General features: G+C 70.8%; 299 protein-coding genes, 6 tRNA genes and 1 pseudogene (1 of these 306 running past the window's edge). 174 read left to right on the forward strand and 132 right to left on the reverse strand.

Annotation, left to right across the window (positions count from 1 at the left end; all coding sequences use genetic code 11):
• Positions 1–69 carry the final stretch of a histidine phosphatase family protein gene (locus tag ACIGXX_RS19420; RefSeq protein WP_351164672.1) on the forward strand. The gene continues 525 nt to the left of window position 1, outside the view, so the window shows 69 of its 594 coding nt (coding positions 526–594); the start codon falls outside the window, past its left edge; the stop codon is at positions 67–69.
• Between the two features lie 21 nt (positions 70–90).
• On the opposite strand, the gene ACIGXX_RS19425 is transcribed toward ACIGXX_RS19420, so the two are convergent.
• Positions 91–1,539, reverse strand: a complete 1,449-nt coding sequence (locus tag ACIGXX_RS19425) for a tetratricopeptide repeat protein (RefSeq protein ID WP_351164670.1) — start codon at positions 1,537–1,539, stop codon at positions 91–93.
• 270 nt (positions 1,540–1,809) lie between these two features.
• Here ACIGXX_RS19425 and ACIGXX_RS19430 point away from each other — a divergent pair, with 270 nt between their 5' ends.
• On the forward strand, positions 1,810–2,286 hold the full coding sequence (locus ACIGXX_RS19430) for a hypothetical protein (RefSeq protein ID WP_383822692.1): 477 nt from the start codon (positions 1,810–1,812) through the stop codon (positions 2,284–2,286).
• Positions 2,287–2,352: 66 nt separating this feature from the next.
• On the forward strand, positions 2,353–3,213 hold the full coding sequence (locus ACIGXX_RS19435) for a fused MFS/spermidine synthase (RefSeq protein WP_351164668.1): 861 nt from the start codon (positions 2,353–2,355) through the stop codon (positions 3,211–3,213).
• A 21-nt stretch (positions 3,214–3,234) separates the two neighbouring features.
• Here ACIGXX_RS19435 and ACIGXX_RS19440 read toward each other — a convergent pair whose 3' ends face one another.
• Complete coding sequence (locus tag ACIGXX_RS19440) at positions 3,235–3,765, reverse strand: hypothetical protein (protein ID WP_351164667.1); 531 nt, start codon at positions 3,763–3,765, stop codon at positions 3,235–3,237.
• 87 nt (positions 3,766–3,852) lie between these two features.
• Here ACIGXX_RS19440 and ACIGXX_RS19445 point away from each other — a divergent pair, with 87 nt between their 5' ends.
• The 3 genes from ACIGXX_RS19445 (at position 3,853) to ACIGXX_RS19455 (ending at position 7,151) form a co-directional block, all read left to right on the forward strand.
• Complete coding sequence (locus tag ACIGXX_RS19445; protein ID WP_351164666.1) at positions 3,853–4,542, forward strand: response regulator transcription factor; 690 nt, start codon at positions 3,853–3,855, stop codon at positions 4,540–4,542.
• Complete coding sequence (locus ACIGXX_RS19450; protein WP_361470616.1) at positions 4,539–5,924, forward strand: HAMP domain-containing sensor histidine kinase; 1,386 nt, start codon at positions 4,539–4,541, stop codon at positions 5,922–5,924. The genes ACIGXX_RS19445 and ACIGXX_RS19450 overlap by 4 nt, the downstream gene beginning before the upstream one ends.
• Before the next feature lie 183 nt (positions 5,925–6,107).
• Entirely contained in the window at positions 6,108–7,151 is a 1,044-nt protein-coding gene (locus ACIGXX_RS19455) for a chitinase (protein ID WP_399977143.1), read from the forward strand.
• A gap of 86 nt (positions 7,152–7,237) precedes the next feature.
• Here ACIGXX_RS19455 and ACIGXX_RS19460 read toward each other — a convergent pair whose 3' ends face one another.
• The 7 genes from ACIGXX_RS19460 to ACIGXX_RS19490 form a co-directional block, all read right to left on the reverse strand.
• On the reverse strand, positions 7,238–8,887 hold the full coding sequence (locus ACIGXX_RS19460; RefSeq protein ID WP_351164663.1) for a bifunctional aspartate transaminase/aspartate 4-decarboxylase: 1,650 nt from the start codon (positions 8,885–8,887) through the stop codon (positions 7,238–7,240).
• Positions 8,888–8,922: 35 nt separating this feature from the next.
• On the reverse strand, positions 8,923–10,626 hold the full coding sequence (gene aspT / locus ACIGXX_RS19465) for an aspartate-alanine antiporter (RefSeq protein ID WP_351164662.1): 1,704 nt from the start codon (positions 10,624–10,626) through the stop codon (positions 8,923–8,925).
• A 23-nt stretch (positions 10,627–10,649) separates the two neighbouring features.
• On the reverse strand, positions 10,650–12,329 hold the full coding sequence (gene aspT / locus ACIGXX_RS19470) for an aspartate-alanine antiporter (protein ID WP_361470613.1): 1,680 nt from the start codon (positions 12,327–12,329) through the stop codon (positions 10,650–10,652).
• A gap of 105 nt (positions 12,330–12,434) precedes the next feature.
• On the reverse strand, positions 12,435–13,856 hold the full coding sequence (locus ACIGXX_RS19475) for a GH1 family beta-glucosidase (protein WP_399977148.1): 1,422 nt from the start codon (positions 13,854–13,856) through the stop codon (positions 12,435–12,437).
• 144 nt (positions 13,857–14,000) lie between these two features.
• The gene (locus ACIGXX_RS19480) at positions 14,001–14,924 is read right to left on the reverse strand and encodes a carbohydrate ABC transporter permease (RefSeq protein ID WP_383822511.1); all 924 of its coding nucleotides are present in this window, start codon (positions 14,922–14,924) and stop codon (positions 14,001–14,003) included.
• Positions 14,921–15,925 carry a sugar ABC transporter permease gene (locus ACIGXX_RS19485; RefSeq protein WP_351164659.1) on the reverse strand — a complete coding sequence of 335 codons (1,005 nt, stop codon included), beginning with the start codon at positions 15,923–15,925 and terminating at the stop codon, positions 14,921–14,923. The genes ACIGXX_RS19480 and ACIGXX_RS19485 overlap by 4 nt, the downstream gene beginning before the upstream one ends.
• Positions 15,926–15,930: 5 nt before the next feature.
• Complete coding sequence (locus ACIGXX_RS19490) at positions 15,931–17,244, reverse strand: extracellular solute-binding protein (RefSeq protein ID WP_366461979.1); 1,314 nt, start codon at positions 17,242–17,244, stop codon at positions 15,931–15,933.
• 325 nt (positions 17,245–17,569) lie between these two features.
• On the opposite strand from ACIGXX_RS19490, the gene ACIGXX_RS19495 reads away from it, so the two are divergent.
• The gene (locus ACIGXX_RS19495) at positions 17,570–18,625 is read left to right on the forward strand and encodes a LacI family DNA-binding transcriptional regulator (RefSeq protein WP_351164657.1); all 1,056 of its coding nucleotides are present in this window, start codon (positions 17,570–17,572) and stop codon (positions 18,623–18,625) included.
• Positions 18,626–18,705: 80 nt separating this feature from the next.
• Here ACIGXX_RS19495 and ACIGXX_RS19500 read toward each other — a convergent pair.
• The 4 genes from ACIGXX_RS19500 to ACIGXX_RS19515 form a co-directional block, all read right to left on the reverse strand.
• Positions 18,706–18,778: transfer RNA gene (locus ACIGXX_RS19500), tRNA-His, on the reverse strand.
• 111 nt (positions 18,779–18,889) lie between these two features.
• On the reverse strand, positions 18,890–19,492 hold the full coding sequence (gene orn / locus ACIGXX_RS19505; protein WP_249589784.1) for an oligoribonuclease: 603 nt from the start codon (positions 19,490–19,492) through the stop codon (positions 18,890–18,892).
• Between the two features lie 10 nt (positions 19,493–19,502).
• The gene (locus ACIGXX_RS19510) at positions 19,503–20,738 is read right to left on the reverse strand and encodes a helix-turn-helix domain-containing protein (RefSeq protein ID WP_361470608.1); all 1,236 of its coding nucleotides are present in this window, start codon (positions 20,736–20,738) and stop codon (positions 19,503–19,505) included.
• Between the two features lie 450 nt (positions 20,739–21,188).
• Entirely contained in the window at positions 21,189–21,452 is a 264-nt protein-coding gene (locus tag ACIGXX_RS19515; RefSeq protein WP_351164806.1) for a hypothetical protein, read from the reverse strand.
• Positions 21,453–22,012: 560 nt separating this feature from the next.
• Here ACIGXX_RS19515 and ACIGXX_RS19520 point away from each other — a divergent pair.
• Positions 22,013–22,537, forward strand: a complete 525-nt coding sequence (locus ACIGXX_RS19520; RefSeq protein WP_351164655.1) for a universal stress protein — start codon at positions 22,013–22,015, stop codon at positions 22,535–22,537.
• Between the two features lie 273 nt (positions 22,538–22,810).
• Here the strand turns inward: ACIGXX_RS19520 and glmS are convergent, their stop codons facing one another.
• From glmS to ACIGXX_RS19535, 3 genes are all read right to left on the reverse strand, one after another.
• Positions 22,811–24,628 carry a glutamine--fructose-6-phosphate transaminase (isomerizing) gene (gene glmS / locus ACIGXX_RS19525; RefSeq protein ID WP_351164654.1) on the reverse strand — a complete coding sequence of 606 codons (1,818 nt, stop codon included), beginning with the start codon at positions 24,626–24,628 and terminating at the stop codon, positions 22,811–22,813.
• 55 nt (positions 24,629–24,683) lie between these two features.
• A complete protein-coding gene (locus ACIGXX_RS19530; protein WP_351164653.1) occupies positions 24,684–24,941 on the reverse strand; it encodes a hypothetical protein in 258 nt (85 codons plus the stop codon).
• 86 nt (positions 24,942–25,027) lie between these two features.
• The gene (locus ACIGXX_RS19535) at positions 25,028–25,912 is read right to left on the reverse strand and encodes a DUF4429 domain-containing protein (protein WP_383822522.1); all 885 of its coding nucleotides are present in this window, start codon (positions 25,910–25,912) and stop codon (positions 25,028–25,030) included.
• A gap of 106 nt (positions 25,913–26,018) precedes the next feature.
• On the opposite strand from ACIGXX_RS19535, the gene ACIGXX_RS19540 reads away from it, so the two are divergent.
• A complete protein-coding gene (locus ACIGXX_RS19540; RefSeq protein WP_366461980.1) occupies positions 26,019–27,665 on the forward strand; it encodes a beta-N-acetylhexosaminidase in 1,647 nt (548 codons plus the stop codon).
• A gap of 71 nt (positions 27,666–27,736) precedes the next feature.
• Here the strand turns inward: ACIGXX_RS19540 and ACIGXX_RS19545 are convergent, their stop codons facing one another.
• The 9 genes from ACIGXX_RS19545 to ACIGXX_RS19585 all read right to left on the reverse strand — a co-directional run bounded on the left by ACIGXX_RS19545 (position 27,737) and on the right by ACIGXX_RS19585 (position 39,820).
• Positions 27,737–29,503, reverse strand: a complete 1,767-nt coding sequence (locus ACIGXX_RS19545) for an IucA/IucC family protein (RefSeq protein ID WP_399977160.1) — start codon at positions 29,501–29,503, stop codon at positions 27,737–27,739.
• A complete protein-coding gene (locus ACIGXX_RS19550) occupies positions 29,500–30,051 on the reverse strand; it encodes a GNAT family N-acetyltransferase (protein WP_399977163.1) in 552 nt (183 codons plus the stop codon). The genes ACIGXX_RS19545 and ACIGXX_RS19550 overlap by 4 nt, the downstream gene beginning before the upstream one ends.
• Entirely contained in the window at positions 30,048–31,322 is a 1,275-nt protein-coding gene (locus tag ACIGXX_RS19555) for a lysine N(6)-hydroxylase/L-ornithine N(5)-oxygenase family protein (RefSeq protein ID WP_351164646.1), read from the reverse strand. The genes ACIGXX_RS19550 and ACIGXX_RS19555 overlap by 4 nt, the downstream gene beginning before the upstream one ends.
• On the reverse strand, positions 31,306–32,754 hold the full coding sequence (locus ACIGXX_RS19560) for an aspartate aminotransferase family protein (RefSeq protein WP_351164645.1): 1,449 nt from the start codon (positions 32,752–32,754) through the stop codon (positions 31,306–31,308). Before ACIGXX_RS19560 ends, ACIGXX_RS19555 begins: the two co-directional genes overlap by 17 nt.
• Positions 32,755–32,922: 168 nt before the next feature.
• A complete protein-coding gene (locus ACIGXX_RS19565; RefSeq protein WP_351164644.1) occupies positions 32,923–33,960 on the reverse strand; it encodes an ABC transporter substrate-binding protein in 1,038 nt (345 codons plus the stop codon).
• Positions 33,961–34,083: 123 nt separating this feature from the next.
• Complete coding sequence (locus ACIGXX_RS19570; RefSeq protein WP_351164643.1) at positions 34,084–35,238, reverse strand: acyl-CoA dehydrogenase family protein; 1,155 nt, start codon at positions 35,236–35,238, stop codon at positions 34,084–34,086.
• A gap of 6 nt (positions 35,239–35,244) precedes the next feature.
• Positions 35,245–36,186, reverse strand: a complete 942-nt coding sequence (locus ACIGXX_RS19575) for a hydroxymethylglutaryl-CoA lyase (RefSeq protein ID WP_399977596.1) — start codon at positions 36,184–36,186, stop codon at positions 35,245–35,247.
• Between the two features lie 29 nt (positions 36,187–36,215).
• Positions 36,216–38,171 carry a biotin carboxylase N-terminal domain-containing protein gene (locus ACIGXX_RS19580; protein WP_399977168.1) on the reverse strand — a complete coding sequence of 652 codons (1,956 nt, stop codon included), beginning with the start codon at positions 38,169–38,171 and terminating at the stop codon, positions 36,216–36,218.
• Positions 38,172–38,203: 32 nt separating this feature from the next.
• Entirely contained in the window at positions 38,204–39,820 is a 1,617-nt protein-coding gene (locus tag ACIGXX_RS19585; protein ID WP_351164641.1) for a carboxyl transferase domain-containing protein, read from the reverse strand.
• An 87-nt stretch (positions 39,821–39,907) separates the two neighbouring features.
• On the opposite strand from ACIGXX_RS19585, the gene ACIGXX_RS19590 reads away from it, so the two are divergent.
• From ACIGXX_RS19590 to ACIGXX_RS19605, 4 genes are all read left to right on the forward strand, one after another.
• Entirely contained in the window at positions 39,908–40,498 is a 591-nt protein-coding gene (locus ACIGXX_RS19590; RefSeq protein WP_399977173.1) for a TetR/AcrR family transcriptional regulator, read from the forward strand.
• A 117-nt stretch (positions 40,499–40,615) separates the two neighbouring features.
• Positions 40,616–41,773: an acyl-CoA dehydrogenase family protein gene (locus tag ACIGXX_RS19595; protein WP_160505158.1), complete on the forward strand. Its 1,158-nt coding sequence runs from the start codon at positions 40,616–40,618 to the stop codon at positions 41,771–41,773.
• 42 nt (positions 41,774–41,815) lie between these two features.
• On the forward strand, positions 41,816–42,685 hold the full coding sequence (locus tag ACIGXX_RS19600; RefSeq protein ID WP_399977176.1) for an acyl-CoA thioesterase: 870 nt from the start codon (positions 41,816–41,818) through the stop codon (positions 42,683–42,685).
• Between the two features lie 20 nt (positions 42,686–42,705).
• Complete coding sequence (locus ACIGXX_RS19605; RefSeq protein WP_351164637.1) at positions 42,706–43,674, forward strand: cation diffusion facilitator family transporter; 969 nt, start codon at positions 42,706–42,708, stop codon at positions 43,672–43,674.
• On the opposite strand, the gene ACIGXX_RS19610 is transcribed toward ACIGXX_RS19605, so the two are convergent.
• Both ACIGXX_RS19610 and ACIGXX_RS19615 read right to left on the reverse strand, forming a co-directional pair.
• Entirely contained in the window at positions 43,658–44,455 is a 798-nt protein-coding gene (locus tag ACIGXX_RS19610; RefSeq protein ID WP_351164636.1) for a phosphatase, read from the reverse strand. The two genes, ACIGXX_RS19605 and ACIGXX_RS19610, sit on opposite strands and share 17 nt — an antisense overlap.
• A gap of 149 nt (positions 44,456–44,604) precedes the next feature.
• The gene (locus tag ACIGXX_RS19615) at positions 44,605–46,128 is read right to left on the reverse strand and encodes a PucR family transcriptional regulator (protein ID WP_399977181.1); all 1,524 of its coding nucleotides are present in this window, start codon (positions 46,126–46,128) and stop codon (positions 44,605–44,607) included.
• A 171-nt stretch (positions 46,129–46,299) separates the two neighbouring features.
• On the opposite strand from ACIGXX_RS19615, the gene ACIGXX_RS19620 reads away from it, so the two are divergent.
• The 7 genes from ACIGXX_RS19620 (at position 46,300) to ACIGXX_RS19650 (ending at position 57,715) form a co-directional block, all read left to right on the forward strand.
• Complete coding sequence (locus tag ACIGXX_RS19620; RefSeq protein ID WP_351164634.1) at positions 46,300–47,766, forward strand: sodium:solute symporter; 1,467 nt, start codon at positions 46,300–46,302, stop codon at positions 47,764–47,766.
• Positions 47,767–47,854: 88 nt separating this feature from the next.
• Positions 47,855–48,853 carry an agmatinase gene (gene speB, locus ACIGXX_RS19625; RefSeq protein ID WP_351164633.1) on the forward strand — a complete coding sequence of 333 codons (999 nt, stop codon included), beginning with the start codon at positions 47,855–47,857 and terminating at the stop codon, positions 48,851–48,853.
• Complete coding sequence (locus ACIGXX_RS19630; protein ID WP_361474143.1) at positions 48,850–50,535, forward strand: thiamine pyrophosphate-binding protein; 1,686 nt, start codon at positions 48,850–48,852, stop codon at positions 50,533–50,535. The genes speB and ACIGXX_RS19630 overlap by 4 nt, the downstream gene beginning before the upstream one ends.
• Positions 50,536–50,808: 273 nt before the next feature.
• Positions 50,809–51,744 (forward strand): serine hydrolase, encoded by a 936-nt coding sequence (locus ACIGXX_RS19635; RefSeq protein ID WP_399977186.1) that lies wholly within the window; start codon positions 50,809–50,811, stop codon positions 51,742–51,744.
• A 101-nt stretch (positions 51,745–51,845) separates the two neighbouring features.
• Complete coding sequence (locus ACIGXX_RS19640) at positions 51,846–55,607, forward strand: ABC transporter ATP-binding protein (RefSeq protein ID WP_399977189.1); 3,762 nt, start codon at positions 51,846–51,848, stop codon at positions 55,605–55,607.
• A gap of 118 nt (positions 55,608–55,725) precedes the next feature.
• The gene (locus tag ACIGXX_RS19645) at positions 55,726–56,121 is read left to right on the forward strand and encodes a hypothetical protein (protein WP_399977192.1); all 396 of its coding nucleotides are present in this window, start codon (positions 55,726–55,728) and stop codon (positions 56,119–56,121) included.
• 175 nt (positions 56,122–56,296) lie between these two features.
• Positions 56,297–57,715, forward strand: a complete 1,419-nt coding sequence (locus ACIGXX_RS19650; protein ID WP_399977195.1) for a S28 family serine protease — start codon at positions 56,297–56,299, stop codon at positions 57,713–57,715.
• 65 nt (positions 57,716–57,780) lie between these two features.
• On the opposite strand, the gene ACIGXX_RS19655 is transcribed toward ACIGXX_RS19650, so the two are convergent.
• The 3 genes from ACIGXX_RS19655 to ACIGXX_RS19665 form a co-directional block, all read right to left on the reverse strand.
• A complete protein-coding gene (locus tag ACIGXX_RS19655; protein WP_351164621.1) occupies positions 57,781–58,413 on the reverse strand; it encodes a hypothetical protein in 633 nt (210 codons plus the stop codon).
• A gap of 113 nt (positions 58,414–58,526) precedes the next feature.
• On the reverse strand, positions 58,527–60,365 hold the full coding sequence (locus ACIGXX_RS19660) for a glycoside hydrolase family 3 protein (RefSeq protein WP_399977199.1): 1,839 nt from the start codon (positions 60,363–60,365) through the stop codon (positions 58,527–58,529).
• 351 nt (positions 60,366–60,716) lie between these two features.
• Complete coding sequence (locus ACIGXX_RS19665; protein WP_351164619.1) at positions 60,717–61,670, reverse strand: LysR family transcriptional regulator; 954 nt, start codon at positions 61,668–61,670, stop codon at positions 60,717–60,719.
• Between the two features lie 124 nt (positions 61,671–61,794).
• Between ACIGXX_RS19665 and ACIGXX_RS19670 the strand changes: the two genes are divergently transcribed.
• The gene (locus ACIGXX_RS19670; RefSeq protein WP_399977204.1) at positions 61,795–62,802 is read left to right on the forward strand and encodes an EamA family transporter; all 1,008 of its coding nucleotides are present in this window, start codon (positions 61,795–61,797) and stop codon (positions 62,800–62,802) included.
• Here the strand turns inward: ACIGXX_RS19670 and ACIGXX_RS19675 are convergent.
• The 4 genes and pseudogenes from ACIGXX_RS19675 to ACIGXX_RS19690 all read right to left on the reverse strand — a co-directional run.
• Positions 62,756–63,472, reverse strand: a pseudogene (locus ACIGXX_RS19675) (sugar phosphate isomerase/epimerase family protein); the annotation flags it as partial. The gene ACIGXX_RS19670 and the pseudogene ACIGXX_RS19675 sit on opposite strands and share 47 nt — an antisense overlap.
• Positions 63,469–64,419, reverse strand: coding sequence for a GNAT family N-acetyltransferase (locus ACIGXX_RS19680; protein ID WP_399977207.1), 951 nt, complete (start codon positions 64,417–64,419; stop codon positions 63,469–63,471). The gene ACIGXX_RS19680 and the pseudogene ACIGXX_RS19675, both read right to left, overlap by 4 nt.
• A gap of 104 nt (positions 64,420–64,523) precedes the next feature.
• The gene (locus ACIGXX_RS19685; RefSeq protein WP_399977211.1) at positions 64,524–65,096 is read right to left on the reverse strand and encodes a Uma2 family endonuclease; all 573 of its coding nucleotides are present in this window, start codon (positions 65,094–65,096) and stop codon (positions 64,524–64,526) included.
• A 41-nt stretch (positions 65,097–65,137) separates the two neighbouring features.
• The gene (locus tag ACIGXX_RS19690; RefSeq protein ID WP_351164614.1) at positions 65,138–66,205 is read right to left on the reverse strand and encodes a LacI family DNA-binding transcriptional regulator; all 1,068 of its coding nucleotides are present in this window, start codon (positions 66,203–66,205) and stop codon (positions 65,138–65,140) included.
• A 121-nt stretch (positions 66,206–66,326) separates the two neighbouring features.
• Between ACIGXX_RS19690 and ACIGXX_RS19695 the strand changes: the two genes are divergently transcribed.
• The 3 genes from ACIGXX_RS19695 to ACIGXX_RS19705 are packed head-to-tail and all read left to right on the forward strand — an operon-like array spanning position 66,327 to position 69,483.
• Positions 66,327–67,493 carry a Gfo/Idh/MocA family oxidoreductase gene (locus ACIGXX_RS19695; protein ID WP_351164613.1) on the forward strand — a complete coding sequence of 389 codons (1,167 nt, stop codon included), beginning with the start codon at positions 66,327–66,329 and terminating at the stop codon, positions 67,491–67,493.
• On the forward strand, positions 67,490–68,647 hold the full coding sequence (locus ACIGXX_RS19700) for a dihydrodipicolinate synthase family protein (RefSeq protein WP_399977216.1): 1,158 nt from the start codon (positions 67,490–67,492) through the stop codon (positions 68,645–68,647). Before ACIGXX_RS19695 ends, ACIGXX_RS19700 begins: the two co-directional genes overlap by 4 nt.
• Positions 68,644–69,483 (forward strand): sugar phosphate isomerase/epimerase family protein, encoded by an 840-nt coding sequence (locus ACIGXX_RS19705; RefSeq protein ID WP_399977219.1) that lies wholly within the window; start codon positions 68,644–68,646, stop codon positions 69,481–69,483. The genes ACIGXX_RS19700 and ACIGXX_RS19705 overlap by 4 nt, the downstream gene beginning before the upstream one ends.
• A gap of 320 nt (positions 69,484–69,803) precedes the next feature.
• Here ACIGXX_RS19705 and ACIGXX_RS19710 read toward each other — a convergent pair whose 3' ends face one another.
• The gene (locus tag ACIGXX_RS19710) at positions 69,804–70,325 is read right to left on the reverse strand and encodes a DUF937 domain-containing protein (protein WP_399977222.1); all 522 of its coding nucleotides are present in this window, start codon (positions 70,323–70,325) and stop codon (positions 69,804–69,806) included.
• Positions 70,326–70,741: 416 nt separating this feature from the next.
• Between ACIGXX_RS19710 and ACIGXX_RS19715 the strand changes: the two genes are divergently transcribed.
• Positions 70,742–72,979, forward strand: a complete 2,238-nt coding sequence (locus tag ACIGXX_RS19715) for an ATP-dependent RecD-like DNA helicase (protein WP_399977225.1) — start codon at positions 70,742–70,744, stop codon at positions 72,977–72,979.
• Positions 72,980–73,164: 185 nt separating this feature from the next.
• Entirely contained in the window at positions 73,165–74,511 is a 1,347-nt protein-coding gene (locus tag ACIGXX_RS19720; protein ID WP_351164607.1) for a citrate synthase, read from the forward strand.
• Between the two features lie 425 nt (positions 74,512–74,936).
• Here ACIGXX_RS19720 and ACIGXX_RS19725 read toward each other — a convergent pair whose 3' ends face one another.
• The 4 genes from ACIGXX_RS19725 to ACIGXX_RS19740 form a co-directional block, all read right to left on the reverse strand.
• The gene (locus tag ACIGXX_RS19725; protein WP_399977229.1) at positions 74,937–77,174 is read right to left on the reverse strand and encodes a heavy metal translocating P-type ATPase; all 2,238 of its coding nucleotides are present in this window, start codon (positions 77,172–77,174) and stop codon (positions 74,937–74,939) included.
• 82 nt (positions 77,175–77,256) lie between these two features.
• A complete protein-coding gene (locus ACIGXX_RS19730) occupies positions 77,257–77,577 on the reverse strand; it encodes a heavy-metal-associated domain-containing protein (RefSeq protein WP_399977232.1) in 321 nt (106 codons plus the stop codon).
• Between the two features lie 178 nt (positions 77,578–77,755).
• A complete protein-coding gene (locus tag ACIGXX_RS19735; protein ID WP_351164604.1) occupies positions 77,756–77,953 on the reverse strand; it encodes a MarR family transcriptional regulator in 198 nt (65 codons plus the stop codon).
• 835 nt (positions 77,954–78,788) lie between these two features.
• Entirely contained in the window at positions 78,789–79,688 is a 900-nt protein-coding gene (locus tag ACIGXX_RS19740; protein ID WP_399977236.1) for a sugar phosphate isomerase/epimerase family protein, read from the reverse strand.
• A gap of 134 nt (positions 79,689–79,822) precedes the next feature.
• Between ACIGXX_RS19740 and iolC the strand changes: the two genes are divergently transcribed.
• The 8 genes from iolC to ACIGXX_RS19780 all read left to right on the forward strand — a co-directional run bounded on the left by iolC (position 79,823) and on the right by ACIGXX_RS19780 (position 91,572).
• On the forward strand, positions 79,823–80,821 hold the full coding sequence (gene iolC, locus ACIGXX_RS19745) for a 5-dehydro-2-deoxygluconokinase (RefSeq protein WP_351164602.1): 999 nt from the start codon (positions 79,823–79,825) through the stop codon (positions 80,819–80,821).
• Positions 80,814–81,695 carry a deoxyribose-phosphate aldolase gene (locus ACIGXX_RS19750; protein WP_351164601.1) on the forward strand — a complete coding sequence of 294 codons (882 nt, stop codon included), beginning with the start codon at positions 80,814–80,816 and terminating at the stop codon, positions 81,693–81,695. The genes iolC and ACIGXX_RS19750 overlap by 8 nt, the downstream gene beginning before the upstream one ends.
• A gap of 9 nt (positions 81,696–81,704) precedes the next feature.
• Complete coding sequence (gene iolB, locus ACIGXX_RS19755) at positions 81,705–82,520, forward strand: 5-deoxy-glucuronate isomerase (protein ID WP_351164600.1); 816 nt, start codon at positions 81,705–81,707, stop codon at positions 82,518–82,520.
• Positions 82,521–82,536: 16 nt separating this feature from the next.
• Positions 82,537–84,411, forward strand: coding sequence for a 3D-(3,5/4)-trihydroxycyclohexane-1,2-dione acylhydrolase (decyclizing) (gene iolD / locus ACIGXX_RS19760; RefSeq protein ID WP_361474267.1), 1,875 nt, complete (start codon positions 82,537–82,539; stop codon positions 84,409–84,411).
• Positions 84,412–84,428: 17 nt separating this feature from the next.
• Positions 84,429–85,931: a CoA-acylating methylmalonate-semialdehyde dehydrogenase gene (gene mmsA, locus ACIGXX_RS19765; protein WP_351164598.1), complete on the forward strand. Its 1,503-nt coding sequence runs from the start codon at positions 84,429–84,431 to the stop codon at positions 85,929–85,931.
• A gap of 125 nt (positions 85,932–86,056) precedes the next feature.
• A complete protein-coding gene (locus ACIGXX_RS19770) occupies positions 86,057–88,708 on the forward strand; it encodes an alpha/beta fold hydrolase (protein ID WP_399977243.1) in 2,652 nt (883 codons plus the stop codon).
• Complete coding sequence (locus ACIGXX_RS19775) at positions 88,705–89,604, forward strand: ABC transporter permease (protein ID WP_399977246.1); 900 nt, start codon at positions 88,705–88,707, stop codon at positions 89,602–89,604. The genes ACIGXX_RS19770 and ACIGXX_RS19775 overlap by 4 nt, the downstream gene beginning before the upstream one ends.
• A gap of 255 nt (positions 89,605–89,859) precedes the next feature.
• Complete coding sequence (locus tag ACIGXX_RS19780; RefSeq protein ID WP_399977249.1) at positions 89,860–91,572, forward strand: von Willebrand factor type A domain-containing protein; 1,713 nt, start codon at positions 89,860–89,862, stop codon at positions 91,570–91,572.
• Positions 91,573–91,633: 61 nt separating this feature from the next.
• Here ACIGXX_RS19780 and ACIGXX_RS19785 read toward each other — a convergent pair whose 3' ends face one another.
• From ACIGXX_RS19785 to ACIGXX_RS19795, 3 genes are all read right to left on the reverse strand, one after another.
• Positions 91,634–93,325, reverse strand: coding sequence for a hypothetical protein (locus ACIGXX_RS19785; protein WP_399977252.1), 1,692 nt, complete (start codon positions 93,323–93,325; stop codon positions 91,634–91,636).
• 107 nt (positions 93,326–93,432) lie between these two features.
• Complete coding sequence (locus ACIGXX_RS19790; RefSeq protein ID WP_361470074.1) at positions 93,433–94,656, reverse strand: acyl-CoA dehydrogenase family protein; 1,224 nt, start codon at positions 94,654–94,656, stop codon at positions 93,433–93,435.
• A gap of 33 nt (positions 94,657–94,689) precedes the next feature.
• Positions 94,690–95,160, reverse strand: coding sequence for an SCP2 sterol-binding domain-containing protein (locus ACIGXX_RS19795; RefSeq protein WP_351164592.1), 471 nt, complete (start codon positions 95,158–95,160; stop codon positions 94,690–94,692).
• 69 nt (positions 95,161–95,229) lie between these two features.
• On the opposite strand from ACIGXX_RS19795, the gene ACIGXX_RS19800 reads away from it, so the two are divergent.
• The 4 genes from ACIGXX_RS19800 to ACIGXX_RS19815 all read left to right on the forward strand — a co-directional run bounded on the left by ACIGXX_RS19800 (position 95,230) and on the right by ACIGXX_RS19815 (position 100,802).
• On the forward strand, positions 95,230–95,940 hold the full coding sequence (locus ACIGXX_RS19800; RefSeq protein ID WP_399977257.1) for a TetR/AcrR family transcriptional regulator: 711 nt from the start codon (positions 95,230–95,232) through the stop codon (positions 95,938–95,940).
• Between the two features lie 139 nt (positions 95,941–96,079).
• Complete coding sequence (locus ACIGXX_RS19805; RefSeq protein ID WP_399977260.1) at positions 96,080–98,002, forward strand: AMP-dependent synthetase/ligase; 1,923 nt, start codon at positions 96,080–96,082, stop codon at positions 98,000–98,002.
• Positions 97,950–99,791 carry a GMC family oxidoreductase N-terminal domain-containing protein gene (locus ACIGXX_RS19810; RefSeq protein ID WP_399977263.1) on the forward strand — a complete coding sequence of 614 codons (1,842 nt, stop codon included), beginning with the start codon at positions 97,950–97,952 and terminating at the stop codon, positions 99,789–99,791. The genes ACIGXX_RS19805 and ACIGXX_RS19810 overlap by 53 nt, the downstream gene beginning before the upstream one ends.
• Positions 99,792–99,893: 102 nt before the next feature.
• Entirely contained in the window at positions 99,894–100,802 is a 909-nt protein-coding gene (locus ACIGXX_RS19815) for a zinc-binding alcohol dehydrogenase family protein (RefSeq protein WP_399977266.1), read from the forward strand.
• 61 nt (positions 100,803–100,863) lie between these two features.
• Here the strand turns inward: ACIGXX_RS19815 and ACIGXX_RS19820 are convergent, their stop codons facing one another.
• Positions 100,864–101,751, reverse strand: coding sequence for a ScbA/BarX family gamma-butyrolactone biosynthesis protein (locus ACIGXX_RS19820; RefSeq protein WP_399977269.1), 888 nt, complete (start codon positions 101,749–101,751; stop codon positions 100,864–100,866).
• A 106-nt stretch (positions 101,752–101,857) separates the two neighbouring features.
• On the opposite strand from ACIGXX_RS19820, the gene ACIGXX_RS19825 reads away from it, so the two are divergent.
• Entirely contained in the window at positions 101,858–102,520 is a 663-nt protein-coding gene (locus tag ACIGXX_RS19825) for a ScbR family autoregulator-binding transcription factor (RefSeq protein ID WP_351164585.1), read from the forward strand.
• A gap of 39 nt (positions 102,521–102,559) precedes the next feature.
• On the opposite strand, the gene ACIGXX_RS19830 is transcribed toward ACIGXX_RS19825, so the two are convergent.
• Complete coding sequence (locus tag ACIGXX_RS19830) at positions 102,560–103,561, reverse strand: ACP S-malonyltransferase (RefSeq protein WP_361470084.1); 1,002 nt, start codon at positions 103,559–103,561, stop codon at positions 102,560–102,562.
• A gap of 292 nt (positions 103,562–103,853) precedes the next feature.
• On the opposite strand from ACIGXX_RS19830, the gene ACIGXX_RS19835 reads away from it, so the two are divergent.
• The 11 genes from ACIGXX_RS19835 (at position 103,854) to ACIGXX_RS19885 (ending at position 114,396) form a co-directional block, all read left to right on the forward strand.
• Positions 103,854–104,816: an AfsA-related hotdog domain-containing protein gene (locus tag ACIGXX_RS19835; protein WP_399977273.1), complete on the forward strand. Its 963-nt coding sequence runs from the start codon at positions 103,854–103,856 to the stop codon at positions 104,814–104,816.
• A complete protein-coding gene (locus tag ACIGXX_RS19840; protein WP_399977276.1) occupies positions 104,813–105,859 on the forward strand; it encodes a 3-oxoacyl-ACP synthase in 1,047 nt (348 codons plus the stop codon). The genes ACIGXX_RS19835 and ACIGXX_RS19840 overlap by 4 nt, the downstream gene beginning before the upstream one ends.
• A gap of 39 nt (positions 105,860–105,898) precedes the next feature.
• Positions 105,899–107,638 carry an FAD-dependent monooxygenase gene (locus ACIGXX_RS19845; protein ID WP_361470090.1) on the forward strand — a complete coding sequence of 580 codons (1,740 nt, stop codon included), beginning with the start codon at positions 105,899–105,901 and terminating at the stop codon, positions 107,636–107,638.
• The gene (locus tag ACIGXX_RS19850; protein WP_351164579.1) at positions 107,635–108,672 is read left to right on the forward strand and encodes a beta-ketoacyl-ACP synthase III; all 1,038 of its coding nucleotides are present in this window, start codon (positions 107,635–107,637) and stop codon (positions 108,670–108,672) included. Before ACIGXX_RS19845 ends, ACIGXX_RS19850 begins: the two co-directional genes overlap by 4 nt.
• Positions 108,673–108,686: 14 nt before the next feature.
• Positions 108,687–108,944 (forward strand): phosphopantetheine-binding protein, encoded by a 258-nt coding sequence (locus ACIGXX_RS19855; protein ID WP_351164578.1) that lies wholly within the window; start codon positions 108,687–108,689, stop codon positions 108,942–108,944.
• The gene (locus ACIGXX_RS19860) at positions 108,941–110,173 is read left to right on the forward strand and encodes a beta-ketoacyl-[acyl-carrier-protein] synthase family protein (protein WP_361470093.1); all 1,233 of its coding nucleotides are present in this window, start codon (positions 108,941–108,943) and stop codon (positions 110,171–110,173) included. Before ACIGXX_RS19855 ends, ACIGXX_RS19860 begins: the two co-directional genes overlap by 4 nt.
• A 31-nt stretch (positions 110,174–110,204) precedes the next feature.
• Positions 110,205–111,167 (forward strand): aldo/keto reductase, encoded by a 963-nt coding sequence (locus tag ACIGXX_RS19865; protein WP_351164576.1) that lies wholly within the window; start codon positions 110,205–110,207, stop codon positions 111,165–111,167.
• Between the two features lie 12 nt (positions 111,168–111,179).
• Positions 111,180–112,865, forward strand: coding sequence for a 3-hydroxyacyl-CoA dehydrogenase NAD-binding domain-containing protein (locus tag ACIGXX_RS19870; RefSeq protein ID WP_361470095.1), 1,686 nt, complete (start codon positions 111,180–111,182; stop codon positions 112,863–112,865).
• Positions 112,866–112,974: 109 nt separating this feature from the next.
• Positions 112,975–113,469, forward strand: a complete 495-nt coding sequence (locus tag ACIGXX_RS19875) for a cupin domain-containing protein (RefSeq protein WP_399977282.1) — start codon at positions 112,975–112,977, stop codon at positions 113,467–113,469.
• 62 nt (positions 113,470–113,531) lie between these two features.
• Complete coding sequence (locus tag ACIGXX_RS19880) at positions 113,532–113,681, forward strand: hypothetical protein (RefSeq protein WP_351164573.1); 150 nt, start codon at positions 113,532–113,534, stop codon at positions 113,679–113,681.
• Positions 113,674–114,396, forward strand: a complete 723-nt coding sequence (locus tag ACIGXX_RS19885; protein WP_399977286.1) for an HAD family hydrolase — start codon at positions 113,674–113,676, stop codon at positions 114,394–114,396. Before ACIGXX_RS19880 ends, ACIGXX_RS19885 begins: the two co-directional genes overlap by 8 nt.
• A 79-nt stretch (positions 114,397–114,475) precedes the next feature.
• Here the strand turns inward: ACIGXX_RS19885 and ACIGXX_RS19890 are convergent, their stop codons facing one another.
• Both ACIGXX_RS19890 and ACIGXX_RS19895 read right to left on the reverse strand, forming a co-directional pair.
• Positions 114,476–115,276: an AfsR/SARP family transcriptional regulator gene (locus ACIGXX_RS19890; protein WP_351164571.1), complete on the reverse strand. Its 801-nt coding sequence runs from the start codon at positions 115,274–115,276 to the stop codon at positions 114,476–114,478.
• Between the two features lie 143 nt (positions 115,277–115,419).
• Positions 115,420–115,638, reverse strand: a complete 219-nt coding sequence (locus ACIGXX_RS19895) for a hypothetical protein (RefSeq protein WP_351164822.1) — start codon at positions 115,636–115,638, stop codon at positions 115,420–115,422.
• Between ACIGXX_RS19895 and ACIGXX_RS19900 the strand changes: the two genes are divergently transcribed.
• Positions 115,570–116,547: an Lrp/AsnC family transcriptional regulator gene (locus tag ACIGXX_RS19900; RefSeq protein WP_351164803.1), complete on the forward strand. Its 978-nt coding sequence runs from the start codon at positions 115,570–115,572 to the stop codon at positions 116,545–116,547. The genes ACIGXX_RS19895 and ACIGXX_RS19900 overlap by 69 nt on opposite strands.
• On the opposite strand, the gene ACIGXX_RS19905 is transcribed toward ACIGXX_RS19900, so the two are convergent.
• The gene (locus ACIGXX_RS19905) at positions 116,481–117,365 is read right to left on the reverse strand and encodes a helix-turn-helix transcriptional regulator (protein WP_351164570.1); all 885 of its coding nucleotides are present in this window, start codon (positions 117,363–117,365) and stop codon (positions 116,481–116,483) included. The two genes, ACIGXX_RS19900 and ACIGXX_RS19905, sit on opposite strands and share 67 nt — an antisense overlap.
• 256 nt (positions 117,366–117,621) lie before the next feature.
• Here ACIGXX_RS19905 and ACIGXX_RS19910 point away from each other — a divergent pair, with 256 nt between their 5' ends.
• From ACIGXX_RS19910 to ACIGXX_RS19925, 4 genes are all read left to right on the forward strand, one after another.
• The gene (locus ACIGXX_RS19910; RefSeq protein WP_351164569.1) at positions 117,622–118,392 is read left to right on the forward strand and encodes an SDR family oxidoreductase; all 771 of its coding nucleotides are present in this window, start codon (positions 117,622–117,624) and stop codon (positions 118,390–118,392) included.
• A 44-nt stretch (positions 118,393–118,436) separates the two neighbouring features.
• On the forward strand, positions 118,437–118,877 hold the full coding sequence (locus tag ACIGXX_RS19915; protein ID WP_351164568.1) for an SRPBCC domain-containing protein: 441 nt from the start codon (positions 118,437–118,439) through the stop codon (positions 118,875–118,877).
• 140 nt (positions 118,878–119,017) lie between these two features.
• Positions 119,018–120,559 (forward strand): MFS transporter, encoded by a 1,542-nt coding sequence (locus ACIGXX_RS19920; protein WP_351164567.1) that lies wholly within the window; start codon positions 119,018–119,020, stop codon positions 120,557–120,559.
• Positions 120,560–120,604: 45 nt separating this feature from the next.
• Positions 120,605–121,375 carry a glucose 1-dehydrogenase gene (locus ACIGXX_RS19925; RefSeq protein WP_351164566.1) on the forward strand — a complete coding sequence of 257 codons (771 nt, stop codon included), beginning with the start codon at positions 120,605–120,607 and terminating at the stop codon, positions 121,373–121,375.
• A 265-nt stretch (positions 121,376–121,640) separates the two neighbouring features.
• On the opposite strand, the gene ACIGXX_RS19930 is transcribed toward ACIGXX_RS19925, so the two are convergent.
• Positions 121,641–121,713, reverse strand: a tRNA-Arg gene (locus ACIGXX_RS19930).
• A 268-nt stretch (positions 121,714–121,981) separates the two neighbouring features.
• Here ACIGXX_RS19930 and ACIGXX_RS19935 point away from each other — a divergent pair.
• From ACIGXX_RS19935 to ACIGXX_RS19965, 7 genes are all read left to right on the forward strand, one after another.
• A complete protein-coding gene (locus ACIGXX_RS19935) occupies positions 121,982–123,688 on the forward strand; it encodes a GTPase domain-containing protein (protein WP_383826925.1) in 1,707 nt (568 codons plus the stop codon).
• Between the two features lie 5 nt (positions 123,689–123,693).
• A complete protein-coding gene (locus tag ACIGXX_RS19940) occupies positions 123,694–125,658 on the forward strand; it encodes a GTPase (RefSeq protein ID WP_399977294.1) in 1,965 nt (654 codons plus the stop codon).
• A gap of 179 nt (positions 125,659–125,837) precedes the next feature.
• A complete protein-coding gene (locus ACIGXX_RS19945) occupies positions 125,838–126,257 on the forward strand; it encodes a single-stranded DNA-binding protein (RefSeq protein WP_351164562.1) in 420 nt (139 codons plus the stop codon).
• A gap of 343 nt (positions 126,258–126,600) precedes the next feature.
• On the forward strand, positions 126,601–128,055 hold the full coding sequence (locus ACIGXX_RS19950) for a Cys-Gln thioester bond-forming surface protein (RefSeq protein WP_399977599.1): 1,455 nt from the start codon (positions 126,601–126,603) through the stop codon (positions 128,053–128,055).
• A gap of 355 nt (positions 128,056–128,410) precedes the next feature.
• A complete protein-coding gene (ettA, locus tag ACIGXX_RS19955; RefSeq protein WP_351164537.1) occupies positions 128,411–130,075 on the forward strand; it encodes an energy-dependent translational throttle protein EttA in 1,665 nt (554 codons plus the stop codon).
• A gap of 7 nt (positions 130,076–130,082) precedes the next feature.
• Positions 130,083–130,529, forward strand: a complete 447-nt coding sequence (locus ACIGXX_RS19960; RefSeq protein WP_351164536.1) for a thioesterase family protein — start codon at positions 130,083–130,085, stop codon at positions 130,527–130,529.
• Complete coding sequence (locus ACIGXX_RS19965; RefSeq protein ID WP_361470151.1) at positions 130,526–131,212, forward strand: hypothetical protein; 687 nt, start codon at positions 130,526–130,528, stop codon at positions 131,210–131,212. Before ACIGXX_RS19960 ends, ACIGXX_RS19965 begins: the two co-directional genes overlap by 4 nt.
• A 121-nt stretch (positions 131,213–131,333) precedes the next feature.
• Here ACIGXX_RS19965 and ACIGXX_RS19970 read toward each other — a convergent pair whose 3' ends face one another.
• Entirely contained in the window at positions 131,334–131,747 is a 414-nt protein-coding gene (locus ACIGXX_RS19970; RefSeq protein WP_351164534.1) for a globin, read from the reverse strand.
• 147 nt (positions 131,748–131,894) lie between these two features.
• Between ACIGXX_RS19970 and ACIGXX_RS19975 the strand changes: the two genes are divergently transcribed.
• A complete protein-coding gene (locus ACIGXX_RS19975) occupies positions 131,895–132,869 on the forward strand; it encodes a methyltransferase domain-containing protein (RefSeq protein ID WP_366463728.1) in 975 nt (324 codons plus the stop codon).
• Positions 132,870–132,902: 33 nt separating this feature from the next.
• On the opposite strand, the gene ACIGXX_RS19980 is transcribed toward ACIGXX_RS19975, so the two are convergent.
• The 14 genes from ACIGXX_RS19980 to ACIGXX_RS20045 all read right to left on the reverse strand — a co-directional run bounded on the left by ACIGXX_RS19980 (position 132,903) and on the right by ACIGXX_RS20045 (position 151,844).
• Positions 132,903–134,225 carry an FHA domain-containing protein gene (locus ACIGXX_RS19980; RefSeq protein ID WP_399977302.1) on the reverse strand — a complete coding sequence of 441 codons (1,323 nt, stop codon included), beginning with the start codon at positions 134,223–134,225 and terminating at the stop codon, positions 132,903–132,905.
• A 103-nt stretch (positions 134,226–134,328) separates the two neighbouring features.
• Entirely contained in the window at positions 134,329–135,672 is a 1,344-nt protein-coding gene (locus ACIGXX_RS19985) for a VWA domain-containing protein (protein WP_361470157.1), read from the reverse strand.
• Between the two features lie 93 nt (positions 135,673–135,765).
• A complete protein-coding gene (locus ACIGXX_RS19990) occupies positions 135,766–137,133 on the reverse strand; it encodes a PP2C family serine/threonine-protein phosphatase (protein ID WP_399977306.1) in 1,368 nt (455 codons plus the stop codon).
• A 2-nt stretch (positions 137,134–137,135) separates the two neighbouring features.
• Positions 137,136–139,745: a tetratricopeptide repeat protein gene (locus ACIGXX_RS19995; RefSeq protein WP_399977310.1), complete on the reverse strand. Its 2,610-nt coding sequence runs from the start codon at positions 139,743–139,745 to the stop codon at positions 137,136–137,138.
• Positions 139,742–141,061 (reverse strand): hypothetical protein, encoded by a 1,320-nt coding sequence (locus ACIGXX_RS20000; RefSeq protein ID WP_399977313.1) that lies wholly within the window; start codon positions 141,059–141,061, stop codon positions 139,742–139,744. Before ACIGXX_RS20000 ends, ACIGXX_RS19995 begins: the two co-directional genes overlap by 4 nt.
• A 39-nt stretch (positions 141,062–141,100) precedes the next feature.
• Entirely contained in the window at positions 141,101–142,117 is a 1,017-nt protein-coding gene (locus ACIGXX_RS20005; protein WP_399977316.1) for a glutamate ABC transporter substrate-binding protein, read from the reverse strand.
• A 17-nt stretch (positions 142,118–142,134) separates the two neighbouring features.
• Positions 142,135–143,601: a hypothetical protein gene (locus ACIGXX_RS20010; protein ID WP_399977602.1), complete on the reverse strand. Its 1,467-nt coding sequence runs from the start codon at positions 143,599–143,601 to the stop codon at positions 142,135–142,137.
• Positions 143,602–143,870: 269 nt separating this feature from the next.
• Positions 143,871–144,872, reverse strand: a complete 1,002-nt coding sequence (locus ACIGXX_RS20015) for an N-acetylglucosamine kinase (RefSeq protein WP_399977319.1) — start codon at positions 144,870–144,872, stop codon at positions 143,871–143,873.
• Entirely contained in the window at positions 144,863–146,128 is a 1,266-nt protein-coding gene (locus ACIGXX_RS20020; protein ID WP_351164523.1) for a 6-phospho-beta-glucosidase, read from the reverse strand. The genes ACIGXX_RS20015 and ACIGXX_RS20020 overlap by 10 nt, the downstream gene beginning before the upstream one ends.
• Before the next feature lie 7 nt (positions 146,129–146,135).
• On the reverse strand, positions 146,136–147,044 hold the full coding sequence (locus ACIGXX_RS20025; RefSeq protein WP_351164521.1) for a carbohydrate ABC transporter permease: 909 nt from the start codon (positions 147,042–147,044) through the stop codon (positions 146,136–146,138).
• Positions 147,045–147,051: 7 nt separating this feature from the next.
• Positions 147,052–147,987: a sugar ABC transporter permease gene (locus tag ACIGXX_RS20030; RefSeq protein ID WP_351164520.1), complete on the reverse strand. Its 936-nt coding sequence runs from the start codon at positions 147,985–147,987 to the stop codon at positions 147,052–147,054.
• A 15-nt stretch (positions 147,988–148,002) separates the two neighbouring features.
• The gene (locus ACIGXX_RS20035) at positions 148,003–149,343 is read right to left on the reverse strand and encodes an ABC transporter substrate-binding protein (RefSeq protein ID WP_399977325.1); all 1,341 of its coding nucleotides are present in this window, start codon (positions 149,341–149,343) and stop codon (positions 148,003–148,005) included.
• Positions 149,344–149,428: 85 nt separating this feature from the next.
• Entirely contained in the window at positions 149,429–150,592 is a 1,164-nt protein-coding gene (locus ACIGXX_RS20040) for an ROK family transcriptional regulator (RefSeq protein WP_351164517.1), read from the reverse strand.
• A gap of 169 nt (positions 150,593–150,761) precedes the next feature.
• A complete protein-coding gene (locus ACIGXX_RS20045; RefSeq protein WP_351164515.1) occupies positions 150,762–151,844 on the reverse strand; it encodes a mechanosensitive ion channel family protein in 1,083 nt (360 codons plus the stop codon).
• 266 nt (positions 151,845–152,110) lie between these two features.
• Between ACIGXX_RS20045 and ACIGXX_RS20050 the strand changes: the two genes are divergently transcribed.
• On the forward strand, positions 152,111–152,647 hold the full coding sequence (locus ACIGXX_RS20050) for an HNH endonuclease (protein WP_190080400.1): 537 nt from the start codon (positions 152,111–152,113) through the stop codon (positions 152,645–152,647).
• Positions 152,648–152,693: 46 nt separating this feature from the next.
• Here the strand turns inward: ACIGXX_RS20050 and ACIGXX_RS20055 are convergent, their stop codons facing one another.
• Positions 152,694–155,660, reverse strand: coding sequence for a beta-N-acetylglucosaminidase domain-containing protein (locus ACIGXX_RS20055; protein ID WP_399977605.1), 2,967 nt, complete (start codon positions 155,658–155,660; stop codon positions 152,694–152,696).
• 350 nt (positions 155,661–156,010) lie between these two features.
• Between ACIGXX_RS20055 and ACIGXX_RS20060 the strand changes: the two genes are divergently transcribed.
• The 3 genes from ACIGXX_RS20060 to ACIGXX_RS20070 are packed head-to-tail and all read left to right on the forward strand — an operon-like array spanning position 156,011 to position 158,718.
• Complete coding sequence (locus ACIGXX_RS20060; RefSeq protein ID WP_351164512.1) at positions 156,011–156,247, forward strand: hypothetical protein; 237 nt, start codon at positions 156,011–156,013, stop codon at positions 156,245–156,247.
• A complete protein-coding gene (gene malQ, locus ACIGXX_RS20065) occupies positions 156,248–158,458 on the forward strand; it encodes a 4-alpha-glucanotransferase (protein ID WP_399977331.1) in 2,211 nt (736 codons plus the stop codon).
• Positions 158,459–158,478: 20 nt separating this feature from the next.
• Entirely contained in the window at positions 158,479–158,718 is a 240-nt protein-coding gene (locus tag ACIGXX_RS20070; protein WP_351164510.1) for a hypothetical protein, read from the forward strand.
• A 106-nt stretch (positions 158,719–158,824) separates the two neighbouring features.
• On the opposite strand, the gene ACIGXX_RS20075 is transcribed toward ACIGXX_RS20070, so the two are convergent.
• Entirely contained in the window at positions 158,825–159,436 is a 612-nt protein-coding gene (locus tag ACIGXX_RS20075; RefSeq protein WP_399977335.1) for a TetR family transcriptional regulator, read from the reverse strand.
• Between the two features lie 99 nt (positions 159,437–159,535).
• Between ACIGXX_RS20075 and ACIGXX_RS20080 the strand changes: the two genes are divergently transcribed.
• The 3 genes from ACIGXX_RS20080 (at position 159,536) to ACIGXX_RS20090 (ending at position 163,176) form a co-directional block, all read left to right on the forward strand.
• Positions 159,536–161,023, forward strand: coding sequence for an FAD-dependent monooxygenase (locus tag ACIGXX_RS20080; RefSeq protein WP_399977338.1), 1,488 nt, complete (start codon positions 159,536–159,538; stop codon positions 161,021–161,023).
• Between the two features lie 182 nt (positions 161,024–161,205).
• Positions 161,206–162,180, forward strand: coding sequence for a DMT family transporter (locus ACIGXX_RS20085; RefSeq protein ID WP_399977341.1), 975 nt, complete (start codon positions 161,206–161,208; stop codon positions 162,178–162,180).
• Between the two features lie 75 nt (positions 162,181–162,255).
• Positions 162,256–163,176, forward strand: a complete 921-nt coding sequence (locus tag ACIGXX_RS20090; protein WP_361470175.1) for a LysR substrate-binding domain-containing protein — start codon at positions 162,256–162,258, stop codon at positions 163,174–163,176.
• A gap of 447 nt (positions 163,177–163,623) precedes the next feature.
• Here ACIGXX_RS20090 and pepN (ACIGXX_RS20095) read toward each other — a convergent pair whose 3' ends face one another.
• The gene (gene pepN, locus ACIGXX_RS20095; protein WP_351164506.1) at positions 163,624–166,191 is read right to left on the reverse strand and encodes an aminopeptidase N; all 2,568 of its coding nucleotides are present in this window, start codon (positions 166,189–166,191) and stop codon (positions 163,624–163,626) included.
• A gap of 227 nt (positions 166,192–166,418) precedes the next feature.
• On the opposite strand from pepN (ACIGXX_RS20095), the gene ACIGXX_RS20100 reads away from it, so the two are divergent.
• Both ACIGXX_RS20100 and ACIGXX_RS20105 read left to right on the forward strand, forming a co-directional pair.
• Positions 166,419–167,666 (forward strand): flavin-dependent oxidoreductase, encoded by a 1,248-nt coding sequence (locus ACIGXX_RS20100; protein ID WP_351164505.1) that lies wholly within the window; start codon positions 166,419–166,421, stop codon positions 167,664–167,666.
• A gap of 375 nt (positions 167,667–168,041) precedes the next feature.
• Positions 168,042–168,584, forward strand: coding sequence for a DUF1203 domain-containing protein (locus tag ACIGXX_RS20105; RefSeq protein WP_399977346.1), 543 nt, complete (start codon positions 168,042–168,044; stop codon positions 168,582–168,584).
• Here the strand turns inward: ACIGXX_RS20105 and ACIGXX_RS20110 are convergent.
• Positions 168,581–169,492, reverse strand: coding sequence for a LysR family transcriptional regulator (locus tag ACIGXX_RS20110; RefSeq protein ID WP_361470180.1), 912 nt, complete (start codon positions 169,490–169,492; stop codon positions 168,581–168,583). The two genes, ACIGXX_RS20105 and ACIGXX_RS20110, sit on opposite strands and share 4 nt — an antisense overlap.
• Positions 169,493–169,663: 171 nt before the next feature.
• On the opposite strand from ACIGXX_RS20110, the gene ACIGXX_RS20115 reads away from it, so the two are divergent.
• The gene (locus ACIGXX_RS20115) at positions 169,664–170,854 is read left to right on the forward strand and encodes an MFS transporter (protein ID WP_399977351.1); all 1,191 of its coding nucleotides are present in this window, start codon (positions 169,664–169,666) and stop codon (positions 170,852–170,854) included.
• A gap of 52 nt (positions 170,855–170,906) precedes the next feature.
• On the opposite strand, the gene ACIGXX_RS20120 is transcribed toward ACIGXX_RS20115, so the two are convergent.
• Positions 170,907–171,923 (reverse strand): aspartate-semialdehyde dehydrogenase, encoded by a 1,017-nt coding sequence (locus ACIGXX_RS20120; protein WP_351164501.1) that lies wholly within the window; start codon positions 171,921–171,923, stop codon positions 170,907–170,909.
• A gap of 195 nt (positions 171,924–172,118) precedes the next feature.
• Here ACIGXX_RS20120 and ACIGXX_RS20125 point away from each other — a divergent pair, with 195 nt between their 5' ends.
• The 3 genes from ACIGXX_RS20125 to ACIGXX_RS20135 all read left to right on the forward strand — a co-directional run bounded on the left by ACIGXX_RS20125 (position 172,119) and on the right by ACIGXX_RS20135 (position 174,447).
• On the forward strand, positions 172,119–172,655 hold the full coding sequence (locus ACIGXX_RS20125) for a sigma-70 family RNA polymerase sigma factor (RefSeq protein ID WP_399977356.1): 537 nt from the start codon (positions 172,119–172,121) through the stop codon (positions 172,653–172,655).
• Positions 172,656–172,657: 2 nt separating this feature from the next.
• Entirely contained in the window at positions 172,658–173,404 is a 747-nt protein-coding gene (locus tag ACIGXX_RS20130) for a hypothetical protein (protein WP_399977359.1), read from the forward strand.
• 107 nt (positions 173,405–173,511) lie between these two features.
• Positions 173,512–174,447, forward strand: coding sequence for a molybdopterin-dependent oxidoreductase (locus tag ACIGXX_RS20135; protein WP_351164497.1), 936 nt, complete (start codon positions 173,512–173,514; stop codon positions 174,445–174,447).
• A gap of 146 nt (positions 174,448–174,593) precedes the next feature.
• On the opposite strand, the gene ACIGXX_RS20140 is transcribed toward ACIGXX_RS20135, so the two are convergent.
• Positions 174,594–177,878 carry a S8 family serine peptidase gene (locus ACIGXX_RS20140; protein ID WP_399977364.1) on the reverse strand — a complete coding sequence of 1,095 codons (3,285 nt, stop codon included), beginning with the start codon at positions 177,876–177,878 and terminating at the stop codon, positions 174,594–174,596.
• 187 nt (positions 177,879–178,065) lie between these two features.
• Positions 178,066–178,614 (reverse strand): CGNR zinc finger domain-containing protein, encoded by a 549-nt coding sequence (locus ACIGXX_RS20145; protein WP_351160633.1) that lies wholly within the window; start codon positions 178,612–178,614, stop codon positions 178,066–178,068.
• Positions 178,615–178,756: 142 nt separating this feature from the next.
• Between ACIGXX_RS20145 and ACIGXX_RS20150 the strand changes: the two genes are divergently transcribed.
• The 5 genes from ACIGXX_RS20150 to ACIGXX_RS20170 all read left to right on the forward strand — a co-directional run bounded on the left by ACIGXX_RS20150 (position 178,757) and on the right by ACIGXX_RS20170 (position 183,934).
• On the forward strand, positions 178,757–179,215 hold the full coding sequence (locus tag ACIGXX_RS20150) for a VOC family protein (protein ID WP_399977367.1): 459 nt from the start codon (positions 178,757–178,759) through the stop codon (positions 179,213–179,215).
• Positions 179,216–179,266: 51 nt separating this feature from the next.
• Positions 179,267–180,163, forward strand: a complete 897-nt coding sequence (locus tag ACIGXX_RS20155; RefSeq protein WP_399977371.1) for a pyridoxamine 5'-phosphate oxidase family protein — start codon at positions 179,267–179,269, stop codon at positions 180,161–180,163.
• Positions 180,164–180,172: 9 nt separating this feature from the next.
• On the forward strand, positions 180,173–180,640 hold the full coding sequence (locus ACIGXX_RS20160; RefSeq protein WP_351160626.1) for an NUDIX hydrolase: 468 nt from the start codon (positions 180,173–180,175) through the stop codon (positions 180,638–180,640).
• 248 nt (positions 180,641–180,888) lie between these two features.
• Positions 180,889–182,679: a TIGR03767 family metallophosphoesterase gene (locus ACIGXX_RS20165; RefSeq protein ID WP_351160623.1), complete on the forward strand. Its 1,791-nt coding sequence runs from the start codon at positions 180,889–180,891 to the stop codon at positions 182,677–182,679.
• Positions 182,680–182,770: 91 nt separating this feature from the next.
• On the forward strand, positions 182,771–183,934 hold the full coding sequence (locus tag ACIGXX_RS20170) for a serine hydrolase domain-containing protein (RefSeq protein ID WP_383818901.1): 1,164 nt from the start codon (positions 182,771–182,773) through the stop codon (positions 183,932–183,934).
• 49 nt (positions 183,935–183,983) lie between these two features.
• On the opposite strand, the gene ACIGXX_RS20175 is transcribed toward ACIGXX_RS20170, so the two are convergent.
• Positions 183,984–185,039 carry a hypothetical protein gene (locus ACIGXX_RS20175; RefSeq protein ID WP_399977376.1) on the reverse strand — a complete coding sequence of 352 codons (1,056 nt, stop codon included), beginning with the start codon at positions 185,037–185,039 and terminating at the stop codon, positions 183,984–183,986.
• Positions 185,040–185,228: 189 nt separating this feature from the next.
• Positions 185,229–187,802, reverse strand: a complete 2,574-nt coding sequence (pepN, locus tag ACIGXX_RS20180) for an aminopeptidase N (protein ID WP_351160614.1) — start codon at positions 187,800–187,802, stop codon at positions 185,229–185,231.
• 163 nt (positions 187,803–187,965) lie between these two features.
• Between pepN (ACIGXX_RS20180) and ACIGXX_RS20185 the strand changes: the two genes are divergently transcribed.
• On the forward strand, positions 187,966–188,604 hold the full coding sequence (locus ACIGXX_RS20185; RefSeq protein WP_351160611.1) for a DsbA family protein: 639 nt from the start codon (positions 187,966–187,968) through the stop codon (positions 188,602–188,604).
• 1 nt (position 188,605) lies between these two features.
• On the opposite strand, the gene ACIGXX_RS20190 is transcribed toward ACIGXX_RS20185, so the two are convergent.
• The 4 genes from ACIGXX_RS20190 to ACIGXX_RS20205 form a co-directional block, all read right to left on the reverse strand.
• Complete coding sequence (locus tag ACIGXX_RS20190) at positions 188,606–188,815, reverse strand: hypothetical protein (protein WP_351160608.1); 210 nt, start codon at positions 188,813–188,815, stop codon at positions 188,606–188,608.
• Between the two features lie 125 nt (positions 188,816–188,940).
• Positions 188,941–189,591, reverse strand: coding sequence for a superoxide dismutase (locus ACIGXX_RS20195; RefSeq protein ID WP_361462309.1), 651 nt, complete (start codon positions 189,589–189,591; stop codon positions 188,941–188,943).
• Between the two features lie 177 nt (positions 189,592–189,768).
• Positions 189,769–191,205, reverse strand: a complete 1,437-nt coding sequence (locus tag ACIGXX_RS20200) for an amino acid permease (RefSeq protein WP_351160602.1) — start codon at positions 191,203–191,205, stop codon at positions 189,769–189,771.
• Between the two features lie 135 nt (positions 191,206–191,340).
• The gene (locus ACIGXX_RS20205) at positions 191,341–192,759 is read right to left on the reverse strand and encodes an amino acid permease (protein WP_399977383.1); all 1,419 of its coding nucleotides are present in this window, start codon (positions 192,757–192,759) and stop codon (positions 191,341–191,343) included.
• 268 nt (positions 192,760–193,027) lie between these two features.
• Here ACIGXX_RS20205 and ACIGXX_RS20210 point away from each other — a divergent pair, with 268 nt between their 5' ends.
• On the forward strand, positions 193,028–193,606 hold the full coding sequence (locus tag ACIGXX_RS20210) for a biotin transporter BioY (RefSeq protein ID WP_399977386.1): 579 nt from the start codon (positions 193,028–193,030) through the stop codon (positions 193,604–193,606).
• Positions 193,607–193,610: 4 nt separating this feature from the next.
• On the opposite strand, the gene ACIGXX_RS20215 is transcribed toward ACIGXX_RS20210, so the two are convergent.
• Complete coding sequence (locus tag ACIGXX_RS20215) at positions 193,611–194,972, reverse strand: FAD-binding oxidoreductase (protein ID WP_399977389.1); 1,362 nt, start codon at positions 194,970–194,972, stop codon at positions 193,611–193,613.
• Positions 194,973–195,114: 142 nt separating this feature from the next.
• Here ACIGXX_RS20215 and ACIGXX_RS20220 point away from each other — a divergent pair, with 142 nt between their 5' ends.
• Positions 195,115–196,164, forward strand: coding sequence for a serine/threonine-protein kinase (locus ACIGXX_RS20220; RefSeq protein ID WP_399977392.1), 1,050 nt, complete (start codon positions 195,115–195,117; stop codon positions 196,162–196,164).
• On the opposite strand, the gene ACIGXX_RS20225 is transcribed toward ACIGXX_RS20220, so the two are convergent.
• Positions 196,161–197,645: an amino acid permease gene (locus ACIGXX_RS20225; protein ID WP_351160593.1), complete on the reverse strand. Its 1,485-nt coding sequence runs from the start codon at positions 197,643–197,645 to the stop codon at positions 196,161–196,163. The two genes, ACIGXX_RS20220 and ACIGXX_RS20225, sit on opposite strands and share 4 nt — an antisense overlap.
• 174 nt (positions 197,646–197,819) lie before the next feature.
• On the opposite strand from ACIGXX_RS20225, the gene ACIGXX_RS20230 reads away from it, so the two are divergent.
• From ACIGXX_RS20230 to ACIGXX_RS20240, 3 genes are all read left to right on the forward strand, one after another.
• Positions 197,820–198,305: a ribose-5-phosphate isomerase gene (locus ACIGXX_RS20230; protein WP_351160591.1), complete on the forward strand. Its 486-nt coding sequence runs from the start codon at positions 197,820–197,822 to the stop codon at positions 198,303–198,305.
• Positions 198,306–198,448: 143 nt separating this feature from the next.
• The gene (locus ACIGXX_RS20235; RefSeq protein WP_351160589.1) at positions 198,449–199,270 is read left to right on the forward strand and encodes a DNA-formamidopyrimidine glycosylase family protein; all 822 of its coding nucleotides are present in this window, start codon (positions 198,449–198,451) and stop codon (positions 199,268–199,270) included.
• Between the two features lie 66 nt (positions 199,271–199,336).
• Entirely contained in the window at positions 199,337–199,570 is a 234-nt protein-coding gene (locus ACIGXX_RS20240) for a superinfection immunity protein (protein WP_351160586.1), read from the forward strand.
• Positions 199,571–199,579: 9 nt separating this feature from the next.
• Here ACIGXX_RS20240 and ACIGXX_RS20245 read toward each other — a convergent pair whose 3' ends face one another.
• Positions 199,580–200,809, reverse strand: a complete 1,230-nt coding sequence (locus ACIGXX_RS20245) for a GNAT family N-acetyltransferase (protein WP_351160583.1) — start codon at positions 200,807–200,809, stop codon at positions 199,580–199,582.
• 129 nt (positions 200,810–200,938) lie between these two features.
• On the opposite strand from ACIGXX_RS20245, the gene ACIGXX_RS20250 reads away from it, so the two are divergent.
• Entirely contained in the window at positions 200,939–202,099 is a 1,161-nt protein-coding gene (locus tag ACIGXX_RS20250; RefSeq protein WP_351160580.1) for a PP2C family protein-serine/threonine phosphatase, read from the forward strand.
• Here the strand turns inward: ACIGXX_RS20250 and ACIGXX_RS20255 are convergent.
• Entirely contained in the window at positions 202,085–203,266 is a 1,182-nt protein-coding gene (locus tag ACIGXX_RS20255) for a cation:proton antiporter (protein WP_351160577.1), read from the reverse strand. The two genes, ACIGXX_RS20250 and ACIGXX_RS20255, sit on opposite strands and share 15 nt — an antisense overlap.
• Positions 203,267–203,525: 259 nt before the next feature.
• Here ACIGXX_RS20255 and ACIGXX_RS20260 point away from each other — a divergent pair, with 259 nt between their 5' ends.
• Genes ACIGXX_RS20260 through ACIGXX_RS20270 form a run of 3 tightly spaced genes read left to right on the forward strand, consistent with a single transcriptional unit; the run spans position 203,526 to position 207,359 of the window.
• Positions 203,526–204,362: an ABC transporter ATP-binding protein gene (locus ACIGXX_RS20260; RefSeq protein WP_351160574.1), complete on the forward strand. Its 837-nt coding sequence runs from the start codon at positions 203,526–203,528 to the stop codon at positions 204,360–204,362.
• Between the two features lie 45 nt (positions 204,363–204,407).
• Positions 204,408–206,873 (forward strand): ABC transporter permease, encoded by a 2,466-nt coding sequence (locus ACIGXX_RS20265; protein WP_399977401.1) that lies wholly within the window; start codon positions 204,408–204,410, stop codon positions 206,871–206,873.
• A 36-nt stretch (positions 206,874–206,909) separates the two neighbouring features.
• Positions 206,910–207,359 (forward strand): HD domain-containing protein, encoded by a 450-nt coding sequence (locus ACIGXX_RS20270; RefSeq protein WP_351160570.1) that lies wholly within the window; start codon positions 206,910–206,912, stop codon positions 207,357–207,359.
• Between the two features lie 9 nt (positions 207,360–207,368).
• Here ACIGXX_RS20270 and ACIGXX_RS20275 read toward each other — a convergent pair whose 3' ends face one another.
• Positions 207,369–208,634, reverse strand: a complete 1,266-nt coding sequence (locus ACIGXX_RS20275; RefSeq protein WP_351160568.1) for an acyltransferase family protein — start codon at positions 208,632–208,634, stop codon at positions 207,369–207,371.
• A 641-nt stretch (positions 208,635–209,275) separates the two neighbouring features.
• On the opposite strand from ACIGXX_RS20275, the gene ACIGXX_RS20280 reads away from it, so the two are divergent.
• Entirely contained in the window at positions 209,276–209,470 is a 195-nt protein-coding gene (locus tag ACIGXX_RS20280; protein ID WP_351160566.1) for a hypothetical protein, read from the forward strand.
• A gap of 182 nt (positions 209,471–209,652) precedes the next feature.
• Here ACIGXX_RS20280 and ACIGXX_RS20285 read toward each other — a convergent pair.
• Positions 209,653–209,723 (reverse strand) — tRNA-Gly (locus ACIGXX_RS20285).
• 171 nt (positions 209,724–209,894) lie between these two features.
• On the opposite strand from ACIGXX_RS20285, the gene ACIGXX_RS20290 reads away from it, so the two are divergent.
• From ACIGXX_RS20290 to clpX, 5 genes are all read left to right on the forward strand, one after another.
• A tRNA-Pro gene (locus tag ACIGXX_RS20290) sits at positions 209,895–209,971 on the forward strand.
• A gap of 126 nt (positions 209,972–210,097) precedes the next feature.
• Entirely contained in the window at positions 210,098–211,495 is a 1,398-nt protein-coding gene (tig, locus tag ACIGXX_RS20295; protein ID WP_351160564.1) for a trigger factor, read from the forward strand.
• Between the two features lie 432 nt (positions 211,496–211,927).
• Positions 211,928–212,533 (forward strand): ATP-dependent Clp protease proteolytic subunit, encoded by a 606-nt coding sequence (locus ACIGXX_RS20300; protein ID WP_202122057.1) that lies wholly within the window; start codon positions 211,928–211,930, stop codon positions 212,531–212,533.
• A 60-nt stretch (positions 212,534–212,593) separates the two neighbouring features.
• The gene (locus ACIGXX_RS20305) at positions 212,594–213,274 is read left to right on the forward strand and encodes an ATP-dependent Clp protease proteolytic subunit (protein ID WP_351160561.1); all 681 of its coding nucleotides are present in this window, start codon (positions 212,594–212,596) and stop codon (positions 213,272–213,274) included.
• Between the two features lie 156 nt (positions 213,275–213,430).
• On the forward strand, positions 213,431–214,720 hold the full coding sequence (gene clpX, locus ACIGXX_RS20310; protein WP_351160558.1) for an ATP-dependent Clp protease ATP-binding subunit ClpX: 1,290 nt from the start codon (positions 213,431–213,433) through the stop codon (positions 214,718–214,720).
• 82 nt (positions 214,721–214,802) lie between these two features.
• Here clpX and ACIGXX_RS20315 read toward each other — a convergent pair whose 3' ends face one another.
• The 3 genes from ACIGXX_RS20315 to ACIGXX_RS20325 form a co-directional block, all read right to left on the reverse strand.
• A complete protein-coding gene (locus ACIGXX_RS20315) occupies positions 214,803–215,693 on the reverse strand; it encodes a hypothetical protein (RefSeq protein ID WP_366461953.1) in 891 nt (296 codons plus the stop codon).
• Positions 215,694–215,730: 37 nt separating this feature from the next.
• Positions 215,731–216,726 (reverse strand): hypothetical protein, encoded by a 996-nt coding sequence (locus tag ACIGXX_RS20320; protein ID WP_361462335.1) that lies wholly within the window; start codon positions 216,724–216,726, stop codon positions 215,731–215,733.
• A gap of 107 nt (positions 216,727–216,833) precedes the next feature.
• Positions 216,834–217,769, reverse strand: a complete 936-nt coding sequence (locus ACIGXX_RS20325; protein ID WP_399977410.1) for a hypothetical protein — start codon at positions 217,767–217,769, stop codon at positions 216,834–216,836.
• Between the two features lie 136 nt (positions 217,770–217,905).
• Between ACIGXX_RS20325 and ACIGXX_RS20330 the strand changes: the two genes are divergently transcribed.
• Positions 217,906–220,530, forward strand: coding sequence for a valine--tRNA ligase (locus tag ACIGXX_RS20330; protein ID WP_399977413.1), 2,625 nt, complete (start codon positions 217,906–217,908; stop codon positions 220,528–220,530).
• A gap of 8 nt (positions 220,531–220,538) precedes the next feature.
• Here the strand turns inward: ACIGXX_RS20330 and ACIGXX_RS20335 are convergent, their stop codons facing one another.
• Complete coding sequence (locus tag ACIGXX_RS20335) at positions 220,539–221,204, reverse strand: hypothetical protein (protein WP_399977416.1); 666 nt, start codon at positions 221,202–221,204, stop codon at positions 220,539–220,541.
• A 130-nt stretch (positions 221,205–221,334) separates the two neighbouring features.
• Between ACIGXX_RS20335 and ACIGXX_RS20340 the strand changes: the two genes are divergently transcribed.
• Positions 221,335–222,495, forward strand: a complete 1,161-nt coding sequence (locus ACIGXX_RS20340; RefSeq protein ID WP_366461950.1) for a histidine kinase — start codon at positions 221,335–221,337, stop codon at positions 222,493–222,495.
• 809 nt (positions 222,496–223,304) lie between these two features.
• Here ACIGXX_RS20340 and ACIGXX_RS20345 read toward each other — a convergent pair.
• Positions 223,305–224,312, reverse strand: a complete 1,008-nt coding sequence (locus ACIGXX_RS20345) for a rod shape-determining protein (protein ID WP_351160544.1) — start codon at positions 224,310–224,312, stop codon at positions 223,305–223,307.
• A 154-nt stretch (positions 224,313–224,466) separates the two neighbouring features.
• Between ACIGXX_RS20345 and ACIGXX_RS20350 the strand changes: the two genes are divergently transcribed.
• The 18 genes from ACIGXX_RS20350 (at position 224,467) to obgE (ending at position 248,189) form a co-directional block, all read left to right on the forward strand.
• Positions 224,467–225,993, forward strand: a complete 1,527-nt coding sequence (locus tag ACIGXX_RS20350) for a bifunctional folylpolyglutamate synthase/dihydrofolate synthase (RefSeq protein ID WP_399977421.1) — start codon at positions 224,467–224,469, stop codon at positions 225,991–225,993.
• 5 nt (positions 225,994–225,998) lie between these two features.
• On the forward strand, positions 225,999–226,349 hold the full coding sequence (locus tag ACIGXX_RS20355) for a DUF4233 domain-containing protein (RefSeq protein ID WP_351160540.1): 351 nt from the start codon (positions 225,999–226,001) through the stop codon (positions 226,347–226,349).
• A 99-nt stretch (positions 226,350–226,448) separates the two neighbouring features.
• Complete coding sequence (ndk, locus tag ACIGXX_RS20360) at positions 226,449–226,862, forward strand: nucleoside-diphosphate kinase (RefSeq protein WP_351160538.1); 414 nt, start codon at positions 226,449–226,451, stop codon at positions 226,860–226,862.
• Positions 226,863–227,208: 346 nt separating this feature from the next.
• Positions 227,209–228,228 (forward strand): rod shape-determining protein, encoded by a 1,020-nt coding sequence (locus ACIGXX_RS20365; RefSeq protein ID WP_160505014.1) that lies wholly within the window; start codon positions 227,209–227,211, stop codon positions 228,226–228,228.
• A gap of 230 nt (positions 228,229–228,458) precedes the next feature.
• Complete coding sequence (gene mreC / locus ACIGXX_RS20370) at positions 228,459–229,412, forward strand: rod shape-determining protein MreC (RefSeq protein WP_351160536.1); 954 nt, start codon at positions 228,459–228,461, stop codon at positions 229,410–229,412.
• A gap of 13 nt (positions 229,413–229,425) precedes the next feature.
• Positions 229,426–230,097 carry a rod shape-determining protein MreD gene (gene mreD, locus ACIGXX_RS20375; RefSeq protein WP_351160534.1) on the forward strand — a complete coding sequence of 224 codons (672 nt, stop codon included), beginning with the start codon at positions 229,426–229,428 and terminating at the stop codon, positions 230,095–230,097.
• Between the two features lie 97 nt (positions 230,098–230,194).
• Positions 230,195–232,369, forward strand: coding sequence for a penicillin-binding protein 2 (gene mrdA, locus ACIGXX_RS20380; RefSeq protein ID WP_351160532.1), 2,175 nt, complete (start codon positions 230,195–230,197; stop codon positions 232,367–232,369).
• Positions 232,369–233,571 (forward strand): rod shape-determining protein RodA, encoded by a 1,203-nt coding sequence (gene rodA, locus ACIGXX_RS20385; RefSeq protein WP_351160530.1) that lies wholly within the window; start codon positions 232,369–232,371, stop codon positions 233,569–233,571. The genes mrdA and rodA overlap by 1 nt, the downstream gene beginning before the upstream one ends.
• Positions 233,572–233,631: 60 nt before the next feature.
• Positions 233,632–235,242, forward strand: a complete 1,611-nt coding sequence (locus ACIGXX_RS20390; RefSeq protein ID WP_399977428.1) for a CHAD domain-containing protein — start codon at positions 233,632–233,634, stop codon at positions 235,240–235,242.
• A 217-nt stretch (positions 235,243–235,459) separates the two neighbouring features.
• A complete protein-coding gene (locus ACIGXX_RS20395; protein ID WP_351160526.1) occupies positions 235,460–237,382 on the forward strand; it encodes a TIGR03960 family B12-binding radical SAM protein in 1,923 nt (640 codons plus the stop codon).
• Positions 237,383–237,388: 6 nt separating this feature from the next.
• Positions 237,389–237,958 (forward strand): GNAT family N-acetyltransferase, encoded by a 570-nt coding sequence (locus ACIGXX_RS20400; RefSeq protein WP_399977432.1) that lies wholly within the window; start codon positions 237,389–237,391, stop codon positions 237,956–237,958.
• Positions 237,959–237,994: 36 nt separating this feature from the next.
• Positions 237,995–239,371, forward strand: a complete 1,377-nt coding sequence (locus tag ACIGXX_RS20405) for a hypothetical protein (protein WP_361462353.1) — start codon at positions 237,995–237,997, stop codon at positions 239,369–239,371.
• 46 nt (positions 239,372–239,417) lie between these two features.
• Positions 239,418–240,221, forward strand: coding sequence for a TIGR03936 family radical SAM-associated protein (locus ACIGXX_RS20410; RefSeq protein ID WP_399977435.1), 804 nt, complete (start codon positions 239,418–239,420; stop codon positions 240,219–240,221).
• A gap of 236 nt (positions 240,222–240,457) precedes the next feature.
• Positions 240,458–244,330, forward strand: a complete 3,873-nt coding sequence (locus ACIGXX_RS20415; RefSeq protein ID WP_399977438.1) for a ribonuclease E/G — start codon at positions 240,458–240,460, stop codon at positions 244,328–244,330.
• A gap of 181 nt (positions 244,331–244,511) precedes the next feature.
• On the forward strand, positions 244,512–245,861 hold the full coding sequence (locus ACIGXX_RS20420) for a phospholipase D-like domain-containing protein (protein WP_351160517.1): 1,350 nt from the start codon (positions 244,512–244,514) through the stop codon (positions 245,859–245,861).
• Between the two features lie 163 nt (positions 245,862–246,024).
• Positions 246,025–246,345, forward strand: a complete 321-nt coding sequence (gene rplU / locus ACIGXX_RS20425) for a 50S ribosomal protein L21 (protein ID WP_160505004.1) — start codon at positions 246,025–246,027, stop codon at positions 246,343–246,345.
• 14 nt (positions 246,346–246,359) lie between these two features.
• Positions 246,360–246,614 carry a 50S ribosomal protein L27 gene (rpmA, locus tag ACIGXX_RS20430; RefSeq protein WP_030564037.1) on the forward strand — a complete coding sequence of 85 codons (255 nt, stop codon included), beginning with the start codon at positions 246,360–246,362 and terminating at the stop codon, positions 246,612–246,614.
• 135 nt (positions 246,615–246,749) lie between these two features.
• Positions 246,750–248,189, forward strand: a complete 1,440-nt coding sequence (gene obgE, locus ACIGXX_RS20435; protein ID WP_351160513.1) for a GTPase ObgE — start codon at positions 246,750–246,752, stop codon at positions 248,187–248,189.
• Between the two features lie 177 nt (positions 248,190–248,366).
• Here the strand turns inward: obgE and ACIGXX_RS20440 are convergent, their stop codons facing one another.
• Positions 248,367–250,457, reverse strand: a complete 2,091-nt coding sequence (locus tag ACIGXX_RS20440; protein ID WP_351160511.1) for a hypothetical protein — start codon at positions 250,455–250,457, stop codon at positions 248,367–248,369.
• Between the two features lie 276 nt (positions 250,458–250,733).
• Between ACIGXX_RS20440 and proB the strand changes: the two genes are divergently transcribed.
• The 5 genes from proB (at position 250,734) to ACIGXX_RS20465 (ending at position 255,721) form a co-directional block, all read left to right on the forward strand.
• Entirely contained in the window at positions 250,734–251,861 is a 1,128-nt protein-coding gene (gene proB, locus ACIGXX_RS20445) for a glutamate 5-kinase (RefSeq protein WP_383818858.1), read from the forward strand.
• Positions 251,862–252,085: 224 nt separating this feature from the next.
• Positions 252,086–252,565, forward strand: a complete 480-nt coding sequence (locus ACIGXX_RS20450; RefSeq protein WP_351160508.1) for a hypothetical protein — start codon at positions 252,086–252,088, stop codon at positions 252,563–252,565.
• Positions 252,566–252,639: 74 nt separating this feature from the next.
• Positions 252,640–253,941 (forward strand): glutamate-5-semialdehyde dehydrogenase, encoded by a 1,302-nt coding sequence (locus ACIGXX_RS20455; protein ID WP_351160506.1) that lies wholly within the window; start codon positions 252,640–252,642, stop codon positions 253,939–253,941.
• Between the two features lie 67 nt (positions 253,942–254,008).
• The gene (locus ACIGXX_RS20460; RefSeq protein ID WP_351160504.1) at positions 254,009–254,587 is read left to right on the forward strand and encodes a hypothetical protein; all 579 of its coding nucleotides are present in this window, start codon (positions 254,009–254,011) and stop codon (positions 254,585–254,587) included.
• Between the two features lie 66 nt (positions 254,588–254,653).
• Positions 254,654–255,721: a hypothetical protein gene (locus tag ACIGXX_RS20465; RefSeq protein ID WP_351160501.1), complete on the forward strand. Its 1,068-nt coding sequence runs from the start codon at positions 254,654–254,656 to the stop codon at positions 255,719–255,721.
• 4 nt (positions 255,722–255,725) lie between these two features.
• On the opposite strand, the gene ACIGXX_RS20470 is transcribed toward ACIGXX_RS20465, so the two are convergent.
• Positions 255,726–256,835 (reverse strand): M48 family metallopeptidase, encoded by a 1,110-nt coding sequence (locus tag ACIGXX_RS20470; protein ID WP_383818853.1) that lies wholly within the window; start codon positions 256,833–256,835, stop codon positions 255,726–255,728.
• A gap of 99 nt (positions 256,836–256,934) precedes the next feature.
• Between ACIGXX_RS20470 and ACIGXX_RS20475 the strand changes: the two genes are divergently transcribed.
• From ACIGXX_RS20475 to ACIGXX_RS20505, 7 genes are all read left to right on the forward strand, one after another.
• Entirely contained in the window at positions 256,935–257,207 is a 273-nt protein-coding gene (locus ACIGXX_RS20475) for a hypothetical protein (protein ID WP_351160743.1), read from the forward strand.
• A gap of 126 nt (positions 257,208–257,333) precedes the next feature.
• On the forward strand, positions 257,334–257,495 hold the full coding sequence (locus ACIGXX_RS20480; RefSeq protein ID WP_344528407.1) for a hypothetical protein: 162 nt from the start codon (positions 257,334–257,336) through the stop codon (positions 257,493–257,495).
• A gap of 76 nt (positions 257,496–257,571) precedes the next feature.
• Positions 257,572–258,210 carry a nicotinate-nucleotide adenylyltransferase gene (gene nadD, locus ACIGXX_RS20485; RefSeq protein ID WP_351160496.1) on the forward strand — a complete coding sequence of 213 codons (639 nt, stop codon included), beginning with the start codon at positions 257,572–257,574 and terminating at the stop codon, positions 258,208–258,210.
• 16 nt (positions 258,211–258,226) lie between these two features.
• Positions 258,227–259,978, forward strand: coding sequence for an LCP family protein (locus ACIGXX_RS20490; protein WP_399977450.1), 1,752 nt, complete (start codon positions 258,227–258,229; stop codon positions 259,976–259,978).
• Between the two features lie 169 nt (positions 259,979–260,147).
• A complete protein-coding gene (gene rsfS / locus ACIGXX_RS20495; RefSeq protein ID WP_351160491.1) occupies positions 260,148–260,594 on the forward strand; it encodes a ribosome silencing factor in 447 nt (148 codons plus the stop codon).
• A complete protein-coding gene (locus ACIGXX_RS20500; RefSeq protein ID WP_366461943.1) occupies positions 260,591–261,232 on the forward strand; it encodes a histidine phosphatase family protein in 642 nt (213 codons plus the stop codon). The genes rsfS and ACIGXX_RS20500 overlap by 4 nt, the downstream gene beginning before the upstream one ends.
• A 141-nt stretch (positions 261,233–261,373) precedes the next feature.
• Positions 261,374–261,446 (forward strand) — tRNA-Ala (locus tag ACIGXX_RS20505).
• Here ACIGXX_RS20505 and ACIGXX_RS20510 read toward each other — a convergent pair.
• Entirely contained in the window at positions 261,438–262,268 is an 831-nt protein-coding gene (locus ACIGXX_RS20510; RefSeq protein ID WP_399977455.1) for a helix-turn-helix transcriptional regulator, read from the reverse strand. The genes ACIGXX_RS20505 and ACIGXX_RS20510 overlap by 9 nt on opposite strands.
• Positions 262,269–262,635: 367 nt before the next feature.
• Here ACIGXX_RS20510 and ACIGXX_RS20515 point away from each other — a divergent pair, with 367 nt between their 5' ends.
• The 3 genes from ACIGXX_RS20515 (at position 262,636) to ACIGXX_RS20525 (ending at position 264,683) form a co-directional block, all read left to right on the forward strand.
• Positions 262,636–264,168 (forward strand): MFS transporter, encoded by a 1,533-nt coding sequence (locus tag ACIGXX_RS20515; protein WP_399977458.1) that lies wholly within the window; start codon positions 262,636–262,638, stop codon positions 264,166–264,168.
• An 86-nt stretch (positions 264,169–264,254) separates the two neighbouring features.
• Positions 264,255–264,446 (forward strand): hypothetical protein, encoded by a 192-nt coding sequence (locus tag ACIGXX_RS20520; protein WP_351160483.1) that lies wholly within the window; start codon positions 264,255–264,257, stop codon positions 264,444–264,446.
• Between the two features lie 3 nt (positions 264,447–264,449).
• Entirely contained in the window at positions 264,450–264,683 is a 234-nt protein-coding gene (locus ACIGXX_RS20525; RefSeq protein ID WP_016643127.1) for a hypothetical protein, read from the forward strand.
• On the opposite strand, the gene ACIGXX_RS20530 is transcribed toward ACIGXX_RS20525, so the two are convergent.
• Positions 264,662–265,957, reverse strand: coding sequence for a glycosyltransferase 87 family protein (locus tag ACIGXX_RS20530; RefSeq protein ID WP_399977462.1), 1,296 nt, complete (start codon positions 265,955–265,957; stop codon positions 264,662–264,664). The two genes, ACIGXX_RS20525 and ACIGXX_RS20530, sit on opposite strands and share 22 nt — an antisense overlap.
• 111 nt (positions 265,958–266,068) lie before the next feature.
• Here ACIGXX_RS20530 and ACIGXX_RS20535 point away from each other — a divergent pair.
• Positions 266,069–266,141: transfer RNA gene (locus ACIGXX_RS20535), tRNA-Ala, on the forward strand.
• Positions 266,142–266,228: 87 nt separating this feature from the next.
• Here the strand turns inward: ACIGXX_RS20535 and ACIGXX_RS20540 are convergent.
• Together ACIGXX_RS20540 and ACIGXX_RS20545 are read right to left on the reverse strand one after the other, a co-directional pair.
• The gene (locus tag ACIGXX_RS20540) at positions 266,229–267,824 is read right to left on the reverse strand and encodes an NADH-ubiquinone oxidoreductase-F iron-sulfur binding region domain-containing protein (RefSeq protein WP_351160477.1); all 1,596 of its coding nucleotides are present in this window, start codon (positions 267,822–267,824) and stop codon (positions 266,229–266,231) included.
• Entirely contained in the window at positions 267,821–269,038 is a 1,218-nt protein-coding gene (locus ACIGXX_RS20545) for a ferric reductase-like transmembrane domain-containing protein (RefSeq protein ID WP_351160474.1), read from the reverse strand. Before ACIGXX_RS20545 ends, ACIGXX_RS20540 begins: the two co-directional genes overlap by 4 nt.
• Before the next feature lie 414 nt (positions 269,039–269,452).
• Here ACIGXX_RS20545 and leuS point away from each other — a divergent pair, with 414 nt between their 5' ends.
• The 6 genes from leuS (at position 269,453) to ACIGXX_RS20575 (ending at position 280,085) form a co-directional block, all read left to right on the forward strand.
• On the forward strand, positions 269,453–272,356 hold the full coding sequence (gene leuS / locus ACIGXX_RS20550; protein WP_351160471.1) for a leucine--tRNA ligase: 2,904 nt from the start codon (positions 269,453–269,455) through the stop codon (positions 272,354–272,356).
• A 164-nt stretch (positions 272,357–272,520) separates the two neighbouring features.
• On the forward strand, positions 272,521–273,318 hold the full coding sequence (locus ACIGXX_RS20555) for a hypothetical protein (protein ID WP_351160468.1): 798 nt from the start codon (positions 272,521–272,523) through the stop codon (positions 273,316–273,318).
• A 99-nt stretch (positions 273,319–273,417) separates the two neighbouring features.
• Entirely contained in the window at positions 273,418–274,263 is an 846-nt protein-coding gene (locus ACIGXX_RS20560) for a DegV family protein (protein ID WP_351160465.1), read from the forward strand.
• Positions 274,264–275,240: 977 nt separating this feature from the next.
• Positions 275,241–276,014, forward strand: coding sequence for a helix-hairpin-helix domain-containing protein (locus tag ACIGXX_RS20565; RefSeq protein ID WP_399977470.1), 774 nt, complete (start codon positions 275,241–275,243; stop codon positions 276,012–276,014).
• A complete protein-coding gene (locus ACIGXX_RS20570) occupies positions 276,011–278,872 on the forward strand; it encodes a ComEC/Rec2 family competence protein (RefSeq protein ID WP_399977474.1) in 2,862 nt (953 codons plus the stop codon). The genes ACIGXX_RS20565 and ACIGXX_RS20570 overlap by 4 nt, the downstream gene beginning before the upstream one ends.
• Positions 278,873–279,110: 238 nt before the next feature.
• A complete protein-coding gene (locus ACIGXX_RS20575; protein WP_399977610.1) occupies positions 279,111–280,085 on the forward strand; it encodes a YceI family protein in 975 nt (324 codons plus the stop codon).
• 62 nt (positions 280,086–280,147) lie between these two features.
• Here ACIGXX_RS20575 and ACIGXX_RS20580 read toward each other — a convergent pair whose 3' ends face one another.
• The gene (locus ACIGXX_RS20580; RefSeq protein ID WP_399977477.1) at positions 280,148–280,411 is read right to left on the reverse strand and encodes a hypothetical protein; all 264 of its coding nucleotides are present in this window, start codon (positions 280,409–280,411) and stop codon (positions 280,148–280,150) included.
• A 124-nt stretch (positions 280,412–280,535) separates the two neighbouring features.
• On the opposite strand from ACIGXX_RS20580, the gene holA reads away from it, so the two are divergent.
• Entirely contained in the window at positions 280,536–281,519 is a 984-nt protein-coding gene (holA, locus tag ACIGXX_RS20585; protein ID WP_351160453.1) for a DNA polymerase III subunit delta, read from the forward strand.
• Between the two features lie 318 nt (positions 281,520–281,837).
• On the opposite strand, the gene rpsT is transcribed toward holA, so the two are convergent.
• A complete protein-coding gene (gene rpsT, locus ACIGXX_RS20590) occupies positions 281,838–282,104 on the reverse strand; it encodes a 30S ribosomal protein S20 (RefSeq protein ID WP_351160451.1) in 267 nt (88 codons plus the stop codon).
• Positions 282,105–282,471: 367 nt separating this feature from the next.
• Here rpsT and lepA point away from each other — a divergent pair, with 367 nt between their 5' ends.
• A complete protein-coding gene (gene lepA, locus ACIGXX_RS20595) occupies positions 282,472–284,343 on the forward strand; it encodes a translation elongation factor 4 (RefSeq protein WP_351160449.1) in 1,872 nt (623 codons plus the stop codon).
• Positions 284,344–284,592: 249 nt separating this feature from the next.
• Positions 284,593–286,482, forward strand: coding sequence for an AMP-dependent synthetase/ligase (locus ACIGXX_RS20600; protein WP_399977481.1), 1,890 nt, complete (start codon positions 284,593–284,595; stop codon positions 286,480–286,482).
• A 42-nt stretch (positions 286,483–286,524) separates the two neighbouring features.
• Here the strand turns inward: ACIGXX_RS20600 and ACIGXX_RS20605 are convergent, their stop codons facing one another.
• Together ACIGXX_RS20605 and ACIGXX_RS20610 are read right to left on the reverse strand one after the other, a co-directional pair.
• Positions 286,525–287,109: a response regulator gene (locus ACIGXX_RS20605; RefSeq protein WP_351160443.1), complete on the reverse strand. Its 585-nt coding sequence runs from the start codon at positions 287,107–287,109 to the stop codon at positions 286,525–286,527.
• 12 nt (positions 287,110–287,121) lie between these two features.
• Positions 287,122–291,216 carry a HAMP domain-containing protein gene (locus ACIGXX_RS20610; protein ID WP_351160440.1) on the reverse strand — a complete coding sequence of 1,365 codons (4,095 nt, stop codon included), beginning with the start codon at positions 291,214–291,216 and terminating at the stop codon, positions 287,122–287,124.
• A gap of 270 nt (positions 291,217–291,486) precedes the next feature.
• On the opposite strand from ACIGXX_RS20610, the gene ACIGXX_RS20615 reads away from it, so the two are divergent.
• Both ACIGXX_RS20615 and hemW read left to right on the forward strand, forming a co-directional pair.
• A complete protein-coding gene (locus tag ACIGXX_RS20615) occupies positions 291,487–293,409 on the forward strand; it encodes a SpoIIE family protein phosphatase (protein ID WP_399977486.1) in 1,923 nt (640 codons plus the stop codon).
• An 85-nt stretch (positions 293,410–293,494) separates the two neighbouring features.
• A complete protein-coding gene (hemW, locus tag ACIGXX_RS20620; RefSeq protein ID WP_351160437.1) occupies positions 293,495–294,727 on the forward strand; it encodes a radical SAM family heme chaperone HemW in 1,233 nt (410 codons plus the stop codon).
• A gap of 108 nt (positions 294,728–294,835) precedes the next feature.
• On the opposite strand, the gene ACIGXX_RS20625 is transcribed toward hemW, so the two are convergent.
• Together ACIGXX_RS20625 and ACIGXX_RS20630 are read right to left on the reverse strand one after the other, a co-directional pair.
• Positions 294,836–295,660, reverse strand: a complete 825-nt coding sequence (locus ACIGXX_RS20625) for a DUF3097 domain-containing protein (RefSeq protein ID WP_366461939.1) — start codon at positions 295,658–295,660, stop codon at positions 294,836–294,838.
• 34 nt (positions 295,661–295,694) lie between these two features.
• The gene (locus ACIGXX_RS20630; RefSeq protein WP_383818829.1) at positions 295,695–296,438 is read right to left on the reverse strand and encodes an MBL fold metallo-hydrolase; all 744 of its coding nucleotides are present in this window, start codon (positions 296,436–296,438) and stop codon (positions 295,695–295,697) included.
• Between the two features lie 200 nt (positions 296,439–296,638).
• On the opposite strand from ACIGXX_RS20630, the gene hrcA reads away from it, so the two are divergent.
• From hrcA to ACIGXX_RS20685, 11 genes are all read left to right on the forward strand, one after another.
• Entirely contained in the window at positions 296,639–297,655 is a 1,017-nt protein-coding gene (gene hrcA, locus ACIGXX_RS20635; protein WP_351160429.1) for a heat-inducible transcriptional repressor HrcA, read from the forward strand.
• Complete coding sequence (gene dnaJ / locus ACIGXX_RS20640) at positions 297,656–298,792, forward strand: molecular chaperone DnaJ (protein ID WP_351160426.1); 1,137 nt, start codon at positions 297,656–297,658, stop codon at positions 298,790–298,792. It begins immediately after the preceding gene.
• A 156-nt stretch (positions 298,793–298,948) separates the two neighbouring features.
• Positions 298,949–300,046 carry a nitronate monooxygenase gene (locus ACIGXX_RS20645; RefSeq protein ID WP_351160424.1) on the forward strand — a complete coding sequence of 366 codons (1,098 nt, stop codon included), beginning with the start codon at positions 298,949–298,951 and terminating at the stop codon, positions 300,044–300,046.
• Positions 300,043–300,792: a 16S rRNA (uracil(1498)-N(3))-methyltransferase gene (locus tag ACIGXX_RS20650; protein WP_366461937.1), complete on the forward strand. Its 750-nt coding sequence runs from the start codon at positions 300,043–300,045 to the stop codon at positions 300,790–300,792. The genes ACIGXX_RS20645 and ACIGXX_RS20650 overlap by 4 nt, the downstream gene beginning before the upstream one ends.
• A 27-nt stretch (positions 300,793–300,819) precedes the next feature.
• A complete protein-coding gene (locus ACIGXX_RS20655) occupies positions 300,820–301,212 on the forward strand; it encodes a VOC family protein (protein ID WP_351160419.1) in 393 nt (130 codons plus the stop codon).
• Between the two features lie 275 nt (positions 301,213–301,487).
• The gene (locus tag ACIGXX_RS20660) at positions 301,488–302,042 is read left to right on the forward strand and encodes a hypothetical protein (protein ID WP_351160417.1); all 555 of its coding nucleotides are present in this window, start codon (positions 301,488–301,490) and stop codon (positions 302,040–302,042) included.
• A gap of 86 nt (positions 302,043–302,128) precedes the next feature.
• Complete coding sequence (locus ACIGXX_RS20665) at positions 302,129–305,359, forward strand: S41 family peptidase (RefSeq protein ID WP_399977613.1); 3,231 nt, start codon at positions 302,129–302,131, stop codon at positions 305,357–305,359.
• 249 nt (positions 305,360–305,608) lie between these two features.
• Complete coding sequence (locus ACIGXX_RS20670) at positions 305,609–305,962, forward strand: histidine triad nucleotide-binding protein (protein WP_351160414.1); 354 nt, start codon at positions 305,609–305,611, stop codon at positions 305,960–305,962.
• A 6-nt stretch (positions 305,963–305,968) separates the two neighbouring features.
• Positions 305,969–306,877 carry a ribonuclease Z gene (locus ACIGXX_RS20675; protein ID WP_399977497.1) on the forward strand — a complete coding sequence of 303 codons (909 nt, stop codon included), beginning with the start codon at positions 305,969–305,971 and terminating at the stop codon, positions 306,875–306,877.
• Between the two features lie 13 nt (positions 306,878–306,890).
• Complete coding sequence (locus tag ACIGXX_RS20680) at positions 306,891–307,892, forward strand: adenosine deaminase (RefSeq protein WP_351160409.1); 1,002 nt, start codon at positions 306,891–306,893, stop codon at positions 307,890–307,892.
• A gap of 73 nt (positions 307,893–307,965) precedes the next feature.
• On the forward strand, positions 307,966–309,069 hold the full coding sequence (locus ACIGXX_RS20685; RefSeq protein ID WP_399977500.1) for a carbohydrate kinase family protein: 1,104 nt from the start codon (positions 307,966–307,968) through the stop codon (positions 309,067–309,069).
• A gap of 64 nt (positions 309,070–309,133) precedes the next feature.
• Here ACIGXX_RS20685 and ACIGXX_RS20690 read toward each other — a convergent pair whose 3' ends face one another.
• From ACIGXX_RS20690 to ACIGXX_RS20720, 7 genes are all read right to left on the reverse strand, one after another.
• On the reverse strand, positions 309,134–309,487 hold the full coding sequence (locus ACIGXX_RS20690) for a cytidine deaminase (protein WP_351160402.1): 354 nt from the start codon (positions 309,485–309,487) through the stop codon (positions 309,134–309,136).
• A 63-nt stretch (positions 309,488–309,550) separates the two neighbouring features.
• On the reverse strand, positions 309,551–309,907 hold the full coding sequence (locus ACIGXX_RS20695; RefSeq protein ID WP_351160400.1) for an MmcQ/YjbR family DNA-binding protein: 357 nt from the start codon (positions 309,905–309,907) through the stop codon (positions 309,551–309,553).
• Positions 309,904–311,202, reverse strand: a complete 1,299-nt coding sequence (locus tag ACIGXX_RS20700) for a hemolysin family protein (protein WP_351160397.1) — start codon at positions 311,200–311,202, stop codon at positions 309,904–309,906. Before ACIGXX_RS20700 ends, ACIGXX_RS20695 begins: the two co-directional genes overlap by 4 nt.
• Positions 311,203–311,206: 4 nt before the next feature.
• Entirely contained in the window at positions 311,207–311,704 is a 498-nt protein-coding gene (gene ybeY, locus ACIGXX_RS20705) for an rRNA maturation RNase YbeY (RefSeq protein WP_351160395.1), read from the reverse strand.
• Positions 311,705–311,717: 13 nt separating this feature from the next.
• The gene (locus tag ACIGXX_RS20710) at positions 311,718–312,752 is read right to left on the reverse strand and encodes a PhoH family protein (RefSeq protein WP_351160392.1); all 1,035 of its coding nucleotides are present in this window, start codon (positions 312,750–312,752) and stop codon (positions 311,718–311,720) included.
• Positions 312,753–312,906: 154 nt separating this feature from the next.
• Complete coding sequence (locus ACIGXX_RS20715) at positions 312,907–313,245, reverse strand: P-II family nitrogen regulator (RefSeq protein WP_344527404.1); 339 nt, start codon at positions 313,243–313,245, stop codon at positions 312,907–312,909.
• Positions 313,242–314,594 (reverse strand): ammonium transporter, encoded by a 1,353-nt coding sequence (locus tag ACIGXX_RS20720; RefSeq protein WP_399977509.1) that lies wholly within the window; start codon positions 314,592–314,594, stop codon positions 313,242–313,244. The genes ACIGXX_RS20715 and ACIGXX_RS20720 overlap by 4 nt, the downstream gene beginning before the upstream one ends.
• 200 nt (positions 314,595–314,794) lie before the next feature.
• On the opposite strand from ACIGXX_RS20720, the gene era reads away from it, so the two are divergent.
• Positions 314,795–315,745: a GTPase Era gene (gene era, locus ACIGXX_RS20725; RefSeq protein WP_351160389.1), complete on the forward strand. Its 951-nt coding sequence runs from the start codon at positions 314,795–314,797 to the stop codon at positions 315,743–315,745.
• 18 nt (positions 315,746–315,763) lie between these two features.
• On the opposite strand, the gene ACIGXX_RS20730 is transcribed toward era, so the two are convergent.
• From ACIGXX_RS20730 to ACIGXX_RS20745, 4 genes are all read right to left on the reverse strand, one after another.
• Positions 315,764–317,014, reverse strand: coding sequence for an MFS transporter (locus ACIGXX_RS20730; protein WP_366465059.1), 1,251 nt, complete (start codon positions 317,012–317,014; stop codon positions 315,764–315,766).
• Entirely contained in the window at positions 317,011–318,381 is a 1,371-nt protein-coding gene (locus ACIGXX_RS20735; protein ID WP_351160383.1) for a GH1 family beta-glucosidase, read from the reverse strand. Before ACIGXX_RS20735 ends, ACIGXX_RS20730 begins: the two co-directional genes overlap by 4 nt.
• A gap of 102 nt (positions 318,382–318,483) precedes the next feature.
• On the reverse strand, positions 318,484–318,750 hold the full coding sequence (locus ACIGXX_RS20740; protein ID WP_361462423.1) for a protealysin inhibitor emfourin: 267 nt from the start codon (positions 318,748–318,750) through the stop codon (positions 318,484–318,486).
• Between the two features lie 37 nt (positions 318,751–318,787).
• On the reverse strand, positions 318,788–319,858 hold the full coding sequence (locus ACIGXX_RS20745) for a M4 family metallopeptidase (RefSeq protein WP_351160378.1): 1,071 nt from the start codon (positions 319,856–319,858) through the stop codon (positions 318,788–318,790).
• A 297-nt stretch (positions 319,859–320,155) separates the two neighbouring features.
• Between ACIGXX_RS20745 and leuA the strand changes: the two genes are divergently transcribed.
• The 5 genes from leuA to ACIGXX_RS20770 all read left to right on the forward strand — a co-directional run bounded on the left by leuA (position 320,156) and on the right by ACIGXX_RS20770 (position 327,158).
• Positions 320,156–321,883, forward strand: a complete 1,728-nt coding sequence (gene leuA, locus ACIGXX_RS20750; protein WP_351160376.1) for a 2-isopropylmalate synthase — start codon at positions 320,156–320,158, stop codon at positions 321,881–321,883.
• 197 nt (positions 321,884–322,080) lie between these two features.
• The gene (locus tag ACIGXX_RS20755) at positions 322,081–322,815 is read left to right on the forward strand and encodes a TerB family tellurite resistance protein (protein WP_399977516.1); all 735 of its coding nucleotides are present in this window, start codon (positions 322,081–322,083) and stop codon (positions 322,813–322,815) included.
• Positions 322,816–322,996: 181 nt separating this feature from the next.
• Positions 322,997–325,084, forward strand: coding sequence for an MMPL family transporter (locus ACIGXX_RS20760; RefSeq protein ID WP_399977519.1), 2,088 nt, complete (start codon positions 322,997–322,999; stop codon positions 325,082–325,084).
• Positions 325,085–325,236: 152 nt separating this feature from the next.
• Positions 325,237–326,481, forward strand: a complete 1,245-nt coding sequence (locus ACIGXX_RS20765) for a histidine kinase (RefSeq protein ID WP_366465228.1) — start codon at positions 325,237–325,239, stop codon at positions 326,479–326,481.
• On the forward strand, positions 326,481–327,158 hold the full coding sequence (locus ACIGXX_RS20770; RefSeq protein WP_351160365.1) for a response regulator transcription factor: 678 nt from the start codon (positions 326,481–326,483) through the stop codon (positions 327,156–327,158). The genes ACIGXX_RS20765 and ACIGXX_RS20770 overlap by 1 nt, the downstream gene beginning before the upstream one ends.
• A gap of 223 nt (positions 327,159–327,381) precedes the next feature.
• Here the strand turns inward: ACIGXX_RS20770 and ACIGXX_RS20775 are convergent, their stop codons facing one another.
• The 5 genes from ACIGXX_RS20775 to ACIGXX_RS20795 are packed head-to-tail and all read right to left on the reverse strand — an operon-like array spanning position 327,382 to position 334,077.
• The gene (locus ACIGXX_RS20775; protein WP_399977523.1) at positions 327,382–328,326 is read right to left on the reverse strand and encodes a dihydrodipicolinate synthase family protein; all 945 of its coding nucleotides are present in this window, start codon (positions 328,324–328,326) and stop codon (positions 327,382–327,384) included.
• Positions 328,323–329,393 carry an ABC transporter ATP-binding protein gene (locus ACIGXX_RS20780; protein ID WP_361462436.1) on the reverse strand — a complete coding sequence of 357 codons (1,071 nt, stop codon included), beginning with the start codon at positions 329,391–329,393 and terminating at the stop codon, positions 328,323–328,325. Before ACIGXX_RS20780 ends, ACIGXX_RS20775 begins: the two co-directional genes overlap by 4 nt.
• Positions 329,390–331,390 (reverse strand): dipeptide/oligopeptide/nickel ABC transporter permease/ATP-binding protein, encoded by a 2,001-nt coding sequence (locus tag ACIGXX_RS20785; protein WP_399977526.1) that lies wholly within the window; start codon positions 331,388–331,390, stop codon positions 329,390–329,392. The genes ACIGXX_RS20780 and ACIGXX_RS20785 overlap by 4 nt, the downstream gene beginning before the upstream one ends.
• Positions 331,390–332,349 carry an ABC transporter permease gene (locus ACIGXX_RS20790; protein WP_399977530.1) on the reverse strand — a complete coding sequence of 320 codons (960 nt, stop codon included), beginning with the start codon at positions 332,347–332,349 and terminating at the stop codon, positions 331,390–331,392. The genes ACIGXX_RS20785 and ACIGXX_RS20790 overlap by 1 nt, the downstream gene beginning before the upstream one ends.
• 54 nt (positions 332,350–332,403) lie before the next feature.
• Complete coding sequence (locus ACIGXX_RS20795) at positions 332,404–334,077, reverse strand: ABC transporter substrate-binding protein (RefSeq protein WP_399977616.1); 1,674 nt, start codon at positions 334,075–334,077, stop codon at positions 332,404–332,406.
• A gap of 172 nt (positions 334,078–334,249) precedes the next feature.
• Between ACIGXX_RS20795 and ACIGXX_RS20800 the strand changes: the two genes are divergently transcribed.
• Complete coding sequence (locus tag ACIGXX_RS20800; protein ID WP_361462918.1) at positions 334,250–334,978, forward strand: FadR/GntR family transcriptional regulator; 729 nt, start codon at positions 334,250–334,252, stop codon at positions 334,976–334,978.
• A 14-nt stretch (positions 334,979–334,992) separates the two neighbouring features.
• Complete coding sequence (locus tag ACIGXX_RS20805; RefSeq protein WP_399977533.1) at positions 334,993–336,873, forward strand: beta-galactosidase; 1,881 nt, start codon at positions 334,993–334,995, stop codon at positions 336,871–336,873.
• Between the two features lie 224 nt (positions 336,874–337,097).
• On the opposite strand, the gene ACIGXX_RS20810 is transcribed toward ACIGXX_RS20805, so the two are convergent.
• Both ACIGXX_RS20810 and ACIGXX_RS20815 read right to left on the reverse strand, forming a co-directional pair.
• Positions 337,098–337,445 (reverse strand): hypothetical protein, encoded by a 348-nt coding sequence (locus ACIGXX_RS20810; RefSeq protein ID WP_399977536.1) that lies wholly within the window; start codon positions 337,443–337,445, stop codon positions 337,098–337,100.
• Between the two features lie 357 nt (positions 337,446–337,802).
• Positions 337,803–338,393, reverse strand: a complete 591-nt coding sequence (locus ACIGXX_RS20815; RefSeq protein WP_399977538.1) for a hypothetical protein — start codon at positions 338,391–338,393, stop codon at positions 337,803–337,805.
• An 84-nt stretch (positions 338,394–338,477) separates the two neighbouring features.
• Between ACIGXX_RS20815 and ACIGXX_RS20820 the strand changes: the two genes are divergently transcribed.
• Complete coding sequence (locus ACIGXX_RS20820; protein ID WP_399977541.1) at positions 338,478–338,987, forward strand: GNAT family N-acetyltransferase; 510 nt, start codon at positions 338,478–338,480, stop codon at positions 338,985–338,987.
• Positions 338,988–339,442: 455 nt separating this feature from the next.
• On the opposite strand, the gene ACIGXX_RS20825 is transcribed toward ACIGXX_RS20820, so the two are convergent.
• Together ACIGXX_RS20825 and ACIGXX_RS20830 are read right to left on the reverse strand one after the other, a co-directional pair.
• Entirely contained in the window at positions 339,443–339,643 is a 201-nt protein-coding gene (locus ACIGXX_RS20825; RefSeq protein ID WP_399977544.1) for a DUF397 domain-containing protein, read from the reverse strand.
• Entirely contained in the window at positions 339,625–340,458 is an 834-nt protein-coding gene (locus ACIGXX_RS20830; protein WP_399977547.1) for a Scr1 family TA system antitoxin-like transcriptional regulator, read from the reverse strand. The genes ACIGXX_RS20825 and ACIGXX_RS20830 overlap by 19 nt, the downstream gene beginning before the upstream one ends.
• A gap of 118 nt (positions 340,459–340,576) precedes the next feature.
• On the opposite strand from ACIGXX_RS20830, the gene ACIGXX_RS20835 reads away from it, so the two are divergent.
• The 3 genes from ACIGXX_RS20835 to ACIGXX_RS20845 are packed head-to-tail and all read left to right on the forward strand — an operon-like array spanning position 340,577 to position 341,685.
• A complete protein-coding gene (locus tag ACIGXX_RS20835; RefSeq protein WP_399977550.1) occupies positions 340,577–340,789 on the forward strand; it encodes a hypothetical protein in 213 nt (70 codons plus the stop codon).
• Positions 340,786–341,007 carry a hypothetical protein gene (locus tag ACIGXX_RS20840; protein ID WP_351160741.1) on the forward strand — a complete coding sequence of 74 codons (222 nt, stop codon included), beginning with the start codon at positions 340,786–340,788 and terminating at the stop codon, positions 341,005–341,007. The genes ACIGXX_RS20835 and ACIGXX_RS20840 overlap by 4 nt, the downstream gene beginning before the upstream one ends.
• 54 nt (positions 341,008–341,061) lie before the next feature.
• Complete coding sequence (locus ACIGXX_RS20845; RefSeq protein ID WP_383818800.1) at positions 341,062–341,685, forward strand: DUF1266 domain-containing protein; 624 nt, start codon at positions 341,062–341,064, stop codon at positions 341,683–341,685.
• 6 nt (positions 341,686–341,691) lie between these two features.
• Here the strand turns inward: ACIGXX_RS20845 and ACIGXX_RS20850 are convergent, their stop codons facing one another.
• A complete protein-coding gene (locus ACIGXX_RS20850; RefSeq protein WP_399977553.1) occupies positions 341,692–342,369 on the reverse strand; it encodes an AIM24 family protein in 678 nt (225 codons plus the stop codon).
• 112 nt (positions 342,370–342,481) lie between these two features.
• Here ACIGXX_RS20850 and recO point away from each other — a divergent pair, with 112 nt between their 5' ends.
• Together recO and ACIGXX_RS20860 are read left to right on the forward strand one after the other, a co-directional pair.
• Entirely contained in the window at positions 342,482–343,234 is a 753-nt protein-coding gene (recO, locus tag ACIGXX_RS20855; RefSeq protein WP_351160317.1) for a DNA repair protein RecO, read from the forward strand.
• A 60-nt stretch (positions 343,235–343,294) separates the two neighbouring features.
• Positions 343,295–344,116, forward strand: coding sequence for an isoprenyl transferase (locus ACIGXX_RS20860; RefSeq protein ID WP_351160314.1), 822 nt, complete (start codon positions 343,295–343,297; stop codon positions 344,114–344,116).
• A 72-nt stretch (positions 344,117–344,188) separates the two neighbouring features.
• On the opposite strand, the gene ACIGXX_RS20865 is transcribed toward ACIGXX_RS20860, so the two are convergent.
• From ACIGXX_RS20865 to ACIGXX_RS20880, 4 genes are read right to left on the reverse strand one after another with little or no spacing between them, the layout of a single operon-like run.
• Positions 344,189–344,644 (reverse strand): transcriptional repressor, encoded by a 456-nt coding sequence (locus ACIGXX_RS20865; protein WP_351160311.1) that lies wholly within the window; start codon positions 344,642–344,644, stop codon positions 344,189–344,191.
• A 37-nt stretch (positions 344,645–344,681) separates the two neighbouring features.
• A complete protein-coding gene (locus ACIGXX_RS20870; RefSeq protein WP_351160308.1) occupies positions 344,682–345,599 on the reverse strand; it encodes a metal ABC transporter permease in 918 nt (305 codons plus the stop codon).
• Positions 345,600–345,601: 2 nt separating this feature from the next.
• Entirely contained in the window at positions 345,602–346,402 is an 801-nt protein-coding gene (locus ACIGXX_RS20875) for a metal ABC transporter ATP-binding protein (RefSeq protein WP_399977559.1), read from the reverse strand.
• Between the two features lie 35 nt (positions 346,403–346,437).
• Positions 346,438–347,430, reverse strand: coding sequence for a metal ABC transporter substrate-binding protein (locus ACIGXX_RS20880; protein ID WP_399977563.1), 993 nt, complete (start codon positions 347,428–347,430; stop codon positions 346,438–346,440).
• A 189-nt stretch (positions 347,431–347,619) separates the two neighbouring features.
• On the opposite strand from ACIGXX_RS20880, the gene ACIGXX_RS20885 reads away from it, so the two are divergent.
• Together ACIGXX_RS20885 and ACIGXX_RS20890 are read left to right on the forward strand one after the other, a co-directional pair.
• Positions 347,620–348,999, forward strand: a complete 1,380-nt coding sequence (locus ACIGXX_RS20885; protein ID WP_351160301.1) for a glycine--tRNA ligase — start codon at positions 347,620–347,622, stop codon at positions 348,997–348,999.
• Positions 349,000–349,098: 99 nt separating this feature from the next.
• Entirely contained in the window at positions 349,099–349,305 is a 207-nt protein-coding gene (locus ACIGXX_RS20890; protein ID WP_351160298.1) for a hypothetical protein, read from the forward strand.
• Between the two features lie 19 nt (positions 349,306–349,324).
• Here ACIGXX_RS20890 and ACIGXX_RS20895 read toward each other — a convergent pair whose 3' ends face one another.
• From ACIGXX_RS20895 to ACIGXX_RS20915, 5 genes are all read right to left on the reverse strand, one after another.
• The gene (locus ACIGXX_RS20895) at positions 349,325–349,906 is read right to left on the reverse strand and encodes a TetR family transcriptional regulator (protein WP_351160295.1); all 582 of its coding nucleotides are present in this window, start codon (positions 349,904–349,906) and stop codon (positions 349,325–349,327) included.
• Between the two features lie 24 nt (positions 349,907–349,930).
• The gene (locus tag ACIGXX_RS20900) at positions 349,931–350,947 is read right to left on the reverse strand and encodes an aldo/keto reductase (protein ID WP_399977568.1); all 1,017 of its coding nucleotides are present in this window, start codon (positions 350,945–350,947) and stop codon (positions 349,931–349,933) included.
• A 323-nt stretch (positions 350,948–351,270) separates the two neighbouring features.
• Positions 351,271–351,699, reverse strand: a complete 429-nt coding sequence (locus tag ACIGXX_RS20905) for a protein-tyrosine phosphatase family protein (RefSeq protein WP_351160290.1) — start codon at positions 351,697–351,699, stop codon at positions 351,271–351,273.
• A gap of 77 nt (positions 351,700–351,776) precedes the next feature.
• Positions 351,777–353,261: an MFS transporter gene (locus ACIGXX_RS20910; protein ID WP_366462032.1), complete on the reverse strand. Its 1,485-nt coding sequence runs from the start codon at positions 353,259–353,261 to the stop codon at positions 351,777–351,779.
• An 80-nt stretch (positions 353,262–353,341) separates the two neighbouring features.
• Positions 353,342–354,133 (reverse strand): MFS transporter, encoded by a 792-nt coding sequence (locus ACIGXX_RS20915; protein ID WP_399977620.1) that lies wholly within the window; start codon positions 354,131–354,133, stop codon positions 353,342–353,344.
• A 246-nt stretch (positions 354,134–354,379) separates the two neighbouring features.
• On the opposite strand from ACIGXX_RS20915, the gene ACIGXX_RS20920 reads away from it, so the two are divergent.
• Positions 354,380–355,267 (forward strand): helix-turn-helix transcriptional regulator, encoded by an 888-nt coding sequence (locus ACIGXX_RS20920; RefSeq protein ID WP_351160281.1) that lies wholly within the window; start codon positions 354,380–354,382, stop codon positions 355,265–355,267.
• Positions 355,268–355,313: 46 nt separating this feature from the next.
• The gene (gene dusB, locus ACIGXX_RS20925) at positions 355,314–356,444 is read left to right on the forward strand and encodes a tRNA dihydrouridine synthase DusB (protein WP_351160279.1); all 1,131 of its coding nucleotides are present in this window, start codon (positions 355,314–355,316) and stop codon (positions 356,442–356,444) included.
• A 3-nt stretch (positions 356,445–356,447) separates the two neighbouring features.
• On the opposite strand, the gene ACIGXX_RS20930 is transcribed toward dusB, so the two are convergent.
• Together ACIGXX_RS20930 and ACIGXX_RS20935 are read right to left on the reverse strand one after the other, a co-directional pair.
• The gene (locus ACIGXX_RS20930) at positions 356,448–357,716 is read right to left on the reverse strand and encodes a cytochrome P450 (protein ID WP_361462480.1); all 1,269 of its coding nucleotides are present in this window, start codon (positions 357,714–357,716) and stop codon (positions 356,448–356,450) included.
• 49 nt (positions 357,717–357,765) lie between these two features.
• Positions 357,766–359,094 carry a glutamine synthetase family protein gene (locus tag ACIGXX_RS20935; RefSeq protein ID WP_399977623.1) on the reverse strand — a complete coding sequence of 443 codons (1,329 nt, stop codon included), beginning with the start codon at positions 359,092–359,094 and terminating at the stop codon, positions 357,766–357,768.
• Between the two features lie 215 nt (positions 359,095–359,309).
• Between ACIGXX_RS20935 and ACIGXX_RS20940 the strand changes: the two genes are divergently transcribed.
• Positions 359,310–359,720, forward strand: coding sequence for an ankyrin repeat domain-containing protein (locus tag ACIGXX_RS20940; protein ID WP_399977574.1), 411 nt, complete (start codon positions 359,310–359,312; stop codon positions 359,718–359,720).
• Here the strand turns inward: ACIGXX_RS20940 and ACIGXX_RS20945 are convergent.
• A complete protein-coding gene (locus ACIGXX_RS20945; RefSeq protein ID WP_399977577.1) occupies positions 359,717–360,928 on the reverse strand; it encodes an IS110 family transposase in 1,212 nt (403 codons plus the stop codon). The genes ACIGXX_RS20940 and ACIGXX_RS20945 overlap by 4 nt on opposite strands.
• Between the last annotated feature and the right edge of the window lie 352 nt (positions 360,929–361,280).

A 361,280-nucleotide genomic window follows, 5' to 3' on the forward strand; every position in this document is an offset into this window, starting at 1 on the left:
TCCACCCTCGGCTGGGCCTACGGCGAACCGGCCGTCGAGTCGTGGAACGACACCGGGCACCTGGCCTAGCCGCCAAGGGCGTACGGGCGGCTATCCCGCCCGCGGCAACGAAGCATGCTGCTCCAGGAAGCCGCACACCCCCGAGGCGCGCCGGTGCGGAAGCAGCACCCGGGCCGTCGTGGCGAGCATCGACTGGATGCGCGATGACTGCACCTCGTCCAGGAGCCCGATCACCCGCACGCCCGCCGTCGCCGCCTCGTCCGGGCGGCCTGCGCGGGCCAGGTCGTCGGCGAGCTCCGCGGTGTACAGGGCGATGTTCCGGGTGAACTGCGGGGTCTGCGCCGACGCCACGCCCGCCGCGCGCCGCGCGTGCCGCACCGCACGCCCCCAGTCGCCGAGCGCCGACCAGCACTGCGCCTCAAGGCCCTCCAGCTCGGCCGGGCCGTAGAAGCTCATCCACTCCGGGTCGGCGTCACAGGGGCCCCGGTCGAAGAGGGCGTGCGCGCGGGTCAGCGACTGCTCGCAGCCGGCCCGGTCGCCGAGCCCCGCCCAGCCGCCGGCCTCGCGCAGCGCGAGGAGCGAGAGCAGCCGGGGCGACGCGAGGTGCCGGGCTGCGCGCGTTGCCGCCTGGGACGCCCGCACCGCCTCCCGGGGCCGTCCGGCGTCGCGCGCCAGGAACGCCGTGTTGCAGAAGGCGTGTGCCTCCAGGGCCGGATCGGAGGCCATCCGGGCCGTCGCGAGCGCCTCCGCGTAGTGCGAGCGCGCGTCGTCGAAGCGGCCGGAGTCGTGCGCCAACCAGCCCACGGAGATGGCCAGTTCACCGGCGCCCGCGTGCAGCCGGTCCGCCGTGGACTGGCGGGTGGTGCCCGCGTCGAGCAGGGCGTAGGCGGTCCGCAGCGGGGCGGCGGCGCGGCGGTAGAGGCCGTCGGCGCCGTGCCGGTCGTCGAGCAGCCGGATCTTCCGTACGGCTTCCTCGACCGCGCTCACCTCGGCCTCGCCCGCCTTGCCGCCGCGCTGGGCGGTGGCCTCGGCCGGGTTCGGGGCGGCGAGCAGCCCGAAGGGCCCCATCGAGGCGGCGGCCACGGTGGCCGTGCCGCTCATGAATGCGCGACGCCGCACGTCGCTCTCCTCGTGGCTCTGGATCTCGTACGGGTCGTACTCGTGCTCTTCGGGGCCACAAGGCCCGGGCGGAGAAGACTCATACAGCTGGATCGTGGTGTGTGGGGCGGGCGCGCCGGACCCGGCGCGCGCCCCCCGTCCGCGCACTGCGGAGCGGGGTGCGAACCCCAGGTCCGTCAGCGTCCGGCCGGGAAACAGGTGCAGGAACACCCGCTCGTACGCGTAGTTGGGGCAGCGGATCTCGCCCGCCTCGACGCGTCCGATGTAACGGGCGTCGCAGCTGACGCGCTCCCCGATGTCGCGAGCGGCCCGGCGGATCACGGCGGCGAACTCGCCCGGCGAGCGCTGTCCGCGCAGGTGACGGAAGCGAAGGTTCGGTCGTGGGGACGGAGTTGACGATGCCATCGGTGACGACGCCATGGCCTGACCCTCTCGTACGGATCGTGCCGGAGTGCGCCGAATCCTGTGGATCCGGCGATGCTGCCCCTGTTCCGGCGGAGCACGAACGTACCCGCTGTGATGGGGACGGCACGCGGAGTTTGGCTACAAACCGGATATCTCACCCATGATCTGCCATGAAGTGCCATCCTTTGCGGCGGCATTCCGCCGTAGCTGTTGACGCCGTCCCGCGTTGAACCATGAGGAGAGGGAGCGACGCGGCTTCCACCCTTGTGAGGAGGGGTCCCCTTGTTGGAGATCAGCGTGGAGAACGGTGCATCGCGGGCGTCGTTGAGCACGGCACGGCACCTGCCGACCCCGGACCACAGCGCACCACCACAGCAGGGCGTCCGGCCCACCGAGCCCCCCGGCTTCTGCGACCTCGTCACCGTCCCGGCCCGCCAGGGCCTGGAGGCGGTCGACATCCTGCGCCGCGGGGCGGGCGACGCCGTCGGCCCCGTCCTGCACGACAACGGCTGCGACACCCTCGGCTTCCTGGTGCCGCCCGGCACCGCGGATGCCTGGGACCTGCCGGGCAGCGCGTGTACGCAGACCTTCCGCCGCGGCTCCCGCCCGCACACCGAGCCGGAGCCCCCGCCGCCCCCGGTCGCGGGCACCGGCTGGCTGCTGCCCCCCGACGAGGCCGATCCGGTCACCGACCCCGCCGTTCTGCGCGCGGCGCTCGGCCAGGCGGCCCGCACGATCGAGGCCGCCGACAACTGCCGCTGAGCCCGCGGTGGGGCAGTACTCCAAGGTCATCGGGCCGCGCCGTCCCCGTGCGCCGATAATGGTCCGATGGCAAGGAACAGGCGGTCCCGGGAAGAGGCGCAAGCCGTCGTCGAGAAGGTGGACGGCGGGCTCGCCGAGCTGATGCCCGACCGGGACAGGGCGCGCGCGTGGACGCTGCTCGTGGACGGCGCCCCGCAGTCCCACGTCGACCTCGACGACCCGGCGTATCTCGACTTCGAGTACCAGCGCAGGCTCGGCCACGTCGCCGACCTGGTCGCGCCGGCCGGCAAGCCGGTCCAGGCCCTGCACCTCGGCGGCGGCGCCTTCACCCTCGCCCGCTACATAGCCGCGACCCGGCCACGTTCCACCCAGCAGGTCATCGAGCGCGACACCGCGCTCATCCAACTCGTGCGCCGCGAGCTGCCGCTGGACCCGCAGGCGCGGGTGCGCGTGCGCGGCACCGACGCCCGCGAGGGGCTCGCGAAGATCGCGGACGGCTGGGCCGACCTCGTCATCGCCGATGTCTTCAGCGGCGCCCGCACCCCCGCCCACCTCACCAGCGCCGAGTTCCTCGGCGACGTACGCAGGGTCCTGAAGCCCGGTGGTCTCTACGCGGCGAACCTCGCCGACGGGCCGCCGCTCGCGCATCTGCGCGGCCAGCTCGCCACCGCCGCCACGCTCTTCCCGGAGCTCGCCCTCATCGCCGACCCGGCGGTGCTGCGCGGCAAGCGCTTCGGCAACGCGGTGCTCGTCGGCTCGGACGTGCCGCTGCCGATCGCCGAGCTGACCCGGCGCAGCGCGGGCGACTCGCATCCGGCGCGGGTCGAGCACGGCAGGGCGCTCATCGACTTCAGCGGGGGAGCGGCGGCGGTCACGGACGCGAGCGCGGTGGCATCGCCCGCGCCGCCGCCCTCGGTGTTCCGCTGAGGACGTGCCTGTACCGCCCGGTCAGTACTCGTTGATCTCGACGGCGGGCGCGTGGTCGTGCCACGTGCAGAACACCGAGACCTTCTCGGCGCCCGACGTGAACTCCACGCGAATCCAGGTGTCCTGCTTCCACACCTGCACCGACCAGCCGGCCGCCGGGGTCGCCGAGACCAGCGTCGCGGACTCCTTGCCGAGGTCGAAGACGACCCGGCCGCCGTCGGAGGAGTAGCTCTTCACGTTGCCGGGGGTGGAGGCGGGCGCCGAGGGGGTGCTCGGCTTGCTCGTCCTCGTCTTCGACGGCTTGCTCTCCGGGGGCTTCTGCGACTTCGAGGGCTTGTCCGTCTTCGACGGCGAGGGCGTCGGCGTCGGGTCGGGACGGTGCGTGGAGGACGAGAGCGGCTCCGCGCGGTCGCCGTCGGCGGCCAGCGGAACGGCGCGCGGCGGGTCGTAGGCGGTGCCCGCCATGACCGTGTGGACACCCCACCAGGAGAGCGTGACCGCCGCGCCCGTGGCGAGCGACCAAGCCATTGCGTGTATGAGTCCTCTGCGCATCGCGAGCCATACTGCACCACTGGCCCCGCCGGTGTCGCCGGTCTCCCAGGAGGACCGGGCTCACTCATATGGCGTACGGTGCCGCCCATGGCAAGTGTGCTCGTCGTCGAGGATGACCAGTTCGTACGCTCCGCTCTCATCCGGCATCTGACCGAGGCATCGCACACCGTGCGCAGCGTCGGCACCGCCCTCGAGGCGCTGCGCGAAGTGGCCCATTTCCGTTTCGACGTGGTGATCCTGGACCTCGGTCTGCCCGATCTGGACGGTTCCGAGGCATTGAAGATGCTGCGCGGGATCACCGACGTACCCGTGATCATCGCCACCGCGCGTGACGACGAGACCGAGATCGTCAGGCTCCTGAACGACGGCGCCGACGACTACCTCACCAAGCCCTTCTCCGTCGAGCACCTCTCCGCCCGGATGGCCGCCGTGCTGCGCCGCTCGCGCGTATCGGCGGGCGAGGCGCCGCCGAGCCGGGAGATACGGGTCGGCGGGCTCGCCATCGACCCGCTGCGCCGCCAGGCGGAGCTGGACGGGGCGCGGCTCGATCTGACCCGGCGCGAGTTCGACCTGCTGGCCTTCCTCGCCGGGCGCCCCGGTGTCGTCGTACCCCGCAAGGAGCTGCTCGCCGAGGTGTGGCAGCAGAGTTACGGGGACGACCAGACCATCGACGTGCATCTGTCGTGGCTGCGCAGGAAGTTGGGCGAGACGGCCGCGCGGCCGCGCTACCTGCACACGCTGCGGGGTGTCGGCGTCAAGCTGGAGCCACCGCTGTGAGGTGGGCACTGGTCAAGGTGTGCCTGGCCGTCACGACGATGGTCGTGGTCGCCTTCGCGGTACCGCTCGGGCTCGTCATCCAGGAGATGGCGCGGGACAGGGCCTTCTCGAACGCCGAGCGGCACGCCGCAGGCATGGGCCCCACGCTCTCCATCACCACCGACCGCGACCAGCTGACGCGGGCCGTCGCCACGTCCGAGGCGGGCGGCGAGGGGCGGATGGCGGTGTACGTACCGGCCATCGACAAGGCGCCCGCCCTGGAGATCGGCGACCGGCGGGCCGACGAGCACGCGGTGGAGACCACGCGCAAGGAGGGCCGGGCGCGGACGGCGACGGTCGACGGCGGCTTCGCGCTGCTCCAGCCGACGGCGCTGAGCTCCGGCCAGATCGCCGTGGTCGAGATCTTCGTGCCCGAGGGCGCGGTCAGCAACGGCGTGACCACGGCGTGGCTGGTGCTCGCCGGGGTCGGCGTCGCGCTGATCATCGGGTCCGTGGCGGTGGCGGACCGGCTCGGCGTACGCATGGTGCAGCCCGCCAAGCGCCTCGTGGGCGCGGCGCAGTCCCTCGGTGAGGGGAAGCTGGGCGCGCGGGTGCCGGCGGAGGGGCCGACGGAGCTGCGCCTGGCCGCGGTGGCGTTCAATTCCATGGCCGACCAAGTGGTCCAACTCCTGGCGAACGAAAGGGAGTTGGCGGCCGACCTGTCGCACCGCCTGCGCACTCCGCTGACGGTCCTTCGCCTCAACGCGGCGTCGCTGGGGGACGGTCCGGCGGCCGAGCAGACCCGCATCGCGGTGGAGAAGCTGGAGCGCGAGGTCGACACGATCATCCGCACCGCCCGCGACGCCAAGCCGCAGACCGCGGCGGTCGGCCCCGGCGCGGGCTGCGACGCCTCCGAGGTGATCCAGGAGCGCATGGCCTTCTGGTCGGCGCTCGCGGAGGACGAGGGGCGCGAGGTGCGGGTCGCGGGGGTGGAGCGGCCGGTGTGGATTCCGGTGGCGCGGCCCGAACTGGTCGCCTCCCTGGACGCGTTGCTGGGCAACGTCTTCCGGCACACGCGGGAGGGGACGGCGTTCGCGGTGGACGTGCACAGCGGTGAGGACGCGGTGATCGTCCTCGTCTCGGACTCGGGCGACGGCATCGCCGATCCCGAGGCCGCGCTGGCGCGGGGCGCGGGCTCGGGGGCCGACGGGTCCACGGGGCTCGGCCTGGACATCGTGCGGCAGCTGGCGGAGTCCACGGGCGGCGACGTCCGCATCGGGCGCTCCGTGCTCGGCGGCACGGAGGTCCGCATCTGGATCCAGCTGGACGGCCGCCGGCCCGTGGCCGGGGGCCGTGGGCACGGAGGGTCCGTACGCCGCCGCAAGCGGGCGACCGCGGGTTGACCTGCGGGTGGCCGGAGAGCTCCGCGTCCCATACCCGAGGCCGACCTTTAACCGGTCCCGATCGCTCCCTTAAGCCCGCCCTAAGATCCAGTGCAGAGCCCCAATTGCCCGCGATGTCGCGCCCTCGCGGGGCTAACGTGCTGCACGCACCCCCACCCCCCGCACAGCTAAGGCAGGCACGCGATGAGCAGCACGCATCGGCGCACGGTGAGCACCAGGTCCAAGGTCATGGGAGGGCTCGCGGCCGCCGCCCTCGTCGGGGGCGGAGCCTTCGCCTTCTCCGGGACGGCCCTGGCGACCAAGGCTCCCGCCGAGGACACCGCCAAGGCCGCGGGCGCCGCCAAGTTCGCCCCGTTCGTGGACACGTCGCTCGCCCCCGCGTACGACCTCGTCGACACCGCCGAGAAGACCGGCGTCAAGGAGTTCACCCTCGCCTTCATCACCTCCGGCGGCAGCTGCGAGCCCCTGTGGGGCGGCATCACCGGGCTCGACGACGACAAGGTCGCCTCGCAGATCGGGGACCTGCGGGCCAAGGGCGGCGACGTACGCGTGTCCTTCGGCGGCGCGGCGGGCTCGGAGCTGGGCCTCAAGTGCGACAGCGCCGACGCGCTGGCCAAGGCGTACGGCAAGGTCATAGACAAGTACGAGCTGACGAAGGTCGACTTCGACATCGAGGGCGCCGCGCTGCCCGACACCGCCGCCAACACCCGCCGCGCGCAGGCCATCGCGCAGCTGCAGAAGGACCACGAGGGCCTGGACGTCTCGTTCACGCTGCCGGTCATGCCCGAGGGCCTGACCCAGCCGGGCGTCGACCTCGTCGCCGACGCCAAGAAGAACGGCGTGAAGGTCTCCGCCGTCAACATCATGGCGATGGACTACGGACCGTCCTACAGCGGCGACATGGGCCAGTACGCCATCGACGCGGCGACCGCCACGCAGAAGCAGATCAAGGGCGCGCTCGACCTGTCCGACGAGGCCGCCTGGAAGGCCGTCGCGGTCACCCCGATGATCGGCGTGAACGACGTCACCACCGAGATCTTCAAGGTCGACGACGCCACGCAGCTGGTGAAGTTCGCCGAGGAGAAGGGCATCGGCTGGCTCGCCATGTGGTCGTCGACCCGTGACAAGGCCTGTGAGGGCGGCGCCAACAACGGTGCGCAGCCGACCTGTTCCTCCATCGAGCAGGAGCCGCTCGCCTTCACCAAGGCATTCGCCGCCTACAAGTAGCACCTCAGCAGCTCCACCCCCTGACTGCCACCCCCCTACGGCGCCTCGACCGGCATCCCCCCACCCGGTCGGGGCGCCACTCGTGCTCAGGCCTTGCTCGCCTGCCACTCCGACGCGTAGTCGTTGAAGATCGCCCGCAGGTGATGGCCGATCTTCAGGTAGTCGAGGTCGTCCAGGTTGGCCAGCGACACCCGCACCGACCACTCGGGGCCCTCGAATCCGCCCCCGTTCAGGAGCACCACATGCGTCTGCTCGGCGAGACGGAACAGTGGGTCGACCGGCTCGTAGTTCTTCTCCAGGAAGTCGGCGAAGTCCTTGCCGTGGACGCGTTCGGCCTCGGCCAGCAGATCGAGCTCGATGTAGTAGCCGGCCCGCTTGGGGTCGTCCGAGATCTTCATCTCGGCGCCCTCCAGGAGGAGTTGCAGCCGCTGCCGCACGATCGCGCGGATTCGTAGCTTGTACGCCTGCCCCTCCTCCAACATGTCGAAGAGGGAGAACAGGACCATCACCATCTGCTGGGGGAGCGAGAGCCCCGAGGTGTGGTTCAGCGCCACCTGGCGCGAGTCGGCGACGAGCCGGTCGATGAACCTGATCTTCTCCGGTTCCAGGGTCAGCGTCCCGTACCGCTTGGCGAGCCGGTCCTTCTCGGCCTGCGGCAGCGCCGCGATCAGCTCGTCGATGACGTTGTCGTCGTGCAGTCCGATGACGCCGAGCCGCCAGCCGGTGGCGCCGTAGTGCTTGGAGTACGAGTAGACGAGCAACGTGTTGCGCGGCAGGTCGGCGGCGATCGAGCGGAAGCCCTCGACGAACGTGCCGTACACGTCGTCCGTCACGATCAGCAGGTTCGGGTTCGACGTGGCGACGATCTGCTTGATCTGGTCCGCGACCCGCTGACTGAGCGCGAGCGAGGGCGGGTTGGACGGATTGACCAGGCACACCATCTTGATGGCGGGGTCCGCGAGCTTCGCCACCTCCTCCTCGGGGTAGCGCCACTCCCGCACGCCCGCCTCGGCGAACTTGCTGGCCTGGACGTACGTCACGTCGAACTCGTACGTGTCGAGCTCGGGGATCTCGATGTACGGCGTGAACACCGGCACCATCAGGGCGATCTTGTCGCCCTTGTGCAGGATGCCGTTCTTCATGAGCGAGTCGAAGATGTAGCACATCGCGGCCGTGCCGCCCTCGGTGGCGAAGAGCGAGAGGTTGTCGGACGGCGGCTTCTTGTCGAACATCTCGTCGGCGATGTACCCGCGCACGATCTGCTCGGCGTGCTTCAGCATCCGGTCCGGGACGGGGTAGTTGTCGCCCACCGAGCTGTCCGTCAGCTCGTGGACGAAGTCGTCCCGGTCGAAGCCGAAGCGCTCGACGGCGTACTCGACGCACTTCTGGAGCAGCTCGATGCCGGGCAGGTCCGGGTGCCGGCGTACGAAGGTGTCGAAGCGGTCGCCCGATCCCGCCTTCTCCGGCATGCCGCCCAGGTCGTCGGCGGTCCAGACGCGGCGGGACTCGGAGAGGGCGAAGTAGCCGAGCGCGTAGAAGGCCTCGCGGGGACCAGTGGCGATCCAGTTCGGGTTGCCGCGGCCCGCGTTGAGCATCTGCGGGATGGACTTCTCCTTCTGGCCCGGCTTGTCGGCCTGCACCGCCTGGGCGATCTGGATGAACTTGTCCTTCAGCTCGAAGGGGCTGAGCTGGGCGAACGACTGGATTTCCTCGCGGGTGAAGGTGGTCTTGGGCACGGCTCGTTCCTCACATGCGGACGGGATCGACGGGATCAGTGGTGGAGCAGGACGATGACGGCGCCCCAGATGGTCAGGAGCACGTTGCCGACGGCGTACGGAATCGTGTAGCCGAGCGTCGGGATCTGGGACCTGGACGTTTCGTTGATCGCGCCGATCGCCGCGGTGGTCGTCTGGCCGCCCGCGAGGACCCCCATCAGGATCGGGAAGCGGATCTTCTGGACGTAGTGCCCGAAGAGGAAGCCGACGATCAGCGGGATCACCGTGGCGATCGCGCCGAACAGCAGGAGGCCCCAGCCCGCGGTCGACAGACCGGAGGTGAAGCTCGGCCCGGCGTTGATGCCGACGACCGCGACGAAGAGGCAGAGCCCGAGCGTGTCCATGAACCACTGGGCGCCGGGCGGGACGTTCCCGTACGTCGGGTACTTGCCGCGGATCCACCCGAAGACCAGGCCCATGATGAGCGCGCCGCCGGACGTGGAGAGCGAGATGGGCACGCCGCCCGCGGTGAGTGCCGGGATGCCGATGCAGCCGCCGAGGAAGATGCCAAGGCCCACCCAGATCATGTCGGTGGCGAAGGACGTCGGCACGGGTTTGCCGATCTCCTTGCCCGCCGGGTCCACCAGGCGTTTGGGGCCGGTGAGGATCAGGGTGTCGCCGCGCTCCAGCTTCGTGGAGAGGCGGTAGGGGAACTCGGAGCCGGAGCGGTACAGCTTGTCGACGTAGACGCCGACCATGAACGGCTCCTGCCGCAGGTCACCGATCGTCCGGCCGAGCTGGGCCTTCTCGGAGGCCACGACGTGCAGCGACTCGGTCTGGTAGCCGAGGAGTTCGACGTCGTCGGTCTCGGCGCCGATGTGCGTACGGGGATCGAACTCGACGAGCGAGCCGCGCAGCGCGCTCAGCGCGACGACATCGCCCTCGCGCAGCGCGGTCCGCTGGTCGTGGTCGAGGATGTCCCCCTCTCTGCGTACGCGCGTGATGTAGACCCGGCGGCCCAGCTCGCGCTGCTGGTTCTCGAAGTCCTCGATGGTGCGGCCGGCGAGGTCGGGGCGCTGGATGGTGTAGGCGCGCAGGACGACCTCGTAGTAGCCCTCGGCCAGGTCGGGGTTGTCGCCCGGTGCGTCCAACTCCGCTGCCAGGGCCGCTGATTCGGCCGCGAGATCACGGCGGTAGAGCCGGGGCAGGACGTTGGCCAGCAGCATCGCGCACAGGATCGTGCCGAGCGGATAGGTCACGGCGTACCCGATGGCGACCAGGTTCGACTCGCTCTTGACCTGCGCGGAGCTGAGCCCCGGCAGGTTGGAGATCGCGTCGCCCGCGACACCGATGACGGCGGACTGGGTGAGCGCCCCGCCGAGCAGTCCCGCCGAGAGCCCGGGACCGTAGCCGAGCATCGCGGCGAAGCCCCAGCAGACGAGCAGGCCGGTCACGCAGACCACGACCGCGTTGAGCACCTGTGGAAGGCCGTCCTTCTTCAGGCCGCGGAAGAACTGCGGGCCGACCTTGTAGCCGAGGGCGAAGAGGAACATCGTGAAGAAGAGGTTCTTCACCGTTCCGTCGATCTCGACCTTGAACTGCGCCCCGAGCAGCAGCCCCGCGATGAGACAGCCGGTGACCGCGCCGAGTCCGATGGCCCGATAGCGCACCTTCCCGAAGAGGAAGCCGATCGCGACGGTGATGAAGACGAGCAGCTCGGGGTGGGGCTGGAAGATGTTCCGGTTGAGGAAGTCGATCATTCTCTACGCTCCGGACGCGCCGCTCAGGCGCCGAGTACGCCGACGAGGATCGGCCCGGTCAGAGGGAGCAGGAAGTTCGAGAGGGCGTACGTGATCGTGTAGCCGAGCAGCGGGACCGAGCTCTGGGCCACCTGGGTGACGGAGGTGATCGCCGGGGTCGAACACTGCTGGCCCGCGATGGCGCCGATGAGGAGCGGTTTCTCGATCTTCAGGAGCTTGCGGCCGACGACGAGCGAGATCGTCGCGGGCACGAGGACCATCGCGATCCCGGCGAACGGAAGCAGCACCCCGTACTCCTTGAGCAGCGGCCAGGCCTGCGGCCCCGAGACGAGCCCCGTGCAGGCGATGAAGATCGCCAGACCCATGTCCTTGAGGGTGTTGGCGGCCTGCGGCGGGAACGCCCCGAAGGTCTGCTTGCGGGAGCGGAACCACCCGAAGAGCAGCCCGGAGATCAGACAGCCGCCGCCCGTGCCGAGCGACATGGGCACGTCGCCGAAGTGCACGACGACCTGCCCGAGCAGGGAACCCGCCGCGATGCCCAGACCCAGGTAGATGAAGTCGGTGGCGTCGTTCTTGACGACCGCGCCGATCCTCGCGACCAGCTTGTTCAGGCCGGAGCGCGCGCCTACCAGGGTGAGCACGTCACCGCGGCGCACGGTGGTGGTGCCGGCCGCGGGCAGATGCTGATCACCGCGCAGTACGTCGGTGACGTACACGCCGTCCTTGACGAACTCGGGATGGGCGCGCTCCAGCTCGTCCACGCTCAGGCCGTCCGACGCCTTCTCGGTGACGGCGACCTGGGCGGTGGCCAGCGGGGTGTCGACGCCGGGGATGCCGGGGGTCTCGGGGCCGATCAGGCGTCCGGCCTCGATGGTGTTGGCCCGCTGCCCGACCACCAGGACCAGGTCGGAGAGGGTCAGGGCGAGACCGGGGGAGGGCGTCAGGGCCTTGCTGCCGCGTTTGACGGCCTCGACGGTGGCGCGCCCGCCGACCTCGGCCTCCAGATCGCCGACCGTGCGGCCGTCCGCGTCGGTCACCAGGAAGGTGCGGCCGACCATGCCGGGCAGCGCCGCGCGCTCGTCGGACTCCAGGCCGCCGCCCGCGCCGCGCATCTTCTCCCACAGCTCGCGCGAGGCGTCCCGCAGGTTGATGCGCAGCATCATCGGCATGATCTGGCTGGTGTAGAGCACGATGGTGATCAGGCCGAAGAGGTAGCAGACCGTGTACGCGGTGGCGACGTGCCCCTGGTACTGGGTGATCTGGTCCGGGGTGAGCCCGTCGAGCTTGCCGATGGCCTCGGTCGCCGTACCGACGACGGCCGACTCGGTGGCCGCGCCCGCCAGGATGCCCGACGCGGTGCCGACGTCCAGGTCGAAGGCCTTGGCGAGGCCGAGGGCGATGCCCAGGACGCAGACGAGCTCGATCCCGCAGAGCGCGAAGAAGCGCAGGCTCTCGCGGTTGAGGTTGGAGAAGAACTGCGGGCCCGCGAGATAGCCGAGGGCGAAGATGAACAGCGCGAAGAAGATCGTCTTGACGTCGTCGGAGACGACGACCTTGGCCCAGGCGCCGAGCAGCAGCGAGACGATCAAGGTGCCGCAGATGCCGCCGAGCGTGATGGGGCCGACGCGCACCTTGCCCACGAGGTAGCCCAGGGCGAGGCAGATGAACAGCGCGAACTCGGGGTGGTCACGGAGTACGCCCACCGGCGCTCACCGCGCCTGATCTATTGCGATATGTGGCATATGGGCAACTTAAGGAGCCGAGTGGCGGGGTGCCACTCGGCTCCTCGGGGGTACGGCAGGGGCGGGTCAGCTCACGGCACCCTCGCGCGGCAGCTCACCGGCTGCCGCGACCGCCGCGTACCAGTGGGCGCTGGACTTGGGGACGCGGGCCTGCGTCTCGTAGTCGACGTAGACCGCGCCGAAGCGCTTGCCGTAGCCGTACGACCATTCGAAGTTGTCCATGAGGGACCAGAGGTAGTAGCCCCGGACGTCGGCACCGTCCGTGATGGCCCGGCGCACGGCGGCCAAGTGTCCGTGCAGGTAGGCGATGCGCTCCGGGTCGTGGACGCGGCCGTCCGCGTCGGGCTTGTCGTCGTAGGCCGCGCCGTTCTCGGTGACGTACAGCGGCAGGCCCGGCGCCTCCCGGGAGTAGCGCATGATCAGCTCGTGCAGCCCCGTCGGGTCGATCGTCCAGCCCATCTCGGTGCGGTCGCCCGGCGTCTGGTGGAAGGCCACGTCGTCGGACCCGGGCCACGGGGAGTGCTCGCTGGCGCCGTGCCCGTCGTTGCGCGGGTTGCCCGCGTCGTCCTGCGCGGCCGAGACGAGGGCGGGCGTGTAGTAGTTCAGGCCGAGCGCGTCCAGCGGCTGGTGCGCGGCGGCCAGGTCGCCGTCGTGCACGAAGGACCAGTCGGTGATCCGGGCGGTGTCGGTGAGCAGGTCCGCCGGATAGGCGCCGTGCAGCATCGGCCCGTGGAAGACGCCGTTGGCGAGGTTGTCGATGCGGCGGCGGGCGTCCATGTCCTCGGGGCTGTCCGAAACCGCCCTGACCACCGAGGAGTTGAGGCTCACCGCCACACGGGCGCGGGCGGGCAGAGCGGCCCGCAGCGCCTGCATGCCCAGGCCGTGCGCGAGGTTGAGGTGGTGCGCGGCCTGCAGGGCCGCCGCCGGATCGGTGCGGCCGGGGGCGTGCACGCCCGAGCCGTAGCCCAAAAAGGCGCTGCACCACGGTTCGTTGAGCGTGATCCAGGACTCGACGCGGTCACCGAGCGCCTCGGCGACGAAGCCCGCGTACTCGGCGAACCGGTAGGCGGTCTCCCGCGCCGGCCAGCCGCCCGCGTCCTCCAGCTCCTGCGGCAGGTCCCAGTGGTAGAGGGTCAGGGCGGGCTTGATGCCCTTGCCGAGCAGTTCGTCGACCAGCCGCCGGTAGAAGTCGAGCCCGCGCTGGACGGCGGGGCCGCGTCCGGTGGGCTGCACCCGCGACCAGGAGACGGAGAAGCGGTAGGCGTTCAGACCGAGGTCCGCCATGAGTGCCACGTCGTCGCGGTAGCGGTGGTAGTGCTCGACGGCCACGTCACCGGTGTCGCCGTCGGCGGTCCTGCCGGGCGTGTGGCTGAAGGTGTCCCAGATGGAGGGGGTGCGGCCGTCTTCGCGTACGGCGCCCTCGATCTGGTACGCGGAGGTGGCCGCGCCCCAGAGGAAGTCGGCCGGAAAGGCGAGGGATTCAGGCATGGAAGCGCTCCCATGGAAGGGGGGAAGAGGAAAAGGAAGAGAGAGGGAGAGGGAGAGAGGGCGGGTCGCCAGGGCCGGCGGAGTGGCGGCGGCCCGGCCCTGGCGGGAGAGGGGCACGTACGGCAGAGGGAGAGAAGCGCGCCCTCAGCCCTTGACGGCGCCCTGCATGATGCCGCTCACGATCTGCTTGCCGAAGAGGATGAACGCCAGGAGCAGCGGCAGCGTGCCGAGCAGGGCGCCCGCCATGATCACCGCACGGTCGGGGATGTAGCCCGTGCCGAGCGAGTTGAGCGCCACCTGCACGGTGGGGTTCGACTGGTTGAGCGCGATGATCGGCCAGAGGAAGTCGTTCCAGGCCATGACGAACGTCAGCAGGCCGAGGACCGCCATCGCGGGCCGCGCCGCGGGGAACACCACGTGCCAGATGATCCGCAGGCTGCTCGCCCCGTCCATCCGAGCCGCCTCGATGAGCTCGCTCGGCAGCGCCTGCAGCAGGTACTGCCGCATGAAGAACACCCCGAAGGCGCTCACGAACGTCGGCAGGATCACCGCCTGGAGCTGATTGGTCCACTGCAGGTCGGCGATCCACAGATAGAGCGGTACGACACTCAGCTGCGGCGGCACCATCATCGTGCCGATGGTCAGCAGGAGCAGCAGACCGCTGAACTTGAACTTCAGCTTGGCGAAGGCGAATCCGGCGATCGTGGAGAACAGGACGGTGCCGATGGTGATGCTGCCCGCCACGATCGTGGTGTTGAGCATCGCGTCGCCCAGGCTCGCCTCCGTCCAGGCCCGCTCCAGGTTCTTGAAGAGGTTCCCGCCGAACCACAGGGGCGGCGGTGTCTGGGCGAGCCGCCCGCTCGTGCGCGACGCCGCGATCGCCGTCCAGATCAGCGGCGCCAGCGAGACGGCCGTGAACAGGGTGAGGACGAGGTAGGTCACGGGCCCCGCGTGCATCGTGCGACCGGCCTTCAGACCCAGCGGGCGGCCTGTCTTCGGGCTCTTGACGAGGTCTGCCTTCGGGCCTGTGGCGAGGTCGGTCGTCGGGCCCATGGTGCCGGACTTCATTGGGCCTTCCTCAGACGTCGGGCGATCAGCAGATTGACCGCGGCGATGAGCAGCAGGATCACGAGCATCAGCCAGGCGACGGCCGAGGCCCGGCCCAGGTGGCCGTTGATCCAGCCCTGGTCGTACAGATAGAGACCCAGCGTCTGGAACTGGTGGTCGGCGCCGCCCTTGGATCCGGACGTGCCGCCGAACAGCAGCGGCTCACCGAAGAGCTGGGTCGCCCCGATGGTGGAGACGACCACCGTGAACAGGATCGTCGGCCGCAGCATCGGGATGGTCACGTGCCGGAACTGCTGCCAGCGCGAAGCGCCGTCCAGCGATGCCGACTCGTACAGGTCGTGCGGCACGGCCTGCATCGCCGCCAGATAGATCAGCGCGTTGTAACCGGTCCACCGCCAGATGACGATCGAGGACACCGCGAACTGCGAACCCCACGACGATTCACGCCAGTTGACGGGGTCGATGCCGACGGACCCGATGATCCAGTTGACCATGCCGCCGTCCCAGGCGAACAGCAGCGTGAAGACCAGCGAGGCGCTCGCCACCGACGTGGCGTACGGAGCGAGCATCGCGACGCGCCACAGGGTGGAGCCGCGCAGTTTGTAGTTGAGCAGGTGCGCGATGCCGAGGGCGACGGCGAGCTGGGGGACGGTGGAGATGATGCCGATGGTGAAGGTGTTGCCGAGCGCGTTCCAGAAGTAGTCGCTCTGCAGCAGGTTGGTGTAGTTCTCCAGGCCCAGCCACGTGCTGTCGTCGAGGTTGGTCAGCTCCAGGCGGTGCAGCGACGCCCAGCCGGTGTAGAGCAGCGGGAAGAGGCCGAAGGCGCCGAAGAAGAGGAAGAACGGGGCGACGAAGACGTACGGCGACGCCTTTATGTCCCAGCGGTACAGGCGGCTGCGCCACGAGGACGTGGGGGAGGCCTTGCGGCTCCCGGACGCGGCCGGGGCCGCGTCCCCCTCACCGGGGGACGCGGTCTCGGCGTACTCAGCGGTCTCGGACATGCGCGTCACTGTCCCAGAACATCCTTGATCTCCTCCTGAGCGGCCTTCCAGCCCTCCGCCGGAGACTTGCCCTGTTGCTCCACCTGGAGCACACCGATGTCCGTGATGGACTGGCCGATCTGGGCGTCCTTGACGCCGTAGACGGCCGCGGGGGTGTTCTTCGCGATACCGGCGAAGGTCTCCGTGATGGGCGCGTCGTTGAAGTACGCCTTCGTCTCGGCCGACGGCTTCAGCGAGTCGTAGACCGACGGGGTGGACGGGAAGCTGGCCTGCTTGGCGAAGACCTTCGCGAGCTGCTCGGGCTGGGTCAGCCAGACGGCGAGCTCGGTCGCCTCCTTCTTGTGCTTGCCCGCGCTCGGCACGCCCAGGAACGTTCCTCCCCAGTTGCCGTCCGTGGGCGCCTTGGCCATGTCCCACTGGCCCTTGCCCTCCGGGCCCGTCTTCTCCTGGATGTAGCCGGCCATCCACGCGGGGCAGGCCACGGTGGCGAACTTGGCGTTGGCGAAGCCCTGGTCCCACGTCGGGTCGAACTGCTTGAGCTTGGAGGACATGTCGCCCTGCGCGACCTTCATCGCCGCGTCCCAGGCGTCCTTGCGGCCCTGGCTGTCCTCGTAGATCTCCTTGCCGCCCTTGTCGTAGTACCGCTCTTTCGCACCGGCGAAGACGGCGTTGTAGACACTGGAGGCGGAGTCCACGAACTTGGTGCCCTTGGGCGCCTTCTCCATGTACTTCTTGCCGAGCTCGACGTACTTGTCCCAGTCGCCGGCCCAGGCCTTGGCGAGCTCCTCGCGGTCGGTGGGCAGACCGGCCTTCTCGAAGAGGTCCTTGCGGTAACACAGCGCCGTCGGGCCGATGTCGACGCCGAGGCCGACCGTCTTGCCGTCCTCGGTCGTGGCCTGCTTCCACTTCCAGTCGAGGTACGTGGCCTTGTCCACGCCCTCGGCCTTGCTCAGGTCCTCGAACTTGGCGCCCTGGGTCTGCACGACCTCGGTGATGTTGCTGACCTCTATGGCCGCGACGTCGTTCACTCCGGCGCCGGACTGGAGCTGGGTGAGGAGCTTGGGGTAGTAGGCGTCGTTCCGCTCGATGACGTTTTCTTTGATCTTGATGTTCGGGTGCGACTTCTCGTACTCGTCGTAGAGACCTGCCTGCTTCAGGCCCAGCACACCGAACGTGCCGACATTGAGCGTGACCTTGCCGTCGCCGCCCTCCGAGCCGCTCTCGTCGTCGCTGGAACAACCGGCCAGCAGGCTTGTGGCCAGCGCGGTCACGGCCGCGAAGGCCACCAGCCGTCCGGGCCGGCGGGAACTCGTGCGCATTGCGTCCTCCTGTTGCCTGACGTGCCGACCCCCCGGCCAACTGCACTGCTTGCCCCGTTGATTGACGCTTCGGCGCGGGTGGGGAACGTGCGGGATGTGTACGTGTCAGGTAGTGTGGGAGCGCTCCCACAAGTGATGAGTTGAAGAGTCGTGGCTGGGAGCGGGGGTGTCAAGGGACCGGACAGCGAGATATGTCTTCAGTTATCGGGCTGTTACTCGGACTGCCGCGAGGGCGCTCGGGTGTCCGGCCCATCCGCCCGGCAATGATCAGGCTGTTACATTCCTCTACATTCCTCGCCGGGGGAAGTGCGACGGGAGGCGGACAATGGCAGCTCACGGTGCGCGTAGCCGCAGTGGCGGGCGACCGACCCTGGAGGAGGTCGCCGCAAGGGCAGGGGTGGGCCGCGGGACGGTCTCCCGGGTGATCAACGGATCACCGCGGGTGAGCGAGGCGACCCGGACGGCGGTCGAGGCCGCCGTCGCGGAGCTCGGTTACGTCCCGAACACGGCGGCCCGTGCCCTCGCCGCCAACCGCACGGACGCCATCGCCCTGGTCGTGCCCGAGCCGGAGACCCGCTTCTTCGCCGAGCCGTACTTCTCCGACGTCCTGCGCGGTGTCGGGGCGGAGCTCGGCGAGACGGAGATGCAGCTCCTGCTGATCTTCGCGGGGAACGACCGCAGGCGTCAGCGCCTGGCCCAGTACCTCGCGGCCCACCGGGTCGACGGGGTCCTCCTGGTCTCGGTCCACGCCGACGACCCGCTGCCCGACCTCCTGACCCAGCTGGAGATCCCCGCGGTGATCAGCGGCCGCCGCTCGGCCGACGAGGCGCTGCCCTCGGTCGACTCCGACAACTTCGCCGGGGCGCACTCGGCGGTGGAGCACCTCCTGGCGCGCGGACGCACGTCCATAGCCACCATCACCGGCCGCCTGGACGTCTACGGCGCCCAGCGCCGCCTGGACGGTTACCGCGCGGCCCTGTCGGACGCGGGCCGCCCGGTGGACGAGCGGCTGATCGCGCCGGGCGACTTCACGGAGGAGGGCGGCCGCCGGGCGATGGCGGAGCTGCTCGAGGCCTGCCCCAACGTGGACGCGGTGTTCGCGGGCTCGGACGTGATGGCCGCCGGCGCCCGTCAGGTCCTGCGGGAGGCCGGGCGGCGCATACCGGACGACGTGGCCCTGGTCGGCTTCGACGACTCGGCGATCGCCCGCCACATGGACCCGCCGCTGACGAGCGTGCGCCAGCCGATCGAGGAGATGGGCCGGGCCATGATCGACCTGCTGCTCGCCGAGATCGCGGACGACCGCCCGGCGTCCGCCCGCCGCCTGGAGCACCGCCAATTGGTACTGCCGACGGAATTGGTGGAGCGGGCTTCGTCCTGAGCCCCCGGCCGGCCGGGGAACGGGCCCCGGACATGAAGAAGGCCCGGTCCGCTTCCGCGGACCGGGCCTTCTTCATTCAGGGTGAGTGACGGGACTTGAACCCGCGGCCACCTGGACCACAACCAGGTGCTCTACCAACTGAGCTACACCCACCATGTCCGGTCGTTTTTCTTTCTTCCGACCGGCCGAGAAAAAGTGTACAGGGTCCGAAGGGGTGCTCGCGCACGCGTTTTCCGGACCCCGTACAGAGGGGTTCCGCGGAGGCTACTCCGCAGGCAGCACGTACTTGGCCGCGATGGTTTTCGCGGTGTCCGAGTCCGGTCCCGGCTGCGGCACGAAGACCGCCTCGCGGTAGTAGCGCAGCTCGGCGATGGACTCGCGGATGTCGGCAAGCGCCCGGTGGTTGCCGTTCTTGTCCGGGCTGTTGAAGTACGCCCGGGGGTACCACCGCCGGGCGAGTTCCTTGATGGAGGAGACGTCGACGATGCGGTAGTGGAGAAACTCCTCCAGCGTCCGCATGTCGCGCAGCAGGAAGCCACGGTCGGTGCCGACCGAGTTCCCGCAGAGCGGAGCCTTGCGGGGCTCCTTGACGTGCTCACGTACGTACGCCAGGACCTGCTCCTCGGCGTCGGCCAGCGTCGTGCCCGAGGCCAGCTCGTCGAGGAGCCCCGAGGTGGTGTGCATTTTGCGCACCACCTCGGGCATGGTCTCCAGCGCCGCGTCCGGCGGGCGGATCACGATGTCCACACCTTCGCCGAGCACGTTCAGTTCCGAGTCGGTGACCAGTGCGGCCACCTCGATAAGTGCGTCATCCGTCAACGAGAGCCCGGTCATCTCGCAGTCGATCCACACCATGCGATCGTTCATGCGTCTTACCCTACGGCGCACTCCTCTGGCCGGGCAGTGGCGGACGGCCTGGCGCGTACACATCCGAGTTCGGCTTCCCCGGATCCGCGGAGAGCGACGCCGAGGGGCCGAAGGCGCTCGCGGCCGCCGTGCGCCGCGTCTGCGACGGCACGGGTCCGCTCTCCGCGTTCACCGTCTGCGGGGCGGAAGCGGGCGCCGGGGGTTCCAGCATGGCCCGCTCACCCCCCTGCGGCCTGCGGGCGCGGTAAGCGGCCCGGTAGGCGGCGGGCGAGGAGCCCAGCTGACGGCGGAAGTGGCCGCGCAGGGCCACGGGCGAGCGGAAGCCGCAGCGGCCCGCGACCTCGTCGACGGAGTAGTCGGAGGTCTCGAGCAGCCGCTGTGCCTGCAGTACGCGCTGAGTGATCAGCCACTGCAGGGGAGCGCTCCCGGTGAGCGAGCGGAACCTGCGGTCGAAGGTGCGCCTGCTCATGTACGCGCGCGCGGCCAGGGTCTCCACGTCGAACTGCTCGTGGAGATGTTCCAGGGCCCAGGCGACGACCTCGGCGAGCGGGTCGGCGCCGATCTCCTCAGGTAAAGACCTGTCGAGATAGCGCTCCTGGCCGCCGGCCCTGCGCGGAGGCACGACGAGCCTGCGGGCGAGCGCGCCCGCCGCTTCGTTGCCGTGGTCCGTGCGCACGATGTGCAGGCACAGATCAATTCCGGCCGCGGTCCCCGCGCTCGTGAGCACGTCTCCGTCGTCGACGAAGAGCTCACGCGGGTCCACATGGACGGACGGATATCGCTTGGCCAGCGTCGGTGCGTACATCCAGTGCGTGGTCGCCGGACGGCCGTCGAGCAGGCCGGCCGCGGCGAGTACGAACGCCCCGGTGCACAGCCCCACGATGCGGGCGCCCTCTTCGTGCGCGCGGCGCAGCGCGTCGAGTGCTTCCGGTGGCGGCGGTGACGTGATCGACCGCCAGGCCGGCACCACGACGGTGCCCGCACGCCCTATGGCCTCCAGGCCATGCGGCGCGGTGAGTTCGAGCCCCCCGGTCGTACGCAGCGGACCATCTTCGCCGGCGCACACCAGCAACCGGTATCGGGGGACCCCGGCGTCCTGCCGGTCGATCCCGAAAACGGAGAGTGGTATGGAACTCTCGAAGATGGGGCCACCGCTGAACAGCAGCACCGCGACAATCTCCCTGCGGCGGCGTCCGGAAAGCTTCCGCGACGCGGCTTCTTGCACGGCAGTGGAGTCGTGGCTCATGGTGCTAAGCCCCCCTCGGTCGTCGCGGCTCCCTGTTCTTGGCCTGGTCTGTTTTCTCTGTGTTCTCTGCGGTCTCTGTGTTCCCGGCGCTCTTGGCGTTCCTGTCGGACCTGTCGCTCCTGCACGTTTCCCCTCGGTCCTCCACCAGTCCCCCGCCGTAATACAGTCATGATCGAATCTACTGCGTCCCGTGCTGCCGGGGTGACCAGTTAAGGACCCGGCACTATGTCGACATGGCAACTTGGCGTGAAGCAGTCGATCACGAAGCGTTGCACTCACGGGCGTTGCTGGGAAGTGCGCCTTGGCTCCGTGGCCGGTCCCCGTAGGGTTCAGGCGGCTTCTGTATGGCTTTCAGCCCTGGTGGGACCGGGGTTGGGTACCCCTTCGGCCAAGGAATGCATGGCCATAGGAAGTTGGCTGAAAAGCAATGGGTGCGTGCGCGCGAATCGGTCAGTCCCCCGGCGTAGACCCACCAGCATGCCGACCGCTCCGATGCGCCCCCGCGCCCGTCCGCCCGTGCCGCCCGCGGCGCTCGCGACTCTGCTCCTCGACCAGCCGCTCCGCCCCCCGCTCCGACTGCCGCAGAAGCAGCCGGCAGACCCCCGTCACGGCCACGAGTCCGAGGGCCGAGCCCGCGGCTCCGGCCAGTGATGTCCCGTACCCCACGAGGACGACGGGAACCAGGACGCAGCTGAACGCGGCCCAGCGCACCACGTCGCTCGCCGAGTCCTGAGGAGGGGCGGGCGGCGTCTCCTCGGCGCGCGGGGCCGGGGCGCCGCCGCGCGGGCGCTCGCGCGCCCCCTCCGGAAGGCGTCGGCGGCTCTGCGTCGTGACTCGTGAGGACGTCGTGACTTGTGAGGACACGGACGGCGGTCCAGGCACGGCGGGCTCCCTGTGGCGGTGGCGTACCGAGGTTCAACGCGTGGTCGCTCGGCCGGTCACTGGCGTGAACCTTGTGGCCGATCCCGGCCCACGCGGGTGGGTGCCCAAACCACCTGTACGAGGCAGCAACCATTGCCATACGGGCGCCGCTCATGCATGCTCCGGTGAACGCCGTGAGGCTCCCGCAGGGCCGACAGCAAGCTCTGGGCAGGAGAGGAGTGTCGCCGTACCCTTAGGGGTATGGGGTTGGGAAGATGATTCCCGGACACAGCTCCGGTGGTCGTAGCCGCTCCTCCTCGTCCCTGCCCGATCCTGTCCGTTCCGCTCCATATGCGCCGTACGACCCGAACAAAGCCGACCCTCCCACAGAGGACTCCTTCGCCGAGACACCCATGGCCGGTCACGAATTCTCCGAACCCGCGGACCGCAAGCGGCAGGTCGCCGATCCCACGGCGACCCCCCAGGCGGCGGAAGAACCACGTCATTCCTGCGATCCAGCCTTCCGGCACGGGGTCGTCGTCGGCTTCGACGGCTCGACCTCCAGTGAACGCGCGCTCTCGTACGCGATCGGCATGGCCCATCGCTCCGGATCAGGCCTGATCATCGTGCACGTCGCCAACCGGCTCCCCACCACCGTGTGGGCGGGCTGTGAGCCCCCGGTCTTCGTCGACGTGCCGGACCACCGCACGGAAGTGCTCGGCCTGGAGCTGGCCTGTGCGGACTATCTGTCCGAGGTGCCCTGGATCCTCGTCGAGCGCGGCGGCGACATCTGCCACGAACTCGAAGAGGTCGGCCGGGAGTATGCGGCGGACGCGATCGTCGTCGGGTCGACGCACGGGATCGTGGGGCGCATCTTCGGCTCGGTCGCGGGCCGGCTTGCGCGCCGTGCGCAGCGCCCCGTCGTCGTCATTCCGTAACACCCCTTCGTCGCAGGTGGGGTTGGGGTGGCGAGGCGTCAACTTCCTTGCCGTGTAGATAAATCTACTCACGCGTAGAGGTGGGTTGTGCCCTTGTGAAGGGTACGTACAGGTGGCACGGCAACCTCCTGCCGACCGGGGAGTGACGGCCACCGGGCGAGGCAGGCGCGGGTCGGGGGAATGGGCGCCCCCGGCTCCTGAAGAACGACCCCTCGCACGCTTGGTGGCACGCGCGAGGGGTCGTTCACATGGCAGGGCCGCTCTTCGCGAGGACTACTCGACCGTGACCGACTTGGCCAGGTTGCGCGGCTTGTCGATGTCGCGGCCCAGGGCCAATGCCGTGTGGTAGGCGAGGAGTTGGAGCGGGATGCCCATCAGGATCGGGTCCAGCTCGTTCTCGTTCTTCGGGACGAGGATCGTCTGGTCGGCCTTCTCCTGCTCCTGGTGCGCGACCGCGAGGATCTTGCCGCTGCGGGCCTTGATCTCCTCGAGGGCGGCGCGGTTCTTCTCCAGGAGGTCGTCGTTCGGGACGATCGCGACCGTCGGGAGCGCGGGCTCGATGAGCGCGAGCGGGCCGTGCTTGAGCTCGGAGGCGGGGTAGGCCTCGGCGTGGATGTACGAGACCTCCTTGAGCTTGAGGGAGGCCTCGCGGGCGACGGGGTAGCCGCGTACGCGTCCGATGAAGAGCATCGAGCGGGCTTCCGCGTACTGCTTGGCGATCTTCTTGATCTCGTCCTCCTGCTTGAGGATCTCCGAGATCTGGCCGGGCAGCTTGCGCAGGCCCTCGATGATCCGCTTGCCGTCGGAGACCGACAGGTCACGGATGCGGCCCAGGTGCAGGGCGAGCAGGCCGAAGGCGACCGTGGTGTTGGTGAAGCACTTGGTCGAGACGACGCAGACCTCGGGGCCCGCATGGACGTACACGCCCGCGTCGGCCTCACGGGCGATCGCCGAGCCGACGACGTTCACGACGCCCAGGACGCGGGCGCCCTTGCGCTTGAGCTCCTGGACGGCGGCCAGCACGTCGTACGTCTCGCCGGACTGCGATACGGCGATGTACAGGGTGTCGGGGTCCACCACCGGGTTGCGGTAGCGGAACTCGCTCGCGGGCTCGGCGTCCGCGGGGATGCGGGCCAGCTCCTCGATCATCTGGGCGCCGATCATGCCCGCGTGGTACGAGGTGCCGCAGCCGAGGATCTTGACGCGGCGCACCTTGCGGGCGTCGTGCGCGTCGAGGTTCAGGCCGCCGAGGTGCACGGTGGAGAAGCGGTCGTCGATGCGGCCGCGCAGGACGCGGTCCACGGCGTCGGGCTGCTCGAAGATCTCCTTGTGCATGTACGTGTCGTGGCCGCCCATGTCGTACGACTCGGCCTCCCACTCCACGGTGGTCGGCGACGCGGTCGTGCGCGAGCCCTCGGTCGTGTACGTGCGGTAGTCGTCGGCCTTGATGGTGGCCATCTCGCCGTCGTCGAGGGTGACGACCTGACGGGTGTGCGAGACGAGCGCGGCGACGTCCGAGGCGACGAACATCTCCTTCTCGCCGATGCCGAGGACCACGGGGGAGCCGTTGCGGGCGACGACGATGCGGTCGTTGAAGTCGGCGTGCAGGACGGCGATGCCGTACGTGCCCTCGACGTGCCGCAGGGCCTCGCGGACCTTGTCCTCCAGCTTGTCCGCCTGGGCGCGGGCGATGAGGTGGGTGAGGACCTCGGTGTCCGTCTCGGAGAGGAACTCGACGCCGTCGGCGGTGAGCTTGGCGCGCAGCTCGGAGGCGTTGTCGATGATGCCGTTGTGGACGACGGCGACCTTGTCGTCGGCCGACATGTGCGGGTGCGCGTTCTCGTCGGACGGGGCGCCGTGGGTGGCCCAGCGGGTGTGGGCGATGCCGGTGGTGCCCTTGAAGCGGGCGGGCACCTTGGCCTCCAGGTCGCGCACGCGGCCCTTCGCCTTGACCATCTTCAGGCCCGCGGCCTTGGGGCTGGTGATGACGACGCCCGCGGAGTCGTAGCCGCGGTACTCCAGGCGCTGCAGGCCTTCGAGGAGGAGGGGGGCCACGTCACGCTTGCCGATATAACCGACGATTCCACACATAGAGGGTGTCCTAGCCGTAGAGGGTTGGGTTGTTCCGGGCTGGCTCTCAGCCGTCTCAGCCGTAGATCATGCGGCGCAGCTGTCTGAGGCTGAGCTCGGGCGGCGCGACCGCGCGGTACTTGAGGTCCGCCGAGATCTGTTCGAAGATCGCCGCGTTCAGCAGGCCCTGACCTTGCAGTTCGCGGTGGCGGCGACGGACGAATTCCTCGGTCGTCTCGTCGAAGTAGGCCAGCACGTCCTGGACGACCCGCAGAGCTTCGCCCCGCTGGAGCGGGGTGCTGCGGGTCAGGTGGTCCACCAGGTCGTCGTGCATTCGTTGATCCTGGAGTAATAGCCCTCTCGGTGCAACAATCCTGCCCGATTCCGGGCAGGGTCGTGGCGAAAATCGGCCCCGGACCCCTACATCCGCTTCAGGACCGCCTGCTTGGCGAGGGAGAACTCCTCGTCGGTGAGTATTCCGGACTGGTGCAGTTCGCCCAGCTCACGCAGGCGCCGCAGCAGCGCGTCGTGATCGTCCTCCGCCGGGGCGGCAGGCACGGCCTTCGCCGTCAGGGCAGGGGGCGCCTGCGAGGGTTCCGCCGAGGCCGCCGCCGGATGCGGCAGCCGCACCTGCACGGCCGCGGCCACCAGCGCCATCAGCGGGTCCTTCTTGAAGCCCCACAGCTCGACGGAGTTCGGGTCGTACTTCGGCGGGGCCTTGGTGGGCGCGTGCCGGACGGTGAAGCGGAGGTAGCCGTTCTCCAGGCCCACCGCGGGCTGCCACTCCACCGCCGCGACATCGGCGAGGGCCAGCGAGCGCGCACCGGCCGCCGACTTCGCCTCCTCCGTCTTCCAGTTCCACTCCAGGCGGATGTGCTCGCCGTCGAAGCTCGCCGTGCCGTCCCCCGCGGAGACCGAGAGCGGCACCGAGGGGCCCGGCAGCAGATAGCCGTCGCAGGGCGCGGCAGGCACCTGCTCGATCAGCAGCGCGTTGCGGACCTCGTCGACGACGTACTCCGCGACGCCGTAGCGATCCGAATCCACCGTCAGCTGATACGGGTCCGCGTCCCCGAGCTTGCCCCCGGCCGCCTGCAGCAACGGATCGGCGCCGTCCCGCAGCCGCAGCCTCAGCCGCCCCGACTTCTTGCCCTGTTCGAAGGCGATGCCCGCCAACGCGACCAGCGGCACGGCCAGTTCTCCCAGTGACTTGCGCAGCAGGGACACGTTCTTGTCGCGTCCCGGCACAAGGCGCAGCGTCTCTCCGTCGAAGGTCCATGTCCCGTCGCGCTGGATGATTTCCGCCATGGGGACGATTCTTCCACCGGCGGGCGGCCGAAGTGGTCTACACCCTTGACCCGCCACGGGGTGCGAGGGTCCCATGGTGAGCGTTCGATTGAGATGCACCACAGTGATGGCCCGTCGAAGGGACCCGCACGTGAGACAGCACCCCAGATCGACCCGCCTGTTCGGCTCGTTGCTGCTCGTAGCCGCGGCCGGACTCTCTTCCGTGGCCGCTGTGCCGGGCGGCGACAGCGGAGCCAAGGAGGCAGCCACGGCCGGCGAACCGACCCCGCTCGGCCAGGTGATCCCGGCCCCCGCCTCCGCCGACCCGGGCGGCTCTCCGTACGAGATCAACGCCAAGACCCGCATCCGGGTCGACGACTCGCGCGACGCGCACAGGATCGGCGGCTATCTGGCGGGTGTCCTGCGCCCCTCCACCGGCCACCCCCTCAAGGTCACCGACGACGAGGGCCGCGACGGCATCCGGCTGCGGCTGAACCCCAAGGACACGTCCCTGGGCAGTGAGGGCTACCGCCTGGAGTCCAAGCGCGGTTCCGTCACCATCACGGCCCGTAAGTCCGCGGGGCTCTTCTACGGCGTCCAGACGCTGCGCCAGCAGCTGCCGGCGGCCGCCGAGAAGAAGAGCAGGCAGAAGGGCCCCTGGCTGGTGGCGGGCGGCACCATCGAGGACTCGCCCCGCTACGAGCACCGCGGCGCGATGCTCGACGTGTCGCGGCACTTCTTCTCGGTCGACAAGGTCAAGCGCTACATCGACCAGATGTCGCTCTACAAGGTCAACAAGCTGCACCTGCACCTGAGCGACGACCAGGGCTGGCGCATCGCCATCGACTCCTGGCCCCGGCTCGCCACGTACGGCGGCTCCACGCAGGTCGGCGGCGGCCAGGGCGGCTACTACACCAAGGCCCAGTACAAGGACATCGTCAAGTACGCGGCGTCGCGGCAGCTCGAAGTGATCCCCGAGATCGACATGCCGGGCCACACGAACGCCGCGCTCGCCTCGTACGCCGAGCTGAACTGCGACGGCGTCGCGCCGCCGCTCTACACCGGCACCGAGGTCGGCTTCAGCTCGCTGTGCGTGAAGAAGGCCGTCACGTACGACTTCGTGGACGACGTCATCCGCGAGATCGCCGCCCTGACGCCCGGCAAGTACATCCACATCGGCGGCGACGAGGCGCACTCCACCAGCCACGAGGACTACGTGGAGTTCATGAACAAGGTCCAGCCGGTGGTCGCCAAGTACGGCAAGACCGCGATCGGCTGGCACCAGCTGACCGGCGCCACGCCCGCCAAGGGCGCCATCGCGCAGTACTGGGGCTACGACGCCACCGGCGCCGCCGAGCGCGAGCAGGTCGCGAACGCGGCGAAGAAGGGCACCAAGCTGGTCCTGTCGCCCGCGGACCGCGCCTACCTCGACATGAAGTACGACAAGGACACCCCGCTGGGCCTGTCCTGGGCGGGCTACGTCTCCGTGCAGCGCAGCTACGACTGGGACCCGGGGACGTACCTGACGGGCGCGCCCGCGGACTCGATCAAGGGTGTCGAGGCGCCGCTGTGGTCGGAGACGCTCTCGACCTCGCCGCACATCGAGTACATGGCGTTCCCGCGCCTCCCCGGCATCGCCGAGCTCGGCTGGTCGCCCGCGTCGACGCACGACTGGAACACGTACAAGACGCGGCTCGCCGAACAGGGCCCGCGCTGGGACGCGCTGGGCATCGGCTACTACAAGTCGCCGGAAGTTCCCTGGCCGTCGAAGTAGACAGGCGGACACGTGAGAGTGGGGCTCCCGAGGACCGTCTCGGGAGCCCCACTCGGCTTATGGGTGACTGGCTACGCGATCGGGTTCCTGAGCGTCCCGACCAGCTGCAGCGCGCCCGCCGGGTCGGCGAGGTCCACCATCTGCTCGTTGTCCCGCAGCTGGAGCCTGTTCAGGCAGGAGCGCGCGAACTCGGGCGCGAACATGTCGAACTGCTTGAACTTGTCGGCCAGTTGGGGAGTCGCCTCCTGGTAGGCGGTGACGCACTCGGCGACGGCGCCCCAGAACGTCTCCTCGTCCACCAGGCCCTCGGTGACCAGGTTCGCGGACAGGAAGCGGAAGAAGCAGTCGAAGACGTCCGTGAAGATGGACAGGAGCTTCTGGTCGTCGGGCACCTCGACCCGCAGCCGCTCCACCGTCGGCGGGAGCACCGCGTCCGGGTCCATGACCGCGATCTCCTCGGCGATGTCCTTGAAGATCGCCCGCTGTACGACGCCGTCCTTCAGGACCAGGATGACGTTCTCGCCGTGCGGCATGAAGACGAGGTCGTACATGTAGAAGCTGTGAAGGAGCGGCGTCAGGTACGCGTGCAGGTAGCCGCGCAGCCACTCGGCGGGGGTGAGCCCGGAGCGCTCGATGAGGGCGCCCGCGAAGGACGCGCCGTCGAGGTCGGTGTGCAGGAGCGAGGCCATCGTGGCCAGCTGCTCGCCCTCCGCGAGGGACGGGACGGGGCTCTCGCGCCACAGGGCCGCGAGCATCTTGCGGTACGGGGAGTAGCGGTCGGTGGCGGCCTCGTACTCCAGGTGGCGATAGCCGACGGCCGCGCGCTCACGGATGATCGTCAGGCCGGTCGACTTCAGCGTCTCGTCGGTGTCGATGAGGTTCGCCAGCCAGTCGTTGATCGCCGGGGTCGCCTCCATGTACGCGGCCGAGAGCCCGCGCATGAAGCCCATGTTGATGACCGACAGGGCCGTTTTGACGTAGTGCTTGGCCGGGTCGCTGGTGTTGAAGAACGTACGGATCGACTGCTGGGCGAGGTACTCGTCGTCGCCCTCGCCCAGGCAGACCAGGTGCCGCTGGGCGACCTCGGCCGCGAAGGTCACCGAGAGCTTGTTCCACCACTGCCAGGGGTGGGCCGGGATCAGGATGTAGTCCTCGGGGTCCAGGCCCTGGTCGCGGAGTGTGCGGTCGAAGCGCTCCAGGGTCTCCTGGCCCAGCTCGGCCCGGAAGAACGACTCGTAGTCGATGCCCGCGCCCGCGGTGAAGGCGGCGCGCTCCTTGCTCGCCGCCAGCCACACCAGGCGCAGGGGGCTCGCGGTCTCGGGAGCGTACGAGAGGTACTCGTGCACGCCGAAGCCGAGCCGGCCGTTGTTGGCGACGAAGCAGGGGTGGCCCTCGGTCATGCCCGTCTCGATCTCCTGGAAGCCGGAGCGGGAGAGCTCGGCGGAGGGGATCGCGGGCTTGGTGAGTTTGTAGCAGGTGCCGGAGAGGGTGGAGGAGATCTCCTCCAGGTAGACCGGCAGGATCTCGTCGCTCAGGCCGAGCGCCGTGCGCAGCTCGATGAAGAAGTCCAGCGCTTTCAGCGGGAGTTCGGCGCCGTCGCGGTGCCGGGAGATGGAGCCGGCGTCCACCTGCCAGTGGTCGAGCCGCAGCCGCTTGGCGGTGAAGCGGTAGCGGGTCAGGGCGTCGTCGCTGCGGATGACGTAGGTGTCGTCGCCCAGCGGCTCCGGGGTGAAGAGCCGCTCGTGGGCGAACTCGGCGATGGCTTTGCGGATGAGGAGGCGGTTGGCCTGCTCCCAGCGCTCGGGGGAGAGGTGCGCCGTTGCGTCGGACAGGGTCATATCGCCGTTTCCCTTTCGCGTACTGCTTGTTCGAACTGCTCGCGGGTGCAGAAGCTCAGCAGAGCCTTCTTCTCCGGCTTCTGGATGACCTCGGACGCCCGGAAGCCGACGGCCTCGTTCAGGGCGTGCACGGCCACGTTGTCGACGTCGGGCTCGACCACCACGCGCTCGGTCGCCGGGTCGGCGAAGAGCGTCTCCATGACCTTGGTGATCACGTCCCGGGTGAAGCCGGGGATGCGGACGTCGGAGGGCGCGGTGAGGAAGTGCATGCCCACGTCGCCGGGCCGCGGCTCGTAGAGCCCGACGAGCTCGACGTGCGCGGGGTCGTAGCGCTCCATCAGGAAGGCGGGGACGCCTTTGTGCAGGCCGATGAACGCGTCGTGGTGCTCGTGGGCGGCGATCGCCATGTACTCGCGCTCGACGTCCGGCAGCGTCGCGTCCTGCATCATCCAGAACGAGGCCTTGGGGTGGGTGACCCAGCCGTGCAGGAGCTCGGCGTCCTTCAGCGGGTCGAGGGGGCGCAGGGTCAGGTCTGCGGTGGTGCTCATACGGCGAACTCCTGGAACGCGATGGACTTCTCGACGGGGTAGTACTCGGCGCCGAGCAGCTCACCGATGATGTACGCGTTGCGGTACGGGCCCATGCCCAGGTCGGGGCTGGTCAGGGAGTGGGAGTGCACGGCGCCGTTCTGCAGGAAGATGCCGCGGCCCGTGGTGTCGATCGAGTAGTTGCGGGCGACCTCGAAGCGGCCGCGGCCGTCCCAGCGGATGCGGTCGCGCACCGGCTCAAGGAAGTCGGGCGTGACGTACTGGTAACCGGTGGCCAGGATCAGGCCCTCGGACTCCAGCTCGAAGTCCTTGCCCTGCTCGTCCTGGCGCAGGCCCAGGGTGTAGGTGCCGTTCTCGTGCCGGGCGCTCCGCAGCGAGGAGTTGGTGAGCAGCCGCGTCGGCACCGGGCCGCCGAGGTTCTTCTGGTAGAGCAGGTCGAAGATCTCGTTGATCAGGTCGCCGTCGATGCCCTTGAAGAGCGTCTTCTGCTGATCCTGCAGGCGGTAGCGGGTCGCTTCCGGCAGTGCGTGGAAGTAGTCGACGTACTCCGGAGAGGTCATCTCAAGGGTCAGCTTGGTGTACTCAAGGGGGAAGAAGCGCGGGGAGCGCGTGACCCAGTTGAGCTTGTAGCCGTGGACGTCGATCTCGCTCAGGAGGTCCTGGTAGATCTCGGCGGCGGACTGGCCGCTGCCGACGAGCGTGATCGACTCCTTCTTCTGGAGCTCCTGCTTGGACTGGAGGTAGCGGGAGTTGTGGATGAAGTCCCCGCCGAGGTCCGCGCACGACTCGGGGATGTGCGGCGGGGTGCCGGTGCCCAGGACGAGGTGGCGGGCGCGGAAGGTGTCGCCGCTGGTCGTGTGGACGACGTACAGATCGTCCGCGTACGTCACCTCGGTCACCGTCGTGCTGAAGCGGACCGAGGAGAGCTTGGCCGCGGCCCAGCGGCAGTAGTCGTTGTACTCCGTGCGCAGCGGATAGAAGTTCTCGCGGATGTAGAAGGAGTAGAGCCGCCCTGATTCCTTCAGGTAGTTGAGGAAGGAGTAGGGGGACGTCGGGTCCGCGAGGGTGACGAGGTCGGACATGAACGGGGTCTGGAGGTGAGCGCCCTCCAGGAACATGCCCGAGTGCCACTCGAAGTCCGGCTTGGACTCCAGGAAGAGGCCGCTCAGCTCGTCGATGGGTTCGGTCAGACAGGCGAGGCCGAGGTTGAAGGGGCCCAGTCCGATACCGATGAAGTCCAGTGGTTCTCGGTGATCAGGAAGCGCGGTCAAGGGTCTCTCCCAGGTACTGCTCGGCGTGGCCGGCGATCAGATCGAGGACGGCCGTGATGTCGGCGACCGTGGTCTCGGGATTGAGCAGGGTGAACTTGAGGTACTGGCGTTCGCCGACCTTGGTGCCCGCGACGACGGCGTCACCGGAGGCGAACAGGGCCTTGCGGGCGTACAGGTTGGCGCGGTCGATGGCGGCGGGGTCGCAGATCGACTCGGGGATGTAGCGGAAGACGAGCGTGGAGAGCTGGGGCTCCACGACGACGTCGTAGCGCGGGTCGGCGGCGAGCAGCCGCCAGCCGTCGTCCGCCATGTCGCACACGGAGTCGAAGAGCTCGCCGATGGCGTCGGCGCCCATCACGCGCAGGGTCATCCACAGCTTCAGGGCGTCGAAGCGCCGCGTCGTCTGGAGGGACTTGTCGACCTGGTTGGGGATGCGCTCCTGCACCATGCGGCGCGGGTTGAGGTACTCCGCGTGGTACGTCGCGTGGCTCAGCGTGGAGCGGTCGCGCACCAGCACGGCGGAGGAACTCACCGGCTGGAAGAAGGACTTGTGGTAGTCGACGGTCACGGAGTCGGCGCGCTCGATGCCGTCGATGAGGTGGCGGTTCTTGAGCGAGGCGAGCAGACCGCAGCCGTACGCCGCGTCGACGTGCATCCAGGTGCCGTACTGCTCGCAGAGTTCGGCGATCTCGGGGAGCGGGTCGATGGAGCCGAAGTCGGTGGTGCCGGCCGTGGCGACGACCGCCATGGGGGTGAGGTCGTCGGCCAGGCAGCGCTCCAGCTCGTGGGCGAGTGCCACGGTCTGCATGCGCTTGTCGTGATCGGTGGGGATGACGATCACGGCGTCCTCGCCGAGGCCGAGCAGCGTCGCGGCCTTCTGGATGCTGAAGTGGCCCACCTCGGAGGCGAAGATGCGCAGCCGCGAGGCCGGCTTTCCGGCCTTGGCGGCCTCCTCGCGGGCGAGCAGCATGGCCTGGAGGTTGGACTGCGAGCCGCCGCTGGTGAACACGCCGTCGGCGGCCGGGCCGAGCCCGATGCGCTCGGCGGTCCAGTCGATGAGACGGCGTTCGATCAGGGTGCCGCCCGCGGATTGATCCCAGGTGTCGAGGGAAGAGTTGACCGCGGAGAGCACCGCCTCGCCCAGCACGGCCGGTATGACGACCGGGCAGTTGAGGTGCGCGAGGTAGCGGGGATGGTGGAAGTACACGGCGTCGCGCAGGTAGAGCTCGTCGAGCTCGTCCAGGGCGGCGATGGTGTCGTGCAGGGGCTCGTCCAGGTCGACGGCCTCGATGCGGGGCGCGAGTTCGTCGACGGAGATCCCGGTGAAAGGGCGGGAGGTGGTGGCGATCCTGGCCGCCACCCGCTCGACTCCTTCGGTCACGGAACTGCGGTAACGCTCCGCGGTGGTGTCGTTGAGCAGGTGCGAGCGCATGAACTTCCTCTGGGTGAGGGGACTTGGGGGAAGTGAGGTAAGCCTAACCTAACTCTCCCTCGGGATAAACCCAGGGGGTCCCTGTGGTCACCGGGTGACACAAAAACGGAACAGCCCTCTCCGGAATGCGGAGAGGGCTGCTGCGTGAGGCCTTCGGAAGGGGAGGGGTCAGCTGACCTTCTTGGCCTTCTCGATCGCGTCGGCGAGGTCCTCGAGGATCGGGGCGCACTTGTCGTACGAGTAGATGGGCTCGGTGACGCGCGGGATGACCTGACCGGCCTTGACCGCGGGGAGCTTCGCCCAGGTCGGCTTCTCGATGTCCGCGGGCTGGATGGTGGCGGTGCGGTTGTCCATCATGATCACGTCCGCGGCGTGCTTGTTGACGTTCTCCCAGCTCAGGTTCTCGAACCAGCCGCCGCTCGCCTTCTTGGCGCTCTCGGACGGCTCGACGAAGTTCACGCCGAGGGACTTGAAGTACTCCAGGTCGGCGGAGAGGTTCGTCCCGGAGACGTAGAAGATGTCCTGGCTGGCCGAGCCGACGAGGACCTTGATGTCCTTGTTCGCCTTGGCGACCTTGCGCAGTCGCTCGGCGGCGGCCTCGAAGCGCTTCTTCGCCTTGACGACCTTCTCGGCCTTCACGTCGGCGCCGAGCGACTCGGCGAGCGCGAGGAGGCGCTGGAGGGGCTGGGTCATCTGGCGGTCGTAGACGCTGATGCCGGCGCTCGGGGCGAGCTTGAGGATCTTGTCCTTGCTCTCCTCGGGGACGGACCACAGGGTGCCCGCGTCGTCGAACATCGTGGAGACGAGGAGGTCGGGGGCGAGGCCCGCGTACTTCTCGATGTTGAACTTGCCCCACTCGTTGCCGAGGATCGTCAGCTTGCTGATGTCCATGTCGCCGGCCTGGACGTCCGCCTTGCCGTCCTTGGTCTTCGTCGGGCCGAAGACGCCCTTGACCTCGATGCCGTAGTCGAAGAGCGCGGCGGCGACGCCGGTGAAGGCGACGATGTTCTTCGGGGTGCCCTTGGCCTTGGCGGTCGTGCCGCGGTCGTCCTTGAAGCTCCAGGGGCCGGAGTCGCCGGAGTCCGCCGCGCCCGAGCCGTCCTTCTTGTCGTCGCCGCAGGCTGCCAGCATGGCCGTGAGGCCGAGGGCTCCACCGGCGGCGAGGATGCCGCGGCGGGAGGGCTGGGGGAAGCGGGGGTGGGACATATGAGGGTCTCTGCTTTCGTGAGGACGGCGGCGGGGCCACTGGCCGGAACTAGCGCTTAGGTTAACCTAACCTAAGCTGGTGTCCAGCGGCTCCCGCGGTCGCCTTCCCCGGTGCGGGCGTGGTTATCCCGCGAACCCCAGCTCCCGTGCGATCAGCATCCGCTGCACCTCGCTGGTGCCCTCGCCGATCTCCAGGATCTTGGAGTCCCGCCACATCCGGGCCACGGGGTACTCGTTCATGAAGCCGTACCCGCCGTGGATCTGGGTGGCCTCGCGGGCGTTGTCGACGGCGACCGTGGAGGAGTAGAGCTTCGCGATCGCCGCCTCCTTCTTGAAGGACTCCCCGCCGACCAGGCGCGACGCCGCGTCCCGCCAGCCGACCCGGGCCATGTGCGCCCGCATCTCCATGTCGGCGATCTTGAACTGGATCGCTTGGTTCGCCCCGATCGGCTTCCCGAAGGCGTGCCGCTCCTTGGCGTACTTCACGGACTCGTCGACGCAGCCCTGCGCGAGGCCCGTCGCCAGCGCGGAGATCGCGACCCGGCCCTCGTCCAGGATGCGCAGGAACTGGGCGTATCCACGCCCCTCTTCGCCCAGCAGGTTGGCCACCGGGACCCGCACGTCCGAGAAGGCCAGCTCGCGGGTGTCCGACGCGTTCCAGCCGACCTTCGAGTACGGTGCCGCGACCGTGAAGCCCGGGGTGCCGGACGGCACGATGATCGAGGAGATCAGCGGACGGCCGTCCGCCTTGCGGCCGGTGACGGCGGTGACCGTGACCAGGCCCGTGATGTCCGTGCCGGAGTTGGTGATGAAGCACTTGGAGCCGTTGATCACCCACTCGTCGCCGTCCCGCACCGCGGTCGTGCGCGTGCCGCCCGCGTCCGAGCCGCCGTCCGGCTCGGTCAGGCCGAAGGCGCCCAGGAGTTCACCGGAGCAGAGCCGGGGCAGCCACTCCTGCTTCTGCTCGTCCGTGCCGAAGAGGTGGATCGGCATGGCGCCGAGCGAGACGCCCGCCTCCAGGGTGATCGCCACCGAGGAGTCGACCCGCGCCAGCTCCTCGAGCGCGATGCCGAGGGCGAGATAGTCGCCGCCCATGCCGCCGTACTCCTCGGGGAAGGGCAGGCCGAACAGGCCCATGCGGCCCATCTCGCGCACGATCTCGTACGGGAATTCGTGGCGTTCGTACAGGTCGCCGATCTTCGGGGCGACCACGTCGTGCGCGAACTCCTCGACCGTGCGGCGGAGTTCCTCGTGCTCGGGGGACAGACGGTGGTCCATCGTTCTTCACTGCTCCTGGTGGGAGGTGCCGGTCAGGGCACGGACGGTGCGGGACGGGCTGGGTCGGCCCAGTTGTTCGGCCATCCACGCGCTGGTGGCGGTGAGGCGGCCGAGATCGACGCCGGTCTCGATGCCGAGGCCGTCGAGCATCCATACGAGGTCTTCGGTGGCCAGATTGCCGGTGGCGCTCTTCGCGTACGGACAGCCGCCGAGGCCGCCCGCCGACGCGTCGACCGTGCTCACGCCGTGCTGCAGGGCGGCGAGGGTGTTGGCGAGCGCCTGGCCGTACGTGTCGTGGAAGTGCACGCCGATGCGGTCCGTGGGCACGCCCGCTTCGTTCAACCCGGCGAGCAGGGCCAGCACATGGCCCGGTGTGGCCACGCCGATGGTGTCGCCGAGGCTCAGCTCGTCGCAGCCCATGTCCAGGAGGGCCTTCGCGGTGCGGACGACCTGGGCGATGGGCACGGCGCCCTCCCACGGGTCGCCGAAGCACATGGAGACGTACCCCCGCACGTGCACCTTCTGCTCGCGGGCGCGGGCCACGACCGGCTCCGACATCGCGAGCGCCTCGTCCATCGTGCGGTTGAGGTTGGCCTTGGCGAAGGACTCCGTGGCGCTGACGAAGACGGCGACGCCGCGGGCGCCGAGCGCCAGGGCGCGGTCCAGGCCCCGGTCGTTCGGCACCAGGACCGGGAGCTTCACCTCGCCGCCCTGCGCGAGGTCGCGCACGAGCGGGAAAAGACGCTCGGAGTCCGCCAGTTGGGGCACCCACTTGGGGTGCACGAAGCTGGTCGCCTCGACGGTGGTGAGGCCCGCGGCGGCCAGGCGGTGGATGAACTCCGCCTTGATCTCCGTGGGGACGACCGCCTTCTCGTTCTGCAGGCCGTCCCGTGCGCCCACCTCGTGGATGCGGACGCGGGGCGGGAGGTCCTGGGCGGGGACGGCCATGGGGAGGCCGCCGGGCCGTGCGTCGGTGGTCACTTCTGGTCCTCCTCCGTCGTGTCCGCCTCGTCCGGGATCACCACGGCCAGGATCTGGTCCATGGCGACGGTCGCGCCCGGTGTGACGTCGAGTTCGCTGACGGTGCCCGCGTGCGGGGCGGAGATGACGTGCTCCATCTTCATGGCCTCCACCACGAGGAGGCTCTGCCCCTGGGCCACCCGGTCGCCGGTGGACACCTTGACGACCGTGACCGTCCCGGGCATCGGGGCGGTCAGCGCGTCGGCCCCACCGTGGGCGGCTCCGGTGAGGCTCGCCTCCACGGGGTCGTGGTCCTGGACGTGCCAGGCGTCGCCGTCCCTGCCGAGCCAGTCGGCGGCGCGGTGGAACGTGTGGGTGAGGCCGTCCACGTGGACCGTGACGCGGCCGGGCTCCACCGTGCGGGGGCCCTCGCCCGCGACGTGCGCGACGGGTTCGTGTCCCGGCACGCGGAGTTGGTGCGTCAGCGGGGCCGGGATGCCGCCAAGGCGCCAGCCCTTCGGCACCGAGAACGGGTCCCGCCAGCCGTCACCGGTGGGTTCGAGGGCGGCGTTGCGCACGGCGGCCGCCGCTTCGTACACCTCGTCGGGCACTCCCTCGGGGACCAGGCCCTCCGCCTCGCGCTCGACGAGGCCCGTGTCCAACTCCCCGGAGACCACCGCCGGGTGGGCGAGGAGCCGCCGCAGGAATCCCGCGTTGGTCGGCACGCCCAGCGTGACCGTCTCCGCGAGGGCGGCCCGCAGCTTGCGCAGGGCGGTCGGGCGGTCCGGGCCGTACGCGATGACCTTGGACAGCATCGGGTCGTACAGGCTCCCGACCTCGGTGCCCCGGCTCAGCCCGGAGTCGGTCCGCACGCCGTCGCCCTGCGGTTCGTGCAGCGCGAGGACGGTCCCGCCGGACGGCAGGAAACCGCGTGAAGGGTCCTCGGCGCAGATGCGGGCCTCGATCGCGTGGCCGGTGAGCGTGATGTCGTCCTGGCCGCAGGGGAGTTCCTCGCCGGCGGCGACCCGCAGCTGCCACTCCACCAGGTCGATGCCGGTGATCAGCTCCGTCACCGGGTGTTCCACCTGGAGGCGGGTGTTCATCTCCATGAAGTAGTACGACGCGGGGTCCTTGCCCGGCACGATGAACTCCACCGTGCCCGCGCCCGCGTACCCGCAGGAGCGGGCCGCCTGGACCGCCGCCTCGCCCATCGACGCGCGCGTGGCCTCGTCGAGCAGGACGCTCGGGGCCTCTTCGATGATCTTCTGGTGGCGGCGCTGGAGCGAGCACTCGCGCTCGCCGAGGTGGATCACATGGCCGTGACCGTCCGCGAGGACCTGGATCTCGATGTGCCGGGGGCGGTCGATCCACCGCTCCACCAGGAGCGTGTCGTCACCGAAGGAGGACCGCGCCTCGCGCCGCGCGGCGGCGATCTCGTCCGCGAGCAGCGAGGCGTCCCGCACCAGGCGCATGCCCTTGCCGCCGCCGCCCGCGGAGGGCTTGAGCAGCACCGGCATGCCGATCTCACGTGCCGCGTCGGCCAGTTGGGCATCGGTCAGGCCGCTGCCCGAGGAGCCGGGGACCACCGGGACCCCGGCCGCCGCGACCGTCTCCTTGGCGCGGATCTTGTCGCCCATCAGGTCGATCGCCGAGGCGGGCGGCCCGATGAAGACCAGACCGGCCTCCGTGCACGCCCGCGCGAACTCGGCGTTCTCCGCGAGGAAGCCGTACCCCGGGTGGACGGCCTGGGCGCCGCTGCGGGCCGCCGCTTCGAGCAGCCGCTCGGCCGAGAGATAGCTCTCGGACGCCGGGGCCGGACCTAGGCGCACGGCGGTGTCCGCCTCCCGCACGTGCCGGGCGTCCGCGTCCGCGTCGCTGAAGACGGCGACCGAGCGCACGCCGAGCGCCCGCAGCGTCCGGATGACGCGGACCGCGATCTCGCCCCTGTTGGCGACCAGCACCGTGTCGAACATCGTCCCTCTCCTGGAATCAGTCATGGCCGCCCTCACATCCGGAAGACGCCGAAGCCGGGCTCGCCCAGCGGGGCCTCGGCGCACGCGGTCAGGGCGAGGCCGAGGACCTGCCGGGTCTCCATGGGGTCGATCACGCCGTCGTCCCACAGCCGCGCGGTGGCGTAATAGGCGTTGCCCTGCTCTTCGTACTGGGCGCGGACCGGGGCCTTGAACGCCTCCTCGTCCTGCGCCGACCACTCTTCGCCGCGCGACTCCAACTGGTCGCGCTTGACGGTCGCGAGGACCGACGCGGCCTGCTCGCCGCCCATCACGGAGATCTTGGCGTTCGGCCACATCCACAGGAAGCGGGGGGAGTAGGCACGGCCGCACATCGAGTAGTTCCCCGCGCCGTACGAACCGCCGATCACGACCGTCAGCTTCGGCACGCGGGTGCAGGCCACGGCCGTCACCATCTTGGCGCCGTGCTTGGCGATGCCGCCCGCCTCGTAGTCCCGGCCGACCATGAAGCCGGAGATGTTCTGCAGGAAGACGAGGGGGATGCCGCGCTGGTCGCACAGCTCGATGAAGTGGGCGCCCTTCTGGGCGGACTCGGAGAACAGGATGCCGTTGTTCGCGATGATGCCGACCGGGTGGCCGTGGATGTGGGCGAAGCCCGTGATGAGCGTCTGGCCGTACTCCTGCTTGAACTCGGCGAAGCGCGAGCCGTCGACCACGCGCGCGATGACCTCGCGGACGTCGTACGGGGTGCGGGAGTCCGTCGGCACCGCTCCATAGAGCCCGAGCGGATCGACCTTCGGCTCCTCGACCGGGCGGACGGACCAGGGGAGTTCACCGCGCCCGGGGAGCGTGGAGACGATCGTCCGCACGATCCGCAGCGCGTGCGCGTCGTCCTCCGCGAGGTGGTCCGTCACCCCGGAGACCCGGGAGTGGACCTCGCCGCCGCCCAGCTCCTCGGCCGTCACGACCTCGCCGGTCGCGGCCTTCACCAGGGGCGGGCCGCCGAGGAAGATCGTGCCCTGATTGCGGACGATGACGGCCTCGTCGCTCATCGCGGGGACGTACGCCCCGCCTGCCGTGCACGAGCCGAGCACGGCCGCGATCTGCGGGACGCCCGCACCGGACATCCGCGCCTGGTTGTAGAAGATCCGCCCGAAGTGCTCGCGGTCCGGGAAGACGTCGTCCTGCATGGGCAGGAAGGCGCCGCCCGAGTCCACCAGATACAGGCAGGGCAGGCGGTTCTCCAGCGCGACCTCCTGGGCGCGCAGGTGCTTCTTCACCGTCATCGGGTAGTACGTCCCGCCCTTGACGGTGGCGTCGTTGGCGACGATCACGCACGTGCGCCCGGAGACCCGGCCGATGCCGGCGATGACTCCGGCCGCCGGGGCGTCCCCGCCGTACAACCCGTCCGCCGCGAGCGGTGCCAGCTCAAGGAAGGGCGAGCCGGGGTCGAGCAGGGCGTCCACCCGGTCGCGGGGCAGCAGCTTGCCGCGGGAGACATGGCGGGCGCGGGCCCGCTCGCCGCCGCCGAGCCTGGCCGCCGCGAGCTTGGCCCGCAGCTCGTCGACGAGGGCGGTGTGCGCCGCCTCGTTCGTCCGCCATGCTTCGGACGCGGGATCAGCCGCGCTCGCCAGCACTGGTGCCTGCAGCATCAGTCGAGCCCCCTTGCTCGGTTAATGAGCGTTAACGCATTCCCATCAGGTTAACGAGCGCTAACCGCCCTGTCTAGAATTGATTCCATGGCCACCAGAACCGACGCCCCCACCCGTCGCGAGCAGATCCTCAGAGAAGCCGCGCGGCTCTTCGCCGAGCGCGGCTTCCACGGAGTCGGAGTGGACGAGATAGGGGCGGCGGTCGGCATCAGCGGCCCCGGCCTCTACCGCCACTTCCCCGGCAAGGACGCGATGCTCGCCGAGCTGCTCGTCGGCATCAGCGGGCAGCTCCTGACCGGCGGCAAACGCTGTGTGGCCGACGAGAACGGGTCGCCGGAGCAGGTGCTCGACTCGCTCATCGCGGGGCACATCGACTTCGCCCTGGACGACCGCTCCCTGATCACGCTGCACGACCGCGAGCTCGACCGGCTGCGGGACACCGACCGCAAGCTGGTCCGCCAGCTCCAGCGGCAGTACGTGGAGATCTGGGTCGACGTGGTGCGCAAGGTCTATCCGGACCTCGCCGAGAACGCGGCCCGGGTGTCCGTGCACGCGGTCTTCGGGCTGCTCAACTCCACGCCGCACCTGAGCCGCCGCGACGCGCTGCCCAGTCGCACGGCCATGGCGCAGCTGCTGCACAGCCTCGCGCGCGGGGCGTTCGCCGCGGCCGTAGCGTGACGGGAGCGACAGGGCTTCTCTCTGGACGGTCCGGTGACCGACGGGTAACGTCTATCTGAGCAAGCGCTTAGTCGTGTGCGCTTGGCCGAGCTTGGTGCCGTATCGAAGGAGTTCTCCGTGCGCCGTACCGTTTTCAATGAGGACCACGAGGCGTTCCGGGAGACCCTGCGCGCCTTCATCGAGGCCGAGGTCGTCCCGGTCCACGAGGAGTGGTTCGCCGCGGGTCAGGTGCCGCGCGAGTTCTACTACAAGCTCGCCGAGCTCGGTCTCTTCGGGATCAGCGTCCCCGAGGAGTTCGGCGGCGCGGGCATCGAGTCGCACAAGTTCGAGGCCATCCAGTACGAGGAGACGGCCCGTGCGGGCGTCACCTTCGGCGGCTCCGGCGTGCACGTGCTGCTCGCCCTGCCGTACATCAAGGCGCTCGGCACCGACGAGCAGAAGAAGCGCTACCTCGAGAAGTTCGTCTCCGCCGAGGAGATGTGGGCCCTGGCGATGACCGAGCCGGGCACCGGCTCCGACCTCGCGGGCATGAAGACCACGGCCAAGCTCTCCGAGGACGGCACGCACTACGTCCTCAACGGCTCCAAGACCTTCATCACCGGCGGTGTGCACGCCGACCGCGTGATCGTCTGCGCGCGCACCTCCGCGCCCACCGCCGAGGACCGCCGCTTCGGCATCTCCCTCTTCGCCGTGGACACCAAGTCCGAGGGCTACTCCATCGGCCGCAAGCTCGACAAGCTCGGCCTGAAGACCTCCGACACCGCCGAGCTGGCGTTCGTCGACGTCAAGGTCCCCGTCGAGGACCTCCTCGGCGAGGAGAACAAGGGCTTCTACTACCTCGGCAGCAACCTGCCCTCCGAGCGCTGGGGCATCGCCTACGGCGCCTACGCGCAGGCCAAGGCCGCCGTCCGGTTCGCCAAGGAGTACGTCCAGGACCGCACGGTCTTCGGCAAGACGGTCGCCTCCTTCCAGAACACCAAGTTCGAGCTCGCCGCCTGCCAGGCCGAGGTGGACGCCGCCGAGGCCGTCGCCGACCGCGCCCTGGAGGCCCTGGACGCGGGCGAGCTGACCGCGGCCGAGGCCGCCTCCGCGAAGCTGTTCAACACCGAGGTCGCGCACCGCGTCATCGACAAGTGCCTCCAGCTGCACGGCGGCTACGGCTTCATGAACGAGTACCCCATCGCCCGCCTGTACGCGGACAACCGCGTCAACCGCATCTACGGCGGCACCAGCGAGGTCATGAAGATGATCATCGCCAAGAACATGGGCCTGTAGAAGAACACGGGCCTGTGAAAACCGCCCTGTAGAACTGGATTCATGAACAAGGCACTTGAGTCGCTCCTCGATCTGCTCGACCTCGAGCAGATCGAGGAGGACATATTCCGGGGCGTGAGCCGGTCGGCGATCGTCCCGCGCGTCTTCGGCGGCCAGGTGGCCGCCCAGGCGCTGGTGGCGGCAGGACGCACGGTCCCCGTCGAGAGGCCCGCCCACTCCCTGCACGCGTACTTCCTGCGTGCGGGGGACCCGGGCGCGCCGATCGTCTACACCGTCGACCGCATCCGCGACGGCCGCTCGTTCACCACCCGCAGGGTCGTCGCCGTCCAGCACGGGCAGCCGATATTCCACCTCTCCGCGTCCTTCCAGACGCATGAGGAGGGCCTGGAGCACCAGACGGGCATGCCGTCCGCGCCGGACCCGGAGACACTGCCGACCGCCGCCGAGATGCTGCCCCGCCATCTGCCGGCCCACGTCGCCGAGCGCCTGATCGAGGCCCGCGCGGCCGTCGACCTGCGCTACGTGGACGCACCGCCCTGGGCCAGCGTCGGACAGCCGCGCGAGCCGCGCTCGCAGGTGTGGTTCCGCACGAACGGCAAGCTCGACGGCGGCATCGACGCCTCCCTGCTGCACGTCTGCCTCGCCACGTACGTCTCCGACATGACGCTGCTCGACTCGGTGCTGCTCGCGCACGGCAGGGGCGGCTGGGCGGTCGGCGACGTCGTCGGCGCGTCGCTCGACCACGCGATGTGGTTCCACCGCCCCTTCAGGGCCGACGAATGGCTCCTGTACGACCAGGAGTCGCCCTCCGCGTCCGGCGGGCGGGGCCTGGGCCAGGCGCGGATCTGGACGCAGGACGGGCAGCTCGCGGTGACGGTCATCCAGGAAGGCGTCGTTCGCGTTCCCCGCTGATCGGACATACCGTCCGATACATGAGTGAGCAACCGTCAGAGGGCGGCGGCGAGAGCACCTTCACCGTCATCGTCGCCGCCGTCGCCAACCTCGGGATCGCCGTCGCCAAGGCCGTCGCCGGTGTCATCAGCGGGTCGAGCGCGATGCTCTCCGAAGCGGCGCACTCCCTGGCCGACACCGTCACCGAACTGCTGCTCCTCACCGCCCTGAAGCGGAGCGAGAAACCCGCCGACGAGGACCATCCGCTGGGCTACGGCCCCGAGCGCTACATCTGGGCGATGCTCGCGGCCGTCGCCACCTTCGTCGGCGGCGCCGTCTTCTCGATCTACGACGGCATCCACACCCTGGTGGCGGGCGAGGAGCTCGGCGACCCGCTCGTCTCGTACATCGTGCTCGCCGTCGCCTTCCTCCTGGAGGGCTATTCGCTGCGCACCGGCGTCAAACAGGCACGCGGTGAGGCGGAGCGCTTCGGGGCGTCCTTCGGGCGCTATCTGCGCTACACGCCCGACACCGCCGTGAAGGCCGTCGTCCTGGAGGACTCCGCCGCCCTCGCCGGCCTCGTGCTCGCCGCGGGCGGACTGCTCGGCGGGCAGCTCACCGGGTCGGGCGCGTGGGACGGCGCGGCCTCGCTCTGCATCGGCGCGCTGCTGCTCTACGTCGCCTGGGTGCTCGGCCGCAGCAACGCGCAGCTCCTCATCGGGCGCCCGCTGCCGAAGCCGATGCGCAAGGAGATCCGCGAGGTGCTCCTCGCCTCCGAGCACGTCGAGGCCGTGCTCGAACTGACGACGCTGCTCCAGGGGCCGCAGGAGGCGATGGTCGCCGCCAAGGTCGACTTCCGCGACGCCTCCACGGCGGCGCAGATCGAGTGGGCCTGCGAACAGGCCGAGCGGCGGCTGCGGGAGCGGTTCCCCGGCGTACGACGGGTCTATCTGGACCCCACGCCGGGCTACTCCCAGCAACGTACGGAAGGGCTCAATCCGTGGCCGTGAGGCCCGCGGCGTCCAGCAGGTAGGCCGTCATCGGGTCGTAGAAGCGCGGGCTCGTGACGTGGTCGTCCATCGGGACCGTCACCTGGACGGTGCCCTCGGCCTCACCGATGAACAGCGCCGGGTCGTTGCAGTCCGCGTACCCGACGGAGTCGATGCCGCGCTGGCCCGCCCGTCCGGCCCAGCCGTGGTCGGCGACGACCAGGTCCGGCAGCGGGCGCCCCTCGCGCTCCAGGCCGTCCAGGATCGCGTTCATCGGCTCGGGGGAGTGGGTGTGCCACAGGGTCGCGCCGCGCTCCAGCATCGCCACGTCCGCGAACTGGAAGACCATGCCCTCGTCGGCGGTGAGGCCCTCGGGGATGACGACGATCTCGCAGCCCGCCGAGCGCAGGGCGGCGGCCGTCGCGCGGTGCACGTCCAGCAGGCCTCCGGGGTGGCCGGTGGCGAAAAGGACCCTCTCCTTGCCGGCCGCGGCCTTGCGAAGGCGGGCCGCCATCCGCTCCAGGGCGTCGACCGTCAGCTCCGGGTCGATGGTGTCCTGCCCGTGCCGGAACTCGGCGTCGTCGATCACGCCGCACCGCTCGGCCATCACCGCGAGGACGTCCTGCTCGTCCGTCCAGCGGTCACCGAGCTCAAGGCCGAGCCAGTAGTGGCGGTCGCCGTTCGCGAGCTTCCGGTAATGGCTGAGGTTGTTCTCGCGGGGCGTGGCGACATCGCCCGCGATGCGGGAGCGGACTAGGTGGTCGACGAGCGCGGCACGGCTGGGTATCGGCATGGTGTCCATTCTGCCGTCGGTGACCGGCTGGTGGCGGGCAGTCCCGAAGCCTGGACTGTGAGCTGCACTGCGTTTGGCTTGAGCGGGGGTGGGTTCTTCCTGTCCGCGGGCCGCCTGTGGCTTGGCGCGCGGTTCCCCGCGGCCCCTTCAGGGCGCCCTCATCGGCCCAGTGCGAACCACAGCTCCATCCGTACGTCCGGGTCGTCCAAGTCCGCCCCCAGCAGCGTCGCGCACCGGGCGATGCGCTGCCGGACCGTGTTGCGGTGCACCCCCAGGGCCGTTGCCGTGCGGTCCCAGCTGCCGTGCAGGGAGAGCCAGGTGCGCAGGGTCTCCGTGAGCGCCTGGCCGCCGCCGAGCGGGGCGAGCAGCACGCGCGCGTGGGCCGCGGCCTCGGCGGGCGCCACCAGCGCGGCGATGCCCGCCTCGCGGTGCCGGACGAGCGGCGCGCGGGTGGCCTCGGCGCGGCGCAGGGCGCGGTCCGCCTGCGCGTCGGCGGCGGGCAGGTCGCGGGGGGCGGCGGGGGCGGAGACGCCGAGGGTCCAGCCCGGCTGCCCGGTGAGCTCGCGGTCGGCGGGGAGCAGCAGCCGTACGAGGTCCTGCCCCGCGTCCGCGTCGACCAGGCCGCTGCCCAGCGCGGCGGCCAGCGCGGAGGCCGCGACCGAGTGGGCCACCGGGTCGTTTCCGGCCTCCCCGCGCGCGTGCACCACGGTCCACTCCTCGCCCCCTAGAAGGAGCGCGACATCGCCCACCGCCGAGCCCAGGAGCAGCCGCACGAGCGCCGCCGACCGCAGGGAGTCGGCGGCCCCCTGGTGCTTCCCGGTCAGGAGCGAGAGCAGCACGACGGCCACCCCGGTGATGGTGTGATCCCCCGGTTCGCGCTGCTCGGCGGCGACCCCGAGCGCGAACCCCTGCCCGCCGCCCAGCGCGTACGCGGCGAGGTGGGCGCCGCCCACGGAGTCGGTGGCGGAGGCGGGCGTCGGGCCGGGCCGCCCCGCCGGACGGACGACTTCGGAGAGGCCGCGCACCGCCTGCCGCGCGCCCGGCGCCGGATCGGCCCCCGCCGTGTGGAGCACCGCGCCGTCCGGTGCGTAGAGCACCGCCCAGCCGCTCAGGCGCGCCGCCAGCTGGCGAAGGACCGCGGGCACCGGGTCCGGGCGCGCGGCGGCCGTGGCGAGGCCCTGCTGGGCCTCCGTCACGCGGCGCAGCTCGGCGTGCCTGGCCTCGGCCACCAGCTGCCACACCGCGCGGGCGACCCCGCTGAACGTGGTGCGCGGCGGCACCTCCAGGAGCGGCAGGCCGTAGCGGTCGCAGGCCGTCACCAGGGCGCGCGGCACCGTGTCGTGCACCGGCGCGACGCCGAAGCCGAGGGCCGAGCCGCCCGCCTGGACGATCCGCGCCACGTAGTCGTCCAGGTAGACGCCCGCGCCCACCGGGTCGCTGATGTGCACGCCCGCCGTCAGCAGGAGCTCGCCGCCCAGGAGGTACGGGTACGGGTCCGCCATCTCCGAGGTGTGCACCCACTGGACGGCCGCCCCGCTCTCCGCGGCGTCCGGGCCCGCGATCTGGCGCAGGCCCAGGTCCTCCCGGGCAAGCAGTGCGGTGAGCGGGACCGGCGGCGTCGGGGGCGGCGCGGAGGGGGCTGACGGGGTGGCGGGGTCCGGCACGGTGGATGTTCCATCCATATCGATCACGGGAAGTGGATGAAACGTACACTTCAGCGTTGCTTTCCGGCCACCTAAGGTCGTGCCGACCCCAGGCCGCGGGTACGGGCGGATGTCCCCGCGGCTGGTTGCCACCCCCCACCACCCCCATCTGCACGACACGCCACCGAGGTGCGCGAAGGAGGGCCCCCTATGGCCGTCGACTACACAGTGATCGTCGTCTATCTCGCCGGCATGCTCGCGATGGGCTGGTGGGGCATGCGCCGCGCCAAGTCCAAGAGCGAGTTCCTGGTCGCCGGACGCCGCCTCGGACCGTGGATGTACTCCGGGACCATGGCCGCCATCGTCCTCGGCGGCGCGTCCACCATCGGCGGCGTCGGCCTCGGCTACCAGTACGGGCTCTCCGGCGCCTGGATGGTCTTCACCATCGGCCTCGGCCTGCTCGCGCTGAGCGTCTTCTTCTCGGCGCGCATCGCGCGCCTGAAGGTCTACACCGTCTCCGAGATGCTCGACCTGCGCTACGGCGGGCGCGCGGGCGTCATCTCCGGGGTCGTCATGTGGGCGTACACCCTGATGCTCGCGGTCACCTCGACCATCGCGTACGCCACCATCTTCGACGTCCTGTTCGACATGAACCGCACGATCGCGATCATCCTGGGCGGCTCGATCGTCGTCGCGTACTCCACGCTCGGCGGCATGTGGTCCATCACGCTCACCGACATGGTGCAGTTCGTGGTGAAGACCATCGGCGTGCTGCTCCTGCTGCTGCCCATCGCGGTCGTCAAGGCCGGCGGCTTCAGCGAGATGAAGGCCAAGCTGCCCACCGAGTACTTCGACCCGCTGGGCATCGGCGGCGAGACGATCTTCACGTACGTCCTGATCTATACGTTCGGCATGCTCATCGGGCAGGACATCTGGCAGCGCGTCTTCACCGCGCGCAGCGACAAGGTCGCCCGCTACGGCGGCACCGTCGCCGGTACCTACTGTCTGGTGTACGCCGTCGCGGGCGCTGTCATCGGCACCGCGGCCAAGGTCATGTACCCGAAGCTGCCCAGCGCGGACGCGGCCTTCGCGACCATCGTCAAGGACGAACTGCCCATGGGCGTACGAGGGCTGGTGCTCGCCGCGGCGCTCGCCGCCGTGATGTCCACCTCCTCCGGAGCGCTCATCGCCTGCGCGACCGTCGCCAACAACGACATCTGGTCGCGGCTGCGGGGCGCCGTCTCCCCGAAGGGGGAGGGCGAGGAGCACGACGAGGTGAAGGGCAACCGCCTCTTCATCCTGATCATGGGCATCGCGGTCGTCTGCATCGCCATCGCCCTCAACGACGTCGTCCAGGCGCTCACCGTCGCCTACAACCTGCTCGTCGCCGGGCTGCTCGTGCCGATCCTCGGCGGGCTGCTCTGGAAGCGCGGCACGGCGCCCGGTGCGCTCGCGGCCGTCGCCACCGGCGGGCTCTCGGTCATCGGGCTCATGTGGGGGTACGGAATCCTCGCCAATGAGCCCGTCTACTACGGCCTGCTGATCTCGCTCGCCGTGTACGTCGTCGTCTCCCTCGCCACCAAGCCGACCGACGCACAGGTCCTCGCGGCCTGGCGCGAGCGGCTCGCGGGCCGGGGGGCCGAAGAGGCGGAGCCGGAGACTCCGGTGCCCGCCTAGCCCTCTCGCGCGGCCCACTGCCGGTGGGCCGCGCGACACTTGTCCCAGCAGCAACGCAGCACTCGTAACCAGCAGGAGGAAACCGACCATGAGCAGCGCCGAGACCCCGACCCCCCGCGGCCCGGTCGATTCCTCCCGCGTTCCCCGGTATGCGGGCCCGGCGACCTACGCCCGGCTGCCCCGTCTCGACGAGGTGGGCGGCAAGACGGACATCGCCGTGGTCGGCGTGCCCTTCGACACCGGTGTCTCGTACCGCCCCGGCGCACGCTTCGGCGGCAACGCGATCCGCGAGGCCTCGCGCCTGCTGCGTCCGTACAACCCGGCGCAGGACGCATCCCCCTTCGCGCTCGCGCAGGTCGCGGACGCGGGCGACATAGCCGCCAACCCGTTCAACATCAACGAGGCGGTCGAGACGATCGAGGCCGCCGCGGACGACCTCCTCGGCTCCGGCGCCCGCATGATGACGCTCGGCGGCGACCACACCATCGCGCTGCCGCTGCTCCGCTCGGTCGCCAAGAAGCACGGCCCGGTCGCCCTGCTGCACTTCGACGCGCACCTGGACACCTGGGACACGTACTTCGGCGCGGAGTACACGCACGGCACGCCGTTCCGCCGGGCCGTCGAGGAGGGCATCCTCGACACCGAGGCGCTCAGCCACGTCGGCACGCGCGGCCCGCTGTACGGCAAGAAGGACCTCACCGACGACGAGAAGATGGGCTTCGGCATCGTCACCTCGGCGGACATCTACCGCCGCGGCGCCGACGAGGTCGCCGACCAGCTGCGCCAGCGCATCGGAGACCGCCCGCTGTACATCTCCATCGACATCGACTGCCTGGACCCGGCCCACGCGCCCGGCACCGGCACCCCGGAGGCGGGCGGCATGACGTCGCGCGAGCTCCTGGAGATCCTGCGGGGACTCTCCTCCTGCAACCTCGTCTCGGCGGACGTCGTCGAGGTCGCCCCCGCCTACGACCACGCGGAGATCACGGCCGTCGCCGCCTCGCACACCGCGTACGAGCTGACGACGATCATGTCCCGGCAGATCGCGGAGGCCCGCCGGACCACCGAGGGGAGCGCGGCCAAGTGACGCACGACCACGACGTAGTCCTGCGCCCCACGGACGCGCAGCAGGAAGCGGCCCTGAACCCGCCCGCCGGGCGCAACGGCGGCGACCTCGTCGTCGAGACCCTCCAGGGCCTCGGCGCGACGACGGTCTTCGGCCTGCCCGGCCAGCACGCGCTCGGCATGTTCGACGCGCTGCGCCGCTCTTCCCTGTCGTACGTCGGGCTTCGCGTCGAGAACAACACCGGCTTCGCGGCGGACGCGTACGGCCGGATCACCGGCGAGGTGGCCCCGCTGCTCCTGTCCACCGGACCCGGCGCGCTGACCTCGCTCGCCGCGCTCCAGGAGGCGGCGGCCGGCTCGTCGCCCGTGCTCGCGATCGGCAGCCAGATCCCGGTGGCGGGCCTCGGCGGCGGCCGGCACGGCTACCTCCACGAGCTGCGCGACCAGCAGGCCTCCTTCCGCGACATCGTGAAGTCCGTCCACACGGTCCGCACGGCCTCGCAGATCCCCTCCGCGATCGCGGCGGCCTGGGAGTCGGCGCTCACCGCCCCGCACGGCCCGGTCTGGGTGGAGATCCCGCAGGACGTGCTGCTCGCGGAGACGACCCTGCCCGTCGTCACGGCCATGGACGCGACCCCGGACGAGGTCGTCCCGCGTCCCGAGCTGACCGCGGTGGCGGCCGACCTGCTGTCCCGGGCCGAGCGCCCGGCGATCATCGCGGGCGGCGGAGTCGTGCGCTCGGATGCCTCCGGAAAGCTCCTGGCCCTCGCCGAGCTGGTGAACGCCCCTGTCGTGACGACCTTCGGCGGCAAGGGCGCCTTCCCCTGGGAGCACCCGCTGTCGCTCCAGTCGTGGCTGGAGGACCGGTACACCACGGACTTCCTGGAGGACGCGGACGTCCTCCTGGTGGTCGGATCGGGCCTCGGCGAGCTCTCCTCGAACTACCACACGTTCAAGCCGCGCGGCCGGGTCGTGCAGATCGAGGCGGACGCCGGGAAGCTGGAGTCCAACCACCCGGCGCTCGGCATCCACGCGGACGCGCGCCTGGCGCTCTCCGCGCTCCTGGAGACGATCGACGCCCCGCGTGAGGACCCGTCGGCCCCCGAGCGGGTGCGGACGGTGCTCGCCAAGGTCAAGGACCGCATCGCCGCCCAGGAGCTCGACCTGGAGCAGCAGGTCCTGGCGTCGGTGCGCGAGGCCCTGCCGGACGCCTCGCCGTCCTTCTGGGACATGACGATCCTCGCGTACTGGGCCTGGTCCGCCTTCGACGCGCGGCGTCCGAACACGATGCACTCGGCGCAGGGCGCGGGCGGCCTGGGGTACGGCTTCCCGGCCGCCATCGGCGCCGCGGCGGCCGACCCGACCAGGCCGGTGCTCGCCGTGTCGGGCGACGGCGGCGCGATGTACTCCATCGCGGAACTGGCCTCGGCCAAGCAGCACGGCCTGCCGGTCACCTGGCTGATCGTGGACGACGGGGGGTACGGAATCCTCCGGGAGTACATGTCCGAGGCGTTCGGCGAACCCACCGCGACGGAGCTGGCCCGCCCCGACTTCGTGGCGCTCGCGGAGTCCTTCGGGGTGCCGGGCGTCCGTACGACCCCGGAGACCCTCCGCGACGACCTGGCGAAGGCGCTCGCGGAGCCCGGCCCCTCGGTGGTCGTGCTCCCGGCGGTGCTGCGCATGTTCGAGCCGACGCATATCTGACCCGACGCACATCTGACCCGACGCACATCTGAGCCGCCGCCGATCGCGGCGGAGTCCCGGCACCACCCGCTCTTCGCGGTGTGACGCCGGGACTCCGCCGCGTGCGGGCGCGAGGTGATCATTTGGCTACGGGTTCGTCACGGATCGGTCATCTGTTCCAAAGTCGTACAACCTCGCCCGGGGTCGGTGAGTCATGCGGGGTGAGTGCGCCGGGGGGCGCGCTCGTACGGGCCCCGAGGGGTTTGTACGAACCCAAGGGGATGGGGAAATTCCATGACGCACCCGGTATCCGGGATATCCAGGCGTGCCCGCGTGCTCTCGGCGGGTCTCGCCGCCGGAGTGCTCGTGCCGCTCGGCACCGCCGCGACCGCCACGCCCGCCGCCGCGGCGGCGCCGCAGGTCGTCTGCACCTCCGCGCAGGCCGGCCTGGCCGCCAAGCTGACCAAGGACATCACGGCGGCGCTGAAGAACCGCAAGGGCACCGTCGCGGTCGGCCTGCACGACCGCACCACCAAGACCACCTGCACCCTGCGATCGACCACGTCGTTCGACTCGGCGAGCGTCGTCAAGACGACCGTCCTCGCGGCGCTGCTGTGGGACGCGAAGAAGACCGATCGGAAGCTGTCGGAGCGCGAGTCGGACCTCGCGTACGCCATGATCACCAGGTCGGACAACGCGGCGACCAGCAAGCTCTGGCGCCAGCTCGGCACGGGAAAGATCAACGGGTTCCTCCGGGCCGCCAAGATGACCAAGACGGTGCCGGGCTCCGGCGGCTACTGGGGCCTGACCCGGATCAACGCGGCCGACGAGCAGAAGCTCCTCGCCCTGATCACCGCCAAGAACTCCGTCCTGAGCGACAACGCGCGCGCCTACATCCTCAAGCTCATGGGCAAGGTCGTCTCCTCGCAGCGCTGGGGCACCCCGGCGGGCGCGCCGTCCGGCGTCAAGATCCACGTCAAGAACGGCTGGCTGCAGCGCTCGACCCACGGCTGGCGGGTGCACAGCATCGGCGCGTTCAAGGGCGGCGGCCACGACTACACGATCTCCGTGCTCACCCACGGCAACAGCTCCATGAACTACGGCGTCACCACCATCCAGGGCGTGGCCAAGGCCGTCCACAAGGACCTGACGCCCAGGACCGCCGCGTCCCAGCGCTACACGCCGACGGACACGCCGCGTGAGGCGTTCGTCGCGGTTCCCGGCAGCTGACCGGGTCCTAGGACCTCAGACCCCTCTTTGTTGCGGCGGGATGAAATCCGCATCCCGCCGCGTTGGGCCTCTCGGCAGGTCAGGTCGACGGGAGGCAGCACGTGACGGAGCAACGGGGCGGGGCCGAGCCGGAGAAATCCGGTGGGGCCGGGGCGGAGAAATCCGGCTGGGCGAAACGGCTGACCGGGTACGCGTGGCGGTACCCGAAGGACGTCGTGCTCGCCCTCGGGTCCTCGCTCGCGGGCATGGCCGTCATGGCGCTCGTACCGCTCATCACCAAGGTGATCATCGACGACGTCATCGGGGACAAGAGCCGGTCCATGGGCCCCTGGGTCGGTGCCCTCATCGGCGCGGCCCTCCTCGTCTACGTCTCCACCTACATCCGCCGCTACTACGGCGGACGCCTCGCCCTCGACGTCCAGCACGACCTGCGGACCGAGATGTACGGCACGATCACCAAGCTCGACGGGCGGCGGCAGGACGAGCTGTCCACCGGGCAGGTCGTCGGCCGCGCCACCAGCGACCTCCAGCTCATCCAGGGCCTGCTCTTCATGTTGCCGATGACCATCGGCAACATCCTCCTCTTCGTCATGTCCCTCGTGATCATGGCGTGGCTCTCCATCCCGCTGACCCTCGTCGCGCTGGCCGTCGCCCCCGCCCTCTGGTTCATCGCCAAGCGCAGCCGGGGCCGCCTGCACCCCTCCACCTGGTACGCGCAGGCCCAGGCCGCCGCCGTCGCCGGAGTCGTGGACGGCTCCGTCTCCGGCGTACGCGTCGTGAAGGGGTTCGGCCAGGAGGACCAGGAGACCGGGAAGCTCAGGGAGGTCGGGCGCAAGCTCTTCGCGGGGCGGATGCGCACCATCCGGCTGAACTCCAAGTACACGCCCGCCCTCCAGGCCGTGCCCGCGCTCGGGCAGGTCGCGATGCTCGCGCTCGGCGGCTGGCTCGCGGTGCGCGGGCAGATCACGCTCGGTACGTTCGTCGCCTTCTCCAGCTATCTCGCCCAGCTCGTCGGGCCCGTGCGCATGCTCGCCATGGTCCTCACCGTCGGCCAGCAGGCCCGCGCGGGCGCCGAGCGCGTCCTGGAGCTCATCGACACCGAGCCGACGCTGAAGGACGGCACCAAGGAACTGCCCGCCGACGCCCCGGCCACCGTCGAGTTCGACGACGTCTCCTTCGCGTACGAGGACAGCCGCCCCGTCCTTGACGGGCTCTCCTTCGAGATCCGGCCCGGCGAGACGCTCGCCGTCGTCGGCACCTCGGGCAGCGGCAAGTCCACCGTCTCGCTGCTGCTGCCCCGCTTCTACGACGTGACGCACGGCGCCGTCCTCGTCGGCGGCCACGACGTGCGCGAGCTGACGACCGACTCGCTGCGGGCCGCGATAGGGCTCGTGCCCGAGGACTCCTTCCTCTTCTCCGACACCGTCCGCGCCAACATCGCGTACGGAAAGCCCGACGCCACCCAGGAGGAGATCGAGACCGCGGCCCGCGCCGCCCAGGCCGACCGCTTCATCTCCGAACTGCCCGACGGGTACGACACCACCGTCGGCGAGCACGGCCTCACCCTCTCCGGCGGCCAGCGCCAGCGCGTCGCCCTCGCCCGCGCCATCCTCACCGATCCGCGCCTGCTCGTCCTCGACGACGCGACGTCGGCGGTGGACGCGCGCGTCGAGCACGAGATCCACGAGGCCCTGCGCGGCGTCATGGCGGGCCGCACGACCCTCCTCATCGCCCACCGCCGCTCCACCCTGAACCTCGCCGACCGCATCGCCGTGCTCGACGGCGGGAAGCTCGCCGCGATCGGCACGCACGAGGAGCTGACGGAGAACTCTCCCCTCTACCGGCGTCTGCTGACCGACCCGGACGAGCTCGGCGGCGTCTCGCCCGGCCGCACGGTCCCGGTCGAGCTCCCCGAGGACACCTCCCTGCGCGCCGAGCTCGACGCCGAGTTCGACGCCGAACGCGGCATCACCCCGCAGCTCTGGGTCGGCGACCGCGAGCCCAAGGACACCGCGATGTCCGGGATGCCCGCGACCCCCGAACTCCTCGCCCAGGTCGACGCGTTGCCCCCGGCCACCGACACCCCCGGCGTCGACGAGGCGCGCGCGGTCGCCACGGAGGAGTCCTACGGCCTGCGCCGTCTCCTCGCCGGATTCGGCAAGCCGCTGCTCCTGGCGCTGCTCCTGGTCGCCATCGACGCGGGCATGGGTCTGCTGCTTCCGGTGCTGATCCGGCACGGCATCGACGAGGGCGTATCGCAGCTCGCGCTCGGCGCCGTGTGGGCGGCATCCGGGCTCGCGCTGCTCGCCGTGCTCGTCCAGTGGACGGCGCAGATCGGCGAGACGCGGATGACCGGACGGACGGGCGAGCGGGTCCTCTACTCGCTGCGCCTGAAGATCTTCGCCCAGCTCCAGCGGCTCGGACTCGACTACTACGAGCGGGAGTTGACCGGGCGCATCATGACCCGGATGACGACCGACGTGGACGCCCTGTCCACCTTCCTCCAGACGGGCCTGGTCACCGCCTTCGTCTCCGTCGTCACCTTCTTCGGCATCATGGTCGCGCTCGTCGTGATCGACGTGGAGCTCGCGCTCGTCGTCTTCGCGACGCTGCCGCCGCTGATCATCGGTACGTTCTTCTTCCGCCGCTCCAGCGTCAAGGCGTACGAGCTGGCGCGCGAGCGCGTCTCGGTGGTCAACGCCGATCTCCAGGAGTCGGTCGCCGGGCTGCGCATCGTGCAGGCCTTCCGGCGCGAGCGCTCGGGCGCAAGGAAGTTCGCGCAGGCCAGCGCCGACTACCGCAGCGCCCGCATCCGCGGGCAGTGGCTGATCTCCATCTACTTCCCCTTCGTGCAGCTGCTCTCGGCGGTGGCGGCCGCCGCGGTCCTGATGGTCGGCGCGGGGCGTGTGGAGGCGGGGACGCTGACCACCGGCGCCCTGGTCGCCTACCTCCTCTACATCGACCTGTTCTTCGCGCCCGTCCAGCAGCTCTCCCAGGTCTTCGACGGCTACCAGCAGGCCACCGTCTCGCTCGGCCGCATCCAGGAACTGCTCCAGGAGCCGACCTCGACGAAGGCCGCGGACGAGCCGCTCGACGTCCTGTCCCTGCGCGGAGAGATCGCCTTCGAGGACGTGGACTTCGCGTACGGCTCCGAGGACGAGCCCGAGGAGGCCCTCAGCGACGTGCGCCTGCGCATCCCCGCAGGCCAGACCGTCGCGTTCGTCGGCGAGACCGGCGCGGGCAAGTCGACGCTGGTCAAGCTCGTCGCCCGGTTCTACGACCCGACCGGAGGCCGGGTCACCGTCGACGGCACCGACCTGCGCTCCCTGGACCTCACCTCGTACCGCCACCGCCTCGGTGTCGTCCCGCAGGAGGCCTACCTCTTCGCGGGCACGGTGCGCGACGCGATCGCCTACGGGCGGCCCGACGCCACGGACGCCGAGGTGGAGGCCGCGGCCCGCGCGGTCGGCGCGCACGACATGATCGCCACCCTGGACGGCGGCTACCTCCACGAGGTCTCCGAGCGCGGCCGCAACCTCTCCGCGGGACAGCGCCAGCTGATCGCCCTGGCCCGCGCGGAGCTCGTCGACCCGGACATCCTGCTCCTGGACGAGGCCACCGCGGCCCTCGACCTCGCCACGGAGGCGCAGGTCAACCAGGCCACCGACCGCATCGCGGGCAAGCGCACCACGCTGGTGGTCGCCCACCGCCTGACCACGGCGGCCCGCGCGGACCGCGTGATCCTGATGGACCACGGCCGGGTCGCGGAGGACGGCACGCACGAGGAGCTGCTCGCGCTCGACGGACGGTACGCGCGGCTGTGGCGGACGTTCGTGGGGGAGGCCGAGCCGTCGACCGCGTAGCCGGGGGACGCCCGATGACCGGCCCGTCGAACGAATCCGGGCGGCGGCGCAACCGGCGGACGTACGGTCGGCGTCCGTACATCAGTACGCTGATGCGGAAGTGTCGGGAGGGAAACTGGTGAGCAGTGGTCGAATACGGCGGAGCCTCGCGCTCGGCGCCGCCGTCCTTGCGGCTGCCGTCCTGCTCGGTGTCGCGGGCGCCGGCGCGGCGCAGGCCCAGGCTTCGGCCGGACGCTGCGCCGGGCACAAGGTGCGCACGCTCTCCTTCAGCACGGGCAAGGTCGTCATCTACAAGAAGCGCAGCTATGTCTGCGCCGTCACGATCGCCAAGCGCCCCGGCGCCCGCAAGACGATGTCGGTCAGCGTCCAGGCCCGGGGCAACCGCCCGGCCAGGGACAAGGGCCGCTACACGCATCGCGCGGGCCCGGTGACGGTGCACGTGGGGCATCGGTGCGTGTGGGTGAAGGGGATGGTCGGCGGGGGGAGCGTCAGCTCGGGCTGGATCCTGTGCTGACCGTGCGTGCCGACTCAGGGTGCTGACTTGTGGGTCCGACTTGTGGGTCCGGCTGAGGGCAATGCCCTCTTTGTTCCGTACTGCGGCCTGATGTGACGCAAGAGCCCCTAGTGGTGAGCGAGTTGCTCCGATAAGTTCCGGCGGACGCAACCGTGAACCACTCAGGGGAGAGTGCATGCGCAAGGCGCTCAGATGGCTGCTGTCGCTCGTGGTGCTCATAGGCATAGGCACCGCGGGCACAGTGAGTGCGGCAGGGGCGGCCACCGCCGCCAAGCCGCAGGCCACCGACATCAAGGACCGGCTCCTCGCGATACCGGGCATGAGCCTGATCGAGGAGAAGCCGTACACCGGCTACCGCTACTTCGTCCTCAACTACACCCAGCCGATCGACCACCGGCACCCCTCCAAGGGCACCTTCAAGCAGCGCCTGACGGTGCTGCACAAGGACACCGCCCGCCCCACGGCCTTCTTCACCAGCGGCTACGGCGTCTCGACGAACCCCAGCCGCAGCGAGCCGACGCGGATCATCGACGGCAATCAGGTCTCCATGGAGTACCGCTTCTTCACGCCGTCCCGCCCCGAGCCGGCCGACTGGTCCAAGCTCGACATCTGGCAGGCCGCGAGCGACCAGCACCGCATCTTCAAGGCACTGAAGCCGATGTACGACAAGAAGTGGGTGGCGACCGGCGGCTCGAAGGGCGGCATGACCGCCACGTACTACGAGCGCTTCTACCCGCGTGACATGGACGGCGTCGTCGCGTACGTCGCCCCGAACGACGTGGTGAACAAGGAGGACTCGCGCTACGACGAGTTCTTCGAGACGGTCGGCACCAAGGAGTGCCGCGCCAAGCTGGAGGCCGTGCAGCGCGAGGCGCTCGTGCGCCGCGAGCCGCTGGAGAAGAAGTACGCCGCGTTCGCCGAGGCGGGCGGCTACACCTTCAAGACGGTCGGCAACCTGGACAAGGCGTACGAGGCCGTCGTCCTCGACCTGGTGTGGGGCTTCTGGCAGTACCAGCCGGAGTCCGCATGCGCCGACGTGCCGGACGCCAAGTCCGCGTCCGACCAGGTGATCTTCGACTACGTGGACGCGGTGGGCGGCTGGACCTCCTACACGGACCAGGGCCTCACCCCGTACACGCCGTACTACTACCAGGCCGGTACGCAGCTGGGCTCGCCCGACATCAAGCAGCCCTGGCTCGGCGACCTGAGCCGCTACGGCTACCAGCCGCCGCGGAACTTCGTGCCGCGTGAGATCCCGATGAAGTTCCAGTCCGGTGCCATGAAGGACGTGGACCGCTGGGTGCGGCACAACTCGCACCGGATGCTGTACGTCTACGGCGAGAACGACCCGTGGGGTGCGGAGCCCTTCCGTCCCGCCAGGGGCGCGAAGCACGACTCGCACGTCTTCACCGCCCCGGGCGCCAACCACGGAGCGAACGTGGCGGGCCTCGTCCCGGCGGAGAAGGCGAAGGCCACGGAGCGGATCCAGGCGTGGGCCGGGGTCTCCACCTCGGCGTCCCCGAAGCCGCTGGCCCCGTACGACGCGAAGCTCGACCGCAAGGACGAGCGGAAGCAGATGACCCTGCGTCCGTAGGGTCGTTGCCGCACGGCCGGACGGGCCGCATCCTCGGCCCGTCCGGCGTTCGCACGCCGCACCGCTCACACCCGCACCGCACACCCCACCGGCTTACCGCCCTCCAGCGACACGTACAGCTGCGTGGCGGCAGGACACAGGGCCCGCTCCGAGACGGCCGACGTCACCCGGTACTCGGGGGCCTTCGCGCCGGACCCGTCGCACGCGGTCTCCCGCACCTCCCCCTGCCTCGCGCTGTAGACGCAGTCCCCGACGACGGTCCGGGGCCCGCCGCCGCCCCCGGGGTCACCGGGATGCGGCTCCTCCAGGTTCCGCATGCAGGCGTAGCCGCGCGGCACCTCGCCGTTCCCGTCCTCGTCGCCCGCGGGCCGGTTCTCGCTGATGTGGAGCACGAAGTCCGTGCGGACGGGGCACGCGGGGCCCTCCGCGACCCTGCCGTCGTAGCGGGCGATGACCCGCGCCGCCGCCCGCTCGCTCGTGCACGGCACCTCCGTGAAGGTCTCGCGCCCCCGCGAACTGCACTCGTCCACGGCGAGGAAGACGGCCCCGTAACCGGACGACACCGACGAGGACGGCTTCCGGTCCGAGGAATCCGATCCGGGGGACGAGGACTTCTGGCAGCCGGTCACGCCGAGGAGCACGGCAAAAAGCACGGCAAGGAGCACCCCCGCACACCTCAAGCCCGGCATGGCATGCATGGCAAACCCCCCGATATGTGCACCCAGCGTGACCCGCTCGGGCGGGCGCACGCCAGGTGCGTGGGGTGCTTTGGGTCAGGTGGAGGCGGTGTGCGGGTGGGGCGACGTACGGATCAGTACGTCAGGCCGTGGCCGACCGGGTACAGCACCTGCCCCGGATCGTCCGCCCGCTGCACCGGCACGGGCAGCTTCCCCCGCGGCTCGACGCGCCCCGCGATCACCCGGACCGCGGCGCGCAGTTCGACGTCCGTCCAGCAGTAGGCGGCAAGGGAAGCGCCCACGGACGGCAACCGCGCCACGTCGTACGGATTGCGGATGGCCACCGCGACGACCGGAACCCCCGTCGCCACCAGCGCCTGCACCAGGGCGATCTGCGCGCTCCCGGCCCCCACGTTGTACGTGCCCACCAGCACCGCGTCCTTGCCCGCGGCGGCCGCCACCGCCTCGGCGATCTTCGCGGCGGAGGGGGCCGTGCCCGTCGGAAGCACCGTCGGCGAGAAGCCGACGGCCGTCAGCTCGCGCCCGAGCACGGTCGTCGGCGGACCCGTCGTCCCCGACGGCGACGCCGGGTCCGCGCCCACGACGAGCACCTCCCCGTGCGTACGCCGCGACAGCGGAAGCAGCCCGTCCGTGTTGCTGAGCAGCGTCGTCGTCTCCTCGGCGATCCGGTCCGCGGCGGCGAGATGCGCGCGCGTGCCGACCGTGCGGTCGACGCCGCGCGAGGTGACGTACGGGTCGGAGAACAGGTCGAGCTTCGCCTTCAGGCGCAGGATTCGCAGGATCGACTCGTCGAGCCGCGCCTCCGTCAACTCCCCGCCGCGCACCGCCCGGAGCACCGCGTTCCAGGCGATCTCCGGCTTCGGCGGGTTCAGGAGCTGGTCGACGCCCGCCTTCAGGGCGAGCACCGGCACCCGGTCGTCGCCGTACTTCGTGCGGACGCCCTGCATGCCGAGCGAGTCGGTCACCACGACGCCGTCGTAGCCGAGTTCCTCGCGCAGGATGCCGGTGAGGATGGGGCGCGAGAGCGTGGCCGGGTCCTCGGCCGGGTCCAGGGCGGGGACCACGATGTGCGCGGTCATGATCGAGTCGATGCCGGCGGCCACCGCGGCCCGGAACGGCGGCGCGTCCAGGGTCTCCCACTGCTCGCGGGTGTGGTGGATGTAGGGCAGGTGGGAGTGGCTGTCGTCCTTGGTGTCGCCGTGCCCGGGGAAGTGCTTGGACGTCGAGGCGATGTCCTCGCCCTGGTAGCCCTTGACCTGGGCGGCGACCAGTTCGGCGACCGCTTCGGGGTCCGAGCCGAAGGAGCGGACGGCGATGACGGGGTTGGCCGGATTGACGTTCACGTCGGCCACCGGGGCGTAGTTCTGCCGGATGCCGAGCGCGCGCAGCTCGGCGCCCGCGATCCGGGCCGCCTTGCGAGCGGTGGAGCGCGAGCCCGCGGCTCCCAGGGCCATCGCGCCGGGCAGGAGCGTGGCGGGCTTGCCGACGCGGGCCACGGCGCCGTGCTCCTGGTCGGTGGAGATGAGCAGCGGGATGCGGGCGGTGGGGGACTGCTCGGGGGCGTCCGGGGTGAGGGCCGCGCGCTGGATGCCGTTCGAGAGGGCGGCGATCTGGTGCGGGGCGCGGGTGTTGTGGGCCCAGCCGAAGTAGATGATGCCGCCGAGGTGGTACTTGGCGACCGCTTCCGCGGCGGTGCGGACGCCCAGTTCCTTGAGGTTGGCGTCGATGTCCGCCTGGTCGGGCTCGGTGGCGGAGTGGCCGTACACATGCATCACGAAGAGCTGGCCGACCTTCTCCTCGAGGCTCATGCGGGAGATGATCTCCCGCAGCTTCCGGTCGCGCCCGCGGTCGCCGCTGCCCGCGGCATGGGCGGCGGACGGCGCGGCGAGGGCCGTCGCAGCGACGGCCGTGGCGGTGAGCAGGGTGCGTCTGGAGGCGTTGCGGTGGGACATGTGCGCTCCTTCGGGGACGGAGGCCGGACCGGGAGCCGGGCTGGGGAAACCGGCTGAAGGAAACTTTCCGAGAGTCACGGATATCCCGAAGATTTCTGCCGGTCAAGGGAGTCGGCAGCCACTGTGGAGGAGAGGGGCCGTCACCGGCGCTGTTGGAGGGGGGCGCACCGGTGACGGCATGCTGCCGGCCGCGGGCGGCGGAGAGGGTGGTCAGCGTTCGCAGCCAGCAGCGATGCCGACACCGCCTCGCGGAGACTCACCCGGCAGCTGCCAGTTGGACGGTGGGGCGTGCGCGTGGGTTCCCGGCAGAGGGCCATTTTCGGAAAGTGGTACGAGTGGGGGAACTGAGGTTCAGGGAACGGCGATTCGCGCGGCCTCGGGCACCGCGTAGGGCCCCGCGTCGGGCCGCGCGCCGTCCCACTGCTCCTGCAGGGTGCGGACCGTCTCGGCGATCGCGGGGCGCCGCGACGCCCCGGCCCGCCACAGTGCGTACAGCCGCCGCACCGGCAGCGGGTCGAGCCCCACCGTGACCGCGCCGTCGGGGATCGGGCCGCGGCCCAGGCGGGGGATGAGCGCGATGCCGAGCCGGGCCGCGACCAGGGCGACGAGGGTGGGGTTCTCCTCCGCCGTGTGCGCGATGTCCGGCTCGCAGCCCGCCTCGCGCAGGGTGCGCACCAGCCACTCGTGGCAGACGAGCCCCGGCGGCTGGGTGATCCACCGCTCGCCCTTCAGCTCCTCGCGGCGCACGGAGACGCGCCCCGCGAGTCGGTGTCCCGCGGGCACCACGAGGTCGCAGTAGTCGTCGCCGATGACGGCCTGTTCGACGCCGGGCGGCGTGGGCAGCGGCGCGATGTCCCAGTCGTGCACGACCGCCATGTCCACCGCGCCCTTGGCCACCAGGTCCACGGAGAGATGCGGGTCGATCTCCGACATCCGGGCGTCGAGCGCGGGGTGCCGCGCGGCGAGATCCGCGAGGGCGCCGGGGAGCAGACCGCGCGCCGCCGATGCGAACGCGGCGATGGTCAGGCGCCCCGCGGGCAGCCCGCGCCGCTCCTCGAGCTCGGTCTCCGCGCGCTCCACGATCGCCATCAACTCCTGCGCCGTGGCGGCGAGATGACGCGCCTCCTCGGTGAGCGCGACGCCCCTGCCCTGCCGCTCCAGGAGGGTGGTGCGGGTCTCGCGCTCCAGCTTGGCTATCTGCTGGGAGACGGCGGAGGGGGTGTAGCCGAGCGCGGTGGCGGCGGCGCCGACGGTGCCGTGCACGGAGACGGCGTGCAGGGCGCGGAGCCGAGCGAGATCGAGCACGGGAAGCCCTCCCCATTGGTCGGCGACGCCCTGCGGGCCCCGCCTGATCCGTAAGCGTTGCTACATCCCATCATGCAGAGATCCGCGCTGGTCCTACATGGTCGCGGCGGGTGATCCTCGACGCATGCGACCCGCTCATGTCCTCCTCGCTCTCCTCGTCACCGCCGTGTGGGGCGTCAATTTCGTCGTCATCGAGGTGGGCCTCGACCACTTCCCGCCGCTGCTCTTCTCCGCCCTGCGCTTCCTGGTGGCGGCGCTGCCCGCGGTGTTCTTCGTGGGGCCGCCGAAGGTCGCCTGGAAGTGGATCGTGGGGGTCGGACTCGTCCTGGGGGTCGCCAAGTTCGGCCTGCTGTTCATCGGCATGGACGCGGGGATGCCGGCGGGAACGTCCTCCCTCGTCCTCCAGATCCAGGCGGTGTTCACGGCCCTGTTCGCCTTCGTGGCCCTCGGTGAACGCCCCGGCGGCGTACGCCTGGCGGGGATGCTCATCGCGCTCGCGGGCATCGGCGTCGCGGCGGTCGACGAGGGGGAGGCCGGCCCGCTCACGGCCTTCGTGCTGCTGATCGGCGCCGCGGCCTGCTGGGGCGCGTCGAACGTCCTGACCCGCAAGGCGTCCCCGCCCGACTCCCTGAACTTCATGGTGTGGGTGAGCACGGTCCCGGTCCTGCCGCTGCTCGGGCTCTCGCTGCTCTTCGAGGGCCCGACGGCGGACCTCGCCGCCCTGCGCTCGCTGGACTGGCAGGGCGTGGGCATCATCGTCTACGTCGCGTGGATCACGACGGTCTTCGGCTTCGGCGCCTGGGGGTATCTGCTGCGCCGCCACCCCGCCTCGACCGTGGCGCCCTTCTCGCTCCTGGTCCCGGTGTTCGGGATGTCCGCCGCCGGTCTCGTCCTGGGCGAGTCGGTGAGCCCGCTCGGCTGGTGCGCGGCGGCGCTCCTGGTGGGCGGTGTGGGCCTGACGTCCCTGGCGGGGGCCGGGCGCGGCGGCTCCGGCGGGGTCAGGCGGGGCGGTTCAGGAGCCGTGACAGGAAGTCCCGTCCCGGGCCGAGGAGTTCGGGCAGCGGCGTCGCGTCCTCGTACCACCGCGCCTCGTACTCCCAGCACAGCCAGCCGTCCCGGTGCTCCCCGCTGAGCAGCGCGTCCACGCACGCGGCGAGCGGCAGGACGCCGTCACCGAGCGCCAGCGGTGTCGTGTCGTCGGCCGACGCGATGTCCTTCACCTGTACGTAGCCGAGGTACGGGGAGAGCGCCGCGTGGCTCTCCGCGGGGGACTCGCCGCCGAGCCAGGTGTGCATCACGTCCCACAGGGCGCCCGCGTGCCGGTGGCCGACCGCGCCGAGCACGCGGGTGGCCGCGGCGCCCGTGCGGTGCGAGTCGTGGGTCTCCAGGAGGATGCGTACGCCGAAGTCCGCGGCGATCTCGGCCGCGGTGCCGAGCCGCCGGGCCGCCGTCGCGTCGGCCTCGTCGGCGCTCTGCTCGGTGCCGCCGCCGGGGAAGACGCGGATGAAGGGGGCGCCCAGGTCGCGGGCGAGGGTGAGCAGGGAACGTATGTCGTCGAGGACGGGCCCGTCGTCGCCGGGCGCCGCCACGCGCGCGTACCCGGAGACCCCGAGGATCTCGATGCCCGCGGTCTTGAACTGGGCGGCGACGTCCGCCCGTTCGGTGAGGCCGATCCCCGGGTGGACCGGCTCCTCGGGATGCGCGCGCAGCTCGATGCCGTGGTAGCCGTGGGTGGTGGCGAGGTCCAGCACGTCGGCGACGGGGAGTCCGGGGACGCCGAGGGTGGAGAAGGCGAGTTTCATGACGCAGACCCTAGGTGCAGTTGCCAGTCCTGCCCCAGCAGGTCGACGCCGAACGAGCGGTGCGGCTTCTCGTCGACGAGGACGAAGCCGTGCCGCTGGTAGATGGTGCGGGCGGCGCCGAGGATGTCGTTGGTCCACAGGACCATCTCGCGATATCCGACACCGCGCGCGAACTCGACGCAGGCGCCGACCAGTTGATCCCCGATGCCGTGCCCCCGCGCGTCCGGCTCGACGAGCAGGAGCCGCAGCCGGGCGGTCCCCGGAGCGTCGTCGCGCACGCACATCACACACCCCACGGGCCGCCCGTCGAGCTCGGCGATCCATACCCGCTCCAGGTGCGGATCGTGATCCGCGGCGAAATCGGCGACGATGCGGGCGACGAGGCCTTCGTAGTCGATGTTGAACCCGAACTCGGCCGCGTACAGGGCGGCGTTGCGCTGCACGATCCACCCCAGATCACCGGGACCGGGCTCGCGGAGGAGAGGCCGCGAGGCGACCGCCCCGCCCTTCCGGTTGCTCAAGATCTCCCGCACGGTGCGCATCGCGGTGGCCAGGCGGGGTCGCTCGGCGGCGGGGACGTCCGAGAGCAGCGACCCGACGGCCTCGGTGGACCGCTCGTCCAGCAGCCCGGCGGTCTCCCGCCCCCGCGGGGTGAGCGTGATGCGCTGACGCCGCGGATCACGCTCGGACGGCGCGCGCTCGACGATCCCGGCCTTCTCCAGCTTGCCGAGCAGACGGCTCAAGTACCCCGCGTCCAGACAGAGTTCGGAGCGCAGATCGGCCGCGTCGAGATGGCTGGCGTGATTGAGCTCGTACAGGACCCGGGCCTCGGTGAGGGTGTACGGGACGTAGAGCTGACGGCTGTAGTCGAGGGCGCCGATGAGGTTGGTGTAGAAGCGGTTGAAGGCGCGGATCTCTTGGATGGGCGTATCGGAGGCGTGCGGCATCACGGATCACTCCAGGGGGCATCGAGGCGAATCACCCTTGACTGAGTCAACGGTACGCCGGGCCGTCCATGACCGCCATGCCCTGTCGCGCGGGATGCGCGGGCTCAGTCCAGGTCCCCGGCCTTGGGGAAGCCGTCGGTCGTGATGGTGATGTCGCGCCCTTGGAGAGGCAGGGTCAGATCCTGGCCGAAGGGGATCTTGGCCGCGTCCTCGTAGTTCCCGGTCCTGGTCGGGCCGCGGTGGACGGTGCAGACGCCGTCCTCGGGATCGATGACCACGTAGAGCGGGATGCCGCATTCCGCGTAGAGGTGGAACTTTTTGGCGAAGTCGTTGTCCCGGCTGCTCCGCGAGACGACCTCAAGGACCGCCTCCAGGCTGTGCCACTCGTAGCGGCCACGGCTGTTGCGTTCTGCTCCGGGGGCGACGATCGCCAGGGCAGGTGCGTACCCGTACTGACTGGACGGAAAGTCGATCATGACGTCCGAGAGGATGTCACCGTGTGCGGCGAGCTGCTGCTCGATCTGGGGAGCCGCCCTCAGGATGACTTTCCACTGGTACTCACCTTGCGGCGTCATGATGATCTTCCCCTCCGTGATCTCGACGCGGTAGCCGCGGGGAAGGTTGACGCCGTCCAGTACGTCCCAGGCGCTGGGTGCATCCATGACCATGACTGCCATATGAGCCTCCTTTTCCCGAGGATGTCAACGACATCGAGGCCTCACCGACACGGCGGCGCCGTCGACCCCCGGACCATCAGTTCCGCGCCGATCGTCGCCACGCCGCCGGGGGGTGCCTCCTCCGCGCCCGTGGCCAGGCGGCCCGCGCGGGCGCCCGCCTCGTACAGCGGTAGGCGTACGGTCGTCAGGGCGGGGACCGCGTCCACCGAGAACGGCAGGTCGTCGAAGCCCGCCACCGAGATGTCCTCGGGGATGCGCAGGCCGCGCTCGCGCAGGGCGGCGGACGCGCCCAGGGCGACCGTGTCGTTGGCGGCCACGATGGCGGTCAGGTCCGGGGCGCGGCGCAGGAGTTCGAGGGTTGCCTCGTAGCCGGACCGGCGGGTGTAGGGGCCGTGCACGGTCAGTTCGTCCTGGTCGCCGTTGCCCGCGTTGCCCGCGCCGGACGCCGCGAGCGCGTCCCGGTGGCCTTCGAGCCGGTGCCGGGTCGTCGTGCGCTCCATCGGCCCCGCCACGTACCCGATCCTGCGGTGCCCGAGCGTCAGCAGATGCTCCGTGAGCCGCCGACCGCCGTTGCGGTTGTCGAAGGTGAGCGTGGCCACCGCCGCGTCCGAGTCCTCCAGCGGGGGCCGCCCGCAGAGCACGATCCGGGTTCCCGCGTCCGCGAGCCGGGCCAGTTTCGCGGACATCGCGGCGGCGTGCGCGGGGTCCTCCAGGGCGCCGCCGGTCAGGACGACCGCGGCGGCGCGCTGGCGCTGGAGCAGGGTCAGATAGGTGAGCTCGCGCTCCGGGGAGCCGCCCGTGTTGCAGACCACGGCCATCCGCTCGCCCCCGGCGCGCCCGCCGGGGCCGCCGATCTCGGACTGGACGGCGCCCGCCATGATCCCGAAGAAGGGGTCGGCGATGTCGTTCACCAGGATGCCGACCAGATCGGACGTGGCCGCGGCGAGCGAGCTCGCGGGCCCGTTGAGGACGTAGTCGAGGTCGTCCACGGCCCGCAGGACGCGCTCCCGGGTGGCCGCCGCCACGGGGTAGTTGCCGTTCAGCACGCGGGAGACGGTGGCGGGGGAGACCTGGGCGCGTGCCGCCACGTCCGCCAGGGTCACGGTCATCTCGTCGTCCTCCGGTCACGGCTCTGGTCCGAAACCCTTGTCCGAACCTTGTGCGGCAGGCTAGCTTCTTCTTGGATAGAAAGCGCTTGCTATACGCTTACCTGCGTACGGAGGGACCCCTGTGACTCGCAAGACGGTGCGCATCGCCATGAACGGTGTGACGGGACGGATGGGCTACCGCCAGCACCTCGTCCGCTCGCTCCTCGCCCTGCGCGAGCAGGGCGGACTGCCCCTGGGCGACGCCGACGGCACGGTGCTGTGGCCCGAGCCGGTCCTGGTGGGCCGCAGAGAGCGCGCACTGCGCGAGATCGCGGAGCGCCACGGACTTGACGCCGGATCGAGCGTCTCGACCGACCTGGACGCGGTCCTCGCCGACCCCACCATCGACATCTACTTCGACGCGCAGGTCACGTCCGCGCGCGAGGAGGCCATCAAGAAGGCCATCGCGGCGGGCAAGCACATCTATACGGAGAAGCCGTCCGCCACCGGCCTCGCCGGAGCCCTGGAACTGGCCCGCCTCGCCCAGGCCGCCGGCATCAAGCACGGCGTGGTCCAGGACAAGCTCTTTCTACCGGGACTGCTCAAGCTCAAGCGCCTCATCGACGGCGGCTTCTTCGGCCAGATCCTGTCCGTCCGGGGCGAGTTCGGCTACTGGGTCTTCGAGGGAGACTGGCAGAGCGCCCAGCGCCCCTCCTGGAACTACCGCTCGGAGGACGGCGGCGGCATCGTCGTCGACATGTTCCCGCACTGGGAGTACGTCCTGCACGAGCTGTTCGGCCGCGTACGCAGCGTCCAGGCGCTTGCCGCGACGCACGTACCGCAGCGCTGGGACGAGCAGGACAAGCCCTACGACGCGACGGCGGACGACGCCGCGTACGGCATCTTCGAGCTGGAGGGCGGCGCGATCGCCCAGATCAACTCCTCCTGGACGGTCCGCGTGAACCGCGACGAGCTGGTCGAGTTCCAGGTGGACGGCACGGAGGGCTCGGCGGTGGCAGGACTGCGCAACTGCCGCGTACAGCACCGCAGTTCCACCCCCAAGCCGGTCTGGAACCCGGACCTGCCCGTCACCCACTCCTTCCGGGACCAGTGGCAGGAGATCCCCGACAACCAGGAGTTCGACAACGGCTTCAAGGCGCAGTGGGAGCTGTTCCTGCGGCACGTGTACGCGGACGCGCCCTACCACTGGGACCTGCACGCGGGCGCGCGCGGCGTGCAGCTCGCGGAGCTGGGCCTGAAGTCCTCGGCGGAGGGCCGCCGCATCGAGGTTCCGGAGATCGCCCAGTGACGCTCAAGCTGCCGTGCGAGGACGGAACGACGCGCACGTACGAACCCCGGGAGAACCCGGCCCAGCCGGCGCCCGGGAGCTCCCCCCTCACCTCCCGCACGGTCTTCTCGGCGGCGCACGTGGTGGCGGACCCCCGCGCCGACGTCTCCCCGGACTCACCGGCGGCCGTCGACTGGGACGCGACCCTCGCCTTCCGCCGCCACCTGTGGGCGCAGGGCCTGGGCGTGGCCGAGGCGATGGACACGGCGCAACGCGGGATGGGCCTGGACTGGAAGGGCGCGGCGGAACTGATCACGCGCTCGGCGGCGGAGGCGAAGTCGGTGGGCGGCGCGATCGCCTGCGGCGCGGGGACGGACCAACTCCCCGGCCCGGCCGACCTGTTGACGGTCAGATCGGCGTACGAGGAACAGCTGACCCTGGTCGAGTCGACCGGCGCACAGGTGATCCTGATGGCGTCCAGGGCGCTCGCCGCGGCGGCGAAGGGCCCGGACGACTACCTGGAGACGTACGGCCACCTCCTGCGCCAGGCGAGCGAGCCGGTGATCCTGCACTGGCTCGGCCCGATGTTCGACCCGGCGCTCACCGGCTACTGGGGGAGCGCGGACCTGGACGCGGCGACCGACACCTTCCTGGAGGTCATCGCCGCGCACCCGGACAAGGTCGACGGCATCAAGATCTCCCTCCTGGACCCGGGCCGCGAGATCGCCCTGCGCCGCCGCCTGCCGGACGGCGTCCGCTGCTACACGGGCGACGACTTCAACTACCCCGAGCTGATCGCGGGCGACGACCAGGGCTTCAGCCACGCCCTGCTCGGCATCTTCGACCCGCTGGCTCCGCTGGCGGCGCAGGCGGTGCGCCGCCTCGACACGGGGGACACGGAGGCGTTCCGCGCCTGCCTCGACCCCACGGTCGAACTGTCCCGCCACCTCTTCCAGCCGCCCACCCGCTTCTACAAGACGGGCGTGGTGTTCCTGGCCTGGCTGGCGGGCCACCAGACCCACTTCACGATGGTGGGCGGCCTTCAGTCGGCGCGTTCGCTGCCGCACTTGGCGCGCGCGTACGAACTGGCGGACGGCCTGGGCCTGTTCCCGGACCCGCGCCTGGCGGAGTCCCGCATGAAAACTCTTCTCACCCTGTACGGAGTGCGGCAATGAGCGAGGGCGAGGGCTTGGCACGCTTCTCCATCAACCAGATGACGGTGAAGCAACTGTCGCTGCCGGAACTGGCGGCGTCCTGCACGGACTTGGGCATCCCCGGGGTGGGCCTGTGGCGAGAGCCGGTCCAGTCCTACGGGCTGGAGGCGACCGCCAAGCTGATGCGGGACGCGGGCCTGACGGTCACGACCCTGTGCCGGGGAGGCTTCCTGACGGCGATCGACCCGCACGCGCGCGTGCGGGCGATCGACGACAACAAGGCGGCGATCGACGAGGCGGCGACGCTGGGTACGGACACGCTGGTGCTGGTCTCGGGCGGGTTGCCCGAGGGCAGCAAGGATCTGCGGGGCGCGCGCTCGCGCATCGCCGAGGCGCTGGCCGAGCTCGCTCCCTACGCGGCAGCGCGGGGGATCCGCCTGGCCATCGAACCCCTCCATCCCATGTTCGCGTCGGACCGCTGCGTGGTCTCCACGCTGGCCCAGGCCCTCGACCTGGCGGAGGGCTTTCCGGCGGCGGAGGTCGGGGTGTGCGTGGACACGTACCACGTGTGGTGGGACGACCAGGCGCCCGCGCAGATTGCCCGCGCGGGGCGGGGTGGACGCCTGCACGCGTTCCAACTGGCCGACTGGATCACGCCGTTGCCGCAGGGCGTACTGAACGGGCGTGGGCAGCTGGGCGACGGCGCGATCGACCTGCGGTCGTGGCGGTCCTTGGTCGAGGAGGCGGGCTACGGGGGCCCCATCGAGGTCGAACTCTTCAACGAGGAGCTGTGGTCGAGGGACGGCCGACAACTCCTGTCGGAAACCTCAACAAAGTACCTGCACCACGCTTGCTAGCCGGGGGGCTCCGCAGCCCTCCTTCCCCACCCACCCACCCGAATCCCCGCATCCAACTTTGAACGAACAAGCCTCCCCACCCACCCGCCCGAAACCCCGCATCCGCCCTCGAACGAACGAGCCTTCCCGCCCACCCGCCCGTTGACCCGCAGTCGGGAGCGCTCGGGAGGGGGCGGGCCGGTTTGTCCGCCCGGAGCACGGTTCGCGGCGCTCCGGGGCCGAAGTGCCAAGGCGGCCACCGGACGATAGCGAGGACGGACATACCGGCGCGGCCCCGCCCCTAAGGCGGCGCGGCCCCGCTCCGGTGCCCCCCGGCAGGGCTACTTCTTCTTGGCGCCCAGGACTTGGGCCAGCAAGTCCCCCAGGCCGCCGCCCCCGGAACGCCCCGCCCCCGCCGCCGGCTTCGACGACGTCCGGGCCCGCTTCGTCAGTACCGTCAACAGCACCGGGATCAGCAGTTCGATCACGCGGGTCACCGAAGCCGCCGGCAGGCCCGTCTTCTTCGCCACCGCATTCGCCACCGGCCGACTCATCTTCGCCAGCACCCCGGACAGCATTCCGCCCGCCGCGAGCCCTCCGAAGCCCCCGAACCCGGCGATCCCCTGCGGAGGCGACGCCTCGGCGAGGGCCTGTTCGACCTCCTCCGCCTCCGCGGGGTCCGCCGCCTTCTCCCGCAGGTTGCCCGAAAGCGCGGTCACCGTGGTGCCCACCACGTCCTGCGCCCCGGCCGCATCCGTACCGAGCAGCCCCGCGATCTCCTGGAGCTTGTCGTCGCCGAGTTCGTCCAGGACGTCCTTCTCCAGTGAAGTGCCGGGCGTGGTTTCGGGGGATTCATCGCTCATGGGGGAAACGCTACTTCCGCCCAACTTCGTCGGCACCCCGAAGGCACCCCGAAGGCACCCCGAAGGCACCCCGAAGGCACCCCGAAGGCACCCCGAAGGCACCCCGAAGGCACCCCGAAGGCACCCCCAAGGCATCCCGAAGGCATCCCGAGAACACCCTGAAAGAAAGAAGCCTTGCCCGTGCAACCCTTTCCGCCCGACGCGGGTCGTACTTTGCGTCGGGACTCCCGTAGGGGGGATCTGGGGGGATCGCGGGGTACCGACAGGGGAGGGGAGACCCGAGGGGCCCGGCCGAAAAGCCGGGCCCTTCGAAGCTTTCCAGCCACCCCGCTGCCCCCACTCCCACACCCCCACACCCCCGGGGGAGTTATCCACAGGCTTCCCACGCTGTCAGTGCCGGGCGATAACGTCGGCTCATGTCAAGCCCAGCGACAGCAAGCGGCGCGGTGGTCGAAGGGGTCCTGGAGCGGATCACCTACGCCAACGAGGAGAACGGGTACACGGTCGCCCGTGTGGACACCGGCCGCGGCGCAGGCGACCTCCTCACCGTCGTCGGCGCACTGCTGGGCGCCCAAGTGGGAGAGTCCCTCCGCATGGAGGGCCGCTGGGCCTCCCACGCCCAGTACGGCAAGCAGTTCACGGTGGAGAACTACACCACCATCCTCCCCGCCACCATCCAAGGCATCCGCCGCTACCTCGGCTCCGGCCTCATCAAGGGCATCGGCCCCGTCATGGCCGACCGCATCACCACCCACTTCGGCGTGGACACCCTCGACATCATCGAGCAGCAGCCGGGGCGCCTCGTCGAAGTCCCCGGCCTCGGCCCCAAACGCACCAAGATGATCGCCGCGGCCTGGGAGGAACAGAAGGCCATCAAGGAGGTGATGGTCTTCCTGCAGGGCGTGGGCGTCTCCACCTCCATCGCCGTCCGCATCTACAAGAAGTACGCGGACGCCTCCATCTCCGTGGTGAAGAACGAGCCCTACCGCCTCGCCGCCGACGTCTGGGGCATCGGATTCCTCACCGCGGACCGCATCGCCCAGTCCGTCGGCATCCCCCACGACAGCCCCGAACGCGTCAAGGCAGGCCTCCAGTACGCACTCTCCCAGTCCACCGACCAGGGCAACTGCTACCTCCCCGAGGAGCGCCTCATCGCGGACGCGGTGAAGCTGCTCCAGGTGGACACGGGCCTGGTCATCGACTGCCTGGCGGAGCTCGCCAAGGAGGAGGAAGGCGTCGTACGCGAGAGGGTTCCCGGCCCCGAGGGCGAAGAGGACGTGACCGCCGTCTACCTCGTCCCCTTCCACCGCGCGGAACTCTCCCTCTCCGCCCAGCTCCTGCGCCTCCTGAAGACCCCGGACGACCGCCTGCCCGCCTTCCGGGACGTGGCCTGGGACAAGGCCCTGTCCTGGCTCGCCACCCGGACGGGCGCCGACCTCGCCCCCGAGCAGGAGGCGGCCGTCAGGCTCGCCCTGACGCAGAAGGTCGCCGTCCTCACCGGCGGCCCCGGCTGCGGCAAGTCCTTCACGGTCCGCTCCATCGTGGAGCTGGCCCGCGCCAAGAAGGCCAAGGTCGTCCTCGCCGCCCCCACGGGCCGCGCCGCCAAACGCCTCGCCGAGCTGACCGGCGCCGAAGCCTCCACGGTCCACCGCCTCCTGGAGCTCAAGCCGGGAGGCGACGCGGCGTACGACAAGGACAGGCCGCTCGACGCCGACCTCGTCGTGGTCGACGAGGCGTCGATGCTGGACCTGCTCCTGGCCAACAAGCTGGTGAAGGCCGTCGCCCCCGGCGCCCACCTCCTGTTCGTCGGGGACGTGGACCAGCTGCCGAGCGTCGGCGCCGGCGAGGTCCTGCGCGACATGCTCAGCGAGCGGAGCCCCGTCCCGGCGGTCCGGCTCACGCACATCTTCCGCCAGGCCAAGCAGTCCGGCGTCGTCACGAACGCCCACCGCATCAACTCCGGAGTGCCGCCCATCACCCAGGGGCTCTCGGACTTCTTCCTCTTCGTGGAGGACGAGACCGAGGACGCGGGCCGGGTCACGGTGGACGTGGCCGCCCATCGCATCCCGGCCAAGTTCGGCCTCGACCCCCGCCGCGACGTCCAGGTGCTCGCCCCCATGCACCGCGGCCCCGCGGGCGCGGGCAACCTGAACGGCCTGCTCCAGCAGGCCATCACCCCCAGCAGGCCGGACGTACCGGAGAAGCGCTTCGGCGGCCGCGTCTTCCGCGTCGGCGACAAGGTCACCCAGATCCGCAACAACTACGAGAAGGGGCAGAACGGCGTCTTCAATGGCACCGTCGGAGTAGTCACCTCGCTCGACTCCGACGAGCAGCGGCTCACGGTCCTTACGGACGAGGACGAGGAGATTGGGTACGACTTCGACGAACTGGACGAACTGGCTCATGCGTACGCGGTCACCATCCACCGCTCCCAGGGCAGCGAGTATCCGGCGGTGGTGATCCCGGTGACCACGGGCGCGTGGATGATGCTGCAACGGAATCTGCTCTATACGGCGGTCACCCGCGCCAAGAAGCTGGTCGTCCTGGTCGGTTCGCGCAAGGCTCTGGGGCAAGCGGTGCGCACGGTCTCCGCGGGCAGACGCTGTACGGCCCTGGATTTCCGGCTCGCCGGAGGCCGTGGCTCCACTCCATGAACCGCCCCCGGATCCGCCCCCGGATCCACCCCCGGAAATTTTGATCGATCAAACGAGTAGGAAAGGTCACACACCACTTCCGCAACCGGGGCACAGGGGGGCAGGATGAGTAGGTTGGCGGCACTGAGTGCCGCCATTAGGCCCAATGGTCGACCCCGAGTGCACTCTCCAGGGCCAAATGGGGGATGGTAGAGACAGTCAGGGCACCTCGAAGAAGAGGCACAACGTCGGTGAGGGATGACGTGAGCGACAACTCTGTAGTACTGCGGTACGGCGATGGCGAGTACACCTACCCGGTGATCGATTCGACCGTCGGCGACAAGGGCTTCGACATCGGGAAGCTCCGCGCCCAAACCGGTCTGGTGACCCTGGACAGCGGCTATGGCAACACCGCCGCGTATAAATCCGCCATCACCTACCTCGACGGCGAGCAGGGCATCCTGCGCTATCGCGGTTACCCGATCGAGCAGCTGGCCGAGCGCTCCACCTTCACCGAGGTGGCGTACCTGCTGATCAATGGCGAACTGCCGAAGGTCGACGAGCTCGCCAGCTTCAAGAACGAGATCACGCAGCACACGCTGCTGCACGAGGACGTCAAGCGGTTCTACGACGGCTTCCCGCGTGACGCCCACCCGATGGCGATGCTGTCGTCCGTGGTCAGCGCGCTGTCGACGTTCTACCAGGACAGCCACAACCCGTTCGACGAGGAGCAGCGCGACCTCTCGACGATCCGCCTGCTCGCCAAGCTTCCGACGATCGCGGCGTACGCATACAAGAAGTCCGTGGGCCACCCGGTCGTCTACCCGCGCAACGACCTCGGCTACGTCGAGAACTTCCTGCGCATGACCTTCTCGGTGCCGGCCGCCGAGTACGACCTCGACCCGGTCGTCGTCTCCGCGCTGGACAAGCTCCTGATCCTGCACGCGGACCACGAGCAGAACTGTTCGACCTCCACCGTGCGCCTGGTGGGCTCGTCGCAGGCGAACATGTTCGCCTCGATCTCCGCCGGCATCTCGGCCCTCTGGGGCCCGCTGCACGGTGGCGCCAACCAGTCCGTCCTGGAGATGCTCGAGGGCATCAAGCAGGACGGCGGCGACGTCGACAACTTCATCCGCAAGGTGAAGAACAAGGAAGACGGCGTGAAGCTCATGGGCTTCGGGCACCGCGTCTACAAGAACTTCGACCCCCGGGCGAAGATCATCAAGGCGGCGGCGCACGACGTCCTCTCGGCTCTCGGCAAGGACGACGAGCTGCTGGACATCGCGCTCAAGCTCGAAGAGCACGCGCTGGCCGACGACTACTTCGTCGAGCGCAAGCTCTACCCGAACGTGGACTTCTACACGGGCCTCATCTACCGCGCGATGGGCTTCCCGACCGAGATGTTCACCGTGCTGTTCGCGCTCGGCCGGCTGCCCGGCTGGATCGCGCAGTGGCACGAGATGATCAAGGAGCCGGGATCGCGCATCGGGCGCCCGCGCCAGATCTACACGGGCGAGGTTCTCCGGGACTTCATCCCGGTCGAGGGTCGCTGACCTTCGCACCACCCAAGCGAAAAGCGCCCCGCCGCCGATCCCCCCACGGGTCGACGGTCGGGGCGCTTTCCTGTTTCCCGGTGCGGATTCCCCCCACGGGATCCGGCCGGGCGTCTGTGGTGGCAGCGCGCCAGTCGTACTGCGATCTGCCGGGACGCGTACGTACAGGAGGGCCGCTCAAGCTCCCCGGTGCACGTGTCCCGGCCAACGCATTCCTAGGAACATCCCCCAAGATGTCCCCGATGTCTAGAGACGTCCCCCAAGACGTCCCTGGCATCGTCCTCTTAGACTCGCGAGCCCCCCGAATGGTTACGTTGGGATCGCTGTGATCTGCGTCTCCTGCATATGTCCTGTACATGCGCAAGAGGCCCGAAATGCCGATCGGGACTCAGGCGTGAGAATGCTGCAACCACGATGTGAAGAGACTATGTGAAGTTTCTGAGTCGGAGGCTGTTGGTCACGACAAAGACCGAAGAAAATGCCATCGCGGCGCCGGCGATCATCGGATTCAGGAGCCCGGCCGCCGCCAGCGGCAGCGCGGCCACGTTGTAGCCGAAGGCCCAGAAGAGGTTTCCCTTGATCGTGGCGAGAGTCCTGCGGGAGAGCCTGATCGCGTCGGCGGCCCCGCGCAAGTCCCCGCGCACCAGCGTCAGATCGCTCGCCTCGATGGCCGCGTCCGTGCCCGTGCCCATCGCCAGGCCCAGATCGGCGGTGGCGAGCGCGGCGGCGTCGTTGACCCCGTCCCCGACCATCGCGACGACCTTGCCCTCGCTCCGCAACCGCCGTACGACATCGACCTTGTCCTCGGGCAGGACGTCGGCGTACACGGAGTCCGCGTCGATGCCGACGGCCCGCGCCACCGCCCGCGCGACGGCCTGGTTGTCCCCGGTGAGCAGCACCGGCGCAAGGCCCAGGGCGCGCAGCTCGCGCACGGCTTCGGCGCTGGTGTCCTTCACGGCGTCGGCGACGGTGAGGACGCCGCGTGCCTCGCCGTCCCAGGCGACCAGGACGGCCGTACGTCCCGCCGCCTCGGCCTCCGCCTTGAGCGCGGTCACCGAGGTGAGCCCCTCGACCCCCGCGTCCGCGAGCAACCGCTCACGGCCCACGAGCACACGGTGTCCTTCCACCGTGCCGCGCACGCCGGACCCCGCGACGTTCTCGAACCCCTCCACGGCGGGCAGAGCGCCCACGGGAAGCCCCAACTCGGCGGCGGCGCCCGCCGCGACGGCCCGCGCCACCGGATGCTCGGAGGCGTGCTCCAGGGCGCCCGCGAGCCGCAGCAGCTGCTTCTCCTCGGTCTCCCCGGCGGCGTACACGTCCCGCAGCGTCATGCGTCCCGTCGTCACCGTCCCGGTCTTGTCCAGGACGACGGTGTCCACCCGGCGGGTGGATTCGAGGACTTCGGGGCCCTTGATGAGGATGCCGAGCTGCGCGCCGCGCCCCGTGCCGACCATCAGGGCGGTCGGCGTCGCCAGGCCGAGTGCGCACGGGCAGGCGATGATCAGGACGGCGACGGCCGCCGTGAAGGCCGCGGTCACGTCGCCGGTGGCGCCGAGCCAGCCGCCGAGCGTGGCGGTGGCGATCATCAGGACGACCGGCACGAAGATCCCGGCGATCCGGTCGGCCAGACGCTGCACCTCGGCCTTGCCGGTCTGCGCGTCCTCGACGAGCCTGGCGATCCTGGCCAGTTGGGTGTCCGAGCCGACGCGCGTGGCCTCGACGACGAGCCGCCCCGAGACGTTCGTGGTCGCCCCGGTCACCGCGTCGCCCGCGGCCACGTCCACCGGGACGGACTCGCCGGTCAGCATCGAGACGTCGAGCGCGGAGGAGCCCTCGACGACGGTGCCGTCGGTCGCGACGGTCTCCCCGGGACGTACGACGAAACGGTCGCCGACGGCGAGACGCGCGACCGGGACCCGGACCTCCGCGCCGTCCCGCAGCACGGCCGCGTCCTTGGCGCCCAGTTCGAGCAGGGCGCGCAGGGCCGCGCCCGCCTTCCGCTTCGAGCGGGCCTCCAGCCAGCGGCCGAGCAGGATGAACGTGATGACGCCCGCGGCGACTTCGAGATAGAGGGTGGAGGATGCGTCGGCGCGCGACACCGTGAACGCGAAGCCGTGCCGCATCCCCGGCATCCCCGCGTCCCCCAGGAACAGCGCCCACAGGGACCAGCCGAACGCGGCGAGCGTGCCCACCGACACCAGCGTGTCCATGGTGGCCGCGCCGTGCCGCAGGTTCGTGAAGGCCGCCCTGTGGAAGGGGAACCCGCCCCAGACGACGACGGGCGCGGCCAGGGTCAGCGAGAGCCACTGCCAGTTGTCGAACTGGAGCGCGGGGATCATCGCGAGCAGGACGACGGGCAGCGAGAGCACCGCCGAGCCGATCAGGCGCTGACGCAGGGTGTCGGGCTCGGTGATGTCGGCGGTGGTCGTCGGTGCCTGCGGCTCGGGGGGAGCCGGGACGATCTCCTGAGCGGTGTAGCCGAGCTTCTCGACCGTCGCGATCAGCTGCCCGACCTCGACCCCGTCCGCGTACGAGACCTTCGCCTTCTCCGTGGCGAGGTTGACCGACGCGGTCACGCCCTCCACGCGGTTCAGCTTCTTCTCGATGCGGGCGGAGCAGGAGGCGCAGGTCATTCCGCCGACGGCGAGTTCGACTTCGTTCATGGCTCTTTCGTACGTCCGGTATGAAGCGGCAGCGGGCCCTGTGACGGTGTCACAGGGCCCGGGGTACCCGGCAAGCGGCAGGTCAGGCCTTGCTGACACCGGCGAGTTCGTAACCCGCCTCGTCGACCGCGGCGCGGACCGCGGCCTCCTCGAGCGGGGCGTCGGAGACCACGGTCACCTGGCCGGTGGCGGCGACGGCCTTGACGGAGCTGACGCCCGCGATCTCCGAGATCTCGCTGGAGACGGCGCCCTCGCAGTGGCCACAGGTCATGCCGGTCACCTCGTACACGGTCGTCACGGCGCCCTGCGCGGTCTCGGCGGCGCCGTCGGAGTGGCAGGAACCGCTGGGGGAGCAGCAGGAGCCGGAGGTCTCGGCCTGCGGGAGCTCGGTCTGGGCGCTCATGTCGTTCTCCTCGGTGAGGGTGCGGCGTGTGTGCGTGCGTACTTATGCGTCGTAATGTGCAGGAGTGGTCCCGGCGTTCCCGCCCGACCCCCTGACACTCATCACAGTATACCCCTAGGGGGTACACCTCAACGGGGTGGCCACCGCGGCGGGCGAGGATGGTGTCCCACCGGGGCGGTCAGTCCGTGCGCCCGCGGTTGCGCGGCCTCGCGGCGACCCAGGCGCGGATGGTGTCCGCGTACCAGTAGGGCTTCCCGGACTCCACGTGGTCGGGTTCGGGAAGCAGGCCGTGCTTGCGGTAGGAGCGCACGGTGTCCGGCTGCACCCGGATGTGTGCGGCGATGTCCTTGTACGACCAGAGCCTTCGGTCGGTCATCAGTGGCACCTCCCTGCGCGCGCCGCAGGGGCGACTCGGGGGGAGCCGTCGGGGGAGCTGCGGTACGACGCTGGCGATCACTCAGCCTGTGCCCGTTGAACGACGCGGAGTGAGCGCAGGGGGGCGGCTGTCGACCGGCTGTGACGGAAGACCCGCGTAGGCGGGACATGTGTGACAGGAAGAGGTTGTTTGTGACGGTTGTGATGCATCCGAGGGGCGCGGGGGCGCGGCGCGCGGCGGGCGCATGGATGCGGAGCGTGGGCGGGGAGGCATGAGCGAGGTGGACCGGGCCCTTCGCCAAGCTCTTGAGGAGCAGGGGATACCCCAACCGCCGGGCCCGGTCCACCGACTCCCCCTCACCCCCCCCCGGTGCCGTGACGGCAACGAAGGTTCCCCCGCGCCGGATGGCTCGAAGGCGACAGCGTGCCGTCGGTGGGGCGTGCCGGTATGGGAGAAACGCGCAACGCGCGGCCGACGGCGATGGGGGATCGCGGCCTCAGGCCAGGACCAGGCTCGTCGGCTCGTCCGCGAGCCGGTCGGCCGACGGCGGGCCGCCGCTCGGGGTCACGAGCGTGCGCCGGAACCGCCGTGAACTCGCGCGGCGTGCAGCCCGTCATGGCCCTGAACTCGCCGCTCGGATACGCCTGGTCGTAGAAACCGCAGACCGCGGCCGTCTCCGCCTGGGTGCGCCCCGCGCCCGCACCGTCCGGTCGCAGGACGGCGGCCCGGCCCCGGTCCAGCGCGCGAAGACGTCGTCCAGGAGGGCGAAACGCTCGCGCCACGCGGGCAGCGCGCCCAGCGCGGCGGCGAGTTCGGCGACGCTGCCCCAGCCGGACTAGGCGCCGCAGGAGCGCAGATACGAGCGGGTGCGGCGGGCGATGGGCAGCGGCTTGTCCGGCGGGCACGGGTACATGTCCTGCTCGACGATGGCGAACAGGTCGACGCCCAGCTTCTGGGCCGCCGCGAGGATCGGCTCGATGGCGGGCACCCCGGTCGGCGGCTCGCACATCACACCGCGGGCCACGGCGGGCCCGAACGGCATTTCGTTCGCGTGCACTTCGGCGAGGACGGCCGGGTCGACCTGCTTGAGGTGCAGATAGCCGATGCGTTCGCCGTACGTCTCGATGAGCTGGACGCTGTCGCCGCCGCAGTAGGCGTAGTGGCCCGTGTCCAGGCAGAGCGAGACCAGGTCGGAGTCGGTCGCGTCCAGGAAGCGGGTGACGTTCTTCTCGTCGTCGATGTGCGTGTCGGCATGCGGATGGACGACCACGCGCAGGCCGTACCGCTCGCGCACCTCGTACGCCAACCGCTCGGTCTGGACCGTGAGCTGACGCCACTGCTCCGGGGTGAGCGTGCGGTCCTCCAGGACCTCACCGGTCTTGTCGTCGCGCCAGAAGGACGGGATGACGACGAGGTGCTCGGCGCCCATCGCCTGGGCGAGTGAGGCGTTGTCGGCCACATGGGCCCACGTCTTGTCCCATACGGAGGGTCCGTGGTGCAGGCCCGTGAAGACCGTTCCGGCCGACACCTTCAGCCCGCGCTTGAGGGTCTCGGCGGTGAGCACCGCCGGATCACTGGGCAGATAGCCGTACGGACCGAGCTCGATCCACTCGTATCCGGAGTCCGCCACCTCGTCCAGGAAGCGGCTCCAGGGGACCTGGCCCGGGTCCTCGGGGAACCACACGCCCCACGAGTCGGGTGCCGAGCCGATCCGGATGCGTGACAGCGTCGTCATGCCCGCCAGCTTTCAGGGCGCCGCGGAACGGTGTCAAGGAGTGGTCCGAATGTAAGGACAATGTGTTGACAGGGTTCGTGCGGCGGAATAGACCTGGGGGAGATCTCAGGGGCGATGCCGAGAGGGAGTGCAGGGTGACCGATCCGTACGACGTCATCGACGCGCATGACGTCAGCGATCCGTACGACGTCATCACGATGGGCCGGATCGGGGTGGATCTCTATCCCCTGCAGGCCGGCGTGCCGCTCGCCGACGTCAGCACCTTCGGCAAGTTCCTGGGCGGCTCGGCGTCGAACGTCGCCGTCGCCGCGTCCCGCCTCGGCCGCCGCGTCGCCGTCGTCACCCGCACCGGCGAGGACCCCTTCGGGGACTATCTGCACCGGGAGCTGCGGGAGTTCGGGGTCGACGACCGGTGGGTGAGCGGCGTCCCCGACCTGCCGACCCCGGTGACCTTCTGCGAGGTCTTCCCGCCGGACGACTTCCCGCTCTACTTCTACCGGCGGCCGAAGGCGCCCGACCTGGAGATGTACGAGAAGGAGCTCGACCTCGACGCGATCGCCGCCGCGCGGGTGTTCTGGATGACGGGTACGGGGCTCTGCGCGGAGCCCAGCAGATCGACGACGCTGGCCGCGCTGCGGCGGCGGGCGAAGGCCGGGCTCACCGTCTTCGACCTCGACTGGCGGCCGATGTTCTGGGAGCGGGCCGACGAGGCGCGGGGCTTCTACGCGCAGGCGCTCGCGCAGGCCACCGTCGCGGTGGGCAACCTCGACGAGGTCGAGATCGCCACGGGCGTGCGCGAACCCGAGGCCGCCGCACGCGCGTTGCTGGACTCCGGTGTCGAACTCGCCGTCGTCAAGCAGGGCCCCAAGGGGGTGCTCGCCATGAACAGCCGGGGCGAGCGCGCCGAGGTGCCGCCGCTGCCCGTGACGGTGCTCAACGGCCTCGGGGCCGGGGACGCCTTCGGCGGGGCGCTGTGCCACGGGCTGCTCGGCGGCTGGGAGTTGGAGCGGATCATGCGGTACGCCAACGCGGCGGGGGCGATCGTCGCGTCCCGCCTCGAATGTTCGTCCGCGATGCCGTTCCCGGACGAGGTCGACGCGGCGCTCGCCGCGGGAGCCGTGACGCATGGTTGACCTCACCGGACTCGTCAGGACCCGGGCCCGGCACCCCGAGGCCGTCGCCGAGGCCGCCGCCCGGCGCGCGCGGCGCCCGCTCCTCGGCGACACCGGGCGGCTGATGATCATCGCCGCCGACCACCCCGCCCGGGGCTCCCTCGCCGTCGGCGGGGACAAGCTGGCCATGGCCAACCGCGGAGACCTCCTCGAACGGCTCTGCGTGGCCCTCTCGCGGCCCCGCGTGGACGGGGTGCTCGCCACCGCCGACATCCTCGAGGACCTCCTCCTGCTGGGCGCCCTGGACGGCAAGGTCGTCATGGGGTCGATGAACCGGGGCGGCCTCGCGGGGGCCTCCTTCGAGCTGGACGACCGGTTCACGGGCTACCGGGCGAAGGACATCGAGCGGCTCGGGTTCGACGCGGGCAAGCTCCTGCTGCGCGTCGACTACGAAGACCCCGGCTCCCTCGAAACGTTGCACTCCAGCGCCCGCGCGATCGACGCCATGGCCGCCCGGAAGCTGCCCGTCTTCGTCGAGCCGTTCCTCTGCCGCCGCGGCCCCGGCGGCGGCCCGCTCCGCAACGACCTGGGCGCGGAGGCCGTCACGATGTCCATCGCCATCGCGTCGGGGCTCGCCGGGACATCGGCGTACACCTGGCTGAAGGTCCCGGTGACCGAGAACCCGGACGACATGGCGCGCGTCATGGAGGCGTCGACCCTGCCCGCCGTCCTCCTCGGGGGCGACATCGGCGACGACACCGACGCCGCGTACGAGAAGTGGCGCGGCGCGCTCCAACTGCCCACCGTGCACGGGCTCGTCGCCGGGCGCACGCTGCTGTACCCGTCCGACGGCGACGTGGCGGGCGCCGTCGACACCGCCGTCGGACTGCTGTAGGAGGGCCACATGACGTACGTACCGAAGGGCAGCGCGGCCGAGGGGCCGTACGCTCTCGAACTCGACCCCAAGCGGTCCGGTCTGGTCTATTCCGCGCTGCGCGTGATCGACATCGAACCCGGCACCACACACTCCTTCGCGACCGGGGAGAGTGAATGGATCGTGCTCCCGCTGACCGGCGGCTGTACGGTGCACGCGAAAGACGAGATCATCGAACTGCTGGGCCGGGACAGCGTGTTCAGCGGAGTGAGCGACTTCGCCTACGTGCCCCGTGACGCCCACATCCAGATCGCCTCCGGCGCGGGAGGCCGCTTCGCCCTGGCAGGAGCGAAGTGCGAGCGTCGACTCCCCGCCCGCTACGGCTCCGCGCCGGAGGTTTCCGTCGAGCACCGCGGCAGCGGCACCTGCTCCCGCGAGGTCCGCAACTTCGCGTCCGCCGACGCCTTCGAGTGCGACCGGCTCATCGCCGTCGAGGTGATCACGCCCGGCGGCAACTGGTCCTCGTACCCGCCGCACAAGCACGACGAGCACCGTCCGGGCGTGGAGGCCGAGCTCGAGGAGATCTACTACTTCGAGATCGAGGCCGACGAGCGCGGCAAGGAAGGCTTCGGCTACCAGCGGGTCTTCCCGTCACGCCCCGGCGGCACCGACGTCCTCGCCGAGGTCCGGACGGGCGACGCCGTGCTGGTGCCCGACGGCTGGCACGGCCCCTCGATCGCCCAGCCGGGGCACAGCATGTACTACCTGAACGTGATGGCGGGTCCCGGCGACGAGCGGGAGTGGCGGATCTGCTTCCACCCCGATCACACGGAGGGATACCGATGACGGCGGAGGGAAATCGATGACCACGACCAGGCTCACCACCGCGCAGGCCCTCGTCCGCTTCCTGTCCCGGCAGTTCACCGAGCGCGACGGCCGGCGGCAGCGGCTCATCGGCGCCACCTGGGGCATCTTCGGGCACGGCAACGTGGCGGGCATCGGGCAGGCACTCCTGGAGCACGGCGACGCCATGCCCTTCCACCAGGGCCGCAACGAACAGGCCATGGTGCACGCCGCCGTCGGGTACGCCCGCCAGTCCGGCCGCCTGTCCACGCACGCCGTCACGACCTCCATCGGGCCCGGCGCGACCAACCTCGTCACCGGCGCCGCCCTCGCGACCGTCAACCACCTGCCCGTCCTGCTGCTGCCCGGCGACGTCTTCGCGGCCCGCCCCGCCGACCCGGTGCTCCAGCAGCTCGAAGTCCCCTGCGCGGGCGACGTGTCGGTGAACGACTGCCTCCGCCCGGTGTCGAAGTACTTCGACCGGATCACCCGGCCCGAGGCCCTGATCCCGGCCGCGCTCGCCGCGATGCGGGTGCTCACCGACCCGGTGGACACCGGCGCCGTCACGCTCGCGCTGCCGCAGGACGTACAGGCGGAAGCCTTCGACTGGCCGGAGGAGTTCTTCGCGGAGAGGGTGTGGGGCGTACGCCGTCCGGCGCCCGACCCGCGGGAACTGGCCGCCGCCGTGCGGGCCGTGCGCGACGCGCGGCGCCCGCTGATCGTCGCGGGCGGCGGGGTCCACCACAGCGCGGCCGAGGACGCGCTGCGAAGGCTCGCGGACGCCACCGGCATCCCCGTCGCCTCCACCCAGGCGGGCAAGGGCTCCCTGCGGTTCGACCACCCGGCGGACGTCGGCGGCATCGGGCACACGGGCACGGCCGTCGCCGACGAACTCGCCCGCACCGCCGACCTGGTGATCGGCGTCGGCACCCGCTACAGCGACTTCACCACCGCGTCCGGCACGCTCTTCACGGCGCCGGACGTCCGCTTCCTGAACCTCAACATCGCCGCGTTCGACGGCCACAAGATGGCGGGCACGCCCCTGATCGCGGACGCGCGCGCGGGCTTGGAGGCCCTGACCGGCGCCCTGGAGGGCCGGCGCGTCGAACCCGCGTACGTCGCCGAGTACACCGAGGACAAGGTGCGCTGGGAGCAGCGCGTCGACGCGGCGTTCGCGGCGGACGAGCCCGACGTACGGCCCACGCAGCTCCAGGTCCTCGGCCTGCTCGATGAGGTGGTCACGGACGAGGACGTGGTCATCAACGCGGCCGGGTCCCTGCCCGGAGATCTCCACAAGCTGTGGAGGGCGCGCTCGCCCCGGCAGTACCACGTCGAGTACGGCTACTCCTGCATGGGATACGAGATCCCCGCGTCGATCGGCGTCGCCATGGCGGCACCGGACCGCCCGGTCTGGGCGCTGGTGGGCGACGGGACGTATCTGATGATGCCCACCGAGATCGTCACGGCGGTCCAGGAGAACATCCCGATCAAGGTCGTGATCCTCCAGAACCACGGGTACGCGTCCATCGGCGGGCTCTCCGAGTCCGTGGGCGGCGAGCGGTTCGGCACCGCCTACCGCTTCCGGGCCCCCGACGGGACGTACACGGGGGCCCCGCTGCCCGTCGATCTCGCGGCCAACGCGGCCTCGCTCGGGATGCGCGTGATCCGCGCCAAAACAGTCGCTGACCTGCGCGATGCCCTCGCCGACGCGCGGGCGGCCGACGGTCCCACATGTGTCTACGTGGAGACGGAAACGGCAGACACAGTGTCGCCCCCGCCCCCGGCGCAGGCGTGGTGGGATGTGCCCGTGGCCGAGACCGCGGACCGACCGTCCGCGATCAAGGCCAGGAAAGAGTACGACCGGCACGTCTCAGCCCGACGCCGCCACCTGTGAGAGTAGGGATGCTTGTCATGACGAAGACCGTCAATCACTGGATCGGTGGGAAGACCGTCGAGGGTGTGTCGGGGACGTACGGCCCGGTGACCGACCCGGCGACCGGCGCCGTCACCACGCAGGTCGCCTTCGCGTCCGTGGACGAGGTGGACGCCGCCGTCGCCTCCGCGCGCGAGGCGTACGCCACGTGGGGCAAGTCGTCCCTGGCCAAGCGCACCTCGGTGCTCTTCGCCTTCCGCGCGCTGCTCGACGCCAACCGTGACGCGATCGCCGAGCTGATCACCGCCGAGCACGGCAAGGTGCACTCGGACGCGCTCGGCGAGGTCGCCCGCGGCCTGGAGATCGTCGACCTCGCCTGCGGGATCACGGTCCAGCTCAAGGGCGAGCTGTCGACGGAGGTCGCCTCGCGCGTGGACGTCTCGTCCATCCGCCAGCCCCTCGGCGTCGTCGCGGGCATCACGCCCTTCAACTTCCCGGCCATGGTGCCGATGTGGATGTTCCCGCTCGCCATCGCGTGCGGCAACACGTTCGTCCTGAAGCCGTCGGAGAAGGACCCGTCGGCCGCGATGAAGATCGCGGAGCTGCTCTCGGAAGCGGGCCTTCCGGACGGTGTCTTCAACGTCGTGCACGGCGACAAGGTGGCCGTCGACCGGCTGCTCGCGCACCCGGACGTCGCGGCCGTCTCCTTCGTCGGCTCCACGCCGATCGCCCGCCACATCCACACCACCGCGACCGCCAACGGCAAGCGCGTCCAGGCGCTCGGCGGCGCCAAGAACCACATGCTGGTGCTGCCGGACGCCGACCTCGACGCGGCGGCGGACGCGGCCGTGTCGGCGGCGTACGGCTCGGCCGGCGAGCGCTGCATGGCCATCTCGGCCGTGGTCGCCGTCGGGGCGATCGGCGACGAGCTCGTCGCGAAGATCAAGGAGCGGGCCGAGAAGATCAAGATCGGCCCCGGCAACGACCCGACCTCGGAGATGGGCCCGCTGATCACCGCGGCACACCGCGACAAGGTCGCCTCGTACGTCACCGGCGCGGCGGCCGAGGGCTGCGAGGTCGTCCTCGACGGCACCGGGCACACCGTCGACGGCTTCGAGGACGGCCACTGGATCGGGCTCTCGCTCCTGGACCGCGTGCCGGTGACGGCGAACGCGTACAAGGACGAGATCTTCGGCCCCGTCCTGTGCGTGCTGCGGGTCGACACGTACGAGGAGGGCGTGGCGCTGATGAACGCCTCCCCCTTCGGCAACGGCACCGCGATCTTCACGCGCGACGGCGGCGCCGCGCGCCGCTTCCAGCTGGAGATCGAGGCCGGAATGGTGGGCGTGAACGTCCCGATTCCGGTGCCGGTCGGCTACCACTCCTTCGGTGGCTGGAAGGACTCCCTCTTCGGAGATCACCACATCTACGGAAATGACGGGACGCACTTCTACACCCGGGGCAAGGTCGTCACCACCCGCTGGCCGGACCCCTCGGACGCACCGGCGGGCGTGGACCTCGGCTTCCCGCGCAATCACTGACGGCACAAGAGGGCCCGCGTACCGCGACGGCGGTACGCGGGCCCTTTTGCCTACTCCCCAGGGATGCAACCGGGTTCAGACCACCGGCTGCCTCGGTTGTCGGCCGCCGCCCGTACGGTTGACGCATGGATCTACGACTGCCCAAGCTGCCCAAGCGCAGACTGCTCGCCGCGGTGGCCGCCGTCGCGCTGCTCGCGGGCGCAGGCACCTGGACGGCGGTGGCCTCGGACGACGGGCCCGCCGTGCACCGCGAGGACCGCATGATGCGGATGACGGGCGCGGGCGGCGCGAAGATCGACACCTCTTACTTCACCGCCGGCGACCCGTCGAAGAAACGCCCCGCCGTCCTCATCGGCCACGGCTTCGGCGGCAGCAAGGACGACCTGCGCGCCCAGGCGGAGGACCTGGCCGCCCAGGGGTACGCGGTCCTGACCTGGTCGGCCCGCAGCTTCGGCAGGTCCACCGGCAAGATCGGGCTCAACGACCCCAAGGGCGAGGTCGCCGACGCCAGTCACCTGATCGACTGGCTGGCGAAGCGCCCCGAGGTGCAGCTGGACAAGAAGGGCGACCCCCGCGTCGGCATGACCGGCGCCTCGTACGGCGGCGCGATCTCCCTCCTGACCGCCGGGTACGACGACCGGGTGGACGCCATCGCCACCCAGATCACGTACTGGAACCTCAGCGACGCGCTCTTCCCCGACGGGGTGTTCAAGAAGCTCTGGGCAGGCCTCTTCATCAACACCGGCGGCGGCTGCGAGCGGTTCGAGAAGCGGCTCTGCGAGATGTACGACCGCGTCGCGGTGAACGGCAAGCCGGACGCCGAGGCGCGCGAGCTCCTCGCCGAGCGCAGCCCCCAAGCCGTCGGCGACCGCATCAAGGTGCCCGCCCTGCTCATGCAGGGCCAGACCGACTCCCTCTTCCCGCTCGGCCAGGCCGACGCCGCGGCCAAGGCGATCCGCGGCAACCACGCGCCCGTGTCCGTCGACTGGATCTCGGGCGGCCACGACGGCGGCGACCGCGAGACGGGGCGCGTCGAGGCCCGCGTCGGATCGTGGTTCGACCGCTATCTGAAGGACGACAAGGGCGCGGACACCGGCCCCGCGTTCCGCGTCACGCGCACCGGCGGCGTCGACACCACCGACGGCGCCGCACAGCTGCGGGGCGCGAGCGGCGACGAGTACCCCGGCCTGGAGAGCGACCAGCGCAAGATCGCGCTCAGCGGGCGCGAGCAGCGCTTCGAGAACCCCGCGGGCGCCGCGCCGCCCGCCATCTCCGCGCTTCCCGGCGCGGGCGGCGGCGGACTGGGCCGGCTCTCCTCGCTCGGCGTCGGTGTCTCCCTCGACTTCCCCGGCCAGCACGCCGCGTTCCAGTCGGCGCCGCTCAAGGACGACCTGCGCGTCACCGGTTCACCGAAGGTGCGGGTGCACGTCAAGTCCGACAGCGAGGACGCCGTGCTCTTCGGCAAGGTGTACGACGTCGGCCCCGGCGGCGGCCAGAAGGTGCTGCCCTCGCAGCTGGTCTCGCCGATCCGGGTGGAGGGCGCGAAGGCGGGCAAGGACGTCACCATCACCCTGCCCGCCGTCGACCACGAGGTGCAGAAGGGCCACCGCCTGCGCCTCGTCCTCGCCTCCACGGACCTGGGCTACGCGTCTCCGGCACAGCCCGCCACGTACACGGTGTCCGTGCAGGGCGGCCTGTCGGTCCCCACCGCGCCCGGCGTGAAGACGGCCGCGACGCCGCTGCCCGCCTGGGTGTGGTGGCTCCCGGCGTCCGGAGCGGTGATCGCGGCGCTCCTCCTGCTCACCGCGCGGCGCCGGACGGCGGCCCCCGCACCGGACCCGGAGCTCGCGGAAGTACCCCTGCGGATCACGGACTTGAGCAAGAAGTACGCGAAGTCGGTGGACCGCTACGCGGTGCGTGACGTCTCCTTCAGCGTCGAGAAGGGCCAGGTGCTCGGCCTCCTGGGCCCGAACGGCGCGGGCAAGACGACCACCCTGCGCATGCTCATGGGCCTCATCCGGCCCGACGCGGGCGAGATCCGCGTCTTCGGGCAGGCGATCAGGCCGGGCGCACCGGTCCTCTCCCGGGTCGGCGCGTTCGTCGAGGGCGCGGGCTTCCTGCCACACCTCTCCGGGCGCGAGAACCTGGAGCTGTACTGGAAGGCCACCGGGCGCCCCGCCGAGGACGCCCGCATGGACGATGCGTTGGAGATCGCCGGGCTCGGCGACGCGCTCGCCCGCGCGGTGCGGACGTACTCGCAGGGCATGCGGCAGCGGCTCGCGATCGCCCAGGCGATGCTCGGCATGCCGGACCTGCTGATCCTCGACGAACCGACGAACGGCCTCGACCCGCCGCAGATCCGCGAGATGCGCGAGGTGATGATCCGTTACGCGCGGGGCGGCCGCACGGTCATCGTCTCCAGCCACCTCCTCGCCGAGGTCGAGCAGTCCTGCACGCACCTGGTGGTCATGGACCGCGGCCGGCTGATCCAGGCGGGCCCGGTCTCCGAGATCGTCGGCTCCGGCGACACGCTCCTGGTGGGCCTCGCCGACGACGTCTCCGACCCGATGGTCGACAAGGTGGCCGCGCTGCCCGGCGTCGCGTCGGCGGTCCGCGCGGACGGCGGCCTCCTCGTGCGGCTCGACGGCACGGAGGCAGGCAGCGCCGCACGCCTGCTGCCCGAACTGGTGCGCCTGGAGCTGCCCGTGGAGTCCATGGGCCCGCACCGCCGCCTCGAGGACGCGTTCCTGACCCTGATCGACGGAGGCACCGCATGAGCGCCACAGCCACGGAGCTGGGCACGGAGCCCGGCACGCAGCCGGGCACGGAGCGTGTCACGGCTCCCGGATACCGCCCCGGCCGCACGCTGCCGCTGCGGGTCGAGGCGGTCCGCCAGCTGAAGCGGCGCCGGACCCTGGTCATGGCCGGGGTGATGGGCCTGCTGCCCTTCGTCCTCGTCCTGGCGTTCACCATCGCCGGTTCGCCGGGCGGCCGCAGCGGCCGGGTGACGCTGATGGACACGGCCACGGCATCCGGCGCGAACTTCGCCGCGACGTGCCTCTTCGTGTCGGCGGGCTTCCTCCTGGTCATCCCCGTCGCGTTGTTCTGCGGGGACACGGTCGCCTCGGAGGCGAGCTGGTCGTCCCTGCGCTATCTCCTGGCGGCTCCCGTCCCGCGCGCCCGCCTCCTGTGGTCGAAGCTGGCGGTCGCCCTGGGCCTCAGCGCGGCGGCGATGATCCTGCTCCCGCTGATCGCCCTGGCGGTCGGGACGGTCGCGTACGGCTGGGGGCCGCTGCAGATCCCGACCGGCGGGGCACTGCCCGCCGGGACGGCCGCGCAGCGCCTGGTGATCGTCGTGGCGTACATCTTCGTCTCCCAACTGGTCACGGCCGCGCTCGCGTTCTGGCTCTCGACGAAGACCGACGCGCCCCTGGGCGCGGTGGGCGGCGCGGTCGGCCTGACCATCGTCGGCAACGTCCTGGACGCGGTGACGGCCCTGGGCAGCTGGCGGGACTTCCTGCCGGCGCACTGGCAGTTCGCGTGGGCGGACGCGATCCAGCCGACGATGGAGTGGGGCGGCATGATCCAGGGCTCCGCGGTGTCGGTCACGTACGCACTGGTGCTGTTCGCGCTGGCGTTCAGGGGCTTCGCTCGGAAGGACGTCGTTTCGTAGGGGTTGTGAGTTCAATCGTCGGCCGGGCTGGAGAACTCCAGCCCGGCCGACGGTGTTTCAGCCCGTCGTGGGGGTCCCCCTGCTCCTTAAGAGCTTGGGGGAGTTTGAGGACGAACTCGGCGAAGCCGGTGACAGACCCCGCTCAAGGCCAGGGGCCCGTTCCCGCATCGAGACTCTTCCGCAACGCTTTCGAGCGAGCGTTCGCGGGGTCCCGCGCGTCACAGTCATGTGAACCGACGACGCGAGGGGGCCAGGATGCGGACCTGGAAAGTACGGCGGGGGTCGAAAGTACGGCGGGGGCTGCTCGCCGCGGCCGTGGCGGGCGGGCTGTTGCTCACCGGGTGCAGTTCCGGTGGCGGTGAGCACACCGACCGGGCCGTCGACGGCAGCGGGAAGGAACGCCGTGGCACCGCGCCGATGCCCGCGCCGCCCGCTCCCGGCGAGGATCAGCGGGACGGCAGCCAACGCGACGGCAAAGAGCGCGACTTCGCCCCGGCCCCCGACTACCTCTCCACCTTCGCCCTGGACGTGGACACCGCCTCCTACGGCTACGCCCGCCGCACCCTCGCCGAGGGCAGGCTCCCGGACCCGTCGACCGTGCGGCCCGAGGAGTTCGTCAACAGCTTCCGCCAGGACTATCCGCGCCCCGAGGGCGACGGCTTCTCGGTGAACGTGGACGGGGCCCGCACCGACGCGGACGGCTGGTCCCTGATGCGGGTGGGGCTCGCGACCCGCGCGGACGCCGATGACGGCGAACGCCCGCCCGCCGCCCTGACCTTCGTGATCGACGTCTCCGGCTCGATGGCGGAGCCCGGCCGCCTCGACCTGGTCAAGGAGTCGCTCGGGATCATGACCGACGAACTGCGCGACGACGACTCCATCGCGCTCGTCACCTTCAGCGACAGCGCGAAGACGGTGCTGCCCATGACCCGTCTCGGGGAGAACCGCGGCAAGGTGCACTCGGCCGTCGCCGCGATGGAGCCGACCCAGTCCACCAACCTCGAGGCGGGCATCCGCACGGGGTACGACACCGCGGTGGGCGGCCGGCGCGACGGCGCCACCAACCGCGTCGTCCTCCTCTCCGACGCCCTCGCCAACACCGGTGAGACCAGCGCCGACGGCATCCTGGAGCGCATCTCCGACGCCCGCGGCGAACACGGCATCACCCTCTTCGGGGTGGGCGTCGGCAGCGACTACGGGGACGCCCTGATGGAACGCCTCGCCGACAAGGGCGACGGCCACACCACGTACGTGTCGGACAGCGAGGAGGCCCGCAAGGTCTTCTGCGAGCAGCTCCCGGCCAACATCGAGCTGCGCGCCCGCGACGCGAAGGCGCAGGTCGCCTTCGACCCGAAGACCGTCAAGCAGTTCCGGCTCATCGGCTACGACAACCGCGCGGTCGCCGACGACGACTTCCGCGACGACAGCGTGGACGGGGGAGAGGTCGGGCCAGGACACACCGTGACCGCGCTGTACGCCGTGAAGATGCGGCCCGCCACGAGCGGCCACGTGGCGACCGCCAGCGTCCGCTGGCTCGACCCCGACAGCCGTGCCCCGCACGAGGAGTCGAACCAGATCGAGTCCGGTGACCTGGAGGGCGGGCTGTGGAACGCCGACCGCGGGCTGCGCACCACGGCGGTCGCCGCGTACTTCGCGGACGCGCTGCGGCAGGGCACCTCCGCCCGGTCCGGTCCCGGCGACCCCGCGGTGCGGCCGGACACCGGCGCCACGGCCACCGCTCCCGCCCCTGCCCCCGAGCCGATGTCCACCTCCACCGGTTTCGCCGCCCGGCGGCCCCTGCCCGGCGCGCCCTCGCTCGCCGAACTGGCGCGGAACGCGGAGGCCTTGTCGTCGGACGACGACAAGGCCCTGCGCGACCTCGCGACCGCCGTCCGGCAGGCGGACCGCCTGACCGGCGGAAGCGGGGGCGAGGGCGGCGGGGGCGAGGAGGAGGGCGAGATCAGGTAGGGGATCGGCCTAGAGGCCTGCCTGGAGGTCGGCCCTCGTACGGTGTCCGGGAGCTCTCCCGCTAGCCGCCGCACAGCTCCCGCTCGGCCCGCACTGGGTCGTTCGGGAAGCGGAACGACGTCCGCTCCCACACCCCGGTGACATTGCGCAGGAACCGCCCCGGCGTCATCGGATCGCGCGTCGCCGCCCGCAGCTCGGCCAGCGGTCCGCAGCCGAGCGCCCGCCGGGCGGCGGCGACCCCAGCCGGGTCGAGGCCGTCGGGGAGGGGGCCGCGGCCCCGGTCGGCGAAGATCCACGTGTCGGGCAGCCGCTTGTCGTGGCCCACGCGGCCGTTGATGCGCTCGGAGTGGGCGGCCAGCGGGTAGGCGAGGCCGATCGGGTCGAGGGCGGCCCCGTTCAGGGGGACCACCGTGCCGCTGAACCCCAGGGTGCTGTAGACGCCGGTGACGGTGGGGGAGTTGGCGGTGGCGGGGGTCCTGGCGAGGAACAGGCTCGGGGTGCCCGTGCGGTCGGCCTCGCGTACGAGACGCGCGTACTCCACGTTGCTCGGGTAGCCCGCGAAAGAGTGGTGCAAGGGGTGCGGGGCGGCGTTCTGCTGGACGTACACACCGCGCTCGTCCGCGACGCCGCCGGGCCCGATCCGTCCCTCGTACGGAATCCGCAGCCAGCTCGCGCAGGCCAGGGCCCAGACGCCGACGCCCACCGCCGCGATGGTCCACGCGCGCGTGACGGGCACCAGGAAGACCGGCAGGAGCATGAGCAGCAGCCCCGGCAGGAACATCCGGCCGTGCATGAAGTCGCCGCCCACCTTGATGACGTAGGCCCAGCACAGGAGCCCGGCGACGACGGGCGCGAGCGCGGGGACCAGGAAACCGGGGTTCCGCCGCGTCGGCGCGGGTGGCAGCAGGGCCGCGAGCAGGAACAGCGCGGGCACCCACAGGTAGTAGGGCCCCGCGAAGTCGGCGAAGTAGTCGGCCCCGCGCCCCCACAGGCTCTGCGAGGCCTCCTTGGTCACGCCGGGCAGCGGCATCAGCTGGCCGTAGTACCCGACCCGGAAGATCTCGTACGCGACCGGCAGCGCGAGGGCCGCTGCCAGACCGCCGAACGTGGCACGCCGCGAGGGCTGCGCCATCAGCCACTGGGCGACGAGGAAGACGGCGGACACGAGCGCCAGGTCGGGCCGCACGAGGGGGCCGAGCCCGATGACGACGCAGGTGGCGATCGCGTGCGCCCGCGTCACGAGCAGCAGCCAGGCCCCGGCGATCCAGCAGGTGGCCAGGCCGGTCTCCAGGCCGGAGGTGGCGAAGTCCCAGACGGGCGGCAGCGCGAGCAGGACGAGGCAGCCGAGCGGAAGGGCCGCCTTGTCCGCGTACAGCCGCAGCGCCCCGAGCGAGGCGAGCGCGAACCCGGCGGCGGTGAGCAGCAGCCCGCCGTACATCGCGGCCCGCGCGATGTCGATGCCCGGCAGCCCCGCGAGCACGAGCAGCCACTGCCAGAGGGTGCCGGTGGAGGACTCGGCGCGCTCGCCCGCGTTGAAGACGGGGCCGTTGCCGGCCAGGATCTGCCGGACCGTGCGGACGTAGATGTGCCCGTCGTCGGACATCCAGCGCCGCTGGAACCCGGCGAACGCGATGACACAGGCCGGCAGCAGACACAGGACGCCGCGCCGGACGGTGCGTCCGACGCCGCGTCGGCCGTTGAGCAGCCCGAGGACGGCGTCGGGCTCGCGGAGGGAGAGGTGCGTCGACGTCATGATCTTTTATCGGCGCCGGTCAGCGGGGGCTTAAGGGATTGAGCCGGCCAGGCAGGTGATCCGCGGTGCGCACGGCTTTCCGGCCCGCGGCCGGCGGCCCGCCCCGCTCAGCGAATCTGACGCCCCGAAATCGCCCGCGCGATCACCAGCCGCTGGATCTCGCTCGTCCCTTCGAAAATGGTGTAGATCTTCGCGTCCCGGTACATCCGCTCCACCGGATGTTCCCTGCTGTACCCGGCACCCCCGAGCACCTGCACCGCCTTCTCGGTCGCCGAAACGGCCAGCTCGCCGGCGCGCAGCTTGGACATCGAGCCCTGCCCGGCGTCGAACGCCTTGTCGTTGCGCGCCATCCACGACGCCTGCCAGATCAGCAGCCGCACCGCCTCGATCTCGGTCCGCAGATCGGCGAGGGCGAAGGCGATGGACTGGTTCTCGATGATGGGGCGGCCGAAGGCGACCCGGGAGCCCGCGTAGTCGAGCGCGTACTCGTACGCGGCCCGCGCGATCCCCAGCGCCTGCGCGCCCACCGTCGGCCGGCTCACCTCGAAGGTCGCCATGGCGGCCTGCCCACGGCCTCCGGAACCCGACGCCGTCCCCTCGCGGGCCCGCGCGAGCCGGGCGTCGAGACGCTCCTTGCCGCCGAGCAGACAGTGCCCCGGCACGCGTACGTCGTCCAGGAACACATCCGCGGTGTGCGAGGCCCGAAGCCCCAGCTTCTTGATCTTCCGGGCGCCTTCGAGGCCCCGCGTGCCGGGCGGCACGATGAACGCCGCCTGCCCGCGCGAGCCGAGGGCCGGGTCGACGGACGCGACCACCACATGGACGTCGGCGATGCCGCCGTTGGTGATCCACGCCTTCTGGCCGGACAGGGTCCACTCGTCGCGTGCCTCGTCGTACGTGGCGCGCGTGCGCATGGCCGACACGTCCGAGCCCGCGTCGGGCTCGGATACGCAGAACGCAGCGACCTTGGGCTCGTCCTCGTCGCCGAAGCACTGCGGCACCCACTCGGCGAGCTGGTCCGGCGTGCCCGCGGAGAAGATCCCGGCCACCGCGAGCGACGTGCCGAACAGGGCCATGCCGATGCCCGCGTCGCCCCAGAACAGTTCCTCGTTGGCGATCTGCAGCGAGATTCCGCTGGGGTCGCCGAACAGCTCGGCCAGGGACTCGAATCCGTACAGGCCGATCTTGGCGGCCTCCTGGATGACGGGCCAGGGCGTCTCCTCGCGCTCGTCCCACTCGGCGGCCGCGGGCCGCACCACGTCGGCCGCGAAGCCGTGCACCCAGCCGCGCAGGTCCCGCTGTTCCTCGGTCAGTTCGAACGAGAAGGCCATGGTGTCTCTCCTTTCCGGAAGTCGGTGTGTCCGTCAGGCCTTCGGGATGTCGAAGTAGCGGGTCAGACCGGCGGCGAACGCCACGTCGCCCACGATCTTGATCTTGCGCATCATGAACATCGTCACGGGGCTCGCGTTGCCGGAGACCAGCTTGAGGAACTCGGCGTCGGCCATGACGAGCGTGACGCGCGGCTCGGCGTCCGAGCGGCCCTCGCGGACGGTGCAGGTGCCCGCCGAGATCTCCGTCTCGTGGACGATCTCGTCGACTCCCGTGATCTTCCAGCGGATCAGGGCCTCGACCGAGCCCGCCGCCTCCGGCTTGAACTGCCGGCCCATCCGCCCGAAGACCTCCTGGAGGACGCGGGCGCGCAGCTCGCCGTCCTGGGCGATCTCGGTGATCTCCTTGCCGGAGAGCCCCTTCACGATCTTCGCGAACTCCTCCGGAGTGACGCTCGCGAAGTCCAGACCGGCCACACCTTCCGCACCGCCGACACCGTCCGCCATGGCAATCTCCTTACTCAACAGTAAACTTACTAAGGGGTAAGGTAGCCCCGAGTCTGGGAGGCTGCAAGGGTGACGGTCAACGGGAGAACTGAGGGACGGCGTCGGCGCGTTCCGCGCCAGGAGCGCGAGCAGCAGATCATCGATGTGGCGGTGACGGTCTTCGCCAAGCGCGGCTACCACGCCGCGTCCGTGGACGAGATCGCCGAGCTCGCCGGGATCTCCAAGCCGATGGTCTATCTCTATCTGGACTCCAAGGAGGGGCTCTTCCTCGCCTGCCTGCGGCGCGAGGCCGACCGCCTGGTCGCCGCCTTCCAGGGCGCGGCGCAGGCCGGGGGCGGCGCGCCCGAACTGCGCCTGCACGCGGGCCTGTCGGCGTTCTTCGCGTTCGTCGCCGAGCACCGCGACAGCTGGGTCGTCCTGCACCGCCAGGCCTCGGAGCTGAGCGAGGCGATCGCCTCCGCCGTGGCCGACGCGCGGCGCGCGGTGATGGCCCAGGTCGCGGGGCTTGTCTCGGACGGCATCGCGCAGAGCGCGGGCGGCTCCCAACTGGACGACGAGGACGCCGATTTCGTCGCGCACGCGCTGGTGGGCGCGGCGGACTCGCTCACGGACTGGATGGGCGGGCATCCGGGCCAGTCCCCGGAGGGGGTCACCCTGCGGCTGATGAACATGGTGTGGGTGGGGATGGGGCGGGTGCTGGAGGGGGAGGTCTGGGTGCCGGGCGGGAGGGCCGCGGGGGCCTCCGCTTCGGCTCCTTCACCGGCTCCCTCGCCGGAGTGAGCGGTCTTGTCACCGGCGTGACGACCGCCCGCTGATTCTTCGCTGTCCGCCCCATTGAACTTTCCCTACGCCTGAGTAAGTTGACCTCCCAGTAAGTACGCACCGCATCATCTACTTCAGCCGGTAGCCGGGAGCCGTCATGGGCGTACGCAAGGATCTGAAACGGGCGCAGCGCCACAGCGGGCTGGCGGAGCGCGCCGCGGTGGAGCTCGTCCGGGACGAGCACGGCACCGTGCGCGAGGCGCGTACGCCCCGGCTCGCGGCGAAGGCCACCGCGGGCAGCACCGCCGACATCCCCTTCACCAACGCCGCCGAGGCGCCCGACGCGGTCGTCCTGCGCCGCAAGCAGGGCGGCCAGTGGCGTCCGGTCACCGCGGCGGCCTTCGCGCGTGAGGTCACCGCCACCGCGAAGGGGTTGATCGCCGCCGGGCTCCAGCCGGGGGGCCGGGTCGCGCTGATGTCCCGTACGCGGTACGAGTGGGCCGTACTGGACTTCGCGATCTGGGCGGCGGGCGGGCAGACCGTGCCGGTGTACGCGACGTCGGCGGCGGAGCAGATCGAGTGGATCGTGCGGGACTCGGGAGCGACGCTCCTGATCGCGGAGACGGCGGAGAACGTCGCGACGGCCGAGTCGGCGGTCGGGGGCCTCGCCGAGCCGCCGCGCCTCCTGAACATCGACGACGGCGCGCTTCTCGAACTGGCTTCGCTGGGACGGGAGTTGTCCGACGAGGAAGTGACCAAGCGCAGGTCCGCGCTGGCCCCGGACTCCATCGCCACCATCTGCTACACGTCGGGCACGACCGGCAGGCCCAAGGGCTGCGTCCTGACCCACGGCAATCTGCACGCCGAGGCCGCGAACACCGTCGACCTGCTGCACCCGATCTTCAAGGAGATCACGGGCCAGGTCGCCTCCACACTCCTCTTCCTGCCGCTGGCCCACATCCTGGGCCGCACCATCCAGATCGCCTGCATGCTCGCCCGCATCGAGCTGGGCCACTGCCCGAGCATCAAGCCGGACGAACTGCGTCCCGAACTGCGGTCGTTCAGGCCGACGTTCGTCGTCGGCGTCCCGTATCTCTTCGAGAAGATCCACGACACGGGGCGGGCGACCGCGGAGAAGATCGGGCGCGGGGCGTCCTTCGACCGCGCCGAGGGGATCGCGGTCCGGTTCGGTGAGGCATATCTGAACAAGTTCCTCGACAAGCGCGGCCCCGGCCCCTCCGTCGGCCTCCACCTCGGCTGGGCGCTGTACGAACTGCTGGTCTACCGCCGCATCCGCAAGGAGGTCGGCGGCAGGCTGCGCTACGCGATCAGCGGCGGCTCGCCCCTCGACCGGCGCCTCAACCTCTTCTTCTACGCCGCCGGGATCATCATCTACGAGGGGTACGGCCTGACGGAGACCACGGCCGCCGCGACCATCACGCCGCCGCTGAAGCCCCGCCCGGGCACGGTGGGACTTCCGGTGCCGGGCACCTCCATACGCATCGCGGACGACGGGGAGGTGCTCATCAAGGGCGGCATCGTCTTCGGCTCGTACTGGAACAACCCGGCCGCCACGGACGCCGTGCTGCGGGACGAGTGGTTCGCGACGGGTGACCTGGGGGCGCTCGACGGCGACGGCTATCTCACGATCACCGGGCGCAAGAAGGACATCATCGTCACGTCCGGCGGCAAGAACGTCTCCCCGGCGATCCTGGAGGACCGGCTGCGCAGCCGGGCGCCGGTCGGGCAGTGCATCGTCGTCGGCGACAACCGTTCGTACGTCGCGGCGCTCATCACCCTGGATCCGGAGGCCGTCGAGCACTGGCTCGCCGTACGCAAGCGCCCCAAGGACACCCCGCTCGCCGGACTGTGCCGGGACCCGAAGATGATCGCGGAGATCCAGAAGGCCGTGGACTATGCCAACACGGCGGTCTCGCGCGCCGAGTCCATCCGTAAATTCTCCCTGGTCGAGGGCGAGTTCACCGAGGACAACGGCCTCCTGACGCCGTCGCTGAAGATCAAGCGGCATGCGGTGGCGGCGGCGTACGCGGACGAGATCGAGGCGCTCTACGGTGAGTGAGGCGTACGACTTCGACGTGCTGGTGGTCGGCTCCGGGTTCGGAGGTTCGGTGGCCGCCCTGCGCCTGACGGAGAAGGGCTACCGCGTCGGCGTCCTGGAGGCGGGGCGCCGCTTCACCCGCGAGACACTGCCCAGCGACTCCTGGGACCTGAGGAACTACCTGTGGGCCCCGGCCCTCGGGCTCTACGGCATCCAGCGCATCCATCTCCTGCGCAACGTCATGGTGCTGGCGGGCGCGGGGGTGGGCGGCGGCTCGCTGAACTACGCGAACACCCTCTACGTGCCGCCGCCCGCCTTCTTCCAGGACAAGCAGTGGGCGGGCATCACGGACTGGCGGGCGGAACTCGCCCCGTACTACGACCAGGCGCGGCGCATGCTCGGCGTACGCCAGAACCCGACCACGACCGAGGCGGACGAGCACCTGCGGGCGGCGGCGGACCGGATGGGGGTGGCGGACACCTTCCGGCTGACGCCCGTGGGCGTGTTCTTCGGCGACGGGGCGGACGCGGGCGGCGAGGGCGGGGCTGCCGGCGGGTGTGATGGCGTGCGGGCTGGCGGTACCGGTGGCGCCACCGGCTCCAGTCCGTCAACGGCCGGACCACGTCCGGAAGTTCCCGATCCGTACTTCGGCGGAGCCGGTCCCGCGCGGTCGGCCTGCACCGAGTGCGGCTCGTGCATGACGGGCTGCAAGGTCGGCGCCAAGAACACGCTCACCGAGAACTATCTCTACCTGGCCGAGCGGGCGGGCGCGGAGATCCGCCCGATGACGACGGTGGTGTCGGTGCGCGAGACCGCCGGGGGCCACGAGGTCGTGACGGTCCCCACCGCCAGGCGCCGCAGGGGCCGCCGCACCGTCCTGCGCGCCCGCCACGTCGTCCTCGCGGCGGGCACGTACGGCACCCAGACCCTGCTGCACCGCATGAAGGACGAGGGAGTCCTGCCCGGCCTCTCGGAGCGGCTGGGCAGGCTCACCCGCACCAACTCCGAGGCCCTGGTGGGCGCGGTGACCTTCCCGCGCCGCTACCGCAAGAAGCACGGGAAGGGCCGCCCCCTGGACTTCACCCGGGGCGTCGCCATCACCTCCTCCATCCACCCGAACCCCACCACGCACATCGAGAACGTCCGCTACGGCAAGGGCTCCAACCTGATGGCGCTGATCTGCGTCCCGCAGTACCGCCGCAACCTCCCCAAGCCGCTGGCCGCCGTGCTCGCCTTCCTCACCCACCCCCTGCTCGTGGCGCGCGTCGCGTCGACCCACCGCTGGTCGGAGCGCACGATCATCGGCCTCGTCATGCAGACCCACGACAACTCCCTCACCACCCGCCTGGGACGCCGCCGCCTCCTGACGGCCGAGCAGGGCCACGGGGCGCCCAACCCGGTCCACATCGCGGAGGGCTGGGAGGCGGCGGGCCTGGTGGCGGAGCGCATCAACGGCTTCGCCGGCACGAACCTGGGCGAGCTCCTCAACAAGCCCCTCACCGCCCACTTCCTGGGCGGCTGCCCGATCGGCGACTCGCCGACGACGGGGGTGATCGACCCCTACCACCGCCTCTACGGCCACCCGGGCATCTCCGTGGTGGACGGCTCGTCGATCTCCGCGAACCTGGGCGTGAACCCCTCGCTCACGATCACGGCCCAGGCCGAGCGGGCGATGGCGCACTGGCCCAACAAGGGGGAGGCGGACGGGCGTCCGGAGCAGGGTGCGCGATACGCCCGGGTGGCGGCGGTCGCACCGCGCAGGCCCGCGGTGCCGAAGGGCGCGTTCGGGGAGCTGCGGCTGCCGGACTAGCGAGGGAATCCGCCCGTCCGCCCGGCGGGGACGACCGAGTACCGTGCCAAGGTCATCCGTGCCTCTTCGGCCGCCTCACACTCATCAGACGGGTAGCTCACTGTGCGTGCCATACAGTTCGACCGATTCGGCGGACCGGAAGTCCTCGGCCTCGTCGATGTGCCGGAACCCGTGCCCCGGCCGGGGCAGTTGCCGATCACCGTCGAGGCCGCCGGGGTCAACTTCGCCGACACCCATCAGACGGACGGCTCGTATCTGGCCGCGGACCAGCTCCCGTACATTCCGGGCAGTGAGGTCGTCGGCAGGACCCCGGACGGGCGCCGGGTCCTCGCCAAGGTCAGGGGCGGCTACGCGGAGACGGCCGTGGCCGACGAGGCGGCGGTCTTCGAGATCCCCGAGGAACTGCCCGCCGCCCACGCGCTCGCCCTGCTGATGCAGGGAGTGACCGCCTGGCACCTGCTGCGCGGCGCGGCCCGTCTCACGGCGGGCGAGAGCGTCATGGTGCACTCGGCGGCGGGCGGCGTGGGCAGCATCGCCGTGCAACTGGCCAGGGAGTTCGGCGCGGGCCGCGTCCTGGCCATGGCCTCCACGCCGCGGAAGCGTGAGCTCGCCCTGAAGCTGGGGGCCGACGCGGCGGTCGACTACCCGCTGGACGAGCCGGTGGACGTGATCCTGGACGGCACGGGCGGCGCGCTCTTCGACCGGGCCCTGGACTCGCTGGCCGACTTCGGGCGCATCGTCACCTATGGAAGCGCCTCCCGCACCGGGTTCACGCCGCTGGACGACGCCCGTATGCGGTCCCTCAACGCGGCCGTCGTCGGCTTCTGGCTGCGCCCCACGCTGGCCCGGCCCGGCGCGTTCGCCGAGCCGCTGCGCGAGCTGCTCGACCTGACCGCGCGGGGGCGTCTGCGGCCGGTCGAAGGACCCTCCTACGCGCTGGCGGACGCGGGTCTGGCCCACCGCGACCTGCTGGACCGCAAGACGTCCGGGAAGCTGACGCTGCGTCCCTGAGCCCGGCACTCGCAGCGCCTCGGAACCAACCGCCGTGGCGGTTGGTTCCGAGGTCCGCGGATCAGGCCGCTGCGCCCCGCAGGGTCACGGTGAAGACCGTCGAGTCGTCCTGCGTGCCGGTGACCCGGACGTCGGAGCCCTCGACGGCCGCTTCGATCCAGCACGGCGCGTCGAACTCGACGTAGCGGTCGAAGGTGCTGCTCACCTGGTGGGCCTGCGGCGCGCCAGGTCCCGTCAGGGCGTGGGCGGCCTGGTGGGCGGCCTCGATCAGGGCGAGGCCGGGCACGTGGTCGACCGGGTGGTCGTAGAGGACGACGTCGGAGGTGTCGGTGCGCAGCAGCCACCGGCCGGGCCGCTCGGCGGGCGAGATGGCGACGCGGCTCCGCTCGGCGCATCCGGCGAGGTCGGCGGGGGCGGCCGGGGCGCACGGCACCTGCTCCCAGTCGACCTGGAGGTGCTCGCCGCGCAGCCGGCGGTAGACGGCGGGGCCGATCCAGCTGAAGTCGAGGGTCGCGTCGCCGACGGCGCGGCCGTCGTGGCGGACGACGAATTCCACGCTCATCGCGCGAGGGCCGGTGCTGTGGCAGGTGACGTCCAGGACGAGGTGCACGGCTTCGTCAAGGGCGGCACGGAAGCCGGGGGAGAGGGAGAAGTCCAGGCGGTCCATGAGCGTCTGGTGGGAGAGCGGGACACCGCGTTCCGCGTGCGCGATCAGCAGGCATGCCTGGCGGATCGTCTGCGTCAGGACCAGCGGGTCGTAAGGGGCCTCGCCGGTGGCCGGGGGCCAGGCGGCATTGACCATGTACTGGTCCGATCCGAGTCGCGTCCAGCCGGTGACGAGGGCCGACTCCTCCCGGTGCAGATGGAGGAACTCCTTGGGGACGGCCGCGATTTCACCGCCCCGCGGGGTCGCGCTCGGTATGGAATCGACGGACAGTACGTTGGACATGGATCCCCCCATGGTGTGGTTAAGGCGTGGCAGTTCAACCAATGCCAGTAACATACCGGCAGCCTGGTCTTTTTCAAGTAACGATGATCTTAAGGAGGCGTTAACCGTGGCGCGACAGGAGCGGGCAGTCCGGACCCGCAGAGCCATCTTGGAAGCAGCCGCGGCCGTCTTCGACGAGCGGGGCTACGAGGCGGCGACGGTCTCGGAGATACTCGAGCGGGCCGAAGTCACCAAAGGAGCCCTGTACTTCCACTTCTCGTCGAAGTCGGACCTGGCACGGGGCGTCCTCGACGACGCGGTGACCACCGAGGGCGTACGGCCGAACCGCCTCAAGCTGCAGGAACTGGTCGATGTGCTCCTGCTGTTGGCCTACCGGCTGCCGCGCGAGCCGATGCTCAGCGCGGCCCTGCGCATGTCGGTCGACCTGGAGGCGCGGCGCCTGTTCGGGACGCGCTGGCAGGACTGGACGGAGCTGCTCGCGGGGCTGCTGGGCGAGGCCCGCGAACGCGGCGAGGTGCACGCGCACGTCGACGCGACGGAGACCGCGCGCATCCTGGTGTGCGCCTGGACCGGGACGAGCGTGGTGTGCGAAGGCCTGCCCGACGACTACGACCTGACCGTCGAGGTGGCCAAGCTGTTCCAGCTCGTCCTTCCCGCGATCGCCGCACCCCTGGTCCTCGCCAAGCTGGAGGTGTCGGTGGAACGCGCCGTCGCGCTGTACGCCGACATGCCGATGGCCAGGCTGGAAGCGTCCGGCATCACCCACTGAGTCCTCGCACCGGACGGCGCTCCCGGTCCCCGCGCCCGCCTACTTCGCGGCGAGCTCGGGTGCCGGTTCCGGTGCGGGCATCGGCGCGGAGGCCACGGAAACGTGCGGAAGGGCACGGCGCGCGAGCGCGGCCAGCGTGCGGCCGGGGCCGAAGTCGATCATCTGGTCGCAGCCCATGGAGTCCGCCAGGGTGCCGAGGGTCTCCAACCAGCGCACGGGACTGACCAGTTGACGCACGCACCGGTCGGCCCAGTCGCCGCCTTCGGCATGCGCACGCGCGTCCACGTTCGAGACCACGGGCCGGTGCACAGGGGCGAACCGGGCGGCGGCGAGAGCCGGCCGGAGCGCCTCGGCCGACGGCGCCATGAGCGGCGTGTGGCAGGCGGCGGAGACCGGGAGCACGGTGTAGCGCCAGCCGTCGTCGCGCGCGAGTTCCGCCCCGCGCCGGATGGCGCCCGCGGTGCCCGCGATCACCGTCTGGTGGTGGCTGTTGAGGTTGGCCACCCACACGCTCTCGCCGCTCTCGCGCACGCGCTCGGCGAGTGCCTCCACCTCCTCCGACGTCGCCCCCATCACCGCCGCCATGGCGCCGGGGGCGCGACGGGCCACGGCCGCCATCGCCCGGCCCCGCTCGCCGACGAGACGGGCGCCGTCGGTGACGGTCAGGGCGCCCGCGGCCACCAGCGCCGTGTACTCCCCGAGGCTGTGACCGGCGAACGCGGCCACCGGGGTGTCCGGCCGCGAGCGGCGGAACTCGAGCCAGGACAGCAGTGAGGCGCTGAAGACCGTGATCTGCGCCAGATCGGTCCGCCCGAGCAGCTCCGTACCGGTCTCCAGGAGCAGCTCCTCGACGTCGTACCCCGAGGCCTCGGAGACGGTGGCGAGCACCTCCCACGACGGAGTACCGCGCCAGCGGGTGCCCAGGCCCTGCCGCTGCACGCCCTGCCCCGGAAAGAGCGCGGCCGTCGAAGAACCGGTGTTTTCGGAGGCCTGACCGGAACCCCGTTCCGGGCCCCGCTCGAAGTCCTGCTGAGTGACCACTGAGAAATCCTCCCGACAACAGCGTGCATCCGGCCGAACATGTCGCCAGACGATTGTCGGGAGCGTGAACTCAAGCCGGGAACAAGCGCCGGACAACTGTCCCCGGCGCGTGTCCGGCTTGAGTTGAACATTGGCCCGCACCCCCGATGCTGGTCTCCGTGCCCGCCAACTCCCCTGGACACAGGGGGTCTCGGGCACATTCACGGACGTTATCGAGGGGGATGGATTCATGAAAGCCGAGGTTCCACGGGGTTTCCCACCAGGGGCGGAGAAGCTGGAATTCAAGAGGACCGTGGATCGCGCATCCCTGCACCGCTGGGCCATTTCCGAGGTCTTCCTCACGGACGCCAGGAAGACGAGCGACACGGAATACGTAGCCGCCGCACAACTCCCGCCGGCCCACTCCTACTACGCCGACCGCTGCTCGCGCCTGGGCACACCGGACCCGCTCCTGGTGCTCGAATGCGCCCGGCAGGCGGAGACCTACGGCGGACACGAGTTCTTCGGGGTGGCCAGGGACAGCAAGTTCCTGCTGCGCTCCTGGTCGATGTCGCTGCCCGGCCTGCTCACGGCGCCGCGCCAAGAGCGCCCCGGCGAGCTCGTCATGGGCGTGCGCACCGGTAACCGCAGGGGCGCCGAGGGCGATGTGCGCCGGCTCACCTACGACATCGACCTGACCCTCTCCCGGCACTACCTGGGCCGGGTGAGCATCGACGTGGGCTACATCCCCGGCCAGGTCTACGACACCGTCCGCGCGCGGGGCCGCGGCAGGCCGCTGGCGCCCTTCTCGGGGCTGCGCGGGACCGGTTCGTCCGTGCGGCCCTCGGACGTGGGCCGCTCCGACCCGGCGAACGTGGTCCTTGCGGACATCGCCACCGGATCGGACGGCGTCACGGCCACCATCCGCGTCCCGCTGGACAACCCCAGCATGTTCGACCACGCCCAGGACCACCTCCCCGGCATGGTCCTGATGGAGGCGGCCCGGCAGACCTGCCTCTACGCGGCCGCCGAACTCCTCGGCGCCTCGGTGTCCCACACCACCGTGACGGGCTTCGACTTCTCCTTCACGCGGTACGCCGAACTGGACGCCGCCACGAAGGTGCGCGTCACCAGGGCCGAGCCCGGCGCCGCCGCCGGACTGCACACGTTCCACGTGGAGTTCGAGCAGGACGAGGTGGTCGTCGCGTCCGGCGTGACGCACACCGCCACCCTTGCCGCCGCACGGATTCCTGAGGACGAGGACCGGGCGGCATGAGGGCACCGGACGGCATCCGCGTCACGGCCGCCGAATGGCTGCCCGCCACCACCGTCAAGGCGTCCGCCGCGGTCGCCGACGGGAAGGCCGCGCCGGACGAGGCCGCGTCGATGGGGTACGAGCAACTCCCGGTTTCGGAGGGCGAATCGGCGCCCGAGATGGCCGTACGGGCGGGCCTGCGCGCCCTCGAACGGGCGGGCACCGCACCGGAGTCCGTCAGCGCCGTCCTGCACGCGTGGACGTACTACCAAGGCCACGACTTCTGGTCCCCGGCGCACTACGTGGCCGAGCGGACCGGCGCGGTCGGCGCGGTACCGACCGGCATCCAGCAGATGTGCAACGGCGGCGGCGCGGCCCTGGAGGGGGCGCTCCTGCGGCACATGGCGGTGGCCGGACACGGCCCCGTGCTCGTCACCACGGGAGACCGGTTCTGCGCACCCGGCTTCGACCGCTGGCGCGGTGACTACGGCGTCTGGTACGGCGACAGCGGTACCGCGGCCGTCGTCGACCGCGTCGCCCCGGGCGAGGGCGGGGGGGAGCGCGGGCTGCTGCTCCGGGCCCTCGTCACCGAGGCCGCCCCCGATCTGGAGGTCGTCCACCGGGACCTGGGCCGGTTCCAGGACGCCCCGCACACGGTCGGCGCCACCGTCGACGTACGACGGACGAAGAAGGCCTTCCTCACGGGCGCCGGGCGCGGGCCGTTCGTGGCCCGGCTGCGGGAGACCACCACCCGGGTCGTCGCCGCCGCGCTCGCCGACGCGGGCCTCGCCCCCGACGACCCCGCCCTGCGCGCCGTACTGCTGCCGCGCCTGGGACAGGCCACCACGCGGGACATCTACGGACCCGCGGTGGCCGCCGTCACGCCCGCCCCGGCGCTCGACCTCGGCACGGCGACCGGTCACCTCGGCGCCGGAGACCTGTTCTCCAACCTCGCGGCGCTGTCCGGCAGCAGAACCCCGGCGCTGCGCACCGGCGAGTACGCCGTGGTGCTGAGCGCGGGCGCGGGATTCACCTGGAGCGGCGTCGTCGTACGACGGCCGTGACCGCTCCCTCCCCCCCCATGACAGAGACGAGCTCCGTCCATGAGCAAGACGAAAGGCGTCAGGATGACGATTTCCCCGCGTGAGACCTCCGGGGGCGAGCGGCCCGTACTGGTCGTGGGAGCCGGCCCGGTCGGCCTGGTCCTGGCCTGCGAACTCCTCAGCCAGGGCGTGCCGGTGAGGATCATCGACGGCACCCCGGCCGGCTCCTCGCTGCACTCCCGCGCCATCGTGGTGTGGCCGCGCAGCCTCGAACTGCTCAGCCGCATCGGCGCCGCCGAACCGCTCGCCGAGGCGGGCAACCGGCTGGACGCCGTGACGTACTACTCGCAGAAGCGGCCACTCGGAGCCATCGAGATGAGCCGACTGCGGGACACCCCCTACCCGTTCGGGCTCGTCATCCCCCAGGACCGCACGGAGGACGTGGTCCGCGACCGGCTCATCAAGCTCGGCGGGCAGGTCGAGCAGGGCACGGTGACGGGGCTCGACAACACCGGCCGGCGGCCCGTCGCCGAAGTGGAGTGGACCGACGGACGCACCGAGCAGATCGAGGCGGACTGGATCATCGGCGCGGACGGCGCGCACAGCGCCGTGCGCCGCCTGGCCGGGATCGAGTTCCTCGGCAGCGGTGAGGACGTCCTCTTCGCGATCGGCGACGGCCCGATCGAAGGAGACCTGCACGGCAACGAACTGCTCTACTGCTACACCCGTGGTGGCGCACTCGGCCTCGCGCCGTTCGGCGACGGCCAGTTCCGGCTCGCCGTCAGCGTCCCCGGCTGGACCGAGGAGCACGCGCCGCCGCGCGACCTCTTCCAGCGCGTCATGGACGAGCGCGCGCCGCGCCCCGGCCTGATCGGGCCGCTGAAGTGGACCACGATCTTCCGCGCGCGGCGCCGGGTCGCGGAGACCCTGCGCGACGGCCGCATCTTCCTCGCGGGCGACGCAGGGCACATCTTCAGCGCGGCGGGCGCACAGGGCATGAACACCGGTATCCAGGACGCCGTGAACCTCGGCTGGAAGCTGGCGGGCGTCGTCCGCGGCACGCTGGAGCCGGGCATCCTCGACACCTACGACTCCGAGCGGCGCATGGCCGCCGAGCGGGTCGTCCTCACCACCGCCAAGCAGACGAGCTGGGGACTGTTCAAGGGGCGCAAGGAGGTCGCCGTCCGGGACACGCTGATACGGGCGGCCAGGCGCACCGGCGTACTGCAGCGGTTCGGCGCTCCCCTCATGGCCCAGCACGACGTCACCTACCGGAACGCCGACTCGCTCTGGCAGACGATGCCCGGACTCACCCGGGCCGTCCGCGCGGGCGACCGGCTCCCGGTCTTCAGCAAGCACGCCGGGCTGGAGGACGACTCTCCCGCGGGTGAGGGGCGTTGGCCCTCCGTCGACGCCGAGCGGCCCACGGTCCTGCTGTGGGCGGGCGAGCGGCAGGACGACGCCTGGGTCAAGCGGTGTGCCGCCCTGCGCGCCTCCCTGCCGGACACCTTCCCGGTACGCGACATCTCCGCGTGGCCGGGCTTCGCCCCGCTGCTCGGCAAGGAGCCGCGCGCGGTGCTCGTCCGCCCCGACGGCCACATCGCCGCGATCACCGAACTCGACCCCGCCGAGCTGCGGATGGCCCTGCGCCGCACGCGCGTCATGCTCGGCACGCTGCCCCGCACCGCGCGGGTCGGGAGCGAGACGGTCACGGAGCTGGGGGCCGGTGCGGCGGCGACCGTGACGCCACCGGCGGACAAGGCCGCCAAGGGCTCCGCTCCCGCCAAGGCCGCCTCATGACCACCGCGGCCGTGGTCTGCGGACTCGGTGGCTCGCTGCCGGAGACCGTCGTGTCCAACGACGAACTCGCCGCCCAGCTCGACACCTCGGACGAGTGGATCCGCACGCGGACGGGCATCAGCAGGCGGCACGTCATCAAACCCGGCGACGCCACATCCGACCTGGCGGTGGAGGCGGGGCGCAGGGCACTGGAGTCGGCCCGCGCGCAGGACGGCACGGCGGCGGACGCGATCGACCTGGTCGTGCTCGCCACCAGCACCCCCGACCACCCCTGCCCGGCCACCGCGCCCCTGGTGGCCCAGCGGCTCGGCCTGGGCGGCGTGGCCGCCTTCGACGTCTCCGCGGTCTGCACCGGCTTCGTCTACGCCCTCGCGGCCGCGGCCTCGATGCTGAGCGCGGGGACGGCCCGCCGTGCCCTGGTCATCGGAGCGGACACGTTCTCCACGATCCTCGACCCGCACGACCGCACCACGCGCGCCATCTTCGGCGACGGCGCGGGCGCGGTGGTGCTGCGCAGGGGGGAGGCCGGTGAACCGGGCGCGCTGCTCGGGTTCGACCTGGGCAGCGACGGCGCGGGCGCCGAGATGATCACCGTGCGGGCCGGCGGCTCCCGCCAGCGCTCCACCGGGCTCGCGGCGCCCGAGGGCGACCAGTGGTTCTCGATGGAGGGCCGCGCCGTGTTCACCGAAGCGGTCCTGAACATGAGCAAGTCCGCGCAGGAACTCATCGGCCGGATCGGCTGGGCGGGCGAAGGGCCCGACCGGGTGGTCGCGCACCAGGCGAACGTGCGCATCCTGCGCGCGGTGGGCGAACAACTGGGCCTGGACGAGAGCCAGATCGTCGTCAACCTCGACCGGGTCGGCAACACCGTGGCGGGTTCCATCCCGCTCGCGCTCGCCGACGCGATGGCCTCCGGCGAGCTCAGGCCGGGGCACCGAACGCTCCTGACCGGCTTCGGCGGGGGACTCACCTGGGGGTCCACGGCCCTCATCTGGCCGGAGCTGGCCACCGTACCCACCCACATCGACGCATGACGAGAGGAACAGCCATGACCACGGCGACCGAGACGCAGAAGATCAAGAGCCTGCTGGTGACCATCCTGACCGAGAAGTTCGGACTGCCCGCGGACGAGGTGCTCTCCGGGGCCTCCTTCGAGGAGCTCGACATCGACTCGCTCATCCTCGTCGAACTCGGCCTGATCCTGCGCAAGGAAATAGGCATCGTGCTGGAGGAGGGCGAACTGAAGTCCTCGTTCACCCTCGACGACGCGGTGGCGGTCATCGAGGCCAAGGGCCCCCGGGTGTGAGCGGCACCTCCGCGAGCACCGTAGCGATCACCGGAATCGGCCTGGTCACCCCGGCAGGCTCCGGCGTCGAGGAGAACTGGAAACGCGTCAGCTCCGGCGTCTCCGCCGCCGCGCCCGACCCCCTGCTGCACGGCATGGAAGTCGACTTCTCCTGCCGGGTGCCCGACTTCGACGCCAACGACCTGCTCGGCAGGCGTACGGCATGGAAGCTGGACCGCTTCGTGCAGCTCGCCCTGGTCGCCGCCCGGCAGGCGGTCGCCGACGCGGGGCTCGACTCCGCGAGCTGGGACGCGGCCAGGGTCGGTGTGGTCCTTGGCAACTCCCTGGGCGGGACCGCGACGTTCGAGCAGCAGCACCGCGTCTACTACGACGGCGCACCCGAGGACGTGTCGCCCCTGATGATCCCCATGGGCATGGTCAACATGGTGGCCGGATACGTCGCCATGGACCAGCGCGTCCACGGCCCGAGCCTGGTCACGGCCACGGCCTGCGCCTCGGGCGCCTCCGCCGTCGGCACCGCGCGGCAGTGGCTCGACGCGGGCCTGTGCGACGTCGTGCTGGCCGGCGGCACGGAATCCGCGATCAGCCCGGCCACCATGACCGGCCTGTCCCGGATGGGCGCGCTGTCCGGCCGCAGGGGCGATCCGGGCGCCGCGTCCCGGCCCTTCGCCGCGGACCGGGACGGCTTCGTCGCCGGCGAGGGGGCCGCGGTGCTCGTCCTGGAACGCGAGCGGGACGCCAGGGCCAGGGGCCGGCGCGGATACGCGCGGATCGTCGGATTCGGCGCGTCGTCGGACGCCCATCACGCAACCGCCCCTGACCCCCAAGGCGCCGGTCTCGAAAGGGCGTTGCGCACCGCGCTCGCCGACGCCGGTGTCACCCCGGCCGACGTCGACCACGTCAACGCCCACGGCACGTCGACGCCGCTGAACGACCTGACCGAGGCGCGCGCCCTGCGCCGGGTGCTCGGCCACGGCCCGGCGGTCACCTCGACCAAGGGCGTCACCGGCCACACCCTGGCGGCCGCCGGAGCCGTCGAGACCGCCTACACGGCGCTCGCCCTGCGGCACGGCGTCGTCCCGCCGACGGCCAACGTGACGGAACTCGACCCGGAGATCGACATCGACGTGGTCACCGGCACGGCCCGGCACGCGCCGCTGGAGGTGGCGGTCAGCACCTCCCTGGGATTCGGCGGGCACAACGCCGCCCTCGTCCTGACCACGCCCTGAACACCCACGCAACCACCGGACAGGAGCATCAGTGAAGACACGTCAACTCGCCGACGGGGGACCGGTCGTCGGGGCGATCGGCCTCGGCTGCATGGGGATGAGCTGGGGGTACGCCGAGTCCCGGCGCGACGACGAGCAGTCCGTCGCCGTGATCCGCCAGGCCGTCGACGCGGGCGTCACCCACCTGGACACCGCCGACGCGTACGGCGACGGCCACAACGAATCCCTCGTCGGACGCGCCCTGGAGGGACGCGCGGACGACGTGGTCGTGGCCACCAAGGTCGGCATCGTCGTGGACGACCTGGCCACCCGGGCCCTGAGCCGGGACGGCTCGCCCCGCCACATCAAGGAGTCCGTCGAGGCATCCCTGCGCCGCCTGCGCAGGGAGACCCTGGACCTGTACTACCTGCACCGCGTGGACCCGCAGGTCCCGCTCGAGGAGTCCTGGGGCCAGCTCGCCGAGCTCGTGCGCGAGGGCAAGGTGCGCCGCATCGGCCTCTCCGAGGCGACCGTGCGGCAGGCGGAGACCGCCCACCGCCTCCACCCCGTGTCGGCCGTCCAGTCCGAGCTGTCGCTGTGGACGCGTGACGCGCTGGCCCCCGGCGCGGACATGGTCGGATGGTGCGCCGACCACGGAGCGGCGTTCGTGCCGTTCGCCCCGCTCGGCCGGGGATTCCTGACCGGGGCGTTCGCCTCGCCCGCCTTCGAGGACGGCGACTTCAGGGCGAGCAACCCCCGGTTCGCCGACGAGGCGTTCACCGCCAACCTGCGCATCGTGGAGACCGTACGCGACATCGCCGCCCGGCACGGGGCGACTCCCGCGCAGGTGGCCATCGCCTGGACGCTGGCCCAGGGGGAGCACGTCCTCCCGATCCCGGGCACCAAGAACCCGCGCTACCTGGCCGAGAACATCGGGGCCGCGTCGCTGAAGCTGACCGTGGACGACGTGGCCGAGCTCGACCGGGTGCCCGCGCCCGTCGGCAGCCGGTACTGAGGGGCGTACGTCATGGCAGCGACACCTTCCGACCCCGGCCGGGCACCCGACCCCGGCCCTGCGCCCGCCCCCGGTCCGGCGCCCGCCTCCGCCGCCGTCGTCGGGCTCGGCGCCACCGGCACCGAGCTGGTCCGCCGCCTCGTCGCGGCGGGCATCCGCACGACCGGGGTCGAGCCGGACGCCCGGGCCGCCGCACGCGCCCGAGCCGCGACCCCCTCCGACCTGCTCACCGTCACCGACGACCTCTCGGCGACCGCCGCGGCAGAGGTGGTCTTCGAAGCGCTGCCGGAGCCCGAGGCCCGTAAGCGTGCCGTCCTGCGGGCCCTGGCCCTCTACACCGGCGCCCCCGTGGTGACCACGGCGCTCACCACACCGGTGGCCGAACTGGCGGACCCGGAAGGGGCCGAGCTGCTCGCCCTGCGGTTCGTCCGCGCCGACCGTCTCGACACCGCCGAGCTGGCCAGGGCCCCGCACACGTCGGACGCCACCGCGGCCCGCGTCACGGAGCTCCTGCAGGGCATGGGCATCACCCCGCACGCGGTGCCCGACCGCCCGGGGTCCCTCGCACCCGCCCTCCTGTTCGGCATCCTGAACCAGGCGGCCTGGACCTACCACGACGGCTACGCCGACCGGGAGTCCCTCGACACGGCGCTGCGCCTGGGCTGCGGCTGGGACGAGGGCCCCCTGCGAATCCTGGACGCCATCGGCCACCGCACGGCCCGCGACATCCTGGAGGGGCTGCACCAGCGCCTGGGCGACCGCTACGACCCGGCCCCCCTCGTCGCCGAACCGGCGGCACCGGCAGATCGGCCGCCCCGGGCCGCCGCCCCGGGCGTCGACACCGTCGCCGTGATCGGCTCGGGCACGATGGCCACCGGCATCGCGGAGGTGTTCCTGCGCGCCGGCCACCGCGTCCTGCTGGTGGCCCGCACCGAGCGGAAGGCGGAAGACGCCCGCGAAGCCGTCGAGTTCGGCCTCCAGCGCTCCGGCACCGGCCCCGAGGGCCTCGCGGATGCGCTCGCCCGCTGGACCGGGACCACCGACCTGGCGCGGGCCGCGGACGCGGATCTCGTGGTGGAGGCCGTCGTCGAGGACCTGGCGGTCAAGCGGGCCCTGTTCGCCGACCTCGACCGGGTGTGCCGGCCGGGGACCCTGCTCGCCACGACCACCTCCAGCCTCCCCGTGCACGCCGTCGCGGAGGCCACAGGCCGCCCGCAGGACGTCCTCGGACTGCACTTCTTCAACCCGCCGCCCGCCATGCGGCTGGTGGAACTGGTCCACGGCAAGCACACCGGGGACGCCGCGCTGCACAAGGCGCGCGCCGTCCTCGACCGTCTGGGCAAGGTCCCGGTGGAGTGCGCGGACCGTACCGGCTTCCTCGTCAACGCGCTGCTCTTCCCCTATCTGAACGACGCCCTGGGGCTGCTGGGCGCGGACGGGGTGCGGCCTGCTCTCCTCGACTCCGTCATGAAGTCCGTCGGACAGCAGCCGCTCGGGCCCACCCGGCTCCTGGACACGGTCGGCGCCGATGTGGCCCTGGAGGTCCAGCGCCGCCTCCACGAGGACACGGGCAGGCCCGAACTGGCTCCCGTACGCCTCCTCGAACAGCTCGTGGCCGACGGCTTCCTGGGACGCAAGAGCTCGGGGCGCGGCGTACGCGCGTATCTGACCGCCCAGGAACGGCCCGCCGCGGCCTGAGCCGCCCCGCAATCCACCCGTACGGCGCTCACCAGCTCCACCGCACCCGGGAGACCCAGTGACTCCCGGCGGCGTCCAGCGACATCCGACCACCGAAAGGCGACACCACATGTCCCGCTCCTTCCTGACCCCCCGTCGGCGCAAGCTCGGTTACGGCGTCCTCGCCGCGGCCCTGTGCTTCACCGCCGGCGGGGTCGCCAACGCCACCACGTCCGGTACGGCCGACCCCGGCCCGATCACCAGCGAGACCCTCTCCGAGGGCCGGTCCGAGCTGCCCTTCAAGGTGAACGCGGACGGGCCGCGCCACCTCGTCTTCCGCAAGGCCGTCATCCCGCCGGGCGCCAACACGGGCTGGCACTACCACCAGGGCGAGGAGATCGCGGTCATCAAGTCCGGGACGCTGACCCGCTACAACGGCTCCGACTGCAAGGCCCGCGTCATCAGGCCCGGCGACGCGCTGGTCGAGCCCACCGGCCCCGAAGAGGTTCACTACGGCGTCAACAAGGGCACCGAACCGGTGGTCCTCTACATCACCGACGTGCTTCCGGAAGGCGCGGGCTTCTCGACCCCGGCGCCCGACCCGGGCTGCGACACGTCGAAGTGAGCCCGCAGCAGCCCGAAAAGCCCCCGCGGCCCCCCGCGTTCCTCGAGGAATGGACCTCTCTCATGCTCGCCGCCGTGCATCCGACACCGCCCGCCGGGCATCAGCCCCCGCCGGTGGCCGGCACGGCCCGCGGCCCGCTCGCCCTGGTCGGCACGCTGCTGCCGCGGACCGTGACGTTCCTCGCGTTCGAGGGCGAGGCCGGTCATGCCTGAGAGGCCGGTCAAGACCGGGAGGGGCGGGGAAGGGGTGGCCAAGGGCAGCGCCCCCATCGCGGCGGCCTTCTTCGACGTGGACGAGACCCTGCTCACCTTCAAGAGCATGTTCCGTTTCCTCGCCCACCACTTCGCGGCCAGGGGCCTGCCGCCGGAGCGGTACCGGCAGGCCGAGGCGGACCTGCGGGCCAGGGCCGCCGCCGGAGTCACACGCTCCGAGACCAACCGCGACTACTACCGCCACTACGCCGGACAGCCGGTGGAGGAAGTGATGCGGCACGGCCGCGAGTGGTTCGCCGGCGAACTGGCGGGCGGCGGCGCGCTGCACGCTCCCGCGGTGGCCGCCCTGGAACGGCACCGCGCGGCGGGCGCGCTCACCGTCCTCGTCTCCGGCTCCTTCGCACCCTGTCTGGAGCCGGTCCGTGAACTCCTGGGCGCGGACCTGCTGCTGTGCAGCGAACCGGAGCGTGCGGACGGCCACTATTCGGGGCACCTGGAGACCCCGATGATCGGCGACGAGAAGGCCAACGCGGCCCTGAAGCTCCTGGCGGAACGGGGCCTGGCCCCCTCCGAGGCGTCCGCCTACGGCGATCACGCGTCGGACCTGTCCCTGCTGAAGGCCGTGGGCCACCCGGTGGCCGTGGGCGACGACACCGTGCTCGCCGCGTACGTCGCCGAGGCGGGCGGCAGCAGACTGCCGGGCGTGCCGGTCTGAGCCGACGTGCCGATGTGTGTGGGGGGTGCCGCTGTCGCGGCACCCCCCACACGCGTACACGGCATCGGTTCCACCCGGCTCAGGACGCGACTCCCGACAGGGCCAGGAACTGCTCGTCCGGCTCGTCCTGCAGCAGCACGTGGTGCAGGGTGTTGATGGTGGGGGACGGGGAGATGCCCAGGCTGTCCTTCATCCGGTTCCTCAGCTGCTGGTAGACCTCCAGCGCCCCGACCCTGCGCCCCGAGGAGTACAGCGCCCGCATGAGTTGCGCGTGCACGTGCTCGTGGTAGGGGTGCTCGGTCACCAGCTCCCGCGCCTCCTCGACGGCTTCCTGGGTGCGCCCCATCCGCAGCATCGCGTCGACCAGCAGGGTCCGTGCGCCCAGGTGCAGTTCGACCAGCCGCTGGACGTGCGGCGTCAGGAGCCTGCCGGTCCGTACGTTGGCCAGCGGCCGCCCGTGCCACTGCGTGAGGCCCTGGCGCAGCAGGCGTTCGGCCTCGGCCGCGTCATCGCGGGCGAAGGCCTCCCTGCTGTCCTGGACGAGCCGTTCGAACACGGGCTTGTCCCACTCGCCGTCGCCGACGTTGAGCAGATAGCTGTTCCCGTCCGTGATGAGGCGCTCCGCCGCCACGTCCTTGACCGTGCTGCCGGTGGCCTCGGCCATGGCGCGGCGGATCAGGCCCACGTACGTCTGCAGCGCCGTCATCGCGGTGCGCGGCGCGACGCCTCCCCAGATCTCGTCGATGAGCGTGGGCATGCTGACGCGTTGACCGGCCCGCAGCGTGATCAGCGCCAGAGCCTGGCGCTGCTTGGGAGCGGTCGGGGTGATGTCGCGTCGGTCGACGAGAAGGGCCAGGTTTCCGAGTGTGCGGAACTCCATCGAGTCCTCCCGAATAAACCGCGATGGCGGTTTGTTTTTGGTAAAAAAAGAGAGCGCGCACCGACCGCTTCCTGAGTGCATGGCTCCATCGACATGCCCCCACCCGCAGCGTTGGCCGATGCGCGATTCCCCCTGAGTCTCTGTCACGTACGAGCACAGCGGTGCCAGTACGTGAATGAATCCTGCACCACAGCGGTGAGTTCAGACAACATGACCAGGCAAAACTGTCGGGAACTTGCGATGATCCCGCAGTGATGAAAAATTCCGACACTCTCGATGCCGCCGACAGCCGTGTGGTCGCCGCTCTGCAACTGAACCCGCGCGCCGGAAGCGGTGAAATCGGAAGAGCCCTCGGCGAGCACGAACGCACCGTGGCCAGGCGAATCCAACGCCTCGTGGCCTGGCGGGTGATTCATCCGACGGCACTCTTCGACCCGGCGCGCAGCGGCCTGGGGAGCGCGGTCCAGCTCCGCCTCGAAGTGGAGAGGGGCTGCGTGGAGCGGGCCGCCCGTACCCTCGCGCAGTGCCCGGACATAAGGCGCGTCGTCGCGGTCAGCGGTCGAAGCGACGTCCTGTGGTGCGAGGTCGTGGTCGCCGGAGGTGGCGGACTTCACACCCTGATGACGGACGGGATACCCGACGTCACCACGGTCGAGAAGTTCCATGTCGGCACCACGCTGCGGACGTTCACCACGGTCGCCGAGTGGCACGCGCCCGTCCTCACGGCGGCCGAGGAACGCGCCCTGCGGGCGGGTGCGGTGCGGCTCATCTCGCCGCTCGAGGACCGGTACGAGCTGACCACCACCGATCACCGCGTCGCGGCGGCGCTGATCAGGAACGCGCGGATCAGCCTCACCGACATGGCCGGCGAGCTCGGGTTCTCCGTGGCGACCGCGGGCCGCCGGGTCAACTCCCTGCTGGCGCGCGGCATCCTGAGCCTGCGCACCGAGATCGAACCCGCGCTGCTCGGGCTGCCCGTGCAGGCCCAGATCTGCCTCAAGGTCAGCCCGGCCGGCCTGGACTCCGTCGGGTCGGCCCTGGCCGCCTGCCCGCAGGTGCGCTACTGCGCGGCGATCACCGGGACGCACAACCTGATCCTGGAGGTCGCGGTGGCGCACGAGGCCGACCTCTACCGCTTCTTCGGCGAGGAGTTGGGGAGTATTCCGCACATCGCGGATTTCTCCTGTGAACTCATCACGCATGCCTACAAGCGCGGCTCCGTGATCAAGGATGCGGAATCCGAAGGGGAAAGGAGCCGCTCCAGTTTGTGACGCGCCTCACTGTCGCGCGGCAAATGCACGGAGACCCGCAGGTCCTGCCGTGTCGAAGGATGCATGACGAGGTGATCAAATGTCATCTCGCCCATGACCGGATGGACCACCGCCTTCGTGCCGTTCGATTCCGCACGCACTTCGTGCTGATCCCACAATTGCGCGAATTCCGGACTCCTTTCGTAAAGCCCGCGCTGAATCGCGGTGAATCGCGCGTCATCGGGAAACGACGCCGCGGCGCTCCGGAAGTCGGCCACGACCTGAGGCGCGAGGGTGGACCAGTTGGTGAAGAAGTGCCGGTATCTCGGCTCGGTGAAGAACAGGACCAGGCAGTTCTGACCACGGCGCGGCACGCCGAACACCGCCTGCGCCGAGGAGTTGGTCAGGACGTAGTTCCACCAGCGGTCGAGGACGTAGGCGGGATACGGCGACCATGAGTCCATGAGCCGTTCGAGCTCGGGCATGGGAGCCGTGTCCGCCGCCGCCACCGCGGGCGGCGGGTTGAGCCCCACCAGGCGGTAGAAGTAACCGCGTTCGGCGGAGTCGAGGCTCAGGACGCGGCTGATCGACTCGACGACGGAGTCCGAGACCTTGATGACCCGTCCCTGTTCGAGCCAGGTGTACCAGGAGACGCCGATACCGGCGAGCGTGGCCACCTCCTCGCGGCGCAGGCCAGGGGTCCGCCGCAGGCCGCGGCCGGGGAGGCCGACGTCCTCGGGCATCACCCTGGCGCGGCGCGTGCGCAGGAAGTCACGCAGGTCCTCCCGTCGCGGCCTGGCCTGAACCGCACGGACGGCTGTGGTGTGGGTGGTGGTCATAACACCACCATAAGTTGGCTCTACTCATGTCTCGGCAATAGCGAGCATGATGCTCCACGTGAGCACGAACCTGCCTCGTACGGGGACTCTTCTCCCGTCGAGGCACCCGCAGCGAAGAAGCTGCCCCTCCGCAGGCCGACTGCACGCAGGCTGCCCTTCCGCAGAAGCGTGATCAGCCCACTGTCCCGGACTTCCCACGTCGCGTCGATCACGCCTTCGTGGAGCTCATATCAATTCAATGGCTGGGGATTTCAATATGCAGAGCACTTCTGAATCGGCCCGTTTCGACGGCAAGGTCGCCCTCATCACCGGCGGCGCCACCGGCATGGGATTCGCGACCGCCAGGCTCCTTCTCGACGAGGGCGCGAAGGTGGTCATCACCGGGCGCAGCGAGGACCGCCTCAAGGGCGCCGCCGAGCGTCTGGACGCGGGTGACCGGCTGCTCGCGCTGCCCGCCGACGTCTCCAGGCCGGCCGACCTCGACCGGCTCATGGACGAGGTGCGCGAGCGCTTCGAGCGGATCGACGTGGTGTTCGCCAACGCCGGGATCGGCGTCTTCAAGCGGATCGAGGAGTTCACCGAGGAGGACTTCGACAGTGTGGTGGACGCCAACTTCAAGGGCGTCTTCTTCACCGTCAAGCACGCGCTCCCGCTGCTCACCGACGGCGGCTCGATCGTCATCAACGCGTCGTGGACCCACCACAAGGGCCTGGCCATCGGCTCGCTGTACGCCGCCGCCAAGGCCGCCGCGGCCAACCTGGCCAAGACCCTCGCCAGCGACCTCTCCGACCGCGGCATCAGGGTCAACGCCATCAGCCCCGGCTACATCGACACCGACATGTTCCGCGAGTCCGTCCCCACCGAGGAGGCCCGCGAGGCGAGCCGCCAGGACGTGGTGCTCAAGCGGATCGGCACCCCCGAGGAGGTCGCGTCCGCCGTCGCGTTTCTCGCTTCTGACGCCGCTTCCTACGTCAACGGAGTCGACCTGCTGGTAGACGGCGGCGTCGCCAACTCCATCCCCGCCTGACCGCCCGTCATCCCCGAACTCATCTACTACACAAGGGTTGTGGAATGCGTCGCAGCATAGAGACCTCCGTGAGCATCGACGCGCCGTTCGACGTGGTGTGGGACGTCGTCGTCGATTTCGACCGGTACCGCGACTGGAACCCCTTCATCATCGAGGCGCGCGGCAAGGCCGAGGTGGGCCAGGAACTGAGCCTGCGGATGCAGCGCCCCAAGAAGTCCGAGGAAGAGGTCCACAAGCCCACGGTCACCGTGGTCGAGAAGAACCGCCAGCTCCAGTGGTCCGGCATCATCCGGCACCCCAACGTCTTCCGGGCGCGGCACGAGTTCCTGCTCGAGAAGGGCGAGAGCGGCGGGGTTCTCCTGCGTCAGCGGGAGGACTTCGGCGGCCTGACCATGCCCTTCGCCGGCGGCATGGTGTGGCGGATCGAAGAGGGCTTCATGCTCATGAACGCGGCACTCAAGGTGCGCGCCGAATCGATCGCGTAAAGCACACGCAGGCAGTTCACAGCGGCACGCGGACGGCCATCGGCCGACGAGCCGCGGCATGCGACTAAGGAGCGCACACGTTGTCTTCCCGTTCAGGTGGGCGAAGCCGGGGGCCCAGCCCCCAAGTGACAATGATCGCAGTGTTGTTGACCCTGCTGATCCTGCCGACCTCCGTGACCGGCTCGGGTGTGGCGCTGCCGCACATCGGCCTGGACACGGACGCATCCCTTGATGCCCTGCAATGGGTCGTGCACGCCTACAACTTGACCTTCGCCAGCTTCATGCTGGCCTGCGGAGCCCTGGCCGACCTGCTCGGCAGGCGCCGCGTGTTCGCCATCGGTGCCGTGCTGTTCACCGTGGCATCGCTCGTCAGCGCGCTGGCGACCGACATCTACGTGCTCGACCTGGCGCGCGCGGTGGCCGGAATCGGCGCCGCCGGGCTCCTCACCAGCGGCAGCTCCATCCTCGCCACGAGCTTCGAAGGCGCGGCCCGTACCCGGGTGTTCGCCGCCGTCGGTATCGCCACGGGCGCAGGACTCGCGCTGGGCGCCATGATCGCCGGTGTTCTCGCGGACACCCTCGGCTGGCGTTCCTTCTACGGGGCGCACGCCGCCCTGATGCTGCTCGTCCTGTTCGCCGTACCGTTCATGCAGGAGTCCCGCAGCGAGACCGCGGCCAAGGTCGACTGGCCGGGCACGGCCACGTTCGTCGGCAGCCTCTTCCTGCTCATGCTGGGCATGGTCGAGGGGCCGCAGTGGGGCTGGGCGAGCGCGGGCGTCCTCGGCTGCCTGGCCGGCGCCGTGCTCCTGATGGCCGTCTTCGTCGTGGTGGAGAAGCGGCAGACGCATCCGATGTTCGACCTCCAGCTGCTGCGCAACGCCAAGTTCATGGCGCTCTGCCTGATCCCCGTCGTCGTCACCTTCGCGTTCGTGATCCTGCTGCCGCTGCTGCCGAACTACCTGCTGGTCGCCAACAAGTCGACGAGCCAGGCCGCGGGCAGCACGATGCTCCTGATGACGCTGCCCATCCTGCCCACGCCGCTGCTCGCCGGGCGCCTGGTCAAGTGGGGCTGGTCGGCGCGTTCGGTCTTCGCGCTCAGCCTGGCCTGTCTGACCCTGGGCGTCGCCTGGCTCGCCGTCGTGCTCGAACCCGGCATCGGCCTCGGGGCGCTCGCGGGCCCGCTGATCCTCCTCGGCATCGGTCTGGGCCTCAACTTCGGCCTGGTCGACGGCGCGGTCCTGACGGTGGTGGCCCCCGAGGCGACCGGCACCGCCGCGGGGTTCCTCAACACCCTGCGCCTGGGCAGCGAGGCCGTTGCCATCGCCGCGGCCGGCTCGGCGCTCGTCAACCTCGTACAGAACTGGCTGAACGACGGCCTCGACAAGTTCCCCGCCTACAAGGGCGAGTCCGGTGAGCTGGCCAACAACGTCAACTCGGGTGACCTGACCGGCCCCTTGGAGAAGCTGCCCGCGGACGTACGTCCCAGCTTCTTCGACTTCGTGGCCGAGGGCTTCACGGACGCCTGGCAGGCCGTCCTCTGGGCGAGCGCCGTGATCTGCGCGCTCCTGTCGGTGGCCATCTACATGATGCTGGCCGAGCGCAAGCCGGAGGTGACGGTCGCCCGTGGCGGGCAGGAGCCCGCGCCGCAGCGCAGCGAGGCCACCGCGGACAGCGTCTCCTGAGGGTTCAAGATCCGCACGACCGTGCCCGATGGCAGACTGGCCCGCATGTTTGATTCGGCTGGATTGCTATCGGGCAAGGTCATATTGGTCACCGGGGCCAGCAGCGGCATCGGCGCGGCGGCCGCCGCGGTGTTCGCCCGCGAGGGCGCCGCGGTGGTCCTGACCGCTCGCCGCGAGGAGAAACTCGCCCAGAACGTGGCGGAGTTGACCGCCAAAGGCCTCAAGGCGTCGTACGTCGTGGCGGACATGACGCGCAGCGAGGACGCACAGCGGGCGGTCGACACCGCCGTGGAGCGCCACGGAACGCTGGACGGGGCCTTCAACAACGCGGGCACCGGCGGAAATCCGGAGCCGCTGCACACCATGGGCGACGACGTCTACGACCGCATCGTCGACACCAACGTCCGGGGCCTGTGGAACTGCCTGCGCCCGGAGATCGCCGCGATGCTGAACGGCGGCGGTGGCTCGATCGTGAACAACAGCAGCGTCGGCGGCCTGGTCGCCATCGCGACGGCGGCCCCCTACGTCGCCTCCAAGCACGCCGTCATCGGCTTCACGCGCGCCGCGGCCGAGGAGTACGCCCAGCAGGGAATCCGGGTGAACGCGGTGGCCCCCGGTTCGACGCGCAGCGAGATCACGGTGGACTGGTACGCCAGCAACCCCGGCCTGGAGGACGTGATCCACGCGGCGACGCCCCAGGGACGCACGGCGGCCCCCGAGGAAGTCGCCGAAGCGGCGGCCTGGCTCCTGAGCGACCGGGCGTCCTACGTGACGGGCACGGTGCTGCCGGTGGACGGCGGCTACGTGAACCGCTGAAGCCTGCGGGCCCCCGCTGCCCCCCGCACACGCGCTTACGCCTGCACTCACCCACCCACGCGCTTACGCCCCCGCTCTCCACCCGACCACGCGCTTACGTCCCCGCTCTCCACCCGACCACGCGCTTACGCCACCGCTACGACGCCCTCGCTAGCGTGCCTCGCACCTGCCGGGCCCGCCGGGCGCACGGGCACCCACCGGCCACACGCCGCACCCACGCAAAAAGGCCCTCCCCGAGGGAGGGCCGAACAAGAAAAGCGCTGTGCGCCCCCGGCAGGACTCGAACCTGCGGCCAAGCGCTTAGAAGGCGCCTGCTCTATCCACTGAGCTACGGGGGCCGGATGGTGGCCGGTGGCCTGGAGCCCGGGTGGGGACGAGCCGTGACCTTGCCGGGGACAAGGATAGGGCTCCCGGGTCCTTGTCCCTGGTGCTTCGCCTCCGAGGCGCTATGTGGAGGTTCAGTGAAGCGGTCCTGATAATCGCAGGCAGGTACGAATCCCGCATCGCTTTTGGCGTCTCACGCCTCGGGTGTTGTGCACTCGTTATGCCTGCGCCCCAGTCGCCCCTTCCGTCCCGTGTGTCCGATCGGCGCGCAGGGGTGCCCATATGCTTCAGAAAGCCGTCAAAATTGGGCATTCTTCGCATGTGGTGACCTTGGACGTACGGCCTCAACTGCTCGACGCACTCTCCGCCCTGCGCGAGCGTGTCGCCGCCGCACGCTTTCCGCTCCCCCTGGCGGGGGCGCCACGCGCGCGTGCCAACCGGGACGAGCTCCTTGCCCAGCTCGACGACTACTTGGTGCCCCGCCTGCGGGCCCCCGAAGCGCCGCTGCTCGCCGTGATCGGGGGATCCACCGGGGCGGGCAAGTCCACCCTGGTGAACTCCCTCGTCGGGCGGCAGGTCAGCGAGGCGGGGGTGTTGCGGCCCACGACCCGGACGCCGGTTCTTGTGTGCCATCCGGAGGATCATCACTGGTTCGCCGGGATGCGCGTACTGCCCGACCTCATGCGCGTATGGGTGCCCCGCCCGGACCCGTCGGACGACGAGGGCGGCCGGGACGACCGGGACGGCCGGGACGACGACGGGGGCGACGACCTGCTGCCGATCGGGCCCGGCGGCGAGCGCGCGCTGCGCATCGAGACCGCGCAGACCCTGCCGCAGGGGCTCGCCCTCCTGGACGCCCCCGACGTCGACTCGCTCGTCTCCGACAACCGCATCCTCGCCGCCGAGCTGATCTCCGCGGCCGATGTCTGGGTCATGGTGACCACGGCGTCCCGGTACGCGGACGCCGTGCCCTGGCATCTGCTGCGTACCGCCAAGGAGCACGACGCCACCCTCGTCACCGTCCTCGACCGGGTCCCGCATCAGCTGGTGGCCGAGGTGTCGCGGCAGTACGGAGCGCTGCTGGCCAAGGCGGGCCTGGGCGATGTGCCGCGCTTCACGGTGCCCGAGCTGCCCGAGTCCGCGGGCGGCGGCGGCCTGCTGCCGTCCACCGCCGTCGCGCCGCTGCGGGCCTGGCTCACCCACCGCTCGCAGGAGCCCACGGCCCGCGCGCAGGCCATCGCACGGACGGCACTCGGCGTCATCCAGTCCCTCAACGTGCGCGTGCCGGAGCTCGCGGGCGCCGTCGCCACCCAGTACGCGGCCGCACTGCGGCTCACGAACGCCGTCGACGAGGCGTACGGGCACGAGCACGCGCGCGTGCGGGATCGTCTGCAGACCGGGGCCGTCCTCGCGGGAGACGCGCTGAAGCGGTGGCGCAGCTACCCGCTGGACTGCGGCGCGGGCGAGCTCCTGGACGCCGTGGCGGAGAGCCTGGAGGCGCTGCTGCTGTGTGCCGTGACGGCCGCCGACGAGCGCATCGACGAGGCGTGGCGGCGCGAGCCCGCCGCCGCTGCCCCCGGGCTCGGCGACCGCGACCGGGACGCGGAGAGCGCCGAGCACCGCATCGGGATGGCCGTACGGCGCTGGCGGCGCGTCCTGGAGGAGTACGCCGAGGACGAGGTCCGCGGCCTCGAGAGGATCGAGAAGAACTTCGTCCCCGACCCCGAGATGGTGGCCGCCCTGCTCGCCACGGCCCTGCTCGGCGGCGACCGCGGACGCTCGGCCGGCGAGACGCTCGCCGAACGGATCGGCGCCCACGGAGCGCTCCGGCTGCGGGACCGCGGCGGACGCCTGCTTTCCACCTACCTGGACAACGTCCTGGACGCCGAACGCGAGCGACGCCTCGCACCCCTGGACGCCCTCGACGTGAACCCCGAACCCCAGGCCGACCTGATCGCCGCGCTGTCCGTACTGCAGAAGGAGAGGTGACCGCGGTGACTGCCGTCACTGATCACACCGAGCATGAGCACGAGCACGAGCGTGAGCACGAGCGCGACCACGGGCGTGAGAGTGAGCGCGATCACGGGCGCGCCTCCGGGGACGCCCGTGGCGGCTCCGAAGGCGTCTGGGACGACGGGCTGATCGCGCGGCGCGGCGGTTCCGCGCGCGGTGGCGCGGCGCAGGGCGGGGGGAGCGGCGGTGAGGCGTATGCCCCGGCGGAGACCTCGTCCGGGCCCTCCAGTACGCCATCCGGTGATCTTTCCGGTAGTTCGTCCGGCACTTCCTTCGGTTCGCCGTCCAGTACGTCATCCGGTACGTCATCCAGTACGTCATCCGGTGTTTCGACCGCGTACGAAGGGCCCTTGCGCGCCCGGCTCGACGCCCTGCGTGAACTCGTCGGGCTCTCCCGCACCCGCCTCGACAGCGCCACGCTCGCCGAGGCGGGCCGGGTCCTCGACGAGGCCGCGACCCGGCGCAGGCTCTCCGGCAGGCACACCGTCGTCGCCATCGCGGGCGCCACGGGGAGCGGCAAGTCGACGCTGTTCAACGCCCTGGCCGGGGTGACGATCTCGGAGACGGGCGTTCGCAGACCGACCACGGCGGCCCCCATCGGCTGCAGCTGGACCGACGGCGCCGCCGGGCTCCTGGACCGGCTCGGCATCCCCGGACGGCTGCGCAGGCGCCCGCTCCAGGGCCCCGACACGAGCACCCTGGAGGGGCTGGTCCTGATCGACCTGCCCGACCACGACTCGGCGGTCGGGGAGCACCGCGCGCACGTGGACCGCATCCTCGCGCTCGTCGACGCGGTCATCTGGGTCGTCGACCCCGAGAAGTACGCCGACGCGATGCTGCACGAGCGCTATCTGCGGCCCATGGCGGGGCACGCCGAGGTCACCTTCGTCGTGCTCAACCAGGTGGACCGGCTCCCGGGCGACGCCGCCGACCAGGTGCTCGACGATCTGCGGCGGCTGCTCGACGAGGACGGCATCGCCCTCGGCGAGCACGGCGAACCCGGTGCCACCGTGCTCTCCCTCTCCGCGCTGACCGGCGAAGGAGTCGGTGAACTCCGCGACTCCCTGGGCCAGTTCACCAAGGAGCGGGGCGCCGCGGCCCGGCGGATCTCGGCCGACCTGGACGCCGCGGCCGACCGGCTGTGGCCCGTGTACGCGGCCGGGTCCGGGTCGCACGGGAGCCGGGGCGGTACGCGGATCGGGCTCAGCGAAGAGGCGCGCGAGGAGTTCGCCGACCGGCTCGCGGACGCGGTGGGCGCGGCGGCGGCAGGACAGGCCGCGGAACGGGCCTGGCGCCGCCACGCGGGCAAGGCGTGCGGCACGCCCTGGCTGCGGCTGTGGCGTTGGTACGAGGCCCAGCGCGCGCCGCAGAACTTCGGCTGGCCCGTGGCGCAGGCCCTGGCGGACGAGGAGGCCACGGCTCGCCAGCGCGTGGAGCACGCGGTGCGCACGGTGGGCGACGAGGCCGCTTCCGGGCTGCCGCAGCCCTGGGGGCAGGCCGTGCGGGAGGCGGCGGTGCGCGGCGCGGAGGGGTTGCCCGAGGCGCTCGACCAGCTGACGGTGACGGTCGGGGTGCCGGAGGGGAGGCCGCCGCGGCCCGGATGGTGGCCGGTCGCGGTCCTGGCCCAGGCGGCGATGACGCTGCTCCAAGTGGTGGGCGGGCTCTGGCTGGTGGCGCAGATCATCGGGGTCGCGGTGCCGAACCTGGGCGTGCCGGTGCTGCTGATGCTGGCCGGCATCGTGGGCGGTCCCTGCGTGGAGTGGGGGAGCCGGATGGCGGCACGGGGTCCCGCGCGGCGCTACGGCCTGGACGCGGAACGCAGACTGCGGGAGGCGGCGGCCGGGTGCGGGCGGGCGCGGGTCCTCGATCCGGTGGCGGCGGAGCTGCTGCGGTACCTGGAGGTGCGGGAGCAGTACGTGCGGGTGACGGGGGCGGCGGTGGGCTGATGGCCCATGCGGTGGGCTGAAGGCCCCATTCGGGTGAGGGGGTTTTCCACAACTGCCCGGTAGACCACAGGGTTCAGCGGGATCAGCTCGCCCGGTCCACTCTGAGATCGACGCCGCGGGACCGACCGCCGCGGCGGCGGAAGCGGAGTGGACGAGAGTGGACGAGGGAGGGGTTCGGCATGAACGAGACCTTGGTGACGGTGGTGGGGAACGTCGCGACGACGCCGGTGTTCCGGGAGTTGCCCTCCGGGCCGGTGGCGCGGTTCCGGCTCGCGGTGACGGCGCGGTACTACGACGCGGTGCAGAACGTCTGGGCGGACGGACACACCAACTTCTTCACGGTGTGGGCGAGGCGGACGCTCGGCTCGAATGTGCAGGGCTCCCTGACGATCGGTGAACCCGTCATCGTGCAGGGGAAGTTGAAGGTCCGCGACGAGGAGCGGGGTGGCCAGCACTGGACGTCGGCGGACATCGACGCGATCACCGTCGGCCACGATCTCTCGCGCGGGACGGCGGCCTTCCGGCGCGTGCTCAAGGCGAACGCGGCACTGACGGAACCGCCGCCGGCGCGCGAGCCGGAGCCCGAGCCGGTGGGTTGATGGGCCGGGTGATGGACCGTCAGAGGGGTGGCGGCCCCCGTCGGCTGGAGGACGACCGATGTGCGGCTTATCGGCGAATGGGTGCCGTTGATTTGTCGATAAGCCCAGCTCAAAAACGTTGTTGGCGATAACGATTCCGAGTCGGATCGGTTATCGAACGGCAGTACCGGGGACCGTGGTCTGCCTCGTCCCTAGGATGCCGAAGGTAGCTAGCGGGGCAGTTGGTAGTGGATGCCACGCAGGTGGCAGGTGATTCTGCCCCTTTCAATCTGCTGGCGGGATCACCCCCCTCGAAGTGAACGGGTCCCGTCCGGAGGGGAATTCTGTGTCTTTTGCGCGTTCTGTGTTCGAAGCGTTCTCCGCTCTGTCCGGGGGTCGCGCCTGCTCTGCGCCGACCCGGCGGAGACGGGGTGCCGCGCGCCTCGCCGCGGTGACGCTGGCGACCGGGGCCGTTGCGGCGGGGGCGATAGCCACCGCGGTTCCGGCCGCGGCGGAAGAGGCTCCGCAGCACCGGGGCGGAGCCGTCGCGACGCTGGGCGGGCTCCAGACGTACGACCAGGCCGTCATCCGTGACAACGGAGCGAGCCAGGAGGTGCCCGCCGGGCTCTTCGAGATGTCCGTGGACGGCGGCGGCACGCTCCAGACGTACTGCATCGACATCCAGAACCCCACGCAGAAGGACGCGAAGTACCAGGAGACCCCCTGGAGCGGCACTTCGCTGAACGGCAACAAGGACGCGGGCAGAATCCGCTGGATCCTGCAGAACTCCTACCCGCAGGTGAACGACCTTGCCGCGCTGGCCCACAAGGCGGGCGCGCGGGCCCTGACCGAGCAGTCGGCCGCGGCCGGCACGCAGGTGGCGATCTGGCGCTACTCGGACGGCGCCGACGTCGAGGCCCTCGACCCGCAGGCCGAGAAGCTCGCGGACTACCTCTACAAGAGCGCCCGCGGTTCGGCGGAGCCCAGGGCGTCGCTGACCCTCGACCCGCCCGCGGTCTCCGGCCGTGCGGGGGAGCGGCTCGGTCCGGTCACCGTGCGGACGGACGCGGATGCCGTGTCCGTCACCCCGCCCGCGGACTCCGTGGCCAGCGGAGTGAAGATCGTCGGCAAGGACGGCAAGCCCGTCACCTCGGCGGTCAACGGCAGCCGGCTGTTCTTCGACGTACCCAAGGAGACCGCGGACGGCTCGGCGGCACTCGCCGTGCAGGCGTCGACCACGGTGCCGGTCGGCAGGGCCTTCGCCTCCGAGACCCGGAGCCAGACGCAGATCCTCGCGGGCTCCAGCGAGTCCACGGTCTCCGCGACGGCGAGCGCCACCTGGGCCAAGGAGGGCGCGATTCCGGCGCTGTCCGCGGAGAAGAACTGCGCCAAGAGCGGCGTGGACATCACGGCGAGCAACCCGGGCGACCAGCCGTTCACCTTCCGCCTCATGGGCCTCAAGCACACCATCGAGGCCGGTACGACCCGGACGGTGACGATCCCGCTCCAGGAAGACCAGCCCTACGACTTCACGATCAAGGGCCCGAACGGCGTCGAGAAGCGCTTCAAGGGCGTACTCGACTGCCAGACCGAGGGCAGCGCGATCGGCAACAAGACGGAACCGGTGGCCGACCCGAGCCCCGCGTCAGCAGGCGGCACCGGCACGAACACCGGCGACCTCGCGGAAACGGGCGGCTCCAGCGCCACCCCGATGATCGCCGCGATAGCGGTCCTCATGGTGGTCCTGGGCGCGGCGGCGATGTTCTTCCTCCGCAAGAAGAAGGACCCCGCGGGCGCGGAGACACCGCCCGAGGACTGAGCCGCCAGGCACGCGTCGAGAAACGGAACCGGACCGCGACCGCACGGTAGTCGCACACCTACCGTGCGGGAGGTTCGGCCTCTCCCAAGGCCCATCCGAAAGGGGGCCGAGCCAGGCGGCTTCCAGGCAGCTCGGGCCGTCCTGGGCCTGCATGGGACGCGTGCGCAACCGAGCGTGCACCCCGGATCGCTGTGGCTCGAGGGCCCGGCGACAACAGCCAGTGACGGGTCGATCACCGTCGTGGCCCAGGAACGTCCAGCTCATGGCCCCCCGGCCATACTGGTTTCCTCCGGGAGGTGGCCGTCAGGCAAGATGGGGTGTATCTGCCCACTCACTGATTGCCGGACGGTTTCTCTTGGCTGAGTACATCTACACCATGCGCAAGACGCGCAAGGCGCACGGCGACAAGGTGATTCTTGATGACGTCACCCTGAGCTTCCTGCCTGGCGCCAAGATCGGTGTCGTGGGCCCCAACGGCGCCGGTAAGTCCACGGTGCTGAAGATCATGGCCGGGCTCGAGCAGCCGTCCAACGGTGACGCGTTCCTCTCGCCCGGCTTCAGCGTCGGCATCCTGATGCAGGAGCCGAAGCTCGACGAGACGAAGACCGTTCTGGAGAACGTCCAGGACGGCGCCGCCGAGATCATGGGCAAGCTCAAGCGCTTCAACGAGGTCGCCGAGCTCATGGCGACCGACTACTCCGACGCGCTCATGGACGAGATGGGCAAGCTGCAGGAGGACCTGGACCACGCCAACGCGTGGGACCTGGACGCCCAGCTCGAGCAGGCCATGGACGCGCTCGGCTGCCCGCCCGGCGACTGGCCCGTCGTGAACCTGTCCGGTGGTGAGAAGCGCCGCGTCGCGCTCTGCAAGCTCCTCATCGAGGCGCCCGACCTGCTGCTCCTCGACGAGCCCACCAACCACCTCGACGCCGAGTCGGTCAACTGGCTGGAGCAGCACCTCGCGAAGTACGCGGGTTGCGTCATCGCCGTGACCCACGACCGGTACTTCCTCGACAACGTCGCGCAGTGGATCCTCGAGCTCGACCGTGGTCGCGCCATCGCCTACGAGGGCAACTACTCCACCTACCTGGAGAAGAAGCAGTCCCGCCTCAAGGTCGAGGGGCAGAAGGACGCCAAGCGCGCGAAGCGCTTGAAGGAAGAGCTGGAGTGGGTGCGGTCCAACGCCAAGGGGCGTCAGGCCAAGTCCAAGGCGCGTCTTGCGCGCTACGAGGAGATGGCCGCCGAGGCGGACAAGATGCGGAAGCTGGACTTCGAGGAGATCCAGATTCCGCCGGGCCCGCGGCTCGGTTCCATCGTCGTCGAGGTCGAGAACCTCTCGAAGGCCTTCGGCGACAAGGTGCTCATCGACGACCTGAGCTTCACGCTGCCGCGCAACGGCATCGTCGGCATCATCGGTCCGAACGGCGCGGGCAAGACCACGCTGTTCAAGATGATCCAGGGCCTGGAGACGCCGGACTCCGGCAAGATCAAGGTCGGCGACACGGTCAAGATCAGTTACGTCGACCAGAGCCGCGCCAACATCGACCCGAAGAAGACGCTGTGGGCCGTCGTCTCCGACGAGCTGGACTACATCAACGTCGGTCAGGTCGAGGTGCCCTCGCGGGCGTACGTCTCCGCGTTCGGTTTCAAGGGTCCGGACCAGCAGAAGCCGGCCGGGGTGCTCTCCGGTGGTGAGCGCAACCGCCTCAACCTGGCGCTGACCCTCAAGGAGGGCGGCAACCTGCTCCTCCTCGACGAACCGACGAACGACCTGGACGTCGAGACCCTGTCCTCCCTGGAGAACGCGCTCCTGGAGTTCCCGGGCGCCGCTGTCGTGATCTCCCACGACCGGTGGTTCCTCGACAGGGTCGCCACGCACATCCTCGCCTACGAGGGTGACTCCTCCTGGTACTGGTTCGAGGGCAACTTCGAGTCGTACGAGAAGAACAAGATCGAGCGTCTTGGCGCCGACGCGGCCCGTCCGCACCGCGCCACCTACAAGAAGCTCACCCGAGGCTGAGACTGACATGAGTCGGCATATCTACAGCTGCCCCCTCCGATGGTCGGACATGGACGCCTTCGGGCACGTCAACAACGTCGTCTTCCTGCGGTACTTGGAAGAGGCGCGGATCGACTTCATGTTCCGCCTCGCACCGGGGGACGGCAGCCCGTCGTTCTCGGGCGGGTCCGTCGTGGCCCGCCACGAGATCGACTACGTACGGCCGTTGGTCCACCGGCACGCGCCGGTGACCATCGAGTCGTGGGTGACGAAGATAGGCGCTGCCTCGCTCTCCATCTCGTACGAGGTCAAGGACCCCGAGCAGGTGTACGTGCGGGCCACGACGATCGTCGTCCCGTTCAACCTGGAGGCGCAGCGGCCGCGGCGGATCACCGCCGAGGAGAAGGCCATGCTCCTGACCTACATGGACGACGACGGCGATGTCGCCGGAGGTTCGGAGGCGCTCGTCGCATGACGGCGCAGCTGCACTTCGCCGATGCCGGGGAGGCGGGGGATCTCGCCGCCTTCCTGGCCCGGCTCATCCACTACGACAAGGCTGCCGCGGTCCGGTTGCAGGCGGCGGGCGACACGCTCGCCGTGTTCGGCAGGCCGCCGTCGTTCGAAGTGCTCGCCATCCGTACGGCCCGGCTCGCGAAGCCGTACGAGCACGGGCTCGACGCCTCGCTCGATGTCACCGTCTCCGCCGGTGAACTCCTCGAATCCGTGGGGGAGTCGGCGGACTCCGTCGCCGCGGCGGGTGTGGTCGACGTGCCGCAGGCCGTCACCGGGCCGCCGTGGGCCGGAATCCTGCCGTCGCGGGGCGGCTGGCAGCCGGAGCAGGGGCTTCCGTCGGCGGACGAGGTGCGGCGTCTCGTGGCGGCCGCGGTCGCCGAATTCAAGTCCCGCGTCGAGGAGTTGCCGCAGGAGCGGCGGGTCCGGGCGGAGCTCGACCAGCTGGGCCGCGAGATCTGGTCCCGCACCATCGGGGACACGGGCCTGCCCGTGCGGGCCGCGCACGCCGCCCAGGCCCTGGGTTTTCTGCGGGGTGACTCGCTCGACCTGCTGTCGTCCGGGCCGTGGCTGCGGCTGCGCACGAGCTACGGGTCGATCGCCGTGCGTCGGGCCGGGGTCGGCGGGCTCTCGGTGACGCCGGCCTAACGGTCCGCGTCCCCCACACGACCGTCCGCCCCGTCCGCAGGTCCGGGGCCGCCCGCGACCCGTGGCGCGCGAGGCGTGCCCAGGCCGCAGGCGCGGACGTCCGGGGGAGCGGGGAGAGCCGTCAGCCCTCGGAGTTGACCATGGAGGCGGCCGCGTACGTCAGGTAGTTCCACAGCGTCCGCTCGTGCTCCTCGGAGAGCTTCAGCTCGTCGACGGCGGTCCGCATGTGCTTCAGCCACGCGTCGTGCGCGGCCCTGTCGACGGTGAACGGGGCATGGCGCATCCGCAGCCGGGGGTGGCCGCGGTTGTCGCTGTAGGTGCGGGGGCCGCCCCAGTACTGCATCAGGAACAGCGCGAGGCGCTCCTCGGCAGGGCCCAGATCCTCCTCCGGGTACATCGGTCGCAGCAGCGGGTCCTCCGCGACCCCCTGGTAGAAGAAGTGCACCAGGCGCCTGAAGGTCTCCTCGCCGCCGACCTGTTCGTAGAAGGTCTGCTCCTGAAGCGTGCCGCGCGGGATCTCTTTCACACCGTCCATGGTCTCAGACGGTGCGGCCGAGGACGGAAGACTTAGGACTGATCTCCTCCGAACCGGGACTGATCTCCTCCACTTAGGGACCGATCTCCTCCCGATCGGTACGTTCTGCCGCTCGCATCGCGGGCGATGGCGCAGCACAGTGGCTGTATGGGACCCACAGTCGACCCTCTTCTCGCCGCGGAGGCCGGAGCCGCCCTGGTCCGTGAGATCGAGGCCAGCGGCGCCTGGACGCGGGACCCCGAGCTGCGTGCGGCGTTCGAGCAGGTCCCGCGCCACCTGTTCGTCCCGTACTACTACGTGGCCTCGTCGGGTGGCGGCCACGAACGGCTCTGGGGCGAGGACCCCGACCCCGCACGCCGGGCACGCTGGCTGCGCGGCGCCTACGCGGACGCCCCGCTCGCCACCCGCGTACGCGACGGAGAGCTGCTCTCGTCCAGCAGCCAGCCCTCCCTGATGGCCAAGATGCTGGACGAGCTGGATCTGCGCGAGGGGGACTGCGACGTCCTGGAGATCGGCGCGGGCACCGGCTACAACGCGGCCCTGCTGGCCCACCGGCTCGGCGACGAGCACGTCACCACCGTCGACCTGGACCCGGAGATCACCGAGTCCGCGCGGCGGCACCTCACGGCCGCCGGCTACCACCCGGCCGTCGTCACGGGTGACGGGACCGCGGGGTGCCCCGAGCGCGCACCGTACGACCGGATCATCGCGACCTGCACCCTGGCCTCCGTGCCGCGCCCCTGGCTGGCCCAGTGCCGCCCCGGCGCCCGCATCCTGGCCCCGCTGGCCACCGGCCTGATCGCGCTGACGGTGGTGGACGCCGAGCACGCCGAAGGCCGCTTCCTGCACACCCCCGCGTACTTCGTGCCGCTGCGCGGGGGCAGCGGAAGGGCCTCGCGCGAGCAGCACCTCGGGGGGTTGCCGCGCAAGGCCCTGCAGAACGAGCTCTTCCGCTTCTTGCTGGAGCTGACGGCCGGGAGCCTCGACCCCTACGAGGCCCTCGCCCTGTGGCAGCGCGAGGACCGGCCGGTGCGCGAGCGGTTCGGGGTCACCGTCCGGGGGCCGCACGAGTGGGCCTGGCTTGACGACCCCGAAGGGCCGTACGCCTGGCCCCTGGTTTGAGCCCCCGGGGCCGGTGTGACCCGGCCCTCATCCTCAGCTGTGCCGGATGGTGATCGTCGTCCAGGCGCCCACGTGCACCCGGTCGCCGTCCTGGAGCGGCACCGGGACGAACGGCTGGATGGGCTCCTCGCCGTTGTTGACCGTGGTGCCGTTGGTCGAGTTCTGGTCGACGACCGCCCAGCTGCCGTCGGGCTGCTGGACCAGGACCGCGTGCTGGTGCGATACGCCGGGGTCCTCCGGCGGCACCGACAGGTCGATGTCCGGGGTGTCTCCGGTGGAGTGCCTGCGGCGGCCGATGGTGATCTGGTTGCCGGCCAGCGGGCGCTGCTGCTCGGGCGAGTACGCGGGCAGGTTCAGGCCCGACGCCTCGGGACCGCTGCGGTGCATCATCGCCATGAAGTACTCGCGGTCCGGACCGATCGTCGCCGACCAGGAGACCGTGCCGGTGCTGGGACCGGGCACCGCCTGATAGCCGGGAGGACCCTGCGGCGCCTGCGTCTGCTGCGGCTGCTGGCCAGGCTGCTGCTGGCCGGGCTGCTGGCCCCAGTCGCCCTGCTCGGGAGCCTGCGGAGCACCGGGGCCCGGCGTGGACGACGAGGGCGGCGGGAGCACCCAGTCGTCACCGGCACCGAAGGGACCGCCGGGACCGGGCTGCTGCGGAGGCGGCGGAGTCCCCGTCTCCTGCGGGAACGCGGGCGGCGCCGGCGGACCCTGCTGCTGGAACGCCTGCGGGGGCCGCCCCGACTGGTCGCCGCCGTTGTAGGGCGGCAGGGGCGCCTCGCCGCCGCTGTACGGCGGGGGCACCTGACCGGACGGGTTGCCGTCGCCGTTTCCGTTGCCGAACGGCGGGATCGGCTCGGCGGGCCGGTTCATCTGCGAGGGCCGCGAGCCCTGGTACCCGAACGGGTCCTGGCCCGGCCGGGTGCCGGGGGACTGCTGGCCGGGCGGCTGCTGGAACTGCTGCGCCGGGTTCGGCGCGGGCGGGTGCGGGGCGGCCGGGGTGTACGAGGTCGCCGTGTTCGTCAGGAAGTTCCAGCGGCACTCCTCGCAGAACGGCGCGTTCGCCTCGCGGGGCGTGCGGCACTGCGGGCAGAGCTCGGCCTCGGCGGCCTGCTCCGGCACGGCCGACAGGTGCGGTCGACCGGGGGCCTGCTGGGGGTATCCGTACCCGCCGTCCTGGCCGGGGCCGGGCTGGGAGTATCCGGGGTCCTGGCCGGGGCCCGGCGGCGGGTAGCCGTAGCCGGGAGCGGCCGGGGGCGGCGGCGGAGGCGGCGGTACGGCACCGGCCATGCGGTGACCGCAGACCTCGCACCAGTCGTCGGAACCCGACTGGTGTCCGTTCGGGCAGGTCGGCATGTCGGCGCTTCCCCCTCTCCTTCTCCGGCCCAAGGGCCGTACGTGCTGCTGGTGGGGCTACTAACGAGTATGGGTGGTGCTACTTCTGGTGCTGCTTGTGGTGCTACTTCTTCACGCGAACAGTCTTCGTGGACCGCGTCTCGAGAGTCATCTCGTCGGCCTCGGCGACCCTCGCCTTCAATCGAACAGTACCTGCCACGGCGTCGACCACGTCGACCACCTTCGAAAGCAGCTTCGCGGTGTCCTCGTTGCCCGAGGCGCTGGCGAGCTGAACGGCACGCCCCAGTTTGGCCGTTGCTCCGTCCATATCGCCCGACTTGCGCGCATCGAGCCCTTGCTGGATCACCTGGGCCAGTTCCGCCTGGCCGGTGTAGTGCGCCACCTGCGGATTGATCGACGTGGAGGCGGCCATGTCGTCCGTCCACACGGCCCGCACCAGGCCCTGCGAGAGCGTCTGGGCGCTGCCGTCCGGCTGCGGCACGATCAGTGAGACGCGGGCCGCGAGCATCTCCTGGCCGAGTTCGGCGTTCGGCACCTCGACACAGATGTGGTAGTCGCGGGACTCGTCGCCCCAGGACCCGGTGGGATAGTCGCCGGCGCGCGGTCCCGCCTGCGTGCGCCGGTCGGTCAACTCCTCGACCGTGGGTGCCACTTGCTTGACGAACTTGATCTCCGCGCCCATCGGCGTCCACACCCGCAGGCTGACGTCGGCGACCTCCTTGCCCATGGCCGCCTCCATCATCTGCGTGAAGTCGGCGGACAGGCCCGCGGGGTCGGCGACGATGTCGGCGGTGCCGAGCAGCGCGGAGGCGATGCCGGTGACCTCCTTGACCTCCCAGTCGGTGCCGACACCGCGGGCGTCGCAGGTGAAGCGGCCCGCGCACGCGTCCAGGGAGGCCTGCAGGTCCTCGGGTGACTCGTGTTCATTGCGGCCGTCCGTCAGCACGATGCCGTGCCGTATCGAGACGTCGGCCGAGGACAGCAGCCGGTCGGCCAGGCGCAGCCAGGTGCCGATCGCCGTGCCGCCGCCCGCGCTGAGCTTGCGCAGGGCCTGCCTGGCCTGCTCCCGGGTCCGCGCGTCGGCGACCGCCAGACGGCCGCCTCCCGGGTAGACCTCCTTGGCGACATGGGTGCCGCCGATCACCGCGAAGTGGACTCCGTCACGTACGGCGTCGATCGCGGCGGACGTGGCGTCGCGCGCGCCGCGCATCTTCGTCGGCGGGTAGTCCATCGAGCCGGAACAGTCGACCATGATCGCCACGGCCGCGTCCGGGGTCTGCCCCGCCGAGTAGAGGTGCGGGGCGCTCACCGCGGCCCCCACCGTGCCGCCGCCGGTCGAGGTGACCGTGGCGATCGCGTTGACCTCGCGGGCGCCCTCCGCCATGTACTCGTTCTGATAGACGTCGACCGAGAACTGCGGCACGTTCGACTTCGAGAAGTTGGCCATGGATCTCTGCTCCCCCTAGACGTTCCCACCGGCTTCCCCAAGCCGGTGGGTGACAAGTGCGCGTGGCCGGCCCCCCGTTGCCGGGGGCCTCCGCTAGGCCGATCCTGCCCCTTGCGGCACCACACGGAACGGCAGAATCGCCACTGTTACGTTGTCGTGGCCCCCGCCGTCCAGTGCGTGCCCGACCAGGACCTGGGCGCTGTGCAGCGGGCGCAGGGCGGAATCGACGGGGACGGCCCGTGCCATGTCCTCCACCGCTTCCGCGTAGTTCCAGAGCCCGTCGGTGCACACCACCACTACACCCGCACGGTCCGGCTTGAAGGAAGCGGTGTGCGGCTCCAGTTCGTACGCGTCGGCGCCGAGCCAGCCCGTGATGGCGTGCGCGCGCTCGTCGGCGTACGCCTCCGCCTCGTTCATCAGGCCCGCGGCGACCATCTGCGCGGCCCACGAGTCGTCCTCGGTGAGCCGGACGGTCGGGCCGCTGCGGTCGTCGGGGACCCAGTAGGCGCGGCTGTCGCCGACCCAGCCGACGACCAGGAGGCCTCCGGCGATGATCGAGCCGACGAGCGTGCACGCGGGCGCGTTCTGGTGCGGTGAGTGCTCCCTGGCCTGAGTGGGCTCCGCGGCAAGGGCGTTGACGGCGTCGGCCGCCGCCAGGATCGCGTCGTGCATGGCCTGCTGCGGGTGCGTGCCGCGCGGCAGGGCGGCGAGCAGCGACTCGTTGGCGGCGCGGGTCGCGGCGAGCGAGGCCTCGTCGGGGCGGGTCGCGGACGAGACGCCGTCGCAGACGATCGCGACGACGGCGGGGGAACCGTCCGGCAGCGCCGCCGAGGAGATCGCGAACGCGTCCTCGTTGCGGTGGTGGCGCAGGCCCCGGTCGCTGACCGCGGCCACCGCGTCGAGCTCCTGCTCCATGTGGTCGCGCTCGCGCGGCTGGGCGTGCCCGCAGTTCTCGCAGTAGCCGTCCGGGTCGACGCGGCCCGAACGGCACGCCACGCAGAGCTTGGTGCCCGCGGGCGGCGTCGGGTCGGCCAGGACCGCACGGGGGTCGGCGGGCTCCGGCGGGGCGCCGGGAGCGGGCAGCGGGTACTCGTCCGGCTCGGCGGGCGGCGGGACGGGGGCGTCGGTGCGTACGTCTCCCGAGCCCCGCGTGGTGCCCGCGTTCGGGGAGAGCTCGCCGCCCGACGACTCCGTGACCGGCAGGTCGGTGGGCAGGTGCGCGGGCACCGGCATGTCGGAGCTGTCCACGTCCGGTGCGATGGGCCACTGCGACGACGCGTCCGGCGGTGGCGCGGACGACGAGCCGTTCATCACGACGGTGGGGTGGTCGTCCGACCCCACCGGCTGCGCCGACAGGTCGTACCCGCACGCGCCGCAGAACAGGTCACCCGATTCCAGCGGTTCTGCGCAGCCGGGGCACGTGGAACTCGCCCCGGCAGTCTGCTGGTGCATCTGCGACATCTTCACACCCACGTCCGAGGGCGGAAACGGTTGGCCCGCTCCACCAGTTCGATCCTTTCCTCGCCACCCTGTGCGAGCCGGGCAAGCGTTCGGTACGAGCGCTCCAGGCCGAACCTGAGGCCGCGCTCGTCCAGGTCGCTGCCGAGCAGCACGGTCCGCGAGCCGCCCGCCGGTGCAGCGGGTGCTGCCGGTGGAGCGGAGGCGTGACCAGGGTGCCTACCGGAGAGTACCCAGTCCAACGCGGTACCGAGGACCTCGGTGGAGAGTCGCTCACGGCGTACGGCGTCCAGGCCGAAGCCCGCGAGGGCCTCCACCTGGCCCGCCGCCGCCGTCAGATCGTCGAGGAAGCCGGCGAAGGAGCCGCCGGCCGACGGCGCGGTGGCCGATGTCATACGGTGCCGCAGTCTGGCCCGCACCGCGGCGACACGCGCCGCCGTGTAGTGGATCGAGGCCTCGGGCACCGACTCCAGGGTCTGCACGGCACCGCGCCGGTCGTCCGCCGCGAGCTGCACCCGGGCCAGGCCGAACGCCGCGCTGACATAGCTCGGGTCGGTGGTCCATACGAGGCGGTAGTACTCGGCCGCGTTGTCCAGCTGCTCCAGGACCTCCGCGCAGACGCCGAGGGCCAGCTTGGGCGCGGGCTCGCCGGGGAACGCGTCGTACACGGCGTCGAAGGACAGCGCCGCGTTCTCGTGGTCACCGGTCGCCAGCGAGGCCACGCCGCGGTACCAGACCACCCGCCAGTCGTCCGGATGCTGTATTTCCAGTTCCGTCAACGCCTGCGCCGCGGAGCCCGGTTCACCCATGGCCAGGCGGGCACGGAGCCCGCGCAGCCGCAGCTCCACGGAGTCGGTGGGCGCGGCCCGCAGCGCGGTGATCAGCTCGGCGGGAGCGGACGCCAGCAGGCCCGCTAGGAACCCGGCGTTCGGGTCGTTCGGGTCCACGCGCGGCACCGGCAGGGCGAGCGCCGTCGCGGCGGCGTCGAGAGAGCGGACGATCCGGGCCGGCGCGGCGGCGGGCGGCACGGGCGGTGCGGTGATCGCCGGGGTGCCGGTACCGGTGCCGGTGCCGTTGCCCTCGCCCGCCGTCAGCTCGGCGCGGGCCCCGCGCCGGCCGGTGGGCAGCACCCGTACGCCGAACTGCGAGACGTCACCGGTCAGTTCGGCGAACAGCTCCGTGTCCGTGACCTTCACCTCGGGCCCGAACAGCGTCGAGAGCGCGGGCCGCGGCTTGCCCGTCTGGAGGGCCACGACCTCCCGCAGGACGCCCGTGAGCTGCTCCGCCATCTCCTGGGCGGAGGCGAACCTGCGGGCCGGGTCCGGGTCGGTGGCGCGCACGAGGAGGCGGTAGAACGACTCGTACGTACGGAAGACCTCGATGTTGTCGGGGTCCGGCAGGGAGTCCACGAAGACGTTCGTGTAGCCCTGGAAGTCGAAGGTGAGCACGGCAAGGGTGCGCGCCACCGTGTACAGGTCGGAGGCCACCGACGGGCCAAGCTCGGCGACTTCGGGGCCTTGATAGCCGACCGTTCCGTAGATCGCCGACTCGTCGTCGTCCATGCGGCGGACCGCGCCCATGTCGATCAGCTTGAGCTGGTCCTCGGTCTGGATGGCGTTGTCGACCTTGAAGTCGCAGTACAGGAGATTGCGGCTGTGCAGATGGCCCAGGGCCTCCAGGGCCTCGATGCCGAACGCGCAGGCCTGCTCGACGGGCAGCGGGTCGCGCTTGCCCTGCGCCGTGCGGCGTTCGTTGGCGATCTCCTTGAGGGACTTGCCGCCGACGTACTCCATGACGATGTAGCCGTCCATGGAGCCCGTGCGCTGGTCGAGGTGCTCGACGAAGTTGTAGATCCGCACGATGTTGCTGTGCTCGATCTCGGCGAGGAAGCGGCGCTCGGAGATCGCGGCGGCCATCGCGTCCTGGTCGCCCGTGTCGAGCAGGCCCTTGAGGACCACCCAGCGGTCGGAGACCGCGCGGTCGACGGCGAGATAGACCCAGCCGAGGCCGCCGTGCGCCAGACAGCCCACGACCTCGTACTGACCGTGCACGATGTCGCCCGCGGTCAGCTTCGGCACGAACGAGTACGGGTGGCCGCACTTGGTGCAGAACCCCTCGGTGCGGCCGGGCCGGTCCCCGCGCGCGCGGCCCACCGGCGCCCCGCAGTCGGAGCGTGAGCAGAACCGCTTGCGCTCGGGGACCTCGGGGTTCTCCTGCACCGCCTGGCGCGGATCGGGGCGCGGCACCTCGGGTACGAGCACCAGGCCCACGCCCAGCCTGCTGCGGGCCGATGTACCCGCACCCGAGCCCGAGCTGCGCACCGAGACCGAGCGGGACGTCGAGCTGCCCGACAGCGAGCGCGAGAGCCGCCCCGACACCGAACGGCGCGAGGACTGGGACCGTGAGGAACGCGACGAGGCGCGCGAACTGGACCGGGAGCTGCTGCTGCCCGCGCTCTTGGCGCCGCCGGTGATGCCGGTCGGGGGAGAGGACACCATGCCGGTCGGCGAGACGACCGGGGCCAGGCCGCAGGTGTCGCAGTACAGCTCGCCGCCGCCCACGTCCTCGTACGACCCTGTGCATCCGGGTCGCTGGCACTTCCGCTGCTCACTCATGCTTCCCCCCTCCGGTCGGTGGGACCGCCCTGTTGCGGCACCCTCGGTGCAAGGACTTCGGCGGCCGCCTGCTGATAACGAAGCACCGCCTGTTCGGCGACGCGCAGATCGCAGGGCGCGCTCCACAGCATCCGGCGCGCCGCGTCGTACCGCTCGACCAGGAGCGGGTCCTCCGCGTGGCCGAGCCGGGCGACCTTCGCCTTGTACGCGTCAAGACGGCCGCGCAGCTCCGCGCGGACCGCCAGGGGCTGCGTGACGGCGGTCAACGACTCGCGGGCGCGCATCAGTTCGTCCTCGGCCTTCTCCTCCAGGGACTCAAGGAGCGGGGAGAGCCGGTGCCACTGGGCGTGCCTGCGGTAGTCGGACGCCATGGCCAGCTGCTCCTGGAGCGCGGTCGAGGGGCCGCTGACGGCGGGCACCTCGGACGCGGCGATCTTGGCGAGGACCTCGCCGCGCGCGGAGCGTGCCTCGGCCAGCGTGCGGTCCGCGCGCGAGAGCACGTCCCGCAGCCTGCCCAGGCGCAGCTCCGCGTCCTGCCGGACGGTGAGCACCGCGTCGATCTCGCGGCGCACGTCCTCCAGGGCGCGGGCCTCGCGGTCGTACCGCTCGGTGTGCGGCCGGCCGCCGCCCGGGGCCGAACTGCCCTGCGCGGGCTGCCAGAAGGCCAGCGGGTCGGAGATCACCTGCTCGCGCAGGAGGGTCAGCTCCGCCGTGATCCGCTCCAGGTCGTCACCCGCCGGGTGCTCGCCGGGACGCACTCCCACGGAGTGGGCCAGCTGGCGGGTGCGGTGCAGTTCGGCGGCCAGGAGGTCTATCCGGGCGGGCAGCGCGGACCAGACCGCGTCGGCGGCGACGACCATGTCGAGCGAGTGCGCGTACAGGTCGTTCATCCGCGCGACGAGCTCGATGAGCGTGAAGCGTTCGGTGAGCTTGGCCGGGCCGGTGATCGAGGCCGACGGCGCGGGGGCGGCGCCGCCGGCGACGGTGACGCTCTCACCGCGAAGGAGTTCGGTCAGCTCCACCAGGTCGTCCCTGTTGGGCCAGCGTCTGCGGGCCCGCACCTCGTGCGCGGTGCGCAGCGCGGCCGCGTACGCGTCGAAGTACGCCCACAGGAGGGTGATCCGCTGCTCGGTGGACTGCCAGCGCTCCTGGGTGGTGCCGGTGAGACCGGCACCTTCGAGGAGCCGGCGGCCCGCGTGATCCTGAAGGGCGAGGAGCGAGGTCTCGATCGCCTCGTGCTCTGCGTCGAGCCGCGCCAGCGCACGGTCCACCTCGTCCCGGTCCATCACAGGACCGGGGGGTCCCGCGACGCTCATCGATCACCTCTCCGCTCTGCGTTGCTGTGCACGTCCGGCTCAGTCGCTGTACTTCGGTGCGGGCGGTCCCGCCGATTCGCCGAGGGCCGGCTTGAGCCAGTTGTCGTACGACTTCTGCCAGCCGCTCTCGCGGTAGTCCTCCAGGACTTGGTTGACCCGGCGCACCAGGTCGTCCTCGCCCTTCTCCGGCTTCTTCATCGCCACGCCGTAGTACTCGGTGTTCAGCGGTGCGTCGCCCTTGAGTTCGATCGTCGGGTCCTGTGCCGCCTGGCTCGCGGCGAGGGCGCTGTCGGTCACCACGGCGTCCACCTCGCCGAGCTGGAGCCGCACCAGACAGTCGAGCTGGTTCGGGACCGTGGTCGCGATGTCGGCGTCGATGGTCTTCTTCTTCTTGAGCTCCCCCAGCTTCGTGAGCGCCGTGGAACCCTTCGCCGAGCAGACCTTCTTGCCGTCCAGTGTGTCGTCGAACCCGGTGATGTCCGAGGACTTGGGGGCGAGGACCTGCTGACCCGTCTTGAAGTAGGCGGTGGAGAACGTGACGTCCTTCTCGCGCTCGCAGGTGATGGTCATCGTCCGCACGACCATGTCGACCTGGCCGGTCTGTATGGCCTTGACCCGCTGGTTGGTGGGGATGGCGCGGAACAGCACGGCGTCGCGGTCGCCGAGGATCTCCTCGGCGATCTTGTGCGCGAGGTCGATGTCGAAGCCTTCGAGCGTCGCCGTCTTCTTGTTCGGGTCGCGATAGCCCCAGCGGTAGCTGTTCTGGTCGACGCCGACGATGAGCTTCTTGACCTTGCGGTCGCGGATGGCCTCGATCGTCGGGCCGTCCTTGTCGTCGGGCGACAGGCTCGCCTCGGGGCTCTCGCACTCCTCGGCGCGCGCGGGAGCGGCCGCGGCGGAGCCCTGGGCGGACCGGCCCTTGACCTCGCCGTCGGACTTGACCGCGCTGCCCGCCTCCGGCAGCGCAAGCACGAGGGAGCCCGTGAGCGCGCAGGCCACCGCCATGGCGGCAGCTCCGCCCCAGCCGCGCAGCCTCGCCAGTCCTCGCGTACGCATCGTCCGCTCGCCCCCTCTCACCTGTACTCCGACAGCCTGCGCCCGATGCCGAGCACCGCGCCCGCCGCGGCGAGCACCGCGAGCACGGCGGCGCCCACCGGGAGCCCGCTCATCGCTCCCTTGCCGTCCTTCGCCGCCTGCTCGAACTCGGCCCGCTCATGCCCCAGCGCCCTCTCGAGTGCCTTGTCGACATTGTCGAAGCACTCACCGGTGGGCTCGTCGCTCTTGTCGCCGACGACCTTGGCGAGCGCTCCCTTGTAGTCACCCGCGTCGTCGCTGTCCCGCGCGGTCTTGTGCCGGTCCTTCCAGACCGACACGTTGTCCGCGGCGGCCTTGACCGGGTTCTTGCCCGCCTCGTTGTCGGCGATGTCCACGGCCTTGCCGAGCAGCCCGCTGTCGGCGCTGCCGAGCTGCTTCATCTGCGCCTGGTAGTCGACGTCGAACTTGTCCTTGATCTCTTTCTTGTCCGCGGGGCCGACCTCGACGGTCTCCGCGCCGCGGCTGACCAGCGTGAGGTTCTCGTTGCTGCGGGCCTTGAGCGAGCTGATGCGGGCGTCGTTCAGGACGTTCAGGGACTTCACGCCGTGGTCGTACGAGTCGTTGAGCCCCGAGCGCGCGAAGGTGTGCCCGGCGACGAGCCAGAGCAGGACGATCGTGGACGCGGCGGTCGCGGCGACCAGGCCGTGGTTCAACACACGGTTCGTCCTGCGGTAGTTGCGGCGCTGGGCCCAGAACAGGGCGCCGAGCGCGAGCAGACCGAGGGCGATGGCGAGCCAGGGATAGGGCTTCGCGTCGTCGTAGTCCGCGTTCAGCCGCTCCTTCTCCACGGTGTAGAGCTGCTCGGCGGCCGGGAGCATCTCGGTCTGCATCTTGTCGTTCGCGTACCGCAGATAGGCGCCGCCCAGGGGGAGGCCCTGGCGGTTGCTCGCGCGGGCCCGCTCGATCAGGCCGGTGTACTCCGGGAGGAGCTTGTTCAGCTTGCTCACCGAGTCGGCGGCCGACGAGCCCGCGCCCGCGTTCGACGCGGCGTTCGCCAGCTTCTCGGAGGCGCGCTCGATGTCGTCGGTGTACCGCTTGCGCACGTCGGCCGGTTCCTGACCGCCCGCCAGGAAGCCGCTGGAGGCAGCGGTGTTGGCGTCCGCGAGGGAGCGGTAGATGGCCGCCGCGTCGTCGCTCAGCGGCTGGCTGCGGTTCAGGACGCTGCTCGCGGCGTCCGAGCGGTCGGTCATCTGCCAGGTGGTGACGGCGCCGAACGCCACGACGAGCAGCGCGAGGACGGCGCCGATGATCCGCAGCTTGCCCGGTTCCGTCGTCGCCGCCACGCGCAGCCGGTCGCGTCCCTCGATCCACGCGGGGCGCCGGGGCGCCGCGTTCGGCGCCGGCACGGGTGCCGCGGAGCCCGGACCCGCCTGAGGCGGGACGGTGGGCATCGTCGGCGCGGCCTGTCCCGGCGGCGCGGCGCTGCCGTTCGGCGGGTATGTCACCTCGACCTCGACCTCCCCCTTGGTCATCGGACGTTCACTTCCGCCCGGCGTGCGCGGCGCGGGAAGAAGTGCACGGCCGCAAGTATCGCCGCAGGGACGGACATCCGCACAGGCATTGACTGGATCTTGTTCGGATCATCGTGTCTGGATCACCGTGTCTGGACTCCCCTGTCCGGATCCCGCGAAGATCGCACACCGCCCCTGCCCTTGAATACGCGATTCAGTACGGTTCGGTTCCCTCCCGGGCCGATGAACCGCGCGCCGAGGACTCAGCCGCCCAAGACTCCCACGTCCCCCTCGTAGTGTCCCCGCACGCGCGCGTGCACCTCGGTGGGCGCTCCCACCTGGTCGAGACCGAGCAGCGCGGCGCCCAGCACGGGACGGGCGACGACCACCCGGGCCACCGCCTTGGGTGCCCGCTCGGCCAGCAACGTACGGACGCGTTCGTCCAGTTGCGGGTGGCGGGCGGCCAGGACGCTGCCGCCGAGCAGCACCGGGGCCACCTCGCCGAGCAGGCCGAGGCGGTCCAGGGCCACGGTCGACATGGCGACGACCTCGTCGGCCATCCGGTCCACCAGCGAGCGCGCCACCGTGTCGCCCGCCGCCGCCGTGGCGAAGAGCACCGGCGTCAGCTCGTGCCTGCGGATCGGGGCGATGGCGCCCAGGTGCAGCGCCTCGATCAGCGCGTACATGGAGGGCAGGGCGAAGTGCGCGGGCAGCGTCTCGCGCAGCGCGGTCGCGTCGCCGCGGCCGTCCTCGGCCCGCGCCGCGAACCAGAGCGCCTCCTCGGCCAGGCCGCCCCCGCCGCCCCAGTCGCCGGAGATCCGGCCGATGGCGGGGAAGCGCGCGGTGCGCCCGTCGGGCAGCATGCCCACGCAGTTGATGCCCGCGCCGCACACCACGGCCACGCCCCGCGGCTCGGCGTCCTCCAGGAGACCGGCCCGCAGGATGGCGAAGGTGTCGTTGCGCACGTCGACCGAGGGGCCCCACGCCCGCCTGCGCAGGGCCTGGGCCAACTCCCGTTCCTCGACGGGCAGGTCGGCGTTGGCCAGGCAGGCGGACACGTGCCCCACGGAGTCGAGGCCCGCCTCGGCCAGGGCCCGCGTCACCGCCTCCTGGAGGATGTCCACCGCGGCCTCGACGCCGACCAGGGGCGGCTGGAACCCGCCGCCGCGTGCCGCGCCGACGACCCTGCCGTCGGCCGCGACCACCGCGACGTCGGTCTTGCTGTTGCCCGCGTCGATCGCGAGCACGCTCGTGCTCACGCCCACGCCAGGTGCTCCCGGTTGTGCGCGATCAGCCGGTCGGTGAGCTGCTCGGCGTACGCGTACTGGCCGACCAGCGGGTGGGCCAGCAGTGCCTTGAAGACGCGGTCGCGGCCGCCGTGCAGCGCGGCCTGCAGGGCCAGGTCCTCGTAGCCGGTGACGTTGGCGACGAGCCCGGCGAACAGCGGGTCCAGCTTCGGCACGGCGAGCGGCTTGGCGCCCTTGCCGTCGACCGTGGCCTGCACCTCGATGACGGCGTCGTCCGGTAGGAACGGCAGCGTGCCGTTGTTGACGGTGTTCACCACCTGGTAGGGGCTGCCGCCGTTGCCCAGCAGCGAGGCCGCCAGGTCCACGGCCGCCTCCGAGTAGAAGGCGCCGCCGCGCTTGGCGAGCAGCTCCGGCTTCTCGTCGAGCGTCGGGTCGCCGTACATCTCCAGCAACTCGCGTTCCATCGCGGCCACTTGCGAGGCCCGCGAGGGCTTGGTCCGCATCTCCTCGACCACCGCGTCGTGCTGGTAGAAGTAGCGCAGGTAGTACGAGGGCACGACGCCGAGCCGGTCGACGATCTCGCGCGGCATGTGCAGGTCCTCGGCGACCGCGGCGCCGTGCTCGGCGAGGAGCTTGGGCAGGATGTCGGCGCCGTCCGGGCCCCCGAGCCGTACGCCCGTCTCCCACGTCAGGTGGTTGAGCCCCACGTGGTCGAGGTGCACCTCGCCCGGCGCGACGTCGAGCAGCCTGGCGAACTTGCGCTGGAAGCCGATCGCCACGTTGCACAGGCCCACGGCCTTGTGACCGGCCTGGAGCAGCGCGCGCGTGACGATGCCGACCGGGTTGGTGAAGTCGATGATCCAGGCGTTCGGGTTCGTGCGCCGTACGCGCTCGGCGATGTCCAGGACGACCGGCACGGTGCGCAGGGCCTTGGCGAGGCCGCCCGCGCCGGTGGTCTCCTGGCCGACGCAGCCGCACTCCAGGGGCCACGTCTCGTCCTGGTTGCGGGCCGCCTGGCCGCCGACGCGCAGCTGGAGCAGGACCGCGTCGGCGTCCGCGACGCCCGCGTCCACGTCGGAGGTGGTGACGATGCGGCCGGGGTGCCCCTGCTTGGCGAAGATGCGGCGGGCGAGCCCGCCGACGAGTTCGAGACGGTCGGCCGCGGGGTCGACGAGGACGAGTTCCTCGATCGGCAGGGTGTCCCTCAACCGTGCGAATCCGTCGATGAGTTCGGGTGTGTAGGTCGACCCTCCGCCGACCACTGCGAGCTTCATATCGGTGCTAGCCCTTTACTCCGGTGAGGGTGACGCCTTCGACGAAGGCCTTCTGTGCGAAGAAGAAGACGAGGATGACCGGCGCCATCACGAGCAGCGTCGCGGCCATCGTCATGTTCCAGTTGACGGCGTGGGCGCTCTTGAACGACTCGAGGCCGTAGCTCAGCGTCCAGGCGCCGGGGTTCTGGGCCGCGTAGATCTGCGGCCCGAAGTAGTCGTTCCAGCAGTAGAAGAACTGGAAGAGCGCGATGGCGGCGATGCCGGGCTTGGCCATCGGCACGACGATCTTGACCATGGTGCGGAACTCGCCGCACCCGTCGACCTTCGCCGACTCGATGTACTCCTTGGGGATCGTCAGGAGGAACTGGCGGAGCAGGAAGATCGAGTACGCGTCGCCGAACGCCATCGGGATGATCAGCGGCCACAGCGTGCCCGACAGGTGGAACTGCTGTGCCCACACCAGGTACATCGGGATCACGATGACCTGCGGCGGCAGCATCATCGTCGAGATGACCAGGAGCATCGCGGCGCGCCGGCCGCGGAAGCGGAACTTGGCCAGCGCGTACGCCACGGGGATCGCCGAGCAGACGGTGAAGAGGGTGCCCAGGCCCGCGTACATGAGCGAGTTGCGCCACCAGTCCAGGAAGCCCGGCGTCTCGAACACGGTCTTGTAGTTCTCCCAGTGCCAGGAGTCGGGCCACAGGTCGCCGCTCATGGCCTGCGAGTCGCTCATCACCGACGTCAGGAAGACGAAGACGAACGGCAGGACGAAGAGCAGCGCGACGGCTATCGCCACGCTGTGCACGGCGATCCAGTGCAGGACGCGCTTGCGGCGGGCGCGGGCGGCGGCGGGGCCCCGGAGCGGGGCGGTGCGTTCGGGCGCCGTCTTGGGCGCGCTGAGTGTCGTGGTGGTCATGGAATCCTCAGTCCTCCGCCGCGAGCAGTCCGGAGCGCTTGCGCATCAGGAGCAGCGTGACGGCCATGGCGATGGCGAAGAGCACGAGCGAGAGCACGCACGCGGCACCGGTGTTGAAGTTCTGGAAGCCCATCGAGTAGACGAGCTGGGGGACCGTGAGGGTCGAGTGGTCCGGGTAGCCGGGCTGGATCACCGAGCCGGGGCCGATGTTGACGCCGGAGGCGACCTTCCCCGCGACCAGGGCCTGCGTGTAGTACTGCATGGTCTGCACGACGCCCGTGACCACCGCGAACATCACGATCGGCGTGATCGCGGGCCAGGTCACGTAGCGGAACTTGGACCAGGACCCCGCGCCGTCCAGGTCCGCGGCCTCGTACTGCTCCTTCGGCACGTCGAGCAGCGACGCCATGAAGATCACCATCAGGTCGCCGATGCCCCACAGGGAGAGCAGCACGAGCGAGGGCTTGGCGGTGTCCGGGTCGTTGAACCAGTTGGGCCCGGAGATCCCGATCGAGCCGAGGATCTCGTTCACCGGGCCCGTGCCCGGGTTGAGCAGGAAGACGAAGGCGACGGTGGCGGCCACCGGCGGGGCGAGGTACGGGATGTAGAAGGCGGTGCGGAAGAAGCCGGCGCCCGTCTTGATCTTCGTGACGAGCAGTCCGAGCGAGAGTCCGAAGACCACCCGCACGGCCACCATGACCACCACCAGCCAGAGGGTGTTCCACAGGGCCGGGCCGAACAGGGGCATCTGCTCGAACACGTACGTCCAGTTCCGCAGGCCCACGAAGGTGGGCTCCTTGATCTGGTTGTAGTGCATGAACGAGAAGTAGACGGTGGCGATCAGCGGGTAGGCGAAGAAGACGCTGAAGCCGACGAGCCAGGGGGAGAGGAAGCCGATCGTGCGCAGTCTGCGGCGCGCCGGGTTGGAGAGGGAAAGTGCCATGGCGGGGTCCTCAGCTCAGCTCTTCGACTGGAGGTTGTCGGCGTCTATCTGCTCGTCGAGCTTCTTCAGGCGCCCTCGCAGATCACCCACGCGGCCGGCCTCGACGGCGTACGAGAAGTCCCCGAGCGAGACGACGTAGGCGCCGCCGTTCACGGAGGGCGGCAGGGCCTTGCTGTGCTTGTTCTCCAGGATGTCGAAGAAGGCCCGGAAGGCCGGATCGGCGTCCAGGCGCGGCGACTTGAGCGCCGCGAACGTGGAGGGCACGTTGTGGATGGCGTTCGCGAAGTTCACGACCTGGTCGGTGTCCGCGGTCAGGAACCTCACCAGCTCCCACGCGGCGTTCTGGTGCTTGCTGCTGTGCGCGATCCCGGCGACGGTGCCGGTGATGAAGCCGCGCCCGTAGGTGTCGGCCTGGTCGTCGGGGACGGGCAGCGGCGCCACGCCCCAGTCGAAGTCCGCCTTCGCCTCGTCCAGCATCAGACCGCGCCACTCACCGTCCAGGAGCATGGCCACCTTGCCGGTCAGGAAGGCGTTCTGGCTGGACATCTCGTCGCCGAAGGTCATCCGGAACTTCTCGAGATCGTTGAACCCGCCCTGCGCGGCGGCGAGTCGGCCGGTCGTCTTGAAGAACTTGTACGTCGAGGGCTCTTTCGCCAGGCGCGACTTGCCCTCGGCGTCGAAGTACGCGGGGCCCCACTGTGCGAAGAGGCGGTCCGGACTGTTCTGGTAGAAGCGGAAGCTGGGCATGAACCCGACGCGCTTGTACCCGTTCCTGCCGCTGCGCACGGTCAGCTTCTTCGCGACCTTCTCGAACTCGGACATCGTGCGCGGCGGGCGCTCGATGCCCGCCTCCTTGTAGGCGTCCTTGTTGTAGTACATCCCGAAGGCGTCCGCGAGCAGCGGCAGGGCGCACTGCGTGCCCCGGTAACTCGTGTAGTCGAGCAGGGTCTTGGGGAAGACCTTGTGCTTGTCGAGGCCGGTCTTCCTCATGAACGGATCGAGGTCCGCCCACATCCCGGATTCGCAGTACTGGCCCACGTTGTTGGTGGTGAAGGACGACACCACGTCAGGGGCCTTGTCGCCGCCCGCCCGCAGGGCCTGGTTGACGGTCTCGTCGGAGACGTTCCCGGTGGCCTTCACCTTGATGTTCGGGTGCAGCTTCTCGAAGCGGTCGATGCTGTCGTTGACGGCCTTGACCTCGCCGGGCGTCGACCAGCCGTGCCAGAACTTCAGGGTGACCGGCTTGGTCGGGTCGTCGTTCGCGCTGCCGACGCTCGGGTTGGCGCAGCCGGAGAGCAAGAGACCGGCTGCGGCGAGCGCCGCGGACGCGCAGGTGGGCATGCGCCATCGCGGCATGGCGGACTTCCTTTACGGGGGAGGGGAGTTGAGGTGCGGGAGGACTGGGGAGGACTGGGGAGGACTGCGGGAGTGCGGGACGTGCTCAGGCCGTGTCGAAGACCTGGTCGCGGGCCTGGGTGAGGGCCGAGCGCAGGGCGCCGGTCAGGATGGGGTCGCCGTCGAGTTCGCTGATGCGGATCTGCGGCCGGGGCAGCGCGAGCCCGGTCAGCTCCTCCTCGACCCTGACGCGCAGCTTGTCGCCGCCCGCCTGGGCCACCGAGCCGGAGAGCACGACGAGTTCGGGGTCGACGACGGCGACGACCGCGGCGATGCCGGTGGCGATGCGCCGCGCGACCTCGTCGAGCGCGGTGTCGTCGGCCATGACTTCGTCCAACGTCGCGCCGCCGCCGGTGAGTTCACGCACGACGTAGGCGGAGACGAGGCTCTCGAAGCCGCCGTCGCCGCTCTGCGCGCCGCCGCGCACCAGCGGCGCGCCCGGCAGCGGCATGTAGCCGATCTCGCCCGCGCCGCCGGTCGCGCCGCGCAGCAGGGTGCCGCCGAGCACGATGGCGGCGCCGACGCCCTCGTCGAGCCAGGTCAGGACGTAGTTGTCGTTGTCCTGGGCGGCGCCCTCGTACTGCTCGGCGACGGCCGCCAGGTTCACGTCGTTCTCGATGACCACGGGCGTGCCGAGGACGGCGGCGAGATCGTCGCGCAGCGTCCGCGAGTGCCAGCCGGGCAGGTGCGGGGCGTACCGCAGTTCACCCGTCTGCGGGTCGATGGCGCCGGGGGTGCCGATCACCGCCGCCCGCAGGTCGTCGTGGCCCAGGCCCGCCTGGCGCAGCGCCTCGTCGACGGCCTCGGTGACCAGCTGCGCGGTGCGGTGGCGCACGTCCTCGGCCACGGCGTCCGCCTCGACGCGCGCCTGGCCCAGGACGGTGCCGGTGATGTCGGCGACGAGCGCGGTGATCCCGGTGGGGTCGGCGGAGAGCGCGGCGACGTGTCCGGCGCCCGGGTCGATCTCGTACAGCAGGGCGTTGGGGCCTGGGCGTCCGCTGAGGCTGCCGGTGGTGTGCACGAGGCCCGCGCTCTCCAGGCGTCCCAGGAGCTGCGAGGTGGTGGGCTTGGAGAGCCCGGTCAGCTCACCGATGCGGGTGCGGGTGAGGGGGCCGTGCGCGACGAGGAGGTCGAGCACTGCCCGGTCGTTCATCGCGCGCAGGACGCTCGGCGTGCCCGGGGTCCCAGGAGTGCTGCCTGCTGCTGCCATGACGACCCCTGTCCTTCGGCTGCCCGGTTAACTGTTAGGAAACTTTCCAATTCGTGAGGACCGTACGGCTGGCGTGAATGAGGCGTCAATAGCGAACGCCCCCGCGGCAACCAAGTCGTTACCTGCGGGGGCGTGGCGTTGCACGGGGTGCGGCTGGGGCCGGGCGGTCCTACTTCGACAGGTTCGGCGGCGGCGCTATCGGCGAGGCCGCGAGCGACTGCGGCGAGGTCGCCGACGCGTACGCCGAGGGCGCCGCGACGCCCGCCGACGGATCGGCCGCGGCCTCCTCCGTCGCCTGCAGCGGGAGGCCGCCCACGATGCGGATGCCCGCCTCGTCGAAGGCCCGCTTGATGCGCCAGCGCAGCTCGCGCTCCACACCCAGGGCGTTGCCCGGCATGGTCTTCGCCGACACCCTGACGACCATCGAGTCGAGCAGCACGCTGTCCAGGCCGAGCACCTCGACCGGGCCCCAGAGGCGCTCGTTCCACGGCTCGTCCTTGGCCATGGCCTCGCCGACCTCGATCAGCTTCGCCTGCACCTTCTCCAGGTCCTCGTCCGGGCGGACCGTGACGTCCACGCCCGCCGTGGACCAGCCCTGGCTGAGGTTGCCGATGCGCTTGACCTCGCCGTTGCGGACGTACCAGATCTCGCCGTTGTCGCCGCGCAGCTTGGTCACGCGCAGGCCGACCTCGATCACCTCGCCGGACGCCACGCCCGCGTCGATCGAGTCACCCACGCCGTACTGGTCCTCCAGGATCATGAAGACGCCGGAGAGGAAGTCCGTGACCAGGTTGCGGGCGCCGAAACCGATCGCCACACCCGCGACACCCGCCGAGGCGAGCAGCGGGGCGAGGTTGATCTGGAACGTGCCCAGGATCATCAGGGCGGCCGTGCCCAGGATCAGGAACGACGCCACCGAGCGCAGCACCGAGCCGATGGCCTGGGAGCGCTGGCGGCGGCGCTCCACGTTCACGAGGAGCCCGCCGAGCGCCGTGCCGTTCACGGACTGCGCCGTGCGGTTCATGCGATCTATGAGCTTGGTGATGGAACGCCGGATGACCACGCGAAGGACGACGGCGACCGCGACGATCAGCAGGATGCGGAGCCCGATGCCCAGCCACGCCGACCAGTTCTGCTCGACCCAGCTGGCGGCGTTCGTCGCGCTCTCCTGGGCGTCTTCCAAGGTCGGGGACTTCGGCGTCGTCTTGTCGTCCGGGTCCGTTCCGGCTGCTGACAGGACGGACAGGAACACGGCAGGTACCTCCAGGCATAGCGGCCTGCCCAGGAGATGCACCGGGCAGAGTCACCACACTAACGGGGCATTGTGTGTGGATCGTTGTCATGTTCGAGGGAGAGACAGTGCTCACCTGGGGAAGATGAGGGTGTCGCACAGGTGTGGTCGAAAACACTCCGAGCCCGTTACCGGCACATGGTGGCGCTTGGACCAGGCATGAGGGGAGACTGGCTACAGATCGTCCCGGCGCGAGCCACGCGCCGCCGGCGTAATAGGAGGCATCCGTGCCGCACGTCCTGGTCCTCAATGCGTCGTACGAGCCATTGGGTGTCGTACCGCTCCGCCGCGCGCTCGTCCTCGTCCTGGAGAACAAGGCTCTCTGCCTCGAGGAATCCGGCGCCTTCATGCACAGCGCAACGCGCACCGTCCCCGCACCCAGCGTGGTCCGCCTCAAGCGGTTCGTCCGGGTCCCTTACAGGGGGCCCGTTCCTCTGACCAGGCGGGCGCTCTTCGCCCGCGACGGCGGTCGGTGCATGTACTGCGGTGGCGTCGCAACCAGCGTCGACCACGTCATTCCGAAGAGCCGTGGCGGTCAGCACGCCTGGGAGAACGTGGTGGCGTCCTGCCGCCGCTGCAACCACACCAAGGCGGACCGCCATCTCCTGGAGCTGGGGTGGCGCCTGCGTCACAAGCCCGCGCCGCCCTCGGGGCTCGCGTGGCGCATCATCGGGACCGGGCACAGGGATCCGCGCTGGCTGCCGTACTTGCAGCCGTTCGGCGCGGACGACGCGATGGCCCGGATCGATGGCATTTCCGCCTAGGAATCGATCCGGGCTCTGTTGTACGTGAGACGCGCCACGGCCTCCGTCACTCGTCGGCGGCCGTGGCGACCGCGTAGGCCTCCACCGACCAGAGCGAGTAGCCGAAGCGCGTGGCCCTCTTGTCGCCCTGCACCCGGATGTAGCGGGTGTCACGGGCGTCCATGCGGACCGCCTCGCGGCCGCCCTTGCCGTCCTTCACGGTCGCCGCCGTGCGCCAGGTCTTCCCGTCGGCGGAGGTCTGCACGCGGTAGCCCGCCGCGTACGCGTCCTGCCAGCGCAGGACGACCTGGCCGAGCCTGACCGGCTCGTCGAGCTCCAGCTGCCACCAGGCGCCGTCCTCCACCGGCGAGGACCAGCGGGTCGCCGGGTCGCCGTCGTTGGCGCCGGACGCCGGGAAGTCCTTCGTCTCGTCGCCCGACGAGGACGCCTTCGCGCCGCGCGCCAGGTCGCGCCCGCCGGTGCGCGGGTAGGCGCGGATCGAGACCGTCCTGGTCTGGCCCTCGAAGGTGACCGGGATCTCGTACGTCCCCGAACGCGTGCCCGCGGGGACGGTGACGTCGAGCGGGACGTCCACCTGCGCGCCGCGCGGCAGCGTCGACTTCTCCGGGGTGCGCACCTCGACGCCCTTGGGCGCCTCCGCCGTGACCTTGCCCTGTACGTCGCCGGGGCGCAGGGAGAGCAGCTTCGCCGTGACCCGCTGCGGGCCGCCGCCGATCTCCACGTCCGCCTCGGTGCGGGCCAGCGAGAAGCGGGCCTCGGGGGCGTCGGCGTACCAGGGGACGACGTGGCGGACCGTGCCCTCGGTGACCGTGACGCGCACGGCGTCGGCGCGGGGGGCGGAGTCCTTCCGCCCGGCGGGCTTCGCGGGCTCGGCCTCGGTGAAGCCGCTGACGGACAGGGCGCCGATGCGGCGCCAGCCCTCGCCCGGGACGTGGGCCTCGATGCTGCCCTTGGTGCCGGGGTCGGTCAGCGCGGTCACCGCCGTGAGGGGGCGGGCGCGCGGGATGCGGACCGTCGCGCGGTCCGACGCCTGCTCGCTGTCGAGCCCCGCCCACGTCTCGTACGCCTTCTGCGACCGCGTCAGGAAGGGGGCGAGGACGCCCTTGCCGACGGTCACCCGGCCGGCCCTCAGGTCCTTCTGGAGCCCGGCCAGGGTGCGCGAGGCGCGCCAAGCTGCCGCGCCGTCTCCGGTGGACTGCGCGCGCAGCATGTCGACCGCCGTCTCGCCGGCTTCCCCGTAGCGCGCCAGCTGCTCGACCCAGGGCCGTACCTCGGTGTCGAGATCGCTGCCGGCGAGCCGCCGCGGCGCCTCCTTCATGACGGTGAAGGCGTCCCGCAGGGCCTGCCCGGACTTCCCGATGCGGGCGGTGTCCGTCGTCGTGCGCGCGCGCCAGAAGTCGTCCATGAGCGGGCGCAGATACGCCGATTCGTCGGCGCCGAGCACGGAGGAGGCGTCATTGCCCGCGAGGGCCCGCAGGGCGCCCCGCGCCTTCGCGTCGCCGCCCGAGAGGTCGTCGATCGCGGCGAGCCAGGACTCGTGGGGACGGTAGGCGCGGGGATTCCAGGCGTAGTCGGCGGCGGTGAACAGCGGGATGCGGGACGCGGAGGGCTGCTCCATGGCGTTGCCGAGCAGCGCGGCCGAGCCGGTGGCCACGGCGGGCTCACGGCCGGTGTAGGGGCCCAGGAAGATACGGTCCTGCGCGAAGTCGTTGACGGGGTAGTTGTCCATCGTCACGAGCGGATGCGAGCCGAACGCCTTGCGGGCGCCCGCCAGTTCACGCCCGGTGATGGTCTTGGGGACCACGCCGACGCCGGTCCACGCCACCTCGACGCGGTGGTCGAGCCGGTCCGCGATCGCGTCGCGGTACTCGGTGGAGCCGTCCTGGTAGTACTCCGTGGGCATCAGCGAGAGCGGCTTCGCGCCGGGGTGGCGCTCGGCCAGGTGCGCGGAGACGGCGTTGGCGACGCGGGACTGCGCCTTCGCCGCGGCGTCGGGCCCCGACCCGAAGGCCTCGGCGTCCGCCTCGCAGTGCCACTCGCTGTAGCTGACGTCCTGGAACTGAAGCTGGAAGGCGCGCACGCCAAGGGCCCACATCGCGTCGATCTTGCGGTTCAGGGCCTTGATGTCCTTGTCGGACGACATGCACATGGCCTGGCCGGGGGCGACGGCCCAGGCGAGCGTCACGTGGTTGCGCTCGGCCCGCTCGGCGAGGGCGCGGAAGTCGGCGCGCTGGTCGGCGGGGTAGGGCTCGCGCCAGCGCGCCTGGCGGTAGAGGTCGTCGCCGGGCGCGTACAGGTAGCGGTTCTGCTTCGTGCGGCCCATGAAGTCCAGCTGGTCCAGGCGCTGCTCGCGGGTCCACGGAGTGCCGTAGAAGCCCTCCGTCATGCCGCGCACCGCCGTGCCGGGCCAGTCGCGGATCTGGATTCCGGGGACGGTGCTCCTGCCGCCTGCGCTCTTGGTGATCAGCTGGCGCAGGGTCTGCACGCCGTGGAAGAGGCCGTCATCACCCGCGCCCGCGAGGGCGACGGTGTCCTGGCCGCCGATCCGGCCCACCGCCAGGCGGTAGCCGCCGGACGGGAGGTCGCCCCGTGCACGGGCGCCGAGGGTGCGCAGCGCCTGGTCGGCGCGCACGCCGTCGGCGCGGACGACGAGGCGCCCGCTCCCCGCGGGGAGCTGATCGGCGTCCTTCACCTCCGTGATCCTGCGGGCGCCCGCGTCGCGCAGGAGCGTGCGCAGGGCGTCCATGGCGTACGGGTCCGGGTCCTGGCCGGTGGCAAGGACGACCTCGTCCGTGACGGTGACCGAAGCACCGGCCGCGGTCATCGACTGGGGGCGGGGCCAGACCGGGGGGAGGGTGCCGTCGCTCTCCCGGTCGTCGTCCGGGGACGTGGCGGGGGTGCCGGGCTTTCCGGGGAGGCCGGGGGCGGCGACGGCGCCGGGGGCGCCACCGAGGGCGCCTGCGATGACGGCGACGGCGATGGCCGCCGCGCCTTTCCTGCGCCGCAGTTGCACGGCCCTCTCCTCGTTGTCCCTCGTCCTGGTGATCACGTGTGGTGCGCTGGTTGTCTCAGGGTGTCACTGAGCCCACCACTCGCGTGGTGGGGGTGTCAACGGGCGTGGGTGTTGTGGGGGTTTTCTTCCCTGTGACATTGGCGGATTCGCCCTCCGGCGCCGACGGGGCTGGAATGAACTCCCCGGATGCGGGAAGGGACGCAGACCCGGGGGAAAGGAAGATCTTGCGTCCGGACCCCCACTCAGGGAAACGAATGTGAGTGCGCGCACGTTCATACAACGGATATGTCTGCGATCCCGCGCACTGGGTAGGGCTGCCGAAGACCTGCCCCCTGACATTGGAGCCTTACGTGCCCGCTTCCGCGAACCTCCTCCTCTCCGCTCTCTCCAAACAGGTCTCCGGTCCTGACTCCGGTCTCGACGGATCCTGCGCCTGCGGCTGCCTCGAGCCGCCCCTGACCAGCGAGCCCCCGCTGGCCGACGCCGCACCCCTGACCAGCGAGCCTCCGCTCGCCGACGCCGCCCCGCTGACCAGCGAGCCGACCTCCACCGGCACCGCGTCGGGCCTGGCCTACATGGGGGTCTAAATGGCCCCACCCGGAGCGACCGGACCCACCACCGGACCCACCGGAACCACCACCGGCCCCACCGGCCCCACCGGACTTTCCCGCCTCGCGGCCCTGCACGGCGTGGCGACCTCTTACTCCCCGTCCCCGGACCGAACGGTTCCGGCCACCGACGCCGCGGTGATCGCGGCCCTGGCCGCCCTCGACGTGGACGCGAGCACCCCCGAGGCGGTGCGGCGCGCCCTCACGGCCCGTGAGACGGAGCTGAGCGCCCGGCTGCTGCCACCGACGGTGGTGGTGTGGCAGGGCGGCCCTCCGGCGCCCCCGCCGTGGTCAGGGCTGCCGCCGGGCACGCGGGTGTGCGTGGAGACGGAGTGGGGGGAGCGGCTGGAGTGGGAGTCGCCCGGGCCGGACGAGGTCCCGCCGGGCGCGGATTCCCCGGACGGCGCGCTGCCCCTGGGCGTGCACACGCTGCGGGCCACGACGCCGGGCCCCGAAGCCCACGCGGCCACCGCCCACTTGATCGTCGCCCCGTACCGCCTGCCGCCCCCGCGCGAGAAGACGTACGGAGTGCTCGTCCAGCTCTACTCCCTCCTCTCCCGCCGCTCCTGGGGCATGGGCGACCTCGGGGACCTGGCCGAGCTCGCCGCCTGGTCCGGGCGGGCCCTGCGTGCGGGATTCGTACAGGTCAATCCCCTGCACGCGGCGGTTCCGAAGCCGCTGGACGGGTCGTCCGACCCCTCTCCGTACCGCCCTTCGTCGCGCCGCTTCCCCGACCCCGTCCACCTCCGCGTCGAGGACGTTCCCGAGTACGCCCACCTGGACGGCGAGGCCCGCGACCTGGCCGCCCACCTCACGCGCCGAGCCGCCGCGCTGCGCGAATCCGTACTCCAGCAGGGCCAGTTGATCGACCGTGACGCGGTCTGGACGCTCAAGCTCAAGGCCCTGGAGCTGATCCGCGAGGTCCCGCTCGGCCCCGGACGCCGCGCCGCCTACAACGACTTCCTCGCCGAGCACGGCGAAGCCCTCGAGGACCACGCCACGTGGTACGCGCTGGCCGAGCGGCACGGCCCCGACTGGCACACCTGGCCCGAACCCCTGCGCGACCCCGCATCACCCCAGACCTCCCGCGCCCGCCGCGAGTTGATGGACCGGGTGGACTTCCACTGCCGTCTCGCCTGGCTCACCGACGCCCAACTCGGCGCCGCGCAGCGCTCCGCACGCGACGCGGGCATGGACATCGGCCTCGTGCACGACCTCGCGGTGGGCGTGCACCCGGCAGGAGCCGACGCCTGGGCGCAGCAGCGGCACTTCGCGGCGGGCATGTCGGCGGGCGCCCCGCCGGACGCGTTCAACGCGCGCGGCCAGGACTGGGGCCTTCCGCCCTGGCGCCCCGACCGCCTCGCCGAGTCCGGGTACGCCCCCTACCGCGCCCTCCTGCGCGGACTGCTCCGGCACGCGGGCGCGATCCGCATCGACCACGTGATGGGGCTCTTCCGGCTCTGGTGGGTACCCGAAGGCCGCGCGCCCACCGAGGGAACGTATGTCCGGTACGACGCCGACGCGATGCTCGCGATCCTCGCCCTGGAGGCGCACCGCGCGGGCGCCCTCGTCATCGGCGAGGACCTCGGCACCGTGGAGCCCGGCGTCCGCGAGACCCTCCAGCGGCACGGCGTGCTGGGCACCTCCGTGCTCTGGTTCGAGCGGGACTGGACCGGCACGGGGCGCCCGCTGCCGCCCGAGCGGTGGCGCGCGGACTGCCTGGCCACCGCCACCACCCACGACCTGCCGTCCACCGCGGCCCGCATCACCGGCGAGCACGTCCAACTCCGCGACCGGCTCGGCCTGTTGACCCGCCCCGTGGCCGTCGAGCAGGCCGAGGCCGCGGCCGACGTGTCGGAGTGGCTCGCGCTGCTCTCCCGCCTCGGGATGCTGCCCGGCGGCGGTGGACACGAGCAGGAGGAGATCCGCGCCGTCCACCGCTTCCTGCTCGCCACCCCGGCCCGCATGGTCGGCGTCTGGCTGCCGGACGCGGTCGGCGACCGCCGCCCGCAGAACCTCCCCGGCACCTGGGACCAATACCCCAACTGGCGGCTGCCCATCGCCGACGCCGAGGGGCGCCCCGTCACCCTGGAGGAACTCGCCGCCTCACCGCGCCTGCACGCGTTCATGGACGTGTTCCGCACCCGCGGGAGACCCCGTACGGCACCCCCGGGCGCGCGGCCCGTTTAGCAGTTCGCTACGTTGGCACCGTGGACAAGAAGAACGCCCTGCGCGCCGGCGCCCTGGCTTCCGGTACGACGCTGATGATGCTGCTCATGTCGTCCCCCGCGCTCGCGCTCACGCGCGACGACGGTGACGACCCGGGTCCCGGCCTGAGCGTGATCGACACGCTCGGCCTCTATGTCGCGGCGCCCATCGTGCTGTTCCTGGTGATCGCGGGCCTCGTCATGGTCGGTGACAAGACCCGCAAGCAGGAGAAGAAGGGCTGACGCCACTCCGCTTCAAGAGTTCTCCGTAGGGGGCTCTTCGTCGACGTACGCATGCGTGCGTGCCGACGGAGGGCCCCCTGCGCGTACGTCGGGTGGCGGCATGCCCTCACGGCCGCTCGGCCGTGAGGTAGCGCTGGACCGTCGGCCCGACCCAGTCCGCCAGCTCCGCGCCGGACAGCGCGACCGCGGGCGGGAACCGCAGCACATAGCGGGTCAGCGCCATGCCGAGGATCTGTGAGGCGCAGAGCCCGGCCCGCGCGGGGGCGTCGGCGGGATCGGGGCAGACGCGGCGCGCGACCGGCAGCAGCTGGTCCCTGAAGATCCCCTGCATGCGCTCGGCGCCCGCCGTGTTCGTGATGCCGACGCGCAGCATCGCGGTCAGGACCCCGTCGTTCTCCCAGACGTCGAGGAAGTGCGTCACCAGGGCGCGCCCGATGTCCTCGCGCGCCACCGTGGTGAGATCGGGCAGCCGCAGATCGATGGAGACGGCCGCGGCGAACAGGCCCTCCTTGTTGCCGTAATAGCGCATCACCATCGACGGATCGATCCGCGCGTCCTTGGCGATGGCGCGGATGGTGGCGCGCTCGTAGCCGTCGGCGGCGAACCGCTCGCGGGCGGCGGCGAGGATCGCGCCGCGGGTCGCGTCGGAGCGGCGGGGTGGCGCGGCGGCAGGTTCGTTCGCCGGTTCGTTCGCTGGATCGGGTGCGCTTTCAGTCATGCCAACAAGTGTAGGCCAACATGTGTTGACAGTCCATGACGTCGGCTCTACGTTAGCCAACAAGCGTTGACCAACAGTTGTTGGCACTAGGAGGCCGCCATGAACGGAACCCAGGGCACGACTCAGGACACGACTCAGGGTGCGACCCAGGACCCGACCGGCGCCGCGGGCCCCGCAGTGATCGTCGTCGGCTCCGGCCCCACCGGACTGCTGCTCGCCGGGGACCTGGCGGCCGCGGGCATCCGGGTCACCCTGCTGGAGAAGCGGCCGCACGGGATCAGCAACCTCTCGCGCGCCCTGGTGCTGCACGCCCGCACCCTCGAACAGCTCGACGCGCGCGGCCTCGCCGACGAACTGGAGGCCAAGGGCAAGGCGCTGGACCGCCTGCGCCTCTTCGGCCGCCTGGAGGTGGGCCTGGACAAGCTGCCCTCGCGCTACAACCACCTCCTGGTCCTGCCGCAGTACGAGGTGGAGCGGGTCCTCGAACGGCGGGCGATCGCGGCCGGCGTCGACTTCCGGTACGAGAGCGAGGTCACCGGGCTCACCCAGGACGCGGACGGCGTGAGCCTCGAAGTCCGGGGTCCCGGCGGCGGGTCGAGCACGCTGCGGGCCGCGTACGCGGTCGGCGCCGACGGACTGCACAGCCCGGTCCGCAAGGCGATCGGCCTGCCCTTCCCCGGGAAGTCCGTCATCCGCTCGCTCGTCCTCGCCGACGTGAAGCTCGCCGAGAAGCCCGCCTCGGTCCTCACCGTGAACGCCGCCGGTGACGCCTTCGCCTTCATCGCGCCCTTCGCCGACGGCTATTACCGCGTCATCGGCTGGAACCGCGCCCACAACGTCCCCGACAGCGAGCCCCTCGACCTCGAAGAGGTCAAGGAGATCACCCGCCTCGCGCTCGGCCGTGACTACGGCATGCACGACGCCCGCTGGATGTCCCGCTTCCACAGCGACGAGCGGCAGGCGCCCGCCTACCGGGTCGGCCGGGTCTTCCTCGCCGGGGACGCCGCGCACGTGCACACCCCGGCGGGCGCCCAGGGCATGAACACCGGCCTGCAGGACGCCGTGAACCTGAGCTGGAAGCTGGTGGCGGCGGTCGAGGGCCGGGCCCCTGAAGGCCTGTTGGACACCTACCAGTCCGAGCGGCACCCCATCGGCAAGGCGGTCCTGCGCAGCAGTGGCGGGATCGTGCGGCTCGCGATGGCCAAGCGCCCGTGGTCGATCGCGGCCCGCGCCGTGCTCGCGTCCTTCATCGGCGCCGTGACCCCGATCCGCGACAAGGCGATCGGCCAGATCACCGGCATCGGCTACACCTATCCCGCCCCGAAGGGGGCCCACCGCCTGACCGGGCACCGCGCCCCGGACGTCGCGCTCAAGGAGGGGCGGCTCTACGAGGCTCTGCGCGCGGGCAAGTTCGTGCTGATCGCTCCGGTGGGCGCGGAGTACGACGCGGGGCGTGCGGTCGTGACGCGCTGGGCGAGTGGCCGGCGTACGACCGTCCTCGTCCGCCCCGACGGGTACGTGGCGTGGGCGGCCGACGAGGCGGACGCGGGGGAGGTCCGGGCGGCCCTCGCGCGGATCGTTCGATAGGTAATCTTTCAGAATAACTTCAAAGAATCCTCGAAAAGATTCGATGGACCTGATGAGTGTGGGGGTGCGACGGTAGTCCCGCAACCAACCAAGAGATCAGCCAAGAGATCCCCGCCGGTGGTGCCCACCTCGGCGGGGCTCGTGTTTTCCCGGGCCGATCGGGAGAGAGAAAAGGGATATCAGTGACTGTCCTGGACCGGACGACCCCCATCCACACCGCGGCGGTGCCGTCGGTGCCGACAGCGGTGCCGACGGCGGCGGCGAGCAAGAGGCAGCGGGCCGCGGGCCCCATCGGCCTCGGCCTCGCCCTGGCGGCGCTCGCCACCGTCGTTTGGTCGGGCAGCTTCGTCACCTCGCGTGCGCTGGCCGACAGCGTGCCGCCCATTCAGCACGCGTTCTGGCGGTGGATCATCGCGATCGTGGCGGTGGCGCCGTTCGCGGCGCGCCGGACGTGGCGGCAGCGGGCCCTGCTCCGCAAGCACATCGGCTTCCTGCTCCTGGCCTCCCTCCTCGGCGTCACCGTCTACAACACCCTGGTGAACCAGGCGGGCGTGACCACCACCGCGGGCAACATGGGCATGATCATGGCGGCGTCGCCGGTCCTGATGGCGGTGTACGAACGCCTCGGCGGCGCGAGGCTCGGGGCGCGCCGGGTGACGGGCATGCTGATCGCCTGCGCGGGCGTCCTGGTCCTTGTCTCCGGGGGATCGCTCTCCATGGACTTCGCGGTGGGCGACCTGTGGGTGATCGCGGGGGCCGTCTCCTTCGGCTCGTACAGCGCACTGCTCAAGCGCAAGCCCGCCGAGATCGGCGGACTGCCGTTCCTCTTCGCGACGTTCATGCTCGGCGCGCTGATGCTGCTTCCGGTGTTCGTGGCCAGCTTCGTGCTGCAGGGCGGCTTCACGCCGACCGTCGGGACGGTCTCCCCGCTCCTGTACGTCGGTGTCGTCTCGTCCGCGATCGCCTTCTTCGCCTGGAACAAGGCGATCTCGATCATCGGCGCCGCCCGCGCCGGGGTCATCTACTACCTCCAGCCGGTGTGCGTCGCCCTGCTCTCATTCGCGGTGCTCGGCGAGGCGATGGGGTGGCTCCAGGTGATGTGCATGGGGCTGATCCTGGGCGGGGTCGTGCTGGGCGCGGCGCGTGCGAAGAAGTAGGGGCGTCCGGTGCGGCCCGTGGGTCTGGTGCGGCCGGTGGGAAAACCTCTCCTGACCAGTCGGTACGTTGACTCCATGAGCGAGTGGGACATCAAGAAGCTGCAGATCCTGCGTACGTTGAGCGAGCGGGGCACGGTCACGGCGACGGCGCGGACGCTGCAGATGACGCCGTCGGCGGTGTCACAGCAGCTGTCCAACCTCGCGAAGCAGCTGGGGGTGCCGCTCCTTGAGGCGCACGGCCGCCGGGTGCGCCTGACGGACGCGGCGCATCTCGTGCTCCGGCACGCGGAGGCGGTCTTCGCCCAACTGGAGCTGGCCGACGCGGAGTTGGCTGCGTACGCGCAGGGCGAGGCGGGGGAGGTACGCGTCGGGGCCTTCTCCACGGCGGTGCCCGCGCTCGTCGTCCCCGCGGTGCGGGAGCTGCGGGCGGCGGCGCCGGGGATCTCGGTGCGGGTGCGTGAGGTGGAGGCGGCGGAGGCGTACGAGTTGCTGGCCGCGGGGGAGGTGGACGTGGCCCTTTCGCTGGCGGTGACGGCGCCCGCGGCTGCGGACGCGGACACGCGCTTCACGCGGGAGTCGCTCCTCGCGGACCCACTGGACGTGGCACTCCCGGGGGACCACGCGCTGGCGGAGGCCGAGGGGCTCCGCCTCTCCGACCTGGCCGGGGAGCCGTGGATCTTCGGGGGCAGCGGTCCCTGGTCGGAGATCACGCGGGCGGCGTGCGAGGGGGCCGGGTTCACGCCGGAGCAGGCGCATTCCGCCTCCGGCTGGACGGCGATCCTGGCGATGGTGGAGGCGGGGATGGGGGTGGCCCTGGTCCCGCGGATGGCGGCGGTCCGCCGTGACGGCGTGGTGATGCGAGAACTCTCCGCCGACCGGCCCCGCCGCCATGTGGTGGCGGCGGTGCGGCGGGGGGCCGCCGGGGGTGCGGGGGTCAGCAGGGTCTTGTCGGCGCTTCGGGCGGCGGTTCCCTCGCGGGGGGCGGGGGCGGAATAGGGGCTCCCCTCTGCGCCGGGGGCGCGCCGCGGCTTCGGTGGCCCGGTCTTCGCCTGCGAGCCGCCGGCCTTCCCGCGCTGCGCGCGGATGTCTCCCCCGCGCCCCACAGCCGCATGGTGGCCGGGTCTTCGTCTGCGGGTCGTGTCCGGCCTTGCCGCGCTCCGCGCGGGTCTCTCCCGCCCGCCCGCCCGATTGCCCGGCGGTCGCATGGTGGCCGGGTGTTTGTCTGCGGGCCGCCACCGGTCTTCCCGCGCTGCGCGCGGATCTCTCCCGCCTGCCCGATTGCCCTTTTCGCGCGGGCCCCGTTGCTGCGGGGTGCTCGGGTGGGTGGGTGGGAAAGGTCCGCGCGCAGCGCGGGAAGGGAAAGGGGCAGCCGTCCCGCGGCTGCGGGGGCTGCGGCAGACCACATGTGCCGCAGCCCGCCGCCGGCGCAACGCGCAGCCCGGACTACACGTCCGCCGCCTGCGCCCGCAGGGCTCGTTCGATGCCTGCTCGGGACTCCGTGATCAGACGGCGGAGGGCCGCCGACGGGTCGGCGGATGCCAGCCACGCGTCCGTCGCGTCCAGCGTGGACCGGGACACCTGGAGCGAGGGGTAGAGGCCCACCGCGATCTGCTGCGCCATCTCGTGCGAGCGCGAGTCCCACGCCCCCTTGACCGCCGCGAAGAACTTCTCCGCGTACGGAGCGAGGAGTTCGCGCTGGTCCGTCTGGACGAAGCCGCCGATCACGGACTCCTGGATCGCGTTCGGGAGCTTGTCGGACTCCACGACCGAGGCCCATGCCTCCGCCTTCGCCTCCGGCGTGGGCCGCGCCGCCCGCGCCGCGGCGGCGTGCCGCTCGCCCGCGGCCGTCTTGTCGCGGTCCAGCTCCGCCGTGATCCCGGCCTCGTCGAGCCGGCCCGTCGACGCGAGCCGGTGCACGAGGGCCCAGCGCAGCTCCGTGTCCACCGCGAGGCCCTCGATCGACTGCTTGCCCGAGACGAGGTCCTCCAGGAGCGTCAGCTGCTCCTCCGTGCGTGCCGTCGCCGCGAACGCCCGCGCCCACGCCAGCTGGTGGTCGCTGCCCGGCTCCGCCGAGCGGAGGTGCGAGAGCGTGGCCTCGGTCCAGCGGGCCAGCGCCTCGGCACGCCCGGCCGGCGCCGCGTACAGGTCGAGCGCCAGCTTCACCTGGCGGTGCAGGGACTGCACGACCCCGATGTCCGACTCCTTGGCGATGCCGGAGAGGACGAGCGAGAGGTAGTCGCGCGTGGGCAGCTCCGCGTCCCGCGTCATGTCCCACGCCGACGCCCACGACAGCGCACGCGGCAGCGACGCCTCGAAGTCACCGATGTGCTCCGTCACGAAGGCGAGGGACTCCGCGTCCATGCGCACCTTCGCGTACGAGAGGTCGTCGTCGTTCAGGAGGATCACGTCCGGGCGCTCACGGCCCACCAGCGCGTCCACCGCCGTCAGTTCGCCGTCCACGTCCAGCTCCACGCGGTCCGTGCGCAGCAGCTTGCCGCTCTCCTCGTCGAGGTCGTACAGGCCGATCGCGATCCGGTGCGGGCGCAGTGTCGGTTCGCCCTTCGCGCCGGCGGGCAGCGCCGGGGCCTCCTGTTTCACCGCGAACGACGTGATCTTGCCCGTCGTGTCCACGTCCACCACCGGACGCAGGATGTTGATGCCCGCCGTCTCCAGCCACTTCTTCGACCACGTCTTCAGGTCGCGCCCGCTGGTCTCCTCAAGGGCACCGAGCAGATCGGACAGGCGCGTGTTCCCGAACGCGTGCGCCTTGAAGTACGCCTGCACGCCCCGGAAGAACTCGTCCATGCCGACGTACGCCACCAGCTGCTTCAGGACGCTCGCGCCCTTGGCGTACGTGATGCCGTCGAAGTTGACCAGGACGTCGTCGAGGTCACGGATGTCCGCCATGATCGGGTGCGTCGACGGCAGCTGGTCCTGGCGGTACGCCCACGTCTTCATGGAGTTGGCGAACGTCGTCCAGGAGTGCGGCCAGCGCGAGTTCTCCGCGTACGCCTGGCAGGCGATGGACGTGTACGTCGCGAACGACTCGTTCAGCCAGAGGTCGTTCCACCACTCCATCGTCACCAGGTCGCCGAACCACATGTGGGCCAGCTCGTGGAGGATGGTCTCCGCGCGCGTCTCGTACGCCGCGTCCGTCACCTTCGAACGGAACACGTACTGGTCGCGGATGGTCACCGCTCCCGCGTTCTCCATCGCGCCCGCGTTGAACTCCGGCACGAAGAGCTGGTCGTACTTGGCGAAGGGGTACGCGTAGTCGAACTTCTCCTGGAACCAGTCGAAGCCCTGCCGCGTCACCTCGAAGATCGCGTCCGAGTCGAGGAACTCGGCGAGCGAGGGACGGCAGTAGATGCCGAGCGGAACCGACTGGCCGCCAGGACCCTCGTACGAGCTGTGGACCGAGTGATACGGACCGACGATGAGCGCCGTGATGTACGTCGACATCCGCGGCGTCGGCTCGAAGACCCAGACATCACCGCTGGGCTCGGGCGTCGGCGAATTCGAGACGACCGTCCAGCCGGACGGCGCCTTCACGGTGAACTGGAACGTCGCCTTGAGATCGGGCTGCTCGAACGAGGCGAAGACACGGCGCGCGTCCGGGACCTCGAACTGCGTGTAGAGATAGGCCTGCTCGTCGACCGGGTCGACGAACCGGTGCAGGCCCTCGCCCGTGTTGGTGTAGTCGCAGTCGGCGACGACCTTCAGCTCGTTCGGCCCCGCCTCCAGGTGCTTCAGCGCGATGCGCGAGTCACGGAAGACGGCGGCCACGTCCAGCGAGCGGCCGTTCAGGACGGCCTCGTGGACCGCGGGGGCGACCAGGTCGATGAACGTCTCGGCGCCCGCCTCGGCGGAGTCGAAGCGCACCGTGGTCACCGACCGGTAGGTGCCGCCCGCTTGCGCGCCGGAGAGGTCGAGATCGATCTCGTACGAGTCAACGGTGAGCAGCTTCGCCCGCTGCTGCGCCTCTTCGCGGGTCAGATTGGTGCCGGGCACGCGTTCATCTCCTCAGGTACGACTTGTGGCGTTTCCAGCCATCCTTCCACGTGGGTCAGCGGACGGGGCCGGGCATTGTCCGAGGACCGTCATGCGGCATTGTTCGCGGGCTGCCGTGCCGCTAGCATCCGCGCGTCGACACACGCCCCGGGGGGAGCGTCCATGGGACTCAGACGGTCACGGCGACTACCGCGATTACCGCGATTACGTGGCGCGAGGTGCGCCGCATGATCGACGTACTCGTCGCGGGAGCGGGCATCGGCGGCCTGACCGCCGCGCTCAGCCTGCACGCGGCGGGCATCGGGGTGCGGGTCATCGACGCGGTGGACGCGCTGCGGCCCGTCGGGGTCGGCATCAACCTTCTGCCGCACGCGGTACGGGAGTTGACGGACCTGGGCCTGGGCGCCGAGCTGGCGGCCACGGCCGTGCCGACCGCCGAGACGGTCCACTTCGACCGGCACGGCAACCACATCTGGGGCGAGCCCCTCGGCCTCGCCCGCGGCCACCACTGGCCGCAGTACTCCCTGCACCGCGGCGCGCTCCAGCTGATCCTCCTCGACGCGGTGCGCGACCGCCTCGGTGACAACGCTGTCCAGACCGGTACGGCCTTCGTGCGGTACGCCGAGCCGGAGGGCTCGGGGGCGCTGCGGGTGACCCTGCGGGACGTGCGGCGCGGGCGGGAGTTCGCGGTGCCGGTGCGGGCCCTGATCGGCGCCGACGGGCTGTACTCGGCGGTGCGGGCCCGGCTGCACCCCGGCGAGGGCCCGCCGCTGTGGAACGGCATCCGGATGTGGCGGGGCGTCACCGAGTGGGACCCGGTGCTCGGCGGCCGGACGATGGCGTTCGCGGGCAGCAACGCGACCGTGAAGCTCGTCGTCTACCCGATCTCGCGGGAGGCGGAGACGCGGGGGCGTGCGCTGCTCAACTGGGTGGCGGAGGTGCGCTTTCCGAGACATCACCACGGGGCGCCGGGCCCGGTGGACTGGAACCGCTCGGGCCGCCTGTCCGATGTCCTTCCGCACTTCTCGGGTTGGCGGATCGGGGACCTGGACGTGCCCGCGCTCCTTGCCGCGACCGGGGCGAGGAGCCGGATCCTGGAGTACCCGATGGTGGACCGCGACCCCCTGCCGTGGTGGGGCCGCGGCCCCGTGACGCTGCTGGGCGACGCGGCGCATCCGATGTACCCCGTGGGGTCGAGCGGGGGTTCGGAGGCGGTCCTTGACGCGCGGGTGCTCGCGCGGTGCGTGGCTCATGCCGGGGCGGACCGGGTGAGCGGCCTGCGGGCGTACGAGGCGGAGAGGTGGGGCCCCGCCAACGCCGTGGCCCTGGCCAACCGGGCGATGCCGGTGGACGAGGTGCTGCGGGCGGTGGCGGAGAGGGCGCCGGAGGGGTTCGTGCGGGTGGAGGATGTCCTGACGGGGGAGGAGTTGGGGGGTTTGGGGGAGGGGTATCGGCGTATGCGGGGGCTTTGGTAGCGGTCTTTGTTTGATCCCCAACCCCACCCCTTCCCACAAACCCGCTCTGGCGCGGGGGCCTACCTGGGGCTCCGCCCCAGACCCCGCTCCTCACACGCCGGAGGGGCTGAAATACAGCCCGGGGGCCGGACCCTGGGTGGGCACCCGCTCCGGCCACAGACCCGGGGGCTCCGCCCCCGGACCCCCGCTCCTCAAACGCCGGAGGGCTGGATCTCCAGCCCGTCCGGCGTTTGAGGACGAACTCGGCGGAGCCGGTGATGGACGGCCACCAAGGCCCCCGCGCCAGAGCGGGTTTTCGGGAAGGGGCGGGGTTGGGGAAGAGCAACGTCTGAAACCCGCCAGCCCCCACCCACCCGCACGCGCGACCCTCGGAACATGAACGCAACCCCAACCACGACCACATCCCCAACCACGACCACAACCACGACCTACGCCCCGCTCCCCATCACCCCCACCGCCCTCGCCCAACTCCGCATCACAGACGACGCCGCCCGCCCCTGCACCCCCTACGTGGACACGGAAGGCGGCGACCCCCTCCGCTGCTGCCTGCGCCCCACCGCCCCCGGCGAACGCGTCGCCCTCGTCTCGTACGCGCCCCTGCGCCGCTGGGCCGCGGAGACCGGTGCCACCCCCGGTGCCTACGACGAGCAGGGCCCCGTCTTCATCCACGCGCAGGACTGCGGGGGCCCCACCCCCGGGCAGGGTTACCCCTTCGCCCGCCCCGGAGCCCTCCGCACCCTGCGCCGCTACAACGCCGAAGGCCACATCGTCGGCGGTCGCCTGATGGAGATCCCGGACCCGGCCACGGAAGGCTTCGACGCCGCCTTCGCGGAGGCCTTCGCCGACCCGGACGTAGCCCTCGTGCACGTCAGGGCCGTCGAGTACGGCTGCTTCCACTTCGAGGTCCGCCGCCCTTAGGCGAGCGTCCCGACCGAGCCCACCGAGCCCACCGAGCCCACCGAGCCCCCTGCCCCCACCGCCCGCGCGAACGCCCGCACCCGCTCCGTCTCCCCGTCCCGCCGCCACACCATCCCGAGCACCGAGTCCGGCACCCCCTCCACCGGCACGAACGTGACGTCACGCCGGCCGTGGTACTCCGCGGTGGGGCGGCACAGCAGCATCGCCCCCCGCTCGGCCGCGACCAGCGTCAGGCCCTCCTGGAGGGTGCGCACCTCCGGTGCGGGGACGGGCGAGGGGGCCTGCGCCGCGCGCCAGTACGCGGGGGCCGGAGCCGTCGCGGAGATCAGCGGCAGCCCCGCCAGCTCGGCCGCGTCCAGCGACCCGCGGCCCGCGAAGGGATGGCGTACCGACACCGCGACCGTCTGCTGCTGGCGGGAGAAGAGCGGGCCGAGCACCAGGTCCGGCTCCTCGACCGGCAGCAGCACGATCGCCGTGTCCACGTCCCCGTGCCGCACCGCCCCGAAGGGATCCGCGAACGGCACCTCCACGATCTCCGTCACACACCCCGGATGCCGCTCCTGGAAGTCGGCGATCGCCCCCATCAGGCGCGCGTCCGCCGTCCCCTGGAAGCCGATCCGCAGCCGCCCCGTGACACCCCGCGCCGACTCCCGCGCCGCGTCCACCGTGGCGCTCAACCTCTCGTACGCCGGGCGCAGTTCGGCCAGGAACCGCTCGCCCGCCGGAGTCAGGCGCACCCGCCGGCTCGACCGCTCCACGAGCCGCGTGCCGATCCGCCGCTCCAGGTCGCGCAGCAACTGGCTGACGCGGCTCTGCGACACGTAGAGCCGCTCGCCCGCACGGCCGAAGTGCAGCTCGTCGGCGAGCGCGATGAAGCACTCCAGCTCCCGTATCTCAAGCCCGCTCAACCCGCACACTCCCTCGACCATGAGCCTTCGCAACGAGGCGACGACGCAACGACGCAACGACGCATCCACGCATCCACGCATTCACGCATTCACGCATCGATGAGCCTCGCTCATTCAAGGATGAGATCTTCGCCGTTGTTCCCCGCGGGCGCCCGGCGAAGGCTTGACCCCATGAACGCCACCCCGCACACACTCCCTGAACTCGCCGAGCCGCGGCGCCGCCTGCCGCTCTCCGTCCTCACCGTCGCCGCCGCCACCTTCTCCGTCGTCACCACGGAAATGCTGCCGGTCGGCCTCCTCACCTCCCTCTCCTCCGGGCTCGGCGTCTCCGACGGGACCGCGGGCCTGACCGTCACGCTGCCCGGCGTCGTCGCGGCGCTCGCCGCGCTCCTCCTGCCGGTGGCCGTGCGGCGTGCCGACCGGCGGACGGTGCTGTGCGCGCTGATGGTCCTGCTCGCCGCCGCCAACCTCCTGGCCGCGCTCGCGCCCGCCTTCGGCGTGCTGCTCGCCGCGCGGGTGCTCGTGGGGGTCTGCATCGGGGGCGTGTGGGCGATCGCGGCCGGGCTCGGCGTACGGCTCGTGCGGGAGGAGGCCGCGGGGCGGGCCACCACGGTGATCTTCAGCGGGATCGCGGTGGCATCCGTGCTCGGCGTCCCCGCCGGTACGTTCCTCGGCGAACTCGCGGGCTGGCGCTGGGCGTTCGCGGTGATGGGGGCGTTCGCGCTCGCGGTCGCCGGGCTGCTCGCTGCGGTGCTTCCGCCGCTGCCCGCTTCGGCGGCCGTACGGCTCGGCACGTTCCCCGGGCTGCTGCGGGGAGCGCGGCTGCGGGCGGGGCTGCTGGTGGTGCTGCTTCTGGTGACCGGACACTTCGCGGCCTACACCTACGTCCGGCCCGTCCTGGAGCGAGTGCCCGACCTGGGCGCCGGGCTGATCAGCGGGCTGCTCCTCGTGTACGGGATCGCGGGCATCGTCGGCAATTTCGCGGGCGGCGCGCTCGCGGCCCGCGATCCGCGCCGGGCGCTGCTCGCCATCTCGGCCGGGCTGACCGCCGTGGTCCTGCTGCTCGGGCCCGCGGGCGGCTCGCTCGTCGCATCGGTGGCGCTCCTCGTCGCGTGGGGCCTGGCCTACGGCGGGGTCTCCGTCTCCACCCAGCACTGGGTGCTCGCCGCGGCCCCCGGCGCCCGTGAGGCGGCGTCGGCGCTCTTCGCCGGGGTGTTCAACGCGGCGATCGCCCTGGGCGCGCTGACCGGCGGCCTGGTCGCGGACGGCTTCGGGACGACGGAGGTGCTGTGGCTGGGGGGCGGCCTCGCGGCGCTCGCGCTGCTGGTCGTGGGGTGCGCGAAGGGGGCGGGCACCGAGTAGAGATCGGTGCCCGCCCCCAGCGGCGTACGTATGACGAGGTAAGAGCTGAGACTCAGCCCTTGAGCTCGGCGGCCACCAGCTCCGCGATCTGCACCGCGTTCAGCGCGGCGCCCTTGCGGAGGTTGTCGTCGGAGATGAAGAAGGCCAGGCCGTTCTCCGCCGTCTCGTCGTTGCGGATGCGGCCCACGAAGGAGTCGTCCTTGCCCGCGGCGACCAGCGGGGTCGGCACGTCCGTGAGGACGACGCCCTCGGCCGACGCGAGGATCTCGGTGGCGCGCTCGGCGCTCAGCGGACGCTCGAAGCGGGCGTTGACCTGGAGCGAGTGGCCGGTGAAGACCGGCACGCGGACGCAGGTGCCGGAGACCTTGAGGGCCGGGATCTCCAGGATCTTGCGGGATTCGTTGCGGAGCTTCTGCTCCTCGTCGGTCTCGTTCAGACCGTCGTCCACGATGGAGCCCGCCATCGGCAGGACGTTGTACGCGATCGGCGCGACGTACTTGTTCGGGGCCGGGAACTCCGCGGCCGAGCCGTCGTGCGTGAGGTTCGGCGCTTCGTCGCCGACCTTCTTGACCTGGTCGAAGAGCTCCTCGACACCGGCGACGCCCGAACCGGACACGGCCTGGTAGGTCGCCACGACGAGCGCGGTGAGACCGGCCTCCCGGTGCAGCGGCTTCAGGACCGGCATGGCGGCCATCGTCGTGCAGTTCGGGTTGGCGATGATGCCCTTGGGGCGGTCCGCGATCGCGTGCGGGTTGACCTCGGAGACGACCAGCGGGACCTGGGGGTCCATTCGCCAGGCCGAGGAGTTGTCGATCACGACGGGGCCCTGCGACGCGACCTTCTCGGCCAGCGCCTTCGAGGTGGCACCGCCCGCCGAGAACAGGACGATGTCAAGGCCGCTGTAGTCGGCCGTGGAGGCGTCCTCGACCGTCACACCGTCGAGGACCGTGCCGGCCGAGCGGGCCGATGCGAACAGGCGCAGCTCGTCGATCGGGAACTTCCGCTCGACGAGGATCTTGCGCATGACCGTGCCGACCTGACCGGTGGCTCCGACGATTCCGACCTTCACAGGGACTTCCTCCGTATGTGCATGGGCATAGGCATTGGCCTGTGCGTTCCATCATGCGTCTGTCCACGGGCGCCTTGTCCAATCCATTGTCCGAAGTTCGGGATGTCACATTCCCGCGCACATTCCTGCCGCCTCGGTCGAACGTTTCGGGCCGCCCCGGCGTCCTAGGGGAAACGCGGGGACGGGAGGGGTGTCTTGCTGCGCGGAAGAATGCGACGGGACCGACGGGACCGACAGGGAGGGTCCGATCCGCTCGACGCGGCCCAGGAGGACCGGGTGCGGGCGGTGCTCGCGCTGGGCGGGGTGCCGCACGCGGACCTGCCCGACGGCGTCCAGCAGGTCAGGCTCAAGCTCCTGGAGCGGGCGGCGGACGGCCGCGACGCGCCCCGTGACGTCTCCGCGTGGGCGGCGGTCGTCGCCTCGAACCTCGCCATGGACTGGCACCGGGCACGCCGCAGGCAGGAGCGGCTCGGCGAGCGGCTCGCGGTCCTGTGGCGGGAGGCGACGGACGAGGACGGGGCGGAGTCACGGGCCCTCTCGATGGCCGTGACGCAGGGCCTGGACGCGCTGCCCGACACCCAGCGGCAGGTCGTCGTCCTGCGTTTCTACGCCGATCTGCCGGTGCGGGCGATAGCCGACGAGCTGGGCATTCCGGAGGGCACGGTCAAGAGCAGGCTGCATACGGCGGTACGGGTGCTGCGGACGCGGCTGCACGAGGGCGAGGTGGTGTGACGGTGGCCAAGGACGAGTACGCGTACGAGTACGAGTACGACGGCGACCACGACGCCCTGATGCTCGCCCTCACGGACGAGCCCCTGCCCGAGGCGTCCCGGCGGGACCCGGAGGCCGTGGCGGAGCATGCCGCGGCTGTGGCGGACGTCGCACTGCTCCGGGAGCACCTGGGGGTGGTGGGGCGGACCCTGTCGGCTCCGGAGCGGGAGCCGGTGCGGGTGGTCCCGGTGCGGCCCGGCGGTGTCCGGCGGCGGCGCCTCGCGATGTCGCTCGGTGTGGCGGCGGCCGCCGCGGCCGCCTCGCTCGTGGGCGGTCTCGCCTGGCTGGCGCTGGAGGGCGGGGGTGAGATGACCAGGAGCGACTCCGACGCGGCGAAGGGGGTAGCGCCGGACGCGGGTGACGAGGACAGCGGGGGCTCGGCGGACCGGTCGCCCGAGGGGTACGTGGCGTGCGCGCGGCTCATCGCGGAGGGCACGGTCAGGCGGGTCGAGCCGGTCCCCGGCGGCGTCCAGGACCGGATCGTCCTGGACGTGTCCCGCTACTACAAGCCGGGCCGGGGCGAGAAGCAGATCACGTTCGTGATGGACGTGGACGTGGACCCGCGCCTGCGCCCCGGCGACCGGACCCTGATCGGCATCGCGAAGGGCGAGGCGTCGCCGGACATCTGGTCCACGACCGCGAAGGACATCGCCAAGGACCGGGCATGGATCGAGCGGGCGCTGCCGCGCGCGGAGGGGATGCGGTGCTGAGGGGCACGGGCGGTTCGGGGCACGGGCGGTGCCGAGGGGGGAGGGCTGTGCAGATGGAGGAGTAAATGCGCTGGATGTAAGGGTCTAAGTGCCCCTATGGTTACTACATGACCACCCAAGTGCCCGCCCCCGCACCCGACTTCACGCCGACCGACGACGTCTTCGTCAGGAAGCACATGGGCGTGCCGGACATCGACGTCACGGACTGGACCCTGGTGGTGGAGGGGCTCGTCGAGCGGCCGCTGCGCCTGGACATGGCCGCCGTCCTCGCGCTCGGGACGGAGCGGCTGGCCGCCTTCCACGAATGCTTCGGGAGTCCGTTCGCTCCGGACGTGCCGACGCGGGCGGTGGCGCAGGTGGAGTGGGCGGGGGTGCCGCTCGCCGCGCTCCTGGACCGTGCGGTGCCACAGGCCGCGGCGCGGCACGTGTGGTTCGAGGGCGCGGACACGGGGTCCTTCCACGGGCAGGACGGTCTGACGTACGTCAAGGACCTGCCCCTGCCGACGGCCCGCGGCGACGTCTTCCTCGCGCACCGGATGAACGGCGAGCCGCTCCGAGCCGAGCACGGGTTTCCGCTGCGGGCGGTGGTGCCGCGGATGTTCGGGACGAACTCGGTGAAGTGGCTGACCCGGATCGTCCTGGCGGACCGGCGGTCGGACGGCGTCTTCACCACGCGGTTCTACAACCGCGTCCTGCCGGGGGAGGCGTCCCCGAGCCCCGTGCGGGAGGTGGATGTGAGCAGCAAGCTGTTCGCGCCGGGGGAGGGGGCCGAACTGGCCGCGGGGAAGGTGGAGTTGAGCGGCCGGGCGTGGAGCGCGACGGAGATCGTGGGCGTCGAGATCTCGGTCGACGGGGGTGCCTGGGAGGCGGCCGTGGTGGATGCGCCGGGCCCGGGCCCGACGTGGCAACGCTTCTGTCTCACCAGAGAGTTGGCGCCCGGCCCGCATCGCGTCCGCTGCCGGGCGCGGGATCTCGCGGGGCGCGTGCAGCCGCTCGCGGGGGCGCGGAACGCGGTGCACGAGGTGGCGGTCGAGGCCGGATAGCGGCCCGGCGCCCCCTTCGCACGTCGGCCGGACGCACGTCGGCCGGACGCACGTCGGCCGGGCTGGAGGACCAGCCCGGCCGACGTCCTGGCACAGATGCCCTGTCGCAGTCGTCCTGTCACAGACGTCCTCTCACAGAGAGACCCCTACGAGGCGACCTTCTCGATGATCACGCTGCCGGTACCGGCGACCGTGCCGCGACCGTTCAGGAGCGAGACCTCACCGAACAGCTGACGTCCCTCCGTCGTGGGCGCGTCCGCCGCGACCTCCGCGGAGACCTGGGCGGAAGCCCCGTTCGCCAGCTTCACCGACGCCGACTCGTCGACCTTCACCGAGCCGAGCGCGGCCGAGAAGAAGACGTCCCGGTAGTCGTACGCCGTGGTGCCGGACGGGATCGAGTAGCCCACCACCTGGATCTCGTACGTGCCCGCGGCGGGCTTGGTGAGGCTGACCGACTCCTCCGAGTCGCCGTCCGCCGACGAGCCCACGACCGCGCCGTCCTTCGAGACCGACAGGTCCAGGTCGGCGGCGGTGTCCGCCGTCGAGCCGATCGCGACGTCGAGCCGCTCCGCGCCCTGGGGCACGACCACGGTCGTCTTCTGCGTCTCACCCTGCTTGATCGACGGCTTCGCCGCCTTCGCGGAGCCGAGCGGGCCGCCCTTCAGCTTCCCGTCCACCGCGGCGAAGTTGTTCGTCACCTTCCAGGAGACGGGCGCCGGCGTGCCGACCTTCGCCTCCGGAACCGTCTGCACGGCGGGGTCGAAGGCGACACCCAGAGCCGAGACGTCCAGCTTGTAGGGGTTGTCCAGGAGCGGCGACGTCCTGCGCGACTCGACCTCGATCTCCCACACGCCCGGCTGCGGGTCCGCGTACGAACGCAGGTCGGGGCGGCAGGTGTTGGCCGGGTTCTCGTAGTTCGGGTAGCAGACGAGCGACGACGTCGAGTCGACCGGGACACCGTACGGGTGCACCGCGATGAACCGCGTCTGGCTCTTGTCCTTCAGGCCGCCGAGCGCCACTTCGAGGGACTTGGCGCCCTTGGGGACCGTCACGAAGTACGACTTGGTGCTGTTGCGCTGCACCGAGCCGGACCCCGAGAACGTGTACGCGGGCTTGGCGAGCGGCGCCGAGACGACGACCGTCGACATGATCTGCTGGTCGATGCCCTCGCTGCGCTCGTCGTCGACCGTCAGGATCGCGCTGTGCACACCGGCCGACTTGGCCTTCGCCTGCACCTTGACCGTGACCGGCTTGTTCAGCGGCAGCGTCACCGCGCCCTTGCCGAGCAGCTTGAACGTGCCCTCGTGGTTGTTGACCAGGTCCAGCTCGTGGCGGATGGAGCGGTCGGGGCCCGAGGTGCGGGTGACCTCGACGTCGTACGTCCGCTTCTGGCCGGTCTTCAGGCCGCCCTCACGGTCGTAGATGCCGGTGCCGGGCTTCTTCAGCTCCTGCTCCAGGGCGGTGTCGACCGGGGCCTTCACCGTGTACGTGTGCGCCTTCGCGTCGTCCTCGATGGCGTTCCAGGCGTCGACCACGTTGATCAGGCCGGTGCCCTGCGCGTACGCCTGCTCGCCGCTGATGCGGTCCGCGGTCGAGGTCAGCGCCGTGCGCAGCTTCGCCGGGGTCAGGTCGACGTCCTCGCGCTTGGCGGCGGACAGCAGCAGCGCGGATGCGCCCGCGGCCTGCGGGGACGCCATCGACGTACCCTGCAACATCGAGTAACCGGCGGGCAGTTGGTAGCCCGCCTCGGCGACCGGGGAGCCCGGCAGCCAGGTCTGCGTGGTGTTGATGGCCGAGCCGGGCGCGGAGATGACCGGCGCGAAGCCGCCGTCCTCGCGCGGACCGCGCGAGGAGAAGTTCATCATCGCGTACTTCTTCTCCACGGCGGAGCCGTAGTTGGCGGCCCACGTCTCCTTGGAGATGGAGGCGCCGACCGAGATGACCTTGTCGGCCAGGCTCGGGTCGCCGATGGTGTTCGCGCCGGGGCCGGAGTTGCCCGCGGAGATCACCAGCTGGACGCCGTAGGTGTCGATGAGGCGCGTGTAGAGCTCGGCGCGCGCGTTGTTGCCGTCGTTCAGCGCCGGGAGGCCGCCGATCGACATGTTCACGATGTCGACGCCGCGCTTCGTGACGAGGTCGATCATGCCCTCGGTGAGCGCGACGTTCGTGCAGCCGCCGGTCCAGGTGCAGGCGCGCGAGGAGACCAGCTTGGCGCCGGGCGCCGCGCCGTTCATCTTGCCGCCGAACAGGCTGTTGGCCGCGGTGATGCCCGCGACGTGTGTGCCGTGCTCGGACTCGATGACGCCGATGTTGACGAAGTCGGCCTTCTTGCCGACCCAGTCGCCGCCGTACGGGTCGGTCGGCACGTCCTTGCGGATCTCGACGACGAACGGGACGCGCTCGACGACGTCGGTCGCCGGGTCGTCCTTGCCGAAGTAGGCGACCTGGTGGCCGTCCTTGTACGGCTTCATCGTCTCGTCGTCGGTGAAGTCGTTGTTGTCGTTCAGGTCGACCCGGACCGTCCCGGCCGCCGGGTCGTAGAGCACGCCCCAGCTGTCGGTGGTGTCGCCGTCACGGTTGATGTCGCCCTTGGCGTCACCGCCGGTGGTGGCCGACTCGCGGAAGCGGTTGACCTGGAAGGAGCCCGCGGGGGCCTTCCACGTCTCGCTGTCCCAGGTGAAGACGGGGCCCGTGACGGGGTTGGTCATCCGGCGCCAGGTGGCGTCCGCGTCCACGATCGGGTCCGTCGCGGTCACCCAGTCGGTGATCTTCCGCTCGCCCGTGGTGGTCTTCTGGAGCGCGGGGTGGCCCAGGTCGACGCCGGAGTCGAGGATGCCGATGGTGGTGCCCCGGCCGTCCGCCTTCGGGTGCTTCTTCACGAAGTCGACGGCGCCCGTCTCGAAGGACGGGTTGTACGGGTTCTTCGCCGGGGTGTTCTTGCCGGGTCCGGCGAACGTCCCCTCGGCCGCGGTCTTCGCGCCCTTGGCGCGGTCGGCGGCCGGCGTCGGGTCGTCCAGCTCGATCTCGTGCCGCAGGTCGATGCCGTGCACCGACGACAGCTTGCCGGCGGCCTCGATGGCGGCCTCGGCCTTCGCGGTGGGCACGGTGGCGCGTACGTAGCCGAGCTTGTCGTACGTCCGGCCGACCGAGCCGCCTTTGACGGCGTCGAGCTGGTCGGCGACCTGCTCGGTGGCGCCGGGCGCGGTGGCGACCATCATCGTGACGGTCTTCTCGCCGTCCGCCTTCGCGTCCGCGAGGAGATCGGCGTCGGCCGAACCGAGCTTCTTCTCGGCGGACTTGGGGGTGGTCTGGCCCCCGGGGTCTCCGTCGGCCGCGAGGGCCATGGGTATGGGCCCGGCGGCGGAGAGCGCGGCGGTGAGGCCGACGGCTATCGCGAGACGGGTCGTGCGTCTAGCACTGGATCTGTGCATCAGCATCCCTGTACGTAAAGGTCGAAAAGGTCCGGAATCCGGAACCGGATGACCGCTCAGCCTTACGTAAGTGACTGCTGTTTGGGGAGAGTTGTCCGGAGAGGATCAGAGGCTGGCGTAATCCCGCCATGCGCCACCGGTGACATAGCGGATGATTACGCCTCTACCTCTCTACGCCTCTACCTCTCTACGCCTCACGCACCCGCGCGTAGTGCCGCGAAGCCTTGGCCCGGTTGCCGCACCCGGCCATGGAGCACCAGCGCCGGGTCCCGTTCCGCGAGGTGTCGTAGAAGTGCAGGATGCACGCCTCGTGCGCGCAGGGGCGGATTCGGTCCGGGGCGGTGGCGAGGAGCGTCAGGTAGTCACGGGCCGCCAGCCATGCCGCACCCCAGGTCGGGTCCTTGAACTCGGGCTCCTCGCCCGGCCCTTGCGCGGTCAGGGTCGCCCGGATGCGCCCGTGCCCGAGGATCGTGTCGACGCGGGCGATGCCGGCGGGGTCGTCGGGGCTGTCCACGGTGGACGCGAGCGCGTCGCGTGCCCGCAGCACGTGCTCCAGCGTCGCCTCGTCCGCAGTGAACCTGTCGTCGAGCCCATGGGCGGCGAGCCAGACGGCGAGCCCGTCGACATGGGTCAGCAGATCCTGGCGCGCGCCGTCCATCATCCACCGGGTGTTGAGCAGGTCGAGGGAGAGCGGCTCGCCGACGAGCGGGCGCGGATCGCGGGGGGCGGCGGACATGGGGCTCCCTTCAGGACTAACCAGCAAAGGGTACGTGACTGGTTGACGCTCGCTGATTCTAACTCTTAAAGTGGTGGTGAAAGGTTAGCCAGCCCACGCGGGTCGGGCGGGCAACTGCTGACGCGCTGACAAGGGGAGAGTCATGACCTCGACCGGCACACTCCGCACCGGCCACATCGGCCTGAACGTCACCGACATCGAGCGCTCGCTCGCCTTCTACCGCGACGTCATCGGGTACGGCGTGATCAGCGAGGGCAAGGAAGAGGGCCGCAGATTCGCCTTCCTGGGGGAGAGCGGAATCCCCGCGCTCACGCTCTGGCAGCAGGCGGACGCGTCGTACGCGGCTTCGAACGCCGGACTGCACCACCTGGCGTTCGAGGTGGACACCATCGAGGAGGTCCGCGCGTACGAGAGCGCCCTGCGGGCGTACGGGGTGGAATTCGCCTACGAGGGAGTCGTCCCGCACGGCGAGGGCGCGGCGTCCGGCGGGATCTTCTTCCACGACCCGGACGGAACGCGCCTGGAGATCTATGCGGGGTCCGGCGTGGCAGCCTCGGACACTGCTCCGGTGGCGGCGGCGCCGACCTGCGGCTTCTTCTGACCGCGCCCTGACCCGCTCACCCATTCACCCATTGACTCGGCAGGGAGTGACATGACCACCCCGCACACCCCGTACCACCACGGCTCCCGAGCCGTTCAGGACCTCGTCGGTGTGCGGGAACTGGCCGACCACGTGGGCCGGTCCATCGGCGACGGCATCCGCCCCGTCGCCGCCGCCTTCCTCGAACTCCAGCCCATGCTGGTGATCGGCGCCGCGGACCAGGCGGGCGCGGTCTGGGCCTCGCTGCTCACCGGCGAACCCGGGTTCGTGCGGGCCACGGGGCCGCGCCAGGCATCGATCGCGGGCGGCCCGCACCGGGCCGACCCCCTGGCGCGGGCCCTCGCCCAGGAGGGCACCCCCGTGGGCACCATCGCCCTGGACCCCCGCACCCGGCGCCGCATGCGCCTGAACGGACGGGCCCGCCCGACCCCCCGCGGCCTGGCGATCGAGGCCGACCAGGTCTTCTCGAACTGCCCCAAGTACCTCCAGAAGCGCCAACTCGACCCCGACCGCGATCCAGGCGGCCCCTCCACCCCCACCCGCACGCCGGAACTCACCGCCGAACAGCGCACGCTCATCGCCGCCGCCGACACCTTCTTCCTCGCTTCCGTCCACGCGCACGGCGCCGACGCCAGCCACCGGGGCGGCAACCCCGGCTTCGTCCGGGTCGCGTCAGCCACCGAACTCACCTGGCGGGACTACCCGGGCAACGCGATGTTCCTGACCCTCGGCAACCTCGCCACGGACCCCCGCGCCGGGCTCCTCTTCCTCGACTGGACGACCGGCACCACCCTCCAGCTCACCGGCACGGCCCGCACCGAACACGGCGACGACGGCTCCCGCACGGTCCGCTTCACCCTCACCGAGGCGGTCCAGACCCTCGGCGCGAGCCCCTGGAGCTGGACGGCTCCGGAGTACTCCCCTGCCAATCCGACCGAGGAGGACTAGCGTCACTCTGTGAACAAAGAGCTTCGGGTGGCGGCCTACGCCGTATGCGTACAGGACGGGCAGCTGCTGCTCGCCCGCTGGGTGGCGGGCGACGGCAGCAAGCGCTGGACGCTGCCCGGCGGCGGGATGGACCACGGGGAGGACCCGTACGACACGGTGATCCGCGAGGCCGACGAGGAGACGGGGTACGTCATCGAGCCCGTCGCGCTGCTCGGCGTCGACTCGCTGCGCCGCCGCTATCCGCGCAAGCTCGGCGCCGTCGCCGACTTCCACGGCCTGCGGATCGTCTACGAGGCGCGCGTCACCGGCGGCGAGCTGCGCCACGAGCGGGACGGTTCCACCGATCTCGCGGCCTGGCACACGCTGGACGCCGTCGCCGGCCTCGACCGGGTCGGGCTCGTCGACATCGGGCTCGACCTGTGGCGGACCCGCCCCGGCGACGGTCACCTCGCGACGCCCTCCGAGCCGCCCTCCTGAGCCCACGTGGAGCCTTCCCTTCCCCGAAAGGTGAACGTGGAGTGACGGCCTCCTCTCCGCCCGGAGAGGGGTTCATGACCGCGCAGGGTGCCCGATGATCCACGTACGGTGATCGGCGCTGCCCGTTGCGGTCTCGTTAACGTGCAGGTCATCCCGGATGTCAACGATCCAGTACGAGCGGGAATTTCGCCCACTGCGGAGCTGCCCGCGACCACTGCCGACGCGTTTGCAATCGGGGAGACCGCGCCATGTCGCGCACACGCTCTGTCGCCACCGCCGCCCAGTCCGCCGCCCACGCCGCCGCCTCCGCCGTCTCCTCCGTGGACCGCCGCGCCTTCCTGGCGACCACCGGAGCCGTCTCCCTCTCCGCGGGCATCGGCTACGCCCTGCGGCCCGGCACCAGCCACGCCGCCGCCAGCGGACCCGCCCCCGTCGCGCTCTCCCGGCAGGCGCCCGCCGCGCCCCTGATGCCCTACCGGGGCGGCACCACGCTCGGCGCCGTCGCGACGCCGCGCGGCACGTCCGGCTACCGGCGGCTGGGGGACGGGCCCGCCTGGGACCGCGTGGTCCGCGGCGACCTGGCCGACCCCAAGAACGGCCGCGAAGGGCGGCGCACCCCGCTCGCCGCGTTCGTCCAGTTCACCGACCTGCACCTGGTCGACGTACAGCACCCGCTGCGGTACGAGTACCTGCGCGCCCAGACCGCGAGCGCCTGGCGCCCGCAGGAGGCCCTCTCGGTGGCCGGCGCGGTCGCGCTCGTCGAGCGGGTCAACGCACTGCGCGGCGCGCCCGCCACCGGATCGCCGCTGCACTGCGTCGTGACGACGGGCGACAACACGGACAACAACTCCCGCTCCGAACTCGACTGGTTCCTCAAGACCATGAGCGGCGGGCGCATCACCCCCAACACCGGTGACCCGCGCCGCTACGAAGGCGTCCAGGACAGCGGCCTGAAGCTGTACTGGCACCCGGACGACGACCTGCGCGACTCCGACAAGGCGCTCGGCTTCCCACGGGTCGACGGCTTCCTGGACGCCGCGCTGCGCGAGGTCAACAGCCCCGGCCTCGGCCTTCCTTGGTACTCGACCGTCGGCAACCACGACGCGCTGCCCGGCGGCTGCTGGGGCCCCGGGGACTCGTACTTCTCCGAATTCGCCGTCGGCGGGCGGAAGTTGATGTCCCTCGACGAGCCGCGCGGCGCCGCCCTGTGGAAGGCCGTCAAGAAGGGCCGCGACCCCAAGGGCGCCCAGTTCAAGGAGCTCCTGAAGAGCGAGGCGCGGCGGATGCGCTCGGTCACCCCGGACGAGAGCCGCGCGCCCTTCACCCCCGCCGAGTACGTCAAGGCCCACCTCGACCCGGCGTACAAGGGCCACGGTCCCGCGGGCCACGGCTACACGCAGGAGAACCTCGACTCCGGAACCCAGTACTACTCCTTCCGCATCAGCGACGACGTCCTGGGCATCAGCCTGGACTCGACCGACCCCGGCGGTCACTACGAAGGCTCGCTCGGCACGGCCCAGATGGACTGGCTGGCGCGGGAGCTGAAGGCGAACGAGGAGAAGGACGGCGGCGGTTCGTACGTCATCGTCTTCAGCCACCACACCAGCAGGACCATGCGCAATCTGCGCCAGGACCCGGACCGCCCGAGCGAGGGCAGGCACGGCGGCGACGAGATCGTCGCCCTGCTCGGCCGCCACCGTTCCGTCCTGGCCTGGGTCAACGGACACAGCCACAAGAACAGGATCACCGCGCACCAGACCCCGCGCGGCTCCTTCTGGGAGGTCTCCACGGCCTCGCACATCGACTTCCCGCAGCTGGCCCGCGTGGTGGAGCTGAGCGACAACCACGACGGCACGATCTCCCTCTTCACCACCCTCATCGAGTCGTCGGCCCCGCACCGCACGGATTACGCCGACCTCTCGCAGACCGGCCTCGCCGCGCTCTACCGCGAACTCTCCTTCAACGCCCCTGGTGCGAAGCCCGCGCTCGGCGGCGAGCCGGGCGACCGGAACACGGAACTGATCCTCAGGAAGGGCTGAGACCCGCCCAACCCGCGCGTCGACCTCAACCTCGTCCCCGGACCCGTGAGTCCCTCCCGCCGTCCGTACGTCGTGAACAGATGGGGGAGAGATGGCAGCGCGCAAGAGACGCCTGACGGGTGTGGCCGCGGTGATGGCGATGACGGTGACGGCGGGAGCGTTCGCGGCGCCGGCGCTCGCGGGGGAGTCCGGTGGTGGCGGGCACGGCGACCGGCACCGGGCGACACAGAAGGCGATGGAGGCCGCCGTCAACGAGAACGCCCCCGGCGTGACCGCCCAGGCCAGGGACAAGCACGGAACCTGGAACTCCGCCGCGGGCATCGGCGACCTCGAACGGCGGACCCCGCGTGGCGCCCACGACCGCTACCGCGTCGGCAGCATCACCAAGACCTTCGTCTCGACGGTGGTGCTCCAGCTCGTCGCCGAGGGGGAGTTGCGCCTGGACGACAAGGTGGGGCGGTGGCTGCCGGGCGTGGTCGAGGGCAACGGCCACGACGGCGACCGCATCACGGTGCGCCAGCTCCTCAACCACACGAGCGGCATCTACGACGTACTGAGCGACCCCGGCTACCAGGAGAAGATGTTCACCGAGAAGTTCCTCGCGCACCGCTACGACACCTGGACCCCCGAGCAGCAGGTCGCCATCGCCATGCGCCACGAGCCGGACTTCGATCCCGGTGAGGGCTGGAACTACTCCAACACCAACTACCTCCTCGCAGGCATGATCATCAAGAAGGTGACGGGGGAGTCGTACGCGGACGAGATCAGGCGCCGCATCATCGAGCCGCTCGGCCTGCACGCCACCAGCGTGCCGCGGACGGACCCCTCGATGCCGGAGCCGAGTTCACGGGCGTACATGAAGCTCTCCAAGGCCCCGGGCGCCGCGTTCCACGACGTCACGGAGCTCAATCCGTCCATGGCGGGCTCGTCGGGCGGGATGATCTCCGACGCGGCGGACCTGAACCGCTTCTACACGGCCCTGCTGCGCGGCAAGCTCCTGCCCAAGAAGCAACTCGCCGAGATGAAGAAGACCGTGGTGCGGGACCCGGACAGGCCCAACGACGGGTACGGGCTCGGCCTGGTGAGCCGCGAGACCTCCTGCTCCACCGTCGTCTGGGGCAACGGTGGCGACGTCCAGGGCTCGACGTCGATGACCCTGGTGACCGAGCGCGGCGGCCATGCGCTCTCCGCCAACTTCAACAGCCTGGACGGCGACCTGTTCGCCGTCCGGGACGCGGAGTTCTGCGGGAAGTGACGTGTCCGGCGGGGCCCGGCGTGCGGGTCCCGCCCCTCTCCCGCGGCGGCTACCGCGGCAGCACCACCACGTACGCGGCCGGGTCCCGGTCGGCCGACGCCATCAGGGCGGTCCGCACGACGGTCGCCTGTTGTTCGAGCGACTCGCGCAGTTTCCTGGGCGTCAGATGCACGACGGTGATGCCGAGGCGCTCCAAGTGCTCGCGCTTGCGGGCGTATTCGGACCACAGGGCGTCGTCGTCCTGCCGGAATCCCTGCCGGGGCGCCCGCGTGTCCAGCTCGACGGCGACGGCCAGATCGGGCCAGTAGGCGTCGACGCCCCCGAGATGCGGCCCACCGGGCAATCGCAGGTCGACGTTCCACAGCGGATCGGGCAGACCGTGCTCGACGACCATCTGGTAGAGCCGGTCCTCGGCGATCGCCCGCCCCTCGGCGAGCAGCGAGTCCACCGCGTCCACGACATGCGGGCGGGTCAGCAGCCGCGCGGAGTTCAACTCCCGCACGATGGCGGCCGGTTCGCAGTGTCCGCCGCGCACCGCCTCGGTGAGCAGCCTGCGCACCGCGCCCGCATCGGTGAGCCCCGCCACGGCGTCGGCGAGCGCGCGCGGCACCGGCGCCACCGGAGCTCCGGTGACCTGTACGGCGGTCGGCAGCGCCGGGGTCCGCACGAGCCGGACGAACCCGGTGGAGCGCAGTCGCCGGGTGCGCGGGACGAGGACGTCGATGCGGTCCAGGGACAGCAGTGGGGGAGCCGACGAGAAGCGGTGCAGGGCGAGCGCCGCGAGTCCGGTGATCAGGGCGTCGGCGTACGGGGCGTGGGGCTCGCCCGCGCCGGGCTGCGCGGGCACGGTCTTCGCCGCCCGGGCCGGCGGCCGCCCCGCGAACAACAGGGCCCCGTGCAGGCGCTCTTCACTGGTCGGCGGCCCCGGGTGCAGCAGGCAGACCCCCGGGAGCAGCTGCTGCCAGGGCCCTTCCGGGCGGCAGTGGGACGAGACGTCGGCGGCGGAGATGCCGTGGGCGCGGAGCTGGGCGGTGCTCATCACGCGACGCTGGACGTCGGCGAGGTGACGGAGGGGGCGGGGGGAGAGCGGGGTGTTGTGGTTCATGACCGGGCCATTCCCGCTGCCGCTCCGCCCCCTAACCGCTGTTACAGCCCCGTCGACATAACCGGACAACCCCGCACTAAAGTGCAGACGTTCGACTGCCGAAAAGGTCTGGTTGCGCGGGTTACGTTCCGACGGCCCCCTCGCCGAGCCGCCGAGCGGCTCGGCGAGGGGGCCATCCCGGCCGCAGGCCTACGCGGCAGCGGCGTCGCAGGCCTGCGCCCGCAACGACCGCGCGAGGTCGTCCCGGGCCTCGATCACAAGCCGCCGCAGGGCGGGAGCGGCCGTCTCGTGGGCGGCGAGCCACGCATCGGTCGCGTCCACGGTGGCCTGGCTGTCCTGGAGGTGCGGGAACAGCCCCTTCACCACGTCCATCCCGATCTGGATGGACCGCTCGGCCCACACCCGCTCGATGGCGGCGAAGTACTTGGGCGCGTACGAAGCGACGAGGTCCCGCTGCGACGTCTGTGCGAACCCCGAGATCGTCGCCCCCACCAACGCGTTGGACAGGGAGTCGGACTCCACCACGGCGGCCCACGCCTGCGCCTTGACCGCCTCGGAGGGCCGCGCGGCCAGGCACCGCACCTGGTGCCGCTTGCCCGAAGCCGTGTCGTCCCGGGCCAGCTCGGCGGCGAGCACCTGCTCGTCGGCGACGCCGTGCGCGGCCAGCGGGCCGAGGAAGGCCCAGCGCAGCTCCTGGTCGACGTCCAGGCCGTCGATCTTCGCCGTCCCCGCCAGCAGGCCCCGCAGCAGCTGCAGATCGGCCTCCGAAGAGGCGACCGCCGCGAAGAACCTCGCCCACGTCAGCTGGTGCTGGCTGCCGGGCTCCGCGTTCCGCAGCTCCCGCAGCGCGCCCTCGGCGAGCGCGCGCCCGCCCTCCTCGCGCCACTCGGGGGCCGCGTAGAAGGTGAGGGCCGAGTCCGCCCAGGTGTGCAGCATCTGGAGGACCCCGATGTCGCTCTCGCGCCCCGCGAACCGCAGCACGAGGCCGATGAAGTCCCGCGCGGGCATGAGCGCGTCCCGGGTGAGGCTCCACAGCGCGGACCAGCACAGCGCGCGGGCGAGCGGGTCGGTGATGTCGCCCAGGTGTGCCCGCAGGGTGTCGAGGGAGGTCTCGTCGAAGCGGATCTTGCAGTACGTCAGGTCGTCGTCGTTGACCAGGACCAGCTCGGGAGCATCCTCGCCGGCCAGCTCGGACACCACCGTGCGCGGCCCGGCGACGTCCACCTCCGCGCGTGCGTACCGCGTGAGCTCGCCCTCGGGCGTGCGGCGGTACAGGCCCACCGCCACGCGGTGCGGCCGCAGTTCGGGGTGCGACTCGGCGGCCTCCTGCACCACGGAGAGCTCCGTGATCCGGCCCTCCGCGTTCAGGATGACCTGCGGGGTCAGGGAGTTGACGCCCGCCGTCTGCAGCCACGACCGTGACCACGAGGCCATGTCGCGCCCGGAGGTCTCCTCCAGGACCGAGAGGAGGTCGCCGAGGCGGGTGTTCCCGTACGCGTGCCGCTTGAAGTAGCGGCGGGCGCCTTCGAGGAACGCGTCGCGTCCCGCGTAGGCGACGAGCTGCTTCAGTACCGACGCGCCCTTCGCGTACGTGATCCCGTCGAAGTTGAGCTTGGCGTCCTCCAGGTCGCGGATGTCGGCCGTGACCGGGTGCGTGGAGGGCAGTTGGTCGGCGCGGTAGGCCCACGCCTTGCGGTTGTTGGCGAAGGTGATCCAGCCGTTGGTGAAGCGCGTCGCCTCGACCATCGAGAAGGTGCCCATGAAGTCGGCGAAGGACTCCTTGAGCCACAGGTCGTCCCACCAGCGCATGGTGACGAGGTCGCCGAACCACATGTGCGCCATCTCGTGCAGGATGACGTTGGCCCGGCGCTCGTACGACGCCTGGGTCACCTTGCCGCGGAAGATGTACTCCTCGCGGAAGGTCACACAGCCGGGGTTCTCCATCGCGCCCAGGTTGTACTCCGGGACGAAGGCCTGGTCGTACTTCCCGAAGGGGTAGGGGTAGTCGAAGTTGTCGTGGAAGAAGTCGAGCCCCTGCTTGGTGACCAGGAAGACGTCGTCCGCGTCGAAGTGCTTGGCGAGGCCCTTCCTGCACAGGGCGCCGAGCGGGATGTCCAGCGTCGTGCCGTCGTCGAACGTGCGGCTGTAGGAGTCCGTCACGTAGTGGTACGGACCCGCGACGACCGCCGTGATGTACGTCGAGATCGGCTTCGTCTCGGCGAACTTCCATACCCCGTCGACCAGTTCACCGGAGCCGTTCGACCAGGCGGTCCAGCCCTCGGGGGCCCGCACCTCGAACCGGAAGGGTGCCTTCAGATCGGGCTGCTCGAAGTTGGCGAAGACGCGCCGTGAGTCCGCGGGCTCGTACTGCGTGTAGAGATAGACCTCGCCGTCCTCCGGGTCGACGAAGCGGTGCATGCCCTCGCCGGTGCGGCTGTAGGCGCACTGGGCGTCCACCACCAGTTCGTTCTCCGCGGCCAGGTCCTCCAGGGTGATGCGGGTGCCGTCGAAGACCTCGGAGGGATCCAGGTCCTTGCCGTTGAGCGAGAGTGCCGTGACGCTCGGGGCGATCAGGTCCGCGAAGCTCGCGGCGCCGGGTTCGGCGGAGCGGAAGCGGATCGTGGTGACGGAGCGGAACGTGCGCGGCTCCTGGACGCTCTCGCCGATCGCGGAGCGCAGGTCGAGAAAGACCTCGTACCCGTCGACGGACAACAGCGCGGCCCTCTCCTGGGCCTCGTCGCGGGAAAGATTCTCACCGGGCACGGGCGGTACTCCCTTGTACTCGCAGGGGGAAGTCGTGGATCGCACGACCTGTACGAATGTCTACGATCCTCGCATGTGGCCTCAGCGGGCGGTATCCGGGAATGCCTGGGCAGATCACTGACGTTCCCCTGGCCAAGCGCGCAAGCATTCCCTAGGGAGAGACATGTCCGAGAACGGCAAGACCCCTGTTGACTTCTGGTTCGACCCGCTGTGCCCGTGGGCCTGGATGACCTCGCGCTGGATGCTCGAGGTGGAGAAGGTCCGCGACGTAGAGGTCCGCTGGCATGTCATGAGCCTCGCCGTACTGAACGAGGACCGGCTCGACGAGCTGCCCGAGGAGTACCGGGACATGCTCGAGACGAAGGCCTGGGGCCCGGTCCGCGTGGTCATCGCCGCCCAGCAGAAGCACGGCGACGACTACACCGGGAAGCTCTACACCGCCCTTGGCACCCGCTTCCACAACCTCGGCGAGGGCCCGACCCGCGAGGCGGTCGTGTCCGCGCTCAAGGACGTCGGCCTGCCCGAGGAGCTCGCGGACTACGCGGACTCGGACGAGTACGACACCCAGCTGCGCGCCTCCCACCAGGAGGGCATCGACAAGGTCGGCCAGGACGTGGGCACGCCCGTCATCGCCGTCCCCGGCGCGGACGGCGAGCAGGTCGCCTTCTTCGGTCCCGTCGTGACGCCCGCACCGAAGGGCGAGGCGGCGGCGAAGCTGTGGGACGGCACGCTGCTCGTGGCGTCCACGCCGGGCTTCTACGAGATCAAGCGCACGCGTACGCAGGGCCCGATCTTCGACTGAGCTAGCCGAAGGACGGGGGGAGGTCGAAACCGTCCCGGTGGGCCCAGTAGTTCTGTACCCGCAGGCAGCCCTGGCGGCCGCACCGCCAGTATTTGCCCGCGTCGGCGGGGCCCACCCGGGCGATGACGACGTCCAGTGCGTCTCCCGTGGGCTTCTGGAAGTTTTGGTGGCTGTCGCCACAGTTCAGGCAGCGCCTCCAGGGATCTGACATGGCCTTACCGTCCCCCGGAACCCGGCATACCGAAAGACCCCCGTGAGCCATGTCCTCACGGGGGTCCTTCGTCCATCCGCCTGCCTCGGCGAAGGTTGAGAAGACGATCACGAGGCAGGGCGTTCTCAGGGGGCCAGCAGCAGGCTGTTCACGCGTTGCTTGGCGGCCGCGTAACGCTTGGAGACGTCCTGCCAGTTGACGACCTGCCACATGGCCTCGATGAAGTCCACCTTCTGGTTCTTGTACTGGAGGTAGAAGGCGTGCTCCCAGGCGTCGAAGACCAGGATCGGCGTCGAGCCCTGGCCGACGTTGCCCTGGTGGTCGTAGACCTGTTCGACGATGAGGCGGTTGCTGAGCGGCTCGTAGGCGAGCACGCCCCAGCCCGAACCCTGCGTGGTCGCCGAGGCCTTGGTCAGCTGGGCCTTGAACTTGGCAAAGGAGCCGAAGGACTCGGTGATCGCGTCCGCGAGGTCGCCGACACCGTCCGCGGCCAGCGGCTCACCGCCGCCACCGTCCTTCGGGCTGTTCATGTTGTGCCAGTAGATGCTGTGCAGGATGTGGCCGGAGAGGTGGAAGGCCAGGTTCTTCTCCAGGCCGTTGATGGCGCCCCACGTCTCCTTGTCGCGCGCCTCCTCCAGCTGCTCAAGGGTGTCGTTCGCGCCCTTCACGTACGCCGCGTGGTGCTTGTCGTGGTGCAGCTCGACGATCTGGGGATTGATGACCGGCTCGAGCGCCGCGTAGTCGTACGGAAGTTCAGGAAGCGTGTAAATGGCCATGTCCGAGCCCTCCGACTGCTGCTCTGCTGTAGTGCAACGCTTATTGCAACCTATATGCAAGTGCAGGCTAGCAGCAGGAGTGGGTCGGAGTTGATCAGCCCTTGGTCCTAGGTCCGGGGAAACGCGAGAGGGCCCCGAGTCCGTCGACCCGGGGCCCTCTCGCGCAGAGGTGTGTCGCTACTCGGCGGCGACCGCCGCGCGTTCGGCCCTCTTCTGCCGCGCGAAACCGATCACGGCCAGAATCAGCGTCAGCGTGCCCGTGGCCAGGAGCTGCTTGCGCGTGTCGGGCTGTTCCGTCATCAGGTAGAAGATGTACGCCATCGCGGCCAGGGCGACCCAGGTCAGGAACGGGTAGGCCCACATCTTCACGACCAGCTTCTGCGGCTCGTCGCGCTCCGTCCTGCGGCGCAGGATCAGCTGCGAGGCGGCGATGAAGATCCAGACGACCAGGATCATCGCGCCGATCATGTTCAGGAGCCAGGGGAAGACGTCGTCCGGGCGCCAGTAGCTGAGCAGGACGCAGACGAAGCCGAAGACCGAGGAGGCGAGGACCGCGAGGCGCGGGACGCCGCTGTAGACGCGGCCGAGCGCCTTGGGGCCCTGGCCGCGCGCGATCAGGGAGTACGACATGCGCGACGCGCCGTAGATGTTGGCGTTCATCGCGGAGAGCAGGGCGATCAGGACGATGACGTTCATGATCTGGCCCGCGCCCGGGATGCCCAGGTGGTCGAGCGTGGCGACGTACGGGCCCTTCGCCACGACCTCCTTGTTGTCCCACGGCAGCAGCGTGACGACGACGAGCATCGAACCGACGTAGAAGAGGGCGATGCGCCACATCGCCGTGCGCACGGCCTTGGCGACGCTCTGGACCGGGTTCTCGGACTCCGCGGCCGCGATCGTGACGGTCTCCAGACCGCCGTACGCGAACACGGACGCGAGGAGGCCGATGATCAGGCCGTCCGTGCCGTTCGGCATGAACCCGCCCTCACCGGTGAGGTTGGCCGTGCCGGGCGCGGAGGCGTCCGAGCCGGGCAGGATGCCGAGGATGGCCAGGACGCCGATGCCCAGGAAGAGCGCGATCGCGCCGACCTTGAGGGCGGCGAACCAGAACTCGAACTCGCCGAAGTTCTTCACGGCCGTCAGGTTGGCCCCGCAGAACACCAGCATGAAGAGGGCGACCCAGGCCCACTCGGGGCTGTCGGGGAACCAGCCCACCATGATCTTCGCGGCGCCGATGCCCTCCAGGCCGACGGCGACGCAGAGCAGGAACCAGAAGCCCCAGCCGGCGGTGAAGCCCGCCCAGGGGCCGATCGCCCGCTCGGCGTGGACCGAGAAGGAGCCGGACGCCGGGTTCGCCGCCGACATCTCGCCCAGCATCCGCATCACGAGCATGACGAGCGCGCCGGATATCGCGTAGGCGAGGACGATCGAGGGGCCCGCCGCGGCGATGCCCGCTCCGGAGCCCACGAAGAGGCCGGCTCCGATGACGCCGCCGAGGGCGATCATGGAGAGATGCCGCTGCTTGAGACCGTGGACGAGCGGGGAATCGGCCTGGGGAGCCGCGTCGGGTGCTGCGTCCTTGGGGGTGTCCTGGGGGGTGGACATCCGAGACATGGGCGTGCCCTGTTCAGTAGCCGAGACGGGGGAGCGAGCGGCCCACAGTCTGAAGTCCGGTACCGCTGACAGGGAACACCTGACCGCTATACGGACACGACGCTCACACGTTGTGAAGAAGCGGACACAAGTTGTTCACGCCCGTTTCATGCGCTTCTCGCGCCACTCCCGCAGCCCCGCGACCGCGAGGACCAGGCCCGTCGCGTCCGCCGACCACAGCAGCTGCGGCCGTGCCCCGTCGTCGGTCAGCATCAGCCCGATCACGGCCGCCATCGCCGCGAGCGCCGCCCACGTCAGGTAGGGGAACGCCCACATCCGCAGGACGAGCCGCTCCGGCGCCTCGCGCTCGATGCGGCGGCGCAGGCGCAGCTGCGAGACCGCGATCAGCGCCCACACGAACAGGAGCACCGCGCCGACCGAGTTGAGCATGTAGAGGAAGACCGAGTCGGGCCACTTCAGATTGAGTACGACGGACACGAAGCCGAAGGCGACGGACGCGAGGACCGCCCGGCGCGGCACCCCGCCGCCCGACACCTTCAGGAGGGCCTTGGGGGCCTCGCCGCGCTCGGCGAGCGAGAAGACCATCCGGGACGAGCCGTAGAGGTTGGCGTTCAGCGCCGAGAGCAGCGCGACGAACACCACGATGTTCATGATCGTGCCGGCGGACGGCACCCCGATCGAGTCCAGGACCGTCACATACGGACTGACGCCCGCCTTCTCCGCCGTCCACGGCAGCACCGTCACGATGACCAGCATCGAGCCGACGTAGAAGAAGAGGATGCGGTAGACGGCGCTGCGCACGGCGCGGGCGACCGAGCGCACCGGGTCGTCGGACTCGGCTGCCGCGATCGTCACGACCTCCAGGCCGCCGAAGGCGAAGACGACGGCGAGCACACCGGAGGTGACGCCCTCCCAGCCGTTGGGCAGGAAGCCGCCGTGTCCGGTGAGGTTGGTGAGGCCCACGGGGTCCGTGTCGGGCAGCACCCCGAAGATCGCGAGCAGCCCGAGGACCAGGAACGCGACGATCGCGAAGACCTTCAGGGCGGCGAACCAGAACTCGAACTCGCCGAAGTTCTTCACGGAGGCGAGATTGGCGGCGGTGAACACCAGCATGAAGATCAGCACCCAGGCCCACTGCGGGATCCCCGGCGCCCAGCCGTTGGCGATCTGCGCGGCGCCGGTCGCCTCCACGGCGAGCACGACCACGAGCAGGAACCAGTAGAGCCACCCGACGCTGAACCCCGCCCAGCGGCCGAGCGCGCGCTCGGCGTGCACGGAGAAGGACCCGGACGCGGGCATCGCGGCCGACATCTCGCCGAGCATCCGCATCACGCACATCGCGAGCGCACCGGCGATGAGGTACGAGACGACGATGCCCGGCCCGGCCACGGCGATCCCGGCCCCGGACCCGACGAAGAGCCCCGCCCCGATGACCCCACCGAGCCCGAGCATGGTGAGATGCCGCTGCTTGAGACCTCCGCCGAGAGGTTCGGGCTCCGTCGCCGTCGTGCCCCCACTGCCGGGCGCCGATGAATCGGGGGTTGCGTCGTGCATGGTGCTTAGCGCTGCTCTCGGGCTCACAAAGAAATTGGCGGGAACCTACAGTCTCCCCGGGCGGCATCCCCGTACGCAAAACGGGACCCTCGCGCCGCCCACCTCAGTGACGAGCGTCACGCTCCCCGCAGGGGTACGCCCATCGCTTTGTACAGTGCCCACCAACAAGGTGCCCCGCACCTTGTCACCCGTACACCGTGAGAGGCGCCCCCGCCTGAGATAGCGTCGCGGGGTCCCACCTGCCCGTCCCAGAACCCGCGGAGTCCCGATGAGCATCGCCGCCGTCTCTTCCCGTCCCGGCCAGGTCCTCGCGGACCTGCTCCCCGCGTCCCGCGCGAAGGACGCGGCCTTCGTCCTCGGGGGCGCCGCCCTGACCGGCATAGCGGCCCAGATCGCCGTGCCCGTCCCGGGCTCCCCCGTACCGGTGACGGGACAGACCTTCGCCGCCCTCCTCGTCGGCACCGCCCTCGGCGCCCGCCGCGGCTTCCTCGCCCTCGCCGTGTACGCCCTCGTCGGCATGGCCGGCATGCCGTGGTTCGCGGAGGCGGGCTCCGGCGTCGCCGCCCCGTCCCTCGGCTACGTGCTCGGCATGCTGCTCGCCGCCACCGTGGTCGGCGCCCTCGCCCGCCGCGGCGGCGACCGCTCCGTCCTGCGCACCGCGGGCACGATGGTGCTCGGCTCCGCGATCATCTACGCGGTCGGTGTCCCGTACCTCGCCGCCGCGACCGACATGTCGATGACCCAGGCCGTCGCCGCCGGGCTCACGCCCTTCCTGATCGGCGACGCCCTGAAGGCCGCGCTCGCGATGGGCGCGCTGCCCACGGCGTGGAAGCTCCTCGACCGCTGAGCGGTCAACCGACGTCGTAGTTCCGCCTGAAGAGGTTCGCCGGGTCGTACGTGGCCTTCAGCCCGGCGAGCCTCTTTCGCGTCCCGGCGTCGTACAGCCCCTCGGGCCGGTCCCCGGCGGCGAAGGCGAAGTTGAGCAGCCGCCCCTCGACCTCCGGCGCGAAGAGCCCGAACGCCCGCGCCTGCACGGCCCGCACCGCGTCGAGACCCGCGTCGTCACCGGCTTCGAAGGGTGAGAGCACCCGCACCAGCCACCCCGCGTCCCGGTACGGCACCGCGTTCCCCGCGGGCTTCGCAAGCGCCCCGCCCAGCTGGTTGATCTGGACGACGTGCATCTGCTCGGCGGCCGGACCGGTCAGCGCGAGCAGCTCGCACGCCGCCGCGACGTCCAGCTCGCGCACCACCACGCTGTCCCCGTAGTAGGAGTGCGGGAAGTCCGGGTCGCTGTGGATCGTGTGGCTGTCGGTGTACGGCATCTCCCGCAGCGAGTCCGAGACCGTGGGCCCGATCTCCCGCAACGGCGCCACCAGCCGCTCGCCCGACGCCTCGGAGCCGGTGTACGCGACCCGGACCGTCACCAGATAGCGGCCCCGCAGATGCGGCGGCAGCTGCGGGATGTCCGGATAGACCAGCGCCGCCACCGACGAGGTCAGCTCCCGCGGCACGGTCCGCGTCCACGCCTCGTACGCCCGCAGCACGTCCGCCGGGTCGACCTCCCCGCCGTCGAACTCGATCGCCCCGCCGTACAGCCGCGCCACCGGCACCAGGCCGATCTCCAGGGCCGTCACCACCCCCAGGTTCGCCCCGCCGCCGAGCAGCCCCCAGAAGAGCTCGGGCTCGGCCCGCGCCGTGACGCGGCGCAGAGTGCCGTCCGCCGTGACGACGTCGAGCCACCGGACGTGGTCGGCCGCGTACCCGAACTCCCGGGCCAGGATGCCGAGCCCGCCGCCCAGCGTGTACGAGACGGCGCCCACGCCCGGCGCCGAACCGTTCAGCGGCGCGAGTCCGTGCGCCGCCGCGGCCTCGACGACCTGGCCCCAGCGGACGCCCGCGCCCACGGTGACCGTGCGCGCGTCGGCATCGATCCGGACGGAATCCATCCGCCGGGTGCTGATCAGTACGCCGCCCTCCGAGGCCCCGGGAAGACCGTGCCCGGTGGCCTGCACACCGATGGGCAGCCCCGCATCGGCGGCGTACGACACGGCGGCGACGACGTCATCGGCGCTCTCGGCCCCGAACACGATGGCGGGCCGCTGGGTGAAGCCGGTCTGGAATCCGGCGATCTCCTCGGCGTACCCGTCGTCGCCGGGCCGGAACACAAGGCGCTGGTCGAGTCGCTGGTCGGGTTGCCTGTCGGTGAAGTCCACGGTGGTCCTCCAAGGAGTGCGCGGTGCTGGCTGACGCGTCAGAGCCTCCCCGGAAAACCTGACATCCGCCGTCAAGTTTTCCGGCTCTTCGGGAACCGGGCGAACTGTGCTGTCATGAAAGGGGACTCGGGGGTGAGCGCCCATGCCGGAGCTTTCAGTGGTCGCGGGCCGCTATCGCCTGCTCGACGTGGTCGGCCAGGGCGGCATGGGGCGCGTGTGGCGCGCGGCCGACGAGCTCCTGGATCGCCGCGTGGCGGTCAAGGAGATGCGCATCGACATCGCGGACGGCCTGGACGCCGAGGACGCCCGCGTCCGCAGGGAGCGTGCGCTGCGCGAGGCGCGGGCCAGCGCGCGGATCGATCACCCCGGTGTCGTACGCGTCTATGACGTCGCCGAGGAGGACGGCCGGCTCTGGATCGTCATGGAGCTCGTCGAGGCGCGTTCCCTGGCCCGGTACGTCGACGAGGAGGGGCCGCTGGACGAGCGCGACGCGGCCCGGGTCGGCCTGGCCCTGGTCGCGGCGCTGCGCCGGGTGCACGCGGCGGGCGTACTGCACCGCGACATCAAGCCCGAGAACGTCCTGATGGGCGCCGGGGGGCCCGCCGGACGGATCGTCCTCACCGATTTCGGCATCGCCGCGCTCCAGGACTCCGGGCGGCTCACGCAGACGGGACTGCTAGTGGGCTCGCCCGAGTACATGGCGCCCGAGCGGGTCTCGGGGGCTCCGCAGGGCCCGCCGTCCGACCTCTGGTCCTTGGGCGCGACGCTCTGCACGGCGTTGCGGGGCAGTTCGCCCTTCGCTCGCGAGGAGGCCCTGACCACGCTGGTGGCCGTCCTGCACGACGCGCCCGAACTGCCGCCCGAACCAAGCGGGTTGCGTCCTCTTCTGTCGGCGCTTCTGGCCAAGGACCCGGCGCGGCGGCCGGACCTGGACGAGGTGGAGGAGGCGCTGTGGGCGGCGCTCACGGCACCGCCCCCGCGGCCGCCCCGAAAGCCGGACGGCGATCGGGCGGGGGCCGGCTGGCGGCCCCACGTCCTGACCGCCGTGGTCCTGCTGGTCGCGGCCGCCGTGGCAGCCGTCATGTTCTTCACCGCGCGCGGTCCCGGCGGCAGCGATTCGCCGGGACCGAGCACGCGTCCGCCGACGGTGGCGGGTACGTCGACCACGCCACCGTCGGACCGCACCGGTTAGGCGTCGACGCCGGTGCCGACCTTGTCGGTGTCAGTGCCGGTGCCGGCGTCGACGCGGGGCCGCACCTTCTCCCGGATGACGGAGAACGCGACCACGAACGCCGCCGCGAGCAGCGAGAGCAGCACCTGCTTGCGCCCGGCCTCGTCGGTCAGCATGTAGACGAGCACGAACGAGATCATCGCGATCGTGACCCAGGTCAGGTACGGGAAGAGCCACATCTTCACGACCAGCTTCTCCGGCTCCTCGCGCAGGATGATGCCGCGCATCCGCAGCTGCGTGAACGCGATCATCAGCCAGACGAAGAGGGCCACCGCGCCCGAGGAGTTCAGCAGGAAGTCGAAGACGGTGTCCTGCCACTGGTAGTTGAACCAGACGGCGACGAAGCCGAACACGACGGACCCGAGGATCGCGGCCTGCGGCACACCGCGCGCGTTGGTGCGCGCGAAGGACTTGGGCGCGTCACCGCGCTGGCCGAGCGAGAAGGCCATGCGGGAAGCGGTGTAGAGCCCGGAGTTGAGGCAGGAGAGGACGGCGGTCAGGACGATGACGTTCATGACCTGACCGGCGTGCGGGATGCCGATCGAGTTCAGGGCGGCGACGTACGAACCGTCCTTGAGGATCGACTTGTCGTCCCACGGGAGCAGCGTGATCACGACGAAGATCGAGCCCAGGTAGAAGACGCCGATACGCCAGATGACGCTGTTCGTGGCCTTCGTGACGGCGCGCTGCGGGTCCTCGGACTCACCGGCGGCCAGCGTGACGATCTCGGAGCCCATGAACGAGAAGACGACCATGAGGACGCCCGTGAGGATGGCGCCCGCGCCGTTGGGCATGAATCCGCCCGCGTCGGTGAGGTGCGCGAATCCGGCGCCGGGGTTGTCGGAGCCGGGCAGCACGCCGAAGACGGCGAGCAGACCGATGATCACGAACCCGCCGATGGCGACGACCTTGATCCCGGCGAACCAGAACTCGAACTCGCCGTAGGAGCCGACCGAGACGAGGTTGGTGGCGGTGAGCACCACCATCACGATGAGCGCCCAGCCCCACTGCGGGACGGCGGGTATCCACCCGTTGAGGATGACGGCTCCGGCGGTGGCCTCCACCGCGAGCACCACGACCCAGAAGAACCAGTAGAGCCAGCCGATGGAGAAACCGGCCCAGCGGCCGAGGGCCTGGTCGGCGTAGGTGGAGAAGGAGCCCGACGTGGGCCGTGCGGCGGCCATCTCGCCGAGCATCCGCATCACCAGGACGACCATCGTGCCGACGAGGGCGTACGAGACGAGGATGGCGGGCCCTGCGGCGGCGATACCTGAGCTGGAGCCGACGAAGAGGCCCGCTCCGATGACGCCACCGATGGCGATCATGGAGAGGTGGCGGTTCTTCAGCCCGGCCTTGAGGCCGTCACCGGTGTCTCCAGACTGCGAATCCCCAGGGTCTACGGGGTTGCGGTCTGCCTTCGCAAGGGAGGGTTGCGAGGTCATGGACGAATCCTTAAGTTCTCGGGTCACGAGCCCACGCATTCAAACTCAGCGGTGTACGTGACGGAAGTCCTGACTCCGGATCGTGATATTCCGGCCCGAAGGCCCAGACCTTGGTGACCAAGGTCCTGCCCCCGGACGCCGCTACCCGCCCCGCGACATGCCACACTCAGTCGCATGCGCGTGTACCTCGGCTCGGATCATGCTGGCTACGAACTGAAGAACCACCTGGTCGAGTGGCTCAAGAGCCACGGCCACGAGCCCGTCGACTGCGGGCCCCACATCTATGACGCCCAGGACGACTACCCCCCCTTCTGCCTCCGCGCCGCGGAGAAGACGGCGGCGGACCCCCAGTCGCTCGGCATCGTGATCGGGGGCTCCGGCAACGGGGAGCAGATCGCCGCGAACAAGGTGAAGGGGGTGCGGGCCGCCCTCGCCTGGAGCGAGCAGACGGCCGCGCTCGGGCGTGAGCACAACGACGCGAACGTGGTGTCGATCGGCGGCCGGATGCACTCGCGGGAAGAGGCGACGAAGTTCGTCGAGATCTTCCTGTCGACGCCGTACTCGGGCGAGGAGCGCCACACCCGCCGCATCGACATGCTGTCGGCCTACGAGTCCACGGGCGAACTGCCTCCGATCCCGGCCCACCACCCGCAGGGCTGAGACCCTTCTCTTCTCTTCTCTCCGAACGCCGGACGGGCTGGACTCTCAGCCCGTCCGGCGTTCGAGGACGAACCCGGCGAAGCCGGTGATTTCCGGTGCGCCGAGGGGCGGCTCCGATCAACCCGCACCCCTTGGGAGGAACCGTGCCGGAGGGGCACACCATTCACCGCCTCGCGGACGACCACCGCGCCCGCTTCGAGGGCCGAGGCCCCCTCCGCGTCACCAGCCCCCAGGGCAAGTTCTCCGACAGCGCGGCCCTGCTGAACGGGCAGGAGATGGACACCGCCGAGGCCCACGGCAAGCACCTCTTTCTCGGCTTCGCCGAAACCGGCTGGATCCACATCCACCTCGGCCTCTTCGGCAAGGTCACCTTCGGCGGCACGGCCGCCGCGAACCCGCCCACGGACACCGTCCGCCTCCGCCTGGCCACCACCGACGCGTACGTCGACCTCCGCGGCCCCACGACCTGCGCCCTCATCACGGACGAGGAGAAGCAGGCGATACACGCCCGCCTCGGCCCGGACCCGCTCCGGGAAGCCGACGACCCGGACAAGGCCTACGCCCGCGTCTCCCGCAGCCGCACCACCATCGCCGCGCTCCTCATGGACCAGAAGGTCATCGCGGGCGTCGGCAACGTCTACCGCGCCGAGGTCCTCTTCCGGCACCGCATCGACCCGTACACCCCGGGCAAGGACATCCGCCCCGCCCAGTGGACGGCGATCTGGGACGACCTGGTCGGCCTGATGCGCGAGGGCGTGCGCCTCAACCGCATCGACACCGTGAGGCCCGAGCACACGCCCGAGGCGATGGGCCGCCCGCCGCGCGTGGACGACCACGGCGGCGAGGTGTACGTGTACCGCAGGGCCACGATGCCCTGCCACATCTGTGGCGGCGAGATCCGCACCGCCGATCTCGCCGCCCGCAATCTGTTCTGGTGCCCCTCCTGTCAGGGAACGGTGTCCTGAGCCCGCGGACGGGCGGCTCGCATAAGATCACCGCTTGACCGAAACGCCAGTTCAACGGGGGATCTCATGTTCGGGTTCGAAGCAAGCTGGATGGACGGGCCGCTGGCCATCGCGGTCGGCGTGCTCTTCGTCGCCGTCTTCCTGTTGCCGTCCCTCATCGCCTTCAACCGGGACGTCGAACTCCGCTGGGTGATCCTCGTCATCAACCTCTTCCTCGGCGCCTCGCTCATCGGCTGGCTGGTCGCCCTCTATCTGGCGACCCGCAAGCCGAAGAGCGTCCCGACGCCCCAGCTCCTCTGAAGCCCCCGGCTAGAACCCGTGCGGCAGCCACGGCGCGACGTCCGACCCGAAGGCCGGCGTCGCCTCGGCCAGTGCGCCCGGGCGCAGTTCCCGCACCCGGCCCGCGGCCGCCAGTGACGTCAGGGAGATGCCGCCGAGATAGGCCGACCCCAAGTCCCGTACGGACAGGGCGAGATCGGCGTCGTCCTCGGTGCGCTCGCAGGTCGCGCCCTTCACGTCGCCCTTGAGCCGCCAACGGCCCGTGTTCCAGGGGCAGAAGGCGTCGTCGACCTCCAACACCAGGTTCACCGGCGTCCGGTAGGCGCGTGCCTCCAGGGCGGCCCCCACGTCCACCAGACGTACGTGGAGCGAGTCCTTCACCTGGAGCCCGCAGCGCCGCACGTCCGAGACGAGGTGGAGCACCGCGTCGTCCACCGGGCGGCTGTGCGCCTCCACCGTCGACGTCAGGTCGATGCCGAAGAGGAACTGCCACAGCGCCGCGTTCGCCGCCGGGTCGAGGGCCTCCAGGTCGCGCAGCTTGACCGTGCCCTTGGGGCCCGCCGCGTCCCACTCGGGCTTCACGTGGAAGCGCGCGTACCCCACGAGCTCCCCGTCGCGCTCGGCGAGCACACACTGGAGCGGTGACGCGCCATGGCGCTCGCTCTCCGGGTCGAGCAGCCCGAGCCGCTCCCAGCCCGGCTGCCTGGCCAGCATCCCGGGCCGCTCGCTCACCCGTCGTGCGTACAGCGCCTCGCACGCCGCGTGGACGTCGGCGGGCTTGGCGTACCGAAGGCGTACGTCATCGGTGCCGGCCGGGAGCGACAGGCGCACGCGTGCCGTGTCGATCTCGGCCTTCATCTGCAGGGTCGCCGCGCCGTACCCGAACCGTCCGTAGATGGCGGGTTCGGAGGCCGTGAGCACGGCCAGGCACTCGCCCTTCGCGCGTACGTCGTCGAGCTGGCGCCGCATCATCGACGTGAGGATCCCGCGCCGCCGGTGCGTGGCCGCGACGCTGACCATCGTCACACCGGCCGCGTCCACCAGTGAGCCCCCCGGCACGGAGAGGCGGAAGCTGAACGCTCCCGTCGTGCCGACGCAGGTCTCGCCCTCCCAGGTGCCGAAGAAGCGGTCGAACTCGGTCAGTGCGTTCCAGAGCTCGTGCTCCTCCTTCGCCTCGGCGACGCCGCCGAAGGCGAGCTCCAGCGTCCCGTAGTACTCGTCCCAGTCTTCCTGGCGCAACTCCCGCAATTCCGTCGTCATATGCCATGCCTACCAGGGTGAAGCGGGCGGAGCGACAGGATTTTCGCGTGGCCGCCGCATGCCTCTGACGGGGGACAACCGGCACCTCCCGTGCGAAGTGCCTGGCCCGGTGGATAGGGTCCGGGAGCAATGGCAGGCAGGCGAGCGGAAGCCGAGACGTTCACAGCCCGGATGAAGAAGCGGATCCACCGGGCGCGCATAGGGCTGCGCAAATCCGGGGTCGACTACTTCAGAGGCGACGGCTCGGACTGGATCGCGCTGGCGGGCCTGCTCGTCACCATCCCGGTGATCACCTTCTGCACCATCGTCAACAACGTCTGGTTCGCGCCCTCCGCGCTGGTCCTGCCCATCGTGGCCGGCGGCCTGCTGCTGCGGCCCTCCAGCCTGCTCGGCCTGTACGCGACGGCAGCCGCCGCGCTCATCGTGGAGTCCGTCCAGCTCGGCCCGTACACGCAGGGGCCGTCGCGGGTCACGCCCGGCGTGGTCCTGGTCGTCGCGGCCTGCGGCTTCTTCGGGCTGATCATCGCCCAGTTCCGCAGCCGGGTCGGGGTGCCGTGGCGCGGCGGCGGAACGATGCTCTTCGACCTGCGCGAACGCATCCGCGTACAGAGCAAGCTGCCGAAGCTGCCCCGGGGCTGGCACCGCGAGATGGCCCTGCGCCCCGCGGGCGGCCAGTCCTTCTCGGGGGACTTCGTGGTCGCGGCCCGCACGAACGGCGGCCGCACCCTGGAGGTCGTCCTCACGGACGTCTCGGGCAAGGGCATGGACGCGGGCTCCCGCGCGCTGCTCCTGTCGGGCGCCTTCGGCGGTCTGCTCGGCTCGCTGCCGCCGCACGCGTTCCTGACCGCGGCCAACGGCTATCTCCTGCGCCAGGACTGGGACGAGGGCTTCGCGACCTCCATCCATCTGGTCCTGGACCTGGAGACCGGCGACTACGAACTCTTCTCGGCGGGCCACCCGCCGGGCCTGCAGCTCAGCGCGGGCAGCGGCCGCTGGGAGGAGAAGGTCGCCGACGGCCCCCTCCTGGGGGTCTACGACGGGGCCCAGTTCGACCCGGTGAAGGGCTCCCTGCAGCCCGGCGACGTACTGATGCTGTTCACCGACGGCATCGTCGAGACCTCCGACCGCGACATCAGCGAGGGCATCGACCGGCTCACCGGGGAAGCCGACCGCTATGTGGCGGGCGGCTTCCACGGCGCCGCGTGGCACCTGATCGAGGCGGTCGCGAAGGACGTCAACGACGACCGGGCGCTGCTGCTGATCTGCCGGGAGCCGTCAGTGGGCGCCTGACATCTCCGGCTCGGGATCGGGGGCGGGATCGCGCCCGCCCGGCAGGATCCGGGCCAGCCAGTGGGCCCGGGTCGCCGCCAGCGGGCCGAGCACCGCGAGCAGCAGCACGTACCCCGCGATGAAGGGCGAAAGCCGCTCGTCGAGGCCCGCGGTGGCCGCCATCGTCGCCAGGATCAGGGCGAACTCGCCGCGCGCGAGCAGGGTGGTGGAGATGTTCGCCGCGGGGCCCGCCCCGAAGCCGTACACACGCGCCGCACCGATTCCCGCCAGGACGTTCATGAGCAGCGTCACGGCCACGGCGGCGAGCACCGGCCAGAGGACCACGGGCAGGTCGCCGGGGTCGATCGAGAGGCCGAAGGCGAAGAAGAAGATCGCCCCGAACGCGTCCCGCAGGGGGTGCACGAGCTTGCGGACGCGCTCGCCGGACGCCGTACTGCCCACCATCAGACCGACCATGAACGCGCCGATCGCGTCCGCGACCCCGAACCACTCCGAGACCCCGGCCACGAAGACCGCGGCGCCGAGGAAGGAGATGACGAGCAGCTCGTCGTCACGGGTGTCCATGAGCCGCCCGACGACCTTCGTGCCGAAGCGCGCCACGAGGGCGAGAAGGAGCAGGAAGCCGAACGCCTTGCCGCCGTCCATGACGGCCGCCGCGAGGCTGTCGGCGCCGGACAGGACGGGTTGCAGCGCGGCCAGATAGAGCGCGAGGAAGATGTCCTCGACGACGATGATGCCGAGGATCGGCTTCGTCTCGGGGTTGCCGAGCCGGCCGGTGTCGACGAGCACCTTGGTGACGATCGCCGACGACGAGATGCCGAGCACTCCGGCGAGGACCAGCGCTTCGGAGGTGCCCCAGCCGAGGGCGAATCCGAAGCCCAGGCCCGCGCCGACGTTCAGCGCGAGATACGTCCCCCCGGCGAGGGCCATCTTGCGGCCGCCCGTCTTGAGGTCGTCCATGTGGAACTCGAGGCCCAGGTAGAAGAGCAGCAGCACCAGGCCGAGCGCCGAGAGCATCTCCAGGTCGTGGGGGTCGGAGACCAGGACCACGCCGGGGGTGTGAGGGCCGAGGAGTATCCCGGCCAGGATGAAGAGCGGAATGGTGGGGAGTCCGATGCGGCCGCCCACGCGGGCGAGCACGGCGGCGGCGAGAAAGGCGCCGCCCATGGCTATCAGGGTGTCTGCGTGTCCGATGCCGTTCCTCCTGGTGATCCGAAGACGCACACTCCGCACGTCGATGGCAAAGGGAGCGTCAAGAACGCGTCAATAGTTAGCTTACCAAAGGGTTTACGCGGCAACTCTGTATGGCGTACATCCGCTCGCTGCGGGGGCTATCCCCACCCCCGATTCGCCGGGGGACCTCATGGTCCACACCACCCCCGAATCCGTACGTTCGAGGCATCACCTACGGAAGGCGGAGAGAGCCATGGGGCTGCGGCGCAAGAAGGAAGCAGTCGAAGGACCGGGGTCCCCGACGGTGCCCCCGATGCCCGGCGCGGCACCGCGCGGCACCGACTGGGCCGTCGAACTGCACGGCGTACGCCGCAAGTACGGCAGGGGCTCCGGCGCCGTGCACGCCCTCAGCGGCATCGACCTCGCCCTGGAGCGCGGCAGCTTCACCGCCGTCATGGGCCCATCGGGCTCCGGCAAGTCCACCTTCCTGCAGTGCGCGGCGGGGCTCGACCGGCCCAGCGAGGGGACGGTGAGGCTGGGCGGCACGGAGATCACCTCCATGAGCGAGAACAAGCTGACCGCGCTGCGCCGCACCCGCCTCGGCTTCGTCTTCCAGGCCTTCAACCTGCTGCCCTCGCTGACCGTCGAGCAGAACGTGGTCCTGCCGATGCGCCTCGCGGGCCACCGCCCCGACCGCCGCAAGGCCTCCGACATGCTCGCCCGCGTCGGCCTCGGCGCCGACAAGCACAAGCGCCGCCCCGGCGAGCTCTCCGGCGGCCAGCAGCAGCGCGTCGCGATCGCCCGCGCCCTGGTCACGAACCCGGACGTGATCTTCGCGGACGAGCCGACCGGAGCCCTGGACACCACCACGGCCACCGAGATCCTCACCCTGCTCCGCTCGGCCGTCGACGGCATGGGCGCCACGGTCGTCATGGTCACCCACGACCCGGGCGCGGCCGCCTACGCGGACCGCGTCCTCTTCCTCGCCGACGGCGCGATCGTGGACCGCCTGGAGCGAGCCTCCGCCGAGCAGATCGCGCGGCGCATGACGACCCTGACGGCTCCGGCGTACGCGACAGCGGCGGCCTAGCCCCGCACCACGGCCCCGCCCTTCCACGGACTCCGGAGAATCCCCATGCCCAACGGCCTCGCCCGCGCCGCCGTCCGCTTCAAACCCGCCGCCTTCGTGGGCACGTTCGTCGCGCTGATGATGGCCGCGATGATCGTGTCCGCCTGCGGCATCCTCCTGGAGACCGGGGCGCGGGCATCGGTGCCGCCCACCCGGTACGCGGGTGCCCCCGTGGTGGCCGCGGCCGAGCAGACGGCCCACTTCGTCACGGGCAGCGGAGACAGCAGGTCCGAGTCGAACACCCCGCTGCCCGACCGGGCCCGCATCGACAACTCCCTCCTGGCGAAGGCACGTTCGGTGCCCGGCGCGCGCACCGCCGTCCCGGACGTCACCTTCCCGGTGCAGTCCGGCGGCAAGGGCGTCACCGCACACGGCTGGGGCTCCACGTCCTTCACCGGCGAGAAACTGACCGCGGGCCGCGCCCCGCAGCCCGGCGAGGTCGTCCTCGCCGCGCCCGGCGCGGCCGTCGGCGAGCGCACCACGCTCACCACGGCGGACGGACCGCGCGACTTCCGCGTCTCCGGCACCGTCGAGTCCCGGCAGGGCGCACCCACCGCCTGGTTCGCCGACTCCGAGGCCGTACGCCTCTCCGGCCGCCCCGACCGCATCGACGCCATCGCCGTCCTGCCCAAGAAGGGCGTCACCGACGACGCCCTCAAGTCCCAGGTGGCGCACGCCGTCGGCGGCAAGGCCGCCGTCCACACCGGCGACGACCGCAGCGAGGCCGAGGGTTCCGAACTCGCCTACGCCAAGGAACTGCTCACCGGGATCGGCGGCTCCTTCGGCGGCATCGCCACCATGGTCGCCATGTTCACCGCCGCGGGCACGGTGGCGCTCTCCGTAGGCCAGCGCGCCCGTGAGTACGCGCTCCTGCGGGCCATCGGCACGACGCCCCGCCAGATCCGCCGCACCATCGCCACGGAGTCCCTGCTCGTCGCACCCCTCGCGGGAGCGGTCGGCGTCCTGCCCGGAATCGCCCTGGCCAGGTGGTGGTTCGGCCAGCTCAAGGAGAAGGGCGCCCTCCCGCAGACCCTGGACCTCTCGGTCTCCTTCATCCCCCTCGTCTCGGCCATCGGCGCCGCCGTGCTCGCCGCGCTGCTCTCCGGCTACCTGGCCGCCCGCCGGCCCTCCCGCATCAGGCCGGGCCAGGCCCTGAGCGAGTCCTCCGTGGAACGCCTGCGCTTCGGCTGGATCCGTACGCCGCTGGGGATCGCGGCAGCCGTCGGAGGCTGCGTCCTGTCCGGCGTCGCCTCCTCCCTGACGGGCGACGACGCGGCCAACGTGGCGCTCGGCATCGTCATGCTGTTCATGCTCGCCGTGGCCCTGCTCGGCCCGCTGGTCGCCCGCGGCTGTGCGGCCCTTTTCGGACTTCCGCTGCGCGGTGCGGGCGCCTCCGCCCAGCTCGCGGCGGCCAACTCCCGTACGAACGCCCGCCGTCTGGCCTCCGCGATCACCCCGATCGTTCTCGCGATGGCGTTCTCGTCGACCCTCGTCTTCATGCACACCAGCGAGGACCGCGTCGCCGCCGACCAGCAGCGCGAGGGCATCACGGCGGACCACATCCTCTCCGTGTCGGGGGCGGGAGCGACCCCGGACGGCGTGACGAAGGCCGGACGGGCGCCGGGCGTCACCTCGGCCGTGGGCCTCCTGAAGACCTCCGTCCTGGTGCCGGTGGGCTCCGGCGGCGACCGCTGGCTGGAGACGGCGTCGACGCAGGGCGTGACGGGCTCGTCCCGTGACCTGGCCACGGTCCAGGACCTGGACGTCAGGAGCGGCACGATGGCCTCGCTCGGCAAGGGCGAGATCGCCGTGGACGCGAAGCTGGCGGACTCCGCGCACGTGAAGACGGGCGAGCGGATCGCGCTGCGGCTGCCCGACGGCACGAAGGCGTCACCGAAGGTGGTGGCCACGTACGGCAGGGGCCTGGGCCTCTCCCAAGTGACGCTCCCCGCCGCGGACTTGAAACCCCACGTGACGTCGTCCTTCTCCTCGGAGATCTGGACGAAGGGCGAGGCACCGCAGGCCCTCACCGCCCTCGGCACGCTCCAGGACCGCGACGGCTACGCCAGGGCGCAGTCCACCGAACGCGCGGTCAACGCCTGGGCGAACACGGTGATGGCGGCCGTACTCGGCGGCTTCGCCGCGATCGCCGCGGCCAACACCCTGGTGATGACGGTCCTGGACCGCCGCCGCGAGCTCGACACCCTGCGCCTGATCGGCTCCACCCGGCGCCAGGTGATGCTCATGGTGCGGTGGGAGGCGCTCCTGGTCGCCGGCGCGGGCATCGTGATCGGCTCGGCGATCGCCCTGGCGACACTGGTCCCGATGATGAGGGGCCTGACGGGCGAATCCCCGTACATCCCACCGCTGCTGTACGGGTCCTTCGCGGGAGCGGCACTGGCGCTGGGCCTGGCGGCGACGGCCTTGCCGGCGAGGGCGGCGTTGAGGGAATCCGGCCCGTCCGGCGTTTGAGGCCGTCTTGTGCGGGGTCGGGGAGACAATCCCCGTATGAATCCCGACCCCGCCCTCTCCCTGCCCGAGGTGGAGGCCATCGCTCGCCAGGCCCACGCCACCCAGAAGGACAAAGCGGGCCGCCCCTACACGGAGCATCTGCGAGCCGTGGCGGACGGGGTCGAGGCCCGAGGCGGTTCGCCGGAACAGATCGCCGCCGCCTGGCTCCACGACGCCATCGAGGACGACGCCCTCACCGAGGAGTGGCTGGAGGCCGCGCCCCTCACCCCGTACACGAAGGCCATCGTCCGCGCCCTCACCAAACAACCGGGCGAGTCCCCGCAGGCGTACGCCGCCCGCATCCTCGAAACCCCCGGCGCCCGCCTGGTGAAGGAGGCGGACCTGGCCCACAACGCGAATCCGGCCCGCCTAGCAGAGCTAGACGGGCCGACCCGCACTCGCCTCACGGCGAAGTACACCAACATGCGCGCCCTGCTGGGCCTGTGAACCGAGCGGTCAAGCCGAGGACTTGGCCCGCTCCCTGGCCAGCGCCGCGGCATCCCGCTTGAACGCCCACTCCATCTTCGGCTCCATGGCGAAGCGGAACATCCGCTGCACCGGAGGCGTACAGAGGAGCGTCACCACAGCCGCGGCCACCAGCGAGACGAGTACCTCGCCGGCAGGCGTGTGCATCCACTCGTAGTTCTCGAACCAGCCCCAGAAGCGCGAGCCCTTGGCGAGGAAGCCGTGCAGCAGGTAGCCGTACAGCGTGCCCGCGCCCAGCACCGTGAACCACATCTTCCGGCGCGGAACCCACGCGAAGAAGCAGGCGGTCAGGATGGCGGAGCAGCCGAACAGTGCCAGCGTCATCACGACACCGGCCCACCACGGCGCGCCCAACTCCTGCGCGCTGTCCCGGCGGTAGAACCAGGCCGAGGTCATCCGCGGCCCGGCCCAGTACGCGAGGAGCAGTGCGCTCGCGAAGATCGGGACGGAGAGCAGCCGCACCTCGCGGCGCCGCACCAGCTGGAAGTACTCGGGCTTCATGAACAGACCGAGCACGAAGAAGGGCAGGAACTGCAGCACGCGCTGCAGATCGAGGTCGTCACCGATGTCCGGCGAGATCGACGCGAGCACGGCGATGGCGAGCGCGAGCGGAATCGGCCAACGCACCAGCTTCCACAGCGGGGTCGTCAGACGCCAGACGAAGAGCGCGACCAGGAACCAGGTGAGGTACCAGGGGTCGAGCAGACTGATCGGCTGCGTCGGATCGTCGTCCGCGTAGCGCTTGAAGAAGGTGTACGCGACTTCGAAGATGACGTACGGCACGGCGATGCCGGTCACCAGGCGCTTGAGGCGGTCGGACCGCATGTCGAAGCTGCGCGAGAAGTAGCCGGAGATGAGGATGAACGCCGGCATGTGGAACGTGTAGACGGTCATGTACAGCGCCTCTGCGGCGCGGCTGCCGTCCGTCAACGGCTCCCAGGCGTGCGCCATGGCGACCAGGACGATCGCCAGATACTTGGCGTTGTCGAAGAACGAGTCGCGCTGCTTGGCGGGTTGACCCGTGGAGACGGGCTTGCCGGTGGTGGAACCGGGGTGGCCCGTGGAGCCTGCGTGGCCCAGGGAGCCGGGTCGAGCGGTGGTGCCGGCCGGGGCGTGGGGAAGAGTCGCGGCCATGGTGGACTGGGGGGCGCGGGGGCCAGGTACTCCGTCCGCCGGCACATGTGCCGGGGGGAGCGGCGCCCGGTGGCGGCCGTGCGGGTGAACCGAGTTCGTCACAGGCCCTCCCACCAAGAGCTCGGTGAGACGATCCGGGACCGCACTGCGCTTGCGGGGATGGTGGCAGCGTGGAACATCTGAGGCACCCTAGCGTCGCTTGCGTGTATTCGTAAAACCCTCAACTCGGCTGTCAGCTCAATCACAGACGGTTCAGGGCTATTGAGGTCCGAGTACCCGGGAATGACCGAAGTCGACATGGAGATTCAACTCCTGTCACCCTCGATGACACGGGCGATACACGGGCCCGTATGTCCATTACGTCGCATCTCATCCCCCTTAAACGTTGCATAACGCCCGCAGGCGACTCTGGTGAAATGTCCGATTGATCGGCTCCTTGTGAAGCCGGTGATGTGTGGCCGGCAACAATTCGAATTTCTGGCGAACGAGTTGTGTGGCAATGGAAACGATCAAGCCGAATTAGTGGCCGTGCGCGGGCTTCGAATTGCCGTGCGGGGGCGCGGTGTTCATACGCCCCAAGGGCGCCCCCGTGCGCCGGGCCCCCGCCGGGCACGTGCGGCGTTGGCCGACGATGTGTCACCGGCCGCATACGGACGGCGCGTTGGTGGCACGATGGTTCTGGCGGGGGTGTGCGGGGTCGTACCCCCCGGGCCGGGGAGAGACCGACCTAGGGTGTGATCAGTGTGGCCATTTCGCTGTCAGTGGTGTTGCTGTTGGCGATCATCCTCATCGTGCTGATCCGCGGAGGATCGATCAAAACGGGGCCCGCGATCGTCGCGGTGTTGTTCGGGTTCTTCCTCGCCTCAACTGGAATGGCGCCTTCCATAAACCGCTTCCTCAACGAAGTGGCCGAGACGATCAACTCGATCAGCTTCTGAGCGGCCTGCGAAGCCAGGGGCACCGTCACGCGACTCGGTCCCGCCGGAGACACCGGAGACAGGCGTCCATCCGATCGACGCCCGGTGCGGCTCCGGCGGCGGGCCGAGATGTCCGCTCGGGCGGTCCATGAACGCACAAAAGCCTCCGGCCCGGTTCCGAGGAACCGGGCCGGAGGCCACAGAGCGGGTGACGGGAATCGAACCCGCGTAGCTAGTTTGGAAGACTAGGGCTCTACCATTGAGCTACACCCGCACAGCACACGCCGCGGTACGTCCCGCAATACATCGGGGACGCTGCTGGTCGGCGACCGCGGCACGGCAAGCATCGTAGCGGGTCGGAGCCCCTCGCCGCACACCCCGTACGTACTCGCGATTCAGCGGGCGCCGCACTGCCTGCGGGCATGTACCCTACGTGTCGCACCGACGGGGTGTGGCGCAGCTTGGTAGCGCGTCCGCTTTGGGAGCGGAAGGCCGTGGGTTCAAATCCCGCCACCCCGACCAGCAAGATCTCCCTCACAAGATCGCATTGTGGGTCGGCTCCCGCTTGCCGTTACTATGCAAGCTGTGTGCCCGTGTGTCTCTGAGCCGGGCTCAATCCCAAGAAGTCAGCCCCAAGGAGACCGAACCGTGAAGAGCGCCGTGGAGACCCTGAACCCGACCCGGGTTCGGCTCACTGTTGAGGTGCCCTTCGAGGAGCTCAAGGACAGCCTCGACGCGGCCTACAAGAAGATCAACCAGCAGGTCACGGTGAAGGGCTTCCGCAAGGGCAAGATCCCTGCCCGAGTCATCGACCAGCGGTTCGGCCGCGGCGCCGTCCTCGAAGAGGCCGTCAACGACGCGCTCCCGAAGTTCTACACCGAGGCCGTGAACGAGGCCGAGCTCAACGTCCTGGGCCAGCCCGAGGTGGACATCACCGAGCTGAAGGACAACGAGACCCTCAACTTCACCGCTGAGGTCGACATCCGTCCCGCGATCGAGATCCCGGACTACTCCGGCATCGAGGTCGAGGTCGACGCGGTCGAGGTCAGCGACGAAGACGTCGAGAAGGCCGTCGAGGAGCTCCGTGAGCGCTTCGCGTCCACCTCGCCGGTCGAGCGCGCCGCCGAAGACGGCGACGTCGTGACGCTCGACCTGGAGGCCAAGGTCGACGGAGAGGTCCTGGAGGACGGCGTCGCGTCCGGCGTCTCCTACACGATCGGCTCCGGCGAGCTCCTCGAGGGCATCGACGAGGCCGTCAAGGGTCTGGAGGCCGGTGGCGAGGCCACCTTCACCTCCGAGCTCAAGGGCGGCTCCGCCGCGGGCAAGGAGTCCGAGGTGACCGTCAAGGTCACCCAGGTCGCCGCCCGTGAACTCCCGTCCCTGGACGACGACTTCGCGCAGCTCGCGTCGGAGTTCGACACCCTGGACGAGGTCAAGGCGGACAGCCGCAAGCGCCTCGAGAACATGAAGCAGTACGACCAGGCGACGCAGGCCCAGGAGCGCGTCCTGGAGAAGCTGCTCGAGCTGGTCGAGGTCCCCGTCCCCGAGAAGCTCCTCGCGGACGAGATCGAGACCCGCAAGCACAACCTGGTGAACCACCAGCTCGGCCAGATGGGCCTCGACCTCGCGAAGTACCTGGAGATCCAGGGCAAGACCGAGGAAGAGTTCGACGCCGAGACCAAGGAGCAGGCCGAGAAGGGCATCAAGACGCAGTTCGTCCTCGACGAGCTCGTCAACAAGGAGAAGCTGAACGTGAACCAGGAGGAGCTCACCGAGCACCTCATGCGTCGCGCGCAGTCCTCCGGCATGAGCCCGGACCAGTTCGCCCAGGCCGTCGTCGAAGGCGGCCAGGTCCCGATGCTGGTCGGCGAGGTCGCCCGCGGCAAGGCCCTCGCGGTCGTCGTGGAGGCCGCGACGGTCAAGGACACGAACGGCGAGGTCGTGGACCTCGACGACGAGGACGAGACCGCCGAGACGGTCGAGGCCTCCTCCGAGGAAGCGGCCGCCGAGCCGGCCGAGGCCGAGGAGAAGAAGACCGAGGCCTGAGCAGCCTCGCTTCATTGAGCGCATGACCGGGCCCCGGGGACGCATGTCCCCGGGGCCCGGCCTTATAGGGGCGCCCCGTCAGGGGCGCGGGGAACTGTGCGGCCAGCCCCCGACGGGCCGCACCCGCCGTGCGACCGCCGGTGGCAGCCGCGTCTGCGGCTTGTGGGGGTTGCTCGCGCAGTACCCCGCGCCCCTGACGGGGCGCCCCGGCAGCTGACAAGGCGCCCCCGCCAGAACCTGCGCTCACAGCGAACAGTCACCTTTGCGGGATTCCCCGGACGGGGCTGAGCGTTAGGGTCCATGAATACGAGGGCAGGGGAGTCCCCGAAGCCGCCCCGGAGCGGCGAGCACGCGGGGTCCCAAGCCTCAGAAGAAGACGTGAGACGGCCCGGCGCCGTCGTAAGACGAGCAGGTGGATACGTGACGAATCTGATGCCCTCCGCCGCCGGCGACCCCTCCATCGGTGGTGGCCTCGGCGACCAGGTCTACAACCGGCTGCTCGGCGAGCGGATCATCTTCCTCGGCCAGGCCGTGGACGACGACATCGCCAACAAGATCACCGCGCAGTTGCTGCTCCTTGCCGCAGAGCCGGACAAGGACATCTTCCTTTACATCAACAGCCCTGGTGGATCCATCACGGCCGGCATGGCGATCTACGACACCATGCAGTACATCCAGAACGACGTGGTGACGATCGCGATGGGCATGGCGGCCTCGATGGGCCAGTTCCTGCTCAGCGCCGGCACCCCCGGCAAGCGCTTCGCGCTGCCGAACGCCGAGATCCTGATCCACCAGCCCTCCGCCGGACTCGCGGGCTCCGCGTCGGACATCAAGATCCACGCCGAGCGGCTGCTTCTCACCAAGAAGAAGATGGCGGACCTCACCGCGTTCCACACGGGCCAGACCGTCGAGCAGGTCACCCGCGACTCGGACCGCGACCGCTGGTTCGACCCGCAGGAGGCCAAGGAGTACGGCCTCATCGACGACATCATGCCCAACGCGGCCAGCATGCCGGGCGGCGGCGGCACGGGAGCCTGAGCAGCCCGCTCAGCCCTTCCGAAGCCGACCCAGCCCACGCTCCTCAGGAGACCTACAGAGATGAAGAACAACCCCGGCAGCGGCCTCTACGAGCCCACCCAGGCCGAGTACACCGGCCCGACCGCCGAATCCCGCTACGTGATCCCGCGCTTCGTCGAGCGCACCTCGCAGGGCGTGCGCGAGTACGACCCGTACGCGAAGCTCTTCGAGGAGCGCGTGATCTTCCTCGGCGTGCAGATCGACGACGCGTCCGCCAACGACGTCATGGCGCAGCTCCTGTGCCTGGAGTCGATGGACCCCGACCGCGACATCTCGATCTACATCAACAGCCCCGGTGGCTCCTTCACGGCGCTCACGGCCATCTACGACACGATGCAGTTCGTGAAGCCCGACGTGCAGACGGTCTGCATGGGCCAGGCCGCGTCCGCCGCCGCCGTGCTCCTCGCGGCCGGTACGCCGGGCAAGCGCATGGCGCTCCCGAACGCGCGCGTCCTGATCCACCAGCCCTACAGCGAGACGGGCCGCGGTCAGGTCTCCGACCTGGAGATCGCCGCGAACGAGATCCTCCGGATGCGTGCGCAGCTGGAGGAGATGCTGGCCAAGCACTCCACGACGCCGATCGAGAAGATCCGCGACGACATCGAGCGCGACAAGATCCTCACGGCCGAGGACGCGCTCGCGTACGGCCTGGTCGACCAGATCATCTCCACCCGGAAGATGAACAATTCGTCGGTCGTCTGACGCAGCGCTGTAGCATCTGCCGTTCCTTGGCACGGTCCACGACAAAGTGAACCGTGCCAAGGGGGGCCCGAACGGGGGGCCAGGCAAGGTACCGTCGGATATGAGGCACCAGGAGTCGCTGAACGTGGCGTCTCCCAGGCGAAGGGGAAGCACCTCGTGGCACGCATCGGTGACGGCGGCGATCTGCTCAAGTGCTCGTTCTGCGGGAAGAGTCAGAAGCAGGTCAAGAAGCTCATCGCAGGTCCCGGTGTGTACATCTGCGATGAGTGCATCGACCTCTGCAACGAGATCATCGAGGAAGAGCTCGCGGAGACGAGCGAGGTGCGGTGGGAGGAACTCCCCAAGCCTCGCGAGATCTACGAATTCCTCGAGGGCTATGTCGTGGGCCAGGAGCCCGCGAAGAAAGCCCTCTCGGTAGCGGTCTACAACCACTACAAGCGGGTCCAGGCCGGCGAGACCGGCGGCGCGCAGGGCCGTGACGACGCGATCGAACTCGCCAAGTCCAACATCCTGCTGCTCGGCCCGACCGGCTCCGGCAAGACGCTGCTCGCGCAGACGCTCGCGCGCATGCTGAACGTCCCGTTCGCCATCGCGGACGCGACGGCGCTCACGGAGGCGGGCTATGTCGGCGAGGACGTCGAGAACATCCTCCTGAAGCTCATCCAGGCCGCTGACTACGACGTCAAGAAGGCCGAGACGGGCATCATCTACATCGACGAGATCGACAAGGTCGCCCGCAAGAGCGAGAACCCTTCGATCACGCGCGATGTCTCGGGCGAGGGCGTCCAGCAGGCCCTGCTCAAGATCCTGGAAGGCACGACGGCGTCGGTTCCCCCGCAGGGCGGCCGCAAGCATCCGCACCAGGAGTTCATCCAGATCGACACGACGAACGTGCTCTTCATCGTGGGCGGCGCCTTCGCCGGCCTCGAGAAGATCATCGAGTCGCGGGCGGGCGCCAAGGGCATCGGCTTCGGCGCCACGATCCACTCCAAGCGCGAGCTCCAGGAGAAGGACCGGTTCGAGGACATCATGCCGGAGGACCTGGTGAAGTTCGGGATGATCCCGGAGTTCATCGGCCGCCTCCCCGTGATCACCTCGGTCCACAACCTGGACCGCGAGGCCCTGCTCCAGATCCTGGTGGAGCCGCGCAACGCACTGGTGAAGCAGTACCAGCGCCTGTTCGAACTCGACGGCGTGGAGCTTGACTTCGAGCGCGAGGCGCTCGAGGCCATCGCCGACCAGGCGATCCTGCGCCAGACCGGCGCGCGTGGCCTGCGCGCCATCATGGAGGAAGTCCTCCAGTCGGTGATGTACGAGGTCCCGTCCCGCAAGGACGTGGCCCGCGTGGTCATCACGGCGGACGTCGTCCACTCGAACGTCAACCCGACGCTGGTGCCGCGCGATGTGCGGGGTCCGGGGTCCGGCGGCGAGCAGAAGTCGGCGTAGGCATGTAGTACGTACGTGAGAGGGGCGCCCGGCGATGTGATCGCCGGGCGCCCCTTCTCGTTGAACGGCCTTGCGGTGCCGTCTACTTGACCTCGACGCGCACGTCGTCGCGGAGATTGGTCACCAGGCTGGCCACGTTCTCCAGCTTGATGTCCGCGCCGCTCGCGGTCGCGGCGACATCGGAGTACGCGGCGTACGCGACCGTGCTGTGGTCGCCCCAGACGCACATGGGCGTCTTGAAGCTGTTCGGCACGCCTTCGTCCTCCGGGCCGACCTCGCCCATCTTGAACTCGGCCTCCTGGCACTTCATGATGCCGTTCTCGAAGCCGTCCGGAGTGAACTCCTCGGGGCTGCCGATGAGCTTCATGCCGGTGCCCGAGTTCTTCGCGGCGTTCTTCTCCATCTCGGCGAACATGGCGTCGACGACCTTCTCCGGGTCGTCGATCTCCCCGTACACACCGGAGTAGTTGAGGGACTTCATGGTCGATCCCTCGCCGTAGTTGTACGCGGCGAAGACGTCCTTGGGGTTGCTGACGCCCTGCTTCTCCAGGTCCTTGAGGTCGCTGGACGACATACCGCCACCGCCGCCGGACGAGTCGGCCTTCTTGTACTCACCGCCGAGGACGGAGGCGGGCGCCGTCAGCTTGTACGTCTTGCCGTCATCGGCGACGGAGCCGCTGCCGTTGCCCGCGGTGAACCACCACACGCCGGCGCCTATCGCGGCGACGGCAACGACGACACCGACGATGACCCCGGCCTTCTTGCCACCACCGCCGGGCGGCGCCGAGGGCGGCATCTGCCCGTACGGGCCCTGGGGCATCTGTCCGTACGGCCCCTGGGGCTGCTGCCCGTACGGCCCTTGGGGCTGCTGCCCGTACGGGCCCTGGGGCTGCTGGGGGTAGCCGTATCCGGGCTGCGGGGCCGGTGGCTGCTGCGGCTGACCGCCGTACGGGCCAGGCTGGTTGTAACTCATTGAGCGGGTTCCCCTCCGCAAGATGTCGGGCTGACGGTCAGAGCTTGACGCGGACTTCCTTGCGGAACTTGGCCGTCTTCTCCGCGGCCTCGTCGAGGTCGGCGCTCTTGCCGGCCATCGCGTTCGCCACGTCCGTGGTGATCACGATGCCGAGCGTGCTCTTGTCGCCCCAGATGCAGGTCGCCATCGACATGTTGCTCGGGCCCGCGCTGCTGCCGCCCGTCGACGAGCCCAGGTCGAACTTCATCTCCTGGCACTTCATCACCGCGCCGTCGAGACCGGCGGGGCTGTACGACTGGGGGCTGCCGACCATCGTCATCGGCTCGCCGCCGCTGTCGCCCTCCTTGGCGTTCTTCTCCGCCTCGACGAACATCGCGTCGACGACCTTCTCCGGGTCCGCGATGTCGCCGTAGACGCCGTTGAACTGCAGGATCTTCTGCGACAGCGGGTTGTCCTCGGTCCCCGACTGGTACTGGCCCTCGACGTCCTTGGCGTTGCTCACGCCGTGCTTCTCGGCTTCCCTGATGTCGTTCGAGGTCATGCCGCTCCCGCTGCCGGCCTCCTTGCTGAGCTTGTACTCGGAGAGGACCGTCGCCGGCGTCGTCAGCTTGTGCGCGCCGTCGTCCTTGACGCCCGCGTCGTCGCCGCCGCCCGCAACGGACGAGGAGCCGCCCTTCTTGCCGCTGTCCTTGTCGTCACCGCCCGCGAGCACGAAGTAGCCACCGACCGCGACCGCGGCGACCGCGACCACCGCGGCGATGATGATGCCGGTCTTCTTGCCGCCGCCCTGCGGGGGCGGAGGCGGCGGGACCTGGCCGTAGGGCGCCTGCGGCTGCTGGCCGTACGGGCCCGGCTGCTGGGGCTGGCCGTACGGGGGCTGCTGCGGGGGCACGCCCTGCGGGGCCTGCGGAGGGTAGCCGTAGCCGGGCTGCGGGGCAGGCGGCTGCTGACCGTAGGGGCCGGGCTGCTGGCCGTACGGGCCTGGCTGCTGCGGCTGCTGGCCGCCGTACGGGCCGGGCTGGTTGTAGCTCATGAGTGGGTTCCCCCGTGAGTGCGCTTATGTGATTCCGACATCCTGACGGAAGCAGCCCCGGCCGAAGCGACCGGGGCTGCTGAGTGCCAGGTGACGCCGTAGGGCGATCAGGCCTTGACGCGGACTTCCTTGCGGAACTTCGTCGTCGTGTCCGCGGCGTCCTGGAGCGAGGCGCTCTTGCCGGTCATGGCGCTCGCCATGTCGACCGGGATCACGACACCGACGGTGCTGTTGTCGCCCCAGATGCAGACCGGCATGCGGATCGACTTCGGCCCGGCGCCGTTGCTCTTGATCTCCGTCTCCTGGCACTTGACGACCGCGCCGTCCGCGTTGAAGCTCTTCGGGCTGCCGATGAGCTTCCCCGTGTCGGTCTTCTCGGTCGTCGACTGCTCCTTCATCTTGTCGAACATGACGTCGACCACCTTGGACGGGTCGTCGATCTCGCCGTAGACGCCCATGAACTTGATCATCTTCTGGGCCAGCGGGTTGCTCTTGTCGCCCGACTGGTACTCGGCGTCCACGGGCGTGCCGTTCTTGACGCCGTCCTTCTCGGCCTTCTTCATGTCCTCGTCGTCGAAGCCCTCGCCGGTCGACGCGCCCTTCTTGTAATCGGAGAGCACCGTCTCGGGCGTGACCAGCTTGTGCGCCCCGTCGTCCGCCACGGCCGAGTTGCCCGCCGACGAGCTGTCGTCCTTGCCCGCCGTGAACCACCAGATGCCGCCGCCGATCGCGACGAGCGCCACGACCGCGCCGATGATGATCCCGGTCTTCTTGCCGCTGCCGCCACCCGCGGGCGGGGGCGGCGGCACCTGCCCGTACGGGCCGCCCGGCTGGTTGTGGTCGTACGGACCCGGCTGCTGCGGCTGGCTGTAGCCGCCCTGCTGCGGAGGGACGCCCTGCGGAGCCTGCTGGGGATAGCCGTAGCCGGGCTGGGGTGCCTGCGGCGGCTGGCCGTAGGGTCCAGGCTGGCCCGGCTGCTGCCCGTAGGGACCGGGCTGCTGGGGCTGCTGCCCGCCGTACGGGCCAGGCTGGTTGTAGCTCATCGCGTGGGTTCCCCTCCGAACGCTTATGTGATGCCGACATCCTGACCGAAGGCGGAGCCCCATGGGGCGTCGGGCCGCAACCGTTACTGAAGAATCCGGTTTCGGGACGGGTCTGTGACACCTCTAAACTGACCCGGTGACCGAGAACACTCAGCAGCAGAATCCAGCGCCCATCACCGAACTGCCGACCCAGTACGCGCCGGCCGAGGTAGAGGGGACGCTGTACGAGCGCTGGGTAGAACGCGGCTACTTCTCCGCCGACGCGGCCGGCGAGAAGCCCCCGTACACCGTCGTCATCCCGCCGCCGAACGTCACCGGCTCCCTGCACCTGGGCCACGCCTTCGAGCACACGCTCATCGACGCCCTCACCCGCCGCAAGCGCATGCAGGGCTTCGAGACGCTGTGGCAGCCGGGCATGGACCACGCCGGCATCGCCACGCAGAACGTCGTGGAGCGCGAGCTCGCCAAGGAGGGCAAGTCCCGCCACGACCTGGGGCGCGAGGAGTTCATCGAGCGCGTCTGGAAGTGGAAGGGCGAGTCCGGCGGCCAGATCTCCGGGCAGATGCGCCGCCTCGGCGACGGCGTCGACTGGGACCGCGAGCGGTTCACGATGGACGAGGGGCTCTCGCAGTCCGTCCAGACCATCTTCAAGAAGCTCTACGACGACGAGCTGATCTACCGCGCCGAGCGCATCATCAACTGGTGCCCGCGCTGCCTGACCGCCATCTCGGACATCGAGGTCGAGTACCAGGACGACGACGGCGAGCTCGTCTCGATGAAGTACGGCGAGGGGGACGAGACCATCGTCGTGGCCACGACCCGTGCCGAGACGATGCTCGGTGACACCGCCGTCGCGGTCCACCCCGACGACGAGCGGTACAAGCACCTGGTCGGCAAGCAGATCAAGCTGCCGCTGACCGACCGCACGATCCCCGTCGTCGCCGACGAGCACGTCGACCCCGAGTTCGGCACCGGCGCCGTCAAGGTGACCCCGGCGCACGACCCGAACGACTTCGAGATCGGCCAGCGCCACGACCTGCCGAACATCGCGGTCATGGACGAGCACGCCGTGATCACCGTGCCCGGCCCCTTCCAGGGCCTGGACCGCCTGGAGGCCCGCAGCGCCATCGTCGGCGCGCTGCGCGCCGAGGGCCGCATCGTCGCCGAGAAGCGTCCGTACGCGCACTCGGTCGGCCACTGCTCGCGCTGCAAGACCACCATCGAGCCGCGCCTGTCGATGCAGTGGTGGGTCAAGGTCGGCCCGCTCGCCAAGGCCGCCGGTGACGCGGTCCGCGACGGCAAGGTAGCGATCCACCCGCAGGAGATGGAGAAGCGCTACTTCGACTGGGTCGACAACCTCCACGACTGGTGCATCTCGCGTCAGCTCTGGTGGGGCCACCGCATCCCGGTCTGGTACGGGCCGAACGGCGAGGTCGTCTGCGTCGGACCGGACGACGAGGCGCCCACCGGCGAGGGCTGGACGCAGGACAGCGACGTCCTCGACACGTGGTTCTCCTCCGGCCTGTGGCCGTTCTCCACGCTCGGCTGGCCGGAGCAGACCGACAGCCTGGCGAAGTTCTATCCGAACTCCGTCCTGGTCACCGGCTACGACATCCTCTTCTTCTGGGTCGCCCGGATGATGATGTTCGGTCTGTACGCGATGGACGGCACCCCGCCGTTCCACACGATCGTGCTGCACGGCATGGTCCGCGACCAGTTCGGCAAGAAGATGTCGAAGTCGTTCGGCAACGCGGTCAACCCGCTGGACTGGATGGACAAGTACGGCTCGGACGCCGTCCGCTTCACGCTGGCCCGCGGCGCCAACCCCGGCACGGACGTGCCGATCGGCGAGGACTGGGTCCAGGGCTCGCGGAACTTCGCCAACAAGATCTGGAACGCCACGCGCTTCGCGCTGATGAACGGCGCCACGATCGAGGGCGATCTGCCGCCCGTGGAGCAGCTCTCGGCGACGGACCGCTGGATCCTGTCCCGGCTGAACGCGACGGTCGCCGAGGTCGACGCGCTCTACGACGACTACCAGTTCGCCAAGTTGTCGGACGCCCTCTTCCACTTCGCGTGGGACGAGGTCTTCGACTGGTACGTCGAGCTGTCCAAGACGACGTTCATGGGCGGCGGCGACGCGGCGAAGGTCTCGGGCCGTGTCCTGGGCGAGGTCCTCGACGTGACGCTGCGCCTGCTGCACCCGATCGTCCCGTTCGTGACGGAGACGCTCTGGACGACGCTCACCGGCCGCGAGTCCCTCGTGATCGCCGAGTGGCCGAAGGACAGTGGCTTCCGCGACGCCGGGGCCGAGCGGGAGATCGAGACCCTCCAGCAGGTCATCACCGAGGTCCGCCGCTTCCGCGCCGACCAGGGGCTTCAGCCGGGCCAGAAGGTCCCGGCCCGTCTCTCCCTGGACGGCACGGCACTCGCCCCGCACGAGGCGGCCATCCGTCAGCTCCTGCGCCTCCAGCCGGAGGGCGAGAGCTTCGCGGCCACCGCCACGCTGCCGGTCTCGGGCGCCACGGTGGCGCTCGACCTGTCCGGCACGATCGACGTCGCGGCGGAGCGCAAGCGCCTCGCCAAGGACCTCGCGGCGGCCGAGAAGGAGAAGGCGCAGGCCACGGCGAAGCTCGGCAACGAAGCGTTCCTGGCGAAGGCGCCGGACAACGTGGTCGACAAGATCCGCGGCCGCCTCACCAAGGCGGACGCCGACATCACCCGGCTGCAGGCCCAGCTGGACGGGCTGCCGGCGGCCTAGTCAGCTGGTCACGCGGTGGAGACAGGGCCCATGGAACCGACCGGTTCCATGGGCCCTGCCCCGTTTTCCGGTCCCGTCTCCTGTACGGGGATGTACACCTGCTCGGGGATGTGCAGCCCCAGGCGCACCAGCTCCGCCTCGGCGAGCGCGTCGATGACGACGGGGTCGCCGCCGCGCCAGCCCTCGGCGAGGCTGCCCGCGGTGGCGCCGGGGAGTTCGTACGCGGTGCGCGCGACCTCGTCCAGGGGACGCAGCAGGGCGCGCAGGGCGAGCAGTTCGCGGCCGTCGTCGCTCGCGGCGAGCTCCTGGGCGGCTGCCGCCTGCCGGATCCAGCGCAGGCGGCGGGGGAGCCAGCTGCTGAGCAGGAGACCGACGGGTACGAGGAAGACGACGACGGCGCCCACGATCACCGCCGCGCGGACGGTCACCGGGTCCCCGGCTCCGGCGACGTCCGCGGCGGCCCGCAGCGCGGAGTCGACGCGTTCACCGACCAGGGGCAGCCGTGACGGGTCGCCCAGGGGCGGGGCGGGGGTTTCCGGTGCGGGGCGGGTGAGCAGACAGGCCAGCCGGTAGGCGACGACGGCGGCGGCGGTCCACAGCGCGGTCCAGAGCAGGACCGCGCCGTCGCCGAGGAGCTGGCGGGTCCGTCGGCCGGGGTTCTGGGCATACCACATGGTCTGATTTGACCCCTGGAGTCCGCCTTTCGGGGGTAGCCACGCCGACGGGCGTCGACGTGTCACACTTCACGAAATAAAGGTCATAAGTCCGATGATTCGGGCAGAAAGACCTTGGATGATGGAGGGCATGCACGACCTGCCCGTCGCCCAGGCGATCCGCGAGGCGACGGCCGCGGGCCGTCGGCTGGCCGGGCGCTGCGTACGTGCGCCCCGGGCACAGGACGCGCTCACCGCCCTGAGCTGCCTGGCCCTGATGAGCCTGGAGATCCCCGGTCTGGCCGAGGCGGACAACTCCCTGAACGGCCCGCTCGCGGCCCTGGTCCTCACCTGCGGCGCCGCGACCCTGCTGCTGCGCCGCGGGGCTCCCTGGGTGACGTACGCGGTGGCTCTCGTGCTCGTGGGCTGGCTGCACGACCTGACGCTGGCCCAGTTCGCGCTGTACTCCCTGGGCAGGTACCGCGGCCGTCTGGCCGGCACGGTCGGCGTGATCGGCTATGTGGCCTTCGCGTACGTGATGTTCACCCTGCCCGGCTGGCCGGTGCACCGCGGGGACACCCTGAGTTCCTTCCTCAGCCTGGTCGTGCCGATCGGGGTGCTGGCCGCGGGGGTGGGGGTGGCGGCCAACCGCCAGGACCTGGTCCGTGCGCTGCAGGCGCAGCGGGCGGAGACGGACGCGTTGCACGCGGTGCAGCAGGAGCGGTCCCGTATCGCGCGGGACGTGCACGACTTCGTCGGGCGCGAGCTGACGCTGCTGAGCGTGCGCTCGCAGGTGCTGGCCCGCCGGGCGACGGGCGGGGCCTTCGAGGACGGCTTCGAGGAGCTCTCCGAGACGGCGCGCTCGGCGCACCGGATGCTGAACGAGATCATCGTGCGGCGGGGCGTGGACGGCGCCCCCACGCCGGGGCTCGACGCGCTTCCCGAACTGGCCGAGCGCAGCGAGCGGGCGGGTACGCCGGTCGATCTCCTGATCGACGGGGCGGCCCACCGGCTGTCGCCCATCCGCCAGGCGGCGGTGCACCGGGTGGTGCAGGAGTGTCTGACGAACGCGGCGAAGCATGCGCCGGGGGAGCGGGTGGATGTGCGGGTGGAGGTGGCCGCGGGGCGCCTGCGGGTGTCCGTACGCAACGCGCTGCCTGCCGCCGGCTCGGCCCCGTCACCGGTCTCCGCGGGGACCGGCACGGCCGGTATGGCGGAGCGGGTCCACACGGTGGGCGGCACCTTCGCCTCCGGCCCGCGGGCCGGTGCGTACGAGGTCCTGGCCACGCTCCCCGCGGGGGACCTGGCCTGAGCCCCACCGCCCCCCGCGGCACTCTGGACGAACAACCTCTCCCACCCACCCGCCCGATCACCCCGCAGCCTCGCCCGCGACGAACAGACCTTTCCCGCCCACCCGCCCGATTGCCCCGCGTGCCAAGGGATGGGTGGGCGGGTGGGTGGGGGACGTACGGACCGGGGTGGGTGAAGAACCTAGGGGGTGGTGGGGAATGGCCCCGGCAGCCGCAGTCGGGAGCGCTCGGGAGGGGACGTGCCGGTATGTCCGCCCGGAGCACGGTTCGCGGCGCTCCGGGGCCGAAGTACCCATGGGGCCACCGGACGATGGCGAGGACGGACATACCGGCGCGGCCCCGCCCCCACAGCCGGACGGGACCCGCAGCCTGCCCCGCGACCCGCAGTCGGGAGCGCGCGCGAGGGGGCGGCTCCGGTTTCGCAGCAGCCCCGTGGCCACCGGACGATGGCGAGGACGGACATACCGGCGCGGCCCCGCACCCACAGCCGGACGGGGACCCGCAGCCTGCCCCACGATCCGCAGTCGGGAGCGCACGCAAGGGGACGGCTTCGGTTTCGCAGCAGCCCCGTGGCCACCGGACGATGGCGAGGACGGACATACCGGTGCGGCACCGCACCCACAGCCGGACCGGGACCCGCAGCCTGCCCCGCGACCCGCAGTCGGGAGCGCGCGCGAGGGGGCGGCTTCGGTTTCGCAGCAGCCCCGTGGCCACCGGACGATGGCGAGGACGGACATACCGGCGCGGCCCCGCACCCAAGACGCACCCGTCACGCCTCGCCCCGTCCCGCCTCGCCCCGCCCACCGCAGGCCTACGCCGCAGACATCACCCGCTCCAGCCCGTCGAAGTCCTCCACGCACTTCCCGCAGCCCAGCGCCACGCTGTCCAGCGGATTGTCGGCCACGAACACCGGGATTCCGGTGGCCGAAGCCATCCGCAGGTCGAGGCCCGGCAGCAGCGCGCCGCCGCCCGTCAGGACGATGCCGTGCTCCATGACGTCCCCAGAGAGCTCCGGCGGGCACTCCTCCAGCGTCGTCCGCACCGCGGCGATCACCGCCTCCACCGGCTCGTCCAGCGCGGCCCGCACCTCCCGCACCGTCAGCTCCACCGTCTTCGGCAGCCCCCGCACCTTCTCCCGCCCCCGCACGGTGAACGTCCGCGACTCCAGCGCGTCGTCCCCCGGCACCGGCCACGCCGAGCCGATCGCGACCTTGATGTCCTCGGCGGTCCGCTCCCCGATAAGCAGCCCGTGCTCCTTGCGCACGAAGTTCGTGATCGCCTCGTCCAGGCGGTCCCCGCCCACCCGCAGCGACTGCGCCGTGACGATCCCGCCCAGGGAGATCACCGCGACCTCCGTCGTGCCGCCCCCGATGTCGACCACCATCGACCCCCGCGGCTCCGCCACCGGAAGCCCCGCGCCGATCGCCGCCGCCATCGGCTCCTCCACCAGGTGCACGGCGCGGGCCCCCGCCCGCTGCGCCGCGTGCACGATGGCCCGGCGCTCGACCTGGGTGACACCGCTCGGCACGCAGATCACCATCCGCGTACGGGGACGGCGCCCCGGAACGGCCTTGCGCACGAAGTGCCGGATCATCTCCTCGGCGGCTTCGTAGTCGCTGATCACGCCGCCCTTCAGGGGGCGGATCGCGGTGATGGAGCCCGGTGTACGGCCGATCGTCTCCTTGGCCTCCGTACCGACGGCGAGAGCCGTCCGCGCGCCCTCCTTGACGGCGACCACGGACGGTTCGTTGAGCACGATCCCCTGCCCGCGGACGTAGAGAAGGGTGTTCGCAGTGCCGAGGTCGATACCTATGTCCATGATCGCCAAGTTTGCCCGGCGAATCCCCGGATCGTCGGGACTAAAGTCCTGAATTACCCGGGACTTTAGTCCCGACAGGGACCCGAGAGGGCCCGCGCGGCGGCCGGGCAGGTCCCGACGGCGGCTGTCACACCCCGTCCGTAGACTGGCGTACGTGAGTGACCTCCCCCCGCCTGACAGCGAGCACCCCGACCGCGACAACAGCGACGACCGTTTCAAAGAGATCGTCGAAGCCGAGACCGACCGTGACCCCGACCTCGCCGTGATCGAGGCGGGCAGCCGCACCCTGCGGACCCAGGCGGGCCCGCCCCAGGGCGACATCCCCTCCCGCCCCACCGACCCGGAGATCGACAAGGCGCTGCGCGAGGTCGAGACGGAGCTCGCGGGCCGCTGGGGAGAGACGAAGCTGGAGCCCTCCGTCAGCCGGATCGCCGCGCTGATGGATGTCCTGGGCGAGCCCCAGCGCGCGTACCCCTCGATCCACATCACCGGGACGAACGGCAAGACGTCCACGGCCCGCATGATCGAGGCCCTGCTCAGCGCCTTCGAGCTGCGCACCGGGCGTTACACCTCGCCGCACGTCCAGTTGATCACCGAGCGGATCAGCCTGGACGGCGCCCCCATCGAGGCCGAGCGCTTCGTGGAGACGTACAACGACATCAAGCCGTACGTGGACATGGTCGACGCCAAGGAGGAGTACAGGCTCTCCTTCTTCGAGGTGCTCACGGGCATGGCGTACGCGGCCTTCGCGGACGCCCCCGTGGACGTCGCCGTCGTCGAGGTCGGCATGGGCGGCAGCTGGGACGCGACGAACGTGATCGACGGCTCGGTCGCCGTCGTCACGCCCATCGACCTGGACCACACCGACCGCCTGGGCAGCACGCCGGGCGAGATCGCCGGCGAGAAGGCCGGCATCGTCAAGCCGGACGCGACGGTGATCCTCGCCCAGCAGCCGGTGGACGCGGCGCAGGTGCTCCTGAAGAAGGCCGTCGAGGTCGACGCGACGGTGGCCCGCGAGGGCCTGGAGTTCGGCATCGTCTCCCGCACGGTGGCGGTCGGCGGCCAGCTCCTGACCCTGCGCGGCCTCGGCGGGGAGTACGAAGAGGTCTTCCTGCCCCTGCACGGCGCCTATCAGGCGCACAACGCCGCCGTCGCGCTCGCCGCGGTGGAGGCGTTCTTCGGCATCGGCTCGCAGCACGCGCGCCCGCTCGACATCGAGACCATCCGCAAGGCCTTCGCCTCGGTCTCCGCGCCGGGCCGCCTGGAGGTCGTGCGCACCTCGCCGACCGTCGTCCTGGACGCCGCGCACAACCCCGCGGGCGCCCGCGCCACCGCCGAGGCGATCAGCGAGGTCTTCGACTTCAGCAATCTGATCGGCGTCGTCGCGGCGAGCGACGGCAAGGACATGAAGGGGCTGCTCGAAGCCTTCGAGCCGATCTTCGCCGAGGTCGTCATCACGCAGAACTCCAGCCATCGCGCGATGGACGCGGACACGCTGGCCGGGCTCGCCGTCGAGGTCTTCGGCGACGACCGCGTCCAGGTCGAGCCGCGCCTGCCGGACGCCCTCGAGGCCGCGATCACCCTCGCCGAGGAAGAGGGCGAGTACGCGGGCGGTGGCGTCCTGGTCACCGGCTCCGTCATCACCGTCGGCGAGGCCCGACTGCTCCTGGGGAGGGGCTGACTCCTGTGCGTACGCTCTGTGCTTCGACGCTGATCGGCGAGTTCTTCGTCATCGGCTTCGCCGGTCTGGTCGCCATGAAGGACCCGGACCTGTCGATGGGCACGGTCTGGACGGTCAGCGGCATCGCGATGCTGTTCTGCGTCCTGCTGTGCGGAATGATCACCCGGCCCGGCGGGGTGCAGCTGGGCTGGGCGCTGCAGATCGCGCTCATCGCCAGCGGGTTCGTCGTGCCGATCATGTTCTTCATGGGGGCGGTGTTCGCCGCGCTGTGGTGGGCCTCGCTGCACTTCGGCCAGAAGATCGACGAGGCGAAGGCCCGGTTCGCGGCGCAGGCCGAGGCGGAGGCCGGGGCCTAGCGGGGCGGGCTCCAGGGGCCGGAGGTAACGCGGTGTAGTGGGTGCCGGTATTCTGCCGGGCAACCCACACGCTCGTAGAAAAAATGCTTGGAGCCGCACATGACCCAGCGCACTCTCGTCCTGCTCAAGCCCGACACCGTCCGTCGTGGCCTGATCGGCGAGATCATCGGCCGCATCGAGCGCAAGGCGGGCTGGACGATCTCCGCGCTCGAACTGCGCTCGCTCGACCAGGAGACGCTGGAGCAGCACTACGGCGAGCACAAGGGCAAGCCCTTCTACGAGCCGCTGGTCGACTTCATGTCCTCCGGTCCGGTCGTGGCGCTCGTCGTCGAGGGTGAGCGCGTCATCGAGGGCGTGCGCGCCCTGGCGGGTCCCACCGACCCGATCGCCGCCGCGCCCGGCTCCATCCGTGGCGACTTCGGCACGATCGTCCGGGAGAACCTGATCCACGCCTCGGACTCCGAGGAGTCCGCCGAGCGCGAGCTGAAGATCTTCTTCCCGGGTGCCGTCTGACACCCGTCCGGCGTCCGTCTGACGTCCGTATGCAGAGACACTCGTAAAGAGTTCCGTAAAGACTTCTGACGCCTAGTCAGCAGGGCACCGCCCTGACCAGGGGTGGCCGAGAAAACCGGCCGCCCCTTGGCATATGCGCCCCAATTGGGGGAACCCGTGCCTCCGATGGCACGTCTCCAAGAGCGAGGCGGCGCATCATCTGCTGACAATGGCGAAGACCCTAGCGCCGTGTTCGTGCAGGCGAGACTACGATGGAAGCCTCCACGCCACACAGCACCCACCTCGCCTACCTAAAAAGCCATCAAACGCTCCAGGGAAGGCCAGACGCATCCTCATGGGGAACAACATGTCGTTCATCGGCCGTGACATGGCTGTCGACCTCGGGACCGCCAACACGCTGGTGTACGTCAGGGGTCGGGGGATCGTTCTCAACGAGCCGTCCGTCGTCGCGATCAACACCAACACCGGTGGCATCCTCGCTGTCGGCGCCGAAGCCAAGAAGATGATCGGTCGCACGCCGGGCAACATCGTTGCCGTGCGACCGCTGAAGGACGGCGTCATCGCCGACTTCGAGATCACCGAGCGGATGCTCCGCTACTTCATCCTGAAGATCCACAAGCGGCGGTACCTCGCCCGCCCGCGTGTCGTCGTCTGTGTGCCCTCCGGCATCACCGGAGTCGAGCGCCGCGCCGTCATCGAGGCCTCCTCGCAGGCCGGCGCCCGCCAGGTGCACATCATCGAGGAGCCCATGGCCGCGGCCATCGGTTCCGGCCTGCCGGTCCACGAGGCCACGGGCAACATGGTGGTCGACATCGGCGGTGGCACCACCGAGGTCGCCGTCATCTCGCTGGGCGGAATCGTCACGGCACAGTCGATCCGTGTCGCGGGCGACGAGCTGGACAACGCGATCATCCAGCACATCAAGAAGGAGTACTCCCTCCTCCTCGGCGAGCGCACGGCCGAGCAGATCAAGATCACCATCGGTTCGGCGTACGACATGGACGCCGACGAGCACACCGAGATCCGCGGCCGGGACCTGGTCTCCGGGCTGCCCAAGACCGTCGTCATCTCCGCCGCCGAGGTCCGCAAGGCCATCGAGGAGCCGGTCAACGCGATCGTGGACGCGGTGAAGACGACCCTCGACAAGTGCCCGCCGGAGCTTTCCGGTGACGTCATGGACCGCGGCATCGTTCTCACCGGAGGCGGCGCCCTGCTGCGCGGCCTCGACGAGCGTCTCCGCCGCGAGACGGGCATGCCGATCCACATCGCCGAGGACCCGCTGGACAGCGTGGCGCTCGGCTCCGGCAAGTGCGTCGAGGAGTTCGAGGCGCTGCAGCAAGTGCTCGACGCGTCGCCCCGCCGCTGAGGGTGGCGCGAACCCGCTGAAAGGGTGTCCGCCGTACGAGTGCCTGTCACCTCGTGCGGCGGATCGTTGATATAGAGGGCTGAGAAGACAACGCATAAGAAGGGCACGGCATAACAATTCCGCGGCGTCCGCAGACGTCGCGGATTCGGATTGCTTAGATTTGCTCGGACATACGCACAGTTGCTCAGAATTCCAAGGATTTCCAACTGAGGAAGGCACGGCCGCCGCACGTGAGGGACACACGAGAGAGCCGGCTGCTCCTGGTGCTGCTGATCGCCATCGCGTTCGCTTTGATCACGGTGGACATCCGTGGTGGCGAGGACTCGCCGGTCGACGGTGCCCGCCAGGCCGCCGCCACGGTCTTCGGCCCGGTCGAGGACGGAGTGTCCTCCGCCGTCGACCCGATCGGCAACGCCATCGGCGCGGTACGGGACTCCGGCGACCGGCATGACCGGATCGCCGAACTCACGCGGCAGAACGCCGCGTTGAAGGCGAAGCTCGGCAGCGACGACCGCAACCGCAGTCGCGTCAGACAGCTGGACAGCATGCTCAAGAGCGCGGGTGCCGGTCAGTACGGCATCAAGGGCGCCGAGGTCATCGGCATAGGAGCGGCCCAGGGCTTCTCCTGGACCGTCACCATCGACGCGGGCGCCAACGACGGACTCAAGCGCGACATGACCGTCCTGAACGGCGACGGCCTGGTCGGCCGCGTCACCACGGTCGGCCCCAGCACCGCGACCGTCCTGCTCGCCAACGACCCCGACTTCACCGTCGGCACCCGCATGGAGAAGACCGACGAGCTCGGCTTCGCCACCGGACAGGGCGACCGCCCGCTGTCGGTGCAGATGCTCAACGGCAAGGCCAAGGTCAAGAAGGGCGACCGCCTGGTCACCTTCGGATCGCAGCGGGACAAGCCGTTCGTGCCGGGCGTGCCGGTCGGCGAGGTCGTCCGCGTGGACCCCTCGGGCGGTGACCTGACGCGCAACATCTTCATCAAGCCGTACGTCGGCTTCACCAAGCTGGACATCGTCGGCGTCGTCGTCGAGGCGCCCCGCGAGGACCCGCGCGACACGGTCCTGCCGAAGAAGCCCGCCAAGCCGAAGCCGACCCCGACGGTGACCGTCACGGCCACCCCGTCAGGACAGCCCCCGGCCGACGGCGTCGACAACGGCAACGAGCAGTAGGAGCCCCGGACCCATGCGTTTCAACCGAATCCTGCTCTCCAGCACCCTGATCGTCGTCGCCCTGGTCATCCAGGTCAGCGTCCTGGCCCGGCTCCAACTGCCGGGCGCGGTCCCCGATCTGGTGCTGCTCACGGTGCTCGGCCTCGCCCTGGTCTACGGCCATGTGGGCGGCGCCCTCATCGGCTTCGGCGCCGGACTCCTCGCCGACCTGGCCCCGCCGGCCGACCACGCGGCCGGGCGGTACGCCCTGGTCCTGTGCGTCGTCGGCTACCTCGCGGGCCTGGCCAAGCCGGAGACCGGACGGCTCAGGTCGGCCACCGCGCCGCTCGTCGTGGTCGTCGGCGCGGCCATCGGCTCGACCCTGCTGTACGCGGGCGTGGGCGCCCTCGTCGGCGACACCGCCGCCCGCCACGTGGGCCTGGGCGGGCTCCTCTTCACGGCCGCCCTGTACGACCTGCTGCTCGCGCCGTTCACGGTGCCGCTGATCATCGCGCTCGCCCGCAGAGCCGAGAACGACCCGCTGGGGGAGAGCTCCCCGGCCAACAAGGCCACCGACGTCTCGTCCGGCTGGCTCTCCTCGGGCACCGGGCTGCGCATCGGCAACCAGCGCGGCGGCCTGCGGATGAAGGCGGCCAAGGCCCGCGTCGCGCGCGCCGGACGCATCAAGGGGGTCAAGCGCCTGTGACCGCAGCGCAGTTGGCCCCGTACCCGACCGGCCGCGCACCCAGGTCGGTCGTGTACACGTACCACTCGTACACACACTGAGAGGGGGAGGAACAGCAGTGACCAACATCCCCGAGACCGGACGGACCCCAAGAGTCCAGATCCGTCTCATCGTCATCCAGATCCTCGTGCTCTCCCTCCTCCTCACCCTCGGCGGCCGCCTCTGGTACCTCCAGATCCGCAACGGTGAGGAGTACGCCGAGGAAGCCTCCGGCAACCACGTCCAGCAGGTCGTCGACCCCGCCGTACGCGGCTCGATCCTCGACGCCCGCGGCGTGCCGATCGCCGACAACGAGACCCGCCTGGTCGTCTCCGCGTCCCGCACGGACCTGATGAAGATGAAGGACGACGGCAAGGCGGCCCTCGCCAAGCTCGCCGACGTGCTGGGCATGACCACCAAAGAGGTCTCCGACAAGGTCCGCCTCTGCGATTCCAAGACGCCGCAGCCCTGCTGGAACGGCTCGCCCTACCAGCCGATCCCGATCACGGACGAGGCCTCGCCCAAGCAGGCCCTCCAGATCCGCGAGCGCGCCGAGGACTTCCCCGGCATCACCGCCGAGCCCACCGCCGTACGCCGCTATCCCGCGCCCGGCAAGTCCAACACCGCGCAGGTGCTCGGCTACCTCTCGCCCGTCACGGACGAGGAGATCACCAAGGCGGAGCACACCGACTCGCCGTTCCTGCGCTCCGACCAGGTCGGCCGCTCCGGCCTTGAGCGGACCTACGACGCGCAGCTGCGCGGCAAGGCGGGCGTCACCCGCTACGAGGTCGACAACCTCGGCCGCGTCATCGGCAAGGCCAAGGACGACCCGGCCCAGCCCGGCGCGAACGTCGTCACCAGCATCGACGCGCGCGTGCAGGCGCTGTCCGAGTACTGGCTGAACGACGCGATGAAGAAGGCCCGCCAGGAGTTCGACAAGAACACCAACGAGAACTACAAGGCCGACGCGGGCGCCGTCGTCGTCATGGAGAACAAGACCGGACGCATCGTCTCCATGGCGTCCAACCCGGCCTACGACCCCAACGCCTGGGTCGGCGGCATCTCCGGCAAGGACTACACGAAGCTCACCGGCAAGAAGTCCAACTACCCGCTCCTGAACCGCGCCATCCAGGGCCAGGCTGCCCCCGGCTCGATCTTCAAGGTCATCCCGACGACCGCCGCGGTCAACGCGGGCTACGACTTCAACGGGCGCTACCCCTGCCCCAGCTCGTACTCCATCGGCGGCCAGACCTTCAAGAACTTCGAGTCCCAGGGCCACGGCAGCATCACCCTCGGCCAGGCCCTCGAGGTCTCCTGCGACACCGTCTTCTACAAGCTCTCGCACGACCAGTGGGCCAAGGACGGCGGCAACAAGCCGAAGAAGGACGCCAAGGACTGGTTCTACAAGACGGCCCACCAGTTCGGCCTCGGCAAGGAGACCGGCATCGACCTGCCGAACGAGGTCACCGGACGCGTCCCGGACCGCCAGTGGAAGAAGGACTACTGGAAGGCCAACAAGGACGGCTGGTGCAAGCAGGGCAAGAAGGGCGGCGACTACGTCGAGCAGATCGCGTACGAGAACTGCCTCGAAGGCATGAAGATGCGCGCCGGTGACTCCGTCAACTACTCCATCGGACAGGGCGACACCCTCGTCACGCCGATACAGATGGCGACGATCTACTCCGCCATCGCCAACGGCGGCACCCTCTACGACCCCACCGTCGGCAAGGCGATCATCAGCGCCGACGGCAAGCAGGTCCAGGAGATCAAGCCGAAGTCCCACGGCAAGCTGCCCATGGACGAGAAGACGCGCGCCGACATAGACGGTGCACTCGCCGACGTCGCCACCAAGGGCACGGCCGCCTGGCGGTTCGGCGGCTGGCCGCAGGACAAGATCCCGATGCACGCCAAGACGGGTACGGCGGAGGTCCACGGCAAGCAGACCACCTCGTGGTTCGCGACGTACACCAAGGACTACTCGATCGTGATGACGATCTCCCAGGGCGGTACGGGTTCCGGAGCATCGGGACCCGCCGTCCGCAAGATCTACGACGGCATCTACGGCCTGGACGACGAAGGCAACCAGAACCTCAAGAAGGCCCTGCTGCCCCAGCCGGAGAAGAACCTGCCGAAGATCGAGACCGACGGTTCGATCGAGTCCCCGAAGATCAAGCCGTTCAAGCCCGAGGCCCCCAAGCCGCCGCAGGAGCAGCAGGAACTGGCGGGCGCGCCCGCGAACGGGAGGCGCGACTAGTGGCCGGCAACAATGGCTTCTCCGTCTCCGGCTACGGGCCCGAGCGCTCCTCGATGGCCTCCCGCATGTTCGCCCGCGACTCGCTGGTGCGCAGGCTGGACTGGCCGATACTGCTCGCGGCGCTCGCGCTCTCGGCGATCGGCTCCGCGCTCGTCTACTCGGCGACGCGCAACCGCACCGAGCTGGTCGGCGACGACCCGTACGCCTTCCTGCTCAAGCACCTCCTGAACACCGGCATCGGCATCGCCCTGATGGCGGGCACGGTGTGGCTGGGCCACCGCACGCTGCGCACGGCCGTGCCGATCCTCTACGGCATCTCCGTCTTCCTCGTCCTGCTCGTCCTCACCCCGCTCGGCGCGACGATCAACGGCGCGCACGCGTGGATCGTGATCGGCGGCGGCTTCTCGCTGCAGCCCTCCGAGTTCGTGAAGATCACGATCATTTTGGGCATGGCGATGCTGCTCGCGGCCCGGGTGGACGCGGGCGACCGGGTCCACCCCGACCAGCGCACGGTCCTGCAGGCCCTCGGCCTGGCCGCCGTACCGATACTGATCGTGCTCCTCATGCCCGACCTCGGGTCGGTCATGGTGATGGCGATGATCGTGCTCGGCGTGCTTCTCGCGTCGGGTGCCTCCAACCGCTGGGTCTTCGGGCTCCTGGGCACGGGCGCGGCCGGCGCGATCGCCGTCTGGCAGCTCGGCATCCTGGACGACTACCAGATCGCCCGCTTCGCGGCCTTCGCCAACCCCGCGCTCGACCCGGCGGGCGTCGGCTACAACACCAACCAGGCGCGCATCGCGATCGGCTCCGGCGGCCTGTCGGGCACCGGCCTCTTCAAGGGCTCGCAGACCACGGGCCAGTTCGTGCCCGAGCAGCAGACGGACTTCGTGTTCACCGTCGCCGGCGAGGAGCTCGGCTTCCTGGGCGCGGGGCTCATCCTGGTCCTGCTCGGCGTGCTGCTCTGGCGGGCCTGCCGCATCGCGCGCGAGACGACCGAGCTGTACGGCACGATCGTCGCCGCCGGGATCATCGCCTGGTTCGCCTTCCAGTCCTTCGAGAACATCGGCATGACGCTCGGCATCATGCCGGTGGCCGGTCTGCCGCTGCCCTTCGTGTCGTACGGAGGGTCATCGATGTTCGCCGTCTGGGTGGCCGTCGGCCTGCTCCAGTCGATCAAGGTGCAGCGACCGATGTCGGCCTAGCTGCGTCCCGGGGCGTCTGGGGGACTGCCCAGCGCCCCGGATCCCGTCTAGATTCGGTTCATGGCGGACACGAAGCGGGAGATCGAGCGGAAGTACGACGTAGGGGCGGACGCGGAGCTGCCTGACCTGACCGGCGTCGCCGGGGTCGCCGACGTCGTCCACAAAGGCGTCGTCGAACTGGACGCCACCTACTGGGACACCCCCGACCAGCGGCTCGCCGCATCCTCCGTCACGTTGCGCCACCGCACCGGCGGCGACGACGCGGGCTGGCACCTGAAGCTGCCGGTGGCGCTCGCGCAGGGGGTGCGGGACGAGATCCACGCGCCGCTCTCGGACGACGTGCCGCGCTCGCTGCTCGGCCTCGTGCGTTCCCGCGTGCGCGAGGCCGAACTGGTCCCTGTCGTACGCCTGTTGTCCGCCCGGGAGCTGCGCCACCTCGTCGACGCCCAGGGCGCCCTGCTCGCCGAGGTCAGCATCGACGGCGTACGGGCTGAGCGGCTCACCGGGGACGCCGCCACGGCGGAGTGGTCCGAGGTCGAGGTGGAGCTCGCGGACGACGGCGACCCCGCGCTGCTCGACAAGGTCGAGAAGAAGCTGAAGAAGGCGGGCGTGCGGCGGTCGGACGCGCCCTCGAAGCTGAGCAGGGCCCTCGCGGAGACCGAGCTCCAGCAGAGCGTGCCCCGGCAGCTCGTGGTCAGGAGCGTCAAGAACGACAAGAGCGACAAGAAGGCGGGCAAGAGCGAGGCGGTCGCGCAGGCCGTGAAGGAGGCCGTCGGCGACGGGCCGGGGACCGCGGGCGACCACGTCCTCGCCTACCTCCGCGCCCAGCGCGACGCCATCGTCGCCCTCGACCCCGACGTCCGCCGCGACCTGCCCGACTCCGTGCACCAGATGCGGGTCGCCACCCGCCGGATGCGCAGCGCGTTCCGCTCGTTCCGCAAGATCCTGGACCGCTCCGTCACCGACCCGATCGGCGACGAGCTGAAGTGGCTCGCGGGCGAGCTGGGCGTCGACCGGGACCAGGAGGTCCTCACCGAGCGGCTCACGTCCCGCATCGCCGCCGTGCCCCGCACCCTGCTCCTGGGCCCCGTCCGCGGGCGCCTTCGCATCTGGAGCGTCGCCCGGCGCAGCGGCTCCCGGCGCAGGACCGTCGCCGTGCTCGACGGCAAGCGCTACCTCGCGCTCCTGGAGTCCGTCGACGCCCTGCTCGCCGACCCCCCGCTGCGCCCGGCCGCCTCCGCGTCCGTGACCAAGGCGTTCCCCAAGGCCGTGCTCAAGGACTACGCCCGCCTCGCGGCCCGCGTCGAGCACGCCCTGGAGCTGCCGCCGGGCGGGGAGCGCGACGTGGCCATGCACGAGGCCCGCAAGGCCGCCAAGCGCGCCCGGTACGCGGGCGAGGCGGCGACGCCCGCGCTCGGCAAGCCCGCCAAGCGGTTCGCCAAGCAGATGAAGGCCGTCCAGAGCGTGCTCGGCGACCACCAGGACAGCGTGGTCGCCCGTGACGCGCTGCGGCACCTGGCGATCCAGGCCCACATGGCGGGCGAGACCGCCTTCACCTGGGGACTTCTGTACGGCCAGGAAGAGGCGGCGGGCACGGACCGCGAACGCGAGCTGCCGGAGGTCTGGGCGAAGGCGTCCCGCGCGAAATTGCGGGCGTCTCTGGGCGGCTGAGCGCGGCGGGACGAAGGCGTGACCGAATGGGCGGCTGATCGTTTTATCGACGTACGGCCTCTCCGCCGATGCGGAGGTGCTCCGGACTGGGACACGTGTGATGTCCGCTGGGCCCAGTGCTCCCCGCCGATGCGGGGGTTTTCAAGCCGTGCGAGGGGCGCTCTCAAGCGGGTTACGCTTGAGAGTCATCCCCCTGCCAGCTCACGAAAGTCGCGAGATGCCTGTCGAGTCGGTCTTCCCACAGCTCGAAGCTCTGCTCCCGCATGTGCAGAAGCCCATTCAGTACGTGGGCGGTGAGCTCAACTCCACCGTCAAGCCGTGGGACAGCTGTGACGTCCGCTGGGCGCTCATGTACCCCGACGCGTACGAGGTCGGGCTGCCCAATCAGGGCGTCATGATCCTGTACGAGGTACTGAACGAACGCGAGGGCGTCCTCGCCGAGCGCACCTACAGCGTCTGGCCGGACCTCGAGGAGCTGATGCGGGAGCACAAGGTCCCGCAGTTCACCGTGGACAGCCACCGCCCCGTCGGCGCCTTCGACGTGTTCGGGCTGAGCTTCTCCACGGAGCTCGGCTACACGAACATGCTCACGGCCCTCGACCTCGCGGGCATCCCGCTGGAGTCCAAGGACCGCACCGTCGACGACCCGATCGTCCTGGCCGGAGGCCACGCGGCCTTCAACCCCGAGCCGATCGCGGAGTTCATCGACTGCGCGGTCATCGGCGACGGCGAGCAGGCCGTGCTCGACATGACGGCGATCATCCGCGAGTGGAAGGCGGAGGGCCGCCCCGGCGGCCGCGAGGAGGTCCTGTTCCGCCTCGCCAGGACCGGCGGTGTCTACGTCCCCGGGTTCTACGACGTCGAGTACCTCCCGGACGGGCGGATCGGCCGCGTCGTACCGAACAGGTCCGGTGTCCCGTGGCGCGTGTCCAAGCACACCGTCATGGACCTGGACGAGTGGCCCTACCCCAAGCAGCCCCTCGTGCCGCTCGCGGAGACCGTCCACGAGCGCATGTCCGTGGAGATCTTCCGCGGCTGCACCCGCGGCTGCCGCTTCTGCCAGGCCGGCATGATCACGCGCCCCGTGCGGGAGCGAAGCATCACCGGCATCGGCGACATGGTGGAGAAGGGCCTCAAGGCGACCGGTTTCGAGGAAGTCGGCCTGCTCTCCCTGTCCTCCGCGGACCACACGGAGATCGCGGACGTCGCCAAGGGCCTCGCGGACCGGTACGAGGAAGACAAGATCGGCCTCTCCCTGCCCTCGACCCGCGTCGACGCCTTCAACATCGACCTGGCGAACGAACTGACGAGGAACGGCCGCCGGTCGGGTCTCACGTTCGCCCCCGAGGGCGGCTCCGAGCGGATGCGGAAGGTCATCAACAAGATGGTCTCCGAAGAGGACCTGATCCGCACCGTCGCGACCGCGTACGGCAACGGCTGGCGCCAGGTGAAGCTGTACTTCATGCTCGGCCTGCCCACCGAGACCGACGAGGACGTCCTGCAGATCGCGGACATGGCGGCGAACGTCATCGCCAAGGGCCGCGAGGTCGCGGGCAACGACATCCGCTGCACCGTCTCCATCGGCGGCTTCGTGCCCAAGCCGCACACGCCCTTCCAGTGGGCCCCGCAGCTGTCGGCCGAGGAGACGGACGCCCGCCTCGCGAAGCTGCGCGACAAGATCCGCGGCGACAAGAAGTACGGCCGCTCGATCGGCTTCCGCTACCACGACGGCAAGCCCGGCATCGTCGAGGGCCTGCTCTCGCGCGGGGATCGCCGCATCGGCTCCGTCATCCGCGCGGTGTACGAGGACGGCGGCCGCTTCGACGGCTGGCGCGAGCACTTCAGCTACGACCGCTGGATGGCCTGCGCCGAGAAGACGCTGCCCGCCTTCGGCGTGGACCTCGACTGGTACACGACGCGTGAGCGCACGTACGAGGAGGTCCTGCCCTGGGACCACCTGGACTCCGGTCTCGACAAGGACTGGCTCTGGGACGACTGGCAGGACTCGCTCGACGAGACCGAGGTCGAGGACTGCCGCTGGACCCCGTGCTTCGACTGCGGCGTCTGCCCGCAGATGCAGACCGAGATCCAGATCGGCCCGACCGGCAAGAAGCTCCTGCCGCTGTCGGTAGTGAAGTAGCCCCACGTGACGCAGCGCGAGCCGGTGGATGGGGCGGGTGTTCCTCAACTCGCCCCGCCCTCCGGCCTCGTGCATCTCTCCTTCATCGCCGCGATGGAGGAGTTCCGCGCCGAGGGGCGCGGCGGCGATGACGACGACACGACGCTCGGCCGCACCCTGCGCGACTACGGCGACAAGTGGCACGACCCGGCGGTCTTCGAGCGCTACGTTACCGAGGCCCGCGAGGCCGCGCACCCGGCCGAGCCGTTCTCCGTCCCCGTGACGACCCTCTGGTACACGGACGGCGCCGACTACTTCGGCCGCCTCGCCATCCGGCACAACATCGCCACGCGCTTCCTGCGCGAGTACGGCGGCCACATCGGCTACGACGTACGCCCCACCGCCCGCCGCCGCGGCCACGCCACCGCGATGCTGATCGGCTGCCTGCCGTACGCCCGAGCGCTGGGCCTCGCATCGGTCCTGGTCACCTGCGACACCGACAACACCGGTTCGCGCAAGGTGATCGAGGCCGCGGGCGGCGCCTTCGAGGACGAGCGCGGCGGAAAGCTGCGCTACTGGATCCCGACCGGCGCCTGACGAACCGGCACCCACCACTGACGCGTCTAGGACGGCATGGACCTGGAAAAGCGGCCCCCGCAGCACGAGCGCGAGCCGGAGCAGCCGCTGCCCGCACCGCGACTCCCCGCACCACAGGGCCCCGCACCACAACCGCGGGCCGAGGGCTGCCTCGCCGTCGCCATCCGCATCCCGGTGCGGATCGTGGTGCTCGTGCTCGTCGTACCGGTACGCCTGGTGTGGGACGCGTTCGCCGTGTGCGGCCGTTTTCTCTACTTCCGGGCGCTGCGGCCCGTGGGACGCGCTCTCGGCGCGGCCGTGACCTGGCTGCTCAAGGCGGTGTTCGTGTGGCCGTGGGTGGCGCTGTGGCGGTACGTGCTCGCGCCCGTGGGCAGGGGCCTGGCGTGGCTCGGGCGCGTGCTGGTCGTGGTGCCCGTCGCGTGGCTGTACGCGTCCGTCCTCGCCCCGATCGGCCGCGGCATCGCCTGGCTGTGCGGGGGAGTCGGGCGCGGCGCCGCGTGGCTGTGCGTGGCCGTCGGGCGCGGCGTCGCCTGGCTGGTGCGGACGCTCGTCGTGGTCCCCGCCGTATGGCTCTACACCTGCGTCCTGACACCGATCGGGCACGCGATCGCCTGGCTCGCGCGGGGCATCGCGGCGGGTGCCGCGGTGGCCGGGCGCGGCATCGGCCTCGCCCTGGTGTGGCTGTTCAAGGCGGTGTTCGTGTGGCCGTGGGTGGGGCTGTGGCGGTACGTGGTCGTGCCCGTCGGCACGGGGCTCGCCTGGCTCGGGCGCGTGCTGATCGTGATCCCGGCCGTCTGGCTGTACGCGTCCGTCCTCACCCCGATCGGGCGCGGCATCGCCTGGCTGGTCGGGGGGATCGGGGCCGGGATCGGCTGGCTGGTCCGGGGGATCGGGACGGTGCTCGGCGCCCTGGGGCGCTGGATCTTCGTCGTGCCCGCCGTGGCCCTGTGGCGCTGGGTGCTCGCGCCCGTCGGGCGGGGGATCGCCGTCGTCGCACGCGAGATCGGTGCCGCCTTCGGACACGCCTGGCGCATCGCCGGGTACGTGTCCCTGGCCGTGGGCCGCTTCCTCGGCCGGCTGCTGCGGTGGCTCTTCGTCGACCCGGTGCGCTGGGTGTACCGCGCGGTCCTCACCCCCGTGGGGCACGCCGTGCGCGACGGGGTCTGGCGGCCCGCCGCCCGGGCGGTCAAGGACGCGGGCCGCGCCACCCGGCAGGCCCTGGCCGCCGCCCGCCAGAGCGTGCGGGACGCGCGTGCCGACGTACGGCGCATGCTGTTCGGTGCGCCGAAGGAACGGGTCCCCGCGGGGAGGGTCCCGATGGAGCCCGCACCGGTGCCGGTGGCCCGGCGGGAACCGGACACGCCTGCGACACGTACTCTAGGTAGCAGTACGACCGCACTCACGAAGGACTAGAACACTGGGCAAGCGACAGCCCGAAGGCCCGCCGCCCGCTCCCGCGGTGCAGCGCATCCGACTGCGCTACACCAAGCGCGGCCGCCTCCGGTTCACCAGCCACCGTGACTTCCAGCGCGCCTTCGAGCGGGCGCTGCGCCGCGCCGACGTGCCCATGGCGTACTCGGCGGGGTTCACTCCCCACCCGAAGGTGTCGTACGCCAATGCCGCACCCACCGGCACGGGCAGTGAGGCCGAGTACCTGGAGATCGCGCTCACCGAGACGCGTGACCCCGACAGGCTGCGCGAGCTGCTCAACGAGTCGATGCCCACCGGCCTCGACATCGTGGACGCCGTCGAATCCCGCACATCGGGACTCGCCGACCGGCTCACCGGGTCCGTCTGGGAGCTGCGCCTCGACGGCGTGGAGCCCGCGGACGCGGAGCGTGCCGCCGAGGCCTTCCGGGCCGCGGACACCGTCGAGGTCCAGCGCCGCGCGAAGAACGGCATGCGCACGTTCGATGCCCGTGCGGCCGTCGTGAGCCTTGAGGCGATCGCCCCTGACGAGGCGATCAGCCACGACGCTGATAGGCCGACCGACCAGCCCTGTGCGATACTGCGGCTGGTTGTTCGGCACGTGACACCTGCCGTACGACCCGACGACGTCCTGTCCGGTCTTCGAGCTGTGGCCGACCTGGCGCCGCCGGTCGCCGCAGCGGTGACCAGGCTGGCGCAGGGGCTTCTTGACGACGAGACCGGCACGGTGACCGACCCGCTCGCGCCCGACCGCGAGGCAGCCACGACCCCGCTTGAGAACCAAGGGGTCGCCGCAGCCGCCGCGAAGGTGCCGGCGACGGAAGGTCCCGCGTAGGGACGAACGTCGTAGCGCCGCCCTCGTACTCGGGAGCCACCTGGGTCGGGCAGCGCACTGACCGAGACTTTCGCCAGGCCGTCCGCATTTGGGCGTACGGAACCGGCGAGACAGACACATAGAGCTCCCGTGCGGCGCCCACGCCCCCGGATGGCGGCCCCGCGTAGGTGAGCGAGGGCCGCGGACATCACCGGACCAGGCGCGGCGCCCGGGAGCGTGACGGGAGAACCGCCCGCATGCTTGAGCCGAACGAACCCACTGAGGGCTCGGACAACAACACCCCCAGCGACACCCTGCCGCCGCGCCGCAGGCGCCGTGCGGCGTCGCGGCCCGCCGGTCCGCCGGTGGGGGCCGCCGGGAGCACCGAAGGCGCGGCTCCGGCCATACCGGCCACCCCCGCCGCCGAAGAGCCCGCCGTGGCCGCCGCTCCCGAGCCCGAACCGGCCGAGGAAGCAGCTCCCGCGCCGCGTCGCCGCCGTGCGACCCGCCGTGCGTCGGCTCCGGCCGGTGCGCCGCAGGGCGCCGAGACGCCCGCCGAGGCGCAGGTCGCCGAGCCCGCCCCGGCCGAGGCCGAGGCCGAAGAGACCGCGCCCGCCCCGCGCCGCCGCCGTGCCACCCGCCGCGCCTCCGCGCCCGCCGGTGCGCCGCAGGCTGCCGAGGCCGCCGTCGAGACGCCGGTGGCCGCCGAGCCCGCCGTGGAGGAGCCCGCCGCCGAGGCCGCGCCCGAGACGCAGCCGGAGTCCGGCGATGCCGCCCCGCGCCGTGCCCGCCGCCGCGCGACCCGTGGCTCGTCCGCGCCCGCAGCCGAGCCGCAGGCCGCCGAGCAGGCCCCCGCCGCCGAGCCGAAGGCGGACGCCGCGCCTGCCGCGGCCGAGCAGACCCCCGAAGCGGAACCCGCCGAAGAGGACGCGCCCACGGGCCGCCGTCCCCGCCGTGCCACCCGCAAGGCCGCCGCCGGATTCTCGGCGCCCGCCCCGACGCGGGCCCGCAAGGCGCGTGCCGGTGACACCGAGGAGGGCTCCGGCAGGAAGCCGCGCCCCGCCGTCGCCGTCTTCCAGGCGCCGGTGTTCGCCGCGCCGATGTTCCAGACCCCCGAGAGCGCTGCCGCCGCTGCCGCCGCCGAAGCGGCCGACGAGCCCGCCGAAGAGGTCGAGGCCGAGCAGCCCGTCGCCGCCGCACCCGTGGTGGAGGAGGAGACCGGCCCGCGCCGTCGCCGCCGCCGTCGTGCCGCGGACGAGCAGCCCGCCGCCGAGCGCGAGCCCGCCAAGGCCGCTCCGCAGCCCGCCGAGGCCGAGACCCCCGAGCCCGAAGAGGCCGAGGACACCGCCGCGGACAGCGACAACGACAACGACGAGTCCGACGACTCCGGCGAGCGGCACGGCCGTCGTCGCCGTCGTGGTGGCCGTCGCCGCCGCCGCGGTGAGTCCGCCGACGACTCCGGCGACCAGCAGGACGCGGACGCCGAAGCGGACTCCGACACGGACGCCGCCGAGCAGGACGCCGAGCCGACCGCCGAGGAGTCCGACGAGGACGCGGACGACAACGGCTCGGGTGCCGGCTCCAGCAGCAGCCGTCGCCGCCGTCGCCGTCGCCGTCGCGCCGGTGACTCCGGTGACGCGGACGGCGGAGAGAGCGACCCGGAGCGTACGGTCGTCAAGGTCCGTGAGCCGCGCAAGAAGGAAGAGCGCGAGCTCGGCACCGGCGTCGACGAGGTCACGTCCATCAAGGGCTCGACCCGTCTCGAGGCCAAGAAGCAGCGCCGCCGCGAAGGCCGCGAGCAGGGCCGCAGGCGTGTGCCGATCATCACCGAGGCGGAGTTCCTCGCCCGCCGCGAGGCCGTCGAGCGGGTGATGGTCGTCCGCCAGAACGGCGAGCGCACCCAGATCGGCGTCCTCGAGGACAACGTGCTCGTCGAGCACTACGTCAACAAGGAGCAGGCCACCTCGTACGTCGGCAACGTCTACCTGGGCAAGGTCCAGAACGTGCTGCCGTCCATGGAGGCCGCGTTCATCGACATCGGCAAGGGCCGCAACGCGGTCCTGTACGCCGGTGAGGTCAACTTCGAGGCCCTCGGCATGGCCAACGGCCCCCGGCGCATCGAGTCGGCCCTCAAGTCCGGCCAGTCGGTCCTCGTGCAGGTCACGAAGGACCCGATCGGCCACAAGGGCGCCCGCCTCACCAGCCAGGTCTCGCTGCCCGGCCGCTACCTGGTCTACGTGCCCGAGGGCTCGATGACCGGCATCAGCCGCAAGCTGCCCGACACCGAGCGCGCGCGTCTGAAGACCATCCTCAAGAAGATCGTCCCCGAGGACGCGGGCGTCATCGTGCGCACCGCAGCCGAGGGCGCGAGCGAGGACGAGCTGCGCCGTGACGTCGAGCGTCTGCAGCAGCAGTGGGAAGAGATCCAGAAGAAGGCGAAGAACGGCGGCGCCGCGCCGACGCTTCTGTACGGCGAGCCGGACATGACCGTCCGTGTCGTCCGCGACATCTTCAACGAGGACTTCTCGAAGGTCATCGTCAGCGGTGACGAGGCCTGGGACACCATCCACGGATACGTCGCCCATGTCGCCCCCGACCTGGCCGACCGCCTGCAGCGCTGGACCTCCGAGGTCGACGTCTTCGCGACGTACCGCATCGACGAGCAGCTGATGAAGGCGCTCGACCGCAAGGTCTGGCTGCCCAGCGGCGGCTCGCTGGTGATCGACAAGACCGAGGCGATGATCGTCGTCGACGTCAACACCGGCAAGTTCACCGGGCAGGGCGGCAACCTCGAAGAGACCGTGACGAGGAACAACCTCGAAGCGGCCGAGGAGATCGTGCGCCAGCTGCGCCTGCGCGACCTCGGTGGCATCGTCGTGATCGACTTCATCGACATGGTGCTCGAGTCCAACCGGGACCTGGTCCTGCGCCGTCTGCTCGAATGCCTGGGCCGTGACCGCACGAAGCACCAGGTGGCCGAGGTCACCTCGCTCGGCCTGGTGCAGATGACCCGTAAGCGGGTCGGCCAGGGCCTCCTGGAGTCCTTCTCCGAGACCTGCGTCCACTGCAACGGCCGCGGCGTGATCGTGCACATGGAGCAGCCGACCTCCGCCGGTGGCGGCGGCAAGCGCAAGAAGCGCGGCCGCGGCGGCTCCGAGCAGGGTCAGGAGCACACGCACGAGCACGACCACGAGCACGAGGGCACCGACGAGGCCGACGTCGAGACCGAGTCCGAGGCCGAGGTCGCGGCGGAGGCCGCCGCCCCGGTGGCGCTTCCCGAGCCGGAGTTCGTGCCGGACGAGGAGCTCTACAGCAGCGCGTCCGAGGCCGAGGCGGCCGCGTCGTCCCGTGGTGGCCGTTCGCGCCGCAGGGCGACCCGCAGGGCCTCGGCTCCGGCCGGCGCCCCGCACGCGGAGAGCGCGCCCAAGTCGGAGAAGCGCTCCAAGTCCCGGCAGGCCGCCACGGCCGAGGCTCCGGCCGCCGAGGACCCGGTCGTCGAGGCTCCGGCCGCCCCGGCCCAGGAGGAGGCTGCCCCGCAGCCCGCTCCCGCCGTCGAGGCAGCCCCCGAGGCGCCGGTGGACGACGCCGCTCCCAAGGGGCGTACGCGCCGTCGTGCGACCCGCAAGGCGACGGCGCCCGCCGGTTCGCCCAAGAGCGCGCAGAGCACCGAGCCGGAAGCCGCCGAGGTGATCGTCACCGAGGCGCCCAAGGCGGAGCCCGTCGCGGAGCCGGTGGCCGAGCCGGTCGTGGCCGAGGCCCCCGCCGACGCCGCCCCGGCCCGTCCGCGCCGCCGTGCGGTCCGCAAGGCCACCGCGCCGACCGCGTCCGAGGAGGCGGCCGTCCTGGTCGTCCCGTCGGCGGAGAAGGCCGCTCAGGCCCCGCAGAGCGCGGAGCAGGCCACGGAGCGGTCCGAGGCCGACGCGGAGGAAGCCGCTCCGGCCAAGAAGGCGACGCGTAAGACCGCCGCCAAGAAGACGGCCACGAAGAAGGCCGCCACCAAGAAGACCGCGGCCAAGAAGACGGCCGCCAAGAAGACGACGGCCAAGAAGGCGTCGAAGACGACGAAGAAGACCGCCGCCGCGGAGCAGGCGCCGGCCGGTGTCAAGGCCTCCGCGGCAGACGAGGGCTGACCTGCCCCTTCGTGGTCCGTACGTATGACCGGGTGCCCCCGGCACGGTGAATCCACCGTGCCGGGGGCACCTGGCTGTTGGAACACGGTGAAGTACCTGTAAAACTCATGCGGTTGGTGCAGGAACACGCGAGCGTGGCGTTTGGGGAGACGTTCCGTTCGTGTCAGGGGAGGGGTGGACGATGGCGCACGGTCGCCTGGGAGGCACGGGACGTCACCGTGCCGTGAAGCAGGTCAAGGGCGGACGCCGGGCCGTCGCGCTGGCGACGGTCCTGTCGGCGGCGGGTATCCAGACCGTCAGCGCCGTGGGGACGGCGGCGGCCGACGGGGAGCCGCCCCTGGTCGAGGCCCCGCTGTTCAACGACCCGCTGGGCACCCCCGAGCAGCAGCACGCGATCCGCACCCGGCTGATCGAGCTGACGAACGCCGCCGTGCCGGGCTCGACCATCAAGGTCGCGGTCTACCACGTGTGGGAGGCCCCGGTCGTGGACGCGCTCGTGGCGGCCAAGAACCGCGGTGTGCGCGTGCAGATGGTGCTCGACGAGTCCAGCAGGAGCGACCGCCCCACGAACACCGCGTACGGCAGGCTCGCGGTGGAGCTCGGCACCGACAGGACCAGGCCGTCCTTCGTGACGCTCTGCCCGGCCAACAAGTCGTGCCTGGGCGACCCCGCGTACGGCAAGTCGATCATGCACAACAAGTTCTGGCTGTTCTCCGAGGTCGAGGGCGCCAGGGACGTCGTCGTGCAGACCACGTCGAACTCGACGCCCTCCGCGCACACGAAGTTCTTCAACGACGCGCTGCAGCTCCCGAACAACCCGACGATGTACGAGGCGTACTCCGACTACTTCGCCGACATGATCCGCAAGGACTGGCGGAACTGGGACTACCGCACGGTGAGCGACGGCCTCTACAAGGCGTACTTCTTCCCGCGCTCCGGCACGGTCAACGAGACCGACACGATGTACTCGGTCCTGAACAACGTGCAGTGCAACTACCGGGACGCGGCCGGGGTGGCCCGGCACACGAACATCCGCGCCTCGATCTTCAAGATCACCCGGAAGCAGATCGCCGACAAGCTCGTCTCGCTCAAGAAGGCGGGCTGCACGGTCAGCATCGTCTACGCCGAGACCGACAGCGCCAAGAGCCAGGGCGGCACCCCGGGCACCTGGGAGGCCCTGCACAAGGCGGGCGGGCCGACCCTGCGCTGCTTCAACGACGACCGGGACCCGCTGCGCCCCGGCACCAAGCTGGTGACGCCCTACATCATCCACTCGAAGTACCTGCTCATCGACGGCAAGTACGACGGGAAGCAGAACAAGCTCTCCTTCACCGGCTCGCAGAACTACACGGCGCCCGCGCTGCGCGAGAACGACGAGGCGATCATCAAGATCGACGACGACTCGGTGCACGACGCGTACCGCGGACACTTCGACCGCGTACGCACGGTGGCCTGGCCCGGCAAGGCCGACACCACCGACTTGTGCAAGGGCGTCAAGCCGCTGCCGCCGGACGGCGAGAAGCCGGTTTGACCCGTCCGGCCCAGCCCCGTAATCTTGACCGTCGGCGTGTTACTAGCACGTCCTACCCCTGTAAACCCTGATTTCCTTCCGGCGCCCCGGCGCTCGGGAGAGGCTGGCTGTGCGAACGGCCGGCTGGACTGCGGGGGTCCCGTTCCGAGCGAAAGAGAGATCCGTGTACGCCATCGTGCGCAGCGGTGGTCGCCAGCACAAGGTTGCTGTCGACGACATCGTTGAGGTTGACAAGCTTCCCACCGCCAAGGTTGGCGACACCGTAGAGCTCTCTACGCTGCTCGTTGTCGACGGCGACGCCGTGACGAGTGACCCGTGGGTGCTTGCCGGTATCAAGGTCACGGCCGAGGTCGTGGACCACCACAAGGGCGCGAAGATCGACATCCTTCGCTACAAGAACAAGACCGGCTACCGCCGTCGCCAGGGTCACCGCCAGCAGTACACGGCGATCAAGGTCACCGGTATCCCCACGGCTGCGAAGTAAGGGACTGAGAACACATGGCACACAAGAAGGGCGCATCTTCCACTCGGAACGGGCGCGATTCCAATGCTCAGCGGCTCGGCGTGAAGCGCTTCGGCGGTCAGACCGTCAACGCCGGTGAGATCCTGGTCCGCCAGCGTGGCACCCACTTCCACCCGGGCTCGGGCGTCGGCCGTGGCAAGGACGACACCTTGTTCGCGCTGGACGCCGGTGCGGTGGAGTTCGGCACCCACCGTGGCCGCAAGGTCGTGAACATCGTTCCGGTCGCCTGAATCAGGCTTCCGTAGAACAGGTTCTTCGCGAGGGCGGACCTCACTTCCCTGTCGGGAAGCGGGTCCGCCCTTCGCGTGTTACACCTAAGGGCATTTCGCCCTTAACCTTTCGTACGTTTTCTGGAGGCACATCCCATGACCACCTTCGTGGACCGCGTCGAGCTGCATGTCGCCGCGGGTAGCGGGGGCCACGGCTGTGCCTCCGTCCACCGTGAGAAGTTCAAGCCGCTCGGCGGCCCTGACGGTGGCAACGGCGGCCGTGGCGGTGACGTGATCCTGGTCGTCGACCAGTCGGTCACGACCCTGCTCGACTACCACCACTCCCCGCACCGCAAGGCCACCAACGGCGCCCCCGGCGCCGGCGACAACTGCTCCGGCAAGGACGGCCAGGACCTGGTCCTGCCCGTGCCGGACGGCACCGTCGTCCTCGACAAGGACGGCAACGTCCTGGCCGACCTGGTCGGCCAGGGCACGACGTACGTCGCCTCGCAGGGCGGCCGCGGCGGCTTGGGCAACCGGGCACTCGCATCGGCCCGCCGCAAGGCGCCCGGCTTCGCCCTCCTCGGCGAGCCCGGTGAGAGCGGCGATGTCGTCCTGGAGCTCAAGACCGTCGCGGACGTCGCGCTCGTGGGCTACCCCAGCGCGGGCAAGTCCTCGCTGATCTCGGTCCTGAGCGCCGCCAAGCCGAAGATCGCGGACTACCCGTTCACGACGCTCGTCCCCAACCTCGGTGTGGTGACGGCCGGTTCGACCGTCTACACCATCGCCGACGTGCCCGGCCTGATCCCGGGCGCCAGCCAGGGCAAGGGCCTCGGGCTCGAGTTCCTGCGGCACGTCGAGCGGTGCAGCGTCCTGGTGCACGTCCTGGACACGGCGACCCTCGAGTCCGACCGTGACCCCGTCTCCGACCTCGACATCATCGAGGCCGAGCTGAGGGAGTACGGCGCGGGCCTGGAGAACCGGCCGCGGGTCGTCGTCCTCAACAAGATCGACGTACCGGACGGCCAGGACCTCGCGGACCTCGTCAGGCCCGACCTGGAGGCACGCGGCTACCGCGTCTTCGAGGTGTCGGCCATCGCGCACAAGGGCCTCAAGGAGCTGTCCTTCGCGCTCGCCGAGGTGGTGGCCGCGGGGCGTGCCGCGAAGCCGAAGGAGGAGGCGACCCGGGTCGTCATCCGGCCCAAGGCCGTGGACGACACGGGCTTCACCGTCAAGCTCGGCGACGACGGCATCTACCGCGTGCGCGGCGAGAAGCCGGAGCGCTGGGTGCGCCAGACCGACTTCAACAACGACGAGGCCGTCGGCTACCTCGCGGACCGGCTGAACCGGCTCGGCGTCGAGGAAGGGCTGATGAAGGCGGGCGCGCGCAGCGGCGACGGCGTCGCCATCGGCCCCGAGGAGAACGCGGTCGTCTTCGACTGGGAGCCCTCGGTGATGGCCGGCGCGGAGATGCTCGGCCGCCGCGGCGAGGACCACCGCCTCGAGGAGCCCCGTCCGGCCGCTCAGCGCCGCCGGGACCGGGACACCGAGCGGGACGAGGCCGAGAAGGCGTACGACGACTTCGAGCCGTTCTAGGCGGTCTCTGGCGGGGGCGCCCAGAGCAGTGAGAAGGGCCCCCGGAGCTTTTGCTCCGGGGGCCCTTCTCTTGTGCGTGCACCGTGCGGGTGCGTGGGGGCTTGGCGCGCCCACGCGGCGGAGCCGCAAATGTCACAGCCCCGCGCCCCTTACGGGGCGCCCACTGACGGGGCGCTCTTAGGCCGTTACCGAGTCCTCCGCGCCGTTCTGCTCGGTGGGGTCGGACTCCATTTCCTCCGCCGCGTCCTCCGCCGCCCGCTGGCCGGGGATCTCCGCGTCGATGCGGGTGGCCATGCGGATGCGGCGTTCGTCGGCCTTGGCCGAGAGCGCGAGGGCCGCCTCGTTGAAGCGGACCAGCGAGGGCGGGTCCGACGGGCCCAGGAGGTGCTCCTTGAGGGCCAGGCGGGCGTCGGCGTGCGTGTCCTTCTCCGGAGAACGGACGGCCTCCAGGAGCGCCGGGACGCCCTCGGCGGTCGGGGAGAGGATCGCTGCCGCGCTCACCGTCGGGAAGCCCGCGCGGAAGTCCGTCTCGGACATGCCGGACGTGTTGGCGACGGCGTACGGCTTCTCGCTCGTCAGCCAGTCGGAGACGACCGAGGAGACGTCGCTGATCAGCAGGTCCGCCTGGTTGAAGCAGGAGAAGATCGCGGGGCGCGCGGTGGTGATGATCTGGTGCTCCCACTCGGGGAACGACGCCCAGTACGCGGCCTCCCACGCCGCCGTCGCCTCGGCGACTGCCGCCTGCTGGTCGCCGTCCGGCGTGCCCTGGAGCATCATGCGCTCCATCTCGTCCACGCTCTTGCGGAACGCGGTCGAGGTCAGCCGGTCCAGGTCGGCGGTGCGGCGCGACAGTTCGGCCAGGGCGTCCTGGCCGGGACGCTCGCCGGAACGCTTGACTGCGGCCTCGCGGATCATCGCCTTGATGCGCTCGTTGGCGGCGCCCGCGCGCGGGTCCTGCGAACCGGTCATCGGGTGCGGCTTGTAGATGAGCCGGACGCCGGGGTCGGCGAGCAGGTGCCGGACGATGTTCTCGCCCGCGAGGGTCACCGACGTGTTGCCGGGGTTGCCGTCCCAGCCCTCCCAGGTGGGGGCGTACAGAACGGTCGTGAACGGGCCCGTGGGGGCGCCCGTGGACCGCAGGATCGGGGACAGCTGGGGGCGGCCGACCTCGACCACGTCCTTGTCGTCCACGCCCACGTCGGCGGCCTGGTAGCGGTCGCGCGCGGCGGGTCCGGCCACCCACACCTCGTCGTACGCCTTCGCGTACGGGTTGCAGGAGGACAGCTTGTCGCTCTCGCCGTGGTTGATGAAGGCGTGCTTGATCGTCGGGATGCGCAGGACCTGCGAGGTCTTCGCGGCGTTCGCCGGGTGCAGCATCATCTTCAGCGTCGAGGTCTCCAGGGAGAACATCGTCGCGACCTTCGGGAAGCAGATGATCGGGACGTCCGTCGCGTCGATCTTCTGCACCATGAACCGCTCACGCAGCACGATCAGCGGCTTGCCGTCGAGCTTGGAGAGCGTGGAGAGCCACATGTTCGCCTGGTACGCGGACGTGGCGCCGCCCGAGAAGTACATGGCGACGGACGGCTGGTAGTCGGCCAGCCAGTTGTCCAGCCACTCCATGACCTTCTCGTCGTTCTTCGCGCGCTTCTTGGGGAGCAGCCACGTGGCGAGGTAGACAGCGCCGAGGCCCATCAGGGCGATGGAGATCCCCAGGCCGATGCCGCCCCAGTACGCGTCCGTGGTGCCCGCGGTGACCATCAGGCCTGCCGTGGCGGGGATCGAGAACGTGAGCAGGCGGTGGGCCTGGCGGCGCGAGAGGATCCGCGGCGGGGCCGCGGTCAGGTGCAGCTCGGACGTGTCGATGTTGCGCGTGACGATCGGCAGCTGGCGGCGGCGGCGCACCATTATGGCGGTGGCCTGGCAGCCGAAGTGCAGGAAGTAGAAGGCGAGCAGCGAGATGGTCAGCGGCGACTGCTCGGCCAGCGGTTCGATGCCGTCGATGCGCAGCAGGCCGACCAGGATCAGCATGTCGCGCAGGAGCTGCCTGACGGTGACATCGAAGCGGATCTTGCCAAGGAGGGAGAGGAGGCCCGGCTGCTTGTACTGCAGATAGACGTCCAGCGCGAGGTTCGCCGCCGACGCGGCGATGAACACCGGTACATACGGGACCAGCGCGCTGACGAGCTGGGCCGTGAAGAGCGCGAACATCGCGAACAGCGCGGAGAGCTGCACGATGCGGCGGGATGCGAGTCCGGCAGAGGGCACGGGCTTGGGCTCCTGGCGGGGGATCGGGGGGATCGGACGGGGGGGGATGTCGAGCAAGGCGACCACTGACCGTATGACGTGCGGTGGCCCTGTAGCAATCTTCCGTGACGTCAATCACCGGATAAAGGGGCAAAGGTACTGAACCTCGGGGCCGTGTTCTACCTCGGGGGAGTCCTCGGTCCGCCCCTCGAAATGCTGGGGCGCCCCGCCTGGGCACTCGCGTAGATTGGCTGGTCCGGCAGGGAATGGGATCTTCGGGATCAATTGGGGAAGCACGTGGCTGGGGCAAGGCAGGGCATCGCAGAGGCCCACAGGGTCGTCGTCAAGGTCGGGTCCTCGTCCCTGACCACCGCGTCGGGAGGTCTGGACGCCGATCGCGTTGACGCGCTCGTTGACGTGCTCGCCAAGAGCCGCAGCGGCGGCGAGCGCGAGATCGTGCTCGTCTCGTCCGGCGCCATTGCCGCCGGGCTCTCGCCGCTGGGCCTGCGCAGGCGCCCCAAGGACCTCGCGAGGCAGCAGGCGGCCGCCAGCGTCGGCCAGGGCCTTCTCATGGCCCGCTACACCGCTTCCCTCGCGCGCTACGGCGTACGCGTCGGGCAGGTGCTCCTCACCTCCGACGACATGGCCCGCCGCGCCCACCACCGCAACGCGTCGCGCACCCTCGACCAGCTCCTCGCGATGGGCGCGCTGCCCGTCGTGAACGAGAACGACACCGTGGCGACGGACGAGATCCGCTTCGGCGACAACGACCGGCTCGCCGCGCTCGTCGCCCACCTCGTCCGCGCCGACCTCCTCGTCCTGCTCTCGGACGTGGACGGCCTCTACGACGGCGACCCGGCCAGGCCCGGCACCTCCCGGATCTCCGAGGTGACGGGCCCCGCCGACATAGCGCACGTCCAGATCGGCAGCGCGGGCAAGGCGGGCGTCGGCACCGGCGGCATGGTCACCAAGGTCGAGGCCGCGCGGATCGCCGCGGCCGCCGGCATCCCGGTCGTCCTGACCTCCGCGGTGCACGCCGCCGACGCCCTCGCGGGCCGCGACACCGGTACGTACTTCCACCGCACCGGCCGCCGCTCCGCCGACCGGCTCCTGTGGCTCCAGCACGCCTCCGAGCCGCAGGGCGCGCTCACGCTCGACGACGGGGCCGTGCGCGCGGTCGTCGAGGGGCGCAAATCGCTGCTGCCCGCCGGGATCGCGGCGGTCGAGGGCGACTTCGCCGCGGGCGATCCGGTCGAGCTGCGGGACACCGCGGGGCGGGCCGTGGCGCGCGGTCTGGTGAACTTCGACGCCAAGGAGCTTCCGCAGCTCCTGGGCCGTTCCACGCGGGAGCTCGCGCGGGAGCTCGGACCGGCGTACGAGCGGGAAGTGGTGCACCGCGACGACCTCGCCCTGCTGCACGACTAGCCCTTCGCCACCCCCCTCGCGCGCGGTCTCGTCGTCCCAGGAGTCACAGGGGCCCCAGCGGCCCCCGGCCGAAAACAGGCGCGAACGCCGCGCGCCGACCGGCCCCTGCGAGGTGAAACTCCCCAAAACCGCCCCGCGGGGGCGCTTGGCCTGCTCAACTTTGTTCCAGACACTTCCGCACGACCATTGCGTATCCGCACCACCATTGCGTAGAGGAGGCCGTCGTGAGACGAGTGCGCCCGGGAGCGTCGTCCCGCGCGTCGGCTGAGCGGTCCCTGACCAGCGTCGCCGCGGGGGCGACGTACACCGACACGCAAGCGGCGGGCGAGACGGACGAGAGACCGGAGGGCGAGACGGTGGAGGCGCCCCGTCTGTGGCACGTCACCCTGAGTGTCTCGGGGGCCGAAGCTCCGCTGAAAGAGGTCAGGCGCGGTCTCGAACAGCTCGCGCACGACCACCCCTTCCTGCTGACCAGCAGGTATGCCCCCGACCACGCGGAGATCCGGTACTGGGAAGAGGCCCGCGACCTGCACGACGCCGCCGCGGTCGCGCTCCGGCTCTGGGGAGAGCACCGGCAGAGCGCGCAGCTCCCGCCGTGGGAGATCGTGGGGCTCGAAGTGATCGACCGCGACACATACCACCAGCGGATCGCGGAGGGGTACGGCCCGCTGCCCGCGACCCCGGTGGGCGTGCACCCTTTTTGAGCCGTCGTGGGCACACCGGTCTCGGCTGCTGAAACAGCGGGTGGACCCCGGCCGGTCCCCATTACGCTGCGGACATGACGTCCCTCACCCCTCCGTTCTCGGGCTTGCCGTACGACAACCTCTCGCCCGTCGCCCAGGCCGCCTACCGCGCCCGCGGCGCCGCCGCGACGCTGGCGCCGCTGCCGCGCGCCGCCAAGGACGACGCGCTCCTGGCGATCGCCGACGCCCTCGAGGTCCGCACCGCCGAGATCATCGAGGCCAACGGCAAGGACACCGCCCGTGCCCGGGAGGCCGGGACGAGCGAGTCCATCGTCGACCGTCTGACGCTCACCCCGGAGCGGGTGCGTGCCATCGCCGCCGACGTGCGCGACGTGGCGGGCCTGCCCGACCCCGTCGGCGAGGTCGTGCGCGGCTCGACCCTGCCGAACGGCATCGACCTGCGCCAGGTCCGCGTCCCGCTGGGCGTCGTCGGGATCATCTACGAGGCCCGTCCGAACGTCACCGTGGACGCCGCCGCCCTCTGCCTGAAGTCCGGCAACGCGGTGCTCCTGCGGGGCTCGTCGTCGGCGTACGAATCGAACACGGCGCTCGTGCGGGTCCTTCGCGACGCCGTCCACGGAGCGGGCCTGCCCGCCGACGCCGTCCAGCTCGTGCCGGGCGAGAACCGCGACTCCGTGCGCGAGCTGATGCGCGCCCGCGGCCTCGTCGACGTCCTCATCCCGCGCGGCGGCGCCTCGCTGATCAAGACCGTCGTCGAGGAGTCCACCGTCCCGGTCATCGAGACCGGCACCGGCAACTGCCACGTCTACGTGGACGCCGACGCCGACCTGGACATGGCCGTCGACATCCTCATCAACTCCAAGGCCCAGCGCCCCAGCGTCTGCAACGCCGCCGAGACGCTCCTCGTCCACGCGGACATCGCCGACGCCTTCCTGCCGCGCGCCCTGGACGCCCTTGCCGAGGCCGGGGTCACCGTGCACGCCGACGAGCGGGTCATCACGTACGCCGACGGGTCGAAGGCCACCGTCGTGCCCGCGACCACGGAGGACTGGGAGACCGAGTACCTCTCGTACGACATCGCGGCGGGCATCGTGGACTCCCTGGAGCAGGCCGTCGAGCACATCCGCCTGTGGACCTCCGGGCACACCGAGGCGATCGTCACCACCTCGCAGCAGGCCGCGCGCCGCTTCACCCAGCTCGTGGACTCCACGACGGTCGCCGTGAACGCCTCCACGCGCTTCACGGACGGCGGCCAGTTCGGCTTCGGCGCCGAGATCGGCATCTCCACGCAGAAGCTGCACGCCCGGGGCCCGATGGGGCTTCCCGAGCTGACGTCGACGAAGTACATCGTCACCGGCGACGGTCACATCCGCTGAATTCCCGCACGGGCCCAATTCCCGTACCGTCTGCCCAGATTGCCCCTTCCAGGTCTACGCTGGAAGGGTGCCGGAGGACGTGGGGGGCACGCCGTCGTTTCCTGACGGCTGGGAGCCCGACGACGACCGCGACCACGGGGGTGCGGACGAAGAGTTCGCCTCCGTGGTCTTCGACGAGGACTTCGTCAAGGCCGCCGAAGTCCATGAACCCACTGCGGTGGAGCGGCTGTTGGCCGCCGCCCAGGCGCGCGCCGAGGCCTCCGAGGCCGAGAACCGCCGGGCCCGCACCCGGGGGCCGGGCCGGGAATCGCCCGAGGACGACCTCTACGACGAGGGCTTCGGCCCGGACGACGGCGGCGAGTTCGGCCACGACCCGGACCTCGACGACGTGTACGACCGCGAGTTCACCGAGGACGGGTACGGCAGGCAGGGCGGCTACGGCGGCCACAACCGCTGGCACCGCCCCGTCGCCTGGATGCTCGCCCTTCTGATGGGCATCGGCATGGTCGCGCTCGCCTTCACCGCGGTCTACCGCGGCGCGTCGACGGGCCGCCAGGACCCGATGCCGCCACCCGTGTCCACGGAGCCGTCCGCCTCCGCGGAGTACGGGCCGCCGGCGGTGTCCGCGACGCCGCGCACCCCGTGAGAAGTTGTCAGAACTTGTCGTGTACCAGGGCGTTTACCTGACGGCGCTGAGACCTACCCTGAAAGTATGGGCGGGCCAGGAGAACCACCTGAGGGGACCCCCGAGGGTGCTCCCGCCGGTGGTGAGGACGAGTACCGATCCGTCGTCTTCGACGAGTCGTTCGTCCGCGCCGCGCGGCTCCAGGAGTACTCCGCGCAGGAGCGCATGAGCGACCACACGCATGCGGTGCGCCGCCTGCCCGCGCGCCACCGGCACCTCTCCAAACAGGCCGTGATCCTCGTCGTGCTGATCGCCGTCGCCTTCGGCACCGCGATCTACATGGGCGTACGCCATCCGTACCAGTCCCCGGCCGCCCAGCGCCCCGAGCCGCTGCGGATGACGGTCATACCGCTCGCCCCGCCCGGCCCCGTGCCCGGCGCCGAGAAGCCGTCCGAGCTGTACGCGCACAGCCCCGCCGCGCAGTTCCGGGTGGGCGCGTCCGGCATCAACCTCCCGGCGGCGCGGCGCACCCCGCACTTCTCGGACAGCCAGGTGATGACCGCGCTGACCACCGCCAAGGACTACCTGGTCGAGTCCTCGCTCGACCCGGACGTCCTCACCGGCGGCGCCGTGCGCTCCGCGCGCATCCTGCTCGACCCGCACCAGCTCGACCAGTTCGACGAGAGCTTCGCGCACCCGGCGGCGGACGGCCGGCACGCGCCCACCGGCTGGCTGGTGCGCTTCGACCCGACGAGGACGGCCCTCGCCACGCCCGGCATCCGGGTGCACGGCACCCTGCACGCCACCGAGACGGACAAGAACACCCTCGAGGTGACCTCGGACCACACCTTCGTCTACGCGCTGCGTCCGGCGGGCAAGAGCGAGCACGTCAAGGCCTCGCTGTTCACCGTCCGGCGCGAGCTGCAGTTCCGCTTCGACCGCGACGACCTGCGGATGCGCCAGACCGAGCTGCTGGTGTCGTACATGCAGGCGGGCCCGCTCGCCTGCTCCGCGGACGCGGCCAACCAGCTGCGGCCGCTGCTGGCCGGGCAGAAGGCGAAGGCGGGCGGCCCCGCGGGCACCGACCCGTACGCGACGGGCGATGCCACGGCGCTGTGCGGGGCGCTCTCCGTGACCGCCCAGCCCTCGCTCTGAGGGGCTACTTCTCTTCGGTGGTGCCGCTGCCCTGCTCGCCGGGCCGGCCGCCCTGGCCGCCCTGCCCGCCCTGCCCGGTGAACTTCCCGCGCAGCTTGCCGCCCAGGTCGCCCGCGCCGCCCGCGATGTCGTTGACCAGCTTCATCAGCGGGTCCTTGCTGCTGCGCACGTCGTCCGCGTAGCTGGACGCCGACTGGCGGAACGAGTCCGACACCGAGGTGTCCCTGTCCTCGTCGCGGCGCGGGTAGTGGCCGTCCATGATCCGCTGGTAGTCGCGGGTCTCGGCCCACTTCTTCAGCTCGGCGGCGCGCACGGTGGTGAAGGGGTGCGTGCGCGGCAGCACGTTCAGGATCTTCAGGACGGAGTCGCGCAGGTCGCCCCCGGCCTCGTACTCCTTGGCCTGCTCCAGGAACGCGTCGACGTTCATCTCGTGCAGGTGGTTGCCGCCCGCGATCTTCATCAGACCGCGCATCGACGCCTTGAGGTCCTGGCCCACCAGGAGTCCCGCACGGTCCGCCGACAGCTCGGACTTGCGGAACCACTCGCGCAGGGCGGTCACGATCGCCATGATCGCCATGTTGCCGAGCGGGATCCAGGCGACCTTGAGCGCCAGGTTGGTGAGGAAGAGCAATATCGTGCGGTACACCGAGTGGCCGGAGAGGGCGTGGCCCACCTCGTGGCCGACGACCGCGCGCATCTCCTCCTCGTCGAGCAGCTCGACGAGGCCCGTGGTCACCACGATGATCGGCTCGTCCAGGCCGATGCACATCGCGTTCGGGTTCGGGTCCTGGTTCACGTACATCGGCGGGACCTTCTCCAGGTCCAGGATGTAGCAGGCGTCCCGCAGCATGGTGTTGAGGTGCGCGAACTGCGCGTCGCAGACCCGTACGGAGTCGGAGAGGAACAGCAGCCGCAGGCTCCGCTCGGGGAGCAGCCCGCTGAGCGCCTTGAAGACGGTGTCGAAGCCGCTGAGCTTGCGCAGGGCCACCAGGGCGGACCGGTCCGCCGGGTGTTCGTAGGCCCGCGACGAGATGCCGGGAAAGCGCCTGCGCTGCCTGCTCGGCACGTTCTCGTGGCCACCGTCCCGCTGGCCGTGGTCGTTGTCGTCGGTCATGCCCCATCCCCCATGCTCGTCCAGTCATGCCCCCGAGGTGGGGCCCAGCCTAGGCGGAGATACCGTGACAGGGCAGCACAGCGAATGGAGTCGCCCGTCATGGCCGTCATGGAGCACAGCGCCGCAGCCCACCACTGGGTCACGGAGGCGGCCGGCCTGGCCGCCAAGGAGCAGGGGGCGGGCAATCTGCTCCGCGTCGTGCTGATCGTCATGGTCGTCGGCTGCGTGCTCGTCGCGTGGTTCCTGCTGCGGGGCTACCGCCAGGGTGCCGACGCGCAGCGCCCGAGCGGGGACGCGCGGCGCGGTGAAGGCAGTCCCGGCGGGGACGGCGACGCGGGCGACAAGGCCGACCGCGCCGACCGGAACGGCTGAGTCGCCGACCGGAACGGCTGAGTCGCCGACCGGAACAGCTGAGTCGGCGTGAGCTCGGCCGGTGCCCCCGCATACGATGGCCCGTAAGTCTTTGTCCCGCCCACCTCCGGATAGGTCCTGCCGACGATGAGCCTCCACAGCACCGCCTCCCAGCTGGTCACTCTCGCCTCCGAGGGCAAGCACGTCGACGAGCACGCAAGCATCAGTCCTCTCATCACCGGCGGTGGCGCGTTCGTCGCGCTGATGCTGCTCCTGTGGATCACCACGCGCTTCAACCGCGACCGCTGAGCGACACCGCCGAGCGATCTCACGGAACGGACGGCTGAACCAGAGCCCGTCGACCGGGCCGGTAGGGTCTGCACGCATGGGAGAGCAGGACATGCCTACCGGTCCCGGTACCGGCCCGGCCAGCAAGGGCAAGCGCCGTCTCGGAGTCATGGGCGGAACGTTTGACCCGATCCACCACGGACACCTCGTGGCGGCCCAGGAGGTCGCCGCGCAGTTCCACCTCGACGAGGTGGTGTTCGTGCCGACCGGGCAGCCGTGGCAGAAGAGCGACAAGGCGGTGTCCCCGGCCGAGGACCGCTATCTGATGACGGTCATCGCGACGGCCGAGAACCCACGGTTCTCGGTGAGCCGCATCGACATCGACCGCGGCGGGCCGACCTACACGACGGACACGCTGCGCGATCTGCGCACGCTCAATCCCGACACGGACCTCTTCTTCATCACGGGCGCCGACGCCCTCGGCCAGATCCTCACCTGGCGCTACACCGAAGAGCTGTTCTCCCTGGCGCACTTCATCGGGGTCACCCGGCCCGGCCATACGCTGGCCGACCCCGGGCTCCCCGAGGGCGGCGTCTCCCTTGTGGAGGTCCCGGCCCTCGCCATCTCGTCCACGGACTGCCGTGCGCGGGTCGCCAAGGGGGATCCCGTCTGGTACCTGGTGCCGGACGGTGTGGTGCGTTATATCGACAAGCGCGAGCTGTACCGCGGCGATTGAGCCGAGAGGGGCACCGGTGAACGACCGACAGTACGACCCGTATGCGGGCGGCGACCCGTATGCGGGCGAGTACGCGGCTGACCAGTACCAGGTCGTCGGGTACGACGAGTACGGCCAGCCGGTGTACCAGCAGGTGCAGCCCTCGGCTTCGTACGACCAGTACGGGGCACAGGCCCAGCAGCCTCAGCAGCAGCAACAGCAGTCGCAGCAACAGCAGTCGCAGGGCTACGGCTACGACCCGTACGCGACCGGGCAGCAGGCTCCCGTCCCGTCGTACGACCCTTCGTACGACTCCTCGTACGACTCCGGTTCCTACGGGACGTACGACCAGCAGCCCCAACACCAGCCCCAACACCAGCCCCAGCAGGGCCACCAGCCCCACCAGCAGCAGGCCCCCCAGCAGACGCAGACCGGCTGGATCCCGCAGCAGTCGCGGCAGCCGGAGGCGGAGCCGGACCCCGAACCGGAGCCCGAGCCCCGGCGTGAGGCCGAGCGCGAACCCGCCTACGAGACCCAGCAGTTCTCCTTCATCGAGGAGCCGGACGAAGAGTCCGAAGACGTCATCGACTGGCTGAAGTTCACCGAGAGCCGCACCGAGCGGCGCGAGGAGGCCAAGCGGCGCGGGCGTTCCCGGGTCGTCGCGCTCATCGTGGTGTTCGCCCTCGTGATCGCGGGCGGCGTCGGCTACCTCTGGTACGCGGGCAAGCTGCCCGGCCTGTCGGACGACGCCTCCGGCGACGACGCGGCGGCGGCCGGACCGCAGAACCGCGACGTGATCGTCGTCCACCTGCACAACACCAAGGGGGGCGGCACCTCCACGGCGCTCCTGGTCAACAACACCACCACCAAGCGCGGCACCACCGTCCTGCTGCCCAACTCCCTCTCCGTGACGGACGACGAGGGCGCGGGGACGACGCTCGGCAAGTCGGTCGACGACGACGGTTCGACCGGCACCCGCGAGTCGATCGACACCCTGCTCGGCACCCAGGTCGAGGGCACCTGGCGGCTCGACACCCCGTACCTGAACAACCTCGTCGAGCTGGTCGGCAACATCGACGTCGACACGGACGCCAATGTGCCCGACCCGAAGGCCAAGAAGGGGCAGGCGCCCCTCGTGAAGAAGGGCGAGCAGCAGACCCTGAGCGGCCCGATGGCCGTCGCGTACGCCACCTACCGCGCCTCCGGCGAGACCGAGACCGCGCAGCTGAAGCGGTTCGGGCAGGTCATGCAGGGCGTCCTGCGGAAGCTGTCGTCCGACCCGCAGGCCGCGACGACCACCGTCCAGTCGCTGGCGCAGATCCTGGACCCCTCGCTCAAGGAGAAGGACCTCGGCGCCTTCCTCGCCAAGCTCGCCGACCGTGCGAAGGGCGGCGACTACTCCACGGAGCAGCTCCCGGTGCGGCAGGACGGGACGCTCTCGCAGCAGGCCGGCGCGAACGTGGTCAAGGAAGTCCTCGGCGGCGCGGTCAAGAGCCCGGAGAAGGGCGCGGCGCTGCGGGTCGGCGTCAAGAACGCCTCCGGGAGCAAGGGCGCCGGGCAGGACGCGCGGATCACGCTGGTCAACGGCGGCTACACCTTCGTCGACAGCGGCGCGGGCACCACGGCCCAGGCCGCCTCGCAGGTCACGTACGCCGACGCGGACAAGAAGACGCAGGCCGCCGAGGTCGCCAAGACCCTCGGACTGCCGGACGGCGCGGTCCGCAAGGGCAAGACCGCACCGAACGCGGATGTGTCGGTCGTCCTCGGCCAGGACTACCGGGCGGGATGACGCCACGGACCCCGGCCGGGAGCCTCCCGGCCGGGGTTTTCGGCGGGCTGACGCAGCAGACTTCGGCGGGGTGACGCAGCAGACAGGGTGATCGAGCGATCGCCGGGAGTGCTGTCGGCGGTCCGTGAGACCCTTGGTGTGTCTTGACCACCTGAAGGAAAGCTCACTAGTGACCGCCACGGACCGCTCCATCGAGCTCATCAAGGCAGCCGCACAGTCGGCCGCCGACAAGCTCGCGCACGACATCATCGCGTACGACGTCAGTGACGTGCTGTCGATCACCGACGCCTTCCTGCTCGCGTCCGCGCCCAACGACCGCCAGGTCAAGTCGATCGTCGACGAGATCGAGGAGCGGCTGAACAAGGAGCTCGGCGTCAAGCCGGTGCGCCGCGAGGGCGACCGCGAAGCCCGCTGGGTCCTCCTGGACTACGTGGACATCGTGGTGCACGTCCAGCACAGCGAGGAGCGTGTCTTCTACGCCCTCGAGCGCCTGTGGAAGGACTGCCCCGAGATCGAGCTGCCCGCGGACGCCGTCGCGACCCGCGGCAAGGCCGCCGAGCACGCCGAGCAGCGCGCCGCGGAGGAGGCAGCCGACCTGGACGGTGAGCTTCGGTGACCAACCGCGGCTGCCGGATCATCCTGTGGAGGCACGGCCAGACGGCCTGGAACCTGGAGCGCCGCTTCCAGGGCTCCACGGACATCGAGCTGACCGACACGGGCGTCTCGCAGGCCAGGCGCGCCGCCCGGCTGCTCGCCTCGCTGAAGCCGGACGCCATCGTGGCGTCCGACCTCAAGCGGGCGGCGGCCACCGCGAGTGAGCTCGCCGGCCTCACCGGCCTGGAGGTCACGCACGAGCAGGGCCTCCAGGAGACGTACGCCGGCGACTGGCAGGGCCTGACGCACGACGAGATCATCGCGCGCTTCGGCGACCAGTACACCGCGTGGAAGCGCGGTGAACCGGTGCGCCGCGGTGGCGGCGAGCTGGAGACCGAGGTCGCCGACCGGGCGGCCCCGATCGTGCTGCGCCATGCCGAGAAGCTGCCGGAGGACGGCACGCTCGTCGTGGTCAGCCACGGCGGCACGATCCGCACCACCATCGGCCGTCTGCTCGGCCTGGAGTCCCACCACTGGGAGGGCCTTGGCGGGCTCTCCAACTGCTGCTGGTCGGTGCTCGGCCAGGGCGCGCGGGGCTGGCGCCTGCTCGAGCACAACGCCGGCACGCTGCCGGAGCCGGTGCTCGGCGACGACGATTAGCCCCGGGCGGGCGGGTGGCGAGAGCCGCTGGTCGGAGGGCCTGAGAGGGTCCCCCAAAGGCTCCGTCACCCGGATTTCACATTCCGGCTGGTCGCAGGCTAAAGTTCTTCTTGTTCGCCCGCCGAGCGGGAAAGAACACACGGGGCTATAGCTCAGTTGGTAGAGCGCCTGCATGGCATGCAGGAGGTCAGGAGTTCAATTCTCCTTAGCTCCACAATTCGGATCCCGTCCTCATCAGAGGGCGGGATCCTTCCGTTTCCGGTGGCCTGAGTGCGCGAAGCGCGGCCGCACGGTTGCGGCTCTCCTCGTCGTTCGGTGTGTACGCGACGATCCGGCACTCCGGCATGCCGTTGATGGACAGCGAGACCGACGTCATCCGCAGCTCGCCGACCGCCTCGTGCCGGAACGTCTTCACACGGGGTCCTGGCGGCGCCACGTCACCGCTCTCCCACAGCTCGGCGAAGAGCGCGCTCGCGGCGGACAGGCGGCGTATGAAGTCCTCCCAGGCGGGCTCGCCCACGTGCCGGCCGTACGAACTGCGCAGCGTCGCCACCATCACCGGCAGCTCCTCGTCCCGGAAGACCAGCGGGCAGACGGGGTCGGGCGCGATGAACAGCGTCCACAGCACGTTCGGCGAGCCGAGGGCCTCCAGCTGTGGGACGAAGAAGAGGTCGCGGTAGGCGGGGTTGGTGGCGAGGATGTCGTACCGCGCGTTGTAGACCACCGCCGGGTGGGGGTCGAGGGCGTCGATGATGCCCTGGATCTCCGGGCCGACGGCCGCGGGGGAGGCGGTCCTGCGGTCCGGCTCGAACGGCACCTCGGCCAGGTGGTAGAGGTGCTCGCGCTCCGGCTTGTCCAGGCGCAGCGTGCGTGCCACGGCGTCCAGGACCTGCGCGGACGCGTTGATCGGGCGGCCCTGCTCCAGCCACGTGTACCAGGTGACGCCGACTCCGGAGAGCTGGGCGACCTCCTCGCGGCGCAGGCCCGGTGTGCGGCGGCGCAGGCCCGGCGGCATGCCCACGTCGGCCGGTGTCACCCTGGCCCTGCGGCCGCGCAGGAAGGCGGCGAGCTCCGGTCTCCGTCGCTGAGCCGTCCCTTGAGCTGTCCGTTGAGCCGTCCCCTGAGCTGTCCGTTGAGCCGACCCCTGAGCCGACCCCTGAGCTGTCCCTTGAGCTGTCCCCTGAGCCGTCCCTTGAGCCGGTTGCCGAGTCGTCCCCTGGGCCGCCCCCTGAGCCGGTTGCCGAGTCGTCCCCTGGGCCGCCCCCTGAGCCGGTTGCCGAGTCGTCCCCATCGTCGTCACGTCCCCCATCGTCGGCCCACGCCCCCAGCCTTGCCAGGTGCTGCCAGTACCAGCATCAGCGGGCTCTCGTTACCCGTACCAACTCGCCGTCACGCTCGGTGCCATGACAACGACCACCCCGTCCACCGCGGCGGATCCCGCTGGTTCACCGCCCGCTGGTTCACGTCCTGCACCCAGTAAAGCCCCCGGCACCGACAATCGCCCCGGGCGGCTGCTCGCGGTCGTCATCGCCGCGCAGTTCATGGCGCTGCTCGACGTCTTCATCGTCAATGTCGCCGCGCCCACCATCCGCACCGAACTGGGCGCGTCGGGCGCCGGGTTGCAGCTGGTGATCGCCGGATACACCATCACGTACGCCGTGCTCCTGATCACCGGCGCACGGCTCGGCGACCGCCTCGGGCACCGTCGCGTCTACCTGATCGGCCTCGCGGTCTTCACCGTCGCCTCGCTCGCCTGCGGACTCAGCCGGGGCACGGGCGAGTTGATCGCCTTCCGGCTGCTTCAGGGCGCGGGCTCGGCGCTCCTCATCCCGCAGGTGCTCAGCCTGATCCAGCGCAACTTCACGGGGGAGGCGCGGACGAGGGCACTCGGCGCGTACGCGGCCGTGCTCGCCGTCGGGGCCGCCGCGGGGCAGGTGCTCGGCGGAGTCCTGGTCAGCGCCGATCTGTTCGGCACGGGGTGGCGTCCGGTGTTCCTGGTGAACGTGCCGGTCGGGGTGGTCCTGCTGATCATGGCGGGGCGGGTGCTGCCGCGTGACGCCGTCCGGAAGCCGGTGGCGGGAGAGCGGGTTGCCGGGGAGCCGGTCGCCGGGAAGCCGGGGCCGCGGGCGCGTGGGCTGGATCTGCCGGGGCTCGTGCTGCTCGGCGGCGCCGTGTCGTTGCTCACCGTGCCGCTGGTGCTCGGCCAGGAGGAGGGCTGGCCGCTGTGGTCCTGGCTCTCGCTCGGCTCGGCCGCGGTGTTCTTCGCGCTCTTCTGCGCGTACGAGTCCCGGCTGGCCCGCGGCGGCGGGGCGCCGCTGATCGCGCCACGGGTCCTGCGCATCCCCGGCATGGGCCTCGCGGTCCTGAGGATCGCCGCGGTGATGGCGGTCAACGCGGGCTTCCTGTTCGTGCTCACCCTGCACGTCCAGGGCGGCCTGGGCTACAGCGCGCTGCGCGCCGGTCTGACGTTCGCGCCGACCGCGATGGTCTTCGGCGCGGTCGGCCTGACCTGGCGCCGCTGGCCCGCGGCGCTCCAACGGGCGCTGATTCCCGGTGGGTTCGCGCTCACCGCGGTGTCGGCGGTCGCGGTGGGGCTGCTGCTGCGGGACGGCGGAGAGGGCGGACCGTGGCTGTACGCGGCCTTCGTGGGCATCGGCGCGGGCCTCTCCCTCGGGTTCAGCCCGACGCTCACCCGGGCACTCTCCACGGTGCGGCCCGAGGACGCCGCGGACGCCAGCGGCCTCCTCTCGACGGTCGCTCAGCTCGGCCAGCTGATCGGTGTCGCGTGCTTCGGAGCGCTTTTTCTCAACCGGCTTGAGTCGCAAGGGGCTCCGGGGGCGTATTCATCCGCACAGGCCCTCCTGGTGTGCGCATACGCCCTGGCCGGGGCGGCCGTGCTGGGCGCCGTGTCCGGACTGGTACGACTGCGTCGCTGACCGGGTCGCTCAGGCCGTGGCAGAATCGGACAGCCGGAAGGGGACCGCACCAGACCACCGATTGTGACCCGACGGGAGGGAGAGCGATGCCTGCGAGCATCCTCGATGGGGCCGACCGCCCCATCGCAGCGGCCGCGCCGTTTCGCGCTGCCGCTCCCTCCGCAGCGATCACCCTCCTCACCTGTCCGTCCTGCGGTTCGTCCCATGTCGCCCAAGTACTCGGCGACAACGGCGGTGTCTCGTACGTGTGCACGGCCTGCGGCCGCAGCTGGAGCTGATTGATGGGTGCACACAGGCGGAAGTGCGACTGGTGCGGCAGTGGTACGCCGATCGTCCGCGACATGGAACCGGTCAACCCGGACTACCAGTACTGGTGCGAGGAGTGCGCGCGGGCGCTGATCATAAAGGGCGACCCCATCGAGACGTACCGCGAGCTCGAAGGGGAGCCGATCTATGGCCGGCTGCTCGACGAACACTGCACGCTCAAGCGCTTCTATTCCTTCGCCACTGCTTGACCTCGCCCGGTCCACGGGCGGGTGCGGCGTCCGATTCCTCGCGGCAGTCCATGCGGCAGTCCATGCGGCAGTCCATGCGGCACTCCATGCAGCAGGAACGCGAAAGCGGTCCCTACGTAGAGGGCGGACAACGTCATCTCGCCATAATTCTGGCCGAGTTCGAGCCGTCCCACGCCGTGCGGCACCCACCACAGGGCGTACGAACAGAAGACGAGGGCCACGGCTCCGGTGGCCGCCCACCGGGCCCGGCCGCCCCGGCGCACCGCCCGGGCCCACACGAGCAGCGCCATCGGCACGCACCACACCCAGTGGTGCGACCACGAAACCGGGCTGACCAGGAGCGCCGTCGCCGCGCAGGTCACCGCCGCCCGGGCGCGCTCCCCGCGCAGCGCCGCGCGCACCGCGACCGCGAGGCCGAGCGCGCCGACCGCCGCCGCGGCCACCGCCCACCGGATGCCGGGCTCAGCGGTGTGCAGGAGCCGCGCGAGGACCCCGCGCAGCGACTGGTTCGCGGTGTCCTCGGCGAGCCCGACCCGGCCCGCCTCGAAGACCATCCGGGTCCAGAAGCGCCACGAGTCGTACGGCAGGACGGCGGCCGCGAGCAGCGTCGCGCCGGCGAACGAGACGGCCGCCACGCACGCGTGGCGCGCGGGCGGACGCCACGGCCCGCGCCGCGCGGCCTCGGCCGCGCCGGTGAGCAGCAGGAACACCGCGAAGAGCGCGGGAGTGAGCTTGATCGCCGCCGCGATGCCGATGCCCAGGCCCGCCCAGCGGTGGCCGGGGCGCCGTGACAGGTCCCACAGGACCAGGACGGCGAGCAGCAGATTGACCTGGCCGTACCGCAGGGTCGTCCACACCGGTTCGGCCCAGACCGCGAGCGCGGACACCCACAGGGCGGTCTCCACGCGCGCGTGCCCGATGTTCGGGAGGGGGCCCACGAGCCGGAGGGCGAGGTGCGTGAAGGCCACCAGGAGGAGCAGGTTTCCCACCGTCGCCAGCGTGCGCATGTCCGCCGTGTCCAGGAGCGTCAGCGGCGTGAACAGCAGGGCGGCGAACGGCGGGTAGGTGGTGGGCAGATGCGCCTCGGTGGTGCGCAGCGCGTAGAGGTCGCCGCCCGCGCGGACGGTCTCGCCCTCGGCGCGGTAGACCATCAGGTCGATCATCGAGACGTCCGCCGCGCGCTGCGCGAGCCAGAAGGCCGTGAAGGAGAGCAGGCACGCCCCGGCGGCGAGGGGCACGCGGCGGCGGGCGCCGGCAAGCGCGATCACGGTCACGAAGGCTGACAGTACCGGCCGTATCCGTACAGACCGGAAACGATTTGGTGGAGCACGGGGAGGAGCGTGTAATGTTGGCGGAGCCGCCGGGGAAACCGGGCGGACAAGCAAGGGGCTATAGCTCAGTTGGTAGAGCGCCTGCATGGCATGCAGGAGGTCAGGAGTTCAATTCTCCTTAGCTCCACAGCAGATGAGAGCGGGCCACCCGGATCGGGTGGCCCGCTTTCGTGTGTCCGGCCGGCGGGTCCAGGTGGGTCCCTGGCCTAGTGGGTCATTGACGTCCGCTGCCGAGCGCCCTGCGGCCACGGCCGCGGCCCGGCGGCAGCGCGAGCGGCAGCGCCGTGCGCGTCGCGGGCGCGGACGGGTCCTCCTCGATGCGCAGCGCGAGCGCGGGGCAGCGGCGTACGGCACGTTCGGCACGCGCTTCGGAGTACCGCGGTACGGATGCTTCCGCGACGCCGGGGAAGCCGTCGGGGCCCAGCTGGATCAGCTCGGGGACGATGTCCGCGCACAGGCCGTGGCCCTGGCAGAGCGTCCAGTCGACGGCGAGCCTGCGGCCACTGGGGGCCTCGGCAGGGGAAGCCTCCGCCTGGAGCGGCAGGACGCCCTCCACGGGGCGGCCGCAGCCGCCGCCCAGGACGTGCGCGGCGAGGTCGTCCGTGAACGCCGAGATCGTGGATTCGATGAAGGCCGCCGTGCCGTCCGGGTGCTTGCAGGCGCCGCGGCGCTTCACGGCCCGCGTCACCTCGCGCAGCGCCTCCAGAGCGGTGGGACCGCCGCCGTCCAGGACGTCCGCGAGGCCGCGGGCCGCCGCCGGGAGCCCTAGATAGCAGGGGCCGCACTGGCCGGCGCTCTCGGAGGCGAGCCAGTTCGCCACGTGCAGCGCCTCCCCGAGCGGGCAGGTGCCGGGGCCGATGGGCAGGATCGCGCCCGCGCCGAGCGCGCCGCCGCAGGCCTCCAGGGAGGCGCGTGAGACGACCGCGTCGTGAGCGGTGACCGCGTCGAGCCACTTGCCGTGATAGCCGCCCGTCAGGACGCCCTGGGGGAGCGGCGGTGCGCCGGCCAGCTGCAGGACGTACCGCAGGGGCACTCCGGTGGGGACCTCGACCACCATGGGCCGCGCGACGGCTCCGGAGACGGTGAGCAGCACCGTGCCGGGCTCCTCCCGCAGGCCGGTGCGGCAGTAGCGGTCGGCGCCGATCCGGGCGGCGACCGCGAGCTGGGCGAAGGTCTCCGCGTTGGACAGCAGGGTGGGCGCTCCGCCCACCCCGGAGTCCGAGGTGCGCACCTTGCGCCCCGGCGGCATCGGCGGGCCGCCGTCAGCCGAGCGCACCAGGGCGGACGACTCACCGGTCACCATGCGCACCGGATTGCGCTGCACGCGCGCGCGGATGGTCGATCCGCGCCGGTTGGTCAGGCCGCGCTCGGCGAGTGCCGAGAGCATCGAGGACTCGGTGGAGTCCCGGGTCACGCCCACGACGAGAGTGCGGGCGCCAAGCGCCTCGGCGGCAAGGAGAGCGCCGTCGAGGATGAGGTGCGGGGCGCGGTTGATCAGGACGGTGTCCTTGCGGCAGGCGGGTTCGTCCTCGCTGCCGTTGACGACGACCACGGGGCGCACGCCGCGACGTATCGCCGCGTCGGCGACCGCGCGCAGCTTCTTGGCGAAGGGGAAGCCCGCCCCGCCCCTGCCGCGCAGCGAGATGGCCTCGGACAGGCCGGCGAGCGACTCGCCGGCCATGGGTTCGAGCGGGCCGTGCACCTTCAGGTGCATCGCCAGATCGAGGCGCTCGACCAGATCGAAGCCCGAGGTCAGGAGCGGAAGCCCGACGACGCGGACTTCGGGGACGTCGGGCAGCGACGCGTTCACTTGGGGCCTCCGGTGGCGGCGTTCCAGGGCTCGCCCGAGCTCGGCGCCTGGAAGGTGTGCGGCAGCGGTTCGGTGGCGGGGCCGCTGTCGTACGGGGCTTGGTAGGGCGCCTCGTACGGGGGATGGGGGTCGTGGGCCGCGTCGTACGGCGGGTCGTACGCGGTGTCGTGGGAGCGGTAGGCGGTGTCTTCGGAGCCGTACGCCTGGGAGTGGGTGTCGTACGGGGGGTCGTAGGGGATGTGCGGCGCCTCGGCCGGGGGAGGCGGGGACGGGGCCGGCCAGCGGGGCGGCGGGGGATCGGTGCTGGAGACGACCTCCGTGGGCTGGTTGGTGGAGGCGAGGACGCGGTAGGCCGCCGCGATGCCGACCACCGGGGGCGGGCCGGACGGGGCTTCGGGGGCAGGGCCGGGAGCGGCGGCGGTCCCGGGGAGCGGCGACTCGGCGATGTCCCGGCGGACGGCCTCCCGGTTGCGCGCGCGGCCCTCGGGTTCGAGAAGGGCCAGGATCCGGGCGGCGACCTTCCGCTTGATCGGGAGCGGGGCCGCGCGCAACGCGACCGCACCCGCGACGCCGACCAGGCAGAGGCAGTAAAGGGCGATCACCCACGGCTTGGGCGGGCGTCCCGCGTAGAGGCCGTGTATCAGCGCCGAACACCAGGCGGGGTAGGCGAGCATGTGCAGCGCACGCCAGCGCGAGGCGACCTGGGCCGGTGAGGCGAAGGCGCTGCGCAGGGCCCCGGTGACGCCCGTGACGACCATCAGGAGCCCGGCGAGCGAGCCGAGGCCGATGAGCCCGTCGCTGCCGGAGAAGCCGAGCCCGAAGGGGATGAGGGCGCCGACCGGCGACACGTGGTCGAGCGCGAGTTTGACGCTGACGTGCAGCAGAAGGAAGCCGATGGAGGCGACGGCCGTGGCCCGGTGCACGGCCTGGGCGAGCAGTCGCTGACGGGAGTGCAGGAAGAGCCGGTCGGTGGCGACCAGGCCCCAGGCGACGGCGGCGGTCAGGGAGACCAGGGACAGGACGCCGGTGGTGAAGTCGAGGGCGGCGCGGAAGGCGTCGCTCCCGACGATGACGAGCAGGGGTATGAGCAGCAGTACGGCGGTGGTCAGAACTCCGCGCGTGGTTCTGCTCGGTTCGGGGAAGGCTGTGAACGAACGGCTCGTGCGGGTGGCGCGGTTGGTGCGGCTCTTGCGATGCGGATTCAGAGGGTTCATGGGGGCGACTCCGAAATGGCTCGATCGCCGCATGCTAAGTGTCCGCATACCAGTGAGTACGAGGTTTGAGTTATTGCGTCGTTATCTAAAAGCGACGCGATCTTGGTGTTGCCCCGATAGAGGTCGGTACGCGGAGTAACCTTTGGCCAAAGATCGGGTTCCGGGCCTCCGGCGGACCGGGGAGCGGCGCGAAGCGGTGCGGTGGAACCTCGTCGCGGGCCGCGTGAGCGCTGCGGTACCCTGACGCCATGCGTGCCGTACGCCTTCTGCTTAGCGGGCCGCGCTGATCAGTCCCGACCGCCGGAAAATCGCGGTCGGCATCGGCGCGGCGTCCCCTCCTGTGTGAGGGGCTTTTTCATTTGGCCGGGACGGCCATTTCCGCAGGCAGAGACGATCGATGGAGCTTTGAGGATCATGAGCGAGACGAATTCTGCTGCCGCCTCCGAGGTGGCCGCACCGCACCGCTACACGGCCGCCCTGGCCGCCGACATCGAGGCACGCTGGCAGGACTTCTGGGACGCGAACGGCACGTACGAGGCGCCGAACCCGAGCGGTGACCTGGCCGCGGACGGCGACGCGCAGGCCGCGCTGGTCGCCAAGCCCAAGCAGTTCATCATGGACATGTTCCCCTACCCCTCCGGCGCGGGCCTGCACGTCGGCCACCCGCTGGGGTACATCGCCACGGACGTCTACGCCCGCTTCCAGCGCATGACGGGCCACAACGTCCTGCACACCCTGGGCTTCGACGCCTTCGGCCTGCCCGCCGAGCAGTACGCCGTGCAGACGGGTACGCACCCCCGGGTCTCCACCGAGGCCAACATCGAGAACATGAAGTCGCAGCTGCGCGGTCTGGGCCTGGGCCACGACAAGCGCCGCTCCTTCGCGACGATCGACCCGGACTACTACAAGTGGACCCAGTGGATCTTCGTACAGATCTTCAACTCCTGGTACGACGCCGACGCCCAGAAGGCCCGCCCGATCGCCGACCTGGTCGCCCAGTTCGACAGCGGTGAGCGCGCCGTACCGGGCACCACGCGCGCGTGGAGCGAGCTGGACGCCGTGGAGCGCGCCGAGGTCCTGAGCCAGTACCGCCTGGCGTACGCGTCCGACGCGCCCGTCAACTGGTGTCCCGGTCTGGGCACCGTCCTGGCGAACGAGGAGGTCACCGCCGACGGACGCTCCGAGCGCGGCAACTTCCCCGTCTTCAAGGCCAAGCTGCGCCAGTGGAACATGCGCATCACCGCGTACGCGGACCGCCTGCTGGACGACCTGGACGCGCTGGACTGGCCCGAGGCCATCAAGCTGCAGCAGCGCAACTGGATCGGCCGCTCCGAAGGCGCCCGTGTCGACTTCCCCGTCGGCTCCGAGGACGGCGACGCGATCACCGTCTTCACCACCCGCCAGGACACGCTGTTCGGCGCCACCTACATGGTCCTGGCGCCCGAGCACGACCTGGTCGACAAGGTCGTCCCCGACGCCTGGCCCGAGGGCACCCACGAGACGTGGACCGGCGGCCACGCCACCCCGGCCGAGGCCGTGGCCAAGTACCGCGCGTTCGCCGCCTCCAAGTCCGACGTGGAGCGCCAGGCCGACGCCAAGGAGAAGACCGGCGTCTTCACCGGCGTCTACGCCACCAACCCGGTCAGCGGCGAGCAGGTCCCGGTCTTCATCGCCGACTACGTACTGATGGGTTACGGCACCGGCGCGATCATGGCCGTCCCGGCGCACGACAGCCGCGACTTCGCCTTCGCGCGCGCCTTCCACCTGCCGATGCGCTGTGTGGTCGAGCCGTCCGACGACCGCGGCACCGACCCGGCGACGTGGGACGAGGCCTTCTCCTCGTACGAGGCGAAGCTGGTCAACTCCTCGAACGCGGAGATCTCCCTGGACGGCCTGGGCGTCGTCGACGCCAAGGCCCGCATCACCGGCTGGCTGGCCACGCGCGGCATCGGCGAGGGCACCGTCAACTTCCGCCTGCGCGACTGGCTGTTCAGCCGCCAGCGCTACTGGGGCGAGCCCTTCCCGATCGTCTACGACGAGGACGGCATCGCCCACTCGCTGCCCGAGTCGATGCTGCCCCTGGAGCTGCCGGAGGTCGACGACTACTCCCCGCGCACCTTCGAACCGGACGACGCGGACACCTCTCCGGAGACGCCGCTGTCCCGCAACGAGGACTGGGTCAACGTCACCCTGGACCTGGGCGACGGCCCCAAGAAGTACCGCCGCGAGACCAACACCATGCCCAACTGGGCGGGTTCCTGCTGGTACGAGCTGCGCTACCTGGACCCGCACAACGACCAGAAGCTGGTCGACCCGGCCGTCGAGCAGTACTGGATGGGCCCGCGCGAGGGGCAGCCGACCGGCGGCGTGGACCTGTACGTGGGCGGCGCCGAGCACGCGGTGCTGCACCTGCTGTACGCCCGCTTCTGGTCGAAGGTGCTGTTCGACCTGGGGCACGTCTCGTCCGCCGAGCCGTTCCACAAGCTGTTCAACCAGGGCATGATCCAGGCCTACGTCTACCGCGACAGCCGTGGCTTCCCGGTCCAGGCCACCGAGGTCGAGGAGCGCGACGGCCAGTACTTCTTCGAGGGCGAGCCGGTCAAGCGCGAGCTGGGCAAGATGGGCAAGTCCCTGAAGAACGCGGTCACTCCGGACGAGATCTGCGAGGAGTACGGCGCGGACACCCTGCGTCTGTACGAGATGGCGATGGGCCCGCTGGACGTCTCGCGCCCGTGGGACACGCGCGCGGTCGTCGGCCAGTACCGCCTGCTGCAGCGCATGTGGCGTCTGATCGTCGACGAGTCGACCGGTGAGGTCACGGTCGCCGACGTCGCGGAGTCCGACGTCGCCGAGGGCACGCTGCGCGCCCTGCACAAGGCGATCGACGGCGTGCGCCAGGACCTGGACGGCATGCGGTTCAACACCGCCATCGCCAAGATCACCGAGCTGAACAACTACCTGACCAAGGAGGGCGGCGCGCTGCCGCGCTCGGTCGCCGAGCGCCTGGTGCTGCTGATCGCTCCGCTGGCCCCGCACGTCGGCGAGGAGCTGTGGCGCAAGCTGGGCCACACCGACACGGTCGTCCACCAGGACTTCCCCGTGGCCGACCCGGCGTACGTCGTGGACGAGACCGTGACCTGCGTCGTGCAGATCAAGGGCAAGGTCAGGGCACGCCTGGAGGTCTCCCCGTCGATCTCGGACGAGGAGCTGGAGAAGGTGGCCATGGGCGACGAGAGGGTGCTGGCGGCGCTGGACGGCGCCGGAATCCGCAAGATCATCGTGCGGGCGCCGAAGCTGGTGAACATCGTCCCGGCCTGACGGTCCTGACGGTCCTGGCAGTCCTGAGGATCTGAGGGCACGCGGGGCATGAGGGTAGTCCCCTACGGGCAGGTTGGGGGTTCCGATGGAACCCTCGGCCTGCCCTTTGCGTTTACCGTTGAAGAGTCGGTGCGGAACCCGCCGCAGGACCTGAGAGGAGCGTCATGGAAGCCGTGGGCGTGATCGTGGCGCTGCTCGTACTGCTGTTCGTGATCTTTGGTGCGTACGTGACGGTGAAGGTGGTCGGTGCCGCCAAGCGCGGCGTGGACCGCACGATCTCGCAGGCGCGCCGTTCGGTGGAGGACACGACGCTTCGCGCGAAGAGCTTCGCGCAGGTGGGTGCGGCCGGCGAACTGGCCCAGCTGCGGCTCTCGTTGCGCACGTCGATGCGGGCCACGCAGGAAGCACTCAAGGCGGGCGCGGTCGAGGACAGCTCGCTGCAGGAGTCCCTGGGGCTCTTCGAGCGGCTCAGCGCGCACGGGCACGAGCTGGACGACGAGCTCCGGCGCCTGGAGCGGGACCCGGACAAGGCGACCCTGGCCCAGCGGCTCCCCGCGCTGCGGGAGCGCACGGCGCAGATCACGAAGTCGGCGGACTCGCTGCGGTGGGTGGTGCGCGACCGGGCTCACCATTTCGCGGACGACGACCTGGACTCGTTGAGCTCCCAGATCGACCTGGAGACCGGCGCGCTGCGGCACTGGACCAAGGAGCCGTCGCCCACGCAGACTCCCGCCGCGTGGCCCGAGCCCGAGCCGGCGGACGCGGGCAAGGGGGCGGAGCAGACGTGGACGGAGCCGTCGGAGCCGTCGGAGCCATCGGGGCAGCCGGGGCGCCCCGAGCCGTCGCGGCCCTCGGCATCGTCCGGATCGGCGGAGGAGTCGGCGCGGCCCGCCATCACGCCGCCGACGCCGCGGCCTTCGTACCCCTGGGAGAAGCAGGCCAGGCCCGAGAGCACGACGTGACCGCGAGGGCGACCCGGCACGGCTCGGAGCGCGGCTGGCAGACTGGCCCGCAAGGGGTCGGGCTGCCGCCGTCGGCTCCAGGCAGGTAATCTCCACCGCATGTCCCGTCATGTCGCGATCGTCACGGATTCAACGGCCTATCTGCCGCAGCGGACGATGGAGCGGCACGGCATCACGTCGGTACCACTGACCGTGGTCCTCGGTGACCAGGCACTCGAAGAGGGCACCGAGATCTCCGCCCGCTCCCTGGCCCTGGCGCTACAGAAGCGGCGCTCTGTGACCACCTCGCGGCCGAGCCCGGAACTCTTCGCGGAGACCTATCGCAAGGTCGCCGATGCGGGCGCGACGGCCATCGTCTCGCTGCATCTGTCCGCCGAGTTCTCGGGCACGTACGACGCGGCGGTCCTCGCGGCGAAGGACGCGCCGGTGCCGGTGCGGGTGGTGGACACCGGAATGGTCGCGATGGCCCTGGGCTTCTGCGCGCTCGCGGCGGCGGAGGCCACCGAGTCGGGAGGCTCGGTGGACGAGGCGGTGACCGCGGCCGAGAAGCGGGCCGCGAACACGTCCGCGTACTTCTACGTCGACACGCTGGACTATCTGCGCCGGGGCGGCCGGATCGGCGCCGCGCAGGCGCTGTTGGGTTCGGCGCTCGCCGTGAAACCGCTGCTACAGCTGGACGGCGGACGCATCGAGATGCTGGAGAAGGTGCGGACGGCGTCCAAGGCGATCGCGCGGCTCGAGGAGATCGTGATCGAGCGGGCCGGTTCGAACCGCGTGGACATCGCGGTGCATCATCTGGCGGCGCCGGAACGGGCTTCGACCCTCGCGGACCGGCTCAGGGACCGGGTGCCGGGCCTCGCGGAGCTGCATGTCAGCGAGGTGGGGGCGGTGATCGGGGCGCATACGGGGCCCGGGTTGTTGGGGGCTGTGGTTTCCCCCTGGTGAGTGTCCTGGTGAGGCCTCGGTGAGCCCTGTTGAGGGCGTGGGTGACGGAGTTATCCACAACTGCTGGGTAATCCACGGGAATTGACCAAGATCAACATATTTCCGCCGCGGTGCCTAGCGTCGTCGGCATGACACTTCGATCACTTTCAAGGACACCTGCCGCGACGAGTGGCCCGGGGCGAGACCCCGCGTCCGACGGTCGCGTCTCTCATGGCCGCGTCTCTGATGGCCGCGCTTCTGATGGCCGCGTCTCTGATGGTCGAGAGCGGTACAGCCACGCCCGTAGGCGGGCAGCCCGGCGCAGGCACGCTTCGGCGGAGACGCGGGTGCGGGCCCAGGTATTGCGGCAGCGCGCGGAGTCGCTCTTCGCCGAGCCTGAACAGGCAGGCGGCGGAGTCGGGTTGAGGTCGGGGGCGCCGCCGCCAGATGCGCGGGGCGTGGGGGTGCCGCCGGGTGCGGGGCCGGGGCAGGGGCCGGGGACGGAGCCGGGGCCGGGGCCGGGGCCGGGGCCGGGGACGGAGCCGCCGACTGGGCCGCGCGCCGTGGCGCAGTCGCAGTCGCAGTCGCAGCGGCAGCGGCAGGCCGTGCGGTGGCGTCAGCCAGAGCTGGAGGGTGTGGGGCAAGGGCAGGTTGTGGCGGGGCCGCGGGGCGTGGCGGCGCCGGGGGGTGGGCGGTCGTCTCAGGGTGAGCGGTCGTCTCGGGTGGTGTTGCCGCCGGAGGGGGTGCCGGTGCTGGTGCCGCAGTTGAGGGGCGGGCCGTCGTCCCGGGGTGGGCCGGAGTCTCGGGGTGGGCCGCGGCCGGAGGGGGTTCCGGTGCCGCAGTTGCTGGGCAGGCCGGGGCTTCGGGGTGGGGCGGAGCCGCGGGGTGGGCCGGAGCTTCGGGGTGGACTAGAGACTCGGGGCGGCCCGGAGCCTGAGGTGGTGTTGGCGGTTCGGGGGCAGGAGCAGCCTCCAGGCCAGGTTCCGCCCCAGCGGCCCGTGTCGGCTGCGGCCGGAGGCGAGTCGGTGCCGCCGGTGCGGGGGCGGGTGGGGCTTGCCGTGCGGGAGCGGTTGCCGGTGTGGCTCCAGCTGCGGTGTGGGCTTGAGCGGCGGAGCCTCGTCGCGCTTGTGGTGGTCCTCGTCGTGGCCGCGGTGTTCGCTGCCCAGCACTTCTGGGCAGGGCGGACGCAGCCGGTGCGGGCGCCGGACGTGGTCGGGGCGGCACCTGATCGGGGTGCGGAGCCCTCTCCGTCACCGGGAGCCGCGCTTCCTGCGGAGGGCGGGGGCCGGGCGGCGGCTGGTGCTGGCGGTGTGGCCGGTGCGGGCGGTGGCGGGGTCGTCGTGGACGTCAGCGGGAAGGTCCGCAGCCCCGGGATTCTGCGGCTGCCCGCCGGGTCGCGGGTCGCCGACGCGTTGAAGGCCGCGGGCGGGGTTCGCCCCGGCGCGGACACGGACGGCCTGAACCGTGCCCGCCTGCTCATCGACGGCGAGCAGGTGGTGGTGGGCGCACCGGCGGCGGCTCCTCCTCCGGCGGTGCCCGGCGCGGGGGCGGCCGCCGGGCCGACGGGAGCGAGCCCTGCCGCGCCGGTCGGCCTCAACACGGCCACTGCGGAGCAGCTCGACGAACTGCCGGGTGTCGGCCCCGTGCTGGCCCAGCACATCATCGACTACCGCACGGAAAACGGTGGATTCCGCTCGGTGGACGAACTGCGCGAGGTCAATGGAATCGGCGACAAGCGCTACGCCGACCTGCAGAATCTCGTGCGGCCATGAGGTCCAGGAGCCAGGCGCCTGTGGTGCCCGGAGCCTCGACGGCCCCGGCCTGCCCCACCGCCCACGCCGCGTCCGGGCGCCGGTGCGGGGACGCGCACCCCCGCCAGGAGGGCCCCCTGGACCTGCGCCTCGTGCCGCCCGCCCTCGCGGCCTGGGGGACGGCGGCGCTGGCACTGGACGCCCCGCCCCGGTGGGTGATCGCAGCGGTGGCGGTCTGTGTGGCGGTGGCCGGCGCCCTGTTGGTGGCGTGGACGGTACGGGGGCGGTCGGCGGAGGAGGGGCCGCTGAACGCCCGGAGGTACTCGGCAGGTGAGGGGCCGCGGGATGCCCGGAGGTATGCGGCGGCTGGAGCGCGGCAGGATGCGCCCGAGCCGGGCGGCGCCCAAGGGAGGAGGCAGCCCTGGCGGCGGGTCTCGGTGGCGGCCGTCCTGCTCTGTGCCGCGGCGGGCGCGACGTCGGCGGCGCTGCACGGGGCCGATCTGCACCGGGGGCCGGTCCCCGCCCTGGCTCGTCAGTATTCCGAGGCGGAGGTCGAGTTGGAGGTCACCTCCGACCCTCGACTCACCCGGCCCCGCGTCACGGGAGCCCGTGCCGTGCCGCCGTCCGTCATGTTGGACGCGGAGACCGTTCGGGTCACGTCGCCGGACGGCAAGACCTCCGTGACCCGCACCCCGGTACTGGTTTTCGCCGGGGAGGGAGACAGGGATGACGCGGACACGGGTACGGATACGGGGACGGAGAGGGGCGAGGGCGGGGCAACCGGCACGGATTCCGTCGGCACGGATTCCATGGGCACGGATTCCACCGGCAGGGATTCCACCGGCAGGTCATCCTCCGGTGGGGAATCCGTCGGCCCCTGGCCCAGGGCCCGTTGGCTCGCGCTTCTGCCCTCGACCAGGCTGCGCGTCCGGGCGAGCCTCGCGCCTCCCCTGCCGGAGGGTGACCGCGTCGCGGCGGTGCTCCGGGTGGAGGGGGAGCGGACGCCACGGGTGATCGAGGCACCCTCAGGGCCACAGCGCCTGGCGGGGCGGTTGCGGGGCGGGTTGCGGGAGGCCACGGACGGGTTGCCGCCCGATGCCAGGGCGCTGTTGCCGGGGCTGGTGGTCGGGGACACCTCACGTGTGCCGCCCGAGCTGGAGGAGGCGTTCAGGGCGACCGACCTGACGCATCTCCTCGCGGTGAGCGGGGCCAATCTCACGATCGTCCTCGCCCTGCTCATCGGCCCGCCAAACCTTGCTCAGCGCGCGGAACGGCGCGGCCTCGCACCACGGCTCGGGATTTCACTGCGGGCGACCGCGCTGATCGGCGGTGCGCTCACCCTGGGCTTCGTCATCGTCTGTCGACCGGACCCGAGTGTGGTGCGGGCCGCGGCCTGCGGGCTGATCGCGCTGCTCGCCATCGGCACCGGGCGGCGCCGGTCGCTGATCCCGGCCCTGGCCGCCGCCGTACTGCTGCTGGTCCTGTACGACCCGTGGCTGGCCCGCAGCCCGGGATTCCTGCTCTCCGTCCTGGCCACCGGCGCCCTGCTCACCCTCGCGCCGAGGTGGAGCCTTGCCCTCCAAAGACGCCGGGTTCCGCCACGCCTGGCCGAGGCGTCGGCCGCCGCGGCTGCCGCGCAGGCGGTGTGCGCGCCCGTGGTCGCCGTCATGGCGGCGCGAGTGAGCCTGGTGGCGGTGCCCTGCAACCTCCTCGCGGAGGTGGCCGTCGCGCCCGCCACGGTCCTCGGGTTCGCCACGCTCGCCACGGCGCCGTGGGCGATGCCAGTCGCCAAGTGCCTTGCCTGGTGCGCCAGTTGGCCCACCGCATGGATCGCGGACATCGCACGGGCGGGGGCGGTGCTGCCCGGCAGCGGAGTCGACTGGCCCGGCGGTTGGCGTGGCGGCCTGCTGCTCGCCCTCGCCACGGTGGGCCTGATCCTGGTCGGCCGCAGGCTTGTCGGACACCCCTGGGTCAGTGTGGCCTGTGCCCTGCTGCTCGTCCTGGCGATCGTGCAGCCTCCGCCCCTCACCCGGGTGATCGCGGGCTGGCCGCCGCCGGGCTGGCGGTTCGCGATGTGTGATGTGGGCCAGGGGGATGCCACTGTGCTCGCCGCGGGCGACGGGGCGGGAGTGGTCGTCGACGCGGGCCCTGACCCGGTGCTCGTGGACCGTTGCCTGCGTTCGCTCGGCGTGACGCGTGTACCGCTCGTGCTCCTGACCCATTTCCATGCCGATCATGTGGCGGGGCTGCCGGGCGTGCTGCGGGGGCGTTCGGTCGGGGCGATTCAGACGACGGGGTATCAAGAGCCGTACGGGCAGGCACGGTTCGTACGCGAGCAGGCGGCCGCCCGCCGGATTCCGGTGAGCCGGGCCGTGGCGGGGGAGCGGCGTCGTGCGGGCGGCGCCCTTGACTGGCGGGTGCTCTGGCCCGGGGCGGAGGGGGTGGGCCCGGCACCGACTCCCGATGGCCCGAACGACGCCAGCGTCTCCCTGCTCGTCCGTGCCGAAGGGGTGACCCTGCTGCTGCTCGGCGATCTCGAACCACCCGCCCAGCGGGCCCTTTCGCGCACGCAGGCCGTGGCGGAGCTGCCACCCGTGGACGTGCTCAAGGTCGCCCACCACGGCTCGGCCTATCAGGACCCCGGACTCCTGCGGCGGACCGCGCCGCGCCTCGCCCTCATCTCGTGTGGCAGGGACAACTCATATGGGCACCCGGCACCGCGCACGGTCGCGGCCTTGCGGGCCGGGGGAGCGGAGGTGCTGCGGACGGACACGAGCGGCTCGATCGCGGTCATCGGGCCGGCCGCCGGAGCGGCGGCGGCCCGGCCGACGGGCAGAGAGGCGGCCCCGATCCTGGAGGTGGCCACTCGACCGCCCTAGGGAGCCGGGGCCGGGGCCGGGGCCAGGCCGGGTCGGGCTCAGTTCGCGGCCTGGGCGGGCCGGAGAGTCCAGCACGCTCGCGCTGATCAATTCGGGTGACTCATGACACTTCCAGCGCTAGCGCAGGATTCCAGCGCAGTGGGTTCGTGTTGCATCGAATGCCGCAACGGTGATCGAATGCCTCTTCGTGGCAGGAGTTGTCAAGGGAGTTGTCAAGGTGCGCGGGGGTGTGTCGCAAATGTTCGGCCGCTGGCTGGGAGACCGTAGGAACCGAGCCGGTCGGGCGAATCGAGCCGGTGGGGCAAGAAGAGCGGGTGGCGCGGGACGGACCGGTCCCGCCGGTCCGGCAGGGCGAGCCGGCAGGGCAGGCCGCACCGGGAGTCCCTTGTCCGCCGTGGCGGTGCCGCCCAGTGCGGGCGTGCTCAGCTGCCGGGTGCTCGACCCGGTCAATGAGCCCGTGCGGCACGGGGAGTTCGCGGTCAGTGATGCCACGGGGCGCAAGGTCGTCGGTGGGGGATTGGATCCGTTCGGTTCGTTCGTCGCGACCGTTCCGGCCGGTGACTACCGCCTGGCGGTCTCGGCGGAAGGCTTCACGCCGTACCGGGCGAACGCCACGGTCGGGGAGAGCGCGCACGCATCCCTCGGTGACGTCATGCTCCAGATAGCCAAGCCACCGGCGCTGCCCGAGCCCGGTGACTGGGAGCTCGACCCCCTGCACTCCTCGGTGGCGTTCACCGCGCGGCACATCGGGCTTGCCCGGATTCACGGCCGGTTCAACAGCTTCGCGGGTGCGATACGGCTGGGGGAGCGGATGGAGGACTCCGCGATGCACGTCGTCATCGACGCCGCCTCCATCGACACCGCGGTGAAGATGCGCGACGACCACCTGCGGTCCGGTGACTTCCTCGACGTGGAGCGATTCCCGACGATGGAGTTCTACAGCGACCGCTTCGTCCACAAGGGCGGCAGCCGCTGGGCGATCTCGGGCGGCCTGACGCTGCACGGGGTGACGCGCACGGTCACGCTGGAGACGGAGTACCTCGGGGTGGGCCACGGCCTGGAGGGTGAGACCCGCGTCGCCTGCCGCGCCTCCACCGAGCTGCACCGCGACGACTTCACGATCAACTGGCAGACGATGCTCGCCCGCGGCATCGCGGCGGTCGGCCCCAGCATCACGATCGACCTCGACATCCAGGTCCTGCCCAAGGGCTGACGCCGGGCCTCGCCCCTCACTAGGGGCCCGTCCTCGCCCCCGTAAAAGGGAGCTCAGGCGGCTCAGGGAGCCTCGAGCCAGCCCTCGTGCTCGGCGGCCAGTTCGTCGAGCGCCGAGCGGTCGAGGCGCCGGTCGGGGTCCTCGACCACGACCAGCCACTGGGCGTCCTCGGCGTCGTCCTCGCCGGCCAGGGCGTCACGGACGAGTTGAGGCTGCTCGCGCACGCCGAAACGGTCGGGGAGCTCTTCGGCGACTTCCTCCGCGGCATCGCGGTCGGGCAGCACCAGGACATGTCGTACGTCGGTCACCCGGCCATTCTCCGACATGGGGTGAGCCGCCCGGAAACCGGCCGTACCGGAAGGCTCGTACCGGAAGGGCCGTACCGGAAGGGCCGTCCCGGAGGGGCCGTACGGGACGGGCTGTCAGTGCCGCGTGGGATGCTTGACCGCGATGGCCAGGAAGACAGATACCGCCGACCCGCTCGCTCCTCTCACGCTCGCCGTGGGCCAGGAGGACCTCCTCCTCGACCGCGCCGTGCAGCAGGTGGTCGCGGCCGCCCGCGCCGCCGACGCGGACACGGATGTGCGCGACCTCACCTCCGACCAGCTCCAGCCCGGCACGCTCGCCGAGCTGACCAGCCCCTCGCTCTTCGCCGAGCGCAAGGTCGTGATCGTGCGCAACGCGCAGGATCTGTCGGCCGACACGATCAAGGACGTGAAGGCGTATCTCGGCTCGCCCGCCGAGGAGATCACTCTCGTCCTGCTGCACGCGGGCGGGGCCAAGGGCAAGGGGCTGCTCGACGCGGCCCGCAAGGCGGGGGCCCGTGAGGTCGCCTGCCCCAAGATGACCAAGGCCGCGGACCGGCTCTCTTTCGTGCGGAGCGAATTCCGTGCCCTGGGCCGTTCGGCCACGCCCGAGGCTTGCCAGGCCCTGGTCGACTCGATCGGCAGCGATCTGCGGGAGCTCGCCTCGGCGGTGTCCCAGCTGGTGGCGGACGTCGAGGGCACGATCGACGAGGCGGTCGTCGGCCGCTACTACACGGGCCGGGCCGAGGCCTCCAGCTTCACCGTGGCCGACCGTGCCGTGGAGGGCCGGGCTGCCGAAGCGCTCGAAGCGTTGCGGTGGTCCCTGTCGACCGGCGTCGCCCCCGTTCTGATCACCAGCGCGCTTGCCCAGGCCGTGCGGGCCATCGGGAAGCTCTCCTCCGCGCGGGGTGGGCGCCCCGCCGACCTCGCCCGTGAGCTGGGCATGCCGCCCTGGAAGATCGACCGGGTCCGGCAGCAGATGCGGGGGTGGTCTCCCGACGGGGTGGCGGTGGCTCTGCGGGCCTGCGCCGATGCCGACGCGGGCGTCAAGGGTGGGGGCGATGATCCTGAGTACGCCCTGGAGAAGGCCGTCGTCGCCATCGCCGGCGCGGCGAGGTCTCGCCGCTAGGCGTTGTCACGGCCTGCCCCGCTGGCCTGCGGCGCGTCGCTCGCCTGCGCCGCTGAGCACCCGCCGGTTTGGCATCCGCGGGCCGTCCGTGGCTGGTCGCGCAGTTCCCCGCGCCCCTACGGGGCCGGACCCAGCGCAGTTCCCCGCGCCCCCTACGGGGCCCCCTACGGGGCCCGGACACAGCAATGCCCCCGGAGTGGGCCGGGGGCATCGTCGCAGCGTGGCGTACTGCGTGGTCTGTCCGCGATTCGAGGTAGAGGGCTCGAATTACCCTCGCGGGAGGATTGATCAGCGCCCCGGCGAGCCGGGGCAAGGGGTTCAGCCCTGGAGGGTCGCGGCCTTCGAAGCAAGCGCCGACTTCTTGTTGGCGGCCTGGTTCTTGTGGATGACACCCTTGGAGACAGCCTTGTCGAGCTGACGCGAAGCCTCACGCGTCGCCTCGATGGCCTTCTGGGAGTCACCAGCGGCAACGGCCTCGCGGGCCTTGCGGATCGCGGTCTTCAGGGAAGACTTGACCGCCTTGTTGCGCTGACGCGCCTTCTCGTTGGTCTTGATCCGCTTGATCTGGGACTTGATGTTCGCCACGAAAGAGCCTTTTCAGGTTCAGGTACTGCAGAGGTACTGCAGATGAGTTTCTTTGACACGTGCCTCAGGGCCATCAGGACCGTGAGGTACCGAGAGGGTCAGGAGACACAGCTGCCCAGATTACCAGCCGCTCCACGACCGGCCCAATCCGGGCTCAGCTCCTCTTCCTGACCGGCCCGATCAGGGCCCAGCTCCTCTTCCTGACCGGCCCAATCCGGGCTCGGCTCCTCCCCCCGAGCGGCCCGATCGAGGTTCAGTCACCCACCCCGACCGGCCCCATCGGGCCCAGTGCCTCACCCATGGGACCATGGAACCTACGTATAGATCCGACCCGAGGCGACAGGCGCCTCAAGAGACAGGACCCTGCGTGCCCGCGACCCCTAAAAATGTGCCCGAGCCGAGCCGTACCGACCCGGCTCTGATTCGTAATTTCTGCATCATCGCGCACATCGACCACGGCAAGTCCACGCTCGCCGACCGGATGCTCCAGCTGACCGGTGTGGTCGAGCAGCGGCAGATGCGTGCTCAGTACCTCGACCGGATGGACATCGAGCGCGAGCGCGGAATCACGATCAAATCCCAGGCGGTGCGTCTGCCCTGGGCCCCCTCGGAGGGCCCCGAAAAGAGCAGGACCCACATCCTCAACATGATCGACACCCCGGGTCACGTGGACTTCACGTACGAGGTGTCCCGCTCTCTCGCGGCCTGTGAGGGCACGGTCCTCCTCGTCGACGCCGCGCAGGGCATCGAGGCGCAGACTCTCGCCAACCTCTATCTGGCGATGGAGAACGACCTCAAGATCGTTCCCGTGCTCAACAAGATCGACCTGCCGGCCGCGCAGCCGGAGAAGTTCTCTGAGGAGCTCGCCAACCTCATCGGCTGCGAGCCCGAGGACGTGCTGAAGGTCTCCGCGAAGACCGGCATGGGCGTCGAGGCACTGCTCGACAAGGTCGTCGCCGAGGTTCCGCCGCCGGTCGGCGTCGCCGACGCGCCTGCCCGCGCGATGATCTTCGACTCGGTGTACGACTCCTACCGAGGCGTCGTGACGTACGTACGAGTCGTCGACGGCCAGCTCAACAAGCGTGAGCGGATCCGGATGATGTCCACCGGCGCCACCCACGAGCTCCTGGAGATCGGTGTCTCGTCGCCGGAGATGACCCCGTCCGACGGCATCGGCGTCGGCGAGGTGGGCTACATCATCACCGGCGTGAAGGACGTCCGTCAGTCCAAGGTCGGTGACACGATTACCTCCCTGCACAAGGGTGCGACCGAGGCGCTCGGCGGCTACAAGGACCCCAAGCCGATGGTGTTCTCGGGTCTCTATCCGCTGGACGGCTCGGAGTACCCCGACCTGCGCGAGGCCCTCGACAAGCTGCAGCTCAACGACGCCGCGCTCGTCTACGAGCCGGAGACCTCGGCCGCGCTCGGCTTCGGCTTCCGCGTGGGCTTCCTGGGTCTGCTGCACCTGGACGTGATCCGTGAGCGCCTCGAGCGCGAGTTCGGGCTCGACCTGATCGCCACCGCTCCGAACGTGGTCTACCGCGTGGACATGGAGGACGGCACCGAGCACACGGTCACCAACCCGAGCGAGTTCCCCGAGGGCAAGATCGACAAGGTCTTCGAGCCGGTCGTACGCGCCACGATCCTGGCGCCCAGCGAGTTCATCGGCTCGATCATGGAACTCTGCCAGACCCGCCGCGGCACCCTCCTCGGCATGGACTACCTCTCCGAGGACCGGGTGGAGATCCGCTACACCCTCCCCCTCGCCGAGATCGTCTTCGACTTCTTCGACCAGCTGAAGTCCAAGACCCGCGGGTACGCGTCCCTGGACTACGAGCCCACCGGCGAGCAGTCCGCCGACCTGGTGAAGGTCGACATCCTGCTGCACGGCGACCGGGTCGACGCGTTCTCCGCCGTCACCCACAAGGACGCCGCGTACGCGTACGGCGTGCGCCTGGTGGCCAAGCTGCGCGAGCTCATCCCGCGGCAGGCCTTCGAGATCCCCGTCCAGGCCGCCATCGGCTCCCGGGTCATCTCCCGCGAGACCATCCGCGCCATCCGCAAGGACGTCCTCGCCAAGTGCTACGGCGGTGACATCTCGCGTAAGCGCAAGCTGCTCGAGAAGCAGAAGGAGGGCAAGAAGCGCATGAAGATGGTCGGCTCCGTCGAGGTGCCGCAGGAAGCCTTCATCGCGGTGCTCTCCAGCGACGACAGCGGTCCGGGCAAGGGGAAGAAGTAACCCACCCCTCACCGCCGCCCCGTCCGGCACGGGCGTCACAGAGGCAGCTCAGCGGGTCCGTCGCGCTCTTGCGCGGCGGACCCGTTCTTGTATGAAGTGACAGGCAGAAGCCCCTTACGCACCGGGCCTCGGCGCTCTACTCTGATCACTGCTCGTAGGTTACTCGCAAGTTAAACAAGACCCTCTCAAGTTCAACAAGCCCAGCAGCCGCCAGCCAGTCGCCGCCATGTCGCGGGTCCGGAGGATGTCGTGAGCGACACACAGACCTTGATCGAGAACCGTCCGCCGTCCGTGGCGCATCTCTTCCTGGAGCGCGTGGCGGCCACGCCCGATGCCGAGGCCTACCGCTATCCGGTGCCATCTGCCTCGGGCGAGGGCCCCGACGAATGGAAGTCGCTGAGCTGGGGGCAGGCCGCCGAGCGTGTCTTCGCCATCGCCGCGGGCCTCATCGAGCTCGGCCTCGACCCCGAGGACCGGGTGGCCCTCGCATCGGCCACGCGGGTCGAGTGGATCCTCGCCGACCTCGGCATCCTCTGCGCGGGCGCGGCCACCACCACGGTGTATCCGCAGACCAACGCCGAGGAGTCCACCTACATCCTGTCGGACTCCAGCAGCCGGGTGCTGATCGCCGAGAACGCCGAGCAGCTCGCCAAGGCGCGCGAGAAGCGGGCCGAGCTGCCCGAGCTCCGGCACGTCGTGGTGATCGACGCCGAGGGCGCGGGACCCGCCGAGGGCGACCCGGAGGGCTGGGTGCTCAGCCTCGCCGACCTGGAGGCCCGCGGCGCCGCCCATCTGGAGAAGAACCCGGAGGCGGTCAAGGAGCGGATCGCCGCCATCAGCAAGGACCAGCTCGCCACGATCATCTACACCTCCGGCACCACGGGCCGCCCCAAGGGCGTGCGCCTGCCGCAGGACAACTGGTCGTACATGGCCAAGGCCATCGCCTCGACCGGTCTGCTCGGCCAGGACGACGTGCAGTACCTGTGGCTGCCGCTCGCGCACGTCTTCGGCAAGGTGCTGACCTCCGGGCAGATCGAGCTCGGGCACGTCACCGCCGTCGACGGCCGCGTGGACAAGATCATCGAGAACCTTCCGGTGGTACAGCCGACGTACATGGCCGCCGTGCCGCGCATCTTCGAGAAGGTCTACAACGGGGTCGCGGCCAAGGCGCGGGCCGGTGGCGGCGCCAAGTACAAGATCTTCCTGTGGGCCGCCGAGGTCTCCCGGGAGTACGCGAAGGTCAGCCAGGACAACTTCCGCAGGACCGGCACCGCGTCCGTGCCCTTCGCGCTCGGCGCCAAGCACAAGGTCGCCGACGCGCTCGTCTACTCCAAGCTGCGGGAAGCCTTCGGCGGCCGGCTGCGCGCCGCCATCTCCGGTTCGGCCGCGCTCGCGCCCGACATCGGCTACTTCTTCGCCGGCGCCGGCATCCACATCCTGGAGGGCTACGGCCTCACCGAGTCCTCCGCGGCCTCCTTCGTCAACCCGGGCGAGGCCTACCGCACCGGCACCGTCGGCAAGCCGCTGCCCGGCACCGAGGTCCGGATCGCGGACGACGGCGAGATCCTGCTGCGCGGCCCCGGCATCATGGAGGGCTACCACGGCCTCGCCGAGAAGACCGCCGAGGTCCTGGAGTCCGACGGGTGGTTCCACACCGGGGACATCGGCGAGCTGTCCGCGGACGGCTATCTGCGGATCACCGACCGCAAGAAGGACCTGATCAAGACGTCGGGCGGCAAGTACATCGCGCCCGCCGAGGTCGAGGGCCAGTTCAAGGCCGTCTGCCCGTACGTCTCCAACATCCTGGTGCACGGCGCCGACCGGAACTTCTGCGCCGCCCTGATCGCCCTCGACGAGCCGGCCATCCTGGCCTGGGCCAAGGACAACGGCCTGGAGGGCAAGAGCTACGCCGACGTGGTCGCGGCCCCGGCGACGGTCGAGCTCATCGAGGGCTATGTGAAGCAGCTGAACGAGGGTCTGCAGCGCTGGCAGACCGTCAAGAAGTTCAAGCTGCTGCCCCGCGATCTGGACATCGAGCACGGCGAACTGACGCCCAGTCTCAAGCTGAAGCGCCCGGTCGTGGAGCGCGAGTACCAGCACCTGATCGACGAGATGTACGCGGGATCGCGCGAGGCCTGAGCCTCGACCGCCCCGCGCGGGCGGAGTGTCGGACACATCGTGTCAGGCACCCCGCCCGCGCCGCATCTCCTTCACCAGCTCCTCCATGTGCGTCACGTGGTGGCGCAGTTCGAGGACGTCCTTGAGGCTGCTGGCGGCCATGTGCGTCTCGATCGCCGAGAGGCGGGCCGCGAGCTCGTCGAACTGCTGCTTCTCGCGCGCCAGGATCTTCTCCAACTGCTGGTTCTTGCGGTGCAGTTCGAGGAAGACGGTGACCTTGGCGCGCAGCACCCACGGGTCGAACGGTTTGGTGAGATAGTCCGCGGCGCCCGTCGCATAGCCGCGGAAGGCGTAGCCCGCGTCGTTGTCGGTGCCCGTCAGGAAGATGATGGGCACGTCCTTGGTCTGGTCGAGCCGCTTGATGTTCGAAGCGGTCTCGAAGCCGTCCATCCCCGGCATGCGCACGTCCAGGAGGATCACGGCGAATCGTTGCCTCAGCAGGGCCTTCATCGCCTCCTCGCCCGAACGGGCGCGTACCAGCGGCTCGTTGAGTGACCCCAGGACGGCTTCCAGCGCCATCAGATTGTCCTCCATGTCATCGACAAGGAGGATGCTCGCGCGATTGTCGGTCATGACCTCAGTGCTCATGGTGGCGGTGCCTCACTCGGGCGTCGGCGGAACGGCGATCTCCCCATGAGCGTCTGCCGGTTCCGGTGCAACGGGTTCGTCTGTTGTGGCGGGCGTGTCCGGCTCCGTCGTGCCGTCGCCTTCGGGGGCCAGAAGGGCGCAGGCGACGGTGAGCAGCTGGTCCACGTCCACCGGCTTGGGTACGTAGTCGCTGGCGCCCTGCTCGATGGCCTTCTCGCGGTCGCCGGGCATGGCCTTGGCGGTCAGCGCGATGATGGGAAGGCCGGTCCAGCGGGGGGTGCGGCGGATCGCGGCGATGGTCTCGTATCCGTCCATCTCCGGCATCATGATGTCCATCAGGATGAGGTCGGTGTCGGGGTTGCGCTCCAGGGTCTCGATTCCTTCGCGGCCGTTCTCCGCGTACAGGACGGGCATGCCGACGCGGCTCAGCACATGGGTGAGCGCGAAGACGTTGCGGATGTCGTCGTCCACGATCAGGACGCGGCGCCCGCGCAATATGCGGCCGGCCGAGCCTTCCCGGTACTCCTCCAGCTTGGTGGGCGTCGGCCAGCTGTCGTTCTGTTCGTGGAAGGTGTGCGGGGTCATGGCGATCCGGTCGTCGTGCGGCTCCGGCGTCGTGAGCGACCTGGTCGCCGCGTACGCCGCGGCGGCGGGGCCGTGGCCGGGGTGCACCACGGGGACGTACAGCGTGAAGGTGGAGCCCTGGCCCGGGGTGCTCTCCGCCGTGATGCGACCGCCGAGGAGTCCCGCGATCTCGCGGCTGATGGAGAGGCCGAGGCCGGTGCCGCCGTACTTGCGGTTGGTGGTGCCGTCGGCCTGCTGGAACGCCTCGAAGATGGCGGGCAGCTGATCGGCCGGGATGCCGATGCCGGTGTCCTTCACGGCGAAGCAGAGCCGGTCGCCGCCTTCGTGGAGCCGGTCGCCGGTCCTCTTGACGCGGCTCACGCGCAGCTCGACGCCGCCGCTGGCGGTGAACTTGACCGCGTTCGACAGGAGGTTGCGCAGGATCTGCTGGAGCCGCTGCTCGTCCGAGAACATCTCGCGCGGCACGTCCTCGCCGACCGACACCTCGAAGGCGAGCCCGCGGTCGAGGGTGAGCGGCCGGAACGTCGCGTGGACGTAGTCGAGGACCTTGATCAGGGGGAGCTTCTTGGGACGTACGTCCATCCGGCCCGCCTCGATCTTCGACAGGTCCAGGATGTCGTTGATGAGCTGGAGGAGGTCGGAGCCCGAGCGGTGGATCGTGGTCGCGAACTGCACTTCCTGGTCGGAGAGATGGCTGTCGGGGTTGTCGGAGAGTAGCCGGGCCAGGATGAGCAGGGAGTTCAGCGGGGTGCGCAGCTCGTGCGACATGTTCGCGAGGAACTCGGACTTGTACTGCGAAGAGGTGGCGAGCAGGGCCGCCTTCTCCTCCAGTTCGGCGTTCGAGCGCTGCAACTCCGCCTGCTGGAGCTGGAGTTCGTCCGAGCGGTCCTGGAGCTGCGTGGCGAGCCGCTGGGACTCGCTGAGCAGTGACTCCGTACGGGAGTTGGCGATGATGGTGTTGATCGCGACGCCGATCGTGCTCACGAACTGGTCGAAGAACGCCAGGTGCACGTCCGAGAAGCGGGAGAACGTGGCCAGCTCGATCACGCCGAGCAGCTTGTCCTCGAAGAGGATGGGGATGATCACCAGGCTGGCCGGTGCGGCGTCCCCGAGCCCCGAAGTGATCTTGATGTAGTCGGGCGGCACCTCGTCGACGAGGATGCGCTTCTTCTCCAGGGCCGCCTGGCGCACCAGGCCGTGCGCGGGCATCGCGCCCGTGTCGACGACCGAGCCCTGCGCCGAGCCGTACCCGGCGATGAAGGCGAGCCCCTTGACCGGGGGAGTCTGCAGCGTCGTGGCGTCCCCCGCCTCCGGGTCGGCCAGGAAGAAGGCGCCGTACTGCGCGTTCACCAGCGGGGTCAGCTCGCGCAGGATCAGGTCGGCGACCTCCATCAGGTCACGGTGGCCCTGCATCAGACCCGCCAGACGGGCGAGGTTCGACTCCAGCCAGTCCTTCGCGCGGGTGGTCTCGCGGAGGTTGGAGACCATGACGTTGATGTTGTTCTTGAGCTCGGAGACCTCGCCGCGGGTCTCGACGGTGATGGAACGGGTCATGTCGCCCTGCGCCACGGCCGAGGCGACCTCGGCGATCGCGCGGACCTGCGTGGTGAGGTTCAGGGCCAGCTCGTTCACGTTCGTCGTCAGGCGCTTCCATGTGCCGTAGACGCCCTCGACCCGTGCCTGACCGCCCAGTTGGCCCTCGGAGCCGACCTCGCGGGCCACGCGGGTGACCTCGGAGGAGAAGGAGGACAGCGTGTCCACCATGGTGTTGATGGTGGTCTTCAGCTCCAGGATCTCGCCGCGCGCGTCCACGTCGATCTTCTTGGAGAGGTCGCCCTGGGCCACCGCCGTCGCCACCTGCGCGATGTTGCGGACCTGACCGGTGAGGTTGTCCGCCATGTAGTTGACGTTGTCGGTGAGGTCCTTCCACACGCCCGACACACCGAGCACCTGGGCCCGGCCGCCGAGCCGGCCGTCCGTGCCGACCTCGCGGGCCACGCGGGTCACCTCGTCCGCGAAGGCGCGCAGCTGCTCCACCATCGTGTTGACGGTGTCCTTCAGCTCCAGGATCTCGCCGCGCGCCGTCACCGTGATCATCTTCGACAGGTCGCCGTTGGCGACGGCCGTGGTGACCTGGGCGATGTTGCGCACCTGGGAGGTGAGGTTGAGCGCCATGAAGTTGACGTTGTCGGTGAGGTCCTTCCATACGCCGGACACGCCGCGCACCTGGGCCTGACCGCCCAGGTTTCCTTCCGTGCCGACCTCGCGGGCGACGCGGGTGACCTCGTCGGCGAAGGCGGAGAGCTGGTCCACCATCGTGTTGATGGTCGACTTCAGTTCGAGGATCTCGCCCTTCGCCTCGACCGTGATCTTCTTGCCCAGATCGCCCTGGGCGACGGCCGTCGACACGAGGGCGATGTTGCGCACCTGAGAGGTGAGGTTGTCCGCCATGAAGTTGACGTTGTCGGTCAGGTCCTTCCACACACCGGACACGCCGCGCACCTGAGCGCGACCGCCCAGGTTTCCTTCCGTGCCCACCTCGCGGGCCACGCGGGTGACCTCGTCGGCGAACGCGGAGAGCTGGTCCACCATCGTGTTCACCGTCGACTTCAGCTCCAGGATCTCGCCCCGGGCGTCGACGGTGATCTTCTGGCTCAGGTCGCCGTTGGCGACGGCCGTGGTGACCTGGGCGATGTTGCGCACCTGAGAGGTGAGATTCGACGCCATGAAGTTGACGTTGTCGGTCAGGTCCTTCCAGACCCCCGACACACCCCGCGCCTGCGCCCGGCCGCCCAACTGGCCCTCGGTGCCCACCTCGCGGGCGACACGCGTCACCTCGGCTGCGAACGCGGAGAGCTGCTCGACCATCGTGTTGACGGTCAGTTTCAGCTCCAGCAGCTCGCCCGTCGCCTCGACCGTCACCGTCCGTGTCAGGTCGCCCTGCGCCACCGCCGTCGTCACCAGGGCGATGTCGCGCACCTGGGCGGTGAGCCGGGCTGCCATCGTGTTGACGGCCTCCGTCACGTCACGCCAACTACCCGACAGACCGCGCACCTTGGCGCGACCGCCGAGCCGCCCCTCCGTGCCGACCTCGCGGGCGACGCGCGTGACCTCGCCCGTGAACAGCGACAGCTGGTCGACCATCGTGTTGACCGCGCGGCCCAGGCGCCGCAGGTCGCCCCGCAGTTCCCGGCTCCCGTCGTGCAGGTCCACGCGCTGGGTGAGGTCGCCGCCCGCCACCGCGTTCAGGACGCGCGTCGCGTTGGCCGCGGGGGCGACCAGCGCGTCGAGCAGGGAGTTGACGTCCAGGATGCGCGTCGACCAGCTGCCCTGGCCCGGACTCGCGGAGAACCGCTCGTCGAGATGGCCGTGCCGGATGATCTCCCGGCGTACGCGCGTGAGTTCACCGTCGAAGTGCAGGGAGCGGTCCAGCATCTCGTTGAACACCGCGTGCAGCTCGGCGGTGATGCCGTGGCCGGTCACCGGGACCTTGGTGAAGTCCCCGTCCCGGGCCGACCGCATGGCGGCAAGCAGCGGGCGCAGGTCGGAGATCGCTTCCGGGGCGGTCTCCGGGGTGATTTCTGGTGCCGTCTCCGGAGCGGGTCCGGTCGGCGGTGAGGGTATCGGAGCTGGTTTCGGTGCCGGAATCCGACCGTAACCGAGCGCGGGCATAGCACTGTTCTCACTCATAGCGGCCCACTTCAGTAACTCGGTGCTTATGGGCGTGGCCAGTCTGTCACTCTGTCCGTGTCGCCTGAGGCGTATTCGACCGAACTGCTCAGGAGCCGAAACGTGGGGTCCATTCCGATGCAACGGGAGACCACTTTCCGTGCGTCCGCCCAGCCGGGGCACCAGCCCGGCCCGCCGGCGGTGGTGTGCACATCGCTGCCCGGAAACCCGATGGCGCCCGCCGCCGCGCGCAGGTTCGTGCGCGCCGCGCTCGCCGACTGGACCGAGCTCGCGGTGCCCGCGGCGGCGGGCATCACCGACCGTCTGGCGGACGACGCCGTGCTGCTGGTCAGCGAACTCGTCACGAACGCCGTCGTGCACGCGGGCACCACGGTCGAGCTGCTGTGCCGGCTCGACGAGGCGGGTCTGGGGGAGAGCTGCGACACCCTGGTCATCGAGGTCTCCGACCACCACCCCGCCCGCTCGGTCCGCAACGAACCCTCGCCCCAGCCGCCCGGGATGCCCGAGTACGGCCGTGGGCTGCAACTCGTCGCCGCCCTCTCCGACTCCTGGGGCATCACCTACCGCACCGGCACCAAGTCCGTCTGGGCCCGCCTGCTGGTCGGGGGCGTGCAGGCCGGCCAGGACAGCGAGTCGTACGCGGGTGACCAGGGCGCGCAACGCGGACCGCGCGCCGCCGAGATCCTCGCGCCGCTGCCGAAGCGGATCACGCACGACACGGAGTGGGTCAACCGCGGCGCGCTCACCTTCCTCGCCGAGGCGTCCGATCTGCTCGCCGGACAGTTCGACGAGGACCTGGTGGCCGCCCTGGCCGGACAGCTCCTCGTGCCGCGGCTCGCGGACTGGTGCGCGGTGTGGCTCGACGACGAGCCGGAGGTCGCGCCGCGCGACGCCGCGAGCGGGTCGCAGGGGACCCGGCTGGCCCGCGTCTGGCACACCAGCGAGCAGCGGATAGAGGAACTGCGCCGCAGCCTGGAGAAGGACCCGCCCCTGCTGCCCGATTCGGCGGGCTCCGGCGCCGCCCCCGTGCCGTGGCCCCGCGAGGCGCTGGCGGGGGAGGCGCTCGGCACGGCCCTGGCGTACCGCCTCACGGCGGGCGGCCGCGCGCTGGGCACGCTCGTCATCGGGCGCTCCGGGATGATGCGCTTCGCCGACGAGGTCACCGGCCTCATCGAGGACTTCAGCCGCCGCGTCGCGCTCGCCATCAGCGCGGCGCGGCGCTACCAGCGGCAGGCCACCATCAGCCAGGTCCTGCAGCGCGGCCTGCTGCCGAGCTCCGTCGCGGACATCCCCGGCATGCACAGCGGTGTGGTGTACGAGCCGCGGGACAAGGGCGGCCCCGGCGGCGACTTCTACGACGTGTTCCAGGCGGGCAAGGGCCGCTACTGCTTCGCGCTCGGCGACGTACAGGGCAAGGGCGTCGAGGCTGCCGTCGTGATCGGTCTCGCCCGGCCGTGGCTGCGGCTGCTCGCCCGCGAGGGATACGAGGTCGCGGAGGTCCTCGACCGCCTCAACCAGCTCCTCCTCGACGACGCGACGGAGGCGGCGGACGCGGCCGCCGCGGTGGTCGCGGTCGCGGGCGGCCAGGGCCTGCCGCCCGACGGCGCCACCTCCCGCTTCCTCTCCCTCCTCTACGGCGAGCTGGTGCCCATGGACGACGGCGGCGTCCGCTGCACGGTGGCCAGCGCCGGCCATCCGCTGCCGCTGCTCCTCTCCCCGGACGGAACGGTCCGGGCGGCGGCCACGCCCCAGCTGCTGCTCGGGGTCGTGGACGACGCGACGTACACGAGTGAAACCTTCGAGCTGCGGACCGGCGACACCCTGCTCTGCGTCACGGACGGCGTGACGGAGCGCCGCGCGGGACAGCAGATGTTCGACGACGCGGACGGCCTCGCGGCGGCGTTCGCGGGCTGCGCGGGGCTGGACGCGGCGCTGGTGGCGGAACGGATCAAGAGGCTGGTGCACGAGTTCTCGGAGAGACCGCCGGACGACGACATGGCGGTGCTCGTGCTTCAGGCGCAGTAGCGGCGGGGCGCGCGGCGAGGGCCTGGGGCGGTGCGGGAAGCCCGCGCGGCGCGGGGTTCCTCCGCGGTGCGGGACAATCGAAGGTATGCCTTCCGCACTGCCCGATGGTGAGCCCATGCCCGAGGACGGCGCGCTGCCCGCGTCCGCCCTGCAGGGAGCGGGGGCCCGTCCCCTCGGCTTCTACCTCCACGTCCCGTACTGCGCCACGCGCTGCGGCTACTGCGACTTCAACACCTACACCGCGACCGAGCTGCGCGGCTCCGGCGGCGTGCTCGCCTCCCGCGACAACTACGCGGACACCTTGATCGACGAGGTGCGGCTCGCGCGCAAGACCCTGGGCGACGACCCGCGCCCGGTGCGGACCGTCTTCGTCGGGGGCGGTACGCCGACGCTGCTCGCCGCGGCCGATCTGGTCCGCATGCTGGGGGCCGTCCGGGAGGAGTTCGGGCTCGCGGACGACGCGGAGATCACCACCGAGGCGAACCCCGATTCTGTCGACCCGGCGTACCTCAGCGAGCTGCGCGAAGGCGGCTTCAACCGCGTCTCCTTCGGGATGCAGAGCGCGAAACAGCACGTGCTGAAGGTGCTCGACCGTACGCACACGCCCGGTCGGCCCGAGGCGTGCGTGGCGGAGGCGCGGGCGGCGGGCTTCGACCACGTCAACCTGGACCTCATCTACGGCACGCCGGGCGAGAGCGACGACGACTGGCGGGCCACGCTTGACGCGGCGATCGGCGCGGGCCCCGACCACGTCAGTGCCTACGCGCTGATCGTCGAGGAGGGCACGCAGCTGGCGCGGCGGATCCGGCGCGGCGAGGTGCCGATGACGGACGACGACGTGCACGCGGACCGCTATCTGATCGCGGACGAGGTCCTGGGGCGCGCGGGATTCTCCTGGTACGAGGTGTCCAACTGGGCCACCTCCGAGGCCGGGCGCTGCCTGCACAACGAGCTGTACTGGCGGGGTGCCGACTGGTGGGGGGCCGGGCCGGGGGCCCACAGCCATGTGGGGGGCGTGCGGTGGTGGAACGTGAAGCATCCCGGGGCGTACGCGGGGGCGCTGGCCGCTGGGCGCTCGCCGGGTGCCGGGCGGGAGATCCTCGCCGATGAGGACCGGCGGGTGGAGCGAATCCTTCTTGAGCTGCGGCTGCTCGAAGGGTGCCCGTTGACCTTGCTGCGGCCTGCGGGGCTTGCTGCTGCGGGGCGGGCGCTCTCCGACGGCCTGCTGGAGGCGGGTCCCTACGAGGAGGGCCGGGCGGTGTTGACGCTGCGGGGCCGGTTGCTGGCGGACGCGGTGGTGCGGGACCTGGTGGACTGAGGTTCGGGCGCGCCGGACGGGTCGAAGAGCTTTTGGGGCCCAGGTAGGCAGCCGCGGGGTAATCGGGTGGGTGGGCGGGTGGGAAAAGATCCGTCGCGAAGCGGCGGTCTAGGACTCGACCGCGGTGACGAAGTCGATCAGCTCCTCCACCCGCCCCAGAAGCTCCGGCTCAAGATCCCGGTAGCTGCGCACCGAGCCCAGGATCCGCTGCCACGCGGCGCCCGTGTTCAGGGGCCAGCCCAGCGCCTCGCAGACGCCCGTCTTCCAGTCCTGCCCGCGCGGCACCCGGGGCCACGCGGCGATCCCCACCGACGACGGCTTCACCGCCTCCCACACGTCGATGTAGGGGTGGCCCACCACCAGGGCCGAGGAAGAACTGACCTGCGCCGCGATCCTGGACTCCTTCGAGCCGGGCACCAAGTGGTCCACCAGGACGCCCAGCCGCGCGTCGGGACCGGGGGAGAAGTCGGCGACGATCGCGGGAAGGTCGTCGATGCCCTCCAGGTACTCGACGACCACGCCCTCGATCCGCAGGTCGTCGCCCCACACCCGCTCGACGAGCTCGGCGTCGTGCCGCCCCTCGACGTAGATCCGCCCCGCACGGGCGACCCGGGCCCGTGCCCCCGGCACGGCCACCGAACCGGAGGCGGTGCGCGTGGGACGTACCGGAGACGAGGCGGCGGACGGGCGGACGAGGGTGACCGTGCGGCCCTCCAGGGCGAAGCCCCCGGGCGTCATCGGGAAGACGCGGTGCTTGCCGAAGCGGTCCTCGAGGGTCACCGTCGGACCCTCCGCCGTCTTCTCGCAGCGGATCACCGCCCCGCAGAAGCCGGTGGCGAGCTCCTCCACCACGAGGTCCGCCTCCGCGGCGACCTCCGGCACGGACTTGGGCTTCTTCCACGGCGGGGTGAGGTCTGCGGAGTACTGGCGCATTCGCACGACGATAAGAGAAGTGGCGTACGACCGGCTACGACACGCCGAAGCGGGCCGCCAGTGTGGCGCGTTGCGCACGGACAAATGCCGCATCGACCACCGCGCCGTGCCCCGGGACGTACAAAGCGTCGTCGCCGCCTAGCTCCAGGAGCCGGTCGAGCGCCGCGGGCCACTGCCCCGGGACCGCGTCGGGGCCCGCCTGGGGTTCGCCCGACTCCTCGACCAGGTCGCCGCAGAAGACGATCTCCGGCGAGCTGTCCGTGCCGGGGACGAGGACCGCCATGTCGTGGCCCGAGTGCCCGGGGCCGACGTTCGCGAGCAGGACCTGCACCCCGCCGCCCAGGTCGAGCGTCCACTCCCCGCACACCAAGTGGTGCGGGCGGACCAGCAGATCGGCGGCCTCCGCCGCGGCGTCCGGGGCGACGCCGTGCCGGACGGCGTCGCCGCGCAGTTCGTCGCGGCCCTTCACGAGGACCGTGTCCAGGCCCACCGCGCCGTACACCTCCACGCCCGCGAACGCCGCGGCGCCCAGGACGTGGTCGAAGTGCGGGTGCGTCAGGGCGAGGTGGGTGACCCGGCGGCCCCCGCCGAGAAGGCCCCGAGCCTGGGTGCGCAGCTGTGCCCCCTCGCGCAGGGTCGCCCCCGCCTCGATCATCAGCGCCGATTCGCCGCCGACGACAAGGCCCGCCGTACAGTCCCAGACCGGGAGGCGCCGCCGCCCCACGTGCGGCGCGAGCCGCTCCCAACCCGCCTCGTCCCAAGCAAGTGCCACGTCCATAAGCCGACGCTAGCCCCGCACGGGCGGCTTGGCAGCCGCTGTCCTGGCCGTTGGACCGACATAGGGGTCCGGCCCTTGCCGGGGTCGTACCTCGCGGCCGTACACTGGGCGGGGTGTTGGCTGGCACTCGCCCGACAAGAGTGCCAGGCGAGGCCGCAGGACAGGCAGGTTTCAGGGCAAAAAGGTGGAGGTGTGCGCGGATGCTCAGTGAACGCAGGCTCGAAGTGCTGCGCGCCATCGTCCACGACTATGTCGGCACCGAGGAGCCCGTCGGCTCCAAGGCGCTCACCGAGCGGCACAGCCTCGGGGTCTCCCCGGCCACGGTCCGCAACGACATGGCGGCGCTCGAGGAGGAAGGGTTCATCGCCCAGCCTCACACGAGTGCGGGGCGCATCCCGACGGACAAGGGGTACCGCCTCTTCGTCGACCGGCTAGCGGGCGTCAAGCCGATGGCGGCGCCGGAGCGCAGGGCCATCCAGAACTTCCTCGACGGCGCCGTCGACCTCGACGACGTGGTCGCGCGTACGGTGCGGCTGCTCGCGCAGCTGACCCGGCAGGTCGCGGTCGTGCAGTACCCGTCCCTCACGCGGTCGACGGTGCGGCACGTGGAGCTGCTCTCGCTGGCTCCGGCCCGGCTGATGCTCGTACTGATCACGGACACGGGCCGGGTCGAGCAGCGCATGATCGACTGCCCCGCCCCGTTCGGCGAGACCTCGCTGGCGGATCTGCGGGCGCGGCTCAACAGCAGGGTCGCGGGGCGCCGCTTCGCGGACGTGCCGCAGCTGGTGCAGGACATGACGGAGTCCTTCGACGCGGAGGACAGGGGCACGGTGGCGACGGTGCTCTCCACGCTCCTCGAAACCCTCGTCGAAGAGACCGAAGAGCGGCTGATGATCGGCGGAACGGCCAATCTCACCCGCTTCGGACATGACTTTCCCCTCACCATCAGGCCCGTCCTGGAGGCTCTTGAGGAGCAGGTCGTCCTGCTCAAGTTGCTTGGCGAGGCCACGGATTCGGGCATGACCGTACGGATCGGTCACGAGAACGCCCATGAGGGACTCAGCTCCACTTCCGTGGTCTCCGTCGGCTACGGTTCGGGCAGCGAGGCAGTAGCCAAACTCGGCGTGGTCGGCCCGACCCGCATGGACTATCCGGGAACGATGGGAGCAGTACGCGCAGTGGCACGTTACGTCGGACAGATCCTGGCGGAGTCGTAAGTGGCCACGGACTACTACGCCGTACTAGGCGTGCGCCGCGACGCTTCCCAGGACGAAATCAAGAAGGCCTTCCGAAGGCTGGCGCGTGAGCTTCACCCGGACGTGAATCCGGACCCGAAGACTCAGGAGCGCTTCAAGGAGATCAACGCCGCGTACGAGGTGTTGTCGGACCCGCAGAAGAAGCAGGTCTACGACCTCGGCGGCGACCCGCTGTCCCAGGCGGGCGGCGGCGGTGCGGGCGGTTTCGGAGCCGGTGGCTTCGGCAACTTCTCGGACATCATGGACGCGTTCTTCGGGACGGCGTCGCAGCGTGGCCCCCGGTCGCGCACGCGCCGTGGCCAGGACGCCATGATCCGGCTCGAGATCGACCTGGACGAGGCGGCCTTCGGGACCACCAAGGACATACAGGTCGACACGGCGGTCGTCTGTACGACCTGCAGCGGTGAAGGTGCCGCGCCGGGGACATCCGCCCAAACGTGTGACATGTGCCGCGGTCGCGGCGAGGTGTCGCAGGTCACGCGGTCCTTCCTCGGCCAGGTCATGACCTCGCGGCCGTGCCCGCAGTGTCAGGGCTTCGGCACGGTCGTGCCCACCCCGTGCCCGGAGTGCGCCGGCGACGGCCGCATCCGGTCGCGGCGGACGCTCACCGTGAAGATCCCCGCCGGTGTCGACAACGGCACGCGGATCCAGCTCGCGGGCGAAGGCGAGGTCGGCCCCGGCGGCGGCCCCGCCGGAGACCTGTACGTGGAGATCCACGAGCTGCCGCACGCCGTGTTCCAGCGGCGCGGGGACGACCTGCACTGCACGGTCACCATTCCGATGACGGCCGCGGCCCTGGGCACCAAGGTGCCCCTGGAGACGCTGGACGGCATGGAAGAGGTCGACATCCGGCCGGGCACGCAGTCCGGCCAGTCGGTGCCGCTGCACGGCAGGGGCATCACGCACCTGCGGGGCGGCGGGCGAGGTGACCTCATCGTGCACGTCGAGGTCCTCACGCCGAGCAAGCTGGACGCGGAGCAGGAGCGGGTCCTGCGGGAGCTTGCGCAGCTGCGCGGCGAGGAGAGGCCCACGGGGCAGTTCCAGCCGGGACAGCAGGGTCTGTTCTCGCGCCTCAAGGACGCGTTCAACGGGCGGTAGCGCCTCAAGCAGTGCCTCTTGGCGCCCCCGGCAGCGGATACCCCGTGCCGGGGGCGCCTTGTCGTCCGCGGGTCATTTGTGGTTGCTCGCGCCGTTCCCCGCGCCCCTGCCGGGGCGCGATTCGGTCGGTCGCAAAGGTCGTGGCACGATGCGGTTATGTCCTCCGCGCTGACCGATCTCTGCCGCCTTCCGATCGTGCAGGCCCCTATGGCGGGCGGGGCTTCTTGCCCCCAGCTCGCCGCGGCCGTGTCCGAGGCCGGGGGGCTCGGCTTCCTCGCCGCCGGGTACAAAACCGCCGACGGGATGTACCAGGAGATCAAACAGCTGCGGGGGCTCACGAGCCGCCCGTTCGGCGTGAACCTCTTCATGCCGCAGCCCGAGTACGCCGATGCCGCGGCCGTCGACGTCTACCGCAACCAGCTCGCCGGTGAGGCCGCCTGGTACGAGACGCAGCTCGGCGATCCGGACAGCGGCCGCGACGACGGCTACGACGCCAAGCTCGCGATCCTCGTCGAGGACCCGGTGCCGCTGGTGTCGTTCACCTTCGGATGCCCCACGCGCGACGTCTTCGACGCCTTCGCGCGGGTCGGCACGGTCACCGTCGCCACCGTCACCACGCCCGAAGAGGCGCAGACCGCCCAGTGGTCGGGCGCCGACGCCGTGTGCGTGCAGGGCATCGAGGCGGGCGGCCACCAGGGCACGCACCGCGACAACCCCGAGACGGACGGCGCCGGGCTCGGCCTCCTCTCGCTCATCGCGCAGGTGCGCGAGACCGTGCAGATCCCCGTCGTCGCGGCCGGCGGCCTGATGCGCGGCTCGCAGGTCGCCGCGGTGCTCGCCGCGGGCGCGGACGCCGCGCAGCTCGGCACGGCCTTCCTGGTCTGTCCCGAGTCGGGCGCGAACGTCCTGCACAAGCAGGCCATGACCAACCCGTTGTTCACCCGGACCGAACTGACCCGCGCCTTCTCCGGCCGCCCCGCGCGCGGCCTGGTCAACCGCTTCATGCGGGAGCACGGTCCGTACGCCCCCGCCGCCTACCCCCAGATCCACCACCTCACCAGCGGCCTGCGCAAGGCCGCCGCCAAGGCCGGTGACGCGCAGGGCATGGCGCTGTGGGCGGGGCAGGGCCACCGCATGTCGCGGGAGCTTCCCGCCGGGCAGCTCGTGGAGGTCCTCGCCGCCGAACTGGCCGAGGCGAAGGCCGCGTTGGCGGCCGAAGGGCAGCAGGGGACCCAGCCGGGGAGCGAGGCGTGACCGCGCCCGTCTTCGTCGTCGAGACCTTCGGGAACACTGCCGCGGGCGGCGACGGACGCTACGTACTCGACGGCCCCGAAGGGCGGCACGCCGTCTCCGTGAAGCGGCTGCACGCCGGTGAGGACGTCGTCCTGACCGACGGCGCCGGCCGCTGGGCCGACTGCGTGGTCCTGGACACCGAGGGCAAGGACCGGCTGGTCCTGCGGATGGACCCCGTACAGGAGGAGGCGCCGCAGGAGCCCCGGATCACCGTCGTGCAGGCGCTGCCCAAGGGCGACCGCGGGGAACTCGCCGTCGAGACCATGACGGAGACCGGCGTCGACGCGATCGTGCCCTGGTCCGCGGCGCGCTGCATCACGCAGTGGAAGGGCGAGCGCGGACTCAAGGCGCTCGGCAAGTGGCGTGCCACGGCGCGCGAGGCGGGCAAGCAGTCGCGCCGGGTGCGCTTCCCCGAGGTGGCAGAGGCCGCGACGACCAAGCAGGTGGCGGCGCTGCTCGGCGGCGCCGACTTCGCCGCGGTCCTGCACGAGGAGGGCAGCGAGCCGCTGGCCACGGCGGACCTTCCCGCCGCCGGGCACATCGTCCTGGTGGTCGGCCCCGAGGGCGGGGTCTCCCCGGACGAGCTCGCGGCGTTCGCGGCCGCGGGGGCCAGGCCGTACCGCCTGGGGCGTAGCGTGTTGCGTACGTCGACCGCGGGGACGGCGGCGGCCGCGCTGCTCCTGGGGCGCACGGGCCGCTGGTCCTGAAACCCCGCGCCGGGTAAGGGGGTTGCCGTGGAACTGGCCCAAGTGCGCCTGCTCGTATCGGACTTCAGCGCCTGCTACCACTTCTACGCCGACGTCCTCGGCCTCAAGCCGCAGTCGGGGGCGGTGGACGGACCGTACGAGAAATTCAGCCCGGCGACCGGCTCCGCGGGGATCGCCCTCCAGGACCGCTCGATGATGGCCGAACTCCTCGGCGAACTGGAGGAGTCGGCCACCGGGCACCGCTCGCTCGTGGTGCTGCGGGTCGACGGCCTCGACGCGTACTGCGCACGGATCGCGGGGCGCGGCGGAGTCGTCGTCCAGGGCCCCGCGCCCCTGACGGACCGCATGCGCGTCGCCCATCTCAAGGACCCGGAGGGGAACTTGGTGGAGTTGCAGGAGTGGCTGCTGCTGCGCGGCTGAGGGCGCCGTCGCGCAGGCGGACGGCTCCGGGCGCGTAGAGGTTGAGCCACTTCCGGTCACGGAGACGGCCGTCCTCGCCGTACGCCGCCCTCGCCGTACAGGGCGGGTGCGCGTTGCCCGGCGCGTTCTTTTGCGTGGGCCTGGCCTCCCTGGGCGTTCGGAGTGGACGCAAAGGGGACTATCGTCAGGCGGCTCGCAGTGGCACTCTGCCGCGTATGGGGGCATTGAGGCGCTTAAGCGATCGTGCGGTGGACGTGTGCGGACGGCGCCGACGGGTGCTGTATGCCGTCGGGTTCGCGGGGGCGGCAGTGATCGGGGTCGCCGCGTGCGATCCCGTCGACAGCGAGATGAACACCGCGGCCATCGCGATCACCACCGACGAGATGGCGACCAAGGAGCTGGAGCGGCAGCATCTCGACGTGCTGTGGATCAGCTGTACCGCCCGCTTCAAGGAAAGGGTCACGCCGTCCAGCGGTTCTCCCGACCGCGACGCGGCCGCCACCGTCGACTGCCAGGGGCAGGCCAGGAACGGCAAGGGGTCCGACAACACCAGTGACATCACCGTCAAGGGGACGGTGTGGTCCGTCGTCGACGGGCACTGCGTGCGCGGGAACCTGACCGCCAAGGTCGACAACAAGGAGTGGTTCCGGGTGGACGTGCTCGGCGACTGCTCCGGCGGTGACAACGGCGACAACGGCGGAGGGAACGGGGGCGGTGACACGCCGGTCGAGCCGGACGAGCCGGATCAGCCGCCCGGCGCGACCGTCACGGTGACCGTCGCGCCGCCGGGGACGCCCGACCCGACCTGCTCCTGCTTCAAGGGCAAGTGAACCGTGGCGACTTGCCCGCGGACACGGGCAAGTGATCCAAAACGCTGTCCGGGTCCGCCGAGGCTGCCTAGGCTGGCTGTGTGACACTGACTGGGCACTCTGCGTATCTACGGTTTCCGCATCTGCGCGGCGAGTTGATCGCCTTCACCGCCGAGGACGACGTCTGGGTCGCGCCCCTCGACGGCGGCCGGGCATGGCGCGTCAGCGCCGACAACATGCCGGTGAACCACCCCCGCATCTCCCCGGACGGGACGACCATCGCCTGGACGTCCACGCGGGACGGCGCCCCCGAGGTGCATGTCGCCCCGGTCGACGGCGGCTCCTCCAGACGCCTGACGTACTGGGGCAGTTCGCGCACCGCGGTGCGGGGCTGGACCCCGGACGGGCGGGTCCTCGCGGTCAGCACGGCCGGCCAGGCCTCCCTGCGCCGCAGCTGGGCGCGGGCCGTCCCGCTGGACGGCGGGCCCGCGGACACGCTGCCGTACGGCGTCGTGGGCGATGTCGCGCACGGCCCGCGGGACGGCCAGATCCTGCTGCTCTCCGCGCCGATGGGGCGCGAGGCCGCCTGGTGGAAGCGGTACCGCGGCGGCACGGCGGGCAAGCTCTGGATCCGGCGCGGGGACGTGGACGATGCGGCGGGCGGCGAGGCCCGCTTCGTACGCGTCCATGAAGAGCTCGACGGGAACATCGAGTATCCGCTGTGGGTGGGAGAGCGGATCGCCTTCCTCTGCGACCACGAAGGCGTCGGAGCCCTCTACTCCTCGCTGCCCGACGGCTCCGACCTGCGCCGCCACACCGGCACCGACGGCTTCTACGCCCGGCACGCCGCGACCGACGGCACCCGCGTCGTGTACACCTCGGCGGGCGAACTCTGGCTCCTGGACGACCTGGTGGACGCCGAGCCGCGCCGCGTCGACGTCCGTCTGGGCGGTCAGCGCACCGACCTCCAGCCGTTCCCCGTGAGCGCGGCGCGCTGGTTCGGTGCCGCCGCTCCCGATCACACGGCGCGGGGCAGTGCCGTCTCCGTGCGCGGCGGGGTGCACTGGGTGACCCACCGCGAGGGGCCCGCCCGCGCGCTCGCCGCCGAGCACGGGGTGCGCGCACGGCTGCCGCGCACGTTCCGCGTGGACGGCGAGGAGCACGTGGTCTGGGTGACGGACGCGGAGGGCGACGACGCGCTCCAGTTCGCGCCGGCCACGGGGCTCTCGCCGGGGGCGACGCCGCGCAGGATCGCCGCGGGGCAGCTGGGCCGGGTGCTCACCATCGCCATCGCCCCCGACGGCAGCAGGGCCGCCGTCGCCTCGCACGACGGGCGGGTGCTCCTGGTGGAGCGGGAGAGCGGGGAGGTGCGCGAGGTCGACCGCGGGGAGCACGGGGACGCCACCGGGCTCGTCTTCTCGCCGGACTCGGCCTGGCTCGCGTGGTCGCACCCGGGGCCGCGTCCGCTGCGCCAGCTGAAGCTGGCGAACACGGCCGATCTCTCGGTGTCCGAGGCGACGCCGCTGCGGTTCCGCGACTACGCGCCCGCGTTCACGCTCGACGGCAAGCATCTGGCGTTCCTGTCCGCGCGTGCCTTTGATCCGGTGTACGACGAGCACGTCTTCGACCTGGCTTTCGTCGGCGGCTCGCGGCCGCACCTGATCACGCTGGCGGCCACCACTCCCTCACCCTTCGGGCCGCAGCGGCACGGGCGCCCCTTCGAGGCCCCCGACAAGGACGAGACCCCGGACAGCGAGGGCTCGCCCGTCACCCGCATCGACCTCGACGGGCTCGCCGACCGCATCGTGCCGTTCCCGGTCGAGGCCGCCCGCTACTCGACCCTGCGGGCCGCCAAGGACGGCCTCCTGTGGCTGCGGCACCCCGTGCGGGGCGTCCTCGGCGCCTCCCGCGCGACCCCCTCGGACCCCGACCCGCGCACCGAGCTGGAGCGGTACGACCTGGTGCAGCAGCGCATCGAGGAACTGGCTTCGGACGCCGACCACTTCGCCGTCAGCGGCGACGGGAAGCGGGTGCTGCTGTGGGCCGACGGAAAGCTGAAGGTGGTGCCGAGCGACCGGCGGGCCTCCGGCGACGAGAGCTCCGACTCGAACATCACCGTCGACCTCACGCGCGTGCGCCAGACCGTCGACCCCGCCGCCGAGTGGCGCCAGATGTACGACGAGGCGGGGCGCCTCATGCGGGACAACTTCTGGCGGCCGGACCTGGGAGGGGTGGACTGGGACGGGGTGCTCGACCGCTACCGCCCGGTCCTCGACCGGGTGGCCACGCACGACGACCTCGTGGACCTGCTGTGGGAGGTCGCCGGGGAGCTGGGCACGTCGCACGCGTACGTCATGGGCGGCGGGGGCTGGGGGAGTTCGGCCGTGCGGCAGGGGCTGCTCGGGGCAGATGTCTCGCGGGGCGAGGACGGGGCGTGGCGCATCGACCGGATCCTGCCGTCGGAGACGTCGGACCCCTCCGCCCAGTCACCGCTCGCGGCGCCGGGGGTGGCGGTGCGGGTGGGCGACGCGTTGCTGGCGGTCGCGGGGCGGCCGGTGGACTCGGTGACGGGGCCGGGGCCGCTGCTGGTGGGTACGGCGGGGAAGCCGGTGGAGCTGACGGTGTCGCCCGCGGGGGGCGGTGACCCGCGGCACGCGGTGGTGATCCCCGTCGACGACGAGGAGCCGTTGCGGTACCACGCCTGGGTGGTGGACCGGCGTGCGTACGTCCACGAGCGGTCAGGTGGGCGGCTCGGGTATCTCCACGTGCCGGACATGCAGGCTCCCGGCTGGGCGCAGATCCACCGGGACCTGCGGGTGGAGGTGGCGCGGGACGGTCTGGTGGTGGACGTACGGGAGAACCGCGGCGGGCACACGTCTCAGCTGGTGGTGGAGAAGCTGGCCCGCAAGATCGTGGGCTGGGACCTGCCGCGGGGCGCGCAGCCCTTCAGCTACCCGGCGGACGCGCCTCGGGGTCCGGTCGTCGCTGTCGCCAACGAGTTCTCCGGTTCCGACGGGGACATCGTGAACGCGGCGATCAAGGCGCTGGGGATCGGGCCCGTGGTGGGGACGCGGACCTGGGGCGGGGTGGTGGGGATCGACAGCCGCTACCGGCTGGTGGACGGGACGCTGGTGACGCAGCCGAAGTACGCGTTCTGGCTGGAGGGGTACGGGTGGGGGGTCGAGAACTACGGCGTTGACCCGGACGTGGAGGTGGTGACGACCCCGGAGGACTACGCGGCGGGCAGGGACCCCCAACTGGACGAGGCGATCCGCCTGGCCCTCTCAGCCCTGGAGACCACGCCGCCCAAGGCGGCGCCGGAGCTGCCGGGAGTGTGAGGGCGGCGCGGGGCGGGTCTGGTCAGTGGGTGGGTGCGGTGCCGCGCCGGTATGTCCGTCCTCGCTATCGTCCGGCCCCTCCTGAGCGCTGCCGACTGCGGGCATTCGGGTGGGTGGGAAAGCTTGTTCGTTCAGAGGTGGATGCGGGTGCCTGGGAGAGGTGGGGGCTGAGGGGAGCGGTCAGGCGGGGGCGCAGCCCGGATAGCATGCGGGGGGCCCGATACAACCTGCTCAGACCGGAGGCGCCCCATGGCGGGAGAACCGCAGGCAGACTGCCTGTTCTGCAAGATCGTCGCGGGTGACGTACCCGCGACCGTCGTCAGGGAGACGGACACGACCGTCGCCTTCCGGGACATCAACCCGCAGGCCCCCACCCACGTCCTCGTCATCCCCAAGGCGCACTACCCGGACGCCGCCTCCCTCGCCGCCGCCGAACCCGCCATCGCCGCCGACGTCCTGCGCGAGGCCGGCGAGGTCGCCGCGGAGGAGAAGGCGGAGAGCTATCGCATCGTCTTCAACACCGGCTCCGGCGCCGGGCAGACCGTCTTCCACGCGCACGCCCACGTCCTCGGCGGACGCGGCCTGCAGTGGCCTCCGGGATAACCCACCTTGTCCGTACGCGAATTGGTGGTCCTCGGCACCGCGAGCCAGGTCCCCACCCGGCACCGCAACCACAACGGATACGTCCTGCTCTGGGACGGGCAGGGCATCCTCTTCGACCCCGGCGAGGGCACCCAGCGCCAGATGCTGCGTGCCGGGGTCGCCGCGCACGACCTGCACCGGATCTGTGTCACGCACTTCCACGGCGACCACTCGCTGGGGCTGCCCGGTGTCATCCAGCGGATCAATCTCGACCGCGTCCCGCATGACGTGACCGTGCATTTCCCGCTCTCGGGGCAGCACTTCTTCGACCGGCTGCGGTACGCCACCGCCTACCGGGAGACGGTCTCGCTCGTCGTCGAACCCGTCGCCGGTGACGGGCCCCTGGCCGTCGCCCCCTCCTTCGTCCTCGACGCCGTCAGGCTCTCCCATCCCGTCGAGTCCTTCGGCTACCGCCTCACCGAGCCCGACGGGCGGCGGATGGTGCCCGAGCTGCTCGCCGCGCGCGGCATCTCCGGGCCCGACGTGGGGCGCCTGCAACGCGAGGGCGCGCTGGGGGACGTCACGCTCGACGAGGTGAGCTCCGTGCGGCGGGGGCAGCGGTTCGCCTTCGTGATGGACACCCGGCTGTGCGACGGCGTCCTCGCCCTCGCCGACGGCTGCGACATGCTCGTCATCGAGTCCACCTTCCTTGACGAGGATGTGCAACTCGCCTCTGATCACGGGCATTTGACCGTGGGGCAGGCCGCCCGGGTCGCCATGGACTGCGGAGTCCGTCATCTCGTACTGACCCATTTCAGTCAGCGTCACCCCGACCCCGGCGTATTCGAGCAGCAGGCCCGGGATGCGGGATTCGACGGTGAACTCACCGTCGCGCAAGACCTGTTGCGTGTACCTCTGCCCAAACGAACCACCTGAGTGAGCCGCCGCCATGCCCCTTCCCAAAGCCGAACTCCACCTCCACATCGAGGGGACGCTCGAACCCGAGCTGGCCTTCGCCCTCGCCGCCCGCAACGGCGTCACCCTCCCGTACGCGGACACCGAAGCGCTGCGCAAGGCCTATCTCTTCGACGACCTGCAGTCCTTTCTCGATCTGTACTACGGGTTGATGGCCGTCCTGCTCACCGAGCAGGACTTCGAAGAGCTCGCCGACGCCTACCTCGCGCGCGCCGCCCAGCAGGGCGTGCGGCACGCCGAGATCTTCTTCGACCCGCAGGCGCACATGGTGCGCGGCGTCGGTATCGGCACCGTGATGGAGGGGCTCGGGCGCGCCCTGGAGCACAGCGAGGAGCGGCACGGGATCACGACCCGGCTCATCATGTGCTTCCTGCGGGACCAGTCCGCCGAGTCGGCGCTGGAGACCCTGGAGGCCGCCAAGCCCCATCTGCACCGGATCGTGGGCGTCGGGCTCGACTCCGCCGAGGTCGGGCACCCGCCCGCCAAGTTCCGCGAGGTGTACGAGGCGGCTGCCGCGCTCGGCCTGCGCCGGGTCGCGCACGCCGGCGAGGAGGGGCCGCCCGCGTACATCACCGAGGCCCTGGACGTCCTGGGCGTCGAGCGCATCGACCACGGGCTGCGGTGCATGGAGGACCCGGAGCTGGTGGAGCGGCTGGTGCGGGAACGGATTCCGCTCACCCTCTGCCCGCTGTCCAACGTCCGGCTGCGCGCCATCGACGTACTCGAAGAGCACCCGCTGGCGCGGATGATGGACGCCGGGCTGCTGTGCACCATCAACTCCGACGACCCCGCGTACTTCGGCGGCTACGTCGACGACACCTTCCACGCGGTGCGGGAAGCCCTGGGGATCGACCAGGAGCGGCTGCGGGAGCTCGCGCGGAACTCCTTCGAGGCGTCGTTCCTCGACGGGAGCGCCGAGGACGAGGCGCTGCGGGCGAAGTACCTCGCCGAGGTCGCGGCCCATTCGTTCGACTGATGGGCCGCCGGGGCCGAGCTTCGACCCGTCCGTCGTTCGGCCCCCGATGGTCTCCATCCGTTACGTTGCCTGCATGGTCGTACCCCTCAAACCCAGCATCGACCCGCTCAAGGGAGCCCGCAGAGCAGGCGATCCGCCCTGCGACGTCTTCCTCACCGGCACGGTCTTCCTCGACATCATCTTCACCGGCCTCGACTCCGCGCCGGTGCGCGGCACCGAGTCCTGGGCCCGCGGAATGGGGTCGAGCCCCGGTGGCGTCGCCAACATGGCGACCGCCCTCGCCCGCCTCGGGCTGCGCACCTCGCTCGCGGCGGCCTTCGGGGACGATCACTACGGGGAGTACTGCTGGGACGCGCTCGAACAGGGCGAGGGCATCGACCTCGCGACCTCGCGCACCGTGCCCGGCTGGCACTCCCCGGTGACCGTCTCCATGGCGTACGAGGGCGAGCGGACCATGGTCAGCCACGGGCACGAGCCGCCGCCCGACGCGGAGTCCCCGGACGGTGGCGCCCCGGCCTGCCCGCCACGCGCGCGTGCCGCCGTCGCCTCCCTGACGCCCGGCACGCGCGCGCCGTGGATCGCCGAGGCCGCGCGCTCGGGCACGCGGATCTTCGCCGACGTGGGCTGGGACGACACCGGGCGCTGGGATCTGGCGGGGCTCGCCGACCTGGAGCACTGCGAGGCGTTCCTGCCGAACGCGGAGGAGGCCATGCGCTACACGCGGACCCAGTGCCCCCGGGCCGCCGCGCGGGCGCTGACCGAGCACGTTCCGCTAGCCGTGGTGACGCTGGGCGCCGAAGGGGCGTACGCGGTGGACGGGCGGACCGGCGAGACCGCCGAGGTCCCGGCCATCGCGGTCGAGGCCCTCGACCCGACGGGGGCCGGTGATGTCTTCGTGGCGGGCTTCGTGACCGGCACCCTGGCCGACTGGCCCCTCGCGGACCGGCTCGCCTTCGCGGGGCTCACGGCGGCGCTCTCGGTGCAGGAGTTCGGGGGGTCCCTGTCGGCGCCTGGCTGGGCGGAGGTCGCCACGTGGTGGCGGACCGTGCGCGAGGTCGACGACCAGGACCCGATGGCGCTGCGGCGCTACGGCTTCCTGGAGGGCCTGCTTCCGGAGGCCACCCGTCCGTGGCCGCTGCGCAGGGCCGTGCCCACGATCGGCTTCCGGTCCGCGTAGGGGCCGCTGTGCCCATGGGCGCGCCTGGCGCCCATGGGCACAGCGGGGAACGTCAGGGGAAGCGTCAGCCGGCCTGGGCCCGCACCCGGACCTCTCCGTCGGGCCCCGCCAGGAACACCGGCGTCCCGGCTCCACCGAGGTCCGCCACGGCGGCGAGGTCCTCCGCGGAGAGCTCCTCCTCGGCGGAGACGACCGCCGCCGCCTCGAGGGACTCGGCCCCGGACGCCACCGCCATGGCCACGGCGGTCCGCAGCGCGGAAAGCTTCAGCGAGGCGAGCGCGACGGTCCCGGCGACGTACGTACGCCCCGTCTCGTCCCGCACAGCGGCTCCCTCGGCCACCCCGTTCCGCGCCCGTGCCGAACGAGCCAGCGTAACGATCTTCCGGTCCTCAGCGTCAAGCGCAGCACTCTCGGTCATACGCCGAGCATACGGAGCACGGAGGGCCGTACGGCCACCGGGCCCGCGCACGCGGCGCGACGCCTAGGGCCGGTCGAGCCGCAGGCGCACCGCCTTCGGCAGACCCGCGACCACCAGGTCGTACGAATCCTCGATCAGCTCCCGGACCTGCGGGTCCGGGAGGTGCGCGTCCACCGTCACGGTGTTCCAGTGCCGCTTGTTCATGTGCCACCCCGGCACGATCTCCGGGTGCGCGGCGCGCAGCTGGACCGCCATGTCCGGATCGCACTTCAGGTTCACGGTCAGCGGCTTCCCGTCCAGCGAGCTCAGCGCGAACATCTTCCCGGCGACCTTGAAGACCGAGGCATCGGGACCGAACGGGAACTCCTCCACCACGTCGTTGAACGACAGGCAGAACGCGCGCAGCTCCTGCGGGGTCACGACGTCTCCTGCTCCGCGTCCGCCGGCGCGACCGGCTCCACGAGCACCGTCACGATCTTGTTCCGCCGCCCGGCGGCGGATTCCGCGGTGAGCCGCAGCTCACGCCCGTCCGGCAGCGGCACGAGCGCCGAGGCCCCGGCGATCGGCACCCGGCCGAGCGCCTTGGCGAGCAGGCCGCCGACCGTCTCGACGTCCTCGTCGTCGAACTCGTCGAGCCCGAAGAGCTCGCCGAGGTCACCGATGTCGAGGCGTGCGGTGACGCGGTAGCAGCCGTCGTCGAGCTCCTCGACGGGCGGCAGTTCACGGTCGTACTCGTCGGTGATCTCGCCGACGATCTCCTCCAGGATGTCCTCGATGGTGACGATGCCGGCCGTGCCGCCGTACTCGTCGATGACGACGGCGACGTGATTGCGCTCCTGCTGCATCTCGCGCAGCAGGTCGCCCGCGTTCTTCGTGTCGGGCACGAACGTCGCCGGGCGCATCGCCGTCGACACCAGGTCCGACTCGCTGTCGCGGTTGATGTGCGTCTTGCGGGCCAGGTCCTTCAGATACACCATGCCGACGACGTCGTCCTCGCTCTCGCCCGTCACCGGAATCCGCGAGAAACCGGAGCGCAGGGCGAGGGTGAGCGCCTGACGGATCGTCTTGAAGCGCTCGATGGCGACCAAGTCCGTCCGGGGCACCATGACTTCGCGGACGAGGGTGTCGCCGAGCTCGAAGACGGAGTGCACCATGCGGCGCTCGTCGTCCTCGATGAGGGATTCCTTCTCGGCGAGGTCGACCATCGCGCGCAGCTCGGCCTCGGAGGCGAACGGGCCGCGCCTGAAGCCCTTGCCGGGCGTGAGCGCGTTGCCGATGAGGATCAGGAGCGGCGGGATCGGGCCCATGACGCGGGCCAGCGGCAGCAGTACGTACGCCGCGGCGGTCGCCGTGTTGAGCGGGTGCTGGCGGCCGATGGTGCGCGGCGAGACGCCCACGGCCACGTACGAGACGAGGACCATCACCGCGATGGCGACCGCGAGCGCCTCCCAGGTCTCGGGGAACTCCTTCAGGCACGCGTACGTCACCAGGGACGCCGCGGCCATCTCGCACGCGACGCGCACGAGCAGCGCCACGTTGAGATAGCGGGTGGGGTCGGCGGCGACCTGCGCGAGCTTCGCGCTGCCGCGCCGACCGGAGCGCACCGCCTCCTCCGCCCGGAAGCTGGAGGTGCGGGCGATGCCCGCCTCCGCGCAGGCGGCGAGCCAGGCGACGACGATCAGGGCGACGGCGCCCGCGATCAGCTGGAAACTCATGGGCCTAGGAGACGGTCGGCGCGGGAGAGGGCCCGGTCAGGCCGTTCTCACCACGCCAGCCGTCGACGATGGCCGCCTGGAGACCGAACATCTCGGCCTTCTCGTCCGGCTCCTCATGGTCGTACCCGAGCAGATGGAGCACTCCATGGACGGTGAGCAGCTGGAGCTCCTCGTTCATGGAGTGCTCCGTGGGAGCTTCCCGGCCCTGCTTGAGCGCGACCTCGGGGCAGAGCACGATGTCGCCGAGGAGGCCCTGCGGGGCCTCCTCCTCGTCCTTGGCGGGCGGGCGCAGCTCGTCCATCGGGAAGGACATGACGTCCGTCGGTCCCGGCAGGTCCATCCACTGGATGTGGAGCTGCTCCATGGCGTCCTCGTCCACGACGATCACCGAGAGCTCGGAGAGCGGGTGGATGCGCATCCGCGCGAGGGCGTAGCGGGCGATGTCGAGGATCGCCTGCTCGTCGACCTCGGTTCCGGATTCGTTGTTGACGTCGATCGACATGGTGCGGCTTCCGCTACTTCCCGTTTTTCTGGTTCTGCTGACTGTCGTCGTACTTCTCGTACGCGTCGACGATACGGCCGACCAGCTTGTGCCGTACGACATCGTGGGACGTGAGCCGCGAGAAGTGCACGTCGTCGATGCCCTCCAGGATGTCCTGGACCTGCCGCAGACCCGACTTGGTGCCGTTCGGCAGGTCGACCTGCGTGACGTCACCCGTGATCACGATCTTCGACTCGAAGCCGAGGCGGGTGAGGAACATCTTCATCTGCTCGACGCTGGTGTTCTGCGCCTCGTCCAGGATGATGAACGCGTCGTTCAGCGTCCGGCCGCGCATGTACGCCAGCGGGGCCACCTCGATGGTGCCCGCCGCCATCAGGCGCGGGATCGAGTCCGGGTCGAGCATGTCGTGCAGCGCGTCGTACAGCGGACGCAGGTACGGGTCGATCTTTTCGTAGAGCGTGCCCGGCAGGAAGCCGAGCCGCTCGCCGGCCTCGACGGCGGGGCGAGTCAGGATGATGCGGTTGACCTGCTTGGCCTGCAGGGCCTGCACGGCCTTGGCCATGGCGAGATACGTCTTGCCGGTGCCCGCGGGGCCGATGCCGAACACGATCGTGTTCTTGTCGATGGCGTCGACGTAGCGCTTCTGGTTGAGCGTCTTGGGGCGGATCGTGCGGCCCCGGGACGAGAGGATGTTCTGCGTGAGGACCTCGGCCGGGGTCTCCTGGCCGTCGCCCTCGCCCGCCTCGTCCGCCCTGAGCATGGCGATCGAGCGTTCCACTGCGTCCTCCGTCATCGGCTGACCGGTGCGGAGCACCAGCATCATCTCGTCGAACAGACGCTGGATGAGGGTGACTTCATGGGCCTCACCGACAGCGCTGATCTCATTGCCCCGGACATGGATGTCGGCCGCCGGGAAGGCCTTTTCGATCACGCGCAACAGGGCGTCTCCGGAACCGAGCACCGTCACCATCGGATGGGTCGCCGGAACGGTGAAGTGTGCTCGCGACTGGCCCTGGGCAGGGGTAGGAGCTGTGGGTGTCTGAGTCATGGGCCGGCACTATGGCCTGCTCATCCTCCTCATGCGGGGCTTGGTGGCCGCTCGACAGCCTTGCACTGCCAAGAGTACGACGCACCACTGTCACCGCCGTAGGGCTTTTCCACTCCTGTCGCGGGCGGCGTCCGGTCTCCGCGCCGGGACGGGATCACACCGCGTCCGGACCCCGCTCACCGGTCCGCACCCGCACGACCGTCTCCACCGGTACCGCCCACACCTTCCCGTCCCCGATCTTCCCCGTCGCCGCCGCGCGCACGATCGCGTCGATGACCGGGTCCAGGTCGGGGTCCTCGACCACGACCTCGATGCGCACCTTCGGCACCAGGTCCACCTGGTACTCCGCGCCCCGGTACACCTCCGTGTGCCCCCGCTGGCGCCCGTACCCGCTCGCCTCGGTGACCGTGAGGCCCTGTACGCCCAGCTCCTGGAGGGCCGTCTTCACCTCGTCGAGGCGGAACGGCTTGATGACCGCGGTCACGAGCTTCATGCGAGGGTGCTCCCCTTCGGGTGGTGCGACACGGTGCTGCCCTTCAGTGGGCCGCCGACCAGGACGCCGTGATCGTAGGCCGTCTCCGCGTGGTGCGTCTGGTCGAGGCCCGTCAGTTCGTCCTCCTCGGACGCGCGGAAGCCCATCACCTTGTCGATGACCTTGCCGATGCCGTACGTCACCGCGAAGGTGTACGCCGCCACGACGAGCACCGCCACCGCCTGCTTGCCCAGCTGCGCGAGCCCGCCCCCGTAGAACAGGCCCTCCGCGCCGTCCGTCATCGTGGCCGTCGCGAACAGGCCGATCAGGAGCGTGCCGACCACGCCGCCGACCAGGTGGACGCCCACGACGTCCAGCGAGTCGTCGTAGCCGAGACGGAACTTCCACGCCACGGCGTACGAGCAGACCACGCCCGCCGCCAGACCGACCACCGCGGCCCCGAGCACCCCGACGACCCCGCACGCGGGCGTGATCGCCACCAGGCCCGCCACCGCGCCCGACGCCGCGCCGAACGTGGTGGGGTGGCCGTCGCGCCGCTGCTCCACGAAGAGCCAGCCGAGCAGGCCGGTGCAGCCGGCGAGCAGGGTGTTGAGGAGGGAGGCCGCCGCGAGGCCGTTCGCGCCGAGGGCCGAGCCGCCGTTGAAGCCGAGCCAGCCGAACCAGAGCAGACCCGCGCCCATCAGGACCATCGGCAGGTTGTGCGGGCGCATGGCGTCCTTCCTGAAGCCGATGCGCGGGCCGATGACCAGGACGAGCGCCAGGCCGGACGCGCCGGACGCGATCTCGACGACCAGGCCGCCCGCGAAGTCCATGGCGCCGAGCGAGGAGGAGATCCAGCCGTCCGGGCCCCAGACCCAGTGCGCCACGGGAACGTATACGAGCAGCGCCCACACCGGCACGAAGACGAGCCACGCGGCGAACTTCGTGCGGTCCGCGATCGCGCCGCTGATCAGCGCCGTGGTGAGGATCGCGAAGGTCAGCTGGAACGTGGTGAACAGCAGGGTCGGGACCGTCCCCGTCAGCGTGCTCGGGCCGATGCCCGCCATGCCCAGGTGGTCGACGCCGCCGATCAGCCCCGCGAAGGCGTCGTCGCCGAACGCGAGCGAGTAGCCGACGAGCAGCCACACCACCGTGACCAGGGCGATCGACACGAAACTCATGAGCAGCATGTTGAGGACGCTCTTCGTGCGGACCATGCCGCCGTAGAAGAGCGCGAGGCCCGGCGTCATCAGGAGGACGAGGGCGGTGGCGGCGAGCAGCCAGGCCGTGTCACCGGTGTCGGGGCCCTTGGCCGCGGCCAGGTGCGTGGTGAGCGAGTGCGGTGAGTACGACGCGTACACGGTCTGCACGGGGAATCTCTCCTCCGGGTGGGGGCAGAGGGAGAGCGTCACCGCCGCGCGTTTCGGAACGGGCACCCGGGCGTTTCCGCCGTGTTTCGTGTTGCGCAAGAGTTTCCGGGAGCTCACCGATGCCGTACCGGCGCCTCATCGGTGCCCGATCGGTGCCTCGGCGTGCTGCGGCCCTCCGTCGATCAGGGAGAATGGGCGCCATGAGCGTTCGTACCGAGTCATCCGAGCCGTCCGCGGCACCCCACCGCGCCGGCTTCGCCTGCTTCGTGGGCCGCCCCAACGCGGGCAAGTCCACCCTCACGAATGCTCTGGTCGGCCAGAAGGTGGCGATCACGGCGAACCAGCCGCAGACCACGCGGCACACGGTGCGCGGCATCGTGCACCGCCCGGACGCCCAGCTGATCCTGGTGGACACCCCCGGGCTCCACAAGCCGCGCACGCTGCTCGGCGAGCGGCTCAACGACGTCGTCCGTACGACGTGGGCCGAGGTCGACGTCATCGGGTTCTGCCTGCCCGCGAACGAGAAGCTCGGCCCCGGCGACCGGTTCATCGCCAAGGAACTGGCGACGATCAAGAAGACGCCGAAGATCGCGGTCGTGACGAAGACCGACCTCGTCGACAGCAAGACGCTCGCCGAGCAGCTCATCGCCATCGACCAGCTCGGCAAGGAGCTCGGCTTCGAGTGGGCGCAGATCGTGCCGGTGTCGGCGGTCGGCGACAAGCAGGTCAAGCTGCTCGCGGACCTGATCGTCCCGATGCTCCCCGAGAGCCCGCCGCTCTACCCCGAGGGCGACCTCACGGACGAGCCCGAGCAGGTCATGGTGGCCGAGCTGATCCGCGAGGCCGCGCTCGAAGGCGTGCGGGACGAGCTGCCGCACTCCATCGCCGTCGTGGTCGAGGAGATGCTGCCGCGCGAGGACCGCCCTGCGGACAAGCCGATGCTCGACATCCACGCCAACGTCTACATCGAGCGCCCCAGCCAGAAGGGCATCATCATCGGCCCGAAGGGCAAGCGCCTCAAGGAGGTCGGGATCAAGTCCCGCCAGCAGATCGAGGCCCTGCTCGGTACGCCGGTCTTCCTGGACCTGCACGTGAAGGTCGCCAAGGACTGGCAGCGCGACCCCAAGCAGTTGCGCAAGCTCGGCTTCTGAGGGGCGCCGAGCCTCCGGCTACCGCACGCCCCTGATCCGCGTCACCAGGAGCGCCCCGGCCAGGCCCACCACCGCCGCCACCAGGTACAGCACCCGGTAGCCGCCCAGGTGCGTCACGATCGGGGCCGCGAGGGCCGGGGCCGCCACCTGGGGCAGGGAGTTGGCGATGTTGATGACGCCCATGTCCTTGCCGCGGTCCATGGCCTGGGGCAGGACGTCCGTCATCAGGGCGAAGTCCACCGACGTGAAGACGCCGAAGCCGACCCCGAGCACCGCCGCCGCGACGATCGCGCCCGGCCACGTCTGCCAGCCGGCCAGCACGGCCGTGGCCACCGCCATCAGGACGCCCGACCAGAGCACGAACGGCTTGCGGCGGCCCACGCGGTCCGACCAGACGCCGCCCACGACCACCGTCGCGAGCAGCGTCAGGCCGTTCACCGCCGTGAGGATCAGTACGCCCTCGTCCGGGTCGGCGTAGTCCAGGCGGTCCCGCAGGTAGTAGAGGAGATAGAGCAGGACCAGGGCGTTGCTCAGGTTGATCAGGAAGCGGGTCAGCCAGGCCCAGCCCAGGTCCGGGTAGCGGCGCGGGCTCAGCCAGAAAGCGGCGGCGAACGACCGCCACGCGAACGGCGGCCTGTCCCGCGGCGCCAGGCGCAGGTCCCGGTGGCGCAGCACGTACGGCAGGACCCCCGCCACCGTGAACACCGCGCACGCCGCGTACCCCGCGCCCACACCCCCGGCCACCGTCGCGAGCCCCGTCCCCACCACCACGCCCAGCAGCTGCGCCGCCCCCAGCCAGCCGCCCACCGCGCCCCGCTGGCGCCGCGGCACCCGGTCCGGCACCGCCGCCGTGACCGCGGCGAACGCGGCGTTCAGCGTGAGCTGGACCAGGCACCAGCCCGCCGCCATCCACCACACGGACCCCGCGGCCGACAGCAGCAGGAGCGCCGCCGCGCCGCCCGCCGTGCCCGCCACGATCCACGGCGTGCGCCGCCCGAAGCGCGACACCGTCCGGTCCGAGAGCGCCCCGAAGAGCGGGTTGGACGCAAGGGACACCACCGCGCCCGCCCCCGCCACCCACGCGAGGACCGTCTCCTTGGACGTGCCGGCCGGGGCGAGGTCATCCGCCTGAAGGGCCAGGAGGATCTGGAGCGGGCCGTACCAGCCCACCCAGATCGCCCCGTTGGCGAGCGACAGCGCGGACGTCCAGCTCCGCCCGACCCGTTCGGTCGGCTCCCGCAGCGCGTCGTCGACCGGAGTCGTGGTCATGCCCGCTGGGCCCGCAGCGTCTCGCGCAGCCACGCGTACGAGGCCTTCGGGGTGCGCTCCAGGGTGGTGTAGTCGACGTGGACGAGACCGAAGCGCTGCCGGTAGCCCTCCGCCCACTCGAAGTTGTCCATCAGGGACCAGACGAAGTAGCCGCGCACGTCCACTCCCTCCTCCAACGCCCGGTGCAACGCCCGGAGATGACCGTCGAGGTAGTCGATCCGCCGCCGGTCGTCGATCCCCTCGTACGAGCAGCCGTTCTCGGTGATCACCAGCGGCGGCAGGCGGTCGCCGTACCGGTCGCGGAAGCCGGTCAGGAGCTCGGTGAGCGCTTCCGGGACCACCGGCCAGCCGAAGTCCGTGACCGGCCGGCCCTCGATCTCCCTGGGGGAGAAGGGGAGTTCGGGCGGCAGCGTCAGACCGGAGAACTCTGTCGGCGTCGACGCCCCGGCCGGTAGCGGCGCCCCCACCTTCGTCGGCTGGTAGAAGTTGATCCCGTACCAGTCGATCGGCTCCGCGATGACCGACAGGTCGGCCTCGATGTCGCCCCCGGACGCGAGCAACTCCGCGATGCCGTCCGGGTACCGGCCCAGGATCAGCGGGTCCGCGAACAGGCGGTTGAGGAGTACGTCGTAGAAGTCCGCCGCCTGCGTGTCCTCGGGCGAGGCCGACGCCGGCCAGGTGGGGCCGTGCGAGTTGGCGATGCCGATGTCCGTGACACCGGCCGCGCGCAGCGCCCGTACGGCGAGACCGTGCGCCAGGAGCTGGTGGTGCGCCGCCGGCAGCGCGTCGAACATGAGCTGCTCGCCGGGGGCGTGCTGGCCGAGGGCGTGACCGAGCAGGGTGTGCTCGGCGGGTTCGTTCAGAGTGATCCACTTCTTGGCGCGGTCGCCGATGCGGGCCGCCACCACGGCCGCGTACTCGGCGAAACGCTCGGCCGTGTCCCGCCGCAGCCAGCCGCCGTCGGCCGCGAGCGCGAGCGGGGTGTCCCAGTGGAAGAGCGTCGGGACGGGGCGCACGCCCGCCGCGCACAGCTCGTCGACCAGGCGGTCGTAGAAGTCCAGGCCCGCGCCGCTCACCTCGCCCGCCCCGTCCGGCAGCACGCGCGGCCAGGACACCGAGAAGCGGTACGCGTCCACCCCCAACTCCCGGATGAGCGCGACGTCTTCGCGGTAGCGGTGGTAGTGGTCGCAGGCGACGGCGGCCGTCGTGCCGTCCTTCACCCTGCCCGGCACCGCGGTGAACGCGTCCCAGACCGAGGGGCCGCGCTCGTCGACGGCGCCCTCGATCTGATGGGCCGAAGTGGACACGCCCCACAGGAAGTCGCGGGGGAACTGAGGGAGTGGTTCGCGCGCATCGCTCGCTGCCATGGGCGCGATCTTCCGTACGGCCGAGTACGGAAGTCAATGGGCGTACCCCAGAAAACGTGAACACCGCTCAAGTTTTACGGGCCCGCCCTTTTCGCCCCTCCTTTACGAGCCCTCCTTGAGGACACGCGTGATCAGCTTCCGCTGCGGATCGGTCAGGCGTGGATCCGAGCAGTACACCGTGTGTCCGTCGACGGTGAGCTGGTAGCTGAAGCCGTCCGGCACGCCTATCGGCGGCGTGCTCCTGCCCTGGGCCACGGCCTCCTCGGCCAGGGCCTGCCACTCGTGGGCATCGGGCAGTCCCGAGGTCTCGACCTCGGCGTGCCGCTCGATGCCCGCGAATCCTCCCGTGCGCTTCACCTGGATACGCATGGAACCTGTCTACTCCATGGGGAGGCCGGTGGGTAGCTCAGTTGGTGGGCACGCCGACCTGGGACCAGGCCTTCACGACGGCCCCGTGCTCCTCGCCCTCGCCGTACTTGTCGCGCGCCGCGGCCACCGTCAGCTTCGCGAAGTCCTCGAAGGACGCGTCCTGCGCCAGCTGGCCGCCGGTCAGGACGGCGTACCAGATCTGGCCCGCCCGCTCCCACGCGCTGCCGCCGAGCGCCTCGGCGAGCAGGTAGAAGGCGTGGTTGGGGATGCCGGAGTTGATGTGCACGCCGCCGTTGTCGCGGCCCGTGCGGACGTAGTGGTCCATGTCGGCCGGCTGCGGGTCCTTGCCGAGCACGTCGTCGTCGTAGGCCGTGCCGGGGGCCTTCATGGAGCGCAGCGCCGTGCCCGTGACGCGCGGGGCGAGCAGCCCGGCGCCGATCAGCCAGTCGGCCTCGGACGCGGTCTGGCCGAGCGTGTACTGCTTGATCAGCGAGCCGAAGACGTCGGCGAAGGACTCGTTCAGGGCGCCGGGCTGGCCGAAGTACGTGAGGTTCGCCGTGTACTGCACGACGCCGTGCGTCAGCTCGTGGCCGATGACGTCCACGGGGATGGTGAAGTCGAGGAAGATCTCGCCGTCACCGTCGCCGAACACCATCTGCTCGCCGTTCCAGAAGGCGTTCCCGTACTTCTCGCCGTAGTGGACCGTCGCGTTCATCGGCAGGCCGCTGCCGTCGATGGAGTTGCGCTGGTAGGTCTTGAGGAACAGCTCGAAGGTCGCGCCGAGGCCCGCGTACGCGCGGTTGACGGTCGCGTCCTTGCCGGGCTTCTCGCCCTCGCCGCGGACCTTGCGTCCCGGCAGCTCGGTCTTGTGCTTGGCGTCGTGGATCGTGCGGTGCGCTTTGCCTTCCGCTGCTTCCCTGGGCAGCGAGACGGACGGGGCGCCGATGACCGTGGTCAGACGGCGGTGGGTGCGCTCGATGGCGTCCCGCTCCAGGGTGCGGCGGGCGGGGCCTGCGAGCGTGGCGTCGTCACTCTGGGCCAGAGTGTCGAGCACGTGGGGCGGAATGATGGTGCAGAAGACAGGCTCGAAGCCTGGGTTGGCGGTCATGGCGGCAATGTGGCACTGGGTCATGCCGCTGTCACTACCTGCAACCATGATTAGTGAAATAGAGGTATTGATCACCTCTTGGCCGTAACCTGACGGCGATCCCGCATACTGATACGCACCCGCGCACACAGCGCGGCTCGGCTAGGCTGCGGAGCATCATGCGTTACGGGCTGCTTCTCCTTAGCTGCCGCGGCGAGGGCCTGTAGTCGAGGCCGACCCCCTCCCCGCGGAGTTCGGTGTTGCTCGCGAAGCGACCGTCGGCCGTCCTTAAGGACACTCCCGAGGAGCCCCCGCATCATGGCCATCAAGCCGAATCTGCAGCGCGCCACGTCCATGCCGATCCACAAGTACGGCCAGTACGACCAGGTCGACATCCCCGACCGCACGTGGCCCGACAACCGGATCACGGTCGCTCCCCGCTGGCTCTCCACGGACCTGCGCGACGGCAACCAGGCGCTGATCGATCCGATGTCCCCGGCGCGCAAGCGCGAGATGTTCGATCTGCTGGTCCGCATGGGCTACAAGGAGATCGAGGTCGGTTTCCCCTCGTCGGGCCAGACCGACTTCGACTTCGTACGGTCGATCATCGAGGACGGCGCCATTCCGGACGACGTCACGATCTCCGTCCTGACGCAGGCCCGCGAAGAGCTGATCGCCCGCACCGTCGAGTCGCTGGTCGGCGCCAAGCGCGCCACCGTCCACCTGTACAACGCGACCGCGCCCGTCTGGCGCGAGGTCGTCTTCCGCGGCTCGAAGGACGCGGTCAAGCAGATCGCCGTCGACGGCACGCGCCTGGTCATGGAGTACGCGGAGAAGCTGCTGGGCCCCGAGACGATTTTCGGCTACCAGTACAGCCCCGAGATCTTCACGGACACCGAGCTGGACTTCGCCCTGGAGGTCTGCGAGGCCGTCTGTGACGTGTGGCAGCCCGCCGAGGGCCGCGAGATCATCCTCAACCTGCCCGCCACGGTGGAGCGTTCGACGCCCTCCACGCACGCGGACCGCTTCGAGTGGATGTCGCGCAACCTGACCCGGCGCGAGCACGTCTGCCTGTCCGTCCACCCGCACAACGACCGCGGCACCGCCGTCGCCGCCGCCGAACTGGCCATCATGGCCGGCGCCGACCGCATCGAGGGCTGCCTGTTCGGGCAGGGCGAGCGCACCGGCAACGTCGACCTGGTCACGCTGGGCATGAACCTCTTCTCGCAGGGCGTGGACCCGCAGATCGACTTCTCCGACATCGACGAGATCCGCCGCACCGCCGAGTACTGCAACCAGATGGAGGTCCACCCCCGTCACCCGTACGCGGGCGACCTCGTCTACACCGCCTTCTCCGGCTCCCACCAGGACGCCATCAAGAAGGGCTTCGAGGCCATGGGCGTCCGGGCCGAGCAGCAGGGCAAGACGGTCGACGACATCGAGTGGGCCGTCCCGTACCTGCCCATCGACCCCAAGGACGTCGGCCGTTCGTACGAGGCCGTCATCCGCGTCAACTCGCAGTCCGGCAAGGGCGGTATCGCCTACGTCCTGCAGAACGACCACAAGCTGGACCTGCCGCGCCGCATGCAGGTCGAGTTCTCCAAGATCATTCAGACGAAGACCGACACCGAGGGCGGCGAGGTCACCCCGGACGCGATCTGGGGCATCTTCCAGGACGAGTACCTGCCCAACCCCGAGAACCCGTGGGGCCGCATCCAGGTCAAGAACGGCCAGACCACCACGGACAAGGACGGCACGGACACGCTGACCGTCGAGGCGACCGTCGACGGCGCCGACACGATCCTGAGCGGCACCGGCAACGGCCCGATCTCGGCCTTCTTCAACGCGCTGCAGGGCATCGGCATCGACGTACGCCTCCTGGACTACCAGGAGCACACGATGAGCGAAGGAGCCTCCGCGCAGGCCGCTTCGTACATCGAGTGCGCGATCGGCGACAAGGTTCTGTGGGGCATCGGTATCGACGCGAATACGACACGTGCCTCGCTGAAGGCCGCGGTTTCCGCGGTGAACCGCGCGGCTCGCTGACCGGCGGCCACACGGCTCCACCACGTCACGCAGAAGCGCCGGACGGGCTCGAATGGGCCCGTTCGGCGCTTTTGCGCGCGGCCGTGTCCAGGTCGTCTACCGGCCATCTCTCGTACAGGGTGCTGACGCCACATCAACAATGTGGCTAACATCACGCCCAACGCGGCAATGTTGCCGGGGCGTTACGGAGGTGCGTGGTGCTGCCAGATCGGGGACGAAACGGCCGGGACTCCCGCATCTTCGCCGCGCCCGTTTCACGCGGGCGGTTCCTGCGCCGGCGCGTGATCGGCATGCATACGGCGTGGACCACCGTCGGCGACGGCGAGTTCTTCTGCCCAGGCTGCGGCGGTGACCGCAACTACCGGCGCCGCACCGGCCGTCGCCGCTTCGTCCTGCTCGGCGTCCCGGTCCTGCCGCGCGGCGTCGCGGGCCCCATCGTCGAGTGCGCCGCCTGCGGCGACCACTTCGGCACGGACGTCCTCGACCATCCCACCACCACCCGCCTTTCGGCCATGGTGCGCGACGCCGTGCACACCGTCGTCCTCGCGATCCTCGCCGCCGGCGGCACCTCCTCGCGCACGACGCTCGACGCGGCCGTCGGCGCGCTGCGCGGCGCGGGGTACGACGACGCCTGCGAGGAACAGCTCGTCGCGCTCGTCGACGCGCTCGCCGCGGACACCGGCCGGGCGACCGTGCCGGACTGCGGGCCCGGTCTGGCCATAGAACTGCACGAGGCGCTCGGCCCCCTGGCCCCGCACCTCGCCCCCGCCGGACGTGAGGCACTGCTGCTCCAGGGCGCGCGGATCGCGCTCGCCGACGGCCCGTACACCCCGGCCGAGCGCGAGGTGCTCACCACGGCGGGCGACGCGCTGACCATCGGGGCGGACGAGGTGACGCGGCTCATGGTGGCGGCGCGGACGACGCACTTCTGATCCTGCCGTGCTCCGGGCCCGAGCCCTGCCGTGCTCCGGGCCACTACTCCCGTGGGAGTAGTGCGACTCCTTCGCCTCCCTGTGCCGTACGCCCCAACTCGCCCTCGCGCCCGACGGATCGCGTGACCCCCTCCGGAAGGGTTGGCACTGAACCTGCCAACCTGCCGGAAGGAGGCCCGTCATGCGGGCCGAACAGACCACCGCACGACGCCGACGAGCCGTGCCCTGGGCGCTCCTCGGGCTGTGGATAGCCGTCATCGCGCTCGCCGGGCCCTTCGCGTCCAAGCTGGCCGACGCCCAGCAGGACCGCATCGTCGACTACCTCCCCGCCAGCGCCGACTCCACCCAAGTGGCCGAGATCCAGGACCAGTTGCCGGGCGGCGAGGCCACCGAGCTGGTCCTCGTCTACCACCGTGACGGCGGCCTGACCGCCGCCGACCGCGAAACGGCGGCCCGGCAGGTCGCCGGGATCGGCCAGGCCCACCAACTGACCGGCACCCCGCGCGCCGTACCGTCGAAGGACGGCACCACGCTGATGTACCCGGTGGTGACCACCGAGCCGGGCCACGACGAGGAGGCCAGGGACGCGCTCGTCGACGACGTGCGCGAAGCCGCCCACGGCGAGGGCGGGTTGAGCGTCGACGTGGGCGGCGCGGGTGCGCTCGACACCGACGCGGGCAAGGTCTACGACTCGCTCGGCGGGCCGCTGCTCTACACGACCGCCGCAGTGGTCGCGCTGCTCCTGATCGTCATCTACCGCAGCCCGCTCCTGTGGCTCGTGCCGCTCGCCGTGGCGGGCATCGCGGACTACCTGGCGATGGGCGTCGCCTACGGACTGCACGAAGGCTTCGGGACCTCCGTCACCGGCCAGAGCAGCGGCGTGATGACGATCCTCGTGTTCGGCGCGGGCACGGACTACGCGCTGCTCATCGTCGCCCGCTACCGCGAGGAGCTGCGCAGGATCGAGCGCCCCTACGACGCGATGGTCGCCGCGCTGAAGGGCTGCGGGCCCGCCGTGCTCGCCTCGTCGGGCACGGTCGCTGCCGGGCTGCTCTGCCTGCTCGCCGCCGACCTCAACAGCAGCCGAGGCATGGGCCCGCTGGGCACCGTCGGCGTGCTGTGCGCGCTCGCCGCGATGCTGACGCTGCTGCCCGCGCTCCTCGTCCTGCTGGGGCGGCGCGTCTTCTGGCCGCTCGTACCGGCCTTCGGCAGCGAGCCCAAGCAGCGGCGCAGTCTCTTCTCCATGATGGGCAGCTCGGCGGGGCGCAGGCCCCTCGCCGTGCTGGCGGGCGGCGCCGTGCTGCTCGGCGCGCTCGCCCTGGGGGCGCTGAACCTGCCGGGCGCGCTGAAGCAGGAGGACTCCTTCACCAAGACGCCCGAGTCCGTCACCGCCATGGAGACCCTCGCCGCCGCCTACCCCGAACGCGGCACCCAGCCCATCACCGTGATGGCCCCCGAGGACCGCGCCACCGCCACCCTCGCCGAGATCAAGGGCACCAAGGGCGTGGACAGCGCGCAGAAGGGACGTACGGCCAAGGGCTGGACGGAGATCTCCGTGATCGCGACCTCCGCGCCCGAGTCGGCGGGGGAGACGGCGACGATCGAGGCGTTGCGCGCGGACCTCGACGGCTCGTACGTGGGCGGCTCCAGCGCCCAGCAGCTGGACCTGAAGGACACGAACGAACGCGACCGGCTGATCATCGTGCCCCTCGTCCTCGCGGCGGTCCTGCTGATCCTGGTGGCCCTGCTGCGGTCCCTCGTCGCGCCGCTGCTGCTGCTCGCGGCGGTGGTCGCGGTGTGGGGCGCCTCGCTGGGCATCGCGGGCCTGGTCTTCGAGCCGCTCATGGGCTTCGAGGGCACGGACCCGGGTCTTGGCCTGCTGTCCTTCGTGTTCCTCGTCGCGCTGGGCGTCGACTACGGCATCTTCCTGATGCACCGCATGCGCGAGGAGTCCCTCGCGGGCGCCGAGCCGGGGGCAGCCGCGCTGACCGCGCTGCGGACGACCGGCGGCGTCATCGCGTCGGCGGGCCTCGTGCTCGCGGCGACGTTCGCGGTGCTCACCAACATGCCGCTGGTGCAACTGGTCGAGCTGGGCTTCGTGATCGCGGTCGGGGTGCTGCTCGACACGTTCCTGGTGCGGACGTATCTGGTGACGAGCGCGAGCGTGGCCCTGGGGCGGAAGGTGTGGTGGCCGGGCAGCCTCTCGCGCCCGGCTCCGGCCTCCGGCCCCGCCGCGGAGAACGAGCCTCAACGGGTCATCGCCCGCTGACAGTTGACGGCCGCGGGGCGCCCCTTCCCTCCCGGAGGGGCGCCCCCGTACGGGAGGATGCAGCTGTGGGGGACATACCGCGGGTCCGGATTCAAGGTCAGGGTCGAGGGCGTGCCTCGGCGCCGCGTGGACTGCTGGCCTTCACGGGCGCCGTGCCCGGCAGCCGGCGCGCCCCGCGCACCGACGCGCTGTTCGCGGCGGGGCTCGCGGTGCTGTCCGCCGTGCTCGCCGCGTTCGTCGAGGACGGGCGGCGCCCCGATCTCCTCGGGTGGAGCCTGCTGCTCTGCGCGCACCTGCCGCTGGTGTGGCGGCGGAGCCGTCCCGTGCTCGTGCTGCTCGCCGTGATCGCCTTCATCGCGCCGTACCACGCCGTCGACTACACGCACATGGCCGCCGTCCCGGTGGGCATGGTCGCGCTCTACACCGTCGCCGCCTCCGGGCGCCCGCGCCGCGCCCTGATCACCGGCCTCCTTGTCGTCGGCGTCACGATGACCCTCAACGCGAGCGTGGCCCCGCACCAGGTGGCCGAGGTGCTCAGGATCTCCGGCTGGATCGTCTCCGTACTGCTGCTCGGCGTGTACGTGCGCATCCACCGCCAGTACGTCGCCTCCGTCCTGGAGCGCGCCGAGCGGGCGGAGCGTACGCGCGAGGAGGAGGCGCGGCGGCGGGTCGCGGAGGAACGGCTGCGGGTGGCCCGTGATCTGCACGACCTGCTGGCCCACAGCATCACGCTGGTCGGCGTCCAGACGTCCGTCGCGGCGCATGTCCTCGCCGCGGATCCGGAGCGGCTCGACCGGGCGGCGGTGGCCAGGGCGCTGGACGACATCGCCGACACCTGCCGCTCGGCGCGGGGTGAACTGCGGGCCACGCTGGAGGTGCTGAGGGCGGGCACGGCCGAGGAGACGCGGGGGCCGCTGCCGGGTCTCGACGGGCTGCCCGACCTGGCGGAGGCGGCGCGCATCTCGGGGGCCGAGGTGGACCTGGTCGTACCGGAGGTGGAGGCGCCGCCCGCCGTGGGCGCGGCGGCGTACCGGATCGTGCAGGAGGCGCTGACGAACGCGGTCCGCCACGGTGGGCCGGACCTCACCATCCGGGTGGAGATACGGGTGGCGGACGCGGCGCTGCGGGTGACGGTGACGGATGACGGGCGGGCGGCGGAGGACCCCTCGCACACGCCCGGGTTCGGCCTGGTGGGGATGCGGGAGCGGGCGCGGAGTGTGGGGGGCACGTTGGAGGCGGGGCCTGGGGAGGGCGGGGGTTTCGTGGTGTCGGGGGTACTGCCGCTGGTTTCCGTCGTGTCTGGTGCGTCGAGTGGGTCAAGTGGGTCAAGTGGGTCAAGTGGATCTGGTGAGTCCGTCGCGTCCGTCACGTCTCTTACGTCTCTGGAAGGGCTTTGATGACGATCCGTGTGCTGCTTGCCGATGATCAGACGCTGGTACGGGCGGCGTTCGCGATGCTGGTCGAGTCCGCGCCGGACATGGAGGTGGTGGGGCAGGCGGGCACGGGCCGGGCGGCGGTCGACCTGGCCCGGTCGGAGCGGGCGGATCTCATCGTGATGGACATCCGGATGCCGGACCTCGATGGGATCGAGGCGACGCGGCTCCTCGCGGAGGACGAGGACCTGGCCGGGGTGAAGGTCCTGATGCTGACGACGTACGACACGGACGAGCATGTCGTCGACGCGCTGCGGGCCGGGGCGTCCGGTTTCCTGGTGAAGGACACGAAGCCGGGGGAGTTGCTGGAGGCGATTCGTACGGTGGCCGCGGGGGAGTCCCTGCTGTCGCCGGGCCCGACGTCTCGGCTGATCGCCAGGGTGCTGCGGGCGCCGACCGCGGTCGCTCTGCCGGACGCGCTCTCTGGGCAGTTGAGCGAACGGGAGCGTCAGGTTCTCGCGTTGGTCGCGCGAGGGCTGAACAACACGGAGATCGCCGAGCAGTTGGGGCTGAGCCCGCTGACCGCGAAGACCCATGTCAGCCGGATCATGGGAAAGCTGGGCGCGAGGGACCGGGCGCAGCTGGTGATCGTGGCGTACGAGTCGGGGTTGGTTCGGCCGGGGGTGGCGGGGGCGATGTAGGGACGGGGCGGGCCTCTGCGGGGCATTTCCCCCACCCCGCCCCTTCCCGTCTGTGACATGTGGGCTCCGCCGCGGGCCGCTCGGCGCGGGGGCCTACCTGGGGCTCCGCTGCCCCAGACCTCGCTCCTCGAACGCCGGAGGGGCTGCATCATCAGCCCGTCCGGCGCTTGAGGACGAACCCGGCGGAGCCGGTGATCGACGGTCACCAAGGCTCCCGCGCCCCCTACAACAACCCCGCCCCCGCCAGGAACTTCCCCACCCGCTCGACCTCCACCGCCGACAGCCGCACCTGCGGCTCCGCGGTGACCGGGCAAGCGATCACCCCCCGAAGGTGAAGCGCCGCCTTGAACGCCCCCAGCGCCGACGAACTGCCCCCCATCCGCCCCGCATCCCCGACCCGCACCATCCCGAACAGGCCGCACAACCGCTCCTGCTCCACCCTCGCCCGCACCCAGTCCCCCTCCCGGCAGTGGCGATAGAGCCGCGCGTACCCCTCCGGGTCCACGTTCCCCAGCCCCGGCACCACCCCGTCCGCCCCCATCGCCAGCGCCGCGTCCACCGTCGTCTCCGACCCCGTCAGCACACTGAAGCCGGACAGGTCCCCCCGGCCCCGTGCGCCCCGCGCCCCCAGCACCACCTCCCGGAAGTTCCCCTCCTGCCCGCTGGAGTCCTTCAGCCCGGCCAGGACACCCTCCGCGGCCAGCCCAAGGACCAGCTCCGCGTCCAGTTTCGAGTGGACCGCCACCGGCAGGTCGTACGCGAAGACCGGTACCGGCGACCCCGCCGCCACCAGGCGGAAGTGGCGTGCCACCTCGGCGCGGTGCGTGCGCGTGTAGAAGGGGGCCGTCACCACCACCCCGTCCGCCCCCGCATCCGTCACCGACCGGACGTGGTCCAGGACCCGTGGCGTCGCCATGTCGATCGCCCCCGCCAGGACCGGGAGTTGGCCCCCGACGTGCCCCGCGACCGTGTCGATCACGACCCTGCGCTGCCCGTCCGTCAGGTACGCCGCCTCCGACGACGAGCCGAGGACGAAGAGCCCGTCGACCCCGCCCGCCACCAAGTGGTCGACCAGCCTGACGAGCGACCGCGTGTCCACCTCGTGGTCCGGTGTGAGGGGGGTGCAGACGGGCGGAACGACACCGGTCAGCGGGGTGGGCATGGTCATGGATTCTCCCTGGGGCTCGCGTCCGTGGCGGCGGACTGGATCACTAGCTCGTGCGTGGACTGGCCGTCCCGTACGGGGTGGTGGCAGCGGTAGCGGTGCCCGGACCCCTCCGTCGACGCGAAGTCCGGCATGGAGGAGGCGCAGGTGTCGTCCGCCTTCCAGCACCGCGTACGGAACGGGCATCCGCTCGGCGGGCGCGTGGCCGACGGCACCGGGCCGACGAGCGGGATCGGGTCGATGGGGTCCAGGAGGCCGGGCGTCGCCGAGAACAGGGCCCGTGTGTAGGGGTGGCGCGCCCTGTCCAGGATCTCCCGCGCCGGCGACTCCTCCACGATCCTGCCCAGGTACATCGTGATGACGCGGTCGCTCATCCTGCGCACGGTCTGGATGTCGTGCGACACGAAGACCAGGGCCAGACCGAGCCGCTCCTTCAGGTCGAGGAGGAGGTTGAGGATCTGGGCGCGCACGGAGACGTCGAGGGCGCTCGTGGGCTCGTCCGCCACCACCAGCTCCGGTTCGAGCGCCAGCGCACGCGCGATCGCCACGCGCTGCCGCTGCCCGCCCGACAGCTGCCCGGGCAGCCCGTCCGCCAGAACCTTGGGGAGGCCCACCAGTGACATCAACTCGCGCACCCGCTCGTCGCGTTGGGCGGTCGTACCCACCCTGTGTACGTCCAGGGGGTCCCGGAGGATCTGGCGCACCGTCAGCCTGCGGTTCAAGGCCGTCGAGGGGTCCTGGAAGATCATGGCGGTGTTCCGGCCGATCGCCGCCCTTCGCTCGGCGGGCCGCATCGTCCACAGGTCGCGCCCCCGGAAGGACACCGTGCCCGCCGTGGGCGGCTGCACCCCCACGAGCACCTTCGCGAGCGTCGACTTGCCGCACCCCGACTCGCCCACGACGCCCACCGTCTCGCCGGGCGCGATGGTGAGATCGGCGCCGGTCAGGGCGTACACACGGTCACGCGAGAACAGCCCGCCCGAGCGCGCCCGGTGCACGACGTGCGCGTCGGAGAGGGTGATCAGGTCGTCAGCGGTCGGGTCCTCGGCGCTCTGGTTTTCCGTACTCACTTGAGGGCCTCGCTTCCCCTGGGCTCCGGCACCCGTGGCGGCTGTTCCGCCGGGTGGTGGCAGGCGATGGAGTGCCGCGCCCCGCCCACGAGTTCGGGCGCCGTCGTGCGGCAGACCTCGCTCGCCAGGGGGCAGCGGTCCGCGAAACGGCAGCCCGCCGGGAAGTCGGCGGGCGAGGGGACGACGCCCTTGATCTGCGTCAGGCGTTCCGCCGCCGATTCGAGCGACAGCACCGAGCCGAGCAGGCCGCGCGTGTAGTGGTGCGAGGGCGTCTCGACGAGGTCCGCCGTCACGCCCGTCTCGACGATCTGGCCTCCGTACATCACCACCACCCGGTCGGTGACGTCCGCGACGAGGGCCAGGTCGTGCGAGACGAGGATCAGCGCGAAGCCCAGCTCCTCGCGCAGGCGCAGCAGGAGCTGGATGACCTGGGCCTGCACCGTGACGTCCAGGGCCGTCGTCGGCTCGTCCGCGACGATCAGTTTCGGGTCGCGGGAGAGCGCCATCGCGATCAGGACGCGCTGGCGCTGGCCGCCGGAGAGTTCGTGCGGGTAGCTGCGCAGGGTGCGATCCGGGTCCAGGCCGACGAGTTCGAGGAGCTCGACCGATGTGCGGCGGCCTCCTCTTCGTACGACCTGTTTGAGCTGGGAGCGGACCGTCATCGCGGGATTGAGGGACGACAGCGCGTCCTGGTAGATCATCGCCATGTCGTGGCCGAGCAGCCGCCTGCGGGCGCGCATCGGCATGCCGATCAACTGCTCGCCGTTGAAGTTCACTTGGCCGCTCACCCGGGCGCCCTTCGGCTCCAGACCCATCACCGTCAGGGCGGTGAGCGACTTGCCGCAGCCCGACTCGCCGACCAGACCCAGGACTTCACCCGGCCGTACGTGGAAGCTGATGCCGTCGACGATGTCCACGCCGCCGTGCCGGGCGTCGAAGCCGATCGCCAGGTCCGAGACGGTGAGGACCGCAGTTCCCTCCGGCAGGGGCCGGGCGCGTGATCGCAGGCGCTGGGCCGCCTCCGTCAGGCCCGGCAGCTCCAGGACCTTGCCGCTGCCCGGCTCGGGAGCTTCGAGGCGGTCCTCCAGGTCCTCCTTGCGGGCCGCGCCCGGCACGTCGCGCGTCGCGGGCGCCGCCCACGCGTCCGACACGCCCTCGGAGAGGATGTTCAGGGCGAGGACCGTGATCAGCATCAGGAGGCCGGGGAAGACCGTCGCCCACCAGCCGCCGAGAAGGACCATGTTCTTGCCGTCGGCGATGACGCTGCCCCAGGACGGGTCCGGGGGCCGTACGCCCGCGCCGATGAAGGACAGCGAGGCCTCGAAGACGATGGCCTCGGCGACCTGCACCGTGCAGAACACCAGGATCGGCGCGGCGCAGTTGATGGCCACGTGCTTGATGAGGATGTGCGGGGTGCGGGCGCCCACGATGCGTTCGGCGACGACGTAGTCCTCGCCGTACTGGTCCATCACGTTCGCCCGCACGACCCGCGCGATCGGCGGTGTGAACAGGAACGCGATCGCGCAGATCAGGACGAGGATGCCGCCGCCGAACACCGCCACGAGGACGGCGGCCAGCGCGATCCCGGGGAACGCCATGACGATGTCCAGGCACCGCATCAGCGTCTCGTCGACCGCCTTGCGCGAGGTCGCCGCGATCGCGCCGAGCACCGCGCCGACGATCAGGGCGAGCAGCGTCGCCCCGAGCCCGATCGCCAGGGACCAGCGCGCCCCGTACATCAGCCGGCTCAGGATGTCCCGGCCGAGGCTGTCCTGCCCCATCCAGTGGTCGGCCGAGGGATGCCCCGAGCCGTCCACCTGCGGCTGCTGGTCGAGCGGGTCGTGCGGGGCGATCAGCGGCGCGAAGAGCGCCACGAGGACGACGACGCCGACGACCGCCACCGCGATCCGCGAGAGGACCGGCAGCCTGCGCAGGGAGCGCAGCCGGATGCCGGGCCGCGAGAGCCGCTCGGTCAGAGCCTTGCGCGACATGATCATCAGGCGGTCCCCCTCAGGCGCGGATTGACCAGCAGGTGGAGGATGTCGAGGGCGAGGTTCACGACCACGAAGCCGACGGCCGTCGTGATGACGACCCCCTGCACGACGGCCGGGTCGCCGTTCTTCACGGCGTCGATCATCAGCTTCCCCATGCCGGGCAGCGAGAAGATCGTCTCGATGACGACCGCGCCGCCGAGCAGATAGCCGACGCGCAGGCCGAGCACGGTCAGCGGGTTGATGAGGGCGTTGCGCAGGACGTTGCGGCCGACGACCACGACCGGCGGCAGGCCGCTGCCGATCGCCGTCCGTACGTAGTCCTTGTCGAGCTCCTCGACCACCGCCGTCCGGATGATGCGGGTCAGCCCGGCGGCCACGGGCAGGGAGAGCGCGAGCGCGGGCAGCGTCATCGTCTTGAGCCAACCGGTGAACGAATCACCGGGGTTGACGTATCCGCCGGTCGGGAACCAGCCCGCCCCCACCGCCAGGTACTGGATCATGAGCAGCGCCAGCCAGAAGCCGGGCGCCGCCACACCGGTCAGCGAGATGACGCGGATCAGCTGGTCGGGCAGCCGGTCACGGTAGATCGCGGCGGTCACGCCCAGGAGCAGCGAGATGACCACCGCGATGCCAAGACCCAGGAAGGTCAGCTGCATGGTGAGCGGCAGGGCGGTGGTGACCTGCTCCACCACCGGCGAGCGGGTGAGCACGCTGATGCCCATGTCGCCCTGGAGCAGATCGCCGACGAAGGCGACGTAGCGCACCGGCAGCGGATCGAGCAGGCCGTTCTCCTCGCGGAACTGCTGCAGCTGCTCCTCGGTCGGATTGGCGCCCTGGAAGAACGCCGACGCCGGATCGACGTCGGAGAACCGCATCACGAGGAAGACGAACAGGACGATGCCGAGCAGCAGGGGGATGAGCAGGGCGAGGCGGCGGGCCAGGATTCTGACGATCGCGGTCACGTTCGTACGACTCCCAACGGTGGTGCTGGAAGGGCTGGTTGCTTGTCCTGGGCGCTAGTCGGCCCACTTGGCCTGGAGGAGATTGATGCCGGGGTAGGGCTGGGCCTTGATGCCGGTGAGCTTCTTGGGGTCCCAGGCGGTCATCAGCTCGTTGTGGACGACCGGGTAGATCACGGCCTCCTCGGCGACGATGTCGATGTAGTCCTGGACCATGGCCTTCTTCTTGGTCGCGTCGGGTTCGCGCGTCGCCTGGTCCATGTCCTTGAAGAGCTTCTTGGCCGTGGAGTCGTCCGCCCAGCGGGCGTAGCCCATCCACAGGTTCTCGGGCCCGTAGTTGTAGTGCATGATCAGGTCGGCCTCGATGCCGAACTGGTTGGGGTTCGATGCGGCCGCGACGATCTGGTAGTCCTTCTTCTGGTCCAGCTTGGTGAAGACGGCGGTGGTCTCCTGCGGGTCCAGGGTCGTCTTGACGCCGATCGCGTCCCATGAAGCCTTGATGGTCGGCAGGCAGTCGACGATCCAACTCACGTTCACCGCCATGAGGTTGATCGACAGATTCTTGACCCCGGCGTCCTTCAGGAGCTTCTTCGCCTTGTCGGGGTCGTACGCGTAGACCGTCTTCGCCGGGCGGTAGGAGGGGTTGGACTCGTTGAGGAACGAGGTCGACGCCTTGCCGTGGCCCTTGAGCGCGACCTCGATCATCTTCTCGGTGTCGATGGCGTAGTGCAGGGCCTGGCGCACGCGTACGTCGTCGAAGGGCTTGTGCGCGGTGTTGAACATCAGGAACAGGTTGTTCATCCCCGCCCCGCCCTCGACGGTGAGCCCGCCCTTCTTGAGCTGCTCGATGTTGGCGTACGGGATGTTGTCCGAGATCTCCGAGTCCGCGCTGCCGCCGGAGATCTTCGCGACGCGGGGCGCCGCGTCCACGATGGTCAGCCAGTTCATCTTCTTGAAGGCTGCCTTGCGCGGGCCGTTGTAGTCGCCGAATGCCTCGAAGGTGGTGTTGGACTTCGGGTGGTGCGACGCCTGCTTGTACGGGCCCGAGCCCACCGCCTTGCCCTTGGTCGCCTCGTCCCAGGCGCCCGGCCTGGAGTAGACGTGCTTCGGCATGATCTTGGCGAGGGAGAGGCGGGCTAGCCCGTCGGGGAAGGGGAACTTGAGGGTCAGCTCGACGGTGGTCGCGTCGACCTTCTTGACCCCCTTCAGCCAGCTCTCGAAGAAGCCCTTGGCCAGGGTCTGCGTCTTCGGGTCCAGGATGCGGTCGAAGACGAACACCACGTCGTCGGCGGTGACGGGCTTCCCGTCGTGCCACTTGGCGCCGGGACGCAGCGTGAACTTCCAGGTGGTCGCCTTGTCGTCGGTGGGGATCTCGGTGGCGAGCGCCGCGTACGGCTCGCGGGTGATGGGGTCGGTGTTGAGCAGCCCCTCGTAGATGTGTTCGTTGCCGGCCATCGCGAACGCGGACGCGGTCTGCGTCGGGTCCCAACTGCCGTCGTTCCCATAGCCGATGACGGCGGTGAGGGTGGAGTCGCCGCCCGTCCCGCCGCCCCCTCCGGCGTCGTTCGTGGACTCGGGTCCCGACGAGCAGGCGGAGAGCGTGGTGGTGATGGCGGCGGCCGCGCCCAGCGCACCGGTGTACTTGAGGAAGGACCGGCGGTCCGGTGCGGGTGCGGCGGAGCCGGTACGGGTCCTCTGGCCGCGCGCTTGATCGTCCGCTCGGTCGCTCACTTGGTCGCTCACTGTGTCTCCCTTGAGAGATCCCACGTCCTACGTCGTGGTGGCGTGGCGACCATAAGAGCGCCGCGATGGCCGGTCAAGAGATCGCGCACGGATCCGAATCCGGCCCCTGCGGAACGATGTTGGTCCGGAGGTGGGACGTGGGATGTCATCCGTGCCTACGATGTGCCGCATGCCTCAGGAGCCAGTCCGCGAACGGCGTGTGGGCAGTCAAGTCCAGCGCGAAATAATGCAGTTGATCCTCGACAGAAGGCTGCGGCCGGGCGCGCTTCTGCCCACCGAGGCCGAGCTGATGGAGGAGCTGGGGGTCAGCAGGAACTCGGTGCGCGAGGCGCTCAAGGCGCTCCAGGCCCTGGACATCGTGGAGATCAGGCACGGCTACGGAACGTATGTGGGACAGGCGTCACTGACCCCGCTGGCGGACGGCCTCACGTTCCGCGCGCTCGTGCAACGGGCGGACGACACGCATGCGCTGGCGGAGATCCTTCAGGTGCGGGAGGTCCTCGAGGAGGGCCTGGTGCGGCGGGTGACGGTGCTGCTCTCGGACGAGGAGCTGTGCCAACTGGAAGCGCTGGTGCGGAAGATGGAGGAGTCGGCGGACGGGGGCGCGGCCTTCCCCGAACTGGACCGCGAGTTCCACGAGACGCTCTACCGCTCGCTCGGCAACGAACTGGTGCCGCAACTGCTCGGCGCGTTCTGGAACGTCTTCCACCGGGTGGCGGGCGTGCGGGGCTGGGCGCGCGACCCGGCGCCGGAGGTGACGGTGAGCAGGCACCGGGACATCGTGACGGCGCTGCGGGCACGGGACGTGGAGCGGGCGCAGCGGGCGATGGCGGATCACTTCCGGGGGATCGCGGCGCGGTCGGGACAGGAGTCGAGGGGTGTGGGATGAGGGAGGGGCGCGGGGTGAGACTGGGTCACTTCTATGACCGGGTGTCGTCGCTGGGATATGGCGGCGACTACAACCCGGAGCAGTGGGGCCCGGAAGTGCACGTAGAGGATCAGGAGTTGATGCATGAGGCGGGCGTGAACCTGGTGACGCTCGGGATCTTCTCGTGGGCGAAGACGGAGCCGGCTCCGGGTACGTACGACTTCGCGTGGCTGGACGGGCACATGGACCGCCTGGCGGAGGGGGGAGTGGCGGTGAGCCTGGCGACGATGACGGCGTCACCGCCGCCCTGGCTGACGCGGCTGCACCCCTCGACCCTCCCGGTGACGGAGGACGGCACGCGCCTGCACCCCGGCTCGCGCCAGCACTGGTGCCCGTCGAGCCCGGTCTACCGCCGCCATGCGGTGCGCCTGACGGAACGCCTGGCCACGCGCTACGGCAAGCACCCCGCGCTCACCCTCTGGCACATCGGCAACGAATACGGCTGTCACATCTCGCGCCACTGCCACTGCGAGGTGTCGACGGCGGCGTTCCGCAGGTGGCTGCGGCAGCGCTACGGGACGGTGGCGGCGCTGAACGACGCCTGGTCCACGGACTTCTGGTCGCAGCGCTACGGCACGTTCGAGGAGATCCACACCCCGCGCAAGGCCCCGTCGTTCCGCAACCCGTCCCAGCAACTGGACTACTGGCGCTTCTCGTCGGACGAGCTACTGGCGTGCTACTTGGCGGAGAAGGAGGTCCTGACCAGCATCACGCCAGCGGTGCCGGTGACGACGAACTTCGTCCCGATCGCGAAGACGCTGGACCTCTTCAGCTGGGCCCCGCACCTGGACGTGGTGTCGTACGACTCGTACCCGGACCCGCACGATCCGGACGCGCTCCACCGGACGGCGTTCTCGTACGACGTGATGCGAGGCCTGAAGGGCGGGCAGCCGTGGCTGCTCCTGGAGCAGGCGCCGGGCGCGGTGAACTGGCGCGAGCGCAACGGCAGGAAGCCGCCGGGCCGGATGCGCCTGGACAGCTGGCAGGCGGTGGCGCACGGGGCGGACTCGGTGCTGTTCTTCCAGTGGCGGCAGTCGCGCGGGGGAGCGGAGAAGTTCCACTCGGCGATGGTGCCGCACGGGGGCAGGGAGAGCCGGATCTTCAGGGAGGTGACGGCCCTGGGAGCGGAACTGGCGGAGTACCCGGAGCTGATGGCCTCCCGCCCCGAGCGGGCGGACGCGGCACTCCTCCTGGACTGGCCGAGCTGGTGGGCCCTGGAACTGGACGCGCACCCCAGCAAGGACGTGACGCTCCTGGACGCGGCCCTGGCCCACCACAAGCCGCTGTACGACGCGTCGGTGGCGTGCGACGTGGTGTCGGCCGAGGCAGACGTGACCGACTACCGCTTGCTCCTGATCCCCAACCTCTACTCGGTAACGACGGAAGCTGCGGAACGCATCGACGCCTACGTACGGGGTGGCGGCACGGTGGTCATGTCCTACTTCTCAGGAATCACGGACGAACACGACAGAGTCCACCTGGGCGGCTACCCGGCCCCGTTCCGCGCGCTGCTGGGCCTGAGGGTGGAGGAGTTCGCCCCGAGGGCGGACGGAACCTGGTCGGAGGAGATCCATCTGGAGGGCGCGGAGGCGGTGCTCTCGTTCCCCGACACCGGCACCCCATCGGTGACCCGCCACCCGTACGGAGAGGGAGTCGCCTGGTACCTGGGCACGCGTCCCGCCCCGAAGGAAATGCGGGAGTTGCTGGACAGGGTGCGAGGGGAGTGCGGGGTATCCCCGACCCTGCCGGACCTCCCGGAGGGGGTACAGGTGAGGACGAGGGTGACGGGGGCGGGGGAGCGACTGCATGTGCGACTGGACCCGAGGGACAACTCGGTGGGGGTGCTCCGGGGCTGAGGCTGAGCCCCCCTCATCCGGGTTTAGTGACCGCTAGAGCACGCGCCTGGGGTGCGAGAAGGAGCGCGGCAAGTGAGCGGACACATCAAGTGGTCGTCGTCCAGCGGACACCGCGAGCGGGCGGAGGAGCTATCGGGGGGTTGTGACGCGTTCCTCGAAGGCGCCGAACGCATGCTCGCCGAGGCTCGCGCGTGGCGGCTTGCCGGGACGCGTCAGGAGCGCGGCTACACCCAGGCGCAAGTGGCCGAGCGCATGCCTTCACGGACCCCCAAATAGACTTTCCCGGGCGCGAGGTGCGGCCCGCTCACCTCATCGGCGCCGGCGACGAGCGCGAGCCAGCGCAGTTCGCCGCAGGCAAAGAAGGATTCGCCCCAACTGTCGACCCAGATACGGATGCTGCCTTCCGCCGACCGCGTCAGATCCCACCAGGCCCAGCCCCGGGTCTCGGACTCGGGGTCGAACTCGTAGAGCCACTCCTGAAGCCTCCAGGATCCACCCTGGAACGCGGAGTTGTAGTGCTCCCTGCCGCCCCTCGCGAATTCAGGGGCTTCCAGGAACAGGGGGCTGCTCACAGCGGCGAACCACTGAGGGACGGCCTCTACGGGCAGGTCGGTTTTCGAATCCTTCGGAGAGGGCCAGAGCCAACGCAGCGTCGAGAACGGACCGCAGGTGATCCGCGTAATCGTCGGCCGACACAGTCGGTGTCACATCGAAGAAGCTCAGCACCGGCGGTGTGTCCTGGAGGGACGGTCGCCGGGCAACGCGGAGCCTCTCCCGCTCGATGTCCTCGATCTCGTGCATCATGTCACTGGGGTTCCTCATTAGCCTTCTTGAACGACGCGCCCAAGGTACTTGGCCACTTCTCCTGAATTCGTCGAGCATGCCGCTAGGGCGGCCGCTGCCCGCCGGGCAAGAAGGAGCGGGACCGGCTACGCGTCGAGGTTCTCGCGGAGTGCGTCGACGACGTGCTCCGGTGAGAACTCAAGGAGCCAGCCCATGAACCGCACGCCGTACTCGTCGCGCGCGCGATAGAAGATGGCGTCGCCATCCTCGGGCGCGGTCAGGCCGAACCTCTCCTCCAGCCAAGCGAGATATTCCGTGTGCGCCACGCTGTGCTCCTCGTCCTCGGCCCACTCCCAGTCGGGCGGATACCACTCGTGGTCGATGGCCAGCAGCCGGAACAGGTCCCGCAGGCCGGACGCCACGACATCGAGATCACCCTCGTCACCGAAGAGGATCACAGGCAGAGTCGCGAGATCGGCGCGGTCGTCGCAGCACCACAGCGCGTAGAACGACCCGGAGCCGGTGGCCTGCGCGAAGGGCACAAGGCGGTCCAGGCGGGCCCGCGACTCCGGGGAGTCGGTCACACCCAGCCACTCGACGAGGCCGGAGTCGCGCCGACCGTACTCGTACATCTCGAACCCGTCGGCGAATCCCGCCTTCCCCGGCCCGTCGTGGAACTCCTTGAGCAGGTTCAGTTCGGGTATGGGTGAGTAGGTGTTGCCCATGGCGTGGTCCACGGCCTCTCCTCGATGAGGGGCGGTTCGGACGACGGACGCTACCGCCCGGCACTGACAGCGACTGCCTCGCGCTAGGTTTCAGCCATGCCCGAACTCCAGCGTCTGCGCCGCGATCACGCTCCCGCCGTGCTCGCCTTCGAGCGCGAGAACCGCGACTACTTCGCGAAGTCCGTGCCTGACCGTGGCGATGCCTACTTCGATGAGTTCGACGTGCGGCATGCCGCCCTGCTCGCCGAACAGGACGCCGGGGACTGCCACTTCCACGTCCTGGTCGATGGGGACGGCGCCGTGCTGGGGCGGGTCAATCTCGTCGACGTGACGGAGGGCGAGGCTGAGCTCGGATATCGCATCGCCGAGAGCGCGGCGGGGCGCGGCCTCGCCACCACTGCCGTACGCCGGCTGTGCGAGCTGGCCGCCGCCGAGTACGGGCTGACCGCGCTGCGTGCCGCGACGTACGCCGACAACGCCGGGTCCCGTGCGGTGCTTGAGCGTACGGGGTTCGTTGTGGTGGGGGAGGAGCCGCTGCCTCTCGACGGGCGAACGGAGGTCCGCTACCGCCGGGAGTTCGCAGCCGACAGCCTTACCGGCCGCTGATCGGGCACTTGTTAAGCGGGGGTCCGGCACCTATTTCCGAGAAGGCGCATCCGGCAACGCGTGCGCCCCCCTTCTGTCAGAACACAACTTTGCAAAGTAGGTGCGCCACACCGCGTGGTCCGGCCGGTAGGCGCTTGACGAAGCCGGGACTGGGTCCCGGGCGGATCGCGCATCCCTCATCCCTCGGGGTGCCCTGCGACGTACCGGTCCGCACCCGGCAGTGAAACCCCACGGCCCTGCGGGAGTGGTCGAGAGTCCCGCCCCTCGGGCCGTCCGGTCGTCTTCCCTCGCGCGGTGGAGGGACGGGTGTCAAGGGTGGAGCGCAGCGCAATCGGCGAAGCCGACGCGACGGTAGGAGCGCCCTTGACTCCCGGCCCGGAACCGCCAACCTCGGGACAACCGGGCGGCCCCGGTACCGAAGTGCCGCAGGCCCACCGAAGCCCCCGCCTCGGGCGTCAGCTGACTGTGCGGACGTCCAGGACAAACGCGGACCAGGCTTCGGCGCCGAGCAACAGGGCTGGGCCCTCGGGGTTCTTGCTGTCCCGTACCGGGACGATGCCGGGGACTCCGTCGGCGACCTCGACGCAGTTGTCGCTGTCGCCGCTGCTGTACGTGCTCTTGCGCCAGCGGGCGTTGCTCAGGTCGTACTCGCGCATCGTCTGTAGTCCTCCGCCACCGATTCGATCAGGGCCAGGGACGCCTTCGGCGACTCTGAGACGGCCCTGAGCAGATCGTAAGCCGCCTGCACGTGCTTCACCACAGCTGGATCGTCCAGCAGATTTCCCGAATTCACGCCCTCTGTATAGACAGTTGGCGGCGCATCCTCGAACTCCATGAGCTTCATCATCTTGCCCATCTTTGGGTACGCACCCGCAGCGAACCGGATCACCTGCACTAGTACCTTGCGCTCCCGCATCATCGACGCAAGAAGGTCCAGTTGCCCCGCCATAGTTGCTGCCCCGCCGACGGGGGTGCGCAGGACGGCCTCATGGACGATCGCCCAATACACGGGCCGTGCAGTTCCCTTGAGGACCTCGGCGCGATCCATCCGTGCCCGCAGCAACTCTTGGACGTACTCCTCCGTGGCCAGCGGGTTGCTTGCCACGAAGAGGGCGCGTGCGTACTCGGGTGTCTGTAGGAGCCCTGGGATCAGTGCCGGTTCGAACTCGCAGAGCTTGGTCGCCAGCCGCTCCAGCTCTGCGGCGTGCGCAAAATAGCCCGTATACGGCTGATCCTTAATCAGCTTGCGGCACATCCGCTCGAAAATACCGTCCGATTGCAGCACCTCATCGATCCGCTGCGCAACATCCAACTGCGGCTTGCGAATGGCCTGTTCGAATTGGCCGATGTACGCGCCGGACACGAAAACCTGAAGCCCCAGCGCGGACTGCGTGAGCCCCGCGTCCTCGCGCCGCCGCTTCAGCTCTGCCCCGAAGAACTCCCACGCGGCCTGTCGCGAACCATTGGCCATGGCCAACCACCCTCCGCTGCGCAGCAGTTGTAGAGCACAGACTCCTGTCGAGTGTAGGCCGGACGCGTCACCATCGAGACACGAAGCGTGAAATCCGATGGGAAAGGGGAGCCACGTCATGGCTGTTAGCAAGGTGCACTCGACGCAATGCGTCGAAGAAGCGGAGGAGACCGTGAAGGAATTGCGTGCCGCGCTCGCACGGGCCGGAATTATTCTTCCGTCATTGCGGATCGACCCCACATCCTGGTCCCGCCAGGCCCCCTGTCCGCACATTGAATTGGGGCACGCGCCACTGCCACGCGGCGCGGGCGAAGGCGAGGGCCCGAAGTGAACCTCTACCTGCCCATCGGCGCCTACGCCGTCGACACCAGCACCGGCCAGGTCGGCAGGGTCATGGGCCACGAAGGGCCCTACATCCAGCTCCGCCCCTTCGGCGGCGGACGGGAGTGGGACTGCGCGCCCGACGCGCTCAGAACCGCCACCGACTCGGAGCGGCTGCGCGCCGCCACCGCCTATGCGAACGCACGGAGCCGGGGCGAGGTCCCGTGACGTAGGAGAAGCACCGTGACGTAGGCGAAGTCCCGTGACGTATGGTGCGGGCGCATGGCCATATGGAAGTGGAGCAAGCCGAAGGTCGAGTCCAGGTACCCGACGCCGCTCACCGTGCACCAGCTGTGGATGGTGTCGCTGGGCGCACCGGTGAGCCGGGACAAGGACGCATCCCGGACGACGCTGTATCCATTCACCCGCGTCGACGACGCCAAGGCCGAGAAGTGGCTGGCCGAGCAGTGGGAGATCACCGCGCCCGAGCAGCTGCTCGGGCGCCTGGGCGGTCTCGCGAACACCGGCTACCGCGCCATGGCCCAGCGGCGCACCGGCGTCGCACCCCTGGCCTGGGACATCGCGCTCTACGTGGACATCGCACGGCGCGGCTTCGCCTGCGGGATGCTGAGCGAGGTCGACACCTGGAACCGGCTCAAGAACATCGTGCCGAGGGTCGCGGGGACGTACGCCTCCTGGAAGGAGTACGCCGACCACTACCTCCTCGGCAGGCAGGTCTGGCAGGAGAGCCTCAGGGGCACGCGGGACGAGAGCTTCCCCGCGCCCCAGGCCGCCTCCGACGCCCACCTGCAGGCGCTCCTGGACCCGGCGAACCGCACGAGCCCGTGGAACCTCGCCCCCTGGGAAGCCATCGGCCACCCCGACCGGCCCCGCCCCGCCCGCTAGAGAGGGCTAGTGCTGCTGCGGCTTCTGCGGAGTCGCCTCGCTCGGCCGCACGATGACGTACCCCTCGCCCCGCAGCATCAGCTGCACCGCCTCGCCGGAACCGCCCCTGATCATCGAGCCGATGGACTGCGATCGGTGCAGCGTGGTGTCCAGGTTCGCGGTCCAGCCCACCACCGCGTCCGTGTCCACGTACACCGGCTGCTGGGGCGTCACCGGGATCACCAGCGGGTTGCCCTCGCAGACCAGGCCGAGCTGCCCGGCTCCCGTGAAGACGCTGTTGAAGAGGCCGCCGCCGGTGATGCCGGCGCCCTTCACCGTCTTGATCTCGTACGACAGCGTCGCGTCGAAGCACAGGACGTTGCGGCCGTTGACGGTCAGGACGTCACCCGGCTCTATGTCGACGATGAAGCAGTTCTGCGCCTCGTTCGCGAACCAGGCCTCTCCGTGGCCGCGCACCGCCATCAGCGGGAGACCCTCACCGGTCATCGCCCGCTTGAGCATGCCGCCCACGCCCTGGCCCTTGCGCTCGAACTGCAGGTCACCGCGGTAGGCGATCATCGAGCCCTGCCGCGCGTGCATCTCGCCGTTGACCGCGTACTTGATGGACTTGGCGTTCTGCAGGGTCATCCCGGGGACGACGGACTGCTGCGCCATGTGCTCTGTGGAGAACAGCTCACTCTTCATGCGGGCATTTTGTCAGGTCTGAGTCATATGGCCAGGGGTCGGCGGCGGAGGGTTGCAGAGGGTCGGAGCCACCCCGGCCACGGCTGTCGGCCCCGTACGCGAGAATGGGTCCATGAGTCTGTTCCGTGACGATGGCGTCGTGCTGCGCACCCAGAAGCTGGGTGAGGCGGACCGCATCATCACGCTGCTCACCCGCAGCCACGGCCGGGTGCGCGCCGTCGCCCGCGGCGTGCGGCGCACCAAGTCCAAGTTCGGGGCGCGGCTCGAACCCTTCTCCCACGTCGACGTGCAGTTCTTCGCGCGCGGCAGCGAACTCATCGGGCGCGGGCTTCCGTTGTGCACGCAGAGTGAGACCATCGCTCCGTACGGTGGCGGGATCGTCACGGACTACGCCCGCTACACCGCCGGCACGGCCATGCTGGAGACCGCCGAGCGGTTCACCGACCATGAGGGCGAACCCGCCGTGCAGCAGTATCTGCTGCTCGTGGGCGGGCTGCGGACCCTCGCCAACGGCGAGCACGAGCCGCATCTCATCCTCGACGCGTTCCTTCTCCGCTCCCTCGCCGTGAACGGCTACGCACCCAGCTTCAGCTCCTGCGCCAAATGCGGAATGCCCGGCCCCAACCGGTTCTTCTCCGTGGCCGCCGGCGGCTCCGTCTGCGTCGACTGCCGGGTGCCCGGCAGCGTCGTACCCTCCTTGGAAGCCCTGGGCCTGCTCGGTGCGCTGCTCACCGGGGACTGGGAGACGGCGGACGCGTGCGAGGCGCGGCACGTCAGGGAGGGCAGCGGTCTCGTCTCCGCCTATCTGCACTGGCACTTGGAGCGCGGGCTCCGCTCGTTGCGGTACGTCGAGAAAACCACGTAAGCACGGTCAGTACGTCAGTACGTCAGCACCACACGTCAGCTAGGTAGGAGAGAGCCCCCCATGGCACGTCGCGGAATCCTCGGACGGTCCCGCCGTGAGTACAAGACCCCCGAGCCGCACCCCTCGGGCGCCACACCGCCGAAGATCCCCGGCGAGCTGGTGCCCAAGCACGTGGCGATCGTCATGGACGGCAACGGGCGCTGGGCGAAGGACCGCGGTCTGCCGCGCACCGAGGGGCACAAGGTCGGCGCCGAGCGCGTCCTGGACGTGCTGCAGGGCGGCATCGAGATGGGCGTCGGGGCGATCTCGCTCTACGCCTTCTCCACCGAGAACTGGAAGCGTTCCCCGGACGAGGTGAAGTTCCTGATGAACTTCAACCGCGACTTCATCCGCAAGACCCGCGACCAGCTGGACGAACTCGGTATCCGGGTGCGCTGGGTGGGCCGGATGCCCAAGCTGTGGAAGTCGGTCGCCAAGGAGCTGGAGATCTCCCAGGAGCAGACCAAGGGCAACGACAAGCTCACCCTGTACTTCTGCATGAACTACGGCGGCCGGGCCGAGATCGCGGACGCCGCGCAGGCCCTCGCCGAGGACGTGAAGGCGGGGCGGCTCGACCCCTCGAAGGTCAGCGAGAAGACCTTCGCGAAGTACCTGTACTACCCGGACATGCCGGACGTCGACCTCTTCCTGCGCCCCAGCGGCGAGCAGCGCACCTCCAACTACCTCCTCTGGCAGAGCGCTTACGCCGAGATGGTCTTCCAGGACGTGCTGTGGCCGGACTTCGACCGCCGCGACCTGTGGCGCGCCTGCCTCGAATACGCCTCGCGCGACCGCCGCTTCGGCGGGGCGATCCCGAACGAGCAGCAGATCGCCGACAGTTAGTCACGCACATACGGAATACGTGAAGGGCCCCCGCCGTCGCCCTGACGGTGGGGGCCCTTCACGTACGCATGGCTACTTGCTCGCGCACTCCGCGCACGTGCCGAAGATCTCGACCGTGTGCGCCACGTCCACGTACCCGTGCTCCGAGGCGATCGCCTCGGCCCACTTCTCGACCGCCGGGCCCTCGACCTCGACCGCCTTGCCGCACACCCGGCAGACCAGGTGATGGTGGTGGTCGCCGGTGGAGCAGCGGCGGTAGACCGACTCGCCTTCGTCGGTGCGGAGCACGTCGACCTCGCCGGCGTCGGCGAGGGACTGGAGCGTCCTGTAGACCGTGGTCAGGCCCACCGAATCGCCCTTGTGCTTGAGCATGTCGTGCAGGTCCTGCGCACTGCGGAACTCGTCCACCTCGCCCAGGGCCGCCGCCACAGCGGCGCGCTGCCGGGTGGATCGGCCTCGTACCGGGGGTCCCGCAGCTGTTGTCACAGGTGCCTCCTCAACTGAAAACTCGCACGATCGCCCGCACATCTGTCATATCCCGTCGGGCCATTGTGCCAGCTCGCTCTCAGACGGTGACCTCGTCCGCCGGACGCCGCGCCTCGGGAACGCCCGTCGCGGAGTCCGTGGCGGCGTCCACCGTGCAGGTCGCCTCCGCGGCGGACGCGGCCCGCGCCCGGCGCCGGGCCAGCGGGGTCGCCAGCGCCGTCAGGACGACGAAGACGCCGATCGCCATCAGGACGATGGTCGCTCCGGGCGGCACGTCCTGGTAGTACGACGTGACCGTGCCGGACAGCGTCACGGCGGTGCCGATGACCACCGACAGGACGAACGTCACCTTGAACGAACGGGTGATCTGCTGGGCCGCCGCGACCGGCACCACCATGAGCGCGCTCACCAGGAGCAGGCCCACGACACGCATCGCGACGGTGACCGTCACCGCGGCCGTGACCGCGATGAGGAGGTTGAGCGCGCGCACGGGCAGCCCGGTCACCCGCGCGAACTCCTCGTCCTGGCTCACCGCGAACAGCTGCTTGCGCAGGCCGACCGTGACCAGGACCACAAAGGCCGCCAGCAGGCAGATCGCCGTGACGTCGGAGTCCGAGACCGTCGAGAGCGAGCCGAAGAGGTACGAGGAGAGGTTTGCGTTCGAGCCGGTGTCCGAGAGGTTGATCAGCAGGACACCGCCCGCCATGCCGCCGTAGAAGAGCATCGCGAGCGCGATGTCGCCGCGCGTCTTGCCGTACGCCCTGATCAGCTCCATGGTCACCGCGCCGACGACGGCGATGAGCGTCGCCATCCACACGGGGCTGGAATTGAGCAGGAAGCCGAGGCCGACGCCCGTCATCGCGATGTGGCCGATGCCGTCGCCCATCAGGGCCTGGCGGCGCTGGACGAGGTAGATGCCGATGGCGGGGGCCGTGATGCCGACGAGGACGGCGGCGATCAGCGCCCGCTGCATGAATTCGGTCTGGAGGATTTCCATGATCAGCTCAGCAGTCCCGTGCGGATCGGCTCGTCGGCCGAGTGCGGATGTACGTGGTCGTGGCCGGGCAGCGCGTGCTGTCCGGTGGCCTTGGGCGGCGGCCCGTCGTGCGTCACGCAGCCGTCCCGCATGACGACCGCGCGGTCGATCAGCGGCTCAAGAGCGCCGAGCTCGTGCAGCACGAGCAGCACCGTCGTACCGGCCGCGACCTGCTCGCGCAGCGTCTGCGCGAGGATCTCCTGGCTGGCCAGGTCGACGCCCGCCATCGGCTCGTCCATGATCAGCAGCTCGGGCTCGGAGGCGAGCGCGCGGGCGATGAGCACGCGCTGGTGCTGGCCGCCGGAGAGGGCGCTCACGGAGTCCTTGGCGCGGTCGGCGAGGCCGACGAGCCCGATGGCCCGGTCGACCGCCGCGCGGTCCGCCCTGCTCGACCAGCCCAGCTTCGACAGCTTCGTACGCGAGAGGCGCCCGGCCGAGACGACCTCGCGGATCGTCGCGGGGACGCCGCTCGCGGCCGTCGTGCGCTGCGGTACGTAGCCGATGCGGGCCCACTGGCGGAAGCGCTTGAGGGGGGTGCCGAAGAGGCTTATGTCGCCGCCGGTGAGGGGGACTTGGCCGATCACGGAGCGGACGGCGGTGGACTTGCCCGAGCCGTTCGCGCCGAGCAGCGCGACGACCTCACCGCGCCTGACGGTGAGGTCGATGCCGCGCAGCACCGGGCGCGCGCCGAGGGTGGCCGCGGCCGCCCTCACCGATATGACGGGCGGGGCCGCTGCCCCGGTCGTGGCTTCCTTGGCTCCCATGGCGTGTGCCTCCGATGCTGCTGCCGGCCGTACGTTCACTTCGCGCCGAGGGCCTTCTGCAGCGCGGCGAGGTTGGACTCCATGACCTCTACATAGTCATCGCCCTTGGACTTGTCCGTGATTCCCTCCAGGGGATCGAGGACGTCCGTCTTGAGGCTCGCGTCGTTCGCGAGCGTCTTGGCGGTCTTGTCGCTGGCGAGGGTCTCGAAGAACACCGTGGAGACGTCGTCCTTCTCGGCGATGTCCTGGAGCTCCTTGATGCGGGCGGGGCTCGGGTCCGACTCGGGGTCGACGCCCGCGATGCCCTCCTGCTCCAGGCCGTAGCGCTCGGCGAGGTAGCCGAAGGCGGAGTGGGTGGTGATGAAGGTCTTGGTCCTGGTGTTCTTCAGGCCGTCCTCGAACTTCGTGTTCAGGCTGTCCAACTTCTTGACCAGGGCTTCGGTGTTCTTCTTGTACGCGGCCGCGTGGTCCGGGTCGGCCTTCTCCATGGCCTTGCCGACGCCCTTGGCGACCTCGGCGTACTTCACCGGGTCGAGCCAGATGTGCGGGTCGGTACCGGCCTCGCCTTCGCCCTCGTGGCCGTGCTCTTCCTCGTCGGAGTGCTCGTCTGAGTGCTCTTCGCCTTCGTGGCCGTGGTCGTGGCCGACCTCGGTTCCGTGCTTCTCCAGCTTGGTGAGCTCGGCGGCATCCACGGTGTTCTTCACGCCGGACTGGCCGATGGCGTCGTCGACGGCGGGCTGGATGCCCTTGAGGTAGAGGATGAAGTCCGATTCGCCGAGCGAGGCGGTCTGCCTGGGGCTGAGCTCCAGGTCGTGCGGCTCGACGCCCGGCTTGGTCAGGGTGTCGACGGAGACGTGGTCGCCGCCGATCTCCTTGGCCAGGTACTGCATGGGGTAGAACGACGCCGCCACGTTCAGCTTGCCGTCGTTGTCCGCGGCGCTGGAAGAGGAGCAGGCGGAGAGGGCCGTGAGGCCGAGGACCGTGGCGGAGGCGACGGCGGCGGTGGGTATGAGGCGACGTACGTTCATGACACTCATTTTCAACAAATCTGGAAACGATTGTCAACTAGCCGTCCGATCCGCGACGGGACACACGGCGGATACGTGGTCGATATGCGGCGGATGTGCGGTCGACCGGGAACCGATTTGATTAGGGGGGTAAGGCCGCCGGTAACCTGAAGCATTCGCTTCGCCCACCGTCGTAATGAAGAGAGCACCGTGGCCGCCGACAAGATCGACAGCATCGTCAGCCTGAGCAAGCGCCGTGGCTTTGTTTACCCGTGCAGTGAGATCTACGGCGGCCAGCGTGCCGCCTGGGATTACGGGCCGCTCGGCGTCGAGCTCAAGGAGAACCTCAAGCGCCAGTGGTGGCGCTACATGGTCACTTCGCGTGAGGACGTCGTCGGTATCGACTCGTCGGTGATCCTGGCCACGGAGGTCTGGCAGGCCTCGGGTCACGTCGCGACGTTCTCCGACCCGTTGACCGAGTGCCTCTCCTGCCACAAGCGCCACCGCGCCGACCACCTGGAAGAGGCGTACGAGGCCAAGCACGGCCGTCCGCCGGAGTCCCTGGCCGACGTCAACTGCCCCAACTGTGGCACCAAGGGCCAGTTCACCGAGCCCAAGCAGTTCTCCGGCATGCTCTCCACGCACCTCGGCCCCACGCAGGACAGCGGCTCCGTCGCCTACCTGCGCCCCGAGACCGCGCAGGGCATCTTCACCAACTTCGGCCAGGTCCAGCAGACTTCGCGCAAGAAGCCGCCGTTCGGCATCGCCCAGATGGGCAAGTCCTTCCGCAACGAGATCACGCCCGGCAACTTCATCTTCCGCACCCGCGAGTTCGAGCAGATGGAGATGGAGTTCTTCGTCAAGCCGGGCGAGGACGAGAAGTGGCAGGAGTACTGGATGGAGCAGCGCTGGAACTGGTACACCGGCCTGGGCCTGCGCGAGGAGAACATGCGGTGGTTCGAGCACCCGAAGGAGAAGCTCTCCCACTACTCCAAGCGCACCGCTGACATCGAGTACCGCTTCCGCTTCGGCGGCAGCGAGTGGGGCGAGCTCGAGGGCGTCGCCAACCGCACGGACTACGACCTCTCCGCGCACTCCAAGGCGTCGGGCCAGGACCTGTCCTACTTCGACCAGGAGGCCGGCGAGCGCTGGACCCCGTACGTCATCGAGCCCGCGGCGGGCGTCGGCCGCACCATGCTGGCCTTCCTCCTCGACTCGTACATCGAGGACGAGGCGCCCAACGCCAAGGGCAAGCTGGAGAAGCGGACGGTCATGCGCTTCGACCACCGCATCGCGCCGGTCAAGGTCGCCGTGCTGCCGCTCTCCCGCAACCCGGAGCTCTCGCCGAAGGCCAAGGGTCTGGCGACGGCGCTGCGGCAGAACTGGAACATCGACTTCGACGACGCGGGCGCCATCGGCCGCCGCTACCGCCGCCAGGACGAGATCGGCACGCCGTACTGCGTGACGGTCGACTTCGACACCCTGGACGACAACGCGGTGACGGTGCGCGAGCGTGACTCGATGAAGCAGGAGCGGGTTTCCCTCGACCAGATCGAGGGCTACCTCGCCTCGCGCCTGGTGGGCTGCTGACGTCTGCGTCCCGCTCGGGCGTCCGCCGCTGAGTGAAGGTTGAAAGAAGCCCCCGGTTCCGTATAGGGAACCGGGGGCTTCTGCTGCACACTTGGCGCCATGCCTTCGATGACCACGAGCAAGGTCAGCAGATGGGACCAGCACGGGCGCGAGCATGTGGTGCACGTGCAGAAGTCAGGTGTCCAGCGCCAGTTGAGCTGCGACACGTGCGACTGGAGGAAACGGGCCCAGTTCCTGCCCTGGCTGAAGGCGGAAGAACACCTCGCCGAGGCGCATCAGGCGACGGTGGACCCTTCGGTGCCGTGAGCCCTGCGGGCCGGGGCCGCTAGGGACGCAGGCCGCGTACGACCAGGTCGACCACCGCCGTGAAGGCGGGCTCGATGCCGGGCTTCGACCACTCGCCCGCGTACGCGGGGTCGTGGAAGCGGTTGGTGGCGTCGAAGACGGCGCGGGCTGTGGTCGTGGGGTCGGGGGCGGTGAAAGTGCCCTGGGTGGTGCCCTCTTGGATGATGGTGGCCAGTTGGCTCGTCAGGTCGGCGATGTGGCGGTCCACCACTCCGCTGTTCTCGCCCGTCAACACCGTGTACGTGGCGAACAGTTCGGGGTCGTCGCCCGCCTTGTGCTGCTTGGCGGCGAACAGGCCCGCCAGCCAGTGGCGCAGTTTCGCCTCGGGGTCCTCGGTGCCGGTGACGATTCCGGACAGGGCCTGTGACGTGCGGTCCAGCCACCGCTTCGTGACCGCCTCCCGCAGTTCCGCCTTCGTACGGAAGTGGCGGTAGACCGTGCCGTGGCTGACCCCGAGCGCGCGGGCCACGTCCACGACGGTGGCCTTCGCCGCGCCATGGCGGCGCAGCATGTCCTCCGTGGCTTCGAGGATGCGCTCGGGGGTCAGGGTGCCGGTTGCCATGACAGTGACCGTACCTGGGGGCGATCAGTGCTCGCTGTCGAGGTGCGCCATCTGTGCCTCCGGGTAGCGCGCGCCCGCGGCGGCGTCCGCGGGGACCGCCTGCTCGATCGCGGCGAGGTCGGACGCATCGAGCGTCACGTCGAGGGCGCCGAGCGCCTCGGAGAGGCGGTCGCGGCGACGGGCGCCGACGAGCGGGACGATCGAGGCGTCGTGCCGCGGGCCCTGGGCCAGAACCCAGGCGATGGCGGTCTGCGCCACGCTGACGCCCTTCTGCTCGGCGATCTTGCGAAGGGCCTCGACGAGGTCGAGGTTCCGGTCGAGGTTCTCGCCCTGGAAGCGGGGGCTCATCGCACGGAAGTCGTTCGCGGCCAGCTTGCGGTCGCGGGCGAAGTGGCCGGAGATCAGACCGCGGGAGAGCACTCCGTACGCCGTGATGCCGATGCCGAGCTCACTGACCGTCGGCAGGATCTGGTCCTCGATGCCGCGGGAGATGAGCGAGTACTCGATCTGTACGTCGGAGATGGGGGCGGTGGCGGCGGCGCGGCGGATGGTGTCGGCGCCGACCTCCGAGAGCCCGATGTGCCGGACGTGCCCCTTCTCGACCAGCTCGGCGATCGCGCCGACGGTCTCCTCGACGGGGACGTCGGGGTCGATGCGGGCGATGCGGTAGACGTCGATGTGGTCGACGCCGAGCCGCTGGAGCGAGTACGCGGCGAAGTTCTTGACCGCGGAGGGCCGCCCGTCGTACCCCGCCCAGTCGCCGTCCGGGTCGCGCAGGGCGCCGAACTTGACGCTGGTGAGCGCCTGTTCGCGGCGCGCGGCGGGTGCGGAGCGGAGGGCTTCGCCGATCAGCATTTCGTTGTGACCCATGGCGTAGAAGTCGCCGGTGTCGATGAGGGTGACGCCCGCTTCGAGGGCGGCGTGAATGGTCGCGATGGACTCCGTGCGGTCGGCGTCGCCGTACAGCGCGGACATGCCCATGGCGCCGAGGCCGATGGCGGAGGTCTGGGGGCCGGTGGTTCCGAGGGTGAGAGTACGCATGCATTCACCATGCCATGACAGATGACAGATTTCAATATCTGTCAGTTGTCACCTGTCGAGGCTCAGCGGTGCGGAGCGGCCTCGTCCGTCCCGCGATGCGTACCCACAAAACGGTTGTAGGTCGGCTGGGGCCGCTCGCGTCAGAGGAGGTGATCTCGTTGCCCGCAGCTCGTCGAAGACGACGACGGTGAAGGGGCCGTGCCGCAGATGTGCCTGGAGCGTCGACTTGCCAACTCCTGGTGCTCCTGTGATCCGCCGCGGATCCGCCACTCAACGGCCCGGCTCTTCGGTGGTGCCTCGATGTCCTCCGGCCGCCTCCTGCGTCAGCTGAACCGCCTCACGAATCTGCGCTGCCACGGCGTCTCCACCGCCCGCCTCGCATAGTGCTCCCGCACGTACGCCACCGCCTCGCCGCTCGGCACGCCGTCCAGTACCGCGATGCAGGCCAGTGCCGTGCCCGTGCGGCCCTGGCCGCCCGCGCAGGCGATCTCGACCCGTTCCGTCCCGGACCGCTTCAGTGCCTCGCGCAGGGCCGCAGCCGTTGCGGACCGGTCAGCGGGCAGGCGGAAGTCCGGCCAGCGCAGCCAGCGGGACTCCCAGGGGACGGTGGGGGGTTCCTTGCCCAGGAGGTACAGGGCGAAGTCCGGGGGCGGGCCCTCCGGGAGCGGGTCGCGCAGGCCTCGGCCGCGGATGAGTCGGCCCGAAGGGAGGCGTAGTACGCCTGGTGTCGTGGGGTTCCAAGTCGCCGTCACGGCGCGAGCGTAGTGCGCGTGTGGTGCGCGCGTTCGGCTTCGTGTTCGGTTCAGGGGCTTCGGTTCAGGGGCTCGGTTCAGGGGCGGGGCGAGCGGCGGTCCGCGTGGGGCGTCCTGTTCGCTCGTGGGCCCTGGGGCATGGCCTCCAGGCGTTCCGCCGTCCGGCGTGCCGTGCCCCTCGCCCAGCTGCCGCTCGTCAGGGCGCCGAGGACCAGGACCGCGAGGCCGCACCCCGCGATGATCCACCAGGCGGGGCGGCTCGCCTCCGTGAAGACGGCCGCGTACGACGAACTCCCCACCCCGGATGCCAGGACCGCGCCGATGACCGCGACGCCCAGGGTCTGGCCGATCTGGCGGCTGGTCGATGCCACCGCCGCGGCCACGCCCGCCTGGGAGCGGGGCATCCCGGAGACGGCGGTGTTCGTGATGGGGGCGTTCACGAAGCCGAAGCCCAGGCCGAAGAGGACGTACCCGAGGAAGAGCGTCGCGTTCGTGGTCTCCGCGTCGAAGGCGGCGAACAGGACCCCCGAAACCGTCATCGCGACCCCCGCCACCAGGAGCGGAAGCCGCGGGCCCCGGCTGCCGACCAGGCGGCCCGACAGCGGGGCGCAGATCAGCGTCATCGCGGCCATCGGCAGCATCCACACGCCCGCGTGCAGGGCGTTCAGGCCGCGTACGTTCTGGAGGTAGAGCGTGGAGAGGAAGAGGAAGCCGCCCAGTGCGGCGAAGGCGCTGATGGCGATCACCGTCGCCCCGCTGAACGGCGCCGAGCCGAAGAAGCGCAGGTCGATGAGGGGGTCGGCGCGGCGCGGCTCGTAGGCGAGGAGGCCGAGCAAGGCCAGTAGTGCCGTCGCCGCGAACGTGATGATCAGCGGCGAGGTCCAGCCCGCCGTGGGGGCCTCGATGATCGCGTACGTCAGGGCGCCGAGCAGCACCATGACCAGGAGCTGGCCCACGGGGTCGGGGCGGCGCGGCTTGGGGGCGCGGGACTCGGGGACGTACCGGATGGTGAGGAGCAGCGCCGCGAGGCCGACCGGCAGGTTGATCCAGAAGATGGAGCGCCAGCCGACGGTGTCCACCAGGAGGCCGCCCACCAGCGGGCCCGCCGCCATGGAGATGCCGACCACCCCGCCCCAGACCCCGATGGCGCGGGCCCGCTCGCGGGGCTCGGTGAAGGTGTTCGTGATGATCGACATCGCGACCGGGTTGAGCATGGAGCCGCCGACCGCCTGGAACATGCGGAAGGCCACCAGGGATTCGAGGTTGGGCGCGAGGGAACAGGCCACGGAGGCGACCGTGAAGATCACCAGGCCCACCTTGAAGATCTTCTGCCGTCCCACGCGGTCCGCCGTCGATCCGGCCAGCATCAGGAGCGCGGCGAGGACGAGGGTGTAGGCGTCGATCGTCCACTGCATGCCCGAGATGCTGGTGTCGAACTCCCGCGCCATGGTCGGCAGGGCGACGTTCAGGACGGTGTTGTCGAGGCTGACGATGAGCAGGCTCATGCAGCAGATCGCGAGGACGAGCATGCGTCGGCGGTGCGTGAGCTCTGGCGCTGGCATGAGTTCGACGGTATCCCGGCGGGCTGTGGGCCGCGCCCGTGGGCCGTGCGTCGTACGCGCGCGGACCCTCACCGCCCCCCTCAGCCGAGCCGGCGCGGCAGCCGCAGGCTCAGCAGCGCGAGCCCGACGAGCCCGGCCAGCTGCACCGCGAGCACGACCGCGAACGCGTCCCGCATCCCCAGGCCCGGCACCATGGCGAGGAAGAGCGAGCCGAGCGTGGCGACGCCCAACGCGAGGCAGGACTGCTGGACCGTCGCCGCCAGACCGCTGCCCGCGCCCGCCTTCGACGCGGGCACCGCGGCGAGCACGATGCGGTAGTAGAGGGCGAGCTGCACCCCCTGGCCCACGCCGCACAGGGCGAGGCCGGGGGCGAGGACGAGCGGGCTCAGGGACGCCCACGGCGTCCACAGCACCGTCAGCGCGAGGATCGCGAGACCGGCTCCGTGCACCGCCGCGCACACCGTCAACGCCCGGCTGCCGAGCCGTGTCACCAGGCGGGGGGCGAGCATCGACGCCGCGAACTGTGCGACGCCCATGGGGATCAGGGTCAGACCGGCCTTCAAGGGGCTGAAGCCCAGCCACTGCTGGAGCGTCACCGCGCTCACGAACATCCAGCCGGCGAAGCCGGTGAAGATGGGCAGACCGATGGTGAGACCCCTGCGTACGCCGGGTTCGCGAAGGAGCGAGGGGGGCAGCAGCGGGCTGCCGCCGGTGCGTTCGGCGCGCAGTTCGACGCGGGCGAACGCCCAGGCCAGGAAGGGTGCGGCGGTCAGGGACAGCACCGACCACAGGGGCCAGCCCGCGGCCCGTCCCTCGGTCAGGGGCAGCAGCAGCGCGATCAGGGACGCGGCGAGCAGCAGCGTGCCGCCGATGTCGCTGCGGGTGGGCTGCTCGGCGCGGCTGCGGGGTCAGGGCGGGAGCGGCGTCCGGGGCGGACCGGCCGTCCGGGGCGGGCCGGCTGCCCGGGGCCGCGGGGGCGGGCTTGAGGACGTGGGCCGTGGAGTTCGTGAGGTTCACGAGTACGACGGTCGTCGAACCATCAGCCTGGTACCAGAGTCTCTTCATCCTGGTACCCGCACTACCTGGAAACAGGGTCGCCGGGCAGGCAAGCTGATCCCATGGACACCGCAGCGCCGGCGAAGACCGACCGTATCCGCCGCAGTGAGCTCGCCGACTTCCTGCGCAGCCGCCGCGAACGCATCACCCCCGAGCAGGCCGGCCTGCCGCGTGGCCCGCGCCGCCGCACGCCGGGCCTGCGCCGCGAGGAGGTCGCGCACCTCTCCACGGTCGGCGTCACCTGGTACACGTGGCTGGAGCAGGGCCGCGCCATCCACGTGTCGGCGCAGGTGCTCGACGCCCTGTCCCGCGCCCTGATGCTGGACGCCGGTGAGCGCGCCCACCTCTTCCAGCTCGCGGGCACCGCCGACCCCTCACCGGCCGCCGAGATCGCCTCGGTCCCGCAGGGCCTGCTGCGGATCGTCACGCAGCTGGAGCCGTACCCGGCGTGCGTGCAGAACTCCCGCTACGACGTCCTCGCCTACAACGCGACGTACGGAAAGCTCCTCACCGACCTCGACGTGCTGCCGCCCGAGGACCGCAACTGCATGTGGCTGACCTTCACGCACCCCGCCTGGCAGGCCGCCATGGAGGACCGCGAGGAGACGATGCGCCGGATGGTCGCGCGCTTCCGGGCGCGGATGGCCGGGCATCTGGCGGACCCGGCGTGGAAGACGCTGCTCAGGCGGATGCGCAAGGCCTCGCCGCAATTCTGCGAGCTGTGGGAGCGGCACGAGGTGATGCAGGCGGTGGACCAGTCGAAACGGTTCAACAATGCCGCCGTGGGCCCGCTGCACTTCACGTACCACGGGCTGTGGCTCGGCCCGGCCGAGGGCCCGCGCCTGGGTACGTACGTCCCGGCGGACGCCCGCTCGCAGGCGGCCACGGAGGAGCTGTACCGCCTGGTGAAGGCCGGACGCGCAAGCAGTCGCGCGGATGAGGGACAATAAGAGGTCTGCCCCCTGCCCAACCGCTCGCCCGGAGGAACCCCGCGCCATGGAGCCCCAGCTTCAGATCGGCCCGCACGCCGTGCGGCCGCCCGTCGTGCTCGCGCCCATGGCGGGCATCACGAACGCGCCGTTCAGGACGCTGTGCCGGGAGTTCAGCGGGGGCAAGGGCCTCTTCGTCAGCGAGATGATCACGACGCGCGCCCTGGTCGAGCGCAACGAGAAGACCATGCAGCTGGTCCACTTCGACGAGACCGAGAAGCCCCGGTCCATCCAGCTGTACGGCGTCGACCCCGCGACCGTCGGCAAGGCGGTCCGCATGATCGCCGAGGAGGACCTCGCCGACCACATCGACCTGAACTTCGGCTGCCCCGTCCCCAAGGTCACCCGCAAGGGCGGCGGCTCCGCGCTCCCGTACAAGAGGCCCCTGCTGCGCGCGATCCTGCGTGAGGCCGTCAGCGGCGCCGGGGACCTGCCCGTCACCATGAAGATGCGCAAGGGCATCAACGACGAGCACATCACCTTCCTGGACGCGGGCCGCATCGCCGTCGAGGAGGGCGTCACGGCGATCGCCCTGCACGGCCGCACCGCCGCCCAGCACTACGGCGGCACCGCCGACTGGGACGCCATCGCCCGCCTCAAGGAGCACGTCCCCGAGATCCCGGTGCTCGGCAACGGCGACATCTGGTCGGCGGCCGACGCGGTCCGCATGATGAAGGAGACCGGCTGCGACGGCGTCGTCGTGGGCCGCGGCTGCCTCGGCCGCCCCTGGCTCTTCGGCGACCTGGTGGCGGCCTTCGAGGGCACGGGCGCGCCCAAGGCCCCGGATCTGCGCGAGGTCTCGAAGGTCATGCTCCGCCACGCGACGCTGCTGGGCGAGTGGATCGGCGACGAGGCACGCGGCGTCATCGACTTCCGCAAGCACGTGGCCTGGTACCTGAAGGGCTTCTCGGTCGGCTCCGAGATGCGCAAGCGCCTCGCGATCACCTCGTCCCTGGCCGAACTGGAGGACGGGCTGGGCGAGTTGGACCTCGACCAGGGCTGGCCGACGGGTGCGGACGGCCCGCGCGGCCGCACGTCGGGCAACAACCGCGTCGTCCTGCCGGACGGCTGGCTGAAGGACCCCTACGACTGTGCGGGCATCAGCGAGGACGCGGAGCTGGACACGTCCGGCGGCTGACCCTCACCGCAGCCCCACCGTGACGGGCAGCTCCTTGATCCCGTTCACGAAGTTGGACCGCACCCGCCGTACCTCACCGGCCACCCGGATGTCCGCGAGCCGCGGCAACAGCTCCTCGAACATGATCCGCATCTCCAGGCGGGCGAGGGAGTTGCCCAGACAGAAGTGCGGGCTGCCCTTGCCGAAGGTGACGTGGTCGATGTTCTCGCGCGTCACGTCGAAGCGGTACGGGTCGGGGAAGACATCGGCGTCACGATTCCCCGAGGCGAACCACAGCACCACCTTGTCGCCCTCCCGGATCAGCTTGCCGCCCAACTCCACGTCACGCGTGGCCGTCCGCCGGAAGTGATAGACGGGCGAGGCCCAGCGCAGACACTCCTCGACGCCACCCGGAATGAGCGAGGGATCGGCGACCAGTTTCGCGCGCTCGTCCGGGTGCTCGATCAACGCGAGCATGGAGTGCGAAATGGCGTGCCGGGTGGTCTCGTTGCCCGCGACCACGAGCAGCAGGAAGTAGTTGTCGAAGTCGCTCTCGGAGAGCGGGACACCGTCCTTGGGCGAGTTGTTGACCAGCGTACTCACGAGATCACTGCCACCCCCGCCACGCCGCACGGCGGCCAACTTCCGTCCATACGCGAAGACTTCGAGCGCGGCAGGGGAGCGGAACGGCAGATCGCGGTACTGCTCGCTCTCCGCGCTCTCCAGGAGAACATCGGCGTAGTCGGGATCGGTGTTGCCGATGATGCGGTTGCCCCAGTCGATGAGCTGCTGGGTGTCCTCCTCCGGAACGTCGAGCATCCGGGCCAGCACATTGATGGGAAAGTCCGCGGAGACTTCCCTCACGAAGTCGAACGTCCCTCTGGGCAGGGCCGCGTCGAGCGTGCGGGCGGTAAGGCCGCGCAGGAACGTCTCGTACGTCGCGACGGCGCGCGGAGTGAACTGCTTCTGCAGGATCAGCCGCATCGCGCGATGGCGCATGCCGTCCGTCTCCAACAGGGAACGCCGCAGGGCGATTTGATCCTCGTCGACTTCCTCGAGATTGGTGAACCGCATCGAGGTGAAGGTCTCCGGGTCGCGGTCCACGCGCACGATGTCCGCGTGCCGGGTGACCGCCCAGAAGCCGGAGTTGGGCGCCGGCTCGGGCTGCCAGTGGACGGGGTCCTCCCGGCGCAGCACGTCGAACATCCGCCAGGGCAGCGTGCCGTCGGTGAACTTGTCGTTGTCGGCGAGGTCGACGTCGGACAGGGCCAGGGGCTCCGTGACCGTGCTCATGGGACGTACTCCTTCGGATCTCAGGTCGGGCGCGGGATCAGGCGCGGGGTCAGAGGAGGAAGGCGTACTCCGTGAACTCCCATTCGGTGACGTGGTGGTGGAAGCGATCGATCTCGTCGCGCTTGTACGTGAGGAAGGCGTCGGTGAACTCCGCTCCCAGGAGTCCGGTCAGCGCCTCGTCGGCCTCCAGGGCGTCGAGCGCGGCGCCGAGCGTGCCGGGGAGGAGGGGCGCGGAGTCCTCCTGGTAGCCGTAGCCCTCCAGCGGGGCCGGCGGCTCGGCCTTGTCGCGGATGCCGAGAAGCAGCGCGGCGACGGTCCCGGCGACGACGAGATAGGGATTGGCGGAGGCGTCACCGAGCCGCAGCTCGATCCTGGTCCCCTCCCCCCGCTCGGGCGGTATGCGGAGCATGGCGCTGCGGTTGTCGAGACCCCAGTCGATCAGCCAGGGGGCGAGGGTGTCGGGGCCGAAGCGTTTGTACGAGTTGATGGTCGGGTTGAGCAGGGCGCTGAGCGCGGGAGCGTGCCGCAGGAGCCCGGCGACGGCGTGCCGCGCGGTCGCGGAGAGCCCGTCGGGAGCTTCTTCGTCCTCGAACACATTGCGTCCGCAGCCGTCGGCCAACGAGAGATGCAGATGGAATCCGGAACCGCCGAGCCCGTTGAACGGCTTGGCCATGAAGGTCGCGAGCCGCCCCTCGCGGCGGGCCGTCTCCTTGACGGCGGCCTTGAAACGGAAGGCGCGGTCGGCGGCGTCCAGGGCGTCGGAGTGGCCGAGATTGATCTCGAACTGCCCGCCGTCGAACTCGTGATTGCCCGCGATGACGCCGATGCCGAGCCCGTCCAGGGAGCGCAGGGTGCGCAGCAGGTGACCGTCCGGGTCACCGCGCCGGCCCGCGCTGTACACGTTGCCGGTGGCGCCGCCGTAGACGGACCACCCGGAGGGGGTGGCGGGGTCGGCCTCGCACAGGAAGTACTCCAGCTCGGGCCCGACGACAGGGGTGACGGCGCTGTCGGCGTACTCCTCGGCGCGCTCAAGTACGCGCCGCAGCAGGGCGCGTGGCGATTCGGCGGCGGGTTCGCCGGTGGCGGGATCGAAGGTGTCCCCGAGGCACCAGGCGACGCCGGGCTCCCAGGGCAGGGCCTGGAGGGTGGCGAGATCGGGCCGTACGCAGATGTCGGGAAGCCCGGCGTCGAGCCCGCCCGCGACGGGGACGACGTCGCCCCGGGGGCTGGTGTGATAGACGGCGCGGCAGAAGGAGAGCCCGTGGGCGCAGGCGCTCGCCAGATGTCCGACGAGGATGTCCCGACCGCGGTCGACGCCGATGAGGTCGGGATAGATGACGCGGACGACGTCGGTTCCTTGTCCGCGCAGCGATTCGATGGTCTCTGCGACGTGGGGGGAATTCCGGGGGGCTTTCTGGGGGGCTTTGTTCCTCGGGGTTGCGCTCGCTTCGGTCACCCGTGGTCCAGCCTTTCTGCGGGGCGGAGCGGGGCTATCGTTTGAGACCAAACGATAGGAACGTCCTTGGGGGTGCGCAAGCCCCTCCGGGGGGGGTGCCCCTATCTGTTTGGTCAAGCCGGGTGAGGATGGTCGGCATGACGGATCGTGATCGGTTGGGGCGGGCGGCAGTGCACTATGCGGCTGCCGACGGGGACACGGATGGCCTGCGGGTGCTGTTGGCCGGGGGTGCCGATCCGGAGGCAGCCGACAGCGCGGGCTGGACGCCGCTGCATTTTGCAGCTCAGGCCCAGTCGCCATCGGCTATTGAGGTCCTCCTGGCCGCGGGTGCGACGGTCGACGCCGCGGACGGCCATGGCAATACGCCGCTGTGGAGGGCGGTGTTCTGTTCGCAGGGCGAGGGGGCGACGATCCGGTTGCTGCTGGAGGCTGGTGCCGACCCCAACCGGGGCAATGCTCACGGTGTGAGCCCGCGGGCACTGGCGGGACGGATCGCCAACTACGACGTGGCTGCCCACCTTCCGGGCGGGGACGGGGCTTCCTCCTAGGCTCGGCCGACTGGCGTGACCGGCCGGGCTTCGTAGAAGGTGCCGTCGCGGAGCATGGCGAAGAGGACATCCGCCCTGCGTCTGGCGAGGCAGAGCAGGGCCTGGGTGTGGTGCTTCCCTCCGGTGATCTTCTTGTCGTAGTAGGCCCGCGATGCCGGGTCGCCCAGGGCAGCGAACGCGGAGAGGAAGAAGGCCCGCTTGAGCTGCTTGTTTCCCCTCCGCGAAGGCTGTTCGCCACGGATCGAGGACCCGGAGCTGCGGGTTGCCGGGGCGAGACCGGCATAGGCGGCGAGGTGGCCGGCGGTGGGGAAGGTGCTGCCGTCGCCGACCTCGATCAGGATCCGGGCTCCGGTCCTGACGCCGACTCCTGGAATCGACCTCAGGACCTTGGAAAGAGGGTGGGCCTCCAGGAGTTCCTCGATCCGCCCCGCCAGCAGCTTGCGCTGGTCAAGGACGGCGGTAAGCGATCCGGCCAGGCTTGGGACGATCAGCGCGGCCGCCTCGGTGCCCGGAACGATGACGGTCTGCTCGTCCAACGCGGCGAAGATGTCCTCGGCCAGCCGCTCGGCCATCCTCGGAGCCTTCGGCCGTAACAACGTGATCAGCCGTCGCCTGCCGGCCTTGCGGATCTGGGCCGGCGACCCGAACCGCTCCAGCAGGGCAAGGACGGCTGGGTGCTGCAACCGCGGCCCCAGCACTCGCTCCAGCGAGGGATGGATCTGTGTCAGCAGGCCGTGGAGCCGGTTCGCGGCCCGGGTTGCCTCGCCTGCGAGGTCGTCGTCGAAGCCGACGATCATCTCCAGTTCGGCGATCGTCTCGTCCTCGCCGTCGATCGCCCGCAGCGTGTGGGGCATCGCGCGGGCCGCGTCCGCGATGATGAATGCGTCCTTCGCGTCGGTCTTGGACTCGCCGGGGTAAAGGTCGGCGATCCTCCGCATCGTCAGGCCGGGCAGGTAGGCGATGGGGCAGTCCATGTCCCTGGCGACCGCCAGCGGCAGGGCGCCGATCGAGGCCGGCTGGTCGACCACGACCAGCACTGTTCCGTGCTTGGCCTTCAGCTTGGCGAAGAGCTCGCGGAGCTTGGGTTCGGTGTTGGGCAGCCGCTTGTCGAAGGCCTTCTTGCCTGCCGGGGTGACGGCGGTGACGTGGTGTTCGCCCTTGCCGACGTCCAGGCCGAGGAAGACGTCGATGTCGCCGGTGTCGATCACGTGCAGGCCCCTCCGCTCACGCCTTTCGTCCGGCCTCGCCTCGGCACCGAGCTGCCACATCCACGTTACGGAGAGCTCTTCCGGCCTGGGTGAAGCCGGTGCTCAAGCCCCTCATCAGCGGTCCGTCGATGCCTCCGGACCCGGTGACACCACCCCCCGGATCATCAACAACAAGGGGGGAAGTCATGCCGGACCCGAAGGCCGGAGGCCCCATTGCGGAGCCACGAAAAAGGTAACGGGGGGGTGCCCCTATGACATTGGTCAAGGGGTAGTCGGGGTTGGTGGTTGATAGAAGGTGCCGTCGCGGAGCATGGCGAAGAGGACGTCTGCTCGGCGTCTGGCGAGGCAGAGG

The sequence above is a fragment of the Streptomyces sp. NPDC055243 genome, assembly GCF_044544025.1.
GTDB lineage: Bacteria > Actinomycetota > Actinomycetes > Streptomycetales > Streptomycetaceae > Streptomyces.

Bases quoted from the DNA above. Each gene is read 5' to 3' on its own strand.
- ACIGXX_RS19425 (WP_351164670.1), bottom strand. From the start codon at position 1,539: ATGGCGTCGTCACCGATGGCATCGTCAACTCCGTCCCCACGACCGAAC.
- ACIGXX_RS19435 (WP_351164668.1), top strand. From the start codon at position 2,353: ATGGCAAGGAACAGGCGGTCCCGGGAAGAGGCGCAAGCCGTCGTCGAG.
- ACIGXX_RS19440 (WP_351164667.1), bottom strand. From the start codon at position 3,765: ATGCGCAGAGGACTCATACACGCAATGGCTTGGTCGCTCGCCACGGGC.
- ACIGXX_RS19445 (WP_351164666.1), top strand. From the start codon at position 3,853: ATGGCAAGTGTGCTCGTCGTCGAGGATGACCAGTTCGTACGCTCCGCT.
- ACIGXX_RS19455 (WP_399977143.1), top strand. From the start codon at position 6,108: ATGAGCAGCACGCATCGGCGCACGGTGAGCACCAGGTCCAAGGTCATG.
- aspT (WP_351164662.1), bottom strand. From the start codon at position 10,626: ATGATCGACTTCCTCAACCGGAACATCTTCCAGCCCCACCCCGAGCTG.
- ACIGXX_RS19475 (WP_399977148.1), bottom strand. From the start codon at position 13,856: ATGCCTGAATCCCTCGCCTTTCCGGCCGACTTCCTCTGGGGCGCGGCC.
- ACIGXX_RS19480 (WP_383822511.1), bottom strand. From the start codon at position 14,924: ATGAAGTCCGGCACCATGGGCCCGACGACCGACCTCGCCACAGGCCCG.
- ACIGXX_RS19485 (WP_351164659.1), bottom strand. From the start codon at position 15,925: ATGTCCGAGACCGCTGAGTACGCCGAGACCGCGTCCCCCGGTGAGGGG.
- ACIGXX_RS19490 (WP_366461979.1), bottom strand. From the start codon at position 17,244: ATGCGCACGAGTTCCCGCCGGCCCGGACGGCTGGTGGCCTTCGCGGCC.
- ACIGXX_RS19495 (WP_351164657.1), top strand. From the start codon at position 17,570: ATGGCAGCTCACGGTGCGCGTAGCCGCAGTGGCGGGCGACCGACCCTG.
- orn (WP_249589784.1), bottom strand. From the start codon at position 19,492: ATGAACGATCGCATGGTGTGGATCGACTGCGAGATGACCGGGCTCTCG.
- ACIGXX_RS19510 (WP_361470608.1), bottom strand. From the start codon at position 20,738: ATGAGCCACGACTCCACTGCCGTGCAAGAAGCCGCGTCGCGGAAGCTT.
- ACIGXX_RS19520 (WP_351164655.1), top strand. From the start codon at position 22,013: ATGGCCGGTCACGAATTCTCCGAACCCGCGGACCGCAAGCGGCAGGTC.
- glmS (WP_351164654.1), bottom strand. From the start codon at position 24,628: ATGTGTGGAATCGTCGGTTATATCGGCAAGCGTGACGTGGCCCCCCTC.
- ACIGXX_RS19530 (WP_351164653.1), bottom strand. From the start codon at position 24,941: ATGCACGACGACCTGGTGGACCACCTGACCCGCAGCACCCCGCTCCAG.
- ACIGXX_RS19535 (WP_383822522.1), bottom strand. From the start codon at position 25,912: ATGGCGGAAATCATCCAGCGCGACGGGACATGGACCTTCGACGGAGAG.
- ACIGXX_RS19540 (WP_366461980.1), top strand. From the start codon at position 26,019: ATGGCCCGTCGAAGGGACCCGCACGTGAGACAGCACCCCAGATCGACC.
- ACIGXX_RS19545 (WP_399977160.1), bottom strand. From the start codon at position 29,503: ATGACCCTGTCCGACGCAACGGCGCACCTCTCCCCCGAGCGCTGGGAG.
- ACIGXX_RS19550 (WP_399977163.1), bottom strand. From the start codon at position 30,051: ATGAGCACCACCGCAGACCTGACCCTGCGCCCCCTCGACCCGCTGAAG.
- ACIGXX_RS19560 (WP_351164645.1), bottom strand. From the start codon at position 32,754: ATGCGCTCGCACCTGCTCAACGACACCACCGCGGAGCGTTACCGCAGT.
- ACIGXX_RS19565 (WP_351164644.1), bottom strand. From the start codon at position 33,960: ATGTCCCACCCCCGCTTCCCCCAGCCCTCCCGCCGCGGCATCCTCGCC.
- ACIGXX_RS19570 (WP_351164643.1), bottom strand. From the start codon at position 35,238: ATGGACCACCGTCTGTCCCCCGAGCACGAGGAACTCCGCCGCACGGTC.
- ACIGXX_RS19575 (WP_399977596.1), bottom strand. From the start codon at position 36,186: ATGGCCGTCCCCGCCCAGGACCTCCCGCCCCGCGTCCGCATCCACGAG.
- ACIGXX_RS19580 (WP_399977168.1), bottom strand. From the start codon at position 38,171: ATGTTCGACACGGTGCTGGTCGCCAACAGGGGCGAGATCGCGGTCCGC.
- ACIGXX_RS19585 (WP_351164641.1), bottom strand. From the start codon at position 39,820: ATGCTGCAGGCACCAGTGCTGGCGAGCGCGGCTGATCCCGCGTCCGAA.
- ACIGXX_RS19590 (WP_399977173.1), top strand. From the start codon at position 39,908: ATGGCCACCAGAACCGACGCCCCCACCCGTCGCGAGCAGATCCTCAGA.
- ACIGXX_RS19600 (WP_399977176.1), top strand. From the start codon at position 41,816: ATGAACAAGGCACTTGAGTCGCTCCTCGATCTGCTCGACCTCGAGCAG.
- ACIGXX_RS19605 (WP_351164637.1), top strand. From the start codon at position 42,706: ATGAGTGAGCAACCGTCAGAGGGCGGCGGCGAGAGCACCTTCACCGTC.
- ACIGXX_RS19610 (WP_351164636.1), bottom strand. From the start codon at position 44,455: ATGGACACCATGCCGATACCCAGCCGTGCCGCGCTCGTCGACCACCTA.
- ACIGXX_RS19615 (WP_399977181.1), bottom strand. From the start codon at position 46,128: ATGGATGGAACATCCACCGTGCCGGACCCCGCCACCCCGTCAGCCCCC.
- ACIGXX_RS19620 (WP_351164634.1), top strand. From the start codon at position 46,300: ATGGCCGTCGACTACACAGTGATCGTCGTCTATCTCGCCGGCATGCTC.
- speB (WP_351164633.1), top strand. From the start codon at position 47,855: ATGAGCAGCGCCGAGACCCCGACCCCCCGCGGCCCGGTCGATTCCTCC.
- ACIGXX_RS19635 (WP_399977186.1), top strand. From the start codon at position 50,809: ATGACGCACCCGGTATCCGGGATATCCAGGCGTGCCCGCGTGCTCTCG.
- ACIGXX_RS19650 (WP_399977195.1), top strand. From the start codon at position 56,297: ATGCGCAAGGCGCTCAGATGGCTGCTGTCGCTCGTGGTGCTCATAGGC.
- ACIGXX_RS19655 (WP_351164621.1), bottom strand. From the start codon at position 58,413: ATGCATGCCATGCCGGGCTTGAGGTGTGCGGGGGTGCTCCTTGCCGTG.
- ACIGXX_RS19660 (WP_399977199.1), bottom strand. From the start codon at position 60,365: ATGTCCCACCGCAACGCCTCCAGACGCACCCTGCTCACCGCCACGGCC.
- ACIGXX_RS19670 (WP_399977204.1), top strand. From the start codon at position 61,795: ATGCGACCCGCTCATGTCCTCCTCGCTCTCCTCGTCACCGCCGTGTGG.
- ACIGXX_RS19680 (WP_399977207.1), bottom strand. From the start codon at position 64,419: ATGCCGCACGCCTCCGATACGCCCATCCAAGAGATCCGCGCCTTCAAC.
- ACIGXX_RS19685 (WP_399977211.1), bottom strand. From the start codon at position 65,096: ATGGCAGTCATGGTCATGGATGCACCCAGCGCCTGGGACGTACTGGAC.
- ACIGXX_RS19690 (WP_351164614.1), bottom strand. From the start codon at position 66,205: ATGACCGTGACCCTGGCGGACGTGGCGGCACGCGCCCAGGTCTCCCCC.
- ACIGXX_RS19705 (WP_399977219.1), top strand. From the start codon at position 68,644: ATGAGCGAGGGCGAGGGCTTGGCACGCTTCTCCATCAACCAGATGACG.
- ACIGXX_RS19710 (WP_399977222.1), bottom strand. From the start codon at position 70,325: ATGAGCGATGAATCCCCCGAAACCACGCCCGGCACTTCACTGGAGAAG.
- ACIGXX_RS19715 (WP_399977225.1), top strand. From the start codon at position 70,742: ATGTCAAGCCCAGCGACAGCAAGCGGCGCGGTGGTCGAAGGGGTCCTG.
- ACIGXX_RS19720 (WP_351164607.1), top strand. From the start codon at position 73,165: ATGGTAGAGACAGTCAGGGCACCTCGAAGAAGAGGCACAACGTCGGTG.
- ACIGXX_RS19725 (WP_399977229.1), bottom strand. From the start codon at position 77,174: ATGAACGAAGTCGAACTCGCCGTCGGCGGAATGACCTGCGCCTCCTGC.
- ACIGXX_RS19730 (WP_399977232.1), bottom strand. From the start codon at position 77,577: ATGAGCGCCCAGACCGAGCTCCCGCAGGCCGAGACCTCCGGCTCCTGC.
- ACIGXX_RS19735 (WP_351164604.1), bottom strand. From the start codon at position 77,953: ATGACCGACCGAAGGCTCTGGTCGTACAAGGACATCGCCGCACACATC.
- ACIGXX_RS19740 (WP_399977236.1), bottom strand. From the start codon at position 79,688: ATGACGACGCTGTCACGCATCCGGATCGGCTCGGCACCCGACTCGTGG.
- ACIGXX_RS19750 (WP_351164601.1), top strand. From the start codon at position 80,814: ATGGTTGACCTCACCGGACTCGTCAGGACCCGGGCCCGGCACCCCGAG.
- iolB (WP_351164600.1), top strand. From the start codon at position 81,705: ATGACGTACGTACCGAAGGGCAGCGCGGCCGAGGGGCCGTACGCTCTC.
- iolD (WP_361474267.1), top strand. From the start codon at position 82,537: ATGACCACGACCAGGCTCACCACCGCGCAGGCCCTCGTCCGCTTCCTG.
- mmsA (WP_351164598.1), top strand. From the start codon at position 84,429: ATGACGAAGACCGTCAATCACTGGATCGGTGGGAAGACCGTCGAGGGT.
- ACIGXX_RS19770 (WP_399977243.1), top strand. From the start codon at position 86,057: ATGGATCTACGACTGCCCAAGCTGCCCAAGCGCAGACTGCTCGCCGCG.
- ACIGXX_RS19775 (WP_399977246.1), top strand. From the start codon at position 88,705: ATGAGCGCCACAGCCACGGAGCTGGGCACGGAGCCCGGCACGCAGCCG.
- ACIGXX_RS19780 (WP_399977249.1), top strand. From the start codon at position 89,860: ATGCGGACCTGGAAAGTACGGCGGGGGTCGAAAGTACGGCGGGGGCTG.
- ACIGXX_RS19785 (WP_399977252.1), bottom strand. From the start codon at position 93,325: ATGACGTCGACGCACCTCTCCCTCCGCGAGCCCGACGCCGTCCTCGGG.
- ACIGXX_RS19790 (WP_361470074.1), bottom strand. From the start codon at position 94,656: ATGGCCTTCTCGTTCGAACTGACCGAGGAACAGCGGGACCTGCGCGGC.
- ACIGXX_RS19795 (WP_351164592.1), bottom strand. From the start codon at position 95,160: ATGGCGGACGGTGTCGGCGGTGCGGAAGGTGTGGCCGGTCTGGACTTC.
- ACIGXX_RS19805 (WP_399977260.1), top strand. From the start codon at position 96,080: ATGGGCGTACGCAAGGATCTGAAACGGGCGCAGCGCCACAGCGGGCTG.
- ACIGXX_RS19810 (WP_399977263.1), top strand. From the start codon at position 97,950: ATGCGGTGGCGGCGGCGTACGCGGACGAGATCGAGGCGCTCTACGGTG.
- ACIGXX_RS19820 (WP_399977269.1), bottom strand. From the start codon at position 101,751: ATGTCCAACGTACTGTCCGTCGATTCCATACCGAGCGCGACCCCGCGG.
- ACIGXX_RS19840 (WP_399977276.1), top strand. From the start codon at position 104,813: ATGAGGGCACCGGACGGCATCCGCGTCACGGCCGCCGAATGGCTGCCC.
- ACIGXX_RS19845 (WP_361470090.1), top strand. From the start codon at position 105,899: ATGAGCAAGACGAAAGGCGTCAGGATGACGATTTCCCCGCGTGAGACC.
- ACIGXX_RS19850 (WP_351164579.1), top strand. From the start codon at position 107,635: ATGACCACCGCGGCCGTGGTCTGCGGACTCGGTGGCTCGCTGCCGGAG.
- ACIGXX_RS19855 (WP_351164578.1), top strand. From the start codon at position 108,687: ATGACCACGGCGACCGAGACGCAGAAGATCAAGAGCCTGCTGGTGACC.
- ACIGXX_RS19870 (WP_361470095.1), top strand. From the start codon at position 111,180: ATGGCAGCGACACCTTCCGACCCCGGCCGGGCACCCGACCCCGGCCCT.
- ACIGXX_RS19875 (WP_399977282.1), top strand. From the start codon at position 112,975: ATGTCCCGCTCCTTCCTGACCCCCCGTCGGCGCAAGCTCGGTTACGGC.
- ACIGXX_RS19880 (WP_351164573.1), top strand. From the start codon at position 113,532: ATGCTCGCCGCCGTGCATCCGACACCGCCCGCCGGGCATCAGCCCCCG.
- ACIGXX_RS19885 (WP_399977286.1), top strand. From the start codon at position 113,674: ATGCCTGAGAGGCCGGTCAAGACCGGGAGGGGCGGGGAAGGGGTGGCC.
- ACIGXX_RS19890 (WP_351164571.1), bottom strand. From the start codon at position 115,276: ATGGAGTTCCGCACACTCGGAAACCTGGCCCTTCTCGTCGACCGACGC.
- ACIGXX_RS19905 (WP_351164570.1), bottom strand. From the start codon at position 117,365: ATGACCACCACCCACACCACAGCCGTCCGTGCGGTTCAGGCCAGGCCG.
- ACIGXX_RS19910 (WP_351164569.1), top strand. From the start codon at position 117,622: ATGCAGAGCACTTCTGAATCGGCCCGTTTCGACGGCAAGGTCGCCCTC.
- ACIGXX_RS19915 (WP_351164568.1), top strand. From the start codon at position 118,437: ATGCGTCGCAGCATAGAGACCTCCGTGAGCATCGACGCGCCGTTCGAC.
- ACIGXX_RS19925 (WP_351164566.1), top strand. From the start codon at position 120,605: ATGTTTGATTCGGCTGGATTGCTATCGGGCAAGGTCATATTGGTCACC.
- ACIGXX_RS19935 (WP_383826925.1), top strand. From the start codon at position 121,982: ATGCTTCAGAAAGCCGTCAAAATTGGGCATTCTTCGCATGTGGTGACC.
- ACIGXX_RS19945 (WP_351164562.1), top strand. From the start codon at position 125,838: ATGAACGAGACCTTGGTGACGGTGGTGGGGAACGTCGCGACGACGCCG.
- ACIGXX_RS19960 (WP_351164536.1), top strand. From the start codon at position 130,083: ATGAGTCGGCATATCTACAGCTGCCCCCTCCGATGGTCGGACATGGAC.
- ACIGXX_RS19965 (WP_361470151.1), top strand. From the start codon at position 130,526: ATGACGGCGCAGCTGCACTTCGCCGATGCCGGGGAGGCGGGGGATCTC.
- ACIGXX_RS19970 (WP_351164534.1), bottom strand. From the start codon at position 131,747: ATGGACGGTGTGAAAGAGATCCCGCGCGGCACGCTTCAGGAGCAGACC.
- ACIGXX_RS19975 (WP_366463728.1), top strand. From the start codon at position 131,895: ATGGGACCCACAGTCGACCCTCTTCTCGCCGCGGAGGCCGGAGCCGCC.
- ACIGXX_RS19980 (WP_399977302.1), bottom strand. From the start codon at position 134,225: ATGCCGACCTGCCCGAACGGACACCAGTCGGGTTCCGACGACTGGTGC.
- ACIGXX_RS19985 (WP_361470157.1), bottom strand. From the start codon at position 135,672: ATGGCCAACTTCTCGAAGTCGAACGTGCCGCAGTTCTCGGTCGACGTC.
- ACIGXX_RS19990 (WP_399977306.1), bottom strand. From the start codon at position 137,133: ATGTCGCAGATGCACCAGCAGACTGCCGGGGCGAGTTCCACGTGCCCC.
- ACIGXX_RS19995 (WP_399977310.1), bottom strand. From the start codon at position 139,745: ATGAGTGAGCAGCGGAAGTGCCAGCGACCCGGATGCACAGGGTCGTAC.
- ACIGXX_RS20000 (WP_399977313.1), bottom strand. From the start codon at position 141,061: ATGAGCGTCGCGGGACCCCCCGGTCCTGTGATGGACCGGGACGAGGTG.
- ACIGXX_RS20005 (WP_399977316.1), bottom strand. From the start codon at position 142,117: ATGCGTACGCGAGGACTGGCGAGGCTGCGCGGCTGGGGCGGAGCTGCC.
- ACIGXX_RS20020 (WP_351164523.1), bottom strand. From the start codon at position 146,128: ATGAAGCTCGCAGTGGTCGGCGGAGGGTCGACCTACACACCCGAACTC.
- ACIGXX_RS20025 (WP_351164521.1), bottom strand. From the start codon at position 147,044: ATGACCACCACGACACTCAGCGCGCCCAAGACGGCGCCCGAACGCACC.
- ACIGXX_RS20030 (WP_351164520.1), bottom strand. From the start codon at position 147,987: ATGGCACTTTCCCTCTCCAACCCGGCGCGCCGCAGACTGCGCACGATC.
- ACIGXX_RS20035 (WP_399977325.1), bottom strand. From the start codon at position 149,343: ATGCCGCGATGGCGCATGCCCACCTGCGCGTCCGCGGCGCTCGCCGCA.
- ACIGXX_RS20040 (WP_351164517.1), bottom strand. From the start codon at position 150,592: ATGGCAGCAGCAGGCAGCACTCCTGGGACCCCGGGCACGCCGAGCGTC.
- malQ (WP_399977331.1), top strand. From the start codon at position 156,248: ATGGCCCCACCCGGAGCGACCGGACCCACCACCGGACCCACCGGAACC.
- ACIGXX_RS20075 (WP_399977335.1), bottom strand. From the start codon at position 159,436: ATGACTGAAAGCGCACCCGATCCAGCGAACGAACCGGCGAACGAACCT.
- ACIGXX_RS20080 (WP_399977338.1), top strand. From the start codon at position 159,536: ATGAACGGAACCCAGGGCACGACTCAGGACACGACTCAGGGTGCGACC.
- ACIGXX_RS20090 (WP_361470175.1), top strand. From the start codon at position 162,256: ATGAGCGAGTGGGACATCAAGAAGCTGCAGATCCTGCGTACGTTGAGC.
- ACIGXX_RS20100 (WP_351164505.1), top strand. From the start codon at position 166,419: ATGATCGACGTACTCGTCGCGGGAGCGGGCATCGGCGGCCTGACCGCC.
- ACIGXX_RS20105 (WP_399977346.1), top strand. From the start codon at position 168,042: ATGAACGCAACCCCAACCACGACCACATCCCCAACCACGACCACAACC.
- ACIGXX_RS20115 (WP_399977351.1), top strand. From the start codon at position 169,664: ATGAACGCCACCCCGCACACACTCCCTGAACTCGCCGAGCCGCGGCGC.
- ACIGXX_RS20135 (WP_351164497.1), top strand. From the start codon at position 173,512: ATGACCACCCAAGTGCCCGCCCCCGCACCCGACTTCACGCCGACCGAC.
- ACIGXX_RS20140 (WP_399977364.1), bottom strand. From the start codon at position 177,878: ATGCACAGATCCAGTGCTAGACGCACGACCCGTCTCGCGATAGCCGTC.
- ACIGXX_RS20145 (WP_351160633.1), bottom strand. From the start codon at position 178,614: ATGTCCGCCGCCCCCCGCGATCCGCGCCCGCTCGTCGGCGAGCCGCTC.
- ACIGXX_RS20150 (WP_399977367.1), top strand. From the start codon at position 178,757: ATGACCTCGACCGGCACACTCCGCACCGGCCACATCGGCCTGAACGTC.
- ACIGXX_RS20155 (WP_399977371.1), top strand. From the start codon at position 179,267: ATGACCACCCCGCACACCCCGTACCACCACGGCTCCCGAGCCGTTCAG.
- ACIGXX_RS20165 (WP_351160623.1), top strand. From the start codon at position 180,889: ATGTCGCGCACACGCTCTGTCGCCACCGCCGCCCAGTCCGCCGCCCAC.
- ACIGXX_RS20170 (WP_383818901.1), top strand. From the start codon at position 182,771: ATGGCAGCGCGCAAGAGACGCCTGACGGGTGTGGCCGCGGTGATGGCG.
- ACIGXX_RS20175 (WP_399977376.1), bottom strand. From the start codon at position 185,039: ATGAACCACAACACCCCGCTCTCCCCCCGCCCCCTCCGTCACCTCGCC.
- ACIGXX_RS20185 (WP_351160611.1), top strand. From the start codon at position 187,966: ATGTCCGAGAACGGCAAGACCCCTGTTGACTTCTGGTTCGACCCGCTG.
- ACIGXX_RS20190 (WP_351160608.1), bottom strand. From the start codon at position 188,815: ATGTCAGATCCCTGGAGGCGCTGCCTGAACTGTGGCGACAGCCACCAA.
- ACIGXX_RS20195 (WP_361462309.1), bottom strand. From the start codon at position 189,591: ATGGCCATTTACACGCTTCCTGAACTTCCGTACGACTACGCGGCGCTC.
- ACIGXX_RS20200 (WP_351160602.1), bottom strand. From the start codon at position 191,205: ATGTCTCGGATGTCCACCCCCCAGGACACCCCCAAGGACGCAGCACCC.
- ACIGXX_RS20205 (WP_399977383.1), bottom strand. From the start codon at position 192,759: ATGCACGACGCAACCCCCGATTCATCGGCGCCCGGCAGTGGGGGCACG.
- ACIGXX_RS20210 (WP_399977386.1), top strand. From the start codon at position 193,028: ATGAGCATCGCCGCCGTCTCTTCCCGTCCCGGCCAGGTCCTCGCGGAC.
- ACIGXX_RS20220 (WP_399977392.1), top strand. From the start codon at position 195,115: ATGCCGGAGCTTTCAGTGGTCGCGGGCCGCTATCGCCTGCTCGACGTG.
- ACIGXX_RS20225 (WP_351160593.1), bottom strand. From the start codon at position 197,645: ATGACCTCGCAACCCTCCCTTGCGAAGGCAGACCGCAACCCCGTAGAC.
- ACIGXX_RS20230 (WP_351160591.1), top strand. From the start codon at position 197,820: ATGCGCGTGTACCTCGGCTCGGATCATGCTGGCTACGAACTGAAGAAC.
- ACIGXX_RS20240 (WP_351160586.1), top strand. From the start codon at position 199,337: ATGTTCGGGTTCGAAGCAAGCTGGATGGACGGGCCGCTGGCCATCGCG.
- ACIGXX_RS20245 (WP_351160583.1), bottom strand. From the start codon at position 200,809: ATGACGACGGAATTGCGGGAGTTGCGCCAGGAAGACTGGGACGAGTAC.
- ACIGXX_RS20250 (WP_351160580.1), top strand. From the start codon at position 200,939: ATGGCAGGCAGGCGAGCGGAAGCCGAGACGTTCACAGCCCGGATGAAG.
- ACIGXX_RS20255 (WP_351160577.1), bottom strand. From the start codon at position 203,266: ATGGGCGGCGCCTTTCTCGCCGCCGCCGTGCTCGCCCGCGTGGGCGGC.
- ACIGXX_RS20260 (WP_351160574.1), top strand. From the start codon at position 203,526: ATGGGGCTGCGGCGCAAGAAGGAAGCAGTCGAAGGACCGGGGTCCCCG.
- ACIGXX_RS20265 (WP_399977401.1), top strand. From the start codon at position 204,408: ATGCCCAACGGCCTCGCCCGCGCCGCCGTCCGCTTCAAACCCGCCGCC.
- ACIGXX_RS20270 (WP_351160570.1), top strand. From the start codon at position 206,910: ATGAATCCCGACCCCGCCCTCTCCCTGCCCGAGGTGGAGGCCATCGCT.
- ACIGXX_RS20300 (WP_202122057.1), top strand. From the start codon at position 211,928: ATGCCCTCCGCCGCCGGCGACCCCTCCATCGGTGGTGGCCTCGGCGAC.
- ACIGXX_RS20305 (WP_351160561.1), top strand. From the start codon at position 212,594: ATGAAGAACAACCCCGGCAGCGGCCTCTACGAGCCCACCCAGGCCGAG.
- ACIGXX_RS20315 (WP_366461953.1), bottom strand. From the start codon at position 215,693: ATGAGTTACAACCAGCCTGGCCCGTACGGCGGTCAGCCGCAGCAGCCA.
- ACIGXX_RS20320 (WP_361462335.1), bottom strand. From the start codon at position 216,726: ATGAGCTACAACCAGCCCGGCCCGTACGGCGGCCAGCAGCCGCAGCAG.
- ACIGXX_RS20325 (WP_399977410.1), bottom strand. From the start codon at position 217,769: ATGAGCTACAACCAGCCTGGCCCGTACGGCGGGCAGCAGCCCCAGCAG.
- ACIGXX_RS20335 (WP_399977416.1), bottom strand. From the start codon at position 221,204: ATGTGGTATGCCCAGAACCCCGGCCGACGGACCCGCCAGCTCCTCGGC.
- ACIGXX_RS20340 (WP_366461950.1), top strand. From the start codon at position 221,335: ATGCACGACCTGCCCGTCGCCCAGGCGATCCGCGAGGCGACGGCCGCG.
- ACIGXX_RS20345 (WP_351160544.1), bottom strand. From the start codon at position 224,312: ATGGACATAGGTATCGACCTCGGCACTGCGAACACCCTTCTCTACGTC.
- ndk (WP_351160538.1), top strand. From the start codon at position 226,449: ATGACCCAGCGCACTCTCGTCCTGCTCAAGCCCGACACCGTCCGTCGT.
- ACIGXX_RS20365 (WP_160505014.1), top strand. From the start codon at position 227,209: ATGTCGTTCATCGGCCGTGACATGGCTGTCGACCTCGGGACCGCCAAC.
- mreD (WP_351160534.1), top strand. From the start codon at position 229,426: ATGCGTTTCAACCGAATCCTGCTCTCCAGCACCCTGATCGTCGTCGCC.
- ACIGXX_RS20390 (WP_399977428.1), top strand. From the start codon at position 233,632: ATGGCGGACACGAAGCGGGAGATCGAGCGGAAGTACGACGTAGGGGCG.
- ACIGXX_RS20395 (WP_351160526.1), top strand. From the start codon at position 235,460: ATGCCTGTCGAGTCGGTCTTCCCACAGCTCGAAGCTCTGCTCCCGCAT.
- ACIGXX_RS20405 (WP_361462353.1), top strand. From the start codon at position 237,995: ATGGACCTGGAAAAGCGGCCCCCGCAGCACGAGCGCGAGCCGGAGCAG.
- ACIGXX_RS20415 (WP_399977438.1), top strand. From the start codon at position 240,458: ATGCTTGAGCCGAACGAACCCACTGAGGGCTCGGACAACAACACCCCC.
- ACIGXX_RS20420 (WP_351160517.1), top strand. From the start codon at position 244,512: ATGGCGCACGGTCGCCTGGGAGGCACGGGACGTCACCGTGCCGTGAAG.
- rpmA (WP_030564037.1), top strand. From the start codon at position 246,360: ATGGCACACAAGAAGGGCGCATCTTCCACTCGGAACGGGCGCGATTCC.
- obgE (WP_351160513.1), top strand. From the start codon at position 246,750: ATGACCACCTTCGTGGACCGCGTCGAGCTGCATGTCGCCGCGGGTAGC.
- ACIGXX_RS20455 (WP_351160506.1), top strand. From the start codon at position 252,640: ATGACGTCCCTCACCCCTCCGTTCTCGGGCTTGCCGTACGACAACCTC.
- ACIGXX_RS20465 (WP_351160501.1), top strand. From the start codon at position 254,654: ATGGGCGGGCCAGGAGAACCACCTGAGGGGACCCCCGAGGGTGCTCCC.
- ACIGXX_RS20470 (WP_383818853.1), bottom strand. From the start codon at position 256,835: ATGACCGACGACAACGACCACGGCCAGCGGGACGGTGGCCACGAGAAC.
- ACIGXX_RS20475 (WP_351160743.1), top strand. From the start codon at position 256,935: ATGGCCGTCATGGAGCACAGCGCCGCAGCCCACCACTGGGTCACGGAG.
- ACIGXX_RS20480 (WP_344528407.1), top strand. From the start codon at position 257,334: ATGAGCCTCCACAGCACCGCCTCCCAGCTGGTCACTCTCGCCTCCGAG.
- nadD (WP_351160496.1), top strand. From the start codon at position 257,572: ATGGGAGAGCAGGACATGCCTACCGGTCCCGGTACCGGCCCGGCCAGC.
- ACIGXX_RS20515 (WP_399977458.1), top strand. From the start codon at position 262,636: ATGACAACGACCACCCCGTCCACCGCGGCGGATCCCGCTGGTTCACCG.
- ACIGXX_RS20520 (WP_351160483.1), top strand. From the start codon at position 264,255: ATGCCTGCGAGCATCCTCGATGGGGCCGACCGCCCCATCGCAGCGGCC.
- ACIGXX_RS20525 (WP_016643127.1), top strand. From the start codon at position 264,450: ATGGGTGCACACAGGCGGAAGTGCGACTGGTGCGGCAGTGGTACGCCG.
- ACIGXX_RS20545 (WP_351160474.1), bottom strand. From the start codon at position 269,038: ATGAACCCTCTGAATCCGCATCGCAAGAGCCGCACCAACCGCGCCACC.
- leuS (WP_351160471.1), top strand. From the start codon at position 269,453: ATGAGCGAGACGAATTCTGCTGCCGCCTCCGAGGTGGCCGCACCGCAC.
- ACIGXX_RS20555 (WP_351160468.1), top strand. From the start codon at position 272,521: ATGGAAGCCGTGGGCGTGATCGTGGCGCTGCTCGTACTGCTGTTCGTG.
- ACIGXX_RS20560 (WP_351160465.1), top strand. From the start codon at position 273,418: ATGTCCCGTCATGTCGCGATCGTCACGGATTCAACGGCCTATCTGCCG.
- ACIGXX_RS20570 (WP_399977474.1), top strand. From the start codon at position 276,011: ATGAGGTCCAGGAGCCAGGCGCCTGTGGTGCCCGGAGCCTCGACGGCC.
- ACIGXX_RS20575 (WP_399977610.1), top strand. From the start codon at position 279,111: ATGTTCGGCCGCTGGCTGGGAGACCGTAGGAACCGAGCCGGTCGGGCG.
- ACIGXX_RS20580 (WP_399977477.1), bottom strand. From the start codon at position 280,411: ATGTCGGAGAATGGCCGGGTGACCGACGTACGACATGTCCTGGTGCTG.
- holA (WP_351160453.1), top strand. From the start codon at position 280,536: ATGGCCAGGAAGACAGATACCGCCGACCCGCTCGCTCCTCTCACGCTC.
- ACIGXX_RS20605 (WP_351160443.1), bottom strand. From the start codon at position 287,109: ATGAGCACTGAGGTCATGACCGACAATCGCGCGAGCATCCTCCTTGTC.
- ACIGXX_RS20610 (WP_351160440.1), bottom strand. From the start codon at position 291,216: ATGCGGTCGGCCCGGGACGGGGACTTCACCAAGGTCCCGGTGACCGGC.
- hemW (WP_351160437.1), top strand. From the start codon at position 293,495: ATGCCTTCCGCACTGCCCGATGGTGAGCCCATGCCCGAGGACGGCGCG.
- ACIGXX_RS20625 (WP_366461939.1), bottom strand. From the start codon at position 295,660: ATGCGCCAGTACTCCGCAGACCTCACCCCGCCGTGGAAGAAGCCCAAG.
- ACIGXX_RS20630 (WP_383818829.1), bottom strand. From the start codon at position 296,438: ATGGACGTGGCACTTGCTTGGGACGAGGCGGGTTGGGAGCGGCTCGCG.
- hrcA (WP_351160429.1), top strand. From the start codon at position 296,639: ATGCTCAGTGAACGCAGGCTCGAAGTGCTGCGCGCCATCGTCCACGAC.
- ACIGXX_RS20645 (WP_351160424.1), top strand. From the start codon at position 298,949: ATGTCCTCCGCGCTGACCGATCTCTGCCGCCTTCCGATCGTGCAGGCC.
- ACIGXX_RS20670 (WP_351160414.1), top strand. From the start codon at position 305,609: ATGGCGGGAGAACCGCAGGCAGACTGCCTGTTCTGCAAGATCGTCGCG.
- ACIGXX_RS20680 (WP_351160409.1), top strand. From the start codon at position 306,891: ATGCCCCTTCCCAAAGCCGAACTCCACCTCCACATCGAGGGGACGCTC.
- ACIGXX_RS20685 (WP_399977500.1), top strand. From the start codon at position 307,966: ATGGTCGTACCCCTCAAACCCAGCATCGACCCGCTCAAGGGAGCCCGC.
- ACIGXX_RS20690 (WP_351160402.1), bottom strand. From the start codon at position 309,487: ATGACCGAGAGTGCTGCGCTTGACGCTGAGGACCGGAAGATCGTTACG.
- ACIGXX_RS20700 (WP_351160397.1), bottom strand. From the start codon at position 311,202: ATGAGTTTCCAGCTGATCGCGGGCGCCGTCGCCCTGATCGTCGTCGCC.
- ybeY (WP_351160395.1), bottom strand. From the start codon at position 311,704: ATGTCGATCGACGTCAACAACGAATCCGGAACCGAGGTCGACGAGCAG.
- ACIGXX_RS20710 (WP_351160392.1), bottom strand. From the start codon at position 312,752: ATGACTCAGACACCCACAGCTCCTACCCCTGCCCAGGGCCAGTCGCGA.
- ACIGXX_RS20715 (WP_344527404.1), bottom strand. From the start codon at position 313,245: ATGAAGCTCGTGACCGCGGTCATCAAGCCGTTCCGCCTCGACGAGGTG.
- era (WP_351160389.1), top strand. From the start codon at position 314,795: ATGAGCGTTCGTACCGAGTCATCCGAGCCGTCCGCGGCACCCCACCGC.
- ACIGXX_RS20730 (WP_366465059.1), bottom strand. From the start codon at position 317,014: ATGACCACGACTCCGGTCGACGACGCGCTGCGGGAGCCGACCGAACGG.
- ACIGXX_RS20735 (WP_351160383.1), bottom strand. From the start codon at position 318,381: ATGGCAGCGAGCGATGCGCGCGAACCACTCCCTCAGTTCCCCCGCGAC.
- ACIGXX_RS20740 (WP_361462423.1), bottom strand. From the start codon at position 318,750: ATGCGTATCCAGGTGAAGCGCACGGGAGGATTCGCGGGCATCGAGCGG.
- ACIGXX_RS20745 (WP_351160378.1), bottom strand. From the start codon at position 319,858: ATGACCGCCAACCCAGGCTTCGAGCCTGTCTTCTGCACCATCATTCCG.
- leuA (WP_351160376.1), top strand. From the start codon at position 320,156: ATGGCCATCAAGCCGAATCTGCAGCGCGCCACGTCCATGCCGATCCAC.
- ACIGXX_RS20760 (WP_399977519.1), top strand. From the start codon at position 322,997: ATGCGGGCCGAACAGACCACCGCACGACGCCGACGAGCCGTGCCCTGG.
- ACIGXX_RS20770 (WP_351160365.1), top strand. From the start codon at position 326,481: ATGACGATCCGTGTGCTGCTTGCCGATGATCAGACGCTGGTACGGGCG.
- ACIGXX_RS20775 (WP_399977523.1), bottom strand. From the start codon at position 328,326: ATGACCATGCCCACCCCGCTGACCGGTGTCGTTCCGCCCGTCTGCACC.
- ACIGXX_RS20785 (WP_399977526.1), bottom strand. From the start codon at position 331,390: ATGATCATGTCGCGCAAGGCTCTGACCGAGCGGCTCTCGCGGCCCGGC.
- ACIGXX_RS20800 (WP_361462918.1), top strand. From the start codon at position 334,250: ATGTGCCGCATGCCTCAGGAGCCAGTCCGCGAACGGCGTGTGGGCAGT.
- ACIGXX_RS20820 (WP_399977541.1), top strand. From the start codon at position 338,478: ATGCCCGAACTCCAGCGTCTGCGCCGCGATCACGCTCCCGCCGTGCTC.
- ACIGXX_RS20825 (WP_399977544.1), bottom strand. From the start codon at position 339,643: ATGCGCGAGTACGACCTGAGCAACGCCCGCTGGCGCAAGAGCACGTAC.
- ACIGXX_RS20830 (WP_399977547.1), bottom strand. From the start codon at position 340,458: ATGGCCAATGGTTCGCGACAGGCCGCGTGGGAGTTCTTCGGGGCAGAG.
- ACIGXX_RS20835 (WP_399977550.1), top strand. From the start codon at position 340,577: ATGGCTGTTAGCAAGGTGCACTCGACGCAATGCGTCGAAGAAGCGGAG.
- ACIGXX_RS20845 (WP_383818800.1), top strand. From the start codon at position 341,062: ATGGCCATATGGAAGTGGAGCAAGCCGAAGGTCGAGTCCAGGTACCCG.
- ACIGXX_RS20850 (WP_399977553.1), bottom strand. From the start codon at position 342,369: ATGAAGAGTGAGCTGTTCTCCACAGAGCACATGGCGCAGCAGTCCGTC.
- recO (WP_351160317.1), top strand. From the start codon at position 342,482: ATGAGTCTGTTCCGTGACGATGGCGTCGTGCTGCGCACCCAGAAGCTG.
- ACIGXX_RS20860 (WP_351160314.1), top strand. From the start codon at position 343,295: ATGGCACGTCGCGGAATCCTCGGACGGTCCCGCCGTGAGTACAAGACC.
- ACIGXX_RS20865 (WP_351160311.1), bottom strand. From the start codon at position 344,644: ATGTGCGGGCGATCGTGCGAGTTTTCAGTTGAGGAGGCACCTGTGACA.
- ACIGXX_RS20870 (WP_351160308.1), bottom strand. From the start codon at position 345,599: ATGGAAATCCTCCAGACCGAATTCATGCAGCGGGCGCTGATCGCCGCC.
- ACIGXX_RS20875 (WP_399977559.1), bottom strand. From the start codon at position 346,402: ATGGGAGCCAAGGAAGCCACGACCGGGGCAGCGGCCCCGCCCGTCATA.
- ACIGXX_RS20880 (WP_399977563.1), bottom strand. From the start codon at position 347,430: ATGAACGTACGTCGCCTCATACCCACCGCCGCCGTCGCCTCCGCCACG.
- ACIGXX_RS20890 (WP_351160298.1), top strand. From the start codon at position 349,099: ATGCCTTCGATGACCACGAGCAAGGTCAGCAGATGGGACCAGCACGGG.
- ACIGXX_RS20895 (WP_351160295.1), bottom strand. From the start codon at position 349,906: ATGGCAACCGGCACCCTGACCCCCGAGCGCATCCTCGAAGCCACGGAG.
- ACIGXX_RS20900 (WP_399977568.1), bottom strand. From the start codon at position 350,947: ATGCGTACTCTCACCCTCGGAACCACCGGCCCCCAGACCTCCGCCATC.
- ACIGXX_RS20910 (WP_366462032.1), bottom strand. From the start codon at position 353,261: ATGCCAGCGCCAGAGCTCACGCACCGCCGACGCATGCTCGTCCTCGCG.
- ACIGXX_RS20920 (WP_351160281.1), top strand. From the start codon at position 354,380: ATGGACACCGCAGCGCCGGCGAAGACCGACCGTATCCGCCGCAGTGAG.
- dusB (WP_351160279.1), top strand. From the start codon at position 355,314: ATGGAGCCCCAGCTTCAGATCGGCCCGCACGCCGTGCGGCCGCCCGTC.
- ACIGXX_RS20930 (WP_361462480.1), bottom strand. From the start codon at position 357,716: ATGAGCACGGTCACGGAGCCCCTGGCCCTGTCCGACGTCGACCTCGCC.
- ACIGXX_RS20940 (WP_399977574.1), top strand. From the start codon at position 359,310: ATGACGGATCGTGATCGGTTGGGGCGGGCGGCAGTGCACTATGCGGCT.